The organism is Pseudomonas sp. KH_017 (genome assembly GCF_057840285.1).
The window spans coordinates 4884599-5345971 of the sequence record NZ_CM174509.1; the positions used below are offsets into that span (position 1 = coordinate 4884599).

Sequence of the window (461373 nt, forward strand, 5' to 3'; positions counted from 1 at the left end):
GCAGCAGGCAAAAAGAAACGGGAGCCCCAGAGGACTCCCGTTTTTGACAACACCAACAAAATCACTTCGCCTGGTAAATGATCCCCGGGCTGCACTGGACCATCTGGTAATGATCCGGCAAACCGTTCAACGCTTCGGAAGCACCGAGGAACAGGTAACCGCCCGGCTTCAACGTGCTGTGGATACGCAACAGGATGTCCTTCTTCACCTCGGCGGAGAAGTAGATCAACACGTTGCGGCAGAACACGATGTCGAACTTGCCGAGGCTCGCGTAGCTGTCCAGCAGGTTGAAGGAACGGAATTCCACCCGGCTCTTGATCGGCGCCTTGATCGCCCAGCGCCCCGGCCCTTTCGGGTCGAAATAACGCTGCAGGCGCTCGGGTGACAAACCGCGACCGATGGCCAGGCTGTCGTACTCGCCGGTCTTGCAGTTGTTCAGCATGGTGCCGGACAGGTCGGTGGCAACAATCTGCACACCCATCCTCAGCTGACCCAGGTTGACCCGCTCGAACTCGTCGATGGACATCGACAGCGAATACGGCTCCTGGCCCGACGAGCACGCCGCCGACCAGATGCGCAGGCGCTGGCCGGGACTGGCCTTGATCGCTTCGGGCAGCACCTTGTTCTTCAAGACTTCAAACGGGTAGGTGTCACGAAACCACAGGGTTTCGTTGGTGGTCATGGCATCCACCACCTGCTCGCGCAAACCGCTACGCGGCTGGGTCTGCATACGCTGAACCAACTCACCCAAAGACTTGATGCCTTGCTGTTCCATCAGTTTGTTGAGACGGCTGGAGACCAAGTACTGCTTGTTTTCACCGAGCAAAATGCCGCAGGCTTTTTCCAGGAATACCCGGAACTGTTCGAAATCCAAATTACCCGTAGACAATGATGCCGCCTCTTAAATCGTGTTGACTGCCAGGGGTGCGAACCCCTAGCTGATATCTGCTGCTTTGATCCGGTCGACTACCCGGGATGCAAGGTCATCAGGACGGAACTTGGCCAGGAAGTCATCGGCACCGACCTTCTTGACCATCGCCTGATTGAATACCCCCGACAACGAAGTGTGCAGGATGATATGAAGCTTTTGCATGCGCGGGTCGTTGCGGATTTCCGCCGTCAGGGTGTACCCGTCCATCTCTGGCATCTCGATGTCGGAGATCATCATCAGGAACTCTTCTTCCGGCTTCTTGCCCTCGTCGACCAGTTTGCGCAGGTAGTCCAGCGCTTGCCGACCGTCATTCAACGCCACCACTTCGACGCCGACCGTTTGCAGGCAACGCGTGACCTGCTTGCGCGCCACCGATGAGTCGTCGACCGTCAGCACGCGCAATGAAAGCGCCTTGTGCTGGGTTTCGACATCCACCACACCCACGGAAATCGCCTCCGGCGTCGGTGCCACTTCCGCCAGCACCTTCTCGACGTCGATGATCTCGACCAACTGATTGTCGACCCGCGTCACCGCCGTCAGGTAGTGATCGCGCCCGGTGCCCTTGGGCGGCGGATGGATCTCCTCCCAGTTCATGTTGACGATGCGCTCCACCGAGCGGACCAGGAAACCCTGAGTCTTGGTGTTGTACTCCGTGATGATCACGAAGGGGTTGTTCTTGTCCTTCAACGCACCGGAGCCGGTCGCCATCGCCAGATCAAGGATCGGAATGGTCGCCCCCCGGATGTTCGCCACGCCGCACACGACAGGACTGGACTTGGGCATCAGCGTCAGTTTGGGGCATTGCAGCACCTCCCGAACCTTGAACACGTTGATCCCATACAGTTGCTGGCCGTCGAGACGGAACAACAACAGCTCAAGGCGATTCTGCCCCACCAGTTGCGTGCGCTGGTTTACCGAATCCATTACACCAGCCATGCCCAGACTCCTACACCAACGCCAAGTGTTGTTGCGACGCGCCTTCATCACTAAACGGCACGGCGCTTGCTTTTTTAATCGTTATGAACACAGAACCGACATTTTTCCGACGCCTGACCACACCCTGCCAAAAATTGCTCGGCGTGCTGGCGGCTGTTTGCCTGTTCAACGCTGGCAGCCTTGCCCTTGCTGACGCGGTTACCTTGCCTGACATGCTTATCGGCGTCACTCAGGGCTTTCTTGAATTCACCGTAGAAGACTATCTGGCTACCAGCCAAACGGAAGGTCGCTACGAGATCCAGGTCAACCCGCTCGATCCGCGCATGCACATGCCCATGTGCGACAAGGAATTGACAGCAACGCTTGAGAGTCCCAAGCCGCTGGGACGGGTTACGGTCAAGGTTCGCTGCGAGGGCGCTTCCCCCTGGACAGTCTTCGTACCCGCTCAAGTCCGCCTGTTTCGCGATGTCGTCACCAGCGCCCGGCCACTGCGCCGCGCCGCCATTGTCGAGCCTGGGGATGTGGTCCTGCGCGAGCGCGATATCAGCCTCACCAGCCAGGGCTACCTGACCTCCCTCGATCAGGCGATCGGGCAACGACTGACCCGACCAATGGTCGCCGACCAGGTGATTACCCTGGTGCATATCGAACAGGCCGAGGTCATCCGCAAGGGTGATCAGGTGGTGATTACCGCCCGCAGCGGTACGCTCAGCGTGCGCATGCCGGGCGAAGCGCTGTCAAACGGCAGCTTGAGCGAACAGATCCGGGTGAAAAACCTCAACTCCCAGCGAGTCATCAAGGCGCAGGTCATGGCGCCGGGGCAGGTGGAAGTGTCCATGTAAGGCGCTCAGCTCATCAGAATGTGGCGCTTGCCGCGGCTGTTCCCTAGACTGTGTTCCATGCACGGCAAGCGCTGGCGCGCGCAAGGTTCATTGATAAATGGGCCTAAAGTTTTCCAGGGAATGGCCGAAACCATGGCAAGCGTCCAAATTCCCAGAGGTTTTTATCATGGTCATCGATTTCAGCCGTTTGAACAGCTCCTCGTCCCTTACGGGCAGTACACGTACCAGCGCCAGCAAGGAAAGCGCCGAGGCCGGCAAATCCGCGCCGCTGGAGTCCGCGGCCGAACAGGCCGGTACCGTCAAAAGCGGGGAATCGGTACATCTCAGCAATGAGGCTCAACAGTTGCAGAAGGTCACTGACAAGCTGCGCGATCAGCCTGCCGTCGACAACGCCCGCGTGGCCGAGTTGAAAGCAGCGATTGCCGATGGCAGCTATAAAGTCGACAGCAACCGTGTAGCCAGCAAACTGCTCAACTTCGAAGCCCAGCGCTAGGCCACCGCCGGCGCCAGGCTTTTGGACGCTTAAAACCCAAGGCCAGCCATGCACGACACTCATCTACTGCAACTGATCACCGACGACTTCGCCCCGGCGCAACACCTGCTGGAGTTACTGCAGACCGAATCCCTCGCATTGCATGGCCGCGACATGCCATTGCTCGAGAACATCCTGGCGCAGAAACAGGCATTGGTCGTTTTGCTCGAACAGCATGGCCGCAAGCGCAGTGAAATCCTCGCCAGCCTCAACCTGCCGACCAACCGCGGCGGTCTGGAGCAACTGGCCGGCCAGTCGAGCATTGGCGAGCAGTTGCTGGCGCAAAGTGACGTGCTGACCGATCTCCTGGCCCAGTGCCAGGCCATCAACGCCAACAACGGCCAGTCGATCCTCACTCAGCAGGCAGCTACGGCCACCCAGCTGAAAATCCTCACCGGCGGTGAAACCCCGGCGCTTTACGATGCCAGCGGAACATTCTCCAAGCTTGCCAAGCCGCGCCCGCTCAGTCAGGCATGAGCCGGTCAATGCCCCCGCTCTATCAAGACGCGCAACATACTGGCAAACTGCCAGACTGCCGTAGTCAAATTTTGTCTGGAGATTGATTAACCGTGTCCAATGCCTTATCCGTGGATGATGCTCCGCAGCCACCCAAGGTGCTCTCCACGCCCTTGGAAATCTCCAGCAACCTGCGCCAGCTGCTCGAAAGCCATGACCCGCTGATCATCACGTTCCACGAGCGCAGCCAGCGCTTCCAGAGCTATCTGGTGGACCTGGACCGTGACAGCAACATGATTGCCCTGGACGAAATGATCCCCCGTGATGGCGAGCGCTACCTGCTGGCGGGCGAGCCGTTCAGGGTCGAAGGCTTCCACGAAGGCGTACGCATTGCCTGGGAAAGCAACGGCCGGTTGAATATCGACGAATCCGCTGGCAGCCGCTGCTATCGCGGCGCCCTGCCCGATGAAGTGGTGTACCACCAGCGCCGCAATGCGTTCCGCGCCGCGCTGAAACTGGCACAACTGGTCAACGTCAACCTCGACGGCGAAAAGCTCAAGGCTCCCATCAGCGGCAAGCTGCTGGATATTTCCGCTACCGGCTGCAAACTGCGCTTCGACGGCGACATCACTGGCAGCCTGCAACTGGGTCAGGTTTACGACCGCTTCAACGCCGAACTGCCCTTTGGCAAGATGACCGCGCCGGTCGAGTTGCGTTATCTGCACTTCGAAGAAAAGATCTCCACCACCTTCGCCGGCGTTCGCTTCCACAACATGAGCGGGCTGGTGCAGCGTCAGGTCGAGCGCTTCGTCTATCAGTTGCAACGCGAAGCACGTCGCTTCGACAAAGACGACATCTGATAGAGCGTCAACAAAAAACGGGCAGTCCCTTGCGGTGACTGCCCGTTTTTTTGTGCCCCGGTTTTAAGGCCTGGCCTCGGTAAAGCTTTGCTCGCGCCCCGAATCAGGGTCTTCTGGCGGTTGATCGGTTTCTGATTCGGATTCAGGTTCGGCTGGCGGTTCCGGATTCACCGGGTTGCACATCTGATCCTGCACCACCTGCTCATCAACACGCGGGTCGAGGCAGGCCACCAGTGGCGAACTCGTCATATTGTCCGGCATGGCCACGTGATGCAGCGGTGCGTCATCGACCTGATGCAGGTTGGTCACCGCTTTCGGGCGAATCCGCCACACCAGTACCAACGCAAAGAAGCTGAAAAACGCGTAGAGCATCTGGCTGCCGAACAGCTTCATCAGCACGCCTGCCACCAGCGGTCCGATACTCGCGCCAACACCATAGGTCACCAGCAACATCGCCGTCAGGGACACCCGGCGATCGCCTTCGACATGGTCGTTGGAGAACGCCACTGCCAATGGATACAGGCAGAACTGCACCAGCGAACAGACAAATCCGGCGATAAACAGAATCTCCAACGGCACCTGCGGCATGATCGCCAGCGGCAGTGCAGCCAGGGCCAGGCTGAATGCAAAACTGCGGATCAACACGGCCCGGTCGTAGCGATCGGACAACCAGCCCAATGGCCACTGCACCAGCAGCCCGGCAAAAATGCAGCTACCCATGAACAGACCGACCTGCTCCGTGGACAACCCTTGCTGCGAGGCATACAGCGGTGCCAGACCGTAGAACGAACCGACGATCAGGCCCGCCCCGAGCACCGTGCTCAATGACTGTGGCACGCGCTTGATAAAGAACCGTGGCTCCATCGGTGCCGGATGCAAGGGTGCCGGGTGGATCCGCCGCGTCAGGGCCACGGGCACCAGACACAGGGCGAAACACAGGGCGACCAGCATCAGCAGCTCCAGCCCCAGCGCCGGATGCATGACCAGAATCAGTTGCCCCATCACCAGGCCCAGGTAGGAGGCGATCATGTAACCGCTGAATACCAACCCGCGCTGCGTGGCCTCGGCCTGTTCGTTCAGCCAGCTCTCGATCACCATGTACTGGCACATCATGCCGAGGCCGACGATCACCCGCAGGAACAGCCAGGCCGGCAACCAATCGGTCAGGCCATGACCCAACACCGCCGCGCCGACAATCCCGGCACAGGCCGAGTAGGCCCGGATATGCCCGACCCGGGCAATCAACCGGTGACCGATCTTGCCCCCCAGCACCAGGCCGAAATAGTTGGCGGCCATCAAAGCACCGACCCACAGGCTGTCGACATGGTCGGCCGCCAGGCGCAGGCCCAGGTAAGTACTCAACAGGCCCGAGCCGATCAACATCATCAGCGAGGCGAAATACAGCGCTCGAAAGGATTTCCAGATTTGGCGCAACGAGCGGCTCCTTGCAGTGAGAATCGGCTACCGCTAAACGATAGCCGGATGTCGACGGATCGTCAGGCCTGGGTCGCTAAAACACGACGCTCCCAGGGCGTAATTTCATCATGGAAACTGCTCAGCTCCAGGGTCTTCGAAGCGATGTAGCCTTCGATGAATTCCGCGCCGAACAGTTCCTTGGCCAACTGGCTACGTTTCAGACGCTCAAGTGCCGCATGCAAGGTACACGGCAACGAAAGATTGTCCGGCACTTCGAACTCACCCTGGGTCGGCGCACTCGGTTCCAGTGCGTTCTCGATACCATGCAAGCCCGCCGCCAGGCTTGCGGCAATCGCCAGATACGGATTGGCATCGGCCCCCGGCAAGCGGTTCTCGACCCGACGGGCCACCGGCAAACTGGCCGGAATGCGCAGGCCGGCCGCCCGGTTGTCGTGGGACCAGCAGGCATTATTCGGTGAGGCGTAAGGGTGGCACAAGCGCTGATAGGAATTCACGTTCGGCGCAAACAACGCGGTGAAGTCGGCCATGCAAACTTGCTGACCGGCAATGAAGTGGCGGAACGTCGGCGTCTCCTGCCCCGCTTCATCACTGAACACGTTACGCCCCGAATCGATCTCCACCACACTTTGGTGAATATGCATCGAACTGCCCGGCGTATGCGGCAACGGCTTGGCCATGCACACCACGCTCAGGCCGTGCTTGAGGGCCACTTCCTTGAGCAAGTGCTTGAACAGGAACGTCTGGTCGGCCAGCACCAACGGATCACCGTGCAGCAGATTGATCTCGAACTGGCTGACGCCCATTTCGTGCATGAAGGTATCGCGAGGCAACCCCAACGCCGCCATGCACTCGTAGACTTCATTGAAGAACGGCCGCAAGCCGTTATTGGAACTGACGCTGAACGCCGACTGACCGTCTTCGCGGCGACCGTCCAGCCCCAACGGCGGCTGGAACGACTGAGTCGGGTCGGTGTTAGGCGCAAAAACGAAGAACTCAAGCTCGGTCGCCACCACGGGCGCCAGGCCGCGGGCCGCGTAACGGGCAATCACGGCCTTGAGCTGACCACGGGTCGACAGGCTGGAGCTGGTGGTGGTGCCCAGTTCATTCGCGTCGCAAATGGCCAAGCCCCGCGGTGGATGGCTCCAGGGCAAGCGGTGGATTTGTGCAGGGTCCGGGATCAACGCGAGGTCGCCGTCATCGCTGCCGTAAAAACGCGCTGGCGGGTATCCGCCCATGATGCATTGCAGCAGCACGCCCCGCGCCATCTGCAAGCGTCGACCGTCGAGAAAGCCCTCGCAGGTCATCACTTTGCCCCGTGGAACGCCATTCAAATCCGGCGTGACACACTCAACTTCATCAATGCCCGTCAATCGCTGCGCGAGTGAACTCAGGCCAACGGTCCTCATGACGCTATCCTTGTTATTGTGCGGGCCGCGAACGGCGACCGTACAAAATAGGCTCCGCGTGTTCGGAATTTCAAGCAGCGTCGAAAAATATGCTGCCCGTCAGGGCAGGTAAAGGCGGAACACCCCACCGCCCAACAGACCACCATTGCTGATTTCGGTACGCCCACCCACGCCGTTGCGTTGATGCAGTGCGGCAATTCGCCCGGCAAAGTACAGGCCCAGCCCGGTGCTGCCAGTGCTTTGATTGATGCCCTGCACGTAATCGGCCTGACGCTCGAGCATCTGCGTCGGGTATCCCTCGCCATCGTCATTGATGGTCAACACCAGTTGCCCGGCTTCGTCGCTGACGCTGATCAAAACGGCATGCCGTGCAAAGCGAATGGCGTTGTTGATGCAGTTGGCCAATACCGACGCGATCAACTCACGGTCGAAGAAACCCAGCGGGCTCAGTGGGTCCACTTCAAAGGTGGCCATGATGCCGCGGCTGGCGAACACCTCCTGATGGCATGCCAGTTGCGCTTCGATGAAGTCGTCCAGTTCATGGTAGGCCGGCTGCAACGGCATCTGGTTGACGCCGAGTTTGTACAGCCCCAGCAACTGCACCAGCATGCCGTTGAGGTGGGCGAACTCGAAGTCGATCACGCCCTGCTCCGGCGTCTTCTGCGCCGACTCCGGCAATCGCGCCAGCCACTGGCTGTGGGCCTGCATCAGCATGGCCAGCGAGTTCTTCATGTCATGCACGGTAGAGGCGATCACCGTGGAGAAATCCAGTGCCTGTTTGTTGTCGCTCATTGGCCAAATGCCTTGCTTTTCAGCTTCTGGTAACGCGGATAGCGCGCGTCGGAGTCGGGCATCAGGCCGACCATTTTCAGGCAGGTCCGGCACTCCTCCAGCTCCGCCGAAGGAGCGCTGGTATCGGTGCCGTGCAACAACGACTGCGCCATGTTCAGGGCGATACTGATGTTCTTCGGTTGCATCGCCAGGGCTTTGCGGAATACCTGCCGGGCCTCCACCAGGTTGCCGGTCTTGTACACACGCACGCCCTGACGGTTGAGCTCCGCGGCGGCGTTGCCGGAATTGAGGATGCTCGGGTCGTCCGTCTGCTTGGCGATGTCCTTCATGACCACCGGATCGTCGCCATAGATTTCCACGCAGTTTTTCAGCATCGCGGTGCCGGCCTCGGTCTGCCCGAGCATTTTCAGTTGCTTGGCCACCAGCAACGCCGCTTCGGCGCTCATGAATTGCTCCATGCCGTCCAGACGCAACAAGGCTTGCTCGGTGAGCTTGTCCGCCGTCTCGGCATCGTTGAGCAACAGGCTGGTGGCCTTCATCAGGCGCGCCCGGATTTGCAGGCCCGGATCGGAAGGGTTTTCCTTGGCCACGGCGCTCAATGTGGTGTTGATTTCCAGTCGGGTCCGCGTGTCCAGGCCCCTTTCGCTGCCCTTGCTGATCAACGCATGGGCCAGGCCGAGGTTGCTCTCGGCATCCTTGAACCGCGACTGCGCGCCCTGGCTCACTGCCTGGCGATAGGCCTTGGCTGCGGTGTCGAAGTCTTCGTTGGTCATCGCCAGCTTACCGAGCAACGCTTGCCGGCGCACCGCCAGCGGCGACAGGCGAATCGCCTCCTCCAGAACGCGCTGTGCACCCTTGGTGTCCCCTTCGGCGACCAGTACATCCGCCATGCCGTCATACAACGACGGCATCATCGGGAAGACTTTCAGGGCTTTTTCATAAATGCCCTTGGCCTGCCCGACCTGGCCACGCTTGAACAACAACTTGCCCAACCCGGCAAACGCCCATGGCAACGGGCGATCGGCGATGATGCCGTCGTAGAGGCGCTCCAGCGCTTCGTTCTGATTCAGGTCGCGCAGGGCATCGGCGCGATAGCGCAGGCACAATGGCGAGTAACGGATATCTTGCTTGCACAGGGCGATACAGGCGTTGAGCACCTCCATCGGCTTGCCCCGGTCGAGGGCCTGCAGGATCGGCTTGAGCAGGGTCTTGCGCTGCTCCAGGCGCTCCAGGCGCTGGGCCAGGCTGGAACGGTTGAATGGCTTGGTCAGGTAGGCATCGGGTTCATGCTCCAACGCACTGAGTACCATGGCCTGGCTGGTTTCGGCGGTGACCATGACGAACACCGCTTCATGGCTGATCAGCTTTTCTTCCATCAGGTCTTCAAGCACCTGCTGGCCATTCTTCTTGCCGTCACCCAGGTGAAAGTCCTGCAGGATGAAATCGTAGGCCTTCTGCGAGCACATTTTCAGCGCCTGCTCGCCGGTATCGGCAGTGTCCACTTCCTTGACGCCCAGTTCGCGCAGCATCGACCTGACCGAACTGCGAAAGTCCGAGAAATCATCGACGATCAGAAAACGCTTTTGGTGATACGACAGCATCGAAGATTTCCAGGCAATTTAAGAAGAAGAACCCAAAGACAAATACACGGACGGACTCAGCTTCGCAGCCCTTGATTTGGCGCGCAGATGATAACGGGTGGCACTAGGCTATCAAACACCTTCGCATAGACAATGAGCCCCCATGCCGACCGGAAGAGACGAACAAGCCCCTGACTGTCCGGGTTATCGGCCAGCAACAGCGTTCCCTTGAGAGCCTTCCCCGACGCTCATTCTGAATATGTGAAGCCCTTACTGAAAACGACACCTCACGCACAAAAAAATGCTGATACATGAACACCAGCAATACATGAACATCAGCAAATGCCGGTGGCCGGTCAGGCAGAATTCGCCGATAAATTGACTAAGTCGATATTGGCACTCCTAAGTGAACACCACTCGTCGATTAATTGACGACTTCAATCAGGATCAGACCTTGGCCACTGGCCACCTGTGGCGAGCCTAATACCTTGATTTTCGAGGGTTACCCCCCCTCTTGAGAACAGCGGTCAGGCCTACTCGCACTGGGCTTACATCGAGGACCGACGGATGGGCAGACAGGTAGCGCTCCGGGCTGGCCTAGAATCAGTTGTGAGGCGGGCGGGAGCACATCATCATGCGCAAACCATTGAAAATTACTCGTATTGATCTTCTCTCCCGGGCTTTGTCTGCCTGTTGGAAACGTTCGCCCTCCCTGCCGGTGCTGTTGATGGAAATGGCCCAAGGACCTCTGGAGGCCATCGCTGGTTTTTCAAGGGGGTCAGGAAGATCATGACTGACCAAAAAGACCCCATTCGCGTGATGTTGATCGATTGTCGCCCCCTCGTGCTTAAGGGCCTTCACGACTTGATCAATGCCAGAAAGCCCCAGATGGAAGTGATAGCACAGGCCACCACTTATACCAGTGCGCTGGATCTTGCCGATCAGTTGCGGCCCAATGTCATTTTTTTCAGTTTCTTTCCGGATGCACTAAATCCTCTGGAGATCGTCGCGGGACTCACCCGTAGCGCCGAAATGAAAGTGCTGCTGCTCAAGGGTCTGTACGAAGTCGTCCCCGCTGCCCAGGCGATAGAGGCTGGCGCTCGCGGCATCGTGCTGGCGGAAGACCCGACGGAATCGATTATCCAGGCCATCCTCAAGGTCCACCATAGCGACTTCGCAATGGATAGAGCCTGGGCTGGCGGCCTTTCCGGCTATGCCGCGACCGGGCATATACCCATGAAATGCAATCTGGAGCAGGCGAAACAGGCGCGGTTGACGCTGCGCGAGAGAGAACTGATTCGCGCCATCGTGGGCGAACCGTCCGCCAAATATGTGAGCATCGCCGGGCGCCTGGGGATCAGCGAGCACACCGTGCACAACCACCTCAGCAACATCTATCAAAAGCTTAATCTCATCAACCGCATCGATTTGTTGATGTATGCGCTGAAACACGGGCTCACCAACGAAGCACCGACCGAGTCCGTCTGGGTGGAACTGGATTGAATTTCAAGTCAATACAAGACGGTCTGCCCTTCACTTTCAGGGGGTAGGTCGTCACTGTGTCGCCATCCTTGTCGAAGACCCAGAACAGGGTACCCGCAATGCTGATGTCGTTCCTGGTATCTCCTGCCGCGTTAACCTGTATCTACCCGCCGCGCTCATTAAGCCTTGTGCTGCTCGATAGTTCACGGCGGATGCGATCATGCGGATCCGTTCACGCGCGCGATGCCTCAGGCACTGCCAAAAAAGATGTCGTTACTCTGAAGATCGACCCCGACCAAGGTGATGGTCGTTGTTTTAAGTTGGCGGCGAAACTCTGGGTGTCGTTGTCGTCAGCGTCTCCTGCTGGGTCGCGCCTGCCGAGTCGTCGGGATTCACGTACCACGAAGTGGTGACGATCGGCGTGTACAGGCGGGATGGGAGATTCAGACTACGGAGAAGAGATGGAACGTCACGAAGGTAAAGTTGATGGCTTCGAAAATCCCTGGCACCTGAATTTGTCGAACTTTATCTACAAGTCGTGAAAACGAAGCGTTGAAACAGGCGGGGGAGCTGCAAAATATGGTGTCCCAGGGCAGGTTCGAACTGCCAACCTTCCCCTTAGGAGGGTCAATTTATAGCGAGCCAAGGCCGGACAAGCCCAGCAATTACGCGGCCTCTTGTCCAGTTGCGTCCGTGAAAACGGCGCCGTATAGTCCTTTTTGCTGCCACGGTGCTGTCACGGAGCTGTACTGCTTGAAAACGAAGATCACCCAAAAGCTCATCAACAGCCTGACTACCGAACAGAAAGCGTACCGGGTGCATGACACTGTGCAGCCGGGTCTGTTCATCCGCGTGCTGCCGAGCGGGCACAAGTCCTACATGATCACTTGGGGCCGCAACAAGAATGCCACCCTCGGCCGCGTCGGGGTGATGACGCTTGACCAGGCGCGCACCGAGACTGCCCGATACCTGGCCGACGCACACGAGCACGGCGAGCCGCTGGTGATCACCCAAGGCCGCAAGGGTGCCACCCTACCCTCCCTGCGCGAGTTCATCGACAACACCTATATGCCGTGGTTCGAAACTCATCACAAAGGCCACGAGAAAACCCTGCACACGCTCAACAACAACTTCGAGGCGATTATGCCTCAGAGGCTCGACGCGATCACTGGCCGCGACCTGGAGCAGATCCGTACGGGGTGGATGCAGGCCGGCAACAAACCTTCAACTGTGAACAGAAAAATGGGCTCGATCAGCGGCGTCTTTAGCCGAGCTGTCGAATGGGAATACATCGCCGCACATCCACTGGCCAAACTGAAACAGCTCAAAGTCGATTCAGTGGGAAAGATCCGATATCTGGATGCTGACGAGACCAAACGCCTGCGCGAAGCTCTGGACGCCCGCCAAGATGAGACGCGGGCCGAACGCGAAACTGCGAACAGATGGCGAGCAGATCGCGGCAAAGAGCAGATGCAAAGTTTGCTGCAACTGCCCTTCACTGACCACCTGAAACCCATGGTGCTGGTGTCGCTGAATACCGGCATGAGGCGCGGCGAACTGTTCGACCTGAAATGGTCAGCAGTGAACTTCCAAACGAAAACGATCACCGCCGCCGGCGCCACCACCAAAACGAGCGACACACGGCATATCCCGATGAACAAGGAAACCTTTGGAGTACTTGAGGCTTGGAAAAAGCAGGTCGGGAAGTCTCAGTACGTTTTCCCGAGCCAGGGAGGCGGCCGCCTGGAGGATGTTAAAAGCGCCTGGCTCAAGTTGCTTGAACGAGCCAAGATCGACGGCTTTCGCTGGCACGATATGCGCCACGACTTCGCGTCACGCCTGGTAATGGCCGGCGTACCGCTCAACACGGTACGGGATCTACTGGGGCACACTGATATCAAGATGACGCTTCGCTATGCCCACCTAGCGCCAGGGACCAAGGCCGCGGCTGTTGAGTTGATCTGATTATTGATGCCTAGAACGGGATGTCGTCGAATTCCACCACCGAAGGGGAATTCTTGTGCTCTTCAACGTGGTCTTTTAGCAGGCTCCAATTCAACCGAAGCACCAATTCATTGAGGTGTTCCCTATAGTCAGTAGGGTAGCTGGTCGTCCAAAAAAGCTTGCTTAGCTTGATCGTATCCCAAAGCCTTAGCTCATCGTAGGTAAGCATTGTCGGAACTTCAAAACACATATTAATGAATCTGGTCGCTTCGTCCGTAGACCAGATTGCATCGATAGCCTCAGTAATTTTTGTGACGCCTTTCGAGCTATCAATGGCTTGCTGGCTCATCGCATTAGAAATAGCCCACTCGATCACAGCGGTGAGCGATCGCTTTTGCAATCTCCCCATCATATCTAGGGCGAACTTGATCTTTGGATCAATCCTTATTCCCACACTAACGGTCGTGCTGGTCTCGCCGATCCGCTTACTTGTCTTAGTGGCCATACCATTCCATCTGCTCTGTAAAGATCAGCTTAGCTGACCTGATGACCACAGCTTGCGCGACACGCAAACCACTGTCAATCCATGCGAATACGATACTGTTTAGCATTTGCTTGCACTGATAGATTTATGCGTTGTAACCTAGCAACATCTGGCATCCTCTTCGGTGCCGGAATTTAGGGAGACGACCATGGAACAAACCCCGCAACAAATGGCTCCGCTGTCGGTGAGCGTCGAAGAATCTGCCCGCATTTTGGGTATTTCGCGCTCTGCTACTTACGAGCTCATCGCCCAAGGCGAAATCAAGACTTTCAAGATTGGTCGGCGGCGCCTGGCACTGGCGTCTGAACTGAAGGTGTTCATTGAGCGCGCAGCTAAGGCCGGCGCACGGTGAAGCACGAAAAGAATAAAGGGGAAGTATTGCGCAGGACTGCGCGGAAGATTGCCAAGGCGGTGCTCGAACACCGCCTTAGCGAAAACACACTGGATAGCACCAACGTGAGGGGCAAACTATGACACGCCATTCTTCAACTGAGCAAGACCACAAGATGATGGAGGCGCTGCGAAACGGTCCAGTTTCGACCATCGAAGCGGCAAAGGATCTGGATATCGTCCAGCCACCAAACACCATTCGACGCCTCAGGAAAAAGGGGCACGAAATCCGCACCTACTGGACGCATCAGTCCACTGAGCCAGGCCGCCCACCGCATCGCGTAGCCAAGTACATCTTGATGCGCGAAGCGTCGTAAACCAGATATGCAGCGCTCTCCCCATTTTTGGGGCGAGCGCTCGCACCTGCCTGTGAGCCGCTGAATGGCCAGAAAGAAATCCTACAAGGTCGACTTTGGCGGCGGTCGAGTGCTGGCCCTGCCGTATCGACTGCTGGTCAGTGACGCCTTCGACAACCTGTCGCCAAAAGCAGTGGTGGTACTGATCAAGCTGGCCAGGAACTACAACGGCAAAAACAACGGCGACCTTGCCTGCACTGTTGCGATGCTCGCATCCGGAAGGAGCATGGATGACAAAACTTTAAGGTCTGCGCTGGAGGAGCTGATAGCTGCTGGGCTGATTGTGAAAACAAGGGAGCACGGTCCCTTTGCGAGGGACGGCAAACATCAACCAGCGCTCTACGCGATCACCTGGGCGGCCATAGACGATTGCCCGGGCAAAAATCTGGAAGTCTCTCCGGGCCCTCCCCGGTTCAGATTCATTTAATTTCGAATTTTCCGGTGGGATTTTTTCCGCCGAGTACTGGGAAAAAATCCCAGTGGCAAGAGTGTTTTCTGTCCGGTTATATCCCGTTGCTCTTTGGTTCCGATGAACCACTGGGGTTTTTTCCCAGTGCCTTCCAGTAAAACCGGGGTCTCCAGAGGTGGGGCCAACGGGAAAAAATCCCAGTCTTATATAATTACACCACCATAGGGGTTATTAAGTGACCTTGCACGCCATCAAACAGACCCGCTGCCAACACAGCCACGCAGGGAAATGTAAGCGCATCAGGGGCTTCACGTTCCTTGTTCTCGACTACTTGCCTTGGACGCTAATCGGTATGTGTCGCCCATGCGCGGAGGAAGTGAGGAAGGATCTGATCTACCAAGTTGAAAAGGGCAAAGGTCGATAGTCGCCGACCCGCCACCCTAGAAGTCGAGCCGTGTTTCAAGCCGAAAAGGCACCACCCTGTTACGGGGTAGTGCCTTGGTTACTACGAAGTTTTCGTTGTATACCTGCTTACACCTCAACCTCAAGCCGAGGCCGATCAGCACCAGGGTCGTCTGAACCGAAAAGCGCCTGATTCAATGCCTTCCTGCTCTCACACCACAGGTCGTACTCAGGGTGGCCGCCCGCTACCGCAGCATTTGCCCATTCTTGCCACTCTTTGCGCCACCGCATCTCATTCAAGTGCGTCCACTAACGGCTTGCGTGACGTTGCTCCGCGACTATTAGCTCGGCCAGCAGCGCGCGTTGTGCGCCGGTGAGCACAAAAAGCGTTGCAACCTGAAGAGACGCATTATCAAGAGTCATTGCTCACCCCCTTTCAGCCGGAACTTGCGGAAGACGTCATAGCTCGCATCGTTCAGCCGATTTATGGGTGAACGGATCGCTCACCTACTGCTTACACTTCTCGCTGATCCAGCCCGCCGCCCAGCTCAATGGGTCTTTCGACGCCATCGGCTTGAGTGGCTTTCCATCCCGTGCAGCCTGCTTACCCTCCTCCTCTGTTTCTGTATGAATCCATACCGTGGTGTGCCTGAACCCTGCCTCACGCTGGCGCTCCTTGTAGAGTCTCTGGCGATCGGCCGCCGATAACGGCCCCTTAAGGACCTTCTGATCTGTCATATCCACTTCCGTTACCACTCACAACAAAACAAAAATGCATTGCCGTGAGTGGTAACGCAATACGAAAGTGCAAAAAATGCATATCCTCGAGTTGGGGGGGGGGAACGTGGAATAAGGCCGCGATCCGTGCGTGCCCCCTCCTACACCCACCTCTGGCTATCACTTGGTATGGCTCCGTGCCTTGGGCGATCGCGAAAATGAGCTGCTGCTGGGAGTTGATTCGGAGTTCATGCATCAAACTGACCTTCTCCAGTGGTGCTTTGTTAATACCACTATGGCATCATCATTCGCATTTCTAGATAAATGGATGAGTCTGTGAATCCGTCACACCCGCCTCTATGCCACCTGCTCAAAGATTTGCTTGAGTCATCCGATGTCATTCTGCGGGCCCGGGCGGAGAACTTTCGCTTCGAAGAGCGCGTAAGTGTGGCGAGGCAGGAAAAGTACGAATCCAACCATGGACCTACTGGACCAACCTATGAACATTGGCTAGAAAGTCATGCCGATTATTTGGCGGCCTCTGTTTATAAAGCGCTACCAGAGACGTTCCAGATACTAAACGCCGACGCTGCCCTACCGAGCGCTGTCTCTTCTGCTCTTGGTGAAGAACAGGTCCTCATTCGCGTTGAATCTCTGGACTATGCCCTGACTGAAATCAAGACTTCTTTGGCCGATTTAGAAGACATCCTGGAAATTTATAGGGGAAAGCGCGACTCCAATATCACAGCAGGTGATGCGAAAGCGCTTCTTCAGAAAGTATGCAACTCTCTCAATCGCAACCCGAATGCGGTGCGACCACGCTTTGCCGCTTTTGCTCAGGAACTAGAGGAAGATATAGATGCCTCAAACTGGCCCCAGCGATTGCGGGACCTTCTTGGCCTTGCGCACTTACCCCCCACTAATTGCTACGGCCCTCACCCAGTGGTGCTGATGCGTTATAAGGTGAAAGAAGTTACTGAGCGAGCTCATATACTCCAGGCAGGACACCCCCTTGCGGTCCCTACGGCCCTAGATGCCGAACCTTATGAAATTTTCCATCCATCACCAAGGGAACAGGACTACGGTAGAACCTTAAATCTCGCTGGTATCGGTGACGGTAACAGGCTCACTTCAGAGGTCCTGCATATGCAGATGGACTACAATCCTAACCATATTTGGAAGATAGGCTCCATCACTGCTCGGGCCGACGCCTCTCCAGAGCGGGTATCAAAGCTGCGCGGTGACCACTTGGCGCTGCTTCAACTTCTCAGCAATCGGGATGATTTCGGAGTCCTATGAGCGTCACCTCAAACTTTTTTTCCGCACGCCATCCTTGGCTGGAACGCCTGAATGCGGAGCCGGAGCGTGCGGTGGATACTTTGCTGCGTGGCGCTGCATATCTTCCGGGACTGCAACGAGCCAGCCAAAGCGAAGCGTTGATGGCACTGATGGGCGATCTAACGCCGGAGGCACCTGAATGGGATCTCCTTGATCGAGCACTACTGCGATGGTTGCAGGTGCGACGAGCTAACACCGAAGAGGCACTCACCCGACCTGGAGGTGTAGAGCGTTTTATTCGCGAAACTGGGGAGGCTTTCCGAGCAACTTGGCGCCTTAATGCTGCTGGAAGATGTAACCTTCCTCATAGCTGTACCTGGATGCGCACCGAGCTCTTCGATCTGCTGCGCTGGGCTGACAATTTCAGTGTTGACGCAACCTTTGACTTAGGCCGAACAGTGCTCATCGCAGCCAGCCATATGCAACAAGGCAATGAATTCCGTTTTCTTTGGCTGCGTATCTGCGACGAAGCGGCCGTACCACGTCTGCGCCAACGCTTGGATGCCGCCTTGCTGGGACTTGCATTTATCCCTGTAGGAAAAGTTGGTGGTCCTTCCCATGACCTGATTGTCGGTCTAGCTCGCTGGGCGTCACTATTACCACGAAATGAGCATTTCAAAAGTGAAGTCGTGAAGGAGTGGCGCTCACTTAAGGCTGCTTTTCCGCGTCAGCCGAGCTTCTGGCGTGACCATTGGCAGGCGATTCTCAATGATGAACGCATTGCTGCCCACCCGTTTACCGACTGGCTGAAAGAGTCCGATCCAGCCCTGCAAGGGCCGAGTAAAGCCGCACCATCGCGCCGCGTACCCCAGCTGCCAAGGGATATCAAAGGCACAATTAAGGCAGTGGAGAAAGAGTACGGAGAGGAGGGTCTAACTCGGAAACTTTGGGGTAAAATTTCGATACTTCTCGATCAAGTGGAAAGCTACGCCGACGCCACTGGAGAAAGCTATTACCTCGTCACGAGTTGTACCAATATTGCCCGGATGATCTTGGATTGTGCGCCAGGCCAAGCGCTCACACTTACACGGCGCGCCTTGCTATGGGCCCCCGCTAATGGCCACGCCTGGAGTGTTCGCGCCACAGCCCTTGAACGCTTGGGCCGCTCAGACCTAGCCGAGGCGGTGTTGTGGGAAGCAATACGGCGCATTCCCTCAAACGTGGTGCTCCGCGCTGAGCTCGCTCTGAAGTGGCTTGAGCGCGGTGGCTTGGTTGAGGCGGAAGCATTGCTACGCAAATCTGTAGCCCTCGACCCAAATGACGCCCTTAGCCACGTTGAACTGGCGCGGGTGCTATGGTTAAGCGATCGCTCCGATGAGGCCTTAGCACTACTGCGTAGCAATAAGGGGATCAAGGAGGGAGATACTATTTTGTACACCCTTGGCATCTTGTTAGTAGCTGAAGGGAGGAATGCGGAAGCAACTGAGGTGCTGGAACAGTACACCCATGTAGCAAGCAGAAGGGCAAGTATTGCGACTCTGAAACGCCTTGTCACTGCTGGTTCTGCCGGTCAGGAAGAAGTGCGAGAACACTTGCAAAGAGCTCGTCAGCGCGGTGACTCACAACAAAGAGTTACTTGGGAAGAGGAAGTCACCGAACGGGCGCTGGCTGCGGAACAAGTGGAGTTCCCACGGCTGGAGAGAATCAGTAAGGTGGCACAGGCGGACTTACTGTTTCGTCTCGGCGAACAACGTCAAGCAGATGCCCTACAGCTGATAGATACTGCCCTGAATGATTCAGCGGATGCTTACGCCCAGGTGGTGAAAGGGCTGGCACTGCCGGAATACAGAATAGAAATGCGAGGGCGTATCGACCGTTTCGCTGGTTCGCTACCAGTGCGCTTAGCTCTAAGCCCAGAGAATATCGATACTGACCACTGGCGCGAGCTGCTTAGACAATTTCCTGAAGGACAGTATCTAACTCATCTAGTACAACTAGCCCGTGGACAAGCCGACGATACAGCTAAAGCCGCCCTTAAGGCATGGTGTAGCGAGCCATCACGCTGGGACAACAGTTGGGATGATTACCTAAAACAAACGCTATACCGCCATTTAGAAGGGAATGAAATTCATAGCGACCTCGCTACTCTGGTCCACGATGCACTAACCCAGGCGGTGGACGTGGGATTCGACGCCACACCATTGGTAGCCTGAGCCACAGACCAGCATGAGGGATTCCCCCTACACCCAGGCCAAGGATCGGATCTCAAATCTGCCCCTTCTGGATTTCAAATCGAAAAGTAGGGATAGTCCAAAGCTGGGCCATCATCGGTGTGCTCAAATCTGAGCACACCTGGTGTATGTACGAGATGCGAGCAGAGTTCCGCGCATCTGGCTAGTGCCCTCAGGTTTGAGTGCAAATCTGGCAGCCAGGCAACCACCCTGCAAAATCTCGCTCCCACAGTGAAACATCGCGATGTGTGACGTTTTGGTCTCAGTGAGACAGGCAGGTAACGTTGCTAGCTTTTCGAGAATGGACAACAAGTGGCCCTATTGATAGCTTCAATGGCCCGGCCCTCACCGAAGGCACCACTTTAGTCCAATCAAAGGAGTTACGAATGGCCTCTATGCCCACCCCAGAAGAAACTGCTCGCGAGATTCTTGCGATATTCGTTGATCATTTTAAAAGTCGCCCTGATCACGTCCTACAGATCAAAAATTTCAACGCTGTCTGGCATCCACGTGGTCTTGAGGCTGAAGACTTCAAGCCTGGGATGGCATTTGCTGCTCAACAAGGATGGGTAGAGGTCTTGCGTAACGGGGAAGCGTTCAAGCTTACGGCTCTCGGGTTTTCTGAAGCCTAATCCGCAGTCCTGGCAGCAGGCTGAAACAGGCACGTTTCAATCGTGATCCAGGCTCACATTTGAACCATTTGGACCAAAGTGGGATTTTCTCACTTTGCTTTGGCACCAACTCCGCGACACGTTTTCATAATTCGCAAAACGTGTCGCGCTCTCCAGCTCCTAGCGAATTTTCCTTGCGTAGCCTTTCCTAACTACGCGCGAAATGTAGCTATTCAGCCCTCTACCGGCTTTAGCCAATCGATGCATTTCTGCAATAGATCCAGGACCCGCACTCTGATTTGTATACAGGTACTGCGTCCGGTCCATAAATTCGACGGTGATAGATCCATTCCCTATCTCAAATGCAGCCACATTTGAGTCTCCTCCCAGGTTCCTATAGCGTTCCATCGTCGTTCCTTTGAGCAAGTGATTTCATGGGTAAAGCAACGGTTTGCCTTGCACCCATGACGCTAGTCTAGGATCTTCGAATGTCCAAAAAATGCACTGAGTACCCCCTGAAAGCAGGCTGGAGCAGGCGGGATTCAATAGTGATCCTGGCTCACATTTGAGCCATTCAAATTGAAATGGGACTACCTCACTTTGCCTCGGCATCGACTTCGCGACACGTTTTCAGAATTCGCAAAACGTGTCGCGACATCTGACCTACCAAAATGGGAGGCCAGGTTTGATGTCCGAAAGTCCGACATCAAACTGCGGCGACCTTCCGCCATTATCCGAAGGTATTCCGATCTTTCTGATCCATACCTAGAGGCAAGTGACTGAGCCGAAAACCCGGCCACGTATCACTTTGCCTACCCCTGACTTACTGGAACAAAAATCCCCTCCCCGCTCCCCTCCAACCCAACTATTTCAGTCCCGTTTAATCCGGTTACGTGTAGCACATAGAGTGCACCTAAACTGATACTAAAAGCACATCATGCTCATCCGTGCATACACACGCACCACTGGCCTGGCTCCACTTGGTGGTTCTGGAGTCCGGAGCGGTCGTGCAGCATTTCCTCGAGCAGACTACGGCAGAGGTCGAGCAGGATGCTTTGCGGCGCCATGGCGCTCTCCTGCTATCCGTAGTGCCCGTGCCAGGTATCGAAAGCGTTGACCGACAAGGAAATCGCCAAGGCCCTTGCCGGCACGTTGGCGACGCAGCCGACGCCCGTCATGGATGGTGAGGACTGGTTGCGTCGCGTGACGGCCCATCTGGGCGCCTCGCCCGAGTACTTGCTGAAGCAAGGTTTTCTCGACAGGCATGACCTGGTGGAACACCAACACCAATTGCCCAAGGCCGTGGCATGTCTGATCCGTAGCAATCCGGCCTGGCATGCTCCTCCTGTGGATCACTGATCGCCAAAACACTGCTGAGCCCCCATAAAACCGCAGCACCCATCAGGCCAAAAACCATGAGCAAAAACAGGATATTCAAGGAAACACCCAAGACCCGGCTGATTGTGTCAGTTGAAACTGAAACCGTGGCCGCGATTGATCGGCTGATCCGTTATCCCAGCGCCAACCGTTCAGAGTTCGTGCGTCTGGCTATCGAAGAGAAGCTGGAGCGTGACGTGGTTCTGTTCCAGAACCGTGTTTCAGCAGTTCCCTAAGCGTTCTGAAACAGGTGGATTTTCGTCGGCCCTAAAGCGTGCGAATTTTGATGATTTTCAGACCAGTACGCGCATGCGCGCGTGCGCGCGTATATAAAGCAGAACACTCATAAAATCCGTGGCTTTATGTACGTTGGATGGCGGTTTCTCGTCGATTTCCGCCGATTGAAATAGTCAGCAATCGGCCAAGAGCGGTCATTCGTATTTTCACGTATCGCTCGCGTGCATGTTGTATTCAACGGTGCTTTTCCCATTGATCATTACTCATCGCCAAGCGAAAGCCGAGATGTGACATGGAATTCATAGGGTCTGCGCCCTGCCTGGCGCTGGTTCGAAAGCTCGTGCAGTAGCTATCGCTACAAAGGAAAGATCCACCTCGGATGACACGCTGTGGTGCATTGGCCGTCACCCCAAGTTCCGGGTCGTAGCTGTCGGAAGGACCTTCCGGGTTCACCGCTACTTCACCCGCCGGCTGACGCTTGGGCCCAACTCTAAATGCATCGGCACGATACCAGTCTGCAACCCACTGCCAAACGTTCCCGGACATGTCATAGAGCCCGTAGGCATTAGCTCGGTAACTGCCTACCGGTTTGGTGCCGATCTTGAATTTGTTACTGGTCCCGGTCACGGGAAACGGCTGTACCTCATCCCAGGTATTCGCCATCTGTTCCCCGCCGGGCGAGAAGTCATTACCCCACGCATAATTCGCTTGTTCCAGTCCGCCTCTTGCGGCGTATTCCCATTCAGCCTCGGTCAGCAGGCGCTTGTGCGCCCATGCGGCATACGCCTGTACATCCTCACGTGAAACCTGAACAACCGGATGGGTTTCCTTGCCCTCGATGGTACTGTCAGGTCCCAGCGGGTGGCGCCAGTCGGCTCCCGGGACAAATGTCCACCACTGGCTGAAATCATTGAGCGGGACTGGCCTGTCCGTGCCGACAAAGACCAATGCGCCGGGCACCATGACACTGTCATCCGGCTCAGGCGTCCCCGGCGGCAGTTGGACTTTCAGGTCTTCCCATTTGGGTTTGCGTTCGGCGGTGGTGACGTAATGAGTTTCAGAAATGAAACGGGCGAAATCGGCATTGGTGACGTCGTAACGGTCGATCCAATACCCGTCGAGGCGAACCTTGTGCGCCGGCCCCTCGTTTGGACGCGCCTGCTTATGATCGCTGCCCATTAAAAATTCGCCGGCAGGAAGCCAGACCATTCCCAAGGGACCATTGTTTCCATCACCCAGTGTCAACGGCACGGGGCCGCGAATGTGCTGATACACCGCAAACGCCAGGCAAACCGACACGATCCCGGCGCAGACGATGGCGATACCAAAACGCCGTTTCCTGATAAGCATTTGCGCTCCTCTTGATATCAGTCTGCGGCCTCGGCTGAACCTGCCTAGTATCAAGATCAGGTATAGACACCACTCCCCCAAAGTCAACGGCCACTCGGGTTAACGTTGAGATGGACTGGCGAGAGAAGAAAACGGTTCTACACTCCGAGCTTGGGGTTTCGGGGGTTTACAGGAGCTGGCCATGGCCACTGCACACTGGGATAAACCTTTATGGCTGCGCCAGCACATCAGTTCAGGACTTGCAGTTGCCTTGCTTGCGTTCTCTTGCGCCAATGCAGCGACACAAGAAGTCAACGGAACGCCCGGTTCACCCAGCGCGACCACGACCATCGATGGGAGATATCTCCCTAATCCTCCAGCGTCATTCGGTGGTGTTATCAACCTCGACGCCGGGAACTCCACGCCCTACTGGTCACCGACCGTCGTCCCGCCCAAAGACGCGCCCAATGTGTTGTTGATCATCACCGACGACGTCGGTTTCGGCGCGCCCAGTACGTTCGGCGGCATCATCCCGACGCCAGCCATGGATCGCGTCGCGGCAGCCGGGTTGCGCTTCACGCAATTCAATTCGACGGCACTGTGCTCACCAACGCGCGCCGCCTTGATTACCGGGCGCAACCATCACTCCGTCGGTTTCGGCGTCATCACGGAAGTTTCAACCGGATATCCCGGCTACAACAGCGTCATCACCAAGGATAAGGTGACCATCGGCAAAATCCTCAAGGACAACGGCTATGCAACGTCGTGGTTTGGCAAAAACCACAACACGCCGTCATTCCAGATCAGTCAGGCCGGTCCGTTTGATCAATGGCCCATTGGTATGGGCTTTGATTATTTTTTCGGCTTCATGGGGGGCGAAACCAACCAATGGCAACCGGGCAATCTGATGCGCAACACCACGCCAATCCATCCTTACGTCGGTAAACCGGGTTGGAACCTTATTACCGCGATGGCAGATGATGCCGTCGGCTACGTCAATGAACTGAACGCGCTCGATCCGAAGAAGCCGTTCTTTCTTTACTATGCCCCCGGCGGCACTCACGCGCCGCATCACCCGACGCCCGAATGGATTGACAAATTCAAGGGCAAATTTGACATAGGTTGGAATGCCGCGCGTGAACAGATTTTCGCCAACCAGAAGCGCCTCGGCGTCATCCCGCAGGAAGCCAAGCTCACGCCGTGGCCGGACTCCCTGAAAAAATGGGGCGAACTGCCGGCGGACGAGAAAAAACTGTATGCCCACCAAATGGAAGTCTACGCGGCCTATCTGGCGTACACCGATCACGAAATCGGCCGGGTGATCCAGGCAATTGATGACATAGGTAAGCTCGACAACACGCTGATTATTTACATCAGTGGCGACAACGGTGGTAGCGCAGAAGGCACCCCTAATGGCACACCAAACGAAATGACGACCTTCAACGGAATCGACGTGCCGGTCGCCGACCAGATGAAGTATCTAGACGCTTGGGGTTCGGACCAGACCTATCCGCACATGGCCGTGGGCTGGACCTGGGCAATGGATACCCCCTTCAAGTGGACCAAGCAAATTGCATCGCATTTTGGCGGCACCCGCCAGGGTATGGCCATTTCCTGGCCGAACCGGATCAAGGATGCCGGCGGCATCCGTAACCAATTTCACCACGTCATTGACATCGAGCCGACGATCCTTGAAGCCGCCGGTATTGATGCGCCTCTGCAGGTAGACGGCATTGCGCAAAAACCCATCGAAGGCACGAGCATGGCTTACCTCTTCGACAAGCAGAGTGCCGACAAGCCTTCTACACGCACCACGCAGTATTTCGAGATGCTTGGATTGCGTGCGCTTTATCACGAGGGCTGGATGGCATCGACGACACCCTACCGCGCACCTTGGGACATCACCGCTCAGCCACCGAAAGACATCGTCAATGGCGTCAAATGGGAGCTGTACGACATCACCAAAGACTGGACGCAGAACGACGATATCGCCGCCGCCAACCCTGGCAAGCTCAAGGAACTACAGGATCTGTTCTGGGTGGAAGCGAACAAGTATCAGGTATTGCCGCTCGACGCTTCCGGCTTTACACGCGTCATTGCGCAGCGGCCGAGCATCGTGGCCGGACGCACCGAGTTCAATTACTTGTCGCCAGTGACCGGCATTCTTCCGGGCAACGAGCCCAACGTGTTGAACAAGTCCTACGTCATTACGGCTGACGTCACTGTTCCGGAAAATGGCGGCGACGGTGTGCTGGTGACCGACGGCGGCCGCTTTGGTGGTTATGCCCTCTACCTCCTGAAAGGTAAGCCGGTTTTCAGCTACAACCTTGAAGGCGTTGCGCTATTCCGCTGGGAAGGGACCGAGGCGCTCACTCCCGGAAAGCACAGCATCAGCTTTGATTTCAAATACGCTGGGCCGGGATTCGGTAAAGGCGGCACCGGCGTGCTGTCGGTGGATGGCAAGCAACTGGCTAGCCATACGATCCCCCACAGCGTTCCATTCGTCTTCGGTGTGGATGAAAGTTTCGATGTCGGCTCTGACACTGGCACCCCCGTCGATGACAAGGATTACCAGGTGCCCTTTGCATTCACCGGTTCACTGCACAAACTTACCGTCAAGCTCGAACCAACGCAGTTGAATGTCGCGGGCAAGGAAACAGCTCAGAACAAGGTCGGCAACAAAGACTAGGAAAAAGCACGCGGGTCAACTCGCAAGAGATGATCCGCGACTTATCAGCGACAGCCCCATTGTGAATCGGATGCCGCTTTTGGCCGACTGCTTCCAGTGTCCGCTATGGGTCGTTTTTAGCCGGTTGCGACAGGCAAAAACCGGCCACAAGCGGTCATTCAATCTTGATCGAATCAACGAATGGCTTGGCGAGGAGGTAGTGAAGTTCAAGCCCATTGAAACCGGTGCGCAGCCTCAAACGGGCCGGACTTCAAGATGAAATCTGTGAGTTTGCGATTTTGGATACTCATTGCAGATTCCTCCCGGTTCGATAAATCCGCATCCCTAGTTTCGTGCGCTGCCCAGCGCGGGGTGAACTTTGAAGCACAAGTCCTCAGCAGGCTCCCCCTGAAGCAGCACCATCTGCTCGGCCTTAGGTTCGGGATACTGGGCTACCTTTTTGTACGGCCTCCGCTTCGGCGTTTTGCACCGCGCTTTGAATATAGCCATACAACTCCACGCAGGCATCGGTATACGCTTTGAGTGCCCTATCGGCCGCTTCACGGGCGGCGGGTAAATCTTCGGGAGCGGCGACTTCGCGGGCCACCAATGCCTCATACCAAGCTGCTTCGGCTATCTGTACCGGGCGCAGGCCGGGCTTGAGATGTTCGCTGTCGATCATCGGCATGGCGGGGTTCCTTTCAGTACGTTATTCGTAACGCAGTGGTACTCGCTTGAGTGTACCCCTGTCGACCAGCCTGTCAGTTGTCGGGCCAGATACGGCACACTTTTAGCTGCGCAGCATCGATGCTCAGGCTGGCCCCGATCACTGCGTGTGCTTCGTCTAAAGACAAAAAATCAGCGGGGCTCTCATCTACTTTTACCGGACTCGTCATAGCACTGCTCCAAGGGTCAACTCCATCGCCAGTACAGCGGACAGCGCCAGCGTCATCACCAACGCGATAAACATCAGGCTCAACTCAGCGAGCTGCTTATAAAGGGGCATCGGCCGTTTCGTGATTCGAGCAATTGATCTATCAGTGGAAGCCATCACCCATCCTCACGTTTGCGTGGAACACGCACCACAGGCTTGACCTGGGCACTAAGGCGATGGAACTGTATGGTGATGTCGTTCGTTTCATTTTTCACCCCTCGCATCATGCCGAATCTGACGAGCCCCGCCGTCTCCATAATGTCGGGGACGACAGCTGCTACGGGTATCAGGGGAGGTGCAACTAATGAGCCATTTCAATAGGGCGAAGAAAAAACTCAAATGAATTAACAAGCTGGTTCTAAGGGTTTCAAGCGAGAGAACGGGTGAGGGGGATATTCCTCAAACTTGGTGGTAAACGCCTGGTTGGGTGGGGTCTAGTACCCCATTTATGGAGAGAGTAGCGACCCTGTTTCACCGACCGCTTTTGGTAGTGGCTGTTTGACCTGAGGCGACGTGGATTTAACTGGTCGAGAAGGGCCGCTTCAGTCGGTTTCAGCCGGTCGTAGAAGGCAGAAACCGGCCAGAAGCGGTTAGTCGCTAAAGACATATCAAAATCACTGATTGCTAAGGCAATCTGGCACTTTTTTGAGTTTGACTGGCTCTATATGTTGCATTCGTCGAGAAGCGCGTCCTGAAAATGGCATTTTCATTACAATTCAATGACAAGCGTTTCGGGCCAAAATATGAAAGTCAGAGCTACAGTTATATGCGAGAGAGATAGGGAAATCTTGTTCGTTCGCAAACCGAGATCAAAATGGTCTTTGCCTGGTGGCAAGGTGGAAGCTGGCGAAGCTATTGCTGGAGCTGCCGCTCGAGAACTCCAAGAAGAAACCGGGCTAAATGTTGATCAGCTCCTGTACATTTTTGAGTTCGATGCAGGCAACACACGCCACCATGTTTTTGAGGCTTCTGTTCCAGATGCCGAAAGCGCCGCACCTCAAAACGAGATCATTGAGTGCATTTGGCATTCCTTGAGTACGTTTCATGAGCTAGACACAAGCGATGTTACGAAATCAATTGTCAGGTCATTTCTACGGCGCCTTTAGTCCCCTCTGAATCATCCCGTCGCATCATTCTGAGTGCCCGCAATGGGTCGACTGCTGTCCTTCGTGACAGGCAGAGAACGGCCAAAAGCAGACGGTCACCTATGGGCAACTCCCAACCAACAGCAATCGTTGGGCAAATCGACTGAATTTGTTGAAGGCTGCGCAACGCCGATACGCCGGTTGAGTTGCTTCGGGCGCTCTGACCCATTTCGGATGGTGTTTCTCGACAGCCCGGTACGCCTCGCTATCTGATGCAGCGACATCTTGCCGCGAAAATACATCCGCAGAATTTTACCCACCATTTCCATGCTGTTCACCCTGTGCTGTCTTGTTCAAAAGTTGAGCAGAAGCAGTTGAACACCTAGGTCAGTTTTTAGTCGGCAAAATAGCCTTTATTGGGGAGGTTTTTCTTCAGTGGCAACAGCCAAAGCATCATATGTTCACTATTGCTCGTCATAATGACCAATAACTCGTCAAATCAACGCATTCTGCGTCTTATTGTCGCACACGATTGCCTCTAGACTCCTCTTCCCGGGAGCTCTAGCTCCTTGTTCGCCAAGAGCGCGAGCTTTTGGGTATTGCTTTTTCCAAAGTGATATATGAGCTCCATACCCGTGCTCATGTGCCACAAGCGCTTATTTTGGTCCTTAGGAATAAAAACAATGAAAAAAATATTTCTGACCTTTTCTGCATTGGCTTTGTGTGTGGCTGCCGGTTCTGCGCTGGCCAAGGAGTACAAGGAGTTGCGTTTTGGCGTCGACCCTTCCTATGCGCCGTTTGAATCCAAGGCCGCTGATGGCAGCCTGGTGGGTTTCGATATCGACTTGGGCAATGCGATCTGCGCCGAGCTGAAGGTCAAGTGCAAATGGGTTGAAAGCGACTTCGACGGCATGATTCCCGGCCTCAAGGCCAACAAGTTCGACGGTGTGATCTCTTCCATGACCGCCACGCCAGCGCGTGAGAAAGTTATCGATTTCTCAAACGAGCTGTTCTCTGGCCCGACCGCGCTGGTTTTCAAGAAAGGCGTGGCCCTCGGCACCGATCCGGCCTCCCTCAAGGGCAAGAAAGTCGGCTACGAGCAAGGCACCATCCAGGAAGCCTATGCCAAGGCCGTGCTGGACAAGGCCGGGGTAGAGACTCAGGCCTACGCCAACCAGGACCAGGTGTACGCTGACCTGATCTCCGGACGCCTCGATGCCTCAATCCAGGACATGCTGCAAGCCGAACTGGGCTTCCTGAAGTCGCCACCAGGCGCCGACTTCCAAGTCAGCGAGCCAGTCGAAAGCCCGCTACTGCCTGCCAAAACCGCCGTGGGTCTCACCAAAGGCAACGCCGAGCTCCAGGCCTTGCTGAACAAAGGTATCCAGGCACTGCACGACAATGGCACCTATGCGGCCGTCCAGCAGAAGCACTTTGGCGATCTGAATCTCTACAGCGGCAAATAATGACCCTGCGCCCATTTGCGAATGGGCACTTTTTTGACTGACGTAGGGCTGCTCAATGCTAGAAAACCTATTGCAGATTCTTGGGCTGTCAGGCTTTAGCCTTAAGGGTTTCGGCCCGCTGTTGCTGCAAGGCTCCTGGATGACTGTCAAATTATCCTTTCTGTGCTTGCTGGTGAGCGTTGGCCTGGGCCTGATCGGCGCCAGCGCCAAGCTTTCGAAATCAGCACTGCTGCGCGTCCCTGCGCAGGCCTACACCACGCTGATCCGCGGAGTGCCGGACCTGGTGCTGATGCTGTTGATCTTCTACAGCCTGCAAACCTGGCTGACCAGCCTGACCGAAGCACTGGGCTGGGACTATATCGAAATCAACCCCTTTAGCGCCGGGGTCATTACCCTGGGCTTCATCTACGGCGCTTATTTCACCGAAACCTTCCGTGGCGCCATCCTTGCCGTACCGCGAGGGCAGATGGAAGCGGCTACCGCCTACGGCCTGACCCGCGCTCAGCGCTTTCGCTTAGTGGTGTTCCCGCAAATGATGCGTTTTGCCCTGCCGGGCATCGGTAATAACTGGATGGTGATCCTCAAGGCCTCCGCGCTGGTGTCGATCATTGGCCTGGCCGATCTGGTCAAAGTGGCCCAGGACGCGGGCAAGAGCTCCTATCAGCTGTTCTTCTTCCTGATTCTGGCCGCCTTGATCTATCTGGTGATAACCACCGTTTCGAACTACGTCTTGCGCCGGATGGAAATCTTCTACGCCGCAGGCACCCGGGAGGCCGTGCGATGATCGAGCTACTGCAGGAATACTGGAAACCTTTTCTGTTCCAGGACGGCAATCACATCACCGGGCTGGCCATGACCCTCTGGCTGCTCAGTGCCTCGATCTTCTTCGGCTTCGTGATGTCGATCCCGCTGTCGATTGCCCGGGTCTCGACCAATGTCTGGGTGCGCTGGCCGGTGCAGTTCTACACCTACCTGTTCCGCGGGACGCCGCTGTATATCCAGTTGCTGATTTGCTACACCGGCATTTACAGCCTGGCCGCGGTGCGTGCTCAGCCAGTACTGGATGCGTTCTTTCGCGATGCGATGAACTGCACCATCCTGGCCTTCGCCCTGAACACCTGCGCCTACACCACGGAGATCTTCGCCGGGGCCATTCGCAGCATGAACCACGGTGAAGTCGAAGCGGCCAAAGCCTACGGCCTGACCGGCTGGAAGCTGTACACCTACGTGATCATGCCGTCCGCTCTGCGTCGCTCGCTGCCGTACTACAGCAACGAAGTGATTCTGATGCTGCACTCGACCACCGTGGCCTTCACCGCGACCATCCCGGACATCCTGAAAGTCGCACGGGACGCCAATTCGGCGACCTTCCTGACTTTCCAGTCCTTCGGCATCGCCGCGTTGATCTACCTGGCAGTCACTTTCTCTCTGGTCGGCCTGTTCCGCTTGGCTGAACGCCGCTGGTTGTCTTTCCTCGGCCCGGCTCACTAATTCAGGATGCTTGTTCATGTACAAACTGACCGTTGAAAACCTGCACAAAAGCTACGGCAACCATGAAGTCCTCAAGGGCGTTTCGCTGAACGCCAAGACCGGCGATGTGATCAGCCTGATTGGCGCCAGTGGTTCGGGCAAGAGCACCTTTCTGCGTTGCATCAACTTCCTGGAAACGCCCAACGACGGCGCCATGAGCCTGGACAACCAGCCGATTCAAATGGTCCATGACCACCACGGCATGCGCGTGGCCGACGCCAATGAACTGCAACGCATCCGTACTCGCCTGGCGATGGTGTTCCAGCACTTCAACCTGTGGAGCCACATGACCGTGCTCGACAACATCACCATGGCCCCACGCCGGGTGCTGGGCGTCAGCAAGAAGGACGCAGAGGATCGCGCCCGGCGCTACCTGGACAAGGTCGGTTTGCCGGCACGGGTTGCAGATCAATACCCGGCGTTTCTCTCGGGTGGTCAGCAGCAACGGGTCGCCATTGCCCGTGCCCTGAGCATGGAACCGGAGATCATGCTGTTCGACGAGCCGACTTCGGCCCTGGACCCGGAGCTGGTGGGCGAAGTGCTCAAGGTGATCCAGGGGCTGGCCGAAGAAGGCCGCACCATGATCATGGTGACCCACGAAATGAGCTTTGCGCGCAAAGTGTCGAACCAGGTGCTGTTCCTGCACCAGGGGCGGGTCGAAGAGCAGGGTGCGCCCGAGGACGTATTGGGCAACCCCAAAAGCGAGCGCCTGCAGCAATTCCTCAGCGGCAACCTGAAGTAACCGGAGCGCCTTCGAGCGATGGCAGGGTCGCTCGAAGGCGCTGGCTCAACCCTCAAAACACCCACGTTCAACCTGAGCAATCAGTGTTGCCGGCACCTCTGTGATGCTGTAGCCGCTGACGAGCCGCGGCCAACAGATCGGCCCGCTTCGCTTCAAAACAAGGAACTCTGTCTGCGCAGCCACCCACTCTGGAACCAGGATATCTACCAACGCCGTATTGCTTTGAGCACATCACCGGGAGCATGGGCGCCGCTTGTGTCACCGCAGTGAACGTCAGCTTCGGCGAACTCTTCAGTGCCACCTGCATCATGACGATGTCCAGATGTCGCTTCTTTTTGCCCATCATGCTGATTTTCATGGTTATGCATCTTGGTTTCACCACCATGCTGGTAGCCACCGCTGCTCGCGGCTAGCGCTCTGTATTCCTGAGCATCCATACCAGGAAGCTGCTAAAGAACGGCGACCATTCCCCAAATATAGGGATCGGCCATGCTTTTACCCCAGGCAGGCGTGCCCGTGGACTTGATACCGTGCTTGATGATCCAGAACTCTGCTGCTGGTTTCCATCGACCGGTTGAATCCACGGCCAAAAGCAGCCAATCGAAAGTGCCTGGGTATCTGGGTATCGCTTTAGCTATGCCTGAGCTGATACGCGCAAATTCGATTTTATTTGCGCTTTCCGCTTGATAAGTAACACCCATAGTGCAACAGTATTAGTAGAACGCCCTAACTGATACAGGCACCCATCATGTTCATCCGCGCATACCTCCGAGCATCCACCGAAGAACAAGACGCCAGTCGCGCCCAAGCCTCGCTTGAGCAGTTCGCCAGCGACCATAACAAGGTCATCGCGAGCGTGTATCTGGAGAATGCCAGCGGCGCCTCCGCAGACAGGCCCGAGTTGCTGCGTCTGCTCAAAGATGCGCGCAAGGGTGACGTGCTGCTGGTGGAGTCGATAGACCGGCTCTCCCGCTTGCCGGTAGAGGACTGGCAGAAGCTCAAGGCCACGATTGATTCCAAGGGCCTGCGCATCGTCGCGCTCGATCTGCCGACCAGTCACCAGGGAATGCAGGACACGAAGGGCGACGAGTTCACCGGGCGGATGCTGGGCGCTATCAACTCGATGCTGGTGGAAATGATGGCCGCCATTGCGCGCAAGGATTACGAGCAACGCCGCGAGCGCCAGGCCCAGGGTATCGAGAAGGCCAAAGCTGCCGGTAAGTATCAGGGCCGGCCGGTCGATGAAGATCTGCACAAGCGCGTTACGGAACTGCTCTGTGCCGGCCTTGGCATCCGCGCAACAGCCAGGCACGCCAACTGCTCAACCACCACAGTCCTCAGGATCAGGGACTTGGCCAGCGCCTGAAAGCACCAATAAAAAAGGCTTTGCGGCCAGGATCATAGGGGAGCGTCATGACGACCACCTTTTCCGATTTAAAATCTCATTACCCCTAGTCCGCCCCGAGTGTCCCGAACTACGGAAAGCATGGGCGTGACTTTTCGGGATATGACCTGTACAGGAGGGAGCCGCACCTGCGGTTACGGTAAGACAGTCTCCGGACAGCTACACTTGCCCGCCGTTAAAGCCCAAGCGATCCAAACTTTGTAGACGCTACGGATGATTGGCTCGCTGGTGTAGCGGGCGTATTGGAGGCGCTTGGCTTGAGCGTACTCTTCCGGGGTCATTACCGCCTTCAGGCGCCCCCCAGATCTTGCCAGGTTTGATCCTTGTAGCGGCCGAATTGGTTTGGGAACACGCCGTTGGCGATTTCCGAGGCGCCCCAGCCGGTGAACTTGGTCAGCAGCGCCTTTTCTTCCGGCGTGGTCTGGCGATTTTCGCTCAGGATTTGCTTGACCAGCTCAACGAGCTTGACGTTCTGCTCAGCCGTGGCTTTCCACGAACCGGTGCGCTTCAGCTCGCCTGGCTGAATCCGGTAGTTTCGTTGATCCGCTCTTGCACCTGTTGCAGGGCCACTCGCGGAATCGTCTGGAACTGGTAGTTCAGCTTGTCCCAGTCCTTGTGTTGGACGTACTGGTTTAGCGCCATCTGCCGGGCGCTGTCCTCGCTCTCCGCGTAGTCCGCCATCAGGCTGTTTACGAACGGCTCCAGCGTCCCTGCCCGCGTCATCCGCTTGACTTGCGCCGGGTTGGTGTCCGTCAGCATTTGCAGAATTGTCTGTCTTAGCTGTTCCGAGTTCATCAAGCGGAACCTCGTTGGTGTCTGGCGAGCCCAAACCGACTTCCGGGGCGTCAACGTCGAAGGCTTCAACTTCGGTGGCACTGCTCATGCCGGTAAAGCCCGTGGCGCGCGGGTCGTACTTAACGCCCATGTACCAGGACTTCAGGTTCGGTTTCACCACGTAGCCCAAGTCTTCAGCCATGGCCTTGGCGTAGACGTAGACGTAGACGTAAGCGGCAAAGGTGTGCGCGCCTTTTCCAATATGGTAGCCGGCCAGCGTAATGCCTGCCTGAATGATTTCCGGGTCGATGCCGCTGTTTAGCTGAGTCAGCTTGGCCTTCAGAATGGCGCGCGCCTTCTCGGCTGCGTCCTCGGTGAAAATCGTGTTCTAGGTGACGGCTGGATTCGCAGGAGCTTCGGCCTTGGCTATTTCTGTGTCAAAAGCGGCTACGCTGTGGTTGCGACATTGCACGCATTTGCATTCGTTCTGACCACCGATTGCATCGGATTTGACCAGCACGCTTCGTGGCCATGATCGGCAGAAAACGGTCAGAAGCGGACATAGACCTGGAGCCTAACTGACACTGTATGCCGGGGAACTAGCGTGGGAAGTTCAATCCGCTATCCGCTCCGAAAAATAGGGCGACTCCATTCGCCCATAGCGCCTCTCAACACACTTTCGAAAATTCTTTGCGATAGTGCTCTATAGACTCCGGCGACAGATAACTACCTGGAGACTCAATGAAACTCGAGAAAGCAACCCGTTTTAAAATGGAGTGCGAACAGGTAGTCTCCCGGGTTGCCTGTTTATATTCGTGAGATAAAAGACTTAGAATCACATATTCATATAAGTGTCCTTGGGCAACTGCATTGACAGGCATTTTTATTGCAGCATTAAAAATACCTATAGTGCATGCGCAATAATCCACACCTTTTTTATATTGCCCTCTAAATATACGACTAAACTCCTGTCGCCTTATAGGGTATCGACTTTTCACCGAGACATTTATTCCTTTTGATTTTGCATCTGCAGGAAACAATGAGAGTCCGTTTACCTGTGAGCTGGCACCGAGCGACGCTATCTTTTGCAGGCGCGGCAAGGTAAATTTAAGCTTACTTTTGAAACTCGCCAACGCCTGCATCTCATTTAGTGTAAGGATGTTCAGGGTTTTTGAGCAAAGCGCGTCCGTCCAAAAATCATTTTCCCAACTGTAACCATTCGTAGATAGTAGAAACTTACTCCCAAATCTACTAAATATCAAACCATCCAAATCCTTATCAATTAATACATAGGATCGTTCGGTTTTGTTTTTCACAATGTCGTCATGGTAATCCAAGGCATTATTTTTCCCGCCGACTAACTTAATCTTTACTGATTTACCCGGTAAAAAAGCCTTCGCCATTGCATCGTAGTATTTGTGATCGTAGGCTCTTAGATCCTCAATGGGTTCATTTACAAGGCAGCGACCCTCTATATACAATGTAAAATCAGCGCCAAAAAAAAGCGGGTAGTTCTTCATGCCGCCGGAGGAACGCATAAAGGTGCTCATCCCAGAATCTTCTCCATGTCGATTAGACAATCGGAGTTTTGTCCGACTATATCCGGGGAGTGAGTAGCAAAAATTATTTGTGCATTTTTGTTAAGACTAGAAATTGCTGTAGTTAGCAACTCTTGCCACAGTATGTGTAATGACAACTCAGGTTCATCAGCAATATATATACAAGGCTCTGAGTTCTGCAGAACCGCCTCACCCAAAATGATAAGAAGTTGCTTTTCTCCCGACGACAATGCCTCCAAGGGAATAACCTTCCCTCTCGAAGCAATTGTCAATTCATTTTTTTCTGAAACGGAAACGGCTTTTCTTCCAGCGAACAATTGGTTTATTAGCTCTAAAAAGGTATCCCTAGGTGTAAAAATTTCCGTTCGTTTTTTTTGCAAAGCCTTGTAGTCATCAACCAACGAATGGGCTCGCCAAGAGTTGTAGAGGGCAGCAAAAACATCGGGGCTCATAGATTTCGTTCGGTCAGTCTGAACAGCCCTTGTAAGTTTGTCGAAATGCGTTTTCAGTTTTGGTGAATATTGTTTGCTTTCCACCCCGAGGACTTCGAAAATCTCTCCTAGGGTTTTTCTTTCATCATCCATGTCGAGGCTTTTAGCAAAGCCAAAAATAAAGTCAAAATTTTCTGGTGTCAGGACTGACAAAAAGCTTTTACGCTGGAATTCCAACGTATGATCGGAGTACCTCTTCGCCAACTGAGAGAAATACCTAACAAGGTTGTTGTTGAGATCTTTGAGCTTTTGATCTACAGCAGGAAGATAACGACGCTCATCATTGCTTTTTAAGTCTTCAATACTTCGATGAAGAGGTAACCAAGAGACTCGTATCCGCTGGGCCAATGTGTTGCGAACCAGCTCAACTCTATCTCGATGCGCCCTGGCCATTCGCATCGACTGAGAACCAGTTGAAAACAAACTGTTGAATTCGAAGTCATCCACACCCAAATCAATTGGCTCTTCTTTTGACGAAGGCTTGTAATAATAATTTATTTTTGAAAACGGGCGACCTGCTCCGTCAGATTTAATTACTTCGATGGATGGGGTTTTCCTAGTTCCGCTTTCTTTTAATACTAAAGAAATTCTTTTAAAATCAAATCTCTCTAACTTCTCAAGGTCACCCGTTAATGCAGCAGCAATCAAATTTATTACAGTAGTTTTACCTGTGCCGTTTTGACCAATTAAAAAATTGAATTTCTCATCTAGGTTCGATTTGACTGTAGGCCCATCACCCCACAAACCTTCGATTACAAAAGACTTTAATATTGTCATAATTCCATTTCTCTAACTGTAAAATCCAATAGCACAAGCCACTACGGGCAGTGATATGTGTGAGAACTCAAAAGTAATAGCAACTGGCCACGCGCATCGTAATGCTGAAGCCTTCGAATGTAAAAGGGAGATTTGCAGAGGCAAAGGTAGATAGCAGCCTATTTAGGGTATAACAGGCAGCGTTTCGCACACATGTGTTCATCCACCATGACTTCCCCCTAATTCTGTAGAAAGAAATGACCGGCAGCTTCACGCCCTCCTGCCCTTCGCGACAGGTAGAAATCGGCCAGAAGCAGCCGTCCGCGCAGCAACTCGAGTCGGTATGTCGCTTTTCGTCATCACACTCGCTATGCCCCTGAACGCAGAAGCGGCAGCTGGCTAAACGAAGAAGACGCCACTCTTTAGGGCCTCGTCGAACGCGTCGTACGTGTTGCTCCGGTGAAGCAGGCGCACTTGCCAGAGATAGAACGATCGAACCACCTGCCCCTCGGCGGCCGGGAACTCGCGGTAGGTCGTTCCGCGAGAGACCAAGGCCGCACCGCAGGCTCCACTCAGCGGCCCCGGACGCACCGGCCCCCAGCCCGTATTCCAGTGAGCGTAGTCCGCCACCACTTGTTCATCCTCGAGGACCTCGAGCGTGGTGCCCACCTGACGCACCTCGGTTTGAGCAGTCCCCATGAGCGTCGGCACGAACAGTCGAGATGGATAGAGGTTCAATTGCAGGTATCCCATGCGACCACGGTCCATCCGTCCGGCCAAAGGCAGCGACGCAGACGGGGCGTCCAGTAACTGATCGATGGGCATTGTCCCCAACCAAGTCATCTCGTCGAGCGGCGTCGTGGGCACGCTTGGCAGCATCGGCATGTCGCGCCAGAAGGAATCGATATGTGAAGCAAGATCCTGGTCAGCCACTTCGCTGTTGCCGAACTGCAGCCAGCGCACAAGCGACACCTCCACGCAGCGTCCCATTATCATCTCGACGGGAGTGCTGAGCGCGATTAGCTCATCGCCGGGTCGCTCGGCCGCGACGCGATGGACGACTCCTCGCATGATTCCCTCGATCGCGTTCGCGTCCCCGCTGAAGTCCTCCCGCACCGGCACCCATGCCGGGCGTGAAGGCCTCAGCGCGGCCAGCGTTGGATGAATGGGCAGCGCCATCAGTGCGTAATGGCGCACTACACCAGACGGCAGTCCCCACAACCGTTCCGCTACCACCAAGGTGCGCAAGTAGGCCGAGATCGCACGAAGGGCGGCCCGGGCGGAGTAAGGGCCCACGAAACCTTTGCCCAACGGCCGCGCAAAGTGCCCGATGTCGCCCTGCAGGGGAGCCTCGGGATAGGCCTTCTGGTTTTGAGCCCACTCGAACGCCATCTGGCGAATCAGCGGGAGTTTTGTTCGAAGCTCCAGTCTGCTAAGCGTGGTCCGGAAGATCCTGGGCAGGTCCACCCCCTGCACACCGCCGAAATCACCGGGAATCTCGAAGTGATTTGGCGCCGTTTTGAGGTCGGCATCGAGCGCCTGCGCCTCGAAGCCGAGCGCCTCGAGGAACAGGTTGGACAGCAGTGACGGTTTCGGCGTGCGGTTCGGCAAATCGGGATTGGGGACGTACCCGTGCTCACCTGCAGCCATCCAGAAGATGCAGAGAGCCTCGACGACTTCCGCCTCGAGGTTGCGCGAATGCAGCAACTTCAGCAGCGCAGACTCGGTCTCTGCCGTCGTCGCAGGGTCGCTCAGCCGTTTTGCCAACTCCTGCAAGGTCCACCATCGGCAGGATGGCGTCGGCCATCCCAGGCGAGCGATGAGAATTCGAAGCTCGTCCATCAACCCCTCCGCGCGTCGGCAGCAGCCAGTTCAGTCCCCCAGCGCGGGTTAGCTAGCGGGAGGGTTCGGGTGTCTTCGAGCACACAGTCGACCATAACCTCCGCGAACTCAACCGCCGCATCGATGCGTCCCTGCTTCACGTAGAAATAGACCATCGCCTCACCCGGCGCCAATCGCGGCCGCTCCGGTTCGCCGAACATGGCATAGGCCGTCTTGGTCACGAAATCATCGCAAGACTTCGGGTAGTACTGAGCCACGAGGTCGAGCCGCGCGAGCGTCTTCTCTTCGCGCTCCATATAGCCGATCCAGGCGCCGCTGTTAATCTGCGCGCTGACGAGGTACTTCCAAGCCGCCTTCAGGCCGCCCTGCCTGCGTCGAGTGTGAAAGGCATGGCCAGACAGGTGGAGCAGATCGCGGCCTCGACCTCGGCTGGACAAGAGCGAGTCATCCAGTGCATCGAGAATCCGTTTCCCCTGGCCCTGGCCCTCCCAGTACCGATACCAGTCCAGAAGCGCCGCCTCGTCGTCGTAGCCACCACCCGAGAAGCGATCGAGCAAGGCCATTAGCTGCTCAGGCTCGAAGGTCGAGACGTCACCATCGAAGGGCTTTCGATCCGTGTTGGAGCTCGCGTGCTCCTCGCGATTCAGCACGCCGATGTCCCACCCCCCGTGAGCGTTGAGTACCTGCAGGTGCTCGGCGGCACCCTCGACGCCCTCCTTGGCTAGACGCTGCAGCACATCCCCAATTTCCGGGGGCAGGCCCGTGCGCATTAGCGCATCAAGCGGCCAGCCGGCCTTCACGCCCTGCTCGACGTACACACTCAGGCTGTTCTCAGCCTGAGACCACTGCCCGGCGTCGACATGCTCCTCGTACTTGGCCACCAATGCGTCGGGAGCCAGCTTGGCCAGCAGCGCGTCCGCCTCAGTCAGCACGTGCCGGGTGCCACTACCGTCCGTGTAGTCCAGCACGGAGTGGACTTGAGAGGCGACCCGCGCTAACAATCGACGTGCATTTTTCGGCGCGGCTTCGACCAGGAAGCCGATCGCGTCGAGGGTCTTGTTCAGCGTCGGATCTTTGCGATGCGAGAAGCCTGTCGCCAGCTCCCAGGTCTGCCGACAGAGTTCGCGCGCCGTCGTTTCCAAACCATGGGCCACCGAAATCCCACACAACTGCAGCGGCGTTTGCAGATGCACGCTGGTCTCCTGCCGCACCTCCGCATCGAACTGCTCGCGCTGGGAGCGAACGAATTTCTCAGCGGCCTCATCAGACATCTTCGTCAGCAGCCCTGCGGCGTACTGCTCGCGGAAAGACGCCGCGTCGAACCACTTGAACGACTCTGCGGCAGCGAGCGTCGCCTCGGTCAGATCAGCCTCGACGGCATGGCCCAACAGAATGCTGCCCAGACGGACGTCGCAGGCAACCTGATGCAGGGCAGCCCGAAAATCCTCTGCCGCAGATTGCCAGTCGTAGTTCTGTCGGAAATGCCTAAACTCCACCGGGTCTAGTAGCTCAAAGACCGCGTGGAAGTCTACGAACTCCCCCCGCCACCAGTGATGAGCCACTTGGGCGGCGACGCCCGAGAGCGCGTTCAGGAAGTCTGTGACATTCTCTCTGTCGGCATATACCGGTGCGCGTGCAAAGCTGAACTCGGTCTGCCCTTCCGCGGCCATGCACACGCTCAAGTGCACAGCGCTGAAGAACCAGTGGTGCACCAGCCTCGCAAGGCCCAGCTTGCGCTCGCGGTAGTCGAGTCCCAGCCAGTCGATCGGGATCGAAGCGTTTAAGGTCGTCACGGCCGGCACGTGGGCCGCCTCGATGGCTGCTACGAAGGGCGTTCTGGCGAGTGCTTTGAAGTCACCGCGTTCGACGATGCTTACATTGACCTGAGCTGCGGCCCGGAGGCAGGCATCGCTGACAACGCACTTGCGCCGGGTATCGCCTATCGACGCTGCGAGCGACATCAACTCGTCCAGTTGCCCCTCCGCGGCCATCAGCCGTACGCGCGGTAACCACCCCTCTGGGTGAGCCCGTGTCACGAGCTGCTTGAGCCCTTCCGGCGTGGTCCCTACCGCGCCCAAGCGCGCAAACGCACCCGCCAGGAACCTGAAAGCATCCAAGCCGTTACCCGTGGCGTATTCTCTCGAGAATCGACTCGCGCCCCGGAAGCGTCGCAGCGTCTCCTCGCCACATGTCTCGGCCAGGAGATGGTCGCCGCGCGCTCGCAGCGCCAGCCCCAGCGCCGCCACAAGTTTGACATCCGTCTCGTGCCTGGAAGCAACGGCCTCTCGAATCACCCCATCGTCCGATGCCAGCGTCCAGGTGTAAGAGACCAGCTGTGCCATGTCCTCGTCCGGCATCTGGTACTGGCTGCCCTCAACCATGCGGGCCTTCAGGTGCTGAAGGCGATAGGCCTGCGCGAACTCAGCCCGGTCCAGCGCCGCAGCCACGGCGTCGGTGATCAACGTGTCAAACAGCGACTGCGGATAGCCCTCTTCCAGCCGCAGCAGCACCCAGTCTCGGGTCAAGCCCGCGATCAGATGGCTTGCATCGCCGAGCTGTGCCTGGACCGTCCAGAGCCAGTTCACCCGCAAAGCATTGGGCGCCAACGTCTCCAGCCAACGCGCAACCTCCGGCCTCAGTGCGGCGATGCGATCGGCGTAGCCATCGGTCGATCGCACGTACACGGCTAGGCTCTCGTGGAAGACCTTCAAACCGGCGGCCGACGAATGAAGCAGATGTTCCACCTTTTCGATCTCGGGGGCCGCCAGCCTCATCGCGCTCGCGATCTCTCCGAATGCAGTCCGCGGCCAGAAGAACGGGAAGGCGCAAACCAGTCGCAGCGCATCCTTTAGGCTGGGTGAAAGCCGCTCCCATAGCGACCCGTAGTAGAACTTCACGTCCTGACTCAGATCACCGGTGAGTTGCTCGACGTCCCATCGCGTGACCTTGCCACCGGCAAGCACAAGCGCAGAGGTCGCGTAGACGACGTGCAGTGGGTGACCGTTGGTCCTGGCGCGGAGCGCGGCCGCGGCGCTCTGCAACTCATCCTCACCAACAGCCTCGTGCGCTGCGGTAACCTCAGTCGGTTCAGCCGCCTCCGGCTCTGCATGAACGTCCTTCTCATTGGGCTCCGCAGGCTCAAAGCCCGTGCTCAACCGACCGGAGTGCACCGCCTGAAGCAAGTACGAAAGGACGGCGTCGCCGGACATGGCGGGAAGCGTCTTCCAACTTGCCTTCGGCGCCGCGATCAACAAGTCTGCCGGAAGTTGGGCGTCGTCCACCGGCTGCGTGCCCACGAGCAGCACCAAGTTCTCAGGACACGGCACCAACTGGGCAAACAGGTCCTCCAGCGGCTGTTTATCCTCCCCATTGATGCGCCAGACGTGGTCGAGACCGTCCAAGATCAGCACGAAGGGCTTATCGAGCGCTTTGTAGTGCGCCGCAGTGGCTTCCAACTGCGCGCGCAGGCCACCGAGCGGGCGGAGGACGCCGGGATGGAATCGCTCGATCTGCGATCGGATCGACTCTTCGACGATGTAGCTGTGTAAGCGATCCCGGCCGCGCTCCGTCGTGGACAGGAAGTAGTGGTGGCGGACCGTCGGAATGTCTTTGTCGGCGAGTATGTCGCACAGCGCGCTGAGGTAGGTGCTCTTGCCGCGACCAGGCGGACCGGTCAGAACGATCGCCTTGCCGCCTGACCGCAGAGCATCCTCGACGAAAGCGTCGTGGAAGTCAGCATCGGGCACCTCATAGCCCTTGGGGACCGCAAAGTCTTCCGGGAGAGGTGCCGGCGGTGTCGCCTGCAGGATCGCGCGAAGATCTGGCAACGTGATCCAGCCGGACGGCGGCGGAGAGTTCTTCTGCGTCGCCCAATTCAGGGCGACGTTTTTGAGGACGGCGATGCCCTCCGGCGTGCCATGTGCACGAAGCCGCGCGTCAACCTCGTGCTCGAGGGTCTCGTAGCCCTTGTCGCTATGCGTGATCTGTAGTCGACCGAGAAACTCCTCACAGTCCGTCTCGCCGCCGAGTTCGGCGATGAGCGCCGCGCGCCTCGGGTCAGATACCTTGGCGAAATCAATCTTGCCCCCGGCCAGGCAGGCTTCGATCTCAGCATCAGGCCGCCGGTTGGTCAACAGAGAGAGATCACCGATACGTGCCAGGTCCAGCGACCTGTACGCATCAAACCACTTCTTCAGCATCGACCGGGACCGCTCCGTCTTGCCGGATTTCTCAAGCAGCCAATCCCAGGACAGCGGATGTGCATCAGGGTTTGGCGTGAACTTGACCTGCTTAAGGTCTTGCAGTCCGTCCATGCGCTCGACCACGATGTCGTCCAAACCCGTTGGTGCTTCCGCCTCAACGTCACACTCGAACTTGACCTTCGCGTAGCGACACGGTGCATCCAGCCAGTCGCACAATACCCGCAGCCCCTGCCGGTTCTGATAGATGTAGCCGGCGGAGGTGATCGCCGTATTCTTGATGTTCTCAGTCATCGTTTGCAGTCCCTTGCGCCGCGAGAACAACGTCGGCACGCGCCGCGAAATCTGCGATGCGGTTGAATACGACGATGCGAAAATTATTGGTCACGACTGGGAAGCTTGTCGCGCGTGATGCGCGCATAGGCTTCCGGCAGACTCCCGCGCAACTGTAGCTGCAATTCATTGCCGCCCCCACCTTTTGTCCGATCCCATGACAGATCAGCAGCCCACATGGCCAACGCCGTCATGCCGATGGTAAATGACGCACTTACTGGTTCAACCACACCTCAAATCTCCCCGCAGGGTCACATTCGCCAGTATGCCCTCCCGCCGTTTGGGCAAGCTCGCTTGGCTGCAGGATATCCACAATGAGGGGCTTCTTCGTGGCTACGCGTTCGGGACAGTAAGTGTCGCTTCTGGGTCGATCTCTGCCGGTCATGCCAACGAAGAGTACTGGCCAGATCGAATGCAAATGGATGGACAAGCCTGCCTAGCTGTCGCGCCGTTGTGTCCGCCGGACGCTTCAGTGTTCGACTTCAGCCAGACCGATCATCTGCTGTAACGCGCCTATCAATCGACCCAAACGTTGAGGGAAGGAGCCGAGTTGATCCGCACCGGAGTCTTGGGTTCGTTGCAGGCTCGCACCCTTCATACTGATTAATGGGTAGTCTTCGCCCCGAGATCGTTTGGAATAAAAAGCCCCGCCCGAGCATCGCCCGGCGGGGCTTTTCTTTTGCCTGCCGCTGCCACCCTGCTGTCACAGCTAAACTGATCTGTCAGGGAAAAGTCTTGAGAGGCTCGAATTATATGGTGTCCCAGGGCAGGTTCGAACTGCCAACCTTCCCCTTAGGAGGGGGATGCTCTATCCAATTGAGCTACTGAGACACACGTTGACCGCGACGAAACGCGATGCGATGGACGGCGTGCATGTTAACGGCCGGGCTGGCTTTTGTCATGTCGTCCGTAGGGCTTTTTAAGTGTAGGCAGTCGCCTCGGCCGGGCGCGGACTTGTTTACCGTGCAAATTGCATCACCGCAAAAAGCCATCATTGCAAAATGCAATATTGCGCTTTACCAAAAATAACTTAATTCATTGTTTTTAAAGAATTTAATTGCCGATAGACTCTGGCGTGCGAGCTGCTGGCAGCGACAAGCACGGCTTTGTCAGCCAGGAAAACATCCTGGTACCGGCTCCATCTACCGAACGCTTGGTATTTTGAAATGACCCCCACCAGGAGCACAGCATGTCCAGATCAGCCGCGAGTTTCTTCATCCTCGCCATGTTGAGTGGCATTTTTCATCTGTCATTGACCCAGGACATGGTCGTCACCCTCCCCCTGATCGCCTGTGGCGTATTCAGCGCCCTGTTCGTGCTCGCATTGATTGCCGGACGCAAGATCAAGTTTGATCCGGTACTGCGTTGATCCGACATGGCAGATCCAGTGCAAGGGCCTGCCATCCATCCTGAATTCACCCCCTCTATACGACCTCCCCTAGTAAATCGGCCATTTGCCACTATTCTGTAAAAGGCAAGGAACAGGGATCGAGTCGGCTTTTTCTGCCCCTCAGAAGCCTTTCGTGGGTTGGAGAAAGCGCTAAGCGATACGGCCCGGTCGAACTTTTCAAACCAGTCTGCATTTCTGATAATTGGTGCTGGCAGAAAGCCTTTATACAGTTCAATATTTGTCACAGAATTGACGCCAAGGATCTGGCTTGTTTGAGGCATGATGCGCGCCTATCAATTCAGGTTGAACATTTGGTCAGAGCGCTTGTCCTACCAGACATCCTGCGGCCAATCCCGAAAACCGCTCCCCTGAACTAACCGGTTAAATATATGCGCCCATTGAAACAGGCAATTTATTCCAGCCGTACGGCTGACAAGTTCGTCGTACGTCTGCCAGACGGAATGCGTGAACGCATTGCCGAGGTGGCTCGCAATCATCATCGCAGCATGAACTCCGAAATCATTGCGCGCCTTGAGCAGAGTCTTATTCAGGAAGGCGCACTGGGAGAAGAGTTGAGCATGCGCCTGGACAGCCCGGAGCTTTCCTTGCACGAACGGGAACTGCTGCAGCGCTTCCGCCAACTCTCCCATCGTCAGCAGAACGCCTTGGTTTCGCTGATCGCCCATGACGCTGAAATGGCCGCCGACGCGTCCTGATTCACCCAAAAAGCTCAAGCCAGCCTGATCGCTGGCTTTTTTTTGCCTGAAATCCGGGCACAAAAAACCCGCCTGACGGCGGGTTTTAGTGAAACGGACTTCAGAGCAGGAAGATTGTCGCAAGCCCGAGGAAGATGAAAAAGCCGCCGCTGTCGGTCATGGCAGTAATCATCACACTGGCCCCCATTGCCGGATCGCGTCCCATCTTCGCCAGGGTCATCGGGATCAAGACCCCCATCAACGCCGCCAGCAACAGGTTGAGTATCATCGCGGCGGTCATCACCACGCCCAATGACCAACTGCCATAGAGCAGGTAGGCAACCACACCGATCACCCCGCCCCAGATCACGCCGTTGATCAACGCTACTGCCATTTCCTTGCGCATCAGGCGCGAGGTATTGCCGGTGCTCACCTGGTCCAGCGCCATGGCCCGAACAATCATGGTGATGGTCTGGTTACCCGAGTTACCGCCGATCCCCGCCACGATCGGCATCAACGCTGCAAGCGCCACGAGCTTCTCGATCGAACCTTCAAACAAACCGATGACCCGAGAAGCCACGAACGCGGTAATCAGGTTGATCGCCAGCCAGGCCCAACGGTTACGCAGGGATTTCCAGACCGACGCAAAAATGTCTTCTTCTTCACGCAGACCCGCCATGTTGAGAACTTCGCTTTCGCTCTCTTCACGGATCAGGTCGACCATTTCATCGATGGTCAGACGGCCGATCAGCTTGCCGTTCTTGTCGACCACAGGCGCGGAGATCAAGTCGTAACGCTCGAACGCCTGGGCGGCATCGTAGGCGTCTTCGTCCGGGTGGAAACTCACCGGATCGCTGGCCATCACCTCGGAAACCTGTTTGTCCGGATCGTTGACCAGCAAACGCTTGATCGGCAACACGCCCTTGAGGACGCCGTCGTAATCGACCACGAACAGTTTGTCGGTGTGGCCCGGCAACTCCTTGAGACGACGCAGATAACGCAAGACCACTTCAAGGCTGACGTCCTCACGGATGGTCACCATCTCGAAGTCCATCAACGCACCGACCTGTTCCTCGTCGTAGGACAGTGCCGAACGCACGCGCTCGCGTTGTTGCTGGTCGAGGGTCTCCATGAGCTCATGGACGACGTCTCGCGGTAGCTCGGAGGCCAGGTCAGCGAGTTCGTCGGCATCCATGTCCTTGGCGGCTGCCAGGAGCTCGTGATCGTCCATGTCGGCGATCAGCGATTCACGGACCGAATCGGATACTTCAAGAAGGATGTCGCCGTCGCGATCGGCCTTGACCAGTTGCCAGAGCGTCAGACGATCGTCCAGCGGCAAGGCTTCAAGGATGTAGGCGACGTCGGCGGAGTGCAGGTCATCGAGTTTGCGTTGCAACTCGACGAGGTTCTGCCGGTGAACCAGGTTCTCGACCCGGTCATGATGCGGGCCTTCCTGGCGGTGAGTCAGGTCTTCTACCACTCGCTGGCGCTGCAGCAACTCAACCACCTGAGCCAGGCGATCCTGCAAGCTTTCCTGCGTTTTCTTTACTTCAACATCGGACATAGGCGAACTCCACTCCCAGCAGCGGGGCACGCCGGAAGGATCAATCAGTCAATTCATGATTGGTGAAACGGGGTACTGAGTAACTACTGGGTAAGTCCATGGAGGTATTCCACAAGCCCCGGCGGGGCTGACGGGCGCAATGATACACCGCCTGACGGTTTTAAACGTTAAAAAATCTTGGCTGAAACAAGCGCTTGCACAACAAACTTGAGCATCGTCCTGATCCATGAAAATGCGACGACGTATTCTGAAAAGAAAACACACCGCCCTTCGAAAATTGTAGCCGCTACCCTTGTAAAGGAACGTCATGGAGGACGCCTGATGCCATCAGTTGCACAATTCTTTTTACTGCTCGGCCTGGTCAGCCCCTCGCCCCTGGCGCTCGCCACCACCGTTCAGCGCTGCGAGGCGGCCAATGGGCGCATTACTTTCACCACACTGAGTTGTGCCGCGGGAGAGAGTGTTTCACTTCAGGACGTCCGCGCCTTTACACCCGGCAGCACGATGGCGCTTATGCCGCCAGCCGAACCCCGTGAAACATCAGGAATGAAAATCCAAAGGAAAGAGCCGACCGTGGTCGGTCAGGCGCAGGACAAGTGCGGAAACCTGATCAGTGCCAGGCAGCGCCGGGAGGCGATCATCAATCAGCGAGTGGTCGCCGGCATGAGCCAGCAAGACGTCGAAAGCGCGCTCGGCAAGCCGGACAAGATCAGTATTCGCAATTCAGCTACGAGCTATCGTTACGACACCCTGCGAGGTCGCAGCGCACAGGTGGAGTTCGACGAGAGGGGATGCACGAAAGGAAAAGCCAAATCCCGGACGGCAAAAAGCCCGCATTAGATGCGGGCTTTTTGTTGTATGGTGCACTCGACAGGATTCGAACCTGTGACCGCTCGGTTCGTAGCCGAGTACTCTATCCAGCTGAGCTACGAGTGCATTTTGTGTTTTTAGACCAGACCACAACTGGTTGAAGCCAAGTTACTTGCATTACTGCAACTAACTCTTAAATGGTGCACTCGACAGGATTCGAACCTGTGACCGCTCGGTTCGTAGCCGAGTACTCTATCCAGCTGAGCTACGAGTGCATTTGTTGCCGCGCATTATAGGCCGTCTAATCTCTATGTCAAGCACTTTTTCTAGTAATTTCAACAACTTACCGAAGAAGCCAGATTACAACGTACTACGCAAATAATGGCGGAGAACGGGGGATTCGAACCCCCGACACCCTTTTGAGGTGTACTCCCTTAGCAGGGGAGCGCCTTCGGCCACTCGGCCAGCTCTCCGCAACACGGGGCGTATATTAACCAGCTTCTTCCCCGTTTGCAAACATAAAAAACGATAAAAATTAATGGCTTGGTTCTTCGTCCTTCTCTTTCTTGATACGCAGGTAAATTTCTTCCCGATGAACAGCTACCTCTTTGGGGGCATTAACACCGATGCGCACTTGATTTCCTTTGACGCCGAGCACGGTCACGGTGATTTCGCCATCACCGATAATCAGGCTTTCTGCACACCGACGAGTCAGAATCAGCATACCTTTCTCCTCACGCATTACATTTCAGGGACAACAGTCTGCAAAAAAAAGGCACTCGACCCACAACCGGAGCGGTCGCAGCCCTACATGCCTGAGTATTGACTAGCGCGAGCAAAAGAACAGCCTCGGGGGTCACGCCATTCAAAAAAACAAAAGGCGCGGTCAGACCGCGCCTTTTGGCAAACGCATCACTCGCCCTGGCGGGCCGGTGCGTCCAGTTCGAAAGCCGTGTGCAGAGCGCGCACAGCCAGTTCCAGGTACTTCTCTTCGATCACTACGGAGACTTTGATTTCCGACGTCGAGATCATCTGGATGTTGATGCTTTCCTTGGCCAGGGATTCGAACATGCGGCTGGCCACGCCTGCGTGAGAACGCATGCCAACGCCGACGATCGACACCTTGGCGATCTTGGTGTCGCCCACGACTTCACGGGCACCCAGCTCGCCAGCGGTCTTTTCCAGCACGGCTTGCGCCGCCTGGTAGTCGTTGCGGTGCACGGTGAAGGTGAAGTCGGTGGTGTTATCGTGCGCGACGTTCTGCACGATCATGTCGACTTCGATGTTCGCGGCACTGATCGGGCCGAGAATCTTGAAGGCAACGCCCGGGATGTCTGGCACGCCACGGATGGTCAGCTTGGCTTCATCGCGGTTGAAAGCGATACCGGAAATGATCGGCTGTTCCATGGTTTCCTCTTCATCAATAGTAATGAGGGTGCCCGGACCCTCCTTGAAGCTGTGCAGTACGCGCAGCGGAACGTTGTACTTGCCGGCGAACTCGACCGCGCGGATCTGCAGCACCTTGGAACCGAGGCTGGCCATTTCCAGCATCTCTTCGAAGGTGATCTTGTCCAGGCGCTGAGCCACGGACACCACACGCGGGTCGGTGGTGTAGACACCGTCGACGTCGGTGTAGATCTGGCATTCGTCAGCCTTCAGGGCTGCCGCCAGCGCCACGCCGGTGGTGTCGGAACCGCCACGACCGAGGGTGGTGATGTTGCCGTGCTCGTCGACGCCCTGGAAACCGGCGACAACCACCACACGACCTGCCTTCAGGTCACCGCGAATCTTCTGGTCATCAATCTGCAAGATACGCGCTTTATTGTGCGCGCTATCCGTCAGAATCCGCACCTGGTTGCCGGTGTACGACACCGCCGGCACGCCACGCTTGATCAGCGCCATGGCCAACAGGGCAATCGTCACCTGCTCACCGGTGGAGACGATCACGTCCAGCTCGCGCGGAACCGGTTGGCCGTCGCCACTGATTTGCTTGGCCAGATCGATCAGACGGTTGGTTTCGCCGCTCATTGCAGACAGCACAACCACCAGGTCATCGCCGGCATCGCGGAATTTCTTAACCTTGTCGGCGACCTGCTCGATTCTCTCGACAGTGCCGACCGAGGTGCCTCCAAATTTCTGTACGATCAAAGCCATTTCAAAGCCGCCTCTGCCCATGAAGGGCGCCCAAATAATCACTCAAACAGCGTTGCGGCCCACCACTAGACTGCGGGCCGCAAGTACTGCCTTATAGACCCTGCTCTACAAACGGAACGGTCAGGGCCAGTGCCGCATCCAGTGCGCCAGCGTCGGTACCGCCGCCTTGCGCCATGTCTGGACGACCACCACCCTTCCCGCCCACTGCCGCAGCGGCTTGCTTCATCAAATCACCGGCTTTGAGTTGGCCAGTCAGGTCTTTGGTTACGCCTGCAACCAGAACGACCTTTTCCTCATGGACACTGCCGAGCAGGATCACTGCGCGGCCGAGTTTGTTTTTCAGTTGATCGACCAGCGCCAGCAGCGCCTTGCCATCCTGACCATCCAGACGCACGGCCAGCACTTTCACGTCCTTGACGTCCAGCGCCTGGGCCGACAGATCGTCGCCCGCAGCACTGGCAGCCTTGGCTTGCAACTGCTCGAGTTGCTTCTCCAGCAGACGGTTGCGCTCCAGCACAGCCGACAGCTTGTCGATCAGGTTGTCGCGGCTGCCCTTGACCAGGCTGGCCGCTTCCTTGAGTTGTTCTTCCGCCGCGTTCAAGTAGGCCAGCGCTTGCGCACCGGTGACGGCTTCGATACGACGTACGCCCGATGCCACACCGCCTTCGCTGATGATTTTCAGCAGGCCGATGTCGCCGGTACGGTTGGCGTGGATACCGCCGCACAGCTCGACGGAGAAATCGCCCATGCTCAGTACACGCACGTTGTCGCCGTATTTCTCGCCGAACAGCGCCATGGCGCCTTTCTGCTTGGCGGTTTCGATATCGGTTTCTTCGGTTTCAACTTCGGAGTTCTTGCGAATCTCGGCGTTGACGATGTCTTCCAGCGCTTTCAGTTGTTCAGGCTTGATGGCTTCGAAGTGACTGAAGTCAAAACGCAGGCGCTGACTGTCGACCAACGAGCCTTTCTGCTGAACGTGATCGCCCAGCACCTGGCGCAATGCAGCGTGCAGCAAGTGAGTCGCGGAGTGGTTCAACGACGTGGCGTGACGCACCTCGGCGTCAACGTGGGTCTCGACCGGCGCACCGACGATCAGGCTACCCGAATCCAGGATACCGTGGTGCAGGAATGCACCGCCGGTCTTGGTGGTGTCACGCACGTCGAAACGCGCGCTGCTCGCCTGCAGGTAACCGCAATCACCGACCTGGCCACCGGACTCGGCGTAGAACGGCGTCTTGTCGAGCACGATCACGCCCTCATCGCCTTCGCTCAATACGTCGACCGACTGGCCATCTTTATACAGCGCAACGATTTTTGCCAAACCACGGGTATCGGTGTAGCCGGTGAATTCGGTGTCCACATCGACCTTGACCAGGCTGTTGTAGTCCATGCCGAAGGAACTGGCGGAACGGGCACGGACGCGCTGGGCCTCCATTTCACGCTCGAAACCTTCTTCGTCGATGGTCAGGCTGCGCTCGCGAGCGATGTCGCCGGTCAGGTCCATCGGGAAGCCATAGGTGTCGTAGAGTTTGAACACCACGTCGCCGGGCACCACGTCGCCTTTGAGTTCGGCCAGATCCTGCTCGAGGATCTTCAGGCCCTGCTCCAGGGTCTTGGCGAATTGCTCTTCTTCGGCCTTCAGCACGCGCTCGATGTGCGCCTGCTGGGATTTCAGCTCTGGGAACGCCTCGCCCATCTCGGCAACCAGCGCCGCAACGATCTGATAGAAGAAGCTGCCCTTGGCGCCCAGCTTGTTACCGTGACGGCAGGCGCGACGGATGATCCGGCGCAGCACGTAGCCGCGGCCTTCGTTGGACGGCAGCACGCCGTCGGCGATCAGGAAGCCGCAGGAACGGATGTGGTCAGCCACGACTTTCAGCGAAGCCTGGGCGTCGTTGGTGCAGCCAATGGCCTTGGCCGAAGCGCTCAGCAGACTCTGGAACAGGTCGACTTCATAGTTCGAGTGAACGTGCTGCAGCACGGCACTGATCCGCTCCAGGCCCATGCCGGTGTCGACCGACGGCGCTGGCAGCGGGTGCAACACGCCATCGGCGGTGCGGTTGAACTGCATGAACACGTTGTTCCAGATTTCGATGTAACGGTCGCCGTCTTCTTCCGGCGAGCCCGGTGGGCCACCCCAGATGTCGGCGCCGTGATCGTAGAAAATCTCGGTGCAAGGACCGCACGGGCCGGTATCGCCCATGGTCCAGAAGTTGTCGGAGGCGTACGGCGCGCCCTTGTTGTCGCCGATGCGCACCATACGCTCGGCCGGGACCCCGATTTCCTTGGTCCAGATGTCGTACGCCTCGTCATCGCTGGCGTAGACAGTGACCCAGAGCTTTTCCTTTGGCAGGTTCAGCCACTTGTCGGACGTCAGGAAGTTCCAGGCGTAGGTGATGGCGTCACGCTTGAAGTAGTCGCCGAAGCTGAAGTTACCCAGCATTTCGAAGAAGGTGTGGTGACGAGCGGTATAACCGACGTTTTCCAGGTCGTTGTGCTTGCCGCCGGCGCGCACGCATTTCTGGCTGCTGACGGCGCGGGTGTACGCGCGCTTTTCCTGGCCCAGGAAGCAGTCCTTGAACTGGTTCATCCCCGCGTTAGTGAACAGCAGGGTTGGGTCGTTGCCCGGAATCAAAGAGCTGGAGGCTACACGGGTGTGGCCTTGCTCTTCGAAGAAGCGAAGGAAGGCTTCACGGATTTCTGCGCTTTTCATTAGGTTCTTCCACGGAGGCTGCGGCCAAAGGCCTGTTCGAAACGTCAACAGACGAAGCGACGGCAAAGGGCCGCATTATATCGGCCCTGCGCGCGGGGTACAGCGTGTTTATACGATAGAAACGCTCAATTGGAGCGCTAACGCTATCACTTGCGCGAAAAGCCGACGAATGTCGCGACGACTTGCTCGATTTGCGCACGGCTGACGTCCATGTGCGTGACCATGCGCAGACGCGCGGCGGCACTGAGCTTGATCCCGCGCTCGGCGGCAAAGGCCTTGATGGCCTCGGCCTGGTCGCCCATCTGCACGTAAACCATGTTGGTCTGCACCGGCTCGACCTCGTAGCCTGCCCCGCGCAGGCCTTCGGCCAGCAGCTGTGCGTTTGCGTGGTCGTCGGCCAGGCGCTCTACGTTGTGATCCAGTGCATACAGGCCCGCCGCCGCGAGAATGCCGGCCTGACGCATGCCGCCGCCAACCATCTTGCGCAGTCGCCGGGCTTTGCCGATCAACTCGGCTGAGCCGCACAGCACGGAACCGACCGGTGCGCCCAGGCCTTTGGACAGGCACACCGAGACGGAATCGAAATGTTGGGTGATTTCCCGGGCATCCACGCCCAGTTTCACTGCCGCGTTGTAGAGGCGTGCGCCGTCCAGGTGCAGTTGCAAGCCATGCTCGCGGGTAAAACTGCGCGCCCGCGCCAGGTACTCCAACGGCAGGACCTTGCCTTGCATGGTGTTTTCCAGCGCCAGCAAACGGGTGCGTGCGAAATGGAAGTCGTCCGGCTTGATCGCGGCGGCAACCCGCGCCAGGTCCAGCGAACCATCGGCCTGTGCTTCCAGCGGTTGCGGCTGGATCGAGCCAAGCACCGCCGCGCCACCCCCTTCATACTTATAAGTGTGGGCCTGCTGGCCGACGATGTACTCGTCACCGCGCGCGCAATGGGCCATCAACCCCAGCAGGTTGCTCATGGTGCCGGTCGGCACGAACAGTGCCGCGGCAAAACCCAGGCGCCTGGCCAGTTCGGCTTCCAGGTGATTGACCGTCGGATCTTCGCCATACACGTCATCGCCGGTGGCGGCTTTGGCCATCGCGTCGAGCATGCCGGCGGAGGGTTGGGTGACGGTGTCGCTGCGAAGATCGATAACGCTCATGAATCTGGCCTCGGTAAGCAGGGGAAATCCCTTTCAGGAAAGAATTACTGCGGGCATGGCGACGATTAATCAACCCTCGCGTAGGAAAAGGCCGATTAAACCAACGGAAAAGTCGATGACAATCATCCAAAAGGGGTCATGCGCATACCGGAAATATGTGATAAAAACGCTGCGCCGCCAAACATTCCGGCGGCAAAAACGTTCTCAGGGCGGGGTGCAACTCCCCACCGGCGGTAATTGCGCACAATGCGCATAGCCCGCGAGCGCTTGGTGACAGCACGGCTTCGGCGGTGCCTGGCAGCAAGGTCAGCAGACCCGGTGTGATCCCGGGGCCGACGGTCATAGTCCGGATGAAGAGAGAACGGGATTGACAACAAAGGGCCGTCCGCCGGCATTCGTGCGAGCGTGCGTACCCTCAGATCCCCTTCGATTCATAACGCCCTGTTTTTCACACAAACAGGAGTCAGAACATGCAACCCACCGCAATCGACAGCAAAAGTAAACACCATCACGGCGAGCGCGTTGCGTTCATCCAGGCCTGCTGGCACAAGGACATTGTCGACCAGAGCCGTAAAGGCTTCGTCGCCGAAATGATTGCCCAGGGTTATCAGGAGTCCGACATCGACTGCTTCGAAGTCGGCGGTGCCTTTGAAATGCCCCTGCACGCCAAGTTGCTGGCCAAGACCGGTCGTTATTCCGGCATCGTCGCGGCAGCCCTGGTGGTGGACGGCGGGATCTACCGTCACGAGTTCGTCGCCCAGTCGGTGGTCAGCGGCCTGATGCAGGTACAACTGGAAACCGAAGTGCCGGTGTTCTCGGTGTCCCTGACCCCGCACCACTTCCATGCCGGTGAAGAGCACCAGAAGTTCTTCTTCGAGCATTTCCTGCATAAAGGCCAGGAAGCGGCGAAGACCTGTGCGGATACGCTGCTGAAGATCCGTAGCCTGCGTCGCACTGAGCCGCGCGCAGTAGCCGTCTAAAGGCTAAGTGAGGTCTATGGCCTCACTCAAAACCAAATGTGGGAGCGGGCTTGCTCGCGAAAGCGGTGTAACAGTCACATCGATGCTGGATGTGCCACCGCCTTCGCGAGCAAGCCCGCTCCCACATTGGTTCTACGCTGATTTCAGGCCAGGTTTTCGTCAGTGGTCGGCACGACCAGGATGCCGGCACGCAAACCATTCTTCACCCTGGGGTTCGGGAAGATGATCCGGGCGCCCTCCTCCTCGATGATCCAGCGGGTGTTGGCGATGTCTTCCGCCAGCAGGTAACCCACTTCCAGCTCCGAAAAGTTCTCGATGTCCGCCGGCAGGTTCAGGCGGAAGCTGTCGCTGTGCTTGATGATTTCCCGCGCCACGCTGTACAGCTGCAAACCGTCCAGTGCTTCTTCAGTCATTTCCGGCTCGGTGCCTTCGATGATCTGCTTGAGGCGCTTCTCCAGCAGCGAGACGTTGACCCCGTCGTTCTGACCGAACGGCCGCGCCTTGCCCAACTCCAAGGTGAAGGCCTCGGCACCCAGCTTGTCGTAGGTGTAGGCGCTGAACACGATAGACGGCTTGTTCTGCAACAACACCGCTTCCATGCCGGCAGCACGCAGGCGCGCCAGTTCCTGACGCGAATGCTGGCGGTCTTCTTTCCACGGGTACAAGGCGAATTGCTCGATTTTCGAGCCACGAATCGCCGTATGCAGGTCGTAATGCAGGCGCTGACGGTCGGGTAGATTGAAGAAACTCGCTGCCAAACGCTCCAGTTCACAGGCGCGCAGGGCTTCGGAGCCGCTGCTTTGTTCGTGACGACCATTGAATAGTCGATTGACGTCCTGCTCGACGAAACGCTCGCCCTTGCGAATCGCTTCCGGGTTGCCGAACAGGAACAGAATACGTGCGCGCGGCTTCAGATCACCGCGGGCAATGTCGTGCAACAGGCGATCGAGCAACTCGATCGGCGCTGTTTCGTTGCCATGGATCCCCGCCGACAGCAGCAGGTCCAGGCCATTGTCACGCGCTTCAGGTGGCCGGACTTCCAGCGCACCTTCGCTCAACCAGCGCATGCGCACGCCTTCGACAGTCAGTTGAGTCTTCTCCGCCGGTTCGCGGCCGGCGAGGGTCAGTTCAAGCAGTTTGCCGAGGGCGAGCATAGAGCGGTTTCCTTAGTGGTCGTGATTGCAATCCGGGCCGTGAACGTGATCTTCGTCGTCGCCGAGTTCAGCCGGTTCCATCTCCAGTTGCAGACTTACCAGATTAGTCGCCAATGGGCGCAACAGCAGGTTGGCGTATTCGGCGTCGCCTTCTTCGACGTCCACGCCGATCAACAGTTGGCCGCGGCCGTCCTGCTGGATCCACAGCTCTTTGCCTTGCCACAGGACCGCGACACGGGTGCAGGAAGTCTCCAGTTGCGTGCCGTCGGTGTCTTCAAGGATCAGCTGCAGGGTATCGCTCATGTCTTTACGCTCTCGTTTGAGATGAAGCAGCGCACTGCCGTAGAAGGCGGCGCGCCGTCGATCAATTGATCTGGAATGGATAAACCGCGCCCAGTTTAAGGATTTGCGTCAGTTCATCCAGTGCCGTCCGGCACTCAAGCAGCAATTGCGGGTCCGCCAGATCGTTTTCGGTCATGCGGTCGCGGTAGTGCTTCTCGACCCATTCGGTCAGTGTGCCGTACAACGGTGCGGTCATGATAACCCCTGGGTTGACGGCCGCCAGTTCGGTTTCGTTGAGTGCGACGCGCAACCGCAGGCAAGCCGGGCCACCGCCGTTCTGCATACTCTGCTTGAGATCGAAGACTTTCACTTCGCGGATCAGGCCGCCAGAGCTGGTCAAACCCTGCAAGTATTGCCAGACACGCTCGTTGCCACGGCATTCTTCCGGCACGATCAACAGCATGGAGCCGTCAGGACGCGACAGCAGCTGGCTATTGAACAGGTAGGAACGTACCGCGTCTTCCACGCTTACTGCGGAACGCGGTACGCAGACTGACTGAAATTTCCCACCGACTTTGGCGAGTTTGCTCTGCAATTCAGCGAGCATCTTCTCGGTTTCGAGGAACGCGTCCTCGTGATAGAACAGCACTTCGCCGTTACCGACCGCAATCACGTCGTTGTGGAACACGCCCTGGTCGATCACCGACGGGTTCTGCTGGGCGTAGACCACGCCGTCATCGCTCAAGCCATGCAAACGGGCTACGGCCTGGGACGCTTCGAGGGTCTGGCGCGCCGGGTACTTCTGCGGTGCCGGGTAGCGGGTGTCGAACGCGCTGCGGCCGAACACGAAGAACTCGACACCGGCTTCGCCGTATTCACGGCAGAAACGCGTGTGGTTGGCCGCGCCTTCGTCACCGAACTGCGCCACGGCCGGCAAGGCCGCATGGTGGGCGAAGTGTTTCTGGTCAGCGAACATCGCACCCAGCACGCGGCTGGTGGTCGGGTGTTCGATGCTGCGGTGATATTTGCAGTTGAGGTTGGCGGCGGTGAAATGCACACGGCCGTCAGCGGTGTCGGCGCTCGGGCTGACGGTGGCGGCGTTGGCCACCCACATGCTCGAGGCCGAGCAACTGGCCACCAGCAGCGGCATTGCGTCTTTGGCAGCGCGCTCGATCACTTGAACGTCGGTGCCGCCAAAACCCAGGCGACGCAGGGCGGCCACATCCGGGCGCTCTTGCGGTGCCAGCACGCCTTGCTGGAAACCCATTTCCATCAGCGCTTTCATCTTTGCCAGGCCTTGCAGCGCCGCTTCCTTGGGGTTGGAAGACTGCTGGCTGTTGCTCTGGGACGCGACGTTGCCGTAGGACAGGCCGCCGTAGTTATGGGTCGGCCCCACTAGACCGTCAAAATTGACTTCATAGGATTTCATCAGCGAGGCTCCACGAGAATCTGTTGTTATGGCTTCAGTAACTAACTGTTCAGTGCGACCGAGTCGCGGCCTTCGCGGGCAAGCCCGCTCCCACAGGTTCAGCAGTGTTCACAAATTTTGTGTTCGACGCAGTCCTTGTGGGAGCGAGCCTGCTCGCGATTGGGCATCACGCCATCTTCACGCCAGGCGTCAGGGCGGTAGGCATCACCAGGCTCGGCGTTTCCAGCGAGGCAACCGGGTACGCGCAGTAATCCGCCGCGTAGTAGGCGCTGGCGCGGTGGTTACCCGAGGCGCCGACACCGCCGAATGGCGCGCTGCTTGCGGCACCGGTCAGTTGCTTGTTCCAGTTGACGATACCGGCGCGGCTTTCCAGCCAGAATTGCTGGTAACGCGCTTCGGAGTCCGACAGCAGACCGGCGGCCAGACCGTAGGCGGTGTCGTTGGCTTCAGCGATCGCCGCTGCAAAATCAGCGTAGCGGATCACCTGCAGCAACGGGCCGAACAGCTCTTCGTCAGGACGATCGGCAACAGCGGACACGTCCAGGATGCCCGGGGTCAGCAAGGCCGATTGAGCCTGAGGCTGAGTCATTTCCAGCAGCGCCACGGCGCCGTTGGCCAGCAGATGTTCTTGCGCATCCATCAACGCTTTTGCCGCGCCAAGGGAAACCACCGAGCCCATGAACGGTGCCGGTTGCTGATCGAAAGCACCGACTTCGATCGTCGCGCTGACCGCCACCAGGCGCGCCAGCAGCGAGTCGCCCCAGGCGCCTTGTGGCACCAGCAAACGACGGGCACAGGTGCAACGCTGGCCGGCGGAAATGAACGCCGACTGAATGATGGTGTAAACCGCGGCATCGAGGTCGGCGACCTGATCGACCACCAGCGGGTTGTTACCGCCCATCTCCAGCGCGAGGATCTTGTCCGGACGACCGGCGAATTGCTGATGCAGGTGATTGCCGGTGCGGCTGGAACCGGTGAAGAACAGCCCGTCGATGCCCGGGTTCGCCGCCAGGGCGATGCCGGTTTCGCGAGCGCCTTGCAGCAGGTTCAATACGCCGGCCGGCAGGCCAGCCTCGATCCAGCACTTGACCGTCAACTCGGCGACTTTCGGTGTCAGTTCGCTTGGCTTGAACAGCACGCTGTTACCGGCCAGCAGCGCCGGCACGATGTGGCCGTTCGGCAGGTGACCCGGGAAGTTGTAAGGACCAAACACCGCCACCACACCGTGTGGCTTGTGACGCAGCACAGCGGTGGCGTCGCCCAGGGGGCCGCTCTTCTCGCCGGTACGCTCGCGGTAGCTCTGCACCGAGATCGCGATCTTGTTGACCATGCTGGTGACTTCGGTCGCCGCTTCCCACAGGGGTTTGCCGGTTTCTTCGCCGATGGTGCGGGCCAGTTCGTCAGCGTGATTCTTCAGCGCGGCGGCAAAGGCTTCCAGCACCGAGATACGCTCTTCCAGGGTACGCCGCGCCCAGTCCGGGAACGCCTGACGCGCCGCTTGCACAGCCGACTCGACCTGAGCGGCGGTGGCGCCAACGCCGGACCACAGCACTTGCTGGGTCACCGGGTTCAGCGACTCGAAGGCTTCGCCCCCACCTGCCAGCCATTCACCTGCGATGTAAAGCGACTTCATTATTTCGACTCCCGAGCTGCGGACAACGCCACGGCGCGCACTTGATCGCCCGCGTTGAGTTGAAGACGTTTGGCGGTCTGCGGATCGACCACCAGGGTACCGGCGGCCAGACGTGCTGGCGCAGCAGTGATCCGGCAGTCTTCGCGCTTGCGGTTGTGAATGATGAATGGCGTGGCGTCGTCACCCGGTGTGCCAACGGCCAGCACCAGCGCCTGGCTGTCGCGCACGGCGCGGATCTTGCCGGTTTCGCACTCGATCGCAGGACCTGCGTCGAAAATGTCGACGTAGCCCTGGTAGCTGAAACCTTCGCTCTTGAGCATGGCCAGTGCCGGCTCGGTGTCCGGGTGAACCTGACCGATCACGTTGCGCGCATCCGGCGACAGGAAGCAGGTGTAGAGCGGGAATTTCGGCATCAGCTCGGCGATGAACGCCTTGTTGCCCACACCGGTCAGGTAGTCAGCCTGGCTGAACTCCATCTTGAAGAAGTGCCGGCCCAGGCTTTCCCAGAACGGCGAACGCCCGGCCTCGTCGGAAACACCGCGCATTTCGGCAATGATCTTGTTGCCGAACAATTGCGGGAATTCGGCGATGAACAGCATCCGCGCCTTGGACAGCATGCGACCGTTGAGGCCACTGCGGTAATCGGCGTGCAGGAACAGCGAGCACAGCTCGGAGTTGCCGGTCAGGTCGTTGGCCAGGAACAGCGTCGGGATTTCGCGATAGATGTTCAGCTCCTGCGAAGCGCTGACCGTCAGACCGACCCGGAAGTTGTACCAGGGCTCACGCAGGCCGACGGCGCCGGCAATGGCGGAAATACCCACCACGCGAGCGTCGTCATCTTCGAGCACGAACAGGTAGTCCGCATCGCCCCGCCCGGCTTCGCCGCGAAAGGTCTTCTCGGCCCAGCCGACCCGATGGGCCAGCCGCTCTTCGTTGGCCGGCAAGGTGGTCAGGCCGGTGCCGGTGCTGCGGGCCAGGTCGATCAGAGCGGGTAAATCGCTGCTGCGTACGGGACGAACGATCATGCTATCTCCTCAAACGGGCCGCTTGCGCCACCCGTGAAACTTCGCTGCTTTACTAAACAAGCAATCAGGCCAGGCCGCTGTTAAACCGCGACCAGGCGCACGCTGGCACCCTCGCCGACGCCCAGGGCCTCGGCCGCGTCCAGGTCCAGGGTCACCGGTTTGCCTGGCGCGTAATCGAGCTCAAGCATCACTGCGCGGTAATCCTGCAACTGGGCATTGGCGACCAGATACTGGCGACCGACGCCTTTGACCGGCTCGCCGATCTTCACCGGCACCACACGGCTCTGGGCGATCGAACGGATCCCCGAGACACGGGCATGCAAGGTCGGGCCGCCGTCGAAGATGTCGATGTAGTGATCGGTCTCGAAGCCTTCGCGCATCAGGATGTCGAAGGTGATCTGCGCCCGCGGGTGTACCTGGCCCATGGCTTCTTGCGCGGAGTCCGGCAGCAGTGGCACGTAGATCGGGTAATGCGGCATCAGTTCGGCGAGGAACGTACGGCTTTTCAGCCCGCACAGACGTTCGGCTTCGGCGTAGTTTAGGTCGAAGAAGTTGCGACCGATGGCATCCCAGAATGGCGAGTCGCCGTTTTCATCGCTGTAACCGACGATCTCGGTCACCACGGAATCGGCAAAACGCTCCGGATGGCTGGCCACGAACAGCAAACGGCCACGGGAGTTGAGCTCCGACCACGGCGAACCCACCAGCTCGCGCTGCACATAGAAGCTGGTCAGCAAGCTGTTGCCGGTCAGGTCATGGCACTGCGAGAGCACGTGGATCTTGTTGTGAATCTTCAGCTCGCGCGAAGCGTGCACGAAGGTTTCGTTGCGGAAGCTGTAGAACGGCTCGGAGTAACCGGCCGAAGCCACGATGGCCGAGCAACCGACCAGCTTGCCGGTAGCGGAGTCTTCGAGGACGAAGAAATAGCTTTCCTCACCGTTGAAACTCACCTCAGCGGCGAACGAGGCTTCGCTTGCCGCGATCTTGTCGCTCAGGCGCTCAACGTCATCCGGCAAGGAAGTGACACCAATCGGACTGTCCGCAGCCAGACGCTGTACCTCGCCCAGATCAGCCATTTGCGCGGGGCGCATCACCAGCATGGTGTCACTCCTTAATCTCAGAATTTACAGAAAAAAAATCCCGGGCCATCTCCGCAGGAGACTGTGGGAGTGGGCTTGCTCGCGAAAGCGCTGGGTCAGACAGCAAAAATGTTGACTGATACACCGCTTTCGCGAGCAAGCCCGCTCCCACATTTGATCCGGCCCGGAACAAAAATTGGGTTCGACGCCTGAAAACTCAGGCGTCGAAGGGTCTATCAGGCTTGCGTCAGTTTTGCTGCGGCACGTTCGAAGCGGTCCAGACCAGCATCGATATCGGCGTCTTCCACCACCAGGCTCGGGGCGAAACGCACCACGTCCGGGCCGGCTTGCAGGACCATCAGGCCTTCTTGCTCAGCGGCGTTGAAGATGTCCTTGGCCTTGCCTTTCCAGGCATCGCTCAGGACGCAACCGATCAACAGGCCCATGCCACGAACCTTGGTGAACAGGCCGTACTTTTCGCCGATCTGCTCAAGGCGGGCCTTGAACTTGTCGTGCTTGGCGTTGACACCGGCCAGCACCTCAGGGGTGTTGACCACGTCGATCACGGCTTCCGCGACAGCGCACGCCAGCGGGTTGCCGCCGTAAGTGGTGCCGTGGGTGCCGACGACCAGGTGCTTGGCCAGGTCTTCGGTGGTCAGCATCGCCGCGATCGGGAAACCACCGCCCAGGCTCTTGGCGCTGGTCAGGATGTCCGGGATCACGCCGTAATGCTGGTAGGCGAACAGATGGCCGGTACGGCCCATGCCGGTTTGCACTTCGTCGAAAATCAGCAGCGCGTTGTGCGCGGTGCAGAGCTCGCGGGCACCTTGCAGGTATTCCAGTTCGGCCGGGATTACACCGCTTTCGCCCTGGATCGGTTCCAGCACCACGGCGCAAGTCTTGTCGGAAATGGCGGCTTTCAGCGCGGCCAGATCGTTGTACGGCACGTGGGTGATGCCGGTGATTTTCGGACCGAAGCCATCAGAGTACTTCGACTGGCCACCGACGTTCACGGTGAACAGGGTACGGCCGTGGAAGCTGTTGAGCGCGGCGATGATCTCGTACTTCTCGCTGCCGAAACGGTCAAAACCGACACGACGGGCCAGCTTGAAGGCGGCCTCGTTGGCTTCGGCGCCGGAGTTGCAGAAGAAGGCGCGGTCGGCAAAGGTGGCGTCGACCAACTTGTGGGCCAGGCGCAGGGCCGGCTCATTGGTGAACACGTTGGACACGTGCCACAGCTTGTTCGCCTGCTCGGTCAAGGCGCCGACCAGCGCCGGATGCGCGTGGCCCAGCACGTTGACGGCGATCCCGCCGGCGAAGTCGATCAGCTCGCGACCGGACTGGTCCCAAACGCGGGAACCGGCGCCACGCACAGGAATGAATGCGGCAGGCGCATAGTTGGGAACCATTACCTGATCGAAATCGGCGCGTTGTACCGCAGCGTGCTCAACGGACATCGGAGTCTCCTGAAGAGAAAACACTCGCCTGAAACTGGCGAGCTTGGTGAGGATTGTAAGGACAGTTTTCAGCCCGGCCTTGCCGCCAAGCGACAACTTCTTATAGCGCAAACCCCGGATTTTCCCGGGTTTACGGCAATGCGACATATAGGGTCGCAAAGGCGCAGTTTAACTGGCGGCGGGCGTTTGCGGCAGGCTTGCTGCGTTGTAACGCTTGCCAAGGGTCCGAGTGCGGTAAATATGTACCGCACAGCGTCCAGCTTCGCGGGTTTTCCTAGTGGCCTTTCAAAGCCAACGGCCACTGACCCGATGATTACCGAATCCACTGCCACTATTGCCTCCGACGCTTTCAGGCCGGACGCTCATTTCCAGCATCTGCAGAATGTCATCCCCTCCTGGCTCCGTCAGGCGGCGCCGCACAGACGTGGGGCGCTGCGCAACATCACCCCCGCCCTGCCCGCCGGACTACGGAATGCGTCGAAACATCACCACACCGAACTCGCCCGGCTGATCGCCCGACAGGCCTCCAGCCAGAACCAGGTCGACAAGGCACTGGCCAACCTGCAGAACCCCGCGGACTTCACCGAACCGTTGCTCAAGGCCGAACTCAAGCGCCGCTTCGGTCTGGATTTGAATGTGCGCGAAACGTTTTTGCGCCTCTACCTACCTGATCACCTGCCGTGGCTACGGCTGAAGTCAGGCGCTGCGCGCACCTGGACGGTATCGCTGCTGGACGCCGCACTGCACAATTTCGAAAGTGCCGAGACCCACGCAGACGCCTTCGAGCCCGCCTCGACTTACATCACCGCGCCGTCTTCCAACGGGCAATTCCTGACCTTGCCGCTGATCCTGGAAAAAATGCCTGTCACGGCATTTACCGGTATGTGCCGGGAGCTGGACATTGGCCAGCGCTATAAAACCTATCTGGAAGACAATCTGAGTATCGGCAACCCGGTGGACTCGGCGCTGCTGCAAGGGAAAATCCGCGACAGCCAGAAATCCGCAATCACCGCTGCATTGCACCTGGCACAGATGCAAAACCTCCTGGGCAGCGGCACCCACAGCCTGATTCTCGGCCTGCTCGACAACCTGCCGCATCTGCGCCTGCACAAGCAGCCATGGCGCTGTCATGACTTGACGATCCTCAACGCGCGCCTCACCGGCATCCTGCTGTTTGCCCCGGACCTGGAGCGCGCCCGGGAAGTGGTGCGCGTGGTGGCTTATATACCGGGCGACCCCGAACAGCCGATCAAGGAATACCCCTCGTCCGCAGCCTTCGCCGAGGAACTGGGTCGGCGTCTATGCGACCCCGCCTATCAACAGTTTTTCAGCCGTTTCATTAACCATGAGGACCGCGGTCACTTTTTCGCACAGTTGAACCAACTGCTTGTCCCGATCACCTGGCAACCGGTCCAGCCAGGCGATTCTCGTCCGACCTGGCGGGAACAACCCAACTCGCGTGCGGATCTGCAGATCGTGGCAACGCCTGTCACAGCAGAACTGTGGACTCACCTCTACCAGAGCAAGCTCGACAAGATCCTCAACGATGCGCGGGTGATCGCGGTGTCCACTGCAACGGTCGACCAGAAAGCCCGTTGGGCGCTGTGGGATTCCTTCACGGAAATTGCCTCGGCACTGCTGAACATCGCCGCTTTCGTGGCACTGCCATTCGTGCCGTTTCTCGGCGAACTGATGCTGGGCTACATGGCCTACCAATTGCTCGACGAAACCTTCGAAAGCGTGGTCGATTGGGCCGAGGGACAGAGTCGCGAGGCCTTAGGGCACTTGATGGGCGTGGTGGAGTCCGTAGTGCAACTGGGAACCTTTGCCGCCGGTGGTGCGATCGCGGCCGGCGAATTTCGCTCGGTATTGCCCCGGGAGATCGTTGAATTCATCGACCGCTTCAATACGGTAAAAAGGCCGAACGGCGACACCCGTTACTGGCAGCCCGACCTGACCACCTATGAACACCCTGCGGTTTTACCCAAGGATGCAAAACCGGATGAACTGGGGCTGCACCTGCATCAGGGCAAAAACCTGCTGCCCCTGGAAAACAGACACTACGCCGTGAGCAAGGATCCGCTAACCGGCGAGTACCGCATCGACCACCCCTCCCGCCCTGACGCCTACAAACCACAACTGCGACACAACGGCAGCGGTGCCTGGCAAACCGAACTCGACCAGCCGTTGAACTGGGACCAGGCCACCGTACTGCACCGTGTCGGCCCGAACATGCAGCGATTTTCGGCCAGCACCCGCGAGCGCATCCTCAATATCAGCGGCAGCCACGAAGATGTCCTGCGCAAGATGCACGTGAATGCAGAGCAGGTGCCACCGCTATTGGCCGACACACTCAAACGCTTCAGGATCGATCAGGACATACAAGCCTTTATCGATCAGATCGGCAGCGATCAGCCGGAACACTTCCTCAAGGCGGATCCAGTGACACAGCTGGAACTGCTCAATGAAAACGGCTACTGGCCGGCAAACAAAGGCCTGCGACTGATCGACAAAAATGCGCAAACCCTTTGGCAAAGCCCGGCGCCCGATGTGCCCGTGGTGCAAATCGATACCGCCCGCCTCACCGACGACGACCTGCTGAAAACCTTTCTCCTGGCCCTGTCGGACAGGGAAGCCAGAACGCTGGTGGGCGAAGAGTTCGGCCGTCCCTCCTCAACCCCGGAAAACCGGGCGCAACGGTTGCGCCAGATACTCGCGCAACTTGCCGAACAGAAACGGCAAAGCCTGTTCGATCAGCGTTATCGCAGACTCGAACGTGGCGCTCGCGCAGCCGTACAAGTGGTCATGGATGCCGAGCCCGGCCTGCCACGCAGCGTTGCTCAAGCGATTGTGGACACTGCAAGCGATCTGGAACTGCAACAGCTAAAAAACTCAACCGTTGCCCCTCGCCTGGCCGAACTGAGCCGGGAGGCCGGATTGCAAGTGCGCGTGACACGCGCCTACGAGGGGCTTGATTTGCCGTCAACCGAGAACAACCTCGACACCGACCGGCTTGCCTTGCACACCCTGGAAAAACTGCCGGGCTGGACGGGACAACTACGCCTGGAAATCCGCCAGTACGCCCATGAGGGCCTCCTGATCGACAGCGTCGGCAGTGCCGACGCCCCCCTGCGTAAGGTGTTGGTACTCAGAGAAGAAGGCTCGTATCAAGCGTTCGATCATGACGGCGAAGAACTCAGCGGCATGGGCTCGCTATACACTTGCCTGCTACAGGCCATGCCGGACAGCGAACGCACCGCCTTGAATCTAAATATCGGTGAAGGTATACGGCTCAAGCAGCTGATACGCCAGCACGCCTTGAGCCGTGATGCATTGCGCGCGCTGCTGATTCAACACCCCGACCTCAAACCCACCTACGACCCAAAGGTGATGCGCTTGCTCGGTGGCAGTGACGGGTATCGTCGAATGCCAGGTAACACACCCACCTTGCAAACCCGGGTGCAGACACTGTTTCCCCACCTATCAGCCGAAGAGCTCGACACCTTCGTCGAACGCTTGCAACAGCACCCCAGCGGACCGCGGGCAGAGCTGGGTCGGCTCATGGCTCAACACACGCAACTGCTGGAGACGCTTTCGTCCTGGCGCGATGAAATTCCGCTGTTCATTCCAGACACGCCAATCAGGATCACTCCCGAGCAGTTCGCTGTACAAAAGCAGGTCCGCCGACAATTCACCTTCGATCTGATGGACTGCTGGCGACAGCAATGGACCGTTCCCGATACCACCCTTGAAACGGCCGACTTCAACTTCTTCCAACCCATCATCGGCCAATTGCCGACCCTGAGCACCGACTTCAGCGGCGTGACAATGCTGAGACTGGAAGGCAGTAGCGCCACGCGGGGCGTGCATGAGTTTCTGCGCAGCTTTACCGGTTTACGCATCCTGAAACTGCGCAACTTCAGCCTTGGCCACTTGCCGGACACCCTTGCATCGCTGCAACTCGAAGAACTCATTCTGAGCAATTGCGCGATCACCCTCAGCCCCGAAACCCAGATCGGGCTCGCGGGCCAGCATCGGTTGACCGCAATGGACTTGTACAAGAACCCCCTGGGCCTGGCACCCAATGTCGGCAGCATGCCCGATTTGAACTACATCGATTTATCGCAGACAGGCATCACTGAACTCCCGCGCGAATTGCTGACTCGTCCGCGCCTGCGCACCGCCCTGCTCAATGACAACCAGATCAAAGAGTTGCCTAGTGCACTGTTCACACTGCAACAAAGCACCCAGGAGGGTTTCGACCTGGGCAACAATCCGTTTTCAAGCGCAACCCGTGAACGCCTCAAACAGCACTTCCAGCAGACCCGTCAAGACTTCGGTATCTACGCCGAAGAAACAGATATCCACCGCGCGCAGGCGCTGTACCCCTGGATGGACCAGGAAGATGCCAGCAAATTCGTCTACCAACTGCCCGGGACCCTGGATGAGGGGCGAGTCGAACTGACACGCCTGGAGGCAGAACTCGTCACCCTGGAGAACGACCTGTCCGCCTGGACCGCGGATATCCCTGCCGTCCACCCTCACAGCAATCAACCATTCACTGCCCAGCAACTGCAGATCGAACATTCAACGCGGGACGCCTTCAGAGAGTCCGTACTGCGCTGCTGGCGCCGGGAAAGCGATCTGGATGATTTCAACGATTCGCTGCAAGCGATTACTTATGATCTGAGTCTGGAGACGCGGATTACCGGTCACCTGCCGACACTGAGCGCAGACTTCAGCCATGTTTCCCTGGTTTACCTGAGTAGCGAGAGCGGCCTGACCACAGGCGTCACCGGGTTCCTGGAGCGTTTCCCCAAACTCAAGACCCTGGTTATCAACGACTTCAGGCTGGGCGATATCCCGGAGGCGATCTTCCGGATGGGCGATTTGAAGTCGCTCAATCTCCTCGACTGCAACATCACCCTGACCCCGCAGTCGGTCCTGAACCTGGCCGAGATGGCCCGCCTGGAATTCATCGACTTGAGAAACAATCCGCTGGGGCTGGCTCCGGATATCAGCCAGATGGCAGACCTGACGACCCTGCAACTGGACAACTGCGGGCTCAGCGAATTACCCACCGGACTGATGCAGCTCAAGAACCTGGAAACCGTAGACCTGGGTGACAACGCAATCAGCCAGATACCCGCCGACCTCCTCGAACTGCCGCTGGAGGTCGCCGAAAGCATCAGCTTGCGGGGTAATCCGTTCTCTGAAGAAGGCCTGCAAATACTGCTTGAGTATTTCAGGCTGACCGGTGTCGACTTCAGGGTTCAGGAAGTGATCGAACGGGCAGAATTGGAGATGTCGACTTCCGAGGCGTCCGAACCGGAAGATTGATCGGGGTCAGGCGCGGATCAACCGCGCTCCGGCGGCACCGATGACAATTCGAACGGGCTGCTGCTGCGCCGCTGGTTGCGATCTTCCCGCGGCGTGGCACCGAAGAAATTGCGATAGGCGCTGGAGAAATGCGGCCCCGAGGAGAAACCGCACGACAGGCCGATCTGGATGATCGACTTGCTGGTTTGCATCAACATCTGCCGGGCCTTGTTCAGGCGCAGCTCCAGGTAGTACTGGCTCGGCACACGATTGAGGTATTGCTTGAAAATCCGCTCCAGCTGCCGACGGGACACGCACACGTGCTGGGCGATTTCGTCGGTGGTCAGCGGTTCTTCGATGTTGGCTTCCATCAGCAACACCGCTTGTGTGAGCTTCGGATGGCTGGAACCAAGGCGATTCTGCAACGGAATACGCTGGCGTTCGCCGCCCTCGCGAATGCGCTCGACCACCAGCTCTTCGGATACCGCACCGGCCAGTTCCGCACCGTGGTCGCGGGCCAGCACTGCCAGCAGCAAATCGAGTACCGACATGCCGCCGCACGCGGTCAGGCGATCGCGATCCCAGTCGAACAGGTGACTGGTGGCGATGACTTTGGGGAAGCGCTCGGCGAAATCGTCCTGCCAGCGCCAATGCACGGCCGCGCGATAACCGTCGAGCAAGCCCAGTTGTGCCAGCGGGTAAACACCGGCCGACAGACCGCCGATCACGCAACCGGAACGCACCAGTTGCTTGAGCGCACTGCTGAGCGCCGGCGCCAGTGCGGTCGGTGGTTCGTCAGCGAGCAGGAACAGTTTCTGGAAGTTTTCGAGCTTGCCGGTCCACGCCTCACCCGGCAATTGCCAGGCGCTTTCGGCCGGCGGTTCGGCCTGCAGGAATGACAGTTCGTAAACCACGTCCGGATGCACACGCTGGGCAACACGCAAGGCCTCCTCAGCCAGCGCAAGCGTCAGTGCTTTAGTGCTGGGCCAAATCAGGAAACCAATTCGATGGGCAGTCATGGTGGGCAATCCGAAGCGGAGAACAGTGATGAAGGCATGGGCCAATGCTAGCCCGTAAATGAACGCAAATCTCAGAACCAACAGAGATCAAATGTGGGAGCGGGCTTGCTCGCGAAAGCGGTGGATCAGTCGACATCTGCGTTGAATGTCACACCGCATTCGCGAGCAAGCCCGCTCCCACAGGGGATCGGGGCCAGCCTCCAGGCTGCGAAGCATGCACTATCCCTGTGCACAACGGCAGTCCTGATTACTTCAAGCTGCCGGACAGGAATTGCTGCAAACGCTCCGATTGCGGGTTCACCAGCACTTCGCGCGGGTTGCCGCTTTCTTCGACCACACCTTTATGCAGGAACACCAACTGGTTCGACACTTCACGGGCAAAGCCCATTTCGTGAGTCACCACAACCATGGTCCGGCCTTCCTGGGCCAGGGCCTGCATGACCTTCAGCACATCGCCGACCAGCTCCGGGTCGAGGGCCGAGGTCGGTTCGTCGAACAACATCACCTCAGGTTCCATCGCCAGCGCACGGGCAATCGCCACGCGCTGCTGCTCGCCGCCGGACATGTGGCCAGGGTAAGCATCCTTGCGATGAGCAACGCCTACCTTGTTCAGGTAGTGCTCGGCCTTGTCGCGAGCCTCGGCCTTGGACATGCCAAGTACATGCACCGGCGCTTCCATGATGTTTTCCAGCGCGGTCATGTGCGACCACAGGTTGAAATGCTGGAACACCATCGACAGGCGCGAGCGCATGCGTTGCAGCTGTTTCGGGTCGGCAGCCTTGAGCGCGCCGTCCTTGTTCGCCACCAGCTTCAGCTCTTCGTTGTTGAGCAGGATCTTGCCCGCGTGCGGCTGCTCCAGCAGGTTGATGCAGCGCAGGAAAGTACTTTTGCCGGAGCCACTGGAACCGATGATGCTGATCACATCGCCGGCTGCCGCTTTCAGGGACACGCCCTTGAGCACTTCGTGACTGCCATAGCGTTTATGCAGGTCTTGGACTTCAAGTTTGTACATGCTGTCGGTTCTCACAAAAACAGTCAGTCAGTGGTATTCAGTGCTTGCGCGGGGCCAGGTAGCCCAGCCAGCGGCGCTCGGCCATCTTGAACAGTTTCACCAGGATGAAGGTCAGGCACAGGTAGAACACGCCGGCGGTGATGTACGCCTCGAACGGCAGGTAGAACTGGGCGTTGACCGTGCGCGCGGCACCGGTGATGTCGATCAGGGTCACGATGGACGCCAGACTGGTGGTCTGCAGCATCATGATCACTTCGTTGCTGTACTGCGGCAGCGCGCGGCGCAGGGCCGACGGCAGCAGGATGCGCTTGTACATCTTGACCCGCGACATGCCCATGGCCTTGGCCGCTTCGATCTCGCCGTTCGGCGTGGCGCGCAGGCTGCCGGCGATGATTTCGGCGGTGTAGGCGCTGGTGTTGATTGCGAACGCCAGGCACGCACAGAACGTTGCGCTGGACAGCCACGGCCAGAGGAAGCTTTCACGCACGGCTTCGAACTGCGCCAGACCGTAGTAGATCAAGAACAGCTGCACCAGCATCGGTGTGCCGCGGATCACGTAGGTGAAGAGCCAGGCCGACATGTTGACGACCGCGTTCTTCGAAACGCGCATCAAGCCCAGCGGCAAGGCGCACAGCAAGCCGAAGAACAGCGACAGCGCGAGCAGTTTGAGGGTGGTCACCAGGCCGCCGAGGTACAGCGGCAAGGCCTCCCAAATGACGTTGTAGTCGAAGATCATAGATCAGCCGCCCTTACGCCTACCGAGTAGCGCTTCTCAAGGTGACGCAATGCCAGCAACGACACACTGGTGATCACCAGGTACATCGCCGCCACTGCGAGGAAGAAGGTGAAAGGCTCGCGGGTGGCATCGGCCGCCTGCTTGGCCTTGAACATCATGTCTTGCAGACCCACCACCGAAATCAGCGCGGTAGCCTTGGTCAATACCAGCCAGTTGTTGGTGAAACCCGGAATCGCCAGGCGAATCATCTGCGGCACCAACACCCGGAAGAACACCTGGAAACTGCTCATGCCGTAAGCCATGCCGGCTTCAGCCTGGCCTTTAGGGATCGCCATGAAGGCGCCACGGAAAGTTTCCGACAGGTACGCACCGAAGATGAAACCCAGTGTGCCGATACCGGCCGCCAACGGGTTCAGGTCGATGTAATCGTCAAAGCCGAGCAGCGGTGCGACGCGGTTGAGCAGGTCCTGGCCGCCGTAGAAAATCAGCAGGATCAGCACCAGGTCGGGAATACCGCGGATCACCGTGGAATACAGGTCGCCCAGCCAGGCCAGCCAGCGCACCGGCGACAGACGCAGTGCCACGCCGATCAGGCCCAGAACGATGGCCATGGCCATGGACGACAAGGCGAGCTGAAGCGTCAGCCAAGCGCCATCGAGGATGACAGCCCCGTAGCCTTTCAACATGATTCAGGTCCTCGAAAGTAGGATGAAAAAATGGCGCAAACCTCAGAGATCCTGTTGCTTGCGCCATTTCGGACTTGTCGCTGGGACGTATTACTTGCCGTAGATATCGAAGGCGAAGTACTTGTCCTGGATTTGCTTGTACTTGCCGTTCGCACGAATGGCCGCGATAGCGTTGTTGAGCTTGTCCAGATCTTCCTTGTCACCCTTGCGCACCGCGATGCCTACGCCGTCGCCGAAGTATTTGACGTCGGTGAACGCAGGGCCGACGAAGGCGAAACCTTTACCGGCGTCGGTTTTCAGGAAACCGTCATCCAGAAGCGTAGCGTCTGCCACGGTACCGTCGAGGCGGCCGGCGGCCACGTCGAGGTAAATTTCGTTCTGCGAACCGTAAGGCTTGATCTCGGCACCCAGCGGGGCCAGGACTTCGCGGGCGAAACGTTCGTGGATCGAACCACGCTGCACGCCGATGTTCTTGCCCTTGAGCTCGGTCAGGCCTTCGCTGACCTGAGTGCCGGCCTTCATGACCAGGCGAGCCGGGGTGTTGTAGTACTTGTTGGTGAAGTCCACGGACTTCTTGCGATCTTCAGTGATCGACATGGACGACAGGATGGCGTCGATCTTGCGCACCTTAAGCGCAGGGATCAGGCCGTCGAACTCTTGCTCGACCCAAACGCACTTGACCTTCATTTCTTCACACAGCGCGTTGCCGATGTCGTAGTCGAAACCAACGATGCTGCCGTCCGGTGCCTTGGACGCGAACGGAGGATAAGCCGCCTCGATACCGATTTTCAGAGGTTTTTCATCGGCGAAGGTTGGCATGGACAGCACGGACAGTGCCAGGGCGCCAAGCAGCACGAGTTTCTTCATCTTGGGACTCCATCGGTAAAGGGCAAAAACGGCAGAGTGAGCAACAGCCCAATATGCGAGTGAGTGGAACCGGAAAGCAGTGCTGCGTCCTGGGAAGCGGGTGTTGAAATTCAACACGAGCAACGACGAGCGAGTGATCGGCATTCTAACGACAGGCCCGAGGCCGATATTTCTTCAATGCGACAACTAATTACAGAAGCACTGAGAAAGCCGTTTTAGCGCGTTGACAGCCCTGCAAAATCATGCAAGAGCAAAAGACATTAAACCGATCTGTGTTGCAAATTGCGGGCCTATTATTGGCAAACCCTTCTAATCCGGCAAGCGCAGCGTGGGTTCTTATTTTTCAGCGGTGCTTTTTAAACACCGATGTGGGGCTTGGCGTTTCCCAATACCCCGTGTTGAAGCGATGCGGTTACACATTCAGTAACCTGAAAGAACGCAGGTAACAGTAGGAAAATGCCGACAGAGGAAACCGATATTTATTGGTAGATGTTGCTTCGACGCATGGCAGATCGCCTTCGCGAGCAAGCCCGCTCCCACAGATTTTGTGGTGTGGTTCAGATCGCATATACACCGCAAATCCCTGTGGGAGCGGGCTTGCCCGCGAAGAGGCCAGCCCAGCCAACACAAAAACCTCAGGCACAAAAAAGCCCCGCCAGGCTCAACACCTGACAGGGCTTTCAGTGACTCAGATCCGCCGCTTACGCGACATTCATCGTCTTGTGCGTATCAATCAAATGCTGCACCACACTCGGATCAGCCAGGGTGGAAATATCACCCAACCCATCATATTCAGCCGTAGCAATCTTGCGCAGAATCCGGCGCATGATCTTGCCCGAGCGAGTCTTCGGCAGCCCCGGTGCCCACTGGATAACATCCGGCGAAGCAATCGGACCAATCTCCTTGCGCACCCAGTTTTTCAGTTCCAGACGCAACTGCTCGTTCGGCTCTTCACCGTTTTTAAGGGTGACATAGACATAAATGCCCTGCCCCTTGATGTCGTGCGGCACACCGACCACAGCGGCTTCGGCGACTTTCGGGTGAGCGACCATCGCGCTTTCGATCTCGGCGGTGCCCATGCGGTGGCCGGACACGTTGAGCACGTCGTCCACGCGACCGGTGATCCAGTAGTAGCCATCGGCATCGCGACGGGCACCGTCACCGGTGAAGTACATGCCACGGAAAGTCTTGAAGTAGGTATCAACGAAGCGGTCATGGTCGCCAAACAGCGTACGCGCCTGGCCTGGCCACGAATCGAGAATCACCAGGTTGCCCTCGGCCTCGCCTTCGACGATGTTGCCCAGGTTGTCCACCAGTGCCGGCACCACGCCGAAGAACGGACGCGCCGCAGAGCCTGGCTTGAGCGCGTGAGCACCCGGCAGCGGGCTCATCATGTTGCCGCCGGTTTCGGTCTGCCACCAGGTGTCGACGATCGGGCAACGGGACTTGCCGACATTCTTGTAGTACCAGTCCCAGGCTTCCGGGTTGATCGGCTCGCCCACCGAACCCAACAGGCGCAGGCTGCTGCCATCGGCACCTTCAACAGCGGCGGTGCCCGAGGCCATCATGGCGCGGATCGCGGTCGGTGCGGTGTAGAGGATGTTGACCTTGTGCTTGTCGACGATCTTCGCCACCCGGGTGATGTCCGGGTAGTTCGGCACGCCTTCGAACAGCAGCGTGGTCGCGCCGTTGGCCAGCGGGCCGTAGACGATGTAACTGTGGCCGGTGACCCAGCCGACGTCGGCGGTGCACCAGTAGATTTCACCCGGGCGGTAGTCGAACACGCGCTCGTGGGTCATGGCTGCGTACAGCAAGTAACCGCCGGTGGTGTGCTGCACGCCCTTCGGCTTGCCGGTGGAGCCGGAGGTGTAAAGGATGAACAGCGCTTCTTCGGCGCCCATCTCTTTCGGCGCGCACACGGTGCCCGCCACTTTCATCAGGTCCTCGAACCAGATGTCGCGATGCTGGTTCCACTTGATGTCGCCGCCGGTGCGCTTGCACACGATGACTTTCTGGATGCTGCTGGTTTCCGGATTGGTCAGCGCGTCGTCGACGTTGGCCTTGAGCGGGATCTTCTTGCCGGCACGAATACCTTCGTCGGCAGTGATCACCACTTTGGATTTGCAGTCGATGATGCGACCGGCCAGGGCTTCCGGCGAGAAACCGCCGAACACCACCGAGTGAATCGCGCCGATCCGGGTACAGGCCAGCATGGCGACCACGGCTTCGGGGATCATCGGCATATAGATAGTCACCACGTCGCCGCGGTGCACGTCCTGACCACGCAGGGCGTTGGCGAACTTGCAGACTTGCTCGTGCAGCTCGCGGTAAGTGATGTTGCGGCTTTCGGCAGGGTCATCGCCTTCCCAGATGATCGCGACCTGATCGCCGCGCTCGGCCAGATGACGGTCGAGGCAGTTGTAGGAAACGTTCAGGGTGCCGTCGGCGAACCATTTGATGTCGACATGGTGATCGTCGAAGGAAGTCTGCTTCACCGTGGTGAAAGGCTTGATCCAGTCGAGGCGCTTGGCTTGCTCGCGCCAGAAGCCGTCGGGGTTGACGACCGACTGCTGGTACATGGCCTTGTAGGTCGCCTCGTCGGTCAGCGTGTTAGCCAGAACCTCGGGACGAACGGGATACAGGGAAGCCGCACTCATCTTTCTTACCTCGGTGGAATAGTTGTTTTTGTATGACCACGTTTTAGCGGGGCCGGGCCTATAGAACCATTCGACGATGGTAGTAACAAGCCCCTACAAAATGTCATGAAAAACCGTCAAACCCACTATCGCCGCGGTACCTGTGGGAGCGAGCTTGCTCGCGATGGTCGTCAACGATAACGCGCCCAATCTGACACCCCGCGGTGCTCTCTGGCTCATCGCGAGCAAGCTCGCTCCTACAAAAGAAGAGGCTATTCGGGGATTGTTACAGGATCTGTCAAAAGTGTTTATCAAATCCACGGCTATATGGACGAGGCGCGCACACCTAAAATCAGCCACGCCAACAAGGCAACCTGATTAACCCAGTTGCAGCCCCCACGAAGGCAGTTAATCAAACCCCTGATACCGAAGCCCCACACGCAATCTCAAAAGGATTGCGTGCCCCCTTTCGACCTCCAAAAGGTAAATCTTAAATGAAAGCTTTATTAGTTCTGGCCCTCAGCAGCGTGTGCCTGACCGCCATGGCCGGCGAGGTCCCGACTGATGTCGCCGAGCAACAACCGCCCATCGAGGAATACACTTACTCCACCCATCTGGACATCGCCAAAGTGATCTCCATGAGCGAAGCCCCGAACGTGTGTGAAGTTGTGCCGATGAAAATGGAATACGAAGATTCCCACGGCCAACGGCATATCCTGCGCTACAGCATGATGGGCAATGGCTGCTCCAACGGCTGATCTCCTGCTTCACCCCTCCCCCAAAAGGTTCGACCCACCCGCCGCGATCCGGCAGATGAAGCGCCGAACCTAAATGATCGATTAAGTCGATTGTTTTAAGCATTTATTTGCGCTTTTTAATCGAAATAGTCGGCGTAGTATCAACTGCAACCCAAGACAAACAACACCTGCGAAACTGGAGTAACGACCATGAAAACCCAACTGATCCTCGCCCTGACCCTCTCCGTCCTGGCTACCAACACCTTCGCTGCCGATGGTTACGACCGCACCGGCTCGGCGGCTTACACCACTGAAGCCGCTGTCGCTTCCGATGGCGCTGACCACACCGGCGCTGCCCGCCTCGCCGCCGATGGTGCAGACCACATTGGCGCAGGCAAACTCGCCTCCGACGGTTCTGACCACACCGGCGCCGCCCGCCTCGCCGCCGATGGCGCCGATCACGTCGGTGCCGCTCGCCTGAGCTGATCCGCCAGCGTCACTTCACAGCCCGACTTCGGTCGGGTTTAGTTGTGTCTGGAGCCTGAGAAAACCCCACCGAAACACAAGATGTAGTGAAAAAAGCCTTTTTTGGTCATTTCTTGAACAAAAATAGTCCAGGGCAAAAAATCAGGAAAAAAAATCTTCCCCCGCCAACATCGTTCAAAGCCCTGTAAACCCTCACTCCGACCGAAAAACGGCCCCCGTCGACCGATCCGTGAGCCATTTCGCCGCACCACAGCACGCAAAACTTCCCTATAATGCGGCCTTAAACGGGCCTGCAATATTCCCTTACAGGGATAAAAAGCCAGTCTGAAGCCCCGCACAAGCGATCAAAGCTTGCTGCGCCCATCAGTGGCTCTCGGAACCCCGTACAAATTCTGTTTGATGCCTGCGTATAGCTGCTGCAAAAAACGATTCCTTTAGATCCAACGCGGCCAGTAAGGCCGTGTGAAAAACTGACCTATCCATTTTCACACGGGCACACTGGCCCTCACGCAGGAGACGACACGTCATGCTGAGCTGGGACGAATTCGACAAAGAAGACACGGAAGTAGCAGTCAAGAGCGCCAACGCTGGCCACGCCACCGAAGCCAACATGGACCGTCTCGACAGCGCTGGCGGTGCCGCCGCCCTGGAAGCCCGCGCCGTGACCGCCGCTGACTCCGCCGCCGTTGCCCGCGCCAAAGCCGCCCTGGATTCCCTCGACGTCGCCGAAGGCCTCGCCGAACTCGAAGGCGCCTCCGCCCGTGTCGCCGTTGACGAAAAGCGCATGATCAACTGCCGCGCCGACCTCAACCAACTCGTACCCTTCAAGTACGACTGGGCCTGGCAGAAATACCTGGACGGCTGCGCAAACCACTGGATGCCGCAAGAAGTCAACATGACCGCCGACATCGCCCTCTGGAAAAACCCGGAAGGCCTGACCGACGACGAACGCCGCATCGTGATGCGCAACCTCGGCTTCTTCTCCACCGCCGACTCCCTGGTTGCCAACAACCTGGTCCTGGCCGTGTACCGCCTGATCACCAACCCGGAATGCCGCCAGTACATCCTGCGCCAGGCTTTCGAAGAGGCGATCCACACCCACGCCTACCAGTACTGCATCGAATCGCTGGCCATGGATGAAGGCGAAATCTTCAACATGTACCACGAGATCCCGTCGGTCGCGAAAAAAGCCACCTGGGGCCTGAAATACACCCGCTCGATCTCCGATCCGAAGTTCGAAACCGGCACCGTCGAAACCGACAAAGAACTGCTGCGCAACCTGATCGCCTACTACTGCGTTCTGGAAGGCATCTTCTTCTACTGCGGCTTCACCCAGATCCTCTCCATGGGCCGCCGCAACAAAATGACCGGCGTCGCCGAGCAGTTCCAGTACATCCTGCGCGACGAATCCATGCACCTGAACTTCGGCATCGACGTGATCAACCAGATCAAAATCGAAAACCCGCACTTGTGGGATGCCGAGATGAAGGAAGAAGCTTCGCAGATGATTCTGCAGGGTACTCAGCTGGAGATCGAATACGCTCGTGACACCATGCCTCGTGGCGTGTTGGGCATGAACGCGGCGATGATGGAGGACTACCTCAAGTTCATCGCTAACCGTCGCCTGTCGCAGATCGGTTTGAAGGAAGAGTACCCAGGGACCACTAACCCGTTCCCTTGGATGAGCGAGATCATGGACTTGAAGAAAGAGAAGAACTTCTTTGAGACTCGGGTTATTGAGTATCAGACTGGTGGGGCTTTGAGCTGGGATTGATTCCCTAGTTTCTCCGTGATTTGACGATGGTGTCATACATCGAAAAATCGAAAAACTGAAAGCCCCGATCTGATCGGGGCTTTTTTGTTCGGCCATGGATATTCCCCCCCTCACGCTTAGAAAATACCTACAACACTTACAGCAGTTTCCACCTCAATGGCCACTCAAAACTCCTAACCGTTATGACAGCCCGACCGTTGAGGCCTTTGCTACAAAATGAACTGGGCCGGAAGCCTTACCGCGTACCTACATTCGGTGGAATTCGGCACCTCTACTTAAAGTTCATTTCTTGCCCGGTACCTAGTGAACCGTTACCATTTATCGCATATAGGGCGTGTCACTTCGGGGCCGCAACTCACCTGAGCGCTACAGTGCGCTTTTTTTATTTTCGTCTTAGGCGCATCGACTAAATCAATGAAATATAAGGATTCTATCCCGGTCATCGACCTCTTTGCCGGCCCGGGCGGACTCGGGGAGGGATTCTCTTCAATCGGTGGCCCTGAGAAGGGAGTACGTAAGTTTCAGCTACGTGTCTCGATCGAGAAAGATCCTGTCGCTCACGCGACTTTATCCCTCCGCGCATTGTTTCGCGCTTTTCCAAAAGGCGAAGCACCGGAGGCTTACTACCAATACGTCCGGGGCGAAATCACTCGTGAAGAGCTTTTCAAGCATCCGGACGTACCGGCAGAAGCAGTGGAGGCTGCACAAGAAGCTAAGCTCGCAGAGCTTGGTAAAATTTCGCCCGATGAGGTCGACAATTGGATCAGGGAAGCCCTGATAGACGCAGATGAATGGGTACTCATTGGCGGCCCGCCGTGCCAAGCATACTCAGTAGCAGGACGTGCCCGTCGAACACGCGAGAGCCAAGAGGAGTTTGAAAGCGACGAGAAGCACTTTCTCTACAAAGAGTATCTGCGGATTATTCGCGAGTTCAAACCGACGATCTTCGTCATGGAGAACGTGAAAGGCATACTGTCCTCGAAGCACAGCGGCTCGAACATTTTCCAGCAAATTCTCGAGGACCTCTCGACTCCTGGTGGCGATCTTTCGTACAACATCCGTTCCTTAGTCGTCCCTAAAGATGTGGAGAAACCAGATCCACATGACTTTGTCATTCAAGCGGAACGTCACGGTCTTCCTCAGGCTCGACACAGGGTTATCCTGCTTGGGGTTCGCTCTGACGTTGCCTCGAGCTGTCCTGCTCTATTAGAGCGTCCGCAAAAGCTTGTAATGGAACCCAGCAAAACGGTTTTCACAGTTGGGCAGGCTTTATCAGGACTCCCTCCAATACGGAGCAAAATTTCAAGGGGAGGAGATTCCCTCGAAGCCTGGCTCTCAGCCTTGGATGAGGCCAGCTCTATGCTTTTACGGCCCTATGTGGCTGGTTGGGGGGATTTAATAGATACCATGAAGGATGCGGCTGTTAAAGCACAGCGGCTGAAATCTAATGGCAGTGGATTCATACCCTGGAAAGTAGTTCCAGAAATGAGTGCCAAGCAACGTGAGTGGTTTCTCGACCCCAGACTGAATGGGGTGCTACAGCATGAGGCTCGGAGCCATATGCGCTCTGACCTGCATAGGTATATTTTTGCAGCAAGCTACGCACGGTTGAACGGCACCTCACCAAAAATACACCAATTCCCTGCCCAACTCCTGCCAGCTCATGAAAACGTGTCTTCCGATTCCGTTCCCTTTAGTGACCGTTTCAGAGTTCAAATGGAAGATGGTCCGTCTACCACAGTTGTCGCCCACATAGCTAAAGATGGTCATTACTACATTCACCCGGACCCAAGCCAGTGCCGCAGTTTGACTGTTCGCGAAGCCGCGCGACTGCAGACTTTTCCTGACAATTACTTCTTCGAGGGAAATAGAACACAGCAGTACACACAAATCGGAAACGCAGTCCCGCCGCTTCTTGCTAGAAAGATCGCAGCTGTTGTCGCTGAAATCATCGATTCCTATCGTTCAGGGAAAAACCGCCAAGCGTCACTTGGCATTTGATCGAACAAGACAGACTATCGAGCAGCGCAATCTGCGCCGGATAGTTTAAGGGGGGCAGTCAGCCCTTCCGCCCCGAAACTATCCGGCGAATTCTCAGCCAACCTCAGCCAATGAAAATTCGCGACTTACTAAGCCTGCGCATAGTTTTGAGCTTTCTGTCTGGGTCATGGGATGTCAGAGCGCCTCAGGAATATCTGCCAAGGGAGGAGAGAACGGTCGAGAGAACATTGCCTCTAGACACTCTGGACGCTTTGCCCATTCAGAGATCATCCTCCCATTTGCTGTCTCATGAAGACGATCATTGACCTCCCGAGCCCAAATTTCGATCTGCTTAACAAGCTGAGGAGAAATACCCTGTCTACTCCAGACACGCTCATGGTTAAAGGACTGGCCATAAGCTTGAGAAATTAATGCAACAGTGTAAGCCGCAACGTTCGCGAGAAACGCAGGCACTAATGGTCGCGCAGTCTTGTGGACAGCCTTGAATAACAGAGCTTTCGAGACAATAGCCTTAAAATAAGAAACATCCGGAGTAAAAACTGTACCTTTAGCTTCAACGTCAGTCATACCAGACATGAACCGGTCAAAGCACTTCTGTGCGCCAAGACTGACAACATCAGCTTGGCCATCCCACGCAGTAGAGTACTTTGCCAACTCAGTTTTTGTTATTTTCCTCGAGGTTGGTACAGACTCCCTCAGGGCGCGAAGCTTAGCTGGAGTGACACCTTCACGTGAGAGTAGAGTGTTGTAACTGCCCGCAGCCCTCTCGTAGAACCATCGGCCCATGCCATCAGGGCAATAGACCGAAAGCGATAACCGCTCAATATCAACATGGAATGGTTTATTGGCTGATAGATCTGATTGCCGCACAGCATTTTGACTGTTGGCATAGCGCGAAATATCGGAGACAAGAGCCTCCTCTTTTGCAGGATCTTGCTCTTTCATAACGATGATTTTGGCTGGAACGCGAACTTTGCTCAAATCCGTTTCTGCATATTTTTTCTTGGCGAAGAAAATTGAAGCTGTAGTTTGGCCACCATTAACGATTTGCATGCCACGCAACCAAGCGATGCCTGGTGATCCATCTGCGGTACGATCCAGCCGCATCTCATCAGCGACTAATACTATTCCGTTGTTATAGGCCATGAATCTTTCCGGGGCACTCCGCAAAGTATTCTGGAGTCCCGCATTCACGCCCTTGGCCTTCACGCTTAAGAATGAGCGCACATTGGCCTCAAGCAGGCGAGGTCCAAATTTTTCATAAACGAACCGAAGCGCCTCACCAGGGATTGCGGTAAGTGCATAGTCATAGTCCCCTGTTTCGCCTGGTACGAAAACGCACGGCAGTGGAGAACCTGACACCTCATTGAAGTCAACGACAAGCTCATCACGTGGCTTACCTTCAGAACGATGGCGAAAAAGTCGCTCAATATCCATGACTTCAAGCTTCACGTGCTTTCCGCCAACGTCTCGGGCTTTGAAGCTCTTCGACTTGGCTATACCGTCCGTAAGTACGTAAACACGTACCTGTTCAAGCCCGTCGTAAATTTCTCGAATCGTCAGCGCCAGGGAATGGACGTCACTTGACGGATCAAGCTTTTCGGCAATGCGACCAGCTGCACAGAGCTCCAAGAAGCGAACACATTGGGCCGCCGCTGTCTTGACGTCTTGATCGGGAATCGGGTTCAGGCTTTCGAAGCCTTCGTACAGACTTACGAACAGGTCAAGCTGGTCAGCGTCTTCAGACATGGCATAACCGCTCAAGCGCAAATTCGCATTTCCGACCTTCCCCTGAAAGTGGCAGACAACTGGGTCGAAAGTCATTCCCGCATCAACGAGATGCTGCATCACCACTTCGGAAAAAACGAGTTCACCAAAGGGGGGGCCGTCAGACATCAGCGTCGCTATCTCGCCCCGGGTCTCAGTGAAAAAATCATCAAGTGTCATCCATTTACTCCTAATAGTTTGAGAGCCGCCTCGAGATCCAACAGGAAGTCCCCAGCGTGGTCCAAATTGATTTCGTATAGGGCTCGCGTTACACCGACAGGGACGGTTCCTGTAGTCAACCGAGGGAAGCCCTCAGACACGGAGAAAACTCGCATTTCCTTCCGCTCGAACCTTCGGGTGTAATGCCTCGAGTGGATTTCGGTGTAACCGGCAACCATCAATCTATCTTTGAGGAAATCGACCGCTCCTGGCTCGCCGCCGAGGCGTTGCTCGGCCTCCGCAACAATTTCAGGGAGGGTGAGTCCATCATCCTCACGAGCGAACCGGACGGCAGCGAGAAAGAGTGGCGATGCCACCGAGTCGTCCAACTGTTCAAGGGAGGCTATCTTCACTGGGAAGCCAGACGAGGACATCGTCGCCTTTACCTCAATCGCTCCGTCACCCAACAGAAAATCCTGCAGAGCGTCGTCGGGCCCAACCCAGCCTCTGAGCACTTCCTCAGTCGAAATTCCCGAATCCATTAGAGCGACCATAAAGACGAGTTCGCCCACCAGACCAAGCTCCGCCTCGGGACTGAGAGGAACCGCCCCACGGGACATGAACTGCTGCCACATGCGAACCCTGCGCAACATTGTCCGCAAAACGGCATCCTCGCCCTCTCCAGTGGAAGCGTCCATGGCTCCGGCGACATCACCTACCATCTCTGAGAACAGCTCGGGGCTGCCGGACTCCTTGCGCGACAGGGCTATCCAAGTCTTGCCGTCGCCACGAGGATCCGCCCGGACGACCTCGAACCCCCTGCCCTCGGGCAGTCGTTCGGACGATCCTAGGCGGGCCGTCGGGAAGCGAACAAGAAGAGACTCTTCGTTGCCCGGGCAGCGCCGGGCCGCCATGAGTTCGCACTTACCGACGGAAGTCACTGCGATGCCAAGCCAGCCGCCCTCCTCCCCTCGACTCCCGGAGAGTGCGTCCCAAGCTGCGACGAACTCGTCAATCGGCCGGCGCATACTCAGTCTCCCAGAGCAAGTGATCCACTTCGTACTTGACGGTTGCCGTCGAGCGGCTCGCGGGAAAACTCACTCCGAAGCCAATGACCGGATGAGCGTCCACCGGAAGTCCTGCACCGCAAGGGTCAATGGGGTATATAAGTAGAAGGCCTCGCTCGGGATGGCCAAGGACTCCTTTCGCACCTAACCCTCGAACCTGTCGAACGAAGCCCCCGCTCGGGGCTTTAGGCGGCTCCTTGCCTGTCTCTTCCGTCCTTCGCGCAGGGTCCATCATCCTATCTTCGACTGTGAGATTCAGAGCGGCCATCCAAGCGTCCTCATCGAGATCGATCGACTCGTCTCTGGGTGATAGAAGGCGCCCGATGGAGTAATGCTCCCCTTTCGAACTTGGATTTTGGTTTCGAACAATCATGTTTCCTAGCGCATATTTTCCGCAGATTACGCAATCTGCTCCTTCGCTACCGCCTACAAGTGCAATGGTCCAAGACGTGAGCTCCCCCCTTCCTGCCATCACCTTCACGAAGTCGGCCAGCACGGCGCTGTTTACCTTCCGCGCGGCAGGGTGAGTCAGATACCCGGAGAAGAACTCGATCACGTGCTCGGCCGGAACGTTACTCCAGAGAAACCCCTTCCACTCTTGAGTGTTCTCGCCTCGCTTCCGGACGATTGAGCCGCTCTCCGCAGGAGTTCCAGCAGCGTCGAGGAGCCTCTCCATGACTACTAGATTCTTCTCGATGACAGAGGAGTCACGATGAAAGGCGACGGTCTCAAGTACCGATCCGCAGAAGGAGACTTGCAGACTCTTGGCGCTGCGCATCTTGATAGGCGAGGTAACCATAAGAACGGGGTGCGACTGAACCTTCATTCCGTAATTCTCGGGGGTGGCATGTACCTTAGCCATGGTGTCGAACTCTTGGCGAAGCTCCTCCGCTGCATCGGTGATGTGCCCGAACCACTCCACGAGGTCAGAGGTCGTATAGAGGCGGCAGATATCGAGGTATCCGGGACGGTAGCCGAACCAACGGCCCATCTGCATCAGGGTGTCGTACATCTTCGTGGTTCTCACGAAGTAACTGACGCAGAGCCCCTCGAGGGTCAGGCCTCGCGCGAGTTTGTCGCCGCCGACGGCGATGACCTTCAGCCCGGTCTCTTCGCGTTCCGCATAATCGAGGACGTCCCCCGCCGAACCATTGATCGCCCTGACGCTACTCGCCAAGTCTCCCAGAACATCCGCCAGAACAGCTTCTACGTCTTCCCATTCCGGGAGGTCGAACTCACCGCCCGTCTCACCCATGGCCGTTGCTACGGCGGCCGACGTCGGAGCGAAGTCGGAGTCCCAGAGCTCCCGCCACTCCGCCATTAACTTGTCTTTCTCGAAGCCGCGTTCTATCTGCTGGCGATAGCCCCTGACTAGATTCTCGACCTGGCGACGAACCTCCTCCTGAACGGCGGTGTAGCGAGTTACGTGAATCAACATCGAGCAGTGTCTGCGACCCTGTCCACGTAGGACCCGGACGGCGCAGACCAGAACGAAAGCCGAGACTGCCTCCCTAAGGGATGGGGGCACTTCGTCGCGCCCTTTGAACAGGGGAACGTGGTTCTTGTCGTGCCGAGGAGGCATCCAGCCGCCCTCTCCTGTCTCGGCCGCCTGATCGTCAACCTCGCGAGTCAAGGGTAGGCCTCCAGCTCTGCCCTCTGTCGCGCGCAGTCCAAAGACACGGGCAGGGCCGACGTAATTCGATGGTGCAGAGATGTTGATGATGAAAGACTGCGGGAACAAGTCAGCCCCCTCCTCCTTGGTCGCCTTGCGCCGATCAATGAAGATGTTAGCGAACGGCGTAGCGGTGTATCCCACATAGGCTTTTCGGGAGAAGGAGTGGAGGATTTTTCGGATGCGGCTATTGATGGCCTTCGGCTGGTATTCGTCGTCCACGGAGCCGTCCTTGCTTACCACTTGGTCCCCGGTATCGACCGAGGCGTGATCGGCCTCGTCGTCGATCAAAAGCAGAGGAAAGCCTGATACTAGCGGACGGCCGTCCGCGTCCTTAGAGTCCGCGACATGATTGCGAATCCATTTGAGGAGGCGATCTAGCACCGTCTTGTTCTTTTTGACGACGAATAGCCAAGGCCTCTGCTCCGGGGAGATAGCTAGGTGTTTCGCGACCTTAGTGTTGAAGTCGCCATTGTCCGAGCGGTTCGTCGCGCAGTTGGGGCGGATCTCGGAGTCGCGCCCGTTCTCGCCGACCCCGATGTAGCGTACGACGTCGTTCTTCGCCGAGGTCTCGTAGCCGAGGAAGCCCTCCTCTAGGCGAATCTGGGTCTGGGAACGCAGATTGTTATGGAGGCCGGCAAGCACAATGATGATCTTGTAGCCCGCGTCGGCCGCTTTGCAAATCAGCCCCGTGTAGTTACCCGTCTTACCGGACTGGACATGTCCGACGACGAGTCCGCGCCTGTCCCAGCCCTCCTCGCGAAGCGGGTCCTCAAGCAGTTCGAGGATTTTGTTGGTCGCATCGTCCAAGGCGTCCACAGCCTTGACAGAGATCTGGCTCTCAAGGAAATCGCGGTAGCGCTGCCAGTAGCGCCAGTCTTTTCTGCGGGCGGCGATAAGCCAGTCCTTATGACCAGTCTTGTCTGATAGCGTGGACGCTCCGCCGATCCAGAGGCTGAATCGACGAATGAGTTCTGCGACGGCCTTTTTCCGGTCAACGTTTTCGCCCGGGGCCATATGAGTCGCGACAAAGTCGACTTTCTCGGCGATGAGCGTGGGCGTGACCGAGCCCTTCTCCATAGCCTCAACCAAGAAGGTCTGAGTGACGCTGACGACTCGCTGAAATACCTTGTTCTGCTCTTCCGTCATCCTGCTTTCCCTTCGTCGGGTATCGCCGCGAGACTCGGAAGGGACGCGACGAGATTGGGGTAGTTCTGAAAAGGCTCCGTCAAGGACAGGGAAGTGACAGCCATCTCGGGGCTCATTCCTCGCCGCCCGACCATATCTCGAAAGAGCGTCAGAAGGACCGTTCTGACGCCATCGGGAGCCGTCTCGGGTTCTCCTGAAAAGCCGGTCTTTGGGGTATCCTTGTTTTCAGCTGTGTCGAGCCATATCCGCTGGACAGGCACTGTCTCCTCGACGACGCGTAACATGGCCCGAACAAGGTCAGCATTACCGCCAACCGCCTCAATTACCGCAGCAACCGCCGGATGCCTCTCGTCGATGCGGTACCGAACACCATCCTTGAGCCTATCGACACGCCATGCCTGGTGCTCAATCTTGAGCCCTCCCGGCCCGGGTATTGGCGTACCACGATAAGCAAAGACTCTTCTGGCTCTTTCTCTCGTATCCTCGGCCAACTTCGTAAGCCATGGACGCACGGTTACGGGAGGTCGAGCAGTGGACTTCTTGACGTCGATCTTCCAAGCGGAGTCGGCAGTATTAGGGATGTCCAACCTGATCCTGGCAAGCCGGTGAGGCTCCTCTCGGTTCCATGCGCGTCCCTGCCCAATCCCAAGCCATCCGCCTGCCAGAAGCAAACGATGGTTTCGATATACGTAAAATCCTTGTTGAGAGGTCCACCCTTCTGCTCCCCCCGCCCTACGGAATTCCTCTTCGGAAAGCCGATCTTTGTGTGGTAGAACATGACATTGGGCCTCCACGATGCCTGATGGCGTGATGATTCGGGCGACTGGAGAATGCCAAGGCTTCGCAGGGTGCCCTGTCATAAAGGGATCCCACGGACTAACCAACTTGTCGTTGAGGAACAGCCGGAAAGTCGGGCTCGCCCCTTCTAACAGGCGATGGAAAACCATTGCCAGACGTAGCTCCACATCGTCTACCAAGTCGGCAAAGTGGTCGAGGGTATAGCCAGGCGTGACAATTCGATCCAACTGCTCCCAGAGGACTATTGTTCCGGAGTGAAGTGCATCGGCTGGCTTAACGAAAGCTTCAGAGCCTCGCGCCGCCCCTTCAAACATCCTCCAGCCAACATCCGTCGATGCCGCAATGGCATCGAGATCCCAACGCAGGCAGGAAACTGGACCATTCATCCGTTTAGACGCAACAGTGAGACAGCGACATTGAGAGAAGGAAGCGGTTTTTAAGCCCATCCCAAATCGCCCGAGATCACTAGGCGCACGGTCATCGAGGGGACTCTTAGCCCCAAGAGTCATTGCTGCCTCTAACTCAGAGTCGTCCATGCCTCGCCCGTTGTCCAAGATGGAAATCCGACTTCTCTCACCATCCCAAGCGAACGTCACATGAATTTCTGATGCTCCGGCGGAAACACCATTGTCAATCACATCAGCTAAAGCTGCGGCGGTCGAATATCCGAGGCCACGTAGGGCTTCCAGCATCGCGCCAGCTCGCGGCGGGGCATACCTGGTGCGTTCGTTCATTTGACGTAAGTAGTTCCAGAAAGAAGTGTGAAACCGATATCAACCATCCGGCGAGCTACTTTACTAACCCGAGCATCCGGCTGTGCTGGCAGTAATACGTGAATTCGGCCATCACCAGAAGGTTGCTCTTCAACGCGAAGGCCAAGAGCCCTAGCTTCTTCTAGAAGATCGAATAAACGTCGCTCGTGAGGAATGACACTTGTCTCCGCAGGAGGCTCGGACAAAGCAGACTCATCTAAGACCTGATGAACGTTCTCCAAACCCTTAGCTACCGATTGACGAGGCTCACCTGCACCGTGTTGCTTGGCACATTCAGTTGTGACCGCCCCTGGCTGGTCCCCTGAGGACAGGGACTGTTTTGCCTCAAAGTAGTCGCCCACATACAAGGCTAACTTTTCCATTCTTATCGGATGGCATAGCTTTCTAAGTGCCTTCGATTCGATTTGTCGAATACGCTCACGAGTGACATCAAATAGGGACCCAATCTCTTCCAAGGTCATGGCGTCATCATGACCCAAGCCAAAACGGAGAGTGATAACCTTGGCCGAACGTTCGTCAAGTTCTCCAATCATGTCTAACAAAATTGCCCGTAAGGAAGCGTTTTCTGCTGCAATCGCCGGGTCTGATGGTTCCTCCTCCAAGAGGATATCGAGCAAGGAGGTTGTGGAGCCTCCAAAGCGTTCGTCCAAACTGCTGACCTTCTCGAATACGGTCAAAAGAAGCTTGAGCTTATCGAGGGCTATCCCCGTTCGATGGGATGTTTCACGTTCGCTTTCAGCCCCCCCCATCTGAAACTCAAACTTATCCCGCTCACGTAAAATACTCCTTGCCAAGTCTTGCATGTGAACGGGAACACGGACCGCTCGCTCCTGATTAGCAATTGCACGCGAAATTTGCTGGCGAATCCACCATGTCGCATAAGTGGAAAACCTGAACCCTTTGCGCCAGTCGAAGCGTTCGACCGCCCTCATCAAACCTATGTTGCCTTCCTGCACAAGATCATCAAAAGGAAGCTCAGACCATCGATACTTATTGGCTATAGAAAGCACCAAGCGAAGGTTGGAAAGAATCATCCTTTCCCGCGCCGCTTCCTGGCGTCGAATCGCAGAAGAGAAGCCTGCACCTGCCAAATCACAATCTGCCTTTCTCGAAAGCTCGATGAGAAAAACTCGGGAAAGATTGGCGGCGGCAAGCGCATCACGGACTTTCAAGGAGTCATTGCCGGCAGAACGTGCAGCTGAAACTGCAGAGACAAAGGTTGCTGCGACCGAATCGAGTCCGAATTCATCGTCCTCGTACTCAACTTCCTCACGGGAAGGTGTCTCACTTGAGTTCTCGTTACCTTCACCTTCGCCAACAAGATCATCTCGAGAGGTGAACGCCTCATGACTTGCTTCCCCGCGAGCTACCTTGTCGGCAGCTTCAAAAACGACACCAAGGCCCAAGGACCAACAAGAGAGCGCATCCAGCGCCTGTCCCCTTGCGCCCTCCATCTCCCGACCTAAAGCGATTTCCTCTGCTGCCTGTAGTAGGTCTTTTTTCAACCCCTTTGCGTAAAACCTCAGCGGCTCGTTGCGACCTGATGCCAGGTCTTCTACGAACTCTAAGGCATCTGATAACCTCAACTCTTCATCAGTTGTCGGCTCGAGAAGATCCGACTGCTCGGCCAATCCCGTCCACTCATCGATCACAACGCCGAGATCGCCTAAAACGAAAGTCAGAAGACGTTCAGCGTCTTCATTGCGGGTGATGTCAGCGCCTAGACATACATCGATAAGAGCTGTCTCGGATACTGTACCTTCGCGCAGTCCCCGGAAGAGCAGGCCACGGATGCCCCCGCCATCATCACTCGCTAAGGGAAGAGCCCTTTCTGGAAGAAACAGATCGACATCGTCCCATTCCACATCGGTGTCGATCGCCTTGTGCCGACCTATCGTTCCTTGAAGTGCGCTGATTTCTTCAGCTACGGTTATGTCCCCCTCTGGGGCAACCGCTTCGGACTCCGCCACCCAGTCACCTTCGAATCCCCAATCGAGTGGCTCGTCGTCAAGGTCGATCAGATTTGGGTGCGCCTCCGCCTCGGCGGCCACGACGATATACTCGCCAATTCGGGTGCAAGGCTGCTCCTCACAGATAGCGGGCTCAAGAGCTGGGAGGGTGTCGAACACAGCTACTTCTTCATCGAACTGAGACGCCACCTCAGCCTTTTCATCCTCCGCGTCGTGATACGACGATTCGCTCAAGAAGGGGGGATGAAAAGACTCCATCGTCCGCACGTCGGTCTGAGGCGAATCTTCACCGCTTACGTCGTTTTCATTTACTTGCCCAGAAAAACCAAGAGCCTCTCTCAACAGAGCGATGCATTGGCCACACTCACCCTTCTCCGCGTATTGGAGAGCGTTCCTGCCTTCGGGGTCGAGAAGCTCCGGCTTTGCGCCAGCAGCCAGAAGCAACTGCACAATGCCCTTTTTCCTTCGGCCAGAGGCCAGCATCAGAGGAGTAGCACCTCCAGCGTCGCGGGCGTTGAGGTCGTCGCCCCGCGCGATGTGAAGTTTGACTGCAACCTCGACACCAGCAATGGTTGCCATGCGTAGCAGAGGGTTCAGCTTAGCCACGGAGCGCCCCACATACCCATGCGTAAGCCTCATAAGTCGCTTCGGTAACAACGACTCGAGAAATGAGTTGACTGCATACATCTATTTTCAGGGGCGACTCCTTGTCCATGTTTCACTCCTTTAAGACTTGCGAAACCATGGGCAACCTCAAAGCTGGCGTGACCTTAATGACAAAGTGATTGAATGTGAGCCTTTGAGAAATCACTTATCTTGATATGTCATCAATAAATTTGCAGTGGCGCAATGCCATTCACAATATCTACTTGTCAGAAGCACGTAAAGGACAGAGGAGCCCAAGGTAACAACCTGGCCGTGGTTCAAGAAAACTCTGAGTGAGGGCAACGCGTGTCGGTATCGTCGCGCCGGAGAGATTGCTGCATGGTGCACATGAATCCAGACTTTATAGGGGATCATCGTGAGCTAGCGGTGTGAGCGAGTTTCGGCAAAGAAAAAGCTAAAATCGAGTGAGGTAGTACCGAAAAAAGTCGAGTTAATGAACAAGCCAGGACGCATGCGTTGAGTGCAGACATAGTTTCCCCACAACACCGCTCCAAGATCATGTCGATGATCAAAGGCAAGAACACGCAGCCGGAAATGGTCGTGCGATCGGTGTGTCATGAAATGGGGCTTCGCTATCGTCTGCATAGGAAGGATCTGCCCGGAAAACCTGACTTGGTGTTCCCCAAATACCGGTTGTGCATATTCGTCCACGGCTGCTTTTGGCACAGACATCCTAGCTGCAAATATGCGTATACGCCCAAGAGTAGGCTGGACTTTTGGCTACCAAAACTGGCGAAGAACGTAGAGAGAGATGTTGATGTACAGCAGGCGCTAGTCAAGCAGGGATGGAGAGTGGCGATCATTTGGGAATGCCACACCAAAAACAGAGGGTTCCTACGCACTGAAATCCGAAAGATATTCGGATTGAGTGCTTGAGCCCTCAAGCTAGCGGTTGAAAAGTCATGACCGATTTTGAACTGTTGACCACGCTGCGTTGAACCTCTAGGCTTTCAATTCGGCGCCTAAGAAACGCCCCAACCAGAGCGGCCCTCCGCACCCGACAGTCATGCGGCTTTTTTTCGTCTGCGGTTTCTCTACGCCTGCGAGAAAATCCCCGTTATGTCGGGAGTGGGCGAATACAAGACCCGAAAGGGGAATATGTCCGGCCCGTCTCTGGTGGGTTTCTTAGCTCCCGACACCCTTAACGAATGCCCTAAGAAAGCAGCCAGAGGTAAAGGAAATGCCTGACCATCCAACCTTCAAGATGAAGGTGCATCGCCGTACCCACAGATCCAGCCACGCGCTTCCATTTCAGGAGGCCCGCCATGCCTGAATCACTCAAACCCACCGTTTTCACTCGTCACAACGTCCACCTGCATGCTCTTCTTTTGGAGAACCAAGCCTGGTTCTGCGCGCATGATCTCGGGCGGCTGATGGGTAAACACCTTGATGAGCGCATGACGCGCAAGCTCGATGCGGACCAGAGGCAATTAATGTTCGTTGACCTCTTTGGCGCAGTTAAAGAGCGTTTGATGGTGAGCGAGTCAGGTGTGTATGCGTTGTTGATTTATCACTACTGCCCTGAGAATCGGTTGTTGCGAGAGTGGCTCACTCATCAGGTGGTGCCTGCGCTGCGTGATGCGCGGCCGTCGCGAATGGTGGAGCGCCCGACATTGAGTGTGCTTGATTGGCCGAAGATGTCGCTCTGTATGTTGCATTGGCAGGATGAGCCGTGGATTCGGTTGCGGGATATGCCGTGTGTGTTGGCGGATGATCCTTTCAATCGTCGTGAATCCTGGTGGCGGAAGGCATCACGGGTAATGCGTGGATACTGATTGTCTACACACTTAAAAAGTTGGCTGCCTGAGTTTCAGGCAGCCAACTTTTTCCGGGGGGCAGTCGTCAATCCGCACAACTCGGTTTTCCTGATGCTCTCGAGTTGCAGTATTTGGGGCCGCTTCGCAGCCCAACGGGGGCAAGCCCCCTCACCACAGGGTTGGTGGTTGGCTTGGTTGCTGCGTTGGTCTTGCGAATCGCGAGGCTCGCTCCCACAGGGGATTCGCAGAATTCGGTTTGTCTGATACTCCGGACTACGTTCGCACGTGAAATAACCACATACACGGCGGGCTCCTACAGCGCAAAAAAATACTTCTTGTAACTACCGTTGTAGGAAATGGGTTGTTCGTTATTGCGAAAATTCCTATTCGTTCATTTTGGCTATGCCATTGGATTGCGTTCAGCAAGCGTCCCACCGTCTTATTCGTCGTCGCCCAATATTCTCTCTGCTCAGCGCTTCTGCCGAGATGAGAAGGAAAGGCAACTCAAACCGATGACGATAAGGAAGTTGCAAATGAATGCACCTGTGCACCCCTTGTATACCAACGAAGTCTCCGCTGAATTTCTTCGCAGTCTTGACGCCCCCCACTTTACTGAAGAGCGGCTTGCGCACTTTTGTGACGAAGCTCTGGCGGTTGTTCGCCAGCAGCAGGCTTACGTAGAAGCTCATCCCGCTCGCGCCGTTTATCGCTTCGCAACCGAAGGCAGCCAAACCCGCGACGGCGGGGTAGTCCAGCAAGCGACATCGCCGCTGGAGTTCACCCTGGAGAGTGGCCGGAGCGTACGTGCGGCACAGAAAGGCGACTACGTTCTGTACGCCGATGGGCGTATGGCGCAGATCGTCACGGGCGCGGGACAAGAAAATAGCGATGTGGCGCTGGTCGGCAGCCGTCTCTGCAATGGCGACGAGGTCATCAACACACTACAAGGCGGTTGTTTGTTGGTGGGGCGTGAAGGTGTACCGATGGCCGAGGACTTTCTGCCTTCCATCAAGGAGGAAGAACATCAATGAACGAAGGACATTTCATTGGTCTGCATGACAAGACCACCTGTGGCGGCAAGGTCCTGGATGGCCATACCGGCGTCATGATGTACGGCATCGCCCATGCCCGCGAAGGTGATCGGGTCACCTGTGGCAAGGACGGCAAGACCTATAAGATCGTCGGTGGCATTTCCTACATGATCAGTCATGGCAAAGCCGTGGCGGGCACGCTGGACAGCCACAGCGATTGCCCCTGCAAGGCCCGGTTGATCCCCTCGGTGGTCACGGCCACCTATCGCAGCGCTAATTCTGCACCGCGAACGGGCAGGAGCGTTGTGCAACCCGTTTCCAGTGCTGCAACCAGTCAACCGGCCGCGCCACGTCAGCCTGGTTTCGCCCCTTCGAACCCTCCAGCGCCTGCGATATTCGCCCGCGCGGAACCTCAAGAACCGGGCTTCTATGTGGTGCCCAAAAGCATGACCCGGGAGGCATTGGAGGGCACGCTGTTCGCCACGCCCGATGCTGCCGTGATGCGCAAGTTTCGAGCGCTCAATCCTGAGCAAGGCGATATCAAGGCCGGCTCGTTGATTGTGCTGGGCGACCCGAACAACACCTCCTGCACCTACCAGGAAGCGCAGCTGATGCAGGCCGCGCAGCAGGTCAAATCGGCACTCGATCCCCTGACGCCGGAAGAAGCCGAATTCATGTTCCGCCACGCGGCGGAAATCGCCAGTTTTATCGGCGATACTTCGACCTGGCTTGGCGTCGGCGCGGTGGTGATGGAGAAACACCTGGCCCGACTGCGTGACACCCTGCAAGCCATGGAGCGCCTGCATCAGGACAGCTATCGTCAGCACGGCCACCTCAAATCGCCGCAGTTTTTCGCCGAACGCCAGCGCCTGCTCGCACAACTGGACGCCCACCTGCTGAACTCCACTCGCCTGCGTGGCCAGACCACCCTGGGTGATCACCCCAAGTTGAAGACGGCCCTCGGCATTTCCAGTCGTAGTCTGGTGCACCACTGGGACAAGGCTGGAGCACCGGGGCAGATACCGGGGTATGCCACTCATGTGGAGACAACCAGTCGGGCTGCCAAGTACATGAGCACCGGTGGTTACATCGGTATTGGTATTGGCGGGGTTTCTTCATTGCTGGCTATTCAGGAGGTTTGTGTTGGTGACTCTGGAGCGGCTTGCGAGAGGGTCCGTTTTACAGAAGGAGGAAAGTTTGTTGGATCCACCGTTGGTGGCGCTCTGGGTGCAAGGATAGCCCAATCTGCCAGCGGTCCAATCTGCCTGGCGCTTGGGGCTACAGGAGTTGGTGGGGTTGCCTGCGTTGCGACCGTGATAGGGATTGGCGCATGGGTGGGTACGACTGACGTAGGTGAAGGCGGTGAGAAAGTTGGTGAGATTTTGTACGAAAAAACACAGCCATGATGGGTGAGGACTTTTGGTCGTCTTGGTTTGCTTTCTGGCTTCTGGCCGGCCCAATCTTGCTGGGCTATATAAGTATTGCATTTACTCTGTACCTCAGCCGTCGTCATCTGGATGCCATGATGGAGGCCTTGCAGAACAGTCGCTACATCTACATTTGGGGGCCGGGCCTGCGGAATCAGGGTTGGTTTGGGGGCTTCATATTGATTAGTAAAATTGCCGGCATGATGATGTGGCCGAGGGCGTATATCCGCATCGGAGATATGGACCCTATCGATGTCGCAAACTTCCCTCCTCATCTCAAACGACTTCTGCAAATCGATGCGGTGATGCTTTTTGGTAGCGCAATTTGGGCATTAGCTGGATATGTGCTGATGAAGTTTGAGTAGATTTATGGGCGATCCCCCCAAACTAAAAACGATCCTCGGCATCTTCAGCCGCAGTATGGTGCACCACTGGAACAAGGCCGGTGCGCCGAGGCAGATACCGGGTTATGCGACTCATGTGAATGCGGTCAGTCGAGCTGCCAAGTACATGAGCACCGGTGGTTACATCGGTATTGGTATTGGCGGGGTTTCTTCATTGCTGGCTATTCAGGAGGTTTGTGTTGGTGACTCTGGAGCGGCTTGCGAGAAGGTCAGGTTCACCGAAGGGGGGAAATTTGCTGGGTCTACTGTTGGTGGAATTATCGGTGGTGAGATAGGCAAATATACAAGTGGCCCTGTCTGCTTGGCGCTTGGATTCTCTACAGGCGTGGGAGGAGTTATCTGTGTGGCAACAGTAATTGGTGTTGGCGCATGGGTGGGTACGACCAGAGGTGCTCAACGGGGAGAGGTCATCGGCGAGACACTGTATGAGGCTGCTCAGCCTTGATCAGCAATTGGCCTGTCTGGGCGGTTCTCGTTTTCAATGGCGGGCCACTGCTATTGGGAGTTGCGGGTATCGCGTACTCCCTTTATTTGGGCCGTCATCTGGACGCCATGATGGAAGCCCTGAAAAACAGTCGTTATATCTACATCTGGGGGCCGGGCCTGCGGAATCAGGGATGGTTTGGGTGCCTCATGCTGGTAGCAAAAATCGCCGGGATGGTGATGATGCCCAAAGCATCAATCCGGATTGGTGAGCTGGACCCCGTGGATATTAAAAACTTCCCTCCGTACCTTAAGCGTCTTCTTAAAATCAAAGCAGTGATGTTGGTTGGTAGCGGTGTTTGGCTGTTGGTTGCATCTCTGCTAGTGGAATTCAGATTATAGGATGGACGAATACTCCAAGCTAAAGACGGCCCTCGGCATTTCCAGTCGAAGCCTGGTGGACCTCTGTGACAAGACTGGGACACTGGGCAAGGGAAATTAAAGCAGGACTACAAAATTCGAACGGCACCGGAAGGTGCCGTTTTTTCACCGGCTGCAAAGCAGTCGTAAATCCGCAAAACTCGATTTGTCTGATGCTCCCAAGTTTCAGCATTTGGGGCCGCTTCGCAGCCCAACGGGGGCAAGCCTCCTCGCCACAAGGTTGGTGCCTGACTTAATTACAGCGTTAGTATTGCGAATTGCGAGCAAGCTCACTCCCACAAGGGATCTGCGGTGGTGGGTTTAGAAACATTAGTTCACCCTTACAAAAATCCGCTGCCTGAATTACAGGCAGCGGATTTTTTGTTCTGAGTGCAAATCGTCAATCCGCACAATTCGGATTGCCTGATGCTTCCGAGTTGCAGCATTTGGGGCCGCTTCGCAGCCCAACGGGGGCAAGCCCCCTCGCCACAAGGTTGGTGTCTGGCTTGGTTGCTACATTGCTCTTGCGAATCGCGAGCAAGCTCGCTCCCACAGGGAATCTGCGTCGGTTTGGGAAACATCAATTCAGCAAGCGCCTCATAGACGGCCCTCAAACCCATCGACTAAATCATCGGGTGCCTTGTCGAAATCCGCAGACATCCAAATTGCCCCCTTCAACCGCCCAGGCACTCGAGCCGGAGGTGTATCAACATGGGGCAGCAGAACCAAGTAAGGCTTACCGTTTTTGGTAATCACTACGTTGTCGCCATTCCATGCACGCTCGGCAAGTTGGGAAAGCTGTGATTTGGCTTCGCGCATGTTCACTTTTACCCGCTCAGTCATTTGGCACCTCCATGGAGTTAGCCAAACTAGCCGAAGCCGTAGCTTTTCGATAGGCCAGCCCCCTCACCTCCCCAACCCACTAATCCGCCAAGGACACACCGCCGCCCTAACCCCACTCGGCCCTACAATCTCTGGCGTCTGCCCCAACGACCTCGCACTCAACACACTCCCCACCCGCTCAATCAACTGATCAAACCCCAACGTCGCATCCTCCTGGTGCAACTTACGCAGCTGTTCAACCAGGGCATAGGTGAACGCGCCGTAGTGGTTGGAGCCCGCCACATATTCGCTGGCCTTTTCGTTTTCCCGCGCGGCATAGAGCATCAGCGGCATGTACGGGCCGTGGTGGCCGTAGAGTTTTCCCTGACGCAGCAGTTGGGCTTTTTTCTCGGGGCGAAGGCCGGTGGCGGCGCCTTGGGTGGTGCGGGTGCGGGTGAGGCCGCGGGTTTTGTTGTCTTGTTCGCTGAAGTCGCGGCGGTCGCTGTCGACGGCGTAGACGCGGCGGTCCCAGTCGCCGGCGTAGGGGTCCCAGCGCAGCATGCGGTGGCGGATGTCGCTGGGTGGGGTGATGCCGCGCACGCGGCCGTTGCCGCGGGTCATGCCGCCGGCGTAGCAGCAGTCGAACATGACGGTGAGTTTGGCGCCGTGGCCGTCCGGGTCGAATGGCAGGTGGCTGTAGAACTGGCGGAACAGTTTGTCGGTGAAGTGGGTGCTTTCGTCGTCCCAGTCGAAGTCGTGGAGCACCAGGGTTTCGTCCATGCAGTCGGCTTCGCCGCTGCTGCTGTAGACCGGCAGTTGCGTGCCGTGGCCGGAGTAGAACAATACGCGCTCGTCCCCGGCGCGGGCACCTTCCACCAGCCATTCGAGGCGCTCGACGAAGTTGGCCCGGGTCGCTCGGGCGTCGTGCAGCAATCGGATGTCGCCGGCGTCGTAGCCGCTTTCCTGGAGCATGCGGCTGATCAGGTAGGTGTCGTTGATGCAGCCGTCGAGGCGTGCGCTCGGGTCGAGGTAATCGTTGATGCCGACCACCAGGGCGCGACGTTTGCGTTGGCCGCTGCGGGACAGGAACGCCGGCACTTCCAGTGCCCGTGCAGCCACCACATCGCGGGCCAGTTGCGGCCACAGGCCGGTCTGGCTGGTGGGTGACGACAAGTAGGCCTGGGCGGCGTGATTGAGGTCGAGCAGGTCATCGCGCAATGGCAAAGTGAATTCGGTTTGCAGGTCGACTCGTGCGGAATCCGGCGAGGTGATCGGCCGGGTCAGCAATCCATCGTTGGGGTTGTAGAGGTGGAACCAGCGGCGGATGCCTCGGCCGTTTTCACTCAGGCGCAGGACCCGCCCGCCCCACACTTCGCGCATCACCAGCGGCAGTGCGATCGGTGAGCCGAAACTGACGAACACTCGGCCATCGATGCGCTTGAGTGCCGAACCTTTTTTCGCCACCGAACGGCGCAGGGCGTCGTAGCCGATCAGGCTGCCCAGGCCTTGGGCGAAGATGATCTGTGGATTGAATGCCTCGATCTTCGCCAGCAGATGTTGAGTCAACTCAGTACGCAATTCGGCGTCTTCGATCCATTGCACGGTGGCGCCCACCGTGGTGCGCAACATCTGGTTGACCGGCAGGCCCCAACTGCCGAGATTCTCGTCGGCCTTGCCCCTGGCGTCGGCCCTCAGCATCGCCAGGCCTCGGGTGATCTGGGCGAAGTCCGGCCCCTCTTTGAGCTGCTCATCGAAAGTCAGAAAGTCGATGTCCTGGTCATCGATGAGGCGACCGTTCTGTGCCAGTTGAGTACGGATCAAGGTGCACCATTGTTCCTGCCAGTTCCCATCGACGCCGCCCTGCCCCTGGCTGGCCGGCGTGAACCCCACACCGGGCAGGCACAGGATGCGCAGCCGTGTTGGCGCGACTTCCGCTCCCGGCTCGACCAAGGCTTTGCTGGCCGGCGCCGCCACCGGAGGCACCGTTTGCCCTTGAGCGGTGACCATCAAATCCTGCAGGCGCCGCAGTTTCGCCTCCAGGCTGTCCGCACTGGGCGCGGCCGGCGTGAGTGCCGCCTGACCCGGATCAGCCAGGGCGCGGCTGCGATTGCCGAGAAAACCGCTGACCCATTGGGCGCTGCTCTTCCAGATCTGCTCCGGATCAAGGCCGTCGAGGTAACCGGTGGCGCTGTCCACCACCTGCCGACTCTGGGTCGCCAGTTCGGACTCGATCAAGGGCAACCCGGCGCGACTCGGCACCACGGTGGCCGTCAACTTTGGCGCAGCCGATACGCCCGGTGCAGTGCGCCAGATGGGCGCATGGCCGAAGTGCTGCGCGGCAACCACCCGTGGGCCGAGGGCGCTGCGTGGCAATTTGAAGTGATCGCAAAGAAAGGCCAGCAAACTGGTGTGATCGTAGTGCTGCGCCTGGACATCGCCCGTCCAGGGGATCAAGCCCGGCTTGAGCCACGGCGAAGCCAGGATCGCCGGTACACGCACGCCGAGGCGGGTGAAGGGATTTTTCCAGGGGACATCGACCGTTGAACCGGTCGCCACGCAAGTCGGCGGCACCACGTGGTCATGGAAACCGCCATGCTCGTCGTACAGCAGCACGAACAGGGTTTTGTTCCAGACAGCGGTGTTGGCCGACAAGGCGTTGAATACCTCACCGACAAACTGATCGCCAAAGCGCAGGTCTTCAGGTGGATGATGCGACACGTTTGGCCCGAGCTTGCCGTTGAGCAGGCCATAGCTCGGCTCGATCCAGGACAGTTCAGGGAGTTTGTTACCGGCGACGTCCGACTTGAAGTCGTCGATGCTCAGGTGCTGCAAACCACCCTTGACCAGCGCCGCCAGCGGCACGGCGCCGTCGGAATAAATGCGCGCGTCGTGGCCGTTGTTGCGCAGCAGCGAAAAAATACTCTCGCCGCCGAACTGTGCGATCAGGCTTTTGATGCCGGCCAGTACCGTGCCGGTGGACGGCATCAGCAGGTGACCATTGCAACTGCCGAGCATGGCAAAAAAACGGTTCGGCCAGGTCGGGCCTGGCACCGAGGAAAACCAGCGGTCGCACACGGTGAAGTTACGCGCCAATCCGTGGATGGCCGGCAGCGTATCCTTCGCGGGCGTAGCGCCGAACGGGATGTAGTTCATTGCCCGTTGGGCCATGGACTGCGACCAGGTTTTGTAGACTTTCAGGTCGGTGCGGGCCTTGTCGTAGGCGTCCTGGGCAAAACCATTGAGCGTGGGGTTGGCCGGGCTGGTCTTGAAGGAGACGCCCAGTTGTTTCTCTACGTTGACGAACTCGTGGCCAAGGTCAAAACCCTCGCTGTTGCTCGGCGGCAGCGCCGGAGGCAGAGGGGGCGGCGGCGCCCACAGGCTGTAGTTCTCCGGGAACTCCGATGCCTGGGTGATCACCGTCGAATTGCCATTGGCCAGCTTCAGCGGGTTGGTGCTGGGCGCTTTGCGGTTGATACCGTCACACGCGGGATTGATGCTTGTGTAATCCCCCAGCAAATGGTCGAACGAACGGTTTTCCATCATCAACACAACAACGTGCTCAATCCCGGCGGGCCAGTTGTTCGGCATAGTGCGCTCCTTGCTGTGAAGTCTCGATGTCGACCTCTCGGGTTTCACGGCAATCAAGGCTTGGACGGCGGGAGAGTCCACTTGGCCCGGCACTTGCCCATGAGGCATGCGGCGATTCGATCTGCCAGACAACGCTAGTCAGGCGATGGGGGCTTGTCCAATGACGGGCGAGGGTTGAGGCGACGAACGTGAATCAACAGGTGCGCTATCACAGGCCTTTCTTCTTCAACCGACCAGGCTCGTGCAAGCGAGCGGTATCGACATGATGGAGCAGATCAACATAAGGCGTGCCGCCATTAACGATCACAACCTTATCGCCCTGACATGCGCGTTCCGCGAGTTGGGAGTTGGCTTCGCGCATATTTACTTGTTCCTGCTCAGCCATATGGCACCTCCGCAGAGATAGCCAAGGTAGCTGAAACCTAATATTTCAAAAAGTAAGGCGCTAATTCAACCGACGTAAAAATGACTTTAAATCCCCATGCTGCAGTTCAAAAAGGTCCGGATCGGACGAGTAACGCCGTCGCACTTTACTCGAATTGCCATGGTCTGCTGCCCGCACAAAAACAAATGCACCGAACAAATCGGAGCGCTTTTTTTCATCACCATCAGAGCGCTTTCGCACAGCCTGAAACGCTGATCTATTTTGTGCCCATAGTAAAATCAGAAACTTCCTACAAGCAAGAAAGTTGACTCCCCACATCAAAATTAATACCTTCTTTCGCACTTCTCTGGGAAAGCGCCGCCGCCAACCATTTCACATTAACTCACAACAAAAACAAAAAGTGCAATTCGAGTGCTGTGTAAAATATTAAGCCACTTAATCCAATTCGACCGCTCGACACATTCACTAATCTAATTTAAATCCAAGCAAAACTCAGCCACTTATTTTTCATGCCTACCCACGAACTTGAGGGACCGATTTCTTTTGTTAAAAATCAACAATACAACCAAAAGAAATACCAAAACAATGTGCCTAGGGGCATGAACTGGAGCAGTGGAGCATACCGCCCTATGCAAACTTCGGGAAATTTTCAAATCAAGAAAATTTACACACTGACATCAACCATCAATTTCACGGATCGACACCATGGCAACTTTAGTCAAAAAAATAATTCTTACCAACCAAGAAAAACAACAAATTCGTGGCCTGCTCGATGAGATCATCCAGGTCCCTACGATGACGAACCAGTACAACTTCATCGAAAAGGCAGCCCTGTACGCTCAGGAACTTCCGCGAAGAATCCGCCAGGAATTCTATGATTTCAAGCGCAACGAGGAACTTGCGGCGCTCTTAATTTCCGGCAGTCCGGTGCTTCTTGATGGCGCAGGTCCAAGTCCCTCCAGGTATATTGAGTTAGATAATGACTACCGTTTAAATGACGCCAAAATTATGCATGGATTATATGGATCACTGCTTGGCGAGGGAGTCGGATTTACTTCGCAACGCTGTGGCAGCCCTTATAACAATATTATTCCACTTAAAGAACTTAGCAATGTTTCAAACTCGAGTAGCGGATCTGCCCTCGACTTTGGATTTCACGTGGAAGATGCTTTTCACCCCGCACGTGCCGAATACTTGGGACTCGTCTGCATGCGTAATAATGAACGTGCTGCGACCACTATTTCGTGCATCGACGGCATAAAACTTAGTGCAGAGGAGAAACAAATACTATTTGAGCCGAGGTTTAAAATCTCTCACAATCCGATCCACAACACTACTGACATAGTAGAAGAAATCTCCCAACCCATCCTGTTCGGTCACAGCAACGCGCCATATGTCAAGATTAATGCTGCCGCATTAAATATTGATGAGTATGATGGCATCGAACGTCAAGCTTTAGAAAAACTTCTACGTCACTTTGCAGAGAACCGCAATGCAGTCATGCTCGAAGCTACGGATTGCTTTTTCATAGATAATTACCGTTGCGTCCACGCACGAGACTCATTCAAGGCAAACTACGGCGACGGTGCTCGATGGCTCGCAAGAGTAGTATTCGCTTCGAGCCTGAGAAAATCGCGCGAAATGCGAAGCTCGGTAGAAACTCGCGCCATCAATGCGTAAGGGGAATGTCGATGGACGCCCACAACTCAACATTAGCAACCACCCCGAAATTCTGGCTAGGCGACGAGACGGCGTTTGATGGTGCGCAGCTTTTTAACTCTAATCGCCCGATTGTCGTGTTCGATTCAGGTGTGGGTGGCTTAACAGTAGCACGGCAACTGGAAAAGTTAATTCCCGACGCAAATATTCTATATGTGGCGGATAACGATTGGTTCCCTTACGGTAACAAGACTGGACCTGCGGTAGCTCAACGGGTCCAACAGTTGTTCGATGAACTTTGTACGCAGGTAAGCCCGTCAGCGATAGTCGTAGCGTGTAACACTGCTTCAATCGCGATAATAGAGAACGGCCTCGACCAGTTTAGGCACAATTGCTTTTTTGTCACACCACCGATAGATGAAGCGCTTGAAACCTCCGAAAACAAAAATATTGTTTTGCTTGCTACTCCCAGCACGCTTGAAAGCAGGCACATCATTCAGAAGATAACCAAAGCTAAAATGCGCGCAAGAATATGGCCAATCGCGACCCAAGCGCTAGTAACACTATCTGAGACTAAATTAGCAGGAGAGGACACAAGTTTCGATGGCTTTGCTGAACTGATCGATAATCACCTTACAAAAGAACAGCGATTATCAGTCGACACAGTTATTCTAGGCTGCACTCACTTCCCTCACTTGATCGATGACTTGCGCAAGATCTTTCCAACTGCTGGAAACTGGATTGATCCCGCCAAAAAGCTTGCTTCGCAGGTAGCATCTTTAACGACAAAAAAAGCAGTACCCATTAATTCCCCGTTTAAAATCACCACATTCACAAGCAAGCACGGACTGACCAAATACCACAAGGCATTTTCGAATAACGGATTCAGTATAATGCCATCCTTCAATAGAGATACAATTTTACAACCAAATTAGCCATCCGAGCATTTAGTTACATTGCACTGCACTGTTCTCTACGCAACTAGGCCCTGTACATTTTACTCTTCACACAGTATAGCCCTACCCAGTCTTTTCAAGAATGGAGATCAAGTATATGAAATTTTTTACCAAGGAGTATCGGTGGGTAATTTTAACTGTAGCCACTTTAGCTCAAGCGTGCGCCTGCTTCTTTGTACAAGGATTTGGAGCCATTGCAATACATGTAAAAACTGAAATGGCCCTCAGCAACTGGCAGATAGGAATACTAGTATCAGCAGCACAGTTCATTCCTCTTATTGGACTTTTGGTCGCTGGCGAGTTGCTGGACAAGTACAGCGAACGGTTTGTTGTAGGAATGGGAACGGTGATCGTCGGAGTCGCATTGTGCGGAGCAGCGTTGGCTAATTCTTATATAGAGCTGCTTATACTTCTTACAATATTGGGCCTTGGGTACAGCACTGCTCAGCCTGGAGGAAGCAAATCAGTATCCAATTGGTTTGCAGGTAATCAGTTAGGATTCGCAATGGGAATCCGACAAGCTGGATTACCACTTGGCGGCGCAATGGCAGCACTACTGCTTCCATTTATTGCTACCCGCTACTCGATTCAAGCAGCCTTCCTAACGGGAGGTATGGTCGCCTTGTTTGGCGCTACTCTATTTATGCTGCTATATAAGTCTCCTGAGCGACAACTCTGCCCCCAAAAAAAACAAGTCGACTTAAGGTCAGCGATTGCATCACGACTTTTGATGGCAAAGGACCCATCCATGAGAAACATTATGCTGTCGGGCGCTAGCCTTACCGCTTCGCAGTACGCCATCTCAGTTTTTCTTGTCTTGTACCTTCATACTTCGCTTGGACTTGATAGCTTCGTTGCGACAACGATGTTCTTTGTAGTGCTTGGGGCTGGCATAACTGGAAGAATTGTACTTGCAGCGTGGAGCGACCGTTGCAAGGCTGGTAGATACTTCCCTGTGTTGACTTGTTTGGGTGCAGTTACTGTATTTCTAACACTACTGCCACTTTTGGAAACCAAAAACCTGGCGATCGTCAGTGTATTTATGGCTCTGACAGGATTTTTCGCATATGGGTGGTACGGCCCTTGGGTGGCTTATGTAGCCGAGACCGCTCCCGCTGATCGCAAGGGCTTTGCTCTTGGAATGGCGATGACAGCTAATCAGATTTCCGTCGTATTGGTGCCACCAATTATTGGTCTGTCAAGAGACAGCCTCGGAACCTTTGCTTATGGCTGGGGGGTATTGGCAATAATCTCTGCCATTGTGTTGTTTATTACCAGCAAGAGAAAAAAGGAAATAGTAATGGCCTCTGGATAGTTTTGTTTAACGCTCGCATGCTGCTGAAGATCAATGCACGGCGCATTACGTTTCCTTCTTCAACAGGTTCGAGTATCTATAGGACAATTAGGAGCTAATTTGCTGGGGCAAGATCGAGGGTCACGCGCCGAGCTTTCGTATCGATTCCGAACAGAAGGTCTGGTTCAAGCAAGCAGATCAGGTGAAGAAGAAGCTTTTAACGGTCAACGGAGTGTGTCTGCTCCGTTTGAAAAGTCGGGCAGTCCGTTTCTTGAGGTTCACCACGTTAAGCATTTGGCACAGGAAGGTTCAGACCGTCCGAGCAATGCTGTAGCGCTATGCCCGAACTGTCATCGGCGTTGTCATCATTCGAGTGATCGGGATGAGTTCACAGCGTTGCTTTATGAAAAGGTTGGGCGATTGATTCCCGAATAGTCGGACAAGCTGGATTCTGTGGCGAGGGAGCTTGTCGGATCGCCGCACCGTCCCGTTCGGCTGCGGAGCAGTCGCCCAGCGAATTACGTGCTCTGTCTGATCGACCGCGTTTGCTGAGTTTGGGGCCGCTTCGCAGCCCAGCGGGAGCAAGTCCCTCGCCACTGTAAGGTGTTGTCTGCCGCATCGGTGTAAGAGCTGCCATTCCCCACTCAACGCCCCACCTTCCCGCCTTCCTCCCCCTCCACATAATCCACCCGATAATTCGCCACATAACTATCCACAGCCGTCCCAATCGTTGGAAAAAACGCTGTCTCCCCCAAACGCGCAAACAACCCGAACCGCTTCAGCTTGTCCTTGACCGGGTCCTTCATCTCGGCAATACACAACTCAATACCCGCCGCGTGCAAGGTGTCACCCAGTTCGGCCAGCATGTCGGCAGAGGTCACGTCGACGCTGGTGACCGGCTCTGCGGCGACCACCAGCCAGCGCACGGGCGTGGGCGATGCCGCCACGGCGTCCAGCACTCGGTCGCTGAACAGTTCGGCGTTGGCGAAAAACAAGGGGGCATCCCAGCGAAACAGGACCAGGCCGGGGATCAGGCGTGCGTCGGGGTAGCGTTTGATGTCGTGGTAGCCCTTGACCCCCTCGGCGCGGCCCAATACCGCGGAGTACGGGCGCCAGCCGTCCCAGAGGAACTCTATGACGGCAATCACGATGGCCAGGCCTATGCCCTCGATCGCGCCGAACACGGCCACGCCGACGGTACAGACAATCGACAGCCAGCATTCCCAGCGCTGGATGCGATAGATCCGGCGCAGGTCAGTGATCTCGATCAGGCCAATGGCCGAGGCGATCACGACTGCCGCCAGGGCGCTGGACGGTAGATGTTGCAGCAGGTCCGGTGCCACCACCAGCAGCAGGGCAACCGCCAGTGCGCCGACGACGCCGGTCATTTGGGTTTTGGCTCCGGCGGCCTCGGCCACGGGCGTCCGTGACGAGCTGCTGCTGATCGGGAAGCCCTGGAAAAAACCGGCAGCCAGGTTGGCGATGCCCAGGCCCACCATTTCCTGGTTCGGGTTGACGTAGGTTCGGGTCCGCGCCGCATAGACGCGGGAGAGCACGCTGGTGTCGGCGAACGAGACCAGTGCGACGGCGCACCCGCCGATCAACACCGGGACGATGTCGGCGCTGGTGATCCAGGGGATGGCGAAACCGGGCAAGCCTTGGGGGAGCGAACCGAGGACCGACACACCGGCGCGTGTCGCAAGGTCGAGTACACCCACGGCGACTGTCGCGCCTACCACGGCGATCAGGATGCCCGGCAGTCGCGGCCATCTTTTGAGTAGCAGGATCGCCGCCAGGGTGAGCCCGCCCACCGTGAAGGTGGTCCAGTTGATCTTTCCCTCCATCACCGCCGAGGCGATGGCCCCTATGTTTCTCAATGGGCCCTCGGACTCAATCGAAAAACCGAACAGCTTGGGCAACTGGCTGATCAATACGGTCAGTGCGATGCCATTCATGTAGCCGTAGCGGATCGGTTTGGACAGCAGCTCGGTGATAAAACCCAGGCGCGCCATACCGGCCAGGATACACACGGCTCCCGAGACGATCGCCATCATCCCCGCCAGGGCGACGGCACGCTGCGGGTCGCCGCCGGAGAGTGGAATGATCACGGCAAGGATCACGGCCACCAGGGAGGAATCCGGCCCCATCACCAGAATTCGGCTAGGGCCGAACAGGGCATAGAACAGCAGCGGAACGATGGTCGCGTAGAGGCCATAAATGCCGGGCACGCCCGAAGCCACCGCATAGGCAATACCGACGGGTACCAGCATCGTGGTCAACACTAGGCCGGCCACGATGTCGTAACGCAACCATGCCGGTTGGTATTCGCGCAGCATGCCCAGCCCCGGTAGCCAGCGGCGCCAACCGGTCTGTTCATCCCGGCGGGCTATCCGGCCCGGCTCCGGGAGAGGGGGCGAAGCATCTGAATGGCTCATGAACCGCCCTCTTTGATGGACTGTGCAAACTCCGGGATATCGAAGTGATCTGAGTGTAGCTATTGCTTCGAATGCGCCATCACTGGAAGCTGTTCATCTAAAGGACTTGGAACCCGACATGAAATTCGACCTCGCCTATTGCCTCAGCCTCAACGACAAGTTGTCGATCTACGACGTTCGGGATCTGAATTTCGACGAGACGATGGATTTCGACTCCGCCAAGGAGCATTTCCAATGCCCCAACGATGCCTGTCGCCTGACGTTCGATGCGGCCAATGAGTTGGGCACGTTCAACGCCAAGAATGTGAATTACGTACGCACGCCACACTTCAAGAACTTGCCGAGTACGCGGCATGTCGAGGGCTGCCCTTATGTCAGCTTGAAGACGCCGGCTTCGGGTGTGGATGAGGCGGAAACGGATGACAGTCGCGAGGAAAATTTCCCGTCGGAATTGTTACTGACTCGGCGCGAATATGTGCGTAAGCCGCCCAGTCCGGTGGTGATTGCCGATGTGGTTCGGGATGAGCCATTAGCGCCTAAGGCGGCTAGTAATGTCGAGCAACCGAGCCGGGAATCGGCCCCGGACAAGACCAGCGTCTTCGCCCATCCGGTGGAATGCTTCGTTTCAAACTTCGACGACAAGGATTTGCTCAAGCGCGTGCCGCTGAAGATTGGCGAGCACACCGCGCCTTACGGGTCGTTTTTCAAGAAGATCGAGTATCTGCAAGACAACAAGGGGCTGATTTACTGGGGCAAGGTCAAGGAGATCAAGGACTACACCCAGAGCTTTCGCATCGACTTCGAGAAGAAGGTCTGGTTCGAGAAAAAGCCTTACTCGGTCAATGTCTACCTGAGCAAGAAACTCATCGACAGCTACCGCAAACGCAAGGCGTTCCTGGAGGAGATCAAGCACGCCATCGAGAGCGGACGGGAGTTGTACTGCTTCTTTTATGGCGTGACGCCCGAGCTGAAGCAGGTGCCGAGCAAGAAAAACCCCGAGCAGACGTTCGGGGTGTTCAGCGCCAGTATCGAGAATCTGGATCACTTTATTGTGCGGGAAGCGCCGGGTTTGGCGGGCAAGTAATACGAAACGCAGCGTTGGTTCATTGCGAGTCGAGTTGCCTTTGCAATGCCCAGATCTCCCGTTTCACCTCCATACGTCGATCCAGTGCAGTCTGGACGCCTGATTCGTCGAGGCCGCAGTATCGACGTAACCAGTGGGCCATCATTTCCGAATCCGGGTAGAAATAGTCTGTATGGCCTTTGCTGTTTCTTGGGTAGTCATTCATTTCGCCATCGAAGCGCTCTGCCGAAATCTCGTCCGGCGGTAAAGAGCCCCGCTCAGCGGCAACACCCTGAAAAACCCAGGCGATTTCATCAATGTGTTTTTGCGCGCTGCGATGGCTGCGTCGGTACAGGCGCAACTGGCTGCTGCCTTCCTGAAAGCGCTCCATCATCGGCTCGTCATCGACCCACTGAAGGATATCGAACTGCCCTGCATGGCGTATCAGCCCGCTAATCCAGCGATCTGCAAAACGTTGAACAAACCCCTCGACGTCGGCCTTTTTGGCATCGGCGAAGATCATGCAGTAACGAGTCGGGATGTGAATGGCGAACAGCACATGTTTACGTTGAACAGAGACGGCGTGGACCAGCCACTGTTCGGCGGACTCATCAGGCTCATCGTCTTCAATGACGGGCGATGGTGGACTTTCCACCCTGGTGATTTTCTTGCCCTTGTGTACACGACTGAAGAATTTGCTGGCCGCTTCGGTGCAGTTGAAAATCAGCATCCCTGGTTCTCTGGTAAAGGTTGGTCAGTCATGCGGGACGATCTCGTCGACCCATTCAAGTTCGTAAGGCTGGCGAACAACCTCGGCAATGTATCTCAGCGCATCTTCGCTGAGAGTTGATAGCTCTGCTTCGGTCAGCAAGTCATGCATGACCATCAGCCACAAGCCCCGGAGCGCACTTGAACGGGATTGGCTGTTGTGGTCAAACGCCTGGGCCATGTCCTTGTTTCGATCATGGATCATGCCGTAAAGCATGCCGTAGCGAGCATGAGCCGACAACGCACCATGTTGCGCAATAGTCTTGGCATCGGCAAGAACACCTTGGCAGAAACGGTCGAGCGCAATCTTGCGCAGTTCCTTGAACTTCTTCCAGTCGCTTTCGAGGATCGGCATGAGATTCTCCTGCATGAAAACCTGAACAGTGCGAATCCCTATTCTTGCGAAAAAAACCGCCTTTACCAACCCTCAAATCGAGTTGTGATTCCTTGGCGACTTCGACAGTTTCCCCACGCATCGGGACAGTCACCGTTCGTCCGGCCAAAAAGAAACTTCAAAAATTGCATTTGATCTCGGCCCAAAACAACTGTACAAAAACACAGTATATTTTGACCAACACTCTCGAGCCCGGAGAACACCATGGCCTCTCAAGCGATGAAAATCACCCTGGAACGTATCGCCCTCTTCCAATTCACCCCGGCCCACTGCGCCCAGGCCCGAGCGATGCTGGGCTGGAGTGTGCAAGAGCTGTCGCGGGAATCCCGAGTCTCGGTGGATGCCATTCAACGCTTCGAGGCGCGCCAAGAGGTGCTGGATGTCACGCGCCTGGCGCTGGCCTATCGATTCGAATCGGAGGGGTTGGTGTTCTTCCCGGGGTTTGCGCCGGGTCGAGGGATGAATGTGAGAGGGTCGACGCCGAATCCGGTTGGGCGGGCGGATTTTGCGATGGTGGAGTGAGCCAACTCACTGACTGACGATAAATGGCCCCTTGTAGGAGCGAGCTTGCTCGCGATGGACGTTAACGAAAACGCGTGCTGTCTGAATGATCGCGTTGTCCAGATGTTTTTCGCGATCAAGCTCGCTCCTACAGGGCCCATCACTCTAAGCGTTATGAGCGACCACCCGATCACTCTCCCCTTCCACCGCCAGCCACCACGCCCCACCACGCTGCGGATGCATCAAGTTGAACGCCTCGCCCATCTGCGGCGTGGTGATCGATACGTTGCGTTCCCAGGCCAGGGCCAGGATGCGGTCGAAGGGTTCGTACCAGGCGTGCATCGACAGGTCGAAGGTGCCGTTGTGGATCGGCAGTAGCCAGCGGCCCTTGAGGTCGAGGTGGGCTTGCAGGGTTTGTTCAGGTTGCATGTGCACGTGCGGCCAGTCGACGTTGTAGGCACCGGTTTCCATCAGGGTCAGGTCGAATGGGCCGTACTGTTCGCCGATGCGTTTGAAGCCGTCGAAGTAGCCGCTGTCGCCGCTGAAGAAGAGGCGTGTGTCGCCGTCGATCATCACCCACGAAGCCCAGAGGGTGCTGTTGCTGTCGAACAGGCCACGGCCGGAAAAGTGCTGCGACGGGGTGGCGATGAACTGGATGCCATCGACTTCCGTGCCTTGCCACCAATCCAGTTGGCGGACTTTGCTGGCGTCGATGCCCCACTTGATCAGGGTGTCGCCTACGCCCAGCGGGGTAAGGAAGTGTTTGGTCTTGTCCGCGAGCTTCAGCACCGCCTGATAATCCAGGTGGTCGTAGTGATCGTGGGACAGGATCACCGCTTCAATCGGTGGCAATTCTTCCAGGCTGATCGGTGGCTGGTGGAAACGCTTGGGGCCGGCCCATTGCACCGGCGAGGCACGTTCGGCGAAGACCGGGTCGGTGATCCAGAATTTGTCGCGCAGCTTGAGCAACACCGTGGAGTGGCCCAGGCGATAGACGCTGTGGTTCGGCGCGGCAATCAGCGCGGCTTGAGTCAGGGCTTGTACCGGAACGGGTGCGCTCGGACGGGTGTTTTGCGGCTTGTGGAACAGCACGTTCCACAGGACGCCCATGGTTTTGCCAAAGCTTAAACGTTGAACCGGCGTGAAGTTTTGATACTGCCCTTGAGCCTGTCGGGACGCTTCAGGTGTGGAGGCGTTGTCCGCCGGGGAGTTTGAATTGGCCATGACTGAATGACTCCAGAAAAACCGCACGTATCACGATTTTCCTCTTTGGGACGATAAATGGCCAAGGCACGCACGCATCAGCCGGACTTTCTATTTTTGCTGGGCAGGGTTAACAAAACATTACACTGCACAGTGTAGTTTCTAGGTTGCATCAAAGTCGATGACAAGTAAACTGCTGAGTGTAATTCCCCCCTTCTCCCTGCCGAAGCGTACTTATGACAGCTCCACAGCGCCTCACCGACCGAAAACGCCAAGCGATCATTCAAGCCGCGATCAACGAATTCCGTGACAACGGTTTCGAGATCACCAGCATGGACAAGATTGCTGCCACTGCCGGTGTGTCGAAGCGCACGGTGTACAACCACTTTCCCAGCAAGGAAGAGTTGTTCGCCGAGATCCTCAATCAGTTATGGATCCGGGTGACGGCAGAACAGGAAACGTCCTACCGTCCCGACCTGCCGTTGCGCGACCAATTGCGCGGATTGCTGATGGCCAAACTGCAAATGTTGGGTGATGACAACTTTCTCGACCTGGCGCGGGTGGCGATAGCGGCGACGATTCATTCCCCGGAGCGGGCGCAGGATATGGTGGCGCGAATGGGCGAACGTGAAGAAGGGCTGACGGTGTGGATTCGTGCCGCTCATGCCGATGGCCGGTTGAAAGCCATTGCCCCTGATTTTGCCGCACAACAGGTGCAGGGGCTGCTCAAGTCGTTTGCCTTCTGGCCGCAGATTTCCATGGGCAAGCCAGGCTTGTCACCCGAAGAACAACACCAGGTCGCCGAGTCCGCGCTGGACATGTTTCTGGCCTGCTATCAGTTGCAATAAATGACAAGTTCGACGGCGGTGTCGAAGGATCGATGGCTCTGATTTGAATGGCGCGATGTGTTTCAGAATGAAACTGGCGCTGAGGCTATAGTGAGCTTCAGCCAAGAACCTGAACGGTTTCACGGCAGTTTCAACGCCCGCCCCAACTCATCGAACAAGGTGACCACCGAGCGCAAGGCGCGGCAGTCGGGACGGGTCAGCAGCCACAGCGCGGTGTCGTATCCGTGCAGCGGTTCGCTCAGCGGCTGTAATCCGTCGCCGATCAAAAAGTCCGGTAACGCCGCCACACCCAGCCCAGTCCTGACCAGCTCGGTCACCGACAGCATGCTGTTGCAGCGATATCCCGGCGTTACGCCCGGCAAGGCTTGGCGACGCCAGGTAACGGTCGGGTGATCCGGCAGGAAGTCATCCGGGGCGATCCAGGTCAATGCGGCCAGGTCAGTGCTATTGACCGATTGCAGGTATCGCTCGCTGGCACACACGCGGTAGGAAATCTCCGCCAGCCGCCGTCCCACCAAATGCTCCGGTGGAGTGCGGGTCAGGCGCAGGGCGATATCGGCATCCCGACGGCTGAGGTTGGCAAAATCATTGGAGGTGCTGAGTTCGAGGGTCAGCGCCGGATAGTTCGGCATGAACTGCGCCAGCGCCGGCAACAGCAAACCTTGCAGGACCGAATCGGTACAGGTCAGGCGCACGATGCCGCTGATCACTTCACCGCCCTGCTCCACACCGATGCGCGCCGCCTCCAGCGCCTGCTCAGCGCGCTCGGCCTGTTCCGCCAGGGACTGCGCCAGGGTGGTGGGCAGGTAACCGGCGCGACTTTTTTCGAACAGTTGCTGGCCCAGCGCAGCCTCCAACCGGCGCACCGCTCGAAACACCGTCGAGACATCCACCTTCAGCAGTTGCGCGGCCCGGGCCAGAGAGCCGCCACGCACCAGCGCGAGGATCAGGGCCAGGTCCGGGTAGTCGAGTCGATAGTGCGTCGCTGCATTGATCACTTGGGAAAACGCCAATATTGAGTGCGTGAACGCCAATCTATAGTGGGCACCAGCAATCAACAAGTGCAGAGGCCCCACATGGAAACCCGCCCGATTCGCATCGCCCTGATCGGCGACCACGACCCGCAAGTCACCGCCCACCAGGCCATTCCCGTCGCCCTCGAAAAGGCCGCTGAACACACTGGCCTGAACCTGCAATGGCACTGGTTGGCCACCGATGAAATCCACGCCGAGACGCCGCTGCATACATTCGATGGCTTCTGGTGCGTACCGGCCACCCCTTACCGCAGCACGGACGGCGCTTTAAAAGCGATCCGTTTTGCCCGCGAACAACGACGACCTTTCCTCGGCACCTGCGGTGGTTTTCAACACGCGGTGCTGGAATATGCGCGCAACGTGCTGGGCTGGTCGGAGGCCGAACACGGCGAGACAAATCCCGATGCCGCACGGGCGCTGCTGACGCCGCTGTCGTGCGCGCTGGTGGAAGCGGTCGATACCATTCATTTACGTGAAGGCTCGTTGATCGCCAAGGCCTACGAAAGCGCCGAGACTCGTGAAGGCTATCGCTGTCGTTATGGGGTCAATCCACAGTTCGAAGGGGAGTTGCTCAAGCGCGAACTTCATGCGGTCGGCCACGATTCGGAACACGGACTGCGGGCGGTCGAACTCAGCGGTCATCCGTTTTTTGTCGCAACCTTGTTCCAGCCCGAGCGGGCCGCGCTCAAGGGCGTCTTGCCGCCGTTGGTTGGCGCCTTTGTCGAAGCTTGTGCGGGGCGCTCGTCATGATCGCCGATACGCCAGCCGCGCCTTATTACGCGGTGATCTTCACCTCACTGCGCACCGAGGGTGACCAGGGTTACGCCGAAGCGGCCGCACGGATGCTGGAACTGGTCCGTGAACAGCCGGGGTTTCTCGGTGTGGAGTCAGCGCGGGGCGAGGATGGGCTTGGGATTACGGTGTCGTACTGGGCCAGTGAAGCGGCGATTCTGGCGTGGAAGCATCATCCTGACATGCGGCCATTCGCGAGCGTGGGCGCTCGACCTGGTATGCGCGGTGTCATACGCGGGTGTGCCGGGTTGAGCGGGCTTATGGGTCCAGTCTGTAAATGATGCGGTGTTCTTGAGGCCGTCTTCGCGGGCAAGCCCGCTCCCACAGGTTTTTGTGTCGGGAACATGTCTTACGTACACCCACATACCCTGTGGGAGCGGGCTTGCTCGCGAAGAGGCCAGAACAGTCAGTACAAAAACTCAGCCCCGAACCAGACTGCGAACCGCCGAAATCTCCGGCACTTCCCGCCGGTTCATGTACACCCGCAACGGCTCGGTGATGTTGATCCGGTCATCGATGTTCTGGTCCAGCAGCAACTGAATCAACTCACGCTTGAGCATCATGGTCTGCTCGGGCCCCGCGGCCCAGACGAATTCGCTGGTCGGGATGATGCCGTCGTCCGCCACGTCCATGCCAAACGAGTCTTCGCTGAAGCGAACGATGTAGTGCCCGGTCTTGCGGTTGAGGCCGACGAAGCCTATGAGTTGGTCGGCAGCCTGACAGATGAGCTGGGAAGTGATGCGCATGGTAAACCCCGCAATGGTGATCGTAGGTATGCACGCAGGGCCTGCGTTTCCCTCTGCCGGGGAAATTGCAGGGCCCCAGCGTACTGCAAACGGGCGCACAAAAACGCTGACGAAAATCAGCTTTCGACAGGTTTATGTCGGTCTGGCGATAGCGCCTGCAAAGATGAATTGTTAAAAGGGACCGCTCACTTATTGCGAAAGGATCTCGACCATGCCCGCAACCTTTACCAAAAGCGCCCTGTTACTGAGCCTGTTGCTCGCCCTCGGTCACGCGCAGGCCGCCAGCGAGCCTGGCCCCTCGGCACTGGCGACCCGTTTGGGCATTCCGCATCCAGCGGTGATTGCCCACCGTGGCGCGTCGTTCGATGCGCCGGAATCCACCGCCGCCGCCTACAAGACTGCCCGCGACCTGGGCGCCGACTACCTGGAACTGGATCTGCAGCGCAGCAAGGATGGCGTGCTGTTTGCCCTGCACGACAACAATCTGCAACGCACCACCGACGTCGCGGCAAAATTCCCCGAGCGCAAGGACAGCCCCGCCAATGCATTCACCATGGCCGAACTGAAAACCCTGGATGCGGGCAGCTGGTTCAATGCCGCGTACCCGGATCGCGCACGTCCGGCCTTCGAGGGCCTGAAGATTCTGACCCTTGATGAAATCATCGACATCGCCGAGGGCAACAGCCTGCACAAGCCCGGCCTGTACATCGAGACCAAGGAGCCCAAGCAGTTTCCCGGCATCGAACACGACCTCAAGGAAAAACTTCAGGACCGGGGCTGGTTGAGCCCGACCGCTTCGAAACTGGCAAAAAGCGAGTTGGCGGTCGGTCAGGGCAAAGGCAAGGTGGTCCTGCAGACCTTCGAGAAGAGCAGCCTCGAACTGCTGCAAAAAGAGATGCCGAAGGTGCCGAAGATCCTGCTGTTGTGGGTCGGTGAAGGCAGTATCGAGCCCAAGTCCAAGGTGACATTTGCCGAGTCCGGCGAAAAGGACAAAGCCGCCTACTACGCCAAACAGCAACCGAAGGACAAGGCCGAATTCCAGCAATGGGTCGACTACGCCAAGGCCCAAGGCGCCATCGGCACCGGCCCGTCCGCCGCACTGACCCAGGGTGGCGACCAGAGTTACTCGGATCTGGTACAACCCTGGATGAACCAGTACACCCACGACCTGGGCCTGCTGGTGCACGTCTACACCATCGACGATGCGGTGGACTACCAGAAAGTCATGGACGCCGGAGTCGACGGCATCTTCACCAATCGCGCCAGCGAATTGCTGAAGTTCTATAAACGCCCGGCGGCGAGTGTCGATCAGGTGTTGAAGAACAACGGGTTCTAAATGACCCAAGGTAACGAGTGGACTGGCCAACTGTGGCTCGGGCGTGACTATGCCCTGATCCACGGTCGGTCGGGGCGCACCGCGCCCCACTCTCACTACGCCCATCAATTGATCTTCGCACCCGACAGGCCGGTGACCGTTGAGCTCGACGGCACGACGGTCACCGCCACTCGCCTGCTGATTCCTTCACACGTTCGGCATGCCATTATCGAAGCGCCGGATCCGCTGTTCACGCTATATGCCGAGCCGCTGGTCTTTGATGCGCCGACACTCAGCCAGGCAACGTCGGACGCCGAGCAGTCTCTGCAAGGTCTCGATCAGGCGGTGCGCAACTGTTCGCGACGCGCACCGACCGACCCACGGATCGAACGCGCCATCGCTGCCATCGATATATCCCTGGCAAACAAAGTGGCCGCGCGCGCGGTAGCCGACACTGCTCATCTATCCATGAGCCAGCTACAGCGACTGTTCGTCAGCCAGGTCGGCTTGCCGGTGCGCAGGCTGGTGCTGTGGCGCCGCCTGCGTCTGGCGATGGAATTGATCCTGGCGGGCGAAGCCGTGACGCTGTCGGCCCATGCGGCCGGGTTTGCCGACTCGGCGCACTTTTCCCGCAGCCTGAAAAAACTCTTTGGCGTGACCGCCCGCCAAGCCTTGCGGCATCTCGACCTGCATCTGCTGGACTGACTCAGCGACGCAACGCTGGCGGCACGAGCGGCTCTTCTGCCAGCGCTATCGACTCAAACGGGTCGAGCAACTGCGCCACATAATCCACAGGAAAATCCGGACGACTGCCGATCCCGAGATCGCCTTGGCGAACCTGATAGTCCTGCGTGTAAAACCCGGTCCCCAGCAGCCAGTCCCACAGGTTGAAGAACAAGGCGAAATTGACGTCGCCAGCTTTGCCGTACTTGATGTGGTGAAAGCGGTGCATCGGTGCCCAGGCAAAGATCCAGCGCCAGGGACCGGGGCGCATGTCGACATTCGAATGCTGCAGCAAAAGCTGGATCGCCATGGCGAACGCCAACAGCGCTGCAATATCTTGAGGGATGCCAAGCACCAGCAGCGGCAACAGCCCCGCCGAGGCTTCCAGCATTTGATGCAGCGGATGTTTCATCAAGCCGTTGAAGCCATACAGGCGTTGCACACTGTGATGGACCGCGTGCAATCGCCACAGCCAGGGCAGTCGATGACTGGCGTAGTGCATCAGGCTGACCCCGGCGTCTGCGACGAAAATCGCCAGCCCCAGTTGCAGCCATAACGGCCAGCCTCGTGGCCACGCACCCTCAATCGCCAGCAACGCCACCAGAGGCGGCAATGCCAAAAGCCCGAGGGCGCCCAAGGTTTCGTTGATGAGTGCATGGAGGATGTCCCGCCGACGATCGCCGGCGCTGCGGTTCCAGCAAGCCTCATAGGGCAGTGCCCATTCAGCCAGGAACGACACCAGCAAGGCTGCAATAAACAGCAGCATCAACCACAGCGTCGACAGGCCACCGACACCGATCAGCCACACCCCTGCCCCGATGAATCCGCCCCAGAATACCGGTGCATACAACCCCGCAAAGATAGTTTTCATCGCCACCTCCATTGATTGAAGGCAAAGCATGCGAGTTGATACCGGCACAGAATTGAACAAACGAAGCAATCGAACGCTCGGTTTTAAGGATGAATTAAGTTGTGACGACTAACCTGATCCCACTTAAACGGCTATCCCAAGGAAAGAACTCATGAAGACTTTGACTGCCCTCTTCACCGCTGCCGCCCTGACGCTCACCGCTGGTTTGGCCCAGGCCAAAGACGTTCCTGTCGACCAGATCCCTCAGCTGGTGAAGGAGGGCAAGATCAAGCCTATGGAAGAGTTGAACCAGATCGTGTTGAAGCTGCACCCGGGGGCCACCATTACCGACAGCGACCTGGACAAACACTCCACCATCTACGAGTACGAAGTCGAACTGCGTGACGCCAGCAACGTTGAATGGGACGTGGATTTGAACGCCACCACCGGCGAAGTCCTGAAGAACAAAAAAGACGTCTGATGCACACAACAAAGAGCCGCACGGTTTTCGGATCGTGCGGCTTTTCTGCGTCTGGATGATTGATCAGGCCGACGTGCTGACCATGGCGTTTTTTTTCCAATGTGGATTCAGGTTCAACCCGTCATCGACACCCTATATCTGCACTTGAGACCGACTGTGTACCGACTCGATAAGGAACCCGGTACACAGTCCCTTTCATCAAGCGCTCAGGCGCGCCGTCACCTCATTCAACCGCCCCGACAAACCGTGCAGGTTGGTGCTGGCCGCTTCAGTGCGCTGCACGTTGTCCAGGTTGGTGCTGGCGATGCTGGTGATCTCGGTGAGGTTGCGCGAGATGTCTTCGGCCACCGAGGTCTGCTCTTCGGCGGCAGTGGCGATCTGGCGGTTCATGTCGCGGATGGCTTCCACGGCCAGGGTGATGCGTTCGAGCATGGCGCCGGCCTCCGTCACTTGCTGCACGCTTTGTTCGCTGCGTGACTGACCGCTTTCAATCGCTTGGGCCGCTTCGATTGCACCGGTCTGCACGGTCTGGATGATCTGGTTGATCTCGATGATCGACGCCGCCGTGCGCTGGGCCAGGCTGCGCACTTCATCGGCCACCACCGCGAAACCGCGTCCGGCTTCACCGGCACGGGCCGCTTCGATGGCCGCGTTGAGCGCCAGCAGGTTAGTCTGCTCGGCGATGCCGCGAATCACTTCCAGGACCTTGCCGATGCGCCCGCTGTCGGTTTCCAGTTGGCGGATGACCGTGGCGGTGTTGGCGATTTCGCCACGCATCTGGGTGATGGTGTGAATGGTGCCCTGCATGACTTTTTCGCCCTGCTGGGCGGACTGGTCGGCATCGTCGGCGGCCCGCGCCGCTTCGGCGGCATGACGGGCGACTTCCTGTGCCGTAGCGGACATTTCGTTCATCGCCGTGGCCACCTGATCGGTGCGGTTGAACTGCTCGTTGGTACCGCCGGCCATCACGGTGGCGATCGAGTTCAACTCACCGCTGGCGCTGTCCAGGTCCGATGCGCTGCGCTGCAAACGGCTGAAGGTTTCGGCGAGGAAATCGCGCAGGGTGTTGGCGGCCATCGCCAGTTTGCCCAACTCGTCCTGTCGGGTGCTGGCCACGCGCTCGGCAATACGCCCCTGGCTGAGTTGCGCCACGTATTCGATCAGTTTGCGGATCGGCTCGACCAGGTTGCGGTTGACCAGCCACAGGCTCAGCAAGCCGATCAGCAGCCCCGAAACCAGCATCACAATGATCCCCAGCATCACCGTGCGATCGGCTGCGACGCTGATCAATGTCGATTGCTCAGCACCCTGCTTGCGCAACTCACTGACCAGTTCGCTCATCTGATCGCTGGCGGCGCGGTCCACGCCCTTGACCGCTGTGTCGCCCGCCGTCGGGTCACCACCGGCGGCCACGAACGCGTCCCGGCCCTTCTGATAGGCCGCGCCCAACTGGCGATGTTCGTCACGCAAGCGCTCGATGCGGCTCTTGAGTTGCGGCTCGATGCCCTTCTGCGCAGCCAGCTCGCCAAGGATGTTTTGCACATCGCGCTGACGGTCTTCGAATTGCCCCCAGTACTTGCTCAGGTCCGCCGGTTGCTTGCCGCGCAACAGGACGTTTTTCCACTCCTGCACCTGCACCTTGAATTGCAGGTTGGCTTCATCGATCAATTGCGAGGTATGCAGCGGGCCTTCGATCAGATTGGCGTAGCTCTGCACGCCACTGGACAGGAAGTGAAAGCACGCCAGGGCGATCAACAGCATCGCCAGCAGGCTGCCGCTCAGCAGGGCGAGAATTTGTGCTCTCAGGGACTTTTGCAAAAGCATCGAATGGTACTCATGACAGGAATGAGGCACGCCCCGGTAAGGCGTGAAAAGTGTCCGGACATCCCTGTCTGCGGTCCCGGCCTAGGCCTGCGGCGCGCAACTCAACCCAAGCGTAATCGGCTAGCCAGAGCGATTCTTGAGAACATCCCGACCGCCGGTAGAGCAATCGTTTGCGTTATTTTCCCGTCACAAAAACGTCACCCCCGCTTGCGATGATGCCGCTCAAGTGAACCTGCGAAACCTGCGACAGGCGTCTCCCCTTGCGAGCCCTCATGAACCACAGCATCGATCACAGTCATCGCGACACGGATCTGTTCGGCCTGCTTTACGGTTTCACCTTTCGCCCCGGTGAGGCCGGCCGGGAAATCAATTCCGCCGAGGCCTTGCAGTACCTGCAACAGCCGCAAAGCGATGAGCAATTTCTCTGGCTGCACCTGAACCTCGCCCATGCCGCGTGCGAACGCTGGATGAAAAGTCATCTGGAGTTGCCCGAGGAATTTTTCGAGGCGCTGCACGAAGGCTCGCGCTCGACGCGCATCGAACATGTCGACTCCGCGTTGCTGGCGGTGGTCAACGATGTGGTGTTCAACCTCAGCAACATGGTCTCGTCGGATGTCTCGACCCTGTGGGTGTGCGCCCGCAGCCAATTGATCATCAGTGCACGCCTGCAACCGCTGCACTCGGTGGACAAATTGCGCTCGTCGGTGAAGGCCCGGGAGTGCTTTCGCTCCCCGCTGGAGTTGCTGGTGCATTTGCTGCGCGACCAGGGTGAAGTGCTGACCCAGATCGTGCGCAAGACCAGCCAGAGTGTGGACCAGATCGAAGACGAGTTGCTGTCCTCGCGGCTGTCGACCAACCGCGCTGAACTGGGCGCTAACCGCCGGGTGCTGGTGCGCTTGCAACGGCTGCTGGCGCTGGAACCGGGCTCGTTGCTGCGCCTGCTCAACCGGCCGCCGCAATGGCTGCAAAAGGAAGACGTGAAGGAGTTGCGCAAATCCACTGAGGAGTTTGCGCTGATCATCAACGACCTCACGGCGCTGGGTGAGCGGATCAAGCTGTTGCAGGAAGAGATCGCCGCCAACATCAACGAACAGACCAACCGCACGCTGTTCACCCTGACAGTGGTGACGGTGCTGGCGCTGCCGATCAACATCATCGCCGGTTTCTTCGGCATGAACGTCGGCGGCATTCCGCTGGCCGATGATCCAGAGGGTTTCTGGATCCTGGTGGCGCTGGTCGCGACCTTTACCGTGATCGCCGGGCGCTGGGCGTTTCGCAAGCAGCAGGATTACTGACCGCAGCTGGAATCTTGTGGGAGCGGGCTTGCTCGCGAAGGCGTCAGGCCAGTCAATATCAATGTTGAATGACGCACCGCCTTCGCGAGCAAGCCCGCTCCCACAGGGTTCACCTTCAAAGACCGGTGATTTCAAATCAACGGCCCGCAAATCCCCCAAACACTGACCCAGAGCAGCCTCCCTGTAACAATTGGCAACGATTATCACTGATACACCTCCCTCCTCAGGAATGTCAGTGATGGCTACGCCCTCCTTCACCGCCGCCCCGGCGCCCGCCAGTAGCGCCATACCGCAACTCGACAAGAAACCCGGCCTGCTCACCATCGTGGTGTTTTTCGCCGTGCTGGCCATCGGTTTGTTGTTTACCGCTTACAGCCTGATGCACGACATGAACGAACTCGGCACGGTGGTGACCACCTGGACGCCGTTCCTGCTGTTGGGCGTGGCGCTTTTGATTGCCCTTGGCTTTGAGTTCGTCAACGGCTTCCATGACACCGCCAACGCGGTGGCCACGGTGATTTACACCAACTCGCTGCCGCCGAACGTTGCCGTGGTCTGGTCCGGTTTCTTCAACTTCCTCGGGGTGCTGCTGTCCAGCGGCGCTGTGGCATTCGGCATTATCGCCCTGCTGCCGGTGGAGCTGATCCTGCAAGTCGGCTCGTCCGCCGGTTTCGCGATGATCTTCGCCCTGCTGATCGCCGCCATCCTGTGGAACCTCGGCACCTGGTGGCTGGGGTTGCCGGCATCGTCATCGCACACCCTGATCGGTTCGATCATCGGGGTCGGTGTGGCCAACGCCCTGATGCACGGCCGCGACGGCACCAGTGGTGTGGACTGGGCCCAGGCCACCAAGATCGGTTACGCGCTGCTGCTCTCGCCGCTGGTCGGCTTCGGCTTCGCGGCGCTGCTGTTGCTGGCCCTGCGCGCGTTCGTCAAGAATCGTGCGCTGTACAAGGAGCCAAAGGGCGAGACCCCGCCGCCATGGTGGATTCGCGGCCTGTTGATCGTGACCTGCACCGGGGTGTCGTTTGCCCACGGCTCGAACGACGGTCAGAAAGGCATGGGCCTGATCATGCTGATTCTGGTGGGCACGCTGCCAATGGCTTACGCATTGAACCGCACCATGCCGGCCGATCAAGCGTTGCAGTTCGCCGCGGTCGCCGAAGTGACCCAGCAAGCACTGGTCAAGGCGGCACCGCAACCGGCCCCCGCCGACCCGCGCGCGGTGCTGTCCGAATACGTGCGCAGCAAGGAAGCCACCCCGCAACTGGTACCGGCACTGGCGGCGCTGACCGGCAGCATCGGTGCCCAGGTCAAGGGTTATGGCTCGCTGTCGAAAGTCCCGGCCGAGGCCGTGGGCAACGTGCGTAACGACATGTACTTGAGCAGCGAAACCATTCGCCTGATGGACAAGAACAAGGTCGGCAACTTCGACGCCGACACCAGCGGCAAGCTGCAACTGTTCAAGCAGCAGATCGACAACTCCACTCGGTTCATTCCGTTGTGGGTGAAGATCGCCGTGGCCATCGCCCTGGGCCTGGGCACCATGGTCGGCTGGAAGCGCATCGTGGTGACCGTCGGCGAGAAAATCGGCAAGACCCACCTGACCTACGCCCAGGGCGCCTCGGCAGAAACCGTGGCGATGCTGACCATCGGTGCCGCCGACATGTTCGGCCTACCGGTGTCGACCACTCACGTGTTGTCCTCGGGCGTGGCCGGGACCATGGTCGCCAACGGCGGCGGCTTGCAGATGAAGACCATCCGCAACCTGCTGATGGCCTGGGTGCTGACCTTGCCGGCAGCGATCCTGCTGTCGGGTAGCCTGTACTGGTTGTTCACCCAACTGTTCTGAATGTGGGAGCGGGCTTGCTCGCGAAAGCGGTGTATCAGTCGACATCGATGCTGAATGTCAGACCGCCTTCGCGAGCAAGTGCGCTCCCACAGAAGTGCAAATCCCAGGGTCGCAGCCTGGGTTCGAAGCACATCATCCCGGCGGGTTTTCCCGTCGGGATTTTTTTCGTCCAGCGGCACGGCATTTGCTCGCATGCTCAAAGGCTTGCGCTTTATTGACGCACCACACGTCCGCCAGCCCTTCAGTTTGTCAGCCTGTTGCCGACTCTTATGAGAGCCAAAGTATTCCTGGGTGAGAACCGTGAACTTATTCATCAATCAGTTGCACAAGCACGCTGATTTCAGAAGTGCGATCTACGCTGGCGACATCTTCCTCAACACCGAACTGAAAGCGGCAAAGGAACTCTGTGCCTTTGCCCAGGAAAGCATCACCGCCGCCTTCGATGGCGAGACCAACCACCAGGCGCTGCACACACTGATGCCGGTGGAAGAGTTCGTGGTGCTGGTGACTCGCCTCAAGGGCCAGTTCACCAACAGCCTGCGTGCCAAGGAGCTGATCCGCAGCTTCACCGACGAAATCGGTGCCGCTCCCGAGGCGTTCATTTTCGACGTACCGCGCATCCGCGTCGTGCCCAACTACGACTACCTGCACGCCGGCGTCAGCTACGCCTACAAGCCCCATCGCGATACCTGGTACGGCGGTGTCGACTGCCAGATCAATACCTGGATGCCGGTCTACACGATCCAGCCTGAGCAGACCATGATGATCAACCCGGCCTACTTCGACGTCCCGGTGAAAAACACCTCGGCGCAGTGGAGCCTGTCCGACTGGATCGGCGTGCAACGCCAGCGCGCCAAGGACAACGTCAAGGAAGAGGCGCGCCAGCACCCGGTACCCACCGAAGCGATCAACAGCGCCTCTGAACTGCGCATTGCCGGCAACACCGCCGAGATGCTGGTGTTCTCGGGTTCGCACCTGCACGGCACCGTGCCCAATTACACGCAACACACCCGCTTCAGTGTGGACTTTCGCCTGATGCACCTCGACGACCTCAAGCAGCAGCGCGGCGCGATCAACGTCGACAGCGCCTGCCCGGATGTCGGCGCCGGTTTCAAAGACTACTTCCACGTCCACGACTTTTCGAATTTCCGAGGAATCCCGCAATGACCAAGCGTCGCATCACGCCCGCCGAGGCCCAGTACAACGAAACCCGTACCAACGTCCTGAAACGGGTCGATGCCGAATACGTGGCCGACGCGCCGTTCGTCTTCGCCAACCGCATTGGCGTGACCGCTGCGCTGTCGCGCATGGAGCTGTTCAAGAAGGTCGCCGAAGTGCCGGGCGCGATCATTGAGTGCGGCGTGTACAAGGGCAACTCGTTGATGCTCTACATGCACCTGTCGATGATTCTCGAGCCGTATGCGATCAACCGCTCGATCGTGGGTTTCGACACCTTCGAAGGCTTCCAGAGCATCGACAAGAAAGAAGACCCGGCCGACGTCAACGAGACCATGTTCGCCGACACCGACCAGTCGCTGATCCAGGACATGATCGACGCCAACGACCTGTTGCGCCCGGTCAACCGCATTCCGCGTTGCGAACTGGTCAAGGGCGATATCGTCAAGACCGTGCCGGAGTGGGTCAAGACCCGTCCGGACCTGGTCGTGGCCATGCTGATCCTCGACACCGACCTGTACGAGTCGACCAAAGTCGCGCTGGAAACCTTCCTGCCGTACATGCCCAAAGGCGCGATCGTGGTACTCGACGAAGTCGCCTACCGCAACTTCCCGGGCGAAACCAAGGCCCTGCGTGAAGTGCTCGACCTGAACAAGATCGAACTCAAGCGCCTGCCGTTCGATTCGTGCGTGGGTTACTTCCACGTCTGATCCAACGACGCAAAACCTGTGGGAGCGGGCTTGCTCGCGAAAGCGGTCTGACATTCAACATTGATATTGACTGTCATGCCGTCATCGCGAGCAGGCTCGCTCCTACAAGGACCGGTTTCAGATGACTGACCCGCCCCCTCGCCACAAAAACACGACTCAGCAAACCTCGCGAGTCACCAGCATCCGCTCCCGAACCACGTCATATACCCAGTGGTAGACGTAGGTGTACGGCAGGAAGAACAGCAACACACCGATATCCAGCACGAACGCTTGCCACAGGCTGACATTCAGCCACCAGGCGATCAGCGGCACGCCGAGGGCGACCAGACCGCCTTCGAACAACAGCGCATGCACCACACGGACCCAGGCGTTGTGCACGATGGCCCAGCGCATCAGCAGGCGATCAAACATACCGTTGAACACCACGTTCCAGGCCAGGGCCAGTGCAGCCATGGCGATGGTCACAGCGCCCATGTCCAACATCGGTTTGTCCATGATCCAGGCCAGCAACGGGGTACAGATCAGGATGGCCAGCAGTTCGAAGCCGATGGCTTGGAAAATACGTTCAGTAATGGATTTGTTGGCGCTCATGGCCGAACTCCCTTGAGTGACTGTGGTTGCCATGATCCATCATCAAGCCGATACTTCATAACCAATAACCATCGATTAAGGCGATAGTTCATGGCGTCTCACGAAGTGTTGCTGGCGTTTGTCGAAGCCGCGACCCAAGGCTCGTTTTCCGCCGCGGCGCGCAAGTTGGGCCGCAGTCAGTCGACCATCAGCGCGGCGGTGGCCAGCCTGGAAATCGACCTGAACCTGACGCTGTTCGACCGCAGCAGCCGCAAGCCCGGGCTGACCCCGGCCGGGCACGTCATGCTGCAACGGGCCGAAGACATCCTGGCCGCCACCAGTCGCCTGGAAATAGCCGCCAGCCAACTGTCCCAAGGGGTGGAAGCGAAGCTGACGGTGGCGCTGTCCGATACCTATCAGTCGGACCGCTTCGAAGCCGCCTTGAGTGCCTTCGAGCAGCGTTACCCGGACCTGGAGCTCGAGTGCCTGATCGCCGAATGCGATGACCTGATGTCGCTGGTGCAAAGCGGCCGGGCGCAGATTGCCTTCGCCGAAATGCAGGACAGCTACCCGCCGGACCTGGTCAGTTCGACGGTGGACGAGCGCACGGAAATCGCCTTGTTCGTGTCCCCGGCACATCCGTTGGCGAAACTGGACTATGTCGACCGGGACGTACTGCAGCAGCACCGCGAGCTGCGCCTGGCCACCATCATCAATCCCTATGAAAGTCGGGCGAAGGGCCGCGTCTGGTCGGCGCCGAGTTATCTGATGCTGCTGGAAATGGCTCAGGGTGGATTCGGCTGGGCGCCGTTGCCGCGCTGGCTGGTCGAGCGGTTCGGGCCCGGTACGTTGCAGGAACTGGTGGTGCGCGGCTGGCCGAAAACGGTGTCGGTGGATGCGTTGTGGTCGCGGCTGAATCCACCGGGGCCGGCGGGGAGCTGGTTGCTGGGCAAGATGCTGGAATAGCGGCGCGGCCATTCGCGAGCAAGCCCGCTCCCACATTCAGACCTCATTCGCCTGAACACTTCGGTCACCTGTGGGAGCGGGCTTGCTCGCGAAGAGGCCAGAACGGCCGCATCAATCCAACACCTTGAGCCGCTCTTCGATAAACCGCCGCTCCGGCTCTTGCCGGGTCAACGCCAGCGCCCGTTCCCAAGCCGCCCGCGCCTCCTGCACCCGGCCCAGTTGCCGACAGAACTCCGCCCGCGCCGAATGCGCCAAGTGGTAGTCGAGCAGTTCTCCCCGCTCCAGAATGGCGTCGACCAATGTCAGCCCCGCCAGTGGACCATCGCGTTGCGAAATCGCCGCCGCCCGATTCAACTCGATCACCGGCGACGGCACCGCCCGCAGCAGGACGTCATACAGACCGACAATCTGCGGCCAATCGGTTTCCCCCGCCGTCGGGGCTTCGGCATGCACCGCCGCGATCGCCGCCTGCAGGCAATAGGGTCCGAATCGTCCCATGGTCAGCGCCCGCTCGACCAGCGTGCAGCCTTCGCTGATCAACCCGGCGTCCCACAGCGAACGGTCCTGCTCGTCCAGCACGATCAGTTCGCCACTCGCCGAGGTCCTGGCCGGGCGGCGCGACTCGTGCAGCAGCATCAGCGCCAGCAAGCCCATTACCTCCGGTTCCGGCAACAGTTCCACCAGCAACCGGCCGAGGCGGATCGCTTCGCGGGTCAAATCCTCGCGGATCAGTTCGGCCCCGATGGACGCCGAGTAGCCCTCGTTGAACACCAGGTAAATCACCCGCAATACGCTGTCCAGGCGCTCGGGCAACTCAGAGAGTGTCGGCACTTGATAGGGGATTTTCGCATCGCGGATCTTCGCCTTGGCACGCACGATCCGCTGGGCGATGGTGGCCGACGCCGAGAGAAAGGCCCGGGCGATTTCTTCCGTGGTCAGGTCGCAGACCTCCCGCAGCGTCAACGGCACTTGCGCGTCGGCCGCCAGAGCCGGGTGGCAGCAAGTGAAGATCAGCCGCAGGCGATCGTCTTCCACGTCTTCATCACTCCAGTCGGCCTGTTCCAGCGCCTCCAGTTGCGCGATCAGCAAGGGCTGCGACGCGGCAAAACGTGCGCGCCGGCGCAAGGCATCGATGGCCTTGAAGCGCCCGGTGGACACCAGCCAGGCCCGCGGATTGTCCGGTACGCCGTCACGCTGCCAGCGTTCGACCGCGATGAAAAACGCCTCGTGCAAGGCTTCTTCGGCGAGGTCGAAATCCCCCAGCAAGCGAATCAGGGTCGCAAGAATCCGCCGCGAGTCTTCGCGATAGACCCGCTCGACCTGCGCCTGAACCGGCAGCCCCGGCATCTTAAGGATTCAACTGCCGAACGGGGCGCACTTCGACACTGCCGACCCGGGCCGCCGGAATGTTCCCGGCGACCTGGATGGCTTCGTTGAGGTCCTTGGCATCGATCAGATAAAAACCGGCCAACTGCTCCTTGGTTTCAGCGAAGGGGCCGTCGGTGATCGACATCTTGCCGTTGCGCATGCGCACGGTGGTGGCGGTCTGTACCGACTCCAGCGCCTCGGCGGCGACCATCCGGCCGCTGCCCTGGATCGACTCGGCATAGGCCATGCACTCTTCGTCCTTCGGGCTTTCCGGCAGCGAATGCAGCAGGCGCTCATCGCTGTAGACCAGGCATAAATACTTCATCACGCTCTCCTTATCGAACGATCAACTATGGCCGCTGACTGGCATTCTGGCTCGGCTTCCCGACGATCAGGGTTTGAGATCGAACAGCGTCGCGCCGCTGGTCATGTCGAACGGTGCCGACCAATGTTCGTGGACGATCTGCCACAGCCCGGCTTCTTGCCGATAGCAGGCGGTGACGCGCATCCAGCAGGACTGGGTTTCGCCCTTGTCGTTGGTGCCACCGCAATGGGCCAGCCAGTGAGCGAACGCAATTTCCTGGGACGGCTCGATGGTGATTTCGTGGAATTCGAAGATGTGCGGGCCGGGGCACATTTCCATGCAGGCCTGCCAATGTGCGCGATACGCCGGCTTACCTTTGAATTGCAGGGCCTTGACTGCGTCGAAGGAGACGATGTCATCTGCATAAAGGGCCATGACTTTTTCAATGTCCTTGGCCATGACCGACTGACGATAGTTCTCGATGAGGTTATGGATCTGGGTTTGCGAGTTCATGGTGGTTCTCCGTGGTTTTTATAGTGAAGACACCCTTAGTCGTCCGGCGATCCGGCAAATCGACAGACGAAATAAAAATAAACCATAAAGCCAAACTCGCTAGAATCCGAGGTTCATTTCCGTTGGAAAAAGGACACTCCAGTGACAGTCCGACTCGTGCCTTATGAAAGCCTGAATGCGCTGCAGCGCCAACAGGTCGAGGCCATCGAAGTGCATTCGCAACAGATCAGATTCTCGGGTGACATCCACGGCGCATTGCACACGTTGTTGTCCAAGCCCGGCCCCGGCGTCAAGGGATTCGCCCTGCTGGCCGAGGATGTGCCCGTCGCGTTCCTGCTGCTCAAGCGCCCGCCGGTGTTGCCGGCCTGGGCCGATGAACACAGCGCCACCCTGCATGCGCTACAGGTCGATCAGCACGCCCAGGGCAAGGGCTACGGCAAGGCCTGCCTGCAAGCGCTGCCCGAGGCGGCACGCCTGGCCTGGCCGGAAATCAGGGGGCTGGAGTTGTCGGTGGATGCCGACAACGAGGCTGCCATCGCCCTGTACGCCAGGTTTGGCTTTGTCGACAGCGGCGAGGCGTACAAGGGCCGGATCGGTTATGAGCGGCGGATGGGGTTGGTGTTCTAGACACGGCCCCCACCAACACCACAAAACTACTGTGGGAGCGGGCTTGTTCGCGAAGGCGGAGTGTCAGTCAATGATGATGTCGACTGACACTCCGCTTTCGCGAGCAAGCCCGCTCCCACAGGGGTTCTTCAGTGTGACTTACAACGCCAGCACCATCTCGTGCCACGCCATGCCGCCATGGTCGGACGCCGAGGGCTTGATATAGGCAAAGCCGAAACCGGCATACAACGGAATATGCCGCTCCTTGCACATCAGATTGATGGTGACCTTGCCCATCCCACGCATGCGCTCGATGAACTCGCCCATCAGGCGCTTGGCCAGGCCTTGCCCCTGATAATCCGGGTGCACCACCACCGACATGATCACCACGTGCGGCCCGGCCGGGTCGTGGCCGATCAGTTCCTTGAACGCCTCGTCCGACATTTCCACCTGGAACGCCGCACCAGAATTGATGAATCCGGCTACAACCCCGTCCACTTGCGCGACGATAAACCCCTCGGGCCAGGTGGCGATGCGGGTGGCGATCTTCTCGCGGGTCGCGGCTTCGTCACCTTCATAGGCAAGGGTTTCGATGGCAAAGCAGCGGTCCAGATCGGCGGGGGTGACGTTGCGGATGACGGTGTTCATGGCAGCTCGGAATCAGCGTGGGAAAGGCTGGGGATGATAAATCAGCCGCCGTGGGACATCGAGAGACGAATCGGCTGATCCGCCTCTCGATACACGTGTCACGCCTTGATCGGCAGCCAGATTTCCAGTTTGCCGGTGTTGAGCTTGGGGTTGAAGTCTTCGCTGTAGCGTTCGAATTCCGGGGCGTCTAGCGCCTGGTGTCCGGACTGTGGCAGCCAGGTGTCGAAGATGTAGCGAAAGGTCTGCGACAAGGTATCCAGCGCCCCCTTGTGCTCGAACACCGCGTAATACTGGGGTTGCACTTCAACCCAGCGATAGGTTTCCGGCAAGTCGTCGAGTTTGCTGATCTCGACCCCTGCGATGTAATCGAAGCCGCCCTTGCCGTCGAAATTACAGCAGACGCCGTAAGTGACTTCGCCTTTTTGACCCGGAATTTGGCCCAGATGCGGGTTGAACTTCTCCCAGAGTTCGGGAATGCCTTGAACCGTTTGTTGGGTAAATGTTCCACCAAGCCCTGCAATCAGCAGGAAGTGCCCGTGTTCGAAGCGCGGTTGCGTCAGTTCGACGCGTGCTAACTCATCCATGACTCGACTCCTGACGCATAAAAATGGGTTCGGCTGGGAGTATAGAAGCCAAACCCGATTCGCCCAATTACAGTGCGTGCAATTGCTCGACGGCAGCGGCACCAACGAACTCGTTGTAACCCGATAGAATCACGTACACCGCGAAATAGCAGAAGATCGCCGCCGATGCCATATAGGAATAACGCAGCAGTTTGTCGCCCAGCAACTTGCCGCCATGGCTCGCGGCGAAGCACAAGCCTGCCGACCAGAGCAGGCCGGCACAGAGGAAACCGCCGAGAAACAGTGCCGAACTGAGCGGGCCACCGCCACCGGAACGGGCGATCAGGGTGCCGCCCACTGCCGCGAACCACAGAATGGCGCTGGGCGAAGACATGGCGAGAAAGATCCCGCGCAAGAATTCCTTGCGGTGGGAGTTGTTCCCGACCTCCGCCGTTTCGGCCAGCAGCGCCTCGTGGTGAATCGCCGAATAGATCATCTTCGCCGCGAAGTACACCAGCAGCGCCGAGCCACCGATCCACAACACCCAGCGCACGCTTTCGTACTGCAGCAACACGGTCATGCCGGCCAGCGCCAGTACCGCGTAGATCAGGTCGCCGACACAGGTCCCCAGACCCAGGGCAAAGCCCTGGAAATAGCCGCGTTGCATGGCCAGCGTGATCATCGCGATATTGGCCACGCCGATATCCAGGCACAGCGAGAGGCTCAGCAAGAAGCCGCTGGTAAATTCCATCGAACCCTATCCTTCGGACAAATTTGTTTACATTGAGGCTGGACAGTCTGCCACAGCTGCCCTTACATTCCGCCACAGGTCACCGCTGACCTGCGTCGCTCGGACGGTTCCGGGCGCTTACGTTATCCGAGGCAACAATGGCCGAACAAGGTTCGCCGCGCCGCTTTGCGCGCATAGATCGACTCCCCCCTTACGTTTTCAACATCACCGCCGAGCTGAAGATGGCCGCCCGTCGTCGTGGCGAAGACATCATCGACTTGAGCATGGGCAACCCCGACGGCGCCACGCCGCCGCACATTGTCGAAAAACTTGTGCAGGTCGCTCAGCGCGAAGACACCCACGGTTACTCCACCTCCAAGGGTATTCCGCGCCTGCGCCGGGCGATTTCCAACTGGTACAAGGATCGCTACGCGGTCGACATCGACCCGGAAAGCGAAGCCATCGTCACCATTGGTTCCAAGGAAGGCCTGGCGCACCTGATGCTGGCGACCCTGGATCAGGGCGACACCGTACTGGTGCCGAACCCGAGCTACCCGATTCACATCTACGGTGCCGTGATTGCCGGCGCCCAGGTGCGCTCGGTGCCGCTGGTGCCGGGCGTGGATTTCTTCGCTGAACTGGAGCGGGCGATTCGCGGCTCGATCCCGAAGCCGAAGATGATGATCCTCGGCTTCCCGTCCAACCCCACCGCGCAGTGTGTGGAGCTGGATTTCTTCGAGCGCGTCATTGCCCTCGCCAAGCAGTACGACGTGCTGGTGGTGCACGACCTGGCCTACGCCGACATCGTCTACGACGGCTGGAAAGCCCCGTCGATCATGCAGGTGCCGGGGGCCAAGGACATTGCGGTAGAGTTTTTCACCCTGTCCAAGAGCTACAACATGGCCGGCTGGCGCATTGGCTTCATGGTCGGCAACCCGGAACTGGTCAACGCCCTGGCGCGGATCAAGAGCTACCACGACTACGGCACCTTCACCCCGCTGCAGGTAGCGGCCATCGCTGCGCTTGAAGGCGACCAGCAATGCGTGCGCGACATCGCCGAGCAGTATCGGCAGCGACGCAACGTGCTGGTCAAGGGCCTGCATGAACTGGGCTGGATGGTGGAAAACCCGAAAGCCTCGATGTACGTCTGGGCCAAGATTCCCGAGGCCTATGCGCACCTGGGCTCGCTGGAGTTCGCCAAGAAACTGCTGGCCGAAGCCAAGGTGTGTGTCTCGCCGGGCGTCGGGTTTGGCGAGTATGGCGATGATCACGTGCGCTTTGCCCTGATCGAAAACCAGGACCGGATTCGTCAGGCCGTGCGCGGGATTCGCGGGATGTTTCGGGCGGATGGGTTGGCACCAAAAACCAACGCCTGACACATATCCCCTGTGGGAGCGGGCTTGCTCGCGAAAGCGGTGTATCAAACAACATCTCGGTTGACTGACACGACGCTTTCGCGAGCAAGCCCGCTCCCACATTTGAATTGTGTTCAGCCTGAAATCGATCACCCACAAAAAAACCGCATCGCTGCGGTTTTTTTGTGTCTGTCGAATCGCTTAGACGAACAGCGACAACAACAGGATAAAGCCCAGGCCAACCACGGAGAGGATGGTTTCCATCGCGGTCCAGGTCTTGAAGGTTTCGGCCACGGTCATGTTGAAGTACTGCTTGACCAGCCAGAAACCGGCGTCGTTGACGTGGGACAGGATCAGGGAACCTGCACCGGTGGCCAGCACCAGCAACTCACGGTTAACCCCCGGAATCATCCCCACCACTGGCACCACGATGCCGGCGCCAGTGATGGTCGCCACGGTCGCCGAACCGGTCGCGATACGGATCACCGCCGCCACCAGCCAGGCCAGCAGGATCGGCGAGATCTGTGCAGCCACCGCCATGTTGCCGATCACGTTACCCACACCGCTGGTCACCAGCATCTGCTTGAAGCCGCCACCGGCACCGATGATCAGGATGATCGCAGCGGTCGGCGCAAGGCTCGCGTCCAGCCACTTGAGCATCTGTTGCGACCCGATGCCCTGCTTGTAGCCGAAGGTGTACAGCGACAGCAGCAACGCCAGCAGCAGCGCCGAGATCGGGTGACCGATCAAGTCCATGAAGGTGCGGAAGAAGTTGCCGTCCGGCAGCGCCACATCGGCAAAGGTCTTGAGCAGCATCAGGAACACGGGCGACAGCACAGTGATCAGGGTGATGCCGAAGCTAGGCAGATCGCCTGCATCCTCATCGCGCACCAGTTGATCCACCAGTTCCTGATTCGGATGACCAGGAATGTGCTTGGCAATGAACGTACCGAAGATCGGGCCGGCAATAATGGCCGTTGGCAGCGCAACGATCAGACCGTAAAGAATAGTTTTACCGATGTCGGCACCGAACACGCCGATGGCCAGCAGCGGACCCGGGTGCGGCGGCACCAGGCCGTGTACCGCGGACAGACCAGCCAGCAGCGGGATACCGATCTTGATGATCGACACGCCGGTGCGCCGGGCAACGATGAACACCAGCGGAATCAGCAACACGAAACCGATTTCGAAGAACAGCGGAATGCCGACCAGGAACGCGGCGAACATCATCGCCCACTGCACCTTGTCCTTGCCGAAGGCGCGGATCAACGTCTGCGCAATCTGATCCGCACCGCCCGATTCGGCCATCATTTTGCCGAGCATGGTGCCCAGCGCCAGGATGATGCCGACAAAGCCAAGCACGCCACCGAAGCCGTCCTGGAACGCCTTGATGATGGTGCCGATCGGCATGCCGGAGGTCAGCCCGAGGAAGGCTGCGGCGATGATCAGGGCGATGAAGGGGTGAAATTTGAACTTGGTGATCAGGACGATAAGTCCGATCACCGTGACCACTGCATCGAGCAGCAGGAACGTCTCGTGGGACATGCCAAACATTAGGGGTGTCTCCTGGTTGTTGTTGTTATTAAAGCGGGTTGATCAAAAATTGTGAGGACAGCGCTGTCTTTGCCAACACAGTCATACCGCCTGTTTCAGGCCGTGCGCCTGCCACCAGGCATGAGCCTGCGCCGCCAGTTGCTCGACGCTATGGGTCGAAGCATCCAACGCCAGGGTCAACGGCTCGCCGACGGGCGATTCGAGGGTGGCGAACTGGCTGTCGATCAGGGTCGACGGCATGAAGTGGCCTGGCCGATGGGAGACACGGTCGGCGGCGACTTCGGGGGTCAACTCAAGGAACACGAAGCCCAGGCCCGGCAAGGCACTGCGCAGACGTTCGCGATAGACGTGCTTGAGCGCCGAACAGGTTAGCACCGGGCGCTGGCCCTTGGCGTCGACACGGCGCAGTTCATCGCACAGGCTGTCGAGCCAGCCGGCGCGGTCTTCATCGTTCAGGGGGATCCCCGCGCTCATTTTTTCGATGTTGGCGGCAGGGTGAAAAGAGTCGCCTTCAATGGCCGTGGCGCCGCTCAAATGGCACAGGGCCTCGCTGACGCACGTCTTGCCGCAACCGGCAACGCCCATGATGACCAGGGCGGTGATGGGATGATTCATGTAACACCTCAGCGCGCAGACAGCGCTACCTTTGCCAGTTATGACACTAGATCAAAAGCAGATGTTGCCGACGCCTTTCTTGTCATTTTGTGGGTTGCAGCAGGTTAGGTCTCAACGCCAAAAAGAGAGGATCAGGCGAACCCTCGCTCACGCATTTGCAGCTGCATCGAGACAGCGCTACCTTAGTGCCTTGAATTTTGTTTGGCAAGCCGTCGATGAATCCAACTAAAAACGATAAAAATACCCGCACCACTGGCCGCCCTACCCTGAACGAAGTGGCCCGACTGGCCGGCGTCAGCCCGATCACCGCCTCCCGCGCCTTGCGCGGGGTCAGCACCGTGGCCACTGAACTTGTGGAAAAGGTGCAGAAAGCGGCGCTGGAACTCAACTATGTGGTCAACCCTGCCGCCCGCGCCCTGGCCTCGGCCCAGAGCCAATCGGTGGTGGTGTTGGTGCCGTCGTTGTCCAACCTTTTGTTCATCGACACCCTGGAAGCCATTCATCAGGTTTTGCGCCCCAAGGGCTTCGAAGTGTTGATCGGCAACTTCCATTACTCCCGTGATGAAGAAGAAAACCTGCTGCGCAACTACATGGCCTATCAACCGCGCGGCTTGTTGCTGACCGGTTTCGACCGCACCGAAAGTTCGCGGCGGATGATCGAGGCCAGCAACATTCCTTGCGTGTACATGATGGAGCTGGACAGCGCGGCCGGGCTCAATTGCGTTGGCTTTTCGCAACTGGCCGCCGGCGAAACGGCTGCCGAACACTTGCTGTCTCGCGGCCGCAAGCGCCTGGCCTACATCGGCGCGCAACTGGACCAGCGCACCTTGCTGCGCGGCGAAGGCTTCCGCAAAGCCCTGCAAAAGGCCGGTCGGTATGACCCGGACCTGGAAGTGCTGACGCCCCGCTCCTCCTCCGTCGGCCTCGGCGGCGAGTTGTTCCTGCAACTGCTGGCCAGTCATCCGGATGTCGACGCGATCTTCTTCGGCAACGACGACCTGGCCCAGGGCGCCTTGCTCGAAGCCATGCGCAATGGGATCAAGATCCCCGAGCAAGTGGCGATCCTCGGCTTCAACGACTTGCCCATGTCCGAACACATGGTCCCGCGCCTGAGCAGCATCAACACCCCGCGAGAGGCCATTGGCCGCCGCGCGGCGGAGCAGATGCTGACGCTGATGGCCGGCAATACTGTGGCCAGACCGGTGCAGGACATGGGGTTTGAGTTGAAGGTTCGGGAGAGTACGTAGGCGCGACACAAACCACTGTGAAGTGAGATTTTGTGGCGAGGGGGCTTACCCCCTCACCACAGGGAAAACCTCTCTCCCCCGCTCTGTGTTCAGTCCTGCGGATCGAGGTTATCCAGCACCCGATTCACCGCCAACTCGGCCAGCATGATGATCTGTGCGATCGCCAGCGCCGTATTGCGCTGGCTACCTTCCAGAAAAGCAGCAAAGTCATTGGTCATGACGCTCGCCGAGGCCAACGATTCGCAGGCGTGCGCCAACAGAGTTTCGTTATTGATGCCGGGTGAGATAGAGAACATTGGGCTGGGATTGCGTGGGGGGTTGGGCGTGGGTTTGAACATGGTGATGCTCCTAGAGTGATGGAGCTGCCCCGATTCGCTGCTAGACGAAAATAAGGTGGCAGCCGTGCGCGGGCTAGCAGACCAGGACTCTAGAACCCGGTAGACCCGAAGATCTTCCCACGCACAGCCGCCATAACATGAACTGACAGGCATAAAAAACACCTGTTCACGATTGGTGGACGCTATGCGCCTAAAGTATCCAGGCTGCTAGACCCGATCGCTGATTTTGCAGCGACGCGGAACGATAGAGTCCGGATACCAGGCGCACAAGCCGGCGGATTCTGGCGTAGTTGTAGGCAATGACGCAATAAATCGTAGGCAGCGGAAACCTGCCGAAACGCCTTTCCTACAGACCACTCCTACAATTACACCTACGCCTTTCGCGATGGAGTAGCTCAAATGGAACACACACTGAAGATTCTCGGCAAAGCCTCGTCCATCAACGTCCGAAAAGTCCTGTGGACCTGCGAAGAATTGGGTATTGCCTACGAACGCGAGGACTGGGGCAGTGGCTTCGCGTCCACCCACAGCCCCGAGTTCCTGCGCTTCAATCCCAACGCACAGGTACCGGTGATCATCGATGAAGCCGGCGTGTTGTGGGAATCCAATACCATCTGCCGCTATCTGGCCGGCAAACACCAACACCACCACGAGCTGCTGCCTGGTGAACCGGCCGCACGCGCCCGGGTGGAGCAGTGGATGGACTGGCAAGCCACCGAGCTCAATCCGTCGTGGAGTTATGCGTTCATGGCGCTGGTGCGCAAGGACCCGGAGTTCCAGGACGCGCATCGCCTCGAAGTCGGCATCCGCGGCTGGAACCAGAAGATGGGCATCCTCGAACATCAACTCGCAACCACCAAGGCCTATGTCGCCGGATCACAGTTTACTTTGGCCGACGTTGTCATCGGTTTGTCGGTCAATCGCTGGCTGATGACGCCGATCGACCGTCCTGACTACCCCGCTGTCGATGAATATTTCAAACGCCTGGCGCAACACCCCGGTTTCCTGAAGCATTGCTGCAATGGCTTGCCTTGAATGGCCGCAGGTTGCCGCCTGGATCGCCACTCAGCAAGGCCACTAGTCGGTCAGCATTGAGGACAAAATCGGTTCAGTGGCTTGCCAGGGGTTACCGTCCGTCGAGCATGTCCAGCAGCGCCTGCACCGCCGCCGACGGTGGTTTGTTCGCCGCAACCACCAAGGCAAACTCACGCTCGATCCGCGGCAACACCGGTACCACGCGCAAACCTTGCCGATTACCCGGCAGCGTCATCTCCGGCACCAGGCTAACGCCGATGTTTTCCCGCACCAGGGTGAACGCACTGCTCCACTCACGGACCTCGACGCGCACATCCTGCAGTTGCAGGCCCGCATCGGCAGCCAGGCTTCGCGCATTGGTCGAACAACCGCCCGTGGCCAGTACAAAAGGTTGCGTCACCAACTCTTCGAGGCAGACGCCTTCTTCATGGGAACGCCGCGCCAGCGGATGGCCCCCGGGCAATACCGCCATCCAGGCATCGCGTCCCAAGGGACTGGCCTTGCGCTCGGCAGACGGATTGAGCACCACGCCGACATCCACCAACCCCGCGCCGAGCAGGGTTTCCACTTCGTCATCGCTGACTTCCAGGGCGACCACCTCAATGCCGGGGTAAAACCGGTTGAACTGACGCAGCAACGGCGGCAGAAAGGTCGCCAGTACCATGGGAAAACTGGCCAGGCGAATCGTCCCGCGTTCAACACCTTTTGCGGCCTCGACGGTGCTGCGAATGGCTTGCAGCGCACCGAGCATGGTCCGTGCCTGCTCGATAACCGGCAGGCCGATGGCTGTCGGCAACGTCTGGCGGTTTTCCCGGGTGAACAATTGAACGCCCAGGGTTTCCTCGATCAAGGCCAGGGCCTGGCTGGCGCCTGACTGGGTCATGCCGACCCGTTCGGCGGCCCGGGTGATGTTGCCGGTATCCGCCACGGCCACCACCATTCGCCAGTGCATCAGGTTCATCATGGCAGTAGCTTTCCTTATGGCAGTTTTCTGAAAGATTAATTTTACCGTGGGCGCCGCGCACTATGACACTGGCGTAAATCCACAACCAGAGCCCGCCCCATGAAGCTGTATTACGCCCCCCAAGCCTGCTCGCTGGCGCCGCATATCGTGCTGCGTGAACTGGAACTGCCTTTCCATTTGATCCGCGTCGACAACATCAGCAAAACCACGGCAGACGGCGACGACTTTCTCGCCATCAACCCCAAGGGGTACGTCGCTGCCTTGCAACTGGATAACGGCGAAGTGCTGACCGAAGGGCCGGCAATTCTGCAATTCCTGGCTGATCTGCGGCCGCAAGCGAAACTGGCCGCAGCGCAGGGGACATTCGAGAGGGTACGGTTGCAGGAATGCCTGAACTTCATCTCGACGGAGATTCACGGCGGGCTCGGCTGGCTGTTCAACGCTCGATTTCCCGAAGAGGTGAAAGCGCTGATCAAGGCGAAACTGTTCAAGCGTCTGGCCGTGTTGAACCAGACGTTGGAGCGGCAGGATTGCTTGATGGCGGGCGGGTTCGGCATTGCCGATGTGTATTTGTTTACGGTGCTGCGTTGGGCTCGGTTGTTCGACATTGAATTGAATGAGTGGCCGGCGTTGGCAAGGTTTCAAGCCAGGGTGGATCAGCGGCCGGCGGTGAAAGTGGCGTTGGCCGCCGAGTTGGCGTAAGACTTGAGATTATTCGCGAGCAAGCCCGCTCCCACAGGAGATCAGCGGTGACCACAGAGTTTGTGGACGTCAAATATCCAATGTGGGAGCGGGCTCGCTCGCGAAGACGGCAGTTCAAACACCGCAGATACGTCAGAAAGCACTACAAGCTGGCACTCACCCTGGTAGCCACCTCCCCCGGCACCCATCCCTTCCACACCTGTGGCTGCTCACGCAAAAACGCTTCGGCGACTTCACGGGGTTTCTGCCGCTTTTCACTCATCTGGCCCAAGGTCTGGTTCAACAGATCGATCGGCAAATCGACCTTTTCAAAGAACGTCACCAGGTCCGGGTATTGCGCCTTGAACGGTGCCGATACGCCGATGGCCAGGCTCGCCGGCATCGAGCGCGTGCCTTTGGGGTTCGGGTTGTTGGCGTCGGCCAGGGTTTTCCAGGCTTCGGCGTCGAACGGCGGTTCGTCGAGTTTCACCAGTTTGAATCGCCCCAACAGCGGTGTCGGCGACCAGTAGTAGAACAGCACCGGTTTGCCACGGCGGATCGACGACGCCACCTCGGCATCCAGTGCGGCACCGGACCCGGTGCGGAAGTTGACGTAGCTGGCGGTCAGGTCATAGGCCTTGAGTTTCTGGCTGTTGACGATTTCCGAGGTCCAGCCGGTCGGGCTGTTGAGGAAGCGTCCGCGGCTCGGGTCTTCGGGGTCGCGGAATACGTCCTTGTATTTCGCCAGGTCAGCAACGGATTTCAACTCCGGGGCCAAGGGCTTGATGCCGCGCTCGGGATCGCCCTTGATCACGTACTCCGGCACCCACCAGCCTTCAGTGGCGCCTTTGACCGTATCGCCCAAGCCGAACACCTTGCCCTCCGCCGCCGCCTTGACCCAGGCGGGACTGCGTCCGGCCCACTCTTCACCGATGACCTGGATATCGTTTTTGGCCAGCGCCGCTTCAAGGCTGACGGTGCTGCCCGGCAACGTGTCAGTCGGGTAGCCGTAACCTTTTTCAACGATCAGGCGCAGGATTTCGGTGATGAGGCTGCCACTTTCCCACGTGATATCGCCAAAGTGAATAGGCGCCGCTTTTTCCGTGGCCGATGCCGGGTGGGACAACAGGCTCAGGGCCAGCAGCGAACTGCCGAGCAGGGTTTTGATCGATCTCATGCGGACCTCTTGTTCTGGAGTGGACGGTTCAGGGATTGGTTGGCGCTGTGCCGGTCGCACAGGGCCTGGGAACGGGTCATGTAGTCGCTGACTGAGCGCAGCGAGATGCCCAGCACAGCGGCGATTTGCGGATAGGTCAGGCCGTCGATCCGCGACAGCAGGAAGGTCGAGCGGACTTTGCCGGGCAGCCGCTGAAGACTGCGATCCACACGGGTCAGGGTCTGGGACAACTGAGCCAGTTCCTCCGGCGATTCGGCGTGGATCGGCTCGGCCTGTTGCAGCTGCTGAAGGTACTGGCGCTCCAGGTCACCTCGACGCCAACGCTGATAGAGCAGGCGCTGGGCGATGGTGGTGAGCAAGGCACGAGGTTCGCGGATTGCCGTCAGGCCAGCGGCCTGGAGCAGTTGCACGAAGGTTTCGCCGGCAATGTCTTCGACAGCGGCGGCATCGTTCAGGGACTGACGCAGGCGCGTGCAGAGCCAGTGGTAGTGAGCGCGGAACAGGCCGTCCACGTGTTTGCGATGAAGAATATCGGCGCCGGACATAGGGGCTCCTGGGTTAGGGGTCGCTGAATGTCCGGTGGTCCGGTGAGGCGAATCCTAGCAAGGAGTCTTATTCAGTAATAATACTTAAAACTTATTTTTATATTCTATTTTGAAATTAAAACTCTATTGCGTCCTATCGCAAATCCCCATACCCCAACGTCTCGGCTTCACGCTGATAATCGAGCACAACCTGATAGTCGCTTTCGTTGGCGGGCAGTACCTCTGGTAAACCGAGGGTTTCGGCAACCTCCGGCAGCTCGCGCAACGCCAGGTTCATCACCCTTAGCAGCTCTTCAGCCTGCTCATCGTTGACTGTAGCGGCGGTAATGAACGGTAAGGCAGGACTGAGCGCACTGCGGGCAATCACGCGCAAACCGGCTACCTCCTCTGCGGCATGGCGTGCCAGATAGGCAAAGGTCACGCTGTCGATGGCCGCCAGATCGGCAAGGTCTTCGCGTAACCAGCGCAGGCTTTCGCGATGGCTACCGCTGACGCCGACCTGGGCAAAAAAACGCCCGTCACGTTGCAGCGGCGCCAACCGGTGGCGCAGCAGGTTCATGCCGCTGTTGGAGTCCAGGCCATTGATCACGCCTCGGCTGCGACGAAAATCCGCCAGGTTTCGCCGCGCATCATCAAGGCGTCCCACAATCAGGCTGCAATGATTGCCGCCGCTGCTGTCCGGCAGCTCATAACGAGGCCGCCCCAGCACCCGGACCTTGCCGCGCAATGCCGTCATCAGCGGATAACCGCAGGTTTGTGTCAGCAGCAAGTGCGGCGACAACCACATCTGCATCAGCGACAGGCTTTCGGTGTCACGGCGGGTGCCGCCCAAGTGCTCGAGGATTCGTGCCAGCCAGTGTTCGTTGGCCTGGTGGATGGGTTCGGGGGCGGTGTACATCAGCAGTTCGGCAATGTGTTGGGTCATCGAAATAGTCCCATGCGGCACATTTCCAATGTGGGAGCGGGCTTGCTCGCGAAGGCGGCGTGTCATTCAACATGGATGTTGGCTGGGACGACGCCTTCGCGAGCAAGCCCGCTCCCACAGGGTTTTGAGGTGATCATGCATTAGTAAAACGGATGCCTCGGGCTGTCGATGGCCTTCACTCCATGTTCACGCCACAGCTGCCCATAACCCCGCACCAGAAACCCGCCACTGCGCGCCAGCCATTGCTCGCGGCGGGCCCGGTAAGCGCGGGGCAAGTCGTACCAGGGCAACCCCGGCAACTCGTGATGCACCAGATGAAAGTTGAGGTTCAGGAACAGCCAGCGCCACGGCCACGCCGCTTCATTGAGCACCGTGCGTTGCTCCGGCGCAGCATGAGGTCGATGTTCATAGTAGGAACGAATCATGGCGATCGACAGCGCCGGCACACTGATCAAAAACAGGTAATGCCAAACCGGCAACACACTGAAGCTCGCGATGAACAGCAGCATCAACCCGGTCATCGAGCCGTGACTCAACCACATCAGCCAGGCTTGGCGCCCGCCCGTTCTCAGGCGTTGCAGCTCTTCACGGGCCAACGCCAGCAAGGCCAGCGGTGCACCCAGGGCAAAGCGGCCGAGCACGGTTTTGTTCAGCCAGTGCAGGCTGCGCACCAGCAGTGAACTGCCCTGCCACTGCCCGGCGCTCAGGTAACGGCTTTCCGGATCGCGACTGGGGATCGTCAGGTCCTCGTCGCGGTGATGCAGCAAATGGCTATCGCGGTACAAGGTGTACGGATACCAGACGGCAAACGGCGCGTAGCCAAGGATTTTGTTCAGGGTTGGCCAGCGCGTGGGATGGCCGTGCAGCAGTTCGTGCTGCACGGACAACCACAGCACCAGCAATGGAATCAGTAACAGCGTGCTCCACCACAAACCCAATCGATGGCTGTTCAACACGATGCCAAACCAGGCGCCGTATACACCGATCAACAGCAACCAGGTTGGCCATTCGGTACGCGCGGTGAAGCGTCGGCGCAGGGTTTCGATTTCTTCTTGGTGAGCGCTATCAAAGTAATGGGGCATGGCGTAGCTCAGATCGGGGACCAGTCCCCTTCTGTGTCTTGGCCTTGGGAAATCTTGCAGATTATTTTCTGGAGGATCGCTCCCATGTTGCATGGGAGCGATCAATCAACGCGGGTTCAGTGACCGAACACGCCGACCTTCTTGGCCTTCTTGTCCGCGCGCTTTTCAATGGCGGTTTTCACCGGTTTCTTTTTCGCCGCTTTCTTTGAATCCAGACCTTTGGACATGATGCGTACTCCACTCATGGGGATGTGAGATCAGGTATACACCTATCCCGGCGAGCGCGTTCTTTTATAATCGCCCGCTTTGCACACCGACAGTCCGAGACCATGCCCGATACTCAATTCACCCTGCTCGACGAGCCGTTATGGCCATTGATGAACAAGTTCTACCGCGCTCACCAATCGTCGATGAAAGCCGTGCGCGACGCGCAGCTGTGGGTGGCCCGGCGTGAGCAGATTGTTGCCGTGCTGTGTTTGCGTCCGGTGTCCGGTGGGCATTGGCTGACCGGGTTATTTGTCGATCCGGAGTGTCGCGAGCAGGGGCTTGCCGCCGGGTTGATTGCGGCCGCGGTGAAGGAGTGCGAACTGCCGGTGTGGTTGTTCTGTCATCCGGACTTGCGGGGGTTTTATGAGCGGCGCGGGTTTACGTTCGATCCGCCAATGCCTTACGCGATGGTTGAACGGTTGAGCCGTTATGCGCGCAGCAAGCCGATGATTGCGATGGGGTTGGCGCCGAAGTAATCGAGATCAAAATGTGGGAGCGGGCTTGCTCGCGAAGGCGGTGTATCAGTCGCCAGCAATATTGACTGACCGGGCCTCTTCGCGAGCAAGCCCGCTCCCACAGGGCTTTGCGGCGATTTAGTCGTCAGCATTGGGATCCAGGTCCGGGAACATCACCTCGGTGAAGCCAAACTTGCTGAAGTCGGTAATGCGCGACGGGTACAGGCGGCCGATCAGGTGATCACACTCATGCTGCACCACCCGTGCATGAAACCCCGAAGCGATGCGTACGATGGGCTCGCCCTTGGGGTCGACGCCTTCGTAGCGAATCTGCTGGTAACGCTGCACCGCGCCACGCAGGCCAGGCACGGACAAACAGCCTTCGAAGCCCTCTTCCAGGATCGGGCTCAGCGGTGTGATCAACGGGTTGATCAGGATCGTCTGCGGCACGGCCTCGGCATCCGGATAACGCTCGCTGTGCTCGAAGCCGAAGATCACCAGTTGCAGGTCGACACCGATCTGCGGAGCAGCCAGGCCAACGCCCCCCACACTTTCCATGGTCTGGAACATGTCATCGATCAGTTGCCACAGCTCGGGGCTGTCGAACATTTCGGCCGGCACTGGCGGGGCAATGCGCAGCAGGCGCTCATCGCCCATTTTCAGGATTTCACGAATCATGATCAGGTTTCATCAATGGTCGGTTTGTGTGAGTGATCGCGGCCCAGCCCCGACACGTGGTGTTTTTCCTCATGGACGGGACCATGCTCGCCAGCCACTTTTTCGCCAGGGTCCTTGCCCTCTCGCGACATGTGCTCGATCACGGCATTCATCTCCGCGCCCAGCAGCAGCACCGCGGCGGAAATGTAGAAGTACAGCAACAGCACGATGATCGCACCGATACTGCCATACATGGCGTTGTAGTTGGCGAACTCCTTGACGTACAAACCGAAGCCCAGGGACGCGATGATCCATACCACCACCGCCAGCACTGAGCCTGGGGTGATGAAGCGGAATTCCTGTTTGACGTCGGGCATGACGTAGTAGATCAACGCCACCGCGACCATCAGCAAAATCACGATCACCGGCCAGCGCGCGATGGTCCAGAGCGTGACGATGAAGTACTCAAGGCCGACCTGCGCAGCGATCCAGCTCATCACCTGCGGCCCGAGCACCATCAGCGCTGCGGCGATCAGCAGCATGCCGGCAATGCCGACGGTGTAGATGATCGACAACGGAAAGCGTTTCCACAGCGGGCGCCCTTCTACCACGTCGTAGGCTGCGTTCATCGCGCTCATCATCAGCCGCACACCGGCGGAGGCGGTATATAGCGCAATCACGATACCCACTGACAGCAGCCCCCCCTTGGACTGCTGAAGCTGGTCGATCACCGGGTTGACCTGCTCCAGCGCCTGGGGTGGCAATACGAGTTCCGATTGCAGGCGCAGCCAGGAGAAGAAGTCGGGCAGATGCAGGAAGCCGATCAGGGCAATCAGGAACAGGATGAACGGAAACAGCGAAAAGAGCATTTGATAGGCCAGCGCCGAGGCATAGGTCGACATCTCGTCGGCGATGAACTCGGTGACCGTGCGCATCATCACACGGTGCAGGGGCAAGCCTCTCATGTCCGGGAAAATCATTCGCGTCTCCATTCGCCGCATACGGATTGGGTTGAAGTCGTGGCGACTCAGGGGCTGTTTTCTTTCATCAAGGTAGCCCAGTTGGCGACTTTGAAACAAATTCAGCGTGCAAGTTCAGGCTGACACAAAAACGGCCATCTGAAGATGGCCGCGTCTTCATTTCATTAAAGACATTTCAATGCAGGAAAGTCGTTACACAAGGTTGACCGAGGGCTTTTGCAGGGAGTTTCATTTATTTCAACGCGACATTTCATCGTTCAGTGCAGGTTGGGCTTTATGTTTGCGGGCCAACCCCTGAGAATGCGCATCACATTCAGGCCTTGGCGCTGAAGATCCAATCCCGTAGGAACGTTATGAAACTCGATAAAAAGCAGGCCATTGCCCGCAGAAACCAGGAACTCGGCGGTGCTGTGCTTGGCGTCAACAACTGCCACTTCGCCGAACTGAACCGTAACCGCAACATCTGGTGGTTCGACCTCCCGGTGACGCGCCTTGCAATCGGTCAGTACGAGTGGATTCACCTGCTGATGCACACGCCGGACACCGACGAGCTGCTGCACCTGAAAGTACCGACCGTGTTCCTGCGCGAGAAGCTCGAAGGCCTGGTGGTGCGCAATGAAGGCAAACGCAAGGCGGCATTGAGCCTGGAACTGAGCGCCGACAAGGACTCCTTCCTGCAGGACATGCGCCCGGCGGGCACCAACGTCAACTTCGCGCCGTTTCGTCAATAAAAAGCAAAAGCTTCGCGAGCAAGCCCGCTCCCACATTTAACCGAGTTCCTCCAGCAAGAATGCGGTCGAATGTGGGAGCGGGCTTGCTCGCGAAGACGGCCTGACAGGCACCAATGACTTATCAGGCATCCAAAAAAAGCCCCGCATCTGCGGGGCTTCTTGTTTTACGCGGTGGCTTTCTTCGCGTTGATTTTCTTCAGCTCTTCATCGCGCAATTCACGACGCAGGATCTTGCCGACGTTGGTGGTCGGCAGTGCATCGCGGAACTCCACGGCGCGCGGGACCTTGTAGCCGGTGACGTTGGCGCGCATGTGCTCCATCACCTGTTCCTTGGTCAGGTTCACGCCCGGCTTGGCGACGATGAAAATCTTGATCGCCTCGCCCGACTTCTCGTCCGGTACACCGATGGCCGCGCATTGCAGCACGCCCGGCAGGGTGGCCAGCACGTCTTCGAGTTCGTTCGGGTACACGTTGAAACCGGACACCAGGATCATGTCTTTCTTGCGATCGACAATGCGCATGTAGCCATCGGGCTGGATCAGCGCGATGTCACCGGTCTTCAACCAGCCTTCGCTGTCGAGGATTTCATCGGTGGCATCCTGGCGCTGCCAGTAACCCTTCATGACTTGCGGCCCCTTCACGCACAGCTCGCCGATTTCGCCCAGCGGCTGCTCGACACCGGCATCGTTGATGACTTTGCACAGGGTCGACGGCACCGGAATACCGATGGTGCCAACCTGGATGTGCTGGATCGGGTTCACCGTCGCCACCGGGCTGGTTTCGGTCATGCCGTAGCCTTCGCAGATGGCGCAACCGGTCACCGCTTTCCAGCGTTCGGCCGCGGCCAGTTGCAGGGCCATACCGCCCGACAAGGTAACTTTCAGCGCAGAGAAATCCAGCTTGCGGAAGCCTTCGTTGTTGCACAGGGCCACGAACAGCGTGTTCAGGCCGACGAAGCCGCTGAACTTCCACTTCGACAGTTCCTTGACCATCGCCGGCAGGTCGCGCGGGTTGCTGATCAGGATGTTGTGGTTGCCGATCAGCATCATCGCCATGCAATGAAAGGTGAAGGCATAGATGTGGTACAGCGGCAGCGGGGTGATCAGGATCTCGCAACCTTCATTGAGGTTGGAACCCATCAGCGCCTTGCACTGCAGCATGTTCGCCACCAGGTTGCGGTGGGTCAGCATCGCGCCCTTGGCCACACCGGTGGTGCCGCCGGTGTATTGCAGCACCGCGACATCGCCACTGGCCGGACTGGCTTCCGCCACTGGCTGGCCCAGGCCTTTGCTCAGCACGTCGTTGAACTTGACGGCCTTGGGCAAGTGATAGGCCGGCACCATCTTCTTCACGTACTTGATGACGCTGTTGATCAGCAGACGCTTGAGTGGCGGCAGCAGGTCGGCGACTTCGGTGACGATCACGTGCTTGACGCCGGTTTTCGGCACCACGGTTTCCGCCAGGTGCGCCATGTTGGCCAGGCAGACCAGGGCCTTGGCACCGGAGTCGTTGAATTGGTGTTCCATTTCCCGCGCGGTGTAGAGCGGGTTGGTGTTGACCACGATCAGCCCGGCGCGGATGGCACCGAAGACGGCTACCGGGTACTGCAACACGTTGGGCAGTTGCACGGCGATTCGATCGCCAGGCTGCAAATCGGTATGCTGTTGCAGGTAAGCGGCAAACGCACCGGACAATTCGTACAGTTCACCGTAGGTGAGTGTCTTGCCCAGGTTGCTGAATGCCGGCTTGTTGGCGAAGCGTTGGCAGGATTGCTTCAACACTGCCTGAATATTCGGATACTCGTCTGGATTGATGTCGACAGCAATCCCAGCTGGGTACTTATCCTTCCAAAAGTCTTCGATCATGGAAGCCCACTCCTCAGCAACGCGAATTCAGCACCGCATTTGATGCGATTATTATTGGTGTTTGGCCATTGGTAAATCTGGCTGATAGAAGGCCGAGAAGTCACAAAGCGCGCCGAGAGTAGCAGCTTTGCCAAGGGTCGACTAGAGCCAAAAGAGGCCTCTACGGTCACAATTGTGACTCAAGACTTTCAAGTGGTCATTTTAGAGCAAAAAACCTATAAAGCCCTGTGACCCGCGAAAACCGGGGCTTTAGCGTCCGCCGAAAAGCATCGCGGGCAAGCCCGCTCCCACAGGGTTCGCGTCGTACACATCCATTGTGGACGACACTGAACCTTGTGGGAGCGTGGCTTGCCCGCGATCCGCGCGAAGCGCGGCCATTCACCAATCAAGCGATATCACGCAACTCCCGCCGCAAAATCTTGCCCACCGGCGTCATCGGCAACGACTCACGCAGCACGATGTGCTTCGGTACTTTGTACGCCGTGAAGTTTTCCTTGCAGTAAGCCTTCAACTCTTCAAGGCTGACCCCTGCTTCACGGGCCACCACGAACAGCTTCACCGCCTCCCCCGACCGCTCGTCGGGCACACCGATGACCGCACAGTTGGCGACGTTCGGGTGAGCCATCACGACGTCTTCGATCTCGTTCGGGTACACGTTGAAACCCGAGACAATGATCATGTCCTTCTTGCGGTCAACGATGCGCACGAAACCGTCCGGGTCGATCACCGCAATGTCACCGGACTTGAACCAGCCCTCGGCATCCAGCACTTCGGCCGTGGCATCGGGTTTCTGCCAGTAACCCTTCATGATCTGCGGGCCTTTGATACACAGTTCGCCAGGCTCACCCAGCGGTTGTTCGACGCCGTCATCGCTGATGACTTTCAGCGTGGTGCCCGGCACCGGCATGCCGACCGTGCCGATCCGCGATTGGCTGCCGTAGGGGTTGGTGCAGGCCACCGGCGAAGTTTCGGTCAGGCCGTAACCTTCGGTGATGCGGCATCCGGTCAGTTGTTCCCAACGCTCGGCGGTGGCCTTGACCAGCGCAGTACCGCCGGAATTGGTGAGCTTGAGGCTGGAGAAGTCCAGGGTCTTGAAGTCCGGGTGATCCATCAGCGCGACGAACAGCGTGTTGAGCCCCAACAGCGCCGAGAACCGCCAGTTCTTCAGCTCCTTGATGAAGCCGCCGATGTCCCGCGGATTGGTGATCAGCACGTTGTGGTTGCCGGTCACCATCATGCACATGCAGTTCGCTGTGAAGGCATAGATGTGGTACAGCGGCAGCGGCGCGATCATCACCTCCTGGCCTTCGCGCAACAACGGTTGCCCGTCGCTGGCCGACTGGCTGAGGCAGGCCCGTGCCTGTTGCATGTTCGCCACCAGGTTGCCGTGAGTCAGCATCGCGCCCTTGGCCAGGCCCGTGGTGCCGCCGGTGTATTGCAGCACGGCGATGTCGTCGAGGCCGACGCTCAGTGGCTTGATACCCAGGCCACGGCCCATGTGTAACGCACTCTTGAAAGAAACGGCCTGGGGCAAGGAATAGTCCGGGACCATCTTCTTGACCTTGCTCACCACAGTGTTGACCAGCCACCCCTTGGCGGTGGGCATCAGGTCGCCCATCTTCGCTTCGATCAGGTACTGGATATCGGTGTCGGGGAGGACTTCCTGGACTTTCTGGCCGAACATGTTCAGGTACACCAGCGCCCGGGCACCGGAATCCTTGAACTGATGACGCATTTCCCGCGCGGTGTACAACGGGTTGGTGTTGACCACGATCAACCCGGCGCGCAAGGCGCCGAACACGGCAATCGGGTAATGCAGGACGTTGGGCATCTGCACCGCAATGCGGTCCCCCGGCACCAGGTCGGTGTGGGTTTGCAGGTAGCCGGCAAAGGCTGCGCTCTGGCGTTCCAGTTCGGCGTAGGTCAGGGTCACGCCCATGTTGCTGAACGCAGGGCGGTCAGCAAACTTCTTGCAGGAACGCTCGAACACCTCGATCACCGACTTGTAGGTTCCCAGATCGATGTCCAGGGGTACGCCGGCCGGGCGTTTGTCATTCCAGAAATCAGGTTGCATTGTTGTTGTCCTCTTTACCTGAATCTATCCGGGGCCACTTTTCTGTCACTTTTCAAAAAAAATGCAAAAAGCGGAGCTTCACGGACACTAGCAGTTATGACGTAGCAGGCAAATATGCCCACGGCCGTCATTGACCGTATGAATCTATTCGCCGTGGCGTAGGCTGATCAGACGCCCGGCCAAGGATGCGCTATAAACTGCAACGAGCTGTTTCAGACCAAGCAGCCTCATGCAAAGGAACCGCCATGATCCATGACACTTTCTGGCTGACCACGAGCGACCACAGCCGCCTCTTCGTCAACCAGTGGCTTCCCGACGGCAGCCTCAAGGCAATGATTCTGCTGGCCCACGGCATGGCCGAACACAGCGGCCGCTATGGTCCCCTGGCGCAAAAGCTCTGTGAACAGGGCTATGGCGTGTGCGCGCCGGACCTGCGTGGACATGGCAAAACTGCCGAAAACGGGACCCTCGGGCATTTCGCCGATGACGATGGCTGGTGCAAGGTCGTCAGCGATCTGGCCTGCCTCAACCAGCACATCGGCCAGCAGTACCCAGGCGTGCCGATCGTGCTGTTGGGTCACAGCATGGGCAGCTACATCGCCCAGGGCTATCTGCTGCACCACAGTGCCAGCCTGCACGGGGCAATCCTCAGCGGCTCGAACTTCCAGCCTGTGGCGCTTTATCGCGCGGCACGGCAAATCGCCCGTTTCGAACGCCTGCGCCAGGGCCGCAAAGGACGCAGCGCATTGATCGAATGGCTGTCGTTCGGCTCGTTCAACAACAAATTCAAACCGGCGCGCACACCGTTCGACTGGCTCAGCCGTGATCCGACGCAGGTCGATCTGTACGTCAACGACCCGCTCTGCGGTTTTCGCTGCACCAATCAACTGTGGATCGATTTGCTCGGCGGCTTGCAGCAAATCAGCAAAGCGTCCAATCTCGCCCAGATCGACCCGGGCCTGCCGTTGCTGGTGATTGGCGGCGAATGTGATCCGGTGAGCGAAGGCAAACGTCTCAAGGATCTGGCCGACGCGCTGCGGGCGGCCGGCAGCCAGCACCTGCAACTGAATGTTTACCCGCAGGCGCGACACGAACTGTTCAACGAGAGCAACCGCGATGAAATCATCGCCGATGTACTGAACTGGATCGCACAGGCCTTGAGCGCTCCTCGGCCGCACCGATCCGAATAGTTTTTTTGTGAATTTTTTAATTCGTCACAGGAATTGAGACAGATGACCCAGGTTACCAACACCCCTTACGAAGCCCTCGAAGTCGGCCAGACCGCCAGTTTCAGCAAGACAGTCGAAGAGCGCGACATCCAGTTGTTCGCTGCGATGTCCGGCGATCACAACCCGGTGCACCTGGATGCCGAATACGCCGCCAGCACCATGTTCAAGGAGCGCATCGCCCACGGCATGTTCAGCGGCGCGTTGATCAGCGCGGCGGTCGCCTGCGAATTGCCTGGACCGGGGACCATCTACATCGGCCAGCAAATGAGTTTTCAGAAACCGGTGAAGATCGGCGACACCCTGACCGTGCGCCTGGAAATCCTCGAAAAACTGCCGAAGTTTCGCGTACGCATTGCCACTCGCGTGTTCAACCAGCGCGATGAACTGGTGGTGGATGGCGAGGCGGAAATCCTCGCGCCACGCAAGCAACAGAGCGTGACGTTGACCACGCTGCCGGCCATCAGCATTGGCTGATTGACGGGTCAAAAACAAACAATGTGGGAGCGAGCCTGCTCGCGAAGGCTGCGTATCAGTCACTATAAATGGTGACTGTCAGACCGCTTTCGCGAGCAGGCTCGCTCCCACATTTACTTCAGCTCAGCCTGGCTTACGAACGTGCACGCGCCTGGTTACGCAGGGCTTTTACCTGATCGTGGTTACGCTGCACGCCGTGGTACTGACGCTCAACCAGGTCGCGAATGTCCACCAGATTGTGCTTGTTGATTTTCTCCATTGCGTCGCGGTAAGCCTTCAACGCATGGTCTTCACCGCGCTCGGCTTCATTGAGTACAGCCTCCTCGCCCTTGCCGGTGAACATCGACTTCACGTCGACCCAACGCCGGTGCAGGTCGCCACTGACACTGGTGGAGGTTTGCGGATCACCCCCCATCGAACGCACGGCAGACTGCAATTCCGCTGCGGCCGTCCCACAATCGGTCGAACGCTTGATGAACAGGGTTTTGAGTTCAGGATGCTTGATGTCTTCAGCGCAAGTCTTGAACCCGGCCTGACCGTCCTTGCTGGTTTCAATCAGGTCGTTGAGTACAGAAATCGCTTCTTTATTCATGTCGGTCATTTTTCAGTTGCTCGCGGTTGATGAAAGATGCAATGAGTAGTGCACCCTACATGCCAGTCCGGAACTGCTCACTTATTCTTTATTTTTCAAATAGTTACTTATTATCAGAAAATCTGTATCCGTTTTATTTGCATGATCTGTCATTTGGCCTGCATGCAGAATGCCTGTATTTTCCAGACTGACCGAATCAAGACGACCGATTGATGAATCCTGAAAAGCTCGAACTGCTGATTACCCGCGAAATGCCCTTCGGCAAGTACAAGGGGCGAATCATTGCCGACCTGCCCGGTCCTTACCTGAACTGGTTCGCCCGGGAGGGTTTCCCTCACGGCGAGTTGGGCGGCCTGCTGGCCCTGATGCAGGAAATCGATCACAACGGTTTGTCGGACTTGCTCGAACCGCTGCGCGCCAAACACGGCAAACCTGCCCCGCGCCACTGAATCACCTACCGAGTACCCCATGCCCGACAACACCCGCCGCGCCCGTGATGAAGCCTTCTGGCAAACCTTTGCCGACCGCTACGATGTCGAACCTGGCCCGCTCAACCTGGAGAACGGTTACTTCGCACGCATGTCGCGCACGGTGGTCGAGGAATACCAGCGCAACATCGAGCTGATCAACCGCAGCAACTCGGTGTACGTGCGCCAGCGTTACGAACAGGGCGACAGCCTGAAGATCCGCGCGCAACTGGCCAGGTTGATTGGCGTACCCGCCGACAGCATCGCCCTGACCCGCAACGCCTCGGAAGGTTTGCAGTCGCTGATCCGCAACTACAACCGGCTGCAGCCCGGCGATCAGGTACTGGTTTGCGACCTGGAATACGACACGGTCAAAGGCGCCATGCGCTGGCTGGCGCGTAATCGCGGCGTTGAAGTGATCGAGATCGAACACGCACACCCAGCCACCTTCGACAGCCTGCTCAATACCTATCGGGAAGCCTTCGCACGGCATCCGCGGCTGAAGCTGATGGCCCTGACCCACGTCACCCATCGCACGGGTCTGGTGATGCCGGTGCAGGCGATTGCAGCCGCTGCGAAGGAGCATGGCATCGATGTCATCCTCGATGGGGCCCATGCTCTCGGCCAACTCGAATTCGACCTCACCGAACTGGGTATCGCCTTCGCCGGCTTCAATCTGCACAAGTGGATCGGCGCACCGCTGACCCTCGGCTTTATTTACATTGCCCCCGAACGCCTGGTCGACATCGACCCGGACATGGGCGAGATGCATTTTCCGCCCACTGACATTCGCGCCCGTACCTCGTACAGCACCCCCAATATCCCGGCGCTGCTGACCCTGCCGCTGGTGCTTGAAGAACATTGGGCGATGGGGGGTGCCGCGGCCAAGGGGGCGCGGCTCAATTATCTGCGCAACCGCTGGGTCGGTGCGGCGCGGGAGTTGCCGGGCGTTGAAGTCCTGACCCCGGATGACCCGCGCCTGTATTGCGGTATCACTTCGATGCGCTTTACCCGGCATGCCGACCAGCAACTCATGGTCCAGCGCCTGCTCAATGAATACAACCTGTTCACCGTGACCCGCAGCGGTGCGGCATGCGGTCCGTGCATCCGCATTACCCCAGGGCTTACCACCACCGCGGCCGACATGGATGTGCTGGCCAGGGCACTGACCGAACTGGGCTGACGTCAGACGGTGTACTTGTCAAAGTCCTCGGGCTTGATCTGTGTCGACACGGCGAACGTGTCGATGCCGATGGTCATCTGCCCGAAGTAGCCGTCTTCAGCCGAATCCCGCCCCAGGGTATGCACGCTCAAGGTCGATTCTTCACCGCCCATGGTTGTATAAAAAAAGTCCTGATCGTTGGTCAGTACCGGCACGGCTCGGCCGCTGTACGGTCGGCTGCCGAGTACCGAGCGCGAGGCCACCTCAGGCAGGTAAAGCTGCCCGACCCAGGCGACATGCCGTTCTTGCAGATAGTTGTTGCCGGCCGTAATGCGCACGGCGACGTGAATGTGCAAAGCGCGGCCGGCGTAAAACCCCGGATAGATCGTGGTGAAGCGCACGATGCCCGACTTGTCGGTGAACTGCCCGCCGCGCAGGTAGGTATCGTCATCGGTTCGCGGGACGGCGCCGATGTCACCGGTATCGACCTCGACGTCCGGGTTGATCTTGCTCCAGCCCGAATAGGCACCGCGGGCATTGCAGTGCCAGATATCCACCAGCGCATCGGGGACCGGCTCGCCGGTCATGGCATCGATGATGGTCAGCCGCAGCACCAACGGAACGCCTTCGGCGCCTTCGCTGATGTTCCTGCGGATCAGTTTGGGGTTGCGGAAATACGGGCCGGCAATCTGTTCGGGAGACAGCAGGTAAACCGGTGCTGCGGGTGCATCTGGGGTATTGGCGTCCATGACGTTCTCTCTTCCATAAGATGGAACGCAGGCTAGCACTGGCCGATTTCAGGTATGCGGTAACTATGTATCGCATGATGTCCTTGGTCCTGTGGGAGCGGGCTTGCTCGCGAAGGCGGCGTGTCAGGCAACAATCATGTCGACTGATACTCCCCCTTCGCGAGCAAGCCCGCTCCCACAGGTTTTGAGTCGTACCTGTTTGTTCCGGGCAAAAAAAAACGGTGCACCGACCAAGCGCACCGTAAAGCCGTAGAACACACAACGAGGTGTAGGGTGAAGCGATCAGTCCAGCAGCGCCAAAGCCTCGGCAGTGCATTCCTGAATGCGGGCCCAGTCGCCGTTCTTGATCCACTCCGGATCAAGCATCCAGCTACCGCCCACGCACATGACGTTTTTCAATGCCATGTAGCTCTTGATGTTGGCAGGTCCCACGCCGCCGGTCGGGCAGAATTTCACTTCGCCGAACGGGCCGCCCAAAGCCTTGATGGCTGCAACGCCGCCGCTGACTTCGGCCGGGAACAGCTTGAAGCGGCGATACCCCAGACCATAGCCTTCCATGATGCCCGAGGCATTGCTGATGCCCGGCAACAGTGGAATCGGGCTGGCGACGCTGGCTTCCAGCAGATCGCGGGTGATACCCGGCGTGACGATGAATTGCGAGCCCGCCGCTTCCGCCGCCGCCAGCATGTGGCGATCCAGCACGGTGCCGGCACCGGTCACCAGTTCCGGACGCTGTTCACGCAGAATCTGAATGGCCTTGAGGCCGAATTGCGAACGCAAGGTCACTTCCAGGGCTGTCAGGCCACCGGCCGCGAGGGCGTCGGCCAGCGGCAGAACGTCTTGCTCGCGGGCGATGGTGATCACCGGCAGAATCCGCGCTTTCGCGCAGATGCTGTCGATCAGGGCAACTTTGTCCGCCATGGAAACGGTCGGGGATAGGTTTGTCATAGCGGCTGTTCCTTGGCTCATGGGCACCAGTAAATCTCTAACGTGGGTTGCAGAAACGCGCGAATCGGCATTGCGGCGACATCGTCACCGGCCAGTGCGGTACTCAGGGTGGTCAGCTTGGACTGGCCGGAAATCGATAGAACCTTGTGTTTGGCCGAGGCCAGCAGTGCGCGGCTCATGGTCAGGCGCTGATGCGGCACGGTCGGCGCCAGCATCGGCCAGCAACGACGGACGCCATCGGCCTGCAATGCCTCGGCAAGGTTCGGGCTGTTGGGAAACAGCGACGCGGTGTGGCCGTCATCGCCCATGCCGAGGATCAGCACGTCGATCACCGGCAACTCCGACAGCAAGCGGTCGGCCTGCTCGGCCGCCTGTTCCAGGTTGGCGCTGGCGCTGTACAGGCTCAGGAACTGCGCCTTGGCCGCCGCGCCTTGCAGCAGGTAACGCTTGATCAGACCCGCGTTGCTGTCGGCGTGTTCCACTGGTACCCAGCGCTCGTCGGCCAGGCTGACCACCACGTTCGACCAGTCCAGCGTCTGCTTGGCCAGGTGCTGGAAAAACGCCACCGGGCTGCGGCCACCGGAAACAACCAGGGTCGCAGTGCCCTGGGCGTCGATCGCGTCGCTCAGTTGTTTCGCCACGTTCAGTGCCAGGCTTTCAGCCAGCAGCACCGGGCTCTTGTATGCATGGGCGCTGACGCCCTGCGGCAGTTTCAAATCAGATATCGCCATACCACGACCTCCCGTCCCGCGTGATCAGTGCAATGGAGCTCATCGGCCCCCAGGACCCGGCCGCGTACGGCTTGGGCGCATCACCGGATTTTTTCCACCCGGCGATCAACTGGTCACACCACTTCCACGCGGCTTCGATTTCATCTTTACGGACAAACAGGTTCTGATTGCCGCGCATCACTTCCAGTAACAACCGCTCGTAGGCATCGGGAATCCGTGCGCTGCTCCAGGTGTCGGAAAAATTCAGCTGCAACGGACCGCTGCGCAGCTGCATGCCCTTGTCCAGGCCTTGATCTTTGGTCATGACACGCAAGGAAATGCCTTCGTCCGGCTGCAGGCGGATAATCAGCTTGTTGCTGATTTGCAGGCGCTGCTCGGGAGCGAAGATGTAGTGCGACGGTTCCTTGAAGTGGATGACGATCTGCGACAGCTTCTGCGGCATGCGCTTGCCGGTACGCAGGTAAAACGGCACGCCGGCCCAGCGCCAGTTGCGGATGTCGGCACGCAGGGCGACAAAGGTTTCGGTATTGCTCTGGGTGTTGGAATTGGGTTCTTCCAAGTACCCCGGCACTGCTTTGCCTTCGCTGTAGCCGGCGATGTACTGGCCGCGCACCACCTGGGTGGTCAGGCCTTCCGGGCTGATCGGCGCCAGGGCCTTGAGCACTTTGACCTTCTCGTCACGGATGCTGTCGGCGGACAGGTCGGCCGGCGGGTCCATGGCGATCAGGCAGAGCAGTTGCAGCAGGTGGTTCTGGATCATGTCCCGCAGCTGGCCGGCCTTGTCGAAGTAACCCCAGCGGCCCTCAATACCGACCTGTTCGGCCACAGTGATTTCCACGTGGGAGATGTAATTCTGGTTCCACTGGGTTTCGAACAGGCTGTTGGCGAAACGCAGGGCGATCAGGTTCTGGACGGTCTCTTTACCCAGATAGTGGTCGATGCGGTAGGTGCGGTTCTCCGGGAAGAACTGCGCCACGGAGTCGTTGACCTTGCGCGAGGATTCCAGGTCCGAACCGATGGGCTTTTCCAGCACCACACGGGTGTTTTGCGCCAGGCCGACCTTGGCCAGGTTCTCGCAAATCGCGCCATACACGGCGGCCGGGGTCGCAAAGTAGGCGATGACTCGCTGCGAACTGCCAGCGGATTCGGCCAGGGCCACATAATCTTCGGCGTTGAGGAAGTCGACGTGCAGGTAGCTCAGGCGCGCCAGAAAACGCTCGACCACGGCTTCATCCAGCTCTTTGGCACCGACATAGCGGCGCAGCTCGGAGGTGATGAACGCCAGGTGTTCCTGCTCGCTGCCTGGCTCACGAGCCAGCGCGATGATCCGCGTGTCCTCGTGCAACAGGCCGGCGCCGTCGAGTTGATAAAGGGCAGGAAACAGCTTGCGCAAGGCCAGATCGCCAAGGGCGCCGAACAAGGCAAAGGTGCACGGTTCAACCGTAATCGAGAGCATGATGTTTGTTCTTTTATCAAGTTAAGCTACAAATACCTTTTTTCAAGGCATCACTCAAGGGAAAATGTAGTAATAACCACAACATTTTCGCAAAATACAGATTCCGAGTGGTGGTCGGTCGGAGCCATCAGTAGGATAGGCCACCGTTACGGGCCTCACCAAAGGCCCTTTTTGCATTAGCCGCGCGCTTATCGGTGCCGGTGAATCAAGGAAACTTATATGGACCGCGTGCGAAATTTACTGGAGCAAATCCAGAATCGCCTTGAAGAGCTGAACAAGGCCGAACGCAAAGTCGCCGAGGTGATCCTGCTCAACCCGCAGCAGGCCACCCGCTTCAGCATCGCCGCCCTCGCCCAGGCCGCTTCGGTCAGCGAACCGACGGTCAACCGTTTCTGCCGCTCGTTCGGCGTCAGCGGCTACCCCGAGCTCAAACTGCAACTGGCCCAGAGCCTGGCCAGTGGCGCCGCCTATGTCAGTCGTGCGGTGGAAGCCGACGACAATCCGGAGGCCTACACCCAGAAGATCTTCGGCAGCGCCATCGCCTCGCTGGACAGCGCCTGCCAGGCACTGGACCCGAACCTGATCAGCCGCGCCGTCGACCTGCTGATCCAGGCGCGGCAAATCCACTTCTTCGGCCTCGGCGCCTCGGCCCCGGTGGCACTGGATGCGCAGCACAAGTTCTTCCGTTTCAACCTCGCCGTCACGGCCCACGCGGATGTGCTGATGCAGCGCATGATTGCTTCGGTGGCCCATACCGGCGAGCTGTTCGTGATCATTTCCTACACCGGTCGCACCCGCGAACTGGTGGAAGTGGCGCGCATCGCCCGGGAAAACGGCGCCTCGGTGCTTGGCCTGACCGCCGAGAACTCGCCACTGGCCAAGGCCAGCACCCTGAGCCTGAACATCCCGCTGCCGGAGGACACCGACATCTACATGCCGATGACTTCGCGGATCATCCAGTTGACCGTGCTGGATGTGCTCGCCACCGGCATGACGTTGCGCCGAGGCGTGGATTTCCAGCCGCATTTGCGCAAGATCAAGGAGAGTTTGAATGCCAGCCGGTATCCGGTGGGTGACGAGTTCAACTGACCGATCCTGAATCTTTATTGCTTGAAAGGACGCCTTCGCGAGCAAGCCCGCTCCCACAGGTGACCCGGTTCCGTCAGAACGAACGCGGTCAAATGTGGGAGCGGGCTTGCCCGCGAAGGGGCCAGTCAAGACACCGCAAGATCCTGAACTACCCCCCCACCCGCGCCTGCAAACTCAAATGCGCCCGCTCCCCAGGCGCAAGGCACAGGCTGTCGGTGCCTCCACTCGCCGCTTCTACACAGACAAATTCGGATATCTCGTTCCAGGTCACGCCGAGCAATGGCCGCGAGCCGGGATGCCACACCACCGTGTCGGCCGTATCCCCGGTATCAATGCACAACGCCCGGTCCCAGGCGTGGTCATTGAGTTGCAATTCGCCGTCATGCTGGAACACCCGCTGGCATCCGCCGTCCACGCGCAATTCGCCTTCCTGCTGACAAACCTGCCGACTCAACTGGTCGTAACCCTGCGCCCCCTCGAGCCCAGACAGCGCTATCTCACTGACATCGCCAATACGCCAGTACGCATGCAAAGCCTGGCTCAACTGGCACGGCATGTCGTCCTGATGCTCGGTGCTCAGGCGCAGTTCCATGCGCTCACCCAGGTGCGCGTGCAGGTCCACCTGCCAGTCGCACAGCTTCAGTTGCCAGTGCAATCGCACGCCATCGTCGTCACTGGTGCTGTCGAGCAGCTTCCAGTCGAGCAACCGCGCCCAGCCATGGGACGGCCAGGCGTTTTCGCTCGGATGCCGGCCATACCACGGCCAACACACCGGCACGCCACCGCGAATGGCGCCGACCTGCGGCCACTTTGCCGCGCACCACAGCCAGGGTTTCTGGTCCTTGGGCTGGAAGTGCAACAACTGCGCGCCCTGACGGCTGAACACCGCCTGACACAGCGGATGATCGATCACCAGCACGTCGCGCGTCTGATAGCGCTCCCACGCGAACACCGGACGTTCGCGCAAGGATTTGAAGAAGCGTTGTAGCGGATGCTCAAGCATGTGCCACGGTCCTGAAATCAACTGTCACCGGGGTGCGCGGCCCGCAAAAAAAAGCGGACAGCCATGGCTGTCCGCAAATATGCGCACATGGAGAGAAGCTTATCGCAGACGCGTTAGAACACCGACTGAATTTTCAGGCCCGCCACCAGCGCGTTATCGACTTCATCCACACCACCCGGGTGCGTGACGTATTGCAGGTTGGGACGTACGGTCAGCCAGTTGGTCACGTGGAAGCCGTAGTTGATCTCGTAGTTGTATTCGGTTTCACGAATGGGCGAGAACAGCGGATTGTCGTATTCCGAAACACCGTTGGCGACGTTGGTCAGCTCGGCGTTTTTCTTCACGTCATCGTTGACATGGATACGAGCGAAACCGATGCCGACGTCATCTTTCGGACGCGCGTCGAACGGGCCCTTGTACACGAACATCAGCGACTGGTAGTTGTCGATGAAGTTGGTGTCCTTGTCGTGGAAAGTGGCGTTGGCCGCGATGTTCAGACCACGGGAAGCATCGCCATTGTGGCTGGTGAGTTGCTGCTGCGCGACGAACCAGTAGCCGTGCTTGCTATCGTGGACACGATAAGGGTTGCCGGTGGTCGCGGCGTTCTGGCCGTTGTCGTCCTCGAGAACGTCGTCGGCATCAGAGGTACTTTTGTAGTAACCGACACGGTATTCGCCCGGCAGGTTGTTAACCTTCGGCGACCAGACCAACTCGACCGGCAGGACGGTGCCATTGGTGCCACTGCCGCTGAGCTTGAAGCCGTTACCGTGTTCCAGTTGCGACGTGTTCTGGTTGTACGCGCCAATCTGTGCGTAGAGTTCGTCATTGATGTTGTACTTCACGCGGATCGCCGCCTGGCTGACCGGCCAGTTGTACCAGATGTTGGTCGCCCAGTTACCCACCTGGGAGCCGCAGAACGCCAGGTTCTGGAATTCGCACGGGAAGGTGTTGAAGTCTTCACCCTCACCGAAGTAACCGGCCTTGACGTCCAGCTTGTTATCGAAGAACTGGTGCTGAATCCACAGCTGGGTCAGACGGACCATGTGGCCACGACCATAGACTTCCTGGGAGGAACTCAAGGTGCCGGCACGCGGATCGCCGATACGGTCGTTGGAGATGTTCTCACCGTTACGGTTGGTGAGCTGGATCTTGGCCTGGGTGTTATCCCAGCCGAACAGTTTCTCCAGGTCCAGCGCCGCACCCAGGCCAAACTGGTCGGCGTAGCGCGCGGTCTTGTCATCGTTGAAACCGCCATGGAGGTTGCCACCGACTTCACCGACGTAGTCCATCTTGATGTCGATGCCTTGCTCGATCAACTTGGTACGCTCGCCCCCCCAGTCGCCCGTCATCCACTTGGAGTCGGAGCTGAACGCTTCATCGGCCATCGCATTGCCGGCCAGAACCAGTGCTGCCGCTGCTGAAACCTGGCAGATCAACCGGGCCTTGTTCTTCATCTTCATCCCTACTTCCTCGTTTTATTGTTATTAACTTTTCTTTTTTTTTAACGCGGTTACATCCGGTGCGATGCGCGACAGGCCGTGCATTGCGAATCCCCCTGTGGGAGCGGGCTTGCTCGCGAAGGCGGTGTGCCATTCAACGCAGATGTCGACTGATCCACCGCTTTCGCGAGCAAGCCCGCTCCCACATTTCTTGATCTTCAGCGGCCTTTGAATTGTGCGACGTTGTCAGCGTGCGCTTCGGTTTTCGGCACCCCGGCGACCCCCAGTCGCTCACCCGTCTTGGCATCGAACAGCAGCACTTTCGCCGGATCGAATTGCAGGGTCAGGGTCTCGCCCACCGCCGGCGCCACGTCCGGGGCCAGGCGGCAGCAGACCTTGGTGTCGTTGAGGTTGACGAAGATCAGGGTGTCGGGACCGGTCGGTTCGGTGACCTGGACTTCGGCACGAATGGTCGGCAAACCATTGGCTTCGCCATTGGCCAGGATGATCTGCTCAGGGCGCATGCCGAGGATCACTTCGCGGTCTTCAAGACCGGCGTCCTGCATGCCCAGCGGCAACTCGCAGCGGGCCTGGCCGCTGTCGAGCAACGCCAGCAGACGACCGTCCTTGCGCTGCAGGCGCAGCGGGATGAAGTTCATCGGCGGCGAACCGATGAAGCTCGCCACGAACAGGTTGGCCGGGTTGTTGTAGATGTCTTTCGGCGTACCGAACTGCTGGATGATCCCGTCCTTCATCACCGCCACTTTGTCGCCCAGGGTCATGGCTTCGATCTGGTCGTGGGTCACGTAGACCGTGGTGGTTTTCAGGCGCTGGTGCATCAGTTTCATTTCGGTGCGCATCTCGACCCGCAGCTTGGCGTCGAGGTTGGACAGCGGTTCGTCGAACAGATAAATCTTCGGTCGCCGTGCCAGGGCACGGCCCATCGCCACGCGCTGTTGCTGGCCGCCGGAGAGCTGGCCGGGCTTGCGGCTGAGCAGGTGTTCGATCTGCAACAGCTTGGACACCCGAGCGACTTCTTCGTCGATTTCGGCGGTCGGCATTTTGCGGATCTTCAGGCCAAAGGCGATGTTGTCGCGCACGCTCATGGTCGGGTACAGCGCGTAGGACTGGAACACCATGGCGATGTCGCGATCCTTGGGGCTCATGCCGCTGATGTCGGCGTCGTCCACCAGGATCGCGCCGCCGCTGATGGTTTCCAGGCCGGCGATGCAGTTCATCAAGGTCGACTTGCCGCAGCCCGACGGGCCGACCAGGATCAGGAACTCACCGTCATCGATTTTCAGTTCGATGTTTTTCAGGGTGTCCGGCAAGCCGGGGCCGTAGGTCTTGTTGACGTTGCGTAATTCGAGAGTTGCCATGTTTCTACCCCTTGACCGCGCCGGACGTCAGCCCACGCAGGAAATACTTGCCAGCGAATATGTAGACCAGCAGTGTCGGCAGCCCGGCGATCATCGCGGCGGCCATATCAACGTTGTATTCCTTGGCCCCGGTGCTGGTGTTGACCAGGTTGTTCAGGGCCACGGTAATTGGCTGGGCGTCGCCACTGGCGAACACCACGCCGAACAGGAAGTCGTTCCAGATCTGGGTGAACTGCCAGATCAGGCAGACCATCACGATCGGGATCGACATCGGCAGCAGGATCTTCAGGAAGATCGTGAAGAAGCCCGCGCCATCGAGCCTTGCGGCCTTGACCAGCGCATCCGGAATGCTCACGTAGTAGTTGCGGAAGAACAGCGTGGTGAACGCCAGGCCGTAGACCACGTGCACCAGCACCAGGCCGGTGGTGGTGTTGGCCAGGCCGAACTTGCCGAGGGTGAACGAGGCTGGCAACAGCACCGTCTGGAACGGCAGGAAGCAGCCGAACAGCAACAGGCCGAAGAACAGTTGCGAACCGCGGAAGCGCCACATCGACAGCACGTAGCCGTTCATCGCACCAATAAACGTGGAAATCAGCACCGCTGGCACGGTGATCTTCACCGAGTTCCAGAAGTAGCCGCCGACCACGTCCCAGGCCTTGATCCAGCCGATGCCGTCGATCACGGTCGGCCAGCTCAACAGGTTGCCGGTACGGATGTCTTCCGGGGATTTGAAACTGGTCAGCAGCATCACCACCAGCGGGATCAGGTACACCGCCGCTGCCAACAGCAGGGTGGCGTAGATCGCGATGCGGCTGAAACTGATGCCCGATTTGCCGAGTTGATTAGTCATGGCGTTTGCCTCGCAGCTCGGAGTACAGGTACGGCACGAGGATGGTCAGCACGGCGCCGAGCATCAGCATGGCGCTGGCCGAACCGATGCCCATCTGGCCACGGCTGAAGGTGAAGGAATACATGAACATCGCCGGCAGGTCGGAGGAGTAACCCGGACCGCCCGCGGTCATCGCCGCGACCAGGTCGAAGCTCTTGATCGCGATGTGCGCCAGGATCATGAAGGCACTGAAGAACACCGGGCGCAGGCTCGGCAGGACGATCTTCAGGTAGATGGTCGGCAGGCTCGCCCCGTCGACTTGCGCGGCACGGATGATCGATTGATCGACACCGCGCAGACCGGCGAGGAACATCGCCATGACAAACCCGGAGGCTTGCCACACGGCGGCGATCACCAGGCAGTACACCACGCGATCCTGATCCACCAGCCAGTCGAGACGAAAGCCTTCCCAACCCCAGTCACGCAGCATCTTGTCCAGGCCCAGGCCTGGGTTGAGCAGCCATTTCCACGCGGTACCGGTGACGATCATCGACAGCGCCATCGGGTACAGGTAGACGGTGCGGATGAAGCCTTCCTTGCGAATGCGCTGGTCCAGCAGCACCGCGAGGAACACACCCAGCACCAGGCTGATGCCGATGAACATGCCACCGAACAGCGCGAGGTTCTTGCTCGCGACCCACCAGCGGTCGTTGTCCATCAGGCGCATGTATTGCTGCAGGCCGACCCACTTGTAGCTCGGCATGAAGCTGGAGTTGGTGAAGGACAGAATGAACGTCCAGATGATGTAACCGTAGAAACCAACCAACACGATCAGCATGCTCGGCGCCAGTACCAACTTGGGTAGCCAGCGTTGCAGCGCATCGAACGGTGAGGCTTTGCTGAAAACCGCCACAGAGCTCATCGGGATAATCCAGGTTTAGAGAAATGAATCGACACGGTGATCCGTTGTGAGAGCGGGCTTGCTCGCGAAAGCGGTGTGTCAGTCGACATCAATGTTGAATGTCAGTCCGCATTCGCGAGCAAGCCCGCTCCCACATGGGGTCAGGCTGTGTCAGGGATTACTGGGCAGCTTTGACAGCCGAGGCCAGTTGGGCGCTGGCCTTGGCCGGGTCAGCATCCTTGTCGTTCATGAAGTTGGTGACCACGTCGAAGATCGCGCCTTGCACGGCCAGGGAAGTGGCCATGTTGTGCGCCATGCTCGGTTGCAGGCCGCCGGTCTTGTCGTCCGCGATGAAGTCCTTGGCCGACTTCTGGGCGCACTCGTCGAAGCCGAGCTTGTCCATTTCGTTCAGCATGTCGTTACGCACCGGGATCGAACCCTTGTTCATGCTGAAGACTTTCTGGAAGTCGGTACCCAAGGCGACCTTGGCCAGGTCTTGCTGGGCAGCGATGTCGCCCTTGCGATCGGCCTTGAGCTTGAACACCGCCAGGGAGTCGATGTTGTAGGTGAAGGCTTTTTCAGTGCCCGGGAACGCTACGCACTGGTAGTCCTTGCCCGCGACTTTCTTCGCCGCAGTCCACTCGCTTTTCGCCCAGTCGCCCATCATCTGCATGCCGGCCTTGCCGTTGATGACTTCGGCCGCGGCGATGTTCCAGTCACGACCGGCGCGGTTCGGGTCCATGTAGGTGGTGATTTTTTTCAGCTCGGTGAAGGACTTGGTCATCTCCGGGCCGGACAGGGTTTTCTGGTCCAGGTCGACCAGGGCTTTCTTGTAACCGTCGGCGCCCATGACCGAGAGCACCACGTCTTCGAATACGGTGCTGTCCTGCCAAGGCTGACCGCCGTGGGCGAGCGCGATGAAGCCGGCAGCCTTGAGCTTGTCGCCGGCGGCATAGAATTCTTCGAGGGTAGTCGGGGCTTTTTCGATCCCGGCTTTCTTGAACACCTCCGGGTTGATCCACAGCCAGTTGACGCGGTGGATGTTCACCGGCACGGCGACGTAGTCACCTTCGTACTTCACGGTGTCGGAGACTTTCTTCGACAGCAGGCCGTCCCAGTTTTCAGCCTTGGAAACGTCTTTCAACGCGTCGGTGCTGAGCAGGCCGGTGCTGCCCCACTCCTGGATGTCCGGACCTTTGATCTGGGCAACGCCCGGCGGGTTGCCGGCTACGGCGCGACTTTTGAGTACGGTCATGGCCGTGGAACCGCCACCGCCGGCGACTGCGCCGTCCTTCCAGGTGAAGCCGTCTTTTTCGACTTGAGCCTTCAGGACATCGACTGCTGCTTTTTCACCACCGGAAGTCCACCAGTGAACGACTTCAACGGAACCTTTGGATTCGGCGGCCAGGACACTGAGAGGGAGTGCAGACAGGGAAGCGAGAGAAATGACAGTAGCGAGGCGAGAAATCGCATTCATCTAGGAGCACCTTTCTTGTTGTTATGCATGCAAGTCTGTTGCTTGCGCTGCATAAGATTCTAAACAGGGGATATCCCCTCGCAGGTAACGAAGGGATGCGCGAGTGTCACCGCATGGTTACATAGAACCGCTCTGGGACAACTGCGCCAGCGCCGTGGCCATGCTCGGTGCCAGCGCCAGGCGCGGAATCAGCACGGCTTGCCAGGCGTGGTAAAGGTCAGGTTTGCCGGGCCAGATATCGGCACTCGGGCGGTTCAGCGGGTCGAGTTCGTGATGCCAGCTGCCACCTTCGCGGTCGATGAAATGACTGTCACAGAATTCCCAGAATAGTCGGTACCAGTGTTCGTATTGTTCATCACCTGTGCGCTTGAGCAAGGCACTGGCGGCGGCGCTGGCTTCGCAATGGGTCCAGTGCAGGCGATGGCGGACCACCGCTTTGTTGTCCCAGTCGAGGGTGTAGACAATGCCCGGCGCGCCATCGACATCCCAGCCGTGGAGGCAATTGTGCTCGAACAGTTTTTGCGCGTCGGTGACCAGCCAGCCGGGCGTAAGCATCCCCGCTCTCACCCGCGAAGCTTCGAGGTGCAGCAGCAGCCGCGCCCACTCGAAACCATGGCCCGGGGTGGTGCCGTAGGGGCGGAAGCCGTCGGCCGGATTGTCGCGGTTGTAGTCCCGCTGCGGTTGCCAGGCGCGGTCGAAATGCTCGATCACCAGGTAATCGTTGGCGGCGGCGTGATCATGGATCACGCGCTCGACGATGCGCTGGGCACGGCACAGCCAGCGGTTGTCATCGGTGACATCGGCCAGGGCGAGGAAGGCTTCGGTGGCGTGCATGTTGCTGTTGGCGCCCCGGTACGCCTCCTCTTCACTCCAGTCGCGATTGAAAGACTCGCGCATCGCGCCTTCTTCTTCGCTCCAGAAACAGGTGTCGATGATATCGATCGCATCATCGAGCAAGGCTTGCGCTCCTGGGCGCTGCGCGACCACCGCAGAACTGGCGGCCAGCGCGACGAAAGCGTGCAGGTAGGCATTCTTGCCGGTATTGCCGTCACGATGTTCGGCGGCCGCGAACCAGCCGCCATGCAGCGCGTCGCGCAATGGTCCGCGCAGGGCGGCAACGCCGTGATCCACCAGCTCGGCAAAACCCGGCAAGCCCTGAATATGGGCCATGGCGAAGCTGTGGGTCATGCGCGCGGTGTTCATGGTCTGGGCTTGCGCATCAGCCGCGAGGCGGCCTTTTTCATCGAGGTTGCCGAAGCCTTCAGGCAGCTTCGAAGCCTTGGCGAAGGCCAGCAGGCGCAAGCCTTCGGCGGCGAGCCATTGCTGATGGGCAGGTGCGTTCAGCCAACTGCTGAAGGCCGGTTGGAAGGTGTCCATGGCGTACCTTTTTTGTTGTTATGACTGTGGGGCAGCATAAACAACGGGGGAAGGCAGGCTTGTAACGAAGGGGGTGGGTTATGTCACCAGGCTGTGACATTCATCTTGAGGTATGTGTTGGATGATCTGACGCCTTCGCGAGCAAGCCCGCTCCCACACTTGATCGCATTCCATCTGGATGAACTCGGTCAAATGTGGGAGCGGGCTTGCTCGCGAAGAACGATAACGCGGTCTGACTAGTCAACGCTGCGGGGTAACTGCAGGGTCACCCGCAATCCGCCCTCACGCAAATTCTGCAAACTCACCTCACCGCCATGGCTATGGGCAATGTTGCGGGCAATCCCCAGCCCCAAGCCATAACCCTGCTGTTGCCCGGCCAGGCGGAAGTGCGGTTCGAACACCTGCTCCAGGCGCTGCTCCGGCACGCCCGGCCCTTCATCATCGACATGCAGGATGAACGCGCTTTCGTCGTCATCGATGTGCAGGTGCGCGTTCTGCCCGTACTTCAATGCATTGTCGATCAGGTTGCCGATGCAGCGCTTGAGCGCCAGCGGTTTGCCCGGGTACGCCGCCAGTGCCCGCCCTTGCTGGGTCACGCGGCCGTTGCCATTGGGGGCAAGGTACGGCTCCACCAGACAATCGAGCACATGGTTGAGATCCACCGGCTCGATGTTCTCGTGGATGTCGGTGTCTTTCACGCATTGCAGCGCGCCCTTGACCAGCAATTCGAGCTCGTCCAGATCACGCCCGAACTTGGCTTGCAGCGTTTCGTCTTCGAGCAATTCAACCCGCAGGCGCAGGCGGGTGATCGGCGTGCGCAGGTCGTGGGAAATGGCGCTGAACAACTGGCTGCGCTCGGTCAGGTAACGGCTGATGCGCTCGCGCATGGTGTTGAAGGCGCGCCCGACCTCGACCACTTCGCTGCCGCCGCCCTCAGCCACCGGCTCCACGTCGGCCCCCAGCGACAGGTCCCGCGCCGCCCGCGCCAGGCGCTTGAGCGGACGACTCTGCCAGTGCACCAGCAGGCCGATGAACAACAGCAAAAAGCTGCTGGTGAGGACGATGAACCACACCTGCTGCGCCGGCAGGCCCTGCTCTTCAAGACTGGTGTAGGGCTCGGGCAACAGCGAGGCAATGTACAGCCATTCGCCCGGCGCCATCTGGATCTGCGTGACCAGCACCGGCGGATTCACCGGCTCCAGGGTCAACGCGTAGTGCGCCCAGGAGCGTGGCAACTCATCGAGCTTCAGGCCGCCATTGAAGATGCGCAGGTCTTCCGGGCTGACGAAGGTCACCGAGATGACCGTGTCCTGGCCGAGTGACTGGCGCAGCACTTCGTCCACCGCTTTGAGCACCGCCTCTTTGCGCGGGGTGATGGGCAGCACTTCCATGCCCAGGGGCTTGTCGTTGAGCGTCACCACGAACCGGGTGCCGCCCATGCTGCGCAACTGGTCGAGCACCAAGGGGCGATACGCCACTGGCAACGAACGGAAATAACTGACGCTGGCGGTCATTGAATGGGCCAGGCTGCGGGCGCTGGTGACCAGGCCCTCGAGCTGCGTGGCGCGCAGTTGCGACACCCAGATCACGCTCGACAACGTCTGGGCGAACAACACCGCCAGCAAGGTCAGCAACAACATCCGCCCAAGCAGTGAACGCGGCATCGGCACCTTGGCGGCGAGTTTGCGCAAAGTCTCAGTGGCCATTGCCGGCAACCACATTGGCTGCCAGTTGGTAGCCGCTGCCGCGCACGGTGCGGATCAGCCGTGGCGGTTTTTCCGTATCGCGCAGGCGCTGGCGCAACCGGCTGACCGCCATGTCGACGATGCGATCCAGGGGCATCAGTTCACGGCCGCGGGTGGCATTGCCGATGGTGTCGCGGTCGAGGATTTCCTGCGGGTGATCGAGGAACAGCTTCAGCAGCGCGAAGTCGGCGCCCGAGAGAATCACCTCTTCGCCGTCGATGTGGAACAACCGATGGCTGACCATGTCCAGCCGCCAGTCATCGAAGGCCAGCACCTCACCGCCACTACGCTCCTGACCGAACTGCGCGCGGCGCAGCAACGCCTTGATCCGCGCCTGCAATTCCCGTGGGCTGAAGGGCTTGCCGAGGTAGTCGTCGGCGCCCAGTTCCAGGCCGATGACACGGTCGGCTTCGTCAGAACTGGCGGTGAGCATGATGATCGGCACCTGCGCCTGACGCGGATGCTGGCGAATCCAGCGGCACAGGCTGAAGCCGTCCTCGTCGGGCAACATCACATCAAGGATCACCAGATCACTCGGCGCCTCGTTCAACGCCTGACGAAAGCCGGCACCGTCGGGCGTGGTACGTACCTGGAAACCGGCGCGGGTCAGGTAGGTATCCAGCAACTCGCGTATCTCTTGATCGTCATCGACCAACAAAATCGACTTGTTGACTGAGCTCACGGGCGGCGTCCTTGTTGTTTGAATTGGGCGGATTATGCCTTAAGCACCGATTTTACAAACACTGAAGAACAATTGTGGGAGCGGGCTTGCTCGCGAAGGCGGTGTATCAGTCAACGAATATGTTGAATGTAAAACCGCTTTCGCGAGCAAGCCCGCTGCCACATTTTGATCGTATTTCAGGCCGGGAGAGATTGTTCCAAGGCCACACCCGCACCCATCAATCCCGAATACGGCGCCGTCACCAGCCACACCGGAATCCCCTTGAAGTAATCGCTCATGCAACCCTTGTCGGCGAAGCACCGGGCGAAACCGCTTTCGAGGAAGAAATCGGCAAAGCGCGGAATCACTCCGCCAACGATGTACACGCCACCACGCGCGCCGGTGGTCAGTACGTTGTTGCCGGCCACGCGACCCAGCCAGCAGCAGAACTGCTCGAGCACTTCCACGGCAATCGGGTCGCCCGCCAGTCCGGCAGCGGTAATCGCTTCCGGTGTGTCGAGCACTGGCGTGTGCCCGTCCACCGCACAGATCGCCCGATAGACGCGGGGCAAGCCGCCACCGCTCAGGGCTGTTTCTGCACTGACATGGCCAATTTCGTTGAAGATGTGCTGCCAGAGTTGGGTTTCACGCGGACTGCTCAATGGCAGATCGACGTGACCGCCCTCCCCCGGCAACGCGGCGAATCGGCCCTCACCCAGATCGAGCAAGGTGCCGACGCCCAGGCCCGTGCCCGGGCCAATCACCACCGCCGGGCGCAGCGGCTCCGGCGTGCCTTCGCAGACCACGCGGAATTCGCCGGGCTGCAAACGGGTCATGCCCAGGGCCATGGCCGAGAAGTCATTGACCAGCAACAACTGGTCCACCTGCAAGGTCTGGCAAAAGCCCTTGCGGCTCAGGCGCCAGTGATTGTTGGTGAACTTGAATTCGTCGCCGCTCACGGGACCGGCTACCGACAGGCACACCGAACCGATCGAACCCGGCGCCAGCCCCAGGCCATTGAGGTAGAGGCTGATTGCCTCCTCCGGGCTGGGGAAATCTGCCGTTGCCAGCACCTGGACCGATTCCAGTTGCTGGTTTTTCCACAACGCGAAACGTGCGTTGGTCCCACCGATGTCACCGACCAAAGCCAGTTTCAATTAAGCGTCTCCAGGGCAGAAGTGAAGGCGCTGGCGCCCTGCTCCGCCGAGCTGAAGGCCATGCGCATGAAACCGAACAGCTCGCGACCGGTGCCGATGTTGTTACCCAACAGACCTTTGGCCGGTGTGCGCGCTGCAAATTCTTCGGCGTCCACCTTAAGCTCCAGGGTGCCTTTGACGCCATCGACGCGGATGATATCGCCCTCTTGCACCCGTGCCAAAGCGCCGCCTACGTAAGCTTCGGGGCTGACATGAATGGCCGCCGGGATTTTCCCTGATGCGCCGGACATGCGCCCGTCGGTCACCAGCGCGACTTTGAAGCCGCGATCCTGCAGCACGCCGAGGAACGGCGTCATCTTGTGCAACTCCGGCATGCCGTTGGAGCGTGGACCCTGGAAGCGCATCACCGCGACAAAATCCTTTTCCAGCAAACCGGCCTTGAATGCATCGGCCAGGTCCTGCTGATCCTGGAACACCATGGCCGGCGCTTCGACGACCTGGTTTTCCACGGCCACGGCGGAGACTTTCATCACGCCACGACCGAGGTTGCCTTCCATCACCCGCAGGCCACCCTCTGCCGAGAACGCGCGGGCAACTGGGCGCAGGATGCTTTCATCGAGGCTGTCGGTCACGCCTTCGCGCCACACCAGCTGGCCATTGTCAAGGAACGGCTCCTGGGTGTAGCGGCTCAGGCCGTGGCCCATCACGGTGTTGACGTTTTCGTGGAGCAACCCGGCTTCCAGCAGTTCACGGATCAGGAACGACATGCCGCCCGCGGCCTGGAAGTGGTTGATGTCGGCTTTGCCGTTCGGGTACACGTGGCTCAGGGTCGGCACGACTTCGGAGAGGTCGGCCATGTCCTGCCAGGTCAGCTGAATGCCCGCCGCCATGGCGATGGCCGGCATGTGCAGGGTGTGGTTGGTCGAGCCGCCGGTGGCGTGCAGCGCGACAATCGAGTTGACCAGCGAACGCTCGTCGACGATTTCGCCGATCGGCATGAAGTCGCCATTCTGCTTGGTCAAACGCGTGACCTGATGTGCCGCTTCGCGGGTCAAGGCGTCGCGCAATGGCGTGTTCGGGTTGACGAAGGACGCGCCCGGCAGGTGCAGCCCCATGACTTCCATCAGCAACTGGTTGGTGTTGGCGGTGCCGTAGAAGGTGCAGGTGCCAGGGCTGTGGTAGGACTTCATTTCCGATTCCAGCAGCTCCTCGCGGGTCGCCTTGCCTTCGGCGTACTTCTGGCGCACGTCGGCTTTCTGCTTGTTGGAAATGCCCGACACCATCGGCCCGCCCGGCACGAAGATCATCGGCAGATGGCCGAAGCGCAGCGCGCCCATCATCAGGCCCGGCACGATCTTGTCGCAGATGCCGAGCAGCAGCGCGCCGTCGAACATGTTGTGGGACAGCGCCACGGCCGTGGACAACGCGATCACTTCGCGGCTCGGCAGGCTCAGCTCCATGCCCGGCTCGCCCTGGGTCACGCCATCGCACATGGCCGGCGTGCCACCGGCGAACTGGCCGACGGAGCCGATTTCGCGCAGGGCTTTCTTGATCAGTTCGGGAAAGACTTCGTACGGCTGGTGCGCCGAGAGCATGTCGTTATATGACGAAACTATCGCGATGTTCGCGGAGTTCATCATCCGCAGGCTGTGCTTGTCGTCGCTGCCGCAACCGGCCACGCCATGGGCGAAGTTGGCGCATTGCAGCTTGCCGCGCATCGGACCGTCGCTGGCCGCACCGCGGATCAATGCAAGGTAGGCCTCACGCGTGGCGCGGCTGCGGGCGATAAGCCGTTCAGTGACCTCAAGGACGCGGGGATGCATGTGTAGAACTCCAGGCTAACGGATGTGGCGACCTGATTGTCTATGCTGATCAAAGGCCGGTGTCGATGGGATGACAGACGGTTTATTTGACCATTCGGACCAGTTGATTCAGGTCACTCGTTGTAGATCGAACAAAATATTGCCATCAAAAAGGCTTGTTTTCTATTTTTTTACGAATAATCTTGTAATTCCAACAACAAAACGACGGTAGCGCCGCAATATGACTCTTCGAATCGCAATCAATGGTTTTGGCCGCATCGGCCGTAATGTCCTTCGCGCACTCTATACCCAGGGCTACCGTCAGGACCTGCAGATCGTCGCCATCAACGACCTTGGCGACAGCGCGATCAATGCTCATCTGCTCAAGTACGACACCGTTCACGGCACGTTCGATGCCGATGTCCAACACGACCAGGAGAGCCTGACGGTCAACGGCGACCGCATTTCGGTCAGCGCCATCCGCAATCCGGCCGAGCTGCCTTGGGCCGCGGAAAAAATTGATGTCGTGTTCGAATGCACCGGTCTGTTCACCGACCGGGCCAAGGCCGCCGCGCATATTACGGCCGGCGCGCGCAAAGTGATCATCTCGGCCCCGGCCAAGGGTGCCGACGCCACCGTCGTTTACGGGGTGAACCACGACATTCTGCGCCAATCGCACCAGATCATTTCCAACGCGTCGTGCACCACCAACTGCCTGGCCCCGGTGGCCCAGGTGCTGCATCGCGAGCTGGGCATCGAAAGCGGCCTGATGACCACCATCCACGCCTACACCAACGATCAGCACCTGACCGATGTCTATCACGTCGATCCATACCGCGCCCGTTCGGCCACCCAGAACATGATCCCGAGCAAGACCGGTGCTGCTGAAGCGGTGGGCCTGGTGCTGCCGGAACTGGCGGGCAAATTGACCGGCATGTCGGTGCGCGTCCCGGTGATCAACGTGTCGCTGGTGGACCTGACGGTGCATCTGAAAAAAGAAGCCAGCGCAGAGGAAGTCAATGCGCTGATGAAAGAAGCCAGCCAGCACTCGAAGATCCTTGGCTACAACACCCTGCCGCTGGTCTCCAGCGACTTCAACCACAACCCGCTGTCGTCGATCTTCGACGCCAACCACACCAAATCCACCGGCAAGCTGCTCAAGGTACTGGCGTGGTACGACAACGAATGGGGCTTCTCCAACCGCATGCTCGATAACTGCCTGGCGCTGTGCAACGCTGAATAAGCAGCACGCCCCCCGGTCTTGTAGGAGCGAGCTTGCTCGCGATGGATGTAAGGGCCCCGCGCTCATTCAGGCGACCCTTGTCATCGTTAACGACCATCGCGAGCAAGCTCGCTCCTACAGGGTGCGTGTCATTTCTGGAGCAACAACCCATGATCGGCATCAGCTTTACGCAAAAGACCCTGGCGGCGCGCAAGCGTATCGCCCTGGTCGCCCATGACCACTGTAAGGTGTTCTTGCTGGACTGGGCCGAACGGCAAAAAGACAGACTGGCCCAGCATGATCTGGTCGCCACCGGCACCACGGGGTTGTTGTTGCAACAACGCCTCGACCTGCCGGTGCAAAGCATGATCAGCGGGCCACTGGGCGGCGACCAACAGCTCGGTGCGCAAATCGCCGAGCAGCGGGTCGACATGCTGGTGTTTTTCTGGGACCCGTTCGAACCCCAGCCCCACGACCCGGACATCAAGGCGTTGCTGCGGGTCGCGGCGGTGTGGAACATCCCGGTGGCGTGCAACGAATGCAGCGCCGACTATCTGCTCAGCAGCCCGCTGATGGATCAGGCGCACCTCCATCGGATTCCCGATTGCGCCACCTATTTGCAGGGTCGCGCGTAAAGCTTCACAAATCAGTACTTGACCATTCGAGTAGATGATAAGCATTATCATCTACTCGAAATGGATCAGGTTCTCCCGTGAGTCAGTCGCGCTTCAACCACGTTTTCCTCACCCAGCGCACCTCCCTGCTGCGCACGCTGGAACGGATGGTCAACAATCACAGCACTGCTGAAGACCTCCTGCAGGAAACCTACCTGCGGGTGACCCGTGCATTGAGCGAACGGGCCATCGATCATCTTGAGCCCTTCGTCTTCCAGACGGCGCGCAACCTGGCGCTGGACCATTTGCGCGCGCGGCGCATCCATTCGCGCACCATGGTCGAGGACGTGCCGCAGGAGCTGGTGCACAGCATCGCCGCCCCCACCAGCAGCGCCGAAGACGCCGCCCACGCCGAACAATTGCTGGAGCGCCTGAACGTGAGCCTCAGTGAACTCAGCGCCCGCCAACAGCGGATTTTCATCCTCAGCCGCCTGCACGGGCACAGCTACCAGGAAATCGCCGAGGAGCTGAACGTGTCCCTCAGCACCGTGCAGAAAGAACTCAAATTGATCATGTCGATCTGCATCGGGGTTGCCGATCGCTTGAACGCCAACTGAGCGTCAAGGCCCTGCGCTTATCTGGACCGACTGCGCTGATCATCGGGCTTTGCTACCCTTGGCCCACTTTTACGCTTCACTAAAAAAACAGCCGTGCACAGACACTGCCGAGGAAACACCGTGACGGACAACCACCGCTCCCCTGAGCCTTCATCGGCGCAGGACCCCGCAAGCGCGATGGACCAGGCCCTGGACTGGCTGATCGTGCTCGGCAGTCCCGACGAGGAGCAGAGCCGCCAATTCCATGCATGGCTCGACGCCGATCCGTTGAATGCCCAGGCGTTCGCCAAGGCCCAGGCGATCTGGGACGGCCCGCAAGTGGCGCAGTGCGCGCAAAGCCTGGCCGCGCGTCCGGCGAAAGTCACTGTCCTCGCCCGTCTGCGTCCGCACTGGAAACCACTGGCCACCGCCGCCGTGCTGCTGCTCGGGCTGTTCAGTTTCAGCAGTTTGCCAATGCGCCTGCAGGCCGATCACCTGACTGTGGTCGGCGAGCGTCAGCGCCTGCAACTGGAGGACGGTTCCAGGGTTTTGCTCAATACCAATTCGGCGTTCTCAAGCACCATCAACGACCAGCAACGTGTTGCCCGCCTGTATCAGGGCGAAGCGTTCTTCGAAGTGCAGGCCAATCGCGGCCAACCACTGGAAATCGACGCTGGCCCGGTCACGGCCAGCGTTCGCGATACCGCGTTTGCCGTGCGCTACCTCGACGGTGTGGCGCAGGTGCGGGTGCAACGCGGCGATGTCGACTTGCGCGCCACCCGGGATGATGCGCGGGTGCGCTTGTCCGCCGGGGAAAGCATTCGCATCGGCCCCAACGGCTTCGACCGCCCGGCCAAGCTGGATGCCGCCACCGACCTGGCGTGGGTCCAGGGACGGCTGGTGTTCGAAAACTGCCCGTTGAACCAGGTGCTGGCAGAACTTCGCCGCTACTACCCGGGCTGGATCATCAACAACAACGAACAGTTGGCCGGTATCACCGTAACGGGCAACTACCGCCTCGATCAGCCGCTGGACGTGGTTCGCTCCCTGGCACACATCACCTCGGCCCGGCTCCAGGAATTCCCGGCGCTGGTCATTCTGAACTGAATGAGAATTATTTTTACTCGATAGCCAAACCCCGTACGTCTCGTTATAGCCAATGCAATTGATTCGCATCTCACCATGCCGATCAGCACCTATAAAGATTCGTGCGACACGGAGCGCTATCGATGTCCCCTCGCCTTACCCGCCAAGCCCCTTCACCCTCCCGCGTGCTGTCGCTGCTGACCGCTGCCATCCTGATGGCCGGTACCGCACCGCTCATGGCCGCCACCGCCACCGAGCAATCGACCCGCAAAATGGGCGACTACTCGTTCGCCATTCCCCAGCAATCACTGGTGTCGGCACTCAATGCCTTTACCGCCGTGACGGGCTGGCAGGTCGGCGTGTCGGCAGAGCTGGCGCAAGGTGTGGCCTCGCCGGGAGTCCGTGGTTCGCTGCCGCCGGAGAAAGCCCTGGAGCGCCTGTTGGTGGGGACCAACCTGGGCTATCGCAAACTGGGCAACAACAGCATCGTTCTGGAGAAGCGCAGTGGTAGCAGCACGCTCAACCTGCAACAGGTGACCATCAGCGCCACCCGTAACGAGCAGGATGTGAACAGCGTACCGAGCACGGTCTCTGTCTACACGCGCGAAGATCTGGACCGCAACAACGTCAATACCATCAAGGAACTGGTGCGCTACGAACCCGGTGTTTCGGTAGGCGGCGCAGGCCAACGCGCTGGCATCACGGGCTACAACATTCGCGGCATCGATGGCGACCGCGTGCTGACCCAGGTCGATGGCGTTCAGGTGCCCGACGGTTTCTTCAACGGCCCCTATGCCCAGACCAACCGCAACTATGTCGACCCGGAAATCGTCAAGCGCGTGGAAATCCTCCGGGGACCGGCGTCGGTGCTGTATGGCAGCAGCGCCATTGGCGGTGCGGTCAGCTACTACACGCTGGACCCGGACGACATCATCAAGCCAGGCAAGGATGTCGGCGCGCGCCTGAAAACCGGCTACAGCTCCGCCGACGACAGCTGGCTGACGTCCGGCACCGTCGCCGGCCGCACCGGCGAGTTCGATGGCCTGTTGCATCTCAGTCAACGCAACGGTCATGAAACAGAGTCCTTTGGCGAAACTGGCGGCACTGGCCTTAACCGCACTGAAGCCAACCCCCAGGACGTGCGCACCACCAGCGTGCTGGCCAAACTGGGCTGGAATTACGCCGACGACGCACGCCTGGGCCTGACCTACGAGCATTACAAGGCCGACAGCGACACCAATCAATTGAGCGCAGTGGGCGGCCCGTTCAATGCCGGACGCGGTATGGGCTTCTACAAGTCCCGTACCGGTAACGACACGATCACCCGCGAACGCTTTGGCCTGGAACACAGCTTCGGCCTGGACAGCGCACTGGCTGACAACATCAAGTGGACGCTGAACTACCAGATCGCCAAGACCGACCAGAGCACCGAAGAGATCTACGCGCCGTCGCGGACCGTGCTGCGTAACCGCGATACGACTTACAAGGATCGCCAATGGGTGTTCGACGCCCAGGCTGACAAGTCGTTTGCCATCGCCGACACCGAACACCTCCTCACCTATGGCACCACCATCAAGCAGGACAAGGTTACCGGCCTGCGTACCGGTAGCGGCACCTGCCTGACCGTGGCCGGCGCCTGCCGTGTCATTGGTGCCCCTAGCGCCAGCGACACGCTGACACCCGCCAGTGACTTCCCGGACCCGACCATCAATAGCTACGCCCTGTTCGCCCAGGATCAGATCAGCTGGGGCAACTGGAGCTTCCTGCCCGGTGCACGCTACGACTACACCCAGCTCAAACCACACATCACCGACGAGTTCCTGGCCACCGCCGACCAGAGCCGCAACGGCGTGGTGAGCGACGAGACCAAGACCTGGCATCGCCTGTCGCCGAAGTTCGGCACCACCTACAGCTTCAACGATCACTACACCTGGTACGGCCAATACGCCGAAGGCTTCCGCACCCCGACCGCCAAGGCGTTATATGGTCGTTTCGAAAACATCGCCGGTGGCTATCGGGTAGCACCTAATCCGGACCTCGAACCGGAAAAGAGCAAAAGCTACGAGACGGGTTTGCGCGGCAACTTCGAGCAGGGTTCGTTTGACGTGGCGGTGTTCTACAACAAATACCGCGACTTCATTAACGAGAACGCCATCACTCCGGGCTACACCGAGACCACGTTCCAGAGCAACAACATCAAGCACGCCACCATCAAGGGTGCCGAGGTCAAGGGCCGTCTGAACCTCGACGCCTTCGGCGCGCCGCAAGGCCTCTACACCCAAGGCTCGGTGGCCTATGCCTACGGGCGCAACGACGACAACGGCGAGCCGCTCAACAGCGTCAACCCGCTGACCGGCGTATTCGGCCTCGGCTACGACCAGGACACCTACGGCGGCGTACTCAACTGGACGCTGGTGAAGAAGAAGGACCGCGTCGACAGCAGCAGTTTCAAAACCCCGGATGGCACCAGCACCCAGTTCAAGACGCCCGGCTTCGGCATTCTGGACCTGAGTGCGTTCTACAAAGTGACCGACGACGTGACCGTCAGCGGCGGCGTCTACAACCTCACCGACAAGAAATACTGGCTGTGGGATGACGTGCGCGGCTACGACAGCGTCGGCGAAGCCTCGGTGACCCAACCGGCCAACCTCGATCGCCTGACCCAGCCGGGTCGCAACTTTGCGGTCAACCTGATCTGGGATATCTGATCCGCTCATCTCGCCGGGCGGTTACATCAAGCCGCCCGGTGAGGATTTTTTACTGTCAGGCGCTTTCTTGTTCGTCTCGTTACCAAGCGCCTCTTCTTTTCCAAGGAATTGCCATGACTACCCAGGCCACCGAACAACGCCCCAACCTGCGTTCGCAGCGTTTGAACCAGATCACCAACGAGCCGCACAGCAAGCTCGATGCCCTGGTCAAGGCCCATGCCCCGTTTGAAACCCCGGCCAATTTCGCCCGCTTCGTGGTGGCGCAGTACCTGTTCCAGTCGGAACTGGTGTCGCTGTACAACGATGCCGAACTGACCGCCATCGTCCCGGACCTGCCGGCCCGCTGCCGTGCCGATGCAGCCAGGGCCGACCTCGCGGACCTGGACACCGACGTGCCAGCACCTGTCGCCGGTGCACTGAAGAGCCCGACCAAGGCCCAAGCCCTGGGCTGGATCTTCGTCTCCGAAGGTTCGAAGCTCGGCGCGGCGTTCCTGATCAAGCGTGCCGTGGGCCTTGGCCTGAGCGAAACCTTCGGCGCCCGCCACCTCGGCGAACCGGCCGGTGGCCGCGCTGAAGGCTGGAAGCGCTTCGTCCAGACCCTGGACGGCCTGGCGTTCAGCGCCCAGGAAGAAGCCGACGTGGAAAAAGGCGCCATCGACGCGTTCAGCCGGTTTACCGTGTTGCTGGAGCAGGCTTACGCCAGCGCACCGGAAGTCGCCTGACACACCGCTGTCCCTGTGGGAGCGGGCTTGCTCCGGGCGGCGTTCCGACGAAAGCGTAGTATCAGTCGACATGTTTTTTGAATGTCAGACCGCCTTCGCGAGCAAGTCGGATCGCCGCACCGCCGCTCCCACATTGGACGAAGCAAGTCTGTAGGATTTCGATTCGCCTCACGTGTTGCCTTGAGCCCATGCCCACCTCTTCAAAACTCTCCCGCCTCCTCTTCGGTCTGCTCGCCTATGTCAGCCTGGGCATCGGCCTGATCGCTATCGTCATACCCGGCCTGCCAACCACCGAGTTCGTCCTGCTGGCCGCCTGGGCCGCGACCCGCAGTTCGCCGCGCCTGAGTGCCTGGCTGGAAAACCACCGGCTGTTCGGCCCCATCCTCCAAAACTGGCGCAACGGCAAGATCATCGCGCGCCGGGCAAAAATCAGCGCCACGGTCAGCATGCTGTTATGTGCTGGCCTGATGTTGGTGATGCTCGATCACGGCTGGCCGATCTACCTGGCGATTGCCGGGATGGGGCTGGGCAACCTGTGGATCTGGTCACGGCCGGAATCATTGCCGCAAGTCACCTGAAACCTCTTCAAACTGCCCTGTAACAGCCGACAACAGCACACTTGAAAGTACCTACTTCCTGTTCGGATTTCTCCTACGTGTTTATCAGGTCATCCATGACCGGGTTTGGCCGTTAAGCACCATGAAACCCCACAACGAGAAGCTGACATGAATGTAAGTGCCGCTGCATCTTTTCAAGTTCCGTATCCGCAAACATTGAAAGCGAACACAGAAACGGCTCAATCCGAGAAAGTTGAAGGCCCGGTAATAAATGAGCAAAGGGGGAGGTTTCTCATCGACAAAATCATGGGTCGTGGAGAACAAAAAGGTTACACGTTCGAAGACCTGAAAGAGGTGGAGGCGTTTTTGGAGACGAACGATCGAGGCCCCGACGATTGTGGACTTTATTTTCGAATGAAGAGGGCCAGAAACGGGTTCCTCCTCGGTAAAGAAATCCAGGCAGGGATAAAGCTCCGTGAAATGGAAGAGATTTACTCCGATTTCAAAAAAGACCTGCAGAACAAATGGTCTGGCCTGGCCAATAAGCCAATGGGCTTCACCGTGGCCGAAGACGGTCAGTTGAAGGTCACTTCGCCGCCCGACACACTGACTGCCAGGGATGAGGAAATATTGAATACTCTGTTGAACGAGACCAAAGGTTTGCAAACCCTGACACTCAAGCATGCCAAGCTCGTGATCGAACTGGTCCAGATGGATAAACCACAGTTCGAAGGCAAGGTGAATCTTGACCTGCGCAACTTCCATAAGATGATTGACTATGGATTATTGCTGAACAAAGGTGCGCTTGACCTGAGAAATTCAGACTCCTGGCTGGACCAATTGCATAAAAAAGCCGAGAAGGAGCCGAGCGAGAGAAGGCAGGGGCTGCACATCGAGGCCTGATCGTTCGATAAAACCCGGCAAAGCGAACATATATGTGCGCTTTGCCGGGAACATGACAGACTTAGTTACGCAACATATTTTGATAGCATATCTGAGCAAATGAAACGTTCCGCACGTTGTAACCTCCCACACCCGAATCCTCTTTGCGTTGAACCTGGATCAACCAATACCCCAGGTTGTATTCAACTTCCCACTTATAGCGATACTTGCCACTACTGGTCCAGAAAGGATCAGACTTCAGCTGGCCATAACACCCACCCAACGGAGTGGCTTGCGCAGCGCTACCAGTGCTGTCCGTTATAAGGTCGAACCTTTCATCATCCGCCCCCGCCCCCTTGTTCAATATCAAGGTAGCGGTAGCACCTTCGAGCGGCTGCCCGGTCGAATCCCTCAATCGGACCGACCAATTCAAGACTCGGTAGGCCTGCGTAGTCGCCCAGTAGTGCCGCAGATCACCGGTATCGCCCTGGACGCGACTGTCGGCGTAATAAGGCGCTGAACCCAACTCAAGGTCGTAGATATCATCCGCCACGAACGGGGCAGACGGCATCTTCGAAATGCGAACCTGAACTTCCTGATTCGGCTGCAAGCCAGAAACCGTAAAGGGTTTACCCCAAGGGATTACGGCCCAATTTCCATCGCGGTTGTATTCCAGCCTCAATGGCCCTCCTTTCTTCACACCCGCATGGATCAACACATCCTGGCCCCGCACAGCCATGAAGCTGTAATGCTTCACATCCGTTTCGTCAGCCAGACTGTCCTCGAGGGTGTTCAGTTTGTCCGGCAGTACCGTGGTCGCCGAGGGTATTTGAGAGGCGATACCCGAAATAGCTGCCGAGTTCAGAAAAGACATGGCAGGTGCCGCACCTGCCGCCAATAACATCCCCCAAAAAAACAACACCGAGCGCAACCCGGTCCTTTTAATGCAAGTAATACACATGATGGCTTTCTCATTATTTACTGTCAGATGCCAGAAGCCAAAACTTCCGGAAGCGTTCCACCGAGGTGGCATCTGCATTTAATCGGTCCGCCCTTAATGAGAAGCGGTACATATGTATTTCGTGAATTTTATTTAAAGCGCAAAAAACACCCTGGACGTCGATGCCAAATTGATCACCGTCCATCCGTGACTTTTCCTCTTTTTACCCCCATTTTCGGCACATTTTTCTGCGCAAACGTTCAACCACTACCGTTCGTCGAGTTGCCCCTCATGTAACGTCAGCGCCACGCCGATGTGCATTGATCGGCGCTAAATGGATTTAGCGAGTGAGCCGCAACGGCCCACAGCCAACACTTCATCCATTCGCGAGTTCGCCCTATGTTCGACTCACTGTCCATCCGCCTGAAAATCGTCCTGCTGTCCGGTCTGTGCCTGCTGGGGGTAGTCGCCTTGATAGTGGGCATGAACATCTACCAGACCAATCAGAACGATGACCTGGTCAACGATTCCAGCAGCAGAATGCTCACCGCCAGTGTGCAGGACCTGCTCCAGGCCAAGGCCGCCGAGCAAGCGGTGCGGGTACAGAAGACCTTCGGTGAAACCCTGACGGTGGTGACCGCCCTCGCGGACCAGATCAAGGACATGCGCTCCATGGCCGCCAAGCGTTCGCTTGAGCCCGGCGCCCTGCGTGAGGAGTTGAACCAGAGCCTGAAAACCGCCTTCGAGCGCAACAGCAAGGTGCTGGGCATCTGGCTGGCGTTCGAACCCAACGGGCTGGACGGCAAGGACAGCGAATTCGCCAACGACGCCGCCCGCCAGTCCAACGAGATCGGCCGTTTCGCCACCTACTGGAGCCGTGCCGGTGGTGAGTCGCTGAACACCATCATGGTCGAAGAGGACATGACCAAAACCACCCTGAACCTCAGCGGCACGCCGTACAACGTCTGGTACACCTGCCCGCGGGACAGCAAGCGCACCTGCCTGCTCGACCCCTACGCCGATACTGTCGGCGGCAAGGAAGTGTTGATGACCACCATTTCCGTACCGCTGCTGGTGGATGGCAAGTCCATCGGCGTGGTCGGCATCGACATCGCCCTCGACGCCCTGCAAGCGGCGGCGGTCGACTCCCAGCGCGACCTGTTCAACAGTGCCGGGCACATGCTCATCGTTTCCGGCACTGGCGTGCTGGCCGCCTACAGTGTCGATGCCGGTAAAGTCGGCAAGAACATCGGCGACACCCTGGGCGGCGATGGCAAGGACATCCTGCAATTGCTCGGCAATGGCGCGCCGAAGATTCTCCAGCAAGGCGACCTGATCCGCGCGGTGTACCCGGTCAGCCCGATTGCCGATGCCAAGGCCTGGGCCGTGGTGATCGACTTGCCCAAACAAGTGCTGCTGGCCGACTCGGTGAAGCTGCAAGCGGTACTCGACGATGCCCAGCAAAGCGGCACGCTCAAGGCGCTGTCGGTGGCGGTGATTGCCGGTCTGCTCGGGCTGTTGCTGATGTGGCTTACCGCGTCCGGCGTGACCCGCCCGATCAACAGCGTGGCCGACATGCTCAAGGCGATTGCCAGTGGCGACGGCGACCTGACCCAGCGCCTGCACTACAGCAAGAAGGACGAGCTGGGCGAACTGGTGAGCTGGTTCAACCGCTTCCTCGACAAGCTGCAACCGACCATCGCGCAGATCAAGCAAAGCATCACCGATGCCCGTGGCACGGCCGACCAGTCTTCGGAAATCGCCCGCCAGACCAGTGAAGGCATGCAGGTGCAGTTCCGCGAAATCGACCAGGTCGCCACGGCGTCCAACGAAATGAGCGCCACCGCCCACGACGTCGCCAACAGCGCCTCGAACGCGGCCAACGCCGCCAAGGGTGCCGACCAGTCGGCCCGCGACGGCATGTCGATCATCGAGCGCAGCACTCGCGACATCAATCAACTGGCCGAAGAAGTCAGCAAGGCCGTGACCGAAGTCGAAGCCCTGGCGGTCAACAGCGAGCAGATCGGTTCGGTGCTGGAGGTGATTCGCAGCATCGCCGAACAAACCAACCTGCTGGCGCTCAACGCGGCCATCGAGGCCGCACGTGCCGGCGAGAGCGGTCGCGGCTTTGCGGTGGTGGCCGACGAGGTACGTAACCTGGCCAAACGCACCCAGGATTCGGTGGAAGAAATTCGCCTGGTGATCGAACGCATCCAGAGCGGCACCCGCGGCGTGGTCGCCACCATGCACTCAAGCCAGACCCAGGCCCACAGCAACGCCGGGCAGATCCAGCAGGCGGTCCAGGCGTTGGGCAAGATCAGCGATGCGGTCACCGTGATCAGCGACATGAACCTGCAAATCGCCAGTGCCGCCGAACAGCAAAGCGCCGTGGCCGAAGAGGTCAACCGCAACGTCTCGGCGATCCGCACCGTCACCGAAACCCTGACCGGCCAGGCCACCGAATCGGCGCAGATCAGCAGCCAGCTCAACTCCCTGACCACCCAGCAAATGAAGTTGATGGATCAGTTCCGCGTGTAAGCAGCACCAACGAAATGTGGGAGCGGGCTTGCTCGCGAATGCGGAGTGTCAGGCGACATCGATGTTGAATGTGCCGGCCTCTTCGCGAGCAAGCCCGCTCCCACAAAGGGATGTCATCGGGACTCGAGTTTTTGGACTAAGATCTGGCTCTCGCTCCAGAGGGCCCTTCGATGACTGATCTGCTCACGTCCATTCAAGCCGCACTCGGTTTGCCTCACACCCCGATTCCATTCACGTCCAGCGGCGCCCTGCCCTCGGCGTTTGCCGTCACGGATCTGGCCTGCGCCAGCATGGCTGCCGCAGGCCAGGCCGCCAGCGAACTGTTGCACCAGCAAACCGGGCACCTGCCCGGTCTTGAGGTCGACCGACGCCTCGCATCATTCTGGTTCGCAACCTCGATTCGCCCGCTTGGCTGGAGCGTTCCGCCGTTGTGGGACCCGGTGGCCGGTGACTACGCCACCCGCGATGGCTGGATTCGCCTGCATACCAACGCGCCCCATCACCGCGCCGCTGCCGAAAGCGTGCTCGGCGCCTGTGCCGACCGCGCAGCGATGACCGGCCAAGTGGCCCGATGGGCGAAAAGCGAGCTGGAGCAGGCGGTGGTCGATGCCGGTGGTTGCGCCGCCGAAATGCGCACCTGGGAACAATGGCAGACCCACCCTCAAGGCCAGGCAGTAAATGTCGAACCCTTGATTCTGTTCGCCAACCACCCAAGCCAGAGCCGCAAACCGTGGACAGGTTCAGTGGCTCGACCTCTGGCCGGCATCAAGGTGCTGGACTTGACCCGAGTACTGGCAGGCCCCATCGCCAGTCGCTTTCTGGCCGGCCTTGGCGCCGATGTCTTACGCATCGATCCACCGACCTGGAACGAGCCTGGGGTGGTGCCGGAAGTCACCTTGGGAAAACGTTGCGCGCGTCTTGATCTGAACGACAGGTCCGACCGCGCCGTATTCGAATGCCTGCTCAAGGATGCCGACATTCTGCTCCACGGCTATCGTGCCGATGCACTGGAGCGACTTGGCCTGGGCATGGATAAGCGCCGGCAACTGAACCCCGGTCTGATCGATGTTTGCCTCAACGCCTATGGCTGGAGCGGGCCCTGGCAAAACCGGCGGGGCTTCGACAGCCTGGTGCAGATGAGCAGTGGCATTGCCGAAGCGGGCATGCGCTGGAAGCAGGCGGACAAACCGACGCCATTGCCGGTGCAAGCCCTCGATCACGCCACCGGGTATTTGATGGCGGCCAGTGCGATCCGGTTGTTGTCGCAGCGGTTGAACGACGGTACGGGGGGTTCGGCGCGATTGTCGTTGGCGCGTACGGCGAGGTTGTTGATCGAGGCTGGGGCCGGGTCCGATGAGCCGTTGCGGGCAGAGGATCAAAACGATCAGGGGATACAGGTTGAGCAAACGCCCTGGGGGCCGGCGCATCGGTTGCAGGCGCCGCTTAAGATGACGGGGACACCATTGCAATGGAGATTGCCAGCAACTGATTTGGGTTCACATCGCGCGCAGTGGTGGTGACTTTCAGATAGCCATCGCGAGCAAGCTCGCTCCCACATTTGATCGCGGTCGTCAGCTAGTACTCGGTCAACTGTGGGAGCGGGCTTGCCCGCGAAGGCGTCAGGACTGCCAGTACAAATTCCGGATCAGCTCAGTCCGCCCGACTCAACGAAGTCCACAGCACCTGCGCCGCATACCCTCGATAAGGCCGCCACCCTTCAGCCCGCAACAACAGCTGCCTGGCTGTCACCGGCTCACCCTCCAGCGCCGCCAACGCGTTGATCAGCCCGACATCACCATTGGGAAACCCATCCAACTCCCGCAATTGCCGCAAGGCAATGTATTGCGCCGTCCAGTCACCAATCCCGTGCAAGGCCAGCAACCGCGCTACGCCCCCCTCCCGACCCGGCTCAAACAATCGCGGATCATCGAGCAGTGCCTGAGCCACCCCCGACAACGTCCGGCCTCGGCTTTTCGGCATGCCCAGCGCGGCCAGATCCGCCCCCGCCAGCACGTCAGCCGTGGGAAACACATGGCTCAATCCCGACTGCGGTGAACTCAATGGCACACCGTATTGCGCCACCAGTTTCCCCGCCAATTTGATCGCCGCCACCACCGTAATCTGCTGTCCCAGCACCGCACGGATCGCCAGTTCCAGCCCATCCCACGCCCCTGGCACACGCAACCCGGGGCGCTCGGCAATCAACCGCGCCATCAGCGGATCAACCGCCAGGTGCCGGTGAATCGTGGACAGGTCGGCATCCAGGTCGAACATTCGCCGCACTCGCGCAACGATCTCGGGCACGGCAGCAGCATCCGGAAAGTCCAGGCTCAGCTCGAGCGCATCGGATGCAGCAGGCTGGATCGAAAACGTACCGTGAACGCCATGCAAGTCGATGCTGCGCGAGTAAACACTCTCGACCACCGTTTCCAGGCCAACGATCGCCCGCGCCGACAAGAACCCCAGCAACGCCGGCCAGTCATAGGGCGGCTGGTACGCCAGCAACAACCTCACAGACTGAGCACTCCGCTGTACAACCCATAAGCGGCCAGCCCCGCACCACCGATGACACAGGTGAAAATGCCTTTCTCAACCACCGTGAACAGAGGCTTGCCCTGCTCGTTACGAGCCTTGGCGAACAGGATCACACCCGGTGCATACAGCAAGGCCGACAGCAGCAAATACTTCAGGCCGCCGGCATACAGCAACCACACCGCGTAGCCCAGGGCGATGCCACCGATCAGCAGGTCCTTGATCCGCTCGGCGGGTGCCTGTTGGTAGGTTTCACCTCGCGCGCACAACAACACCGCATAGGCCGCCGACCACAGGTACGGCACCAGAATCATCGAGGACGCCAGATAAATCAGGCTGGTGTAGGTGCCGGCGGAAAACAGCGTGATCAGCAGGAACAGCTGGATCATCGCGTTGGTCAGCCACATCGCATTGACCGGCACGCGGTTGGCGTTTTCCTTGGTCAGGAATGCCGGCATGGTCTTGTCTTTCGCCGTGGCGAACAGGATTTCGGCGCACAGCAGCGCCCAGGACAACAAGGCCCCCAACAGCGAGATCGCCAGGCCGACACTGATCAGCAACGCGCCCCAGGGGCCGACGATATGTTCAAGCACTGCCGCCAACGAGGGGTTCTGCAGTTTCGCCAGTTCCGGCTGGGTCATGATCCCCAGCGACAGCACATTCACCAGCACCAGCAGCGCCAATACCCCAATGAACCCGATCACCGTCGCGCGGCCCACGTCGGAGCGTTTCTCTGCCCGGGCCGAATAGACACTGGCGCCCTCGATACCGATGAACACGAACACCGTGACCAGCATCATGTGCCGGACCTGATCCATCACGCTGCCGAACTCCGGGTTGTTGCGCCCCCAGATATCGAGGGTAAAGATGTCCGCCTTGAACGCCACGGCAGCAATCACGATGAACATGATCAGCGGCACGATCTTGGCCACCGTGGTCACCTGGTTGATGAACGCCGCCTCCTTGATCCCGCGCATCACCACAAAATGCACGGTCCAGAGCAGCACCGAAGCGCAGACGATGGCGATCGGCGTGTTGCCTTCGCCAAAGACCGGAACGAAATAACCGAGGGTGCTGAACAGCAGCACGAAGTAGCCGACGTTGCCCAGCCAGGCGCTGATCCAGTAGCCCCAGGCCGAAGAAAAGCCCATGTAGTCGCCGAACCCGGCCTTGGCATAGGCGTACACCCCGGAGTCCAGCTCCGGCTTGCGATTGGCCAGGGTCTGGAACACGAATGCCAGGGTCAGCATGCCGACCGCAGTGATTGCCCAACCGATCAGGATCGCCCCGGCATCGGCCCTGGCCGCCATGTTCTGCGGCAGGGAAAAAATCCCGCCGCCGATCATCGAACCCACCACCAACGCAATCAAAGCGCTCAGGCGAAGCTTGTTCGGTGATTGCGCCATCGTTGCATCTCCATTTCCGAAAAGGGGCGACAACTGCCGCGAGATCGTCACATAACAGGCGTCAACTAAACTGTTGAAGAGTAATAACGTTTATTGGATAACGCCAACATACGTCTTTTAACTTGCACAAAACGGCTATTAGAGGCGCCGATATAATCATTTGTTGTATACGTTTTTCCAATACATCAATTTCGTACAAAAAACCCGCCGGGAAAATTTGCGAATTCTGAAAAACCAACTAGCGTCATAATTCGAAACAAACTATACAAAGTACTTAAATAATCTTGAAAAGGCTCTAGAACAAGCATTACAGGCAGCCGCCTTGCAAATGATGGCACTCCGCCAAGAAACTGGGAACGCTCTCATTTAGTGATCCAAGTCAGCTGATTGGATAGCCAACGGAATTAATCTGTTGCCTCTCTTCTCCTGCATTGGAGTCATGCAATGTCTGAAACTCCCGGAAAACTGAAACTCGGCGCGCTGGTTGCGTTAGTCGTGGGTTCGATGATTGGTGGCGGGATCTTTTCCCTGCCACAAAACATGGCGGCCAGCGCAGATGTCGGCGCCATTCTGATCGGTTGGGCGATCACCGCCGTCGGCATGCTCACCCTGGCGTTCGTGTTCCAGACCCTGGCCAACCGCAAACCCGATCTTGATGGCGGGGTTTACGCCTACGCCAAGGCCGGTTTCGGCGACTACATGGGCTTCTCGTCCGCCTGGGGCTACTGGATCAGTGCCTGGCTGGGCAACGTTGGCTACTTCGTCTTGCTGTTCAGCACCCTGGGTTATTTCTTTCCGGTTTTTGGCGAGGGCAATACCGTGGCCGCCGTAATCGGCGCCTCGGTGCTGCTCTGGGCCGTGCATTTCCTCGTACTGCGAGGGATCAAGGAAGCAGCGTTCATCAACCTGGTGACCACCGTCGCCAAGATCGTGCCGCTGCTGCTGTTCATGTTGATTGCGTTGTTCGCCTTCAAGCTGGACATCTTCACCGCTGACATCTGGGGCCTGAAGAACCCGGATCTGGGCAGCGTGATGGACCAGGTGCGCAAGATGATGCTGGTCACCGTGTGGGTGTTCATCGGCATCGAAGGCGCGAGCATCTTTTCGGCCCGGGCGGAAAAACGCAGCGATGTGGGTAAAGCCACCGTGATCGGCTTCGTCACCGTGCTGCTGTTTTTGGTCCTGGTCAACGTGCTGTCGCTGGGGATCATGACCCAGCCGGAACTGGCCAAACTGCAGAACCCGTCAATGGCCGCCGTGCTGGAGCACGTGGTCGGTCATTGGGGTGCGGTGCTGATCAGCGTCGGTTTGATCATCTCGTTGCTGGGGGCGCTGCTGTCGTGGGTGCTGCTGTGCGCGGAGATCATGTTCGCCGCCGCCAAGGACCACACCATGCCGGCGTTTTTGCGCAAGGAAAACGCCAACCATGTACCGGTCAACGCCCTGTGGCTGACCAACGCCATGGTCCAGGTTTTCCTGATCATCACACTGTTCTCGGCCAGCACTTACCTGTCGCTGATCTACCTCGCCACCTCGATGATCCTGGTGCCATACCTGTGGTCGGCGGCCTACGCGTTGTTGTTGGCGGTGCGTGGCGAAAGCTACGAAGGCGCGGCGGGCGAGCGGCAGAAGGATCTGATCATCGGTGCGGTGGCCCTGATCTACGCGATCTGGCTGCTGTACGCCGGCGGCATCAAGTACCTGCTGCTGTCCGCCCTGCTCTACGCCCCCGGCGTGATCCTGTTCGCCAAGGCCAAGCTGGAAATCAACAAACCGGTTTTCACCAACGTCGAGAAGCTGATTTTCGCTGCGGTGGTCGTCGGCGCCGTGGTGGCGGCCTACGGTCTCTACGACGGCTTCCTGACCCTTTAGCTCCTGTTTCTAGAAGCACAACCCTGTTTTGTCATCTGGAGGATCACTGTAATGACCAAGGAAAAAGTTAAGTTCGGCGTCCATTCCGAAGCCGGCAAACTGCGCAAAGTCATGGTTTGCTCCCCAGGCCTGGCCCATCAGCGGCTGACCCCGAACAACTGCGATGAACTGCTGTTCGACGATGTGCTGTGGGTGGCCCAGGCCAAGCGCGACCACTTCGACTTCGTTACCAAGATGCGTGAACGCAACATCGATGTGCTGGAAATGCACAACCTGCTGACCGACATCGTCGCCATTCCCGAAGCCCTGGACTGGATTCTGGAACGCAAGATCACCGCCAACTCGGTGGGCCTGGGCCTGATCAACGAAACGGCCTCGTGGCTGCGCAGCCTGGAGCCGCGCAAGATCGCCGAGTTCCTGATCGGCGGCGTCTCGGGCGATGATTTGCCCACCAGTTTCGGCGGCAAGGCCATCGAGATGTTCCGCGACTTCCTCGGCAACTCCAGCTTCATCCTGCCGCCGCTGCCCAACACCCAGTTCACCCGCGATACCACCTGCTGGATCTACGGTGGCGTCACCCTCAACCCGATGTACTGGCCGGCGCGCCGTCAGGAAACCCTGCTGACCACCGCCATCTACAAGTTCCACCCCGAGTTCACCAACGCCGACTTCCAGATCTGGTACGGCGACCCGGACAAAGAACATGGCAACTCCACCCTTGAGGGCGGTGATGTGATGCCGATCGGCAACGGCGTGGTGTTGATCGGCATGGGCGAACGCTCGTCGCGCCAGGCCATTGCCCAACTGGCGGTGAACCTGTTCAAAAACAAGGCCGTCGAGAAAGTGATCGTCGCCGGCCTGCCGAAATCCCGCGCGGCGATGCACCTGGATACCGTGTTCAGCTTCTGCGATCGCGACCTCGTCACGATCTTCCCGGAAGTGGTGAACCAGATTGTCGCCTTCACCCTGCGTCCCGACGAAAGCAAGGCCGGCGGCATCGACATCCGTCGCGAAGAAACCAACTTCCTCGACACCGTGGCCCAGGCCCTGAACCTCAAGGCCCTGCGCGTGGTTGAAACCGGCGGCAACAGCTTCGCCGCCGAACGCGAGCAATGGGACGACGGCAACAACGTAGTGGCCGTGGAACCGGGCGTGGTCATCGGCTACGACCGCAATACCTACACCAACACCCTGCTGCGCAAGGCCGGTGTGGAAGTGATCACCATCAGCGCCGGCGAACTCGGCCGGGGACGGGGCGGCGGCCATTGCATGACCTGCCCGATCATCCGCGACCCGATTGACTACTAACCTGTTCACCTTAGGAGATCCAAAATGGCGTTCAATATCCATAACCGCAATCTGCTGAGCCTGGAACACCACACCCCTCGCGAATTGCGCTACCTGCTCGACCTGTCCCGCGACCTCAAGCGTGCCAAGTACACCGGCACCGAACAGCAGCATCTCAAGGGCAACAACATCGCGCTGATCTTCGAAAAAACCTCGACCCGCACCCGCTGCGCGTTCGAAGTCGCAGCCTATGACCAGGGCGCCAACGTCACCTACATCGACCCGAACTCCTCGCAGATCGGCCACAAGGAAAGCATGAAGGACACCGCCCGCGTGCTCGGGCGCATGTACGATGCCATCGAGTATCGTGGCTTCAAGCAGGAAATCGTCGAGGAACTGGCCAAATTCGCCGGCGTGCCGGTGTTCAACGGCCTTACCGACGAATATCACCCGACGCAAATGATCGCCGACGTGTTGACCATGCGTGAACACGCCGACAAACCGATCCACGAGATCAGCTACGCCTACCTGGGCGACGCGCGCAACAACATGGGTAATTCCCTGTTGCTGATTGGCGCCAAGCTCGGCATGGATGTGCGTATCTGCGCGCCAAAAGCCCTGTGGCCGGCGGACGACCTGGTGGCTCGCTGCAAACAGTACGCAGAAGAAAGCGGCGCGCGCATCACCCTCACCGAAGACCCGAAAGCGGCGGTCAAGGGCGTGGACTTCATCCATACCGATGTGTGGGTGTCGATGGGCGAGCCGGTCGAAGCCTGGGCCGAGCGCATCCAGCAACTGCTGCCGTATCAGGTCAACGCCGAACTGATGAAAGCCACCGGCAACCCGCGCACCAAGTTCATGCACTGCCTGCCGGCGTTCCACAACAGCGACACCAAGATCGGCAAGCAGATTGCCGAGCAGTACCCGCACCTGAAGAACGGCATCGAAGTGACCGATGACGTGTTCGAGTCGCCAGCCTGCATCGCCTTCGAGCAAGCGGAAAACCGCATGCACACCATCAAGGCGATTCTGGTGTCGACACTGGCTGATCTCTAACGGCTGACTCGCTCCCACTGACGCAACGCGGTCAATGTGGGAGCGGGCTTGCTCGCGAAAGCGGTGTGTCTGACAACAATGATGTCGACTGACACTCCGTCTTCGCGAGCAAGCCCGCTCCCACACTGGCCCGATTCCAACCGGGAGATCGAGTTGTTTGTGACTTCTCTTTTAGAAGGACTGCACCATGCGTATCGTCGTTGCTCTGGGCGGTAATGCCCTGCTCCGCCGGGGCGAACCCATGACCGCTGACAACCAGCGCGCCAACATCCGGATCGCCACCGAACAGATCGCCAAGATTCATCCCGGCAACCAACTGGTCATCGCCCATGGCAATGGCCCTCAGGTCGGCCTGCTGTCATTGCAAGCGGCGGCCTACACCTCGGTTTCGCCCTATCCGCTGGACGTGCTCGGTGCCGAAACCGAAGGCATGATCGGCTACATCATCGAACAGGAACTGGGCAACCTGCTGGACTTCGAAGTGCCCTTCGCGACCCTGCTGACCCAGGTCGAAGTCGATGCCAATGACCCGGCCTTCAAGAACCCGAGCAAGCCCATCGGCCCGGTCTACAGCAAGGCCGAGGCGGAGCAACTCGCCGCCGAGAAAGGCTGGGCCATTGCCCCGGATGGCGACAAATACCGCCGCGTGGTCGCCAGCCCGAAACCGAAGCGCATCTTCGAAATCCGTCCGATCAAATGGCTGCTGGAAAAAAGCAGCATTGTGATCTGCGCCGGCGGCGGCGGCATTCCGACCATGTATACCTCGCCTGGCAAACTCGAGGGCGTCGAAGCGGTTATCGACAAGGACCTGTGCTCGGCACTTTTGGCCGAACAGCTTGAAGCCGATCTGCTGGTGATCGCCACCGACGTCAACGCCGCGTTCATCGACTTTGGCAAACCCACGCAGAAAGCCATTGCCCAGGCGCACCCCGACGAAATGGAAAAACTCGGCTTCGCCGCCGGCTCCATGGGACCGAAGGTGCAGGCAGCCTGCGAATTCGCGCGCCATACTGGAAAAGTCGCAGTGATCGGTTCGCTCGCGGACATCGAAGCGATTGTCCAGGGCAAGGCCGGCACGCGCATCAGTACGGCGACACCGGGCATCAGCTATCAGTAAACGAAACATCGGGGCAGGCCTGAGGCCTGTCCTGATTCAAGATCTTTTGAAGGAGAGTCAACAATGGCAACGTTCGAGCCGGGTCACCTGCACATCGAGCGACACGCGCTGAACAAGGATGACGTCAGCTACAACATCTACCTCGACTATGAAGTCAGCCAGGATCCCAAGGAAGGCAAAGGGATGCTGTTCAAGATGCACGGCAGCATTCAGAACAAGGACATGAGCGAGTCGTTCTTCCTGCCCAAGGACATGGCCTACAACTTCGCCAGCAACGTCACCAAGATTGCCGAGAAGCATGGCATCCCGAAAACCCATAGCAACATCGGTTCGATCCACAAGCATTACGACGCAATGTTCGAAGATGTGCGGGTGCAGTTGAACATGAAATCGGGCGACCCGGTCAAACCCGAGCACCTGGAATAACTGATTCACCACAATCTACTGTGGGAGCGGGCTTGCTCGCGAAAGCGGTGTATCAGTCGCCAACGATGGTGTCTGACACGACGCTTTCGCGAGCAAGCCCGCTCCCACATTGGTTCGATGGGCACTTGCAAAACCGTTTCAAAATTTCACCATTAGCCCGCCCCAAGGCATACTTGCCACCCTTCGCACTGCAGACCCCAAGACCGCCCCATGCGTATCCACGTCAGTTTCATCGACCGCGTCGGTATCACCCAGGAAGTCCTGGCCCTGCTCGGTGGGCGCAATCTGAACCTGGATGCGGTGGAGATGGTCCCGCCCAATGTTTATATCGACGCCCCGACCCTGAGCCCGCAAGTCCTCGAGGAACTGCGCGATGCCCTGTTCAGCGTGCGTGGCGTGCAAGCGGTGACGGTGGTCGACATCCTGCCCGGCCAGCGCCGGCACTTGCAGCTCGACGCCTTGCTGGCAGCCATGACCGACCCGGTGCTGGCACTGGACAGCGACGGCAAGGTGCTGCTGGCCAACCCGGCCCTGATCGCCCTGTACGGCCGCGAACCGAACGGTGAAAGCGTGGGCGACCTGTTTGCCGACCCGGCCTTGCTCGACGCCCTGCTCGAACACGGCTTTCGCCTGCCGCTGCGGGAAATCACCGTCAACGGCCAGACCCTGTTGCTCGACGCCACGCCGATCACCGACGCCGGTGCCCTGCTGACGCTGTACCAACCGAACCGCATCGGCGAACGCCTTTCCGCGCTGCACCATGACCACGCCGAAGGTTTCGATGCCCTGCTCGGCGAGTCTCCGGTGATCCGCACCCTCAAGGCGCGCGCCCAGCGGGTGGCGGCCCTCGATGCACCGCTGCTGATCCAGGGCGAAACCGGCACCGGCAAGGAACTGGTGGCCCGCGCCTGCCACGCCATCAGCGCCCGGCACAGTTCACCCTTTCTGGCATTGAACTGCGCGGCATTGCCGGAGAACCTCGCCGAAAGTGAACTGTTCGGCTACGCCCCCGGCGCTTTCACCGGCGCACAACGGGGCGGTAAGCCGGGGCTGATGGAGCTGGCCAACCAGGGCACGGTGTTTCTCGATGAAATCGGCGAGATGTCGCCGTATTTGCAGGCCAAATTGCTGCGCTTCCTCAACGACGGCAGTTTTCGCCGGGTCGGCGGTGACCGTGAGGTCAAGGTCAACGTACGGATCCTCAGCGCCACCCACCGCGACCTGGAAAAAATGGTCAGCGAAGGGCTGTTCCGTGAAGACCTGTTCTATCGCCTCAACGTCCTCAACGTTGAAGTGCCACCCCTGCGCGAACGCGGCCAGGACATCCTGCTGCTGGCCCGCTACTTCATGCAACAAGCCTGTGCGCAGATCCAGCGACCGATCTGTCGCCTGGCGCCGGGCACTTACCCGGCGCTGCTGGGCAACCGCTGGCCGGGCAACGTACGGCAATTGCAGAACGTGATCTTCCGTGCCGCGGCGATTTGCGAAAGCAGCCTGGTGGACATCGGCGACCTCGACATCGCCGGCACCTCGGTGGCCCGCCAGGGCGACCATGACGTCGACAGCCTGGAACAGGCCATGGACGAGTTCGAGAAAACCCTGCTGGAAAAACTCTATGCCAGCTATCCCTCGACCCGGCAACTGGCGACCCGCCTGCAAACCTCCCACACGGCGATTGCCCATCGGTTGCGCAAGTACGGGATTCCGAGCAAGGCCTGACACCGAACAAAACTGTGGGAGCGGGCTTGCTCGCGAAGGCGGTGTATCAGTCGATATCGATGCTGCCTGACAGACCGCATTCGCGAGCAAGCCCGCTCCCACAGTAATTTTGCGCTGCATTCAAAACCCCACTCCAAAAACGACCTCCACCTGTACTGAAAGCGCTACAGCGGAACGATATCGCTACACCCCTCTCCGATCACGGCTGTGCAAGGCTTTGATCCACCTCGGCTTTTATCATTGACATATACCGTATCGATTTCGCTACAAGGATTGAATTTCAGCCTTTGTCGAAATCACCTAAATCATTGACCAATAACAAGAAAAACAACGTTGGCCGCGTTCTTGCTATGTACTCCCCCATAACCCGGGCATTGCCCAAGCATTCAATCGCGTCCACCAGACGAGTCTGGCCCCTTAGGAGTTTCCATGAGCGAGTTGCGTTTTACTGAAGATCACGAATGGCTGCGCACCGAAGCTGACGGCAGCGTCACGGTCGGCATCACCGCTTTCGCACAGAACGCCCTGGGCGACGTGGTTTTCGTTCAACTGCCTGAGCTGCAGTCCTACGACAAAGGCGCCGAAGCCGCCACCGTGGAATCGGTAAAGGCTGCCAGCGGCGTGTACATGCCGCTGGACGGCGAAGTGCTGGAAGTGAACCCGGCGCTGGACAGCAGCCCTGAACTGGTCAACGAAGATCCGCTGGGCGAAGGCTGGTTCTTCCGCTTCCAGCCAAGCGACGCCTCGGCAGTCGCTCAACTGCTGGATCAGGACGCCTACGACCGCCTGATCAAAGCCCAAGCCGAAGCCTGAGGAGCACTGAGATGACCCAGATCAATCCTGCCGTTGTTAACATAAGCACCGCCAACGAATTCATCGCCCGTCACATCGGCCCGCGCGCCGGTGACGAGCAAGCGATGCTCAACAGCCTCGGTTTCGACTCCCTGGAAGCCCTGAGCGCCAGCGTGATTCCCGACAGCATCAAGGGCACCAGCGTCCTCGGCCTGGAAGACGGCCTGAGCGAAGCAGATGCCCTGGCCTTGATCAAGTCCATCGCGACTAAAAACCAGCTGTTCAAGACCTTCATCGGCCAGGGTTACTACGGCACCCACACGCCGTCGCCGATCCTGCGCAACCTGCTGGAAAACCCGGCCTGGTACACCGCCTACACCCCGTACCAGCCAGAAATTTCCCAGGGCCGTCTCGAAGCGCTGCTGAACTTCCAGACCCTGATCAGCGACCTCACCGGCCTGCCGATCGCCAACGCCTCGCTGCTGGACGAAGCCACCGCGGCTGCCGAAGCCATGACCTTCTGCAAACGCCTGAGCAAGAACAAGGGCAGCCACGCCTTCTTCGCCTCCGTGCATTGCCACCCGCAGACCCTCGACGTGCTGCGCACCCGTGCCGAGCCTTTGGGCATCGACGTGGTGGTTGGCGACGAGCGCGAGCTGACTGACGTGACGCCATTCTTCGGCGCACTGCTGCAATACCCGGCGAGCAACGGTGACGTATTCGATTACCGCGAGCTGACCGAACGCTTCCACGCCGCCAACGCCCTCGTTGCCGTGGCTGCCGACCTGCTGGCCCTGACCGTGCTGACCGCGCCAGGCGAATTCGGCGCCGACGTGGCCATCGGCAGTGCACAACGCTTCGGCGTGCCGCTGGGCTTCGGCGGCCCGCACGCGGCATACTTCTCCACCAAGGACGCGTTCAAGCGTGACATGCCGGGCCGTCTGGTCGGTGTTTCCGTAGACCGTTTCGGCAACCCGGCCCTGCGCCTGGCCATGCAGACCCGCGAGCAACACATCCGTCGCGAGAAAGCCACCAGCAACATCTGCACCGCGCAAGTACTGCTGGCCAACATCGCCAGCATGTACGCCGTGTACCACGGTCCAAAAGGCCTGACGCAGATCGCCAATCGCGTGCACCATCTGACTGCAATCCTGGCCAAAGGCTTGAGCGCATTGGGCCTGAGCGTCGAGCAAGCGAGCTTCTTCGACACCCTGACCGTGAAGACCGGCGCGCAAACCGCCGCCCTGCACGACAAGGCACACGCCCAGCGCATCAACCTGCGCATGGTCGATGGTGAGCGCCTGGGCCTGTCCCTGGACGAAACCACCACTCAAGCCGACGTTGAAACCCTGTGGAGCCTGCTGTCCGACGGCAAGGCCCTGCCGGACTTCGCCGCCCTCGCCGTCTCGGTCGTCAGCGCCATCCCGGCTACGCTGGTGCGTCAGTCGCCGATCCTCAGCCACCCGGTGTTCAACCGCTATCACTCGGAAACCGAGCTGATGCGTTACCTGCGCAAACTGGCGGACAAGGACCTGGCGCTGGACCGCACCATGATCCCGCTGGGTTCGTGCACCATGAAACTCAACGCCGCCAGCGAAATGATCCCGGTGACCTGGGCCGAGTTCGGCGCCCTGCACCCGTTCGCCCCGGCCGAACAAAGCGCTGGCTACCAGCAACTGACCGACGAACTGGAAGCCATGCTTTGCGCTGCCACCGGCTACGACTCGGTATCCTTGCAGCCGAACGCCGGCTCCCAGGGTGAATACGCAGGTCTGCTGGCGATCCGTGCCTACCACCAGAGCCGTGGCGAAGACCGTCGCGACATCTGCCTGATCCCGTCGTCGGCCCACGGCACCAACCCGGCCACCGCCAACATGGCCGGCATGCGCGTGGTCGTCACCGCGTGCGATGCCCGCGGCAACGTCGACATCGAAGACCTGCGCGCCAAGGCCATCGAGCACCGCGAACACCTCGCCGCGCTGATGATCACCTACCCGTCGACCCACGGCGTGTTCGAAGAAGGCATCCGCGAAATCTGTGGCATCGTTCATGACAACGGCGGCCAGGTGTACATCGACGGCGCCAACATGAACGCCATGGTCGGCCTCTGCGCCCCGGGCAAGTTCGGCGGCGACGTTTCGCACCTGAACCTGCACAAGACCTTCTGCATCCCCCACGGCGGTGGCGGCCCGGGCGTCGGCCCGATCGGTGTGAAATCGCACCTGGCACCATTCCTGCCGGGCCACGCACAGATGGAGCGCAAGGAAGGCGCCGTTTGCGCGGCACCGTTCGGCAGCGCGAGCATTCTGCCGATCACCTGGATGTACATTCGTATGATGGGTGGCGCGGGTCTCAAGCGTGCTTCGCAGCTGGCGATCCTCAATGCCAACTACATTTCCCGTCGCCTCGAAGAGCACTACCCGGTTCTGTACACCGGCAGCAACGGTCTGGTGGCGCATGAGTGCATCCTCGACCTGCGTCCACTGAAAGACAGCAGCGGCATCAGCGTCGATGACGTCGCCAAGCGCCTGATCGACTTCGGCTTCCACGCGCCGACCATGTCGTTCCCGGTGGCCGGCACGCTGATGATCGAGCCGACCGAAAGCGAATCCAAGGAAGAACTGGACCGCTTCTGCGACGCCATGATCCGCATCCGCGAAGAAATCCGCGCAGTGGAAAACGGCACCCTGGACAAGGACGACAACCCGCTGAAAAACGCTCCGCACACCGCCAAGGAGCTGGTGGGCGAGTGGTCGCACCCGTACAGCCGTGAGCAAGCGGTGTACCCGGTTGCGTCGCTGATCGAAGGCAAGTACTGGCCACCGGTCGGTCGCGTCGACAACGTGTTCGGCGACCGCAACCTGGTCTGCGCCTGCCCGTCGATCGAAAGCTACGCTTAAACGAATGAGGGGGCGGGTTTACTCGCCCCCACTGTCAAGAACACCGCATTCCCTTTGTGGGAGCGGCGGTGCGGCGATCCGACTTGCTCGCGAAGGCGGTGTGTCAGGCGCCAGATGTACTGCCTGTTACGCCGCCTTCGCGAGCAAGCCCGCTCCCACAGGGTCCAGTCTCCCCACAAGATTTGCGTCGATATCTAATAACAAGAAACCGGAGAACCACCATGTCGTTAAGCGTGTTCGACCTGTTCAAGATTGGCATCGGCCCCTCCAGCTCCCACACCGTCGGCCCGATGCGCGCCGCTGCGCGTTTCGTCGAAGGCTTGCGCCGTGAAGGGCTGCTGACGGCCACCACCTGCGTCAAGGTCGAGCTGTACGGCTCGCTCGGCGCCACCGGCAAAGGCCACGGCAGTGACAAGGCTGTGCTGCTGGGCCTGGAAGGCGAACACCCGGACACCGTTGACACCGAAACCGTCGCCGCGCGCCTGCAAGAGATTCGCAGCAACGGCCGCCTGAACCTGCTCGGCGAACACAGCATTGCGTTCAACGAGAAAGAACACCTGGCGATGATTCGCAAACCGTTGCCCTATCACCCCAACGGCATGATTTTTCGCGCCTTCGACGCGGCGGGCCTGCAGATCCGCAGCCGCGAGTACTACTCGGTCGGCGGCGGTTTTGTGGTCGATGAGGACGCCGCCGGCGCCGATCGCATCGTCGAAGACGCCACCCCCCTGACCTTTCCGTTCAAAAGTGCCAAGGATCTTCTCGGTCATTGCGTCAAATACGGGCTGTCGATCAGCCAGGTGATGCTGACCAACGAAAGTGCCTGGCGCCCTGAAGCGGAAACCCGCGTCGGCCTGCTGAAAATCTGGCAAGTGATGCAGGACTGCGTCGCCGCTGGATGCCGCAATGAAGGCATCCTGCCCGGCGGGCTGAAGGTCAAGCGCCGGGCCGCCGCGCTGCATCGGCAATTGTGCAAGAACCCGGAATCGTCGTTGCGCGACCCGCTGTCGGTGCTCGACTGGGTCAACCTCTACGCGCTGGCCGTCAACGAGGAGAACGCCAACGGCGGGCGCGTCGTAACGGCGCCCACCAACGGTGCGGCGGGGATCATTCCAGCAGTGTTGCACTACTACATGCGCTTTATCCCGGGCTCCAATGACGACGGCGTGGTGCGATTCCTGCTGACCGCCGCGGCCATCGGCATTCTGTACAAGGAAAACGCCTCGATCTCCGGCGCCGAAGTCGGCTGCCAGGGCGAAGTCGGCGTCGCCTGCTCGATGGCCGCCGGTGCCTTGTGCGAAGTACTTGGCGGCACTGTGCAACAAGTGGAGAACGCCGCGGAAATCGGCATGGAACACAACCTCGGACTGACCTGCGACCCGATTGGCGGGCTGGTGCAAGTGCCTTGCATCGAGCGCAACGCCATGGGCTCGGTCAAGGCCATCAATGCCGTGCGCATGGCCCTGCGCGGCGACGGGCAACACTTCGTTTCCCTCGACAAGGTCATTCGCACCATGCGCCAGACCGGCGCCGACATGAAAAGCAAATACAAGGAAACCGCCCGTGGCGGTTTGGCGGTCAACATTATCGAGTGCTGATGCGCGCTCATCTGCACCCTTCTTCAGGAGCTGAATATGTCCACCGAACAACTGTTGAAAACCCCGTTGCACGCACTGCACATCGAACTTGGCGCGCGCATGGTGCCGTTCGCCGGCTACGACATGCCCGTGCAGTACCCGCTGGGCGTGATGAAAGAACACCAGCACACCCGCGACCAGGCAGGGCTGTTCGATGTCTCGCACATGGGCCAGATCCGCCTGACCGGCACCAATGCCGCCAAGGCTCTGGAAACCCTGGTGCCGGTGGACATCATCGACCTGCCGGTGGGCATGCAGCGTTACGCCATGTTCACCAATGCGACGGGCGGTATCCTCGATGACCTGATGGTCGCCAACCTGGGTAATGACGAACTGTTCCTGGTGGTCAACGCCGCCTGCAAGGACCAGGACCTGGCGCACCTGCGCAAGCACATTGGCGACCAGTGCACGATCGAGCCGCTGTTCGAAGAACGTGCCCTGCTCGCCTTGCAAGGCCCCGCTGCCGTAACCGTGCTGGCACGCCTGGCCCCGGAAGTTGCGAAGATGACTTTCATGCAGTTCGCCCGCGTGAAGCTGCTGGGCGTGGACTGCTTTGTCAGCCGTTCGGGTTACACCGGTGAAGACGGCTACGAAATTTCCGTACCCGCCGCCAACGCCGAAGCCCTGGCTCGCGCACTGCTCGCTGAAGCGGAAGTGGCCGCCATCGGCCTTGGCGCTCGCGACTCCCTGCGTCTGGAAGCCGGCCTGTGCCTGTACGGCCACGACATGAACACCGACACCACCCCGATCGAAGCAAGCCTGTTGTGGGCGATCTCCAAGCCACGTCGCGCCGATGGTGCACGGGCCGGTGGCTTCCCTGGCGCCGAAACTGTATTCGCCCAGCAACAGGCAGGCGTGAACCGCAAACGTGTAGGTCTGCTACCACAGGAACGTACACCCGTGCGTGAAGGCGCCGAGATCGTCAACGAAGCCGGCGACATCATCGGTAGCGTCTGCAGCGGCGGTTTCGGGCCAACCCTGGGCGGTCCACTGGCCATGGGTTACGTCGACAGCGCTTACATCGCACTGGACACACCGGTTTGGGCGATCGTTCGTGGGAAAAAGGTGCCTTTGCTTGTAAGCAAAATGCCATTTGTTCCACAACGCTACTATCGCGGCTGATTGAATGTTCCTATAAGTAACGCGGTTGCGTTAACGGTGCACTAATGTGTAACGCAACCGCCATATAACAGTGCATCGTTTGGCTATAAGCTTCGATTATGAACTTTGCTTATAACGATCGAAAACAATTGAACAACACTAGGGAATAAGCCCCCGCTAGTGGACTGACTTTGCCATCAACCTGAGGAAATACGGGGCCTTCACGGGGCTTGTTTTTTCTCCCGTAGTTGGCGTAGAGTTTGTTCACTGTGTTTGCATGGGTCGCTTGGAATCGTGACCTGGGCAGTAGCCTACAAGTTAGCTACATCCCGTTCGACGTCTTCTTACTCTCCTGCAACCAGCCCCAGTACTCTTTCATGAGAAGGAGACTGTCATTAATTTTTTGCGTCAAAGGAAATAAGAAATGTCCCAACGTCAGAGCGGTACCGTCAAGTGGTTTAACGACGAGAAAGGTTTTGGTTTTATCACTCCTGAAAGCGGTCCGGATCTGTTCGTGCATTTCCGCGCCATCCAGGGCAACGGCTTCAAGAGCCTGAAAGAAGGCCAGAAAGTGACTTTCATCGCCGTGCAGGGCCAGAAAGGCATGCAGGCTGACGAAGTACAAGCAGAAGCCTGATCTTCTGTAACGAAAAAGCCCCTGATGCTGACATCAGGGGCTTTTTTGTGCGCGTAAATCCGTAAAATGGCTTCTTTTTCCGCCGAGAGCCTGCCATGTCGAAACACCTGCTTACCCCCCAGGGCGACTTTCCTGCCGCTGGCCTGGGTCGTCGTCTGGCAGCCATGTTCTATGATTTCCTGCTGTGCACCGCCCTGCTGATCGTCACCAGCGGCATCTACAAGATGATCCAGATGGCGATCATCGGCGAAGAAAGGATGCGCACCCTGACCGAAGCGGGTGCGCTGGACGGCGATCCCCTGCTCTCCACAGTGCTGCTGTTCGTATTATTCGGCTTCTTCGCCAAATTCTGGACCTGGTCCGGTCAGACGCTGGGCATGCAGGTCTGGTGCATCCGCGTGCAGAATGCCGATGGCTCGTCCATCAGCCTGTGGCAGGCGCTGCTGCGCTTTGTGGTGTCGATTGCTTCGCTGCTTTGCGTTGGCTTGGGATTCTTCTGGTCGCTGTTCGACAAGCAAAAACGCAGCTGGCATGACATCTACTCCAATACCGAACTGGTGCGGATTCCGAAGAAGACCAAATAATTCCGGAACACACAAACCAATGTGGGAGCGGGCTTGCTCGCGAAGGCGGTGTGTCAGTCGATATCAATGTTGACTGACACACCGCCTTCGCGAGCAAGCCCGCTCCCACAGTTTTTTTGTGAACGGCCTGATAGAGATCAGGCGTTACCCGCGAGCTTCAACCGAGCCGCAGCAGTGAAATCAAGCATGCGCTTGAGCGGGCGAATCGCCTGCGGGATCAGCGCCGGGTCGACAAAGATCTCGTTCGACCCTTCCTTCAACGCCTTGAGCGTGCGCTCAAGGGTGTTCATGGCCATCCACGGGCAATGCGCACAACTGCGGCACGCCGCGCCGTTACCCGCCGTAGGGGCTTCGATAAAGACCTTGTCCGGGCACAGCTGCTGCATCTTGTAGAAGATGCCGCGGTCGGTCGCAACGATCAGCGTCTTGTTCGGCAGGTTCTGTGCCGCCGCGATCAACTGACTGGTGGAGCCAACAGCGTCCGCCAGTTCGATCACCGATGTCGGCGACTCCGGGTGCACCAGAATCGCCGCATCCGGGTACAGCGCCTTCATGTCTTCAAGCTGCTTGGACTTGAACTCTTCGTGAACGATGCAGGCACCGTCCCACAGCAGCATGTCGGCACCGGTCTGGCGCTGGATGTAGGTCCCCAGGTGCTTGTCCGGGCCCCAGATGATGGTCTCGCCGTTGTCCATCAGGCTTTCGACGATCTCCAGCGCACAACTTGAAGTCACCACCCAATCCGCCCGGGCCTTTACCGCAGCCGACGTATTGGCGTACACCACCACCGTGCGCTCCGGGTGTTGATCGCAGAACGCGGAAAATTCGTCCACCGGGCAACCCAGGTCGAGCGAACAGGTCGCTTCGAGCGTCGGCATCAGCACGCGTTTTTCCGGGTTGAGGATCTTGGCGGTCTCACCCATGAACTTCACGCCGGCGACGACCACGGTCTTGGCCGGATGGGCGTTGCCGAAACGAGCCATTTCCAGCGAGTCGGAGACACAACCGCCCGTCTCTTCGGCCAGCGCCTGAATGACAGGGTCACAATAGAAGTGGGCCACCAGCACCGCGTCCTGAGCCTTGAGCTCGGCAGCGATGGCAGCACGGTAATAAGCCTCTTCATCGGCAGTCAGCGGCTTGGGCTGCTTGGCGTCGAGGTGGGCTTGAACCAGAAGGCGTTCGGAAATTTGCGTCATGTTCGCAAGACCTGCAGGCGCATTCGCGCGAAAGTCGAGTATACACCCGGCTCCGGACCCTACAGGGTACCGCCGGGAAAGTGAGTATTGATCAGGCACGGACAGCGTTGAAGCTGCGCAAGGCTACAGAATATCCGACGGATGCAAAAGGTGATTCTGACCTGCGTCATACGCAGCAGCCCGCAGCGAGCGGACTTGAATCGCGGGCAAAAAAAAACCCGGAAATCCTCACTTGCGTGGGCCTTCCGGATTTTCTAAACCGCCAAAAATGGTGGGTCGTGTGGGATTCGAACCTACGACCAATTGGTTAAAAGCCAACTGCTCTACCAACTGAGCTAACGACCCGCTGTGTGGTGGCGCGTATAATACTGATTTTTAAGGACTATTCAACACCTATTTTGAAATAATTCAAAAATAAGGGGTTGGATCACTGATTCCGGCCGCCGCAAAGCCTTCCGCACGCAGTCGGCAGCTGTCGCACTTGCCGCACGCACGGCCTTCATCGTCGGCCTGATAGCAGGAAACGGTCAGACCATAATCCACGCCAAGCTTCACGCCGGCCTGGACGATCTGCGCCTTGCTGAGGTTTTGCAGCGGAGCCTGGATGCGGAAGCCATTGCCTTCCACGCCGGCTTTGGTTGCCAGGTTGGCCATACGCTCGAACGACTCGATGAACTCGGGACGGCAGTCCGGGTAACCGGAGTAATCCACCGCATTGACGCCGATGAAGATGTCCCGTGCGCCGAGCACTTCAGCCCAGCCCAGAGCCAGGGACAGGAACACCGTGTTACGCGCAGGCACGTAAGTCACGGGAATGCCCTCACCCAACTCTTCCGGAATATCGATGCTGCGGTCGGTCAGCGCCGAGCCACCCATGCCGTTCAGGTTCAGACCGATCACCTTGTGCTCGACCACACCCAGGTCCCGTGCCACACGCTCGGCGGCGTACAGTTCGGCGTGAGAGCGCTGACCGTAATCAAAGCTCATGGTGTAGCAGCTGTAGCCTTCGGCGCGCGCCATGGCCACAACGGTCGCCGAGTCCAGGCCACCGGACAGCAGGATGACCGCACGTTTTTCAGCAGTATTGAGTTGTTCAGTCATTTCAGCGCCCCGGCTCGTCATTCCATAGATATTTATGCAGCTGCAATTGCAAACGCACTGGCAAGTTGTCCGCCACCACCCAATCCGCCAGATCCCGGGCATTGAGATCATGGTGACTTGGGGAGAACAGGACTTCACCGGCACGCTGATCCAGACCGTACTGGATCAGCTTGGAAACGGACCAGTCATAGTCCTCTCGCGAGCAGATGACAAACTTCACCTGATCGTTGGGCGTGAGCAGCTCAATGTTTTCGTAGCGATTGCGGTGTGCTTCCTTCGAACCCGGGGTTTTCAGGTCGACAACGCGACTGACCCGGGAATCTACTGCCGAGATATCGATAGAACCACTGGTTTCCAGTGACACTTCGTAACCGGCGTCACACAAGCGCTTGAGCAAGGGAATGGCGTTGGGCTGTGCCAGGGGCTCGCCGCCCGTGACGCAGACATAACGTGGGCGGAAACCGGCAACTTGCTCGAGGATATCGTCGAGCGTGCGAATGGTTCCGCCGGTGAACGCGTAGGCGCTGTCGCAGTACTGGCAACGCAGAGGGCAACCGGTCAGGCGCACAAAAACAGTGGGCAGGCCAGCAGTCCGCGTTTCACCCTGCAACGAGTAGAAAACTTCGGTGATTCTCAATGTGTCTTGCATAGTCGCCACGGGCGTAACAGCTAAACAGGCTGTCCGCCTCCGTCAGGCACTTGAAGGAACCCCGGCAAAGCGCAGATCCCAAAAAGCGTGTTTCAGAAAAAGGGTGTGAATTCTAACGAAAAAACCCGCGACAAGCGCGGGTTTCTTTGAAACGGGTCAAGCAGGCTTACATTTTTTGCAGATCGCGCTGGGCCAACTGAGCGGCGGAAGTGCCCGGATATTGGGACACCACCTGCTGCAGAATGCCTTTGACCCGGTCGGTATGACCCAGGCGACGCTCCACATCAGCGAGCTTGTACAGCGAGTCCGGCACTTTGGCGTGCTTGGGATACAGCTGCGAAACCTTGGCAAATGCCTGACCTGCGCCTTGCAGATCGCCTTTGGCCAGGTTCACTTCGCCCAACCAGTACTGGGCGTTGCCCGCATACTGGCTGTTCGGGTATTTGCGCAGGAAAGCGGCAAAAGCCTGACTGGCCTTATCGAAATCCTTGGCCTTGATCAGGTCGAAGGCAGCATCGTAATAGAGCTTTTCCTTCGCCGGATCTGCCGGCTCGCTACCCGCGGCGGGTGCTTGAGCGGCGGCTGCGCCAGCTGCCGCACCTGCGGCTGCACCAGCGGCATTCATATCACCACCGGTGGAAGAATTTTCAGGAGTCGCGGCTGGTGCAACGCCGGTTCCTATGCGCCGATCAAGATCCTGGTATCGCTCCAGGTTTTCCTGCTTCATGCGCGCTACATCATTTTGCAGAACTTCGATCGCACCTTGCTGGCGCTCGATCTGTTGCTGCATTGATTGCAGTTGGTTGAACAGCTCGCCCTGTGCCGAGACAGGGGCCGAAACCCCTCCCCCGGCATAGGCGCCGTTCGTACCGTAACCTGCAGGCGGATAACTGCTCCCGCTATTGTTATAGCCGGAGTCATTATCGACCACAGGAACCGCAGCCCACACCGCCAGCGGCGCGAGGCTGAGAGCCAGAACAGTTACAGCACGACGGCACGTTCGCATGACGAATTACTTACGCAGTTCGACGCGACGGTTTTGAGCCCAGGACTGCTCGTCGTTGCCGGTAGCAACTGGACGCTCTTCGCCGTAGGAAACCAGTTCCAGCTGAGCTGGGGAAACACCTTGCAGTACCAGGTAGCGCTGAACGGCTTTCGCACGACGCTCGCCCAGTGCCATGTTGTACTCACGAGTACCACGTTCGTCGGTGTTGCCTTCCAGAACAACGCGAGCGCCGTTTGCTTTCAGGTCTTTGGCGTGAACGTCCAGAGCGCGCATGGCTTCTGGCTTCAGGTCCGAACTGTCGTATTCGAAGTAGAAAGTGGTGATAGCGCGCAGTGCAGCTTCTTCGCTCAGGGAGCCGTCAACTGCACCAGTGTTTGCGCCGTAACCAGCGTTTGGATCTACCGCGCCTTCACCGGCATTGTCGCCGCCTTTGGACGAGCAACCTACAGCTACAGCCATGGCCAGTGCCAGCGCAGCAAATTTACCAAACTTCAGCATTTCCATCGTGAAACTCCTAATGAACCCCAGTGTGTTAAGTACAACGTATAGCGCCGCGTCAGTTCAGGAAAGGGGACCAGGAAGGTTCTCTGACTTCGCCTTGTGCGGTAGGAAGCGGGAGCCTTACGCGTCCATTGATGGACACGAGCATCAAGACTCCCCGGCCCTGCTGGCGGGTGGCGTAGATTACCATGGTGCCGTTGGGCGCGACAGTAGGCGACTCGTCCAGAGTGCTATCAGTGAGGATTTTTACACTACCGCGTTGCAAATCCTGGGCCGCCACCTTGAAATTGGTGAAGCCATCCTGACGGTGAATCATGACAAGCGTCTTTTCATCAGCCGATAGTTTAGGGTTGGCGTTGTAGTTACCGACGAACGTCACGCGTTCGGCACCGCCACCACCGGCACTGGTCTTGTAGATCTGCGGTTTGCCGCCACGGTCGGACGTGAAGTAGATGGTCGAGCCATCCTTGCCCCAGAACGGCTCGGTGTTGATGCCAGGACCGTTGGTGACGCGGCTGATCTGACGCGAGCCCAGGTTCATCACATAGATGTCCGGGTTGCCGTCTTTGGACAGCACGAACGCCAGGCGATTGCCATCCGGCGACCAGGCTGGTGCACCGTTCAGGCCTTCGAAGTTGGTGATCTGCTCACGGCGACCGGTGTCGATGTTCTGCATGAAGATGCGTGGACGCTTCTGCTCGAAGGAGACATAAGCGATGCGCTTGCCATCCGGTGCGAAACGCGGCGACAGGATCGGCTCGCGCGACTGCAGCAGGGTCACGGCGCGAGCACCGTCATAGTCCGAACGTTGCAGGGTGTAGCGAGTGTTGTTCTCGGAGAAACGCTCGGCCGTTACATACAGCAGGCGAGTCGAGAAGGCACCCTTGATACCCGTGAGTTTTTCGAACGACTGGTCAGAGATGTAGTGCGCCATGTCGCGCAACTGATCGACGCCGCCCGACACGCTGCCGGTCAGCACTTGCTGCTCGGTGGCGACGTTGAACAGTGCGTATTGCACCTGCAGGCGACCGCCCGCCGGAACAATGCTGCCGACCATGACGTACTGGGCACCCAGCGCCTTGAAGTCACGGAAGATGATTTCGCTGGCCTGGCTCGGCTGGCTGATCATGTTCTGCTTTGGAAGCGGCGAGTAGTAACCCGAGTTGCGCAGGTCGTTACCGATGATTTCCGCCATATCGTCCGGCAGCACGCTACCGCCCTGGAAGCCGAACGGTACTACGGCGATCGGGGTCGCCCGATCGCTGCCACTGGTAACCAGAATGTTTTTCTCATCTGCCATCGCCATCCCTGCCATGCAGCAGATAACGACCAGCATTCCTCGAAGAAGGTTTCTCACAAGGCTAGATCCTCAGGTGTGAATGTCATCTTGAATGAACGATACGGAGCGAAATCACTCGGCTTCATTCCCTGCATTTCTGTCAAACGTCCAATATTCTTCACCGCTGCAACAGCCGAGGCGTCAAACGGACCGTCGCCACTGGACTTGGACACGTTGACCGAAGTCACCGTACCGTCCGGCAACATGCCGATTTGCAATACGACCGTCATGCCTTTGCGTGCCGAAGGTGGACGAGCCCAGCCTTCCGCTGCACGCGCACGAATCAGGTCATCGAAACTGCCGGCGACTTCGTCGCCCTGCTCATCGGCCAACGCCTGCTGACGCTGCGGCGTGTCGGAAAGCAAATCTGCCAAGGCCTGGGCCTTTTTGTCTTCGGCGGATTTACGCGCCGCGTCCTGCGATTTCTTCTTCGCAGCATCGGCAGCAGCTTTCTTCTTCGCTTCCTCGGCGACTTTCTTCTTCGCCTCTTCAGCTTCAGCTTTCTTCTTGGCGTCTTCCGCGGCTTTTTTCTTCGCGTCTTCGACGATCTTTTTCTTGGCTTCTTCAGCGGCCGCTTTCTTGGCCTCTTCTTCAGCAGCCTTCTTGGCTTCTTCTTCAGCTTTCTTCTTGGCTATATCAGCCAATTGTTTCTCTTCTGCCTTCTTGGCTTCCGCGGTTTTCTTCGCATCGTCGGCTTTCTTGGCTTCATCAGCCTTTTTCGCCTCGTCCGCTTTCTTCGCCTCGTCGGCCTTCTTGGCTTCTTCGGCCTTTTGAGCCGCCTCTTCTTTCTTTTGTTCCGCAGCCTTCACGGCTTCCTGCTCGACCTTTTTCTGTTCCATCTGCTCGACTTCGGTCTGACGCGCAGCAGATTTCTGCGCCTCACCGGCAATCTTCTGATTGGTCTGGGTGGTCGCCCGACTTTTCGATTTCAGCTGGTACAAGGTCGCCTGGACAATCGGCTTGGCCGGTGGCAGTTCCGGGGTAAAGGCAAAGCTGACGAACAGCATGCCGAACACCAGCACGTGCAAGCCAATCGCCCAGACACTAGGCCAGAAGTAGCTTTCCGAGGCGGACGGCTCTCGCTGTTGCTGCATCAGGGCGCCTCGGTAATCAAGCCAACATTACCGACCCCGGCTTTCTGCAACCCGCCCATGGCGCCCATGACGGAGCCGTAATCGACACTCTTGTCGCCGCGAATGAAGACCTGGGTACGCTTGCCGCCTTCGTTGCCGACGCGAATGATCTTGGTCACCGCGTCAGTCATTTGCGGCAGGGTCATGGCCCGATCCTGCTGCTTTTCGGTGTCGACTTCGCTGCCAAGGTTCCAGTAGTAGGTCTTGTCGGATTTGATGGAAATGGTCAGGACCTGGGTGTTGTTGTCCTGCGGCAAGGCTTCGCTGGAAACCTTGGGCAGATCAACTTTCACGCCCTGATTGAGCATCGGCGCGGTCACCATGAAGATCACCAGCAGCACCAACATCACGTCGATGTAAGGCACCACGTTCATCTCGGCGACCGGCTTGCGCTTTTTGCGAGCTCGAGCGATTAAAGCCATTGGAAATTACCTGCTTATTCTTCGCTGGTGTGCACTTTGCGGTGCAGGATCGCCTGGAACTCGTCGGCGAAGGTGTAGTAGCGGCCCAGCAGGGTTTCGCTGCGAGCAGCAAAACGGTTGTAAGCGATAACGGCTGGAATGGCGGCGAACAGACCGATCGCGGTGGCAATCAGTGCTTCGGCGATACCCGGGGCCACAGTGGCCAGGGTCGCTTGCTGGGCGGTCGCCAGGCCACGGAAGGAGTTCATGATCCCCCAGACGGTACCGAACAGACCGATGTACGGGCTGACGGAACCAACGGTGGCCAGGAATGGCAGGCTCTGCTCAAGCTTTTCTTCTTCGCGGGAAATGGCGACGCGCATGGCACGGGCCACGCCTTCCATGACCGCTTCCGGATCAACGCCCGACTGCTGGCGCAGACGGGAGAATTCCTTGAAACCGGCACGGAAGATTTGCTCGACGCCCGAATCAGGGTCCGGATTGCTGCCGGCCTGACGGTACAGCTTGGACAGGTCGATACCCGACCAGAAGCGCTCTTCAAAGCTCTCCAGGGCACGTCGACCGGCGCGCAGCAGGTTGCTGCGCTGAAAGATCATGATCCACGAGGTCACCGATGCGGCTACCAGGATCAGCATTACCAGTTGCACCACGATACTGGCATTGCTGACCAGGCTCCACATGGAGGAATGGTCGACGACGTTAGCTTCCACGCTTTATCTCCTGCTTTGAGTGTGTACCCGCGCCGCTCACGTCGGCAAAGGCCGCTCGTAGAGCTTCGGGAATGGCCCGGGGTTTCAAACTTTCAGTGCGCACACAGGCCACCAGAAACTGCCCTTCGCAGAGCAGCACATTATCCGTCGCCCGCCTTACCTGCTGTTTGAAGCGCAGGCTGGCACGGTTCAATTCGATTACTTCAGCGCTTACCAGCAGTTCGTCATCCAGTCGCGCCGGCGCGTGGTAGCGCGCTTCGCTGGAATGCACGACGAACAACAGGTCCTCACCGACAAGCGTGGATTGGGCAAAGCCCAGATCTCGTAGCCGCTCGGTTCGAGCCCGTTCCATAAACTTGAGGTAATTAACGTAATACACGATGCCCCCCGCATCGGTGTCCTCGTAATAAACGCGACAGCGATGTGCGAAAGGCTCAAGCCCGTTTTGCGCGCGCATACTCTAGTGCTTACTCCTCAGGTTGCCAATCCGGCATGGCAACTGTTTTTCATTGTTCTGCGGCTTTCTCGTGAAAGTACGGTCCTGGGACCCTACATTGCCCGAAAAAATCAGCACGCAACGTTAATTAATCGTCAGCAGCATCGAGGAGCTCGTCTACCACGGGCATTTCGCCCAATCGTGACGGAATGTTTAAACCGAAATGCAGGTAGGCATGCCGCGTCACCACCCGCCCCCGAGGCGTGCGCATGATGTAACCCTGCTGGATCAGGTACGGCTCCAGCACGTCTTCGATGGTGTGACGCTCTTCGCTGATGGCGGCGGCCAGGCTGTCGACCCCGACTGGCCCGCCGTCGAACTTCTCGATCATGGTCAACAACAGACGCCGGTCCTGGTGATCGAAGCCACGCTCGTCGACATCCAGCAGGTTCAGCGCCAGGTCGGCAATCGGCTTGGTGATGTGGCCCTTGGCGCGAACTTCGGCGAAGTCACGCACCCGGCGCAGCAAACGGTTGGCGATCCGTGGAGTGCCACGGGCACGGCGGGCGATTTCGAAAGCACCTTCCGGGTCCAGCGGCAAACCGAGAATGCTCGCCGAACGACTGACAATCGTCGACAGGTCGGCGTTATTGTAGAACTCAAGACGCTGAACGATCCCGAAACGGTCTCGCAACGGATTGGTCAGCATCCCCGCCCGTGTCGTTGCGCCAACCAGGGTGAACGGCGGCAGATCCAGCTTGATCGAACGCGCGGCCGGGCCTTCGCCGATCATGATGTCGAGCTGGAAGTCCTCCATGGCCGGATACAGCACCTCTTCAACGATGGGCGACAGGCGATGGATTTCGTCGATAAACAGCACATCGTGAGGCTCAAGGTTGGTCAACAGCGCCGCCAGGTCACCGGGGCGCTCCAGCACCGGCCCCGAGGTGCTCTTGATCGACACGCCCATTTCCTGGGCGATGATGTTGGCGAGGGTGGTCTTGCCCAGGCCGGGCGGCCCGAAGATCAGCGTGTGATCCAGGGACTCGTTACGACCGCGAGCGGCCTGAATGAACAATTCCATCTGCTCGCGAACGGTCGGTTGGCCAATGTATTCAGCCAGGCTGACCGGGCGAATCGCGCGGTCCTGGACTTCTTCGCGCTCACGCGGGCTGTGCGTGGCAGCGATCAGACGATCAGCTTCAATCACTTAGATCATTCCCTTCAAGGCGCGGCGGATCATGTCTTCACTGCTCAAATCTTTCTCCTTGATCGCAGACACCGCCTTGCTCGCTTCCTGGGGCTTGTAGCCCAGGGAAATCAAGGCGCTGACGGCGTCAGTCTCGGCAGTGTTCACCGGGGCCGGTCCATTTGGCTGGTTCGGCACCAGGGCGAACATGGCCGGTACGGCTTCCCAGGCCTTGAAGCGATCCTTGAGTTCCACCAGCAAGCGTTCGGCGGTTTTCTTGCCGACGCCCGGGACCTTGGTCAGCGCCGAAGTGTCCTGGGACTGCACACAACGAACCAGTTCGTCGACTTCCAGGCTCGACATCAAGGCCAGCGCCAGTTTCGGCCCGACGCCGTTGAGGCGGATCAATTCGCGAAAAAAGTCGCGCTCACGCTTGCCGACAAAACCATAGAGTAACTGTGCGTCTTCGCGCACGACCAAATGGGTATGCAAGGTTAGCGGCTCACCGACCGACGGCAAGCGGTATAGGGTCGTCATGGGCACTTCAAGTTCATAGCCCAGGCCATTTACATCCAGAATCAGATGGGGAGGCTGCTTCTCAGCCAGGGTGCCGCGCAAACGTCCAATCACGTTACAAATCCTTGAGCGTTGGCCAGCTCTTGGCCAGCGACTGATAGAGCGCGGGAATGCCGCCGACAACCCAGGCGGAATGCCCTCACTCCATGAAAATGATTGCTGATGCTATCAGAGACGCAGGCGCCCGCCACGACTGCGTGCTGCTCCCAGCCCATGAGGCAACAGACTGGAACGGGTGTGAGCGTGGCAGATGGCAATGGCCAGGGCGTCCGAGGCATCGATCTGCGGTTTGCTGGTGAGCTTGAGCATGTGCATGACCATCATTTGCACCTGCTCCTTGTTGGCCGCACCGGTACCGACGACCGCCTGCTTGACCTGGGTTGCGGTGTATTCGGCAATTTCCAGGCTTTCCTCGGCACCTGCCACGATCGCGGCGCCACGGGCCTGTCCCAGTTTCAGGGCGGAATCGGCGTTACGGGCCATGAATACCTTTTCGATGCCCATGGTCACCGGATGGTAAGTCTGAATGATCTCCCGCACCCCGCGATAGACAATCTGCAGTCGCTCATGCAGCTCGCCGGCACCGGTGCGGATACAACCGGAGGCGACGTACTCACAGCCACGGCCGGTATCACGCACCACACCGTAACCGGTGATGCGCGAACCGGGGTCGATACCAAGAATTAAAGTCATAACGCCTGCGGGTTAAGTAAAAACACGAAATTCATTACAGCGAATAACAAATGTGGGAGCGGGCTTGCTCGCGAAAGCGGTTTCATATTCAGCAACAACGTTGCCTGCAAATCCGCGTTCGCGAGCAAGCCCGCTCCCACATGGGACATTGTTGCCCTTTAGCCGAGCTGTGCAGCCACCGACTCCGGGATGTCCGCATTGGAGTAGACGTTTTGCACATCATCCAGGTCCTCGAGCATGTCGATCAGCTTGAGGACTTTCTCGGCGCCTTCCAGATCGAGCTCGGCGCTGGTAGTCGGCAACATGACGATTTCCGCGTCGTCACCTTTGAAACCCGCCGCTTCCAGTGCGTTACGCACGGAATAGAACCCGGCAAACGAGGTGAACACGTCGATCGAACCGTCTTCGTTGGTCACCACGTCATCGGCGTCGGCTTCCATGGCGGCTTCCATCAGTGCGTCTTCGTCAACGCCGGCAGCGAAAGAGATCTGCCCCTTGCGTTCGAACAGATAGGCCACCGAACCGTCAGTCCCCAGGTTTCCGCCGCATTTGCTGAACGCGTGACGAACAGCGGCTGCGGTGCGATTACGGTTGTCGGTCATGCATTCGACCATCACTGCCACGCCGCCCGGACCGTAACCTTCGTAGGTCAGTTCGACCATGTCGTCGGTATCGGCGGCGCCAGCACCACGGGCAACCGCCCGATCAATGATGTCGCGACTCATGTTCGCGCCAAGGGCCTTGTCCAATGCCAGACGCAGACGCGGGTTGGAGCCCGGATCACCGCCACCCTGACGGGCAGCGACAGTCAGCTCACGAATCCACTTGGTGAAAATCTTGCCTTTCTTGGCATCCTGACGTTCTTTGCGGTGCTTGATATTCGCCCACTTGGAATGACCTGCCATAACTCGCTCCGAATTCTCTTTGAAACATTGCCCGCTGCGCTGCATTGCGCCGGCCGACAAACAAAAATCTTGAACAACTCTATCTATAAAGAAAGGGCGCATCCACAGATGCGCCCTTCAGGTCAGCCTTACTCGGCCTTAGGCGTTTCGCGCAGACGAATGTGCAGTTCGCGCAATGCCTTGGCATCCACCTGACCCGGTGCCTGAGTCATGACATCTGCCGCGCTCTGGGTTTTCGGGAAGGCGATCACTTCACGGATCGACTGGGCGCCAGTCATCAGCATCACCAGACGGTCCAGACCGAAGGCCAGGCCACCGTGCGGCGGTGCGCCGTACTTCAGGGCGTCGAGCAGGAAGCCGAATTTCTCTTCCTGTTCCGCTTCGTTGATGCCCAGCAGACGGAACACCGACTGCTGCATCTCTTTACGATGGATACGGATCGAACCGCCACCCAGCTCGGTACCGTTCAACACCATGTCGTAGGCACGGGACAGAGCGCCAGCCGGGTTGGCTTCCAGCTCTTGCGGGGTGCACTTCGGCGCGGTGAACGGGTGGTGCAAGGCGCTGAGGCTGCCGTCGTCGTTCTCTTCGAACATCGGGAAGTCAACGACCCACATCGGAGCCCATTCGCAGGTCAACAGGTTCAGGTCGTGACCGAGTTTGATGCGCAATGCGCCCAACGCTTCGCTGACGATCTTGGCCTTGTCGGCGCCGAAGAACACGATATCGCCATCGACTGCACCAACACGATCCAGGATCACGTTGAGGTTGGCTTCAGGGATGTTCTTCACGATCGGCGATTGCAGACCGTCAATGCCATTCGCGCGCTCGTTGACCTTGATGTACGCCAGGCCCTTGGCACCGTAGATGCCGACGAACTTGGTGTAATCGTCGATCTGCTTGCGCGGCATGCTCGCCCCGCCAGGCACGCGCAAGGCGGCGATACGGCATTTCGGGTCGTTGGCCGGGCCGCTGAACACCTTGAAGTCGACTTCCTTGAGCTGGTCGGCCACGTCAACCAATTCCAGCGGGTTACGCAGGTCTGGCTTGTCGGAACCGTAGCGGCGCATGGCTTCTTCGAAGGTCATGTGCGGGAACTCGCCGAATTCCAGGCCCAGCACTTCCTTGAACAGGTTGCGGATCATTTGCTCGGTCAGGCCCATGATCTCTTTTTCATCGAGGAAGCTGGTCTCGATGTCGATCTGGGTGAATTCCGGCTGACGGTCGGCACGCAGGTCTTCGTCACGGAAGCACTTGGCGATCTGGTAGTAACGGTCGAAACCGGCCACCATCAGCAGTTGCTTGAACAGCTGCGGCGATTGCGGCAAGGCGAAGAACGAACCGGCGTGAGTACGGCTCGGCACCAGGTAGTCGCGCGCGCCTTCCGGGGTAGCACGGGTCAGGATCGGCGTCTCGACGTCGAGGAAGCCGTTCTCGTCCAGGAAGCGGCGGATGCTGGTGGTCATGCGCGAACGCAGACGCAGCTTCTCGGCCATTTCCGGGCGACGCAGGTCGAGGAAGCGATAACGCAGGCGGGTTTCTTCGCCGACGTCGGAGAACTCGTTCAATGGGAACGGCGGGGTTTCCGATTCGTTCAGCACTTCCAGCTCGTAACCCAGGACTTCGATCATGCCCGACGCCATGTTGGCGTTGGTCGCACCGGCCGGACGCAGGCGAACCTTGCCGGTGATCTTCACGACGTACTCGCTGCGCACGCGATCGGCAGCGGCGAAGGTTTCAGCGCGATCCGGATCGAACACGACCTGGGCCAGACCATCACGATCACGGATATCGAGGAAAATCACCCCACCGTGGTCACGGCGACGATGGACCCATCCGCAAAGGGTAATTTCCTGGCCGTCCAGGCTTTCGTTCAGTTGGCCGCAATAATGGCTGCGCATCATGGTCGTGGTTTCACTTCTCGTAATTCGAAATTCGGTGGAGATCCTACAGCAGCCCCGCCTTTAAAAAAGTCGCCGGGTGATGCAAGAGCACGCGTGTCGTTCAACTCAGGTTCCAGACCTTAGTCAGCTTTGTCGCCGCCGGCCAGGTTCTTCTTGGAACCGGTCTTGAAATCGGTTTCGTACCAACCCGTGCCGCTGAGGCGGAAGCCCGGCATGGACAGCAACTTTTTAAGCTCTGGCGCCTGACAGGCAGGGCAGTCGACCAGCGGTGCATCGCTGATCTTTTGAATGGCTTCCAACTGATGACCACAGGAAGCACATTGATAATCGTACATCGGCATGGAGGTTGTCTCGGCGATCAGATTGCTACCGCACACGCAGGGTTTTGCGGCAAAGAGCGGGATTATATCCATTAAATGCGGCCTGTGCAGCCGTAAGACTGCACAGACCGACACTCTGCTGCTTTCGCCGCCTGGGCTAGGCCGTGACGGCGCAACCCCCTTCCTTGAGACTGTGCACGACACAGACAACCCGCACCAATCCACTGAAGTTCCTTACCCCGCCGTGACGCAAGTGAACTTCGCGGTCCACGTGAGATAACAGGCTGCTGACCGAACAACCATTGGCCCGGGCCATCTCCCCCAAAATATCCCAATAAACCTGTTCAAGCCGCAAACAGGTGGCGAAACCATTCAACCGTACTGAGCGGGACAAGGGCTGGGCCAGCCCCATATCGAACTCGCGAACAAACGGATCGACCCTTACATCCTTGTGCGAACCGTATCGCCCCTCTTTTTGCCGTTCATAAACCATAACGCTGACACTCCTTTGCCATCCTGGTTTTTTATGAGCAACTGTGTGTCGACTTATAAAAACGCAGGTGCAAAGGTATATCCAGCTGACTTTATGACCTTCGACGTAGGATAAGCCAACAACTGTTGGCAGACCCTGGAGATCGTCCTACTCCGGACAATTTCCCACGCAGCAAAGTGACGCCCCCTTCAGAAGCACCGCATGGAATGCCGTAGGAAAGAAGAGCGCGAACAACACTTCAAGGCGTCATCCACGCACGCGAGCGTTACTGATCAGCCGTAGGTACCGCAACAACCCCGCAACCCGGGGCAACCTGCGGCAAATCATCCCCAAAGAGCCGCCGGACGCCCTGATTTGAGTAGCCTGCGGCTTTGCTGTTAAATAGACAGCGTGTCGCCAGTGCCTATTTTTTCCGGGCGCGGCGCATAGGCTGATACCGGGTACGTGTCCAACGCCTCTTTATTATCTTGAAGCGAACCGTGCGCCATCAGCTCTTCCTTGTGAGCTGTCTTAACGTGAGTTAATCAAAATGTTGAAAATCGTCCATCTGTTGATAGGCGCAGCGGCCTTGCTGCTGTCCTTCATCCCTAGCCTGCAATCCGAAGCCTTACCTTACCTGCAACAACCCGACGCGCTGTACCTGGCCTTTTTCGGCCTGCTCAACCTCACGCTTGCACCTGTCATCCCTTACTGGAACAAAGGCCCGCGTCACCAACTGCAAAACCTGGTCAGCGCCCTGCTGGTTCTGAGCGTGGTCCTGCAAACCCTGACGCTGATCGCACCGATGCCCGTCATCGCCGGTCAACCCGCCGTTCTGTTCAGCCTGGTCGCAGCCCTGATCGCCGTTGCCCTGCACCTGGGCATCAGCTTCTACAAATCGTCACCAGCCGCCGCCTCGCCAAGCTACGACATGAGCAACCGCGATACCGGCACCGTCAAGTGGTTCAACACGTCCAAAGGCTTCGGCTTCATCTCCCGCGACTCCGGCGACGATATCTTCGTCCACTTCCGGGCCATTCGCGGTGAAGGTCACCGCGTCCTGGTCGAAGGCCAGCGCGTGGAGTTCTCCGTCATGAATCGCGACAAAGGCCTGCAAGCCGAAGATGTGATCGCCGCGCTGCCGCGCCGCTGATTCAAGGCTAAAAAAAACCGCGCACAGCCGAGCTGTCCGCGGTTTTTTTGTGCCTGCGATTTACTTAATAGTGAGGCGGCGGCGCTTCTTCTTCGAATGACTCGAACTGTCCGACCATTTCCTCCTGCCGCTTGAGCAGTGCGGCCATTTGCAGTTGCAGGCGTTCGACCACCCGCTGCTGCGCCACCAGCACATCATTCAATGCCTGGATGGTGTCATCCTGAAAGGCCAGACGGCTTTCAAGCTCGGTAACGCGTTCTTCCAGGCTCATGGTTCAGCCCTCCAGAAACGTAAAATCATCGGTCAAAATCAGACGCAAACGTTCGCGAATGGCGACGATCTGCTCCGACTTGTAGGGTTTTGCCGGGTGTTTACCCCAAACCGGCGCGGGCCAGGCGGCATCTTCGCGCTTGCGCACAATCACATGCATGTGCAACTGACTGACGACATTACCCAGCGCCGCAACATTCAACTTGTCCGCATCGAACGAGTCCTTGAGCACTTGCGACAGCGCAGTTGTTTCCTGCCAGAGCTGTTGCTGGTCTGCGACATCCAATTGAAATATCTCGCTGATAGCCTCGCGACGAGGTACCAGGATGAACCAAGGATAGTTCGAATCGTTGGACAGCAGCAACCGGCAGAGCGGAAAGTCCCCGATCGGTAACGTGTCTTGTTGAAGTCGTGGATCTAAAACGAACACTGCGCGCACTCCCGCCGGATCATCATTTTTCAGCTTAGCGCCCATCCTGACGGGACAGCGCGCCAAACGACCGGACGGCAGCATACCTGTGAACGGCGCACGCTTCACGACGAACCTTATGCAGAAGTCACGAGCGCCAACGAAAGGCTGACAGCCCGCCCCCGGATGAGACACTTTTCGCTGCTGCGCACCATTACAGAACTGACAAACCGACAAAAAATACCGAAATGACTGATTTACAAGGAGGAGTTCGTTTCAGACAAGCGGTCAACCTGGGTGAACTCAGCACGACACAATTTTTTTTGCACCAAAACCGCACAGTGGGTCTACGCTGAACGCTTCGACATCCGCCATTTACTCACTGGCGGGGTGATCCGGTAACATTTTTGGTTGTCATGCAGCGGACCAGAAGGGTGCAACATGATGCCAGACAAGGCGTCAAGCCCAAACTAAACGCGCTTGAACCCCCGGTTTTATGAGGTTTTTACAGCGTCAGACACTCAACTGGAAAAAAGCTGCAACAAAACCCGATTTTGTGCACACTTGTTGCATTCATACCCAACATGGCCTGAGTGGCACCCGCTGGAAGCGGAGGCCCTCAGGCAAAAAAAAACAGTGGCAAGGTAGCCCGATGGAGATTCAAACGTTTCACCAGGACTCTTTTTACCGACGCCAAGGCTCGGAAAACAGCACAAAAGTTGTCAGCCCGGTTGTGTCGGAGCGGGAAATTTGCGACATCTACCATGCTATTTGCGACAGGGTCGTAAAGAAGGCGAAAGGTTAGATACGCAAGTATCGCCAACATTGTCGGCGTGATATAAGTTTGCGCCGACACAAAAAGAAAGAGCCGCCCAGATAATAAAACAGGTGGGACGGCAGTACTCTTCTAAAACCAAAGGAGCAAATCACGATGCGCGTGATGAAGTGGAGCATGATCGCACTGGCAGTTGCAGCAGCAGCCAGTACCCAATTGGCTACGGCCGCCCCTTTCGTAAGTGACCAGGCTGAAGCCAAAGGTATTGTTGAAGACAGCTCCTTGAACTTGCTGGTTCGCAACTACTACTTCAACCGTGACAACAAAGATGGCGGTCGCGACCAGAAAGACTGGACCCAAGGTATCTGGGGTAACTTCAGCTCCGGTTATACCCAGGGTCTGATCGGTGTAGGCGTTGACGCATTCGGTTACCTGGCAGTCAAACTGGATGGCGGCGACGGCACCTCCGGCACAGGCAACATGAGCCGTAGCGACACCGTTAATGCCAACGGTTCTCGCGACGTTAACGACAGCCAGGGTAAAGCCGGCGGCGCCGTTAAAGTCCGCATCTCCAAAACCGAGCTGAAATTCGGCGAAATGCAGCCAAGCACTGCGCCAGTGTTCGCTGTTGGCGGTTCCCGTATCCTTCCTCAAACTGCTACTGGCTTCCAACTGCAGAGCAGCGAAGTCAAAGACCTTGACCTCGAAGCCGGTCACTTCTACTCGGCGTCCAGCCAGGACAAAAACGCTAGTGACGGCGGCCTGTTTGCAACCTACGCTGGCGTAGAAGCCAACTCCATCGACTACTTCGGTGGCAAATACGGCATCACCGAAAACCTGTCGGCATCGCTGTACGGCGCCAAGCTGGAAGACATCTGGAACCAGTACTACGCCAACCTGAACTACACCATCCCGTTTGGTGGCGATGAGTCGCTGAACCTGGACGGTAACATCTACAACACCCAAGATACCGGTGACGCCAAAGCGGGCGAGATCAGCAACACCGCTTACTCCCTGGCAGCCGCTTTCTCGTTCATGAAAGCACACACCATCACCCTCGCCTTCCAGAAGGTTAACGGTGACACTCCGTTCGACTACATCGGCGTGGGTAAAAACAACCGCGGCGGCGACTCGATCTTCCTCGCCAACTCCATCCAGTACTCTGACTTCAACGCCCCTGGCGAGAAGTCTGCCCAGGTTCGTTACGACCTGAAAATGGCTGAGTACGGCGTTCCAGGTCTGAGCTTCATGACCCGTTACGTTAAAGGTTGGGATATCGACGGCACCAAAACTCCTGTAGGCAGCCCTTACGCTGGCCTGTATGGCGAAGACGGCAAGCACAACGAGACCAACTTCGAAGCCAAGTACGTTGTTCAGACTGGCCCGGCAAAAGATCTGTCCTTCCGTATTCGTCAAGCATGGCACTTCGCTAACGCCGACGAAGGTGAAGGCGACGTGAAAGAGTTCCGTTTCATCGTCGACTACCCGCTGTCGGTTTTGTAATCGCATCCAGTTAGTTTGCGGCAACAAAACAAAAGGCCCATCTTCGGATGGGCCTTTTTTTGTTGGCTGTCGCCTGACTGCTTTAACGACCTGCCCCTTACAGAACATGCCTGACCAAAGAGTCAGACATTGCTCAAAAGACCTGTCACTGCACCGCAGATTCCTGAACCACACGAATAACCCGCTGTGGAAATGGAATATCGATGCCGGCCTCTCTCAGGCGATCACGGGATAGTTCGTTGAACATGAACATCACGTCCCAGTAATCGGCAGTCTTTACCCAGACACGAAGCGAAAGTGTGATCGAACTGTCACCCAGGGTAGAAACAACTGCCTGTGGTTCCGGATCTGCCAATACCCGCGGATCCTTGGCCAATTCCAGCAACACTTCACGGGCTTTCTGCAGGTCCGCTTCGTAATCCACACCGACATCAAACACGACCTTTCGGGTCGGCTGACGGTTTGTGTTGGTGATGATGCCGTTCGACAGATTGCCGTTAGGCACGATGATGGTTTTGTTGTCACCAGTACGTAGCACGGTATGGAAAATCTGGATGCTGTCGACAGTACCGGCGATACCCTGAGCCTCGATCCAGTCACCGATGCGAAACGGACGGAACAGCAAAATCAGCACGCCACCGGCGAAGTTCGCCAGGCTACCCTGCAAGGCCAGGCCAATGGCCAGGCCCGCCGCACCAATTGCCGCGACAAACGAAGTGGTTTCCACACCGATCATCGAGGCCACGCTGACGATCAGCAGGATCTTGAGAATGATGTTCGCCAGGCTGCTGATAAAGCCTTGCAGCGCCAGGTCGGCATTACGCAATGCAATCAGGCCGCCGAGCTTTTTCGTGACCTTGTTGATCAGCCACCAGCCGATGGCCAGGGTGATGACCGCCAGCAGTACACGGCTGCCGTATTCCATGATCATCGGGATCCAGGTTTGGGATACCTTGACCAGATTGTCTACCTCGGCATTTAAGTCCATCTACTCTCTCCTGTTTTCCGGCTACCCGGCATGCGTAAAAAAAGCGGCAGAAAGATCGAACCGCGACGGGCTCAATCGTTTCTGCCGTTGCTTGGGCCTCCGACGTCACAAACGCCAAGAGGTTCCCGCTTTCAGACTCAGTCGCGGAAGTTGTTGAACTGCAGCGGCATACCGAATTCCTTGGCCCGCAGCACTGCAATGGCTTCTTGCAGGTCATCACGCTTTTTGCCGGTGATGCGAACCTGCTCGCCCTGAATGGCCGCCTGGACCTTGAGCTTGGCATCTTTGACATGAGCGACGATTTTCTTCGCCAGCTCCTTGTCGATGCCTTCCTTGAGGACGGCTTCCTGTTTCATCAGCTTGCCCGACGCGAACGCGTCCTTGACTTCAAGGCACTGCACGTCGATTTTGCGCTTGACCAGCGCCAGCTTGAGGATCTCAATCATCGCTTCGAGCTGGAAATCCGCTTCGGCGGTCAGGTTGACGGTCAGGTCTTTTTCCTTGAACTCGAAGCTGCCTTTGCCTTTCAGGTCATAACGACGATCGAGTTCCTTGACGGCGTTCTCGACCGCGTTGGTGACTTCGTGTTTGTCCAGTTCGGATACCACGTCGAACGACGGCATGTAATCTCTCCAAATTTAAAGGCGCACTGATGGAGCACGCCTGGCTTGCGGTTAAAATCCGCGCTGATTATAACGGGTCTTTCCCATCATTCACTGCGAGCTGCCGATGCACGCGTTAAACAGAGCAAAAAGCTGATGTCCACCACCTGGCATGTACTGGGCGCCGGCAGCCTCGGCACTTTATGGGCGACACGTCTGGCACGGGCCGGCGTGCCGGTCAGGCTGATCCTGCGGGACACCGCGAGACTGCAGGCCTATGAGGCGGCCGGTGGATTGACCCTGGTTGAACACGGCGAAGCGCGACACTATGCCGTGCCCGCCGAGACAGCCGACAGCCCCCAACCGATCAACCGCCTGCTGGTGGCGTGCAAAGCCTACGATACCGAAAGTGCGGTGGCCCGACTGGCGCCACGCCTGGCCCCAGGCGCCGAACTGATCCTGCTGCAAAATGGCCTGGGCAGTCAGGACGCGGTGGCCGCACAGGTTCCTCAGGCACGCTGCATCTATGCATCGAGCACCGAAGGCGCCTTCCGCGATGGCGATTGGCGCGTGGTGTTTGCCGGGCATGGCTTCACCTGGCTGGGGGATGCGAGCCATCCGGTGGCGCCGATCTGGCTCGATGACCTGAGCGCTGCCGGCATCCCCCACGAGTGGAGCACCGAAATCCTGACCAGGCTGTGGCGCAAACTCGCCCTCAACTGTGCGATCAATCCGCTGACGGTGCTGCACGATTGCCGCAACGGCGGTTTGCAGCAACATCAATGTGAGGTCGCCACCCTGTGCGGTGAACTGGTGGAGTTGCTCGAGCGTTGTGGTCAGCCGGCAGCGGCCGAAAACCTGCAGCAGGAAGTCGAACGGGTGATTCACGCCACCGCAGCCAACTACTCCTCGATGCATCAGGACGTCACGAGCCAGCGCCGCACAGAAATCAGCTACTTGCTGGGTTACGCCTGCAAAGTGGCCGGGCGCCATCAACTGAACCTGCCTCACCTCAATCAGCTTGAGGCAAGGTTGATCGCCCGCCTGCAAAGCCTTGGATTGCCCAGCGACTGAGCAGCGGCTACGCTGGCCACTTGTTCCTTGTCTGCGATGAATCCGATGCCATTGCGCCAGCGCCTTGAAAACCTGCCCGTCGGCCAGAAACTGCTGGCCGCCCTGCTGGTACTGATGGTCACCGTCCTGCTGGTTGCCAACCTGACCTTTATCAGCGCCGCCTACTACATTTCCCAGGAAAGCATGGCGCCCCAGGCCCTGCAGACCATCGGCCGGCTGGTATCCAACCCGAGCCTGGCCTCCGAAGCCCTGGCGTCACCGCAAAGCGCCGAGCGCCTGCTGAATGAACTCAACAGCTATTCGCCGTTGCGCGCGGCGGCCCTGTATGACGCAAAGGGCGAGCGTTTGGCGCAATTGCAGCATGGCGACAATCTGGAACTGCCGAAGCGTTTCCGGCATATCGAAGACTGGCAGATCACCGAGTTTCGCACCAATCAAGTCATCCCCCTGCCCCGCACCGGTGCTGCACCAGGGCACCTACTGTTGGTGGCCTCGAGCGAACTGCCAATGGCGTTCTACACCGGGACCCTGACGGCCAGCCTGGGCATTCTGATCTTCAGCGTCTTGCTGTGGCTGATCATTGCCCGCCAGATCAAGCGCCTGATTACCCGGCCGATCCACCAACTCGAAGAGTTGTCCCGGCAGGTAACCCGTGAAGAAAACTACGCACTGCGTGCTTCGCGAGGAAACCACGATGAAATCGGCAGCCTCGCCGAGGCGTTCAACACCATGCTTTCGCGGATCGAGGCCAGGGAGCAGCAACTCAAGCGGGCCAGGGACGACTCCCAGGCAGCCTACGACCAGGCCCAGGGTCTGGCGGAAGAAACCCGCCATACCAACCGCAAACTGGAGCTCGAAGTCCAGGTGCGCAGCAAGATCGAGAAAAAGCTCACCGGTTTCCAGAACTACCTCAACAGCATCATCGACTCCATGCCGTCGGCGCTGATCGCCCTCGACGAACAGCTCTACGTGACGCAATGGAACCAGGAGGCCAGCGCCCTGTCCGGCACGCGTCTCGATGAAGCCCTGAACCAGCCCATCTTCCTTGCCTTCGAACCGCTCAAGCCATTTTTGCCGCAACTCAAGGAAACGGTCGAGCAGCATACGGTGGCCAAGATCGAACGAGTCACCTGGCTCAAGGACGACGAACCCCGCCACTACGCCCTGACTTTCTATCCGCTGATGGGCGGTGCCGGGCGTGGCGTGGTGATCCGGATCGACGACATCACCCAGCGCCTGTCCCTGGAAGAGATGATGGTGCAGTCGGAGAAAATGCTTTCGGTCGGTGGTCTGGCCGCCGGCATGGCCCACGAGATCAACAACCCGCTGGGTGCGATCCTGCACAACGTGCAAAACATTCGCCGACGCCTGTCCCCCGATCTACCGAAGAACCTTGAAGTGGCCGAACAGGCCGGCATCGAACTGGCGACGGTCAATCAGTATCTGCAGGTGCGTGAAGTGCCGCAGTTGCTCGACGGCATCCAGCAGGCCGGTGCACGGGCGGCGAAAATCGTCACCCACATGCTCAGTTTCAGCCGCCGCAGCACCCGCCAGATGGCCCCATGCGATCTACCCGCCCTGATTGACCAGGCCGTGGAAATCGCCGGCAACGATTTCGATCTGGCGATCGGTTTCGACTTCAAGGGCCAAGCCATCATTCGTCAATTCGATCCCGCGCTGGGAGCGGTCCCCGGCACCGCCAACGAACTGGAGCAAGTGCTGCTCAACCTGTTGAAGAACGCCGCGCAAGCCATTCACCAGCGCGAAGACGACAGCGAGCCGGGGCGGATCATTCTGCGCACCCGGCTGAATCCGCCATGGGCGGAAATTCAGGTCGAGGACAACGGCATCGGTATGAGCGAAAGCGTGCGCAAACGCACCTTCGAGCCGTTTTTCACGACCAAGGAAATCGGCCAGGGCACCGGGCTTGGGCTGTCGGTGTCGTACTTCATCGTCACCAATAACCATAAGGGGCAGATGGAAGTGCAATCGACCCTGGGCCAAGGCACTTGCTTCACCTTGCGTCTGCCCCTGGCGAGCACGCCGCCTGTGCCGCAAGAACTCAATCTGCTATCGAGGTAACCATGGGCTTTCGTTTGTCGAAGATTTACACCCGCACTGGCGACAAAGGCGAGACCGGGTTGGGCGATGGTCGTCGCGTACCGAAAGATCACCCGCGCATTGAAGCAATCGGCGAGGTCGATACGCTGAACAGCCAGGTTGGGGTGCTTCTGGCCGGGCTGGCGGCAGAAACAGCTCGGTTTCCAGGGTTGAACGAAGTGATCGAGGTATTGGCTCCCTGCCAGCATCGGTTATTTGATCTGGGCGGCGAACTGGCGATGCCGGTGTACCAAGCATTGAATGCAGCGGAAATCGAACGCCTGGAAGCGGCGATCGATGTGTGGAATGAAGAGCTGGGACCACTGGAAAACTTCATCTTGCCCGGCGGTTCGACGCTGATTGCCCAGGCCCACGTCTGCCGTAGTCTGGCGCGCAGCGCAGAACGGCGCTGTCAGCAACTCAATGCGATTGAACCGTTGGCCGGGGTTGGCCTGGCGTACATCAATCGGTTATCGGATTTGCTGTTTGTGGTGGCGCGGCTGATTGCCAAGCGTCAGGGAGTGGCGGAGATTCTTTGGCAGCCGGCGGCGAAACCTGAGGTTTAGTCGGCGCCTCTCAGGACCTCTTCGCGAGCAAGCCCGCTCCCACAGTGGATTTGTGGCGCACACAAAACCTGTGGGAGCGGGCTCGCGAAGAGGCCAGCAGGAGCGCTACAAAATCAGACCCCAGGCCAAAACGCCCGAATCCCCGCCACACCCTGCGCCCCCGCAGCCCAGGCTTTCTCGACCTCAGCCGGGCCAACCCCACCCAGCAGGAACACTGGCTTGCTGAACCCCTCGATCAAGCTCGACGCCTGCTCCCAACCCAACGGCTCGGCGCCAGGGTGAGTCAGGGTCGGCTGCACCGGCGACAAGGTCACGAAATCCACCCCCATCTGTTCGGCCAGCGCCAGCTCTTCAGCGTTATGGCATGACGCCGCCAGCCAGCGCGATTCCGGGAGCGGTCGGCCAGCCGCTGCGTATTTGCGCAGCTGCGCCGAGGTAATGTGCCAACCCGCGGACGGGAAGTCGCCCAGCCATTCGAACGGCCCCTTGATCATCAATTGCGCCTTGCCGGCACACAGGCCTACAGCATCCACTGCCAGGTCGCGGTATTTCGGGTCGTAACCGTTCGGTGCACGCAACTGGATCAGCTTGATGCCGCCGGCAATGGCCTTCTGGATGCCGCGCAGCAAGGCTGGGGTTTCCAGATCTTCCGGGGTAATCAGGTACTGAGCGGGTAACTTCGCGGCCGCGACGATCGGCTGATTGGCTACCGGAAACTCGTAACCCGACAGGTCGCGGGGCGACACCCAGGCCAGCGGTTGGCCTTCGGCGCCGTGGGGCTCGCCGGTAAACACCGAGACTTCCCAGACATCCAGCAACACCTGTTTGTCCGGGTAATCGTGCCGGACCTTGATCAGCGGGCGCGCCGCGCCGACCACAATGCCCAGTTCCTCATGGAGTTCGCGGGCCAGTGCGGTTTCGACCGACTCGTCGGCCTCGACCTTGCCGCCTGGAAACTCCCACAGGCCACCCTGGTGCTGTGAATCCGCACGACGGGCGATCAGGATTTGGCCACTGCCATCGCGGATGACGGCGGCGGCGACATGGACTCGTTTCACCTTTGCAACTCCTCCAGTCCGGCCTTCTGCCAGGCCTTGAACGCAGGCCATTGGTAGAGGGTTTCAACGTAGGCTTCGTCAGCTGCGGACAGATTCACCCGATAGGTGCGCAGGCGCACGGCGATGGGTGCAAAGAACGCATCGGCCAACGTGATGCGGCCAAACAGGTACGGACCGCTTTCGGTCGCAGTGGCACGACACTCGGCCCACAACGCCGACATGCGCTCGATGTCCGCCTGGACATCGGCCGGGACCGGCGACAGCGCTGCGTCATGGCTCAGGTCGAATGGCATGTTGCCGCGCATGGCGAAAAAGCCACTGTGCATCTGCGCGCACGCCGAACGCGCCTGGGCACGGGCGGCGGTGTCTTTGGGCCACAGGTTCGCATCGGGGAACCGTTCTGCCAGGTATTCGGCAATCGCCAGGGAGTCGGCGATGGTGCCGTGTTCGGTCTTCAACAGCGGGACCTTGCCGGTCGGCGAATGCTTGAGCAGACGCTCGCGGGTGTCCGGCTGGTTCAGCTTGATCAGTTCTTCGGTGTAGGAAGCGCCAGCCAGATCGAGGGCCAGAGCCCCGCGCAAGGACCAGGAGGAATGCAGTTTGTCGCCGATGATCAGGTGCAGGCTCATGTTCGGGGTGCCTTCTCGTCAGGGTAACAAGCCAGAATATCTAGCGTCTGGTCGTCAGCCTTCGCGAGCAAGCCCGCTCCCACAGTTGATCGGGCAGTACGCACATCTTGTGTTCACTGAAGATCTCCTGTGGGAGCGGGCTTGCTCGCGAATGGGACGACTCGGTCTTGAACCGTGTATTAAGTACGGTACTCGGCGTTGATCTTCACGTATTCGTGGGACAGGTCGGTGGTCCAGATGGTTTCGCTGCAATCGCCACGACCCAATTCGATACGGATGGTGATTTCTTCCTGCTGCATCACCGCCGCACCCTGGGCTTCGGTGTAGGTCGCCGCGCGCGCGCCACGGCTGGCAATGCACACGTCGCCGAGGAACACGTCGATCTTGCTCACGTCCAGGTTCGGTACGCCGGCACGGCCTACGGCCGCCAGGATACGGCCCCAGTTCGGATCGGAAGCGAACAACGCGGTCTTGATCAGCGGCGAGTGAGCCACGGTGTAACCGACGTCCAGGCATTCCTGGTGATTGCCGCCACCGTTGACTTCAACGGTGACGAATTTAGTCGCGCCTTCGCCGTCGCGAACGATGGCCTGGGCCACGTCCATGCACACTTCGAACACCGCTTGCTTCAACTTGGCGAACAACTCGCCTTCGGCGCGGGTGATTTCCGGCAGTGCTGCCTGACCGGTAGCGATCAGCATGCAGCAGTCGTTGGTCGAGGTGTCGCCGTCGATGGTGATGCGGTTGAACGACTTGTTGGCGCCGTCCAGCATCAGGTTTTGCAACACGTCGCGGGAGACTTTGGCGTCGGTGGCGATGTAGCCGAGCATGGTCGCCATGTTCGGGCGAATCATGCCGGCGCCTTTGCTGATACCGGTAACGGTGATGGTCACACCATCGTGCTGGAACTGACGACTGGCACCTTTTGGCAGGGTGTCGGTAGTCATGATGCCGGTGGCGGCAGCTTCCCAGTTGTGGATCGACAGGTCGTCGAGGGCCGCTTGCAGCGCGCCTTCGATTTTCTCGACCGGCAGCGGCTCGCCGATCACGCCGGTGGAATACGGCAGCACCTGGCTGGCATCGACACCGGTCAACTCGGCCAGTTTCGCGCAAGTGCGCTCGGCGGCGGCCAGGCCAGGTTCGCCGGTGCCGGCATTGGCATTGCCGGTATTGGTCAGCAGGTAACGCACAGGGCCTTGTACGCGTTGCTTGGCCAGGATCACCGGTGCGGCGCAAAAGGCGTTTAGGGTGAACACGCCGGCAACCGTGGAGCCTTCAACACAGCGCATGACCACAACATCCTTGCGCCCTGGGCGCTTGATGCCGGCCGAGGCAATACCGAGTTCAAAACCGGCAACCGGGTGCAACGTTGGCAAAGGACCAAGACCAACAGCCATGAATGCGCTCCTTTATAGATGATGTCAGCACCGTTTCAGCAGAACGGTGGTTCGAATGGTAAAACGCCGCGACGGCAGAAGCCGGTCGCGGCGCGGGTATTTCAGCGTTTGAAACGGGTTTACTGAATCTGCCCGTGGCAATGCTTGAACTTCTTGCCCGAACCGCAGTAGCACAGCTCGTTGCGACCCAGCTTCTGCTCGTTGCGAACCGGCGCGGCAGCGAGGGCAACATCGACCTCTTCGCCCAACACTTCCGGTTGCTCAAGGCCCGGAGCCTCTTCATGCAGGAACTGCATGCGAGCGGCCAATGCCTCGGCTTCCTGACGCAGGCGTTGCTCTTCTTCGATCGGATCTTCGCGGCGAACCTGAACGTGGGACAACACACGGATCGAGTCGCGCTTGATCGAATCCAGCAATTCGGAGAACAGGGTGAACGACTCGCGCTTGTATTCCTGCTTCGGGTTCTTCTGGGCATAGCCACGCAAGTGGATGCCGTGACGCAGGTGATCCATGGTCGACAGGTGGTCTTTCCACAGGTCGTCCAGTACGCGCAGAACGATTTGCTTCTCGAAGGTGCGCAGCGCTTCGGCGCCCGCCTGGTCTTCTTTCTCGTTGTACGCGGCGATCAGTTCCTGCATCAGCTTTTCGCGCAGGGTTTCTTCGTACAGGTGATCGTCTTCGTCGAGCCATTGCTGGATCGGCAGCGTCACACCGAAATCGCTCTGTAATGCAGCTTCCAGACCGGCCACGTCCCACTGCTCAGGTAGCGATTGCGGAGGAATGTGTGCGCTGACGGTGGCGTCGAGCACGTCCTGACGGAAGTCAGCGATGGTCTCACCGATGTTGTCGGCGGCCAGCAACGTGTTACGCATGTGATAGATCACTTTACGCTGTTCGTTGTTGACGTCGTCGAACTCGAGCAGTTGTTTACGAATGTCGAAGTTACGGCCTTCAACCTTGCGCTGAGCCTTTTCGATGGCGTTGGTCACCATGCGGTGCTCGATCGCTTCGCCAGGCTGCATGCCCAGGGCCTTCATGAAGTTCTTCACCCGGTCAGAGGCGAAGATGCGCATCAGGCTGTCTTCCAGCGACAGGTAGAAACGGCTGGAACCGGCGTCGCCCTGACGACCGGCACGACCACGCAGCTGGTTGTCGATACGGCGCGATTCATGACGCTCGGAGGCAATCACCTGCAAACCACCCGATTCGAGCACTTGCTGGTGACGCTTCTGCCAGTCGGCCTTGATCTGGGCAATCTGCTCAGGGGTCGGGTTTTCCAGGGAAGCCACTTCCACTTCCCAGTTACCGCCCAACAGGATGTCGGTACCACGACCGGCCATGTTGGTGGCGATGGTCAGTGCGCCCGGGCGACCGGCCTGGGCAATGATCTCGGCTTCCTTTTCGTGGAACTTGGCGTTCAGGACCTTGTGTTCGATGCCTTCCTTCACGAGCAGGCTGGACATGTGCTCGGAGGTTTCGATGGTGGCAGTACCGACCAGAACCGGACGGCCCGCGGCCATGCTTTCCTTGATGTCAGCCACGATTGCCGCGTATTTCTCGTCGGCGGTCAGGAACACCAGGTCGTTGTAGTCTTTACGGGCGAGCGGCTTGTTCGGTGGAATCACCATGACCTGCAGGCCATAGATCTGGTGGAACTCGAACGCTTCGGTGTCGGCCGTACCGGTCATGCCGGACAGCTTGTTGTACAGACGGAAGTAGTTCTGGAAGGTGGTCGATGCCAGCGTCTGGCTTTCGGCCTGGATGTTCAGGTTTTCCTTGGCTTCGATGGCCTGGTGCAGGCCTTCGGACAAGCGGCGGCCCGGCATGGTACGGCCGGTGTGCTCGTCGACCAGTACGACCTGACCGTCCTGCACGATGTACTCGACGTTGCGATGGAACAGCTTGTGCGCGCGCAGGCCGGCGTAAACGTGGGTCAGCAGGCTCAGGTTGTGCGCCGAGTACAGGCTCTCGCCTTCAGCCAGCAGGCCGATGCGGGTCAGCGTTTCTTCGACGTACTGGTGACCGGCTTCGTTGAGTTCGACCTGACGGGACTTCTCGTCGACGGTGTAGTGGCCGGCCTTGGTGACTTCGCCTTCCACTTCTTCGACGTGCAATTCAAGCGTCGGGATCAGCTTGTTGACCTCGATGTACAGCTTGGAGCTGTCCTCGGCCTGACCGGAGATGATCAGCGGCGTACGGGCTTCGTCGATGAGGATGGAGTCGACTTCGTCGATCACGGCAAAATTGAGTTCGCGCTGGAATTTTTCTTCCATGCTGAACGCCATGTTGTCGCGCAGGTAATCGAAACCGAATTCGTTGTTGGTGCCGTAGGTGATGTCGGCGGCGTAGGCAGCGCGCTTCTCTTCCGGCGGCTGGAACGGCGTGACAACGCCGACCGTCATGCCGAGGAATTCATACAGCGGGCGCATCCAGTTGGCGTCACGGCGGGCCAGGTAGTCGTTCACCGTCACAACGTGCACACCGTTGCCGGACAGCGCGTTGAGGTAAACGCCCAGTGTTGCCACCAGGGTCTTGCCTTCACCGGTACGCATTTCCGCGATCATGCCTTCATGCAAGGTCATGCCGCCGATCAGCTGGACATCGAAGTGGCGCATGCCCATGACACGCTTGCCGGCTTCGCGGGCGACCGCAAAGGCTTCTGGCAGCAGTTTGTCGAGGGATTCCCCTTTGGCGATGCGGGCCTTGAACTCGCTGGTCTTGGCACGCAATTGATCGTCCGAAAGGGCCACCATTTGCTCTTCGAAGGCATTGACGAGTTGCACCGTCTTGAGCATGCGTTTGACTTCACGCTCGTTCTTGCTTCCAAAAAGTTTCTTTAACAAAGGCGCAAACATATCGGCAGGATCTTCCACACTAAAGGGATGGAGGGCGGCCCCGTGAGTCGCCCGTGCAGCCCTCATGGCCGCATGCGAACGAGCATTCTACCCGGAAACGATGGAGAGGAAAGTGGCGATATTCCACGATGCTGGCACAGCGCTTTGACGGGGCTCACTTAAAATAAGGGCGTTTTGCTCAACTTCAAGCCGTTCAAGACAGAAGTTAGTTGTTGATTTAATGGGCAAAGCACCCACAAAAGCAATGGGCGGGTGCATCCGGCGCTTTCTGCTACCATGGCGCCTCTGTTACTTCAGGTGTCTGATCATGGCATTTCGCCCACTTACGGCCAAAGTACCTGCCGTTCTACTACGCGAAGCCAAGCCGCTGAAGGCCATTCTCGGCCACGCTCAACGCCTGGGTCATCTGCAACGTTTGCTCGAAAGCCAATTGCAACCCGCCGCTCGCGAGCATTGCCACGTGGCCTCCTGGCGCGAAGGCAGTTTGTTGCTGATTGTCACCGACGGTCATTGGGCAACCCGCCTGCGCTACCAGCAGAAGCGCCTGCAACGGCAACTGCAAATGTTCGACGAGTTTGCCAATCTGACCCGGATCCTGTTCAAAGTTCAACCGCCGACCGTTCAGCAAGGTGCGGCCGGGCATACCATGGATTTGTCCAACGACGCGGCAGCGACCATTCAGGCCACGGCCGATGGCATCAGCGACCCGAATTTGCGGGCAGCGCTGGAGCGGTTGGCGGCGCATGCAAAAACAAGATCCTGACACAGACCCCATGTGGGAGCGGGCTTGCTCGCGAAAGCGGTGTGTCAAACAACATAACGTTGACTGACATGCCCTCTTCGCGAGCAAGCCCGCTCCCACATTGACTGTGCTCGCTCAAGCTAGCGGCGTTTTTTGCTGCCTAGCAACGAGCCCATCAAGCCGCGCACCAACTGTCGGCCAATCTGGTTCGCCGCCTGTTGCATCGCCGATTTCAGCGCCTTCCCTGCCGCTGTGCCGAGAAACTCTCCCGCCTGCTCAGTGAAGCTCGGTTCCTGTTTGCCCTGCTCCGCTTCGGGCTCCGGTGCCAGTCCCTTGCGTCCCATCAGCACTTCATAGGCTGATTCACGATCGATCGGTTGGTCATAACGCCCTTTGAACGGTGAGCCTGCGATCAATATCGTGCGCTCGGTTTCGGTCAAAGGCCCGATCCGCGATTGCGGTGGTGCGACCAGAACCCGCTGGACCATTTCCGGTGTGCCCTTTTCCTGCAGGGTGCCGACCAGCGCCTCACCGATCCCGAGCTCGGTCAACACCGACAACGCATCGAACGCAGGATTCGGGCGGAAACCTTCGGCCACTGCGCGCAGGGACTTCTGCTCCTTGGCGGTGAACGCACGCAGACCGTGCTGGATGCGCAAGCCCAACTGAGCCAGTACATCATCCGGCAGGTCACCCGGCGACTGGGTGACGAAATACACGCCCACGCCTTTCGAACGAATCAGCCTCACGACTTGCTCCAGACGATCACGCAATGCCTGGGGCGTACCGTTGAACAACAAGTGAGCCTCGTCGAAGAACAGCGCCAGCAACGGTTTGTCGGCATCGCCACGCTCCGGCAACTGCTCGAACAGCTCGGCCAGCAGCCACAGCAGGAACGTCGCGTAGACTTTCGGCGCTTCATGCACCAGGCGGCTGGCATCGAGCAAATGAATGCGCCCACGGCCATCCGCAGTGGGTTGGAGGATGTCTTCGAGTTGCAGCGCCGGCTCGCCAAACAGGGCTTCGGCGCCCTGTTGCTCCAGGGTCGCCAGTCGTCGCAGCAGCGCCTGGCTGGAACCGGTGGTCATCAATGCCGCATCGTCGCCCAGCAACTGGGGGTTGTCCCGCAGATGATTGAGCAACGCCTTCAGATCCTTGAGATCGAGCAACAACAGGCCTTCGCGGTCCGCCACCTTGAACGCGGCGTACAGCGCCGACTGCTGACTGTCTGTCAGTTCCAGCAGGCTGCCCAGCAGCAGCGGCCCCATTTCACTCAAGGTTGTGCGTAAAGGATGACCGGACTGACCGTGTATGTCCCACAACGTCACCGGATAAGCCTGAGGCTTGTGGTTGAGCCACGGCATCCCGGCAATCCGCTCGGCGATCTTGCCCTGGGGGTTGCCGGCGGCGCCAAGGCCGCACAGGTCACCCTTGATGTCGGCGGCGAACACCGCCACGCCCGCATCGCTGAAGGCTTCGGCCATTCGTTGCAAAGTGACGGTTTTGCCGGTGCCAGTCGCGCCCGCGATCAAACCGTGGCGGTTCGCCAGGCGCATGGCCTGGGCAATCGGCAGCCCTTCGAGATCGGCGCCGATAACGAGTTGCAATGAGTCAGGCATTTGGTCACCCATGATTAATCTTTGGTCCTACACGGCCGATAGAGATAACGACAAAGCAGTCAGACACGATCTGGTCGGAAATTTCCCTAAGGAGAGTCGGAAAATTCACTTGCTTTCAACCTTGCCCGTTGTGCGCCCCTTTATAAAAGCACGCGCTGGACATTAAGACCTTAGCGGAACCCCAAGCCATGAACAAAAATCTGCGTTTCAGCCATAAAATCCTGCTTGCCGCCGCCCTCATTGTGATTGCCGCCTTCGCCTCATTCACCCTGTACAACGACTATTTGCAGCGCAACGCCATCCGCGATGACCTGAAAAATTATCTGCAGCAAATGGGTGCAGTGACCGCCAACAACATCCAGACCTGGTTGAACGGACGCAGCCTGCTGATTGAGAACCTGTCACAAACTGTCGCGCTCAACCCCGATGCCGACAACGTTTCCAGCCTGCTTGTACAAAAAGCCGTGACCTCGACCTTCATGGGCGCCTACCTCGGCAGCAAGGATGGCTCTTTCATCATTCGCCCGGACAGCAAGATGCCCGATGGCTATGACCCGCGAGCACGCCCTTGGTACAAGAGCGCGCAAGGCAGCAGCGGTTCGGCATTGACCGAGCCTTATATCGATCTGGCCTCCGGCCAACTGGTGATTTCCATTGTCGACAGCGTTATCAAGGACGGCCAGAACATCGGCGTGGTCGGTGGCGACCTGAGTTTGCAGGTGATCGCCGACAGCCTTGGCACGCTGGATTTCAACGGCATCGGTTATGCCTTCCTGGTCAGTTCCGACGGCAAGATCCTGGTGCATCCCGACAAAGCGCTGGCGATGAAGACGCTCAAGGATGTCTACCCGCAAGACACGCCGGCCATCAGCAGCGCAATCAGCGAAATCCAGGTCGACGGCAAAACCCGCATCGTGACCTTCACCCCGATCAAAGGCTTGTCGTCGGTCAACTGGTACATCGGTCTGTCGGTCGACAAGGAAAAAGCCTACTCGATGCTCAGCGAATTCCGCACCTCGGCTGTGGTTGCGACCATCATTGCCGTGGTCATCATCATCGCCCTGCTCGGCATGCTGATTCGCATCCTGATCCAGCCGTTGCACGTCATGACCCGCGCCATGGCCGACATCGCCGACGGCGAAGGCGACCTGACCAAGCGCCTGACCATCCAGAACAATGACGAGTTCGGCACCCTCGGCACCGCGTTCAACCGATTCGTCGAGCGCATTCACGGCTCGATCCGCGAAGTGTCCTCGGCCACCGGGCAAGTCAACGAAGTGGCATTGCGCGTAGTGGCCGCTTCCAACTCGTCGATGTTCAACTCCGACCAGCAAGCCTCGCGCACCAGCAGCGTGGCGGCCGCCATCAACCAGCTCGGCGCCGCCGCCCAGGAAATTGCCCGTAACGCCGCTCAGGCTTCGAGCCAGGCCAGCGATGCCCGCAGCCTGGCCGAAGACGGCCAGCAAGTGGTGGACCGCAGCATCGTGGCGATGAATCAACTGTCGAACATGCTCAGTGCATCGAGTTCCAACATCGAATCGCTGAACAGCAAAACGGTGAACATCGGGCAGATTCTCGAAGTGATTACCAGCATTTCCCAGCAAACCAATTTGCTGGCACTCAACGCCGCCATTGAAGCCGCGCGCGCCGGTGAAGCCGGTCGTGGATTTGCCGTGGTGGCGGACGAAGTGCGCAACCTGGCACACCGCACGCAGGAATCGGCACAACAGGTGCAAACCATGATCGAGGAGCTGCAGGTCGGCGCCCGGGAATCGGTCAGCACCATGAGCGACAGTCAGCGCCATAGCCAGGACAGCGTGGAAATCGCCAACCTCGCGGGCGAGCGCCTGAACAGCGTGACGCTGCGTATCGGTGAAATCGACGGCATGAACCAGTCGGTAGCCACCGCGACCGAGGAACAGACCGCCGTGGTGGAGTCGATCAACGTCGACATCACCGAGATCAACACGCTGAACCAGGAAGGTGTGGAAAACCTGCAATCGACCTTGCGCGCGTGTTCGGACCTTGAGCAGCAGGCGGCGCGGTTGAAGCAGTTGGTAGGCAGTTTCCGTATCTAGCGCCTGAACGGACCTCTTCGTCGGAACGCCGCCCGGAGCCGGCTCGCTCCCACAAAGTTGTCACTGAACCTGTGGGAGCGAGCTTGCTCGCGATGAGGGCAGCACATTCAGAAGTGATGGGACTGACAGTCCGCTTTCGCGAGCAAGCCCGCTCCCACATTTGATCGGGGATAGCCACAGATCCGCTGGTAAACACATATCCACAAGCGAGCCTGCTCGCGATAGCAGCCTGTCAAACACTACAACCCCCCCGCTGACGCCCCCCACCCGCACAACCCCAACCGAACATCTATCCTTCATATAGGTCAACCAAAGGAGTACCAGGACCGGAGGACCGTTCATCGTGCATATCGCTGACATCACCATGTTCTACGCCCCTGCCAGCGGTGGCGTGCGCACTTATCTGGATGCCAAGCACCGTCGCCTGGGCATCAAACCGGGTATTCGCCACAGTTTGTTGATTCCCGGATCTTCTTTTGGCGCGCAGGATGGCATTTACACCGTTCCGGCACCTGCCCTGCCCTTTGGCAAGGGCTATCGCTTCCCTCTGCGTCTCGGGCCCTGGCGCAATGTCCTGCAAGACTTGCAACCCGATCTGATCGAAGTCGGCGACCCCTATCTCACCGCATGGGCGGCGCTGGATGCACGGCGGCAACTCGATGTACCGGTCATCGGCTTTTATCACTCGGACCTGCCGCTGCTGGTCAGCAACCGCATGGGCCATTGGGTGACCAACAACGTCGAGGCTTATGTGAGCAAGCTCTATGGCAACTTCGACCGGGTCCTGGCACCCAGCCGGGTCATGGCCGACAAGCTCACCGGGCTTGGGGTCAGGAATGTCTTCGTGCAGCCGCTCGGTGTCGACCTGCAAACCTTCAATCCCGGTGCCAGAGACCCCGGGCTGCGGGCCGAACTGGGCCTGGACGAAAACACCCGCCTCTTGATCTTCGCCGGGCGCGGTTCCAAGGAAAAAAACCTGCCGGTGCTGCTCGACTGCATGAAACGCCTGGGCCGACGCTATCACCTGCTGCTGGTTGGCTCGTCGATGCCCACGACCGTGCCGTCCAACGTAACTGTAATCGACGAGTTCTGCCCGGCAGCGCAGGTGGCCCGTCTGATGGCCAGCTCCGACGCATTGCTGCACGCCGGCGATCAGGAAACTTTCGGCCTGGTAATTCTGGAGGCCATGGCCAGCGGTATTCCGGTGGTGGCCGTGGCGGCCGGGGCCTTCGAGGAAATCGTCACCGAGGACTGCGGCCGGCTCTGCACGCCGAACAATCCTGCCGCGATGGCCACCGCCGTTCGAGAACTGTTCGGGTCGGGCAGCGTAGCGCTGGGCCGACAAGCGCGATTATATGTCGAACGGCATTACGCCTGGGATACGGTGGTCAACAGCTTGCTGCGGCACTACCACGCCGTGCTTGGCAGCCAATGGCCGCTGACAGCCAATGGTTGAGTCCATGAACAGTCCCGCTTTACTGCTGGTACTGCACGACGTGGCGCCACCCACCTGGGCCGATTACCAACCGTTCGTCAAAGCCGTCGACGCCTTGGGTGGCGTGCCGATCACCTGGCTGGTGGTGCCGGACTTCCACAAACACAACAATCTGGACGCCCATCCGCAATTTTGCCGCCAGCTCAGTGCCAGGGTTGCCCGCGGCGACGAACTGGCACTGCACGGCTATTTCCATTGCGACGACGGACCGATGACCAGCAATCCCCGCGACTGGTTCATGCGTCGGGTCTACACCCACGAAGGCGAGTTTTACCGTTTGTCGCTGGAAGTCGCCTTCGCCCGCCTGCGTTCGGGTATCGAGATGTTCCACCGGCATGACTGGCCGCTGGAAGGGTTCGTCGCCCCGGCCTGGCTGATGAGCCAAGGCACTCGCCAGGCATTGCGCCAATTACCGCTGAGTTACACCAGTGACTCGCAGCATCTATACCGCTTGCCGGATTTCACCGCGATCGAGGCGCCGGGGCTGGTCTGGAGTGCGCGCAGTGCCTGGCGCCGGGGTGTATCGAAGCTCGTCAGCGACCGGCGTGAACAACGCTGGCAACACGCCCCGGTGATTCGCCTGAGCCTGCACCCGGTGGACATACGCCATGAGTTCTCGCGTCGATACTGGCTACAAACCCTCGAACGCCTGCTCGACAACGGACGGGTGCCAATGACCAAGGCCCACTGGCTGGCGCTGCAAAACGACCGACTGGGCCGTGCCGCCTGAGTCGCGCTCTTGCTGCAATTGCTCCCACAACCGCGCAGCATCAGGAAACTCGGTACCGGTTTCAGACCCCATGTCATCCGGGTCGTAGCGGCTCAGGCAACCCTCGCCCAGCGTGGCGGGAGCCTTGGATGTAGCTTTGTCCAGTGGGTCGGCCATGGTCATGTCCTCGGTGCAGAAACGGCGAAGGGCCTGAAGCGATTGAACGCCCAGGCCCTTCGAATTTCAACTATGCCGCAGGTCCGTCAGAAGACGACGGTCTTGTTGCCGTGCACCAGCACGCGGTCTTCCAGGTGATAACGCAAGCCACGGGCCAGCACCATCTTCTCGACATCACGGCCGAAACGCACCATGTCTTCGATGCTGTCGCTGTGGCTGACGCGTACCACGTCCTGCTCGATGATCGGGCCGGCATCCAGCTCTTCGGTCACATAGTGGCAGGTCGCGCCGATCAGCTTCACGCCGCGCAGGGAGGCCTGGTGATACGGCTTGGCACCGACGAACGACGGCAGGAAGCTGTGGTGAATGTTGATGACCTTGTGCGCGTATTCGCTGCACAGCTCAGGAGGCAGGATCTGCATGTAGCGGGCCAGCACCACCACTTCGGCGTCGTGCTGCTTGACCAGGCGCGAAACCTCGGCGAAGGCCGGCTGCTTGTCCTGCGGATTGACCGGGACGTGGTAGTACGGGATACCGTGCCACTCCACCATGCTGCGCAAGTCATCATGGTTGGAAATCACACAGGAAATTTCGCAGTCCAGTTCATCGCTGTGCCAGCGGTGCAGCAAGTCGGCCAGGCAGTGCGACTCGCGGCTGGCCATCAGGACCACGCGTTTCTTTTGCTCGGTATCGGTGATGCGCCAGTCCATCGAGAACTCTTCGGCGATCGGGGCAAAGGCTTCACGAAACGCTTCGATACCAAATGGCAGGGAGTCGGCACGGATTTCGTGACGCATGAAGAACCAGCCACTGAGATTGTCCGAGTGATGGCTCGCTTCAGTGATCCAGCCGTTGTGTGATGCCAGAAAGTTACTGACTTTGGCAACGATGCCAACACGGTCCGGGCAAGAAATCACCAGACGAAAAGTGCGCATGAGGGGGAAACTCCAGAACTTCGCAAAGGCCGCCATTCTAGCGATTGCGCAGCAAAACTGCAGTATTGTTGACGTTTCGCCCTGCCGGAAGGTCGGTGCAGCAGGTCGGACAGCACCAGTGCCGGTTCGCCCGGATGCTCTAGCGGTGCGGGTCATTTGTTAAATTATGTATATCTGACAGACCTGGACCACACTAATAAATGCATTACAGATGTTCGCCAAAGACACAGCAATTAAATTAAATAAAGTTGGCTTAAATGTTTACTTGATGAAACACCGTGACTATTATTGCCGCACTGTCACCTGCCATCCAGCGTACAACATAAGGTAGTCCACATGTCCTTGATCAACGAATACCGCGCCACCGAAGAAGCTATCAAAGAGCTGCAAGCCCGTTTGAAGAACCTGTCCCAAGACGACAAACTGCAAACCGAGCTGGAATTCGAAGGCAAATTGCGCACCCTGATGGGCGAGTACTCCAAGTCCCTGCGTGACATCATCGCGCTGTTGGATCCAGAATCCAAAACCAAGGCACCACGCGGCGGTGCAGTGAAAACTACCGGCACCAAGCGTGCTCGCAAAGTTAAACAATACAAAAACCCGCACAACGGTGAAGTCATCGAAACCAAAGGTGGCAACCACAAGACTCTGAAAGAGTGGAAAGCCAAGTGGGGCGGTGACGTGGTGGAAGGCTGGGCTACTCTGCTGGGCTAAGCCTCAGAGCTTGTCGCAGACGGATCCGTGACAAAAAATAACGCCAGCAAATGCTGGCGTTATTTTTTGCGGGGTATTTAAACCCTGGCATGTTCGATTTCAAAGACACAAACGCTGGCGCAGTCCCTGGACATAATCCTGCCACTCACTGAGCACCCCCTGCTGAAACGGAGTAGCACTAACGCTCAATTGGGCCGCGGCTTCTACAAAACTTTCAAGGGTATTTGGCGCCCCCCACTCGGGCTCCGACAAACGTTTCTGACAGAATATTCGCCAGCGTTCCTGCTCTTCGGGATTCAACGTCTCGGGAAAGTTGCGTGCGCGATATCGAAACAGCAATTCAGGCAAACGTTCGTCATCGAAAGGCCACTGCTCTTGTGCCAATTGCATCGGGTCAACGGTTCTGACTTGTTCACACAATCGCCGATCCCGATCACCGATAAATCCATCATATAACTGTTGCTCCGGATCCTGGCTCGGGGAAAAATCCTCGCGGGCATAAATCGCCAGGACTTTATCCAGCCAAACTTTCTGCGCGTCATTTAGCCGCAACACCCGCTGCTGATATAGCGCCATATCCAGCCCCAGACGTTGCTGGTCTTCTTTGCGAAGTACCGACAACGGTGCCACCACCGGGCACTTGTTGATGTGAATCAGCTTCAACGGCACCGGCAACTCGCCTTCGGCCAGTTCGTCGCGGCGGGTATACAAGCGCTGGCGCAAACTTTCGGCATCCAGGTCGAACAGGCCCTGGGGATCGAGGTGCAGATCACAGACAATCAGGGCGTTCTTGTTGCGCGGGTGCCAGGCCAGCGGCAACACCACACCCACATAGCTGCGCGCAGCCGAAAATCGCCCGGAAACATGCACCAGCGGTTGCAGCAGGCGTATCTGGTCCATGACTTTTTGCTTGCTGCGCAGTTGAAACAGCCAGTCGTACAGCTTTGGCTGTTTTTCCCGTATCAGGCGCGCCAGGGCAATCGTCGCGCGAACGTCCGACAGCGCTTCGTGGGCATTGCCATGATCGATGCCGTTGGCAGCGGTCAGGCGTTCGAGCCTGAGCGTGACCCGCCCCTCGTCATCGGTCGGCCAGACCAGGCCATCGGGGCGCAAGGCATAGGCGGCGCGCACCACATCGATCAGGTCCCAGCGGCTGTTGCCGCCCTGCCACTCCCGCGCATAGGGGTCGAAAAAGTTTCGGTACAGACTGTAGCGGGTCATCTCGTCGTCGAAACGCAAGGTGTTATACCCCGCGCCACAGGTACCGGGCGCCGCGAGCTGGGCATGCACCCGGGTCATGAAGTCGGCTTCGCTCAAGCCTTGCGCCTGCAGTTGCCCGGGGGTGATTCCGGTGATCGTGCAAGCAGCCGGATGCGGCAGGATGTCATCACTGGGCTGGCAGTAAAGATTGACCGGCTCGTCGATTTCATTGAGATCGAAGTCAGTGCGCAGGCCGGCCATTTGCAACGGACGGTCGCAACGGGGATTGATGCCAGTAGTTTCGTAGTCGTACCAGAAGATGGAGGTCACGGGCGATTCCTGAACTGAAGATCGGCAAAGTCTAGGCGTTCACCTCCCGCCCCGGCCAGTAATCTTGTCATTCAAGCAGCTTGCCCGGCTCACCATGCAATACATAGTTATGTCGTTTCCCCCCGCCCCCGCCCCTCGAATAGGCTGCTAGCATCGAATGGATACACAATCCCGAATAAGGCCACATCATCAGGTTGCCCATGCTCGAGACCACAGCACTGCCAGGGACTGCGCCGCTGTCACCGCCGCTGGATACGCGGTACCAGGTCGAAACGCCGGAGGGCGTTGACCTGCCACTGCGCCCGGCCGGGTTGATGGTCCGTGCGCTGGCATTCTCCATCGATCTTGGTTTGCGCGGCCTGGTCCTGGGCGTGCTGTTCATTGCACTGGCGATGCTCGGCAAACTGGGGGCCGGACTCGGTTCGATCCTGCTGTTCGTGGTGAGCTGGTGGTACATGGTGCTGTTCGAGGTGCTGAACCACGGCCGCTCGCCGGGCAAGCAATGGATGGGCTTGCGGGTGGTGCACGACGATGGCACCCCGGTCGGCTGGTCCGCGTCGCTGCTGCGCAACCTGCTGCGCGTTGTCGACCTGCTGCCGTTCGGTTACTTCCTCGGGGCCATCAGTTGCCTGCAACATCCCCACTTCAAGCGCCTCGGCGATATCGCCGCCGGGACCCTGGTGATCTACCGCGAACAATCGCACACCCGCCCCGAACTCCCCGAAGCCCAGCCGCGTCGCCCGGCCTTTGTCCTGACACTCACCGAGCAACGGGCCATCCTCGGGTTTGCCGAGCGCCAGGGTGAACTCTCCGAAGCGCGGGTCAATGAACTGGCTTCGATTCTTGCCCAACCCTTGCAAGTCCAGCCCCCGCAGGCAGTGACCGAGCTCAACGGCATCGCCCGCGGCTTGTTGGGGCCGGCATGAAGCAAAGCCTTTTTGAAAGCCGGCACAAGGCCGAATGGGACCATTTCTCCCACCTGCTCGAGCAGTTGGAACGGGACGGTAAGGCCACCGACGCCGGCAGTTTCCCGAAGGACTACCGGCGCCTCTGCCAACACCTGGCACTGGCCCGGGAGCGTGGCTACAGCAGTTTCCTGATCGACTCCTTGCAGCAACAAGTGCTGCGCGGACACCAACAGCTTTACCGTCATCGCAGCCGTTTGGGCGCCAACGTGCTGGCATTCATCCTGGCCGACTTTCCGCGACTGGTGCGCGAACAGTGGCGTTTCGTCCTCGCCGCCAGCCTGATGTTCTTTGGCAGCCTGGCCGGTTTCGCGCTGCTGGTGTACCTGTACCCGGACCTGGTCTACAACCTGATCCCCGCCGAGCAGGTCAGTGAAATGCAAAGCATGTACGACCCCGTTGCCGGCCACCTCGGGCGCACGGTGGAACGGGCCGCCAGTGAGGACTGGGCGATGTTCGGCTACTACATCATGCACAACATCGGCATTGCCTTTCAGACCTTCGCCAGCGGTTTTCTGTTCGGCCTGGGCAGCGTGTTTTTCCTGATCTTCAACGGCCTGATGATCGGTGCGGTGGCCGGGCACCTGACCTACGTTGGCTACGGGCAAACCTTCTGGTCATTCGTGATCGGCCATGGCGCATTCGAACTCAGCGCCATCGCCCTGGCCGGTGCCGCCGGCCTGAAGCTGGGCTGGGCGTTGGTCGCCCCGGGGCGCCTGCCACGCGCCGAGGCCTTGCGATTGGCGGCGCGCAAGAGCGTGCTGCTGATCTGCGGGGTCATGCTGTTTCTGTTGATCGCGGCGTTTATCGAAGCCTATTGGTCGTCAATGACCGGCCCGTCGCACCAGACCAAGTACCTGGTCGGCGCGGCGCTCTGGTTGCTGGTGGTGGTTTATCTCGTGTTTGCCGGACGTCGCCGCCATGCGCCTGAGTGACGCCACGGTGGTGATTCGCCCGCGCTCGACCTGGGAAGCCATGGACCTTGGGGTGCTGCTGAGCCAACGCCACCGACGCCTGTTGATGACCAGTTGGGCCTTGGTCACCTTGCCGGTTTTCGCGCTGCTCAGCTGGGGATTCTGGGATTCGCCGTCTCTCGCCGTGTTCATTTTCTGGTGGCTGAAGCCGGCGTTCGAACGCCTGCCCTTGTACATCCTGTCCCAGGCCATGTTCGGTGAAACGCCCACGCTCAAACAGGCCCTGCGCCAATGGCCACGCCTGCTCAAACCGCAATTGCTGGCCAGCCTGACCTGGCGACGCCTGAGTTTGCCCCGCAGTTTCGTGATGCCGGTGGTGCAACTCGAAGGACTGGACGGGCAGCAACGGCAACAGCGTCTACAGGTGCTGTTGCAGCGAAACGCTGGCGCCGCACGCTGGCTGACGATCATCGGCGCGCACCTGGAAGGCGCATTGTGGATCGGTTTGATGGTGTTGTTCTATCTGCTGCTGCCACAACAGGTCGCGCTCGACTGGAGCTGGCAGTCGCTGATCTCGGCGGCCAACCAGGACTGGCACTGGCTGGAACACCTGACCAATGCCTTTTATGCACTGGTGCTGGTGGTCTGGGAACCGATCTATGTCGCCTGCGGTTTCAGTCTGTACCTGAACCGGCGCACCGTACTGGAGGCCTGGGATATCGAACTGGTGTTCCGTCGAATGCGCCAGCGTCTGGTCAGTGCAAGCGCTGTCCTGTTGATGGCCGTGATTGTGCTGATGCCGACCACCCACAACGCATGGGCCGCCGAACCGGCCCTCTCACCCGACAGCCCGCGCTTGCTGGACCAGCCCCTGAGCAGCCAGGCCTCCAGGGACAGCATCAAGACGATCCTCGAACAGCCGCCCTTCAAGAACCGGGAATCGGTCACGCGCTACCGCTTTGGCGAAGAGCAACCGAGTGCTGAAGCCGCGGACGATGGCAAGACACCACAATGGTTGAAGGCGCTGTTAAAGCTGTTTGAGGGGCAACGCTTCGGGGCATTGGCGACACTGATTGAAATCGTGCTGTGGGGCATCGTCATTGGCGCCATCGGCCTGTTGATCTGGCGCTATCGCGACTGGTTGCAGGCGTTCGTCAGCCGACGACCGATCCCCGACATCAAAGCCACACGACCGTTACCGCAGCAGGCATTCGGCCTGGACCTCAAGCCCGAGTCCCTGCCCGCCGACATCGCCACCCGCGCTGAAAGCCTCTGGCAGACCCATCCGCGCGAAGCGCTCGGCTTGCTCTATCGCGCCCTGCTCAGCCGTCTGCTGCACGATTTCAACATCGCGCTCAAAGCCGCCGACACCGAAGGCCAGGTGCTTCGGCGTGTCGAGCTACTGCAGCAACCGGCCTTGCTGGCCTACAGTAAAAACCTGACCGGGCACTGGCAAAACATGGCCTACGGGCATCGCCTGCCACCCGCTCAGGTGCAGCAGGAACTGTGTAATGGCTGGCGCGTTCTGTTCGGCCCTGAGGCTGTCCGTTGAGTCGGCGCTGGGGCTTGATAGCCGGTGCATTGATTGCCGTATTGCTGGCTGCGCTGAGCGTTTATCTGTACCTCAAGGCTACCCCCTACCAGACCGAAATCGACCACGGTCCCTCCCCCGAAGCCAACGCCAACCCTTATCTGGCGGCGGAACTCTTTCTACGCAAACAAGGCCTGAGCGTCGACCATGCCAATGGCCTCGACATCCTGCCCAGTCTCGACCCGCGTCAACGCAGCCTGCTGTTGCTCGGGGACCGCTACAACATGACCCCACGGCAGATCGACCAGCTGATGAACTGGACCCGGGCCGGCGGGCGGCTTCTGTTCGTCGCCGAGTCGCTGTGGGATGAAAAACTCGGCCAAAGCAATGACCTGCTGCTCGATCGGGTGCAACTGCACCAATCCCTGAGCAAAGACCTCAAAGACCCGCCGCCGAATGTCGGCGCAGATCCGTACCCGCAACTGACCAAGCTCTATCTGGAAAACGAAGACGCCCCGGCCTACGCCGGTTTCGATACGGCGTTCCATCTCGAAGACCCGAAAAACCTCGCCCTGGCCTGGGCCAACAGCGCCAGGGCCACGCACATGATGCAACTCAAGCACGGGCAGGGTTCAATCATCGTGGTCACCGATGCCGACCTGTGGAAAACACCGGCCATCGACCGGTACGACAACGCCTGGTTGCTCTGGTACCTGACCGCCGATACCCGCGTGACGCTGATCTTCAACACCGATCACGACAGCCTGCCGACTTTGCTGCTGCGATATTTCCCCCAGGCGCTGGTCGCGTTGCTCGCCTTGATCGGCCTGGGTTTCTGGCACTTTGGCGTGCGTCAGGGGCCACTGCTGGAACCGGCACCGAAATCGCGCCGGCAATTGCAGGAGCACCTGCGCGCCAGTGCCGACTTCCTGTTGCGCCGCAACGGTCAGGCCGGCCTGTTGCAAGCCTTGCAGCAAGACATCCTGCGGCGCGTGCGGCGTCGCCATCCCGGCTTTGAACAACTCGGCGTTGCCGAACAATGGTTGGTGCTCGCGCGCCTGACCGGCCAACCCACACGCGCCATCAGCCAGGCCATGAGCCCGCGACCGAAACAACGGCTTTCCAGCGTTGAGTTCAGCCGCCAGGTCGCCCACCTGCAATCCTTGAGGAACGCCCTATGATCTGGTACCTAACAAGTGTTAGGTATCAACAATAAATCCTCAGGTGGGCAAGAAGGCTCGCTCCTACTAGCTGTTCGAGGCTACCTCCGGCAGTTGCAGGTGCGAGCCACATTTGAGTCGACCTCTCATCGTCTGCATTGGGTTGAATCCACAGCCGAAAGCGGACGTTCCCAGGCACCTACGAAGTTATGGCGATTTAGTCTTGGTCCGTAGGAAATCAGTGCTCGCCATTAATCTTTCGTGAACATACTCCTCAAATTGTTCGGCTGGCAGTGGCCGGGAAAACAGGAAGCCCTGGTAGGTCTGGCAGCCATGCTTGACCAGAAAGGTGCGCTGAGCTTCTGTCTCCACACCTTCTGCAATCACCGAAAGCCCCAATATCTGGCTCAGGCTCACAATCGCGCAGGCGATGGCGGCGTCGTTGGGATCAACCAGCACATCTCTGATGAAGGACTGGTCGATCTTGAGTTGATCCAGCGGAAGGCTCTTCAGATATGACAGTGACGAGTAGCCGGTTCCGAAATCATCCAGCGAAAGGCCTATGCCGATCTCTTTCAACTCGATCATTTTGGCGACAGTACCTTCCATATCCTCTATCAGCAGGCCTTCGGTCAGTTCCAGTTTCAATTTCTTCGGATCGGCCCCCGTGTATCTCAGTACTTGCAGTACCTCCTCGACGAAGTCCGGATGGTGAAACTGGCGGGCGCTGACATTCACAGCCATACCCAGTCGGGCGGTTTCCGAATGCTTTGCCCAGGCAACCAGCTGAGTGCAGGCTGTCTGCAGCGCCCAACGGCCTAACGGCAGAATCAACCCCGTTTCCTCTGCCAATGGAATGAACTCGCCTGGAAACACGACTCCGCGCTCAGGATTCTGCCATCTCATCAGTGCCTCTGCGCCAATGATACGGCCCTCACTATTCACCTGCGGCTGGTAATGAAGAAGGAATTCGTTGTTTTGCAAGCCTTGGCGCAAGTCTACTTCCAGTCTGGCGCGTGCCGTGGCAACCGCCTGCATTTCCGGATCGAAGAAGCGCATGGTATTGCGGCCCGCCGCCTTGGCGCGATACATCGCCAGGTCAGCGCGCTTCATAATATCGTCCACTGTGCTCAGCTGCCCCTGGAACAGCGCAATGCCGAGGCTGGGGGTGCTGTGGTGCTCATATCCATCCAACTGGTAGGAAATGTTCAGAGAGTTGAGAATCTTTTCGCCAATAGCCTTGGCCTGGATAGCTGCTTCTGGAGGATTTTCATTAAGGCCATCCAGCAGGACGACGAATTCGTCTCCGCCCAGGCGAGCCACGGTGTCGCTCTCGCGTATGCAGCCGCAAAGGCGCAGAGCAACTTGCTGCAGCAACATGTCGCCTCTGTCATGCCCCAGCGTGTCGTTCAGTGCCTTGAAGTTATCCAGGTCAATGAGAATTATCCCGTTCGTATGCAGGCTACGGGAGCTGCCCGCCAGCAGATGCTGTAACCGGTCCAACATGAGCCGCCTGTTGGCCAGCCCGGTCAACTGATCGTAGAAGGCCAAACGCTGGACCTCTTGCTCAGCGGTCTTACGGTGGGTGATGTCAGTATTGATCGACAGAACGGATTGCGGCTGGCCATCATCGTCTCGCACCAGGGTTCGATGACTTTCGAGCGTGATGGTGCAGCCATCCCGGCGTCGAAGTGTAACTTCGTCCGCCCAGTCACCCGTTTCTATCAGGCTGTTAGTGGCCGCATTGAAAGCGGCGCTACCCTGGTAGATCAACTCCTGTGCCGATTTGCCGAGTGCCTCTTCCTTTGACAGACCGTAGAGACGCTCGGCACTTTTGTTCCAGTACAGGATGCGGTTATCCATCCCGTGAACGACAATGGCGTCCTGGGCCTTGTCCAGCAGCGATGCTTGCTGGCGGGCCTGCTTCTCGCTTTCGCGCAGCACTGCCAGATAACCTTCCCTTTCGGCTGCTTGCGACTCCATTTCGCGCCTGATCTTGCCCCCGTAGATAACGGCCGCACTGACCATCAGTAGCACGAACACCATGATCGCGTATTCGACCCGGCGCAGTTCTTCGACCGACTCAAGCTCCTCCTCCAGGAGCTTGCTTTGAATCAGGCCAACGCGATCCCGCACGGTACTGAGTGAGGCGAGCAACAGGGCAAACTTCCTGTCCATCGTTGCCATGCGTTTGCCGGCATTATCCGACTGCCCCTCCCTGAAGTAGGAAAAGATCAGCAAGGCCTCGTTCACCATTTCGACCATCGCGGCATCAACTGCACCCACCTCATCCTTCAATGCAAGGGTAAAGGCTTGTATATCTGCACTGTGTTCAGCCTCATTGGCGATCCGTACTTCCAACTGTTTTTTGGCCACTGCCAAATGCTCGTTGAAGGCGCGCAAGGCTTCATTCATGTTCCGCGATTCGGCTTCAACATTATGTGTATCGAACACATTATTGCCCGGCGCATTGACTGTGGAAGCCAGGCTGCCCAGCGTTGAATAGCTCGACAGCTGTTGGACCCACGACTGGTTTGCCTTGATGGAGCGGTGATAGGTATCGACGATCAGGTGATTCAATAGCACGCTCAGCACAACAACCAGCACGTCGAATCCCGCAAGAAAAAAGTACATGCGGTGCCATTTGGTCGAGCGCGGCTTATTTGAACTGGTGGGTATGGCTTGCTTTGCGGCGCTTTTATTCCTGAAAAAATCCATTTCACAATCTCCAAACATAATCCTTCTAAATTGACCAATAGAAGCGGTATTCGGAAACCAATTAACCTTTTGTGCCGACACCTGAACCTGAGAACACACCGCACGTAGCATTAGCCAAATTTTTTCTCTGTTCTGGATTCACGCTGGTTTTCGTGAGCGAAGCTCCCGAGACAAGCAATCGCTACCGAAGCTATACGTCTTAAGTGCCACACCAACCAACTATTCGACACTAAGCAATGCATTTGGCGATGCTAATTTCATGGTGAAATTTTTTACTCTCCGAAGCAGTCTCTTAACATTTCGGCGATAAAACGAAATCATTTTCATTTGTTGTGTTTGACATCATCGTTTCAGGTAACGATTCTCCTCGCTCTCCATTGTAGAACTGAACGTCGGCAATCACTTTTGCCAGATGCTCTGTTCCTTTCAATTTCCTCAGCCTCGTTCTGCGCCTCTGGCGAGCGTGCAGACCTTGGCCAGCATGTCTGGGGTGAGCATATCCCCGTTTTCGCAGTGCCCAGCCGCACCGTAGCGAAAGCCGATTCGATCCTGAGTGATCCCGACAGATCTAGTCCAAACCCTGCGCCTGCAGGTGCAGGGTTTGCTCCATGTCTTCCCGAGTGTCGTTGCGGATTTGCGCCCCTGAACTGGATGCTTCACGCAGAATAGTCGAGTGACATAGGGCACGCTGCGGGTCATTTCCGCGCAGCCTGCCGGACTGCCTGATCAGTTTCGACAGCAGACCAAGCATAGCCACTAATTTGCCATTGTTCTGTTCGCCGACTGCTCCAGGTCGGTAGCAGCCCTTGATGGTCGGCAGCTTTCGGCCATGAGCTGTGGTTCGCTGGCACCAACTTTTTGACAGCGGGCTGGTCGCTCGGCCTCCAAAAAGCGGACGCCCCCGCGCTCCGCGACGACTGCCTGATCGTTTCATTTAAAGCGGCAAGCCCGCGCCTTGACGCAGCGCATTTGCAACGACAACGAAATGAGGGAATCGGTTGACCGTCATAGACTAACCTCCACCTCTGACGAACGCTCAAATGAAGGGTTGCCATGGGATTGCAATGAGGCAGATTGGCAGTCACTCACTCGTTCCACGCGTAAAAAAATACGTGAAAAAAGTTAGATTAAATAAGTGACTGATTTATGGAAGATAAAACAAATATAACTGTTAACAAGGCTCCGGAACCCATGAGTCAACCGATCGAGCCCGACGTACCGAACCACGCCGCTCAACAACGTCAGCGTGCCGGCCATCTGGCCCAGGCCGTACGCAAAGAACTGCAAAAAGCAGTGATTGGCCAGGACCGCGTGATCGACGACGTCCTGACCGCGCTGATCGCCGGCGGCCACGTGTTGCTCGAAGGCGTACCGGGTTTGGGCAAGACTCTGTTGGTGCGCGCCCTCGCCCGTTGTTTCGGCGGCGAGTTCGCGCGCATCCAGTTCACCCCGGACCTGATGCCCAGCGACGTCACCGGGCATGCGGTGTATGACCTGCAGACCGAGCAGTTCAAGCTGCGCAAGGGGCCGTTGTTCACCAACCTGCTACTGGCCGACGAGATCAACCGTGCCCCGGCGAAAACCCAGGCCGCACTGCTCGAAGCCATGCAGGAACGGCAAGTCACCCTCGAAGGCCAGCCGTTGCCGATTGCGCAACCGTTCATGGTGCTCGCCACACAGAACCCGATCGAACAGGAAGGCACTTACCCCTTGCCGGAAGCCGAACTGGACCGCTTCATGCTCAAAGTGCGCATGGATTACCCCGATGCCGAGCAAGAGCTGAACATGGTGCGTCAGGTCAGCCGCTCGACCCGGGCCGACATGCTCGACGTTCAACCGATGCGTACGTTGTTGCAGGCCAAGGATGTACTGGCCCTGCAACGCATTGCCAGCGACCTGGCGCTGGACGATCAGGTGCTCGATTACGCCGTGCGCCTGGCCCGCTCCACCCGCAGCTGGCCCGGCTTGATTCTCGGCGCCGGCCCACGCGCGTCCATCGCGCTGGTGCGATGTGCCCGGGCCCGCGCACTGCTGCGTGGTGGTGAGTTCGTGATTCCGGATGACATCAAGGGTTGCGCCCTGGCCGTGCTGCGCCATCGAGTGCGCATCGCGCCGGAGCTGGACATCGAGGGCCTGGATGTCGATCAGGTACTCCAGCAGATGCTCGACCAAGTGCCGGCGCCGCGCCTGTGAAACCCTCGCGCCTGATGCTCGCCTGGTTGCTGATCCTGCTGTCCATCGGCATCGTGTCGGGCACTTTGCGGGCATTGGAATTCGCGGTTCCGGCGAATCTCATGGCGATCAACTGGGGGTTGCTCCTGGCGCTGCTGGCTCTGGCCCTGCTGGATGCGGTGCGCGTGAAGCGCCGGCCTTCGCCCCGGCTGAAACGCCAGTTGCCCGGCAGCCTGGCGCTGGGTCGATGGAGCGAGGTGCAACTGACGGTCGAACACGACTTTGCGCAACCGCTGAAAGTACAAGTCTTCGACCACGTACCGTCGGGCCTGAGCTTCGAAAACCTGCCACTGACGGTCGAGCTGCAACCCGGCCAGCACAGCCTGGCCGGTTATCGCCTGCGCCCGCTCAAGCGCGGCCACTTCAGCTTCAAACGCTGCGAAATCGACCTGCCAAGCCCCCTGGGGCTCTGGTCGGACAGACGCTTGCTCGACCTGCCCGCTGCCACCCGCGTCTACCCCGATTTCGCCCGCTTGTATGGTGGGCAGTTGCTGGCGGTGGACAACTGGCTCAACCAGCTTGGTGTCCGCCAGAAACAACGACGGGGCCTGGGCCTGGAATTCCATCAGTTGCGCGAATTTCGTGAGGGCGACAGCCTGCGTCAGATCGACTGGAAAGCCACCGCCCGCCAGCGCACGCCGATTGCCCGGGAGTATCAGGACGAACGCGATCAACAGATCATTTTCATGCTTGACTGCGGCCGGCACATGCGCAGCCAGGATGATGAACTGTCGCACTTCGATCACGCCCTCAATGCCTGTCTGTTGCTCAGCTACGTCGCGCTACGCCAGGGCGACGCGGTGGGCCTGAGTACCTTTGCCAGTGAACAACCGCGCTACCTTGCGCCGGTAAAAGGCATCAGCCATCTCAACACACTGCTCAACAGCGTTTATGACTTGAACAGCAGCCAACGCAGCGCCGACTATCAAGCCGCGGCAACGCAACTGCTGGCACGGCAAAAACGCCGGGCACTGGTGGTGCTGGTGACCAATCTGCGCGAAGAGGACGACGATGAATTGCTCTCGGCGGTCAACCGCCTGAGCCAGCAGCATCAGGTGCTGGTCGCGAGCCTGCGCGAAGACGTGCTCGACACCCTGCGTCAGTCACCGGTACAGACCTTGCCCGAGGCGCTGGCCTATTGCGGGACCGTGGACTACCTCAATGCACGCGCCGAACTCCATGAGCGCTTGAACGCTCATGGAGTGTTGGTGATGGATGCGCGGCCCGGTGAGTTGGGGGCAGAGTTGGTGACGCGGTACCTGGGCTGGAAAAGAACTGGACTCTGAGCCTGAGCCTGAGCAATCACTCACAGCCGGTTTTCCAGTGATCTCAAGCCGAAGCCGGCAACGGCTGAAAACTGAAATACCGCCTCAGCGCCTCCACCAGTTGCCCATACTCCGGCGGTGCCCGTTGCAGGCTGAACCCGGTGTCGTAATGTTGGGGGGTCGCGTCTTCGTGGCACCACAGGCAACAGGCCTGCAGGTCGATGATCCGCTGGCCACCTTCGCTGGCGGGAATTTTCAGGCGCAGGTTGAAGTCCGCGCCGATCATCATCGGCAGCTGACTGATCAGCATCAGCCCGTCTTCGGAGACATTGCCCAGGTAGCCGATGGGTTTGCCGGTGATGCCGTTGAACACTTTCAGGAAGTACGGCAGTTGATGCCGCTCGATTCGGCGGTCAGTGAACATGTGCAATTTCGCTATGCAAGGCTCTTAAGCAGAGCCGCACTACTGCTTCGGAACGGGTATGCATTTTGTCGTTGCCCGCTCTCCCCGCTTCCGGTACGCCAGTCCTTGTAGCGCAGAGTCTTGCTTGTGCCGGTCACAGGTGTTGCCCCGGTCCAGAGACAAGGCTCTAAAACCGGTTCATTGGACTATAGCTCAGCACCACCGGTGAGCCAGCAATCAGAGGGTTACCGACATCAGAACTGCGTCGGTTTTGCGGCCGCCGTACTGCGCGTCGGGTAGTGGCCCAGGCTCTGCAGGGTTTCAATGCGGGCACGGGCGCGGTAGGCATATTCGCTCAGTGGATAGGACGCCATGATGAACTGATAGGTCTGGGCCGCGTCGATAAACATCTTCTGTCGCTCCAGGCACAAGCCGCGCATCATCGACACTTCCGGCCACACGTAAGGCCGCGCGCGGCTGTCGCGTTCGACCTTGGACAGTTCGAGCATCACCTGCTCGCAATTGCCCCGGTCATAGGCGCTGTAGGCATTGTTCAAATGATGGTTCATCGACCAACGGGTGCAGCCCGTGACGCTGAGAGCGCTGATGGCAAGGGCGGCAATGAGCACGAATCGCATGGGGGGATCTCCTGTCTTGAACCCTGTATCGACCCATGGTCGGAAATCTTCAGGCTGCGAGATGCAAAGTTGTCGGGTTCAATCAAGGCACTGCGGACCGTTGTTGTAGGAGCGAGCCTGCTCGCGATGGACGTCAACGATTATGCGTACTTTCTGAGTAACCGCGTCGTACTTGAGTTCATCGCGAGCAGGCTCGCTCCTACAGAGGCCAGGGCAACATCTGGTTCTTCCTTAAAACCAAGCTCTTCACGAAAAAGTAGTGCAAACGAACAATGACTACACCTTCGGAGCATAGTAGCCTCACTCAGCGCTTGAACTCAGGAGTCTTTGCATGTCCGTCCGTCGTACCAAAATCGTCGCCACCCTTGGCCCGGCCAGTAACTCGCCGGAAGTTCTCGAACAGCTGATTCTGGCTGGCCTGGACGTCGCCCGCCTGAACTTCTCCCACGGCACCCCCGACGAGCACAAGGCTCGCGCGAAGCTGGTGCGTGACCTCGCGGCCAAGCACGGTCGCTTCGTCGCCCTGCTGGGTGACCTGCAAGGCCCGAAAATCCGTATCGCCAAATTCGCCAACAAGAAGATCGAGCTGAAGATCGGTGATCAATTCACCTTCTCCACCAGCCATCCTCTGACCGAAGGCAACCAGCAAGTGGTCGGCATCGACTACCCGGACCTGGTCAAGGACTGCGGCGTGGGCGACGAGCTGCTGCTCGACGACGGTCGCGTGGTGATGCGCGTCGATACCGCCACGGCCACCGAACTGAACTGCACCGTGACCATCGGCGGCCCGCTGTCCGACCACAAAGGTATCAACCGTCGCGGTGGCGGCCTGACCGCTCCGGCCCTGACTGAAAAAGACAAGGCCGACATCAAGCTCGCCGCGGAAATGGAAGTCGATTACCTCGCAGTCTCCTTCCCGCGTGACGCTGCCGACATGGAATACGCCCGTCAACTGCGCGACGAAGCCGGCGGCACTGCCTGGCTGGTGGCGAAGATCGAACGCGCCGAAGCCGTGGCCGACGACGAAACCCTCGACGGCCTGATCAAGGCGTCCGACGCAGTGATGGTTGCCCGTGGTGACCTGGGTGTGGAAATCGGCGACGCCGAGCTGGTGGGCATCCAGAAGAAGATCATTCTGCACGCACGCCGTCACAACAAGGCGGTGATCGTCGCGACCCAGATGATGGAGTCGATGATCCAGAACCCGATGCCGACCCGCGCCGAAGTGTCCGACGTAGCCAACGCCGTGCTCGACTACACCGATGCCGTGATGCTCTCGGCCGAAAGCGCCGCTGGCCTGTACCCGCTGGAAGCCGTTCAGGCCATGGCGCGCATCTGCATCGGTGCCGAAAAGCACCCGACCAGCAAGACCTCCAGCCACCGTATCGGCAAAGAGTTCGAGCGCTGCGACGAGAGCATCGCACTGGCGACCATGTACACCGCCAACCACTTCCCGGGCGTGAAGGCGATCATCGCCCTGACCGAAAGTGGCTACACCCCGCTGATCATGTCGCGCATCCGCTCCTCGGTGCCGATCTACGCGTTCACTCCACACCGCGAAGCCCAGGCTCGCGCGGCAATGTTCCGTGGCGTGTACACCATCCCGTTCGACCCGGCTTCGCTGGCGCCGAACGAAGTCAGCCAGAAGGCGATCGACGAGCTGGTCAAGCGCGGCGTAGTTGAAAAAGGCGACTGGGTCATCCTGACCAAGGGCGACAGCTACCACACCACTGGCGGCACCAATGGCATGAAAATCCTGCACGTTGGCGATCCGATGGTCTGAGTGACCGGTTGTTCGAAAAACAAAAGCCCTGCCATGTGAATGGCGGGGCTTTTTGCTTTCTGATCCTTTTTTTGTATTGCCTGATCCGGCCCCTTCGCGAGCAAGCCCGCTCCCACACTGGATTTATGGTGTCCACAGAATCCCTGTGGGAGCGGGCTTGCTCGCGAAGATGCCCGCCTTGTCAGCGAAAATTCAATGCCGTTTGATGAATCCGGTCAACGCCGCCAGCGCCTCCGGCGAACGCACCCGCTGGGTAAACAACACCCCCTCCTCTTCAATCACCTTGCGCAACAACTCCCGGTCCGGCGTCTTCATCAATTGCTTGCTGATGCGCACCGCTTCCGGCGGCAACGACTCAAAGCGCAGGGCCATTTCCCGCGCCTTGGCCAAGGTCTCTTCGCCACTGCCCAGCGCCTCGGACGCAATGCCCCACGCCGCAGCCTGTTCACCACTGAAGACTTCACCGAGCAGCAACAACTCCGCCGCCTTGGCCTGCCCAAGCAAGCGCGGCAGGATCAGGCTGGAGCCGAACTCCGGGCATAAACCAAGGTTGACGAACGGCATGCGCAAGCGTGCGTCACGGCTGACGTAGACCAGGTCGCAATGCAGCAACATCGTCGTGCCAATGCCCACCGCCGCTCCGGCCACGGCGGCGATCACCGGTTTGCGGCATTCGAGCAGGTTGAGCATGAACTGGAATACCGGGCTGTCGAGGCCGCTCGGCGGTTGCTGGATGAAATCGGCGATGTCGTTGCCGGCGGTGAAGCATTCGGCAGAGCCGGTGATCAGCACGGCGTTGATCCCGGGGTCGCTGTCGGCCTGTTTCAACGCCTCGGCCAGGTCGCTGTACATGGCGCGGGTCAGGGCGTTTTTCTTGTCCGGGCGATTCAGGCGCAGGGTCAACAGGCCGCGTTCGCGTTCAATTTGGATGGCATCGGTCATGGCAGGTCTCGCGTCTGAAAAGTCAGCGCTCAACCACGGGGCAGGAACACATCGGCCAGCAGTTGATTGCGCGGCAATCCCGCCAGGTACAGGCGCCGGGCAAAGGCGTCGACGCTGTCGGGGGCTCCGCAGAGTAAGGCCAGGGTTTGCCGCGAAACAAGCCGCAGTTGCGCCAAAGCCGCTGGCAACTCGGCCGGGGTCCACAGTTCGACACTCAGGTTCGGACGGCTGGCGGCCATGGCTTGCAAAGGTTTGGCCAGATAGTGCTCATCGGCGTCATGGGCCAGGTGAATGACGCGGATGGCGCCCTGGTGATCCTGTCGCAGCGCTTCGCGCAATACACCAAACAAGGGCCCCAACCCGGTGCCGGCCGCCATCAACCACAACGGCCGGGCGTGCCAGTCAGGGTCGTAATGCAAGGCACCGCCGCGCAGTTCACCGAGACGGATCGGATCGCCGATGCGCAATTGCCTGGCGGCATCGCTGAATTCCCCGGGCTTGCGGCAATCGAGATGAAACTCCAGAAAACGGTCTTCTTGCGGCAGGCTGGCGAGAGAATACGGCCGCGCCACGCTGCCCGCCCACAACACCAGGTGCTGGCCGGCGCCATAGCGCAACGGTCGCTGGGGGGTTACGCGTAGACGCAGGACCGTGGCGCTCAACCAATCGACGGCAGCCACTTCGGCCGGTCGGCCATCGGTTTGCGGGTCGAAGGCGTGCACCTGCAAGTCCTCGACCACCTGGCACTGGCACGCCAGGCGCCAGCCTTGTTCACGCTGCAGCGCACTCAAGGCATCGGGGCGGCTGTCGCTCGGCAGGCCCCGTACACACTGCACCAGGCACGCATGACAACTGCCGGCGCGGCAACTGTAAGGCACCGGCACGCCGTTCTGGTTCAGCGCGTCGAGCAAATTGCTGCCCGCCGCCACCGACCAATGGCGCTCGCCGACCCGCAGCTCAGGCATCGACGTTCTCCCACGCTGCCGCGCACCGGTTACGGCCGTCACGTTTGGCGCGATAAAGCGCCTGATCGGCCTGTTGCAGGGCGTCATCGAGGTCGTCGCCCCGTTCCAGCAGGGTCATGCCGGCGGACAGGCTAAGGTTGCGCACATTCAGACCAATCAGCTCGACATCGGTGAACGCGATGCGCAGCCGTTCGCAGCACGAAGTCAGGCTGTCGGCATCGCAATCGGGCAGCAGCACCACGAACTCTTCGCCGCCGTAGCGGGCCAGAACATCACCGTCGCGCAGGCACGCGCTGGCAACGCCGGCAAAGGCTTGCAGCACCTGATCGCCAGCGGCATGACCGTACAGGTCGTTGATGCGCTTGAAATGGTCAAGGTCGATCAGCGCCAGGCCATGCACGACACCCGCGTCCATGGCGTTCAACTCGCGTGACGCCAGGCGCAGGAAATGCCGGCGATTGAACAGGCCCGTGAGCTCGTCGGTGGCCACCAGGTCTTCGAGCTGGCGCATCATCCCGCGCAACGTGTCCTGGTGCGCCTGCAAGGCAAAACGCCGCTGGCGCATACGCTGTCGCGAAGCCTGGACATAGCGGGCATACAGCACCAGCCACACCAGCACGATGAACAGCACACAGACCTGCAACACCGCCATGGCCGGGTCAGGCAGCTGGAAGTGGTAGCCCTCCCACAGCGTGATCGCACTGAAACTGAAAAACACCAGCAGCGCGCATCGTACTAAAGACCGGCGTGACAGATGGAACAGGCCGAACAGCAGGATCAGCACGTAAAACACCAGAAACGCGCCCCGGGCTTCATCCAGATGGGCGATCAGCCAGGTTTGCCAGCCCAGCCCCAGCAACACTTGTGCCTCGGTCAGGCTGGGGTCGGCGAAGCGCAGGTTGTAGCCTCTGTAGAACACCGCGAACAGGGTGGCCTGGCTGATCACCACCAGCGCGCTGCCGATGGCGATATTGGAAAGCGGTGCATCATAGTGACCGGTAAAAAACGCCAGCCACAGCAACAGCAATGCCAGGGCATAGGTGCCGGCCGCGAGGGCGAAACGTTTGAGCAACAGGCGCTGGATGGCGTTATGGGTCAATCGTTGACTCACCAAATGAAAGGAGACTGACAGAGCGTCCTACTCTACAGACCGTATGTCACTTTAGTGGCGAGACCGATAAATGACCATTCAATTTTCGGGATCGACTTTCCGAGCCTTGCACGACCCTGTGGCGAGGGGGCTTGTCGGAATGCCGCACCACCCCGTTCGGTTGCGAAGCAGCCGTAAAACCGTCACAGACAGTCCGTCTGACACAACGCTTCGTCCGCTTCCGGGACTGCTCCGCAGTCCAACGGGGCGATGCGGCGGTCCGACAAGCCCCCTCGCCACAAAAGCCTTCACCACACATTTGCCGCTCGTAACTTGCCGCTTGCAGCTGCTTCCATGCGACCAACGATTGACTGCCGGCGCGTGTGCCTGTCCGCGAGGCGCGTTATACTGCCGCGCCTTTTTAGCGTCGCGCCAGCTTGCCCGGCGTGCCTTGAAAGGTGCTTGCAACCGACCGATGCACCCAAGCTGCAAGCACCTTATTGAATGTTCCCGTCTTTTAGAGGAGCGCGACTCATGACCGTGATCAAGCAAGACGACCTGATTCAGAGCGTTGCCGACGCCCTGCAGTTCATTTCCTACTACCACCCCGTGGATTTCATCCAGGCGATGCACGAAGCCTACCTGCGCGAAGAATCGCCAGCGGCCCGCGACTCGATGGCACAGATCCTGATCAACTCGCGCATGTGCGCCACCGGCCACCGCCCGATCTGCCAGGACACCGGTATCGTTACCGTGTTCGTGCGTGTCGGCATGGACGTGCGTTGGGATGGCGCCACCATGAGCGTGGACGACATGATCAACGAGGGCGTACGTCGCGCCTACAACCTGCCGGAAAACGTCCTGCGTGCTTCGATCCTCGCCGACCCGGCGGGCGCTCGTAAAAACACCAAGGACAACACCCCGGCAGTCATCCACTACTCCATCGTTCCGGGTAACACCGTGGAAGTGGACGTGGCGGCCAAGGGTGGCGGTTCCGAGAACAAGTCGAAGATGGCCATGCTCAACCCGTCCGACTCGATCGTCGACTGGGTGCTGAAGACCGTCCCGGAAATGGGCGCCGGCTGGTGCCCACCAGGCATGCTCGGCATTGGCATCGGCGGCACCGCCGAGAAAGCCGCCGTCATGGCCAAGGAAGTGTTGATGGAATCCATCGACATTCACGAGCTCAAAGCTCGTGGCCCGCAGAACCGCATTGAAGAAATGCGCCTGGAGCTGTTCGAGAAGGTCAACCAGCTGGGCATCGGCGCCCAGGGCCTCGGTGGCCTGACCACCGTGCTCGACGTGAAGATCATGGACTACCCGACCCACGCCGCTTCGCTGCCGGTGTGCATGATCCCGAACTGCGCCGCCACCCGTCACACGCACTTTGTGCTCGACGGTTCCGGCCCGGTTGCCCAGGAAGCGCCACCTTTGGACGCCTACCCGGAAATCGTCTGGGAAGCCGGCCCGTCGGCCCGCCGCGTCAACCTCGACACCCTGACCCCGGAAGAAGTACAGAGCTGGAAGCCGGGCGAGACCGTCCTGCTCAACGGCAAGATGCTCACCGGTCGCGACGCGGCGCACAAGCGCATGGTCGAGATGCTGAACAAGGGTGAAACCCTGCCGGTGGACCTCAAGGGTCGCTTCATCTACTACGTCGGCCCGGTTGATCCGGTGCGCGAAGAAGTGGTTGGCCCGGCCGGTCCTACCACCGCGACGCGGATGGACAAGTTCACCCGTCAGATCCTCGAGCAGACTGGCCTGCTGGGCATGATCGGCAAGTCCGAGCGCGGCCCTACCGCAATCGAAGCGATCAAAGACCACAAAGCCGTTTACCTGATGGCAGTCGGCGGCGCGGCTTACCTGGTGGCGCAAGCGATCAAGAAATCCCGCGTAGTAGCTTTCGCCGAACTGGGCATGGAAGCGATCTATGAGTTCGACGTAAAAGACATGCCAGTGACCGTTGCGGTCGACAGCAAGGGCGAGTCGGTACACATCACCGGTCCTGCCATCTGGCAGAAAAAGATCAGTGAAAGCCTGGCGGTGGAAGTGCAGTAAGCACTTAACCGCTGATTAAAAAAGAGCCGCGCTGTCTATACGACAGCGCGGCTTTTTTTTTACCTTCTGGTCACCACCCCCCGGGGACTGGCCTACCATCACTTGTAGTGAGTGGTTTTACGCGCACGTAGCCCCTGTCGTACCTCGCCAAAGGCCTAGTTTTGAATGTCCGTGACCTACCTGCCGCTGAAAGCCTGGAATAAACACTGGACACTCGACGGCCCGCTGGTGCGCTGTCGGCAGTGTGGGAGCGTTCAGGACCTCACGGACGCCGGCGCTTTTCGGCATGCTCTCGGCTGTAAAGCCTGGAGACTGCAAGCCCAATACCCCAGTCGGGAACTGGCTGCGCTGATGCAGCAGAAAATCCAAGCGGGGTTGTTTTGATGCGTGCCATGCTCGAGGGCGGTGCCGTGCGTGAGGTGCTGGTCATTCGAAGCGTTTCACAGTGAAACGCTTGGGAATGTTCTCGGGGTAACGCCGCACAAGGCGACTCATCAGCGGCCATCTACCCGTCGAGTTTCCCCCTGAGCATGGGAAACGTTTCTCCGTGAAACACTCATGCGTTTTCACCGGCTCGCCCATTACCAAATCGGTGGAGCCAATCAGGATCCTGGTGACAGCCCGTCTGAACAGATCGGGCTAGCCAACAGAATGCATGAAGCACACTTGAACAATGATGATCTGAGTAACTCCGGGAACACGGTAGTTTCGTTGGGGAAACTGACAGATGAACTGGAGCAGATGAGACGAAACATGAATCGTTGAAAGCTCAAGGTTTCCACTCGGGCGCAGTGAGATGAGATCTGGCGCAAGATAGTCCGCATGCTATCTTGCGCCTCCTATCTTTTGTCCGATTTCCGTTCGATGCTCCCGACTTCCAGATCCCTGCGCCTGGCGCTCTACACCTTATTGATCATCGCCGGCGCCGCCCTCGCCGCCACCCTGGCCATGCGCCACACCGTGCGCCAGTCAATGGTCGAAGACGCTGGCCGCGCCAATCAGCAACTGGCGCTGTATGCCACGTCCCTGCATACCCTGATCGAACGTTACCGCGCCCTGCCCGCGGTGCTGGCGCTGGACCCGGAGCTGCGCTCGGCGCTCAAGGGGACGGTGAGTCCCGAGCAACAGGATGCGCTGAACCGCAAACTGGAAAAGATCAACGGCGCCGCTCAATCCTCGACCCTGGAACTGCTCGATCGCACCGGCCTGGCCGTAGCGGCGAGCAATTGGCGTTTGCCCAGCAGTTATGTCGGCCACAACTACGGTTTCCGTCCCTATTTCAACCAGACCCGCACCCAGGGCACGGGGCGCTTTTATGCCGTGGGAGTGACCAGCGGGATTCCCGGTTACTTCCTCTCCAGCGCGGTCAGCGATGACGACGGTCAGTTCCTCGGTGCCATGGTGGTGAAACTGGAATTCCCCGAACTGGAGCGGGAGTGGCGTCAGGGCAACGACACGCTGCTGGTCAGCGATGCGCGCGGGATCATCTTCATCGCCAACCAGCCGGGCTGGCGCTATCGCCTGCTCAAGCCGCTGAGCGACAGCGATCATGCCGAACTCAAGACCACCCGCCAGTACGACAAGCAGCCGCTGACGCCGCTTGAGTTTCAATCGTTGCGGCGCTTCGACGACAACAGTGACCTGGCTCGGGTCGATGGCCCCAACGGCAAGGCGGATTACCTGTGGGAATCCCTGCCGCTGACTACTGAAGGCTGGACCCTGCACCTGCTGCGGCGCCCGCAGGTCGCCTTCGAAGACAGCCGCAACGCCGCGCTTGCCGCGGCCGGGCTATGGCTGACCCTGGTGTTCCTGCTGCTGTTCCTCAACCAGCGCTGGCGCTTGGCCAAACTGCGTCAGCGCAGTCGCGAAGAACTCGAACGACTGGTAGAAGAACGCACCCGCGACCTGCGCACTGCCCAGGAAGGCCTGGTGCAATCGGCCAAACTCGCGGCGCTGGGGCAGATGTCCGCCGCCCTGGCCCATGAGATCAACCAGCCGCTCACCGCCCAGCGCATGCAGCTTGCTACTCTGAGGTTGCTGCTCGACCACGGTCGCATCGACGACGCCTACAAGGCGCTCAAACCGGTGGATGAAATGCTCACCCGCATGGCGGCCCTCACCGGCCATCTGAAAACCTTCGCCCGCAAAAGCCCCAGCGGTTTGCGCGAACGCCTGGACCTGGCGGCGGTGGTGGACCAGTCGCTGCAACTGCTCGACACCCGGTTGCGCGACGAACAGGTCAGCACCGTACTGCACCTGACACGCCCGGCCTGGGTGCGTGGCGATGCGATTCGCCTGGAACAGGTACTGATCAACCTGCTGCGCAATGCCCTCGATGCGATGCAGGATAAACCCTGCAAACGCCTGGAAATTCGCCTCGAAGCCGACGAGCAATTGTGGCGCCTGAGCGTGATCGACAATGGTGGCGGTATCGCCGAAGAGAACCTGTCCAAAGTCTTCGATCCATTCTTCACCACCAAACCGGTGGGCGAAGGCTTGGGTATCGGGCTGGCCGTGTCCTTTGCCATCGTTCACGAATCCGGCGGGCGCTTGAGTGCCGAAAATCATGACAAAGGGGCCGTGTTTACCGTGACCTTGCCCATCGACCTGGAGGTGCATGAACCATGCTGAACTCAGTGATCGTGGTCGACGACGAAAGCAGCATCCGCAGTGCCGTCGAGCAATGGTTGAGCCTGTCGGGTTTCGAGGTGCAGCTGTTCAGCCGCGCCGATGAATGCCTGGCGCAATTGCCCAGGCATTTTGCCGGGGTGATTCTCAGCGATGTGCGCATGCCCGGCATGACCGGCCTGGAACTGCTGGCCGAGGTGCAACGCCGGGATGCAGATTTGCCGGTGATCCTGCTGACCGGCCACGGCGATGTACCGATGGCCGTCGAAGCCATGCGCGACGGTGCCTACGATTTCCTCGAAAAACCCTTCAGCCCGGAAACCCTGCTCGGCAGCCTGCGCCGCGCTCTCGACAAGCGCCGGCTGGTGCTGGAGAACCGCGCGCTGCACGAGCAGGCAGACAACCGCGCCAAGCTGGATGCCACACTGCTGGGTGTGTCCCGGGGCTTACAGACCCTGCGTCGGCAAGTTTTGGACCTGGCAGCACTGCCGGTCAACGTGCTGATTCGTGGTGAAACCGGTAGCGGCAAGGAGCTGGTCGCGCGTTGCCTGCACGACTTCGGGCCGCGGGCCGACAAGCCCTTTGTCGCACTCAACTGCGCGGCCATCCCCGAGCAATTGTTCGAGGCCGAGCTGTTCGGTCACGAGAGCGGCGCGTTCACCGGGGCGTCCGGCAAGCGCATCGGCAAACTCGAGTACGCCGACGGCGGCACGCTGTTTCTCGATGAAATCGAAAGCATGCCGCTGGCCCAGCAAGTGAAATTGCTGCGGGTGTTGCAGGAGCAAAAGCTTGAGCGGCTGGGTTCGAACCAGAGCATCCGCGTGGATTTGCGCATCATTGCCGCGACCAAGCCGGACCTGCTCGACGAAGCGCGGGCCGGACGTTTTCGCGAAGACCTGGCCTATCGTTTGAACGTCGCTGAACTACGCCTGCCGCCCTTGCGCGAACGCCGTGAAGACATCCCCCTGCTGTTCGAATCCTTTGCCCAAAACGCCGCCGAACGCCTGGGACGCAAATTTCCACCGTTGAGCGGCGCGCAATTGAGTCACCTGCTGAGCCACGACTGGCCGGGCAATGTGCGCGAACTGGCGAACGTCGCCGAGCGTCAGGTATTGGGGCTCGGTGAGCCGGAGCCCTTGGGCATCGAGCCCGGCCAGTCACTGGCGGCGCAGCAGGAAGCGTTCGAAGCGCAATGCCTGCGTGCGGCATTGACCCGGCACAAGGGCGACGTGAAAGCGGTGCTCGAAGAACTGCAACTGCCGCGCCGGACCTTCAATGAAAAGATGCAGCGGCATGGGTTGAGTCGGGAGATGTTTTTGCCCGAGGCCTGATTTTTTTTGGTGTCTGCTCTGGCCTCATCGCGAGCAAGCTCGCTCCCACAGTGGATCTGTGTACGCCGAACATTGTGGGAGCGAGCTTGCTCGCGATGAGGCCTGTACAGGCAAAGCAATCAACAACACCATGAGCAACTTTCCGCCCACCACCCGCCACGAATAAGCGGATTTCCGCTCACTAAAACACCCTCCCCCCTCTAAACCGGCCCTCTCCCCCTTGGCACAGCTCCTGCTATAGCCCCTGCAGGCTGCGTTTAATCGCGCTCCACAAAAACAATTAAATGAAGGATCCGTCAATGGATAACTCCAACGCCCTGCCCCTTGGGTCGGCTGCCACGCCGGCTAAAGAAAGAACCACCGCCAGTCGCATCAAATCGATTTTCAGCGGTTCTGTCGGCAACATGGTCGAGTGGTACGACTGGTACGTCTACGCCGCCTTCTCCCTGTACTTCGCCAAGACCTTTTTCCCCAAAGGCGACACCACCGCACAACTGCTGAACACCGCCGCGATCTTCGCCGTGGGCTTCCTGATGCGTCCGATCGGTGGCTGGCTGATGGGGCTGTATGCCGACAAGGTCGGGCGCAAAAAGGCCCTGATGGCCTCGGTGTACCTGATGTGCTTCGGCTCGCTGCTGATCGCCCTGAGCCCGAGTTACGAAGTCATCGGCATCGGTGCGCCGATCCTGCTGGTGTTCGCGCGCTTGCTGCAAGGCCTGTCGGTGGGTGGCGAATACGGCACCTCCGCTACTTACCTCAGCGAGATGGCGACCAAGGAGCGTCGCGGCTTCTACTCCAGCTTCCAGTACGTGACCCTGATCTCCGGCCAGCTCATCGCTTTGGCGGTGCTGATTGTCCTGCAGAACTTCCTGACCACCGAGGAGCTCTACGCCTGGGGCTGGCGCATCCCATTCGCCATCGGTGCCCTGTGTGCCGTGGTGGCGCTGTACCTGCGTCGTGGCATGGAAGAAACCGAGTCCTTCACCAAGAAAGAAAAAGCCAAGGAAAGCGCGATGCGCACCTTGATGCGCCACCCGAAGGAGCTGATGACCGTGGTCGGCCTGACCATGGGCGGTACCCTGGCGTTCTACACCTACACCACGTACATGCAGAAATACCTGGTGAATACCGTCGGCATGAGCATTTCCGACTCCACCACCATTTCCGCCGCCACGCTGTTCCTGTTCATGTGCCTGCAACCGATCATCGGCGGGCTGTCGGACAAGATCGGTCGCCGGCCGATCCTGATCGCCTTCGGCATCCTCGGGACGCTGTTCACCGTGCCGATCCTCACCACCCTGCACACCATCCAGACCTGGTGGGGCGCGTTCTTCCTGATCATGGCGGCGCTGATCATTGTCAGCGGCTACACCTCGATCAACGCCGTGGTGAAAGCCGAACTGTTCCCGACTGAAATCCGCGCCCTGGGCGTGGGCCTGCCGTACGCACTGACCGTATCGATCTTCGGCGGCACCGCTGAATACATCGCGCTGTGGTTCAAGAGCATCGGCATGGAGACGGGTTACTACTGGTACGTTACCGCGTGTATTGCCGTGTCGTTGCTGGTGTACGTCACCATGAAAGACACCCGCAAGCACTCGCGGATCGTCACTGACTGACAGATAGATCGAAGCTGGCAGTACTGGCCTCTTCGCGAGCAAGCCCGCTCCCACATTCGACCGCGTTCCTTCTGGAACAACCCGGTTAAATGTGGGAGCGGGCTTGCTCGCGAATGGAGCCGACCCGGTACCAAGCCAGCATAGTCATGACAGCCAAATCCAGGTTCGACCGGTGCCCGGATTGGCCGTGCGGCAGTGAAAAATGGACAAGGGCTTTATGAAAAACCTGTCACCCAGGTAAAAGAGCCGATTAATCACGCGTTAATGCTCGCCGCCCAACCTTTAACGGCCTGATCGATTCATTGCGATGTGCTCACTCAGTCCTTGAAAGCGAAAAAGCCTGACGGCCTTAACATCCAATTAATCGATAAGTAGCAGGATTTAACTGCGATATTTAATCGATTTATCTGGCGTCTTGGCTTTTTTTCACAAAACGCCAACGAGACGGGAGTCACCACCATGAAAACCAAACTGATCCTTGCCCTGGCCCTTTCCGTACTGGCCGCCAACACGTTCGCCGCCGATGGCTACGACAAAACCGGCTCGGCCTCTTTCGGCTCCGATGCCAGCGCTGCCATCGAACGCAGCCACTCGGGCACCTATGCCTCGGACGGCTTCGATAAAACCGGCACCGCGGACGCTGTCGCTGCCGACGGTTTCGACAAAACCGGTAGCGCTGAAGCTATCGGCTGAATGTGGAGGGAAACTCACGGCCCGGCTTCGGCCGGGCTTAGTCGTTTTTGGGGTAAAGCAAATCTCAAGATTGGCCGAAGACCTGTGGGAGCAGGCTTGCTCGCGAAGACGGCGGCACATCCAATACCAATGTGACTGGCACACCGTTTTCGCGAGCAAGCCCGCTCCCACATAGGATCTCATCAACTCAAGTACCGAATCCGACTGGAAATCCGTGGCGCGTGCTTGCACCATGAGCGTCTCCCGAAAGCTCTGGAAATCCCCATGCCCAACGACATCCACTTCTACGAACCCGCCAACGGCCACGGCCTGCCCCACGATCCGTTCAACGCCATCGTCGGCCCGCGCCCCATCGGCTGGATTTCTTCACAGGATGCCGAGGGCCGCTTGAACCTGGCGCCCTACAGCTTCTTCAACGCCTTCAACTACATCCCGCCGATCATTGGTTTTTCCAGCGTCGGGCGCAAAGACAGCCTGAACAACATCGAACAGACCGGCGAGTTCGCCTGGAACCTGGCCACGCGGCCGCTGGCCGAGCAGATGAACCAGAGCTGCGCCATGGTCGGGCCTGAGGTCAACGAGTTCGAACTGGCCGGGCTGACGACCGCAGCATCGAAGGTCATTCAGGTGCCACGGGTGGCCGAGAGCCCGGTGTCCTTCGAGTGCAAGGTCACGCAGATCATCCAGTTGCAACGGGCGGACGGCAATGTGGTGCCGAGCTGGCTGATCCTCGGCGAAGTGGTCGCCGTGCATATCGCCAAATGGCTGTTGAAGGATGGGGTATACGACACCGCCGCGGCAGAACCGATTCTGCGCGGCGGCGGGCCGGCGGATTATTTCCAGCTGGGGCCTGAGGCCTTGTTCAAGATGTACCGCCCGGGGCGGTGAGAATCACCAGAGCAGGTCGGTGTTTTCCTTGACGTCCTTGAGGTGGGTCAGCTCCTTGGCGGCCGCATCATCGGCCTCGTGAGCGGTCTTGAAGATCTGGCCTTCCAGCACTTTGTGAAAACGCGGGGCGCCGGCACCACCCAGCGCTTTGACGGCGATAGCGGCGTGATAACCACCCTCGCCCGGTACTACAGCGGAAACAGCTTCGAAGTGATCAAAGGCTTTACGTGCCATGTCGCGCATCCTGGCTGGTTGAGAATGCCGTCATTAAACCCTCAACCGGCCAGTTTGTGTACCGCCACTGCGGACTGACCCAGGGCCTGCGCCACCGAGACATCCTTGAAGGTGTGGAAATCCAGGCTGTTGACCACCAGCTCCTGCACCAGCTCGGCAAAAATCTCCATCGCCGGCGTGCTGAAGTACGCGGTCATGGCCTGTTGATCGCTCCAGAAACCGGACACCAGCCACAGTTCCGGGTCGCACTGCGAATGCTGCAAGGCAAAGCTCAGGCAACCTGGCGCTGCGCGGGACGGTTCGATCAGGGCGCTGAGGCGCACACCGAGTTCCGCCGAACGCCCGGCGCGCGCTCGAACGAAGGCCATATGACTGACGGGGATCTGCGTGGACATGTTCAACCCTCCCGGGGAGTCGCGTGGCAGCCGGGGGACGGGCTGCGACAGGATCAAAGGTTAAGGGCCGCGACGCCTGTCTCGTTAGTCGATTCCTGCCGGCGCGTTGCACAATCCTGCGAAACTGCATTGCCAGCCTGTAACAAGCTGTAAAACCCTGTCACGGTTCTGCCATACGAGTTTCAAGCAAGTTCTTGCGGCACAAGGCTCTAGTGGCTACACCGCCGGTCGCCACCAGGCAGAATCAGGCAAGCATCCGGCAGGATGTGTCTACCGCTGCCACTTGCACAAACTTATGCTCTGCACCACTCCCTCCATGCCTTGCCGAGGATGCCTCGCATGTCGTCGCTCGATCACTTTCAAGCCCCGCTGGACACCGACATGGAAAAGCAGCGCGCGGAACTGGCGGCGATCATTCGCCGCAACACCGCCGAAGATGGCAGTTATGCCACGGCCATCGGCTCGCTGTTCATGTCCCGCCACAGCCAGTCCCACGAGTTCGCCCCGGTGCTCGCGCAACCGGCGCTGTGCATCATGGCCCAGGGGCGCAAGGACGTTCAGCTGGCCAACGAATACTTCAACTACGACCCGTTGAACTACCTGGTGGTCTCGGTCTCGATGCCACTGAGCGGGCGCGTGGTGAATGTCTCGGCCGAGGAACCGATCCTGGCCTTGCGCCTGGACATCGACCCGACAGAAATCACCGCACTGATCGCCGACGCTGGCCCCCTCGGCGTGCCCACCCGGCCGACCGGGCGCGGGCTGTATGTCGAAAAAATCGACAGCGCGATGCTCGACGCCGTGCTGCGTCTGGCACGGTTGCTGGACACGCCCAAAGACATCGCCATGCTGGCGCCGCTGATTCGCCGAGAGATCCTCTATCGCCTGTTGCGCAGCAAACAGGGGCATCGGCTGTACGAAATCGCCATTGCCAACAGCCAGAGCCATCGCATCAGCCAGGCGATCAAATGGCTCAATGGCAATTTTGAACAGCCGTTGCGCATTGATGATCTGGCCAAGGAAGTGAACCTGAGCGTGTCGACGCTGCATCACCGCTTCAAGGCGATGACGGCGATGAGTCCGTTGCAGTATCAGAAGCAGTTGCGCCTGCAGGAAGCACGGCGGCTGATGCTGGCCGAAGGGCTGGAGGCTTCGGCGGCGGGGTATCGGGTCGGGTATGAAAGCCCTTCGCAGTTCAGCCGGGAGTACAGCCGGTTGTTCGGGGCTCCGCCGTTGCGGGATCTGGCGCGGTTGCGCTTGACGGTTTGATCCGGATCCAGTGGTGTGGCTACTGACGCCTTCGCGGGCAAGCCCGCTCCCACAGGTTTTGTGAACGCCACATACCCTGTGGGAGCGGGCTTGCCCGCGAAGAGGCCAGCAAGACCAAAATCAAATTTGGATCAGGCCCCAAGTACCCGACAAGCCTCCACCGGCAAGGTCACCGAAACCGGGTGACCAACGCTCAGGCCAAAGCCCTGGCAAGGCGTGCTCAGCGCGGTAAACGACACCCCGGAACACTCCACCGTAGTCTCGATGGTCGCCCCGATATCCCGCACGAACGTCACCTTGCCCAGCAAGCGGTTGCCCGCGGTCGCCTGGGGTGCGGACAGTTGCAGGTCTTCCGGGCGAATCAGCATCTTCACCTTTTCCCCGGCCACAATGCTGCTGCAGATCGGCACTTGCAGCGCATCGCCGCCCGGCAAGCTGACCTTGCCGTTACCCAGCACCGTGGCCGGAAAGATGTTGCCCGAGCCGATGAAGTCCGCGACGAATTCGTTGGCCGGGTGCCGGTAGATCTCGATCGGCGTGCCCACCTGCTGCACTTTGTGCTCACCCAATACGACCACGATATCGGCCATGGTCATGGCTTCGCGCTGGTCGTGGGTCACCATGATGGTGGTGATGTTCAGGCGCTGTTGCAGTTGACGGATTTCCACCTGCATCGACTCGCGCAGTTTGGCGTCCAGTGCCGACAGCGGTTCATCGAGCAGGAGGATTTTCGGGTGCGAGGCAATCGCCCGGGCAATCGCCACGCGCTGGCGTTGGCCGCCGGACAGCTTGGCCACCGGACGATTGATCATCGCTTGCAGCTGGATCAGCTCCAGCAACTCCACCACCCGCGCCTGCTGGTCAGCCTTGCTGACCCCACGCAGTTTCAGCGGATAGGCGATGTTCTCCCCGACCGTCATGTGCGGGAACAGCGCCAGGGACTGGAACACCATGCCGAAGTTGCGCAGGTGCGCCGGGGTGTTGCCGATGTCTTCGCCATCCAGGCGGATCTCGCCGCCGGTCAGGGTTTCAAGGCCGGCGATCATGCGCAGCAAGGTGGTCTTGCCGCAGCCCGAAGGGCCGAGGAAACACACCAGTTTGCCCTCGGGCAAATGCAGGTTCACATCCGTTACCGCGCAGGCCGAGCCGTAATGTTTCTCGACGTTTTCCAGAATCAGACCAGACATGTGAATCACCTCAAGAAATCAGAACGAAACGCCACCTTCACCGACCAGCTTCTCCAGCGCCCAGATCAGGACGAAGTCGATCAGCACGATCAGCACGGCAAACGAAAATACGGTTGGGTCGAGCGAAGACACGGTGCGGCTGTACATCCAGATCGGCACGGTCATGACGTCGATGGTGTAGAGGAAATAGGTCACGGTGAATTCGTTGAACGAGACGATGAACGCCAGCAGCATGCCCGCCAGGATCCCCGACTTCATCAATGGCACCACCACATCGACAATCGCCCGCAGCGGCGAAGCACCGAGCATTTGCGCGGCCTCTTCGACTTCGCTGCCGATGGAGAGCATCGCCGCCGTGCAGTTCTTCACCACGAATGGCAACGCGAGGATCACGTGGGCAATCACCAGGCGCGAGGTGGTCATGTGGAACGGCAGGCTGTCGAACACCAGTAGCAGCGCCAGGCCCAACACCACCATCGGGAACACCAGCGGCAACGACATCAGTTGTAACGCCACGGCCTTGCCGCGGAACTCGCAACGGGTCAACGCGTAGGCTGCCGGCACCGCAATGATCGTGGCGAAAACCATGGTCAGGCACGACACCAGCAGGCTGGTGCTCATGGCTTGGCCGAGGCTCAGGACGTCGCTGGCGTCCGGCGACACGAAGGTGTGCCAGGCGGCCTTGTACCATTGCAGGCTGTAGCTGCTCGGCGGGAAGTCGAGGTTCGACGCCCCGCTGAACGACATCACGATCATGGTCAGGATCGGCAACACCGCCAACAGCAGGATGAAGCCCGAGAGGATGCCGGCAAACTTGCCGGTATCACCCGGCAACAACTGGCGCTTCTTGATCAGGGTACTCATTGCGAAGCCTCCAGCATGCGGCGACGGCGGCCAGTGATGTATTCGGACAGGGTCATGATCGCGAGGGTGGTGACGATCAGCACCACACCGGCAGCGGATGCGGCGGGCCAGTTCATCAGCGGAGCGATCTGGTCATGCACCATCACCGCCAGCATCGGCACGCGCCGGCCACCGAGCAGCAAGGGCACCACGAAACTGCTGGCGTTGTAGGCGAACACCAGGGTCGCACCGGTAATGATCCCCGGCAGACTCATCGGCAGCACCACTTGGCGGAATACCTGGAAGCGACTGGCGCCGAGGGTGGCGGCAGCTTCTTCGTAACAGCGGGCGACGCCGCGCATGGCGCTGGCAATCGGCAACACGGCCAGCGGGAAAGCGGTTTGCACCAGGCCCATCAACACGCCGTTCTGGTTGTACAGCAGCATGATCGGGCGCTTGATCAGGCCCAGGCCCATCAGTGCCTGGTTGAGCATGCCACCGGGGCCGAGGATCACCAGCCAGCCGTAGCTTTGCAGCAGCAGGTTGACCAGCAATGGCAGCAACACCGCCGCAAGGAAGATCCGGCGCACGAACGGCGAGGTCAGGCGCGACATGGTGTAGGCCACCGGGATCGCCAGAATCACTGCGATCACCGCGCTGATCAGCGCCAGGCGCAGGGTCAGCATCAGCGACTTGAGGTAATAGGGTTCCAGCAATTGGGCGTAACTGGCCAGGCTGAACCCGGACCATTCCGCGCCCTTGGTGCCCACGCTCATGCGCAGTACCAAGAGGCTCGCGGCGATCAAAACGCCGAGAAACAGCATCGACGGCGTGAGGAAAAGCCAGGCGCGCGCGGTCGGCGAAACACCCCGACTCGGGCGCGACTCAGCGGCGCTGACCGAATGGGTCAAAGGTTGGTGTTCCATAGCAAAGGGTCTCGTCAATGGAAAGCAGCTGACAGACACAAGACCTGACGACACCGAGGTCCAATGTGGGAGCGGGCTTGCTCGCGAAGAGGCCGTGTCAGCCGACATCAATGTTGAATGTCACACTGCATTCGCGAGCAAGCCCGCTCCCACATTTGATTTGTGGTGCTTTACGGGCTTGTGTACGTCACTCGATCAGGAAGAAAAGATTTCCGTGTAACGACGAATCCATTGGTCATGCACGCTGGCCAGGAAGGCGTTGTCGTGCATGATCGCCTTCTCGGCAATCTGCTCCGGCGTGAGGATGTACGGGCTCTTGCGCGCTTCGGCAGAGATGATCGCCTTGGCGTTGACCGGACCGTTGTAGATGTCTTCAGCCATCTTGCCCTGCACCAGCGGGTCCAGGGAGTGGTTGATGAAGGCGTAGGCCATGTCGGTATCGCCCGGACGATTCTTCGGCATTACCGACAGCATCAGGTCGGTGTAGAAACCTTCCTTCATGCCGAACGTGGCGCCAAGGCCGTAGGCCGGATCGCGGATCTGTTTCGGGAAGAAGGCCGGGGCGTACAGGCCGCCCATGTCCAGGGAACCGGTGCGGAACAGTTCGGCGATCTGGTTCGGGTTTTCACCCAGGGTCACCACACGATCTTTCAGCTCGGCGAGTTTCTTGAAGCCAGGCTCGATGTTGTGTTCGTCACCACCGGCCAGTTTGGCGGCGATGATGATCAGGTCCATGGCCTCGGTCCAGTTCGGCGGCGGCAGGAAGATGTTCGGCGCCGCGTCGGCATCCCACAGGGAGGCGTAGCTGGTCGGGGCTTCTTTCTGGGTGCGGGTGCTGTAGACCAGGCTGTTGCACCACAGCAGGTAACCGATGCCGTGGCCGTTGGCGCCGGTGCGGTATTTCTCCGGTACATCGACGAGGTTGGGAATGCGGTTGAGGTCGGGCTTTTCCAGCAGGTTGGCGGCGGCCAGACCTTCGGCACCGACGCCTGCCAGGGTGATGATGTCGTACTGCGGACGATCACCGCCGGCCTTGAGCTTGGCGACCATTTCCGAGGTACTGCCGGTGCGGTCGGCGATGACCTTGCAGCCGTACTTGTCTTCGAACGTCGCGGCGATGTTGCGCAGTGCAGCCAGGCCGGTGTCATCGGACCAGGTCAGCAAACGCAGGGTCTTGCCGGCAAAACGTGTGTCGCTGGCATTGGCCTTGATGAACGGCATGCTCATGGCTGCCGCTGCAACCGAGGCTACGCCCACGGTCTTGATAAATTGACGTCTGTTCAGATCATGCTCGCCCATTACGGACTCCCTTTGTTTTTGTAGGTATAAGGCAGGTCGAAACTGTTGCATCCGCGCGACCGGACCAGCGTTAGCCCTCGTATTTTCGGGGGCTTGGCTGAGCCAGCAGGTTCATCCTGAGGTCGTGTAAAACACCTGACTATCGATAAAAACTCATTGAAGCCATGACGCCAGCGCATGCCTCAACAGGAGGCATGCACTCACCTTTTTCGTGCCTTCAGACGGCCCGGATCACGTGTTTGATTTCCTGGAAAGCCTGCAAGCCCCACGGCCCCAATTCACGGCCGATGCTGCTCTGCTTGTAGCCGCCCCAGGCGGTCTGCGGGAAGATCACCTGCGGCGCGTTGATCCACACAAGCCCCGCCTGCAAGGCGTTGGCGACGCGGTCAGCGGTCTGTGCATTGCGCGTCACCACACTGGCGACCAGGCCAAACTGGCTGTCGTTGGCCAGGGCAATCGCCTCGGCTTCAGAGGCGAAACGGCGTACGCAGATCACCGGGCCAAAAATCTCTTCACACCACAGTGCACTGTCGAGGGGCACTTCGGTGAACACCGTCGGCTGCAAAAAATATCCGCGCGGCAGGTCGGCCGGGCGATTGCCACCGCAAACCAGCTTGGCGCCAGCGCTCAAACCGCGATCGATGTGACCGAGCACGCGCTGGTATTGCGCCTGATTGACCAGTGCGCCCATTTCCACGTTCGGGTCGAACGGGTCGGCCACGCGAATGGCTTCTGCACGAGCCTTCACTCGGCTCAGGAACTCATCGGCCAGTTCATCGGCGACCAGCACGCGGCTGGTGGCGGAGCACATCTGCCCGGCGTTGAAGAAACCACCGCCGCAGGCCACTTCCACCGCCAGGTCGAGATCGGCATCGGCCAGCACCAGCAGCGACGATTTGCCGCCCAGTTCCAGGCTCACGCCCTTGACGGTTTCCGCCGCCCGTTGCATGACCTGCACACCGACCGCATTGCTGCCGGTGAAGGAAATTTTCGCGATGCGCGAGTCAGCCGACAGGGGCGCGCCAACGGCCAGGCCGGTGCCGCACACCAGGTTGAACACGCCCGCAGGCAACCCGGCTTCAGCGATGATCGCCGCCAGTTCCAGCTCTGGCAGCGGCGTCACTTCCGAAGGTTTGAGCACCACGCAGCAACCGGCAGCCAGGGCCGGGGCGAGTTTCCACGCAGTGGTGACCATCGGGAAATTCCACGGCACGATCAGGCCGACCACACCGCACGGCTCGCGGCGCAAACGCGCGCTGAAGTCGTCGGTCGGCAGCTCTATCGCGCTGTCTTGTTTAGCGTCCAGGCCTTCGGCCAGACCGGCGTAATACTCGAACGTGGCGATCACGTCATCGACGTCGATCGCGGCTTCGAATTGCGGCTTGCCGTTGTTGCTCGACTGCAAGTGCATCAGTTTTTCGCGATTGGCCTGCACGCCCGCGGCGATTTTGCGCAGGATCGCGCCGCGCTGGGCGCCCGTGGTTTTCGACCAGTCGGCGAACGCCTGGGTCGCCGCGCTCACCGCTTGTTCAACCGCACGCTCGTCGCCGCCATTCACGGTAGTCAACAGGGCTTCAGTCGCCGGGTTGATCACGCGCAGGTGTTCGTTACCGGCCGACCATTGGCCATTGATGTACAGGCCATCCAGAGTCGTAGGGAAGGTCATTTCGACACCGCCTGCATCCACTGGGTCTGGTCGATTTCAATCAGGGTCGGACCCTGGCGATCGGTGGCCACACGCAATGCGCCACGCAGTTGCTCGACACTGCTGACCGCTTCGGCGGCGCAACCCAATGCCTTGGCCACACCGATGAAGTCCGGGGTGTAGATGTCCACGCCCACCGGCTCGATGGCGCGGTTGACCATGTATTTCTTGATCTCTTCGTAGCCCTGGTTATTCCACAGCAGCACGATCACCGGGGTGCGCGCTTCAACGGCGCTGGCCAGTTCCGGCAGGGTGAACTGCAGGCCACCGTCGCCGATCAGGCACACCACCGGAGGACGCGCGCCACCTTCGACGCGGCCACCCAGCCAGGCGCCAATCGCCGCCGGCAAGGCGTAGCCGAGGGTGCCGTAACCGGTGGACGAGTTGAACCAGCGACGCGGACGCTCCGGGTTGAACGTCAGGTTGCCGGTGTACACCGGTTGGGTCGAATCGCCGACGAATACGGCGTTCGGCAATTCCTGCAGCACGGTTTCAAGGAAGCGGGTCTGGGCCAGGGTCGGTGCATCCCAGGTCGCGGCCAGGTCTTCACGCAGACGGGCGGCACGCACCTGGCCCCAATCGTTGCTGCGCTCGGCCAGGGATTTGTGCGACAGGGCACTGAGCAAAGCCTGGGCGGCGTTGCGCGAATCGGCCACCAGCGCCACGTGCGGCGGGTAGTTGCGCACGGTCTGGTCCGGGTCGATATCGACGCGCAGCAACTTGCCAGGAATCTCGAAGCCACCGGCGAAGGTCACGTCGTAGTCGGTCTCGGCCAGTTCGGTACCGATGGCCAGGACCACGTCGGCCTCGGCGACCAGCGCACGGGTGGCGACCAGGCTTTGGGTCGAGCCGATCAGCAACGGGTGACCGGAGGCGAGCATGCCCTTGGCATTGATGGTCAGGGCGACCGGCGCGTCCAGCAGCTCGGCCAGCTCAGTCAGCTCGACGGCCGCGTCGATGGCGCCGCCACCGGCGAGAATCAGCGGACGCTTGGCGTCGGCCAGCAATTCGGTCATGCGCGAAACAGCGCTCGGCGAAGCACCGGCGCGATCGATGTTGACCGGCAGGCTGCTGAGCAGGTCATCGGCGTCTTCGACCAATACGTCCAATGGAATTTCGATGTGCACCGGACGCGGGCGGCCAGCCTGGAACAGGGCGAAGGCACGGGCCAACACGCCCGGCAGCTCGGACGCCGACATCAGGGTGTGGGAGAACGCCGCGACACCGGCGCACAGTGCGCCCTGGTTCGGCAGCTCATGCAGCTTGCCGCGACCGCCGCCCAACTGGCTGCGCGATTGCACGCTGGAGATCACCAGCATCGGGATCGAATCGGCATAGGCCTGGCCCATGGCGGTGGTGATGTTGGTCATGCCAGGGCCGGTGATGATGAAACACACACCCGGTTTGCCGCTGGTGCGGGCGTAGCCGTCGGCCATGAAGCCGGCGCCCTGTTCGTGGCGCGGCGTGACGTGGTTGATGCTCGAACGGGCCAGCCCGCGATACAGCTCCACGGTATGCACCCCCGGAATGCCGAACACCTGCTCGACCCCGTAGTTTTCGAGTAACTTGACCAATACTTCGCCGCACGTCGCCATGTCTTTGCCCTTTTTGTTCGTTTGAGACACAAGGGCCCTTGTGGGAGCGGGCTTGCTCGCGAAAGCGGTGTATCAACCGACATCAATGTTGAATGTAAGACCGCTTTCGCGAGCAAGCCCGCTCCCACAGGGTCCGTGGAATGGCCTCATTGGAACGGGCGACAGGTAGCCGCAACAATGGATAAAAAGTCATACTAGCCATGTCCTCACGTCATACCTTGGATCCCAATGAAACGACTGCCTCCCCTGCCGGCGCTGCACACCTTTCTGATTACCGCGCAGTGCTGCAATTTCACCCGGGCCGCCGAACAGCTGCACATCACCCAAGGCGCGGTGAGTCGGCAGATCGCCGGGCTGGAAGATCATTTGGGTTATGAACTGTTCATCCGCCTGGCCCGAGGCCTGGACCTGACAGCCGAGGGACGGGAATGGCTGCCACGGGTCCAGCAGATTTTCGGCCTGATCGACGAGGCCGTTGAACAGATCGGCGAGAAGCGCGAAACCCTGCAACTCAAGGCACCGACCTGCGTCATGCGCTGGTTGCTGCCGCGTCTGTTGCAATGGCAAAGGGAACGCCCGGACGTGCCGGTGGAACTGACCACCACGGTCAAGCACGGCGTGGATTTTCATCGCGAGCAATTCGATGCAGCGGTGATGTACGGCGCACCGCCGGACGACTCATTGATGTCGCAAAAACTCTTCGACGAACAACTCACGCCTGTGTGCTCCAGACCGATGCTCGAAGGCCCCATGCCCCTGCAGACACCGGCGGATCTGCAACAGCACCTGTTGCTGCACCCGACCCGCGACGAGCGGGACTGGAAGGCCTGGTTGAAAGCGGCGGATGTGCATCTGACCAATGTCGGCAAGGGCCAGCATTTCGAAACACTGGACCTGGCGATGTCGATGGCGTCCCAGGGAACGGGGGTGGCGATTGGCGACTGGTCACTGATCGGTGATGACCTGAACGCCGGGCGGCTGGTCATGCCATTCGAATTGAAGGTGACGACAGGACTGGCGTATTACCTGGTGCTCCCCGAAAAACCCGGGCCTTCGCCGAAGTTGCGTGAATTGATGGGCTGGTTGGTGGAGCAGGCGCAGAGCCGCTGAAAAGCTTCGCGAGCAAGCCCGCTCCCACAGTAGATCTCTCGTGAACACACTATTTGTGTACGACGGTGATCAAGTGTGGGAGCGGGCTTGCTCGCGAATGGTTTAAGCCACGCCATCAATACCCGACCGCAAAGCGCTGCCGCGAATGCTTCGGCGCTTCCACTTCGTCGAGCATTGCAATCGCGTAGTCGGCAAAGGTAATCCAGCTGCGCCCTGCGCTGCTCACCAGCAAATCATCCTGACCGAGGCGGAATGTCCCCGTGCGCTCGCCCTCGACAAATTCGGCCGATGGCGACAGGAAGGTCCAGTCCAGATCCCGCTCTTCACGCAAGTTGGCGAGGAATTCGGCACCGGCGCTGGCCTCTGCCTTGTAAGCCTCAGGGAAACCTTCGCTATCGATCACTCGAGTGCCATCGGGCAATAGCAGCGAACCCGCCCCGCCCACCACCAGTAGACGTTTGACCCCGGCTTTTTTCACCGGGCCAACGACTGCGCTGGCAGGCAGCGTGGCGAAATGCGCCGCGCTGATAACCACATCATGGCCCGCAATTGCAGCTTGCAACGCAGCGGCATCAAGGGCATCGACGGCCTTGCCGGCCACACCTTCACGCGGGCCTATTTTCGATGTGTCGCGGGCGATGGCGGTAACGCTGTGACCGCGGCGCAGGGCTTCTTCCAGCAGTTGGCTACCGGCACGACCAGTGGCACCGATGATTGCGATTTTGCTCATGACGTTCTCCAGTGGGTTGAGCTTCTTGGATTTCAGTTGAGGCGGGTTACCACTTCATCTCGCCCTTGGCGACCTTGGCGCTCAACTCCAGGGAGCTTTCATCACCCAGGGTCGGGAAGCGTTTTTTCATCGCCGCGATCAGCGCGGCAGAATCCTTGGCCTTGGCGGCTTCCTCGTCGAAGGCCTTGATGTAAGCGGCGGTGAACTGCACGGCGGCCAGGGAGCGATCGCTCTCGCCGAGGTAATGACCCGGCACCACGGTCTGCGGTTTCAGGGTTTCAATGGAATGCAGCGTAGCCAACCAATCGGCATGGGACTGTGGCGTTTGCGTGTCCGCCATCCACACGTGGATGTTTTGCGCCACCACGACACCACCGACGACCGCCTTGATCGACGGAATCCACACAAAGCTGCGATCCGGCTGCGGGCCCTCAAGACCAATCACCTGCAACTTCTGCCCTTCGAGGGTCAGGCTGTCGCCCTTGAGCACGTCCGGCACGATGGTTTTGGCCGGCACGTCGGTACCCATTTTCGGGCCCCAGAACGCCAGTTTGCCGTCGACGGTTCGCTTGATGTGGTCGACGGTCGGCTGCGAGGCGAGGACCTTGGCCTTGGGGAACGCAGCCGTCAGGGTATCGAGGCCGAAGTAGTAGTCCGGGTCACCGTGGCTGATGTAGATGGTGGTCAGTTGCTTGCCGCTGGCGCGGATTTTTTCCACCACCTGCTCGGCCTGGGACTTGCCGAATTGCGCATCCACCAGGATCGCTTCTTTCTCGCCACTGACCAGCACCGAGGTCACCGGGAAGATGGCTTTTTCGCCGGGGTTATAGACATCCAGCGTCAGGGGCGAGGCGGCTGCATGGGCGGCGAAACCGAAGGCCGCGCCTGCCAGCAAAATGCGCTTCAAAGTGGTGAAACCGATCATCTGTTGCTCCGTATTCCAATGGCTGTCGTGGTCCCTTGTAGGAGCGAGCTTGCTCGCGATGGTCGTAAACGATGACGCGTACTTGCCGGTAAAACGCGGCGCCTGGGGGTCCATCGCGAGCAAGCTCGCTCCTACAGAGGAACAGAGCTTAGTTGCCTGAGTCAGTACAAAAAATGCGATGCTTGAACATAGTTTGTTTCTGAAAGCGGGCAAATCATGGATCGTCTTCAAGCAATGCGTGTGTTCGTCACGGTGGTCGACCTCGGCAGCCAGTCGGCCGCTGCCGATCATCTGGAGCTGTCACGGCCGGTGGTGTCGCGGTATCTGGCGGAACTGGAGGACTGGATCGGCGCGCGCCTGATGCATCGCACCACGCGCAAGTTGAGCCTGACCGCCGCCGGCACCGAGATCCTGCCGCGCTGTCGGCAGATGCTCGATTTGTCCAGCGACATGCAGGCCGCCGTCAGCGAACCGGATGACGCGCCGCGCGGCCTGCTGCGGATCAGCGTCAGCACCTCCTTCGGCCAGGCGCAACTGGCCGATGCCATGGCTGCGTATGTCCGACGCTACCCCGGTGTCAGCATCGACATGCAGATGCTCGACCGCACCGTGAACCTGGTGGATGAGCGCATCGACCTGGCGATCCGCACCAGCAACGACCTGGACCCGAACCTGATCGCCCGCCGCCTGACGGTTTGCCGCTCGGTGATCTGCGCGTCCCCCGCTTACTTGCGCGAGCACCCGGCGCCGCAACGGGTCGAGGACCTGAGCCTGCACAATTGCCTGACCCACTCCTACTTCGGCAAAAGCCTGTGGCATTTCGAGCAGGACGGCGAGCAGGTTTCAGTACCGGTGCAGGGCAACATCAGCGCCAACGAGGCCAGTACGCTGCTGCGCGCAACGATCGCCGGCGCCGGGGTGGCCATGCTGCCCACGTACCAGGCCGGCGTGCACATCCACAGCGGCGAATTGATTCGCTTGCTGCCAACGGCCGAACCCCGGCAAATGAACGTGTATGCGGTGTATGCCTCGCGCAAGCACATGCCGGCTGCGCTGCGCAGCTTGCTGGATTTTCTGGTGCTTAGATTTCCGGAAGAGCCAGTGTGGGATATCGGTCTGTAACCGGATCAAAAATGTGGGAGCGGGCTTGCTCGCGAAGAGGTCGGTATATCCGACGTAGATTTTGCGCGTGAAATACCGCTTTCGCGAGCAAGCCCGCTCCCACAAGGGAGGCATCAATGTTCTGAATACCGCGTCAATTGCCGTACGTGCTTTGCTGGTAACTCACCCGCGCTGACCTATGCTCAAAGTAATACCGACAGGTATTCGTTCAGAGGTCAACGCCATGAACATCAGAACAAGAAGATACCTCGCGATTTTCATCACCTGTGCGGTCACACTCGGGCTGTATGGCGCTGCAGCCTGGCGCGTCGAGCAGTTGCGCAACCTGCCCCGTGAAGCCGCGAGCTGCAACTTCGAGCGCTGCATCCCCCACAACGCTACCTTCAACACCCTCCGGTAACGAAGGGCGTCAGGCTTCGTTGTCCTGATCGGCCTTCAAGCGGTCACGAAATGCCTTGGGCGAAATCCCCACTCGACGCCGGAACAGGCGCGTGAAGTTGGTCGGATCGGAAAACCCCAACACGTCGGACATTTCATAAATGGTCATGCTGGTGTAGGTCAGCAAACGCTTGGCCTCCAGCAATTGCCGTTCGTGCATGATCTGCAACGCCGGTTGCCCCGCCAATTCACGGCAGGTGCCGTTGAGGTGCGACACGGATATCCCCAGCCGGTGTGCCAGGTCCTCGACCTTGACGTGCTGGCGATAGGTCTCTTCCACCAACTGAATAAACCCGTTGAGGTATTCCCGGGCCCGCTGCGGTCGCGCCATGGCGGTGCGACGCTGGATCACCTGGCGGCTGACCCACACCACGATCACGCTGACCAGCGAATGCATGAGCATTTCCCGCGCCGGTTGATGGCTGGTGTATTCGTTCTGCAAGGCACTGAACAGGCTGTTGAGATACTCGGCGTCCTTGCCTGCCGGGTAGCTTTCGGACTGGGCCAGGGCATTGACCGAGTGCCCCAACTGCATCTGCAGGTGGGCAATCAGCGGCGCGGCCAGGGTCACGACAAACCCTTCCACGTCCTCGGAAAAGCGAAAACCGTGCACCGACAGCGGTGGCAGGATCTGGATCGCCGGCTCCACCAGTTGCGTTCGCTTGCCTTCGATTTCAAGCTCGGCCTGACCTTTGAATACGAAGAGCAACTGGCACAAATCAGCGTGGCGGTGCGGTTTGATTTCCCAATGATGTTCGCGACTGCGTTTGGAAATGGTTTCACAGTGCAGCAAGTCCGGGGTCGGCCAATCCAGGCTTTCACCGTAGAGCTTGAACACTGGAATCGAAGGCAGGTCAGGCTTGTTCATCACTTCAATCCAGGCCTCGGAGTAGATGGCGGGCGATAATCGCACCGATTGGCAGAATGTACAGCTATCGGCTCAGTTTTCACCTTCAATTGACAGACCCGCAAGGGAAAAATGCAAGCACTCGATCCATAAAAATCATTCACCGGCCCTGGTCGCGTGAAGCTTGCGAGTCATAAGAACAATGAAAACGCTGAAAACCCAAGTCGCCATCATTGGCGCCGGCCCTTCTGGCTTGTTGCTCGGCCAATTGCTGCACAATGCCGGAATCGACACCCTCATTCTCGAACGTCAGACCCCGGACTATGTACTCGGCCGAATCCGCGCCGGCGTGCTTGAACAAGGCATGGTAGAGCTGTTGCGTCAGGCTGGCGTGAGTCAGCGCATGGACGCCGAGGGACTGGTGCATGGCGGCTTCGAACTGGCCCTCGACGGACGCCAGGTACACATCGATCTGCACGCCCTGACGGGTGGCAAGACCGTGATGATCTACGGCCAGACCGAAGTCACACGCGACCTGATGGCCGCTCGTCGGGAGGCTGGCGCGCAGACGATTTATCAAGCCGACAACGTCGTTCCCCACGGCATGAAAACCGACGAAGCGTTTGTCACTTTTGAGAAGGACGGCGAGCTGTATCGTCTCGATTGCGACTACATCGCCGGTTGCGACGGCTTCCATGGGGTGGCGCGGCAATCGATTCCCGCCGACAGCCTGAAAGTCTTCGAACGGATCTATCCGTTCGGCTGGCTCGGGATCCTGGCCGATACCCCGCCGGTCCACGAAGAACTGGTCTACGCCCGCCATGAGCGCGGTTTCGCGCTGTGCAGCATGCGCTCACCGACACGCACCCGTTATTACCTGCAAGTGCCCACCAGCGATCATGTGGATAACTGGTCGGATCAACGCTTCTGGGACGAACTCAAGTCGCGACTGCCACAAGAGCTGGCGGACAAACTGGTAACGGGGCCGTCCATCGAAAAAAGCATCGCGCCACTGCGCAGCTTCGTGGTCGAACCCATGCAATACGGGCGCATGTTCCTGGTCGGCGATGCCGCGCACATCGTCCCGCCCACCGGCGCCAAGGGCCTGAACCTGGCGGCCAGTGACGTCAGTACGCTGTTCAACATCCTGGTCAAGGTTTACCGCGACGATCGCCTTGATCTGCTGGAGAAATACTCGGAAATCTGCCTGCGCCGGGTATGGAAAGCCGAGCGGTTTTCCTGGTGGATGACCTCAATGCTGCACCGTTTCGATGATCACGATGCGTTCAGCCAACGCATTGCCGAATCGGAGCTGGAGTATTTTGTCGGCTCCGAAGCGGGTCGAAAAACCATTGCAGAAAACTACGTCGGGCTTCCTTATGAGGCTATCGAATAGCTTCCTACCGACTTACACTGGCGAGCATCCCCGCTCGCCTTGCTACTTGCGGGTCAATCACCGCCCGCAGGTTTTCCCGTGACCAATCTCCACCAGCCTGAAACGCCCAAACCGGCCATTCGCAGCGTGCTGATCGCCCTGATGCTGGCGATCTTTCTCGGGGCGCTGGACCAGACCATCGTCGCCGTTTCGATGCCGGCCATTTCCGCGCAATTCAAGGACGTCAGCCTGCTGGCCTGGGTGATTTCCGGCTACATGGTGGCCATGACCGTGGCGGTGCCGATCTACGGCAAACTGGGCGACCTGTACGGGCGACGCAAGCTGATGCTGTTCGGCATGGGCCTGTTCACCCTGGCGTCGGTGTTCTGCGGTATGGCCCAAAGCATGGAGCAACTGGTGCTGGCGCGGATTCTCCAGGGCATCGGCGCCGGCGGAATGATCTCGGTGAGCCAGGCGATCATCGGTGACATCGTGCCGCCACGGGAGCGCGGTCGCTATCAGGGCTATTTCAGCAGCATGTACGCCGTGGCCAGCGTGGCCGGCCCGGTGCTCGGCGGCTACATGACCGAATACCTGTCCTGGCGCTGGGTGTTCCTGATCAACCTGCCGCTGGGCCTGGGTGCCTGGCTGGTGGCCCATCGCACGCTGGTGGGCCTGCCGATTCCGCAACGCAAACCGATCATCGATTACCTGGGCACCGTGCTGATGATCATCGGGCTCACGGCATTGTTGCTGGGCATCACCCAGGTCGGCCAGGGCCATTCGTGGCGCAGCGCCGAAGTGTTGGCGCTGCTGGCTAGTGCGGTGCTGGTGCTGGGGCTGTTTGTCGTTCACGAGCGGCGGGCACGGGAGCCGTTGTTGCCCATGCATCTGTTCGCCAACCGCAACGCGATCCTGTGCTGGTGCACGATTTTCTTCACCAGTTTCCAGGCCATCTCGCTGATCGTATTGATGCCGCTGCGCTTTCAGAGCGTCACCGGCGCCGGTGCCGACAGCGCCGCCCTGCATCTCCTGCCGCTGGCCATGGGTTTGCCGATCGGCGCGTATTTCGCCGGCCGCCGCACCTCGGTGACCGGGCGCTACAAACCGATGATCCTTGCCGGTGCAGCGCTGATGCCTGTCTCGATTATCGGCATGGCATTCAGCCCGCCGCAGGCGCTCGTCGTGAGCAGTCTGTTCATGCTGCTCTGCGGAATTGCCTCCGGCATGCAGTTCCCGACGTCATTGGTCGGCACGCAAAACTCGGTGGAGCAGCGAGACATCGGCGTGGCCACCAGCACTACCAATCTGTTCCGTTCGCTGGGTGGTGCCGTGGGTGTGGCGTTGATGTCGGCGCTGCTGTTGGCGTTATTGCAGGATTCGAGTTTCGCGCACCTGGCCGGTTCGTCGCTGATTGCCGAAGGCAGCTCGGGGAATGTGTTGCTGGACGGTTTGAACGCCGCACCGGGTGACGCGCAGAACGCCTTGCGTGGCGAGTTGTTGCTGACGTTCCGGCACTTGTTGACGGTCAGTGCGGTGGTGTCGTTGCTGGGGCTGGCGGCGGCGATTGCCATGCCGAACATGTTGTTGCGCGGGCGGGAGGACAAGGTTCGGTAGGTAGACCGCGTTGCCTGTATTCGCGAGCAAGCCCGCTCCCACATTAGACTGAGTTGTTCATGAGTACGCAGTCAACTGTGGGAGCGGGCTTGCTCGCGAAGACGGTTTAACAGTCACTACCATTCAAGGGCTGTAATACCCGACCGCCACCAGAAAATGCCCGACCTTTTTCAGGTAGGCATGTTTGTTCTCGACCTTGCCGGTCACCGGGTTTTTCCAGCGATATTCGTATTCGCTATCATCCTGCTGAGCCATCAACGCCAGAATCGGCTCGCCCACCGGCTTGCCTTCCGGGTCCAGGATCTTGCTGAAGTCGGTATTGATCAGCCGCAGGTTGGTGCCGTGGGCCACGTAACGCTGGGTGTCCAGGTCGACGACGAATACGTACAGGTCATCCTGCAGATAGCCGCCCTTGAGGGAATTGATCGCCGTCAGGGTGCCCTTTTCGTCCTTGGCCAGATCGGTTGCCGCTTTGTTCAGCAAGGCCATGGCCTGGGGGGATGTATGGGTATTCAGGAAAACGCAGCGTGAGGCTTTTGTGGCGAGGGGGCTTGTCGGATCACCACAGCAAGCTCCCTCGCCACAAATACTCACACTACTGACAATTACTGCCGGGCGCGCAGTTGCTGCTGAAGGTTCTGGATCTGCGCCTGAAGGGTATTGATGTTGCGGGTGACCTGACTGCGGAAGGCATCGAACTCGGCCGTATTGGTCGAACCCTGCGCGGCGGCCGGGCGATTGTCCTGTTCGCTTTTGAGCACAATCATGTCTTGCTCAAGACGTTCGATGGCAGCACTCGGGTTGCCTTGCTTTTTCAGCGAGACAATATCGGCGCCCAGGCTTTTCAGTTGGGCATCGAGTTTTTCGGCGTCCGACGGGGCACTTTTCAGGGCGGCCAATTCAGCGCTCAAGGCTTTGACCTGGGCCTGCAACTGCGTGTTGACCGTCTGATGTTCGGTGTCCTGGGCAGTCAACTGCACCAGACGCTTGTCCAGTTCGCTGGTTTGCGCGGTCATCTGTGCCAGCCGCTTGTCCAGGTCCGAGGCCTGGCCGGCAACACCTTGCTGCTGGGCACTCTGGTCCTGGAGCTTGCTTTCCAGCTGGCGGATTTGCAGTTTCAAGGCCTCGCTGTCAGTGGTGACGTTGGTCTGGCTGGCAACAACCTTTCCGGAAATATCCTGCAAGCGCCCTGCCGCTTCCTCACTGATTCGCGCGAAGCTTTCCTGGGTCGCCACCAGTTGCTGTTCCATCAGGGAAATCTGCTGGAAGCTCCACCAGGCCAGGCCCGCGAACGCAAAGATCAGCGCCCCGACCAACGCCCACAGGGGGCCGGTGCTAGCCGCCCTGACCTTCACCACTGGCGCCGTGCGCGAATGCACGACCGTGCGGGCAGTGGGCGGAAAATCGTCATCGAGAACGTCTGCACGCAAGCTCGGTACATCGTCGAAGTCGTCGTTGGCATCGTTACGCATGGACATTGAATAAACCTTAGTGAAACACATGATGGCTTTATGCCGCGCAGTATAAACCCCGCAGCCGTAACCATTGACCCTGAAGTCCCGTATCCGGTTCAGTAAGGGGTCGTTGTCCTGACATTATCGAATAGCCTGAGCCTTCCACCAGCCACAGAATTCATCGAGGGCCGTCCAGAGGCTGACCTTGGGATCGTAATCCAGATAATGCCGGGCGCGGCTGATGTCCAGGGTGAAATTTTTGTTCATGACCTGCATGCCCAGACGCGACAACGTCGGTTCGGGGCGCCCCGGCCACAACTTGCACACGCCCTCGTTGAGCGCGGCCACGCTGTAGGCCAGGCCGTAGGAACGGTAGCGGGTGACCTGTGGGACTTCCATGTTGCGCATGACGTAATTGACCACGTCCCACAGGGGAATCGGCGCGCCGTTGCTGATGTTGTAAGCCTTGCCCAGCGCAGAACCACTGGCCAGCAAACTGCTGAGCAACGCCTCGTTGAGGTTTTGCACGCTGGTGAAATCAACTTTGTTCAGACCGTTGCCGATGATTGCCAGGCGCCCCTTGCGCTGCATGTTCAACAGGCGCGGGAAGATGCTCATGTCGCCGGCCCCGGTGACGAAACGCGGGCGCAGGGCCAGGGTTTCGAGGCCGAACTCCTGGGCACCGAAGACTTTTTGTTCGGCCAGGTACTTGGTGGCGGCGTAAGGGTGTTTGAAGCGCTTGGGCACCTGTTCTTCGGTCAGGCCCAGATGATCGCGACCATCGAAGTAGATCGACGGCGACGACAAATGCACCAGCCGCCGAACCCGTTGCTTGAGGCAGGCTTCGACCACGTTCTCGGTGACCTGGACGTTGCCCTGATGGAAGTCCTGATAACGTCCCCACAAACCGACTGCCCCGGCGCAATGCACCACGGCCTCGACGTCCGAACACAGCTCGCGCGCCAGTTCCGGGTCGCTCAAGTCGCCCTGGATGAACTCGGCTCCGCGGCGTACCAGATGCTCCACACTCTCGGCCCGGCGACCATTGACCCGCACGTCCAGGCCCTGCTCCAGGGCAAAACGCGCAAAGCGCCCGCCGATGAAGCCGCTTGCGCCGGTAACCAGAATCTTCATGAATTGCTCCGAATATTTCGTTTTGCGTATTACGTGAGGTCTTGACGCTGCGCGTCAGTCCAAGGGCACCAGCCATTGCTTCGATGCGCGTACCAATTGATCGGTGAGTAAACCCAGCAACTGACCGCCATTTCGCCAATGATGCCAGTACAGCGGCACATCGATCGGCTTATCTGGCAGCAGTTCCTGCAATACGCCCCTTTCCAGTTGTTCGCGCACCTGCAGTTCCGGGACCAGCCCCCAGCCCAGCCCGGCTTCCGTCAGACGAATGAAACCTTCGGAGGACGGGCATAAATGGTGTTCGAAGCCGCCCTCGACGCCGAGGGACGCAAGGTAGCGATGCTGCAGGAAATCGTCCGGGCCAAACACCAGCGCCGGGGTTCGGGCCAACTGATCGGCACGTACGCCTTGCGGAAAATGCCGGGCAATGAAGGCGGGGCTGGCCAGCGCCCGGTAACGCATGGCGCCCAGCAATACGCTGCGCGCCCCCGCCACCGGCCGCTCGCTGGCGCAGACACAGGCCGCCACTTCACCGGCGCGCATGCGCTTGAGGCCGACGGTCTGGTCTTCGACCACCAGATCCATCAGCAGATGCTGTTCGGCGCAAAACGCCCCCACGGCCTGCGCCCACCAAGTGGCCAGGCTGTCGGCGTTCAGGGCGATCCGCAGGCGTTCCGGCAGGCCCTCTTCATCCAGCGCCGGCACCAGGCTTTGCAGATCCCGTTCAAGCAATCGCACCTGCTGCACGTGGTTGAGCAGCCGCCGACCGATTTCCGTCGGCGTTGGCGGCGTGGCCCGCACCAGCACCGGTTGGCCAACCCGCGCTTCCAGCAGCTTGATGCGCTGGGATATCGCCGATTGCGACAAGCCCAGCACCTGGGCCGCCCGTTCAAAACCGGCCTGTTCGACCACGGCGGCGAGGGCAGAAAGCAATTTATAGTCGAACATCAGTTTTCCTAATGAGCGATCAGCAAGATTGGTTTTTCTTATACAACCTTCACAAGGACAATGACCAGCAAGAACTCTTGAACAAGGATCACCCACATGGCTGGCGAAACTTCATTGGCAACGCTGCTGCGCAGCATGAGCCCGCAACTCAACGCCGGCGAATACGTGTTCTGCACCTTGCGCGACGGCAAGTTGCCTACGGATCTGGAGATTGTCGGCAGCTTTCGCGAGCTGGAAGGCCTGACCGTGATTCTCGAGCGTTCCCACGCCGAAAAAGCCGGATTCAGCTTCGACTACATCGCCGCCTGGATCACCTTGAACGTACATTCGGCCCTCGAAGCCGTCGGCCTGACCGCCGCGTTCGCCACGGCATTGAGTCAGGCCGGAATCAGCTGCAACGTGATTGCCGGCTACTACCACGACCATCTGTTTGTCGGCCAGGCCGACGCCGACCGTGCCCTGCAAGTGCTGCGGGATCTGGCAGCCAACGCGGAGTAAAAAATCATGTGGCAAAGTTATGTGAACGGCCTGCTCGTGGCCTTCGGCCTGATCATGGCGATCGGCACCCAGAATGCGTTTGTCCTGGCGCAAAGCCTGCGGCGTGAACATCACCTGCCGGTGGCGGCGCTCTGCGTGGCCTGCGATGCCCTGTTGGTGGCCGCCGGGGTATTTGGCCTGGCGACGGTGCTGGCGCAGAACCCGACGCTGCTGGCCATCGCCCGCTGGGGCGGCGCAGCGTTCCTGTTGTGGTACGGCAGCCAGGCGCTGCGCCGGGCCTTCTCGAAGCAGAGCCTTGAGCAGGGCGAAGGCCAGACCGTACGCTCGCTGCGGGCGGTCATGCTCAGCGCGCTGGCGGTGACCTTGCTCAACCCGCACGTCTATCTGGACACCGTTTTGCTGATCGGCTCCCTGGGCGCTCAACAAACCGAGCCCGGCGCTTATGTAGTCGGCGCGGCCAGTGCCTCGCTGTTGTGGTTTTTCACCTTGGCCCTCGGTGCGGCATGGCTGGCACCGTGGCTCGCTCGCCCCAGCACCTGGCGAATTCTCGATCTGTTGGTGGCGGTGATGATGTTTGCCGTAGCACTGCAGTTGATCGTGGCCATCTGATTCGCGGAACCTCTATTCCACACAGTTGTTGCGTGGTTATGCCGCCCCCCCGGTGCTATGATCCGACTCCCTGCGCCGCAAAGAGTACAAACTCCCCGGCGCTTGTCTGGCCGCCCGTGATCGGCCTTGCGCTCACCGCAACTGACCTGATTAGGAGAATCATCATGGCTTTCGAATTGCCGCCACTGCCGTACGCACACGATGCCCTGCAGCCGCACATCTCCAAGGAAACCCTGGAGTTCCACCACGACAAGCACCACAACACCTACGTCGTGAACCTGAACAACCTGGTGCCAGGCACCGAGTTCGAAGGCAAGACCCTGGAAGAAATCGTCAAGACTTCCTCGGGCGGTATCTTCAACAACGCCGCTCAGGTCTGGAACCACACTTTCTACTGGAACTGCCTGGCGCCAAACGCCGGCGGTCAACCAACCGGCGCACTGGCTGAAGCCATCAACGCGGCCTTCGGTTCGTTCGACAAGTTCAAGGAAGAGTTCAGCAAGACTTCCATCGGCACCTTCGGTTCCGGCTGGGGCTGGCTGGTGAAGAAGGCTGACGGTTCCCTGGCCCTGGCCAGCACCATCGGCGCCGGCAACCCGCTGACCAACGGCGACACCCCGCTGCTGACCTGCGACGTCTGGGAACACGCTTACTACATCGACTACCGCAACCTGCGTCCGAAGTACGTCGAAGCGTTCTGGAACCTGGTCAACTGGAAGTTCGTGGCTGAGCAGTTCGAAGGCAAAACCTTCACCGCTTAAGCTCGACGCCAGTTAAGAAAACCCGGCTTTTTAGCCGGGTTTTTTATTGCCCGGGATTTTCAGCGTTCGGCGGGGCCCCTTCGCGAGCAGGCTCGCGATGAACGACGAAGCGGTCAACCTGACTGAATACCTATCCCTGCGGGTCGACATTATCCAACGCACGATTCACCGCCAGTTCCGCCAGCATGATGATCTGCGCAATGGCCAACGCCGTGTTGCGCTGAGGGCCATTCAGGAAGGTGGCGAAATCACTCGCCATGACGTTGGCCGAAGCCAATGACTCACAAGCGTGGGCCAGCAGGGATTCGGTATCCATGTTCGGGACGATCATGAACATGGTGTTGGGGGTGTAGGGTTTGACAGTATTTAAGGGCGGATCGGGGATTAACTTATCCACTGAAATATTCCTATGCGGTGGGTGCCACCCATTGCCGTTCTCACACGGCAAAGAGGTGGCAGCTATGTGCGAGGTGAGAAAACCGGTCATAGGCACCCGGCCAGACAAAAGTCTGCCCGCACACAGCCGCCATAACGCATTTACAGTCAGCGGATAAGCTGGCGGCAATTATGCGGATACTGGCACTGGATGACTATGACTTGCCGGGTTCTCACACCCGATCGCTGAGTATTCAGCGACAGCCAAAGACTATTCAGCCCGCTTCCGACGGACAACCTGAAAACTGCGTGGGAAACTTCTGGCGCTTTCCTACACCGCGTTAACCCGCAAAAACGTAACGCGGAGCGTCTCTGGCAGCATTCCCACGCGGGAAGCGTGGGAACGATCAGCTTAGAGGCGTGGGAGATTGGTCGGCTGTCAGGCCGCCTTCGCGAGCAAGTCGGATCGCCGCACCGCCGCTCCCACAATTTGATCGGTGGACATCAGCAAGACATTGGTCGGCTGCCAGGCCGCCTTCGCGAGCAAGCCCGCTCCCACAGAAGAGCAAAGGCAGAGCAGCCCACACCACCGCATCGCTCTTCACCACTCATCAGGCCGAGCGTTAGCTCGCCTGCAGCTCTTGATCTTGATCCACCCGCCCCCTCGGCAGGCTGAGTGGAGGTGTTCATCCGGAGGGTAGGCGCGCAGCGCCGTTCGGCGCAGCCGAACACATCGAGAGGAGGTCGAGCGAAGCCGACCGGAGGCGATGCCCCCGGATGAATGCCGGAGCGAAGGAACCCCGAGCCTTAGCGAGGGGCCGTACGTTCGGGGCGAGCGTTTTTTGGGTTACTTTTTTTAGGCGCTTGTAAAAAAAGTGACTCGCCGTAAGGGCGAAACCGCCAGCCGCCGTTACCGAAGAAATGGATATGTACTCCGTCAAAACTCCAAAACAACCTACAGAATCCAAGGCATTTTCCGTCGATGAAACAACCCCCCTGGCCCTTGCTCCCCCGCCGCGGACGACTAACATCAACAAAAGGAAAATATCTCCACCCCCGCCCCTCAAGTTGAAGGACTCGACAACCGACACAGTGCTAATAGGCTAACTCGTCAAGACAACTGCAAATCGGCCAAGCTGAAGGCAAAATCCCCCAAGGATGATTGTCCCTTTGACTGCCATCACAGGATTGCCAATACTCATGGCAACTTGATGCCACCCGCACGGAACAAGGAATAACCCTTTGAAGCTGGATCTCAAGAACAGCTTGTCGGTGAAGTTGCTCCGGGTCGTGCTCCTGTCGGCATTGATCGTCGGCGTGGTCTTGAGCTGCGCGCAGATTGTGTTCGATGCCTATAAAACACGCCAGGCCGTCGCCAGCGATGCCGAGCGCATCCTCGACATGTTTCGCGACCCCTCGACCCAGGCCGTCTACAGCCTGGACCGGGAAATGGGCATGCAGGTGATCGAAGGCCTGTTTCAGGACGCCGCCGTGCGCAAGGCCTCCATCGGCCATCCCAACGAAGCCATGCTCGCGCAAAAAACCCGCGAATTGCAGCACTCCAACAGTCGCTGGCTGACCGACCTGATTCTTGGCAAGGAACGCACCTTCACCACCCAACTGGTCGGTCGCGGGCCCTACAGCGAGTATTACGGCGACCTGAGCATCACCCTCGATACCGCCACCTACGGCCAAGAGTTCATTGTCAGCTCGGTGGTCATCTTCATTTCCGGCGTACTGCGCGCGCTCGCCATGGGGCTGGTGTTGTATCTGGTCTACCACTGGCTGCTGACCAAGCCGCTGTCGCGGATCATCGAGCACCTCACGGAAATCAATCCGGATCGTCCCAGCGAACACAAGATTCCGCTGCTCAAGGGGCACGAGAACAACGAACTGGGCATCTGGATCAACACCGCCAACCAGTTGCTCGAGTCCATCGAACGCAATACCCATCTGCGCCACGAAGCGGAAAACAGCCTGGTGCGCATGTCCCAGTACGACTTCCTGACGGGGCTGCCGAACCGCCAGCAATTGCAGCAGCAACTGGACAAGATCCTCGTCGACGCCGGCAAATTACAGCGTCGGGTCGCCGTGCTGTGTGTCGGCCTGGATGACTTCAAGGGCATCAACGAGCAGTTCAGCTATCAGACCGGCGACCAGTTGTTGCTGGCCCTGGCCGATCGCCTGCGCGGTCATAGCGGTCGCCTGGGCGCCCTCGCCCGCCTCGGTGGCGACCAGTTCGCCCTGGTCCAGGCCGACATCGAGCAGCCCTACGAAGCCGCCGAGCTGGCGCAAAGCATTCTCGATGACCTGGAGGCGGCGTTTGCCCTCGACCATCAGGAGATCCGCCTGCGCGCCACCATCGGCATCACCCTGTTCCCCGAGGACGGCAACAGCACCGAGAAACTGCTGCAAAAGGCCGAGCAGACCATGACGCTGGCCAAGACCCGTTCGCGCAACCGCTATCAGTTCTATATCGCCAGCGTCGACACCGAAATGCGCCGCCGCCGCGAGCTGGAAAAAGACCTGCGCGATGCGTTGATCCGCAATCAGTTCTACCTCGTCTACCAGCCGCAGATCAGCTACCGCGACAACCGCGTGGTGGGCGTCGAAGCCCTGATTCGCTGGCAACACCCCGAGCACGGTCTGGTGCCGCCGGACCTGTTCATCCCCCTGGCCGAACAGAATGGCACCATCATTGCCATCGGCGAGTGGGTGCTGGACCAGGCCTGCAAACAATTACGCGAGTGGCATGACCAGGGGTTCTCCGACCTGCGCATGGCGGTGAACCTGTCTACGGTTCAATTGCACCACGCCGAACTGCCACGGGTGGTCAACAACCTGCTGCAGATGTACCGCCTGCCGCCGCGCAGCCTGGAACTGGAAGTCACCGAAACCGGCCTGATGGAAGACATCAGCACCGCGGCCCAGCACCTGCTCAGCCTGCGCCGCTCCGGCGCGCTGATCGCCATCGACGACTTCGGAACCGGTTATTCGTCCTTGAGCTATCTCAAGAGCCTGCCTCTGGACAAGATCAAGATCGACAAGAGCTTCGTTCAGGACCTGCTCGATGACGACGACGATGCGACCATCGTTCGCGCCATCATCCAGCTGGGCAAGAGCCTGGGCATGCAGGTGATTGCCGAAGGCGTGGAAACCGCCGAGCAAGAGGCCTACATCATCTCCGAAGGCTGCCACGAAGGTCAGGGCTATCACTACAGCAAGCCGTTGCCGGCACGGGAACTGGGCCTATACCTGAAGCAAGCCCAACGCAGCAACGCCGCTATTTTGTAAATCCCGTGGTCCTGTAGGAGCGAGCTTGCTCGCGATGAACCTGAGAGCAACACGCTCATTCAGAATGAACGCGTCATCGTTAAAGTCCATCGCGAGCAAGCTCGCTCCTACAGTGAATAAGAAATATTTACAGGTACAACCCTTTACACATAATGCGAAAGATTTGCATTATGTCGCAGTTTTACGTGCGCATAGCACGACACCACCCCTAACGAAGCAGGATGTTCGCCATGATTCGTATGCCTCTGGCTACCGCCAGTCTGTTGGCCATCGCTATTTCCCTCGCCGGTTGCGGCGAAGGTAAAGACCAGGAAAAAGCTGCCGCGCCAGCTGCCAGCACTGCGCCTGCCCCGGCTGCTCCAGCCGCTGCGCCTGCCGCTGCCGGTAAAGTCGACGAAGCCGCCGCCAAAGCCGTTGTCGCCCATTACGCCGACATCGTTTTCGCCGTTTACAGCGATGCCGAATCCACCGCGAAGACCCTGCAAACCGCCGTAGATGCCTTCCTCGCCAAGCCGAACGCCGACACCCTGAAAGCCGCCAAGGCTGCCTGGGTTGCCGCTCGCGTGCCTTACCTGCAGAGCGAAGTGTTCCGCTTCGGCAACACCATCGTTGACGACTGGGAAGGTCAGCTGAACGCCTGGCCGCTGGACGAAGGCCTGATCGACTACGTCGACAAATCCTACGAACACGCCCTGGCCAACCCGGGTGCCACTGCCAACATCATCGCCAACACTCAAGTGCAGATCGGCGAAGACAAGGTCGATGTCAAAGACATCACCCCGGCAAAACTCGCCAGCCTGAACGAGCTGGGCGGTTCCGAGGCCAACGTTGCCACCGGCTACCACGCCATCGAATTCCTGCTCTGGGGCCAGGACCTGAACGGTACCGGCCCTGGCGCCGGCAACCGTCCGGCCTCGGACTACCTGGAAGGCAAAGGCGCTACCGGCGGTCACAACGATCGTCGTCGTGCCTACCTGAAGTCTGTGACTCAGCTGCTGGTCAGCGACCTGGAAGAAATGGTCGGTAACTGGAAGCCGAACGTGGCCGACAACTACCGCGCCACCCTGGAAGCAGAACCGGCTGAAACCGGCCTGCGCAAAATGCTGTTCGGCATGGGCAGCCTGTCCCTGGGCGAACTGGCGGGCGAGCGCATGAAGGTTTCCCTGGAAGCCAACTCCCCGGAAGACGAACACGACTGCTTCAGCGACAACACCCACAACTCGCAGTTCTATGATGCCAAGGGCATTCGTAACGTATACCTGGGTGAATACACCCGCGTCGACGGCACCAAAATGACCGGCGCCAGCCTGTCGTCCCTGGTGGCCAAGGTTGACCCGGCTGCCGACACCGCGCTGAAAGCCGACCTGGCTGCTACCGAAGCCAAGATGCAGGTCATCGTCGATCACGCCAACAAGGGTGAGCACTACGACCAGCTGATCGCTGCCGGCAATACCGCTGGCAACCAGATCGTCCGTGACGCCATCGCGTCCCTGGTCAAACAGACCGGTTCGATCGAGGCTGCCGCTGGCAAACTGGGTATCGCCGACCTGAACCCGGACAACGCTGATCACGAGTTCTGATCAACGCTGGCTCAGTGAGTGATAAGGCGACCTTCGGGGTCGCCTTTTTCATATCTGCCCTACACAGTCCATTGTGGGAGCGGGCTTGCTCGCGAAAGCGGTGTGTCAGTCACCACAATTGTTGAATGTGACGCCGTCTTCGCGAGCAAGCCCGCTCCCACAGGGTTATGGGTCAGCCAAATTACCTGCTCCACATCAAGCAAACGATAATTCCTCTTATTCAAATTCCCATCCCCTGTTAGACTTTGCGCCCTTGTTTTGCTCGTCTTGCAGGATGTCTGATGCCCCCGTTGCCTCTTCGCTTGTCCGCACTGTTTCTGGCCCTGGGCCTGAGTGCCTGCGATGACGCCCCGAAATTCACCCGGGCCGAACCTGGTGAAGCCCGCTCCGGCGGCAGTGCGACGGTGCGCAAGACCGATCAGAATGCGTTTTCCATGCCCTCGGCGAACCTGCCACCGTCAAGGCGCGTGGATTTCAGCGTCGGCAACAGTTTCTTCCGCAGCCCTTGGGTGATCGCCCCGTCGACGACGACCGCTCGCGATGGCCTCGGTCCACTGTTCAACACCAATGCCTGCCAGGGTTGCCACATCAAGGACGGCCGCGGCCATCCGCCGACTCCCGACGATGTGAACGCCGTGTCGATGCTGGTACGCCTGTCGATTCCCGACGCCCCGGCGTATGCCAAGGTCATCGAACAGCTCGGCGTGGTACCGGAGCCCGTCTACGGCGGCCAGTTCCAGGACATGTCCGTCCCCGGTGTGGCCCCCGAAGGCAAAGTACGGGTCGATTACACCGCCGTGCCGGTTCGCTTCAAGGACGGCACCGAAATCGAGTTGCGCAAACCGAGCCTGAACATCACCCAGCTGGGCTACGGCCCGATGCACCCCGACACCCGTTTCTCGGCCCGCGTGGCGCCGCCAATGATTGGCCTGGGCTTGCTCGAAGCGATCCCCGATGAAGCGATCCTGGCCAACGCCGAGGCACAGGCCAAGGCGGACAACGGCATCAGCGGACGACCGAACCGGGTCTGGGACGACGCCCAGCAAAAGACCGTTCTGGGACGATTTGGCTGGAAAGCCGGACAACCGAACCTCAATCAACAGAATGTTCACGCGTTTTCGGGGGATATGGGCCTCACGACCAGCCTTAGACCCTTTGATGACTGCACGGACGCGCAAACGGCCTGCAAACAGGCACCCAGTGGCAACGGCCCCAATGGCGAGCCGGAAGTCAGCGACAACATCCTGCGCCTGGTGCTGTTCTACAGCCGAAACCTCGCCGTACCGGCCCGTCGTGACGTCAGCGCACCTGAAGTGCTGGCCGGCAAGACCCTGTTTTATCAGGCCGGTTGCCAGTCCTGTCACACACCGAAATACACCACCGCCGCCAATGCCGCCGAACCTGAACTGGCCAATCAAGTGATTCGCCCGTACAGCGATCTTCTGTTGCATGACATGGGCGCCGGCCTGGCCGACAACCGTAGCGAATTCCAGGCCAGCGGCCGCCAATGGCGAACCCCGCCGTTGTGGGGCATCGGCCTGACACAGGCGGTCAGCGGTCACACCCAGTTCCTGCACGACGGCCGAGCCCGCAACCTGCTCGAAGCCGTGCTCTGGCATGGCGGCGAGGCGACTGCGGCGCAGCAACAGGTTTTGTCTTTCAATGCCGAGCAACGCGCTGCGTTGCTGGCGTTCCTGAATTCCCTTTAACACGCATTCCACTCGCGGGAGCCCGACATGTTCCGTCCCAAACTGTTGTTCACCAGCCTTGCCGCCCTCGCCCTGGGCGCCTGCTCGCCCCAGGACCCGCAAGCGGTCACGTCGGCGGCCATCGCCAAGTCGGTGATCCTGCCGACCTACACCCGCTGGGTTGAAGCCGACCGTCAACTGGCGGTCAGCGCCCTCGCCTACTGCGAAGGCAAGGAAAACCTGGAAACCGCCCGTGCCGACTTCCTGCATGCGCAAAAAGCCTGGGCCGAGCTGCAACCATTGCTGATCGGGCCGCTGGCCGAAGGCAACCGTTCGTGGCAAGTGCAGTTCTGGCCGGACAAGAAAAACCTGGTCGGCCGTCAGGTCGAGCAACTGGTCACCGCCCAGCCGCAAATCGATGCCGCCGCCCTGGCCAAGTCCAGCGTTGTGGTACAGGGGCTCTCGGCCTACGAATACATTCTGTTCGACAGCAAGCCTGACGTGGCCAACGCTGAGCAGAAGAGCAAATACTGCCCGCTGCTGATCGCCATCGGCGAACGCCAGAAACAATTGGCCGAAGAGATTCTGCAAACCTGGAACAACACCGACGGCATGCTCGCGCAAATGAGCAAATTCCCAAACCAGCGCTATGCGGACTCCCACGAAGCGATCGCCGATCTGCTGCGCGTACAAGTCACGGCCATCGACACCCTGAAGAAAAAACTCGGCACGCCGATGGGCCGCCAGAGCAAGGGCGTGCCGCAACCGTTCCAGGCCGATGCATGGCGCAGCCAGGCGTCCCTGACTAGCCTGGAAGCCAGCCTCGCGGCTGCCAGGACCGTCTGGGAAGGTGTGGATAACAAAGGCCTGCGCGGCCTGTTGCCGAGCGAGCAGAAGCCGTTGGCCGACAAGATCGACGCCGCCTATGCCGCCTCGCTGAAACTGTTTGCCGGCAACCAGCGTTCGCTGACCGACATGCTCAATGACGAAGCCGGCCGCCAGCAACTCAACGAGCTGTATGACAGCCTCAACGTCGTCCATCGCCTGCACGAGGCTGATCTGGCCAAGGCACTGGGCATCCAACTGGGCTTCAACGCCAACGACGGTGACTGATGAGGGCCGGTTCCATGCTGCGACGCCAGGTTCTGACATTAGGTAGTTTGCTGCTGGGTGCAGTGACGCTGGGCGGCTGGAAGCTGTTCAAGCAAAAGGACCAGAGTCCGTTGTTGCTTTCGGCACGGGACGACACCGACGGCCAGCATTACGCTGTCGGTTATCGACTGGATGGCACCCAGGTGTTCGCCACCCGGGTCGGCCAGCGTTGCCACGACATCATCAACCACCCGACACAGCCTATTGCGCTGTTTGTCGCCCGCCGTCCGGGCACCGAGAGCTACCTGATCGACCTGCGCGACGGCGCGCTCCTGCAAACCGTGGTGTCACGTCCGAACCGGCACTTCTACGGACACGCGGTCATTCACCACAGCGGCGACTGGCTGTACGCCACCGAAAACGACACCACAGATCCGGGTCGCGGCCTGCTCGGCGTGTACAGATTCGCAGGCGAACGGCTGGTGCACAGTGCTGAGATTTCCACCCACGGCCTCGGTCCGCACCAGGTGTCGTGGATGCCCGATGGCGAAACCCTGGTGGTGGCCAACGGCGGGATTCGCACCGAGGCCGAAAGCCGGGTGGAGATGAACCTCAACGCCATGGAACCGAGCCTGGTCCTGATGCAACGTGACGGCACCCTGCTGAGCAAGGAAACCCTGGCCCAGCAGATGAACAGCGTGCGCCATCTGGCCATCGCCAGCGACGGCACCATCGTCGCCAGCCAGCAGTTCATGGGCGTGGCCCACGAGTCGTCAGAGCTGTTGGCGATCAAGCGGCCCGGTCAGCCCTTTGTCGCGTTCCCGGTGCCCGAGCACCAGTTGCAGGCCATGGGGCACTACACCGCCAGCGTCGCGGTACACAGCGACTTGCGCCTGGTGGCGTTGACGGCACCGCGGGGCAACCGTTTTTTCATCTGGGACCTGGACAGCGGTGAAGTACGCCTGGACGCGCCACTGCCCGATTGCGCCGGGGTCGGTGCCGTGGCCGATGGTTTTGTCGTGACCTCGGGCCAGGGACGCTGCCGCTACTACGACTGCCGCCAGACAAACCTTGTTGCAAAACCGCTGGAGCTACCCGCAGGGCTCTGGGACAACCATCTGCATCTGATGGCCTGAATCATTGAAAAAATCGCCGCTTTGGGCCGCGCCTGCATCGGGATGACGTACACCCCGCAGGCGCGACCCGAGGCGGCGAATCTTTCAGGCTTTCACCTCTCTAATACCTCACAACCTGTAAAAACGGCAGTTGGATTACCCTCTACACTCCCGGTAATGTGCCCCCACTGTCTCACCTGATTTTCTCCAAGGAACTGGATATGCTGCGTCGCCGCATGCTGATCATGTTGGGTGTTGTTCTACTGATTGTGCTCGTCCTGGCCGCGTACAAAGCCTTGTCGATCTACACGATGGTTCAAGGCTTCTCTGCGCCCAGACCGGCCGTCAGCGTTGCCGTGGCCACCGCCACCGAGCGCCCATGGCAAGCCCGCCTGCCTACCGTTGGCACGCTCAAGGCATTGCAGGGCGTGGACCTGAGCCTGGAGACCGATGGCACCGTCATCGATTTGCAGTTCGAGTCAGGGCAAAAGGTCAAGGCCGGTCAACCACTCCTGCGCCTCGACAGCGCCGTGGAAAGTGCTCTGCTGGAAACTGCTCAGGCCGACCTCGGGCTGGCACAGCTCGATTACGGTCGCGGCAGCCAACTGGTCGGCAGCCAGGCCATTTCCAAAGGCGAGTTCGACCGACTTTCGGCGGTGCTGAAAAAGAGCAAGGCCACGGTCAATCAACTCAAGGCTGCGCTCGGCAAAAAAAGCATCGTCGCGCCCTTCAGCGGCACCATCGGCATTCGTCAGGTGGACGTCGGCGACTATGTGGCCAGTGGCACCATGATCGCCACCCTGCAAGACCTCAGTAGCCTGTATGTCGACTTTTTCGTGCCCGAGCAGTCGGTGCCGAAGATTGCGCTCGGCCAGCCAGTGCGGGTCATTGTCGCGGCGTATCCGACCCGGGAGTACCCCGGCACCATCAGTGCAATCAACCCTAAAGTCGAGAACAGCACCCGTAACGTGCAGGTCCGCGCCACCCTCGCCAATCCCGATGGCAAGTTGATTCCAGGCATGTTCGCCAGCCTCCAGGTGCTCCTGCCCGACCCGCAGCCGCGCATCGTGGTGCCGGAAAGCGCGATCACCTACACGCTCTACGGCAACTCGGTGTATGTGGCCGTACCAAAGAAGGCCGAGGATGGCAGTCTGGTAAAGGACGACAAGGGCCAACCGGTGCTGATCGCCGAGCGGCGTTTTGTCGAGACCGGCGAACGCCGCGACGGGCAAGTGATGATCACCAAAGGCGTGCAGAGCGGCGAGAAAGTGGTGACCGCCGGCCAGCTCAAACTGGATAACGGCTCACGCGTTGCCATCAGCGACGACAAGACCCTGGCCGGGCAGAACAGCCCGCCACGCGCGGACTGATCAAGGAATCCCCATGGCTTTTACCGACCCGTTCATCCGCCGTCCGGTTCTCGCTACGGTGGTCAGCCTGTTGATCGTGCTGCTGGGCTTCCAGGCCTGGAGCAAGCTGCCGCTGCGCCAGTACCCGCAAATGGAAAACGCCCTGATCACGGTGACCACCGCCTACCCCGGGGCCAACGCCGAGACCATCCAGGGCTATATCACCCAACCGATGCAGCAGAGCCTGGCCAGCGCCGAGGGCATCGACTACATGACCTCGGTCAGCCGCCAGAATTTCTCGGTGATCTCGATCTACGCGCGCGTCGGCTCCAACAGCGACCGTCTGTTTACCGAACTGCTGGCCAAGGCCAACGAGGTCAAGAACCAGCTGCCCCAGGACGCTGAAGACCCGGTGCTGAGCAAGGAGTCTGCCGATGCATCAGTGCTGATGTACATCAGCTACTTCAGCAAGGAGTTGAGCAACCCGCAGATTACCGATTACCTGTCACGGGTGATCCAGCCCAAGCTGGCGACCTTGCCCGGCATGGCCGAAGCCGAGATCCTCGGTAACCAGGTATTTGCCATGCGCCTGTGGCTGGACCCGATGAAGCTGGCGGGTTTCGGCCTCAGTGCCAGCGATGTGACCAACGCGGTGCGCCAGTACAACTTCCTCTCTGCCGCCGGCGAAGTGAAGGGGGAATACGTGGTCACCAGCATCAACGCCAATACCGAACTCAAGTCCGCCGAAGCCTTCGGGACAATTCCACTCAAGGTCGATGGCGACAGCCGTGTGCTGCTGCGCGATGTGGCGCGTGTGGAAATGGGTGCGGAAAACTACGACTCCATCAGCTCGTTCGGTGGCACCCCTTCGGTGTACATCGGCATCAAGGCGACGCCCGGCGCCAACCCGCTGGAAGTGATCAAGGAAGTGCGCAAGATCATGCCGGACCTGGAGGCCCAGCTACCGCCGAACCTGAAAGGTGAAATCGCCTACGACGCCACCCTGTTCATCCAGGCCTCGATCGACGAAGTGGTGAAAACCCTGTTCGAAGCGGTACTGATCGTGATCGTGGTGGTGTTCCTGTTCCTCGGTGCCCTGCGCTCGGTGGTGATCCCGGTGGTGACCATCCCGCTGTCGATGATCGGCGTGATGTTCTTCATGCAAATGATGGGGTACTCGATCAACCTGCTCACCTTGCTGGCAATGGTATTGGCCATTGGCCTGGTGGTGGACGATGCCATTGTTGTGGTGGAAAACATTCACCGTCACATCGAGGAAGGCAAGACACCGCTCGAGGCTGCCATTGAAGGTGCCCGGGAAATCGCCATGCCGGTGGTTTCGATGACCATCACCCTGGCGGCGGTGTATGCACCGATAGGTTTCCTGACCGGCCTGACCGGGGCGCTGTTCAAGGAGTTCGCCCTGACCCTGGCTGGCGCAGTGGTGATTTCCGGCATCGTTGCCCTGACCCTGTCGCCGATGATGTGCGCGTTTCTGCTGCGTCACGACGAGAATCCCAGCGGCCTGGCCCATCGCCTGGACATGATTTTCGAAAGCCTCAAGCGCCGCTACCAGAGCCTGCTTCATGGCACCCTCAACACCCGGCCGGTGGTGCTGGTGTTCGCCGTGATCGTGTTGTGCCTGATTCCGGTCCTTCTCAGTTTCACCAAATCGGAACTGGCGCCGGATGAGGACCAGGGCATCATTTTCATGATAGCCAACGCCCCGCAACCGACCAACCTCGACTACCTGAACACCTACACCGACGAGTTCGTCTCGATCTTCAAGGCGTTTCCCGAGTACTACTCGTCATTCCAGATCAACGGCTTCAACGGCGTGCAATCGGGCATCGGCGGTTTCCTGCTCAAGCCATGGGACGATCGCAGTCGCACGCAAATGGCGATCCTGCCCGAGGTGCAGGCCAAACTGGAAAAGATCTCGGGGCTGCAGATTTTCGGCTTCAATCTGCCATCACTGCCGGGCACCGGCGAAGGCGTGCCGTTCCAGTTCGTCATCAACTCCGCCAACGATTACGAATTGCTGCTGCAGGTGGTCGACCGGGTAAAAAAACGTGCGAAGGAATCCGGCAAGTTCGCGTTTGTCCACGTTGACCTGGCCTTCGACAAGCCGGAAGTGGTGGTGGATATCGACCGCGCCAAGGCCGCGCAGATGGGGGTTTCCATGCAGGATCTGGGGGGAACCCTGGCGACCCTGCTGGGTGAAGGCGAGATCAACCGATTCACCATTGAAGGCCGCAGCTACAAGGTCATTGCCCAGGTCGAGCGGCCGTTCCGCGACAATCCGGACTGGCTGAACAATTACTACGTGAAAAACACCAAGGGCGAACTGTTGGCGTTGTCGACCCTGATCACCGTCACCGACCGTGCTCGACCGCGACAGCTGAACCAGTTCCAGCAACTCAACTCGGCCATCCTGTCCGGTGTGCCGCTGGTGAGCATGGGGGAAGCCATCGACCTCGTGCGCCAGATCGCCCGGGAAGAGGCACCCGCCGGCTTTGCCTTTGACTACGCCGGCGCATCGAGACAGTACGTTCAGGAAGGCAGTGCCCTGTGGGTCACCTTTGCCCTGGCACTGGCGATCATTTTCCTGGTGTTGGCGGCCCAGTTCGAAAGCTTCCGCGACCCGCTGGTGATCCTGGTCACCGTGCCGTTGTCTATCTGCGGCGCATTGATTCCGCTGTTCCTGGGTTGGTCGAGCATGAACATCTACACCCAGGTCGGGCTGGTGACCTTGATCGGGCTGATCAGCAAGCACGGCATTCTGATCGTCGAGTTTGCCAACCAGCTACGCAAGGACAAGGGCCTGACCGCACGAGAGGCGGTGGAGGAAGCGGCGGCCATCCGCCTGCGTCCGGTCTTGATGACCACGGCGGCGATGGTGTTCGGCATGGTGCCATTGATCATCGCCACCGGTGCTGGCGCGGTCAGCCGGTTCGACATCGGCACGGTCATCGCGACGGGCATGTCGATCGGGACGTTGTTCACCCTGTTTGTGTTGCCTTGTGTCTACACCTTGCTGGCTAAACCGGATAAACCCTGATGCAGAAAAACCTGTGGAAGCAGGCTTGCTCCGGGCGGCGTTCCGACGAAGGCGATAGATCAGTCAACTTATTGGTTGAACGACACACCGCTTTCGCGAGCAAGCCCGCTCCCACAGGTCAGCGTTGAAACCTGGATCCGGGCAATAAAAAAGGCCTCGATCAGCGAGGCCTTTCATTTGGGCTTCAATCGGTTCAACTTTGTGGCCTCAATCCCTGAGAAAGTCCGAACATGAACAACAATAAGTCATGATCGGGTCGGGTGGCCACGGATGCCTTTGCAACCCGTGGTAATGGACAATGTTCTTCTGCGCTTATCGAGCTGAGAACCTGGGGGCGCGGTTGCTCCCAGGTTGCCATCGCGATCGATGCAACTGCCAAGGCTCCTACCAGAAACAAACCTCGTGCAATTTCGAGTTTCATCGCTATAAACCCTTGATAGCGCTGCCAAACGCCGTCTCATAAAAATAGACGAGCTTTTTCCAGTCTGCCTCGCTGAACGACGAGTGGCGACGCAATTGCTTCATGTCGTGGACAGCTGCGCGATAGGCTGTCAAACGCTTCCGGCACTTCTCCAGATCGATCAGGGCAACTTCGACCTTGGCCGACTCGCCCTCACCGGTCACGCGAACGAATACGTGCTTGTCGTAAAGGCAACCGTGCTGCCAGCGGCCCTTGTGCATGCGAGCCAGGTTTTCAGCCAGGTCCTTGAGCACTCGTTCGTTTATGGCTTCACCATGACGCTCGCGACCGCCACCGGCGTACCAGCGATCGATTTCCTCGAAGCCGTCCAGTGACTTGGTGACCAGCAAGGCACGCCATTTGTGCACAGGATCGCGCTGTGCGCCGCAGAAAACGATTTGTGGAACCCGTACGCCAAGCTCGTTCACACCGATGAACGCGGCATGCTCGCGCATAACCGTAGGCCGACCGAAAGGGTGCTGCCAGCTACGATGGATATGCCCGGTCTGGCGCTTGACATAGAGCAGCTGACCATCACTGCCCATCAGGCGTTGAACGCCGCTTTCCCCACCGCGACGGACGTTGGGTTCTTCCACCCATTCACCGCGCTGATTCCAAAAGTAATCGAAGCGGTCCTGGGGAGCGACTTCCGTTTCTGCTGCATACTGCACTGCCATCCTGTTACCTCTTGCGTAATACGTAAACTCGCCACATGGCATAGAGCGGTAAAAAGTCCAGTTGTTCCTGGATGCGGAAACCCGCCTGCTCAAACTCCTTTTCTACGGTAGCGACCGGTAACACAAACCGGTTTTGGTAACCTTCCTGCCCACGGGTTTTCTCCGAACGCTTGCGTTTCCAGGCCTTGAAATTGCCATCGACCCACAGCGAAAGGATCACGCTGTCACGGGAAACGCGCTCGAATTCACGCAAGATAGCCATGCGATGCTTGGCTTCACCGATGTGGTGGAGCAAGCGCATGCAAAAAATGCTGTCGACGGCGTTGTCCGGCAGGGCGATGTCGAATGCAGACGTGTGCAAGGGTTGTACCCGTTTCACCACGTCGGCAGGTTGTGCCTGGGCTGCGATCGTCAGCATCGACTGCGAGTTATCGGCACCGATGATCACGCGGTTGGATTTTTCCGCCAACAAGGGCCAGAAACGCCCTGCACCACAAGGCAAATCGAGGACCAGACCAGGCTCGCCAACCAGGGCCAGCGCCTTACGCGCCAGTTGTTCGTCACGCCAGTGGGACAATCGACGGCCGATACCTTCCTGGTGTTTGCGCAAATAGCGTTGCGCGTGTTGATCGTCATATTTTTCTGAAAAATCGAGCTTGATCGGGCCGTCCATCATCAGGTCTCCTGAACTTCTGATAGCAGCTACCTTATATTTTGTAGTGTCGGCGACTGGTCATCCATTTGTGAAAATATCGTTATGGGAAACCCGGAAGTATTACAGGGCTTTACGAAATTGACAGGGTTTGCTGGACGCCTGACTCAACAGATCAAGCTCGGGACAGCTCCACCTGAAAACGGCAGCCACTGGGCTCCATCGTAGTCAGGCTGACATTCCAGCCCTGGTTTTCACAGATCCGCTGCACCAGTGAAAGCCCCAGGCCCAAGCCTTCCCCGCGTTTTTCAGTGCCCCGAACGAAGGGTTCGAACATCGCCTCGCGTTTTTCCTCGGGAATGCCCACACCGCTGTCTTCGACCAGAAATCCCGTGCCCGTCAGGCTCAGGCGGATGAAGCCCCGTTCGGTGTAATGCAAAGCGTTGCGCAGCAAGTTACCCATCACTGCGTGCAAGAGCGTGGCATTGTAGCCATTGGCCTCGGGGTTGCCCGGCTCGAAAATCAGCTTTAACCCTTTGCTTTCAATGGGCTCGCGCCACAGAGAGACCTGGCCCTCGGCTACCTGGCCCAGGGACTGCTGCGGCGACATGCTGGCGTTTTCGCGCTGGGCGCGGGCCAGCATCAGGAAGGTTTGCACCAGCTCACGCATTTCTTCACAGGCCCGGGCGATGCGCTCGACCTGGGCGCGACCGCGCTGATCGAGACCTGGGTTTTCCAGCAACAATTCGCAGGAACTGGCCAGGATCATCAGGGGCGTACGCAATTCATGGCTGACGTCGCTGGTGAATAACCGCTCGCGGGTCAGGGCCTGACGCAAGCGCCCGAGAGTGGCATCGAAGGCCACGGCCAACTCGCCCACTTCGTCGGCGGCATAGTCCGGCGCCAAGGGGGGGGCCAAACCCAACAGCTGATCGCGATGGCGTACCTGGCGGGCCAGCCGCACCACCGGCGCCATGACCTTGCGTGCCAGCACCCAGCCGAGAAACACCGCCAGTGCCAGGCTCAGCACGAAACCCACCAGCACCACGGCAAACAGCACCCGCTCACGCTCTTCGAAGTCGCTCTGGTCCTGCAACAGCACATAACGTCGGCCGTCGACGATTTCGACCATGGCGTGGTACGACAGGTTTTCACGGAACACTTCGTGGAAACCCGGCTCCAGGTGCCGCAAATCCTTGGGCAACCTGAAATCGCCAGGCCCGTTGCTGAAGTAGAACAATTGGTCCGGTTCGGGGCGATGGCTCCAGTCCGTGACATTGTCCATCAGCAACAGACGCTGCAAATCGCCGCCCAGACCGGCCGAAATCAGCTTTTCCTCCACCAGGTGCACGGTCGCCACGATGCCCATGGCAAAGGCACCCGCCACCAGTGCGCTCATCAGCGCAAAGGCAATGATGATGCGTTGAGCAAGGCTCTGCTTAAACTCCATCACGGCCCTCGGCCAAGCGATACCCCACACCGTGCACGGTTTGCAGCAATGGCTTGGCGAACGGCTTGTCGATCACCTGGCGCAGTTGGTGGACATGGCTGCGCAGGCTGTCGCTGTCCGGGCAGTCATCACCCCAGAGCGCTTCTTCAAGAATTTCACGGCGCAACACATGAGGGCTTTTCTGCATCAAAACGGCCAGCAACTTCAGGCCGACCGGGTTGAGTTTCAGCAACCGGCCTTCGCGAGTGACTTCCAGGGTGTCGAGGTCGTAGCTCAGGTCGCCGACCTGCAAGGTCCGCCGCCCGCCGCCCTGGGTTCGGCGCATGACCGCTTCGATACGCGCTGCCAGTTCCGACAGGGCGAACGGTTTGATCAGGTAGTCATCGGCGCCGGACTTGAAGCCTTGCAGACGATCATCCAGTTGATCGCGGGCCGTGAGCATGATCACCGGCGTTTCGCGACGGGCATCCTCGCGCAGGCGTTTGCACAGGGTATAGCCATCGATGCCGGGCAGCATGATATCGAGCACGATCAAATCGTAATGCTCGGTGGCCGCCAGATGCAGGCCAGACAGACCATCCTGAGCGCAATCCACGGTATAGCCTTTGAGCCCCAGGTAATCGGCCAGATTGGCCAGGATATCGCGGTTGTCTTCAACCAATAGAATTCGCATGGGTATCTCTCCGTCCACAGTAACGGCCGTCGTGGCCCGCGCAGCTTAAGGCGAAGTTCAGCTCACGGCTAGGACTGAGTGAAGTGCAAAAGCGTGGAAATTGACCGGTTAGAGCCTTAACGAGTTTTTCACCAGCGATTCACACGCTGGCGACAGAATCGGGTTCAAACTCTGCGCGGCTGCGCATTTGAGAACATTTCACTGATCAAGGAACTAGCATGGTTTCGACCCTTGCCCGCCCTGCCCCTCGTCCGCTCAATTTCCGGGTGTGCCTTGGAGTCCCCGCCGTAGCTGCGATCATTCTGGTACTGCTCGAATTGACCAGCCTGGACATGGACCTGGCCAGGCTGTTTTACGACCCGGTCGCCGGGGAATTCATCGGACGCCACAGTTACTTCCTCGAGGACATCCTGCACGATCGCGCCAAGCAAGTGGTTATCGCGTTCTCGGTATTTGCCATCCTCGGCTTCATCGCTTCGTTCTTCATGGCCAGGCTCAAACCGCTCAAGCGCGAACTGGGCTGTCTGGTGTTGTCCCTGGGCCTGGCGACTTCCTTTGTTACGCCCATGAAAGCAGTGAGCGCGGTGCAATGCCCATGGAGCCTTGAGCAATTCGGCGGTCACGAGACCTACAGCGAACTGTTGAGCCCTCGCCCGCACACCGATAAACCGGGACGTTGCTGGCCCGGCGGCCATGCGGCCACCGGTTTCACTCTGTTTGCCCTGTTTTTCGTACTGCGTGACCGTCGCCCGCGCATGGCTCGCGCAGCGTTTGTCTTCGCCTTTGCCCTCGGCTCGGTGTTCTCCATCGGGCGGATGATGCAGGGCGCGCACTTTTTCTCGCACAACGTGTGGACGGCGGTGTTCTGCTGGCTGATTTGTTTGGGGTCGTATTACTACGTTCTGTATCGACCGATGATGAAGACTGAGCGGGCGCTCAAAGCGGATCCGGTCAGCGCCTGACCTGACGTCATCGCGGGCAAGCCACGCTCCCACAGGATTTATGCAGTTCCTTGTGGGAGCGGGCTTGCTCGCGAAAGCGGAATGTCATTCAGCATCTATGTCGACTGACACACTGCCTTCGCGAGCAAGCCTGCTCCCACAATGGATCGATGTGAACATTGAAATCCGGGCAATAAAAAACCCCGCCTGCTTTCGCAGGCGGGGTTTTTTCGTACAGGGGTAAGGCTGGCTTACATCATGCCGCCCATGCCGCCCATACCGCCCATGTCTGGCATACCGCCGCCAGCACCGCCGTCTTTCTTCGGTGCATCAGCAACAGCGGCTTCGGTGGTCAGGATCAGACCGCCGATCGACGATGCAGCTTGCAGCGCGGAACGGGTGACCTTGGTCGGATCCAGGATACCCATTTCGATCATGTCGCCGTACTCGCCAGTCGCAGCGTTGTAACCGAAGTTACCTTTGCCATTCTTGACTTCGTTGACCACAACGCTTGGCTCGTCACCGCTGTTGGCAGCGATCTGACGCAGCGGTGCTTCGATGGCACGACGCAGAACGGCGATACCCACGTCCTGGTCGGCGTTGTCGCCTTTCAGGTCGAGGATTGCTTCCAGAGCGCGGATCAGCGCAACGCCACCGCCAGGTACCACGCCTTCTTCAACGGCTGCACGGGTTGCGTGCAGGGCGTCTTCAACGCGGGCTTTCTTCTCTTTCATTTCTACTTCGGAACCAGCGCCAACCTTGATCACTGCAACGCCGCCGGACAGCTTGGCCAGACGCTCTTGCAGTTTTTCACGGTCATAGTCCGAGGAAGTTTCGGCAACCTGAGCACGGATCTGAGCAATGCGGGACTCGATGTCGCCTGCTACGCCAGCACCGTCAACGATGATGGTGTTTTCCTTGGAGATGGTCACGCGCTTGGCGCTGCCCAGGTTTTCCAGGGTGGCTGCTTCCAGGCTCAGGCCGATCTCTTCGGAGATAACGGTACCGCCGGTCAGAACGGCGATGTCCTGCAGCATGGCCTTGCGGCGGTCGCCGAAGCCTGGAGCCTTGACGGCTGCGACTTTAACGATGCCACGCATGTTGTTCACGACCAGAGTCGCCAGGGCTTCGCCTTCAACGTCTTCGGAAACGATCAGCAGTGGACGGCCGGCTTTGGCAACGGCTTCCAGCACTGGCAGCATTTCGCGGATGTTAGAGATCTTTTTGTCGACCAGCAGAACCAGCGGGTTGTCCAGCTCGGCAACCATGGTTTCCGGCTTGTTGACGAAGTACGGGGACAGGTAGCCACGGTCGAACTGCATGCCTTCTACAACCGACAGTTCGTTTTCCAGGCCAGTGCCTTCTTCAACGGTGATCACGCCTTCTTTACCGACTTTTTCCATGGCTTCGGCAATGATGTCGCCGATGGAGTTGTCGGAGTTGGCAGAGATGGTACCTACCTGAGCGATTGCCTTGGTGTCAGCGCATGGCTTGGACAGGTTTTTCAGCTCTTTGACGATGGCGATGGTCGCCTTGTCGATGCCGCGCTTCAGATCCATCGGGTTCATGCCGGCAGCGACGGCTTTCAGGCCTTCGTTGACGATCGACTGAGCCAGAACGGTAGCGGTGGTAGTACCGTCACCAGCGTCATCGTTGGCACGGGAGGCAACGTCTTTGACCAGCTGCGCGCCCATGTTTTCGAAACGGTCTTCGAGTTCGATTTCTTTGGCGACGGAAACGCCGTCCTTGGTGATGGTCGGAGCGCCGAAGCTCTTCTCGATGATCACGTTACGGCCTTTCGGGCCCAGGGTCGCTTTTACCGCGTCAGCCAGGACGTTGACGCCTTTGAGCATTTTCTTGCGGGCGGAATCGCCAAACAGAACTTCTTTAGCAGCCATGATCGATATTCCTTAAATACTTTGTAGTAGCGGAAAATGAACGGGGGTATCAGCCTTCGATAACAGCGAGGATTTCGTTCTCGCTCATTACCAGCAGGTCTTCGCCGTCGATTTTCACAGTGTTGCTGCCGGAGTAAGGACCGAACACAACCTTGTCGCCCACTTTCACGGACAGTGCACGCACTTCACCGCTTTCCAGTGCTTTGCCTGGGCCTACAGCGAGGATTTCGCCGCTGTTGGCTTTTTCAGCAGCCGAACCTGGCAGGACGATACCGCCAGCGGTTTTCTTTTCTTCTTCGCTGCGACGGATGACGACGCGGTCATGCAGAGGACGAAGCTTCATTGTCGATCTCTCCTAATTGTGGTTTTCATCGGCCGGTGTAGTCCCGGCGGGTTTAACAAAGGCCGGCGGTGCCGGTTGCGGCTCGTCAAGCGAACCGCGGAAGTCTGTCTGGCGTGTTCACCAGAAACCTTGCGGTGACCGTTACATAAGGGCACATAAGCTTATTACAAGGGCGGGGATCGAAAAATTTTCAGTTCGCTGCCCCGCAAACGAACACGGCACCCGAAGGTGCCGTGTCGATGTGCGCATTACTTGGTATCGCGGTGTTCGAACTCGCCTTCGATCACGTTGGGCTCGCGGCCCAGCGGCTCGCGAGGTGCCGGACCGCCACGGGCCTGGAGGTCGTCGGCGAACGCTCGCTGACGCATCGCCTGCTCTTCGGCGCGCTGGCGCATTTTATTGGCCAGCAGACGACGACTGAACGGCAGTAGCATGAACAGGCCGATCACATCGCTGATGAAACCCGGAAGAATCAACAGGCCGCCAGCCAATGCCAGCATCAGGCCTTCGAGCATGGTCTGGGCCGGCAGTTCGCCGCGGCTCAGGCTTTCACGGGCACGCAGGGCCGTGGCCAGGCCGGCGATGCGCAGCACAAACACGCCGAACATCGAGCCGAGAATGATCAGCAGCAGGGCCGGGAAAAACCCGATGGACCCTGCCACCTTGACGAATACGAACAGCTCCAACACCGGGAACAGCAGAAAGAGCAACAAAAAAGGGCGCATCAAATGGTTCCTCAACGCAAGAATGCCTTGCCAGTTCACCTTAGATGACGTCGCCGTTTCGTGAATTCAAGCGTCGGCCACTTCATTTTTCGGCCAATGATCGGCGTGGGCCAGAGAAACCAAGGCTTCGCGAACTTGTGTCGGCGTATTACAAGGCGCTTGAAACGGCAACCAGTACAGACTTTGACCGATACGCAGGTGCATGCCTTCGGTATCGACTCCGACCATATGCGCCGGCACGTTTTTCGGCAGCCCGGCCAGATCGACGTAATGGGCGATGGCTTTGGCGTGATCGGCGTTCATGTGCTCGACCATGCTCACTTCGGCCTTGCCGGCGAACGGGTTGGCCAGGGTCAGGTCGTTGACCCAATGAATCGCGCCAAAACCTCCGATGTAACGGTGGCGTACAGGCTTGAGCACCCAGAAGTCGAAATCGTGGGCCTGGTGATAACCCTGCGACTCCGGGAAGTAGCGGTAGTAACGCTCGGAGGCGGCTTCGATGGCGGCTTCGTCTTCGAGCTGCTGCGCTTCAGCCAGATAGGTCAGTCGACCAACGGCCTGGACATCTTCGGCGCCACGTTCGCCGACAAAGAGCGAGCATTTCCGGTCTTTTTGCAGATTATGTGTGTGCTGGGCGATGCGGCTGATCAGGATCAGCGGCCGGCCCAGCTCGTCCAGGCAGTACGGAACCACGGAGCCGAACGGAAAACCGGGCATCGATTTGGAGTGCGTCGAGAGCACCCCACGGTATTCCTTGAGGAGCAATTCTCGTGCATGCTTAGCCGCTTCAACGCTCAATTTATGACTCCTTAAATAGAATCCGTCAGAAAAACGGACGAGCTGCTGGTAGAAAGTCCCAGCACGCCATCGGGGCAGTTCTCATGTGCAGCCAGCCAGGTCAGGCGCAGATCGAGAGGCTCTCTAAAGGAAACCACTCAGACCTGCTACCGGGGCATGCGAATGCAACTCACTGACAAAGTAATCATTATCACTGGCGGTTGCCAGGGTTTAGGCCGCTCCATGGCCGAGTATTTCGCAGGCCTGGGCGCGAAGCTGGCGCTGGTCGACCTGAACCAGGAAAAACTCGACGATACAGTTGCAGCCTGCAAGGCCCAAGGCGTCGAGGCCCGCGCCTACCTGTGCAACGTGGCCAACGAAGAGCAAGTGACCCACATGGTTGCCCAGGTTGCTGAAGACTTCGGCGCGATCCATGGCTTGATCAACAACGCCGGGATCCTGCGTGACGGGCTGTTGCTCAAGGTCAAGGATGGCGAAATGACCAAGATGAGCCTGGCCCAGTGGCAGGCGGTCATCGACGTCAACCTGACCGGCGTGTTCCTGTGCACCCGTGAAGTCGCGGCGAAGATGGTCGAGCTGAACAACAGCGGCGCAATCATCAATATCTCGTCGATTTCCCGCGCCGGCAACGTCGGCCAGACCAACTACTCTGCCGCCAAGGCCGGTGTCGCTGCGGCGACCGTGACCTGGGCCAAGGAACTGGCACGCTACGGCATTCGCGTCGCCGGCATTGCACCGGGCTTCATCGAAACTGAAATGACCCTGGGTATGAAGCCTGAAGCACTGGAAAAAATGACTGCCGGGATTCCGCTCAAGCGCATGGGCAGGCCTGAAGAAATCGCCCATTCGGCGGCTTACATCTTTGAGAACGACTACTACACCGGTCGGATTCTGGAGATGGATGGCGGGTTGCGGATCTAAGCCCAACCCAAAACCCATGTGGGAGCGGGCTTGCTCGCGAAGGCGATAGATCAGTCAACTTATTGGTTGAATGACACACCGCTTTCGCGAGCAAGCCCGCTCCCACATTTGGTCAGCGTTTATCTGGCGAAAATCAATCGTCGCTGACGCTGATATTCGGCATCGCCGGCGTCAATGCTTCCTGCAATACAATCCGCGCGCCAACGTGACGGGCCAGTTCCTGGTAAACCATCGCAATCTGGCTGTCAGGTTCGGCGATCACCGTTGGCTTGCCGCCATCGGCCTGTTCGCGGATGACCATCGACAGCGGCAGCGAAGCCAGCAGCTCGACGCCATATTGGTTGGCCAGTTTCACACCCCCGCCTTCACCGAACAGATGCTCGGCATGTCCGCAGTTGGAGCAGATGTGCACGGCCATGTTTTCCACCACGCCCAGCACCGGAATGTTGACCTTGCGGAACATTTCCACGCCCTTGCGCGCGTCCAGCAGTGCCAGGTCCTGCGGGGTGGTCACGATGACCGCACCGGCCACTGGCACTTTCTGCGCCAGGGTCAGCTGGATGTCACCAGTGCCTGGCGGCATGTCGATGACCAAGTAATCCAGGTCGCCCCAAGCGGTTTGGGTCACCAGTTGCAGCAAGGCGCCGGAAACCATCGGCCCGCGCCAGACCATCGGCGTGTTGTCATCGGTCAGGAAGGCCATGGACATCACTTCGACGCCGTGGGACTTGAGCGGTACAAACCACTTCTGGTCCTTGACCTCAGGGCGGGTGCGCTCGGGGATACCGAACATGATGCCCTGGCTCGGACCGTAGATATCTGCATCGAGAATCCCGACCTTGGCGCCTTCGCGGGCCAGGGCCAGGGCCAGGTTGGCCGCCGTGGTGGATTTGCCCACGCCGCCCTTACCGGACGCCACGGCCACCACGTTTTTCACGTTCGCCAGGCCCGGAATCTGCGCCTGAGCCTTGTGCGCGGCGATCACACTGGTGATTTCGACCTTGGCACTTGCCACGCCATCCAGCCCCTGAATGGCCATTTCCAGCATCTGCGCCCAGCCACTCTTGAACAGACCGGCGGCATAGCCCAGTTCAAGCTGAACGCCGACGCGCTCGCCCTGGATCTCGATGTTGCGCACACACCCGGCGCTGACCGGGTCCTGGTTCAGGTAAGGGTCGGTGTATTGGCGAAGGACGGCTTCCACCGCTGCGCGATTGACGGCGCTCATGGGCAACTCCGAAAACAGGACTGGAAAAGATAGTGGGTATCGTACCTGTTCTAAGCGTTCGACGGGATGTTGAACCTTCACCTGTTACTCATCCAATGAAACAGGCTCACAGGGTGAAAAATATGCGCCGGCGCTTTATAGTGGCCGACCTCCGTTTCATCAAGTAGCCGAGCCCCATGTCCGAGCCACGCAAGATCCTCGTCACCAGCGCCCTGCCCTATGCCAATGGTTCGATTCACCTCGGCCATATGCTGGAATACATCCAGACCGATATGTGGGTGCGCTTCCAGAAGCACCGCGGCAATCAATGCATTTATGTCTGCGCCGACGACGCCCACGGTTCGGCGATCATGCTGCGCGCGGAAAAGGAAGGCATCACCCCGGAACAACTGATCGCCAATGTCCAGGCTGAACACAGCGCCGACTTTGCCGAGTTCCTGGTGGACTTCGACAACTTCCACTCCACTCACGCCGAAGAAAACCGTGAGCTGTCGAGCCAGATCTACCTGAAACTGCGTGACGCCGGGCACATCGCCACGCGTTCGATCACCCAGTATTTCGACCCGGAAAAGAAAATGTTCCTGGCCGACCGCTTCATCAAGGGCACTTGCCCGAAATGCGGCACCGAAGACCAGTACGGCGATAACTGCGAAAAGTGCGGTGCAACCTACGCTCCGACAGATTTGAAGGATCCGAAGTCGGCGATCTCCGGCGCCACCCCGGTGCTCAAGGATTCCCAGCACTTCTTCTTCAAGCTGCCAGACTTCCAGCAAATGCTGCAAACCTGGACCCGCAGCGGCACCCTGCAAGACGCCGTGGCCAACAAGATCGCCGAATGGCTGGACGCCGGCCTGCAACAGTGGGACATCTCCCGCGATGCACCGTATTTCGGTTTTGAAATCCCCGACGAGCCGGGCAAGTACTTCTACGTGTGGCTGGATGCGCCGATCGGCTACATGGCCAGCTTCAAGAACCTGTGCAACCGCACACCGGAGCTGGACTTCGATGCGTTCTGGGGCAAGGACTCCACCGCCGAGCTGTACCACTTCATCGGCAAGGACATCGTCAACTTCCACGCCCTGTTCTGGCCTGCCATGCTCGAAGGCGCGGGCTACCGCAAGCCGACCGGGATCAACGTGCACGGCTACCTGACCGTCAACGGCCAGAAGATGTCCAAGTCCCGTGGCACCTTCATCAAGGCCCGCACTTACCTGGACCACCTGTCGCCGGAATACCTGCGTTACTACTACGCGGCCAAGCTGGGCCGTGGCGTCGACGACCTCGACCTGAACCTCGAAGACTTCGTGCAGAAGGTCAACTCCGACCTGGTGGGCAAGGTCGTCAACATCGCCAGCCGTTGCGCCGGCTTCATCAACAAGGGCAATGCCGGTGTGATGGTCGACACCAACGCCGCACCTGAGCTGACCGAAGCCTTCCTGGCCGCTGCGCCAGGCATTGCCGACGCCTATGAAGCCCGCGACTTCGCCCGTGCCATGCGCGAGATCATGGGCCTGGCCGACCGCGCCAACGCCTGGATCGCCGACAAGGCACCGTGGTCGCTGAACAAACAGGAAGGCAAGCAGGATGAAGTCCAGGCTATCTGCGCCACTGGCGTCAACCTGTTCCGCCAACTGGTGATCTTCCTCAAACCGGTGCTGCCACTGCTGGCCGCCGACGCCGAGGCGTTCCTGAACGTCGCGCCGCTGACCTGGAACGACCACGCGACCTTGCTCAGCAACCACCAGTTGAACGAGTTCAAGCCGTTGATGACCCGCATTGACCCAGTCAAGGTGCAAGCCATGACCGACGCCTCGAAAGAAGACCTGACCGCCAGCCAGACCGACACCGGCGAAGCCGCGCCTGCCGGCAATGGCGAACTGGCCAAGGATCCGCTGTCGCCGGAAATCGAGTTCGACACCTTTGCCGCCGTTGACCTGCGTGTAGCGCTGATCGTCAAGGCCGAACACGTGGAAGGCGCCGACAAGCTGCTGCGCCTGACCCTGGACATCGGTGACGAACAGCGCAACGTGTTCTCCGGGATCAAGAGCGCTTATCCGGACCCGTCCAAGCTCGATGGTCGCCTGACCATGATGATTGCCAACCTCAAGCCACGGAAAATGAAGTTCGGCATCTCCGAAGGCATGGTGATGGCGGCCGGCCCTGGCGGTGAAGAGATCTACCTGCTCAGCCCTGACAGCGGCGCCAAGCCGGGCCAGCGCATCAAGTAAGGTCTGCGGCAAATCGATCCCACAGTCGTGCCTGGCGCGGTTGTGGGATTTTCATGTCTGGCCCACCCTCCCGCCTTGCCGGATAATGCCTAAGCTTTTCAGACCATCTCCTGTAGGAGCGAGCTTGCTCGCGATGGTCGTTAACGATAATGCGTGCCCACAGGTTGAACGCGGCGCTCTTGAGTCCATCGCGAGCAAGCTCGCTCCTACAAAAACTACCGTTCCTGCCGGCACGAACAATGACCGAAATCCTGCTTACGCTTATCAGCACCGCCCTGATCAACAACCTCGTGTTGCACTGGCCGTTGGCCGTCGATCCGCTGTTGGCCGGTCAGCGCCGTCAGGTCCATGCCTTGGGCATTGCGACGACATGTCTGATGCTGGTCGTGGGCATACTCGGCTACGCGCTCTATCAATGGCTGCTTGTGCCGCTGCAATTGACGACGCTGCGTCTGTTTGTGTTTCTGCCATTGAGCGTGCTACTGATCAGCCCGTTGCTGAAGCTGTTGGCTCGGGTGTTTTCGACACTGCCGTTCGAAGGCCTCTGGCCGTTGCTGCTGGGCAATGCCGGCGTGCTCGGCGTGGCCTTGCTCAATGCTCAGCAAGACAAGGGCTTCTTTCACGCCACAGCCTTGAGCCTCGGTGCAGGGCTGGGCTTTTGGCTGGTGTTGAGCTTGTTCACTGATTTACGTGAACGCACGGCCGACAACGATGTTCCCCTGCCCTTTCGCGGCTTGCCGATCGACCTGATCGGCGCCGGCCTGATCGCAGTGGCCTTTCTCGGATTCAGCGGACTGATCAAAACATGAGTCTGATTCAACTCATCGACGCACTCTTGCCGCAAACCCAATGCGGCAAGTGCGGCCACCCCGGGTGCAAGCCGTACGCCGAAGGCATCGCCAATGGCGAGCCGATCAACAAGTGTCCGCCAGGCGGCAACGAAACCATCAATGCCCTGGCCGAGCTGCTGAAGGTGCCGGTGCTGGAGCTGGATGTCAGCCGTGGCTCGGCCCCGGCGCAGATCGCCTATATCCGCGAGGCCGAGTGCATTGGTTGCACCAAGTGCATTCAGGCCTGCCCGGTCGATGCCATCGTTGGTGCGGCCAAACTGATGCACACGGTGATCATCGATGAGTGCACCGGTTGCGACCTCTGCGTGGCACCCTGCCCGGTGGACTGCATCGAAATGCGCCCACTGCAGCCGAACACGGTACTGCCCGTTGTCGGGGGCCTGGCCCTCACACCGCAGGCGCGTCAGGCCCGCACCCTCAAGCGCGATCACGCGCGGCGCCGCTTCGAACAACGCAATGCCCGCTTGCAGCGTGAGGAGCAACAGAAAATCGCCGAGCGCCAGGCAAGGCAGCGAGCCGCGCAACCTGCCGCGGCGGCAGCCGACCCGGTGCAGGCGGCCCTCGAGCGTGTCCGTGCACAGAAAACCGCCAATGCCGATGCTGCGCTGAAAAAGGCCAAGATCGATGTGGCGATGAGTCGGGCACAGCTGCACAAATCGCTGAAGGCCTTCGGGCATCCGCCGACCTTCGAGCAGCAATCGCAGTTGATCGTCCTGCAACAACAGTTCGAAGCCGCCGAACAAAACCTGGCGCAACTGGAAAGCGCCACCCCACCCGTTCCTGCGCAGAAAGTCGCAATTGCTGCGTCGTCAAATGATGCCGATCTGAAACGCGCCAAGATCCAGTTGGCCATGCGCCGCGCCGAACTCAAGAAGGCTCAGGCCAACGAAGCACCTGCGGAGCAAATCGAAGCCCTGGAGCGCGCACTCGGCGAAGCCGAACGCCAGGTGGACGCTCATGCCAGCCCTTGAAGCGGTTGATGACCGCCTGCAACAGGCGATGAAACTGGTGCTGTTGGCCACGCTGCCGGGAATGCTGGTGGCGTTCTGGCTGTACGGCTGGGGCGTGTTGATCAATCTGGTTCTGGCGGCCGCTGCCGCGTTGGCCGTCGAAGCCGCCGTCGTGCAATGGCGCAAGCGACCGCCGGGGCCAACCTTGAGTGACGGCAGCGCGTTGGTCAGTGCCACGTTGCTCGCTCTGGCGCTGCCGCCTTACTGCCCATGGTGGCTGACCCTCAGTGCTGCCGCTTTTGCGATGGTGTTTGGCAAGCACTTGTATGGCGGTGTCGGCTCGAATCCCTTCAACCCGGCGATGCTCGGTTTTGCCCTGGTGCTGGTGACCTTTCCCCAACCAATGACCCATTGGCCGTCATCCCATGGCATGGATCTGCTGAGCGGCTTGCAGCAAGTGTTCGGTGCCGGCCATGCGCCTGATGCCTGGGTGCAAGCCACGGCACTGGACAGTCTGCGGATCAACAAAAGCCTGACCATGGATGAACTGTTTGCCGGCAACCCGGCATTCGGCCACTTTGGCGGCCGGGGGGTGGAATGGCTGAACCTGGCGTTTTTGGCGGGTGGAATGTTTCTCCTGCAACGAAGGGTGATCAGTTGGCATGCACCGGTCGGCATGCTGGCCAGTCTGTTCATCATCAGCCTGCTGTGCTGGAACGGTTCGGGCTCCGACTCCCATGGCTCGCCGTTGTTTCATCTGCTGACCGGCGCGACCATGCTGGGGGCGTTCTTCATCATCACCGAACCGGTGTCCGGCGCCAGAAGCCCTGGCGCGCGGCTGCTGTTCGGCGCTGGCGTCGGGCTTCTGACTTATCTGATTCGTACCTGGGGTGGCTATCCGGACGGCATCGCCTTCGCCGTGCTGTTGATGAACCTGTGCGTGCCGGCGCTGGAGCGGTTCGTGGCGGCCAGGCAACAGCCGGAGGCGCCATGAACCGGACATCAAGCATCGCGTTTGTGGTGCTTTTGGCCGCACTGGGCCTTAGCGTGACGTACTTCGTGCAGCTCGGCAGCGCGCCACGCATTGCAGCCGAACAGCGTCTGATCGACAGCCGTCATCTGCTGGACCTGATCGCACCGGACAGCTACGACAATCAACCACTCGAACAGCCCATAACGATTGAAGCAGCCGCACTGACCAACAGCACCTTGCTGGGTGGTTATCTGGCGACCCGGGCCGATCAACCCGTCGCGGTGTTGCTGCGCAGTCAAACCCTTGGCTACGCCGGTGCCATCGACCTGTTGATCGCTGTCGACACCAACGGCAGGTTGCTGGGCGTCAAAACCCTCAAACAGTCGGAAACACCAGGACTGGGGGCACGGATCGCCGACTGGCCCAATACCTGGCTCCAGGTTTTTTCCGGCAAGTCTCGAACAGAACCCGGTGACAGCGGCTGGGCGCTGAAAAAGGATCAGGGACAGTTCGATCAGATCGCAGGCGCAACCATCACCTCGAGAGCGGTGATCAATGCCGTCCACGATGCCTTGCGCTACTTCGATGAACACCGGCAAAAACTGCTCGGAATCCCTGCCCATGGATAATTCATCTAATCTGCGCAACGCCTTGATGCTGACGCCACTGATCGGCGCCACCCACTCGCTGATGGCCGCACTTGGCCTGTGCCTGATGTTCATGGTGGTGACCCAGTTGTTCAGCCTGGCCATGGGCGCCCTGCGGTCCCGACTGGTCCCGGCGACCCGCTTGCTGGCCAGCATCCTGTTGGCGGCCACGCTCACCAGTTGCGCGGAACTCATGGCACAGGCCTGGTCGCTGCAATGGCAGCAGCATCTGGGGTTTTATGGCGCCTTGATCGCCTTGCAATGCGTCGTACTGGAACACACCGGGTTCTTTCAGAACGGTTGGCGCCAACGCCTGCGACTCAATGGTCTGTTTGCCACGCTGATGATCGCGCTGGGCCTGCTGCGCGAACTTATCGGCAACGGAACACTTGGAAACCATCTATCGTGGCCGATCGGCGCAACGCCAACTGACTGGCAAGGCTGGGTGCTGGTGGCTGATGGCGGTCTGCGCCTGGCCACGTTGGTCCCTGGCGGGTTCATACTGCTCGGACTGCTGATCGCCGCCTGGCAGGCTTGGCGCCCCGCACCCACACATTGATTGCCTTCGAGGAAACGCACCGCCCATGAATGCCGCAAAACGTCTGGAAATATTCCGCAGACTGCATGAGGACAACCCGGAACCAAAGACCGAGCTGGCCTATTCCTCAGCGTTCGAATTGCTGATTGCCGTGATTCTCTCGGCGCAGTCGACCGATGTCGGCGTCAACAAGGCCACAGCCAGGCTGTTCCCGGTCGCCAACACACCGGCGGCGATCCATGCCCTGGGTGTCGAGGGGCTGTCGGAGTACATCAAGACCATCGGCCTGTACAACAGCAAAGCGAAAAACGTGATCGAAACCTGCCGCTTGCTGGTCGAGCGTCACGCCGGTGAAGTGCCACAAACCCGCGAAGAGCTGGAAGCACTGCCTGGCGTCGGCCGCAAGACCGCCAACGTGGTACTCAATACTGCATTCCGTCAGCTGACCATGGCCGTCGACACGCACATTTTCAGGGTCAGCAACCGGACTGGCATTGCTCCCGGCAAGAATGTGGTGGAAGTCGAGAAAAAACTGATGAAATTCGTGCCCCGGGAGTACCTGCTCGACTCCCATCACTGGCTGATCCTTCACGGCCGCTATGTTTGCCTGGCCCGCAAGCCCCGATGCGGGAGCTGCCGGATCGAGGACTTGTGCGAATACAAGCACAAAACCTCCGACGATTGAGGCGCTATTAGGTTTATTGAATTATCGATTGAAAAAATCTTTTTTACCCGCCGGGAGATTGTCGATATAAGGAGCGCCAAAGGCCTTCTTAGCCTGGAGCAACTAAATGAGTACTGGCAAAGAGCAACTGGACGTAGAAGACGACTTCACCACCGCCGAAACCGATGACGCTGAGCCGGTGGTTGAAGTAGCGAAAACCAATCTGAGCAAACGCCGCACCATCGATAACCTGCTGGAGGAGCGCCGACTGCAAAAGCAATTGGCCGATTACGATTTTGACTTATGACACCTGAAAGCCTCCCGAAACGGAGGCTTTTTTCTAAGTGCCATACTCCGGTAGACGCCCCTTGTCGCGCAGTTACGTCATCACACCAGACCATTGCGTTGTGCCAGCTCGATCAGATCGACCAGAGACCGCGCATTCAGTTTGAGCAACAGGCGGGTCTTGTAAGTACTGACTGTTTTATTGCTGAGAAACATTCCATCGGCAATCTCTTTATTGGTCTTTCCTCGGGCCAACTGTTGCAGGACCATCATTTCCCGTCCCGACAAGCGATCAACCATATCGGCCTCACTGGCATTCCCCAAACTGCAACGCACGGTATGCAAGGCTTGGTTAGGAAAGTAACTGTAGCCTGACAACACCGCCTTTATTGCACTGAGCAACTCCGTCAGGTCTTGTTGTTTGCAGACATAACCAGCCGCACCGGATTGCATGCAACGCATCGAAAAATGCCCCGGCGCCTGGGAAGTCAAAATCAGTACTTTCATAGGCATTGAGGTTGAAGACAAACGCGCGATGACTTCCAACCCGTCCAGCTTCGGAATCCCGATATCCAGAATGACAATATCCGGCATAAGTTCACGGGCTAGTTGCAGTGCGTCCACACCATTATCGGTTTCTGCAATAACTTCGTAGCCATGACGTTCCATTAGCATACGTACCGCAAGACGAATGACGGGGTGATCATCCACGATCAGCACTTTATTCATGGGCAAGTCCAATTTTCGCTGTTCGAATTTTTAGAGCCCGCACAATAGCCTAGTCGTTTCACCCATGGCATGTCGCCCCTCCCAGCCACCCACACCAAGAGACATCCCCTACAAACAACACGGATTCCTCCTACAAAAATCCCTCGAACAGAATGAATTGAAAACTGTATCAGCGTCAGTGTGTCGCACTTTCCAGCCGTCACCTAAATCGTTTACGACCAAAATTTTCCGAGAGCCAGCCTGAACGGTCGCACCCTGACAAACATAAACCTCTACCCCTCCGCTAAAACGTAACTGATATTTACACACTAAACATTCACACCAGAAATATCACACACCAAGCATCCAATTACTCTTACAGCAAATAATATTTTTTGAGCAATCATTAAAGCACCACCCACACTCAAAAAATCGAAGAGCAATACAGCAAGCAAATAAAAACGCTTATCAAAACCAACAAGCAACAAAAATCACTACAATAGTTACCACATCAAACCAACTTCATAAACCATTCGAGAAAAAATCCAGAATGAGTACAGAACATGATAAAAAAACGAATCACCAACCCAATGACAATTATCGCGATATTCGCAGCACTCTCTGAAACTTCGGCAGCCGTTTCTCTACCCTTCCTCGACCAAGAGGAAAGAGAACTCTATGTCTGGTTTCTGATCAGCTTTCCGTTTTATTTACTTTTGCTTTTTTTCGCGACACTCAACTTCAACTACAAATCCCTTTATGCGCCCTCCGACTTTGAAAAGGGAAAACACTTCATGAAGGTCATGGATGATGCCGGGCGGCCGGAAAAAAAAGCGTCCGGGAAGTCGTCTGAGAATCCCGCTCTGGAAACCTCAACGAATGACCGGCAGTCAGCTCGAACGCCCTGCGGCGCACAGGACCCGCCAACCGAGATTGGTCTGCAAACCTCTGTATCTGTTCAACATCAGCTTCAGTTACCGGAACTCATAAAAGACCTGTACATCGTGGATGCACGCTGGATGAGCAAGGAGGTCGAGTTTGGAGCGCTGCTGGAAAATCTCCAGAGGCCACGGGAAAAGACGGCGTACGTGATTCTGTTTGTCACTTGTGCCGTTTCGGAGATTTTACTGAAAGCCAGTGCGCTTAAACATTCAAAGCAGGCCAGCAAGCGCAGTGTCGCCTTTTATGTTGCCTACAATCTGGACTCGCACAGGTTGTCGGTCATTGATCAGACCGGGCAACCGGCGAACAACAACGTGTAGTACAGGTCAGACCATCGAGAAGGGGAAAAACAGGAAATCATCAGCGCAAACGAAAACACCCGACAACGTAGTAACTGGCGTCACACCCCGTTTTCAGGTACCTGACCTCGTCGAGGACGAGGTCAGGTATCCATCACGATTTCAAAGGTCTCAGAACAGCTTCCGGCCTTTGTTCGCCGCAATGCGCATGCGCAGGGCATTGAGCTTGATGAAGCCCGCTGCATCCGCCTGGTTGTACGCGCCGCCATCTTCTTCGAAGGTCGCGATGTTGGCGTCGAACAGCGAGTCGTCGGACTTGCGCCCAGTGACGATCACATTGCCCTTGTACAGCTTCAGGCGCACAACGCCATTCACGTTGACCTGAGACGCATCGATCATCTGTTGCAGCATCAGACGCTCAGGGCTCCACCAGTAGCCGGTGTAGATCAGGCTGGCGTACTTGGGCATCAACTCGTCCTTGAGGTGAGCCACTTCGCGGTCCAGGGTGATCGATTCGATCGCACGGTGGGCACGCAGCATGATGGTGCCGCCAGGGGTTTCGTAGCAGCCACGGGACTTCATGCCCACGTAGCGGTTCTCGACGATGTCGAGACGGCCGATACCGTGTTCGCCACCGATACGGTTCAGGGTCGCCAGCACGGTGGCCGGAGTCATTTCGACGCCGTCCAGTGCGACGATATCGCCGTTGCGGTAGGTCAGTTCCAGGTATTGCGCTTTATCTGGAGCCTTCTCTGGGGAGACGGTCCATTTCCACATGTCTTCTTCGTGCTCGGTCCAGGTGTCTTCCAGCACGCCGCCTTCATAGGAGATGTGCAGCAGGTTGGCATCCATGGAGTACGGGGACTTCTTCTTGCCGTGGCGCTCGATCGGGATCCCGTGCTTATCGGCGTAATCCATCAGCTTTTCACGGGACAGCAGGTCCCACTCGCGCCACGGAGCGATCACTTTCACACCTGGCTTCAAGGCGTACGCACCGAGTTCGAAACGAACCTGGTCGTTGCCCTTGCCGGTGGCGCCATGGGAAATGGCGTCAGCGCCGGTTTCGTTGGCGATTTCGATCAGGCGCTTGGCGATCAGCGGACGAGCGATGGAAGTACCCAGCAGGTACTCGCCTTCGTAAACGGTGTTGGCACGGAACATCGGGAAAACGAAATCGCGCACGAACTCTTCGCGCAAGTCGTCGATGTAGATCTCTTTGACGCCCATGGCCTGAGCCTTGGCGCGTGCAGGTTCGACCTCTTCGCCCTGCCCCAGGTCAGCGGTGAAGGTCACCACTTCACAGTTATAAGTATCCTGCAGCCACTTGAGGATCACCGAAGTGTCCAGGCCGCCGGAATACGCCAGAACGACCTTGTTTACGTCCGCCATGCCATCACTCCACGGGGTTCTACGGAAAGCCGGGAAGTCTACCGCTCATACAGAATAATTTACAGTGGCGCGACAGCTTATGACGACGAAGCGACAGATTCTGTCGAGGGCGCGACGATTACAGCTGGATCAGGAAGTGGCCGAAGTGGCCGCTTTCGTCGCTTGCGGGGCGACTTGTTCCGCTGGTGCTCCGCGCTCCAGGCGTACAGCTACTCGACGGTTCTTCGCGCGGTTGGTGTTGTTGGTGTTAGGCGCCACCGGATAACGCTCGCCATGGAAACGCAGGGTGATTTGCGACTCCTGGATGCCGTTGGCCTTGAAGAACTCCATCACTGCCAGGGCTCGGCGCCGCGACAGGTCGCGGTTGGTCAGGCGGTTGCCGCTGTTGTCGGAGTGACCGTCGAGCTCGATGTGATTGACCGTCGGATCGGCCTTCATGTACTCCAGCATCACCTGCAGTTTGGCTTTTGCGGCGCTGTCGAGTTCGATTCCGCCGCCGGGGAAGCCGATTTCGGATTGCTTCACCTGTTCGAAATTCTGTGGCAACAGTTTCGCCACACAACTCTGGTAATCGGCAAACGCTTGGGTGAACCTGACCGGCAGCAAGCGCACTTCCGACACCCGACCATCCCCCGAGGAATGGCGAACCACCGGACTGCGACCGTCCATCAGGCCACTGATCAGTCGTCCGGCCTGAACCTGTGAGCTGTTGAACAAAACGTTGCCACTGCCAATTCTCACGGTGCCCAGGTTGATATCGTCACGCCCGGGTTGCCACGGCGCGGCAGCGGCCAGCAGCGTCGCCGAACCGCCGCCAATCATCGGGTTGTAGGTTTTCAGACGAAACGTCGCCTGCTCGCCGGCACGGCGCACGAACTCGCCCGAACCGAAGTCGGTAATCGGCTGAGTCAGGCGGCATTCGAACTTGTCACCCTCGACCGTCCACTCAATGTTCTCCAGACGGGTCTGGAAAGTGAGCGCCATCGCTGGAAGGCTGGCAAACACACTGAGCAAGGCTAAAAAACGCTGGCGCACGGGAGGCTCCACTGGCTTCTACAACAAAAAGACCGACACACACATGTTTACGGCATACCTGTTGGATATCGGAAGCTTCCTGCAAAACTTGATAGCGAGTGCCTGCAAGAGTCTTTTCCGGTAGCATTCCCTTGAGTTTGACCCGCCTGGAATCCCCTCATGTCCGACCGCCTGACCCTGCTGCGTCCCGACGACTGGCATATTCATCTTCGCGATGGTGCCGTGTTGACCAATACCGTCGCGGATGTCGCGCGCACCTTTGGCCGCGCCATCATCATGCCCAACCTGGTTCCACCGGTGCGCAACGCGGCCGAAGCCGACGGCTATCGCCAGCGGATTCTCGCTGCCCGCCCGGCCGGCAGCCTGTTCGAGCCACTGATGGTCCTGTACCTGACCGACCGCACCCAGCCTGAAGAAATTCGCGAGGCCAAGGCCAGCGGATTCATTCACGCCGCCAAGCTGTACCCGGCCGGCGCGACCACCAACTCGGACTCTGGCGTCACCAGTATCGACAAGATTTTCCCTGCACTTGAGGCCATGGCCGAAGTCGGGATGCCGTTGCTGGTTCACGGTGAAGTCACCCGTGGTGATGTCGACGTGTTCGACCGCGAAAAAATCTTCATCGACGAGCATATGCGTCGTGTGGTCGAGCGTTTCCCGACCCTCAAAGTGGTCTTCGAACACATCACCACCACGGACGCCGTGCAGTTCGTCAACTCGGCTTCGGCCAACGTCGGCGCGACCATCACCGCGCACCACCTGCTGTACAACCGTAACCACATGCTGGTGGGCGGGATTCGGCCGCACTTCTATTGCCTGCCGATCCTCAAACGCAATACCCACCAGGAAGCCCTGCTCGACGCCGCCACCAGCGGCAGCGATAAGTTCTTCCTCGGCACCGACTCGGCGCCTCACGCCCAGCACGCCAAGGAAGCGGCCTGCGGTTGCGCCGGTTGCTACACCGCCTATGCGGCCATCGAGATGTACGCCGAAGCCTTCGAACAGCGCAATGCGCTGGACAAACTCGAGGCCTTCGCCAGCCTCAATGGCCCGCGCTTCTACGGCCTGCCGGCGAACACCGATCGCATCACCCTGGTCCGCGAAGAGTGGACCGCCCCGACCAGCCTGCCATTTGGCGAGCTGACCGTTATCCCGCTGCGCGCCGGTGAAAAACTGCGCTGGCGCCTGCTGGAGGAACACGCGTGAGTGAAGACCATTTCGACGACGAACTGGAAGGCAATGGCGGCGGAGGCGGCCCTCGTCATCCAATGGCGGCCAGGTTCCGTGGTTACCTGCCGGTTGTCGTCGACGTAGAAACCGGTGGCTTCAATTCGGCCACCGATGCCTTGCTGGAGATCGCTGCGACCACCATCGCCATGGATGAAAAGGGTTTTGTTTACCCGGATCACACCTACTTCTTCCGTGTCGAGCCGTTTGAAGGCGCGAACATCGAAGCCGCTGCCCTGGAGTTCACCGGGATCAAGCTCGATCACCCGCTGCGCATGGCCGTGAGTGAAGAGTCTGCCCTGAACGATATCTTCCGCGGCGTGCGCAAGGCCCTCAAGGCCAATGGTTGCAAACGGGCGATCCTGGTCGGGCATAACAGCAGCTTCGACCTGGGCTTCCTGAATGCAGCGGTTGCGCGGCTGGACATGAAGCGCAATCCGTTCCACCCGTTCTCCAGTTTCGATACCGCAACGCTCGCCGGCCTCGCTTACGGCCAGACCGTGCTGGCCAAGGCGTGCCAGGCAGCGGACATCGACTTCGACGGTCGTGAGGCTCACTCGGCTCGCTATGACACCGAGAAGACGGCAGAGCTGTTCTGCGGCATCGTCAATCGCTGGAAACAGATGGGTGGCTGGGAAGACTTCAACGATTGATCCCCTCCCGGCGTTATCCCGCCCATAAAAAAACCGGCCTCGATGGCCGGTTTTTTTGTACCTGGAGCGTGCCTTACAGAGCGGCAGCGTGCTCGGTCAGGTAAGCGGCAACGCCTTCTGGCGAAGCGTTCATGCCTTTGTCGCCTTTTTTCCAGTTGGCAGGGCAGACTTCGCCGTGCGCTTCGTGGAATTGCAGAGCGTCGACCAGACGGATCAGCTCTTCCATGTTACGGCCCAGCGGCAGGTCGTTGATGATCTGCGAGCGGACAACGCCTTTGTCGTCGATCAGGAACGCGCCACGGAAAGCCACGCCGTCAGCGGACTGAACGTCGTAGGCCTTCATGATGTCCTGCTTGATGTCGGCAGCCATGGTGTAGCGAACCTGGCCGATACCGCCATTGTTCACTGGAGTGTTGCGCCATGCGTTGTGGGTGAAGTGCGAGTCGATCGAAACAGCGATCACTTCAACGTTGCGTGCCTTGAACTCAGACATGCGGTTGTCCAGAGCGATCAGCTCGGACGGGCAAACGAAGGTGAAGTCCAGCGGGTAGAAGAACACCAGGCCGTATTTGCCTTTGATCGCCGAGGACAGGGTGAAGCTGTCAACGATCTCGCCATTGCCGAGTACGGCCGGTACGGTGAAGTCAGGGGCTTGTTTGCCTACGAGTACGCTCATTGGATATCTCCTGGTGTAATAGCGTGAGAAACAGGGTTCGCATCAGCCTGCCACCCTGAGGCGACAGCCCTGTGACACGATCCCCGGTCGCAAAAGACCGGCCATCATACACCGCGTATTTGAGCTGGCTTAGCTGTTTTTTCCCCGTACGATGAAATCCCCGACGGTTTTGTATCACCGATTTGCCAGGCCGACCGTTCGTCAGCCATACCCGCTTATGGCGAAAAGTGCTCTGAAACCACTTTGACAATCATTCTCGTTAACATTAAGATCCATCGCAATTGAGTCACAATCAGCGACGGACCTTCCTTATGTATGTTTGCCTCTGCACTGGCGTCACCGACGGTCAAATCCGCGATGCGATCTATGAAGGATGCTGCAGCTACAAGGAAGTCCGTGTGGCTACCGGCGTTGCCAGTCAGTGCGGCAAATGTGCCTGCCTCGCCAAGGAAGTGGTCCGCGAGACGCTGACCAAACTGCAATCGGCCCAGGCTGCAATTCCTTTTCCAGCAGAATTTACAGCCGCTTGAATATCGAATTTCAAAGAACCGGACATATGTCCGGTTTTTTTATGCCTCAAAATCAACTAGTTATGCTCTAGACGCGGAACACAAACATTCTTATTCCGATTAATTTTCATTTAAGTTTCAATAACTTAGGTTTGACACTATTAAATACCCGGCTCAAACTCTGCCCTATTGACAGCTAATACAGGGCAGGACCCCATCATGAAAGGCGACGTTACAGTCATCCAGCATCTCAACAAGATCCTTGCCAATGAGCTGGTCGCGATCAATCAATATTTCCTGCATGCGCGCATGTACGAAGATTGGGGCCTGAACAAGCTCGGCAAGCACGAGTACCACGAATCCATCGACGAGATGAAGCACGCGGACAAGCTGATCAAGCGCATCCTGTTCCTTGAAGGCCTGCCGAACGTCCAGGACCTGGGCAAGCTGCACATCGGCGAGCACACCAAGGAAATGCTGGAGTGCGACCTGCGTATCGAGAAAATCGGCCATGCCGATCTGAAAGTAGCCATCGCACATTGCGAAACAGTTGGCGACTTCGGCAGCCGTGAGCTGCTTGAAGATATCCTCGAGTCCGAGGAAGAACATATCGACTGGCTGGAAACCCAGTTGGGCCTGATCGATAAAGTGGGTCTTGAGAACTACCTGCAATCGCAGATGGGCGAAGACGAGTAAGTTCTACGCCATTAATCTCGATGCAATAAAAAGCCCCGCCCTCTTTCGAGTGGCGGGGCTTTTTATTACCCGGGTTTCAGGTTTGACCGAAACCCGGGCAGAAGCGAATCAGGCTTCGGTCTTTGGAGCGGCGGCCTTGGCGGCGGCGTCCTTGATCAGGCTCTGCAGCGAACCGTCAGCAGCCATTTCAGTCATGATGTCGCTACCGCCGACCAGCTCACCGGCAACCCACAGCTGTGGGAAGGTTGGCCAGTTGGCGTATTTTGGCAGGTTGGCGCGGATTTCCGGGTTCTGCAGGATGTCCACGTACGCAAACTTTTCGCCACACGCCATCACGGCCTGCGCGGCTTTCGCGGAGAAGCCGCACTGCGGGGCATTCGGCGAGCCTTTCATGTAAAGCAGAATGGTGTTGTTGGCAATCTGCTCTTTAATCGTTTCGATGATATCCATGGAGCACCTCGGCTGAACTTTCCGACTCATGGGTCGGCACGGTGGCGCATTGTAACGGAAAGCCGAGCACCCTGCTCGGTCTCTCCGTCTGACTGATTCAAGCCGCCGCCACGGTCACCGGCACGCCATTGAGCGCGGCATTTCCCGACAGTTCGTCAATCTGGCGTTCGTCGGTCAGGTCGTTGGCGCTCGAGCCTGGCTGGCTGCTGGCAATCGTCATTTGCACGCCCGGCCGCGCGTGACCCCAGCCGTGAGGCAGGCTGACCACGCCTTTCATCATGTCCAGACTGCCAAGCACTTCGACTTCGATCACCCCCACCCGCGAGCTGACCCGAACGCGCTGCCCGTCACTGAGCCCGCGACTGGCCAGATCGTCCGGATGCATCAGCAACTGGTGACGCGGCTTGCCTTTCACCAACCGATGATAGTTATGCATCCATGAGTTGTTGCTGCGGACATGCCGGCGGCCAATCATCAACAACTCGTCGGCGGCCGGCGCCTGCAAGGCTGCGAAGCGCGCCAGGTCAGCGAGAATCGCGGCCGGGGCGGCCTGGATGCGTTGATTGGCAGTCTTCAGGCGTGGTGCCAGGTTAGGCTTGAGCGATCCCAGATCGACGCCATGGGGATGATCGAACAAAGTCGCCAGCGACAGCTTGTGCTCTGAATTGTCGCCGTACATTCCCATGCGCAGGCCGCGATCGATCATTTGCGCAGGAGCGATGGTGGGCTTCAGCTCTTTGCCGGTCCTGGCGGCAAATGCTCTGGCCAGGCCGACGAAAATTTCCCAGTCGTGCAATGCACCTTCGGGCTTGGCAAGGATGGCGCGGTTGAAACGGCTGACGTTGCGCACTGCAAACAGATTGAACGTGGTGTCGTAATGGTCGTTTTCCAGCGCCGATGTCGACGGCAGGATCAGGTCGGCGTAACGCGTGGTTTCATTGATGTACAGGTCGATACTGACCATGAACTCCAGCCCGTCCAGCGCCTGCTCAAGCTTTCGGCCATTGGGCGTGGACAGCACCGGATTGCCAGCCACGGTGATCAACGCGCGGACTTGACCCTCCCCTTCAGTGAGCATCTCTTCGGCCAGCGCCGAGACAGGTAGTTCTCCGGCGTACTCCGGGCGCCCGGAAACCCGGCTCTGCCACAGATTGAAATGCCCGCCCGAAGTCGTTGCCACCAGATCCACCGCCGGTTCCGTACACAAGGCACCACCCACGCGATCGAGATTGCCGGTGACCAGATTGATCAACTGCACCACCCAGTGGCACAGCGTACCGAAGGCCTGGGTCGAAACGCCCATGCGGCCATAGCAGACTGCACTCGGTGCCGCGGCGAAGTCTCGCGCCAATTGGCGGATCTGTTCGGCCGGCACGGCGCACAACGGGCTCATGGCCTCGGCGGTGAACGGCGCGACGGCCTCCCGTACTTCCTCCAGGCCGTCCACCGGCAGATGGCTGTCGCGGGTCAGACCTTCAGCGAACAAGGTATTGAGCATGCCGAACAACAGCGCGGCATCACCACCCGGGCGCACGAACAGATGCTGATCGGCAATCGCCGCCGTCTCACTACGGCGCGGATCGACCACCACCACTTTGCCGCCCCTGGCCTGTATCGCCTTCAAGCGTTTTTCCACATCCGGCACGGTCATGATGCTGCCGTTTGAAGCCAGCGGGTTGCCGCCCAGGATCAGCATGAAATCGGTGTGATCGATGTCCGGGATCGGCAGCAGCAAACCATGGCCGTACATCAAATGACTGGTCAGGTGATGGGGCAATTGATCGACCGAGGTCGCGGAAAACCGGTTGCGGGTTTTCAACAGGCCGAGGAAGTAATTGCTGTGGGTCATCAGCCCGTAATTGTGCACGCTCGGGTTACCCTGATAGACCGCCACGGCGTTTTGCCCGTGACGCTCCTGAATGGCGGCGAGGCGTTCGGTGACCAGATTGAATGCCGCTTCCCACTCGATGGGCTGCCACTCATTGCCCACCCGCTGCATCGGCTGATGCAGACGATCCGGATCGTTCTGAATGTCTTGCAGGGCCACCGCCTTGGGGCAGATGTGCCCACGGCTGAACGTATCCTGGGGGTCGCCCTTGATCGAAGTGATCTGGACGTTACCGCCTTCGACCCTGGTGGTTTCGATGGTCAGGCCACAGATGGCTTCGCACAAATGGCACGCACGGTGATGGAGAGTCTTGGTCATGGCCAGTTTCTGTCTTGTCATGGGCGGGCAGCGTTGGCCGCGGAAACAAAACTATGGCGCCAGACCCGACAGCGCGCCAGCGACGTTCGTCTTGTGAATCGAGGGTTATCAGGCCAGCCGATGGCCGCCGGAGTTCAATTCGAAGGCAGCCTGGGCGGCGCCTGCAAGTGGATTTCCTGAAGGCTTTCAATCGGCCCGAGGGGGCCCTGCACGTCGGTCAGTTCGACGATCCGTCGAGCCCGGCGCTGATGAATGACAGGTCAGAAACCGACTGTCAGCGCACCATTGCCGCCCAGCCTGATTGCCAAGCCCCGAGAGGCCGGTGTACAAATGAACCGTTGCTATCAGGAAACAGGCTTCAAAAGCGCTACCTCGGTGAACCCGTAGCACCTCTGAAACTCCCTAAAAACTGTAGCCCTATTGGTAAGACGCGACATTTAATTATAAGATCGCGCCTTCCCCTATTTCGTCGCCCCGTGCGGCTTACGCCGCAGGTCTCGCCCGTTGTTCCGTTAAACAAGGCTTTGAGCATCTGCGGTTTGTAGCAAAAGGTAGTCAATGATGAGCGCAAGGCACTTTCTCTCCCTGATGGATTGCACGCCCGAAGAGCTGGTCAGCGTGATCCGTCGAGGCGTTGAGCTCAAGGACCTGCGTAACCGCGGCGTACTGTTCGAGCCTCTGAAAAACCGCGTCCTGGGGATGATTTTCGAGAAGTCCTCGACCCGTACCCGGATCTCCTTCGAGGCCGGCATGATCCAGCTCGGCGGCCAGGCGATCTTCCTGTCGCCCCGTGACACCCAACTGGGCCGTGGCGAGCCGATCGGCGACGCCGCCATTGTCATGTCGAGCATGCTCGATGCTGTAATGATCCGTACGTTTTCCCACAGCACTTTGACCGAATTCGCCGCCAATTCGCGCGTTCCGCTGATCAATGGCCTGTCCGACGACCTGCACCCTTGCCAGTTGCTGGCGGACATGCAGACCTTCCTCGAACACCGCGGCTCCATCCAGGGCAAGACCGTGGCCTGGATCGGCGACGGCAACAACATGTGCAACAGCTATATAGAGGCGGCGATCCAGTTCGACTTCCAGTTGCGCGTTGCCTGCCCTGAAGGCTACGAACCCAACCCGGTGTTCCTGGCCAAGGCCGGCGATCGGGTTACTATCGTTCGCGATCCGAAGGAAGCCGTGCGTGGTGCACACCTGGTGAGCACCGACGTCTGGACCTCCATGGGCCAGGAAGAGGAAACCGCCAAGCGTCTGCAACTGTTCGCACCGTACCAGGTCAACCGCGCCCTGCTCGATCTGGCTGCTGAAGACGTACTGTTCATGCACTGCCTGCCGGCGCACCGTGGTGAGGAAATCAGCGTCGACCTGCTCGACGACCCGCGCTCGGTGGCCTGGGATCAAGCCGAAAACCGTCTGCACGCGCAAAAGGCCTTGCTCGAATTCCTCGTTCCGCCTTCGTACCACCACGCATGAGCCAGCCATTACTGCTCAACCTGCGCAACCTCGCCTGCGGCTATCAAGACCAACGCGTAGTGCAGAACCTCAACCTGCACCTGAACGCAGGCGACATTGGTTGCCTGCTGGGCTCTTCAGGCTGCGGCAAGACCACCACCCTGCGGGCGATTGCCGGTTTCGAACCGGTACACGAAGGCGAAATCCAGCTGGCTGGCGAAACCATCTCCAGCGCCGGTTTCACCCTCGCTCCGGAGAAACGTCGCATCGGCATGGTGTTCCAGGACTACGCCCTGTTTCCGCATTTGAGCGTGGCCGACAACATCGCCTTCGGCATTCGCAAGCATCCGCAAAAGGATCGCGTGACCGAAGAGTTGCTGGAACTGGTCAACCTGAAGAACCTCGGCAAGCGTTTCCCCCACGAGCTTTCCGGTGGTCAGCAGCAACGTGTCGCCCTGGCCCGCGCCTTGGCGCCGGAACCGCAACTGCTGTTGCTCGACGAACCGTTCTCCAACCTCGATGGCGAATTGCGCCGCAAGCTCAGCCATGAAGTACGCGACATCCTCAAGGCCCGTGGCACCAGCGCGATCCTGGTGACTCACGACCAGGAAGAGGCCTTCGCGGTCAGCGACCACGTTGGGGTGTTCAAGGAAGGTCGCCTGGAACAGTGGGATACGCCCTACAACCTGTATCACGAACCGCTGACCCCCTTCGTGGCGAGTTTCATCGGCCAGGGCTATTTCATTCGCGGCCAGTTGAGCAGCCCCGAATCGGTGCAGACCGAGCTGGGTGAGCTACGCGGCAATCGGGCCTACACCTGGCCGGTAGGCGGCGCCGTGGACGTACTGCTGCGCCCGGACGATATCGTCTATGCGCCGGACAGCGCACTGAAGGCGCGAATTGCCGGCAAGACGTTCCTCGGTGCATCGACCCTGTATCGCTTGCAACTGCCGACAGGCGCACAACTGGAATCGATTTTCCCGAGCCATGTCGATCGTCAGGTTGGGGCGGATGTGGGTATTCGTGTCGCGGCTGAACACCTGGTGTTGTTCCAGGCGTCAGGCAGCACGGCGGCGCAGATTCCGGCGGCTGAATCCGGTGTCCGGCGTTACAGCACCGCTAACTGACAAACATGGATTAAATGTGGGAGCGGGCTTGCTCGCGAAGGCGGAGTGTCAGTCGATGATGATGTTAACTGACTGTCCGCCTTCGCGAGCAAGCCCGCTCCCACACTGGATTTGCGTCAACCCAACATCAGCGTTCCACTCGCCACGAGCGTCGCGTTCCCACCGATCTTCACCCGATCGCCTTCCAGTCGACAGAACAATTCCCCACCCCGCGCCGAACGCTGAAAAGCCGTCAGGCTCGACTTGCCCAAACGCTTTGACCAGTACGGAATCAGAAGACAATGGGTCGATCCGGTCACCGGGTCTTCATTGATGCCGATTGCCGGGGCGAAGTAGCGGGAAACGAAATCGTGCTGCTCGCCCCGCGCCGTCACGATGGCGCCCAACCATGGCAGTTTCGCCAGGGCCACCATGTCCGGCTTGCAGTCGAGCACGGCTTGCTCCGACTCCAGCACCACGAACAGCTCATTCGAAGCCAGTACCTCGACAGCCTTCACGCCCAGTGCACGCTCGATGTCCGAGATCACGTTCACCGGCGACGCAGTGATCGCCGGGAAGTCCAGCCACAGGCCTGCGCCCTCCCGCGTCACGCTCAACGGGCCGGACTTGCAGGTGAAGTCCAGTCGTTCGACGGGCTCTTTATAGATCTCAAACAGCACATAGGCGCTAGCCAGCGTTGCGTGACCACACAATGGCACCTCGGTGGTCGGCGTAAACCAGCGGATGTGCCAGCCCTGCCCTTCACGTACGACAAACGCCGTTTCGGCGAGGTTGTGTTCGGCGGCAATCTTTTGCATCAACTCATCGGCGAGCCAGGTATCGAGCCGATAGACCATCGCCGGATTACCGCTGAATGGTTGATTGCTGAACGCGTCGACCTGATGAAACTCCAGTTGCATAACCTTCTCCCTTTGTCAGACCGCTGAGCATGCCGCGCTGGCCCAGCCGGCGCCAGTGACAGAGCAGGCTGATTTTCACCATACAGCGCTACACCTGCTTCGACGCTCACGCACGGCCGATATCGGCAAACCTGGCCTGGGTGTGTTCGGCCAGCACCGCCGGTGCCAGTTCGACTTCCAGCCCACGTCGGCCCGCACTGACAAAAATGCTGGCGAAGGGCTGGGCCGAATTATCAATGAAGGTACGCAAACGCTTTTTCTGCCCCAGCGGACTGATCCCGCCCAACAGATAGCCAGTGGAGCGCTGCGCTGCCGCCGGGTCGGCCATTTCGACCTTCTTCACGCCCGCGGCGTGGGCCAGCCCTTTCAAGTCCAGGCTGCCGACAACCGGCACCACGGCCACCAGCAACTCGCCCTTTTCGCTGGCCGCCAGCAAGGTCTTGAACACCCGGGCCGGATCGAGCCCGAGTTTTTCCGCCGCTTCCAACCCGTAGGAGGCGGCCTTGGGGTCATGTTCGTAACTGTGTACGCGATGTTCGGCCCGAACCTTTTTCAACAAATCCAATGCGGGGGTCATGACAGCTCCAGACTGGGCGGCAGAAGAAAAATACTGCGCCCGATTCTAGGACATTGATCGTTAAAAGGCTCTACGGCGGCGCATCCATAACGCCAATGCCTGGCCATCCCATTGCGCAATGACTCACTCATTCATGCAACGAATGGTTTTTTTGTGACCGATGGTTCACTTTCGACCTTTGACAGCAGCGTTTCTTGTCTATATTTTTTCGTTTCTGAAACTGTACGAAACGTCCTACCGCTGCACCCAGCAGTAAACCGCGACCAGGATGGGGATCCTGCCTCGGCGAAAACCGCGCTCCGACCATGATGGGAAAAGCGCCAGACAACAAAAAAAATTGAGGTTTCAATGACAACTGCTTTACAACAACCGTCGCTCTCGAGCCAATGCATGGCCGAGTTTCTGGGTACAGCGCTGCTGATCTTTTTTGGTACAGGTTGTGTTGCCGCGCTCAAGGTCGCGGGTGCCAGCTTTGGCTTGTGGGAAATCAGCGTTATCTGGGGTGTCGGCGTCAGCATGGCGATCTACCTCACCGCCGGAGTTTCCGGTGCGCATCTGAACCCTGCCGTCAGCATTGCCCTGAGCATTTTCGCGGACTTCGAAAAACGTAAATTGCCTTTCTACGTACTCGCCCAGGTGGCGGGGGCCTTCTGTGGAGCGCTGTTGGTCTACACCCTCTACAGCAATCTATTTTTCGAATTCGAACAAACGCACCACATGGTTCGCGGCACCCAGGCCAGCCTTGAATTGGCCTCCGTGTTCTCCACCTTCCCGAATCCTGTGCTGACCACCGCCCAGGCATTTCTGGTCGAGGTGATCATTACGGCCATCCTGATGGGCGTGATCATGTCCCTGACCGATGACAACAATGGCCTGCCCAAAGGCCCGTTGGCACCGCTGCTGATCGGCCTGCTGATTGCGGTGATCGGCAGTTCGATGGGACCGCTGACCGGTTTTGCCATGAACCCTGCGCGGGACTTCGGTCCTAAACTGATGACTTTCTTCGCTGGCTGGGGTGAAATTTCCTTCACCGGCGGACGCGATATTCCGTATTTCCTGATTCCTGTTTTTGCACCGATTGTCGGTGCCTGCCTCGGTGCTGCAGCCTATCGTGGGTTGATTGCCCGCCATCTGCCCAGCGCCGTACCTGCTACAAAGGATGCAACAGCTGCCATTGACGGCAAACCCAGAACTTCTTGATACCGTTGGCGCGTGCCCTTTGATCGCGCGCCAGACCTCACTCCCTTATTTCGTCCAAGGCAATCGACATGACCGACACACAGAATAAGAACTACATCATTGCCCTCGATCAGGGTACGACCAGCTCCCGCGCGATCATTTTCGACCGCGACGCGAACGTGGTCTGCACCGCCCAACGGGAGTTCGCCCAGCATTACCCGCAAGCCGGCTGGGTCGAACACGATCCGATGGAAATCTTCGCCACCCAAAGCGCCGTGATGGTCGAGGCCCTGGCGCAAGCCGGCCTGCACCACGACCAGGTAGCAGCCATCGGTATCACCAACCAGCGCGAAACCACCGTAGTCTGGGACAAGAACACCGGTCGCCCGATCTACAACGCCATCGTCTGGCAGTGCCGACGCAGCACCGAGATCTGCCAGCAACTCAAGCGCGATGGCCACGAGCAATACATCAGCGACACCACCGGCCTGGTCACCGACCCGTATTTCTCCGGCACCAAGCTCAAGTGGATCCTCGACAACGTCGAAGGCAGCCGCGAACGCGCGCGCAACGGCGAACTGCTGTTCGGCACCGTCGACAGCTGGCTGATCTGGAAATTTACCGGCGGCAAGGTGCATGTCACCGACTACACCAACGCTTCGCGCACCATGCTCTTCAACATCCACACCCTGGAGTGGGACGCGAAGATGCTGGAGGTGCTGGATATTCCGCGCGAAATGCTGCCGGAAGTTAAATCGTCCTCGGAAATTTATGGCCGTACCAAAAGCGGCATCGCCATCGGCGGCATCGCTGGCGACCAGCAAGCCGCCTTGTTCGGCCAGATGTGCGTCGAGCCAGGCCAGGCGAAAAACACCTACGGTACTGGCTGCTTCCTGCTGATGAACACCGGCGACAAGGCCGTGAAGTCCCAGCACGGCATGCTCACCACCATCGCTTGCGGCCCACGTGGCGAAGTGGCCTACGCTCTCGAAGGCGCGGTATTCAACGGTGGCTCTACCGTGCAGTGGCTGCGTGACGAACTGAAGATCATCAACGACGCCCACGACACCGAATACTTCGCCAACAAGGTCAAGGACAGCAACGGCGTGTACCTGGTGCCGGCCTTCACCGGTCTTGGCGCTCCCTACTGGGACCCGTACGCCCGTGGCGCACTGTTCGGCCTGACCCGCGGCGTCCGCGTGGATCACATCATTCGTGCCGCACTGGAGTCGATTGCCTACCAGACCCGCGACGTGCTCGACGCCATGCAGCAGGATTCCGGCGAACGCCTCAAGGCCCTGCGCGTGGATGGCGGCGCGGTGGCGAACAATTTCCTCATGCAGTTCCAGGCCGACATCCTCGGTACGCAGGTCGAGCGCCCGCAAATGCGCGAAACCACGGCACTGGGCGCGGCTTACCTGGCAGGCCTGGCCTGCGGCTTCTGGGGCAGCCTGGAAGAGTTGCGCGGCAAGGCCGTGATTGAGCGCAAGTTCGATCCGACGCTGGATGAAACGGCGAAGGAAAAACTCTACGCAGGGTGGAAAAAAGCGGTCAGCCGCACCCGTAATTGGGCGGCTGAAGACGAAGCTGAATAAGCGAACTCCAGTCCCCGTATCTGTATGTAACTGGTCGGGAGCAGATTCCTGCGGCATCATGGGCAAATTTTGCACGGCAGCCCAAAGGACGCCCCATGAATCTGCCTCCCCGTCAGCAGCAAATCCTCGAACTGGTCCGCGAACGCGGTTATGTCAGCATCGAGGAAATGGCCACGCTGTTCGTAGTTACCCCGCAGACCATTCGCCGCGACATCAATCAGCTCGCGGAAGCCAATTTGTTGCGTCGCTACCACGGCGGCGCGGCTTACGACTCCAGCGTTGAAAACACCGCCTACGCCATGCGCGCCGATCAGATGCGCGATGAGAAACAGCGTATCGGCGAAGCCATTGCCGCGCAGATTCCCGACCATGCCTCGTTGTTCATCAACATCGGCACGACCACCGAGTCCATAGCCCGGGCACTACTCAATCACAATCACCTGAAGATCATCACCAACAACCTGCACGTCGCCTCCATGCTCAGCGCCAAGGACGACTTCGACGTGCTGCTGACCGGTGGCAACGTACGGCGTGACGGCGGTGTGGTCGGTCAGGCCAGTGTCGACTTCATCAATCAGTTCAAGGTCGACTTCGCCCTGGTCGGCATCAGCGGCATCGATGAAGACGGCAGTCTGCTGGACTTCGACTATCAGGAAGTGCGGGTATCCCAGGCGATCATTGCCAATGCCCGACAAGTGATCCTCGCGGCCGACTCCAGCAAGTTCGGGCGCAACGCCATGATTCGCCTGGGGCCGATCAGCCTGGTCGATTGCCTGGTCACCGATCAGCAGCCTTCCCCGGCGCTGGCGCAGCTGTTGAACCAGCACAAGGTTCGGCTGGAAGTCGTTTAACCCCACCATCTCCAGTGCCTACACTGGCGCTATCGCGGGCAAGCCCGCTCCCACAGGTCCCGTGTGATCCTTGTGGGAGCGGGCTTGCCCGCGAAGGCGATCGCACATACAGCATCCCTCTTGCGCCATAACGCGCGTCAAAATGTTCGAAAATTTTCCTTTAGCGGCCCTTCGATGAGTATTTTCAATCGAAGCTGACTGGCTGTACGCGTCTTTATGGGCTAGTATTTTCGCAAATGAACATTAATGTTCGAATTCAAATACAGAACATCAAATAATTCCGAGGCCGTGCCGATGCCCACTTCCACCTTGCCTACGCCCCCTCTCGCCGAGGTCTACGATATCGCCGTCATCGGTGGCGGGATCAATGGCGTGGGGATCGCAGCGGATGCCGCCGGCCGTGGTCTCTCGGTGTTCCTTTGTGAAAAGGATGACCTGGCCAGCCATACCTCGTCGGCCAGCAGCAAGCTGATTCACGGCGGCTTGCGCTACCTCGAACATTACGAATTCCGCCTGGTGCGTGAAGCCCTGGCCGAACGTGAAGTGCTGTTGGCCAAGGCTCCGCACATCGTCAAGCAAATGCGTTTCGTGTTGCCGCACCGCCCGCACCTGCGCCCGGCGTGGATGATCCGCGCCGGTCTGTTCCTCTATGACAACCTGGGCAAGCGCGAGCAACTGCAAGGTTCGAAAAGCCTGAAGTTCGGCCCCGACAGCGCGCTCAAAAGCGAGATCACCAAAGGTTTCGAATACTCCGATTGCTGGGTCGACGACGCCCGCCTGGTGGTGTTGAACGCCATGGCCGCCCGGGAAAAAGGCGCTCACGTTCACACCCAGACCCGCTGCGTCAGCGCACGCCGCGCCAAGGGCCTGTGGCACCTGCACCTGGAACGCGCCGATGGCAGCCTGTTTTCGATCCGCGCCAAGGCATTGGTGAATGCGGCCGGGCCATGGGTCGCCAAGTTCATTCGCGATGACTTGAAGATGGAATCGCCATACGGCATCCGCCTGATCCAGGGCAGCCATCTGATCGTGCCGAAATTGTACGAAGGCGAACACGCGCACATCCTGCAAAACGAAGATCAGCGCATCGTGTTCACCATTCCGTACCTGAATCACTTCACCCTGATCGGCACCACTGACCGCGAGTACACCGGCGATCCGGCGAAAGTGGCAATTACCGACGGCGAAACCGATTACCTGTTGAACGTGGTCAACGCCCATTTCAAGAAGCAAATCGGCCGCGACGACATCCTGCACAGCTATTCCGGTGTGCGCCCGCTGTGCAACGACGAGTCCGACAACCCGTCGGCCGTGACCCGCGATTACACCCTGGCGCTGTCTGGCACTGGCGAAGAAGCTCCGTTGCTGTCGGTGTTCGGCGGCAAGCTCACCACCTATCGCAAACTGGCCGAGTCGGCGCTGGCGCAACTGGCACCGTACTTCAAGCACATCAAGCCAAGCTGGACCGCCAGCGCCACGCTGCCGGGCGGTGAAGACATGACCACTCCGCAAGCCTTGAGCTCGCGTATCCGCGACAAATTCGACTGGCTACCGAGCGAGATCGCGCGCCGCTGGGCCACCACCTACGGCAGCCGCACCTGGCGCATGCTCGAAGGCGTACAGGACCTCAGCGATATGGGCGAGCACATCGGCGGCGGTCTCTACACCCGTGAAGTCGACTATCTGTGCAGCGAAGAATGGGCCACCAGCGCCCACGACATCCTCTGGCGTCGCAGCAAACTCGGCTTGTTCACGACGGCGGCCGAACAGGAAAAGCTCAAGGGCTACCTGAACCAGGTCGAACAGAACCGCAGCAAGATCGAAGCGGCCTGATCGGTCACCGGCATAAACAAAAGCCCCTGAATCTCACGATTCAGGGGCTTTTTCTTATCGATGGATTTCAGTCGCGCAAATCCGATTCATGAATCGGCTGCTCACGGTGAGTCGCCCGCTGATACTGCGCCGGCCACACGGCCTTGTGCCCTCCCAGATCGTCATCCGCGTGCAGCGCCCAGTACGGATCGCGCAACAACTCACGAGCGAGGAAGATGATGTCCGCCTGACAGGTGCGCAGGATGTGCTCGGCCTGGGCCGGCTCGGTGATCATGCCGACTGTGCCAGTGGCCATGCCCGACTCCTTGCGCACACGCTCGGCGAAGCGGGTCTGGTAACCCGGCCCTGTGGGAATCTCGGCATTCACCGCCGTCCCGCCCGACGAGACGTCGATCAGGTCGACCCCCAGGGCTTTGAGGCGGCGTGCCAGCTCCACCGTTTCATCGGGGTTCCAGCCGTCTTCCACCCAGTCGGTGGCCGAGACCCGGACAAACACCGGCAACTCTTCAGGCCATACCGCACGCACCGCTTCGGTAACCTGCAGCACCAGCCGAATACGATTTTCGAACGAACCGCCATATTGATCGCGACGCTGATTGCTCAACGGCGACAGGAACTGATGCAGCAGGTAACCATGGGCCGCGTGCACTTCGACCACTTTGAAACCGGCCGTCAGTGAGCGCTTTGCCGCATCGACAAAAGCCTGGATGACCTTGGCGATCTCGCCGTCATCGAGTTGTCTGGGTTGGGTGTGCTGTGGATCGAATGCAATCGGTGAAGGTCCGACCGGCACCCAGCCGCCCTCCTCGGGCTTGACGCTGCCATGTTTGCCGAGCCACGGCCGGTAGGTGCTGGCCTTGCGCCCGGCATGGGCCAGCTGAATGCCGGCAACGGCTCCCTGGGCGGTGATGAAGCGGGTGATGCGTTGCAGGGGTTCGATCTGTTCGTCATTCCACAGACCGAGGTCCTCGGCCGTGATACGCCCGTCGGCGGTGACCGCCGTGGCTTCGGTAAACACCAGCCCGGCCCCGCCGACAGCGCGGCTGCCGAGGTGGACCAGATGCCAGTCATTGGCCAGGCCATCGGCACTGGAGTACTGGCACATCGGCGATACCGCGATGCGGTTGGGCAGGGTCAATTGGCGAAGGGTAAAGGGTTCAAGCAGCAGACTCATGGGGCACCTCTCGAATCAGTGGGCAGGCTCCAGGTTCTGTTTGAATAGTCGACGAGTGACAGGAAAAAGGTACAACACCCGCCCCCGCGGGCAAAAAATTCGACAAGACGTCACAAGGCCAAAATCAAGCAGTGTTTAGAGCCTAGTCGACATCGAGGGATGTCGCCCCCTTGTAGGAGCGAGCTCGCTCGCGATGGACGACAGGACACCGCGGGGTATCAGGTTCCCAGCGCCATCGTTCACGTCCATCGCGAGCGAGCTCGCTCCTACAGGGGGGGGTCAACGCGGTTCGATGTGGGCAATCATCAGTTGAACCGTCTCATTGCCACGAAACTCGTTGAGGTCGAGCTTGTAGGCCAATTCCACCCACTTGATGGTCGGATTCGGCCAGATGTCGCGGTCGATCCCGAAGGCAATACCGTCGAGTTTCACCGAACCACATTCACTTTTGAGCACGACTTTAAGGTGCCGTTCGCCAACGACGCGCTGCTCGACCAACTGGAACACCCCATGAAACAACGGTTCCGGGAAGTGCTGCCCCCAAGGGCCGGCATGCCGCAGGGCACGGGCCAGTTCCAGGTGGAACTCCTCCACCGCCAGGGTACCGTCCGACAACAGGCGGCCAGTCAGGTCTTCTTCGCGCATCTGCCGGCGCACTTCAGTGTCAAAGGCTTCGGCGAACAAAGGGAAATTCGCTTCCGGCAGCGTCAGGCCGGCTGCCATCGCGTGGCCACCATATTTGGTGATCAGATTCGGATGCTGCGCCGCCACCACACTCAAGGCGTCGCGGATGTGAAAGCCCTGGACCGAACGCCCCGAGCCCTTGAGCAGGCCATCCCCGGCATCGGCAAAGGCGATGGTCGGGCGGAAATAGCGTTCTTTCATCCGTGACGCGAGGATACCGATGACACCCTGGTGCCACTCGGGATCGAACAGGCACAAGCCGAACGGCATCGACTCCACCGGCAGATCCTTGAGCTGCGCCAGCGCTTCACGCTGCATGCCTTGCTCGATGGACTTGCGATCCTGGTTCATGCCATCCAGTTGCGCCGCCATCTCCCGGGCCAGACCTGCGTCTTCGGTCAGCAGGCATTCGATGCCCAGGCTCATGTCGTCCAGGCGCCCTGCGGCGTTCAGGCGCGGGCCGACAATGAACCCCAGATCGGTGGAGGTGATGCGCGCATGATCGCGCTTGGCCACTTCGAGGATCGCCTTGATCCCCGGCCGGGCACGTCCGGCGCGAATCCGTTCCAGGCCCTGATGCACCAGAATCCGGTTGTTGGCATCCAGCGGCACCACGTCGGCCACGCTGCCCAGGGCCACCAGATCGAGCAGTTCACCGATATTCGGCTGCGGCTTGCGTGTGTACCAGCCCAGCTCGCGCAACCGCGCACGCAGGGCCATCAGCACATAGAAAATCACCCCGACACCGGCCAGCGCCTTGCTCGGAAACTCGCAACCGGGCTGGTTCGGATTGACGATGGCATCGGCCAATGGCAGCTCGTCACCGGGCAAGTGGTGGTCGGTGACGAGTACCTTGAGCCCGGCCTTTTTCGCCGCTGCCACGCCTTCGACGCTGGAGATGCCGTTGTCGACGGTGATCAGCAAATGCGGCTGACGCTCAAGCGCCACTGCGACGATTTCCGGTGTCAGGCCATAGCCATAATCGAATCGGTTGGGCACCAGGTAATCGACATGTGCCGCACCCAGCAAACGCAGGCCCAGCGTGCCTACGGTGCTGGCCGTCGCGCCGTCGGCATCGAAGTCGCCGACGATCAGAATGCGCTGGCGCTGTTCGAGCGCAATCACCAGCAAATCCACCGCCGCATCGATGCCCTTGAGTTGCTGGAACGGAATCAACCGCGCCAGGCTCTTGTCCAGTTCCGCCTCGGACAGCACGCCCCGAGCCGCGTACAGGCGGGTCAACAGCGGCGGAATATCACCGAGGAATGGCAGGGTGTCGGGCAGCAGGCGAGGTTCGATGCGCATGGGGTGACGGGAGCTTCTCTTCAATACGTAGGATAAAACCGGGTGACGCGCTAAAGCGGCGAAAAATCAGCCGCGCTCACCGGCCAGCCACTGCAACTGGACTTCGTGCTGACCACGGTCGTCGGTGACGAAGATCGTCCCTTCGCTGATCATCACGTCCCACTTGATGACTCGGGGCATGTCTTTGGCCAGGGTTTCCAGGACTTCCTGAGGCACGGCAGCGATGTTGACGTTCTTCAGGTTTTTCACCGCGGGCACCACTTTGCCTTCCCACACGCGCAGGCTGCCATAGGCCAGCAGGCTGGTGCGTTCAGTGCGACGCGAACACCAGGTCAGGCGCTCGGCATCGGGCTGGCCGACTTCGATCCAGTGCAGGACGCGGTCATCCAGGCTTTTTTCCCACAAGGCCGGTTCATCCACTTCCGACAGACCACGGCCGAACGACAGTTGCTCGTTGTACCAGAGGGCGTAGGCCAGCAGGCGCACGGTCATGCGCTCTTCGGTTTCCGAAGGGTGACGGGCGATGGTCTGCTTCACGCTCTCATAGACGCTGCGGTCGAGGTCGGTGAGGTTCAGTTCAAACTTGTAGGTCGTGGACGGCTGGGCCATGAACGGGCTTCTTGATACGAGGAAAGGCGGCAAGTCTAACCGATGCGACGGGCAATCCACGAATCGAACACAATCAAGCTGGAGCGTCGGACAGTCGGCTATGCTAAAACGCTCTATTCGCCCAACCTTCGCCCCACAGGATCCAGCATGCCGTTCACCGCCAAACCGCTTTCCGGTCTGAAAGTCATTGAATTGGGCACCTTGATTGCCGGCCCGTTTGCCTCGCGCATTTGCGCTGAATTCGGTGCCGACGTGATCAAGATCGAATCCCCGGACGGCGGTGATCCGTTGCGCAAATGGCGCAAGTTGTATGAAGGCACTTCGTTGTGGTGGTTCGTCCAGGCCCGCAACAAAAAGTCCCTGACCCTCAATCTCAAGCACCCCGACGGTCAGGCGATCCTGAAACAGCTGCTGGGTGAAGCCGACATCCTGATCGAAAACTTTCGTCCCGGCGTCCTGGAAAAACTCGGCCTGGGCTGGGACGTCCTGCACGCACTGAACCCGAAACTGGTCATGGTGCGGCTGTCGGGTTTCGGCCAGACCGGCCCGATGAAAGACCAGCCCGGCTTTGGCGCGGTCGGTGAATCCATGGGCGGCCTGCGCTACATCACCGGCTTCGAAGACCGGCCACCGGTGCGCACCGGCATTTCCATCGGCGACTCGATTGCCGCGCTCTGGGGCGTGATCGGCGCGTTGATGGCCCTGCGTCATCGCGAAGTCAACGGCGGCCAGGGGCAAGTGGTGGACGTGGCGCTGTACGAAGCCATCTTCGCAATGATGGAAAGCATGGTCCCGGAGTTCGACGTGTTCGGTTTCATCCGCGAACGCACGGGCAATATCATGCCGGGCATCACCCCATCCTCGATCCACACCAGCGCCGATGGCAAGCACGTGCAGATCGGCGCCAATGGCGACGCGATTTTCAAACGCTTCATGCTGATCATTGGCCGGGAAGACCTGGCCAACGACCCTCTGCTTGCCAGCAACGATGGCCGCGATGCCCGACGCGACGAGATTTATGGCGTCATCGATCGCTGGGTCAACTCGTTGCCGCTCGACACGGTGCTGGCGCAGCTCAATCAGGCCGAGGTGCCGGCCAGCCGGATCTTCAGCGCCGAAGACATGTTCAATGACCCACAGTACCTGGCGCGGGAAATGTTCCTGCAAGCCAAGCTGCCGGACGGCAAAGACTTCAAGATGCCGGGTATTGTGCCGAAACTCTCAGAGACGCCCGGTGAATGCGAATGGGTCGGGCCGCAACTGGGTGAGCACAACGCACAGGTACTCCAGGAACTTGGCTATGACGCGATACAGATCGCACAGTTGCGCAAAGACGGAGCCATCTGAACGCAGGCACCTGCCTGCATGGGCCATTGGACACTGCCCGTCGCGCGGCGGGTGGCTACTGTGCGTGTTGGCGACCTTGTTCCTGCTCCTTGAACCGGTCCCGTCAGCCCTGGCGCAAACCAGGGAGACCCTGATCTGGCTCAAGCGCGACCTGCCGCCGCTGACGATCTTCGACGGGCCGAAAAAGGGCCAGGGCGTTATCGATCAACTGCTTCTATTGTTGATTGCCGGCATGCCGCAATACCAGCACAGTGTGATGAGGGTCAATCGCGCACGTGGATTGCAAATGCTCCACGAACCGTCCCTCGTCTGCGACGCGGCGTTGAACTGGAGCAAGGAACGGGAACAGTGGATCGCCTTTTCCATCCCGGTCTTCCGCGCCATGAGCAATGGCCTGGCCGTGCGGCGCGTCGACCAGAAAGTGCTGGCACCCTTTATCAAGAACGGCGAAGTGGACCTGGCAGAGCTGCTCGCCAGCGGCAGCGAAAAACTGGGGGTTATTGCCGAGCGTAATTACGGCGAATACCTCGACGGACTGCTCAAGCAAGCGCCAGCCGACGCGCTGACCGCTCATTACGGTAACGACGCCTTGGGCAGCCTGCTGCAGATGCAGCGCCTGGGACGCTTGCACCTGCTATTGGGTTATCGCCCGGAAATTCGCTACCAGGCCTCGCTGCAAGGCATTGCCGAGGATGAATTGCAGTTCTATCCGATCCGTGGCACGGGCAAATACCTGTCCGGTTACATCGGTTGCACCGACACGCCAAAGGGCCGGCAGGCCATTGTCGAGATCAACCAAGTGCTGCGCACCCTTCCCCGCGAACGCCTTGACGAGGCCTACGCCGCCTGGCTGGATCCGGAGAGTCGTAGCGATTACCTGAAAGACACCAAGGCGTTTTTCGACAACCTGGCGCAGCCATGACAAATCCCGGGCAAAAGAAACCCCGAGAAGTGGGGAGACGACTCGGGGTTAAACATGGCCTGCTTGGAGACCAGTAGCAGCAAGCTACAAGCACCGGAGCACAATGCTCGATCCTGCTGTTACAAAGTCTGACTGACCTGGGCGCGGGAAGGTTCCCACAAATATCCGTTCAATTGCGTCTGGCCAGCAGCTTGTCCTGCGCCGCATTACGCAATGCCGCGATGACACAAGGCTCAAGGCGTCCTTCAGCGATCAGCACGTCGCGATGCAAACCGTCGACCACATCCGTCAGCAAGCGTTTGTCTTTCAACTGGACCTGATTGAACTCGCGCTCGACCACCGTCGCGCCGATAGCATTCTTCAGGGTCACCCGGCATTCACCACGAATGCCTGACGGGGTCAGTGTGACCTGATACGGGCTCAGCGCCTCACCGAGCAACAGACTGATACTTTCCATCCCGATCACCACTCAATAGTCCGAAAACAACGTGCCTGGGGCATGCCTACAACAGATGACCGCTGGCCCGAGAAGAAAGTTCTGGATACTGACAGCAGGCGAACCTGCAACCCAGTCAAGAGAGCATGCACGGCGAACATGACAGAGAAAAAACCCAACCATCACGTCTGTCGGGTACGCCGGGCGATGTCGGCCCAGCCCCCCAACAATCCTCGTAGCTGGCCATCGGCCGTGTAAAACGGCACTGTCCACTGGTAGATATCCCTGACACCGTCCTTGAACATCAATTGACGCTCGAAGAAGCGCGTCCTGCGTGTACTCAATTGCGCCAGGAACTCGGCATGCAGCAGTTCCGCGGTTTGTCTGGGCATGACATCGACCTCAATCAACTGCCGCCCCTGCATCCGATCAAAACGCGTCGACAAGGCATCCTCATAACTTTTGTTGCACATGATCAAGCGCCCTTGCAGATCTCGGACAAACATCGGGTCAGGCATGGCATCCATCAGGGCATGCTGGAATGCGAGCTGGTCGTGCAGGCTCCTTTGGGCCTCGACCCGCTGCCTGACCACCACCGCCAACCGCCGATTCCAGAGCAGGGACAACAGGCCGAACAGGCTGAGCACAAACATGCCCCAGCAGACCCACTGGTCAATCCGCTGCCAGAGGCCAGGCGGTTGTGGCACGGTAGCGCCACCGAACCATTTCAGGCGAAGGTCGCGCAACTCCTGCGCAGGAAACGCCTCAAGCGCCTTGTTGAGGATACTCAGCAACTGCGGCTGACCTTTGCGCACCACCAGATAATCCGCATCCCATTTGCCCGGCACCACAGCCCCGAGCTGCAACCGGCCCGACGGAAAAAGCCGGGCGCCGATTTCGTTTTCGATGGTGACGTAGGCTTCATCGCTTTCAACCCAGGCACGGGCTTCGGCGTAGGTTTTAACCGAACGCAATTCGATGGATGGATAATCGCGACGGATCACCGCTTCCAGTGCATGCCGGGTCGGCAGCACCAGTACCCGCTTCGCCAGATCCTCCAGCGACTCCACCGACGGCGCCCCGGCCCGCCCGACAAAGACCCACCCTGCACCGCCGAACGCATGGCTGAAATCGAGAAACGCCTTGCGTTCGTCATTCATCGACAGGGTCGTACTCAAATCCGCCGCGCCGCTTTCCAGATGGGCCAGCATCTGATCGGTGGAAAAAGACTGTTCGTAAACGAACTGCAACCCTGTCATGTCACTGATGCGTTTGAGCAGGTCACTGTTCAAGCCCGTCCATTGGCCATATTCATCCTTGAACAGGTACAACGGGTATTCCAGTGCCGTGACCACGACCCGTGGATGGCTGGCCATCCACTGCAACTCCTGGTCATCCAGCACGACCATTGAACGTGCGACAGACTTCCCACGCTCCTGAATCGATGCAGGGCTCGCCCCTCCCCATTGGGCAACACCCAGGATGCCGAGCAAAAACAGCCAGCGCACAACTGACTTGAACACACTTGTAAACAGCATTCCCACGTCCTTGGTGATCCACTCGCCTGTCCTTTCGCGGCGATAACACGACAAGTGTGCATGCAGAAATGAAAAAGCCCGTCAGGAGACGGGCTTCAAAATGTAACAGCGCTGACCGGTTACAGCGGCTTGCCGCGGTTGCCATGCTGACTGACAAAGGCCTGCACGGCCTTCAGGTCATTTGGCAACACGGTGCAACGTTCGTCTCGCTCAAACAAATCAGAAAGATGCACAGGCAGTTCGAGAGCTTTTCCTACACCGGCTTTTTCCACGGCGTCCGGGAATTTGACCGGGTGGGCGGTGCCCAGGATCACCATTGGGATGTCCAGGCTACGTCGGCATTCCCGCGCCGCTTTCACGCCAATGGCCGTGTGTGGATCCAGCACTTCGCCAGTCTGCTCGTAGACTTCGGCGATGGTTTCGCAGGTTTGCGCGTCATCCACGGCCAGCGAGTCGAACAACTTGCGGGCTTCGGTCCAGCGCTCTTGCTCGACGCTGAAACCGCCGCCTTGCTTGAACGAATCCATCAGCCCGGCGATGGCCGCGCCGTTGCGACCATGCAGGTCGAACAGCAGGCGTTCGAAGTTCGACGACACCATGATGTCCATGGACGGCGACAGCGTGGCGTGCAGGGTGTCCTTGACGTACTGGTTGCCGCTCATGAAGCGGTGCAGGATGTCGTTGCGGTTGGTGGCGACGATCAACTGGTTGATCGGCAGGCCCATGTTGCGTGCCAGGTAACCGGCGAAGATGTCGCCGAAGTTGCCGGTCGGTACCGAGAACGACACCGAACGCGTCGGGCCGCCCAGTTGCAGGGCTGCGTGGAAGTAGTAAACGATCTGGGCCATGATCCGCGCCCAGTTGATCGAGTTCACCGCCACCAGGCGCGTGCCCTTGAGGAAACCCTGGTCGGCGAAGCTCGCCTTGACCATTTCCTGGCAATCATCGAAGTTGCCTTCGATGGCGATGTTGTGGATGTTCTCACCGAAGATGGTGGTCATCTGCCGACGCTGCACTTCGGATACACGGTTGTGCGGGTGCAGGATGAAGATGTCGACGTTTTCGCAGTGTTTGCAGCCTTCGATGGCAGCCGAGCCGGTGTCACCGGAGGTGGCGCCGACAATCACCACGCGCTCGCCGCGCTTTTCCAGCACGTAGTCGAGCAAACGACCCAGCAGTTGCAGGGCGAAGTCCTTGAACGCCAGGGTCGGGCCGTGGAACAGCTCCAGCACCCATTCGTTGCCGTTCAGCTGACGCAGCGGCGCAACGGCGCTGTGGGCGAACACGCCGTAGGTTTCTTCAAGAATCTTTTTGAAATCGGCGTCCGGAATGCTGCCGGTGACGAACGGGCGCATGACGCGGAAAGCCAGCTCGTGATACGGCAGGCCGGCCCACGAAGCGATTTCTTCCTGGGTGAAACGTGGCAGGTTTTCCGGGACGTACAGACCGCCGTCGGTGGCAAGGCCTGCCAGCAGGACGTCTTCGAAATTCAGGGCCGGTGCCTGGCCGCGGGTACTGATGTAGCGCATAGGGGCAAACCTTCGGTTTGGGCTTCAAGCTTCAAGCTTCAAGCTGCAAGTTCAAAGCACCGGGGCTTTTAGCTTGCAGCTTGCAGCTGACGGCTTGCAGCTGCTTCTCAATTAGTTAAGGTGCTCGACGCGGATCCGTACAACCGGACCGACCACACCCGCCAAGGCTTCCAAAGCAGCGATGGCATCGTTGATGTGCTGTTCCAGCACGCGGTGGGTCAGCAGGATCATCGGCACCAGGCCGTCGTGCTCCTCGGCTTCCTTCTGCATGATCGACTCGATGTTGATGCCGCGCTCCGAGAGGATGCTCGCGACCTGAGCCAATACGCCCGGATGGTCCTTGGCCTGGATGCGCAGGTAGTAGGCGCTTTCGCAGGCTTCGATCGGCAGGATCGGGTGCGCCGACAGCGAATCCGGCTGGAACGCCAGGTGCGGCACGCGGTTCTCCGGGTCGGAAGTCATGGCGCGAACCACGTCCACCAAATCGGCGATCACCGACGAAGCGGTCGGCTCCATGCCAGCGCCAGCGCCGTAGAACAGGGTCGAACCGGCAGCATCGCCGTTGACCATCACCGCGTTCATAACGCCGTTGACGTTGGCGATCAGGCGATCGGCCGGGATCAGCGTCGGGTGCACGCGCAGTTCGATACCGGCCGCGGTGCTGCGCGCCACGCCCAGGTGCTTGATGCGGTAGCCCAACGCTTCGGCGTAGTTCACGTCGGCGGTGGTCAGCTTGGTGATGCCTTCGGTGTAAGCCTTGTCGAACTGCAACGGGATACCGAACGCGATGGACGCCAGGATCGTCAGCTTGTGAGCGGCGTCGATACCCTCGACGTCGAAGGTCGGATCGGCTTCGGCGTAACCCAGGGCCTGGGCTTCGGCCAATACGTCTTCGAAGGTGCGACCCTTCTCGCGCATTTCCGTCAGGATGAAGTTGCCGGTGCCGTTGATGATGCCGGCCACCCAGTTGATGCGGTTGGCGGACAGGCCTTCGCGGATCGCCTTGATCACCGGGATGCCACCGGCCACCGCCGCTTCGAACGCAACGATCACGCCCTTCTCGCGGGCCTTGGCGAAAATTTCATTACCGTGAACGGCGATAAGCGCCTTGTTCGCGGTGACCACATGCTTGCCATTCTCGATGGCCTTGAGTACCAGCTCGCGGGCAACGGTGTAGCCGCCCATCAGCTCTATAACGATGTCGATCTCAGGGTTCGTGGCCACTTCGAAGACATCGTTGGTAATCGCAATACCGGTCGTTTGGAACTGAGGCTTTGGCGTGCGCATGGCAATTTGTGCCACTTCGATCCCACGCCCGGCACGACGAGCAATTTCCTCGGCGTTACGCTGAAGTACGTTGAAGGTACCGCCACCGACGGTTCCTAACCCACAGATGCCTACTTTGACCGGTTTCACTGTGAACTCCCCATAAAACGGCCGACTCGAGGCCGGCCGTGAAAACAACCGCATACTCGCGGCTCTCTATTGATGGCCCGGCGAATGTCGCTGCCGGACCATGATCGTCAAGGCTTGCCGTGACGATGCGAATTTACTTCGCGCCCAGCGCCAGTTTGGCGACTTGTGGCGCAGGCTGGTAGCCCGGAATGACCTGACCGTCGGCCAAAACGATGGCCGGTGTGCCATTCACGCCGATCGACTGACCGAGTGCGAACTGCTTGGAAACCGGGTTATCGCACTTGGCGGCCTTGATTTCCTTGCCGTCGACCATTTTGTCCATGGCCGCTTTCTTGTCTTTCGAGCACCACACCGCTTGCAGCTGTTCGTCACCCGGCGAGCCCAGGCCCTGGCGCGGGAACGCGACGTAACGCACTTCGATGCCGCGCTTGTTCAGCTCAGGCACTTCGGCATGCAGCTTGTGGCAGTACGGGCAGGTGGTGTCGGTGAATACGGTGATGTGCGACTTGGTTTCGCCAATGGCCGGGTAGACAACGGTTTCGGCAACCGGGATGGCGTTGATCAGCTTGGAGATGCCCAGGCGCTCGGTCTTCTCGGTCAGGTTGACCGGCTTGCCGTCCTTGAGATCGAACAGGTAGCCCTGGACCACGTACTGGCCGTCGGCGCTGGCGTACAGCACACGGCTGCCCTTGAGCTTGACTTCGTACAGGCCTGGCAACGGGCTGGCGGTGATGGTCTCTACCGGCACTTCGAGCTGGAGGTTTTCCAGGCTTTTACGAATGGCTTTGTCGGCCGCGTCATCGGCGACGGCAAAGGTGCTGACCAACGCAATGGCTGCGGCGGCGAAAATCTGGGTCAGACGCATGAGAACTCCTGAAGGCGAACATATGGGACGATCAGAACGCCCGTGCCGAAACACCGGGTCATAACCGCCCATCGTGCAAACCGGCCCAGCCTATCACATTAGGTCCACATGGCCGAATGCACCTGATGCAAGACACTTGTGGCGACACAATCCCCTGTGGGAGCGAGCTAGCTCGCGAAAGCGTCGTGTCAGGCGACATCAATGTTGTATGTGCCGGCCTCTTCGCGGGCAAGCCCGCTCCCACAGAAAAGCGGATCTCGGGAAGTTCACCCGCGTGGATGATGCCTGGCATGCAAATCCTGCAACCGCGCCCGGGCAACATGGGTGTAGATCTGCGTCGTCGACAAATCGCTGTGCCCCAGCAGCATCTGCACCACCCGCAGGTCTGCACCGTGGTTGAGCAGGTGCGTGGCGAAGGCATGGCGCAAGGTGTGCGGCGACAGCGACTTGCCGATTCCGGCCACCCTGGCCTGGTGCTTGATCCGGTGCCAGAAGGTCTGGCGGGTCATCTGCTCGCCACGCTGGCTCGGGAACAACACATCGCTGGGACGCCCGCCAAGCAGTTCGCTGCGGGCATCACGCATGTAGCGCTCGACCCAGACAATCGCCTCCTCGCCCATCGGCACCAGCCGCTCCTTGCTGCCCTTGCCCATCACCCGCAACACGCCTTGACGCAAATTGACTTGCTCCAGGGTGAGGCTGATCAGCTCGGTCACCCGCAAGCCACAGGCGTACAGCACCTCGAGCATCGCCCGGTCGCGCTGGCCGATGGCCTCGCTCAAATCAGGCGCCTTCAGCAAGGCTTCCACATCAGCCTCGGACAAGGACTTTGGCAGCGGCCTGCCGAGTTGTGGCATATCAACGCGCAATGTCGGATCGACCGAGATCATCTTTTCCCGCAGCAGGTAACGATAAAAACCGCGCACACCCGAGAGAAATCGCGCAGTGGAACGTGGCTTGTAGTTTTGCTCCAGGCGCCAGGCCAGGTGGTCGAGTATCAACTCGCGACCGGCATTGACCAGCTCCAGTTCTTTGTCCTGCAGCCAGCCGTTGAACAGCGCCAGGTCACTGCGATAGGCATCGCGGGTGTTATCGGAAAGGCCTTTCTCCAGCCACAAGGCATCGAGGAATTGGTCTATCAGCGGGTGATCGATGGCAGGCATGGGCACTCGAATCACGCAGCCTTGGGACTGCGCACAAAATTAAAATTGGACATGGAAACGGCCGCTAGTCTTTCATAGGCCGCGATTTCAAGGAACAGGGAGCAGCAATGAGCGAGCAGCAGATTTTATTGGCATTTGGCGGAATCGGTGCGGCGGCACTGCTCTGTCAATGGCTGGCCTGGCGCTTGAAACTGCCGGCGATCCTTTTTCTGCTGTTGACCGGCATCCTGGCCGGCCCCGTGCTGCACTTGCTCGACCCGCAGGAGATGTTCGGGCCACTGCTGATGCCGCTGGTGTCCCTGGCGGTGGCGCTGATCCTGTTCGAAGGCAGCTTGACCCTGCATCTGTCCGAGTGGCGCGAAATCGGCAGCGTCGTCCATCGCCTGGTCACGATTGGCGCCCTCTCCACTTGGGTGGTCATTGCTGTCGCCACTCACTGGCTGCTGGATTTCGACTGGATGCTGGCCATCCTGTTCGGCAGCTTGACCCTGGTGACCGGGCCGACCGTGATCGTACCGATGCTGCGCGTCGTGCGCCCGAAAGCGTCGATTGCCAACATCCTTCGCTGGGAAGGCATTGCCATCGACCCCATCGGTGCCCTGCTGGCGGTGGTCGTCTATAGCTTCATCATCGCCAGCGCCGAAGGTGACGGCCTCGAGGAAAGCCTGCTGACCTTCGGTGGCGTGATTTTGTGCGGCAGCCTGTTCGGTGTTTTTGGTGGTTGGTTGCTCGGTACCCTGATTCGCCGCCAGTGGCTGCCGGAATACCTGCACAACCTGGCAGCCCTCGCGGCAGTCCTGGGTATTTTCATTGCCTCCAACGAAGTCACCAACGAATCCGGGTTGCTGGCTGTGACTTTGATGGGCATGTGGCTGGCCAACATGAAAGGCGTGGACGTGCGGCACATCCTGCACTTCAAGGAGAACCTCAGCGTGCTGCTGATCTCCGGCCTGTTCATTCTGCTGGCGGCACGGCTTGACCTGAACGCCATGATCGGCCTCGGGCCTCTGGTGCTGATTTTGCTGCTGGTCATTCAGTTCATCGCCCGCCCTTTGAATGTGCTGCTGAGCACGGCGGGCTCCAGCCTGGGTTGGCGCGAGCGAGCGCTGCTGGCCTGGATTGCGCCAAGGGGCATCGTGGCAGCGGCGGTGTCGGCGATCTTCGCCATTCGCTTGCATGAGGCCGGTCACCAGGGAGCTTTGCTGCTGGTGCCGCTCACCTTTGCGGTGATCATCGGCACGGTGGTGTTGCAAAGCGCGACAGCAAGACCGCTGGCTCGCCTGCTGAAGGTGGCGGAACCGGCACCGAGCGGTTTCCTGATCATCGGCGCCAACGGACCTGCACGCACGCTGGGCAAGGCCCTGCAACAACTGGGCAGCCGGGTGCTGCTGACGGATTCGAGCTGGGAAAACATTAGTGCAGCGCGGATGGAAGGCTTGTCGACCTATTTTGGCAACCCGGCGTCGCAACATGCCGATGCGCATCTGGACCTGGTCGGCCTCGGGCATTTGCTGGCGTTGTCACCCTCCGGCGAGATGAACACCCTGGCGCTGATGCGCTTTCGTCATGAGTTGGGCCATCAACGCATGTTCGGTCTGGCCAGCGGCCAGGAAAGCCGCCGCACCGACAAGCATCGCACCAGCCTGGAACATCGCGGCAATCAATTGGGCAGCGAAGCACTGACCTACGCCAAACTGGCCAGCCAGCTGAGTCAGGGCGCCGAGTTGTACAGCACAACGTTGACGGATGGTTTCAATTGGGACGACTACCGCGCACTGCATGGCGAGCGTGCGACCTTGCTGTTCGTGCGCGACGACAGCGGTTGGGTGCACGTGGTAACGCCGGAAAGCATGATCAAGCCCGCGGCGGGGTGGACGTTGTTGGCGTTGATCCAGCCCGAGACGGTGTAAATCCAGACGGGCACCAAATCGCAGACAACAAAAAAGCAGCCCGCAGGCTGCTTTTTTTGCATCGGAAGCTGGACTTAAGCCAGTTTTTCCTTGATGCGAGCTGCTTTACCCGACAGGTCGCGCAGGTAGTACAGCTTGGCTTTACGTACGTCACCGCGACGCTTGACAGCCATGCTGTCGATTTGCGGGGAGTAGGTCTGGAAAGTACGCTCTACGCCAACACCGTTGGAGATTTTACGAACGGTGAATGCACTGTTTACGCCGCGGTTACGCTTGGCGATAACAACACCTTCGAACGCTTGCAGACGCGAACGGTCGCCTTCCTTCACTTTCACCTGAACGACAATGGTGTCGCCCGGGGCAAAGGTAGGGATCTCTTTGGTCATCTGCTCTGCTTCGAGTGCAAGGATGATTTTGTTAGTCATGCTGTGCTCCTAAGGTAAATCGTCGGATCTACCATCGATACGTTGTTAACTATCGTCCCGCTCGCGGATGTATTCCTCGAGCAGCTTCTTCTCTTCTCCAGAAAGCGAGCGGCTTTCCAGAAGATCGGCGCGTCGTTCAAAGGTCCGACCAAGGGACTGCTGTAAACGCCAACGCCGGATGTGCGCGTGATTGCCACTTAGCAATACGTCGGGAACACGCTGATCCGCATACACCTCCGGTCGGGTGTAGTGCGGGCAATCCAGCAAACCATCCGTAAAGGAATCTTCCTCGGCGGAGTCCGCATGCCCTAAAGCTCCAGGCAGCAGTCGTGTAACCGCATCGATCAGGACCATTGCCGGCAGCTCGCCGCCAGACAGTACATAGTCGCCAATCGACCACTCTTCATCGACATGAGCATCAATAAAACGCTCGTCAATGCCTTCATAGCGGCCGGCAATCAGGATCAATGCATCCAGATTCGCCAACTCGCGTACCGCCGACTGAGTCAGTTGACGGCCTTGGGGGGACAGGTAAATTACCTTCGCCGCCTCCCCGGCTGCTGCCTTGGCCTGAACCAGAGCATCTTCCAGGGGCTTGATCTTCATCACCATGCCCGGACCACCGCCAAACGGGCGATCGTCCACAGTGTGATGTCGATCCGTCGTGTAGTCTCGCGGATTCCAACAGGTGAGCTGCAAGAGCCCCTGTTTCACCGCCCGACTGGTGATGCCGTACTCGCTGATGGCGGAAAACATCTCGGGAAACAGACTGATCACTTCTACGCGCAAGTTAGCCACGCTTAGAAATCCGCATCCCAATCCACCTTCATCTCGCCCGCTGCCAAGTCGACAGCCAACACGCATTGCTCCGTATAGGGCAACAGGCGTTCGCGGTCATCCAGGCTGCCAGCGCAAGGCTTGACCACCATGACATCGTTCGAGCCGGTCTCCAGCAGGTGATCGATTTTCCCGAACAGTTGTCCGAGGGTGTCGATGACCTTGAGACCTTCCAGCTGGTACCAGTAGTACTCGCCGTCGGTCAGTTCAGGGAACAGGTTGCGCGGCACGCAGATCTCATAACCGGCCAGAAGACGAGCTTCTTCGCGATCATCGAGACCCTTGAGCTTTGCGACCAGGAACTTGTCGTTCCCGCGTCCGCTGACCAGCTCTACCTGCTTTACATTACCGTCACGCTTGAGCGTCCAGGTCTTGTAGTCCAGCAGGTTTTTAATCGGATCAGTAAAGGAGTACACCTTCACTTCGCCGCGAACGCCGTGAACAGAATAAATCTTGCCGATAACGATCAAATCATCAGCAATGGCAGGCGTCGCGTTCATATTGCTCAGGCCGCAGCCTTAGCAGTTTCCTTCAACAACTGAGCAACGCGCTCAGAAGGTTGTGCACCAACGCTCAGCCAGTAGGCTACGCGCTCTTGGTTCACGGACAGACGAACTTCCTGACCACGGGCAACAGGGTTGAAGTAGCCAACCTGTTCCTTGTGCGAACCGTCGCGCGGGTTGCGGCTGTCGGTTACGGTCAAGTGGTAAAACGGGCGCTTTTTGGAGCCGCCAAGGGCAAGACGGATTGTTAGCATGTGAACATCGTTCCTGTAGTCGGTGCTGCAAATCTAAAGGCACAGCGGGCATGGGTGCCCGAAAGGCCGCATATTCTAAGGAATATCCGGACTTTTGCAAATGACTTTTTCCGGCGGTCTATCGGCCGCCATGCAGATTTGCTATAGAGCCGTCGTTGAAAACGGCCGATCAGCTCCCGCCAAGTGCGGGTTTGCTGTGTATCCCACGTCCGTGTGGGTTAGCGCCGGTGCGACGACCGGCGCGAATTCTGGTGCTCTGTTAGGCCAATACGCTCAATTTTGGCGAGTGGCTGGTGCCCTCAGGCAAGGCGCCGCGACGAGTCATAGCCCGCTATGGCGAGGAGCGGCAACGCCGCATGAGGACACCAGACACCGCCAAAATTGAGCAGTATTGTCTTAACAGAGCACTACATCTTGGGCATGCCGCCGCCGGGCAACATACCGCCCATGCCGCGCATCATCTTGGCCATTCCGCCTTTCGCGGAGAACTTCTTCATCATCTTCTGCATCTGCTTGTGCTGCTTGATCAAGCGACCGATGTCCTGCACCTGGGTGCCGGAACCCATGGCGATCCGGCGCTTGCGCGAACCGCTGATCATCTCAGGGTCGCGGCGCTCGGCCGGGGTCATGGAGTTGATGATGGCTTCCATCTGCTTGAATTGCTTCTCAGCCGCGCCCTGGGCGTTGCCCATCTGCGCCAGGTTCACGCCACCCATGTTCGGCAGCTTGTCCATGAGCCCGCCGAGGCCGCCCATGTTCTTCATCTGTTGCAGCTGATCGCGGAAGTCTTCGAGGTCGAAGCCCTTGCCCTTCTTTAATTTCTTTGCAAGCTTGTCGGCCTTGTCCTTGTCGAGGGTCGCTTCCGCCTGTTCGATCAGGCTGAGTACGTCGCCCATGCCGAGGATGCGCGAGGCGATACGCTCAGGGTGGAACGGATCGAGCGCTTCGCTCTTCTCGCCCATACCGATGAACTTGATCGGCTTGCCGGTGATGGCGCGCACCGACAGGGCGGCACCGCCACGGGCGTCGCCGTCGACCTTGGTCAGGATCACACCGGTCAACGGCAATGCATCACCGAAGGCCTTGGCCGTGTTGGCGGCGTCCTGGCCGGTCATGGCGTCGACCACGAACAGGGTTTCGACCGGGTTGATCGCGGCATGGAGGGCCTTGATCTCGCCCATCATCTCTTCATCGATATGCAGGCGACCGGCGGTATCGACGATGACCACGTCGATGAATTTGAGTTTCGCTTCCTTAATAGCCGCTTGCGCGATCTCGACCGGCTTCTGGCTCAGGTCGGACGGGAAGAAGGTAACGCCGACTTCACCGGCGAGCATTTCCAGCTGTTTGATCGCCGCTGGACGATAAACGTCGGCGGACACGACCATGACCGACTTCTTCTTGCGCTCTTTGAGGAAGCGCGCAAGCTTGCCGGCGGTGGTGGTCTTACCAGCGCCCTGCAGACCGGCCATGAGGATGACCGCTGGCGGCACGGCGCTCAGGTTCAAATCTTCGTTGGCCGCGCCCATCAGGCTTTCGAGTTCGGCCTGGACGATCTTCACGAAGGCCTGGCCCGGCGTCAGGCTGCGCGACACCTCGGTGCCGACGGCGCGTTCCTTGACCGAATTGACGAAGTCCTTGACCACCGGCAGGGCGACGTCGGCTTCGAGCAACGCCATGCGCACTTCACGCAGGGTGTCTTTGATGTTGTCTTCAGTCAGCTTGGCCTTGCCGGTGACATGGCGCAGCGTCTGCGAGAGACGGTCGGTTAAGTTTTCAAACATTGCGCGATCCTTTCAGGCCCTGTGTAGACCGGGATAATGGCGGCCCGGACCGGACTAAACGTGTGCTCGGCGAGCCTGCGGCGTGGGCAGGTCGCGGATTATAGCGAAGACTGTGGCCGGCGGACACCTCGCTGTCGGGTTGCGCGGACTTTCGTGTGGCGGGGGTTCTATGCCAAACTCAGCGACTTTCGGGCTTGCCTAACAGGATTTATGCTCCCCTTGTCACCCAGCTTGCTAACTACCCTCGCCGCCGCCTGCTTGTACGCCGCTGCGACCATTTACCAGGGCACTCGCCTGGCGTCCGGCGCCAAGGTCAACAAACGCCTGCTGGTCATGCTCGGCGTGCTCGCCGTATTGGCCCACAGCGTCAGCCTGCTCACCCACCTGCTGACCCCGACCGGCCTGGCCCTGGACTTCTTCAGTGCCGCCAGCCTGATTGCCGTGGCGGTCATCGCACTGACTCTGCTGGCCTGCTCGCGGATTCCCGTAGAGAACCTGCTGGTCCTGTTGCTCCCGCTTGGGGCCTTGACCGTGATGCTGGCGCATTTTGCCCCCGCCGGCACGGTGCAAGTCATCGATGAGGAGCCGGGCATCCTCGCCCACATCCTGCTTTCGATTCTGGCCTACGGCATGTTCACCATCGCGGTGTTCCAGTCTTTGCTGCTGCTGATTCAAGATCACCAGCTCAAGCACAAGCACCCATCCGGGCTGATCAAGAACTTCCCGCCGCTGCAAACCATGGAAAGCCTGCTGTTCGGTTTCCTCTGGGCCGGCTGGACGCTGCTGTCGCTGTCGCTGATTTCCGGCTGGCTGTTCGTCGAGAACCTGTTCGCCCAGCATCTTGTGCACAAAACCCTGCTGGCTTGCCTGGCCTGGATCGTTTTCAGCGTACTGCTGTGGGGACGTAATCGCCTCGGCTGGCGCGGGCACAAAGCCATTCGCTGGACCCTGGCCGGTTTTTGCCTGTTGATGCTGGCGTATTTCGGCAGCAAGCTGGTTCGTGAATACATCCTGCATATCTGACGGGCGGCATTAATGGACGACTTGCCCATAGGGCCGATGCTCGCGGTAGTGACCCTGCTGGTTCTATGGTCGGGGCTGTTTACCGCCATCGAAGCGGCGCACCAGCATTTGCTGGCCCAGCGCACCGCAACGCGTTCCAGCGACAAACCGGTGGCGAAACTCAGCTTTCCCCTGGCCAGCCTGATTTTTTGCAACACTCTGTGCCGTGCACTGGTGGTGGTCATCAGCACCTTGCTGGCCATTTTCACCTGGGCCGAGAACGGCCCGTGGGTCGCCTGCCTCGGGGCGGGCGCCATATTGCTGGTGTTTTCCGACTACTTGCCACGCACCCTCGCCGCTCGCTATCCGGATGCGATCCTGGCCCAGGGCAACAACCTGCTGCGGGTGCCGCTGAAAATCATCTATCCCGCGGCATGGCTGCTCAATAGCATCAGTCAGTTGCTGACGCGACCATTCGCCCGTAAAGCCAAAGTGGTGCAACAGAGTGAGGACGAAGCGCTGACGGAGCGGCATGTGCACTCCGAAACCGCAAACCGCCCTCACCCGCTGCCAGGCATCCACGCGCTGGACAACATCACCGTCAATGACATCCTGGTACCGCGCAGCGACGTGGACGGCATCAATCTCGATGACTCCATCGAAGAAATCATCGAACAATTGCGCCACAACAGACGTACTCGCCTGCCGGTGTTCCACAGCGATATCAACCAGGTCGAAGCCGTCCTCAACACCCGGCATATCCTTCACTTGCTGCCCGATGCGAGCCTGACCAGGGAAGCGTTGCTGGCGGCCAGCCACGAGCCGTACTTCGTGCCGGAAAGTACGCCGTTGCAGCTGCAACTGCTCAACTTCCACAAGCAGCAGCGGCGTTTGGGCATGGTGGTCGACGAATACGGCGAAGTGCTGGGCATCGTCACCCTGGAAGACATCCTCGAAGAAATCGTCGGCGAGTTCGAAAGCCAGCAGAGCCTGGACAATCCGCACATTCATCCGCAAGCCGACGGACGCCTGGTGATCGATGGTGCCGCGTCCATTCGCGAGCTGAACAAGAGCCTCGGCTGGCACCTGCCCAGCGATGGCCCGAAAACCCTGAACGGCTTGGTCACCGAGGCCCTGGAAACCATTCCCGAAAGCGCGGTGTGCCTGAAGATCGGCCGCTACCGCCTGGAAATTCTCGAGACCGAGGACAATCGTGTCACGCGGGTGCTGATCTGGCAGACCAGCTCGATGCCTGTGGTTATCTAAAGGTCAACGTAGCTTTCCGTGGCGGCTCAAGCCTCTTGTTCGATCGTTAGCCACCTTTCTATAATCGAAGCGCTTACCCAAGCCTCGCCGGCCCCGTGCTTACCCCGCACTTCGCAGCTTCCGGCCTGTCCACCCGCAAAGCCTGCAACAAACCGACGACTGTTCCTACCTTGAACAGCCACCGTGCTTCCACCCACATCCCTGGGTTCTCGACCATAATAATTCGCTCCACTGGAGCACATGACTGTCAGGGATAACCGCATGACGAACAGCACGACTTACAGCGAATCCACACCTGCGCAACCGACGAACTCCGCCACCCGAGTGGCCACCGCGAGCTTCATCGGTACCGCCATCGAGTTCTACGACTTCTACGTCTATGCCACCGCCGCCGCACTGGTGATCGGCCCGGTGTTCTTTCCGCAGACATCCGGCACCGCCCAGATGCTTTCGGCGTTTCTAACGTTCGGTATCGCCTTCCTTGCACGCCCCTTGGGTTCAGCCCTTTTCGGTCACTTCGGCGACCGTATCGGCCGCAAGTCGACCCTGGTTGCCTCGCTGCTGCTGATGGGCGTATGCACCACGCTGATCGGCGTGCTGCCAGGTTACGACAGCATTGGCGCCTGGGCACCGATCCTGCTTTGCGTCCTGCGCTTCGGACAAGGCCTTGGATTGGGCGGTGAATGGGGTGGCGCGGCATTGCTGGCCACGGAGAACGCGCCGAAAGGCAAGCGCGCGTGGTTCGGCATGTTCCCGCAGTTGGGTCCATCCATTGGCTTTCTGGCGGCCAACGGCTTGTTCCTGACCCTGGCCGTGGTGCTGGACGATAACCAGTTCCGCTCGTGGGGCTGGCGTATTCCGTTCCTGCTCAGCGCGGCGCTGGTGATGGTCGGCCTGTACGTTCGCCTCAAGCTGCATGAGACCCCGGTATTCGCCAACGCCATGGCGCGCCAGGAACGAGTGAAGATCCCGCTGTTCGAGCTGTTCGGCCAATACTGGGTGCCTGTATTGCTGGGAGCTGGCGCGATGGTCGTGTGCTACGCGCTGTTTTACATCTCCACCGTGTTTTCCCTGAGTTACGGCGTGGCAACGCTCGGCTACAGCCGCGAGACCTTCCTCGGCCTGTTGTGCTTCGCGGTGCTGTTCATGGCTGCCGCCACCCCGCTATCGGCCTGGGCCAGCGACCGTTACGGGCGCAAACCGGTGCTGATCATCGGCGGTGTGCTGGCGATCCTGTCCGGTTTTCTCATGGAGCCGCTGTTGACCCAAGGCTCGACTTGGGGTGTGGCGCTGTTCCTGTGCATCGAACTGTTTCTGATGGGCGTGACGTTTGCGCCGATGGGTGCGCTGCTGCCGGAGCTGTTCCCCACCCACGTGCGCTACACCGGTGCCTCGGCGGCCTACAACCTGGGCGGCATCGTTGGCGCGTCCGCGGCGCCGTTCTTCGCCCAGAAACTGGTGGCGATGGGCGGGTTGAGTTACGTCGGAGGTTATGTGTCCGGGGCGGCGGTGCTGAGTTTGATTGCGGTACTGTGCCTGAAGGAAACGCGGCATAACGATTTGAATCGCATCGACTGATAGATCGCCATCGCGGGCAAGCCACGCTCCCACAGGGTTAGTGTCGTACTACCTTTTTGTGATCGACACCGACACTGTGGGAACGTGGCTTGCCCGCGATGGCGTCATTGCAGACAAAACACCCTCCGAAAAACCACAACTTTCCCCCCACCCATTGTCACCTCGCTCTACGCGCATCGGCTCATCCCCGCTATACTTCCCGGCTTTTCCTGAATAAATGCCAATAGGGTCCCGCCGCGCATGGATAAGACCTACCAGCCGCACGCCATTGAAACTTCCTGGTACAACACCTGGGAGTCAGAGAATTACTTCGCCCCGCAAGGCGCGGGCGAGTCCTACACCATCATGATCCCGCCGCCGAACGTCACCGGCAGCCTGCACATGGGTCACGGCTTCAACAACGCGATCATGGATGCCCTGATCCGTTTCCGCCGCATGCAGGGTCGCAACACCCTGTGGCAGCCGGGCACCGACCACGCCGGTATCGCCACACAGATGCTGGTAGAGCGTCAGCTCGAAGCCAAGGGCCAGAGCCGCCATGACCTGGGCCGCGAGAAATTCCTCGAGAAAGTCTGGGAGTGGAAGGATGAGTCCGGTGGCAACATCAGCCGCCAGATCCGTCGCCTCGGTTCGTCCGTAGATTGGAGCCGCGAGCGCTTCACCATGGACGACGGTCTCTCGGAAGCCGTTAAAGAAGCTTTCGTCCGCCTGCACGAAGACGGCCTGATCTATCGCGGCAAGCGCCTGGTCAACTGGGACACCAAGCTGCACACGGCGATTTCCGACCTCGAAGTGGAAAACCACGACGAGAAAGGTTTCCTGTGGAACCTGAAATACCCGCTGGCCGACGGCGCCAAGACCGCTGAAGGCAACGATTTCCTGATCGTCGCGACCACTCGCCCGGAAACCATGCTCGGCGACTCCGCCGTGGCCGTTAACCCGAACGATGAACGCTACCAAGCCCTGATCGGCAAATTTGTCGAGCTGCCACTGGTTGGCCGCCGCATCCCGATCATCGCCGACGATTACTGCGACCCTGAATTCGGCACCGGCTGTGTGAAAATCACCCCGGCCCACGACTTCAACGACTACGAAGTCGGCAAGCGTCACAACCTGCCGCTGCTGAACATCTTCGACAAGAACGCAGCGGTCCTGCCGGCCTGCCAGGTGTTCAACCTCGACGGCACACTGAACGAAACCATCGACGGCAAGATCCCGGCCGAATACGCCGGTCTCGACCGCTTCGAAGCGCGCAAGCAGATCGTGGCCGCGTTCGACTCCGCCGGCCTGTTGGTCAGCGTTGACGATCACGCCCTGAAAGTGCCGAAAGGCGACCGCTCCGGCACCGTCATCGAACCGTGGCTGACCGACCAGTGGTACGTGTCCACCAAGCCTTTGGCCGAGCCTGCGATTGCCGCCGTTGAAGACGGCCGTATCCAGTTCGTGCCGAAACAGTACGAAAACATGTACTTCTCGTGGATGCGCGACATCCAGGACTGGTGCATCAGCCGCCAGCTGTGGTGGGGCCACCGGATTCCGGCCTGGTACGACGAGTCGGGCAAGGTCTACGTCGGTCGCGACGAAGCCGAAGTGCGGGCCAAGCACAACCTCGGCCCGGACGTTGCGCTGCAACAGGACAACGACGTTCTCGACACCTGGTTCAGCTCGGGCCTGTGGACTTTCTCCACGCTGGGCTGGCCGGAGCAAACCGAGTTCCTGAAGAAGTTCCACTCCACCGACGTCCTGGTGACTGGCTTCGACATCATCTTCTTCTGGGTTGCCCGGATGATCATGCTCACCATGCATTTGGTGAAAAACGAAGACGGCACGCCGCAGGTTCCGTTCAAGACCGTGTACGTTCACGGCCTGGTACGTGATGGCCAGGGCCAGAAGATGTCCAAGTCCAAGGGCAACGTCCTGGACCCGCTGGATATTATCGACGGCATCGAGCTCGAAGCCCTGGTGCAGAAACGCACCTCCGGCATGATGCAGCCGAAACTGGCGAAGAAGATCGAGAAGCAGACCCGCGACGAGTTCGCCGAAGGCATCGCCAGCTACGGCACCGACGCCCTGCGCTTCACCTTCTGCTCGCTGGCGTCTACCGGTCGTGACATCAAGTTCGACATGGGCCGCGTCGAAGGCTATCGCAACTTCTGCAACAAGATCTGGAACGCGGCCCGCTACGTGCTGGACAAGGGCGAAGACTGCGGCCAGAACGGCGAAGCCTTTGAGCTGTCCCTGGCCGACCGCTGGATCATTTCGCAGCTGCAACGCACCGAAGCCGAAGTGACCCGTCAACTCGACCAGTTCCGTTTCGACCTGGCCGCACAAGCCTTGTACGAGTTCATCTGGAACCAGTATTGCGACTGGTACCTGGAACTGTCCAAGCCTGTGCTGTGGGACGAAAACGCTCCAGTTGAACGCCAGCGCGGCACCCGTCGCACCCTGGTGCGCGTACTGGAAGTCGCCCTGCGCCTGGCGCACCCGTTCATGCCGTTCATCACCGAAGAAATCTGGCAGCGCATCGCACCGCTGGCCGGCATCGATGGCAAGACGATCATGCTGCAACCTTGGCCGGTGGCCAACGAAACACGCATCGATCAGGCCGCCGAAGATGACATCGAATGGCTCAAGGGCCTGATGCTCGGCACTCGTAACATCCGTGGCGAAATGAACATCGGCCCGGGCAAACCCCTGCCGCTGTTCCTGAAGAACGTCAGCGCCGAGGACCAGCGTCGCCTGACCGAGAACGAAGCCCTGCTGAAGAAGCTGGCGCGCCTCGAATCGATCACCGTACTGGCCGCTGGCGAAGAAGCACCGCTATCCGCCACCGCGCTGGTCGGCGAGATGGAAGTGCTGGTGCCAATGGCCGGCTTGATCGACAAAGGTGCGGAACTGGCGCGTCTGGACAAGGAAATCCAGCGTCTGCAAGGTGAAGTGCAACGAGTCGGCGGCAAGCTGTCCAACGCCGGTTTCGTTGACAAGGCGCCAGCCGAAGTCATCGAGAAAGAACGCGCCAAACTGGCCGAGGCCGAACAGGCTTTGGGCAAGTTGGCCGAGCAGCATGCGCGAATTGCCAGCCTGTAAGGGTAAATCGCAATAAATGAGGGAAGCCCATGCGGCTTCCCTTTTTTATGCCTGCCACTTCCCGACTAACCAATGAAGATCCCTGTGGGAGCGGGCTTGCCCGCGATGAGGCCATCACATCCAACATATGTGTTGTCTGTCACACCGCCATCGCGAGCAAGCTCGCTCCCACAGGGTTATTTGCAGATTGCTACAGTTGGGTTCACATCGGCCGGATGTGGGACAATGCCCGCCACTTTTAGCCATACCCGAATCGACCACCGCCATGACCGCCCCCCGCTCCCCCAAGCCTGCGCGCAAAAAGCCTGCCCCGAAGACCCCGGCCACGGCCGTCGCCCCGAAGGAAAAGGCCAGCCTGCACCCGCGCAATCGCCATCAGGGTCGCTACGACTTTCCGACGCTGATCAAAAGCGCCCCGGAACTGAAGAAATTCGTGATCATCAATCCCTACGGCAAGGAAAGCATCGACTTCGCCAGCCCGGAAGCCGTGCGGGTGTTCAACCGGGCGCTGCTCAAGTCGTTCTATGGCATCGCTCACTGGGACATTCCGGCCGACTACCTGTGCCCACCGGTGCCAGGCCGTGCCGATTACGTGCACTTCCTCGCCGACCTGCTGGCCAGCGGCAATGACGGTGTGATCCCCCGTGGCGCCGCCGTGAAGGTACTGGACATCGGCATGGGCGCCAACTGCGTGTATCCGCTGATCGGCTACAGCGACTATCGCTGGCAGTTCCTCGGTTCCGATATCGATGCGACCGCCATCGCCGCGGCGAAGGCCATCATTCAATCCAATGGCTTGAACAAAGCGATCCAGGTACGCCAGCAGAGCCACCCCAAGCAGATCCTCACAGGCCTGCTGGAGAGTGCAGAGCGGTTCGACCTGACCATGTGCAACCCGCCATTCCACGCCTCGCTGGACGAGGCCACACGGGGCAGCACGCGCAAATGGCGCGCCCTGGGCAAAGCCGATCCGAAACGCAAGTTGCCGGTGTTGAACTTTGGCGGCCAGTCGGCCGAGTTGTGGTGCGAAGGCGGAGAAGTACGCTTCGTGACCCAATTGGTCAGCGAAAGCGTGCAGGTAGCCCAGCAGGTGCTGTGGTTCAGTACATTGGTGTCAAAGGCGTCGAACCTGCCGGCGATCCAAACCGCCCTGAAAAAGGCCGGCGCCCTGGAAAGTCAGGTAGTGGAAATGTCCCAAGGGCAGAAGCAGAGCCGCTTCGTCGCCTGGACCTTCCAGACCAAAGCGCAGCAACAGGCCTGGCGTCAGGCACGATGGTCGAAGGCTACAGCTGAGTAAAAAACTCAAACGCACAAAAAAGCCGTGCCCGGATGACTTCTGGACACGGCTTTTAACCAGCCTCAACGGTTAACAGTGACGCTCAGACCTGTAACACAAACTGATTGACAACTTTCCAGACAATTTCGACAACAGTAAAGTTCATGCAACTTCGTTTCAGCGTTTTGCTGCACGAACAATCTCTTTGAACGCACAGGCACGCGCCTCTTTACTATCGCAGTAATACCGAGTCAGCCACTCTGACCATGGCCCTTCGGTATCAATACTTACCATAGTACCCTCTCGCTTGTACCTCATATCCAGATCCCCCCCATTTTGCAGCATGTAACCACAACGCAGGATTTCACCGACGACAGTGCTACCTTCAGCCTCTTTGCGAGGTGCGAATATCGACACTTCGAACTCACCTACCGGCCCACGCCCGGTTTGCGAAACACCGTACCATTCCCCCTCTCCACTTGCTGTCGGGGCTCTATAGGAACCTGGTGCAAACTCCTTGATGTCAGATGGGCTTGGGCAGTACTCGGTAACATTTGCCAAAGCCTGGCCGGACACTAGTAACGATACGCACATCAACAACTGTTTAAGTTTCATAAAAACGTCCCTGTAACCAACAACTGAAATTTGGTTTTGGCTTTTTACGCAAAGCCAAGCGCTACGCCTTATTGATACTACCGACCCAAGGCGCACACTCAACTATCAGTTCTGTAGGAGCGTTCGTTTTATAAAGAGAGAAAAGTGCAATTCAGCGCAAACGACTATTCCTGTCAGATATGCGGGTAACAATTACTTTCAAACATATGGATTATCCCAACAATCTACCTTACGTAAATCGTTACAACGCCCACAAAAAAACCGTGCCCGGATTGCTCCGGTGCACGGTTTTTTTTAACAAGTCTTACTTGTTAACAGCGTCGGTCAGGCCTTTGGCCACAACCAGCTTGATCACTTTCTTGGCAGCGATTTCGATGGCAGCGCCAGTCGAAGGGTTACGGCCAGTACGGGCAGGGCGCTCAGTCACTTTCAGTTTGCCGATACCTGGCAGAGTGATTTCGCCGCCGTTTTCCAGCTGATCGGCAACGATTTGGCCCAGTTGGTCCAGAGCGTTACGCGCGGTGGTTTTCGGCGCGTCGATAGCTTCAGCGATGTCGGCGATCAGTTGGTCTTTAGTAAGAGCCATTTAGTGTTCCTTCCCTATCAAATTCATATGGATTGCACAGTGCAATGTCAGCCATCGAGCCCGATCTTTTGGATCCGGCACCCTCGGCCAAATAACCTCGGGATCGGGGTTATAGATACCGAAATCAGGGTTTGGTTCGACCTGACAAATGCTGACTGCACGCTTAACGCAGTGACTTCGCGCAAGACCGGGCAAAGCTAGCACACAGACGTGGAAATATCCGCCTCTAGCTACCCATTTGGTCAGCTTTATTGCGCTAAAACATGAAAAAAACGCATAAGCGCCGCCGGTCGCCCGCCAATTGCCCTTCGCACCGCGCCAAAACCAGTGGTTGCGGTACACTGGGCGCTTTTTCGGGGGAGCACGCCCTCCTCTCTTCATTCAGCCGAGAAGCCCATGCCGATCCGTCATTGCATCGTCCACCTGATCGACAAAAAACCCGACGGCACACCTGCAGTTCTCCACGCCCGTGACTCTGAACTGGCTGAGTCCGCGGCCATCGAGAACATGCTCGCCGACCTCAACGAAAGCTATAACGCCAAACAGGGTAAAGCCTGGGGCCTGTTCCATCCGGAATCCGGTGCGTTCCCGTTCAGCGGCTGGCTGAAGGAGTACCTAGAGGGCGGCCAGGATTTCACCGCGTTCAGCCGCGTGGCGGTCGAGCACCTGCAGAAACTGATGGAAGAATCGAACCTGTCGGTCGGCGGCCATGTGCTGTTCGCACACTATCAGCAAGGCATGACCGACTACCTGGCCATCGCCCTGCTGCACCACAGTGAAGGCGTGGCCGTGACCGACGAACTGGACGTGACCCCGTCACGCCACCTCGACCTTGGCCAGTTGCACCTGGCCGCGCGGATCAACGTTTCCGAGTGGCAGAACAACAAACAATCCAAGCAGTACATTTCGTTCATCAAAGGCAAGAACGGCAAAAAGGTTTCGGAGTATTTCCGCGACTTCATTGGCTGTCAGGAAGGCGTCGACGGTCCGGGTGAAACCCGCACCCTGCTCAAAGCCTTCAGTGATTTCGTTGAAAGCGAAGACCTGCCGGAAGACGACGCCCGCGAGAAGACCAAGACCCTGGTGGATTACGCCAGCAGCCAGGCCAAGCTCGGTGAGCCGATGGGCCTGGAAGAGTTGTCGGGGCTGATCGACGAAGAACGCCCGAAAGCCTTCTACGATCACATCCGCAACAAGGATTACGGCCTTTCGCCGGAAATCCCGGCCGACAAACGCACCCTGAACCAGTTCCGCCGGTTCACTGGCCGCGCCGAAGGCCTGTCGATCAGTTTCGAAGCACACCTGCTGGGCTCGAAGATCGAGTACGACGAAGAAGCCGGCACGCTGATCATCAAGGGCCTGCCCACTTCGCTCACCGATCAGCTGAAGCGTCGCAACTGATGCTCGGCGGCGTACTGAAGAAATTCCTGCTGATCCTGTTGGTGGTCGTGGCCTATCAGAACTGGGGCAAGATCGAGCGGGTGTTCAATCCATCGCAAGTGGTGCCAGCGCAGACCCAGGCCAAGGCCAACGTCGTGCTCTACGCCACTGAATGGTGTGGTTACTGCAAGCTGACCCGGCGCTTCCTCGATCAGAAAGGCATTGCGTACAAGGAATTCGATATCGAGAAGGATGCTGCCGCGCGCGAGGACTATCAGGCGCTGGGCGGTGGCGGCATTCCAATTATCGATGTGAACGGGACGCTGATTCGCGGGTATGACCCGGATGCGATTCTGGCTGCGTTGAATTAACTGTGGGAGCGAGCTTGCTCGCGATGAGGCCAACACAGCCAACAATCTTGTTGAATGTCAGTCCGCCATCGCGAGCAAGCTCGCTCCCACAAGGTTTTTTTCAGCAGGCTTCAATCCGGAAACCAAACCGCGGAAAGTGCACATGCACCACACCGCCACGCTCGTCCTCTCGCCGTACAGTCAGTTCTTCGCGGCCGGCAAACAACAACTCCCCCGCCACCGGATCCACGCCGTAGTCCGTGGCTGCGATCACTACCTGCTGACCCGCCTTGAATCCATTGGGATCGACGAACTGCTCATCCGGCAATGCCGCTGGCGTGGACGCGCGCGCCACTGCCAGAGCCTCCTCGGAACTCATCTCGCTGGATGCACCATGACCGAAGCCCATTACCCGCGCATGCCATGCATTGACTGCCGGATAAGTCTCGACCAGCGGAGCCGTCACCGGTGTGGCCTTGAGGAACCAGAGGCAATGAGCCAAGGCGAAGTCGGCAATCGAAGGCTCACCGAACAGGAAATCCCCCTCTTCGCGCTGCAACTGCAACTCCAGGCGCGACATGATCGTTGGCCACTGATGCTTGGCCTGTTCGGTGGACAGTTTTGTCGCGCTACCTCCGCTGAACAAACCGGCACGGTCGGCCAGAAACGCCTTGATCGCTTCCGGCGACAAATTGCCAAAGCGCACCGCTATCGATTCCGGCTGGAACACCAGGCTCACCGCATGCTGGAACACCACGGAGTCGGCCCAGGCTGCAAACGATGCAGTGATCATTTCCTGACCTTCCGGGAAGAACGCAGGCAAGGCTTTTTCCTGCTCCAGTCGCCGGGCAATCAATGCCGTGTCGCAATAAATATCCGCACCGACCTGCAACACCGGTGTCTTGCGGTAGCCACCGGTCAACGCCGTGAGATCCGGTTTTGGCATCACTGGCGAGATCTTCACCGAGCGCCAGGACAAGCCCTTGAAGCCCAGCAGCAGGCGAGCCTTCTCGGCAAAGGGGGACGTCGGGTAATGATGCAGAATCAACTCGGACATGCTCGGCTCCGCCGCAAGGATCAGGAGTCCGCAGCTTAGCGCGCAATCACCTGGCAGCCTACAGATCTGCCTGATGGGAACTGATCAGTCAGAGTGATGAGTCAGGGGCGGCACTCGCCACCAGGCATTCCTTGGCGCTCTTCTTGAGTTTTTTGATCAGCCGTTCCTGACGCAACGCATCGCTTTTGTCGCGACAGCGTTCGGTGTAGACCAGGGCCATGGCAGGACTGGAAAGAAAGAATCGCGCGCCCTTGCCGCTTTGATGCTTGGCGAAGCGACGCACGGGATCATCGCTGATCCCACAATAGAGCGAACCGTTTGCCGCGCGAACGAGGTAGACGAACCAGGTTTTGTTCGCGGGTGTGTCGGCGTCGACAGGGCTTTCGCTGAGGGTGGTCACGTAACGATCAGGGCTTGAAAGGAAACAAGCCGCGATCTTATCAGCGACTGGCCTGGAATGCCTTCAGGCCCTTCAACGCCTGCGCGCGAACGGCGTTGCGAACAATTGGCGTCCAGCCCAGCAGCAGGCCTTTGAAACCCAACGCCTGACGCGACCAGGTCCATAGATCGAAACTGTCGTGATGTTCGCAAATCTTGCCATCACGGAAGATGAAACGCGCCTGGATATCGTTGACCACGGTGTTGCCGGTCTGGCTGAACAGATAGGTCGCGACCCAATGGGCACCACCAGTGCGCTCGTCGGCGTGAACATGATCGAAAGTCAGGGAAAAGTCCTTGGCACGCGTGGTCAGCATGCGCCACATGTCACCGGCATCGCGACCACGAAGCTCGCCGAACGCAGGGTCACTGAACACCACATCATCGGTGTAGCAGGCAGCCATGGCTTCGGCATCCAGGCGCTGGAAAGCCTGGTAGAAACGGGTGATCAAGGCGCTATGGGCTTCACTCATTTGCGGGTTCCCCTGGATATGCACAATGGCTTCGAAAGATGGCCTGCACGATAGTCTGCAAATGCACCGAACACTATCGGCATTCATGACGGAAATAACGCGGTGATTATTCACGTCATTTCAGTACGACATTCCGTTGTCTCGGGCGTAGGAAAAAAGATCAACGTCCGTGGAAATACCCAGCCTGTGCATGGCCATGTTCTTTTGTTTACTGATGGTCGACACGCTGCGTTTGAAGTGAATGGCGATTTCGCTGACGGTCATGCCACTGGCGAGCATTCGGACCACTTCGTGCTCCTTGGCCGACAGTGGCGATTCGTGCAGCTGATTACGGGTGTTGGCCAGCAGCGTGCGCAGGGACTCGCTGAGGTAGCGGCGCCCTTGCTGTACCGCATTGATTGCCAGGGGCAACTCCTTCGCCGATGCAGTTTTGGCGACGATGGCCATCGCCCCTTGAGCCAACGCAGCCCTTGCCGTCGCCACACTGGTAAACATCGTTACCAGAATGATCGGCAAGGCCGGGTAAAGGCGTTGAATCGTACTCAACATTTTCAAGCCATCGGCCTGCTGCCCTCCCGGCATGGAGAAGTCAGTGATCAGCAGGTCGCAAGACGTGCTTGAAAGCAGATTCATCAGGCTGTCGGCACTGTCGGCCTCGCCGACGATCACGCATCGTCGGCTGGCGTTGATGAGTATGCGTAGTCCGACTCGAACGACGGAATGGTCGTCAGCAATTACGACTCGCATTGTGGGATACCTCCTGCTTGTGGCGCAAAGGCGCGGAAAATAGCGCCGTTCTTCACCCCTCCACAACGCCCCGAAAAAACCTCTAACGTCACATCCTCAATGTATTCAATGGGCTAACTCTTTGCCCATCCAACAAATAGATGGTTCCTACATTACAGCGCGCTGAAGACTACGCAGGAGGGCTGTTACCAAAGAATTCTTCGTCAGAAAACGTTACGTAGTCCGCAACACTCTTTCATACATGCCCCCCTCTCTTTTCGTACTAGTTGCATTCCTCCCGCTCCGCCTGCTCGCTAAATTGCGGTCTACCAAGCAGTCCGGCCATACCTGCACAGAACTGCGCTCACTCTCTACCTGACTATCGAATACATGAACAAGACGCCAATGACCCTGCGCACTGAACGCTTACCCACGGAATCCCTGCGTTACCTGTATTGCGAGCCATGCCAACGGTCTTTTATCCGGGATTTTCAATGAAAGACATCAAGAAGATACTTTTGAAGCAGGTACGCCGTTTGACCCATGCGGGCATCGGTGCATGCGCCCTGGTATGGACCGCGCAGGCTCACGCTGACGGCATGGTGCCCGATACCTCTGTGGTTATCGTCAATGAAGCCAACGGGGAAACTGCTGTATCGGTGACCAATACCGATGCCAGCCTGGCACTGCTACACGTCACCATCGAAGACATTCCCGAAGACACCGAGCCACTGGTGTTCGTGACGCCACCATTGGCACGCGTCGAAGCCTCCAGGACGCAGTTGGTGCGCTTCATCCTGCAATCAGAAAAACCCCTGCTCACCCAGCGTTTGAAGCGGGTGATCTTTGAAGGCATCCCCCAAGGCAAATCTGCTCCCGAAGCCGGGCATGCCCGTGTGGGTGTGACGGTGCGCCAGAACCTGCCGATCATCCTTCACCCCGCAGGCCTGGCGCCCAATCGCACACCGTGGACCGACCTGAAATGGTCGCTACAGGATGGTCAACTGACCGTACGCAACGAAACACCTTATGTCGTACGCCTGGCTCAGGAAGTACAACTGCTGCCTTCCGGGAGCGGTGCAACGCTACCGCGAACCTACGTGCTGCCTGGTGACCACATCAGCATTTCAGCCCCCGTAAAGGCAGCCACCCAGGTTCGAATTCATCCCGCGACGGTCTATGGCTTTGCTGTGCCGCCCTATGACGCGCTGCTCGCCCCCTGAAACTGACACCACCGATAGCGCCGTGCAGGGAATAGCTGGCGCCAATATTTCAAGGTGACGGCCTGTTTTTCCGTCGCTGCATGCAGGCCTGAAGCCGTAGCGGAATAGGCCAGCACACCGGCAAACCCCAAGTGAACCTCATGAACACCGTATTGAAATACCGTGATGGCAAAGCCATGCCTGCGATTCGGGCGATCCGCAAACTCCCTCGTCTGTCGCGACTTCGTACCGGCATGGTGCTGCTGCTAAGCAACGTAGTGATGGGGACCGACGCCTATGCCGAAGATCTCAATGACGCTTCGTTGCAGACTTCGTTCGACCAGAAGATGCTGACACAACGCGGAATCGACCCAGGCCTTGCAAACCTGCTACTGGCCACTCCGCGCTTCACCGCCGGCCGAAATCCGATCACCCTCACGGTGAATGGCCTGCGCCGTGGCCGGGTAGACGTCTCGTTCAACCAGGAAGGCGCGCCGTGCTTTGACCGTGGCCTGCTCGATGCGGCAAACGTGATCGTGCCACCAGCCCCGAGCAGCGACAAAGGCTGTTTCGATGTACTCGGCACCTGGCCGCAAGCCCGAATCGAACAGGATCCGGCCAACCTCGGCCTGTCATTGATAGTGCCCACCCAGGCGATACGTCCCACAGTCCGGGATATCTCTGGTTACCAAACCGGTGGAATCGCCGGGTTACTCAACTACGACGTCAACAGCCTTCACAGCCAATACGGCAGTCAATCTAACCGCTACCTGTCGGCCAATACCGAAGCCGGTTTCAATGCCGGCGACTGGATTGTCCGCAGTCGTCAGGTGCAGACCTGGCAGAACGATGTGTCACGCACCACTCACCTGGCGGCTTACGCCCAGCGCACCTTTGCCAGCCATGAGACGGTGCTTCAAGCGGGACAGGTCAATCTCTACAACCCGGTACTGGCCGGCGCGCAGATCACCGGCGTCCAGGTCATGACCGAGCAGGCGCTCCAGATCGAAGGCCAAAGCAATCCCATCGAAGGGATTGCTCGTAGCCAGGCTCAGGTCGAAATTCGGCAGAACGGTTCGCTGATCCACTCGACAGTGGTGCCGGCAGGACCGTTTTCCCTGAGTAACGTGCGTCGGCTCGACGGTCGCTCCGATGTTGAAGTCACGGTCAAGGAAGCGGATGGCAGCGAGCAACGCTTCACGGTCCCCGTCGCCATGCTTGGCGTTGGCCTGCCGGCTCCCGGCTTTTCGCTGGCCGCCGGCCAGGTACGCAGTCTCGGCGCGGCGCAGAACGGCGACCCCTGGGTGATCAGCGGCGGCTGGAGCGGAGCACTCAACCCCTATGCCCTGCTCAGCACCGGCGCCACGGGGACCGCCGACTACCGTGCGGCGGGCGCAGGTCTTGGCCTGCTGCCAGGGCCCGACACACAGATCCAGACCACCCTGCAAGCGGCCGACACCAGCACCCGCCAAGCCGACAGAGGGCTGCAGGCCGACCTGAATATTTCGCAACGCCTGGGTGAGCAGTGGTCGATCAATGCCGGCACTTCGCACCGGACCTTCGGCTATCGCGAACTGTCGGAGGCCGTATTCGACACTCAGTCGGATCGCAGTCAGTCGCGTTACCGTGACCAGCAAAGCCTGTCGCTGGCCTGGTCAACTCCCGGGCTTGGCGCCTTCAGCAGCGGCTTCAGTCGTTCAACGACATTCGACGGACAAAGCAGCAGTCGCGCCCTGGCATCCTGGGGCACCCGGATCGGTGGCGTGTCGGTGTCGGCCACGGCGCAATGGCAAGTCAGCGGCACCCAACGTAGCGACGACAGTGTTTACCTGAGCCTGAGTATTCCACTGGGTGAAAGCCGTCGAGCCCGCACCTGGGTACGCCGTTCCGCTGGCGAATACCGCAGCGGTGTCGGCTTGAACGAACAGATCAACGACCAGTTGAGTTACCGGGTCGGCGTTGAACACGACACACGAGACAAACAAGTGCAGTCCTCGGCAGGGGTTTCCCTGTTGCCGCGCTACAGCCAATTGGACTTGAGCTACACCCGCTCCGATGCCGAACACTCCAGCTACCAGATTGGCGCGCGTGGCGGCGCTGTGCTGCACGGCGACGGCTTGACGTTATCGCCATACCCCGTACGGGACACCTTCGCGCTGCTTTCGGTAGGCGATACGAGCGCCATCAAAGTCTCGACCCCCAGCGGTCCGGTCTGGACCGATTGGCAAGGTCACGCCGTGGTTCCTCAAGTGAGCGCCTATGGTCGTAGCCCGATAGAAGTCGACACCCGCTCACTGCCACGCAACCTCGATATCAACAACGGACTGGCCGTGGTTTCCGCCGGGCGCGGGGCCGTCGACAAGGTCGAATTCGGTGTCACGTTGACCCGTCGTGCCTTGCTCAAAGTTACCACGGACAACGGTGCCCCCCTGCCCCGTGGCGCGACAGTAAGCAGCGCAAACGGTGAGTTCGTCACGCTCGCTCAAGAAGGGGGATTGGTATTTCTGCCCAACGTCCTCGACACCCCCGACCTGTGGATAACCGCACCGGGGCTGGAGCGCTGCGAACTGCGTTTCGAACTGCCGGCCAAGGCCAATACCCAGGTGTATTACGAGACCGCCGCCGCCCAGTGCCGAGCACTTTAAGGATGACCCTATGAAGCTGTCCCGCCCATTGCTGTTGACACTCGCCACACTGATGTTGAGCGGACTCACGCCTCAGGCCTGGGCGCTCACCGATGAATGCCAGCTCACCTTGAGTCAGACGGTACTCGATTACGGCTTGATGAATCGGGCAATACGCGCCAATACCGCCGCAGAGCAGCCACTGGGCGAACGCCGCCTGAGCCTGAACCTGAACTGCTTACAACCCACCGACATGACCCTGTTCTACCGCGCCATGGCAGCGACTGCCGAGCGCTTTCGCTTTACCGAGCACGGCAGCTATGCCGTGCGCATGGGGGACGCCGTACTCGATGGGCAACCGGTGGACCTGGGCCTGATTTCCGCCATCGGCCAGGTACCCGAAGAAGCCGCTTCGAGTCTGCTTTGGCGACCGCAGCAGGCGATCGTTCCGGTTCGAGGCGGTGTAGCGGTGCAAGGGCAAAGCCTTACGGCGCAACTGGAACTGACAGCCTGGGCGCAGAAAAAAGCATTGCAGGTACGTGATGCCGTTGTCTGGGAAACCACCGGCCTGTTCGATGCGGTCGCTACGGGACGCTCAAGGGAGATAACCCTGCGCGCCAGTCTCGTGCCCGCCGCGTGCAACGTGGAACTGTCCAATGGCGGCCTGGTGGATTTCGGGCGGTTATCGATAAACGACCTGAACCCCGACAAAGGCACCCGACTGCCACCCAAGGATTTGACCCTGCGGGTTGGCTGCGACGCACCGGCACAATTTGCCCTGGTCATGCATGACAACCGCTCAGGCTCGGCGACGGTCAACAGCGAGATTTACTACGGACTGGGTCTGGACAACCGCAGCAACAAGATTGGCCTGTACTCACTGAATGTCGACCCCGCCAACGCCAGCGCCGACAGCTTCACCCGTGTGTATCGAACCGATTCCACCACCCAAGGCGCGGCCTGGAGCACCTCCAGTTCGAACCCCATACCGATCGCCCGGAAAAGCTACCTGGGCTTTACCGACAGCGCCGCCAGCACTGCGGGGCCGACCTCGATCCAGAACCTCACAACCACGGTAACGGTCGATGCCGTCATTGCCCCCACCGCCAATCTGGACCTGAGCAGCGCCGTTCACCTCGACGGCTCAGGGACGATCGAAATTCTTTACCCGTAACACCCACCCGGCCTTGTTGAACCCGAAGTGCAATCACGCACCTCGGGCTATTCAAGGTCAACAACAATAGTAAGGAAGTTTCACTCATGAAAAAGTACTTCGTAGCACTCACCACAACGGCACTGATCAGCGCCGCTCCTTTTGCACTCGCAGCGTCGAGAACTGACCTGACGGTTACAGGCATCATCACGCCAGTCGCTTGCACGCCGACCTTCTCCGGTGGCGGTGTCATTGATCTCGGCAAGATCTCTTCCAAAGACCTTAATCAAACCAGCAATACTCTGGTTAGCACTGATTCGCTTACATTGACCGTGAACTGCAGTGCACCTGCTACATTCGCCATCAATCCTATCGACAATAATTCAGGTACGGCCCTTGATGACTGGTTTGGCCTTGGTCTGACCGATGACGGACAAAAGCTGGGATTCTTTTACCCAAAAATTCTGCGAGCCACAGCAGATGCATCGGCGGCTGATCCTATCGAATCAGTCGACGGACTCACCTGGGCGACAGCGACCTCTGCTCAACCGGGATATCGGTTGTCCGTTGCCACTACTGGCGATACCGATCCGATCGAAGCAAAGGTTGTCACCATGGACCTTGAGGTTGAAACATACATAGCTCGCGCCGACGGGCTTACCCTGGACAAAGAAGTCAACATTGATGGCTCCGCGACGTTCGAAATAATTTACTAATAAAGGCCAAGGCGCTGAACCGTTCGCTGCCTGAATGAACGGGCGGTTCAGCACCTATACCTTCTTCTCAAAACGGAATTTACCGATGAAGCGTATCCCTGCAACCCTGACCGTAGCGCTGTTAATGAGCGCGGCGACTTGCGCCCTGGCGGCGTCTACCGCTGACCTGATCGTCAACGGCATCATCACCCCGGTCGCCTGCACCCCGACTTTTTCCAACAACGGTCTTGTCGACTACGGAAAAATCTCCCGGCAGGACCTGAACGTCGACAAAAGGACGCAACTGCGTAACAAATCACTCGACCTCAACATCAGTTGCAACGTAGCTGCCCGTTTCGCATTGATCATGCGGGACAACCGGGAAGGCTCGGCCATCGTCAACAGTGAGATCTACTACGGCCTGCAGTTCGACCGCAGCGGCAACAAGATCGGCTTGTATTCACTGCACTTCGATCCCGCCAATACCGTAGCGGACGCTCTGCCTCAAGTGTACCGAACCGATTCCACCACTGGGGGGCTGGCGTGGAGCTCCTCCAGGTCCAGCCCCATACCGGTTGGCGCCCGAAGTTATCTGGGTTTTACCGATGTGGCGGGCAGCACCGCAGGTCCTATCATGATTCAGAACCTGAGCAGTCGGGTCACGATCGTCACGGTCATTGCCCCCACCTCAACACTGGACTTGAGTGACGATGCAACACTCGACGGCTCGGCGACCCTGGAGGTTCTCTACTTATAGGCCTGCGTCGCGATTAAATTTTCTCACTGCTGACCTGCACATACAGCGCCCGCCCGGCACCGAGCCCGGCGATGATCGCACCCAGGCCGATACCGCCAAAAATCCACCCCACTGCCGTCCAGCCGCCGGTCCAGTCATGCACGATACCGACCGCGAACGGCCCCATGGACGCCAGGGTGTAACCGAAGCCCTGGGCCATGCTCGACAGATTCGCCGCAACGTGGGAGTCCCGCGAGCGCAGCACGATCAGGGTCAATGCCAGGCTGAACGTGGCGCCCTGCCCAAGCCCGAGCACGATCGCCCAGCCCCATAAGCCTTCGATCGGTGCGTACAGGCAACCGAACAAGCCACCAAGGGTCAGCACCATCACGATCACAATCGCCAGCCGCTGGTCCTTGCCACGCGTCGCCAGCCATGGCGCGGCGAGGGAGCTGACCAGTTGCACGATCACCGACCCCGACAGCACCAGCCCGGCCTGGGTCGGGGTCAGACCACGGCCGATCAGGATCGACGGCAACCAGCCGAACACGATGTAGGCCAGGGACGATTGCAGGCCCATGTACAAGGTCACCTGCCAGGCCAGCGGATCGCGCAGCAATCCCCGAACGCGATAGGCGACGTTGTGCGCGCCGTGTTTCTGGCCGACTTGCGGCAACCAGAACAGCGCGGCCGCCAATGCCGGAATGACCCAGAAGCCGAGACCCAACGCCCAGCGCTTGTCGAAATGCTCACTCAACGGCACGGTCGCACCCGCCGCCATCGCCGCGCCCAGGCACAGGGCCATGGTGTAGACACCGGTCATGGTCCCGGCCTGTTTCGGGAAATCGCGCTTGACGATGCCCGGCAGCAACACGCCGATCACGCCGATGCTGGCACCGGCCAGCACACTGCCGGCAAACAGGCCGATCTCACCGAACGAACTGCGCAGGATGATCCCGCCCGCCAGAGTCAGAAGAATGCCCAGCACCACCCGCTCCGCACCAAATCGCCGCGCCAGCACGGGTGCCAACGGCGCAAACAGGCCCAGGCAAAGCACCGGCAACGTGGTCAGCAATCCCGCCGCGGATGCCGACAAGCCAAGGGACTTCGAGACCTCGCTGAGCATCGGCGCCATGCTCGACAGCGCCGGGCGCAGATTCAGCGCCACCAGTATCAGGCCCAGCAGCAACAACCACGGCCGGCGCAGAACCGGGTGGGTTTGCTGGACCTGTTCGTCATCGGCCTCGGCATCGATCAGCAGCTCTTCCAGCTCGGCCGAGCGTTTTAGGGCTGTGGATAACTCACTGCGGTGCATGGACTTCTCGGTTTCAAGGTTCATTGATCAACTGCCTCGACAGGGCTTTGGCCCGTTCCGGGTCGCGTTGTTCGACGGCATCGAGCAGCTCGATGTGCAGGTCGAACACTTCCTGGCGGCGCGGGACAATACTCAGGGTCTGGCGCAACTGCCCGCCGACGATACTGGAGAAATAGCGATATAACTCGCTGAGGGTCGGGTTGTGCGCGGCGTCCACCAGACGGCGGTGGAACACCAGATCGCAGGCAATGTAGGTGTCGAGATCGCCGTGATAGTGGCTGCCACTGACACCCAGCGCCTCGCGCAATGCCACCAGGTCTTCATCGGTGCGGCGCATGGCAGCCAGGCCAATGGCCTCGACTTCGAGGATGTGCCGGGTTTCCCGGGCCTGCTCAAGGGAACAACGGGACAGCGCCTTCAAGGTATCGAGCGGATCGACCACTGCCCGCAGGTAACTGCCGTCGCCCTGACGGATTTCGATCAACCCGGAAAATGCCAACACGCGCATGGCTTCACGCACGGTGTTACGGCTGATGCCTAGCTCGGCGGACAACTCAGGCTCGGTGGGCAAACGCTGGCCCACGACCCAAGTGCCCTGGTTGATGCGCAGGCGCAGCTGGTCAAGGGCCTGATCAACCAGGGATCGTTTCACTAATGGAGAGATTTCTGACATGGAATTCGCCCTCTCATCCAATCATAGGATGAATTTTCTGACATGTTAGTCAGTACCCTCCAGACGGGCAACTGCATAACGGCTGGAGCGGTGAGCCTAAATCCTGTGGGAGCGGGCTTGCTCGCGAAGACGGTGGCACATCCCACATCAATGTGAATGACACACTGCCTTCGCGAGCAAGCCCGCTCCCACAGGGTTTTGCATTCGGACGTTAAATCGCAGGCAAAAATAAACCCGGAACTCGGTCCGGGTTTATTTCAGTGCCTGGGTTCGATCAATGCAGGATCTGGCTCAGGAACAGCTTGGTGCGTTCATTCTGCGGCTTGTCGAAGAAGTCGTTCGGTGCAGCCTGCTCGACGATTTCGCCCTTGTCCATGAAGATCACGCGGTTGGCCACGGTGCGGGCGAAGCCCATTTCGTGGGTCACGCAGAGCATGGTCATGCCGTCTTCAGCCAAGCCGATCATGGTGTCGAGTACTTCCTTCACCATCTCCGGATCAAGCGCCGAGGTCGGTTCGTCGAACAGCATGATCTTCGGCTTCATGCACAGCGCGCGAGCGATCGCCACACGCTGCTGCTGACCGCCGGACAATTGCCCCGGGTACTTGTGCGCCTGCTCCGGAATGCGTACGCGTTCCAGGTAGTGCATGGCAATTTCCTCGGCCTTGCGCTTGGGCATCTTGCGCACCCACATCGGCGCCAGCGTGCAGTTCTGCAAGATGGTCAGGTGCGGGAACAGGTTGAAGTGCTGGAACACCATGCCGACTTCACGACGGATCGCTTCGATCTGCTTGAGGTCGTTGGTCAACTCCACGCCATCGACCACGATGCGGCCCTGCTGGTGCTCTTCCAGACGGTTGAGGCAGCGGATGGTGGTGGACTTGCCGGAACCCGACGGGCCGCACAGCACGATACGCTCGCCCTGCTTGACGTTGAGGTTGATGTCCTTGAGTACGTGAAACTGGCCGTACCACTTGTTCACGCCCTGCATCTGAATAATGCCTTCAGGGCTCACAGGCTGTTTGATTGCTTCGCTCATCACAAAACTTCCTAAATTAGGTAGCGACTTAGCGCTTGTGGCCAGTGTCGAGCTTGCGTTCCAGATGCATGGAATAGCGCGACATACCAAAACAGAAAATCCAGAACACCAGGGCGGCGAACACATAGCCTTCGGTGGCCATGCCCAGCCATTTCGGGTCGGCGGCGGCTTGCTTGACGCTGTTGAGCAGGTCGAACAGGCCGATGATGATCACCAGGCTCGTGTCCTTGAACAGCGCAATGAAGGTGTTGACGATGCCGGGGATCACCAGCTTCAGGGCTTGCGGCAGAATCACCAGGCCCATGCTGCGCCAGTAGCCCAGGCCCATCGCCGCCGCTGCTTCGTACTGACCTTTGGGAATCGCTTGCAGACCGCCGCGCACCACTTCAGCCACGTAGGCCGACTGGAACAGGATCACGCCGATCAACGCCCGCAGCAGCTTGTCGAAGTTCATGCCCTCAGGCAGGAACAACGGCAGCATCACCGAGGACATGAACAGCACCGTGATCAACGGCACGCCACGCCAGAATTCGATGAAGGTCACGCAGACCACGCGAATCGCCGGCATGTTCGAGCGACGGCCCAGCGCCAGGACGATCCCCAGTGGCAACGCACCGGCGATGCCGACGGTGGCGATCACCAAGGTCAGCATCAGGCCGCCCCACTGGCTGGTCGCCACGGCGTCCAGACCCAATACGCCGCCATGCAGCAGGCACCAGGCAATGATTGGGTACAGCACCAGGAAGCTCAGCCCGTACACCGCTTTATGGTGAAAGCGCGAGATGAACAACGGCGCCACGCCGACAATCGCCAGCCACACCGTCAGGTCCACGCGCCAGCGCAGTACCGGCGGGTAGTAGCCGTACATGAACTGGCCGAAACGCTGCTGGATGAACACCCAGCAGGCGCCCTCCTTGGTGCAGTCGGCCTGGCTGGTGCCGACCCAGTTGGCGTCAAGGATCGCCCACTGCAGGATTGGCGGTACCACCAGGTAGATGAGGTAGAACGCGAACAGGGTCAGCAGGGTGTTGAGCCAGCTGGAGAACATGTTCGCGCGCATCCACGCCACCGCACCGATGCTGCGGTTCGGTGGAGGCATGTCAGGTTTGAAAGTATGAGTACTCATGCGCTTTTCCTTACCGCTCGATCAGCGCAATGCGCTTGTTGTACCAGTTCATCAGCAGGGAAATGCTGATACTGATCGCCAGGTACACGCTCATGGTGATGGCAATCACCTCGATCGCCTGGCCGGTCTGGTTGAGCACAGTCCCGGCAAACAGCGAAACCATTTCCGGATAACCGATACCGGCCGCCAGCGAGGAGTTCTTCGCCAGGTTCAGGTATTGGCTGGTCAGCGGTGGAATGATCACGCGCAGGGCTTGCGGAATGATCACCTTGCGCAGGGTCGGACCGTTGCGCAGGCCGAGGGAATGCGCCGCTTCGGTCTGGCCATGGCTGACCGACTTGATGCCCGAACGCACGATCTCGGCAATGAATGCCGCGGTGTACACCGTCAGGGCCAGGGTCAGCGCCAGCAGTTCCGGGATCAACACCCAGCCACCGACGAAGTTGAAGCCTTGCAGCTTCGGCATTTCCCAGTGCACCGGTGCGCCGAAAATCAGCGCGCACAGCGCAGGGATGACCAGGAACATCGCCAGGCCAACCCAGAACTTGTGGAACGGCACACCGGTGGCTTCGAAGCGCTTGGTGGCCCAGCGGCTCATCAGCACGATGGCGACGATGGCGACGACAACGCTGGTCACAAACGGCCAGAAACCGTCCGCCATCAGCGCCGCCGGCATGTTCAGGCCACGGCTGCTGACAAAGAAGGTATCGCCGAAGTTATGGCTGTTACGCGGCCCCGGCATGGTCAGGAACACCGCGAAGTACCAGAACAGGATTTGCAGCAGTGGCGGAATATTGCGGAAGACTTCCACATACACCGTCGCTACCTTGCTGATGATCCAGTTCTTCGACAGCCGTGACACGCCGACGATGAACCCGAGGATCGTCGCCAGGATCACGCCGATGAAGGTCACCAGCAGCGTGTTGAGCAGGCCGATGACAAACACTCGGGCATAGGTGTCCGATTCGGTGTAGTCGATCAGGTGTTGAGCGATGCCGAAACCGGCACTGCGCTCCAGAAAGTCGAAACCGGAGGTAATGCCCCGGTGTTGCAGGTTGGTCTGGGTGTTATCGAACAGATACCAGCCCATCGAGACCACTGCGACAATGGTGATGATCTGGAATAGCCACGCACGCACTTTAGGATCGCTGAGGCTGAGCCTCTGCTTTGGTGCGCCGATTGAATTTTGCATGAAGTGCCCCGGAAATAATGGAACAGAACATCACCCGGTGGTTGGCCCACCGGGTGATAGAACCATCAGCGCACTGGTGGTGCGTATTGAATGCCGCCAGCGTTCCACAGGGCGTTCAGCCCGCGGTCGATTTCCAGCGGAGTGCCCTTGCCGAGGTTTTTCTCGAACACTTCGCCGTAGTTGCCGACTTGCTTGATGATCTGCACGACCCAGTCTTTCTTCACTTTCAGGTCTTTGCCGTATTCACCGTCGGTACCCAGCAGACGGGCAACGTCAGGGTTCTTGGTGCCCTTGGCTTCGGCTTCGACGTTCTTCGAAGTGATGCCGGCTTCTTCAGCGTTGAGCATGGCGTAGCCAGTCCAGCGCACGATGGCCAGCCACTCGTCGTCGCCATTACGCACGACCGGGCCCAGAGGTTCCTTGGAAATGGTTTCCGGCAGAACCACGTAGTCCTTCGGTGAAGCCAGCTTGCTGCGCTGAGCGAACAGCTGGGATTTGTCGGAGGTCAGTACGTCGCAACGACCGGATTCCAGCGACTTGGCGCTTTCGTCGGAGGTGTCGAAGGTGATCGGGGTGTATTTCAGGCCGTTGCCGCGGAAGTAGTCGGAAACGTTCAGTTCGGTAGTGGTACCGGCCTGGATGCAGATGGTTGCACCGTCCAGTTCCTTGGCGCTCTTGACGCCCAGCTTGTTGTTTACCAGGAAGCCGATGCCGTCGTAGTAGGTAATGAAGCCCGGGAATTTCAGGCCCATGCCCGCGTCACGGGAGCTGGTCATGGTGGTGTTGCGCGACAGGATGTCGATTTCGCCGGATTGCAGCGCGGTGAAGCGCTCCTTGGCGTTCAACTGGCTGAACTTGACCTTGGTCGCGTCGCCGAAGACAGCCGCCGCCACTGCACGGCAGTAGTCAGCATCGATACCGACGATCTTGCCGGTGGAATCCGGAACCGAGAAGCCTGGCAGACCATCGCTGACGCCACACTGCACGAAACCTTTCTTCATCACTGCATCCAGGGTTGCGCCCGCCTGGGCAAACCCGCTGACACCGAGTACCGCGGCTGCAGTCACGATAGCCAGGGTGGATTTCAACATCTTCATTCAAACCTCCAGTTTTGCTCTTGTTGTGTCGGAGCGTGAGTCCTGTCGCACCCTTTTGAGGCGTAGTCGACCCGTGTTGGCTTTTTTTGGGGTCAACCGACGTAAGACGTTAGCTATGAGTCTAGTAGGAGAAAATCCACGTCATGGAAAACTCACTCTCACCAGTCGGCCGAACGGGCTGTAGCCCTTTCACGTTCGCGAAGCCCCGTAGCGGCCATTGGCGAACATCCATCACCGGATTCTTTTCAATCCCACTGATAACCTTGGCCTGATAGTGTTACCGACAGGCGTGGGATTTTTCGTACAGACTTCGCCATAGCAAAGCCCGTACCACACCGCTCGCCGAAGCGGTTCAGCTGCAGGTCAATAGCAAAACTTGTAACCTTGCGACATCTTCGTAACAGATCAACCAGACGCGCACTCAGCCCTCGCACTCAATGAGAGCGCACGCACATTTTTGGAGCAGCCATGACCAACCCCTTGATTCTTCAACCCGTCAAGACCGCAGATGCCTGCGTTATCTGGCTGCACGGCCTGGGTGCCGATCGCTACGACTTTCTGCCAGTGGCCGAAGCCCTGCAGGAAACCCTGTTGAGCACCCGCTTTGTTTTGCCCCAGGCACCGAACCGCGCCGTGACCATCAACGGCGGTTACGAGATGCCGAGCTGGTACGACATATTGGCCATGAGCCCGGCGCGCGCGATCAATCGCGAGCAACTGGAAGAGTCGACCAACTGGATCATCGAACTGATCGAAACGCAGAAGGCCAGCGGAATAGACGCCTCGCGGATCTTCCTGGCAGGTTTTTCCCAGGGCGGTGCCGTGGTTTTCCACACCGCGTTTCTGAAATGGCAGGGACCGTTGGGTGGCGTAGTTGCCCTATCTACTTATGCACCGACCTTCAGCGACGAACTGCAACTGTCCGCCAGCCAGCAGCGCATTCCGGTGCTGTCGATGCACGGCCAGTACGACGACGTGGTGCAAAACTCGATGGGGCGCAGCGCCTACGAGCATTTGAAGCTGCGTGGTGTCACCGTGACATGGCAGGAGTACCCAATGGGTCACGAAGTGTTACCCGAAGAAATTCGCGACATCGGCGTCTGGCTCGCCGAGCGCTTGCGTTAAGCATTTCTGTTTAAAAGCGCCCTTTGATCCATCCCACTACGCCGCGCCCGATTCTTGCATTACACTGGCCGGCGTACATTCCTTAACCAATTGATGAGATGACCGTGCTCAAAGCACTCAAGAAAATGTTCGGTAAAAGCGAGACTGAGCAACTCGCGCCAGTTCCCAGCCCTGCGTCTCACGCTCCCGGCCACCGCACCGACGGTAATCAATCTGAACGAGCCGCCACCACCGCGGCACCCAAGCATGAGCCGAAGCCCCCAATAGCTGCCCAGCCTGCGGCGATAACAGCCCCGGAGCAGCCGCTCAGCGAAACGCCGAAACCCGCCAAACCGCGCCGCGAACCCAAGCCCAAGGCACCGGTCATCCCATGGAAACTCGAAGACTTCGTCGTCGAGCCCCAGGAAGGCAAGACCCGCTTCCACGATTTCAAACTCGCCCCGGAACTGATGCACGCCATCCAGGACCTGGGCTTCCCGTATTGCACGCCGATCCAGGCACAGGTGCTGGGCTTCACCCTCGCGGGCAAAGACGCCATCGGCCGCGCCCAGACCGGTACCGGCAAGACCGCTGCGTTCCTGGTCTCGATCATCACCCAGTTGCTGCAAACGCCGCCGCCGAAAGAGCGCTACATGGGTGAGCCACGGGCACTGATCATCGCGCCGACCCGCGAACTGGTGGTGCAGATCGCCAAGGACGCCGCCGACCTGACCAAGTACACCGGCCTCAACGTCATGACGTTCGTCGGTGGCATGGACTTCGACAAGCAGCTCAAGCACCTCGAAGCCCGCCACTGCGACATCCTCGTGGCCACGCCGGGCCGCCTGCTGGACTTCAACCAGCGCGGCGACGTGCACCTGGACATGGTCGAAGTGATGGTGCTGGACGAAGCCGACCGCATGCTCGACATGGGCTTCATCCCGCAAGTGCGCCAGATCATTCGCCAGACGCCGCCGAAGTCCGAGCGTCAGACGCTGCTGTTCTCCGCAACCTTCACCGAAGACGTGATGAACCTGGCCAAGCAATGGACCACCGACCCGTCGATCGTCGAGATCGAGTCGCAGAACGTGGCCAACGAAAACGTCGAGCAGCACATCTACGCGGTGGCCGCTGCCGACAAATACAAACTGCTCTACAACCTGGTCAACGACAATGGTTGGGAGCGGGTCATCGTGTTCGCCAACCGCAAGGATGAAGTGCGGCGCATCGAAGAACGCCTGGTGCGTGACGGCATCAACGCCGCGCAACTGTCCGGCGACGTGCCGCAGCACAAGCGCATCAAGACCCTCGAAGGCTTCCGCGAAGGCAAGATCCGTGTACTGGTCGCCACCGACGTGGCTGGTCGCGGCATCCACATCGACGGCATCAGCCACGTGATCAACTTCACCCTGCCGGAAGTGCCGGACGACTACGTGCACCGCATCGGTCGTACCGGCCGTGCTGGCGCCGACGGTGTGTCCATCAGCTTTGCCGGTGAAGACGACTCCTACCAGCTACCGTCCATCGAGGAAAAGCTGGGGCGCAAGATCAGCTGTGAAACGCCACCGACGCATCTGTTGCGGGCCGTTGAACGCAAGCGTCCTCATTAAGCGACGCTGAAAAGACAAGCGCAGCCGGAAACGGACTGCGCTTTTTTTTCGCCCGGTTTTTTTCAACAGGAGCTTGCCAGAGATATCTAAAAGTCCATAATGGACAAATTAGTTTACTTCCAGCTCCGGAGCCGACCATGTCCAGTACGCCCCAAGTGATCCCCCAAGCCCAGGCTCGCGAGCTACTGGCGCAGGTCGATGTGCCGCAGATCCTGCGCAAACTGTTCCGCGACCTGGCCGCCGGGCAAGCCGTACAACCGGCGCAGCAACTGGTGGAGTTTCCACAGGGCGCCGGCGATTTCATCAACTACCTGGGCGTGCTGGCCGAAGATGGCGTGTACGGGATCAAGACGTCGCCATACATCGTCCGTGAACAAGGGCCGCTGGTGACGGCGTGGACGCTGCTGATGTCGATGCAGACCGGCCAGCCGCTGTTACTGTGCGATGCCGGCGAACTGACCACGGCACGCACCGCTGCGACCACCGCTGTAGCGGTCGATGCCCTCGCGCCGCTCACAGCCAATCGCCTGGCCATCATCGGCAGCGGTAAAGTGGCCCAAGCGCACCTGCATTACGTGAAAGGCCTGCGCGACTGGCAGAGCATCAGCCTGTACTCGCCGAGCTTGAGCGAAGACGCCGAAACCGTGCGCCTGCTGAAAAACATCGAGCCACGCCTGAACATCGTCGACAGTCGCGAAGCTGCCGTTCAGGACGCCGACGTGATCATGCTCTGCACCTCGTCAGCCGGTCCGGTGATCGATCCGTCGAGCTTGCGCAAACCGGCGCTGATCACCTCCATCAGTACCAATGCGCCGCGTGCCCACGAAGTGCCGCCGCAGAGCCTCAACGACATGCAGGTGTTCTGCGACTATCGCCTGACCACCCCGGGCTCGGCCGGTGAAATGCTGATCGCCGCCGAACGGCACGGCTGGGACAAGGGCGCGATTGTCGGCGACCTGCCTGACTTGCTCAGCGAAAAAGTCCAGCGCCCGGATTACGATCGCCATGTGTTTTTCCGCTCGATCGGCCTGGGCCTGGAAGACATTGCGCTGGCCAATGCGATCTATCGCCGACATCACTAACACCGCGAAACCTGTGGGAGCGGGCTTGCTCGCGAATAGGGTCCGACATTCACCTGCAATGTCGACTGTCACACCGCTTTCGCGAGCAAGCCCGCTCCCACAGGGGATCATTACAATTTCAGCATTGCACTTCACTGGAGACGTTCATGAGCCAGGCAGATTTCATCATCATCGGCGGCGGGATTGCCGGTGCTTCCACGGGTTTCTGGCTGTCGCAGCACGGCCGCGTGATCGTGCTCGAACGCGAATCCCATCCGGCCTATCACTCCACCGGCCGGTCGGCGGCGCTGTACACCGCGGCCTACGGCACCCCGCAAGTGCGGGCATTGACCCTGGCCAGCCGGGACTTCTTCGACAACCCGCCCAGCGGTTTCTGCGAACACCCTCTGCTGACTCCGCGCGGCGAAATAACCGTGGATTTCACCGGTGACCCGGACGAACTGAACAGGCAATACCAGAGCGCAAAAACCACGGTGCCAGAGATGCAATTGCTCGGCGTCGACGAGGCCTGCGCGTTGGTGCCGATCCTGCGCCGGGAAAAGGTCCACGGCGCCATCTACGACCCGACCGCCAGCGACATCGACACCGATGCCCTGCACCAGGGCTATTTGCGTGGTATCCGCCGCAACCAGGGCGAAGTGCATACCGACAGCGAAGTCGTCGGCCTGAGCCGCGACGGCCAAGGTACATGGCACGTCCAGACCGGCAACCAGACCTTCAGCGCGCCGATCATCATCAACGCGGCCGGCGCGTGGGCCGACAAGATCGGCGAACTGGCTGGCGCCAAGCCGCTGGGCCTGCAACCGAAACGCCGGGCCGCGTTCATCTTCGCCGGCCCCGAAGGCGTGGACATCCACCATTGGCCGATGCTGGTCAGCCTCGACGAATCCTTCTACATGAAACCCGACGCCGGAATGTTCCTCGGCTCGCCGGCCAACGCCGACCCGGTGGAACCCCACGATGTGCAGCCCGAAGAGCTGGACATCGCCATGGGCATCTACCAGATCGAAGAAGCCACGACCCTGACCATTCGCCGCCCGACCCGCACCTGGGCCGGCCTGCGCAGCTTCGTCAGCGACGGCGACTTGCTGTCCGGCTTCGATCCACAGGTACCGGGACTGTTCTGGGTCGCGGCACAAGGCGGTTATGGCATCCAGACCTCTCCGGCCATGGGCCAGGCCAGCGCGGCACTGGTGCGCGGTGCCGCGTTGCCCGAGTCGCTCGGCCGTTTCGGCCTGAATGCCGAAATGCTTTCCCCTGCCCGCCTTGGCGGATCCTGATCCTCAGGTGACGTGCCCACACGATTACGGCACACTTTCAGCGCCCCTTTGATGGGGCGCTGACGCTGCCTGGAGTTCCACTGTATGAACGCCCCCGAAAAAGACTCGGCCCCGAACACTGCGTCGCTGGATAACTTCCGGGCGATCGCCGATGCCATCGCCACGTTGTTTTTCCCCCATGCCGAAGTGGTGCTGCACGACCTGCGCACGCAAAAGGTCGACTACATCGCCAACAACCTGTCCAAACGGGAAATCGGCGACGACTCGGCGCTGGAAGACATGCTCAGCGACGATGTCAGCGAACGAAACATCGGGCCGTACGAAAAGCTCAACTGGGATGGTCAGAAGATTCGCAGCCTCAGCACAGTGCTACGCGACAGCGAAGATCGTCCGCTGGCGATGTTGTGCATCAACCTGAATATTTCGTTGTTCGAAAATGCCAAGGCCGCTTTGGATCTGTTCCTGTCACCGACCAAGCTGATCCCGCAACCGGATGCACTGTTCCGCGATGACTGGCAGGAACGGATCAACACCTTCCTCCACGCCTGGCTGCGCGAGCGCCAGTTGAGCCTGAATCTGCTGACTCGCGACCACAAGCGGGAACTGGTGCTGGCGTTGCACGCCGAAGGCGCGTTCAAGGGCAAAAGCGCATCGAACTACGTGGCCAATGTGCTGAACATGGGCCGGGCGACGGTGTACAAGCATTTGAAGGAATTGAAGGGCTGAGCCCTGAGATTTGCATTGCTTGAACTGGCCTCTTCGCGAGCAAGCCCGCTCCCACACTGGATCTTCGTCTTATGGAGATCAAATGTGGGAGCGGGCTTGCTCGCGAAAGCTATAGATCAGTCGCCGTAGATGTCGGACTTGAAATACTTGTCCGAAATCTTCTGGTACTCACCACTGGCACGAATGCCATCAATGGCCGTGTTCAGCTCGCTGACCAGTTCGGTGTTGCCCTTGCGCACTGCAATCCCGGCACCCTCGCCCACATATTTCGGATCTTTCAATTCCGGCCCGACAAAGGCGTAACCCTTGCCACGCGGCATCGAGAGGAAGTCATTGAGCGGAATGGTGTCGGCAAAAATCGCGTCGAGGCGACCGGCTGCCAGGTCCATGTAGATTTCTTCGTTGTTGCTGTAGCGCTTGACGTTGATGCCATTGGGCTCGAAAACTTCGGTGGCGTAACGGTCGGTGGTGGTGGCGCGCTGCACGCCGACGGCCTTGCCCTTGAGGCTGGCGTACTGGTCATCCACCACCGCGCCATCCTTCATCACCAGGCGCGACGAAGTGAAATAGTACTTGTGGGTGAAATCCACCGACTTCTTGCGGTCTTCATTGATGGTCATGGACGACAGCGCCATGTCGATTTTCTTCACCTTCAGGGAAGGAATCAGACCGTCGAACTCGCCTTCGACCCACACACACTTGGCCTTCATCTGTGCGCACAAGGCATTGCCGATGTCATAGTCGAAACCGGCGATTTCGCCTTTGTCGGTTTTCGAGGCGAACGGTGGATACGCCGCTTCGATACCGATGCGCAGGGTTTTCTCGGCGGCGAACACAGTACTGCACGCCAACAGGCTCAAGGCCAGACCGGTGATGAGGGGGAACTTCTTCATGTTCGTTTTCTCGCGGTTGTTGTTGGTTTGGCAAGACAGAAGAAAAAGCTGAAACGGGTGGAAGCCTTTTTTGTACTTATAATTCCATACTGGACTTTTACGTATAAATCGTCAATGAGGCAAATGCAGCCTGTGCCGGCCGATGGTCGGGTGGTGGTTCTGCAAGGTATTGGGTGAGTCAGATGACCCCTTCGCGAGCAAGCCCGCTCCCACAGGGTTCTGTGTCGTACACAAATTTTGTGTTCAACCAGATCCATTGTGGGAGCGGGCTTGCTCGCGAAGGCTGACTTGAGAACGCCGCAGGATTTACTGCTTCCAGCGATCCGCCGCCGCATGATCACTGTCACGACCCTCGACCCAACGCGGCCCGTCACTGGTGATTTCTTTCTTCCAGAACGGCGCACGGGTTTTCAGGTAATCCATGACAAAGGCGCAGGCGTCGAATGCCGCCTGACGATGGGCACTGGCCGCGCCGACGAAGACAATCGGCTCACCCGGCTCCAGGGCGCCGATGCGGTGCAGCACTTCCAGCTTGAGCAGCGGCCAGCGCTGCTCGGCCTCGATGGCAATCTTGCCGAGGGCCTTTTCGGTCATGCCGGGATAGTGTTCGAGGAACATCCCCGCGACGTCGAGGCCGTCATTGAAGTCGCGCACGTAGCCGACAAAACTCACCACCGCACCCACGCCGACATTGGCATCGTGCATGGCGTTGACTTCGGCACCCGGGTCGAACGCGGTGGACTGCACGCGAATCGCCATGGCTCAGCCTCCGGTCACTGTCGGAAAGAACGCCACTTCATCGCCTTCGCTGACCGGCTCATCGAGCTGGCACAGGTCTTCGTTGCGGGCGCACATCAGGTTCTGCTCGCTCAACACCTCGGCACCGTCACGTTGGGCCAACAGTGCGCGGACGTCGTCGACGGTGGCGAAGTTGCCTTCTACTTTCACCGAGTCCACACCCAACGCTTCACGATAACGGGCGAAAAATTTCACGGTAACGTTCATGACTGCTCCGCCTGGAAATGTCCGCTCTTGCCGCCGACCTTCTCCAGCAGCCGCACGCTTTCGATGGTCATGCCGCGGTCCACGGCCTTGCACATGTCGTAGATCGTCAGCGCGGCGACGCTGGCAGCGGTCAGGGCCTCCATCTCGACGCCGGTCTGCCCGGACAGCTTGCAGCGCGCCACGATGCGCACCGAATCCTCGCCTTCGGCACTGAGTTCGACCTTGACGCCGGTCAGCATCAGCGGATGGCACAGGGGAATCAGATCGCTGGTTTTCTTCGCCGCCTGAATGCCGGCAATGCGCGCCACGGCAAACACATCACCCTTGGGGTGGCCGCCGCTGACGATCATCTGCAGGGTTTCGGGCAGCATGCGCACCAGCGCTTGAGCGGTCGCCTCACGGAACGTCACGGCTTTTTCAGTGACGTCGACCATGTTGGCGCGACCTTGGGAATCGAGATGAGTCAGCACGAGATTACTCCTGATCAGGAGCGTCGATTGTAAACCTGCGGGTCAATTTTTCGCACGCACGATTGTCGGCCCACCACAAACCAATGTGGGAGCGAGCTTGCTCCGGGCGGCGTTCCGACGAAAGCGGTGTTCCAGTCAGCATATATGTCGACTGATCCACCGCTTTCGCGAGCAAGCCCGCTCCCACAGGTTTTTCATACGCCCATAAAAAACCGGGCGGCTGTAGGGCCGCCCGGTTCCGATGGACAGTTACAAATGCGATTCGGCGTATTCGGCCAGGATCGAGCGTGGTACCCCTTGCAGGGTGATGTGCACCCCGTTCGGGAAGTCCTTGAAGCGTTCAGTGAGGTAGGTCAGCCCGGAGCTGGTCGCGGACAGGTAAGGGGTGTCGATCTGTGCGAGGTTACCCAGGCACACCACTTTGGAACCGGCGCCGGCACGGGTGATGATGGTTTTCATTTGGTGCGGCGTTAGGTTCTGGCATTCGTCGATCAAAATCAGGCTCTGCTGGAAGCTGCGGCCCCGGATGTAGTTGAGGGATTTGAACTGCAACGGCACTTTGCTGAGGATGTAGTCGACGCTGCCATGGGTGCTTTCGTCATCCATGTGCAAGGCTTCGAGGTTGTCGGTGATGGCGCCCAGCCACGGCTCCATTTTTTCCGCCTCGGTGCCGGGCAGGAAGCCGATTTCCTGGTCCAGGCCCTGCACGCTGCGGGTGGCGATGATGCGGCGATAACGTTTGCTGACCATGGTCTGCTCGATCGCAGCGGCCAGCGCCAGGATGGTTTTACCCGAACCCGCGGCACCCGACAGGTTGACCAGGTGGATGTCCGGATCGAGCAAGGCGTACAACGCCAGGCTCTGATAGATATCACGCGGCTTGAGGCCCCAGGCTTCCTGGTGCAGCAGCGGTTCCTGGTGCAGGTCGAGGATCAGCAAGCGGTCCTCTTCGATCTCCTTGATCCAGCCGACAAAGCCCTGTTCATCAATGATGAATTCGTTGACGTGCACTGCTGGCAGGTTGTCGATCAATTGCACCTGATGCCAGGTGCGGCCGTGGTCCTGACGGGTTTCGACCTTGCTCACGCGGTCCCAGAAAGAGCCGGTCATGTTGTGGTAGCCGTTGGGCAGCAAGGACACGTCATCGACCAGTTGGTCGGTGCTGTAGTCCTCGGCCGCGATCCCGCAGGCGCGCGCCTTGAGGCGCATGTTGATGTCTTTGGTGACCAGCACCACGGGCTTCTTCGGGTCGCGCGCGTGCAGGTCGATCAGTTGATTGATGATTTTGTTGTCATTCAGGTGCTCGGGCAGAATCAGGTTCGGCTCGGCATGCTTGCTCATCAGAATTGACAGCAAACCCTTGGGTCCGCTTTTGCCACGCTGGATCGGCACACCCTGCTCGACATCCTCGGGTGAGGCATCGCCCAGGGTCTTGTCGATCAGGCGGATGGCCTGGCGGCATTCGGCGGCTACGCTGTGATGCCCGCTCTTGAGCTTGTCGAGCTCTTCAAGCACGGTCATCGGGATCGCGACGTGGTGTTCTTCGAAGTTAAGCAGCGCGTTTGGATCGTGAATCAATACGTTGGTATCGAGTACATAAAGGATTGGCTGGTTGGAAGAAGAGCTACGTCCGTGATCATCCATACTCGGTCACCTTTGTGGGAGCCATTCGACGCAATACCTTGACGGTGCTGCGCCTCGAAGTGACTGCCGAATACACCTGCGGGGACTCAAGTGTTCTGCATACATGCGGGGTCTTGGAAGACGCCACCTGTGTTGCAGGTTTCGGCGGTCTGTCTTCGTAATACTCCAAAACGTGTGACAGAAAAAAGTACTTTGACGCTTTTTTGAAGTTTATTTTGCAGATTGACCAATAGCACTTGGCGGACTGCCATCACCCGTTTAAAGTCGGAAGTCCACCTGCAACGAATCCCCCTCCAGAATCGCCATAAACCCAATGTTTACGGGGTTTTGTCGTTTTCAGCGAAACGCATCCTGGCAATCTTCCCAGCCGATCCCGACAGGCGCCGTTTGCGTGACCAGCCACGGCAACGCCGTTTTCACTGCATCCTGTTTCACATTGAAATTGATCACCCCGTGCCGCCACAGAAGCATCAGGGTCAGCACCCGTTGCGCACTCGGGTTGCCCTTGAGTTTGCCGGCGCCGTCCTGGGCGTCGATGTCCCACAGCGCTACCTGCAGGCCCTGAGTCTTGAAGAAGCCTTCGGCATCGGAACGGCGCTGGCCATCGGGCGGACGGAACAGGGGCACGTAGTTCTCCGGCAACTTGCTTTTGACCAGTTCGGCGCTGCGGTGCACCGAGTCCTGCCAGTCCTGCCAGTGGCTGTGGGAGCGGAACTCCCAGCCTTGTACGCCGATGCACTGGCTCGAGTAGGTCGCTTGCAGGTTACTCACCGAATGCTCGGCCAAACGCGCCTGGATGTCCTTGCCGAGGACGAAGAACGTCCCGCTCATGTTCGACTTGCGCAAGTACTCGCTGACCCAGGCGGTGTTATCCGGCATGGCGTTGGCGGCGCTGTCGAAGGTCAGCAGAAACAGCCGGTCATGCATCCCCTCACCGCTGCGCTCATAGTCGCCAAAACGATCGACTTCGCTGCTGGTTTGCGGGAACAGCGCAGCCTTGCGCAACTGTTCGTCCAGGTACTGGGTGTGGAACACACGGCTCGGCTCGGCCCACTTGATGTAATAGCTGTCTGTACTGACCTGGAATTTGGCAGCTTGCTCGCGCAGGGTGGGCAGGTCTTCGACCAGAAAACAGAAGGAGGCATCCTGGTCGCAGCTCTGTTGGGCGAAGTTGTAGTTGGCCAGCAGCCGTTGCCACATGCGCTGGCGAACCCGGTTGACCGACTCCAGATTGATCGTGCGCAGGCCCAGGCGCTGGGCCAGGGCGGGTTCATCCAGCGCCTCGCTGACCAACAGCACACTGGAAAACATGAGGATCTCGGCCCTCGACGCGACGTCGAACAGCGTCGGGTTACCGAGTTTTTCCGGCCAGGTGCTGCGATCGAGCGTCGCCACCTCGCCCGGTGCCGCGATGGCGCCAAAGCTCAGTAGCCAGATCGAGATGAGAAAAGCGATACGCAATGGGATGTCTCCATAACAAAACCCGCGCGGCACTATAGCTGATCCAGGCACACCTCCTGCAGCAACACTGAACCACTGTGGGAGCGGGCTTGCTCGCGAATGCGGTATGACATTCACCGAAAATGTCGACTGATACACCGCCTTCGCGAGCAAGCCCGCTCCCACAGGTTTGTGGCGAACCGCTGATCAACTATGACCCTGATAGCTGGAGTCAACACCGACAACCCCCTAGAATCGCCGCCACGATTAAAGGAGACGACTTCATGCTGATGGTGATTTCACCCGCCAAGACCCTCGACTATGAAACACCGCCGGCGACCCAGCGCTTCACCCAGCCGCAGTACCTCGACCATTCCCAGGAGTTGATCCTGCAATTGCGCGAGCTGACGCCCGCACAAATCAGCGAGTTGATGCACGTCTCCGACAAGATCGGCGGGCTCAACGCCGCGCGTTTCGGCAGCTGGACGCCTGCGTTCACCCCGGAAAACGCCAAGCAGGCGCTGCTGGCCTTCAAGGGCGATGTGTACACCGGCATGAATGCGCAAACCCTCTGCGAAGCCGATTTCGATTACGCCCAAAAACACCTGCGCATGCTCTCGGGCCTCTATGGCCTGCTGCGCCCGCTGGACCTGATGCAACCTTATCGCCTGGAAATGGGCACCAGGCTGGCCAACGCCCGGGGCAAGGATTTGTATGCCTTCTGGGGCACGCGCATCAGCGAATGGCTGAACGAAGCCCTGGTCGATCAAGGCGATGACGTGCTGCTCAACCTGGCGTCCAACGAGTACTTCTCGGCGGTCAAGCGCAACGCCTTGAACGCGCGCATCATCAATACCGAATTCAAGGACCTGAAGAACGGCCAGTACAAGATCATCAGCTTCTACGCGAAAAAGGCCCGCGGCTTGATGAGCCGCTTCGTCATCGAAGAACGCATCAACGACCCGGCCACCCTCAAGCAGTTCGACGTTCAAGGCTATCGCTACAGCGCCGAACAATCCAAACCGGACAATCTGGTGTTTCTGCGCGATCACGCACCAGAGTGATGCATCCAGTCGGCGCACGACCTCCACAACTCTCGTGCGCCGACCCTTGATTCACTTCAGCCTTCCCCGCCTTTTCGCCATATTTATGGCGCCAAAAATACATCGCCCGATTTTCTAACTTTAGTTTCACTCGACTTCGAACATTTTTTTGCGTAGTGGCACTGACTTTTTTTAACAGTAGTGGCAAAAAAATATCCCACCCGATGATCCGCCTATATATAAAGGGCGAAACGGCAAGTGCTATCAATTTGAGAGCAGTGCCATCTTTCTCAATATTTCAAGAAATTTCAGATTTGACGATGAGCGGACTGGAACTATGTCCAAACGCGCCGCTCATACCACCGGTAACGATTCTCGCCGAGCGTGTACGAGATAACTTACGCCGATAAGCGATTCATGTAGCGAAGTTGTAACACTCACCTGATCGCTGATTTGGACAACACCAGACTGACAGGAGATAACGCAATATGACTATCCCCTACAAGGCCACGACAGCGCCCCTATAAACGTGCTCACCCGAGCACCAAACCGCTTGATCCACGGGCTTTCGGCCTGACATCAAGCGTGCAAGGCCGTTGCACCTGCATCTTTCTGAAAGGAGGATCGGCTGCATAACAGGGCAAATCATAACAACAAGGCCTAGTTGCGCACACCTTGAGTGCATTTATTTAGACACTCGTAACTTATATGCCAGCACACGGCATTGTTGCGCCTGTAAGGCACACTTGCGAGTGCACTAAAAACACGCTGAACACCATTAACTCCGGCCATCTAATGGCTTGATCAATACAGAGGTAATTGCGATGCGCATCAGCATTTTTGGTTTGGGTTACGTCGGCGCAGTATGTGCCGGTTGCCTGTCTGCACGGGGCCATGACGTCGTTGGCGTCGATGTGGCCAAAGACAAGATCGATATGATCAATGCCGGCAAATCGCCGATCGTTGAACCAGGCCTGGGCGAACTTCTGGCACAGGGCATCCAGACCGGTCGTCTGCGTGGCACCACCAACTTCGCCGAGGCGATTCGCGACACCGACCTGTCGATGATCTGCGTGGGCACGCCGAGCAAGAAGAACGGCGACCTGGAACTGAACTACATCGAGGCAGTGTGCCGCGAAATCGGTTTTGTCCTGCGTGACAAGACCACCCGCCACACCATCGTCGTGCGCAGCACCGTGCTGCCGGGTACCGTGGCCAACGTGGTCATCCCGATTCTCGAAGACTGCTCCGGCAAGAAGGCCGGTGTTGATTTCGGCGTGGCCGTGAACCCTGAGTTCCTGCGCGAAAGCACCGCCATCGCCGACTACGACCAGCCGCCAATGACCGTCATCGGCGAATTCGACAAGGCGTCCGGCGACGTTCTGCAATCGCTGTACGAAGAGCTCGACGCACCGATCATCCGCAAGGACATCGCGGTCGCCGAGATGATCAAGTACACCTGCAACGTGTGGCACGCCACCAAGGTCACCTTCGCCAACGAAATCGGCAACATCGCCAAGGCTGTCGGCGTCGACGGTCGCGAAGTGATGGACGTGGTCTGCCAGGACAAGACCCTCAACCTGTCCCAGTACTACATGCGCCCAGGCTTCGCTTTCGGCGGCTCTTGCCTGCCAAAAGACGTGCGTGCCCTGACCTACCGCGCCGGTTCCCTGGACGTGGAAGCGCCGTTGCTCAACTCGCTGATGCGCAGCAACGAATCCCAGGTGCAGAACGCTTTCGATATCGTTTCCAGCCACGACAAACGCAAAGTCGCCCTGCTGGGCTTGAGCTTCAAGGCCGGCACCGACGACCTGCGCGAAAGCCCGCTGGTCGACCTGGCGGAAATGCTGATCGGCAAGGGCTATGACCTGAGCATCTACGACAGCAACGTCGAGTACGCCCGCGTCCACGGCGCGAACAAGGACTACATCGAGTCGAAGATCCCTCACGTCTCGTCCTTGCTGAACTCCGATTTCGACGCGGTGATCAACAACTCCGACGTGATCATCCTCGGCAACCGCGACGAGAAATTCCGCGCCCTGGTGCAGGACGTTCCACACGGCAAGCAAGTGATCGACCTGGTCGGTTTCATGTCCAAGGCCACCAGCGTGACTGGCCGGACTGAAGGTATCTGCTGGTAAAGCAGCCGCAAGCTTCAAGCTCCAAGCCGCAAGTTCAAAGCTCCTCGCTTGGGGCTTGAAGCTTGGGGCTTGCAACTGACTTTAGGATTCCGATTATGCACAGGCTAAAGCACGGCCTACTCCAGGCCGCCGGTTGGCTGTTCTACCTGAGTTTACTGATGGGCCTCGCCATGGCGTTGCCCGTGTCCACGTTCGACTCCGAGTCGAAGGACTTCATTTTCCTGATCGGTATCGTCGGTATCTGGCGCTACTCGATGGGTGCCACGCACTTTGTGCGCGGCATGATTTTTCTGTACATCGTCTACCCGCACCTGCGGCGCAAAGTGCGCAAGCTGGGTAAAGCGGCTGACCCGTCCCACGTGTTCCTGATGGTCACCAGTTTCCGCATCGACGCCCTGACCACTGCGCAGGTCTACAGCTCGGTGATCCGCGAAGCCATCGACTGCGGCCTGCCGACCACCGTGGTCTGCTCCATCGTGGAAATGTCCGATGAGCTGCTGGTCAAAAGCCTGTGGAACCGGATGAACCCGCCGTCCCGGGTCAAGCTCGACTTCGTGCGTATTCCCGGCACCGGCAAACGCGATGGCCTGGCCTACGGCTTCCGCGCCATCTCCCGGCACCTGCCGGATGACCGCGCCGTGGTGGCCGTGATCGATGGCGACACCGTGCTCGGCGAAGGCGTGGTGCGCAAGACCGTGCCGTGGTTCCAGCTGTTCGGCAACGTCGGCGGCCTGACCACCAACGAGTTCTGCGAAGTGCGCGGCGGCTACATCATGAGCGAATGGCACAAGCTGCGTTTCGCCCAGCGTCACATCAACATGTGCTCGATGGCCCTGTCCAAGCGCGTGCTGACCATGACCGGGCGGATGTCGGTGTTCCGTGCCACCGTGGTCACCAACCCGGAATTCATCGCCGACGTGGAAAGCGACTCGCTGCAACACTGGCGCCTGGGTCGTTTCAAGTTCCTTACCGGCGACGACAAGTCGAGCTGGTTCAGCCTGATGCGCCTGGGCTACGACACCTTCTACGTGCCCGACGCCGCGATCAACACCGTCGAGCATCCGCCGGAAAAGAGCTTCATCAAGGCCAGTCGCAAGCTGATGTTCCGCTGGTACGGCAACAACCTGCGGCAGAACTCCCGCGCCCTGGGCCTGGGGATCAAACGCCTCGGTGCGTTCACTTCGGTGGTGCTGTTCGACCAGCGCGTGTCGATGTGGACCTCCCTGCTGGGCCTGACCGTGGCGTTGATCGCCAGCTTCAAGTACGGCACCGCGTTCATCCTGGTGTACCTGCTGTGGATCGGCATCACCCGGTTCATCCTGACCTTGTTGCTGTCGTGCTCCGGTCACCGGATCGGTCCGGCCTACCCGGCGATTCTCTATTACAACCAGATCGTCGGCGCGCTGGTGAAGATCTACGTGTTCTTCCGCCTCGACCAACAGTCCTGGACCCGCCAACCCACTTCTCTGACCCGTGATCTCGCCAGCTTTCAACGTTGGTTCAACACTTGGTCGTCTCGGACCATGACCTTCTCTGCCGGCAGCATTTTTGTCGCCGTGCTGCTGTTGATGGTCTGACCGAACTCGCCTGAATTAACTAGGAAAACGCCCCCTATGAATACCGCCGTCAACGCCAACGTAGTGCACGAATCCGAAGCCCAGCGCCAACACGCCCGAGTGAAAATCCCGGCCAAGTTGCGTTTCTTCGGCCCTGACCGGACGCCGGTCGAAGCCCGGGTGATCGACCTGTCCGCCGGTGGCCTGGCGTTCAACGCCGGTCAATTGCCACTGAAGATCGGTGACGTGTACAAGGCCCGCCTGCAATTCCTGATCGACAACCTCGGCCTGGCCATGGACGTCGAGTTGCAGGTCCGCTCCTTCGACCGCGAGACCGGACGCGCCGGCTGCCAGTTCCAGAACCTGGAACCACGGGACATCTCGACCCTGCGCCACCTGATCACTTCGCACCTGGCTGGCGACATCGTCAGCGTGGGTGAAATGCTGGCGACCCTGCAGCGCGACAACTTCACCAAGGCGCGCAAGATGAAGGACGGCGGCCACGGCATGTCCGCGTTCGGCCGCATGAAAGCCGTGACCTTCAGCCTGGGGGTCTTCGTTGTCGGTCTGGCTGCTTTCGGTTTTGTCTTCAAATCGGTGTACGGCATGTACTTCGTCAGCCACGCCCAGGCCGGTCTGGTCAGCGTGCCGGGCGTGAACATCACCATGCCCCGCGACGGCACCGTGCAGAGCCTGGTGAAAGCCGACGGCGTGGCCACCAAGGGCGCACCGCTGGCGACCTTCAGCACCAGCATGCTCGACGTGCTCAAGGGCCATCTGGACGAAGACCAACTGCAACCGGCCAAGGTTGCAGAACTGTTCGGCAAGCAGATGACCGGCACCCTGACCTCGCCTTGCGACTGCACCGTGGCCCAGCAAATGGTTGCCAACGGTCAGTACGCCAGCAAGGGCGACGTGATCTTCCAACTGGTCCCGCGGGGCAGCGAAGCCAATGTTGAAGCGCGCTTCTCCTATCGCCAGTTCGGTGACGTGCGCCCGGGTACTTCGGTGCGCTTCCAGATCGCCGGCGAGGACAAGAGCCGCACCGGCAAGATCGTCAGCAGCACTAGCCTGAAAAGCGCCGACCTGTCTTCGGACATCCGCGTGCTGATCCAGCCGGACGAATCCCTGGACAGCTCCCTCGCCGGCCGCCCGGTGGAAGTGAACAGCGACCGTGGCCCGAACCTGAACTGGCTGATCGACAAAGCCATGGCTGTCGGTCTTTAAGTCGAGGACATGCTTGTGACTATCACAAAAACTCAAAACACGCCGCAGCCCCTGTGGGAGCGGGCTTGCTCGCGAATGCGGTTTAATATTCAACATCAATGTGGGATGACACACCGCTTTCGCGAGCAAGCCCGCTCCCACATGGGGTCTCTGTGTGCAGTGGCATTGGCGGTGAGCCTGGCCGGCTGCGCCGGCCTGCCCGACCAGCGCCTGGCCAACGAAGCGCTCAAACGTGGCGATACCACCACCGCCGCGCAGAATTACCGGCAACTGGCAGACCTGGGCTACAGCGAAGCCCAGGTCGGCCTGGCCGATATCCAGGTCGACAGCCGTGACCCGGCGCAGATGAAACAGGCCGAGGCGACTTACCGCGCCGCGGCCAGCGTTTCGCCGCGCGCCCAGGCACGCCTCGGTCGTCTGCTGGTGGCCAAGCCCGGTTCCACCGAAGCGGAACAACACGAAGCCGAAACCCTGTTGAAAAAAGCCGCTGCGGCAGGCGAAGGCAACACGCTGATCCCGTTGGCGATGCTGTACCTGCAATACCCGCACAGTTTCCCCAACGTGAATGCCCAGCAGCAGATCAGCCAATGGCGTGCCGAGAACAAACCGGAAGCGGGTCTGGCGCAGGTGCTGCTCTATCGCACCCAGGGCACCTACGATCAGCATCTGGATGACGTGGAAAAAATCTGCAAAGCCACACTCAACATCAGCGATATCTGCTACGTAGAACTGGCCACGGTCTATCAGAAACAGGCCAAGCCAGAGCAACAGGCCGAGCTGATCAAGCAGATGCAAGCGGCTCATGCCCAAGGCAGCGTTTCGGCGCAGCGCGTCGACAGCGTCGCCCGCGTGCTTGCCGATGCGTCCCTGGGCAAGACCGACGAGAAGACCGCACAGTCGCTGCTCGAACCGATCGCACCGGGCTACCCGGCGTCGTGGGTCACCCTCGCGCAACTGCTCTACGACTTCCCGGAACTGGGCGACGTCGACCAGATGATGAAGTACCTGGACAACGGCCGCGCCGCCGACCAGCCCCGCGCCGAGCTGTTGCTGGGCAAGCTCTACTTCGAAGGCAAACTGGTGCCGGCCGACGCCAAGGTCGCCGAAGCGCATTTCCAGAAAGCCGTCGGCCGCGAAGTCGCTGCCGATTACTACCTCGGCCAGATCTATCGCCGTGGCTACCTGGGCAAGGTCTATCCGCAGAAGGCCCTCGACCATCTGTTGACCGCTGCGCGCAACGGCCAGAACAGCGCCGACTTCGCCATTGCCCAACTGTTTTCCCAAGGCAAGGGCACCAAGCCTGATCCGCTGAACGCCTACGTTTTCAGCCAACTGGCCCTGGCCCAGAACACTCCGCAAGCCACCGAGCTTGCGCAAACAATCCAAACGCAATTGCCGCCCGACCGGTTGGCCGAAGCCCAACGCCTGTTGAAACAAGAACAGGCCGTGCGCGGTGCCCTGAGCCCGAACACACCGGAAATGCATGCCCTGCAAGAAGAAGATGGCGAGGAATCCCAATGAAGTTGAATCCATTCATGAAGGCCGGCATTGGCCTGACGTTCGCGCTGATCTGGTCTTGCCCGACGCTTGCTGCGATGACTGAAGAAACCAAGAACTTCGGCCTGGACGTGAAAATCACCGGCCAGTCCGAAGATGACCGCGACCTCGGCACCGCTCCTGGCGGCGACGTCAATGGCGTCGGCCTCGACCTGCGTCCGTGGGTCTATGGCGAAAGCGGCGCGTGGAGCGCCTACGCCATGGGTCAGGCGGTGACGTCCACCGACATCATCGAGACCGACACCCTGCAACAATCCGATGGCGCCGAGAACACCGATAACGGTGATCGCGAGACCAAGAAAAACTACCTGGCCATGCGTGAGTTCTGGGTCGGCTACAGCGGCTTCACGCCTTACCCCGGCGAGATCCTGAAGTTCGGTCGCCAGCGCCTGCGCAATGACGACGGCCAATGGCGCGACACCAACATCGAAGCCCTGAACTGGACCTTCGACACTACCCTGCTGCGCGCCAACGTCGGTATCGCCGAACGTTTCAGCGAGTACCGTACCGACCTCAAGGAACTGTCACCGCAAGACAAGGATCGCCTGCACGCCTACGCCGATGCCGCGTACCAGTGGACACCGGGCAACTGGGTCGGCATTCGCGGTCATCACACCCATGACAACGGCAAGCTCGACTACCCGGAGCCGGGTGTGCCGGCCGATTCGCTGGACAAGAAACAGAACGGCGACATCAGCTGGCTCGGCCTGACCGCCGACAGCGACGCCTACAACTGGCGCAATACCAACACCGTCAACTACTGGGGCAGCATCACCGGCATGAGCGGCGACGTCGACAAGGTCAACCCGCTGAACGCCGATGGCACGTCGCCGGCTGAAGCCAAGCGCGGTGAAGACCTCAACGGCTGGGCCACCGATGTCGGCGTGCGTTTGCGCCTCGATCCGCAATGGCAAGTCGGTGCCGCCTATGCTCGCGCCAGCGCCGAGTACGAACAGAACGGTCTGGAAAGCAACCGCTCGAACTACACCGGTACCCGTTCGCGCGTGCACCGTTTCGGCGAGGCCTTCCGTGGCGAAATGAACAACATGCAGAGCGCCACCCTGTTCGGTTCGTGGATGCTCAACGACGAATACGACGCCAGCCTGATCTACCACAAGTTCTGGCGCGTCGACGGCAACAAGCCGGTCGGCAGCAACGGCATCAACGCCGTCGAGAACAACACCGACGACGTCACCGGCGCGATCCTCTCCAGCACTTCCCTGCCGCTGAACGATGGCGAGAAAGACCTCGGTCAGGAAATGGACCTGGTGGTCACCAAGTACTTCAAGCAAGGCCTGTTGCCGGCGTCGATGAGTCAGGCGATCGATGAGCCTTCGGCCCTGGTGCGCTTCCGTGGCGGCGTGTTCAAGCCGGGCGATGCGTACGGCAAGGAAGTCGATTCGTACATGCACCGCGCGTTCGTAGACGTGATCTGGCGCTTCTGATGCAAACCGCGAAGGGAGTCTCCCAGATGAATCATCCAGCCCGAAAAGGCTCGATCAGTCTGTTGGCCGGCGCGATGCTGCTGGCCAGTGCGACTGGCTTCGCCAATGTAGAGCCGGCCAATGTGGAACCGGCGAAGCCGGCAACCGTGGTCAAGGAACTGCAACAGGCCAAGACCTATACCGTCAGCAGCGCACCGACCGCGCCGCTGGAACTGGCCAAGCCGAAACTGCCGGACGTTTCCGGCTACACAGCTGAGGCCATCGCCGCGAAAATCGTGCGCAGCAAGGCCGGCAAGATCAGCGTGCGCCGGATGATGCAGGAAGACGCCCTGAAGGACTTCATCGGTGGCGACAACAAGATGGCCGAGTGGGTGGTGCGTCAGCACGGCATCCCCCAGGCGATCTTCGTCGACGACGGCTACATGAACCTCAAGGACCTGGCGAAAAAAGTCCCCAAGCAGTACTTCAGCGAAACCTCGCCAGGTGTGTTCCTCTCCCGGTTGCCGATCGTGGTCGGTCGTCACGGCATTCTGGAAATCGACAAGCAGACCCAGGAACTGCGTCTGTCCCAGGAGGCCGGTGCGTTCCTGGTCAACGACGGCCAGCTGTTCGTTCGCGATACCAAGATCACTGGCTGGCGCGAGAAGGACAACGGCCCGGCGACGTTCACTTCGCCCAAGGAATTCCGTCCGTTCCTGCTGTCCTGGGGCGGCACCGAGACCTACATCGCCAACAGCAAGATCGCCAGTTTCGGCTACGCCAACAGTAAGTCCTACGGCGTGAGTATTTCCCAGTACACGCCGAACATGGCCAAGGTGCTCAAGCGTCCTGAGCCGACCGGCTGGATCGTCGGCTCCGAATTCTCGGACATGTGGTACGGCTTCTACTGCTATGAAACCCGCGACTTCGTGGTCAAGGGCAACACCTACAAAGACAACATCGTCTACGGCATTGACCCGCACGACCGTTCCCACGGTCTGATCATTGCCGACAACACGGTGTACGGGACCAGGAAGAAGCACGGGATCATTATTTCCCGTGAGGTCAACGACAGCTTCATCTTTAACAACCGCAGCTACGACAACAAGTTGTCGGGCCTGGTGATCGACCGTAACAGCGTCAACAACCTGATCGCCCACAACGAGATCTACCAGAACCACACCGACGGCATCACCCTCTACGAGAGTGCCGACAACCTGCTGTGGGGCAACAAAGTCGTCAGCAACCGCCGCCACGGCATCCGCATTCGTAACAGCGTGAACATTCGCCTGTACGAAAACGTCGCCATGGCCAACGGCCTGACCGGTGTCTACGGGCACATCAAGGACCTGAGCAACACCGACCGTGACATCAAGCTCGACCCGTTCGACGCCCAGGTGTCGCTGATCGTGGTCGGCGGAGAGCTGGCGGCCAACGGCAGCGGCCCGCTGTCCATCGACTCGCCGCTGAGTGTCGAGTTGTATCGCGTGTCCATGCTCGCCCCGACCAAATCCAGCGGTATCAGCTTCACCGGCATTCTTGGCGAGCGCCAGGATGAAATTCTCGACCTGCTGGTGCGCCAGCAGAAAGCCGTGCTGATCGACCCCGTCGAACGCCAGACCGAAATGCGGGACTGAGGATAATCTTATGCACCCACACTTGATCAAATTACTCAGCCTGTCGGCCCTGACCGCCGGCATTCTCGCGGCCAGCGGTGGCGCGCGTGCCGATGAAGCTGCCGGTAAAGTAAGCCCACCCAAATTCACTGCCGAACCCTGCTGCAGCCTGTGCCCGGCCGCCCACGACGCGAAGAACTACACCACCCGTTATCAGCAGAACTTCACCACGCTGGTACAGGCCCAGGGTGACTGGCTGTTCCGTACGCAAGAAGACTTGCGCACCGAATTCGACACCACACCCGCTGGCTACAAACGCATGAAACAACTGCACGATGCGTTCAAGAGCAAAGGCGTGGAACTGGTTGTCGTGTACCAGCCGACCCGTGGCCTGGTGAACCGCAACAAGCTCAACCCGGCGGAGAAAGCCAGCTACGACTTCGACAAGGCGCTGAGGAACTACAAGTCCATGCTCGGTCGTTTTGCGCAGATGGGCTATGTCGTCCCGGACCTGTCACCGCTGACCAACGAGTCGTTGCCCGACACCCTGCCCGCCCACGATTTCTACTTCCGTGGCGACCAGCACTGGACTCCGTATGGTGCCCAACGTACGGCGAAAATCGTCGCCGAGAAGGTCAAGCAATTGCCTGAGTTCGCCGACATTCCCAAGCGCGAATTCGAGACCAAAAAGTCGGGTCGCATGGGCAAGACCGGAACATTGCACAACATGGCCGGTCAACTCTGTGGCACCAGCTACGCAATCCAGTACATGGATCAGTTCACCACCGAGCCGAAGGGCGAAGCGGGCGATGGCGATCTGTTCGGCGAATCCGGTAACCCGCAAATCACCCTCGTGGGTACCTCCCACAGTGGCAAGAACTACAACTTCTCCGGTTTCCTCGAAGAGGCCATCGGTGCCGACATTCTCAACGTGGCGTTCCCCGGCGGCGGCCTGGAAGGTTCGATGCTGCAGTACCTGGGCAGCGACGAGTTCCAGAAGAACCCGCCGAAGATTCTCATCTGGGAATTCTCGCCGCTGTACCGCCTCGACCAGGAAACCATCTACCGCCAGATGATGGCGCTGCTGGACAACGGTTGCGAAGGCAAGGATGCACAGATGTCCGGCAGTGCCACGCTCAAGCCGGGCAAAAACGAGTTGATGGTCAACAGCAAGAACATGGACCTGCGCAACGCTAGCCACCAGGTCGACATCCGCTTCGCCGACACCTCGGTGAAAACCCTGCAAGCCACCCTCTGGTACATGAACGGTCGCCACGAGGACATCAAGATCGACAAACCGGAAACCTCCGACACCGACGGGCGTTTCGCCTTCGAGTTGCGCACGGACGAAGACTGGGCCTCGCAGAACCTGCTGGCCGTTGAAGTCCAGGGCCCGGAACAAGCGGGTGCCGCACCACAGAAAGTCGAAGCGAAAATCTGCAAACGCAACGTATTCCCGGGCGCTGAGCAACGTACCGCTTCAGCCGGGCAATGAGGTCTGCTATGCGAAATCCGAAACTGAAGCATCTGTTGGCACCGACGCTGTTGAGCCTGGCGATGTTTGCTGGCGCCACACAAGCAGCGGCGCCATTGCGTCCGCCACAGGGTTACTTCGCACCGATTGAGAAAGTCAAAACCGGCGACAAGAGCGAAGGCTGCGATGCGATGCCGACGCCCTACACCGGCTCGCTGCAATTTCGCAGCAAGTACGAAGGCTCGGACAAGGCCCGTTCGACCTTGAACGTTCAGTCTGAAAAAGCCTTCCGCGAAAGTACCGCCGACATCACCAAGATCGAGCGCGGCATCAGCAAGCACGTAATGCAGTTCATGCGTGACGGCCGCCCGGAACAACTGGAATGCACGTTGAGCTGGCTGACGGCCTGGGCCCAGGCTGACGCGCTGATGTCCAAGGACTTCAACCACACCGGCAAGTCGATGCGTAAATGGGCGTTGGGCAGCATGGCGTCTTCATACATTCGCCTGAAGTTTTCCGACTCCCGTCCGCTGGCCAACCATCAGCAAGAGTCGCAGTTGATCGAAGACTGGTTCAGCAAGATGGCCGACCAGGTGGTCAGCGACTGGGACAACCTGCCACTCGAGCAGACCAACAACCACTCGTACTGGGCCGCCTGGTCGGTGATGGCCACCTCCATCGCCACCAACCGCCGCGACCTGTTCGACTGGGCCGTGAAGGAATACAAGGTCGGCGCCAACCAGGTCGATGCCGACGGTTATCTGCCCAACGAACTCAAGCGTCAGCAACGGGCGCTGGCGTACCACAACTACGCCCTGCCGCCGCTGGCGATGATCGCCAGTTTCGCCCAGGTCAACGGCGTGGACTTGCGTCAGGAAAACAATGGCGCACTGAAACGCCTGGGTGACCGGGTGCTGTCCGGGGTGAAAGACCCGGATGAGTTCGAGGAAAAGAACGGCAAGGAACAGGACATGACCGACCTGAAGGTCGACTCGAAATTCGCCTGGCTCGAACCGTTCTGTTCGCTCTACACCTGCTCGCCCGAGGTGCTGTCCAAGAAACACAAGATGCAACCGTTCAAGACCTTCCGCCTCGGCGGTGACCTGACCAAGGTCTACGACCCGGCCAATGAAAAGGGCAGCAAGGGTTCTTGAAGACAGACACAAAACCTGTGGGAGCGAGCTTGCTCGCGATAGCGGTCTGACATTCAACATCGATGTCGACTGACACTCCCTCATCGCGAGCAAGCTCGCTCCCACAGGGTCGGTGTCGAAAGTATGTTTTGTGAGTTAGCCCTCCGGATTTCCGTGGGGGGTTTGGGGGGGCCGTTGGCCCTTGACTGTTGATTCAAACAAGGAGAGATCGGGATGGTATTTTCGTCCAACGTGTTCCTGTTTTTGTTCTTGCCGATCTTTCTCGGCTTGTACTACCTGAGCGGGCAACGCTATCGCAATTTACTGCTGCTGATTGCCAGTTACGTGTTCTACGCCTGGTGGCGTGTGGACTTCCTCGCGCTGTTCGCCGGCGTCACGCTGTGGAACTACTGGATCGGCCTGAAAGTCGGGGCCGCCGGGGTCAGGACCAAACCGGCGCAGCGCTGGCTGCTGCTCGGCGTGGCCGTCGACCTGTGCATCCTCGGCTACTTCAAGTACGCCAACTTCGGTGTCGACAGCATCAACGCAATGATGACGTCGGTGGGCCTGGAGCCGTTCATCCTGACCCACGTGCTGCTGCCGATCGGGATCTCGTTCTACGTCTTCGAGTCCATCAGCTACATCATCGACGTCTACCGTGGCGACACCCCGGCGACCCGCAACCTGATCGACTTCGCGGCGTTCGTGGCGATCTTCCCGCACTTGATCGCCGGCCCCGTGTTGCGTTTTCGCGACCTGGCCGACCAGTTCAACAACCGCACCCACACCCTCGACAAGTTCTCCGAGGGCTGCACGCGGTTCATGCAGGGTTTCATCAAGAAAGTCTTCATCGCCGACACCCTGGCGGTGGTGGCCGACCACTGCTTCGCCCTGCAAAACCCGACCACGGGCGATGCCTGGCTCGGCGCGCTGGCGTACACCGCGCAGCTGTACTTCGACTTCTCCGGTTACAGCGACATGGCCATCGGCCTGGGCCTGATGATGGGTTTCCGTTTCATGGAAAACTTCAAGCAGCCGTACATCAGCCAGTCGATCACCGAGTTCTGGCGGCGCTGGCACATCAGCCTGTCGACCTGGCTGCGTGACTATCTGTACATCACCCTCGGCGGTAACCGTAAGGGCACGCTGATGACCTACCGCAACCTGTTCCTGACCATGCTGCTCGGTGGTCTGTGGCACGGCGCGAACATCACCTACATCGTCTGGGGTGCGTGGCACGGCATGTGGCTGGCGATTGAAAAAGCCATTGGCCTGAACACCTCGCCACGCAGCATCAACCCGATCCGCTGGGCACTGACCTTCCTGCTGGTGGTGATGGGCTGGGTGATCTTCCGCGCGGAAAACCTGCACGTCGCCGGGCGCATGTACGGCGCGATGTTCAGCTTCGGCGACTGGTCGCTGTCGGAACTCAACCAGGCCAGCCTCACCGGTCTGCAAGTGGCAACCCTGATTGTGGCTTACGTGACCCTGGCGTTCTTCGGCCTGCGGGATTTCTACAGCAATCAGCCTCCGGTCAAGACCAAGCCCGCTGTGAACGTCGACTCTGATGGCCCGGCCGCTGCGACACCGGGAACGATCAAGGCCGTGCCTGGGGATAACCCGGCGAGCATCCACCAGCCTGGCTACACCGTCGGCGTCGAAGCCCAGGTGCAACCGGCCTACTGGACCGCTGACTGGTCGCGTTACGTGATGCGTGCGCTGGTGCTGCTGCTGTTCATCGCCTCGATTCTCAAACTCTCGGCGCAAAGCTTCTCGCCGTTCCTTTACTTCCAGTTCTGAGGGATCTGACCATGACCCGCTCATTACGCATCTTCTACATCGCGCTGTTCCTGGTGACCCTGCTGGTGCTCGGTCTGTGGTCGGTGCGCAGCTTCTTCGGTTTCAGCACCAACGCCGATGCGACGGTGCTCAACGGCCGCTGGAGCAAAGCCGTGGAAACGCACTACGACGACGAGTTCCCGATCAAGCGCCTGGGCACCAACCTCTGGGCCGCGCTGGATTTCAAACTGTTCAACGAAGGTCGTCCGGGCGTGGTGCTCGGTCGCGACCAGTGGCTGTACAGCGATGAAGAATTCCACCCGGTGGTCAACGAAGAGCTGAATCTGCAAGGCAACTACGCGCTGGTCGAAGGCGTACGCCAGACCTTGAAGGAAAAAGGCGTGCAACTGGTGATGGCAGTGGTGCCGGCCAAGGTGCGCCTGTACCCGGAACACCTCGGTGAAGTGAAACCTTCGAGCATCCACGCAAACCTCTACAAGGACTTCCACCAGCGCCTGGCCACCGACCGGATTCCGGCCCCTGACCTGCTCGGCCCGCTGCAACAGGCCAAGCAGAATGGCCAGCAAGTGTTCCTGCGCACCGACACCCACTGGACCCCGCAAGGCGCCGAGATCGCCGCCAACCGTCTGGCCAGGACCATTGCCGACAAGTACCCGCTGAGCGGCGAGCCGCAGCGTTTCGTTACCGAACCTGCCGAGACCATCACCCACAAGGGCGACCTGCGTCTGTTCCTGCCACTGGACCCGCTGTTCGAAAACCTGATGCCTAAACAGGAGCAATTGCAAAAGCGCAATACGGTCGCGGCGCAAGATCAGCCCGCCGGTGACGACGCGCTGTTCGCCAACACCGAAGTGCCGGTGGCCCTGATCGGCACCAGCTACAGCGCCAACCCCAGCTGGAATTTTGTGGGTGCGCTCAAGCAAGCGCTGAACAGCGACGTGGTCAATTACGCCGAAGACGGCCACGGCCCGATTCTGCCGATGCTCAGCTACCTCAAAAGCGATGCCTTCAAGAACAGCCCGCCACAGGTGCTGATCTGGGAGTTCCCTGAACGATATCTGCCTGTTAACAACGAAATCGGCGACGCCGACCCGCAGTGGGTCGCAGAGCTTAAACAAGCCGGCGCCCGCCAACAAAACGTAGCTGCAAACACTAAATCCGAGACGCCCGACCGGGCGCAAAACTGAAAGAGAGGTACACCATGACTTTCACTACAACTCCTCGTCGTCTCGCTAAAAGCTTTGCCCTGGTTGCCGGCCTCAGCGTGCTGTCGGTACAGGCTTTCGCCGCTGGCGACGCCGCCCTGTACGGCCCGGTCGCGCCGAAAGGCTCGACCTTCGTGCGCATCTACAACGCCAGCAACGCCGAAGTCAGCGCCACCGTTGGCAGCACCAACCTGAGCGACGTCGCGCCACTGGCGAGCAGTGATTTCAGCTTCATGCCGGGCGGCGACTACAGCGCCAAGGTCGGTAGCCAGAGCCTGCCGGTGAAACTGGCCGGCGACCACTATTACACCCTGGTCAACAACGCCAGCGGCGCACCGCAACTGATCGAAGAGCCGCCGTTCAAGAACAAGCAGAAGTCCCTGGTACGCGTGCAAAACCTCAGCGACAAGGCGCTGACCCTGAAGACCGCCGACGGCAAGACCGACGTAGTCCCGAACGTTGCGCCCAAGGGTCGCGGCGAGCGTGAAATCAACCCGGTGAAGGTCAGCCTGGCCTTGTACGACGGCACCACCAAAGTCGGCGACGTGAAACCGGTCGCCCTGGAACGCGGTGAAGCCGCGGTGCTGTACGTCACCGGCAGCGGCAGCAGCCTGTCGCCGGTCTGGGTTAAACGCCCGGTATCGACGCGCTAATACATTTGCCGGATTGACGCTGTTCCCCTTGTGGGAGCGGGCTTGCTCGCGAAAGCGGTCTGACATTCAACATCAATGTCGACTGATACACCGCCTTCGCGAGCAAGCCCGCTCCCACACTGGACCGAGGCGCCAATCCGGACACGAGACAAAAACAAGAGTGAAACGACAGAACGCAGTAGCTCTAACCAATCGATATTCAAGGAGTAACAACATGATTCCGGTGATCTTGTCAGGTGGTAGTGGCTCACGTCTTTGGCCGCTTTCCCGTAAACAATTCCCTAAGCAGTTCCTGGCCCTGACCGGCGAACACACCCTGTTCCAGCAAACCCTGGAACGCCTGGTGTTCGAAGGCATGGATTCGCCAATCGTGGTCTGCAACAAGGACCACCGCTTCATCGTCAACGAGCAATTAGCGGCGCGCAAACTGGAAACCCAACGCATCCTGATGGAACCGTTCGGTCGCAACACCGCGCCGGCCGTGGCCCTGACTGCGATGATGCTGGTCAGTGAAGGTCGCGACGAGCTGATGCTGGTGCTGCCGGCCGACCACGTGCTGGAAGACCAGAAAGCCCTGCAACGCGCCCTGGCCCTGGCCACTGTCGCCGCCGAAAACGGTGAAATGGTGCTGTTCGGCGTGCCGGCCACCAAGCCGGAAACCGGTTATGGCTACATCAAGTCGACCAACGACTCGCTGCTGCCTGAAGGCGTCAGCCGCGTCTCGCACTTCGTTGAAAAACCCGATGTGAAGCGCGCCACCGAGTTCGTCCAGTCCGGCGGTTACTTCTGGAACAGCGGCATGTTCCTGTTCCGCGCCAGCCGCTTCCTCGAAGAGCTGAAAAAGCACGATCCGGACATCTACGACACCTGCCTGCTGACCCTGGAACGCAGCCATCAGGATGCCGACACCATCACCTTCGACGAAGCCACCTTCGCCTGCTGCCCGGACAATTCCATCGACTACTCGGTGATGGAAAAAACCCAACGCGCCTGCGTCGTGCCGCTGACCGCGGGCTGGAGCGATGTCGGCTGCTGGTCGTCGCTGTGGGAAGTCAATGCAAAGGACGCCAACGGCAACGTCACCAAAGGCGACGTGGTGATCCAGGACAGCAAAAACTGCATGATCCACGGCAACGGCAAGCTGGTGTCGGTGATCGGCCTGGAAAACATCGTCGTGGTCGAAACCAAGGACGCCATGATGATCGCCCACAAGGACAAGGTCCAAGGCGTGAAACAGATGGTCAACACCCTCAACGAACAGGGCCGCAGCGAAACCCAGAACCACTGTGAGGTCTACCGTCCGTGGGGCTCCTACGACTCGGTGGACATGGGCGGGCGCTTCCAGGTCAAGCACATCTCGGTCAAACCGGGCGCTTGCCTGTCGCTGCAGATGCACCACCATCGTGCCGAGCACTGGATCGTGGTCAGCGGCACCGCTGAGGTGACCTGTGATGAAAACGTGTTCCTGCTGACCGAGAACCAGTCGACCTACATTCCGATCGCTTCGGTGCATCGTTTGCGCAACCCGGGGAAGATTCCGCTGGAGATCATCGAAGTTCAATCGGGCAGCTACTTGGGCGAAGACGATATCGAGCGGTTTGAAGATATCTACGGGCGCTCGACGCCGGTTGAGCGTGGGGTTGCGGTGAAGACTATCGCGCAGTAAAACCGTAGCAATTCACCCGGCCCAATGCGTTCCCTATCCGCAAAGAGTTGGGTGAAACCATATGAAAAAGCCCCGAAGGCTTGCGCCTCCGGGGTTTTTTCATTTCAAGAAAACCTCTGCAAACCTCAATATAAAGTGCTTTGATTCACTCGCCGCTCGACTTTCAAGTAACGTCGATAATGATTCAATCGATCCTTTACATGGGATTTTTCAAAAGTTGCACAATTCCCCCTAACTGCCCCCGTGTAATCAAGCCCAACCAAATCACTCTTGAGAGAAAACCACTCACTATAGATCCCTATTTTTTTATCGATTCCCGAAAACGCAAAGACCTCACTTTCCTTTGTCCTTGACTTTACGGGATAATTAAATGACTCACTGCGAGCTAGTATTTCATCGTCCACTTGGTGCGCAGGATCACTGGCCCCCACGGGAGCCCACTCTCTGACAGCCTCGATTGCATAGGAACCATGAGCTCCTAAATGCGCCTGAGGAAAGGTAACCCATGGATCTGAGAATACAATTTTCTCTAGGCTGACTTCACGGTGATCACCAATAGCGACAAACATATGATCGTTTTTATCAGCCTTAACAAGAGCAATTGGATCAGTACGTTTCGCACTGGCAAGTAACTTGAAACTCATACGCGCGTGCTCGCCGCAGTTACCGACACCGATGCGTGCGGTTTCCATCCCCCCCACAGAGCGTGCCGCTGTCAGTTGAGTAAGCAGGTCTTCTCGAGTCCTCCACAAGTCAACTAATTGGTTTGGGGAGCCCTTCGGAAACATCGCCTTTGTAAAATAATTAGCGTTTTCCGCCAGCTGTAAATTATTCCACTCACGGGCCCCTACCGAGTGAACCGTTTTACTTGGCTTTTGAAGCTTAAAATCCTCGCGCCAACTGACTCTGTTTTCGTACATCTTCTTCCCAACACTAGACCGTTTTGCGTCAAGTCCAACTTTCTTGCGTTGTTCTTTTGTCGAGTTTGAAATATCAATAGGATCCAACCCATCGGGATCCACAAACTGCAATGGACTGTTCCTTACGAATGCAAAGAAATTTAACCCATCTACATCCGCCGCCGGATCCGGATTCAACCACCGCTGCCGCCCCGCCACGTAATACCTGAACCCGTAGTAATAAAGCCCCGTCGCGTCCCGCTCTTTCCCCGAATAACGCAGCGTTCTGTAACTCGCCTCTACCTCCCCGCGTCCGGCAAACCAGGCGGTGGTGCCGTACGGGTGATAACGCTCCTGGCTGATCACTTCACCGTCATCGTCGAGCTCTAGGGTGCAGGAGCCCAGATGATCGTTCAGGTGGTAGCGGTATTGATCATTGGCGCTGTCCTTCGGCGGCTCTGAGTCCCAATGCAACACCCGCACACTGCTGCGCCCGGCCTGCACGCTGATCACCTGCAGCACTTCGCCCGTGCCGCTGTCATTGCGCAGTTCCAGGTTCGGCAGATAACGGGTTTCAGCGATCAGTGTCCGGGCATGGGCGAGCGTCTCGCGGACTTTGCGCAGGCGCATGCCGTCGGCGCCGTAGACATAATGTTCACGGTCGTTGAGACCTGAATCGCGTACCACCGGTCGCACTTCACCCAACTGATTGCGCAGGTCCCATGCCAGGGCCTGCCCTGGTTGCAAGCTGAGCAGGTTGCCGTTTGCGTCGAAGCCTCGATGGAAGTCCTCTTCGTCCGGCTCCACGCCATCCAGCACCGGCAAACAGCGGTTGCTGTGCGCTGCTGCGACCAGTCGATGTCCATGACTTTGCGGACCTTCGTGGGTCAGCTCCAGCAGATTACTGCCCGTATCGTAGTGATAGGTCTGACGGTAATTGGCGCGGGGCGCGGGGTCATCAAACATCGAAAACTGTGGACCCTTATTGGCGCCGCCCGCTTCCCAGCCGGTGGCTTCGATCAGTTGCGACAGGCTGTCGTAGGCGTAGCGATTGACCGGTTCGATGCGCTGGTTGGCGAAATAGCGAATCGGCTGCGCGGCATCCTCGATGCTCAGCACATTGCCTACCGGATCGTGGGCGTAGCGCAGGTCTTGCCGGACTTCGTTGCCGCGTTGCGCCAGGAGGCGAGTCAGTCGCCCATTTTGCGCGTTGTACTCCAGCGTGGTGATCACGCCATTGGCGGTGACTTCCCGTTCGGTCTGGCCGTGGGCGTTGTAAGTGATGGCGCTGACCAGCATTTTCGGGATTGACGCGCCGTTGAGTTGCAGGCGAACCGCGCGCAATTGGCCGTCGAGGGTCTGGCTGAATAACTGGCGGTGCCCCTTGGCATCGGTTTGATAGATCGTTTCGCCCAATGCGTTGGAGTGCGAACGGGTGATAGCGCCCTCGCCCGGTTCCAGCAGCAATTCGCGATCCACTATCGGCTCGGGCCAGTCAGGCAGCGTCAACGCTTTCAGAAAATGCCGCGTCTGCTCCAGCACCGCGCCGTGCAAGCCGAACTCGGTAAACCGCTGCGTGCCCGCCGGGTCATCATGGCGAATCAGTTGGCCGCATTGGTTGTGCTCGGCAGAAGTCGGACCGCTTGCGCCGTAACTCAAGCGCTCCGTGCAAACCGCTTCGCCGTCCACTGCTTGCTCGAACACCGATTCCGGGCGCAGCTGAGTGTCGTACCGCAGCCAGCGTTGCGAGCCCCGCCCATCCCAGTGATGGAGCGGCTGCCCCGCCTCACCCGACAGCGCCACACGCCAGCCGGCATCGACGCTGCTGGTACTCAACACCGCACCGGACAGGGCGTAATCCGTTTGCAGATTAGGCGGCGCCGAAGCGTCCAGAAACAACCGCGGGTCCCACTGCGCAATCGCGCGCCCTGCCCTATCATGGGCCGTGCGGTTGACCCGTGCCTGAGGAGGCACGCCGTCAATGTCACGCCAGTAACCCACGGCGCGTACCGGCAACCCCCGAGGGTCACCTGCAGTCAGGCTCGGGGTGTGGCGGTGGATTGAAAGGGATGCTGTCACTGTAGCCGCTCCGGAATCACTCCCCTCATCTAAGCCTGTCGATCAAGTGCCTGGCTACTGTCAGAAATTACAGGGTCGACAGACGGCCTTCTGTACCATCGCCACGCCCCGCCCATCGCCAACCCCACCTGCGCTTAGGTAGGATGACCCTCTCTATTCCCGAGATTTACGTCATGTTCATCGGCGCCCTGCTGGTCATCACCTGGCTGATCCTGTTGCTGCGCTATCCAGCCAAGGCCTTGCCCGTATCCCTGGCGGCTGCCGTGGGGCTGGGTATCGTCGCCACCTGGGTCATCTGGATGGACCAGCACGAGCTCAAGCAACTGCAACGCCTGGAGTTGCGCATCAGTTACGCACCACAACAATGTCCTGCTGACCGCCCATTGCAATTGACCCTGAACAACGGCAATGACGTGCCGCTGACGGAATTGCGCTGGCGGGTCGCGGCTTATGCACCGGGCGATACGGTGAACCTGGCCGACAATCAATACTCCGCCCCGCGCTATCGTGGCCCCGGCGAATTGCAGGCCGGAGGCAACTGGGAAGACTGTTTGCCGCTGCCGCCACTGCGCCCTGGCTACCGTCCGGAAACCCTGGAGTTTCGCGCCGAGCGATTGCAGGGTAGTTTTTCCGACTGATCCCTCCCCCATTTTTTGCACAAGGAATGCGCCATGCCCGTTGCGTTGATTACCGGTTGTTCCAGTGGCATTGGCCGTGCCCTTGCCGATGCGTTCAAAGTCGCCGGCTATGAAGTCTGGGCCAGTGCGCGCAAGGCCGAAGATGTCGCCATGCTGAGCGCTGCCGGATTTACCGCCGTGCAACTTGACGTAAACGACGGTGTTGCCCTTGAGCAGTTGAGCGACCGCATCAACCAGGAGCGTGGTGGTCTCGATGTGCTGATCAACAACGCTGGTTATGGCGCCATGGGACCGCTGCTCGATGGCGGCGTACCGGCCATGCAGCGCCAGTTCGAAACCAATGTGTTCGCAGTCGTTGGCGTCACTCGCGCGATGTTTCCCGTGCTGCGCCGGACCAAAGGATTGGTCGTGAATATCGGCAGCGTTTCGGGTGTGTTGGTCACGCCATTCGCCGGTGCTTACTGCGCCTCGAAAGCCGCCGTGCATGCCTTGAGCGATGCCTTGCGCATGGAACTGGCGCCGTTCGGTGTGCGGGTGATGGAAGTCCAGCCGGGGGCCATCGCTTCCAGTTTCGCCAGGAATGCCGGGCACGAAGCCGAGCAACTGATCAGTGAGCAATCGCCATGGTTTCCGTTGCGCGAAGGTATACGTGCCCGGGCCAAAGCCTCTCAGGACAACCCGACCCCGGCCAATGAATTCGCCGCCGGTTTGCTCAAGGCTGTGCAGCAGGACAAGCCGCCGCGACTGATTCGTCTCGGCAATGGCAGTCGCGCGTTGCCGCTGCTAGCGGGTTTGTTGCCCAAGGGGCTGCTGGAATCGGGGTTGATGAAGCGGTTCGGGTTGCGTGGGCAGCTCTGAGACCGCGTCATCGTTCTTCGCGGGCAAGCCCGCTCCCACAGGTCATGCGCAGATTTTGAAATAGCGCTAATCCTGTGGGAGCGGGCTTGCCCGCGAAGGCGTCAGAACAGACACCACAGAATTTCAGGAAACAACATGACCGACTACACCGAATACTTCGACGAAGTGATCCAGGCCCACGTGGCCATCGAACAATGGCTGGCCGAAGAGCGCGACGCATCCGAACTCGAAAAACTTCTGACACGCTTTTCGCCACAGTTTTCCATGGTCTCACCGCTCGGCCGGGTGCTGGATTTTGACGCGCTGAACGAATTGTTCACGCTGGCGGGCGGCAAGAAGCTCGGGTTCCGCATCGAGCTCAGCGAGTTACGCGGGATTGCTCAGTACGATGGCGGCGCGACCGTGAGTTACCGCGAGCAACAGACCGATGCGACCGGCCTGCACTCGGATCGTCGCTCGACCGTGGTGTTTGAAAAGCACGCCGATGGCCGGGTGATCTGGCGGCATTTGCATGAGACGTTTTGCAAGGAGTGAACGCCCGACGCCTGTCTGACTGACCGCGTTGCACCCTTCGCGAGCAAGCCCGCTCCCACAATGGATCTTCAGTGAACCCAACATTTGCGTACGAATGAGATCACATGTGGGAGCGGCGGTGCGGCGATCCGACTTGCTCGCGAAGCAGGCAACTCGGTCTTTCGGTTATGCACCATCACCTTGCTTCACCACCACCGTACAAGTAATCCCCGCCGCCAACAGCACCCCTTCCGGCACTTCATCGATGTGAATCCGCACTGGCACCCGCTGCGCCAAACGCACCCAGTTGAACGTCGGGTTCACATCGGCGATCAGTTCGCGGCTCTCCGGGTTGTCGCGGTCGTAGATGCCGCGAGAAATGCTTTCCACGTGGCCCTTGAGCACTTCGCCGCTCATCAGTTGCATGTCGGCCTTATCACCGACGCGCACATGGGGCAGCTTGGTTTCTTCGAAGAAGCCGTAGACCCAGAACGAGTTCATGTCGACCACGGCCATTTTCGCCTCACCGATGCGCGCATAGTCGCCGCGATGCACGTTGAGGTTGGTAACGTAGCCATCCACCGCCGCACGCACCTCAGTGCGCTTGAGGTTGAGTTCGGCGGCTTCCAGTTGCGCCTGGGCCTGCTGGTAATCGGCCAGGGCCGAGTCGGCGAGGTTACTGGCATCGTCACGGTTTTCCCGGGAGATCACCAGGTTGTCCATATCGGCGCGACGGTGGGCGTTGACCTTGCGCATCTCCCAGGTCGCCTTGCGCGAGGCCACCAGACTTTGTGCCTGCTTGACCGCCAGACGGTAGTGCTCGGGATCGATCTGCATCAGCAAATCGCCCTTCTTCACCAGTTGGTTGTCGCGCACCGGCACGTCCACCACTTCACCGGTGACGTCGGCGGCGACGTTGATGATGTCGGCGCGCACACGGCCGTCGCGGGTCCATGGCGTGTTCATGTAGTGCTCCCACAAGGAGCGGCCGATCCACAGCGCGAGGGCCAGCACCAGCAAGGTCGCGAGCAGGCTGAAAAACTTTTTCATCGGGGCATTCTTCAGAGATAGAGAGTCAGTGATAGAGAGTCAACGGTAGACAGTCAGCGCCAACGCGCCGAACAGACAGGTAAACAGGCTCAGGCGCAGCAGCGCCGGGTGCCAGAAAAAACGGTACAGGTCGAATCCGGACAGAAACCGGTCCAGCGCCCAGGCAAGCGCCGCCGCGATGAAAAACATCAGGGTCATGGTCGGCATGTACACGCCGTGGAAGGCGATTTCACGAGGCATGTGCAAGTCCTTGTGGCTGGCTGCTTGCGAAGGCGGCGAGCGGTGATTGCGGATCGAGCAGCGAGGTGCGGATGAAGTGCAGGTAGCTCTTCACCCGGCGCAACGCCGAGGTATCGAAGTGAGGGGCGAAGGGTTCGTCGGTGGACTGCACGCGGCTGATCGCGTGATCGACGGCAATCAGCGCGCGTTCGAGGTTGCTGCTGTTCGGTTGCAGAAACAGCCGCACCAGCGCACGCCCCATCACCCGGATCGCCTGGCGCCATGGCTGGGATTCGGCATAGGCCGGATGCACCGGCAGAATCGCCTGCTCCTTGCGCAACTCGATGATCGCGTGACCGACTTCCAGCACCACGAACATCCAGCGCAGCAAGTCGCGCTGCACTTGCGGTTGACCCGCCGCGAAGCCGTAGGCCTGATGCACCAGATCGCGGGTGCGGCTTTCGAAACTTGACGCCAAACCCTTGAGCTTGCCGCTGATGGCGTAGACCACCTGACCACGCAGGTCCTGCTCCAACCGACGCCACAGCCAGCGGCTGTTGGGCGGCAGAATGATCGCCCCGGCCGCTGCGCACACCAGCATGCCCAGCACCATGGCGATGTAGTCGTTGATGAAGGTGTAGGGGTTATAGACCGTGAGGTTGTCCGGCACCGAACCGGTGCTGAAGAAGATCAGCAAGCCCAGGCCGACGCCGACGTATTGCGGCCGCGAGGTCAGGAACGAGCCGAGTACGATCACCGGTGCGAGCATCACGCACAGCAACGGAAATCCGTCGATCCACGGGAAAATGAAAAACATCTCGACGAAGCCGATCAGTGCCCCGAGCAATGTCCCGCACGCCATCTGAAAGGCCATGCGCTTGGGGTTCGGGGTGGCGGCGGACAGACCCACGGTCGCGGCGGCAATCAGGGTCATGGTCGCGCCGCTCGGCCAGGCGGTTGCCACCCAGTAGCTGCCCAATACCACCAGAATGAACGCTGCGCGAATCCCTGATGCGGCTGCTGCCATCCAGTTGGTTTGCGGAGTGAACGGCTCGTCCCAGCGCTCCCGCTCGTGACTGTGATCGGCCAGTGAAGCGTGGGTCTGTGCATAACTGTGCAAATCGTCGACGAAGCGGTAGAGCAGTTCGTACGCCGTGTGGAAGTCCAGCAGTTCGTCGTCGCTCGGTTCGCTCTCCTGAAAGACCGCCCGCAGGCTGCGCACCCGCGCCGGCAACCCTGCCTTGTAGGCGCTCAGCACCGTAACCAGACGCGCCGCATCGGCGCTGGTCAGGGCACGACCGCTGAAGCCGTCGAGTAATTCGGCGAGGTCTTGCAAGCCCGGGTTTATCGCCGCCACGGCATGATCCGTATTGTTGCTGCGCAAGCGTTCGAGCAACTGATGCAGGGCATTGAAGCGCGTGGTGATGCCCATGAACTCACTGTTCAGGCGGCTGAGGCGGCCATTGCGCCGACGCATGTGCGGGTCTTCGAACACGGTGACGCTGCGCAGCCCTTCGAGTCCGACTGCCTCGGCAATGAAGCGCACATTGCCGGCCTCGAACGCCTCGCGTTGACTGCGGCCACGCAAGCCGTCGGTGACGAACTGGGCAAACACGCCGAAGCGCTGATACAGGGCGTTGCGCATGGCAGCGCTGGCGGTTTGCGGCAGGATTGCAGCGCTGATCAGGGTCGAACAGAGAATGCCCAACGAGATTTCCAGCACCCGCCAGACCGCCGCCATGAACGCGCCGTCCGGGTGGGCCAGCGCGGGCAAGCCGACCATCGCGGCGGTGTATCCGGCGAGTACGAAACCGTAGGCGCGAAAATTGCGGCAGCGGGCGGCGCCGGCCGTGCAGATACCGACCCAGATCGCCAGCGAACCGAGGAACAGCTCAGTGTTCTGCGCAAACAGGGCGATCAGCGCGACCATCACCGCCGACCCGGCCAGGGTGCCGAGAAAACGATAGAAACTCTTGGCGAACACCTGGCCGCTTTGCGGCTGCATGACGATGAACACGGTGATCATCGCCGTACGCGGTTGCGGCAGCTCCAGACGCATAGCCAGCCACAGCGTCAGGAATGCCGCGAACAGCACCTTGAAGATATAGACCCAGGTCACGCCGTCGCTGCGTGCCCAGTCGAAGAAACCCCGGCGCCATTCCAGGGAGTACAGCCAGCGCAAGGGTGCGGGCAAGGGAGTCATCAAATCCTGCTCAGTGAAAAATCAGCCAAAACTCGGAACCTGTGGGAGCGGGCTTGCTCGCGAAAGCGGAGTATCAGCCGGCATCAATGTTGGATGTGCCGCCCTCATCGCGAGCAAGTCGGATCGCCGCACCGCCGCTCCCACAGGTTTTGTGTTCAACGCAAAAGGCTCGGGGTTTTCGGCGCTTGGGTCTGTTCGGCGTTCGGCACGTCGTTACCGGCACCGAGACCACCGCCCAACGCCGTCACCAATTCGGCATGGGCACTCAAGCGTGCCGCCTGAACCTGCTGCTGCACCTGCTGCTGCTTGAACAACAAGGTCTGGGCATTGAGCACGTTGAGGTAGTCGGTCAGGCCACGCTGGTAGGCGATCATCGCGATGTCGTAGGTCTTCTGCGCGGTAGCCACTGACTCGGCAGCGAAAGCCTGTTGCTTGTCCATGGACTCGCGGCGGATCAACTGGTCGGAGATGTTTTTCAGCGCACTGACCAGGGTCTGGTTGTACTTCGCCACGGCGATGTCATAACCCGCCGAGGCTTCACCCAACTCCGAGCGCAAGCGTCCGCCATCGAAGATCGGCAACGAAATCGCCGGCCCCACGCTGTAGTTGAGTTTCTTGCCGGTCAAGAACTCCAGGGCCCCGCCGCCGGTGGCCATATAGCCAAGGCTGCCGACCAGATCGACGTTCGGGTAGAAACCGGCATGGGCGACATCGATACTCCGCGCCTGCGCCGCCACTTGCCAGCGGCTGGCGACCACGTCCGGGCGTTGGCCGAGCAATTGCGCCGGCAGCGACGACGGCAGTTTCAGCGGCGCACCCAGCGACAGCGTTGGCCGCTGCAACTGTGCGCCCTCCCCCGATCCCTTGCCGGCGAGAGCGGCGAGCTGGTTGCGGTTCAAGGCAATTTCTTCGTCGAGGGCATCGATCTGGCGATGGGTTTCCGGCAGCGGCGTCTGGGCCTGGCTGACTTCGAAATGAGTGCCGATGCCACCGCTCAGACGCTTTTGCGCCAGCTCAAGGATCTGCTGTTGCTGCTTCAAGGTCGCCTCGACGATGTCCCGCTGGGCGTAATGCAACGACAACTCGATGTAGACCCGTACGATGTTTTCCTGCAATTCGAGCTGGGCCTGACGCGCCTCGGCGACGGTCATGTGCGCCATGTCCACGGCGCGCTCGGTGGCATTGCTTTCGCGGCCCCAGAGGTCGAGGGCATAACTGAAGCCCAGCGCCGCGTTATTGTCCCAGGTGGTGCTGTTGGCCAGCTCGCCGGGGCCATAGAACTGGTCGGTAGGCCAATTGTGGCGCTTGAGGGTGGCATCGCCATTGATCTGCAGCGACTCAGCGGCTTCGGCCACGCCGGCCATGGACCGGGCCTGACGCACCCGGGCGGCGGCCATGGCCAGGGTCGGGCTGCCTTGCAGGGCGAGGTCGATCCAGCGATTCAGTTGCGGGTCGCCATAGGCTTGCCACCATTGCGCCGTGGGCCAGTGCGCATCTTGCGCGGCGCTCTGGATCGCTTCGTCGGTGGCCAGTGAATTGGCCTCCAGCGCCTTGCCCTGCGGGGCAATACCTCCGGTTCCGATGCAGCCGCTGATTGCCAGGGTTAAAGCCAAAACACTGAGCGGCTGAAGCGCTCTGCTGATGCGACGCGGCACTGCTGCGATTTCCTGAAATAGGGGGAGGTACAAGATTTTTTGGAAACTGGAGTTCCGCTCTTGTGGGAGCGGGCTTGCTCGCGAAAGCGGTACATCAGTCGACACTGATGGTGAATGTCAGACCGTCTTCGCGAGCAAGTCGGATCGCCGCACCGCCGCTCCCACAGGTTATGCGGTGGGTCGAACCCCGGTTACCCAAGTTGCGCAATTCTATGGGGCGGCCGGAAGGGCGATAAGCTGGGATTCCTGTGAATCTTTGTTACCGTTAACGAGATAATCCGTAGGTAGATCCTTAGTCGCCTGTAAATAAACAGAAACTTCGTGTCACAATTTGTCATTCGACGAGAGAGCACCCCATGGACACTTTGCAAAACATGCGCGCCTTCAGTTACGTGGCCGAAGCCGGCAGCTTCACCGCCGCCGCCGTGCAACTGGACACCACCACGGCCAACGTCTCGCGCGCGGTCTCCAACCTGGAAGCCCACCTGCAAACCCGCCTGCTCAACCGAACGACCCGCCGCATCGCCCTGACCGAAGCCGGCAAGCGTTACCTGCTGCGCTGCGAACAGATCCTGGCCTACGTCGAAGAAGCCGAAGCCGAGGCCAGCGACGCCCACGCGCGCCCGGCCGGACAACTGAAAGTGCACACCATGACCGGCATCGGCCAGCACTTCGTGATCGACGCCATCGCCCGCTACCGCAAGACCCACCCGGACGTGACCTTCGACCTGACCATGGCCAACCGCGTACCGGACCTGCTCGACGAGGGTTACGACGTGTCCATCGTCCTCGCCAGCGAACTGCCCGATTCGGGTTTCGTCTCCCAGCGCCTGGGCATCACCTACAGCATCGTTTGCGCCTCGCCGGCCTACGTCAAAACCAACGGCTGCGCACAAAAACCCAGCGACCTGCTCAACCACGCCTGCCTGCGCCTGGTCAGCCCGGTGATTCCGCTGGAGAAATGGGCCTTCGACGGTCCTGATGGCCAGGAAATGGTCACCATCAACAGCTCACCCTTCCTGGTGAACTCCGCCGACGCGATGAAATCCGCGATCATCAGCGGCATGGGCGTTGGCGTCCTGCCGCTGTACGCCGCAATAGAAGGCCTGCGCAACGGCACGCTGGTGCGCGTGATGCCCAACTACCGCTCCCAGGAACTGAACCTGTATGCGATCTACCCGTCGCGCCAGTACCTGGATGCGAAGATCAAGACCTGGGTCGAGTATTTGCGCGGATCGTTGCCGGAATTGCTGGCGGCGCATCAGGCGGAATTGGCGGCGTATGAACTGAGCGGGAGTCTGGGTGGGGTTCGGGTGGCGAACTGATCCATCGGTTCAAAGATTGATCCCTTATGGGAGCGAGCCTGATCGCGATGGCGTTCTCACATTCAAATCTCTGTGGGCAGATACACCGCCATCGCGAGCAAGCTCGCTCCCACAGAAGAACAAAAGCAGAGCAGCATCCACCACCGCGTCGCTCTTCACCACTCATCAGGCCGAGCGTTAGCTCGCCTGCAGCTCTTGATCTTGATCCACCCGCCCCCTCGGGAGGCTGAGTGGAGGTGTTCATCCGGGGATTGGCGCGCAGCGCCGTTCGACGCAGTCGAACTCATTGCATGTAGGTCGTCGCGAAGCCGACCGGAGGGCAATGCCCCCGGATGAATGCCGAGCGAAGGAACCCCGAGCCCAGGCGAGGGGCCGTACGTAAGGGGCGAGACCTTTTGGTTCCTTTTGGGGCGTTTGCCAAAAGGGACTCGCCGTAAGGGCGAAACCATAGGTGGCCTTTACCGAAGAAACGGATATGTACACGGTCAACCAAGAACATGGTCGGCCCATAGGCCGCCAAGGCAACCCAAACTGACAGCGCCGTCAGTTAGCCGTCACCCTCCTGACCGGCAAACAGGTTTATAAAGGAAAATACCAACCGTCTACCCAGCCCCGGCGCCCCACTCGCATGCGAATCCAGAAAAAATCCGCCCTGCTCGTCGCCCTTCTGATCGTCCTGGCAGCGCTGGGCATGTGGTACGCGACCAAACCGGCCAAAGCCAAACTCGCCACCCCCACCGCCATCCCCGTGCGCGTGGTCGCCGTCGCCGAAAAAGACGTGCCGCGCTACGTCAGCGGCATCGGTTCGGTACTGTCCCTGCACAGCGTCGTAGTCCGCCCACAAATCGACGGCATTCTCACCAAAATCATGGTCAAGGAAGGCCAACTGGTGAAAAAAGACGATCTGCTGGCCACCATCGACGACCGGTCGATCCGCGCCAGCCTCGACCAGGCCCGGGCACAACTGGGCGAAAGCCAGGCGCAACTGCAAGTGGCGCTGGTCAACCTTAAACGCTACAAACTGCTGAGCGTTGACGACGGCGTTTCCAAGCAGACCTACGACCAGCAACAGGCGCTGGTGAACCAACTCAAAGCCACCGCCCAAGGCAATCAGGCTTCAATCGACGCAGCTCAGGTACAACTTTCCTACACGCAGATTCGTTCCCCAGTGACCGGTCGCGTCGGCATTCGCACCGTGGATGAAGGCAACTTCCTGCGCATGACCGACACCCAGGGCCTGTTCACGGTGACCCAGATCGACCCGATCGCCGTGGAATTCTCCCTGCCGCAGCAAATGCTGCCGACCCTGCAAGGCCTGATCAACGACCCACAGCACGCCCGGGTCAAGGCCTACATCGGGGCCGACACCGACGGCGAAACCGGCAACCTGCTCGGCGAAGGTCACCTGACCCTGATCGACAACCAGATCAACGCCAGCACCGGCACCATCCGCGCCAAGGCCGAGTTCGATAATCCGAGGCAGAAGCTCTGGCCGGGCCTGCTGGTGACGGTAAAGATTCAGACAGCCCTGGATAAAGATGCGCTGGTGGTGCCGCCGACAGTCGTACAACGCGGCCTCGACCAGCACTTCGTGTACCGGATCAATGGCGACAAGGTCGAAGCCGTGCAGGTGCAGATGGTTTATCAAGGCAGCGGCCAGGACATCATCAAGGGTGTGAAGCCGGGTGATGTACTGGTCAGCGATGGTCAGTCGCGGCTCAAGCCCGGCGCTACTGTGCAAGTGCTGACCGAACCGCCTCAAGTGGTGCGATCGGAGGCGGCGCAATGAAGGGCCATGGTTCGGTTTCAGCCTGGTGCATCGACCACCCGGTGGCCACGGTCCTGTTGACGTTCGCCATGGTGCTGCTGGGTGTCATCGCGTTTCCGCGCCTGCCGGTAGCGCCGTTGCCGGAGGCAGAATTCCCGACCATCCAGGTGGCCGCGCAACTGCCCGGCGCCAGCCCGGAAACCATGGCTTCCTCGGTGGCCACGCCTCTTGAAGTGCAATTCAGTGCCATTCCCGGCGTGACCCAGATGACCTCAAGCAGTGCACTGGGCTCGACCATCCTGACCCTGCAATTCACCCTCGACAAGAGCATCGACACCGCCGCCCAGGAAGTGCAGGCGGCGATCAACACTGCCGCGGGCAAGCTGCCCAAGGACATGCCGAACCTGCCGACCTGGCGCAAGGTCAACCCGGCCGACAGCCCGGTGCTGATCCTCAGCGTCAACTCGTCGCTGATGCCAGGCCCTGAGCTCAGCGACCTGACGGAAACCCTGTTGTCCCGTCAGCTCAGTCAGGTCGACGGTGTAGGCCAGGTCGTCATCACCGGTCAGCAGCGTCCGGCAATTCGCGTCCAGGTTTCGGCGGACAAGCTCGCGGCCATCGGCCTGACCCTCGCCGACATCCGCCTGGCGATCCAGCAGACCAGCCTCAATCTGGCCAAAGGGGCGCTGTACGGCGAATCGAGCATCTCGACCCTGTCCACCAACGACCAGTTATTCCACCCCGACGAATACAGCCAGCTGATCGTTTCCTACAAGGACGGTGCACCGGTTCATCTGCGCGATGTCGCCAAAGTCGTCAACGGTTCGGAAGATGCCTACATCCAGGCTTGGGCGGGCTCGCAACCGGGGGTCAACCTGGTGATCTTCCGCCAACCAGGCGCCAACATCGTCGAGACCGTGGACCGCATCCAGGCCGCCTTGCCGGCACTGGAAGCGATGCTCCCCGCCTCGGTGCAGGTCAAGACGCTGATCGACCGCACCCAGACCATCCGTGCATCGCTGCATGAAGTGGAAATCACCCTGCTGATTGCAATCATGCTGGTGGTGGCGGTGATGGCGCTGTTCCTGCGCCAACTGTCGGCCACGCTGATCGTGTCGGCAGTGCTCGGCGTGTCACTGATCGCCAGTTTTGCGCTGATGTATGTGATGGGCTTCAGCCTGAACAACCTGACCCTGGTGGCGATCGTGGTCGCCGTGGGCTTTGTGGTGGACGATGCGATCGTGGTGGTGGAGAACATCCACCGGCATCTCGAGGCCGGTGACGGCATGCGCGAGGCGGCGATCAAAGGCGCTGGCGAGATCGGATTTACCGTGGTTTCGATCAGTTTCTCGCTGGTGGCGGCGTTCATTCCGCTGCTGTTCATGGGCGGTGTGGTCGGCCGGCTGTTCAAGGAGTTCGCCCTGACCGCCACCTCCACCATTTTGATTTCGGTGGTGGTTTCGCTGACGTTGGCGCCAACGCTGGCAGCGCTGTTCATGCGGGCACCGGTGCATCACGCTCATAGCAAACCGGGCTTTGGTGAACGTCTGCTGGCGTGGTACGAAAAAGGCCTGCGCCGCGCCCTCGCCCACCAGAAAATGATGATCGGCGTGTTCGCTTTGTCGCTGGGGCTGGCCGTTGCCGGCTACATCTTCATTCCCAAAGGTTTCTTCCCGATCCAGGACACCGGTTTCGTCTTCGGCACCACCGAAGCTGCTGCCGATATTTCCTATGGCGACATGGTGAAAAAACACCTGGCGATGGCCGAAATCGTCGCTGCCGATCCCGCAGTCGAAACGTTTTCACATTCCGTCGGCGTCTCGGGCAGCAACCAGACCATTGCCAACGGCCGCTTCTGGATCACCCTGAAAAAACGCGGGGATCGCGATGTCTCGGCCAGCCAGTTCATCGACCGGATTCGCCCGCAACTGATGAAAGTCCCGGGCATCGTGCTCTACCTGCGTGCAGGGCAAGACATCAACCTCAGCTCCGGCCCGAGCCGCGCCCAGTACCAATACGTGCTCAAGAGCAACGACGGTGCGACCCTCAGCACCTGGACCCAACGCCTGACGGAAAAACTGCGCGCCAACCCGGCCTTCCGCGACATTTCCAACGACCTGCAACTGGGCGGCAGCATCACCCACATCAGCATCGACCGCAGCGCCGCCGCACGTTTCGGCCTCACCGCCAGCGACGTCGACGAAGCCCTGTACGATGCCTTCGGCCAGCGTCAGGTCAATGAATTCCAGACCCAGATCAACCAGTACAACGTGATTCTGGAACTGGATACCAAACAGCGCGGCAAGGCCGAAAGCCTCAACTATTTCTACCTGCGCTCGCCCCTGAGCGGGGAAATGGTGCCGCTGTCGGCCCTGGCCAGGTTCGATGCGCCGACCATCGGCCCGCTGTCCATCGCCCATGACGGGATGTTTCCCGCCGCCAACCTGTCGTTCAACCTGGCCCCCGGCGTGGCGTTGGGCGATGCGGTGATCATGCTCAACCAGGCCAAGGCCGACATCGGCATGCCGACCGCCATCAGAGGCAACTTCCAGGGCGCGGCCCAGGCGTTCCAGAGTTCGCTGGCCAGCCAGCCGTGGCTGATCCTGGCGGCGCTGTTGGCGGTGTACATCATCCTCGGCGTGCTCTACGAGAGCTTCGTGCACCCGCTGACGATCATTTCCACCTTGCCTTCGGCGGGCCTCGGCGCTGTGATCATGCTGTGGATTTGCGGCCAGGACTTTTCGATCATGGCGCTGATCGGGCTGGTGTTGCTGATCGGTATCGTGAAAAAGAACGGCATCCTGATGATCGACTTCGCCCTCGAAGCGCAGCGCAATGGCGGGCTGTCGCCGGAGGATGCGATCTTCAAGGCCTGCATCACGCGGTTCCGGCCGATCATCATGACCACCCTCGCCGCCCTGCTCGGCGCCCTGCCGCTGATGCTCGGCTATGGCACCGGCGCCGAGTTGCGCCAGCCCCTGGGGATCGCCGTTGTCGGCGGCTTGCTGGTGAGCCAGGCGCTGACGCTGTTCACCACGCCGGTCATATACTTGTGGCTGGAGCGGCTATTCCATCGACCTAAACCTGCGCCAGAACCGGTGCTGGCGACCACAGACTGAGGCGGGGTCATGCGCGTTCTGATTATCGAAGACGAAGAAAAAACCGCGGACTACCTGCATCGCGGCCTGACGGAACAGGGTTTCACCGTGGATCTGGCCCGCGATGGTGTGGAAGGCCTGCATCTGGCGCTGGAGAGCGACTACGCGGTGATCGTCCTCGACGTGATGCTGCCGGGCCTCGACGGCTTCGGTGTGTTGCGCGCCCTGCGTGCGCGCAAGCAAACCCCGGTGATCATGCTCACCGCCCGCGAGCGTGTCGAAGACCGCATCAAGGGCCTGCGTGAAGGCGCCGATGACTATCTGGGCAAACCGTTTTCCTTCCTTGAACTGGTGGCACGCCTGCAAGCGCTGACCCGGCGCAGCGGCGGTCATGAGCCGGTGCAGGTGAGCATCGCTGACCTGTGGATAGATTTGATCAGCCGCAAGGCCACCCGCGCCGGCACACGTCTGGAGCTGACCGCCAAGGAGTTCTCGCTGCTCAGCGTACTGGCCCGGCGCCAGGGCGAAATCCTCTCGAAAACCGCCATTGCCGAGATGGTCTGGGACATCAATTTCGACAGCGACGCCAACGTCGTCGAAGTCGCGATCAAACGCCTGCGGGCCAAGCTCGACGGGCCGTTCGAAGAGAAACTGCTGCACACCATTCGCGGCATGGGTTATGTGCTGGAGAGCCGTGGTGTCCAGTAATTCCATTGCCTTGCGTCTGAGCGGAATGTTCACGCTGGTGGCGCTTCTGGTCTTTCTGTTGATCGGTTGGGCGCTGTACCAGCAGGTCGACAAAGGCCTGGGCCTGTTGCCAGAAGCCGAACTGGATGCACGCTACAGCGTGCTCGAATCCACGGTCGGCCGCTACGGCACGCCCGAGCACTGGGTGAAGATCAACAACAAGCTCAACCTGCTGAGCGAAGAAGACAAGCGCATCAGTTTCTGGATCATCAGCGGCGATCCGCACTACGAATACGGCAACCTGACACCACAGATCCGCGCCTTTGCCCAAGGGCCGCTAGGTACGCGCGACATGCATCTGCCGGATCACCCATATCCGCAGAAAGTGCTGGTCAGCGAATTCCCGGCCAAGGATCAGCGCCCAGCGCTGCGCTTCATGATCGCCATCGACACCGAAACGTTTTTCCATACCCAGCATCACCTGCTGGTCGCGCTGATCAGCCTGGCGATTGTCGGCGTCCTGCTGGCCTCGGCACTGGGTTATTGGGTGGCGCGGATCGGGCTCAAGCCGCTGATCAAACTGTCCCAGGAAGCCCAGCGCCTGGCCCCGCCGTTGCGCTCGGGGCGCTTGCGATTGTCACCATTGCCGCCGGAACTCGATCAATTCGTCAGCTCCTTCAACTCGACCCTGGAACGGGTCGAGCAGGCCTACTCGCGCCTTGAATCATTCAATGCCGACGTCGCCCACGAACTGCGCTCGCCATTGACCAACCTGATCGGCCAGACCCAGGTCGCATTGACCCGCGGGCGCTCCGCCGAGCATTACTTCGAAGTGCTGCAATCGAACCTCGAAGAGCTTGAGCGACTGCGTTCGATCATCAACGACATGCTGTTCCTCGCCAGCGCCGATCAGGGCAGCAAGGCGACCAAACTCACCTCGACCTCGCTGGCCGATGAGGTAGCCACGACCCTGGAATATCTGGACTTCATTCTCGAAGACGCTCAGGTCCAGGTTGAGGTCAGTGGTGACGCGCAAGTGCGGATCGAGATCGCCCATCTGCGCCGGGCGTTGATCAACTTGTTGAATAACGCGGTGCAGCACACCGCGCCCGGGCAGGTGATTCAAGTGCGGATCGAAGCCCAGGAGCATCAAGTCAGCATCGGCGTCGCCAACCCCGGCTCGCCGATTGCCAGTGAGCATCTGCCGCGCCTGTTCGAGCGTTTCTACCGGGTCGATGCGTCACGCAGCAACAGCGGCCACAATCACGGTCTGGGGCTGGCAATCGTCAAGGCGATTGCGTTGATGCATGGTGGGGATGTGTTCGTGCGTAGTGATCATGGGATGAATACGTTCGGCATACACCTGCCCGTCTGAAACACACAAACTACTGTGGTGAGCGAGCAAGATCCCTCGCCACAAAAACGCTCGACACCGCCAACTGTTGCTCATGCCGCAACAGTCCTTTCATGAATCCACTCTTTTTCCCCTCCCCCAAGATCCTTATCTTTGCCCGCACCAAACAGCACTTGCCAAGCAAGAAGGTATTAAAGATGTCCAACAGTATGGGTATTGCCAGCGCTTTCGTTTTGTCCTCTTTGTTCCTGTCGCCGTTGGCGATGGCGGAAGAATCGCAGACTTTCGTTGCGCATAACGCCGCACGCGCTGCAACGTTCGAAGAGCATCGGATCGAGATGACAGCCAAGGCTGTGCAAGACGCCCAAGCCCCGCAAGCATCCAGCATCCAGGCCCAGCCACGGGTCGAAAAAGACAGCTGATCTGCACCGATCACTCCCGTTTCCCTCGACACTTTTCATCGGCTCTTCCCTTTGAAAAGTTGTCTTCAAAGCCGCTGCTGTCAGCGGCTTTTTTGATAGTGGCGACTCGACCTTCATTGCAATTTCTGCAACGAAAGTCACTGACGCCCACGCCATTGATCAATCGCACGAGCAACAGGAACGATTCACTCGGCTGCTGCGTTTATGCAACTACGCTTACAGCGTCCCTTTAGCAGACGTCAGCCCTATGACCGCAAGCCGTACCGCACATTTTCAAGGCCCACCCGGGCGACCCGAGATCATGGTGATCGTCGGCAGCACCCTGACAGTCATCTCGATCCTGTGCATCGTCACTTTCCTGCTGATCCGCGAACACGCCAATGCCCAGCAGACCGCCACACGCAGCGCGACCACCATCGCGCAACTGATCGATGCCGATGTCCTGCGTACGGTCGAGCTCTATGACTTGACCTTGCAGGGCCTGATTGCCGCCGCCCAACGGGACGACCTGAAACAGGTTTCGCCGCAGATCCGCCATCTGGTGCTGTTCGACCGCTCTACCACTGCGCGCTACAAGGGCGACATCCTGTTGCTGGACAAGCACGGCGACGTGCTGGCCGACTCATCATTGATCGAACCGAAACCGGGCAACTTCGCTGACCGCGATTATTTCCTGGCCCATACCTTCAATCGTGACTCCGGCATGTTTATCAGCCGACCGTTCAAGCCGCGCTGCGACTGCGATGACAGCGACGAATGGCGCATCAGTTTCAGTCGGCGCATTTCTTCGCCCACGGGTGAGTTCCTGGGGGTTGCGGTGGCGTCGATGCGCATGAGCTACTTCGACCAGCTGTTCAACAGCCTCGAAATCGGCTCCGGCAGTACGCTGGGCATCATCAACGATGACGGGATTCTCCTGGCGCAGAAACCGTACCGGGAACAAAACGTCATCGGCAAAAGCTTCTCCAGCCGCCCCAACGTCGTACGCATGCTGCGCGAGCGCAGTGGCACCTTTGAAAGTGTGTCGAGTGTCGACCAACAACGGCGCCTGTACACCTTTACCCGGGTCGGCAATCTGCCGCTGACCGTCATCGTGGCCCTTTCCATCGATGAAGTGTTCGCCACCTGGAACCGCACGGCCTATGTGATCAGCGGTGCTACCGGCGTTTTGTGCATCGGCCTGTTGTGGCTGACCTGGCTGCTCTGCCGCGAGCTGCGACTGCGCCAATATGCCGAGCAGGAATTGGCGCAACTGGCGGCTACCGATGCCTTGACCGGCGTGGCCAACCGTCGATCCCTTGATCAGACCCTGCGCCATGAATGGTTTCGCGCGCAGCGCAGTGGCAAGCCGTTGTCGTTGCTGATGATCGATGCCGATCACTTCAAGGCCTTCAATGACCGGCACGGGCATCAGGCCGGCGACGAAGCCTTGCGGGCATTGGCCGAGGTCATCCGCGCCAATGTCCATCGTCCGGCGGACCTGGTGGCTCGCTATGGTGGCGAAGAGTTTTCAGTGGTCCTGGCCGAAACTGGCAGTGAAGGCGCGCAGCAGATCGCCGAACATATCCGCGAGGCGGTGCAAAAACTGTCACTGGTGGACGCCGGTGAGCCGCCGATGAGCGTGAGTATCGGCATTGCCACCTGGACAGCGGCCAGCGATATCAACCTGGAGCAATTGCTGTTCAGTGCGGACAAGGCGTTGTATCAGGCCAAGGAAGGGGGGCGTAACCGGGTGGTGTGCGCCGGCTGAATTCTATGCTGAATCGACTGGCCTCTTCGTCGGAACGCCGCCCGGATCAAGCCCGCTCCCACAGGGAATCGCGGTCAACTGTGGGAGCGGGCTTGCTCGCGAAAGCGGCCTGTCAGGCAACACAAACTTCGGACATAAAAAAAAAAGGCCACCCGAAGGTAGCCCTTAAAAAACTAGAGAGATTTTTTGCTTACACGGCCGCAACCGGACGCATGTAAGAGATCGGTGCAGTGCTGGCGTCTTCGAACGTCACGACTTCCCAGGCATCTGTCTGCTCAATCAACTTGCGCAGCAGCTGGTTGTTCAGTGCGTGGCCGGACTTGAAGCCCTTGAACTCACCAATCAGGCTATTGCCCAGCAGGTAGAGGTCACCAATTGCATCGAGAATCTTGTGCTTCACGAATTCGTCTTCATAACGAAGGCCGTCTTCGTTCAGTACGCCATCGGCGTCGACCACAATAGCGTTTTCAACGCTGCCGCCGAGTGCGAGGTTGTGCTTGCGCAGGTACTCGATGTCACTCATGAAACCGAAAGTACGGGCGCGGCTGACTTCTTTTACGAACGAAGTGCTGGAAAAATCCACGCTTGCACTTTGGGTGCGGTCCCGGAAAACCGGGTGATCGAAATCGATCTCGAAGCTCACCTTGAACCCTTCGAAAGGGACGAAAGTGGCGCGCTTGTCGCCGTCTTCCACTGTCACTTCACGCAGGATGCGGATGAATTTCTTGGCGGCGTCCTGTTCTTCCAGGCCAGCCGATTGAATCAGGAATACGAAGGGTCCAGCGCTGCCATCCATGATCGGGACTTCGGACGCGGAGAGCTCGACGTAGGCGTTATCGATGCCCAGGCCAGCCATGGCCGAGAGCAAGTGCTCTACCGTGTCCACTTTGACGTCGCCATTGATCAGCGTGGTCGACATAGTGGTTTCACCGACGTTTTCCGCGCGGGCAGGAATCTGCACCACAGGGTCGAGGTCAGCGCGACAAAACACAATGCCAGTGTCGACAGGCGCAGGCTTGAGGGTCAGGTAGACCTTCTCCCCGGAGTGCAGGCCTACACCTGTGGCACGGATAATATTTTTCAGTGTGCGTTGTTTAATCATGGCTTGGGCCGCTTCAGCGCAAATTGCGAACTGGTATCAACAAAGGCTGGCGATGATAGCAGACCGAGCCTTTGCTGAACACCAATCACCTTCATAGCCCTGATACATTCCATCAATCGGCCTGACGACGCAGGAAAGCCGGGATGTCCAGGTAGTCCAGGTCATCTTGCGGATTCATTTTCGCGGCAGTCGCAGCACCGGCCTGGGCCTGGTTGCGCATGACGGTCGGACGGTCCAGGTCACGGTAGTTCACCGCTGGAGCTTCCTGACGAACAGGGGCCTGTTGTTGTTGTGGCTGTGCAGACATCGAAGTGTGAACGGTGTTGTCGATGATCTTCACAGGCTTTTCGATTTTAGCGCCTAAACCTGTGGCAACGACAGTCACGTGCAGCTCGTCGCGCATGTCCGGATCGATAACGGTACCGACCTTGACCATCGCGTGCTCGGAAGCGAAGGCTTCGATGATGCTACCCACGTCGGAGTACTCACCCAGGGACAGGTCAGGACCGGCAGTGATGTTCACCAGGATGCCGCGTGCGCCTTGCAGGTTCACGTCTTCGAGCAGCGGGTTGCGGATGGCCGCTTCGGTCGCTTCACGTGCACGGTTCGGACCGCTGGCGCAGCCAGTGCCCATCATCGCCATGCCCATTTCGCTCATCACGGTACGCACGTCGGCGAAGTCGACGTTGATCATGCCCGGACGCTTGATGATGTCGGAGATACCGCGAACGGCACCGGCCAGTACATCGTCGGCCTTGGCGAAAGCCGACAGCAGGCTTGCGTCTTTACCGAGGATGGTCAGCAGCTTCTCGTTGGGAATGGTGATCAACGAGTCGACGCTTTCAGACAGCAGACGGATGCCTTCGTCGGCGATCTGCATGCGCTTGCGGCCTTCGAACGGGAACGGACGAGTCACGACCGCAACGGTCAGGATGCCCATTTCCTTGGCCACTTCGGCGATGATCGGCGCAGCACCGGTACCGGTACCGCCGCCCATGCCAGTGGTGATGAACACCATGTTGGTGCCCTGCAGGACTTCGGCAATGCGCTCACGGTCTTCCAGAGCAGCCTGACGACCTACTTCAGGGTTGGCGCCAGCGCCCAGGCCCTTGGTCACACCGGTACCCAGTTGCAGGATGGTCCGCGCGCCGATGGATTTCAGCGCCTGGGCATCAGTGTTGGCGCAGATGAACTCAACGCCTTCAATGTTGCTCTTGACCATGTGGTTGACAGCGTTGCCGCCGCCACCGCCGACACCGATAACTTTGATTACCGGGCTTGCGGGGATGTTGTCTACGAGTTCGAACATTTTCCCTCTCCTTACATTCTCTAGTTTTTTCGCCTACTGCGTGCTTCGGTGAAACGGTATTGCGGTAAATCTTTAGAAATTGCCCTGGACCCACTTCTTCAGTCGGTCCAGCAACGGTGCCTGTGGCTCTTCGTTGCTGTAGCTGTCGCGGCTGCCGATGCCCGAGAACGAGATGCCGTCTGACTGCTTCTGCAGGCCGTACATCAACAGGCCGACACCGGTGGAATAGATCGGGTTGCGCACTACGTCATCCAGACCTTTCACGCCGTGAGGCACGCCCAGGCGGACCGGCATGTGGAAGATTTCCTCGGCCAGTTCAGTGGCGCCTTCCATCTTCGCGGTACCGCCGGTCAGCACGATGCCGGCCGGGATCAGGTCTTCGTAGCCGCTGCGACGCAGTTCGGCCTGGATCAGCGTGAACAGTTCGTCGTAGCGCGGCTCGACCACTTCGGCCAGGGCCTGGCGGGACAGTTCGCGCGGCGGACGGTCGCCGACGCTTGGCACCTTGATGGTTTCACCGGCACCGGCCAGTTTGGCCAGGGCGCAGGCGTAGCGAATCTTGATTTCTTCGGCGTACTGGGTCGGAGTGCGCAACGCCATGGCGATGTCGTTGGTCACCTGGTCACCGGCAATCGGGATCACGGCGGTGTGACGGATCGCGCCTTCGGTGAAGATCGCGATGTCGGTGGTCCCGCCACCGATGTCCACCAGGCATACGCCCAGCTCTTTCTCGTCATCGGTCAGTACCGAGTACGCGGAAGCCAGTTGCTCGAGAATGATGTCGTCGATTTCCAGACCGCAGCGGCGCACGCATTTTTCAATGTTCTGTGCAGCGTTGACGGCGCAGGTGACCACGTGGACCTTGGCTTCCAGACGCACGCCGGACATGCCCAGCGGCTCGCGGACGCCTTCCTGGTTATCGATCACGTAATCCTGCGGCAGGGTGTGCAGCACACGCTGGTCAGCCGGGATCGCCACGGCCTGGGCAGCGTCGAGCACACGCTCAAGGTCCGCCGAGCTGACTTCGCGATCACGAATCGCCACGATGCCGTGGGAGTTCAGGCTGCGGATGTGATTGCCGGCCACGCCGACGAACGCCGAGTGAATGCGGCAACCAGCCATCAGCTGCGCTTCTTCGATGGCGCGCTGGATCGATTGCACGGTGGATTCAATGTTCACCACCACGCCTTTTTTCAGGCCACGGGACGGATGGGTACCGATCCCGACGATTTCCAGCGTGCCGTCGTCCGCGACCTCGCCCACCAGCGCCACCACCTTGGAGGTGCCGATATCGAGACCGACGATCATTTTGCCGCTTTGCACGTTTGCCATGGGTCCTGCCTCTTCTTAATTCTTCGCGACAGCGGGTTGGGCTGCCGTGGGCGCTACAGGTTCCCGCCAGCCAACAGCGAGGCCGTTGGCGTAGCGCAGATCGATGCGCGCAATGTTCGTAATCTGTTCTTTGAGCGTCTTGTCATAGATGGCGATGAATCGGCGCATCTTTTCCACCTGGTTGCCGCGTCCCAGCAGCAGTTCGATCCCGGGACCCGCGCTGCCGGGGCCGGTGGTCAGGAACCAGCTGCCGCGATCACGCAGTTCCAGGCGAGCTATCGAGAAGCCCAGCGGCCTGAGCATCTGGCTCAGCACCTGGTATTGCTGCATCACTTGCTGTTGAGCCCGCTGCGGGCCGAACAGCTGAGGCAAGTGTTCGTAGTTCGCCAACTCGCGCGGGGTGAAGGCCTGACCCTGGTTGTTCAACAGCGACTCGTCGCCCCAACGGGCCACCGGCAGTTGTTCTTCCAGGCGGATCACCACTTGATCCGGCCACACCCGGCGCACTTCGGCGTGGGCAATCCATGGCATTGTTTCCAGCTCGGTGCGCATGCTCGCCAGGTCGATGGTGAAGAAGCTCGACGCCACGTACGGGGCGATCCGCTGCTGCACCGCTTGCTGGCTGATGTAACTCAAGTCGCCCTGCACGTTGATCCTGGTGATCGGCCGGTCGGCATACGGCAACAGCCGTGTCGCGCCTTCGTAAGTACCGAACCCCAAAGCCACCAGCACTACCGGCCAGAACAGGCTTTTCAGAAAACCGAAATTGGCTTTCGGCAGGCGCGCGGACATCGGCTCTTTGGCCACCATTCGGCTGGCACCCCGCGGTACCGGCTTGCGGCCGGTCGGTGCGGTGGGCTGATGTCTGAGCTGAGCGCCTTGCATGGCCTTAACCTCTCGTCGACTCTTGGTTACCGGCAGCATTACCGGCAACGCTCTGGGCCAGAATGGCCAGAACCAGTTGCTGGAAATCCAGACCGGCGGCACGGGCCGCCATCGGCACCAGGCTGTGATCGGTCATGCCCGGTGCTGTGTTGACTTCCAGGAACCAGAACTGCCCGTCGGCGTCCTGCATCACGTCTGCCCTGCCCCAACCGGCGATACCCAGCGCTTCACAGGCTTTCGCCGTGAGGTCCATGAGTTCCTTTTCCTTGGCGCTGTCCAGACCACACGGAATGCGGTACTGGGTATCGTTGGCGATGTACTTGGCGTCGTAGTCGTAGAAACTGTGCGTCGTGCCCAGAGCGATTGGAGGCAACACCTGGTCACGCAGGGTGGCGATGGTGAACTCCGGACCGTGAATCCATTGCTCGACCAACACTTGCGAATCGTAGGTACTGGCCGCTTTCCATGCGTCGATCAATTCGGACGCGGAACTCACTTTGGCCATACCGATACTTGAACCTTCATGGGCCGGTTTGACGATCAAAGGGAAGCCCAGTTCCGTTGCCGCCGAAATACAATCGGCCTCGCTGCTCAGTACCGCGTGACGTGGGGTCGGAATGCCCAGGCTGTGCCAGACCTGCTTGGTGCGCAGTTTGTCCATGGCCAGGGCCGAAGCCAGGATGCCGCTGCCGGTGTACGGAATACCCAGGCATTCGAGCAAGCCCTGCATGCTGCCGTCTTCACCGCCACGGCCGTGGAGGATGATGAAGGCGCGGTCGATCTTTTCGTTGAGCAGTCGCTGCAGCAGGTCATCGCCCACGTCGAGGCCGAACGCGTCCACACCGGCGCTTTGCAGTGCGTCCAGAACGGCGTTACCCGACTTCAGGGAGACCTCACGCTCGGCACTCTTGCCGCCGAACAGCACGGCGACGCGGCCGAAGTCTTTCGGCGCGATCGTGGAGACCAGGTTGGCGTAGGCAGCAGTCATTTCAACTTCCCCTTCTCCGGCGCGGCGACAGCACCGGCGAACAACTCACTTTTCAACAGTTTTGGTGCGAGACCGCCGATATCGCCGGCGCCCTGGCACAGCAGGATGTCGCCGGCGCGCAGCAGCGGCTTGACCACTGGCGCGAGGTCGACACCACGCTCGATGTAGATCGGATCAAGCTGGCCACGCTGACGGATGCTGTTGCACAGCTTGCGGCTGTCGGCGCCCGGAATCGGCTCTTCGCCGGCCGGATAGACTTCCATCAGCAGCAGTACGTTGGCGTCGGCCAGCACATTGACGAAATCGTCGTACAGGTCACGGGTACGGCTGTAACGGTGCGGCTGGTAGACCATCACCAGGCGGCGCTCCGGCCAGCCGCCGCGTACGGCCTTGATCACGGCCGCGACTTCCGTCGGGTGGTGACCGTAGTCATCGACCAGCATCACATTGCCGCCGTCCACCGGCAGTTCGCCGTAGACCTGGAAGCGTCGGCCGACACCCTGGAACCCGGACAGGCCCTGGACGATGGCTTCATCGCTGACACCTTCATCGGTGGCGATGCAGATGGTTGCCAGTGCGTTCAATACGTTGTGGTTGCCCGGCATGTTCACCGAAACATCCAGCGGCTCGCGGTCAGGGCGCAGCACGGTGAAGAAGGTCTGCATGCCTTGCTGGCGCACGTTGATGGCGCGCACGTCGCAGTCTTCGCCGAAGCCATAGGTGACCGTCGGGCGTTTGACCTGAGGGAGGATTTCACGCACCACCGGATCGTCCAGGCACACCACCGCCAGGCCGTAGAACGGCAGGTTGTGGAGGAATTCGACGAAGGTTTTCTTCAGCTTGTTGAAGTCACCGTCGTAGGTCGCCATGTGATCGGCGTCGATGTTGGTAACCACGGCCACCAGCGGCTGCAAGTGCAGGAAGCTGGCATCGCTTTCGTCGGCTTCGGCGATCAGGTAGCGGCTGGTGCCAAGCTGGGCATTGGTGCCCGCGGCATTCAGGCGTCCACCGATCACGAATGTCGGGTCCAGGCCACCGGCGGCGAACACCGAAGCGATCAGGCTGGTGGTGGTGGTTTTGCCGTGGGTACCGGCAACGGCGATGCCGTGGCGATAACGCATCAGCTCAGCCAGCATCTCTGCACGCGGCACCACCGGGATACGGCGTTCCAGCGCGGTAGCGACTTCCGGGTTGGACGTGTTCACGGCGCTCGACACCACCAGCACATCGGCAGCGGCGGCGTTCTCGGCGCGGTGGCCGATGAAGATCTGCGCCCCGAAGGACTCCAGACGCTCGGTCACCGGCGAAGCCTTCAGGTCGGAACCGGACACTTCATAGCCCAGGTTCAACAACACTTCAGCAATCCCGCACATGCCCACACCGCCGATACCGACGAAGTGGATGCGGCGGATGCGGCGCATTTCCGGTTGCGGCATGGCTTTCTGATTCTCAACCATGGGCCACCTCCAGGCAGCTGTCGACCACGTTACGGGTGGCATCGGGTTTGGCCAGGCGGCGTGCCGCAGTAGCCATTTCGTTGAGTCGTTGTGGTTGCATCAGGACCTCTGTCAGGCGAGCGGCAAGATCCGCTGCACCAGTCGTTCTTTGTGGCATCAGGAAGGCTGCGCCTTCACGGGCCAAATATTCGGCGTTGCGGGTCTGGTGATCGTCGATGGCGTGAGGCAAAGGCACCAGCATCGAGGGCAGACCGGCGGCGGCCAGTTCACTGATGGTCAGCGCGCCTGCGCGGCACACCACCAGGTCGGCCCAGCTGTAGGCTTGGGCCATGTCTTTGATGAAGGGCTGCACCTGCGCCTCGACGCCAGCCGCGCGATAGCGTTCTGCAGTCACTTCATCGTGGTTTTTGCCGGCCTGATGGAACACTTCCGGACGCAAATCGCCAGCGACTTGCGACAGGGCTTCAGGCAGCAGCTTGTTCAACGGCTCTGCGCCCAGGCTTCCGCCCAGGATCAGCAAACGCGCCTTGCGACCGGCCAGGGCAGGTCGCGATGTCTCGAGGAATAGCTCGGTGCGCACCGGATTACCGGTGGTCCGGCGGCTGTCCGACAGGGTAAAGGTGTCGGGGAACGCTTCACAGACTCGGGCGGCCAACGGCACCAGCAACCGATTGGCGGTACCGGCCACGGCGTTCTGCTCGTGAACGATCACCGGCACACCGGCCAGTTTGGCCGCGACACCGCCAGGACCGGTCACAAAACCACCAAATCCGACGACGCAGACCGGCTGCAGACGGCGAATGATCGCCCGCGCCTGCCAGACCGACTTGAACAACATGAACGGTGCCTTGAGCAGGGACAATTTGCCCTTGCCGCGCAGACCGCTGGCGTTGATCCGATGCAACTCGATACCGGCCGCCGGCACCAGATCGTTCTCGATCCCACGCGGGGTGCCGAGCCAGTGCACGGTATAGCCTCGTGCCTGGAATTCTCGGGCACAGGCCAGCGCCGGGAACACGTGGCCACCGGTGCCGCCAGCCATGATCATGACGTTAGCGCCCATGGTTCGGTTCCTCGGCGAAGTCGCTCTCATGGAACTCCATCTCTTCACTGCCCAGGTGGGTTCGACTTTCCCACTCGATGCGCAGCAACAAGCCGAGACAGGCACAGCAGATCACCAACGAACTACCGCCATAGCTGAGGAACGGCAGGGTCAGCCCCTTGGTCGGCAGCAGGCCGACGTTCACGCCGATGTTGATCAGGAATTGACCAATCCACAGGAACGACAGACCGTATGCCACGTAAGCTGCAAAAAACTGCTTGGCCTTTTCAGCCCACAAACCGATGTACATGCCGCGAATACACACAAAGACGAACAGTGCCACGGTGCACAACGAACCCACCGCACCCAGTTCTTCGGCCAGGACCGAGAACACGAAGTCAGTGTGGGCTTCCGGCAGGTAGAACTGTTTTTGCACGCTGTTGCCCAGGCCAACGCCCAGCCATTCGCCGCGACCGAAGGCGATCAATGCCTGGGACAACTGATAGCCGGCGCCGAACTGGTCAGCCCACGGGTCGGCAAAGTTGGTCAGACGCGCCATTCGATAAGGCTGCATTTGAATCAGCAACACCACCGCGCCGACAGCCAGGACCACCATCAGGGAAAAACGGAACAGCCCGACGCCCCCCAGGAACAGCATCGCCGCCGCCGCCCCCATCATCACGACGGTGGCACCGAAGTCCGGCTCCATCAGCAGCAGGCCCGCCATCGGCAGCAGCACGATGAACGGCTTGAAGAAGCCCATCCAGCTTTCACGCACTTCTTTCTGGCGACGCACCAGATAACCGGCGAGGTAGATCACCACGAACACCTTGGCGATCTCGGAAGGCTGGACGTTGAAGAAACTGAAGCCGATCCAGCGCATCGAGCCGTTAACCTCACGGCCGATCCCCGGAATGATCACCATCACCAGCAAGCCGAACGCACCCAGCAGCATCAGCCAGCCCAGGCGTTGCCAGGTGGCTATCGGGATCATCATGGTGACGATGCAGGCCCCCAGGCCCAGCACCGCATAAATAAGGTGGCGAATCATGTAATACAGGGCACTGCCCGACTGCACGGCCGCCACTTCGGTCGATGCCGAGGCGATCATGATCAGCCCAAGACCGAGCAGCGTCAGGCAACCGGCGAGCATCGGGAAGTCGAGGTCGATACCGCGCCCGGTGATGAGCGGCGATGGATACGGCTTGATGATGCCTTTCAGGCTCATGCCAGATCCTCCACGGCTTGGACGAACTGGTGACCACGGTCTTCGTAGTTCTTGAACATGTCGAAACTGGCGCAGGCAGGCGACAGCAGCACCACGTCACCCGGCTGGGCTGCGGCGCGGCATTGCTCGACGGCTTCGACCAGGGAGCCGGCGCGGATCAGCGGTACGGCATCGCCGATGGCCTCGCCGATCTTGTCGGAATCGCGGCCCATCAGGACCACGGCGCGGCAGTTGGCCGCCACCGGATCGCGCAGGTCCTTGAACTCGGCACCCTTGCCGTCGCCACCGGCGATCAGCACGACTTTGCCGTCGATGTCTGCGCCCAAACCTTCGATGGCCGCCAGTGCGGCGCCGACGTTGGTGGCTTTGGAATCGTTGTAATAGCCCACGCCGTCGAGGTCACGGACCCATTGGCAACGATGCTCGAGACCGGCGAAGGTGCGCAGGCTCGACAGCATGGCATCGAATGGCAGGCCGACCGCATGGCCCAGGGCCAGGGCCGCCAGGGCGTTGGACTGGTTGTGGGCGCCGCGAATCTTCAATTCGCGCACCGGCATCAGGTTCTGGAATTCGAAGGCCAGGTATTTCTCGCCGTCTTGTTCACGGATACCAAACGCCTTGAAATCGGGTTTGCTCAGGCCGAAAGTCCAGCATGGCTGCCCTTCGCCCATCAACGGACGACTCAGGGCGTCCTGGCGATTGACCACGAACTGCCTGGCGCCACGGAAGATCCGGTGCTTGGCCAGGTGATAGGCCGGCAGACCACTGTAACGGTCCATGTGGTCTTCGCTGATGTTGAGCACGGTCGCCACTTCGGCGTTGAGCTGATCGGTGGTTTCCAGCTGGAAACTCGACAACTCCATCACGTACAGCTCGATGTCGTCGCTGAGCAAGTCCAACGCCGGGGTACCGAGATTGCCACCGACAGCAACACGTTTGCCGGCCGCAGCCGCCATTTCGCCGACCAGCGTGGTGACGGTACTTTTCGCGTTGGAGCCGCTGATGGCCACGATCGGCGCCTTCGCGTTACGCGCGAACAGCTCGATGTCACCGGACAATTTCACGCCACGGGCGGCGGCGGCCTGCAGGGCCGGGGTCGCCAGCGCCAGGCCGGGGCTCACGTAGAGCTCGTCGGCACGGCACAGGAATTCGACGTCGAGCTCGCCACAACGCACTTCCACGTGCGGATAGTCACGCTTGAGCGTGGCCAGTTCCGGTGGATTTTCCCGCGTATCGGCCACGGCAAACGCCACGCCCCGGTTCGCCAGGAAGCGAACCAGGGACATGCCGCTCTTGCCGAGGCCGACAACGATGCGGAAGTGGTCAGAAGCGATCAGAGACACGTGTTTCTACCTCAGCTTCAGGGTGGCAAGGCCGACCAGCACGAGAATCACGGTGATGATCCAGAAACGGACGATCACGCGTGGCTCGGGCCAGCCCTTGAGTTCAAAGTGGTGGTGAATCGGTGCCATGCGGAACACGCGGCGACCGGTCAGTTTAAAAGAGGCGACCTGAATGACGACGGACAGGGTTTCCATCACGAACACGCCGCCCATGATGAACAGGACGATTTCCTGACGGACGATCACCGCGATGGTGCCCAGGGCTGCGCCCAGCGCCAGTGCGCCGACGTCACCCATGAAGACTTGTGCCGGATAGGTGTTGAACCAGAGGAAGCCCAGGCCTGCTCCGATCAGTGCGCCACAGAACACGATCAACTCGCCTGCGCCCGGTACATAAGGAATCAGCAGGTATTCGGCAAATTTCACGTTACCCGACAGGTAGCAGAAAATACCCAGGCCACCGCCGACCATCACGGTCGGCATGATCGCCAGGCCGTCGAGGCCGTCGGTCAGGTTGACCGCGTTGCTCGAACCGACGATCACGAAATAGGTCAGGACGATGAAGCCGGCGCCCAATGGAATGCTGTAGTCCTTGAGCATCGGCAGGATCAGCGTGGTTTCCACCGGCGTGGCGGCGGTCACATACAGAAAGATCGCCGCGCCCAGGCCGAATACCGATTGCCAGAAATACTTCCAGCGGCTTGGTAACCCGCGGGAGTTTTTCTCGATGACCTTGCGGTAGTCGTCGACCCAGCCGATGGCGCCGAACAGCAGGGTCACCAGTAACACGACCCAGACGTAACGGTTGCTCAGGTCAGCCCACAACAGGGTGCTGACACCGATGGACGACAGAATCAGTGCGCCGCCCATGGTTGGCGTACCCGATTTGGACAGGTGTGACTGCGGGCCGTCATTGCGAACGGATTGACCGATCTGACGGTTCTGCAGGGTACGGATCATCCACGGGCCATAGCACAGCGACAAGACCAGCGCGGTCAGTACACCGAGAATCCCGCGCAGGGTCAGGTACTGGAAGACCGCGAAGCCTTTGTAGAACTGTTGCAGATACTCCGCTAGCAGCAGCAGCATTAATGTTTCTCCAGACTGGACCCGCACAAGGCGGCGACGACGTTTTCCATCGCAGCGCTGCGCGACCCCTTGATCAAAATGGTGGTGTTTGTGTCTTGCTCGGCGTCCAGGGCCTTGATCAGCTCAGCCTGCGTGCTGAAGTGAAAAGCCTGTGGACCGAATGCGTTCACGGCGTGAGCCATCATTGGCCCGACGGCGTACAGCGCAGAAACCTTGCCACGGGCGTACTCGCCCACGTCGCGGTGCCCCTGCTCCGCCCATTCGCCCAACTCGCCGATATCCCCGAGCACCAGGACGGTGCGACCGGAAAAGCCGCCCAGTATATCAACGGCAGCGCACATTGAGGTGGGGTTGGCGTTGTAAGTGTCATCGATCACGCGCATGCCATTGCTGGCCAGTTGCGCAACGGTACGACCCTTGACCGGTTGCACCGCGCCGAGGCCGGTGGCGATGCCGAACAGCGACACACCCAGGGCATGGGCGGCAGCGGCGGCGGCCATGGCATTGGCGACGTTGTGGGTACCGAGCAGGTTCAGTTGAACGCGCTCCGAGCCTTCAGGGCTGTGCAGGTTGAACGCCGGGCAGCCGCGAGCATCGGTGGCCAGGTCACTGGCGTAGAAATCGGCGCTGGCGTTGCTCAACGCAAACGTCAGCACTTTGCGGTCACCGGCGCGCGTCTTCCAGATACCGAATGCCTTGTCGTCAAGATTGAGAACGGCGACGCCATCGGCATCCAGCCCTTCAATGATCTCGCCCTTGGCTTCGACGATTTTGTCCAGACCGCCGAACTCACCGACGTGGGCGGTCCCGGCGTTATTGAGAATGGCCACGTGCGGCTTGGTCAGGCTGACGGAGTAGGCAATTTCACCCAGGCGCGAGGCGCCCAGCTCGATCACTGCGGCAGCGTGTTCCGGCGCCAGTTCAAGCAAGGTCAGCGGCACGCCGAGGTCGTTGTTCAGGTTGCCACGGGTGGCCAGCACCGGACCACGGGTGCGCAGGATGCTCGCAAGCATCTCCTTGACCGTGGTCTTGCCGCTGGAACCGGTGACGGCCGCGACCGGATGGGTGTAGGCGGCGCGATTCAGCGCGCCCAACTGGCCCAGGGCCTGGCGAGTGTCGCTGACCAGCAATTGCGGCAGCGTGCTGTCGGCGACTTCACGCTCGACCAGCGCGGCCACGGCACCCTTGGCGGCGACTTCATTCAGATAATCATGACCATCGAAGCGCGGACCGGCCAACGCGATAAACAGTTGACCGGGCTTGATTGCGCGACTGTCGATGCTGACACCGTCGAAACTGGCATCGGCAGAGATCAGGCGCGCATTCAGAGCACCGGTCAGCTCGCTCAGTTTCAAGGCCTTAAGCATGGGCCACCTCCCACGCGCTCAAGGCATGATCGGCCTCGACCAGATCGGAAAAGGCATGACGCTCGCCGTTGACTTCCTGATAGTCCTCGTGACCTTTACCGGCCAGGACAATCACGTCATCCACCGAGGCACTGGCGATCAGCCGGGCAATCGCCTGGCCACGACCGGCAACGAACTCCACTTTATCCACAGCCGTGAAACCGGCGCGGATGTCATCGAAAATCACCGATGGATCTTCAGTGCGCGGATTGTCATCGGTCACCAGCACGCCATCGGCCAGGCGCTCGACCACCTCGGCCATCAACGGACGCTTGCCCCGATCACGGTCGCCGCCACAGCCAAACAGGCACAGCAACCGCCCCTTGGCATGTGGACGCAGAGCCAGCAGTACTTTTTCCAGGGCATCCGGGGTGTGGGCGTAATCGACCACCACCAGCGGCTGCGAGCCACCGCCCAGGCGCTGCATGCGACCGGCAGGGCCTTCAAGCTTCGGCAGCACCTTGAGGATTTCGTCCAGGGCGTAATCCAGACCGAGCAACGCACCGACCGCCGCCAGGACATTGCTCAGGTTGAAGCGACCGAGCAAGGTGCTGCGCAAGAGGTGCTCGCCCTGCGGCGTGACCAGTGTGGCGCGCACGCCTTCGTCGTCGAATTGCGCCTGGCGGCAATACAGGTAGGCGCTGGAATCTTCCAGGCTATAGGTGATCAGCCGCGACTCGCACTTGTCGGCGGCCAGTTGCCGACCAAACACGTCGTCGAGATTGACCACGCGGCATTTCAAATCATTCCAGGCAAACAACCTGGACTTGGCTTCGCCGTAAGCCTGCATGGTGCCGTGGTAATCCAGATGATCGCGGGACAGGTTAGTCATCACCGCCACATCGAAGGCCAGTGCCGTCACACGGCCCTGGTCCAGGCCATGGGAAGAAACTTCCATCGCCACGGCTTTGGCCCCGGCCTTCTTCAGGTCCGCCAAGGTCGCTTGCACGGCAATCGGATTCGGCGTGGTGTGCAGGCCGCTTTCCAGCGCGCCGTAGAAACCGGAACCGAGCGTGCCGACCAGACCGCAGTGCTGGCCGAGCAGGTCCAGTGCCTGGGCGACCAATTGCGTCACGCTGGTCTTGCCGTTGGTGCCGGTTACGCCCACTAGGTTCAGGTGATGGCTCGGCTCGCCATAAAAACGCCCGGCGATGTCCGACAGTTGAGCCGTCAGGCCCTTGACCGGAATCAGCGGCACTTCCGTGATCGGCAGGACCGTGGCGCCTTCTATTTCATAGGCCACCGCAGCCGCGCCGCGTTGCAAGGCGTCGGCAATATGTGCGCGCCCATCGAATTTCCCGCCTGGCACGGCAAGGAACAGATCACCCGCGCGCACATTGCGGCTGTCCAGGGCGAGTTCGCGAATCAGCAGATCGTGGCCGGCGTGAGGGAAAATCTTGTTCAGGCTCAGGGACATCAGCCGCGCCCTCCATTGGCTTTCAGCGGAACGACCGGTGTTGCGTTCGCTTGTTGAGTAGGTGGCAGGTTGTCTGGCGTAATGTTCATCAGGCGCAGGGTGCCCGACATCACACGGCTGAACACCGGCGCGGAAACCAGGCCACCGAAGTAACCGGCCTTGGTCGGCTCGTCGATTACCACCACGATGGCGTAACGCGGATCGCTCATCGGGCCGAAACCGGCGAACAGCGAACGGTAGGAGTTCTCGGCGTAACCTTTGGTGCCGACCGACGTTTTACGCGCGGTACCCGATTTGCCGCCCACGTGATACGCCGGCACCTGCGCACGGAATACGCCGCGCGGGGCTTCGATCACTTGTTGCAGCATGGTTTGCATGGTTTTCGCGACAGCTTCCGGCAATACCTGAGTGGTTTGCGGCGCCTTGTCGGTCTTGATCAGGGTCAGCGGCGCGAGACGACCATTGTTGGCCAGGGCCGAGAAGGCGTGGACCAACTGGATCGCGGTAACCGAGATACCGTAGCCGTAGGACAGCGTGGCGGTTTCAGCCTTGCGCCATTCGCGGTAGTTCGGCAGGTTGCCGACGCGCTCGCCCGGGAAGCCGAGGCCAGTGTCCTGGCCGAGGCCGACTTTCTGCGCGAGACGGAAAATGGTTTCGCCCCCAATGTCGAACGCAACCTTACTCATGCCGACGTTACTGGAGTTGATCAGGATGCCGGTCAGGTCGAGCACCGGACCTTCGGACTTGGAAACGTCCTTGATGGTGTACTTGCCAATCTGCAAGGTGCCCGGATACACCTCGACCGTGTCGCTCGGTTTCCAGCGGCCGGTTTCAATGGCGGCGCTCATCGAGATCGCTTTCATGGTCGAGCCTGGCTCGAACACGTCGATCATCGCGCGGTTACGCATCATCGCCGGCTGCAGGTTGCGGCGGTTGTTCGGGTTATAGGTCGGCTGGTTGACCATGGCGAGGATCTCGCCGGTCTTCACGTCCATGATCACCAGGCTGCCGGCCTTGGCGCCGTTTTCGATGATCGCGTTGCGCAGTTCGCGGTTGGCCAGGTACTGCAGACGCAGGTCAATGGACAACGCCAAGGGCTTGCCGGCCTTGGCGTTTTTGGTGACCTGCACATCCTTGATCAGCCGGCCGCGCCGGTCCTTGATCACCTGACGCTTGCCAGGGACCCCGGCCAGCCATTCGTCGTAGGCCAGTTCGACGCCTTCACGACCGTGATCGTCGATGTCGGTAAACCCGACCATATGGGCAGTGACTTCGCCGGCAGGATAAAACCGCCGGAATTCCTCGATGCCATAGACACCCGGCACCTTCAGGTCGAGCACGGCCTGGCCCTGCTCAGGCGTCAGCCCGCGCACCAGGTAAATGAATTCTTTGTTGGCCTGGGCTTCGAGACGTTCGGCCAGGGCTTTCGGGTCCTGCCCCAAGGCAGCCGCCAGTGCTGGCCACTTCTCTTTGGCCGTTTGCATTTCCTTGGCATTGGCCCAAAGGGTGGTGACCGGAGTACTCACGGCCAAAGGCTCGCCGTTACGGTCGGTGATCAGACCACGGTGAGCCGGAATCGGAATATGACGAACACTGCGGGCATCGCCCTGACCTTTAAGGAAAGCACGGTCCACCACTTGCAAATCGATGATGCGCCAGGCAATCGCGGCCACCATGATGCCGAGCAAACCCAGCACCAGACGGAACCGCCATGGGAAGAGCGCGCCTTCGAGTTTCATCATGGCGCCACCATCTTCACGTCAGCGGCACCGGGGATGTGCATTTTCAATTGTTCGGTGGCCAGCACTTCGATACGGCTGTGGGCGGTCCAGGTGCTCTGCTCCAGAATCAACCGGCCCCACTCCGCCTGCGCCTTGTCGCGCACGCTCAATTCGTTATACAGCGAATTCAACAGCTGACGGTTCCAGTGCGCGCTGTAGGACACGCCGATGGCCGACACGAGCACGCCGACAAACAGCAGCAGCATGAAGAAGCTTCCGCCGGGCAATGGCTTGGCGAAAAGCTTGCTCACCGCAGCTTCTCCGCCACGCGCATGACAGCACTACGGGAACGTGGATTGGCTTTGAGTTCGGCGTCGGAGGCCGTCTGCGCTTTGCCATGGACTTTGATTTTCGGTTCGAAGGCGACATGCCGAACCGGCAGGTTGCGCGGCAGGTTGTCAGCTTCGCCTTTGACCAGCTTGCGCATGAACAGTTTGACGATACGGTCTTCCAGCGAATGGAAGCTGATCACTACCAGGCGACCGCCCACTTCCAGGCATTCCAGCGCGGCTTCGAGGCCGGTCTCCAGATCGCCCAGTTCGTTGTTGACGTGAATACGCAACCCCTGGAACGCACGGGTTGCGGGGTTCTTGCCCTTTTCCCACGCCGGGTTGGCGACCTTCAGGACTTCCGCCAGGTCACCGGTGCGCTCGAATGGCTTGATGTCGCGGCGCTCGGCCACGGCGCGGGCCATGCGGCCGGAGAAACGCTCTTCGCCGTATTCCTTGAACACCCGGGCGATTTCTTCCACGGGCGCGGTGTTGACGAATTCGGCGGCGCTGATGCCACGGGACGGATCCATGCGCATGTCCAGCGGACCGTCGTTGAGGAAGCTGAAGCCGCGCTCAGGGTCGTCGAGCTGTGGCGAAGACACGCCCAGATCCAGCAGCACGCCGCTGACCTTGCCGGCCAGACCGCGTTCGGAGACTTCCGAACCGAGCTCGGCAAAGCTGCGCTGCACAACGACAAAGCGGCCGTCTTCGGCCGCTAGCGTCTGCCCGGTGGCAATCGCTTGTGGATCTTTATCGAATCCGAGCAACCGACCATCGGGACCGAGCTGGCTGAGGATCAACCGGCTGTGTCCGCCGCGCCCGAACGTACCGTCCAGATAGCAGCCATCAGGACGTACGGCGAGAGCCTCGACGGCTTCGTCAAGCAGTACGGTGATGTGGTTAAAGCCGCTATCAATAGTCACAGGATCAAATCACGCAGTTCATCAGGCATAGCGCCCGGTTGTTGAATGGCAGCCAGGTCAGCGGCAGAAACCGCGTTCCAGGCATCCTCGTCCCACAATTGGAACTTGTTCAGTTGGCCTACCAACATCGCGCGCTTATCCAACTTGGCATATTCACGAAGACGCGGCGGAACCAGAAAACGACCACTGCCATCGAGCTCGAGGTCGACGGCATTACCAATCAGTAAACGTTGCAGGCGGCGGTTCTCTTCGCGAAGCGAAGGCAGTGCGCGCAGTTTGGTTTCAATAATTTCCCACTCATCGAGGGGGTAAACACACAAACAAGGATCAACGGCATCAATTGTCACGATCAATTGACCGGAGCTGCGCGAATCGAGCTCGTCACGGTACCGGCTCGGCATTGCGAGACGGCCCTTTGCATCGAGACTGATAGCGTTGGCTCCGCGAAACACGTCAGCGTTTCTCCAAATTCTAGCGTTTTGAGTTCAAAAAACCCACTTCATGCCACTTTCCGCCACTTACGCACACTATAGGAATGCGCCCACCACACCGTCAAGGCGCGGATTAAAGGAAAACCCTTACAGAACTGAGATTTAGGAGCATTAAAGGATGAGCAACGAGGATCCGGCAGATGAAACTGTCCAATAACTTGAATCAGCACAGGAGGCTGTGTTCGGAAGTTAAAGTAATTTATTAAGAGTAAGATTTTTTTGGTATTACAAAAGAGGTTCTGCGGATGATTGTGTAAGGAGGGAAACCGGTGCTGCGTGGAGTTTATGCGATCACTACAAGCGCGGGCCAATCGATATCACAAAACTGCTTCTGCTGACGACCGTGTAACGAAGAAAACCGGTGCTGCGCGGTGTTGATGTGATCACTACAAGCGCGGTCTAATCGATATCACAAAACCGCTTCTCCCGACGTTTGTACACGGAGGGAGATTGCTACCACCCCCCCCCTGCTCAATGATTCAGGCAGAGGAGAGAAAAAGGTGGAGAGTCGATCTGTAAGCCGGGTTCTGTCTTGAACAGTCATTCGTCTACGATGGCCATCACTGGACATCTTTAGCAACCTACCCGGTCCCAGCGCGGGCCACGCCTTGGGACCCTATTTGGTCTTGCTCCAAGTGGGGTTTACCTAGCCACGAACTGTTGCCAGACGTGCGGTGCGCTCTTACCGCACCTTTTCACCCTTACCGGCGCCGAAGCGCTTAGGCGGTTATTTTCTGTGGCACTTTCCGTAGGCTCACGCCTCCCAGGCATTACCTGGCACTTCGCCCTATGGAGCCCGGACTTTCCTCCCCCCCCTAATTTTCATAGAGGGCAGCGACTGTCCGATCGACTCTCCGCCGCGAAGGTTACCGGCACAGCGCCCGAAGAACAAGCGCCAAGCGCCATTGAGCACGCCTGTGCGTCGGGTTTTACTCGCCCTTCTGCTGATCCAGCGCGATCTGGTACAGCACATTCTTTCGCTCGCCGGTGATTTGCGCCGCCAACGCCGCCGCACGCTTGAGCGGCATTTCTTCGAGCAACAGATTGAGGATGCGCATCGCCTCGCTGCTGACGGCACCTTCCTCCTCAGGCGCAGACCAGCCCGCCACCAGGACCACGCACTCGCCACGCTGCTGATTGCTGTCCAACTCGACAAACTCGCGCAGCTCAGCCAGCGGCAACCCCTTGAGGGTCTCAAACGTCTTGGTCAGCTCACGGGCAAGCAGCGCCGGGCGCTCGGGACCGAACACCAGCTCCATGTCTTGCAGGCATTCAAGGATGCGATGCGGGGCCTCATAGAAGATCAATGTGCGCGGCTCTTCCTTTACCTGCTCGAGACGCGCTCGCCGCCCCACAGCCTTGGCCGGTAGGAAACCTTCGAAAATGAAACGGTCGGAAGGCAGACCCGCCGCCGACAACGCTGCAATCAGCGCGCAGGCACCCGGAACCGGCACCACATTGATGCCCGCCGCCCGGGCCTGCCGCACCAGGTGATAACCCGGATCGGAAATCAGCGGCGTCCCGGCATCCGAGATCAACGCCACGTTGTCACCGGCAAGCAGGCGAGTGATAAAGCGACTACCTTCATCACGCTCGTTGTGCTCATGGCAGGCCGCCAATGGCGTCGAGATGCCGAAGTGTTGCATCAAGCGCTGGGAATGGCGGGTGTCTTCCGCGGCAATCAAGGCCACTTCACGCAGGATCTTCAGCGCCCGCGCACTGATGTCATCCAGGTTGCCGATGGGCGTCGCCACCACATAAAGCGAGCCAGCAGCGGAATTCAAAGCACCTGGAGCAGTCAAAGCGCACACCTCATGATCGGTAAAAGTCGCCATTGTAGCGCGTAGCGAGACTCACGATACCCGCAAGCAAACGAGGTATCGGCGACTGTTTGTGCGCTGGCGCAACATTTACACCAGCTAAATTGATCGATTCACGCCAGTAACATCGCGCCCCGGCCAGTGCTTGGGTACAATTCCACGCTAATTTGATCGAGTATCAGGAACGCTTACATGATCGCTTGCCTGCGGCTGTTATCTGCCCTCTGCCTCGCTGCCTTGCTGGCGGCTTGCGCCAGCTCGCCCTCCTCCAGCCTTGGCGAGCTTCCACGGACACCGGACGCCAGTATCGAGCAACTGCTTGAGAAGGCCTCCCAAAGCAAATCACCGGAAGATGCCGCCCTGCTGCGCTTGAGCGCTGCCGACCTGGCTTATCGCCAGGGCAATGCCGGCCAGTCCGCGCAAATCCTGCAACAGGTTCCTGTCGAACAGCTCAAGCCGGGCCCACAGGTTTTCGCCAACACCCTGGCGGCTGAACTGGCCATGACCCGCAATCAGCCCAAGGCCGCGCTGGCTGCCTTGAGCCACCCAAGCCTGCAATACTTGAGCGAACTGCCCGACGAGCAACAGGTCCGCACCGGCACCGTTCACGCCCGCGCACTTGAAGCCGATGGCCAGACCCTCGCCGCCGCTCGCCAGCGCATTTTCATCGCCCCGATGCTCGAAGGTGAAGCCGCGAGCAAAAACCATGAAGCCATCTGGACCCTGATCGCTTCGCTGCCGACCAATCAGTTGCAGCCAAGTGCCACCGACGATCTCGGCGGCTGGATGGCCCTGGCACTGGCCGTTAAATCCGCCGGCACCCTGGAGCAGCAACAGGCCGCCATCGACAACTGGCGCGCGCAGAATCCGAAGCACCCGGCAGCCGTTCAATTGCCGCAGCCACTGACCCAACTCAAGGAGCTGGCCAGCCAGCCCCTGAACAAGATCGCCCTGCTACTGCCTCAGGAAGGCCAACTGGCCTCGGTCGGTAAAGCGCTGCGCGACGGCTTCATGGCCGCTCACTACCAGGCCCAACAGGCCGGGCAGAAGCCACCCGCCATCGAATTCTATGACAGCTCGCGCCTGACCTCCATGGACGAGTTCTACCGCAAGGCCCAGGCCGATGGCGTGCAACTGGTCGTCGGACCGCTGGAGAAGCCGCTGGTCAAACAGCTGAGCACTCGTCCGCAATTGCCGATCACCACCCTGGCACTGAATTACAGCGAGGGCGATCAAGGCCCGGCGCAGTTGTTCCAGTTCGGTCTTGCCGCTGAAGACGAAGCCCGCGAAGTGTCGCGCCGCGCTCGCGCCGACGGCCTGCATCGCGCAGCCATCATGGTGCCGAAAGGTGAATGGGGCGACCGCGTGCTCAAGGCATTCAGCCAGGATTGGCAAGCCAATGGCGGCACCATCGTCGCCACTGAACGCGTCGACCAGCCGGTCCAGCTGGCCCAGCAGATTGCCGACATGTTCCAGCTGCGCCAGAGCGAAGGTCGCGCCAAGAGCCTGCAAAGCACCGTTGGTTCGCAAGTGGCTGCCCAGCCATCGCGCCGCCAGGACATCGAGTTCATTTTCCTCGCCGCAACACCGCAACAGGCCCAGCAGATCAAACCGACCCTGAACTTCCAGTACGCAGGCGATGTTCCGGTCTACGCCACCTCCCACGTGTTCAGCGCCAGCGGTGACGTCAACCAGTACAACGACATGAATGGCATTCGCTTCTGCGAGACGCCATGGTTGCTGGACGCCAATGATCCACTGCGCCGCCAGGTCACCGCCCAGTGGCCACAAGCCGCCGGCAGCCTGGGGCGCCTGTATGCCATGGGTGTGGACGCCTATCGACTGGCGCCACGCCTGGGCCAGCTCAAGTCCCTGCCGGACAGCCGCATCGACGGTGAGTCGGGCAGCCTTGGCATGTCTCAGAGCCAGCGCGTCGTGCGCCAGTTGCCATGGGCCGAGTTCGCCAATGGCCAGGTTCAGCGCCTGCCGGACACCGCTCGCTGATGCCCGACAGGTCACGCCAGCAAAGCGGCAAGGATGCCGAGCGCCATGCGCTCGAGCATCTTCAACAACAGGGTCTGCGCCTGCTGGCGCAGAACTGGTTGTGTAAACGCGGCGAGCTTGATCTGGTCATGCTAGATGGCGATACAGTAGTATTCGTTGAAGTCCGCTACAGAAAAAACACTCAATGGGGTAGCGCGCTCGATAGCATCGATGAGCGCAAACGGCAAAAACTGATTTTCGCCGCGCAATATTTTCTTCAGCGCGAGCCGCGCTGGGCCAATTCCCCTTGCCGCTTCGACGTGATTGCCATCGACAGCAACCTCGATCAATTGAACTGGCTACAGAATGCCTTCGACGGCTGATCGCCGGCTTTGCGAACCGGACACTATCACCCAACACTTTTGCTCTTTGCTTTGCGGGCTGCACATTCACGTGCCGAACAGCCGCGCTACTTAAGGTCACACAGATGGACATGCAATCGCGAATTCGCCAGCTTTTTCAGGCCAGTATCGATACCAAGCAACAGGCGATGGAAGTACTTGCACCGCACATCGAGCAAGCCAGCCAGGTCATGGTCAACGCCCTGCTCAACGAAGGCAAAATGCTTTCCTGCGGCAACGGTGGCTCTGCCGGCGATGCCCAGCACTTCTCGTCCGAGCTGCTCAATCGCTTTGAGCGCGAGCGCCCGAGCCTGCCGGCCATCGCCCTGACGACCGACAGCTCGACGATCACCTCGATCGCCAACGACTACAGCTACAACGAAATCTTCTCCAAGCAGATCCGTGCACTCGGCCAACCGGGCGATGTGTTGCTGGCCATCTCCACCAGCGGCAACTCGGCCAACATAATTCAAGCGATCCAGGCCGCACATGATCGCGAAATGATTGTCGTAGCATTGACGGGACGTGATGGCGGCGGCATGGCATCGCTGCTGTTACCCGAGGACGTCGAGATTCGCGTACCGGCCAACGTCACCGCTCGTATTCAAGAAGTCCACCTGCTGGCGATCCACTGCCTTTGCGACTT

The 461373-nt window shown here is 59.2% G+C and carries 401 protein-coding genes, 5 tRNA genes, 1 other RNA gene, 9 pseudogenes and 1 riboswitch (1 of these 417 running past the window's edge); of the genes and pseudogenes, 198 read left to right on the forward strand and 218 right to left on the reverse strand.

The genetic code is table 11. The features are described from left to right. Positions 1-61: 61 nt before the first annotated feature. Complete coding sequence (gene cheR, locus AC3IT6_RS22175) at positions 62-889, reverse strand: protein-glutamate O-methyltransferase CheR (protein WP_007994597.1); 828 nt, start codon at positions 887-889, stop codon at positions 62-64. Between the two features lie 45 nt (positions 890-934). Beyond that, the gene (locus AC3IT6_RS22180; RefSeq protein WP_007980130.1) at positions 935-1867 is read right to left on the reverse strand and encodes a chemotaxis protein CheV; all 933 of its coding nucleotides are present in this window, start codon (positions 1865-1867) and stop codon (positions 935-937) included. Positions 1868-1950: 83 nt separating this feature from the next. On the opposite strand from AC3IT6_RS22180, the gene flgA reads away from it, so the two are divergent. The 4 genes from flgA (at position 1951) to AC3IT6_RS22200 (ending at position 4557) form a co-directional block, all read left to right on the forward strand. Further along, positions 1951-2709: a flagellar basal body P-ring formation chaperone FlgA gene (gene flgA, locus AC3IT6_RS22185; RefSeq protein WP_489352805.1), complete on the forward strand. Its 759-nt coding sequence runs from the start codon at positions 1951-1953 to the stop codon at positions 2707-2709. A 166-nt stretch (positions 2710-2875) separates the two neighbouring features. Continuing rightward, on the forward strand, positions 2876-3202 hold the full coding sequence (gene flgM, locus AC3IT6_RS22190) for a flagellar biosynthesis anti-sigma factor FlgM (RefSeq protein WP_056728065.1): 327 nt from the start codon (positions 2876-2878) through the stop codon (positions 3200-3202). Between the two features lie 48 nt (positions 3203-3250). Further along, positions 3251-3718, forward strand: a complete 468-nt coding sequence (locus tag AC3IT6_RS22195; protein ID WP_150726097.1) for a flagella synthesis protein FlgN — start codon at positions 3251-3253, stop codon at positions 3716-3718. 92 nt (positions 3719-3810) lie between these two features. Further along, complete coding sequence (locus tag AC3IT6_RS22200) at positions 3811-4557, forward strand: flagellar brake protein (RefSeq protein ID WP_489352808.1); 747 nt, start codon at positions 3811-3813, stop codon at positions 4555-4557. 63 nt (positions 4558-4620) lie between these two features. Here AC3IT6_RS22200 and AC3IT6_RS22205 read toward each other — a convergent pair whose 3' ends face one another. The 4 genes from AC3IT6_RS22205 to AC3IT6_RS22220 form a co-directional block, all read right to left on the reverse strand. After that, positions 4621-5991 carry an MFS transporter gene (locus AC3IT6_RS22205; RefSeq protein WP_489352810.1) on the reverse strand — a complete coding sequence of 457 codons (1371 nt, stop codon included), beginning with the start codon at positions 5989-5991 and terminating at the stop codon, positions 4621-4623. A 62-nt stretch (positions 5992-6053) separates the two neighbouring features. Next, complete coding sequence (locus tag AC3IT6_RS22210; protein ID WP_489356646.1) at positions 6054-7298, reverse strand: glutamine synthetase family protein; 1245 nt, start codon at positions 7296-7298, stop codon at positions 6054-6056. A gap of 201 nt (positions 7299-7499) precedes the next feature. Further along, on the reverse strand, positions 7500-8192 hold the full coding sequence (locus tag AC3IT6_RS22215) for a sensor histidine kinase (RefSeq protein ID WP_489352812.1): 693 nt from the start codon (positions 8190-8192) through the stop codon (positions 7500-7502). Further along, a complete protein-coding gene (locus tag AC3IT6_RS22220) occupies positions 8189-9793 on the reverse strand; it encodes a response regulator (RefSeq protein ID WP_489352814.1) in 1605 nt (534 codons plus the stop codon). The genes AC3IT6_RS22215 and AC3IT6_RS22220 overlap by 4 nt, the downstream gene beginning before the upstream one ends. A gap of 613 nt (positions 9794-10406) precedes the next feature. On the opposite strand from AC3IT6_RS22220, the gene AC3IT6_RS22225 reads away from it, so the two are divergent. From AC3IT6_RS22225 to AC3IT6_RS22235, 3 genes are all read left to right on the forward strand, one after another. Then, positions 10407-10565, forward strand: a complete 159-nt coding sequence (locus tag AC3IT6_RS22225; protein WP_191628043.1) for a hypothetical protein — start codon at positions 10407-10409, stop codon at positions 10563-10565. Next, positions 10562-11275 (forward strand): response regulator transcription factor, encoded by a 714-nt coding sequence (locus AC3IT6_RS22230; protein WP_489352817.1) that lies wholly within the window; start codon positions 10562-10564, stop codon positions 11273-11275. Before AC3IT6_RS22225 ends, AC3IT6_RS22230 begins: the two co-directional genes overlap by 4 nt. 732 nt (positions 11276-12007) lie before the next feature. Beyond that, the gene (locus AC3IT6_RS22235) at positions 12008-13219 is read left to right on the forward strand and encodes a site-specific integrase (protein ID WP_489352819.1); all 1212 of its coding nucleotides are present in this window, start codon (positions 12008-12010) and stop codon (positions 13217-13219) included. A gap of 10 nt (positions 13220-13229) precedes the next feature. Here the strand turns inward: AC3IT6_RS22235 and AC3IT6_RS22240 are convergent, their stop codons facing one another. After that, positions 13230-13703 (reverse strand): hypothetical protein, encoded by a 474-nt coding sequence (locus AC3IT6_RS22240; RefSeq protein WP_489352821.1) that lies wholly within the window; start codon positions 13701-13703, stop codon positions 13230-13232. Positions 13704-13890: 187 nt separating this feature from the next. On the opposite strand from AC3IT6_RS22240, the gene AC3IT6_RS22245 reads away from it, so the two are divergent. The 8 genes from AC3IT6_RS22245 (at position 13891) to AC3IT6_RS22280 (ending at position 21749) form a co-directional block, all read left to right on the forward strand. Continuing rightward, entirely contained in the window at positions 13891-14094 is a 204-nt protein-coding gene (locus AC3IT6_RS22245; protein ID WP_305483389.1) for a helix-turn-helix domain-containing protein, read from the forward strand. Positions 14095-14212: 118 nt separating this feature from the next. Continuing rightward, positions 14213-14449: a helix-turn-helix domain-containing protein gene (locus AC3IT6_RS22250; protein ID WP_236191336.1), complete on the forward strand. Its 237-nt coding sequence runs from the start codon at positions 14213-14215 to the stop codon at positions 14447-14449. A 64-nt stretch (positions 14450-14513) separates the two neighbouring features. Beyond that, on the forward strand, positions 14514-14915 hold the full coding sequence (locus AC3IT6_RS22255) for a hypothetical protein (protein ID WP_489352824.1): 402 nt from the start codon (positions 14514-14516) through the stop codon (positions 14913-14915). 1437 nt (positions 14916-16352) lie between these two features. After that, positions 16353-17315 carry a hypothetical protein gene (locus tag AC3IT6_RS22260; RefSeq protein WP_489352826.1) on the forward strand — a complete coding sequence of 321 codons (963 nt, stop codon included), beginning with the start codon at positions 16353-16355 and terminating at the stop codon, positions 17313-17315. Further along, a complete protein-coding gene (locus tag AC3IT6_RS22265; RefSeq protein WP_489352828.1) occupies positions 17312-19507 on the forward strand; it encodes a hypothetical protein in 2196 nt (731 codons plus the stop codon). Before AC3IT6_RS22260 ends, AC3IT6_RS22265 begins: the two co-directional genes overlap by 4 nt. Positions 19508-19911: 404 nt before the next feature. Continuing rightward, complete coding sequence (locus tag AC3IT6_RS22270) at positions 19912-20157, forward strand: hypothetical protein (protein ID WP_489352830.1); 246 nt, start codon at positions 19912-19914, stop codon at positions 20155-20157. Positions 20158-21249: 1092 nt separating this feature from the next. Continuing rightward, positions 21250-21495, forward strand: a complete 246-nt coding sequence (locus AC3IT6_RS22275) for a hypothetical protein (protein ID WP_489352832.1) — start codon at positions 21250-21252, stop codon at positions 21493-21495. Between the two features lie 56 nt (positions 21496-21551). After that, positions 21552-21749, forward strand: a complete 198-nt coding sequence (locus tag AC3IT6_RS22280) for a ribbon-helix-helix protein, CopG family (protein ID WP_150754083.1) — start codon at positions 21552-21554, stop codon at positions 21747-21749. Positions 21750-21984: 235 nt separating this feature from the next. Here AC3IT6_RS22280 and AC3IT6_RS22285 read toward each other — a convergent pair whose 3' ends face one another. Then, a complete protein-coding gene (locus AC3IT6_RS22285; RefSeq protein WP_489352835.1) occupies positions 21985-23100 on the reverse strand; it encodes a formylglycine-generating enzyme family protein in 1116 nt (371 codons plus the stop codon). A gap of 181 nt (positions 23101-23281) precedes the next feature. Between AC3IT6_RS22285 and AC3IT6_RS22290 the strand changes: the two genes are divergently transcribed. Further along, positions 23282-25768, forward strand: coding sequence for an arylsulfatase (locus tag AC3IT6_RS22290; protein ID WP_489352837.1), 2487 nt, complete (start codon positions 23282-23284; stop codon positions 25766-25768). A gap of 412 nt (positions 25769-26180) precedes the next feature. On the opposite strand, the gene AC3IT6_RS22295 is transcribed toward AC3IT6_RS22290, so the two are convergent. Further along, positions 26181-26435, reverse strand: a complete 255-nt coding sequence (locus tag AC3IT6_RS22295; protein WP_489352839.1) for a hypothetical protein — start codon at positions 26433-26435, stop codon at positions 26181-26183. Positions 26436-27424: 989 nt separating this feature from the next. On the opposite strand from AC3IT6_RS22295, the gene AC3IT6_RS22300 reads away from it, so the two are divergent. After that, complete coding sequence (locus AC3IT6_RS22300) at positions 27425-27787, forward strand: NUDIX hydrolase (RefSeq protein ID WP_489352841.1); 363 nt, start codon at positions 27425-27427, stop codon at positions 27785-27787. A gap of 123 nt (positions 27788-27910) precedes the next feature. On the opposite strand, the pseudogene AC3IT6_RS22305 reads toward AC3IT6_RS22300, so the two are convergent. Further along, positions 27911-28104, reverse strand: a pseudogene (locus AC3IT6_RS22305) (helix-turn-helix domain-containing protein); the annotation flags it as partial. 345 nt (positions 28105-28449) lie between these two features. On the opposite strand from AC3IT6_RS22305, the gene AC3IT6_RS22310 reads away from it, so the two are divergent. From AC3IT6_RS22310 to AC3IT6_RS22325, 4 genes are read left to right on the forward strand one after another with little or no spacing between them, the layout of a single operon-like run. Continuing rightward, complete coding sequence (locus AC3IT6_RS22310) at positions 28450-29232, forward strand: transporter substrate-binding domain-containing protein (RefSeq protein ID WP_223443179.1); 783 nt, start codon at positions 28450-28452, stop codon at positions 29230-29232. A gap of 55 nt (positions 29233-29287) precedes the next feature. Further along, complete coding sequence (locus tag AC3IT6_RS22315) at positions 29288-30016, forward strand: ABC transporter permease (RefSeq protein WP_489352844.1); 729 nt, start codon at positions 29288-29290, stop codon at positions 30014-30016. After that, positions 30013-30723, forward strand: coding sequence for an ABC transporter permease (locus AC3IT6_RS22320; RefSeq protein WP_046031502.1), 711 nt, complete (start codon positions 30013-30015; stop codon positions 30721-30723). Before AC3IT6_RS22315 ends, AC3IT6_RS22320 begins: the two co-directional genes overlap by 4 nt. A gap of 16 nt (positions 30724-30739) precedes the next feature. Then, a complete protein-coding gene (locus AC3IT6_RS22325; protein ID WP_046048975.1) occupies positions 30740-31504 on the forward strand; it encodes an ABC transporter ATP-binding protein in 765 nt (254 codons plus the stop codon). A gap of 63 nt (positions 31505-31567) precedes the next feature. Here AC3IT6_RS22325 and AC3IT6_RS22330 read toward each other — a convergent pair. Further along, positions 31568-31752, reverse strand: a pseudogene (locus AC3IT6_RS22330) (efflux RND transporter periplasmic adaptor subunit); the annotation flags it as partial. A 96-nt stretch (positions 31753-31848) separates the two neighbouring features. Then, positions 31849-32064, reverse strand: a pseudogene (locus tag AC3IT6_RS22335) (c-type cytochrome); the annotation flags it as partial. A 188-nt stretch (positions 32065-32252) separates the two neighbouring features. Between AC3IT6_RS22335 and AC3IT6_RS22340 the strand changes: the two are divergent. Then, on the forward strand, positions 32253-32870 hold the full coding sequence (locus AC3IT6_RS22340; RefSeq protein WP_489352847.1) for a recombinase family protein: 618 nt from the start codon (positions 32253-32255) through the stop codon (positions 32868-32870). A gap of 328 nt (positions 32871-33198) precedes the next feature. Here AC3IT6_RS22340 and AC3IT6_RS22345 read toward each other — a convergent pair whose 3' ends face one another. From AC3IT6_RS22345 to AC3IT6_RS22375, 7 genes are all read right to left on the reverse strand, one after another. Continuing rightward, the gene (locus AC3IT6_RS22345; protein WP_489352849.1) at positions 33199-33885 is read right to left on the reverse strand and encodes a hypothetical protein; all 687 of its coding nucleotides are present in this window, start codon (positions 33883-33885) and stop codon (positions 33199-33201) included. 466 nt (positions 33886-34351) lie between these two features. Beyond that, positions 34352-35233 carry a hypothetical protein gene (locus AC3IT6_RS22350; protein ID WP_489352851.1) on the reverse strand — a complete coding sequence of 294 codons (882 nt, stop codon included), beginning with the start codon at positions 35231-35233 and terminating at the stop codon, positions 34352-34354. Next, positions 35230-36510, reverse strand: coding sequence for an AAA family ATPase (locus tag AC3IT6_RS22355; RefSeq protein ID WP_489352853.1), 1281 nt, complete (start codon positions 36508-36510; stop codon positions 35230-35232). Before AC3IT6_RS22355 ends, AC3IT6_RS22350 begins: the two co-directional genes overlap by 4 nt. Before the next feature lie 378 nt (positions 36511-36888). Further along, positions 36889-38331 carry a multidrug DMT transporter permease gene (locus AC3IT6_RS22360; RefSeq protein ID WP_489352855.1) on the reverse strand — a complete coding sequence of 481 codons (1443 nt, stop codon included), beginning with the start codon at positions 38329-38331 and terminating at the stop codon, positions 36889-36891. After that, positions 38331-42824, reverse strand: coding sequence for an ATP-binding protein (locus tag AC3IT6_RS22365; protein WP_489352858.1), 4494 nt, complete (start codon positions 42822-42824; stop codon positions 38331-38333). Before AC3IT6_RS22365 ends, AC3IT6_RS22360 begins: the two co-directional genes overlap by 1 nt. Before the next feature lie 83 nt (positions 42825-42907). Beyond that, positions 42908-43093, reverse strand: coding sequence for a hypothetical protein (locus AC3IT6_RS22370; protein ID WP_489352860.1), 186 nt, complete (start codon positions 43091-43093; stop codon positions 42908-42910). A 524-nt stretch (positions 43094-43617) separates the two neighbouring features. Further along, positions 43618-43694: transfer RNA gene (locus tag AC3IT6_RS22375), tRNA-Arg, on the reverse strand. A 358-nt stretch (positions 43695-44052) separates the two neighbouring features. Here AC3IT6_RS22375 and AC3IT6_RS22380 point away from each other — a divergent pair. Together AC3IT6_RS22380 and AC3IT6_RS22385 are read left to right on the forward strand one after the other, a co-directional pair. After that, entirely contained in the window at positions 44053-44232 is a 180-nt protein-coding gene (locus AC3IT6_RS22380) for a PA3371 family protein (protein WP_223446632.1), read from the forward strand. A 410-nt stretch (positions 44233-44642) separates the two neighbouring features. Continuing rightward, positions 44643-44969: an Arc family DNA-binding protein gene (locus tag AC3IT6_RS22385; RefSeq protein WP_003178899.1), complete on the forward strand. Its 327-nt coding sequence runs from the start codon at positions 44643-44645 to the stop codon at positions 44967-44969. 100 nt (positions 44970-45069) lie between these two features. Here AC3IT6_RS22385 and mgtE read toward each other — a convergent pair whose 3' ends face one another. Further along, complete coding sequence (gene mgtE / locus AC3IT6_RS22390) at positions 45070-46512, reverse strand: magnesium transporter (protein WP_489352863.1); 1443 nt, start codon at positions 46510-46512, stop codon at positions 45070-45072. A 321-nt stretch (positions 46513-46833) separates the two neighbouring features. Here mgtE and AC3IT6_RS22395 point away from each other — a divergent pair, with 321 nt between their 5' ends. Next, complete coding sequence (locus AC3IT6_RS22395) at positions 46834-47352, forward strand: cell envelope protein SmpA (protein WP_489356648.1); 519 nt, start codon at positions 46834-46836, stop codon at positions 47350-47352. 19 nt (positions 47353-47371) lie between these two features. Here AC3IT6_RS22395 and AC3IT6_RS22400 read toward each other — a convergent pair. From AC3IT6_RS22400 to ltaE, 7 genes are all read right to left on the reverse strand, one after another. Continuing rightward, positions 47372-47448 (reverse strand) — tRNA-Arg (locus tag AC3IT6_RS22400). 72 nt (positions 47449-47520) lie between these two features. Further along, positions 47521-47597, reverse strand: a tRNA-Arg gene (locus tag AC3IT6_RS22405). A gap of 107 nt (positions 47598-47704) precedes the next feature. Continuing rightward, positions 47705-47795 (reverse strand) — tRNA-Ser (locus tag AC3IT6_RS22410). A gap of 62 nt (positions 47796-47857) precedes the next feature. Further along, a complete protein-coding gene (csrA, locus tag AC3IT6_RS22415; RefSeq protein ID WP_002554426.1) occupies positions 47858-48046 on the reverse strand; it encodes a carbon storage regulator CsrA in 189 nt (62 codons plus the stop codon). A 188-nt stretch (positions 48047-48234) separates the two neighbouring features. Beyond that, positions 48235-49476: an aspartate kinase gene (locus AC3IT6_RS22420; RefSeq protein WP_007971040.1), complete on the reverse strand. Its 1242-nt coding sequence runs from the start codon at positions 49474-49476 to the stop codon at positions 48235-48237. Between the two features lie 91 nt (positions 49477-49567). Next, positions 49568-52189: an alanine--tRNA ligase gene (gene alaS / locus AC3IT6_RS22425; RefSeq protein WP_489352865.1), complete on the reverse strand. Its 2622-nt coding sequence runs from the start codon at positions 52187-52189 to the stop codon at positions 49568-49570. Between the two features lie 146 nt (positions 52190-52335). Beyond that, the gene (gene ltaE, locus AC3IT6_RS22430) at positions 52336-53340 is read right to left on the reverse strand and encodes a low-specificity L-threonine aldolase (RefSeq protein ID WP_489352867.1); all 1005 of its coding nucleotides are present in this window, start codon (positions 53338-53340) and stop codon (positions 52336-52338) included. Between the two features lie 196 nt (positions 53341-53536). Continuing rightward, a riboswitch (FMN riboswitch) is annotated at positions 53537-53707 on the forward strand. 103 nt (positions 53708-53810) lie between these two features. Here ltaE and AC3IT6_RS22435 point away from each other — a divergent pair. Next, the gene (locus AC3IT6_RS22435) at positions 53811-54320 is read left to right on the forward strand and encodes a 6,7-dimethyl-8-ribityllumazine synthase (RefSeq protein ID WP_223446638.1); all 510 of its coding nucleotides are present in this window, start codon (positions 53811-53813) and stop codon (positions 54318-54320) included. Positions 54321-54463: 143 nt separating this feature from the next. Here AC3IT6_RS22435 and astE read toward each other — a convergent pair whose 3' ends face one another. The 7 genes from astE to AC3IT6_RS22470 form a co-directional block, all read right to left on the reverse strand. Beyond that, positions 54464-55474 carry a succinylglutamate desuccinylase gene (gene astE, locus AC3IT6_RS22440; protein WP_489352870.1) on the reverse strand — a complete coding sequence of 337 codons (1011 nt, stop codon included), beginning with the start codon at positions 55472-55474 and terminating at the stop codon, positions 54464-54466. Positions 55475-55486: 12 nt separating this feature from the next. Continuing rightward, the gene (locus AC3IT6_RS22445; RefSeq protein ID WP_046042326.1) at positions 55487-55777 is read right to left on the reverse strand and encodes a hypothetical protein; all 291 of its coding nucleotides are present in this window, start codon (positions 55775-55777) and stop codon (positions 55487-55489) included. Between the two features lie 61 nt (positions 55778-55838). Then, the gene (gene astB / locus AC3IT6_RS22450) at positions 55839-57185 is read right to left on the reverse strand and encodes an N-succinylarginine dihydrolase (RefSeq protein ID WP_489352872.1); all 1347 of its coding nucleotides are present in this window, start codon (positions 57183-57185) and stop codon (positions 55839-55841) included. 166 nt (positions 57186-57351) lie between these two features. Beyond that, the gene (astD, locus tag AC3IT6_RS22455) at positions 57352-58821 is read right to left on the reverse strand and encodes a succinylglutamate-semialdehyde dehydrogenase (protein ID WP_489356650.1); all 1470 of its coding nucleotides are present in this window, start codon (positions 58819-58821) and stop codon (positions 57352-57354) included. Further along, positions 58818-59843 (reverse strand): arginine N-succinyltransferase, encoded by a 1026-nt coding sequence (astA, locus tag AC3IT6_RS22460; RefSeq protein ID WP_110658819.1) that lies wholly within the window; start codon positions 59841-59843, stop codon positions 58818-58820. Before astA ends, astD begins: the two co-directional genes overlap by 4 nt. An 80-nt stretch (positions 59844-59923) precedes the next feature. Then, entirely contained in the window at positions 59924-60943 is a 1020-nt protein-coding gene (aruF, locus tag AC3IT6_RS22465; protein ID WP_489352874.1) for an arginine/ornithine succinyltransferase subunit alpha, read from the reverse strand. Between the two features lie 215 nt (positions 60944-61158). Continuing rightward, entirely contained in the window at positions 61159-62379 is a 1221-nt protein-coding gene (locus AC3IT6_RS22470; protein WP_477775263.1) for an aspartate aminotransferase family protein, read from the reverse strand. 309 nt (positions 62380-62688) lie between these two features. Here AC3IT6_RS22470 and AC3IT6_RS22475 point away from each other — a divergent pair, with 309 nt between their 5' ends. Further along, a complete protein-coding gene (locus tag AC3IT6_RS22475; protein ID WP_489352877.1) occupies positions 62689-67719 on the forward strand; it encodes a dermonecrotic toxin domain-containing protein in 5031 nt (1676 codons plus the stop codon). Positions 67720-67736: 17 nt separating this feature from the next. Here the strand turns inward: AC3IT6_RS22475 and argR are convergent, their stop codons facing one another. The 6 genes from argR to acs form a co-directional block, all read right to left on the reverse strand. Then, the gene (argR, locus tag AC3IT6_RS22480) at positions 67737-68717 is read right to left on the reverse strand and encodes a transcriptional regulator ArgR (RefSeq protein WP_046042318.1); all 981 of its coding nucleotides are present in this window, start codon (positions 68715-68717) and stop codon (positions 67737-67739) included. Between the two features lie 247 nt (positions 68718-68964). Beyond that, on the reverse strand, positions 68965-69729 hold the full coding sequence (locus AC3IT6_RS22485; RefSeq protein WP_056724137.1) for an ABC transporter ATP-binding protein: 765 nt from the start codon (positions 69727-69729) through the stop codon (positions 68965-68967). Between the two features lie 37 nt (positions 69730-69766). Beyond that, positions 69767-70465: an ABC transporter permease gene (locus tag AC3IT6_RS22490; RefSeq protein ID WP_223446648.1), complete on the reverse strand. Its 699-nt coding sequence runs from the start codon at positions 70463-70465 to the stop codon at positions 69767-69769. Then, a complete protein-coding gene (locus AC3IT6_RS22495) occupies positions 70462-71151 on the reverse strand; it encodes an ABC transporter permease (RefSeq protein WP_150726078.1) in 690 nt (229 codons plus the stop codon). The genes AC3IT6_RS22490 and AC3IT6_RS22495 overlap by 4 nt, the downstream gene beginning before the upstream one ends. Positions 71152-71241: 90 nt before the next feature. Further along, complete coding sequence (locus AC3IT6_RS22500) at positions 71242-72018, reverse strand: ABC transporter substrate-binding protein (RefSeq protein WP_150726077.1); 777 nt, start codon at positions 72016-72018, stop codon at positions 71242-71244. 701 nt (positions 72019-72719) lie between these two features. Continuing rightward, entirely contained in the window at positions 72720-74675 is a 1956-nt protein-coding gene (acs, locus tag AC3IT6_RS22505) for an acetate--CoA ligase (protein WP_090457340.1), read from the reverse strand. A 473-nt stretch (positions 74676-75148) separates the two neighbouring features. Here acs and AC3IT6_RS22510 point away from each other — a divergent pair, with 473 nt between their 5' ends. From AC3IT6_RS22510 to AC3IT6_RS22525, 4 genes are all read left to right on the forward strand, one after another. Beyond that, a complete protein-coding gene (locus tag AC3IT6_RS22510) occupies positions 75149-75412 on the forward strand; it encodes a DUF2790 domain-containing protein (RefSeq protein ID WP_489352880.1) in 264 nt (87 codons plus the stop codon). Between the two features lie 189 nt (positions 75413-75601). Then, positions 75602-75877 (forward strand): hypothetical protein, encoded by a 276-nt coding sequence (locus tag AC3IT6_RS22515; RefSeq protein ID WP_489352882.1) that lies wholly within the window; start codon positions 75602-75604, stop codon positions 75875-75877. A gap of 526 nt (positions 75878-76403) precedes the next feature. Next, a complete protein-coding gene (locus tag AC3IT6_RS22520; RefSeq protein ID WP_007978181.1) occupies positions 76404-77651 on the forward strand; it encodes a ribonucleotide-diphosphate reductase subunit beta in 1248 nt (415 codons plus the stop codon). 414 nt (positions 77652-78065) lie between these two features. Next, a complete protein-coding gene (locus AC3IT6_RS22525; protein ID WP_489352885.1) occupies positions 78066-79652 on the forward strand; it encodes a DNA cytosine methyltransferase in 1587 nt (528 codons plus the stop codon). A 174-nt stretch (positions 79653-79826) separates the two neighbouring features. Here the strand turns inward: AC3IT6_RS22525 and AC3IT6_RS22530 are convergent, their stop codons facing one another. Genes AC3IT6_RS22530 through AC3IT6_RS22550 form a run of 5 tightly spaced genes read right to left on the reverse strand, consistent with a single transcriptional unit; the run spans position 79827 to position 89613 of the window. Continuing rightward, positions 79827-81599, reverse strand: a complete 1773-nt coding sequence (locus AC3IT6_RS22530) for an AIPR family protein (RefSeq protein ID WP_489352887.1) — start codon at positions 81597-81599, stop codon at positions 79827-79829. After that, positions 81596-82606 carry a PD-(D/E)XK motif protein gene (locus AC3IT6_RS22535; protein ID WP_489352889.1) on the reverse strand — a complete coding sequence of 337 codons (1011 nt, stop codon included), beginning with the start codon at positions 82604-82606 and terminating at the stop codon, positions 81596-81598. Before AC3IT6_RS22535 ends, AC3IT6_RS22530 begins: the two co-directional genes overlap by 4 nt. Then, the gene (locus AC3IT6_RS22540; RefSeq protein ID WP_489352891.1) at positions 82590-85466 is read right to left on the reverse strand and encodes a Z1 domain-containing protein; all 2877 of its coding nucleotides are present in this window, start codon (positions 85464-85466) and stop codon (positions 82590-82592) included. The genes AC3IT6_RS22535 and AC3IT6_RS22540 overlap by 17 nt, the downstream gene beginning before the upstream one ends. Further along, complete coding sequence (locus AC3IT6_RS22545; RefSeq protein ID WP_489352893.1) at positions 85463-86956, reverse strand: ATP-binding protein; 1494 nt, start codon at positions 86954-86956, stop codon at positions 85463-85465. The genes AC3IT6_RS22540 and AC3IT6_RS22545 overlap by 4 nt, the downstream gene beginning before the upstream one ends. A 38-nt stretch (positions 86957-86994) precedes the next feature. Next, positions 86995-89613: a sigma-70 family RNA polymerase sigma factor gene (locus tag AC3IT6_RS22550; protein ID WP_489352895.1), complete on the reverse strand. Its 2619-nt coding sequence runs from the start codon at positions 89611-89613 to the stop codon at positions 86995-86997. A 564-nt stretch (positions 89614-90177) separates the two neighbouring features. On the opposite strand from AC3IT6_RS22550, the gene AC3IT6_RS22555 reads away from it, so the two are divergent. The 7 genes from AC3IT6_RS22555 (at position 90178) to AC3IT6_RS22585 (ending at position 95117) form a co-directional block, all read left to right on the forward strand. Continuing rightward, positions 90178-90549 carry a very short patch repair endonuclease gene (locus tag AC3IT6_RS22555; protein WP_489352897.1) on the forward strand — a complete coding sequence of 124 codons (372 nt, stop codon included), beginning with the start codon at positions 90178-90180 and terminating at the stop codon, positions 90547-90549. Positions 90550-90938: 389 nt separating this feature from the next. Then, the gene (locus tag AC3IT6_RS22560; RefSeq protein ID WP_489352899.1) at positions 90939-91448 is read left to right on the forward strand and encodes a BRO-N domain-containing protein; all 510 of its coding nucleotides are present in this window, start codon (positions 90939-90941) and stop codon (positions 91446-91448) included. Positions 91449-91963: 515 nt separating this feature from the next. Further along, positions 91964-92461, forward strand: a complete 498-nt coding sequence (locus AC3IT6_RS22565) for a hypothetical protein (protein ID WP_489352901.1) — start codon at positions 91964-91966, stop codon at positions 92459-92461. Continuing rightward, positions 92458-93867: a PAAR domain-containing protein gene (locus tag AC3IT6_RS22570; protein ID WP_489352903.1), complete on the forward strand. Its 1410-nt coding sequence runs from the start codon at positions 92458-92460 to the stop codon at positions 93865-93867. Before AC3IT6_RS22565 ends, AC3IT6_RS22570 begins: the two co-directional genes overlap by 4 nt. Continuing rightward, positions 93864-94253 (forward strand): hypothetical protein, encoded by a 390-nt coding sequence (locus AC3IT6_RS22575; RefSeq protein WP_489352905.1) that lies wholly within the window; start codon positions 93864-93866, stop codon positions 94251-94253. Before AC3IT6_RS22570 ends, AC3IT6_RS22575 begins: the two co-directional genes overlap by 4 nt. 4 nt (positions 94254-94257) lie before the next feature. Beyond that, complete coding sequence (locus tag AC3IT6_RS22580; RefSeq protein WP_489352907.1) at positions 94258-94737, forward strand: hypothetical protein; 480 nt, start codon at positions 94258-94260, stop codon at positions 94735-94737. 110 nt (positions 94738-94847) lie between these two features. Further along, entirely contained in the window at positions 94848-95117 is a 270-nt protein-coding gene (locus AC3IT6_RS22585; protein ID WP_489352909.1) for a hypothetical protein, read from the forward strand. A gap of 615 nt (positions 95118-95732) precedes the next feature. Here AC3IT6_RS22585 and AC3IT6_RS22590 read toward each other — a convergent pair. The 3 genes from AC3IT6_RS22590 to AC3IT6_RS22600 all read right to left on the reverse strand — a co-directional run bounded on the left by AC3IT6_RS22590 (position 95733) and on the right by AC3IT6_RS22600 (position 99930). Continuing rightward, the gene (locus AC3IT6_RS22590) at positions 95733-95978 is read right to left on the reverse strand and encodes a type II toxin-antitoxin system Phd/YefM family antitoxin (protein ID WP_489352911.1); all 246 of its coding nucleotides are present in this window, start codon (positions 95976-95978) and stop codon (positions 95733-95735) included. 63 nt (positions 95979-96041) lie between these two features. Next, entirely contained in the window at positions 96042-99545 is a 3504-nt protein-coding gene (locus tag AC3IT6_RS22595; protein ID WP_489352913.1) for an alkaline phosphatase family protein, read from the reverse strand. Between the two features lie 208 nt (positions 99546-99753). Continuing rightward, positions 99754-99930, reverse strand: coding sequence for a type II toxin-antitoxin system Phd/YefM family antitoxin (locus tag AC3IT6_RS22600; protein ID WP_489352915.1), 177 nt, complete (start codon positions 99928-99930; stop codon positions 99754-99756). A gap of 705 nt (positions 99931-100635) precedes the next feature. On the opposite strand from AC3IT6_RS22600, the gene AC3IT6_RS22605 reads away from it, so the two are divergent. The 4 genes and pseudogenes from AC3IT6_RS22605 to AC3IT6_RS22620 all read left to right on the forward strand — a co-directional run. Further along, positions 100636-101610 carry a TauD/TfdA family dioxygenase gene (locus AC3IT6_RS22605; RefSeq protein WP_489352917.1) on the forward strand — a complete coding sequence of 325 codons (975 nt, stop codon included), beginning with the start codon at positions 100636-100638 and terminating at the stop codon, positions 101608-101610. Positions 101611-101621: 11 nt separating this feature from the next. Next, positions 101622-102524: a glutamate racemase gene (murI, locus tag AC3IT6_RS22610; RefSeq protein ID WP_489352919.1), complete on the forward strand. Its 903-nt coding sequence runs from the start codon at positions 101622-101624 to the stop codon at positions 102522-102524. Between the two features lie 118 nt (positions 102525-102642). Beyond that, positions 102643-103860 (forward strand): MFS transporter, encoded by a 1218-nt coding sequence (locus AC3IT6_RS22615; RefSeq protein WP_489352921.1) that lies wholly within the window; start codon positions 102643-102645, stop codon positions 103858-103860. 216 nt (positions 103861-104076) lie between these two features. Beyond that, a pseudogene (locus tag AC3IT6_RS22620) lies at positions 104077-104274 on the forward strand (HNH endonuclease); the annotation flags it as partial. A 209-nt stretch (positions 104275-104483) separates the two neighbouring features. Here the strand turns inward: AC3IT6_RS22620 and AC3IT6_RS22625 are convergent. Continuing rightward, the gene (locus AC3IT6_RS22625; RefSeq protein WP_489352923.1) at positions 104484-106274 is read right to left on the reverse strand and encodes a SulP family inorganic anion transporter; all 1791 of its coding nucleotides are present in this window, start codon (positions 106272-106274) and stop codon (positions 104484-104486) included. Between the two features lie 118 nt (positions 106275-106392). Between AC3IT6_RS22625 and AC3IT6_RS22630 the strand changes: the two genes are divergently transcribed. Then, on the forward strand, positions 106393-107358 hold the full coding sequence (locus tag AC3IT6_RS22630) for a hypothetical protein (RefSeq protein WP_489352925.1): 966 nt from the start codon (positions 106393-106395) through the stop codon (positions 107356-107358). Between the two features lie 19 nt (positions 107359-107377). Here the strand turns inward: AC3IT6_RS22630 and AC3IT6_RS22635 are convergent, their stop codons facing one another. Next, a complete protein-coding gene (locus AC3IT6_RS22635; RefSeq protein ID WP_489352927.1) occupies positions 107378-108067 on the reverse strand; it encodes a DUF6933 domain-containing protein in 690 nt (229 codons plus the stop codon). Positions 108068-108091: 24 nt separating this feature from the next. Then, the gene (locus tag AC3IT6_RS22640) at positions 108092-108460 is read right to left on the reverse strand and encodes a hypothetical protein (RefSeq protein WP_489352929.1); all 369 of its coding nucleotides are present in this window, start codon (positions 108458-108460) and stop codon (positions 108092-108094) included. A 243-nt stretch (positions 108461-108703) separates the two neighbouring features. Between AC3IT6_RS22640 and AC3IT6_RS22645 the strand changes: the two genes are divergently transcribed. Next, positions 108704-109021, forward strand: coding sequence for a helix-turn-helix domain-containing protein (locus AC3IT6_RS22645; protein WP_489352931.1), 318 nt, complete (start codon positions 108704-108706; stop codon positions 109019-109021). A 144-nt stretch (positions 109022-109165) separates the two neighbouring features. Here AC3IT6_RS22645 and AC3IT6_RS22650 read toward each other — a convergent pair whose 3' ends face one another. Further along, on the reverse strand, positions 109166-110224 hold the full coding sequence (locus AC3IT6_RS22650) for an MBL fold metallo-hydrolase (RefSeq protein ID WP_489352933.1): 1059 nt from the start codon (positions 110222-110224) through the stop codon (positions 109166-109168). A gap of 215 nt (positions 110225-110439) precedes the next feature. On the opposite strand from AC3IT6_RS22650, the gene AC3IT6_RS22655 reads away from it, so the two are divergent. After that, on the forward strand, positions 110440-111051 hold the full coding sequence (locus tag AC3IT6_RS22655) for a TetR/AcrR family transcriptional regulator (RefSeq protein WP_489352935.1): 612 nt from the start codon (positions 110440-110442) through the stop codon (positions 111049-111051). Between the two features lie 119 nt (positions 111052-111170). Here AC3IT6_RS22655 and AC3IT6_RS22660 read toward each other — a convergent pair whose 3' ends face one another. Then, positions 111171-112112: a LysR family transcriptional regulator gene (locus AC3IT6_RS22660; RefSeq protein WP_489352937.1), complete on the reverse strand. Its 942-nt coding sequence runs from the start codon at positions 112110-112112 to the stop codon at positions 111171-111173. A gap of 15 nt (positions 112113-112127) precedes the next feature. Between AC3IT6_RS22660 and AC3IT6_RS22665 the strand changes: the two genes are divergently transcribed. Both AC3IT6_RS22665 and AC3IT6_RS22670 read left to right on the forward strand, forming a co-directional pair. Next, positions 112128-112835: a CTP synthase C-terminal region-related (seleno)protein gene (locus AC3IT6_RS22665; protein ID WP_489352939.1), complete on the forward strand. Its 708-nt coding sequence runs from the start codon at positions 112128-112130 to the stop codon at positions 112833-112835. Then, a pseudogene (locus tag AC3IT6_RS22670) lies at positions 112832-113154 on the forward strand (antibiotic biosynthesis monooxygenase family protein). Before AC3IT6_RS22665 ends, AC3IT6_RS22670 begins: the two are co-directional and overlap by 4 nt. A 142-nt stretch (positions 113155-113296) precedes the next feature. Here the strand turns inward: AC3IT6_RS22670 and AC3IT6_RS22675 are convergent. Continuing rightward, positions 113297-113623: a DUF2025 family protein gene (locus tag AC3IT6_RS22675; protein WP_489352941.1), complete on the reverse strand. Its 327-nt coding sequence runs from the start codon at positions 113621-113623 to the stop codon at positions 113297-113299. A gap of 211 nt (positions 113624-113834) precedes the next feature. On the opposite strand from AC3IT6_RS22675, the gene AC3IT6_RS22680 reads away from it, so the two are divergent. Both AC3IT6_RS22680 and AC3IT6_RS22685 read left to right on the forward strand, forming a co-directional pair. Next, positions 113835-114959 carry a glycerophosphodiester phosphodiesterase gene (locus AC3IT6_RS22680; protein ID WP_489352943.1) on the forward strand — a complete coding sequence of 375 codons (1125 nt, stop codon included), beginning with the start codon at positions 113835-113837 and terminating at the stop codon, positions 114957-114959. Then, positions 114960-115643, forward strand: a complete 684-nt coding sequence (locus AC3IT6_RS22685; RefSeq protein WP_489352945.1) for a helix-turn-helix transcriptional regulator — start codon at positions 114960-114962, stop codon at positions 115641-115643. Position 115644: 1 nt separating this feature from the next. Here AC3IT6_RS22685 and AC3IT6_RS22690 read toward each other — a convergent pair whose 3' ends face one another. Then, positions 115645-116532 (reverse strand): sterol desaturase family protein, encoded by an 888-nt coding sequence (locus tag AC3IT6_RS22690; protein WP_489352947.1) that lies wholly within the window; start codon positions 116530-116532, stop codon positions 115645-115647. 151 nt (positions 116533-116683) lie between these two features. Here AC3IT6_RS22690 and AC3IT6_RS22695 point away from each other — a divergent pair, with 151 nt between their 5' ends. Continuing rightward, a complete protein-coding gene (locus AC3IT6_RS22695) occupies positions 116684-116992 on the forward strand; it encodes a PepSY domain-containing protein (protein ID WP_150674262.1) in 309 nt (102 codons plus the stop codon). 198 nt (positions 116993-117190) lie between these two features. On the opposite strand, the gene AC3IT6_RS22700 is transcribed toward AC3IT6_RS22695, so the two are convergent. Then, positions 117191-118816 carry a methyl-accepting chemotaxis protein gene (locus AC3IT6_RS22700; RefSeq protein ID WP_489352949.1) on the reverse strand — a complete coding sequence of 542 codons (1626 nt, stop codon included), beginning with the start codon at positions 118814-118816 and terminating at the stop codon, positions 117191-117193. Positions 118817-119088: 272 nt separating this feature from the next. Between AC3IT6_RS22700 and AC3IT6_RS22705 the strand changes: the two genes are divergently transcribed. From AC3IT6_RS22705 to AC3IT6_RS22720, 4 genes are all read left to right on the forward strand, one after another. After that, positions 119089-120111 (forward strand): transporter, encoded by a 1023-nt coding sequence (locus AC3IT6_RS22705; RefSeq protein ID WP_489352951.1) that lies wholly within the window; start codon positions 119089-119091, stop codon positions 120109-120111. A 238-nt stretch (positions 120112-120349) separates the two neighbouring features. Further along, positions 120350-121963, forward strand: a complete 1614-nt coding sequence (locus AC3IT6_RS22710; RefSeq protein ID WP_223445727.1) for an inorganic phosphate transporter — start codon at positions 120350-120352, stop codon at positions 121961-121963. Between the two features lie 300 nt (positions 121964-122263). Then, the gene (locus AC3IT6_RS22715) at positions 122264-123130 is read left to right on the forward strand and encodes a hypothetical protein (protein ID WP_489352954.1); all 867 of its coding nucleotides are present in this window, start codon (positions 122264-122266) and stop codon (positions 123128-123130) included. Continuing rightward, positions 123127-123849 (forward strand): TylF/MycF/NovP-related O-methyltransferase, encoded by a 723-nt coding sequence (locus AC3IT6_RS22720; RefSeq protein WP_056725897.1) that lies wholly within the window; start codon positions 123127-123129, stop codon positions 123847-123849. Before AC3IT6_RS22715 ends, AC3IT6_RS22720 begins: the two co-directional genes overlap by 4 nt. Before the next feature lie 156 nt (positions 123850-124005). Here AC3IT6_RS22720 and AC3IT6_RS22725 read toward each other — a convergent pair whose 3' ends face one another. Beyond that, a complete protein-coding gene (locus AC3IT6_RS22725; RefSeq protein ID WP_489352956.1) occupies positions 124006-124440 on the reverse strand; it encodes a multidrug/biocide efflux PACE transporter in 435 nt (144 codons plus the stop codon). A 90-nt stretch (positions 124441-124530) separates the two neighbouring features. Between AC3IT6_RS22725 and AC3IT6_RS22730 the strand changes: the two genes are divergently transcribed. Then, positions 124531-125385, forward strand: a complete 855-nt coding sequence (locus tag AC3IT6_RS22730; protein WP_489352958.1) for a LysR family transcriptional regulator — start codon at positions 124531-124533, stop codon at positions 125383-125385. Between the two features lie 111 nt (positions 125386-125496). Here AC3IT6_RS22730 and AC3IT6_RS22735 read toward each other — a convergent pair whose 3' ends face one another. From AC3IT6_RS22735 to AC3IT6_RS22745, 3 genes are all read right to left on the reverse strand, one after another. After that, on the reverse strand, positions 125497-126732 hold the full coding sequence (locus AC3IT6_RS22735; RefSeq protein WP_489352960.1) for an RNA polymerase sigma factor: 1236 nt from the start codon (positions 126730-126732) through the stop codon (positions 125497-125499). 1 nt (position 126733) lies between these two features. Further along, positions 126734-127078: a YciI family protein gene (locus tag AC3IT6_RS22740; protein WP_057713581.1), complete on the reverse strand. Its 345-nt coding sequence runs from the start codon at positions 127076-127078 to the stop codon at positions 126734-126736. 66 nt (positions 127079-127144) lie between these two features. Continuing rightward, entirely contained in the window at positions 127145-127570 is a 426-nt protein-coding gene (locus AC3IT6_RS22745) for a YybH family protein (protein ID WP_489352962.1), read from the reverse strand. A 141-nt stretch (positions 127571-127711) separates the two neighbouring features. On the opposite strand from AC3IT6_RS22745, the gene AC3IT6_RS22750 reads away from it, so the two are divergent. Then, entirely contained in the window at positions 127712-128197 is a 486-nt protein-coding gene (locus AC3IT6_RS22750) for a GNAT family N-acetyltransferase (protein WP_489352964.1), read from the forward strand. Between the two features lie 138 nt (positions 128198-128335). Here the strand turns inward: AC3IT6_RS22750 and AC3IT6_RS22755 are convergent, their stop codons facing one another. The 3 genes from AC3IT6_RS22755 to AC3IT6_RS22765 form a co-directional block, all read right to left on the reverse strand. Continuing rightward, positions 128336-128824, reverse strand: coding sequence for a GNAT family N-acetyltransferase (locus tag AC3IT6_RS22755; protein ID WP_489352966.1), 489 nt, complete (start codon positions 128822-128824; stop codon positions 128336-128338). Between the two features lie 98 nt (positions 128825-128922). Beyond that, entirely contained in the window at positions 128923-129408 is a 486-nt protein-coding gene (locus tag AC3IT6_RS22760) for a GyrI-like domain-containing protein (protein ID WP_150756291.1), read from the reverse strand. Between the two features lie 67 nt (positions 129409-129475). Then, positions 129476-130138 (reverse strand): LysE family translocator, encoded by a 663-nt coding sequence (locus AC3IT6_RS22765; protein ID WP_085717119.1) that lies wholly within the window; start codon positions 130136-130138, stop codon positions 129476-129478. A 137-nt stretch (positions 130139-130275) separates the two neighbouring features. Here AC3IT6_RS22765 and alaC point away from each other — a divergent pair, with 137 nt between their 5' ends. Further along, on the forward strand, positions 130276-131493 hold the full coding sequence (alaC, locus tag AC3IT6_RS22770; RefSeq protein WP_223445740.1) for an alanine transaminase: 1218 nt from the start codon (positions 130276-130278) through the stop codon (positions 131491-131493). A 180-nt stretch (positions 131494-131673) separates the two neighbouring features. Here alaC and AC3IT6_RS22775 read toward each other — a convergent pair whose 3' ends face one another. Both AC3IT6_RS22775 and AC3IT6_RS22780 read right to left on the reverse strand, forming a co-directional pair. Then, the gene (locus AC3IT6_RS22775; RefSeq protein WP_150726658.1) at positions 131674-133026 is read right to left on the reverse strand and encodes a GntP family permease; all 1353 of its coding nucleotides are present in this window, start codon (positions 133024-133026) and stop codon (positions 131674-131676) included. A gap of 81 nt (positions 133027-133107) precedes the next feature. Continuing rightward, positions 133108-133641 carry a gluconokinase gene (locus AC3IT6_RS22780; RefSeq protein ID WP_458370331.1) on the reverse strand — a complete coding sequence of 178 codons (534 nt, stop codon included), beginning with the start codon at positions 133639-133641 and terminating at the stop codon, positions 133108-133110. Positions 133642-133856: 215 nt separating this feature from the next. On the opposite strand from AC3IT6_RS22780, the gene gntR reads away from it, so the two are divergent. Then, positions 133857-134888 (forward strand): HTH-type transcriptional regulator GntR, encoded by a 1032-nt coding sequence (gene gntR, locus AC3IT6_RS22785; RefSeq protein ID WP_489352970.1) that lies wholly within the window; start codon positions 133857-133859, stop codon positions 134886-134888. A gap of 89 nt (positions 134889-134977) precedes the next feature. Here gntR and AC3IT6_RS22790 read toward each other — a convergent pair whose 3' ends face one another. Next, the gene (locus tag AC3IT6_RS22790; protein WP_095942720.1) at positions 134978-135226 is read right to left on the reverse strand and encodes a DUF6124 family protein; all 249 of its coding nucleotides are present in this window, start codon (positions 135224-135226) and stop codon (positions 134978-134980) included. 399 nt (positions 135227-135625) lie between these two features. Between AC3IT6_RS22790 and AC3IT6_RS22795 the strand changes: the two genes are divergently transcribed. After that, positions 135626-136261 carry a glutathione S-transferase family protein gene (locus AC3IT6_RS22795; RefSeq protein WP_489352972.1) on the forward strand — a complete coding sequence of 212 codons (636 nt, stop codon included), beginning with the start codon at positions 135626-135628 and terminating at the stop codon, positions 136259-136261. A gap of 91 nt (positions 136262-136352) precedes the next feature. On the opposite strand, the gene AC3IT6_RS22800 is transcribed toward AC3IT6_RS22795, so the two are convergent. Beyond that, positions 136353-137225, reverse strand: coding sequence for a LysR family transcriptional regulator (locus tag AC3IT6_RS22800; protein WP_489352974.1), 873 nt, complete (start codon positions 137223-137225; stop codon positions 136353-136355). A 99-nt stretch (positions 137226-137324) separates the two neighbouring features. On the opposite strand from AC3IT6_RS22800, the gene gstA reads away from it, so the two are divergent. Beyond that, on the forward strand, positions 137325-137927 hold the full coding sequence (gene gstA / locus AC3IT6_RS22805) for a glutathione transferase GstA (protein WP_489352976.1): 603 nt from the start codon (positions 137325-137327) through the stop codon (positions 137925-137927). Positions 137928-138069: 142 nt separating this feature from the next. On the opposite strand, the gene AC3IT6_RS22810 is transcribed toward gstA, so the two are convergent. The 4 genes from AC3IT6_RS22810 to AC3IT6_RS22825 all read right to left on the reverse strand — a co-directional run bounded on the left by AC3IT6_RS22810 (position 138070) and on the right by AC3IT6_RS22825 (position 141635). Then, entirely contained in the window at positions 138070-139083 is a 1014-nt protein-coding gene (locus tag AC3IT6_RS22810) for an ABC transporter substrate-binding protein (protein ID WP_102675437.1), read from the reverse strand. Then, a complete protein-coding gene (locus AC3IT6_RS22815) occupies positions 139080-139628 on the reverse strand; it encodes a sigma-70 family RNA polymerase sigma factor (RefSeq protein WP_489352979.1) in 549 nt (182 codons plus the stop codon). Before AC3IT6_RS22815 ends, AC3IT6_RS22810 begins: the two co-directional genes overlap by 4 nt. A gap of 133 nt (positions 139629-139761) precedes the next feature. Further along, the gene (locus AC3IT6_RS22820) at positions 139762-140553 is read right to left on the reverse strand and encodes a phosphate/phosphite/phosphonate ABC transporter substrate-binding protein (RefSeq protein WP_489352981.1); all 792 of its coding nucleotides are present in this window, start codon (positions 140551-140553) and stop codon (positions 139762-139764) included. Between the two features lie 140 nt (positions 140554-140693). Further along, positions 140694-141635: a fatty acid desaturase gene (locus AC3IT6_RS22825; protein WP_489352983.1), complete on the reverse strand. Its 942-nt coding sequence runs from the start codon at positions 141633-141635 to the stop codon at positions 140694-140696. Between the two features lie 329 nt (positions 141636-141964). Between AC3IT6_RS22825 and AC3IT6_RS22830 the strand changes: the two genes are divergently transcribed. After that, on the forward strand, positions 141965-142378 hold the full coding sequence (locus tag AC3IT6_RS22830) for a GNAT family N-acetyltransferase (protein ID WP_489352985.1): 414 nt from the start codon (positions 141965-141967) through the stop codon (positions 142376-142378). A 117-nt stretch (positions 142379-142495) separates the two neighbouring features. Here the strand turns inward: AC3IT6_RS22830 and def are convergent, their stop codons facing one another. Together def and AC3IT6_RS22840 are read right to left on the reverse strand one after the other, a co-directional pair. Next, on the reverse strand, positions 142496-143035 hold the full coding sequence (gene def, locus AC3IT6_RS22835; protein ID WP_007990355.1) for a peptide deformylase: 540 nt from the start codon (positions 143033-143035) through the stop codon (positions 142496-142498). A gap of 2 nt (positions 143036-143037) precedes the next feature. Beyond that, on the reverse strand, positions 143038-143994 hold the full coding sequence (locus tag AC3IT6_RS22840) for a YihY/virulence factor BrkB family protein (RefSeq protein ID WP_046042267.1): 957 nt from the start codon (positions 143992-143994) through the stop codon (positions 143038-143040). A gap of 353 nt (positions 143995-144347) precedes the next feature. On the opposite strand from AC3IT6_RS22840, the gene AC3IT6_RS22845 reads away from it, so the two are divergent. After that, positions 144348-144725: a hypothetical protein gene (locus tag AC3IT6_RS22845; RefSeq protein ID WP_150757893.1), complete on the forward strand. Its 378-nt coding sequence runs from the start codon at positions 144348-144350 to the stop codon at positions 144723-144725. 164 nt (positions 144726-144889) lie between these two features. Here the strand turns inward: AC3IT6_RS22845 and fadD1 are convergent, their stop codons facing one another. Continuing rightward, entirely contained in the window at positions 144890-146590 is a 1701-nt protein-coding gene (fadD1, locus tag AC3IT6_RS22850) for a long-chain-fatty-acid--CoA ligase FadD1 (protein WP_489352988.1), read from the reverse strand. 385 nt (positions 146591-146975) lie between these two features. Next, positions 146976-148664 carry a long-chain-fatty-acid--CoA ligase FadD2 gene (gene fadD2 / locus AC3IT6_RS22855; protein WP_489352990.1) on the reverse strand — a complete coding sequence of 563 codons (1689 nt, stop codon included), beginning with the start codon at positions 148662-148664 and terminating at the stop codon, positions 146976-146978. Between the two features lie 245 nt (positions 148665-148909). On the opposite strand from fadD2, the gene AC3IT6_RS22860 reads away from it, so the two are divergent. Continuing rightward, positions 148910-149854 carry an alpha/beta hydrolase gene (locus tag AC3IT6_RS22860; protein ID WP_489352992.1) on the forward strand — a complete coding sequence of 315 codons (945 nt, stop codon included), beginning with the start codon at positions 148910-148912 and terminating at the stop codon, positions 149852-149854. Between the two features lie 42 nt (positions 149855-149896). After that, a complete protein-coding gene (locus AC3IT6_RS22865; protein ID WP_007995982.1) occupies positions 149897-150367 on the forward strand; it encodes a MaoC family dehydratase in 471 nt (156 codons plus the stop codon). Between the two features lie 133 nt (positions 150368-150500). Here the strand turns inward: AC3IT6_RS22865 and AC3IT6_RS22870 are convergent, their stop codons facing one another. After that, on the reverse strand, positions 150501-150968 hold the full coding sequence (locus AC3IT6_RS22870; protein ID WP_489352995.1) for a ferritin-like domain-containing protein: 468 nt from the start codon (positions 150966-150968) through the stop codon (positions 150501-150503). Positions 150969-151171: 203 nt separating this feature from the next. Here AC3IT6_RS22870 and AC3IT6_RS22875 point away from each other — a divergent pair, with 203 nt between their 5' ends. Further along, positions 151172-151408, forward strand: coding sequence for a DUF3820 family protein (locus AC3IT6_RS22875; protein ID WP_003227425.1), 237 nt, complete (start codon positions 151172-151174; stop codon positions 151406-151408). A gap of 19 nt (positions 151409-151427) precedes the next feature. Beyond that, positions 151428-152609, forward strand: a complete 1182-nt coding sequence (locus tag AC3IT6_RS22880; protein WP_489352997.1) for an aminotransferase class V-fold PLP-dependent enzyme — start codon at positions 151428-151430, stop codon at positions 152607-152609. Between the two features lie 2 nt (positions 152610-152611). On the opposite strand, the gene AC3IT6_RS22885 is transcribed toward AC3IT6_RS22880, so the two are convergent. The 4 genes from AC3IT6_RS22885 to zwf all read right to left on the reverse strand — a co-directional run bounded on the left by AC3IT6_RS22885 (position 152612) and on the right by zwf (position 156472). After that, complete coding sequence (locus AC3IT6_RS22885; protein ID WP_489352999.1) at positions 152612-153337, reverse strand: intradiol ring-cleavage dioxygenase; 726 nt, start codon at positions 153335-153337, stop codon at positions 152612-152614. Positions 153338-153619: 282 nt separating this feature from the next. After that, positions 153620-154285: a bifunctional 4-hydroxy-2-oxoglutarate aldolase/2-dehydro-3-deoxy-phosphogluconate aldolase gene (locus AC3IT6_RS22890; protein WP_223457981.1), complete on the reverse strand. Its 666-nt coding sequence runs from the start codon at positions 154283-154285 to the stop codon at positions 153620-153622. 17 nt (positions 154286-154302) lie between these two features. Beyond that, on the reverse strand, positions 154303-155016 hold the full coding sequence (gene pgl / locus AC3IT6_RS22895; RefSeq protein ID WP_489353001.1) for a 6-phosphogluconolactonase: 714 nt from the start codon (positions 155014-155016) through the stop codon (positions 154303-154305). Next, the gene (gene zwf / locus AC3IT6_RS22900) at positions 155003-156472 is read right to left on the reverse strand and encodes a glucose-6-phosphate dehydrogenase (RefSeq protein ID WP_489353003.1); all 1470 of its coding nucleotides are present in this window, start codon (positions 156470-156472) and stop codon (positions 155003-155005) included. The genes pgl and zwf overlap by 14 nt, the downstream gene beginning before the upstream one ends. A gap of 228 nt (positions 156473-156700) precedes the next feature. Here zwf and AC3IT6_RS22905 point away from each other — a divergent pair, with 228 nt between their 5' ends. Beyond that, complete coding sequence (locus tag AC3IT6_RS22905; protein ID WP_170948639.1) at positions 156701-157561, forward strand: MurR/RpiR family transcriptional regulator; 861 nt, start codon at positions 156701-156703, stop codon at positions 157559-157561. A gap of 148 nt (positions 157562-157709) precedes the next feature. Here AC3IT6_RS22905 and AC3IT6_RS22910 read toward each other — a convergent pair whose 3' ends face one another. From AC3IT6_RS22910 to edd, 11 genes are all read right to left on the reverse strand, one after another. Further along, the gene (locus AC3IT6_RS22910) at positions 157710-158564 is read right to left on the reverse strand and encodes a D-hexose-6-phosphate mutarotase (RefSeq protein ID WP_489353005.1); all 855 of its coding nucleotides are present in this window, start codon (positions 158562-158564) and stop codon (positions 157710-157712) included. A 113-nt stretch (positions 158565-158677) separates the two neighbouring features. Further along, positions 158678-160024: a carbohydrate porin gene (locus AC3IT6_RS22915; protein WP_095942741.1), complete on the reverse strand. Its 1347-nt coding sequence runs from the start codon at positions 160022-160024 to the stop codon at positions 158678-158680. 197 nt (positions 160025-160221) lie between these two features. Beyond that, positions 160222-161382 carry an ABC transporter ATP-binding protein gene (locus AC3IT6_RS22920; protein ID WP_489353007.1) on the reverse strand — a complete coding sequence of 387 codons (1161 nt, stop codon included), beginning with the start codon at positions 161380-161382 and terminating at the stop codon, positions 160222-160224. 4 nt (positions 161383-161386) lie between these two features. Continuing rightward, on the reverse strand, positions 161387-162232 hold the full coding sequence (locus AC3IT6_RS22925; protein WP_007974434.1) for a carbohydrate ABC transporter permease: 846 nt from the start codon (positions 162230-162232) through the stop codon (positions 161387-161389). Next, on the reverse strand, positions 162225-163133 hold the full coding sequence (locus tag AC3IT6_RS22930) for a carbohydrate ABC transporter permease (RefSeq protein WP_008032969.1): 909 nt from the start codon (positions 163131-163133) through the stop codon (positions 162225-162227). The genes AC3IT6_RS22925 and AC3IT6_RS22930 overlap by 8 nt, the downstream gene beginning before the upstream one ends. Before the next feature lie 157 nt (positions 163134-163290). Then, complete coding sequence (locus tag AC3IT6_RS22935; RefSeq protein ID WP_489353009.1) at positions 163291-164589, reverse strand: ABC transporter substrate-binding protein; 1299 nt, start codon at positions 164587-164589, stop codon at positions 163291-163293. Between the two features lie 117 nt (positions 164590-164706). Beyond that, positions 164707-165966, reverse strand: coding sequence for a D-mannose isomerase (locus AC3IT6_RS22940; protein WP_489353011.1), 1260 nt, complete (start codon positions 165964-165966; stop codon positions 164707-164709). A gap of 236 nt (positions 165967-166202) precedes the next feature. After that, a complete protein-coding gene (locus AC3IT6_RS22945; RefSeq protein ID WP_219098057.1) occupies positions 166203-167630 on the reverse strand; it encodes an ATP-binding protein in 1428 nt (475 codons plus the stop codon). Positions 167631-167661: 31 nt separating this feature from the next. Beyond that, positions 167662-168393, reverse strand: coding sequence for a response regulator (locus AC3IT6_RS22950; protein ID WP_223445790.1), 732 nt, complete (start codon positions 168391-168393; stop codon positions 167662-167664). A gap of 176 nt (positions 168394-168569) precedes the next feature. Beyond that, a complete protein-coding gene (locus tag AC3IT6_RS22955; RefSeq protein ID WP_489353014.1) occupies positions 168570-169529 on the reverse strand; it encodes a glucokinase in 960 nt (319 codons plus the stop codon). Then, positions 169526-171352: a phosphogluconate dehydratase gene (gene edd, locus AC3IT6_RS22960; RefSeq protein ID WP_489353016.1), complete on the reverse strand. Its 1827-nt coding sequence runs from the start codon at positions 171350-171352 to the stop codon at positions 169526-169528. The genes AC3IT6_RS22955 and edd overlap by 4 nt, the downstream gene beginning before the upstream one ends. 220 nt (positions 171353-171572) lie before the next feature. On the opposite strand from edd, the gene gap reads away from it, so the two are divergent. The 8 genes from gap to AC3IT6_RS23000 all read left to right on the forward strand — a co-directional run bounded on the left by gap (position 171573) and on the right by AC3IT6_RS23000 (position 179739). Further along, positions 171573-172574: a type I glyceraldehyde-3-phosphate dehydrogenase gene (gap, locus tag AC3IT6_RS22965; RefSeq protein WP_489353019.1), complete on the forward strand. Its 1002-nt coding sequence runs from the start codon at positions 171573-171575 to the stop codon at positions 172572-172574. A 149-nt stretch (positions 172575-172723) separates the two neighbouring features. Next, positions 172724-173188 (forward strand): methylglyoxal synthase, encoded by a 465-nt coding sequence (locus AC3IT6_RS22970; protein WP_489353021.1) that lies wholly within the window; start codon positions 172724-172726, stop codon positions 173186-173188. A 77-nt stretch (positions 173189-173265) separates the two neighbouring features. Further along, positions 173266-173784, forward strand: coding sequence for an RNA polymerase sigma factor (locus AC3IT6_RS22975; RefSeq protein WP_489353023.1), 519 nt, complete (start codon positions 173266-173268; stop codon positions 173782-173784). A 120-nt stretch (positions 173785-173904) separates the two neighbouring features. Continuing rightward, positions 173905-174870, forward strand: coding sequence for a FecR family protein (locus tag AC3IT6_RS22980; RefSeq protein ID WP_489353025.1), 966 nt, complete (start codon positions 173905-173907; stop codon positions 174868-174870). A gap of 122 nt (positions 174871-174992) precedes the next feature. After that, positions 174993-177557, forward strand: a complete 2565-nt coding sequence (locus AC3IT6_RS22985) for a TonB-dependent receptor (RefSeq protein WP_489353027.1) — start codon at positions 174993-174995, stop codon at positions 177555-177557. 113 nt (positions 177558-177670) lie between these two features. After that, complete coding sequence (locus AC3IT6_RS22990; RefSeq protein ID WP_489353029.1) at positions 177671-178279, forward strand: biliverdin-producing heme oxygenase; 609 nt, start codon at positions 177671-177673, stop codon at positions 178277-178279. Between the two features lie 188 nt (positions 178280-178467). Continuing rightward, positions 178468-178857: a YbaN family protein gene (locus AC3IT6_RS22995; protein ID WP_489353031.1), complete on the forward strand. Its 390-nt coding sequence runs from the start codon at positions 178468-178470 to the stop codon at positions 178855-178857. Between the two features lie 147 nt (positions 178858-179004). Then, positions 179005-179739: a hypothetical protein gene (locus AC3IT6_RS23000; RefSeq protein ID WP_489353033.1), complete on the forward strand. Its 735-nt coding sequence runs from the start codon at positions 179005-179007 to the stop codon at positions 179737-179739. Between the two features lie 61 nt (positions 179740-179800). On the opposite strand, the gene AC3IT6_RS23005 is transcribed toward AC3IT6_RS23000, so the two are convergent. Continuing rightward, positions 179801-180757: a hypothetical protein gene (locus AC3IT6_RS23005; protein ID WP_489353035.1), complete on the reverse strand. Its 957-nt coding sequence runs from the start codon at positions 180755-180757 to the stop codon at positions 179801-179803. 573 nt (positions 180758-181330) lie between these two features. Between AC3IT6_RS23005 and AC3IT6_RS23010 the strand changes: the two are divergent. From AC3IT6_RS23010 to AC3IT6_RS23020, 3 genes and pseudogenes are all read left to right on the forward strand, one after another. Further along, a pseudogene (locus AC3IT6_RS23010) lies at positions 181331-182290 on the forward strand (methyl-accepting chemotaxis protein); the annotation flags it as partial. A 375-nt stretch (positions 182291-182665) separates the two neighbouring features. Next, positions 182666-183196, forward strand: a pseudogene (locus AC3IT6_RS23015) (methyl-accepting chemotaxis protein); the annotation flags it as partial. A 170-nt stretch (positions 183197-183366) separates the two neighbouring features. Beyond that, on the forward strand, positions 183367-184716 hold the full coding sequence (locus AC3IT6_RS23020) for a CoA transferase (protein WP_489353037.1): 1350 nt from the start codon (positions 183367-183369) through the stop codon (positions 184714-184716). Positions 184717-184846: 130 nt separating this feature from the next. On the opposite strand, the gene AC3IT6_RS23025 is transcribed toward AC3IT6_RS23020, so the two are convergent. Continuing rightward, on the reverse strand, positions 184847-185710 hold the full coding sequence (locus AC3IT6_RS23025) for a DNA-3-methyladenine glycosylase family protein (protein WP_489353039.1): 864 nt from the start codon (positions 185708-185710) through the stop codon (positions 184847-184849). Continuing rightward, positions 185707-187134, reverse strand: a complete 1428-nt coding sequence (gene arcD / locus AC3IT6_RS23030) for an arginine-ornithine antiporter (RefSeq protein WP_489353041.1) — start codon at positions 187132-187134, stop codon at positions 185707-185709. Before arcD (AC3IT6_RS23030) ends, AC3IT6_RS23025 begins: the two co-directional genes overlap by 4 nt. A 444-nt stretch (positions 187135-187578) precedes the next feature. On the opposite strand from arcD (AC3IT6_RS23030), the gene arcD (AC3IT6_RS23035) reads away from it, so the two are divergent. The 12 genes from arcD (AC3IT6_RS23035) (at position 187579) to AC3IT6_RS23090 (ending at position 202262) form a co-directional block, all read left to right on the forward strand. Next, entirely contained in the window at positions 187579-189006 is a 1428-nt protein-coding gene (gene arcD / locus AC3IT6_RS23035) for an arginine-ornithine antiporter (RefSeq protein WP_223445819.1), read from the forward strand. Between the two features lie 51 nt (positions 189007-189057). After that, on the forward strand, positions 189058-190314 hold the full coding sequence (arcA, locus tag AC3IT6_RS23040) for an arginine deiminase (RefSeq protein WP_150757911.1): 1257 nt from the start codon (positions 189058-189060) through the stop codon (positions 190312-190314). 24 nt (positions 190315-190338) lie between these two features. Next, positions 190339-191349 (forward strand): ornithine carbamoyltransferase, encoded by a 1011-nt coding sequence (locus AC3IT6_RS23045; RefSeq protein WP_046042231.1) that lies wholly within the window; start codon positions 190339-190341, stop codon positions 191347-191349. 187 nt (positions 191350-191536) lie between these two features. After that, the gene (gene arcC, locus AC3IT6_RS23050) at positions 191537-192466 is read left to right on the forward strand and encodes a carbamate kinase (RefSeq protein WP_150754446.1); all 930 of its coding nucleotides are present in this window, start codon (positions 191537-191539) and stop codon (positions 192464-192466) included. Positions 192467-192529: 63 nt separating this feature from the next. Then, on the forward strand, positions 192530-192892 hold the full coding sequence (locus tag AC3IT6_RS23055) for a DUF5064 family protein (RefSeq protein ID WP_489353044.1): 363 nt from the start codon (positions 192530-192532) through the stop codon (positions 192890-192892). Positions 192893-193102: 210 nt separating this feature from the next. Then, positions 193103-194611, forward strand: a complete 1509-nt coding sequence (locus tag AC3IT6_RS23060) for a sigma-54-dependent transcriptional regulator (protein ID WP_489353046.1) — start codon at positions 193103-193105, stop codon at positions 194609-194611. Between the two features lie 429 nt (positions 194612-195040). After that, entirely contained in the window at positions 195041-195424 is a 384-nt protein-coding gene (gene gcvH, locus AC3IT6_RS23065; RefSeq protein WP_008047373.1) for a glycine cleavage system protein GcvH, read from the forward strand. An 11-nt stretch (positions 195425-195435) separates the two neighbouring features. After that, positions 195436-198303 (forward strand): aminomethyl-transferring glycine dehydrogenase, encoded by a 2868-nt coding sequence (gene gcvP, locus AC3IT6_RS23070; RefSeq protein WP_489353048.1) that lies wholly within the window; start codon positions 195436-195438, stop codon positions 198301-198303. A gap of 221 nt (positions 198304-198524) precedes the next feature. Next, entirely contained in the window at positions 198525-199901 is a 1377-nt protein-coding gene (locus tag AC3IT6_RS23075) for an L-serine ammonia-lyase (RefSeq protein ID WP_489353050.1), read from the forward strand. 36 nt (positions 199902-199937) lie between these two features. Then, on the forward strand, positions 199938-201062 hold the full coding sequence (gene gcvT / locus AC3IT6_RS23080) for a glycine cleavage system aminomethyltransferase GcvT (RefSeq protein ID WP_489353052.1): 1125 nt from the start codon (positions 199938-199940) through the stop codon (positions 201060-201062). Positions 201063-201465: 403 nt separating this feature from the next. Next, positions 201466-201678, forward strand: a complete 213-nt coding sequence (locus tag AC3IT6_RS23085) for a cold-shock protein (protein ID WP_007977299.1) — start codon at positions 201466-201468, stop codon at positions 201676-201678. Between the two features lie 95 nt (positions 201679-201773). Further along, a complete protein-coding gene (locus AC3IT6_RS23090) occupies positions 201774-202262 on the forward strand; it encodes an RDD family protein (protein ID WP_057713522.1) in 489 nt (162 codons plus the stop codon). A 137-nt stretch (positions 202263-202399) separates the two neighbouring features. On the opposite strand, the gene nadA is transcribed toward AC3IT6_RS23090, so the two are convergent. The 18 genes from nadA to AC3IT6_RS23180 form a co-directional block, all read right to left on the reverse strand. Continuing rightward, positions 202400-203458 (reverse strand): quinolinate synthase NadA, encoded by a 1059-nt coding sequence (gene nadA / locus AC3IT6_RS23095; RefSeq protein WP_489353054.1) that lies wholly within the window; start codon positions 203456-203458, stop codon positions 202400-202402. A 269-nt stretch (positions 203459-203727) separates the two neighbouring features. After that, a tRNA-Lys gene (locus AC3IT6_RS23100) sits at positions 203728-203803 on the reverse strand. A 63-nt stretch (positions 203804-203866) separates the two neighbouring features. Further along, entirely contained in the window at positions 203867-204559 is a 693-nt protein-coding gene (queC, locus tag AC3IT6_RS23105; RefSeq protein WP_489353056.1) for a 7-cyano-7-deazaguanine synthase QueC, read from the reverse strand. Position 204560: 1 nt separating this feature from the next. Further along, a complete protein-coding gene (gene queE / locus AC3IT6_RS23110) occupies positions 204561-205208 on the reverse strand; it encodes a 7-carboxy-7-deazaguanine synthase QueE (protein ID WP_007995628.1) in 648 nt (215 codons plus the stop codon). A gap of 166 nt (positions 205209-205374) precedes the next feature. Beyond that, entirely contained in the window at positions 205375-206214 is an 840-nt protein-coding gene (gene ybgF / locus AC3IT6_RS23115) for a tol-pal system protein YbgF (protein ID WP_223446715.1), read from the reverse strand. 6 nt (positions 206215-206220) lie between these two features. Then, on the reverse strand, positions 206221-206718 hold the full coding sequence (gene pal, locus AC3IT6_RS23120; RefSeq protein ID WP_003178634.1) for a peptidoglycan-associated lipoprotein Pal: 498 nt from the start codon (positions 206716-206718) through the stop codon (positions 206221-206223). A 52-nt stretch (positions 206719-206770) separates the two neighbouring features. Beyond that, positions 206771-208051, reverse strand: coding sequence for a Tol-Pal system beta propeller repeat protein TolB (tolB, locus tag AC3IT6_RS23125; protein WP_191624928.1), 1281 nt, complete (start codon positions 208049-208051; stop codon positions 206771-206773). Positions 208052-208068: 17 nt separating this feature from the next. Next, a complete protein-coding gene (tolA, locus tag AC3IT6_RS23130; protein WP_150726711.1) occupies positions 208069-209148 on the reverse strand; it encodes a cell envelope integrity protein TolA in 1080 nt (359 codons plus the stop codon). Further along, complete coding sequence (tolR, locus tag AC3IT6_RS23135; RefSeq protein WP_162135951.1) at positions 209148-209600, reverse strand: protein TolR; 453 nt, start codon at positions 209598-209600, stop codon at positions 209148-209150. The genes tolA and tolR overlap by 1 nt, the downstream gene beginning before the upstream one ends. Positions 209601-209623: 23 nt before the next feature. Beyond that, positions 209624-210319, reverse strand: a complete 696-nt coding sequence (gene tolQ, locus AC3IT6_RS23140) for a protein TolQ (RefSeq protein WP_007897030.1) — start codon at positions 210317-210319, stop codon at positions 209624-209626. Continuing rightward, positions 210309-210776: a tol-pal system-associated acyl-CoA thioesterase gene (gene ybgC, locus AC3IT6_RS23145; protein ID WP_489353059.1), complete on the reverse strand. Its 468-nt coding sequence runs from the start codon at positions 210774-210776 to the stop codon at positions 210309-210311. Before ybgC ends, tolQ begins: the two co-directional genes overlap by 11 nt. A gap of 127 nt (positions 210777-210903) precedes the next feature. Continuing rightward, on the reverse strand, positions 210904-211965 hold the full coding sequence (ruvB, locus tag AC3IT6_RS23150) for a Holliday junction branch migration DNA helicase RuvB (RefSeq protein WP_489353061.1): 1062 nt from the start codon (positions 211963-211965) through the stop codon (positions 210904-210906). Further along, positions 211966-212574 carry a Holliday junction branch migration protein RuvA gene (gene ruvA, locus AC3IT6_RS23155; protein WP_489353063.1) on the reverse strand — a complete coding sequence of 203 codons (609 nt, stop codon included), beginning with the start codon at positions 212572-212574 and terminating at the stop codon, positions 211966-211968. It abuts the gene before it with no gap. Positions 212575-212688: 114 nt separating this feature from the next. Next, positions 212689-213213: a crossover junction endodeoxyribonuclease RuvC gene (ruvC, locus tag AC3IT6_RS23160; RefSeq protein ID WP_008015799.1), complete on the reverse strand. Its 525-nt coding sequence runs from the start codon at positions 213211-213213 to the stop codon at positions 212689-212691. A gap of 158 nt (positions 213214-213371) precedes the next feature. Next, positions 213372-214118 (reverse strand): YebC/PmpR family DNA-binding transcriptional regulator, encoded by a 747-nt coding sequence (locus tag AC3IT6_RS23165; protein ID WP_046042206.1) that lies wholly within the window; start codon positions 214116-214118, stop codon positions 213372-213374. Positions 214119-214246: 128 nt separating this feature from the next. Further along, positions 214247-216022: an aspartate--tRNA ligase gene (aspS, locus tag AC3IT6_RS23170; RefSeq protein ID WP_489353066.1), complete on the reverse strand. Its 1776-nt coding sequence runs from the start codon at positions 216020-216022 to the stop codon at positions 214247-214249. A gap of 119 nt (positions 216023-216141) precedes the next feature. Beyond that, complete coding sequence (locus tag AC3IT6_RS23175; RefSeq protein WP_032829812.1) at positions 216142-216363, reverse strand: FmdB family zinc ribbon protein; 222 nt, start codon at positions 216361-216363, stop codon at positions 216142-216144. Positions 216364-216499: 136 nt separating this feature from the next. Continuing rightward, positions 216500-216835 carry a ribbon-helix-helix domain-containing protein gene (locus AC3IT6_RS23180; protein WP_223446721.1) on the reverse strand — a complete coding sequence of 112 codons (336 nt, stop codon included), beginning with the start codon at positions 216833-216835 and terminating at the stop codon, positions 216500-216502. Positions 216836-217364: 529 nt separating this feature from the next. Here AC3IT6_RS23180 and AC3IT6_RS23185 point away from each other — a divergent pair. After that, positions 217365-217967 (forward strand): cold-shock protein, encoded by a 603-nt coding sequence (locus AC3IT6_RS23185; RefSeq protein ID WP_008052457.1) that lies wholly within the window; start codon positions 217365-217367, stop codon positions 217965-217967. Between the two features lie 64 nt (positions 217968-218031). Here AC3IT6_RS23185 and AC3IT6_RS23190 read toward each other — a convergent pair whose 3' ends face one another. Both AC3IT6_RS23190 and AC3IT6_RS23195 read right to left on the reverse strand, forming a co-directional pair. Next, positions 218032-218238, reverse strand: coding sequence for a SlyX family protein (locus AC3IT6_RS23190; RefSeq protein ID WP_008052459.1), 207 nt, complete (start codon positions 218236-218238; stop codon positions 218032-218034). A gap of 3 nt (positions 218239-218241) precedes the next feature. Next, positions 218242-218667, reverse strand: coding sequence for an HIT domain-containing protein (locus AC3IT6_RS23195; RefSeq protein ID WP_150726852.1), 426 nt, complete (start codon positions 218665-218667; stop codon positions 218242-218244). A 910-nt stretch (positions 218668-219577) separates the two neighbouring features. Here AC3IT6_RS23195 and AC3IT6_RS23200 point away from each other — a divergent pair. After that, a complete protein-coding gene (locus AC3IT6_RS23200) occupies positions 219578-220924 on the forward strand; it encodes an OprD family porin (RefSeq protein WP_489353069.1) in 1347 nt (448 codons plus the stop codon). A 145-nt stretch (positions 220925-221069) separates the two neighbouring features. On the opposite strand, the gene AC3IT6_RS23205 is transcribed toward AC3IT6_RS23200, so the two are convergent. Together AC3IT6_RS23205 and AC3IT6_RS23210 are read right to left on the reverse strand one after the other, a co-directional pair. Next, positions 221070-221912, reverse strand: coding sequence for a mechanosensitive ion channel family protein (locus tag AC3IT6_RS23205; protein WP_223446725.1), 843 nt, complete (start codon positions 221910-221912; stop codon positions 221070-221072). Positions 221913-222049: 137 nt separating this feature from the next. Continuing rightward, entirely contained in the window at positions 222050-222535 is a 486-nt protein-coding gene (locus AC3IT6_RS23210; RefSeq protein WP_007977344.1) for a YajQ family cyclic di-GMP-binding protein, read from the reverse strand. A gap of 135 nt (positions 222536-222670) precedes the next feature. Between AC3IT6_RS23210 and AC3IT6_RS23215 the strand changes: the two genes are divergently transcribed. Genes AC3IT6_RS23215 through AC3IT6_RS23225 form a run of 3 tightly spaced genes read left to right on the forward strand, consistent with a single transcriptional unit; the run spans position 222671 to position 226254 of the window. Further along, on the forward strand, positions 222671-223588 hold the full coding sequence (locus AC3IT6_RS23215; protein WP_223446727.1) for a putative 2-dehydropantoate 2-reductase: 918 nt from the start codon (positions 222671-222673) through the stop codon (positions 223586-223588). A gap of 45 nt (positions 223589-223633) precedes the next feature. Next, positions 223634-225670, forward strand: coding sequence for a sensor histidine kinase (locus AC3IT6_RS23220; RefSeq protein WP_489356653.1), 2037 nt, complete (start codon positions 223634-223636; stop codon positions 225668-225670). A 2-nt stretch (positions 225671-225672) separates the two neighbouring features. Beyond that, a complete protein-coding gene (locus AC3IT6_RS23225) occupies positions 225673-226254 on the forward strand; it encodes a cob(I)yrinic acid a,c-diamide adenosyltransferase (protein WP_489353072.1) in 582 nt (193 codons plus the stop codon). Positions 226255-226367: 113 nt separating this feature from the next. On the opposite strand, the gene AC3IT6_RS23230 is transcribed toward AC3IT6_RS23225, so the two are convergent. The 4 genes from AC3IT6_RS23230 to secA form a co-directional block, all read right to left on the reverse strand. Continuing rightward, positions 226368-227312 (reverse strand): Nudix family hydrolase, encoded by a 945-nt coding sequence (locus AC3IT6_RS23230; RefSeq protein ID WP_489353074.1) that lies wholly within the window; start codon positions 227310-227312, stop codon positions 226368-226370. After that, positions 227309-227941 (reverse strand): glutathione S-transferase family protein, encoded by a 633-nt coding sequence (locus AC3IT6_RS23235; RefSeq protein WP_489353076.1) that lies wholly within the window; start codon positions 227939-227941, stop codon positions 227309-227311. Before AC3IT6_RS23235 ends, AC3IT6_RS23230 begins: the two co-directional genes overlap by 4 nt. A 179-nt stretch (positions 227942-228120) precedes the next feature. Further along, positions 228121-229338 carry a bifunctional glutamate N-acetyltransferase/amino-acid acetyltransferase ArgJ gene (gene argJ, locus AC3IT6_RS23240; RefSeq protein WP_056726069.1) on the reverse strand — a complete coding sequence of 406 codons (1218 nt, stop codon included), beginning with the start codon at positions 229336-229338 and terminating at the stop codon, positions 228121-228123. Positions 229339-229457: 119 nt separating this feature from the next. Then, on the reverse strand, positions 229458-232193 hold the full coding sequence (secA, locus tag AC3IT6_RS23245) for a preprotein translocase subunit SecA (RefSeq protein ID WP_489353078.1): 2736 nt from the start codon (positions 232191-232193) through the stop codon (positions 229458-229460). A gap of 307 nt (positions 232194-232500) precedes the next feature. Here secA and AC3IT6_RS23250 point away from each other — a divergent pair, with 307 nt between their 5' ends. Further along, complete coding sequence (locus AC3IT6_RS23250) at positions 232501-232956, forward strand: DUF721 domain-containing protein (protein WP_489353080.1); 456 nt, start codon at positions 232501-232503, stop codon at positions 232954-232956. A gap of 119 nt (positions 232957-233075) precedes the next feature. Here AC3IT6_RS23250 and AC3IT6_RS23255 read toward each other — a convergent pair whose 3' ends face one another. Further along, positions 233076-234554, reverse strand: coding sequence for a helicase HerA-like domain-containing protein (locus tag AC3IT6_RS23255; protein WP_489353082.1), 1479 nt, complete (start codon positions 234552-234554; stop codon positions 233076-233078). A gap of 332 nt (positions 234555-234886) precedes the next feature. On the opposite strand from AC3IT6_RS23255, the pseudogene AC3IT6_RS23260 reads away from it, so the two are divergent. The 4 genes and pseudogenes from AC3IT6_RS23260 to gpgD form a co-directional block, all read left to right on the forward strand. Next, positions 234887-235726: pseudogene (locus tag AC3IT6_RS23260) on the forward strand (HAMP domain-containing protein); the annotation flags it as partial. 141 nt (positions 235727-235867) lie between these two features. Further along, positions 235868-236632: a methyl-accepting chemotaxis protein gene (locus AC3IT6_RS23265; protein WP_489356655.1), complete on the forward strand. Its 765-nt coding sequence runs from the start codon at positions 235868-235870 to the stop codon at positions 236630-236632. Between the two features lie 343 nt (positions 236633-236975). After that, positions 236976-238088, forward strand: coding sequence for an N-acetylglucosaminyl phosphatidylglycerol synthase (gene gpgS / locus AC3IT6_RS23270; RefSeq protein WP_489353084.1), 1113 nt, complete (start codon positions 236976-236978; stop codon positions 238086-238088). Next, positions 238081-238857 (forward strand): N-acetylglucosaminyl phosphatidylglycerol deacetylase, encoded by a 777-nt coding sequence (gene gpgD / locus AC3IT6_RS23275; RefSeq protein WP_489353086.1) that lies wholly within the window; start codon positions 238081-238083, stop codon positions 238855-238857. The genes gpgS and gpgD overlap by 8 nt, the downstream gene beginning before the upstream one ends. 242 nt (positions 238858-239099) lie before the next feature. On the opposite strand, the gene purU is transcribed toward gpgD, so the two are convergent. Next, positions 239100-239948: a formyltetrahydrofolate deformylase gene (gene purU, locus AC3IT6_RS23280; RefSeq protein WP_007993692.1), complete on the reverse strand. Its 849-nt coding sequence runs from the start codon at positions 239946-239948 to the stop codon at positions 239100-239102. 336 nt (positions 239949-240284) lie between these two features. On the opposite strand from purU, the gene mvaT reads away from it, so the two are divergent. Continuing rightward, entirely contained in the window at positions 240285-240662 is a 378-nt protein-coding gene (gene mvaT, locus AC3IT6_RS23285; protein WP_007933316.1) for a histone-like nucleoid-structuring protein MvaT, read from the forward strand. 99 nt (positions 240663-240761) lie between these two features. Here the strand turns inward: mvaT and sbcB are convergent, their stop codons facing one another. Beyond that, positions 240762-242192: an exodeoxyribonuclease I gene (sbcB, locus tag AC3IT6_RS23290; RefSeq protein WP_489353088.1), complete on the reverse strand. Its 1431-nt coding sequence runs from the start codon at positions 242190-242192 to the stop codon at positions 240762-240764. Between the two features lie 200 nt (positions 242193-242392). Here sbcB and AC3IT6_RS23295 point away from each other — a divergent pair, with 200 nt between their 5' ends. The 4 genes from AC3IT6_RS23295 to AC3IT6_RS23310 are packed head-to-tail and all read left to right on the forward strand — an operon-like array spanning position 242393 to position 246783. Next, a complete protein-coding gene (locus tag AC3IT6_RS23295; protein ID WP_489353090.1) occupies positions 242393-243118 on the forward strand; it encodes an RDD family protein in 726 nt (241 codons plus the stop codon). Beyond that, positions 243115-244092 (forward strand): stage II sporulation protein M, encoded by a 978-nt coding sequence (locus AC3IT6_RS23300; protein WP_150726730.1) that lies wholly within the window; start codon positions 243115-243117, stop codon positions 244090-244092. Before AC3IT6_RS23295 ends, AC3IT6_RS23300 begins: the two co-directional genes overlap by 4 nt. Next, positions 244079-245623 carry a DUF4129 domain-containing protein gene (locus AC3IT6_RS23305; RefSeq protein ID WP_489353093.1) on the forward strand — a complete coding sequence of 515 codons (1545 nt, stop codon included), beginning with the start codon at positions 244079-244081 and terminating at the stop codon, positions 245621-245623. Before AC3IT6_RS23300 ends, AC3IT6_RS23305 begins: the two co-directional genes overlap by 14 nt. Next, entirely contained in the window at positions 245620-246783 is a 1164-nt protein-coding gene (locus AC3IT6_RS23310; protein ID WP_489353095.1) for a DUF4350 domain-containing protein, read from the forward strand. The genes AC3IT6_RS23305 and AC3IT6_RS23310 overlap by 4 nt, the downstream gene beginning before the upstream one ends. A 186-nt stretch (positions 246784-246969) precedes the next feature. Here AC3IT6_RS23310 and AC3IT6_RS23315 read toward each other — a convergent pair whose 3' ends face one another. Next, a complete protein-coding gene (locus AC3IT6_RS23315; protein WP_489353097.1) occupies positions 246970-249480 on the reverse strand; it encodes a putative bifunctional diguanylate cyclase/phosphodiesterase in 2511 nt (836 codons plus the stop codon). Positions 249481-250671: 1191 nt separating this feature from the next. Here AC3IT6_RS23315 and AC3IT6_RS23320 point away from each other — a divergent pair. Both AC3IT6_RS23320 and AC3IT6_RS23325 read left to right on the forward strand, forming a co-directional pair. Further along, the gene (locus AC3IT6_RS23320; protein WP_489353099.1) at positions 250672-251673 is read left to right on the forward strand and encodes an AAA family ATPase; all 1002 of its coding nucleotides are present in this window, start codon (positions 250672-250674) and stop codon (positions 251671-251673) included. After that, entirely contained in the window at positions 251670-252998 is a 1329-nt protein-coding gene (locus tag AC3IT6_RS23325) for a DUF58 domain-containing protein (protein ID WP_489353101.1), read from the forward strand. Before AC3IT6_RS23320 ends, AC3IT6_RS23325 begins: the two co-directional genes overlap by 4 nt. Positions 252999-253041: 43 nt before the next feature. Here the strand turns inward: AC3IT6_RS23325 and AC3IT6_RS23330 are convergent, their stop codons facing one another. Together AC3IT6_RS23330 and AC3IT6_RS23335 are read right to left on the reverse strand one after the other, a co-directional pair. Next, a complete protein-coding gene (locus AC3IT6_RS23330) occupies positions 253042-253401 on the reverse strand; it encodes a PilZ domain-containing protein (protein ID WP_150726737.1) in 360 nt (119 codons plus the stop codon). 233 nt (positions 253402-253634) lie between these two features. Further along, on the reverse strand, positions 253635-254018 hold the full coding sequence (locus AC3IT6_RS23335) for a tetratricopeptide repeat protein (protein WP_223445924.1): 384 nt from the start codon (positions 254016-254018) through the stop codon (positions 253635-253637). Positions 254019-254349: 331 nt separating this feature from the next. Here AC3IT6_RS23335 and pyk point away from each other — a divergent pair, with 331 nt between their 5' ends. Beyond that, the gene (gene pyk / locus AC3IT6_RS23340) at positions 254350-255801 is read left to right on the forward strand and encodes a pyruvate kinase (RefSeq protein ID WP_007986125.1); all 1452 of its coding nucleotides are present in this window, start codon (positions 254350-254352) and stop codon (positions 255799-255801) included. 192 nt (positions 255802-255993) lie between these two features. Here pyk and AC3IT6_RS23345 read toward each other — a convergent pair whose 3' ends face one another. From AC3IT6_RS23345 to AC3IT6_RS23355, 3 genes are read right to left on the reverse strand one after another with little or no spacing between them, the layout of a single operon-like run. Then, the gene (locus AC3IT6_RS23345) at positions 255994-256743 is read right to left on the reverse strand and encodes an enoyl-CoA hydratase-related protein (RefSeq protein WP_489353105.1); all 750 of its coding nucleotides are present in this window, start codon (positions 256741-256743) and stop codon (positions 255994-255996) included. A gap of 29 nt (positions 256744-256772) precedes the next feature. Then, complete coding sequence (locus tag AC3IT6_RS23350) at positions 256773-257708, reverse strand: iron-sulfur-binding ferredoxin reductase (protein WP_489353107.1); 936 nt, start codon at positions 257706-257708, stop codon at positions 256773-256775. Continuing rightward, positions 257701-258807, reverse strand: a complete 1107-nt coding sequence (locus AC3IT6_RS23355; protein ID WP_489353109.1) for a GGDEF domain-containing protein — start codon at positions 258805-258807, stop codon at positions 257701-257703. The genes AC3IT6_RS23350 and AC3IT6_RS23355 overlap by 8 nt, the downstream gene beginning before the upstream one ends. A 525-nt stretch (positions 258808-259332) precedes the next feature. On the opposite strand from AC3IT6_RS23355, the gene AC3IT6_RS23360 reads away from it, so the two are divergent. The 7 genes from AC3IT6_RS23360 to AC3IT6_RS23390 all read left to right on the forward strand — a co-directional run bounded on the left by AC3IT6_RS23360 (position 259333) and on the right by AC3IT6_RS23390 (position 268015). Next, entirely contained in the window at positions 259333-260856 is a 1524-nt protein-coding gene (locus tag AC3IT6_RS23360) for a fumarate hydratase (protein ID WP_046042171.1), read from the forward strand. Between the two features lie 165 nt (positions 260857-261021). Continuing rightward, on the forward strand, positions 261022-261240 hold the full coding sequence (locus tag AC3IT6_RS23365; RefSeq protein WP_489353112.1) for a hypothetical protein: 219 nt from the start codon (positions 261022-261024) through the stop codon (positions 261238-261240). 480 nt (positions 261241-261720) lie between these two features. Then, a complete protein-coding gene (locus tag AC3IT6_RS23370) occupies positions 261721-263487 on the forward strand; it encodes a sensor histidine kinase (protein ID WP_489353114.1) in 1767 nt (588 codons plus the stop codon). Then, on the forward strand, positions 263481-264815 hold the full coding sequence (locus AC3IT6_RS23375; protein WP_057713486.1) for a sigma-54-dependent transcriptional regulator: 1335 nt from the start codon (positions 263481-263483) through the stop codon (positions 264813-264815). Before AC3IT6_RS23370 ends, AC3IT6_RS23375 begins: the two co-directional genes overlap by 7 nt. A 299-nt stretch (positions 264816-265114) precedes the next feature. Then, positions 265115-266434, forward strand: coding sequence for an MFS transporter (locus AC3IT6_RS23380; protein ID WP_046042168.1), 1320 nt, complete (start codon positions 265115-265117; stop codon positions 266432-266434). Between the two features lie 459 nt (positions 266435-266893). Further along, positions 266894-267127 carry a hypothetical protein gene (locus AC3IT6_RS23385; protein ID WP_056726094.1) on the forward strand — a complete coding sequence of 78 codons (234 nt, stop codon included), beginning with the start codon at positions 266894-266896 and terminating at the stop codon, positions 267125-267127. A 264-nt stretch (positions 267128-267391) separates the two neighbouring features. Continuing rightward, the gene (locus tag AC3IT6_RS23390) at positions 267392-268015 is read left to right on the forward strand and encodes a flavin reductase family protein (protein WP_489353117.1); all 624 of its coding nucleotides are present in this window, start codon (positions 267392-267394) and stop codon (positions 268013-268015) included. A gap of 3 nt (positions 268016-268018) precedes the next feature. On the opposite strand, the gene AC3IT6_RS23395 is transcribed toward AC3IT6_RS23390, so the two are convergent. Then, positions 268019-268249: a hypothetical protein gene (locus AC3IT6_RS23395; RefSeq protein ID WP_108215055.1), complete on the reverse strand. Its 231-nt coding sequence runs from the start codon at positions 268247-268249 to the stop codon at positions 268019-268021. Positions 268250-268290: 41 nt separating this feature from the next. Next, positions 268291-268644, reverse strand: a complete 354-nt coding sequence (locus tag AC3IT6_RS23400; protein ID WP_489353120.1) for a putative quinol monooxygenase — start codon at positions 268642-268644, stop codon at positions 268291-268293. A gap of 339 nt (positions 268645-268983) precedes the next feature. Here AC3IT6_RS23400 and AC3IT6_RS23405 point away from each other — a divergent pair, with 339 nt between their 5' ends. Then, positions 268984-269913, forward strand: coding sequence for an AraC family transcriptional regulator (locus AC3IT6_RS23405; RefSeq protein ID WP_489353122.1), 930 nt, complete (start codon positions 268984-268986; stop codon positions 269911-269913). Between the two features lie 131 nt (positions 269914-270044). On the opposite strand, the gene AC3IT6_RS23410 is transcribed toward AC3IT6_RS23405, so the two are convergent. The 6 genes from AC3IT6_RS23410 to AC3IT6_RS23435 form a co-directional block, all read right to left on the reverse strand. After that, positions 270045-271100, reverse strand: coding sequence for an ABC transporter ATP-binding protein (locus AC3IT6_RS23410; protein ID WP_150757246.1), 1056 nt, complete (start codon positions 271098-271100; stop codon positions 270045-270047). Between the two features lie 18 nt (positions 271101-271118). Then, positions 271119-271964 carry an ABC transporter permease gene (locus AC3IT6_RS23415; RefSeq protein WP_223541148.1) on the reverse strand — a complete coding sequence of 282 codons (846 nt, stop codon included), beginning with the start codon at positions 271962-271964 and terminating at the stop codon, positions 271119-271121. After that, entirely contained in the window at positions 271961-272869 is a 909-nt protein-coding gene (locus tag AC3IT6_RS23420; RefSeq protein WP_489353125.1) for an ABC transporter permease, read from the reverse strand. The genes AC3IT6_RS23415 and AC3IT6_RS23420 overlap by 4 nt, the downstream gene beginning before the upstream one ends. 195 nt (positions 272870-273064) lie before the next feature. Further along, positions 273065-274168, reverse strand: a complete 1104-nt coding sequence (locus AC3IT6_RS23425) for an extracellular solute-binding protein (protein ID WP_095057092.1) — start codon at positions 274166-274168, stop codon at positions 273065-273067. Between the two features lie 217 nt (positions 274169-274385). Further along, positions 274386-275834, reverse strand: coding sequence for an aldehyde dehydrogenase family protein (locus tag AC3IT6_RS23430; RefSeq protein ID WP_489353127.1), 1449 nt, complete (start codon positions 275832-275834; stop codon positions 274386-274388). Continuing rightward, complete coding sequence (locus AC3IT6_RS23435; RefSeq protein WP_489353129.1) at positions 275831-277468, reverse strand: 5-guanidino-2-oxopentanoate decarboxylase; 1638 nt, start codon at positions 277466-277468, stop codon at positions 275831-275833. The genes AC3IT6_RS23430 and AC3IT6_RS23435 overlap by 4 nt, the downstream gene beginning before the upstream one ends. A gap of 228 nt (positions 277469-277696) precedes the next feature. On the opposite strand from AC3IT6_RS23435, the gene AC3IT6_RS23440 reads away from it, so the two are divergent. Continuing rightward, entirely contained in the window at positions 277697-278578 is an 882-nt protein-coding gene (locus AC3IT6_RS23440; RefSeq protein WP_489353131.1) for a LysR substrate-binding domain-containing protein, read from the forward strand. Between the two features lie 115 nt (positions 278579-278693). Here AC3IT6_RS23440 and AC3IT6_RS23445 read toward each other — a convergent pair whose 3' ends face one another. Both AC3IT6_RS23445 and AC3IT6_RS23450 read right to left on the reverse strand, forming a co-directional pair. Next, on the reverse strand, positions 278694-279308 hold the full coding sequence (locus tag AC3IT6_RS23445; RefSeq protein ID WP_489353133.1) for an NAD(P)-dependent oxidoreductase: 615 nt from the start codon (positions 279306-279308) through the stop codon (positions 278694-278696). A gap of 46 nt (positions 279309-279354) precedes the next feature. Beyond that, the gene (locus AC3IT6_RS23450; protein ID WP_489353135.1) at positions 279355-280233 is read right to left on the reverse strand and encodes an MBL fold metallo-hydrolase; all 879 of its coding nucleotides are present in this window, start codon (positions 280231-280233) and stop codon (positions 279355-279357) included. A gap of 216 nt (positions 280234-280449) precedes the next feature. Between AC3IT6_RS23450 and AC3IT6_RS23455 the strand changes: the two genes are divergently transcribed. Then, positions 280450-281355 (forward strand): LysR family transcriptional regulator, encoded by a 906-nt coding sequence (locus AC3IT6_RS23455; protein ID WP_489353137.1) that lies wholly within the window; start codon positions 280450-280452, stop codon positions 281353-281355. A gap of 223 nt (positions 281356-281578) precedes the next feature. Continuing rightward, positions 281579-281755: a hypothetical protein gene (locus tag AC3IT6_RS23460; protein WP_191624890.1), complete on the forward strand. Its 177-nt coding sequence runs from the start codon at positions 281579-281581 to the stop codon at positions 281753-281755. Positions 281756-281764: 9 nt separating this feature from the next. On the opposite strand, the gene AC3IT6_RS23465 is transcribed toward AC3IT6_RS23460, so the two are convergent. After that, complete coding sequence (locus tag AC3IT6_RS23465; RefSeq protein ID WP_103396368.1) at positions 281765-282661, reverse strand: helix-turn-helix domain-containing protein; 897 nt, start codon at positions 282659-282661, stop codon at positions 281765-281767. A 190-nt stretch (positions 282662-282851) separates the two neighbouring features. Here AC3IT6_RS23465 and pobA point away from each other — a divergent pair, with 190 nt between their 5' ends. Together pobA and AC3IT6_RS23475 are read left to right on the forward strand one after the other, a co-directional pair. Further along, positions 282852-284036 carry a 4-hydroxybenzoate 3-monooxygenase gene (pobA, locus tag AC3IT6_RS23470; RefSeq protein WP_489356657.1) on the forward strand — a complete coding sequence of 395 codons (1185 nt, stop codon included), beginning with the start codon at positions 282852-282854 and terminating at the stop codon, positions 284034-284036. A gap of 78 nt (positions 284037-284114) precedes the next feature. Then, a complete protein-coding gene (locus AC3IT6_RS23475) occupies positions 284115-285632 on the forward strand; it encodes an MDR family MFS transporter (protein WP_489353140.1) in 1518 nt (505 codons plus the stop codon). A gap of 123 nt (positions 285633-285755) precedes the next feature. On the opposite strand, the pseudogene AC3IT6_RS23480 reads toward AC3IT6_RS23475, so the two are convergent. The 4 genes and pseudogenes from AC3IT6_RS23480 to AC3IT6_RS23495 form a co-directional block, all read right to left on the reverse strand. Next, positions 285756-286130, reverse strand: a pseudogene (locus AC3IT6_RS23480) (cache domain-containing protein); the annotation flags it as partial. A 107-nt stretch (positions 286131-286237) separates the two neighbouring features. Then, on the reverse strand, positions 286238-287110 hold the full coding sequence (locus AC3IT6_RS23485) for an ATPase (protein ID WP_489353142.1): 873 nt from the start codon (positions 287108-287110) through the stop codon (positions 286238-286240). 117 nt (positions 287111-287227) lie between these two features. Next, the gene (locus AC3IT6_RS23490) at positions 287228-288220 is read right to left on the reverse strand and encodes an NAD-dependent epimerase/dehydratase family protein (protein WP_489353144.1); all 993 of its coding nucleotides are present in this window, start codon (positions 288218-288220) and stop codon (positions 287228-287230) included. A 54-nt stretch (positions 288221-288274) separates the two neighbouring features. Next, positions 288275-289168, reverse strand: coding sequence for a LysR family transcriptional regulator ArgP (locus AC3IT6_RS23495; RefSeq protein ID WP_489353146.1), 894 nt, complete (start codon positions 289166-289168; stop codon positions 288275-288277). A gap of 96 nt (positions 289169-289264) precedes the next feature. On the opposite strand from AC3IT6_RS23495, the gene AC3IT6_RS23500 reads away from it, so the two are divergent. The 3 genes from AC3IT6_RS23500 (at position 289265) to AC3IT6_RS23510 (ending at position 291036) form a co-directional block, all read left to right on the forward strand. After that, positions 289265-289666 (forward strand): ACT domain-containing protein, encoded by a 402-nt coding sequence (locus tag AC3IT6_RS23500; protein WP_489353148.1) that lies wholly within the window; start codon positions 289265-289267, stop codon positions 289664-289666. A gap of 6 nt (positions 289667-289672) precedes the next feature. Further along, positions 289673-290275 carry a LysE/ArgO family amino acid transporter gene (locus tag AC3IT6_RS23505; RefSeq protein WP_489353150.1) on the forward strand — a complete coding sequence of 201 codons (603 nt, stop codon included), beginning with the start codon at positions 289673-289675 and terminating at the stop codon, positions 290273-290275. Positions 290276-290439: 164 nt separating this feature from the next. Beyond that, positions 290440-291036: a superoxide dismutase gene (locus AC3IT6_RS23510; RefSeq protein WP_008022038.1), complete on the forward strand. Its 597-nt coding sequence runs from the start codon at positions 290440-290442 to the stop codon at positions 291034-291036. A 130-nt stretch (positions 291037-291166) separates the two neighbouring features. Here the strand turns inward: AC3IT6_RS23510 and AC3IT6_RS23515 are convergent, their stop codons facing one another. Next, positions 291167-291433, reverse strand: coding sequence for a DUF6124 family protein (locus AC3IT6_RS23515; protein WP_489353152.1), 267 nt, complete (start codon positions 291431-291433; stop codon positions 291167-291169). A gap of 1220 nt (positions 291434-292653) precedes the next feature. On the opposite strand from AC3IT6_RS23515, the gene AC3IT6_RS23520 reads away from it, so the two are divergent. The 7 genes from AC3IT6_RS23520 to AC3IT6_RS23550 all read left to right on the forward strand — a co-directional run bounded on the left by AC3IT6_RS23520 (position 292654) and on the right by AC3IT6_RS23550 (position 304590). Then, positions 292654-294705 carry a putative bifunctional diguanylate cyclase/phosphodiesterase gene (locus AC3IT6_RS23520; protein WP_489353154.1) on the forward strand — a complete coding sequence of 684 codons (2052 nt, stop codon included), beginning with the start codon at positions 292654-292656 and terminating at the stop codon, positions 294703-294705. A 230-nt stretch (positions 294706-294935) separates the two neighbouring features. Continuing rightward, entirely contained in the window at positions 294936-296285 is a 1350-nt protein-coding gene (locus AC3IT6_RS23525; protein ID WP_489353156.1) for an imelysin family protein, read from the forward strand. A gap of 281 nt (positions 296286-296566) precedes the next feature. Beyond that, positions 296567-297994 carry a di-heme oxidoreductase family protein gene (locus AC3IT6_RS23530; protein WP_489353158.1) on the forward strand — a complete coding sequence of 476 codons (1428 nt, stop codon included), beginning with the start codon at positions 296567-296569 and terminating at the stop codon, positions 297992-297994. A gap of 27 nt (positions 297995-298021) precedes the next feature. Continuing rightward, positions 298022-299086 carry an imelysin family protein gene (locus AC3IT6_RS23535; RefSeq protein ID WP_223445979.1) on the forward strand — a complete coding sequence of 355 codons (1065 nt, stop codon included), beginning with the start codon at positions 298022-298024 and terminating at the stop codon, positions 299084-299086. A gap of 14 nt (positions 299087-299100) precedes the next feature. Then, on the forward strand, positions 299101-300201 hold the full coding sequence (locus AC3IT6_RS23540) for a DUF1513 domain-containing protein (RefSeq protein ID WP_489353160.1): 1101 nt from the start codon (positions 299101-299103) through the stop codon (positions 300199-300201). A gap of 200 nt (positions 300202-300401) precedes the next feature. Then, positions 300402-301550, forward strand: a complete 1149-nt coding sequence (locus AC3IT6_RS23545; RefSeq protein WP_489353162.1) for an efflux RND transporter periplasmic adaptor subunit — start codon at positions 300402-300404, stop codon at positions 301548-301550. 13 nt (positions 301551-301563) lie between these two features. Beyond that, positions 301564-304590 carry a multidrug efflux RND transporter permease subunit gene (locus AC3IT6_RS23550; RefSeq protein ID WP_489353164.1) on the forward strand — a complete coding sequence of 1009 codons (3027 nt, stop codon included), beginning with the start codon at positions 301564-301566 and terminating at the stop codon, positions 304588-304590. A gap of 193 nt (positions 304591-304783) precedes the next feature. On the opposite strand, the gene AC3IT6_RS23555 is transcribed toward AC3IT6_RS23550, so the two are convergent. From AC3IT6_RS23555 to colR, 5 genes are all read right to left on the reverse strand, one after another. Then, positions 304784-305011 (reverse strand): hypothetical protein, encoded by a 228-nt coding sequence (locus AC3IT6_RS23555; protein ID WP_015096670.1) that lies wholly within the window; start codon positions 305009-305011, stop codon positions 304784-304786. Between the two features lie 2 nt (positions 305012-305013). Continuing rightward, entirely contained in the window at positions 305014-305727 is a 714-nt protein-coding gene (locus AC3IT6_RS23560) for a lipopolysaccharide kinase InaA family protein (protein ID WP_223445984.1), read from the reverse strand. 4 nt (positions 305728-305731) lie between these two features. Continuing rightward, positions 305732-306400, reverse strand: a complete 669-nt coding sequence (locus AC3IT6_RS23565; protein WP_489356659.1) for a class I SAM-dependent methyltransferase — start codon at positions 306398-306400, stop codon at positions 305732-305734. 154 nt (positions 306401-306554) lie between these two features. Further along, the gene (locus AC3IT6_RS23570) at positions 306555-307829 is read right to left on the reverse strand and encodes a sensor histidine kinase (protein ID WP_223445986.1); all 1275 of its coding nucleotides are present in this window, start codon (positions 307827-307829) and stop codon (positions 306555-306557) included. Beyond that, the gene (gene colR / locus AC3IT6_RS23575; RefSeq protein ID WP_007985839.1) at positions 307819-308502 is read right to left on the reverse strand and encodes a two-component system response regulator ColR; all 684 of its coding nucleotides are present in this window, start codon (positions 308500-308502) and stop codon (positions 307819-307821) included. The genes AC3IT6_RS23570 and colR overlap by 11 nt, the downstream gene beginning before the upstream one ends. A gap of 218 nt (positions 308503-308720) precedes the next feature. On the opposite strand from colR, the gene AC3IT6_RS23580 reads away from it, so the two are divergent. Further along, positions 308721-309464, forward strand: coding sequence for a phosphatase PAP2 family protein (locus AC3IT6_RS23580; RefSeq protein ID WP_489353168.1), 744 nt, complete (start codon positions 308721-308723; stop codon positions 309462-309464). 230 nt (positions 309465-309694) lie between these two features. On the opposite strand, the gene groL is transcribed toward AC3IT6_RS23580, so the two are convergent. The 4 genes from groL to AC3IT6_RS23600 all read right to left on the reverse strand — a co-directional run bounded on the left by groL (position 309695) and on the right by AC3IT6_RS23600 (position 313207). Continuing rightward, the gene (gene groL / locus AC3IT6_RS23585) at positions 309695-311341 is read right to left on the reverse strand and encodes a chaperonin GroEL (protein ID WP_150728305.1); all 1647 of its coding nucleotides are present in this window, start codon (positions 311339-311341) and stop codon (positions 309695-309697) included. A gap of 49 nt (positions 311342-311390) precedes the next feature. Continuing rightward, entirely contained in the window at positions 311391-311684 is a 294-nt protein-coding gene (locus AC3IT6_RS23590; RefSeq protein WP_056726128.1) for a co-chaperone GroES, read from the reverse strand. A gap of 248 nt (positions 311685-311932) precedes the next feature. Then, positions 311933-312409, reverse strand: coding sequence for an FxsA family protein (locus AC3IT6_RS23595; RefSeq protein ID WP_008053539.1), 477 nt, complete (start codon positions 312407-312409; stop codon positions 311933-311935). 66 nt (positions 312410-312475) lie between these two features. Then, entirely contained in the window at positions 312476-313207 is a 732-nt protein-coding gene (locus AC3IT6_RS23600; protein WP_489353171.1) for a HugZ family pyridoxamine 5'-phosphate oxidase, read from the reverse strand. A 162-nt stretch (positions 313208-313369) separates the two neighbouring features. On the opposite strand from AC3IT6_RS23600, the gene AC3IT6_RS23605 reads away from it, so the two are divergent. Beyond that, positions 313370-314128 (forward strand): SDR family oxidoreductase, encoded by a 759-nt coding sequence (locus tag AC3IT6_RS23605; protein ID WP_489353173.1) that lies wholly within the window; start codon positions 313370-313372, stop codon positions 314126-314128. Between the two features lie 133 nt (positions 314129-314261). On the opposite strand, the gene apbC is transcribed toward AC3IT6_RS23605, so the two are convergent. Continuing rightward, positions 314262-315356 carry an iron-sulfur cluster carrier protein ApbC gene (gene apbC, locus AC3IT6_RS23610; RefSeq protein WP_489353175.1) on the reverse strand — a complete coding sequence of 365 codons (1095 nt, stop codon included), beginning with the start codon at positions 315354-315356 and terminating at the stop codon, positions 314262-314264. A 176-nt stretch (positions 315357-315532) separates the two neighbouring features. Between apbC and metG the strand changes: the two genes are divergently transcribed. The 8 genes from metG to AC3IT6_RS23650 all read left to right on the forward strand — a co-directional run bounded on the left by metG (position 315533) and on the right by AC3IT6_RS23650 (position 322514). Continuing rightward, the gene (gene metG / locus AC3IT6_RS23615; RefSeq protein WP_489353177.1) at positions 315533-317584 is read left to right on the forward strand and encodes a methionine--tRNA ligase; all 2052 of its coding nucleotides are present in this window, start codon (positions 315533-315535) and stop codon (positions 317582-317584) included. A 239-nt stretch (positions 317585-317823) separates the two neighbouring features. Beyond that, positions 317824-318393 (forward strand): electron transport complex protein RnfA, encoded by a 570-nt coding sequence (locus AC3IT6_RS23620; RefSeq protein ID WP_489353179.1) that lies wholly within the window; start codon positions 317824-317826, stop codon positions 318391-318393. Beyond that, positions 318390-319406, forward strand: a complete 1017-nt coding sequence (rsxB, locus tag AC3IT6_RS23625) for an electron transport complex subunit RsxB (protein ID WP_489353181.1) — start codon at positions 318390-318392, stop codon at positions 319404-319406. The genes AC3IT6_RS23620 and rsxB overlap by 4 nt, the downstream gene beginning before the upstream one ends. After that, positions 319393-320379, forward strand: coding sequence for an RnfABCDGE type electron transport complex subunit D (locus tag AC3IT6_RS23630; protein WP_489353184.1), 987 nt, complete (start codon positions 319393-319395; stop codon positions 320377-320379). Before rsxB ends, AC3IT6_RS23630 begins: the two co-directional genes overlap by 14 nt. After that, positions 320376-320987, forward strand: a complete 612-nt coding sequence (locus tag AC3IT6_RS23635) for an RnfABCDGE type electron transport complex subunit G (protein WP_489353186.1) — start codon at positions 320376-320378, stop codon at positions 320985-320987. Before AC3IT6_RS23630 ends, AC3IT6_RS23635 begins: the two co-directional genes overlap by 4 nt. After that, positions 320980-321564: an Rnf-Nqr domain containing protein gene (locus tag AC3IT6_RS23640; RefSeq protein WP_489353188.1), complete on the forward strand. Its 585-nt coding sequence runs from the start codon at positions 320980-320982 to the stop codon at positions 321562-321564. Before AC3IT6_RS23635 ends, AC3IT6_RS23640 begins: the two co-directional genes overlap by 8 nt. A gap of 25 nt (positions 321565-321589) precedes the next feature. Then, complete coding sequence (gene nth / locus AC3IT6_RS23645) at positions 321590-322228, forward strand: endonuclease III (protein ID WP_150728295.1); 639 nt, start codon at positions 321590-321592, stop codon at positions 322226-322228. Positions 322229-322334: 106 nt separating this feature from the next. Further along, positions 322335-322514: a PA3496 family putative envelope integrity protein gene (locus tag AC3IT6_RS23650; RefSeq protein ID WP_007972325.1), complete on the forward strand. Its 180-nt coding sequence runs from the start codon at positions 322335-322337 to the stop codon at positions 322512-322514. An 80-nt stretch (positions 322515-322594) separates the two neighbouring features. Here AC3IT6_RS23650 and AC3IT6_RS23655 read toward each other — a convergent pair whose 3' ends face one another. After that, positions 322595-323221 (reverse strand): response regulator transcription factor, encoded by a 627-nt coding sequence (locus AC3IT6_RS23655; RefSeq protein ID WP_008053528.1) that lies wholly within the window; start codon positions 323219-323221, stop codon positions 322595-322597. A gap of 542 nt (positions 323222-323763) precedes the next feature. Here AC3IT6_RS23655 and AC3IT6_RS23660 point away from each other — a divergent pair. Further along, entirely contained in the window at positions 323764-324462 is a 699-nt protein-coding gene (locus AC3IT6_RS23660) for a hypothetical protein (RefSeq protein ID WP_489353191.1), read from the forward strand. Between the two features lie 150 nt (positions 324463-324612). Here AC3IT6_RS23660 and AC3IT6_RS23665 read toward each other — a convergent pair whose 3' ends face one another. Both AC3IT6_RS23665 and AC3IT6_RS23670 read right to left on the reverse strand, forming a co-directional pair. Next, complete coding sequence (locus AC3IT6_RS23665; RefSeq protein WP_489353193.1) at positions 324613-325830, reverse strand: argininosuccinate synthase; 1218 nt, start codon at positions 325828-325830, stop codon at positions 324613-324615. A gap of 129 nt (positions 325831-325959) precedes the next feature. Continuing rightward, positions 325960-326865 carry a flagellar protein MotY gene (locus AC3IT6_RS23670; protein WP_489353195.1) on the reverse strand — a complete coding sequence of 302 codons (906 nt, stop codon included), beginning with the start codon at positions 326863-326865 and terminating at the stop codon, positions 325960-325962. A 159-nt stretch (positions 326866-327024) separates the two neighbouring features. On the opposite strand from AC3IT6_RS23670, the gene pyrC reads away from it, so the two are divergent. Together pyrC and rnt are read left to right on the forward strand one after the other, a co-directional pair. Further along, a complete protein-coding gene (gene pyrC, locus AC3IT6_RS23675; RefSeq protein WP_150728291.1) occupies positions 327025-328071 on the forward strand; it encodes a dihydroorotase in 1047 nt (348 codons plus the stop codon). Next, a complete protein-coding gene (gene rnt / locus AC3IT6_RS23680) occupies positions 328068-328745 on the forward strand; it encodes a ribonuclease T (RefSeq protein WP_007997489.1) in 678 nt (225 codons plus the stop codon). Before pyrC ends, rnt begins: the two co-directional genes overlap by 4 nt. 73 nt (positions 328746-328818) lie before the next feature. On the opposite strand, the gene AC3IT6_RS23685 is transcribed toward rnt, so the two are convergent. After that, entirely contained in the window at positions 328819-329421 is a 603-nt protein-coding gene (locus AC3IT6_RS23685) for a peroxiredoxin (RefSeq protein ID WP_007985868.1), read from the reverse strand. A 311-nt stretch (positions 329422-329732) separates the two neighbouring features. Here AC3IT6_RS23685 and AC3IT6_RS23690 point away from each other — a divergent pair, with 311 nt between their 5' ends. Both AC3IT6_RS23690 and bfr read left to right on the forward strand, forming a co-directional pair. Continuing rightward, entirely contained in the window at positions 329733-329951 is a 219-nt protein-coding gene (locus tag AC3IT6_RS23690) for a bacterioferritin-associated ferredoxin (protein ID WP_095943830.1), read from the forward strand. Between the two features lie 198 nt (positions 329952-330149). Further along, complete coding sequence (bfr, locus tag AC3IT6_RS23695) at positions 330150-330626, forward strand: bacterioferritin (RefSeq protein ID WP_223447882.1); 477 nt, start codon at positions 330150-330152, stop codon at positions 330624-330626. A 108-nt stretch (positions 330627-330734) separates the two neighbouring features. Here the strand turns inward: bfr and grxD are convergent, their stop codons facing one another. Then, positions 330735-331076, reverse strand: coding sequence for a Grx4 family monothiol glutaredoxin (gene grxD / locus AC3IT6_RS23700; RefSeq protein ID WP_007971318.1), 342 nt, complete (start codon positions 331074-331076; stop codon positions 330735-330737). A 97-nt stretch (positions 331077-331173) separates the two neighbouring features. Then, positions 331174-333282, reverse strand: a complete 2109-nt coding sequence (locus AC3IT6_RS23705; RefSeq protein ID WP_489353198.1) for a molybdopterin oxidoreductase family protein — start codon at positions 333280-333282, stop codon at positions 331174-331176. A gap of 561 nt (positions 333283-333843) precedes the next feature. Here AC3IT6_RS23705 and argF point away from each other — a divergent pair. Both argF and AC3IT6_RS23715 read left to right on the forward strand, forming a co-directional pair. Next, positions 333844-334764 carry an ornithine carbamoyltransferase gene (gene argF / locus AC3IT6_RS23710; protein WP_032829900.1) on the forward strand — a complete coding sequence of 307 codons (921 nt, stop codon included), beginning with the start codon at positions 333844-333846 and terminating at the stop codon, positions 334762-334764. Next, positions 334761-335870, forward strand: coding sequence for an ABC transporter ATP-binding protein (locus AC3IT6_RS23715; RefSeq protein WP_223447885.1), 1110 nt, complete (start codon positions 334761-334763; stop codon positions 335868-335870). The genes argF and AC3IT6_RS23715 overlap by 4 nt, the downstream gene beginning before the upstream one ends. A 116-nt stretch (positions 335871-335986) precedes the next feature. Here AC3IT6_RS23715 and AC3IT6_RS23720 read toward each other — a convergent pair whose 3' ends face one another. Both AC3IT6_RS23720 and ybaK read right to left on the reverse strand, forming a co-directional pair. Further along, complete coding sequence (locus tag AC3IT6_RS23720) at positions 335987-336769, reverse strand: PhzF family phenazine biosynthesis protein (protein ID WP_223447886.1); 783 nt, start codon at positions 336767-336769, stop codon at positions 335987-335989. 106 nt (positions 336770-336875) lie between these two features. Beyond that, the gene (ybaK, locus tag AC3IT6_RS23725) at positions 336876-337346 is read right to left on the reverse strand and encodes a Cys-tRNA(Pro) deacylase (protein ID WP_489353202.1); all 471 of its coding nucleotides are present in this window, start codon (positions 337344-337346) and stop codon (positions 336876-336878) included. Positions 337347-337694: 348 nt separating this feature from the next. Between ybaK and AC3IT6_RS23730 the strand changes: the two genes are divergently transcribed. The 4 genes from AC3IT6_RS23730 (at position 337695) to glpD (ending at position 342804) form a co-directional block, all read left to right on the forward strand. Next, a complete protein-coding gene (locus tag AC3IT6_RS23730) occupies positions 337695-338546 on the forward strand; it encodes an MIP/aquaporin family protein (protein ID WP_150726859.1) in 852 nt (283 codons plus the stop codon). A gap of 68 nt (positions 338547-338614) precedes the next feature. Next, entirely contained in the window at positions 338615-340120 is a 1506-nt protein-coding gene (glpK, locus tag AC3IT6_RS23735) for a glycerol kinase GlpK (protein WP_489353204.1), read from the forward strand. 95 nt (positions 340121-340215) lie between these two features. Further along, positions 340216-340971 (forward strand): DeoR/GlpR family transcriptional regulator, encoded by a 756-nt coding sequence (locus AC3IT6_RS23740; RefSeq protein WP_046042004.1) that lies wholly within the window; start codon positions 340216-340218, stop codon positions 340969-340971. Between the two features lie 294 nt (positions 340972-341265). Beyond that, complete coding sequence (gene glpD, locus AC3IT6_RS23745; RefSeq protein WP_489353206.1) at positions 341266-342804, forward strand: glycerol-3-phosphate dehydrogenase; 1539 nt, start codon at positions 341266-341268, stop codon at positions 342802-342804. Between the two features lie 67 nt (positions 342805-342871). Here glpD and AC3IT6_RS23750 read toward each other — a convergent pair whose 3' ends face one another. The 3 genes from AC3IT6_RS23750 to AC3IT6_RS23760 all read right to left on the reverse strand — a co-directional run bounded on the left by AC3IT6_RS23750 (position 342872) and on the right by AC3IT6_RS23760 (position 346576). Then, positions 342872-343978, reverse strand: a complete 1107-nt coding sequence (locus AC3IT6_RS23750) for an NADH:flavin oxidoreductase/NADH oxidase (RefSeq protein ID WP_095943823.1) — start codon at positions 343976-343978, stop codon at positions 342872-342874. A gap of 279 nt (positions 343979-344257) precedes the next feature. Then, positions 344258-345967, reverse strand: a complete 1710-nt coding sequence (recJ, locus tag AC3IT6_RS23755) for a single-stranded-DNA-specific exonuclease RecJ (RefSeq protein ID WP_489353208.1) — start codon at positions 345965-345967, stop codon at positions 344258-344260. Between the two features lie 66 nt (positions 345968-346033). After that, positions 346034-346576 (reverse strand): YaeQ family protein, encoded by a 543-nt coding sequence (locus tag AC3IT6_RS23760; RefSeq protein WP_007971297.1) that lies wholly within the window; start codon positions 346574-346576, stop codon positions 346034-346036. Between the two features lie 147 nt (positions 346577-346723). Here AC3IT6_RS23760 and AC3IT6_RS23765 point away from each other — a divergent pair, with 147 nt between their 5' ends. Both AC3IT6_RS23765 and AC3IT6_RS23770 read left to right on the forward strand, forming a co-directional pair. Beyond that, positions 346724-347923 carry a CaiB/BaiF CoA transferase family protein gene (locus AC3IT6_RS23765; protein WP_489353210.1) on the forward strand — a complete coding sequence of 400 codons (1200 nt, stop codon included), beginning with the start codon at positions 346724-346726 and terminating at the stop codon, positions 347921-347923. Beyond that, entirely contained in the window at positions 347877-348845 is a 969-nt protein-coding gene (locus AC3IT6_RS23770; RefSeq protein ID WP_489353212.1) for a TIGR02285 family protein, read from the forward strand. Before AC3IT6_RS23765 ends, AC3IT6_RS23770 begins: the two co-directional genes overlap by 47 nt. A 169-nt stretch (positions 348846-349014) precedes the next feature. Here AC3IT6_RS23770 and AC3IT6_RS23775 read toward each other — a convergent pair whose 3' ends face one another. The 6 genes from AC3IT6_RS23775 to xerD all read right to left on the reverse strand — a co-directional run bounded on the left by AC3IT6_RS23775 (position 349015) and on the right by xerD (position 355792). Continuing rightward, positions 349015-349302, reverse strand: a complete 288-nt coding sequence (locus AC3IT6_RS23775; RefSeq protein ID WP_151213879.1) for a DUF3509 domain-containing protein — start codon at positions 349300-349302, stop codon at positions 349015-349017. Positions 349303-349463: 161 nt separating this feature from the next. Continuing rightward, positions 349464-350819 carry a transporter substrate-binding domain-containing protein gene (locus AC3IT6_RS23780; protein WP_489353214.1) on the reverse strand — a complete coding sequence of 452 codons (1356 nt, stop codon included), beginning with the start codon at positions 350817-350819 and terminating at the stop codon, positions 349464-349466. 119 nt (positions 350820-350938) lie between these two features. Continuing rightward, positions 350939-352348, reverse strand: a complete 1410-nt coding sequence (gene thrC / locus AC3IT6_RS23785; protein ID WP_489353216.1) for a threonine synthase — start codon at positions 352346-352348, stop codon at positions 350939-350941. 111 nt (positions 352349-352459) lie between these two features. Continuing rightward, positions 352460-353764 (reverse strand): homoserine dehydrogenase, encoded by a 1305-nt coding sequence (locus AC3IT6_RS23790; protein WP_007998527.1) that lies wholly within the window; start codon positions 353762-353764, stop codon positions 352460-352462. 133 nt (positions 353765-353897) lie between these two features. Beyond that, positions 353898-354629: a bifunctional protein-disulfide isomerase/oxidoreductase DsbC gene (dsbC, locus tag AC3IT6_RS23795; protein ID WP_008053501.1), complete on the reverse strand. Its 732-nt coding sequence runs from the start codon at positions 354627-354629 to the stop codon at positions 353898-353900. 266 nt (positions 354630-354895) lie between these two features. Then, complete coding sequence (gene xerD, locus AC3IT6_RS23800) at positions 354896-355792, reverse strand: site-specific tyrosine recombinase XerD (protein WP_489353218.1); 897 nt, start codon at positions 355790-355792, stop codon at positions 354896-354898. 107 nt (positions 355793-355899) lie between these two features. Here xerD and AC3IT6_RS23805 point away from each other — a divergent pair, with 107 nt between their 5' ends. After that, positions 355900-357702, forward strand: a complete 1803-nt coding sequence (locus AC3IT6_RS23805; protein ID WP_489353220.1) for a cation:proton antiporter — start codon at positions 355900-355902, stop codon at positions 357700-357702. A gap of 74 nt (positions 357703-357776) precedes the next feature. Here the strand turns inward: AC3IT6_RS23805 and rplS are convergent, their stop codons facing one another. The 5 genes from rplS to ffh form a co-directional block, all read right to left on the reverse strand. Then, positions 357777-358127, reverse strand: a complete 351-nt coding sequence (gene rplS / locus AC3IT6_RS23810; RefSeq protein ID WP_003175895.1) for a 50S ribosomal protein L19 — start codon at positions 358125-358127, stop codon at positions 357777-357779. A gap of 45 nt (positions 358128-358172) precedes the next feature. Further along, positions 358173-358883 carry a tRNA (guanosine(37)-N1)-methyltransferase TrmD gene (gene trmD, locus AC3IT6_RS23815; protein WP_230427586.1) on the reverse strand — a complete coding sequence of 237 codons (711 nt, stop codon included), beginning with the start codon at positions 358881-358883 and terminating at the stop codon, positions 358173-358175. Positions 358884-358927: 44 nt separating this feature from the next. After that, the gene (rimM, locus tag AC3IT6_RS23820; RefSeq protein WP_008053499.1) at positions 358928-359464 is read right to left on the reverse strand and encodes a ribosome maturation factor RimM; all 537 of its coding nucleotides are present in this window, start codon (positions 359462-359464) and stop codon (positions 358928-358930) included. Positions 359465-359469: 5 nt separating this feature from the next. Continuing rightward, a complete protein-coding gene (gene rpsP, locus AC3IT6_RS23825; protein ID WP_108214983.1) occupies positions 359470-359721 on the reverse strand; it encodes a 30S ribosomal protein S16 in 252 nt (83 codons plus the stop codon). A gap of 407 nt (positions 359722-360128) precedes the next feature. Further along, positions 360129-361505 (reverse strand): signal recognition particle protein, encoded by a 1377-nt coding sequence (gene ffh / locus AC3IT6_RS23830; RefSeq protein ID WP_056726162.1) that lies wholly within the window; start codon positions 361503-361505, stop codon positions 360129-360131. A 210-nt stretch (positions 361506-361715) separates the two neighbouring features. Here ffh and AC3IT6_RS23835 point away from each other — a divergent pair, with 210 nt between their 5' ends. From AC3IT6_RS23835 to rlmF, 5 genes are all read left to right on the forward strand, one after another. After that, positions 361716-362528 carry a cytochrome C assembly family protein gene (locus AC3IT6_RS23835; RefSeq protein WP_056726163.1) on the forward strand — a complete coding sequence of 271 codons (813 nt, stop codon included), beginning with the start codon at positions 361716-361718 and terminating at the stop codon, positions 362526-362528. Positions 362529-362540: 12 nt separating this feature from the next. Further along, positions 362541-363773 (forward strand): transporter associated domain-containing protein, encoded by a 1233-nt coding sequence (locus AC3IT6_RS23840; protein ID WP_223447173.1) that lies wholly within the window; start codon positions 362541-362543, stop codon positions 363771-363773. Positions 363774-364034: 261 nt separating this feature from the next. After that, complete coding sequence (locus tag AC3IT6_RS23845) at positions 364035-365351, forward strand: MFS transporter (RefSeq protein ID WP_489353224.1); 1317 nt, start codon at positions 364035-364037, stop codon at positions 365349-365351. A 240-nt stretch (positions 365352-365591) separates the two neighbouring features. Then, positions 365592-368438, forward strand: coding sequence for a valine--tRNA ligase (locus AC3IT6_RS23850; RefSeq protein ID WP_489353226.1), 2847 nt, complete (start codon positions 365592-365594; stop codon positions 368436-368438). A 265-nt stretch (positions 368439-368703) separates the two neighbouring features. Continuing rightward, positions 368704-369735, forward strand: coding sequence for a 23S rRNA (adenine(1618)-N(6))-methyltransferase RlmF (rlmF, locus tag AC3IT6_RS23855; RefSeq protein WP_489353228.1), 1032 nt, complete (start codon positions 368704-368706; stop codon positions 369733-369735). Positions 369736-369891: 156 nt separating this feature from the next. Here rlmF and AC3IT6_RS23860 read toward each other — a convergent pair whose 3' ends face one another. Beyond that, positions 369892-370329, reverse strand: a complete 438-nt coding sequence (locus AC3IT6_RS23860) for a DUF3757 domain-containing protein (RefSeq protein WP_489353230.1) — start codon at positions 370327-370329, stop codon at positions 369892-369894. Positions 370330-370633: 304 nt separating this feature from the next. After that, a complete protein-coding gene (locus AC3IT6_RS23865) occupies positions 370634-370915 on the reverse strand; it encodes an HU family DNA-binding protein (protein WP_007905514.1) in 282 nt (93 codons plus the stop codon). Positions 370916-371311: 396 nt separating this feature from the next. Between AC3IT6_RS23865 and yejK the strand changes: the two genes are divergently transcribed. After that, positions 371312-372316 (forward strand): nucleoid-associated protein YejK, encoded by a 1005-nt coding sequence (yejK, locus tag AC3IT6_RS23870; RefSeq protein ID WP_008018580.1) that lies wholly within the window; start codon positions 371312-371314, stop codon positions 372314-372316. Then, a complete protein-coding gene (locus AC3IT6_RS23875; protein WP_223447183.1) occupies positions 372316-372666 on the forward strand; it encodes a glutaredoxin family protein in 351 nt (116 codons plus the stop codon). The genes yejK and AC3IT6_RS23875 overlap by 1 nt, the downstream gene beginning before the upstream one ends. Positions 372667-372766: 100 nt before the next feature. Here AC3IT6_RS23875 and AC3IT6_RS23880 read toward each other — a convergent pair whose 3' ends face one another. The 4 genes from AC3IT6_RS23880 to AC3IT6_RS23895 form a co-directional block, all read right to left on the reverse strand. After that, complete coding sequence (locus AC3IT6_RS23880; RefSeq protein ID WP_489353233.1) at positions 372767-373702, reverse strand: glutathione S-transferase family protein; 936 nt, start codon at positions 373700-373702, stop codon at positions 372767-372769. 88 nt (positions 373703-373790) lie between these two features. Further along, positions 373791-374102, reverse strand: a complete 312-nt coding sequence (locus tag AC3IT6_RS23885) for a GIY-YIG nuclease family protein (RefSeq protein ID WP_489353235.1) — start codon at positions 374100-374102, stop codon at positions 373791-373793. A gap of 40 nt (positions 374103-374142) precedes the next feature. Continuing rightward, positions 374143-374613, reverse strand: a complete 471-nt coding sequence (locus AC3IT6_RS23890) for a nuclear transport factor 2 family protein (protein WP_489353237.1) — start codon at positions 374611-374613, stop codon at positions 374143-374145. Between the two features lie 120 nt (positions 374614-374733). Continuing rightward, a complete protein-coding gene (locus AC3IT6_RS23895; RefSeq protein ID WP_489353239.1) occupies positions 374734-375360 on the reverse strand; it encodes a response regulator in 627 nt (208 codons plus the stop codon). A 473-nt stretch (positions 375361-375833) separates the two neighbouring features. On the opposite strand from AC3IT6_RS23895, the gene AC3IT6_RS23900 reads away from it, so the two are divergent. The 5 genes from AC3IT6_RS23900 to AC3IT6_RS23920 all read left to right on the forward strand — a co-directional run bounded on the left by AC3IT6_RS23900 (position 375834) and on the right by AC3IT6_RS23920 (position 381770). Beyond that, positions 375834-376562, forward strand: a complete 729-nt coding sequence (locus AC3IT6_RS23900) for a fimbria/pilus chaperone family protein (RefSeq protein WP_489353241.1) — start codon at positions 375834-375836, stop codon at positions 376560-376562. Positions 376563-376702: 140 nt separating this feature from the next. Next, positions 376703-379186: a fimbria/pilus outer membrane usher protein gene (locus AC3IT6_RS23905; protein WP_489353243.1), complete on the forward strand. Its 2484-nt coding sequence runs from the start codon at positions 376703-376705 to the stop codon at positions 379184-379186. A 10-nt stretch (positions 379187-379196) separates the two neighbouring features. Beyond that, complete coding sequence (locus tag AC3IT6_RS23910) at positions 379197-380339, forward strand: DUF1120 domain-containing protein (protein WP_489353245.1); 1143 nt, start codon at positions 379197-379199, stop codon at positions 380337-380339. Between the two features lie 86 nt (positions 380340-380425). Beyond that, positions 380426-381034, forward strand: a complete 609-nt coding sequence (locus AC3IT6_RS23915; RefSeq protein ID WP_489353247.1) for a DUF1120 domain-containing protein — start codon at positions 380426-380428, stop codon at positions 381032-381034. A gap of 85 nt (positions 381035-381119) precedes the next feature. Further along, entirely contained in the window at positions 381120-381770 is a 651-nt protein-coding gene (locus tag AC3IT6_RS23920; RefSeq protein WP_489353249.1) for a DUF1120 domain-containing protein, read from the forward strand. A 13-nt stretch (positions 381771-381783) separates the two neighbouring features. Here the strand turns inward: AC3IT6_RS23920 and AC3IT6_RS23925 are convergent, their stop codons facing one another. The 6 genes from AC3IT6_RS23925 to AC3IT6_RS23950 all read right to left on the reverse strand — a co-directional run bounded on the left by AC3IT6_RS23925 (position 381784) and on the right by AC3IT6_RS23950 (position 388191). Continuing rightward, a complete protein-coding gene (locus AC3IT6_RS23925) occupies positions 381784-383088 on the reverse strand; it encodes a CynX/NimT family MFS transporter (RefSeq protein ID WP_489353251.1) in 1305 nt (434 codons plus the stop codon). Then, entirely contained in the window at positions 383078-383737 is a 660-nt protein-coding gene (locus AC3IT6_RS23930) for a FadR/GntR family transcriptional regulator (RefSeq protein WP_489353253.1), read from the reverse strand. The genes AC3IT6_RS23925 and AC3IT6_RS23930 overlap by 11 nt, the downstream gene beginning before the upstream one ends. 274 nt (positions 383738-384011) lie before the next feature. After that, positions 384012-384776, reverse strand: coding sequence for an amino acid ABC transporter ATP-binding protein (locus tag AC3IT6_RS23935; protein ID WP_007989979.1), 765 nt, complete (start codon positions 384774-384776; stop codon positions 384012-384014). 28 nt (positions 384777-384804) lie between these two features. Further along, entirely contained in the window at positions 384805-385902 is a 1098-nt protein-coding gene (locus AC3IT6_RS23940; protein ID WP_095943796.1) for an amino acid ABC transporter permease, read from the reverse strand. A 10-nt stretch (positions 385903-385912) separates the two neighbouring features. Next, positions 385913-387094, reverse strand: coding sequence for an amino acid ABC transporter permease (locus AC3IT6_RS23945; RefSeq protein ID WP_489353256.1), 1182 nt, complete (start codon positions 387092-387094; stop codon positions 385913-385915). Between the two features lie 65 nt (positions 387095-387159). After that, positions 387160-388191, reverse strand: coding sequence for an amino acid ABC transporter substrate-binding protein (locus AC3IT6_RS23950; RefSeq protein ID WP_046041975.1), 1032 nt, complete (start codon positions 388189-388191; stop codon positions 387160-387162). Between the two features lie 468 nt (positions 388192-388659). On the opposite strand from AC3IT6_RS23950, the gene AC3IT6_RS23955 reads away from it, so the two are divergent. The 5 genes from AC3IT6_RS23955 (at position 388660) to AC3IT6_RS23975 (ending at position 393993) form a co-directional block, all read left to right on the forward strand. Continuing rightward, the gene (locus AC3IT6_RS23955) at positions 388660-389316 is read left to right on the forward strand and encodes an alpha/beta hydrolase (RefSeq protein WP_151213857.1); all 657 of its coding nucleotides are present in this window, start codon (positions 388660-388662) and stop codon (positions 389314-389316) included. 98 nt (positions 389317-389414) lie between these two features. Then, positions 389415-390905 carry an ATP-dependent RNA helicase RhlB gene (gene rhlB / locus AC3IT6_RS23960; RefSeq protein ID WP_458370417.1) on the forward strand — a complete coding sequence of 497 codons (1491 nt, stop codon included), beginning with the start codon at positions 389415-389417 and terminating at the stop codon, positions 390903-390905. Between the two features lie 137 nt (positions 390906-391042). Further along, positions 391043-391987, forward strand: a complete 945-nt coding sequence (locus AC3IT6_RS23965) for an ornithine cyclodeaminase family protein (RefSeq protein WP_489353259.1) — start codon at positions 391043-391045, stop codon at positions 391985-391987. Positions 391988-392133: 146 nt separating this feature from the next. Continuing rightward, positions 392134-393267, forward strand: coding sequence for an NAD(P)/FAD-dependent oxidoreductase (locus AC3IT6_RS23970; protein WP_489353261.1), 1134 nt, complete (start codon positions 392134-392136; stop codon positions 393265-393267). An 84-nt stretch (positions 393268-393351) separates the two neighbouring features. Further along, positions 393352-393993: a helix-turn-helix transcriptional regulator gene (locus tag AC3IT6_RS23975; RefSeq protein WP_458370419.1), complete on the forward strand. Its 642-nt coding sequence runs from the start codon at positions 393352-393354 to the stop codon at positions 393991-393993. A gap of 116 nt (positions 393994-394109) precedes the next feature. On the opposite strand, the gene AC3IT6_RS23980 is transcribed toward AC3IT6_RS23975, so the two are convergent. The 6 genes from AC3IT6_RS23980 to AC3IT6_RS24005 form a co-directional block, all read right to left on the reverse strand. Continuing rightward, positions 394110-394886 (reverse strand): ABC transporter substrate-binding protein, encoded by a 777-nt coding sequence (locus AC3IT6_RS23980; protein ID WP_489353264.1) that lies wholly within the window; start codon positions 394884-394886, stop codon positions 394110-394112. 306 nt (positions 394887-395192) lie between these two features. After that, on the reverse strand, positions 395193-395645 hold the full coding sequence (moaE, locus tag AC3IT6_RS23985) for a molybdopterin synthase catalytic subunit MoaE (protein WP_046041968.1): 453 nt from the start codon (positions 395643-395645) through the stop codon (positions 395193-395195). Between the two features lie 3 nt (positions 395646-395648). After that, on the reverse strand, positions 395649-395891 hold the full coding sequence (gene moaD, locus AC3IT6_RS23990; protein WP_095965504.1) for a molybdopterin converting factor subunit 1: 243 nt from the start codon (positions 395889-395891) through the stop codon (positions 395649-395651). Next, positions 395888-396361 (reverse strand): cyclic pyranopterin monophosphate synthase MoaC, encoded by a 474-nt coding sequence (gene moaC, locus AC3IT6_RS23995; protein ID WP_057713392.1) that lies wholly within the window; start codon positions 396359-396361, stop codon positions 395888-395890. Before moaC ends, moaD begins: the two co-directional genes overlap by 4 nt. A 249-nt stretch (positions 396362-396610) precedes the next feature. Beyond that, a complete protein-coding gene (locus AC3IT6_RS24000; protein ID WP_007993255.1) occupies positions 396611-398005 on the reverse strand; it encodes a PhoH family protein in 1395 nt (464 codons plus the stop codon). A 336-nt stretch (positions 398006-398341) separates the two neighbouring features. Then, a complete protein-coding gene (locus AC3IT6_RS24005; protein ID WP_489353267.1) occupies positions 398342-399466 on the reverse strand; it encodes a polysaccharide deacetylase family protein in 1125 nt (374 codons plus the stop codon). Between the two features lie 263 nt (positions 399467-399729). On the opposite strand from AC3IT6_RS24005, the gene yaaA reads away from it, so the two are divergent. The 13 genes from yaaA to AC3IT6_RS24070 all read left to right on the forward strand — a co-directional run bounded on the left by yaaA (position 399730) and on the right by AC3IT6_RS24070 (position 417940). Further along, positions 399730-400509 (forward strand): peroxide stress protein YaaA, encoded by a 780-nt coding sequence (gene yaaA / locus AC3IT6_RS24010; RefSeq protein ID WP_489353269.1) that lies wholly within the window; start codon positions 399730-399732, stop codon positions 400507-400509. Between the two features lie 803 nt (positions 400510-401312). Further along, complete coding sequence (locus AC3IT6_RS24015; RefSeq protein ID WP_223459840.1) at positions 401313-402629, forward strand: nucleotide sugar dehydrogenase; 1317 nt, start codon at positions 401313-401315, stop codon at positions 402627-402629. A 95-nt stretch (positions 402630-402724) separates the two neighbouring features. Continuing rightward, entirely contained in the window at positions 402725-404206 is a 1482-nt protein-coding gene (alg8, locus tag AC3IT6_RS24020) for a mannuronan synthase (protein ID WP_489353272.1), read from the forward strand. Between the two features lie 36 nt (positions 404207-404242). Next, complete coding sequence (locus AC3IT6_RS24025) at positions 404243-405412, forward strand: PilZ domain-containing protein (RefSeq protein ID WP_489353274.1); 1170 nt, start codon at positions 404243-404245, stop codon at positions 405410-405412. A 9-nt stretch (positions 405413-405421) separates the two neighbouring features. Then, entirely contained in the window at positions 405422-406933 is a 1512-nt protein-coding gene (gene algK / locus AC3IT6_RS24030) for an alginate biosynthesis TPR repeat lipoprotein AlgK (RefSeq protein WP_489353276.1), read from the forward strand. Beyond that, on the forward strand, positions 406930-408414 hold the full coding sequence (locus tag AC3IT6_RS24035; protein WP_489353278.1) for an alginate export family protein: 1485 nt from the start codon (positions 406930-406932) through the stop codon (positions 408412-408414). Before algK ends, AC3IT6_RS24035 begins: the two co-directional genes overlap by 4 nt. 26 nt (positions 408415-408440) lie before the next feature. Next, a complete protein-coding gene (gene algG, locus AC3IT6_RS24040; RefSeq protein WP_489353280.1) occupies positions 408441-410030 on the forward strand; it encodes a mannuronan 5-epimerase AlgG in 1590 nt (529 codons plus the stop codon). 10 nt (positions 410031-410040) lie between these two features. Further along, positions 410041-411504, forward strand: coding sequence for an alginate O-acetyltransferase (locus tag AC3IT6_RS24045; protein ID WP_489353282.1), 1464 nt, complete (start codon positions 410041-410043; stop codon positions 411502-411504). An 8-nt stretch (positions 411505-411512) separates the two neighbouring features. After that, positions 411513-412637, forward strand: a complete 1125-nt coding sequence (locus tag AC3IT6_RS24050; protein WP_489353284.1) for a mannuronate-specific alginate lyase — start codon at positions 411513-411515, stop codon at positions 412635-412637. A gap of 213 nt (positions 412638-412850) precedes the next feature. Beyond that, the gene (locus tag AC3IT6_RS24055; RefSeq protein WP_489353286.1) at positions 412851-414416 is read left to right on the forward strand and encodes an MBOAT family O-acyltransferase; all 1566 of its coding nucleotides are present in this window, start codon (positions 412851-412853) and stop codon (positions 414414-414416) included. A gap of 11 nt (positions 414417-414427) precedes the next feature. Next, a complete protein-coding gene (locus AC3IT6_RS24060) occupies positions 414428-415603 on the forward strand; it encodes an alginate O-acetyltransferase (RefSeq protein WP_489353288.1) in 1176 nt (391 codons plus the stop codon). A gap of 14 nt (positions 415604-415617) precedes the next feature. After that, complete coding sequence (locus AC3IT6_RS24065; protein WP_150726844.1) at positions 415618-416274, forward strand: alginate O-acetyltransferase AlgF; 657 nt, start codon at positions 415618-415620, stop codon at positions 416272-416274. 214 nt (positions 416275-416488) lie between these two features. Continuing rightward, the gene (locus AC3IT6_RS24070) at positions 416489-417940 is read left to right on the forward strand and encodes a mannose-1-phosphate guanylyltransferase/mannose-6-phosphate isomerase (RefSeq protein ID WP_353741551.1); all 1452 of its coding nucleotides are present in this window, start codon (positions 416489-416491) and stop codon (positions 417938-417940) included. Between the two features lie 125 nt (positions 417941-418065). Here AC3IT6_RS24070 and AC3IT6_RS24075 read toward each other — a convergent pair whose 3' ends face one another. Then, positions 418066-420840, reverse strand: coding sequence for an RHS repeat domain-containing protein (locus AC3IT6_RS24075; protein WP_489353290.1), 2775 nt, complete (start codon positions 420838-420840; stop codon positions 418066-418068). 251 nt (positions 420841-421091) lie between these two features. Between AC3IT6_RS24075 and AC3IT6_RS24080 the strand changes: the two genes are divergently transcribed. The 3 genes from AC3IT6_RS24080 (at position 421092) to AC3IT6_RS24090 (ending at position 422948) form a co-directional block, all read left to right on the forward strand. Beyond that, a complete protein-coding gene (locus tag AC3IT6_RS24080; protein WP_150754563.1) occupies positions 421092-421556 on the forward strand; it encodes a multidrug transporter in 465 nt (154 codons plus the stop codon). A 33-nt stretch (positions 421557-421589) separates the two neighbouring features. Next, positions 421590-422414, forward strand: a complete 825-nt coding sequence (locus tag AC3IT6_RS24085) for an SDR family oxidoreductase (protein WP_489353292.1) — start codon at positions 421590-421592, stop codon at positions 422412-422414. A gap of 135 nt (positions 422415-422549) precedes the next feature. Continuing rightward, on the forward strand, positions 422550-422948 hold the full coding sequence (locus AC3IT6_RS24090; protein ID WP_489353294.1) for a DUF4440 domain-containing protein: 399 nt from the start codon (positions 422550-422552) through the stop codon (positions 422946-422948). 165 nt (positions 422949-423113) lie between these two features. Here the strand turns inward: AC3IT6_RS24090 and AC3IT6_RS24095 are convergent, their stop codons facing one another. The 4 genes from AC3IT6_RS24095 to AC3IT6_RS24110 all read right to left on the reverse strand — a co-directional run bounded on the left by AC3IT6_RS24095 (position 423114) and on the right by AC3IT6_RS24110 (position 428054). After that, a complete protein-coding gene (locus AC3IT6_RS24095; protein WP_057395860.1) occupies positions 423114-423977 on the reverse strand; it encodes an efflux RND transporter periplasmic adaptor subunit in 864 nt (287 codons plus the stop codon). A gap of 39 nt (positions 423978-424016) precedes the next feature. Continuing rightward, positions 424017-424217 (reverse strand): DUF1656 domain-containing protein, encoded by a 201-nt coding sequence (locus AC3IT6_RS24100; protein ID WP_007896379.1) that lies wholly within the window; start codon positions 424215-424217, stop codon positions 424017-424019. After that, a complete protein-coding gene (locus tag AC3IT6_RS24105) occupies positions 424207-426399 on the reverse strand; it encodes an FUSC family protein (RefSeq protein ID WP_489353296.1) in 2193 nt (730 codons plus the stop codon). The genes AC3IT6_RS24100 and AC3IT6_RS24105 overlap by 11 nt, the downstream gene beginning before the upstream one ends. A 155-nt stretch (positions 426400-426554) precedes the next feature. Next, positions 426555-428054: an efflux transporter outer membrane subunit gene (locus AC3IT6_RS24110; protein WP_489353298.1), complete on the reverse strand. Its 1500-nt coding sequence runs from the start codon at positions 428052-428054 to the stop codon at positions 426555-426557. Positions 428055-428410: 356 nt separating this feature from the next. Here AC3IT6_RS24110 and AC3IT6_RS24115 point away from each other — a divergent pair, with 356 nt between their 5' ends. The 7 genes from AC3IT6_RS24115 (at position 428411) to AC3IT6_RS24145 (ending at position 438458) form a co-directional block, all read left to right on the forward strand. Next, positions 428411-429379 (forward strand): LysR family transcriptional regulator, encoded by a 969-nt coding sequence (locus tag AC3IT6_RS24115; protein ID WP_008050110.1) that lies wholly within the window; start codon positions 428411-428413, stop codon positions 429377-429379. 628 nt (positions 429380-430007) lie between these two features. Beyond that, positions 430008-431168 (forward strand): efflux RND transporter periplasmic adaptor subunit, encoded by a 1161-nt coding sequence (locus AC3IT6_RS24120; RefSeq protein ID WP_489353299.1) that lies wholly within the window; start codon positions 430008-430010, stop codon positions 431166-431168. Further along, positions 431165-434266 (forward strand): multidrug efflux RND transporter permease subunit, encoded by a 3102-nt coding sequence (locus AC3IT6_RS24125; protein ID WP_489353301.1) that lies wholly within the window; start codon positions 431165-431167, stop codon positions 434264-434266. The genes AC3IT6_RS24120 and AC3IT6_RS24125 overlap by 4 nt, the downstream gene beginning before the upstream one ends. A gap of 9 nt (positions 434267-434275) precedes the next feature. Further along, positions 434276-434953 carry a heavy metal response regulator transcription factor gene (locus AC3IT6_RS24130; protein WP_223447766.1) on the forward strand — a complete coding sequence of 226 codons (678 nt, stop codon included), beginning with the start codon at positions 434276-434278 and terminating at the stop codon, positions 434951-434953. Continuing rightward, positions 434943-436307, forward strand: a complete 1365-nt coding sequence (locus AC3IT6_RS24135; protein WP_489353304.1) for a heavy metal sensor histidine kinase — start codon at positions 434943-434945, stop codon at positions 436305-436307. The genes AC3IT6_RS24130 and AC3IT6_RS24135 overlap by 11 nt, the downstream gene beginning before the upstream one ends. A 176-nt stretch (positions 436308-436483) precedes the next feature. Further along, positions 436484-436708 (forward strand): hypothetical protein, encoded by a 225-nt coding sequence (locus tag AC3IT6_RS24140; protein ID WP_150727948.1) that lies wholly within the window; start codon positions 436484-436486, stop codon positions 436706-436708. Positions 436709-436955: 247 nt separating this feature from the next. Beyond that, a complete protein-coding gene (locus tag AC3IT6_RS24145) occupies positions 436956-438458 on the forward strand; it encodes a diguanylate cyclase (protein WP_489353306.1) in 1503 nt (500 codons plus the stop codon). Between the two features lie 190 nt (positions 438459-438648). On the opposite strand, the gene lpxC is transcribed toward AC3IT6_RS24145, so the two are convergent. From lpxC to rsmI, 18 genes are all read right to left on the reverse strand, one after another. Further along, on the reverse strand, positions 438649-439560 hold the full coding sequence (gene lpxC, locus AC3IT6_RS24150; RefSeq protein WP_007916984.1) for a UDP-3-O-acyl-N-acetylglucosamine deacetylase: 912 nt from the start codon (positions 439558-439560) through the stop codon (positions 438649-438651). A gap of 112 nt (positions 439561-439672) precedes the next feature. Further along, positions 439673-440869, reverse strand: a complete 1197-nt coding sequence (gene ftsZ / locus AC3IT6_RS24155) for a cell division protein FtsZ (protein ID WP_489353308.1) — start codon at positions 440867-440869, stop codon at positions 439673-439675. Between the two features lie 72 nt (positions 440870-440941). Then, positions 440942-442201 (reverse strand): cell division protein FtsA, encoded by a 1260-nt coding sequence (gene ftsA / locus AC3IT6_RS24160; protein ID WP_007972611.1) that lies wholly within the window; start codon positions 442199-442201, stop codon positions 440942-440944. Positions 442202-442216: 15 nt separating this feature from the next. Next, positions 442217-443086 carry a cell division protein FtsQ/DivIB gene (locus AC3IT6_RS24165; RefSeq protein WP_223442412.1) on the reverse strand — a complete coding sequence of 290 codons (870 nt, stop codon included), beginning with the start codon at positions 443084-443086 and terminating at the stop codon, positions 442217-442219. A gap of 4 nt (positions 443087-443090) precedes the next feature. Then, positions 443091-444074 (reverse strand): D-alanine--D-alanine ligase, encoded by a 984-nt coding sequence (locus AC3IT6_RS24170; RefSeq protein WP_223442416.1) that lies wholly within the window; start codon positions 444072-444074, stop codon positions 443091-443093. Continuing rightward, the gene (gene murC / locus AC3IT6_RS24175) at positions 444071-445531 is read right to left on the reverse strand and encodes a UDP-N-acetylmuramate--L-alanine ligase (protein WP_150727953.1); all 1461 of its coding nucleotides are present in this window, start codon (positions 445529-445531) and stop codon (positions 444071-444073) included. Before murC ends, AC3IT6_RS24170 begins: the two co-directional genes overlap by 4 nt. Continuing rightward, positions 445524-446594: an undecaprenyldiphospho-muramoylpentapeptide beta-N-acetylglucosaminyltransferase gene (gene murG, locus AC3IT6_RS24180; RefSeq protein WP_223442419.1), complete on the reverse strand. Its 1071-nt coding sequence runs from the start codon at positions 446592-446594 to the stop codon at positions 445524-445526. Before murG ends, murC begins: the two co-directional genes overlap by 8 nt. Continuing rightward, positions 446584-447801, reverse strand: coding sequence for a putative lipid II flippase FtsW (gene ftsW / locus AC3IT6_RS24185; RefSeq protein WP_150727955.1), 1218 nt, complete (start codon positions 447799-447801; stop codon positions 446584-446586). Before ftsW ends, murG begins: the two co-directional genes overlap by 11 nt. Continuing rightward, positions 447798-449144 (reverse strand): UDP-N-acetylmuramoyl-L-alanine--D-glutamate ligase, encoded by a 1347-nt coding sequence (murD, locus tag AC3IT6_RS24190; protein WP_489353312.1) that lies wholly within the window; start codon positions 449142-449144, stop codon positions 447798-447800. Before murD ends, ftsW begins: the two co-directional genes overlap by 4 nt. Positions 449145-449150: 6 nt before the next feature. After that, positions 449151-450233 (reverse strand): phospho-N-acetylmuramoyl-pentapeptide-transferase, encoded by a 1083-nt coding sequence (gene mraY / locus AC3IT6_RS24195; RefSeq protein WP_108214916.1) that lies wholly within the window; start codon positions 450231-450233, stop codon positions 449151-449153. Beyond that, the gene (locus AC3IT6_RS24200; RefSeq protein ID WP_489353315.1) at positions 450233-451600 is read right to left on the reverse strand and encodes a UDP-N-acetylmuramoyl-tripeptide--D-alanyl-D-alanine ligase; all 1368 of its coding nucleotides are present in this window, start codon (positions 451598-451600) and stop codon (positions 450233-450235) included. The genes mraY and AC3IT6_RS24200 overlap by 1 nt, the downstream gene beginning before the upstream one ends. Continuing rightward, positions 451593-453056 (reverse strand): UDP-N-acetylmuramoyl-L-alanyl-D-glutamate--2,6-diaminopimelate ligase, encoded by a 1464-nt coding sequence (locus AC3IT6_RS24205; RefSeq protein ID WP_489353317.1) that lies wholly within the window; start codon positions 453054-453056, stop codon positions 451593-451595. The genes AC3IT6_RS24200 and AC3IT6_RS24205 overlap by 8 nt, the downstream gene beginning before the upstream one ends. After that, a complete protein-coding gene (locus AC3IT6_RS24210; protein ID WP_191624979.1) occupies positions 453056-454795 on the reverse strand; it encodes a peptidoglycan D,D-transpeptidase FtsI family protein in 1740 nt (579 codons plus the stop codon). The genes AC3IT6_RS24205 and AC3IT6_RS24210 overlap by 1 nt, the downstream gene beginning before the upstream one ends. Beyond that, positions 454795-455088 carry a cell division protein FtsL gene (gene ftsL, locus AC3IT6_RS24215; RefSeq protein WP_007998257.1) on the reverse strand — a complete coding sequence of 98 codons (294 nt, stop codon included), beginning with the start codon at positions 455086-455088 and terminating at the stop codon, positions 454795-454797. The genes AC3IT6_RS24210 and ftsL overlap by 1 nt, the downstream gene beginning before the upstream one ends. Next, complete coding sequence (gene rsmH / locus AC3IT6_RS24220) at positions 455085-456032, reverse strand: 16S rRNA (cytosine(1402)-N(4))-methyltransferase RsmH (protein WP_489353319.1); 948 nt, start codon at positions 456030-456032, stop codon at positions 455085-455087. Before rsmH ends, ftsL begins: the two co-directional genes overlap by 4 nt. Next, positions 456029-456484, reverse strand: coding sequence for a division/cell wall cluster transcriptional repressor MraZ (gene mraZ, locus AC3IT6_RS24225; RefSeq protein WP_007917012.1), 456 nt, complete (start codon positions 456482-456484; stop codon positions 456029-456031). Before mraZ ends, rsmH begins: the two co-directional genes overlap by 4 nt. A 539-nt stretch (positions 456485-457023) precedes the next feature. Next, positions 457024-457377: RNase P RNA component class A (gene rnpB / locus AC3IT6_RS24230), an RNA gene on the reverse strand. A 75-nt stretch (positions 457378-457452) separates the two neighbouring features. Continuing rightward, positions 457453-458358, reverse strand: coding sequence for a 16S rRNA (cytidine(1402)-2'-O)-methyltransferase (rsmI, locus tag AC3IT6_RS24235; RefSeq protein ID WP_191629416.1), 906 nt, complete (start codon positions 458356-458358; stop codon positions 457453-457455). A gap of 177 nt (positions 458359-458535) precedes the next feature. Between rsmI and AC3IT6_RS24240 the strand changes: the two genes are divergently transcribed. The 3 genes from AC3IT6_RS24240 to AC3IT6_RS24250 all read left to right on the forward strand — a co-directional run. Continuing rightward, on the forward strand, positions 458536-460347 hold the full coding sequence (locus AC3IT6_RS24240; protein ID WP_150758990.1) for a penicillin-binding protein activator: 1812 nt from the start codon (positions 458536-458538) through the stop codon (positions 460345-460347). Then, positions 460347-460709, forward strand: coding sequence for a YraN family protein (locus tag AC3IT6_RS24245; RefSeq protein ID WP_489356663.1), 363 nt, complete (start codon positions 460347-460349; stop codon positions 460707-460709). The genes AC3IT6_RS24240 and AC3IT6_RS24245 overlap by 1 nt, the downstream gene beginning before the upstream one ends. A 104-nt stretch (positions 460710-460813) precedes the next feature. Then, a protein-coding gene (locus tag AC3IT6_RS24250) for a phosphoheptose isomerase (RefSeq protein ID WP_007972584.1) crosses the window boundary here: on the forward strand, positions 460814-461373 show its 5' portion. Its footprint extends 34 nt past the window's final position; only the first 560 of its 594 coding nucleotides appear in the window; the start codon lies at positions 460814-460816; the stop codon falls past the right edge of the window.

Bases quoted from the DNA above. Each gene is read 5' to 3' on its own strand.
- AC3IT6_RS22180 (WP_007980130.1), bottom strand. From the start codon at position 1,867: ATGGCTGGTGTAATGGATTCGGTAAACCAGCGCACGCAACTGGTGGGG.
- flgA (WP_489352805.1), top strand. From the start codon at position 1,951: ATGAACACAGAACCGACATTTTTCCGACGCCTGACCACACCCTGCCAA.
- flgM (WP_056728065.1), top strand. From the start codon at position 2,876: ATGGTCATCGATTTCAGCCGTTTGAACAGCTCCTCGTCCCTTACGGGC.
- AC3IT6_RS22195 (WP_150726097.1), top strand. From the start codon at position 3,251: ATGCACGACACTCATCTACTGCAACTGATCACCGACGACTTCGCCCCG.
- AC3IT6_RS22210 (WP_489356646.1), bottom strand. From the start codon at position 7,298: ATGACCTGCGAGGGCTTTCTCGACGGTCGACGCTTGCAGATGGCGCGG.
- AC3IT6_RS22215 (WP_489352812.1), bottom strand. From the start codon at position 8,192: ATGAGCGACAACAAACAGGCACTGGATTTCTCCACGGTGATCGCCTCT.
- AC3IT6_RS22220 (WP_489352814.1), bottom strand. From the start codon at position 9,793: ATGCTGTCGTATCACCAAAAGCGTTTTCTGATCGTCGATGATTTCTCG.
- AC3IT6_RS22225 (WP_191628043.1), top strand. From the start codon at position 10,407: ATGCGCAAACCATTGAAAATTACTCGTATTGATCTTCTCTCCCGGGCT.
- AC3IT6_RS22230 (WP_489352817.1), top strand. From the start codon at position 10,562: ATGACTGACCAAAAAGACCCCATTCGCGTGATGTTGATCGATTGTCGC.
- AC3IT6_RS22240 (WP_489352821.1), bottom strand. From the start codon at position 13,703: ATGGCCACTAAGACAAGTAAGCGGATCGGCGAGACCAGCACGACCGTT.
- AC3IT6_RS22245 (WP_305483389.1), top strand. From the start codon at position 13,891: ATGGAACAAACCCCGCAACAAATGGCTCCGCTGTCGGTGAGCGTCGAA.
- AC3IT6_RS22250 (WP_236191336.1), top strand. From the start codon at position 14,213: ATGACACGCCATTCTTCAACTGAGCAAGACCACAAGATGATGGAGGCG.
- AC3IT6_RS22255 (WP_489352824.1), top strand. From the start codon at position 14,514: ATGGCCAGAAAGAAATCCTACAAGGTCGACTTTGGCGGCGGTCGAGTG.
- AC3IT6_RS22265 (WP_489352828.1), top strand. From the start codon at position 17,312: ATGAGCGTCACCTCAAACTTTTTTTCCGCACGCCATCCTTGGCTGGAA.
- AC3IT6_RS22270 (WP_489352830.1), top strand. From the start codon at position 19,912: ATGGCCTCTATGCCCACCCCAGAAGAAACTGCTCGCGAGATTCTTGCG.
- AC3IT6_RS22280 (WP_150754083.1), top strand. From the start codon at position 21,552: ATGAGCAAAAACAGGATATTCAAGGAAACACCCAAGACCCGGCTGATT.
- AC3IT6_RS22285 (WP_489352835.1), bottom strand. From the start codon at position 23,100: ATGCTTATCAGGAAACGGCGTTTTGGTATCGCCATCGTCTGCGCCGGG.
- AC3IT6_RS22290 (WP_489352837.1), top strand. From the start codon at position 23,282: ATGGCCACTGCACACTGGGATAAACCTTTATGGCTGCGCCAGCACATC.
- AC3IT6_RS22295 (WP_489352839.1), bottom strand. From the start codon at position 26,435: ATGCCGATGATCGACAGCGAACATCTCAAGCCCGGCCTGCGCCCGGTA.
- AC3IT6_RS22300 (WP_489352841.1), top strand. From the start codon at position 27,425: ATGAAAGTCAGAGCTACAGTTATATGCGAGAGAGATAGGGAAATCTTG.
- AC3IT6_RS22310 (WP_223443179.1), top strand. From the start codon at position 28,450: ATGAAAAAAATATTTCTGACCTTTTCTGCATTGGCTTTGTGTGTGGCT.
- AC3IT6_RS22315 (WP_489352844.1), top strand. From the start codon at position 29,288: ATGCTAGAAAACCTATTGCAGATTCTTGGGCTGTCAGGCTTTAGCCTT.
- AC3IT6_RS22320 (WP_046031502.1), top strand. From the start codon at position 30,013: ATGATCGAGCTACTGCAGGAATACTGGAAACCTTTTCTGTTCCAGGAC.
- AC3IT6_RS22325 (WP_046048975.1), top strand. From the start codon at position 30,740: ATGTACAAACTGACCGTTGAAAACCTGCACAAAAGCTACGGCAACCAT.
- AC3IT6_RS22340 (WP_489352847.1), top strand. From the start codon at position 32,253: ATGTTCATCCGCGCATACCTCCGAGCATCCACCGAAGAACAAGACGCC.
- AC3IT6_RS22345 (WP_489352849.1), bottom strand. From the start codon at position 33,885: ATGGCTGAAGACTTGGGCTACGTGGTGAAACCGAACCTGAAGTCCTGG.
- AC3IT6_RS22350 (WP_489352851.1), bottom strand. From the start codon at position 35,233: ATGAGCACCTTTATGCGTTCCTCCGGCGGCATGAAGAACTACCCGCTT.
- AC3IT6_RS22355 (WP_489352853.1), bottom strand. From the start codon at position 36,510: ATGACAATATTAAAGTCTTTTGTAATCGAAGGTTTGTGGGGTGATGGG.
- AC3IT6_RS22360 (WP_489352855.1), bottom strand. From the start codon at position 38,331: ATGGACGAGCTTCGAATTCTCATCGCTCGCCTGGGATGGCCGACGCCA.
- AC3IT6_RS22365 (WP_489352858.1), bottom strand. From the start codon at position 42,824: ATGACTGAGAACATCAAGAATACGGCGATCACCTCCGCCGGCTACATC.
- AC3IT6_RS22380 (WP_223446632.1), top strand. From the start codon at position 44,053: ATGTCCAGATCAGCCGCGAGTTTCTTCATCCTCGCCATGTTGAGTGGC.
- AC3IT6_RS22385 (WP_003178899.1), top strand. From the start codon at position 44,643: ATGCGCCCATTGAAACAGGCAATTTATTCCAGCCGTACGGCTGACAAG.
- mgtE (WP_489352863.1), bottom strand. From the start codon at position 46,512: ATGTCCGATGTTGAAGTAAAGAAAACGCAGGAAAGCTTGCAGGATCGC.
- AC3IT6_RS22395 (WP_489356648.1), top strand. From the start codon at position 46,834: ATGCCATCAGTTGCACAATTCTTTTTACTGCTCGGCCTGGTCAGCCCC.
- csrA (WP_002554426.1), bottom strand. From the start codon at position 48,046: ATGCTGATTCTGACTCGTCGGTGTGCAGAAAGCCTGATTATCGGTGAT.
- AC3IT6_RS22420 (WP_007971040.1), bottom strand. From the start codon at position 49,476: ATGGCTTTGATCGTACAGAAATTTGGAGGCACCTCGGTCGGCACTGTC.
- alaS (WP_489352865.1), bottom strand. From the start codon at position 52,189: ATGAAAAGCGCAGAAATCCGTGAAGCCTTCCTTCGCTTCTTCGAAGAG.
- ltaE (WP_489352867.1), bottom strand. From the start codon at position 53,340: ATGAGCGTTATCGATCTTCGCAGCGACACCGTCACCCAACCCTCCGCC.
- AC3IT6_RS22435 (WP_223446638.1), top strand. From the start codon at position 53,811: ATGCAACCCACCGCAATCGACAGCAAAAGTAAACACCATCACGGCGAG.
- astE (WP_489352870.1), bottom strand. From the start codon at position 55,474: ATGCTCGCCCTCGGCAAACTGCTTGAACTGACCCTCGCCGGCCGCGAA.
- AC3IT6_RS22445 (WP_046042326.1), bottom strand. From the start codon at position 55,777: ATGAGCGATACCCTGCAGCTGATCCTTGAAGACACCGACGGCACGCAA.
- astB (WP_489352872.1), bottom strand. From the start codon at position 57,185: ATGAAATCCTATGAAGTCAATTTTGACGGTCTAGTGGGGCCGACCCAT.
- astA (WP_110658819.1), bottom strand. From the start codon at position 59,843: ATGATCGTTCGTCCCGTACGCAGCAGCGATTTACCCGCTCTGATCGAC.
- aruF (WP_489352874.1), bottom strand. From the start codon at position 60,943: ATGCTGGTGATGCGCCCCGCGCAAATGGCTGATCTGGGCGAGGTACAG.
- AC3IT6_RS22470 (WP_477775263.1), bottom strand. From the start codon at position 62,379: ATGTCCGTTGAGCACGCTGCGGTACAACGCGCCGATTTCGATCAGGTA.
- AC3IT6_RS22475 (WP_489352877.1), top strand. From the start codon at position 62,689: ATGATTACCGAATCCACTGCCACTATTGCCTCCGACGCTTTCAGGCCG.
- argR (WP_046042318.1), bottom strand. From the start codon at position 68,717: ATGACTGCCCATCGAATTGGTTTCCTGATTTGGCCCAGCACTAAAGCA.
- AC3IT6_RS22485 (WP_056724137.1), bottom strand. From the start codon at position 69,729: ATGTACAAACTTGAAGTCCAAGACCTGCATAAACGCTATGGCAGTCAC.
- AC3IT6_RS22490 (WP_223446648.1), bottom strand. From the start codon at position 70,465: ATGATCTTCGACTACAACGTCATTTGGGAGGCCTTGCCGCTGTACCTC.
- AC3IT6_RS22495 (WP_150726078.1), bottom strand. From the start codon at position 71,151: ATGTTGAAAGGCTACGGGGCTGTCATCCTCGATGGCGCTTGGCTGACG.
- AC3IT6_RS22500 (WP_150726077.1), bottom strand. From the start codon at position 72,018: ATGAAGAAACTCGTGCTGCTTGGCGCCCTGGCACTGTCCGTGCTGTCC.
- acs (WP_090457340.1), bottom strand. From the start codon at position 74,675: ATGAGTGCGGCTTCCCTGTATCCCGTTCGTCCCGAGGTTCTGGCTAAC.
- AC3IT6_RS22510 (WP_489352880.1), top strand. From the start codon at position 75,149: ATGAAAGCTTTATTAGTTCTGGCCCTCAGCAGCGTGTGCCTGACCGCC.
- AC3IT6_RS22515 (WP_489352882.1), top strand. From the start codon at position 75,602: ATGAAAACCCAACTGATCCTCGCCCTGACCCTCTCCGTCCTGGCTACC.
- AC3IT6_RS22520 (WP_007978181.1), top strand. From the start codon at position 76,404: ATGCTGAGCTGGGACGAATTCGACAAAGAAGACACGGAAGTAGCAGTC.
- AC3IT6_RS22525 (WP_489352885.1), top strand. From the start codon at position 78,066: ATGAAATATAAGGATTCTATCCCGGTCATCGACCTCTTTGCCGGCCCG.
- AC3IT6_RS22530 (WP_489352887.1), bottom strand. From the start codon at position 81,599: ATGACACTTGATGATTTTTTCACTGAGACCCGGGGCGAGATAGCGACG.
- AC3IT6_RS22535 (WP_489352889.1), bottom strand. From the start codon at position 82,606: ATGCGCCGGCCGATTGACGAGTTCGTCGCAGCTTGGGACGCACTCTCC.
- AC3IT6_RS22540 (WP_489352891.1), bottom strand. From the start codon at position 85,466: ATGACGGAAGAGCAGAACAAGGTATTTCAGCGAGTCGTCAGCGTCACT.
- AC3IT6_RS22545 (WP_489352893.1), bottom strand. From the start codon at position 86,956: ATGCTGGAAGCCCTACGTGGCCTCGGATATTCGACCGCCGCAGCTTTA.
- AC3IT6_RS22555 (WP_489352897.1), top strand. From the start codon at position 90,178: ATGATCAAAGGCAAGAACACGCAGCCGGAAATGGTCGTGCGATCGGTG.
- AC3IT6_RS22560 (WP_489352899.1), top strand. From the start codon at position 90,939: ATGCCTGAATCACTCAAACCCACCGTTTTCACTCGTCACAACGTCCAC.
- AC3IT6_RS22565 (WP_489352901.1), top strand. From the start codon at position 91,964: ATGAATGCACCTGTGCACCCCTTGTATACCAACGAAGTCTCCGCTGAA.
- AC3IT6_RS22570 (WP_489352903.1), top strand. From the start codon at position 92,458: ATGAACGAAGGACATTTCATTGGTCTGCATGACAAGACCACCTGTGGC.
- AC3IT6_RS22575 (WP_489352905.1), top strand. From the start codon at position 93,864: ATGATGGGTGAGGACTTTTGGTCGTCTTGGTTTGCTTTCTGGCTTCTG.
- AC3IT6_RS22580 (WP_489352907.1), top strand. From the start codon at position 94,258: ATGGGCGATCCCCCCAAACTAAAAACGATCCTCGGCATCTTCAGCCGC.
- AC3IT6_RS22585 (WP_489352909.1), top strand. From the start codon at position 94,848: ATGGAAGCCCTGAAAAACAGTCGTTATATCTACATCTGGGGGCCGGGC.
- AC3IT6_RS22590 (WP_489352911.1), bottom strand. From the start codon at position 95,978: ATGACTGAGCGGGTAAAAGTGAACATGCGCGAAGCCAAATCACAGCTT.
- AC3IT6_RS22595 (WP_489352913.1), bottom strand. From the start codon at position 99,545: ATGCCGAACAACTGGCCCGCCGGGATTGAGCACGTTGTTGTGTTGATG.
- AC3IT6_RS22600 (WP_489352915.1), bottom strand. From the start codon at position 99,930: ATGGCTGAGCAGGAACAAGTAAATATGCGCGAAGCCAACTCCCAACTC.
- AC3IT6_RS22605 (WP_489352917.1), top strand. From the start codon at position 100,636: ATGGCAACTTTAGTCAAAAAAATAATTCTTACCAACCAAGAAAAACAA.
- murI (WP_489352919.1), top strand. From the start codon at position 101,622: ATGGACGCCCACAACTCAACATTAGCAACCACCCCGAAATTCTGGCTA.
- AC3IT6_RS22615 (WP_489352921.1), top strand. From the start codon at position 102,643: ATGAAATTTTTTACCAAGGAGTATCGGTGGGTAATTTTAACTGTAGCC.
- AC3IT6_RS22625 (WP_489352923.1), bottom strand. From the start codon at position 106,274: ATGAGCCATTCAGATGCTTCGCCCCCTCTCCCGGAGCCGGGCCGGATA.
- AC3IT6_RS22630 (WP_489352925.1), top strand. From the start codon at position 106,393: ATGAAATTCGACCTCGCCTATTGCCTCAGCCTCAACGACAAGTTGTCG.
- AC3IT6_RS22635 (WP_489352927.1), bottom strand. From the start codon at position 108,067: ATGCTGATTTTCAACTGCACCGAAGCGGCCAGCAAATTCTTCAGTCGT.
- AC3IT6_RS22640 (WP_489352929.1), bottom strand. From the start codon at position 108,460: ATGCCGATCCTCGAAAGCGACTGGAAGAAGTTCAAGGAACTGCGCAAG.
- AC3IT6_RS22645 (WP_489352931.1), top strand. From the start codon at position 108,704: ATGGCCTCTCAAGCGATGAAAATCACCCTGGAACGTATCGCCCTCTTC.
- AC3IT6_RS22650 (WP_489352933.1), bottom strand. From the start codon at position 110,224: ATGGCCAATTCAAACTCCCCGGCGGACAACGCCTCCACACCTGAAGCG.
- AC3IT6_RS22655 (WP_489352935.1), top strand. From the start codon at position 110,440: ATGACAGCTCCACAGCGCCTCACCGACCGAAAACGCCAAGCGATCATT.
- AC3IT6_RS22665 (WP_489352939.1), top strand. From the start codon at position 112,128: ATGGAAACCCGCCCGATTCGCATCGCCCTGATCGGCGACCACGACCCG.
- AC3IT6_RS22675 (WP_489352941.1), bottom strand. From the start codon at position 113,623: ATGCGCATCACTTCCCAGCTCATCTGTCAGGCTGCCGACCAACTCATA.
- AC3IT6_RS22680 (WP_489352943.1), top strand. From the start codon at position 113,835: ATGCCCGCAACCTTTACCAAAAGCGCCCTGTTACTGAGCCTGTTGCTC.
- AC3IT6_RS22685 (WP_489352945.1), top strand. From the start codon at position 114,960: ATGACCCAAGGTAACGAGTGGACTGGCCAACTGTGGCTCGGGCGTGAC.
- AC3IT6_RS22690 (WP_489352947.1), bottom strand. From the start codon at position 116,532: ATGAAAACTATCTTTGCGGGGTTGTATGCACCGGTATTCTGGGGCGGA.
- AC3IT6_RS22695 (WP_150674262.1), top strand. From the start codon at position 116,684: ATGAAGACTTTGACTGCCCTCTTCACCGCTGCCGCCCTGACGCTCACC.
- AC3IT6_RS22700 (WP_489352949.1), bottom strand. From the start codon at position 118,816: ATGCTTTTGCAAAAGTCCCTGAGAGCACAAATTCTCGCCCTGCTGAGC.
- AC3IT6_RS22705 (WP_489352951.1), top strand. From the start codon at position 119,089: ATGAACCACAGCATCGATCACAGTCATCGCGACACGGATCTGTTCGGC.
- AC3IT6_RS22710 (WP_223445727.1), top strand. From the start codon at position 120,350: ATGGCTACGCCCTCCTTCACCGCCGCCCCGGCGCCCGCCAGTAGCGCC.
- AC3IT6_RS22720 (WP_056725897.1), top strand. From the start codon at position 123,127: ATGACCAAGCGTCGCATCACGCCCGCCGAGGCCCAGTACAACGAAACC.
- AC3IT6_RS22725 (WP_489352956.1), bottom strand. From the start codon at position 124,440: ATGAGCGCCAACAAATCCATTACTGAACGTATTTTCCAAGCCATCGGC.
- AC3IT6_RS22730 (WP_489352958.1), top strand. From the start codon at position 124,531: ATGGCGTCTCACGAAGTGTTGCTGGCGTTTGTCGAAGCCGCGACCCAA.
- AC3IT6_RS22735 (WP_489352960.1), bottom strand. From the start codon at position 126,732: ATGCCGGGGCTGCCGGTTCAGGCGCAGGTCGAGCGGGTCTATCGCGAA.
- AC3IT6_RS22740 (WP_057713581.1), bottom strand. From the start codon at position 127,078: ATGAAGTATTTATGCCTGGTCTACAGCGATGAGCGCCTGCTGCATTCG.
- AC3IT6_RS22745 (WP_489352962.1), bottom strand. From the start codon at position 127,570: ATGAACTCGCAAACCCAGATCCATAACCTCATCGAGAACTATCGTCAG.
- AC3IT6_RS22755 (WP_489352966.1), bottom strand. From the start codon at position 128,824: ATGAACACCGTCATCCGCAACGTCACCCCCGCCGATCTGGACCGCTGC.
- AC3IT6_RS22760 (WP_150756291.1), bottom strand. From the start codon at position 129,408: ATGGATGAGTTAGCACGCGTCGAACTGACGCAACCGCGCTTCGAACAC.
- AC3IT6_RS22765 (WP_085717119.1), bottom strand. From the start codon at position 130,138: ATGGAATTTACCAGCGGCTTCTTGCTGAGCCTCTCGCTGTGCCTGGAT.
- alaC (WP_223445740.1), top strand. From the start codon at position 130,276: ATGGCCGAACAAGGTTCGCCGCGCCGCTTTGCGCGCATAGATCGACTC.
- AC3IT6_RS22775 (WP_150726658.1), bottom strand. From the start codon at position 133,026: ATGTTTGGCATGTCCCACGAGACGTTCCTGCTGCTCGATGCAGTGGTC.
- AC3IT6_RS22780 (WP_458370331.1), bottom strand. From the start codon at position 133,641: ATGAATCATCCCATCACCGCCCTGGTCATCATGGGCGTTGCCGGTTGC.
- gntR (WP_489352970.1), top strand. From the start codon at position 133,857: ATGAATCCAACTAAAAACGATAAAAATACCCGCACCACTGGCCGCCCT.
- AC3IT6_RS22790 (WP_095942720.1), bottom strand. From the start codon at position 135,226: ATGTTCAAACCCACGCCCAACCCCCCACGCAATCCCAGCCCAATGTTC.
- AC3IT6_RS22795 (WP_489352972.1), top strand. From the start codon at position 135,626: ATGGAACACACACTGAAGATTCTCGGCAAAGCCTCGTCCATCAACGTC.
- AC3IT6_RS22800 (WP_489352974.1), bottom strand. From the start codon at position 137,225: ATGATGAACCTGATGCACTGGCGAATGGTGGTGGCCGTGGCGGATACC.
- gstA (WP_489352976.1), top strand. From the start codon at position 137,325: ATGAAGCTGTATTACGCCCCCCAAGCCTGCTCGCTGGCGCCGCATATC.
- AC3IT6_RS22810 (WP_102675437.1), bottom strand. From the start codon at position 139,083: ATGAGATCGATCAAAACCCTGCTCGGCAGTTCGCTGCTGGCCCTGAGC.
- AC3IT6_RS22815 (WP_489352979.1), bottom strand. From the start codon at position 139,628: ATGTCCGGCGCCGATATTCTTCATCGCAAACACGTGGACGGCCTGTTC.
- AC3IT6_RS22820 (WP_489352981.1), bottom strand. From the start codon at position 140,553: ATGACCCAACACATTGCCGAACTGCTGATGTACACCGCCCCCGAACCC.
- AC3IT6_RS22825 (WP_489352983.1), bottom strand. From the start codon at position 141,635: ATGCCCCATTACTTTGATAGCGCTCACCAAGAAGAAATCGAAACCCTG.
- AC3IT6_RS22830 (WP_489352985.1), top strand. From the start codon at position 141,965: ATGCCCGATACTCAATTCACCCTGCTCGACGAGCCGTTATGGCCATTG.
- def (WP_007990355.1), bottom strand. From the start codon at position 143,035: ATGATTCGTGAAATCCTGAAAATGGGCGATGAGCGCCTGCTGCGCATT.
- AC3IT6_RS22840 (WP_046042267.1), bottom strand. From the start codon at position 143,994: ATGATTTTCCCGGACATGAGAGGCTTGCCCCTGCACCGTGTGATGATG.
- AC3IT6_RS22845 (WP_150757893.1), top strand. From the start codon at position 144,348: ATGAAACTCGATAAAAAGCAGGCCATTGCCCGCAGAAACCAGGAACTC.
- fadD1 (WP_489352988.1), bottom strand. From the start codon at position 146,590: ATGATCGAAGACTTTTGGAAGGATAAGTACCCAGCTGGGATTGCTGTC.
- fadD2 (WP_489352990.1), bottom strand. From the start codon at position 148,664: ATGCAACCTGATTTCTGGAATGACAAACGCCCGGCCGGCGTACCCCTG.
- AC3IT6_RS22860 (WP_489352992.1), top strand. From the start codon at position 148,910: ATGATCCATGACACTTTCTGGCTGACCACGAGCGACCACAGCCGCCTC.
- AC3IT6_RS22865 (WP_007995982.1), top strand. From the start codon at position 149,897: ATGACCCAGGTTACCAACACCCCTTACGAAGCCCTCGAAGTCGGCCAG.
- AC3IT6_RS22870 (WP_489352995.1), bottom strand. From the start codon at position 150,968: ATGACCGACATGAATAAAGAAGCGATTTCTGTACTCAACGACCTGATT.
- AC3IT6_RS22875 (WP_003227425.1), top strand. From the start codon at position 151,172: ATGAATCCTGAAAAGCTCGAACTGCTGATTACCCGCGAAATGCCCTTC.
- AC3IT6_RS22880 (WP_489352997.1), top strand. From the start codon at position 151,428: ATGCCCGACAACACCCGCCGCGCCCGTGATGAAGCCTTCTGGCAAACC.
- AC3IT6_RS22885 (WP_489352999.1), bottom strand. From the start codon at position 153,337: ATGGACGCCAATACCCCAGATGCACCCGCAGCACCGGTTTACCTGCTG.
- AC3IT6_RS22890 (WP_223457981.1), bottom strand. From the start codon at position 154,285: ATGACAAACCTATCCCCGACCGTTTCCATGGCGGACAAAGTTGCCCTG.
- pgl (WP_489353001.1), bottom strand. From the start codon at position 155,016: ATGGCGATATCTGATTTGAAACTGCCGCAGGGCGTCAGCGCCCATGCA.
- zwf (WP_489353003.1), bottom strand. From the start codon at position 156,472: ATGCTCTCGATTACGGTTGAACCGTGCACCTTTGCCTTGTTCGGCGCC.
- AC3IT6_RS22910 (WP_489353005.1), bottom strand. From the start codon at position 158,564: ATGCTTGAGCATCCGCTACAACGCTTCTTCAAATCCTTGCGCGAACGT.
- AC3IT6_RS22915 (WP_095942741.1), bottom strand. From the start codon at position 160,024: ATGAAGATGAAGAACAAGGCCCGGTTGATCTGCCAGGTTTCAGCAGCG.
- AC3IT6_RS22920 (WP_489353007.1), bottom strand. From the start codon at position 161,382: ATGGCAACTCTCGAATTACGCAACGTCAACAAGACCTACGGCCCCGGC.
- AC3IT6_RS22925 (WP_007974434.1), bottom strand. From the start codon at position 162,232: ATGACTAATCAACTCGGCAAATCGGGCATCAGTTTCAGCCGCATCGCG.
- AC3IT6_RS22930 (WP_008032969.1), bottom strand. From the start codon at position 163,133: ATGAGCTCTGTGGCGGTTTTCAGCAAAGCCTCACCGTTCGATGCGCTG.
- AC3IT6_RS22935 (WP_489353009.1), bottom strand. From the start codon at position 164,589: ATGAATGCGATTTCTCGCCTCGCTACTGTCATTTCTCTCGCTTCCCTG.
- AC3IT6_RS22940 (WP_489353011.1), bottom strand. From the start codon at position 165,966: ATGGACACCTTCCAACCGGCCTTCAGCAGTTGGCTGAACGCACCTGCC.
- AC3IT6_RS22945 (WP_219098057.1), bottom strand. From the start codon at position 167,630: ATGCCGCGTTCACTGCTTGGGCGGATGTTGTTGCTGACCTTGCTGGCG.
- edd (WP_489353016.1), bottom strand. From the start codon at position 171,352: ATGCATCCCCGCGTCCTTGAGGTCACTGAACGGCTTATCGCCCGCAGC.
- gap (WP_489353019.1), top strand. From the start codon at position 171,573: ATGACTCTTCGAATCGCAATCAATGGTTTTGGCCGCATCGGCCGTAAT.
- AC3IT6_RS22970 (WP_489353021.1), top strand. From the start codon at position 172,724: ATGATCGGCATCAGCTTTACGCAAAAGACCCTGGCGGCGCGCAAGCGT.
- AC3IT6_RS22985 (WP_489353027.1), top strand. From the start codon at position 174,993: ATGTCCCCTCGCCTTACCCGCCAAGCCCCTTCACCCTCCCGCGTGCTG.
- AC3IT6_RS22990 (WP_489353029.1), top strand. From the start codon at position 177,671: ATGACTACCCAGGCCACCGAACAACGCCCCAACCTGCGTTCGCAGCGT.
- AC3IT6_RS22995 (WP_489353031.1), top strand. From the start codon at position 178,468: ATGCCCACCTCTTCAAAACTCTCCCGCCTCCTCTTCGGTCTGCTCGCC.
- AC3IT6_RS23000 (WP_489353033.1), top strand. From the start codon at position 179,005: ATGAATGTAAGTGCCGCTGCATCTTTTCAAGTTCCGTATCCGCAAACA.
- AC3IT6_RS23005 (WP_489353035.1), bottom strand. From the start codon at position 180,757: ATGCAGATGCCACCTCGGTGGAACGCTTCCGGAAGTTTTGGCTTCTGG.
- AC3IT6_RS23020 (WP_489353037.1), top strand. From the start codon at position 183,367: ATGACTGATCTGCTCACGTCCATTCAAGCCGCACTCGGTTTGCCTCAC.
- arcD (WP_489353041.1), bottom strand. From the start codon at position 187,134: ATGGCGCAATCACCGAACAAGCTTCGCCTGAGCGCTTTGATTGCGTTG.
- arcD (WP_223445819.1), top strand. From the start codon at position 187,579: ATGTCTGAAACTCCCGGAAAACTGAAACTCGGCGCGCTGGTTGCGTTA.
- arcA (WP_150757911.1), top strand. From the start codon at position 189,058: ATGACCAAGGAAAAAGTTAAGTTCGGCGTCCATTCCGAAGCCGGCAAA.
- AC3IT6_RS23045 (WP_046042231.1), top strand. From the start codon at position 190,339: ATGGCGTTCAATATCCATAACCGCAATCTGCTGAGCCTGGAACACCAC.
- arcC (WP_150754446.1), top strand. From the start codon at position 191,537: ATGCGTATCGTCGTTGCTCTGGGCGGTAATGCCCTGCTCCGCCGGGGC.
- AC3IT6_RS23055 (WP_489353044.1), top strand. From the start codon at position 192,530: ATGGCAACGTTCGAGCCGGGTCACCTGCACATCGAGCGACACGCGCTG.
- AC3IT6_RS23060 (WP_489353046.1), top strand. From the start codon at position 193,103: ATGCGTATCCACGTCAGTTTCATCGACCGCGTCGGTATCACCCAGGAA.
- gcvH (WP_008047373.1), top strand. From the start codon at position 195,041: ATGAGCGAGTTGCGTTTTACTGAAGATCACGAATGGCTGCGCACCGAA.
- gcvP (WP_489353048.1), top strand. From the start codon at position 195,436: ATGACCCAGATCAATCCTGCCGTTGTTAACATAAGCACCGCCAACGAA.
- AC3IT6_RS23075 (WP_489353050.1), top strand. From the start codon at position 198,525: ATGTCGTTAAGCGTGTTCGACCTGTTCAAGATTGGCATCGGCCCCTCC.
- gcvT (WP_489353052.1), top strand. From the start codon at position 199,938: ATGTCCACCGAACAACTGTTGAAAACCCCGTTGCACGCACTGCACATC.
- AC3IT6_RS23085 (WP_007977299.1), top strand. From the start codon at position 201,466: ATGTCCCAACGTCAGAGCGGTACCGTCAAGTGGTTTAACGACGAGAAA.
- AC3IT6_RS23090 (WP_057713522.1), top strand. From the start codon at position 201,774: ATGTCGAAACACCTGCTTACCCCCCAGGGCGACTTTCCTGCCGCTGGC.
- nadA (WP_489353054.1), bottom strand. From the start codon at position 203,458: ATGACGCAAATTTCCGAACGCCTTCTGGTTCAAGCCCACCTCGACGCC.
- queC (WP_489353056.1), bottom strand. From the start codon at position 204,559: ATGACTGAACAACTCAATACTGCTGAAAAACGTGCGGTCATCCTGCTG.
- queE (WP_007995628.1), bottom strand. From the start codon at position 205,208: ATGCAAGACACATTGAGAATCACCGAAGTTTTCTACTCGTTGCAGGGT.
- ybgF (WP_223446715.1), bottom strand. From the start codon at position 206,214: ATGCGAACGTGCCGTCGTGCTGTAACTGTTCTGGCTCTCAGCCTCGCG.
- pal (WP_003178634.1), bottom strand. From the start codon at position 206,718: ATGGAAATGCTGAAGTTTGGTAAATTTGCTGCGCTGGCACTGGCCATG.
- tolB (WP_191624928.1), bottom strand. From the start codon at position 208,051: ATGCTGGTCGTTATCTGCTGCATGGCAGGGATGGCGATGGCAGATGAG.
- tolA (WP_150726711.1), bottom strand. From the start codon at position 209,148: ATGCAGCAACAGCGAGAGCCGTCCGCCTCGGAAAGCTACTTCTGGCCT.
- ybgC (WP_489353059.1), bottom strand. From the start codon at position 210,776: ATGCGCGCGCAAAACGGGCTTGAGCCTTTCGCACATCGCTGTCGCGTT.
- ruvC (WP_008015799.1), bottom strand. From the start codon at position 213,213: ATGACTTTAATTCTTGGTATCGACCCCGGTTCGCGCATCACCGGTTAC.
- AC3IT6_RS23165 (WP_046042206.1), bottom strand. From the start codon at position 214,118: ATGGCAGGTCATTCCAAGTGGGCGAATATCAAGCACCGCAAAGAACGT.
- aspS (WP_489353066.1), bottom strand. From the start codon at position 216,022: ATGATGCGCAGCCATTATTGCGGCCAACTGAACGAAAGCCTGGACGGC.
- AC3IT6_RS23175 (WP_032829812.1), bottom strand. From the start codon at position 216,363: ATGCCGATGTACGATTATCAATGTGCTTCCTGTGGTCATCAGTTGGAA.
- AC3IT6_RS23180 (WP_223446721.1), bottom strand. From the start codon at position 216,835: ATGGTTTATGAACGGCAAAAAGAGGGGCGATACGGTTCGCACAAGGAT.
- AC3IT6_RS23185 (WP_008052457.1), top strand. From the start codon at position 217,365: ATGTTGAAAATCGTCCATCTGTTGATAGGCGCAGCGGCCTTGCTGCTG.
- AC3IT6_RS23190 (WP_008052459.1), bottom strand. From the start codon at position 218,238: ATGAGCCTGGAAGAACGCGTTACCGAGCTTGAAAGCCGTCTGGCCTTT.
- AC3IT6_RS23200 (WP_489353069.1), top strand. From the start codon at position 219,578: ATGCGCGTGATGAAGTGGAGCATGATCGCACTGGCAGTTGCAGCAGCA.
- AC3IT6_RS23205 (WP_223446725.1), bottom strand. From the start codon at position 221,912: ATGGACTTAAATGCCGAGGTAGACAATCTGGTCAAGGTATCCCAAACC.
- AC3IT6_RS23210 (WP_007977344.1), bottom strand. From the start codon at position 222,535: ATGCCGTCGTTCGACGTGGTATCCGAACTGGACAAACACGAAGTCACC.
- AC3IT6_RS23215 (WP_223446727.1), top strand. From the start codon at position 222,671: ATGTCCACCACCTGGCATGTACTGGGCGCCGGCAGCCTCGGCACTTTA.
- AC3IT6_RS23220 (WP_489356653.1), top strand. From the start codon at position 223,634: ATGCCATTGCGCCAGCGCCTTGAAAACCTGCCCGTCGGCCAGAAACTG.
- AC3IT6_RS23225 (WP_489353072.1), top strand. From the start codon at position 225,673: ATGGGCTTTCGTTTGTCGAAGATTTACACCCGCACTGGCGACAAAGGC.
- AC3IT6_RS23235 (WP_489353076.1), bottom strand. From the start codon at position 227,941: ATGAGCCTGCACCTGATCATCGGCGACAAACTGCATTCCTCCTGGTCC.
- argJ (WP_056726069.1), bottom strand. From the start codon at position 229,338: ATGGCTGTTGGTCTTGGTCCTTTGCCAACGTTGCACCCGGTTGCCGGT.
- secA (WP_489353078.1), bottom strand. From the start codon at position 232,193: ATGTTTGCGCCTTTGTTAAAGAAACTTTTTGGAAGCAAGAACGAGCGT.
- AC3IT6_RS23250 (WP_489353080.1), top strand. From the start codon at position 232,501: ATGGCATTTCGCCCACTTACGGCCAAAGTACCTGCCGTTCTACTACGC.
- AC3IT6_RS23255 (WP_489353082.1), bottom strand. From the start codon at position 234,554: ATGCCTGACTCATTGCAACTCGTTATCGGCGCCGATCTCGAAGGGCTG.
- AC3IT6_RS23265 (WP_489356655.1), top strand. From the start codon at position 235,868: ATGTTCAACTCCGACCAGCAAGCCTCGCGCACCAGCAGCGTGGCGGCC.
- gpgD (WP_489353086.1), top strand. From the start codon at position 238,081: ATGGTTGAGTCCATGAACAGTCCCGCTTTACTGCTGGTACTGCACGAC.
- purU (WP_007993692.1), bottom strand. From the start codon at position 239,948: ATGCGCACTTTTCGTCTGGTGATTTCTTGCCCGGACCGTGTTGGCATC.
- mvaT (WP_007933316.1), top strand. From the start codon at position 240,285: ATGTCCTTGATCAACGAATACCGCGCCACCGAAGAAGCTATCAAAGAG.
- AC3IT6_RS23295 (WP_489353090.1), top strand. From the start codon at position 242,393: ATGCTCGAGACCACAGCACTGCCAGGGACTGCGCCGCTGTCACCGCCG.
- AC3IT6_RS23300 (WP_150726730.1), top strand. From the start codon at position 243,115: ATGAAGCAAAGCCTTTTTGAAAGCCGGCACAAGGCCGAATGGGACCAT.
- AC3IT6_RS23305 (WP_489353093.1), top strand. From the start codon at position 244,079: ATGCGCCTGAGTGACGCCACGGTGGTGATTCGCCCGCGCTCGACCTGG.
- AC3IT6_RS23315 (WP_489353097.1), bottom strand. From the start codon at position 249,480: ATGGATTTTTTCAGGAATAAAAGCGCCGCAAAGCAAGCCATACCCACC.
- AC3IT6_RS23320 (WP_489353099.1), top strand. From the start codon at position 250,672: ATGAGTCAACCGATCGAGCCCGACGTACCGAACCACGCCGCTCAACAA.
- AC3IT6_RS23330 (WP_150726737.1), bottom strand. From the start codon at position 253,401: ATGTTCACTGACCGCCGAATCGAGCGGCATCAACTGCCGTACTTCCTG.
- AC3IT6_RS23335 (WP_223445924.1), bottom strand. From the start codon at position 254,018: ATGCGATTCGTGCTCATTGCCGCCCTTGCCATCAGCGCTCTCAGCGTC.
- pyk (WP_007986125.1), top strand. From the start codon at position 254,350: ATGTCCGTCCGTCGTACCAAAATCGTCGCCACCCTTGGCCCGGCCAGT.
- AC3IT6_RS23345 (WP_489353105.1), bottom strand. From the start codon at position 256,743: ATGACCGATGCCATCCAAATTGAACGCGAACGCGGCCTGTTGACCCTG.
- AC3IT6_RS23350 (WP_489353107.1), bottom strand. From the start codon at position 257,708: ATGCCTGAGCTGCGGGTCGGCGAGCGCCATTGGTCGGTGGCGGCGGGC.
- AC3IT6_RS23360 (WP_046042171.1), top strand. From the start codon at position 259,333: ATGACCGTGATCAAGCAAGACGACCTGATTCAGAGCGTTGCCGACGCC.
- AC3IT6_RS23365 (WP_489353112.1), top strand. From the start codon at position 261,022: ATGTCCGTGACCTACCTGCCGCTGAAAGCCTGGAATAAACACTGGACA.
- AC3IT6_RS23370 (WP_489353114.1), top strand. From the start codon at position 261,721: ATGCTCCCGACTTCCAGATCCCTGCGCCTGGCGCTCTACACCTTATTG.
- AC3IT6_RS23375 (WP_057713486.1), top strand. From the start codon at position 263,481: ATGCTGAACTCAGTGATCGTGGTCGACGACGAAAGCAGCATCCGCAGT.
- AC3IT6_RS23380 (WP_046042168.1), top strand. From the start codon at position 265,115: ATGGATAACTCCAACGCCCTGCCCCTTGGGTCGGCTGCCACGCCGGCT.
- AC3IT6_RS23385 (WP_056726094.1), top strand. From the start codon at position 266,894: ATGAAAACCAAACTGATCCTTGCCCTGGCCCTTTCCGTACTGGCCGCC.
- AC3IT6_RS23390 (WP_489353117.1), top strand. From the start codon at position 267,392: ATGCCCAACGACATCCACTTCTACGAACCCGCCAACGGCCACGGCCTG.
- AC3IT6_RS23395 (WP_108215055.1), bottom strand. From the start codon at position 268,249: ATGGCACGTAAAGCCTTTGATCACTTCGAAGCTGTTTCCGCTGTAGTA.
- AC3IT6_RS23400 (WP_489353120.1), bottom strand. From the start codon at position 268,644: ATGTCCACGCAGATCCCCGTCAGTCATATGGCCTTCGTTCGAGCGCGC.
- AC3IT6_RS23405 (WP_489353122.1), top strand. From the start codon at position 268,984: ATGTCGTCGCTCGATCACTTTCAAGCCCCGCTGGACACCGACATGGAA.
- AC3IT6_RS23410 (WP_150757246.1), bottom strand. From the start codon at position 271,100: ATGTCTGGTCTGATTCTGGAAAACGTCGAGAAACATTACGGCTCGGCC.
- AC3IT6_RS23415 (WP_223541148.1), bottom strand. From the start codon at position 271,964: ATGAGTACCCTGATCAAGAAGCGCCAGTTGTTGCCGGGTGATACCGGC.
- AC3IT6_RS23420 (WP_489353125.1), bottom strand. From the start codon at position 272,869: ATGGAACACCAACCTTTGACCCATTCGGTCAGCGCCGCTGAGTCGCGC.
- AC3IT6_RS23425 (WP_095057092.1), bottom strand. From the start codon at position 274,168: ATGGGCGAGCATGATCTGAACAGACGTCAATTTATCAAGACCGTGGGC.
- AC3IT6_RS23430 (WP_489353127.1), bottom strand. From the start codon at position 275,834: ATGACCTTCCCTACGACTCTGGATGGCCTGTACATCAATGGCCAATGG.
- AC3IT6_RS23435 (WP_489353129.1), bottom strand. From the start codon at position 277,468: ATGGCGACGTGCGGCGAAGTATTGGTCAAGTTACTCGAAAACTACGGG.
- AC3IT6_RS23440 (WP_489353131.1), top strand. From the start codon at position 277,697: ATGAAACGACTGCCTCCCCTGCCGGCGCTGCACACCTTTCTGATTACC.
- AC3IT6_RS23445 (WP_489353133.1), bottom strand. From the start codon at position 279,308: ATGAGCAAAATCGCAATCATCGGTGCCACTGGTCGTGCCGGTAGCCAA.
- AC3IT6_RS23450 (WP_489353135.1), bottom strand. From the start codon at position 280,233: ATGATCGGTTTCACCACTTTGAAGCGCATTTTGCTGGCAGGCGCGGCC.
- AC3IT6_RS23455 (WP_489353137.1), top strand. From the start codon at position 280,450: ATGGATCGTCTTCAAGCAATGCGTGTGTTCGTCACGGTGGTCGACCTC.
- AC3IT6_RS23460 (WP_191624890.1), top strand. From the start codon at position 281,579: ATGAACATCAGAACAAGAAGATACCTCGCGATTTTCATCACCTGTGCG.
- AC3IT6_RS23465 (WP_103396368.1), bottom strand. From the start codon at position 282,661: ATGAACAAGCCTGACCTGCCTTCGATTCCAGTGTTCAAGCTCTACGGT.
- AC3IT6_RS23485 (WP_489353142.1), bottom strand. From the start codon at position 287,110: ATGTCCATGCGTAACGATGCCAACGACGACTTCGACGATGTACCGAGC.
- AC3IT6_RS23490 (WP_489353144.1), bottom strand. From the start codon at position 288,220: ATGAAGATTCTGGTTACCGGCGCAAGCGGCTTCATCGGCGGGCGCTTT.
- AC3IT6_RS23495 (WP_489353146.1), bottom strand. From the start codon at position 289,168: ATGTTCGACTATAAATTGCTTTCTGCCCTCGCCGCCGTGGTCGAACAG.
- AC3IT6_RS23500 (WP_489353148.1), top strand. From the start codon at position 289,265: ATGGCTGGCGAAACTTCATTGGCAACGCTGCTGCGCAGCATGAGCCCG.
- AC3IT6_RS23505 (WP_489353150.1), top strand. From the start codon at position 289,673: ATGTGGCAAAGTTATGTGAACGGCCTGCTCGTGGCCTTCGGCCTGATC.
- AC3IT6_RS23510 (WP_008022038.1), top strand. From the start codon at position 290,440: ATGGCTTTCGAATTGCCGCCACTGCCGTACGCACACGATGCCCTGCAG.
- AC3IT6_RS23525 (WP_489353156.1), top strand. From the start codon at position 294,936: ATGATTCGTATGCCTCTGGCTACCGCCAGTCTGTTGGCCATCGCTATT.
- AC3IT6_RS23530 (WP_489353158.1), top strand. From the start codon at position 296,567: ATGCCCCCGTTGCCTCTTCGCTTGTCCGCACTGTTTCTGGCCCTGGGC.
- AC3IT6_RS23535 (WP_223445979.1), top strand. From the start codon at position 298,022: ATGTTCCGTCCCAAACTGTTGTTCACCAGCCTTGCCGCCCTCGCCCTG.
- AC3IT6_RS23540 (WP_489353160.1), top strand. From the start codon at position 299,101: ATGCTGCGACGCCAGGTTCTGACATTAGGTAGTTTGCTGCTGGGTGCA.
- AC3IT6_RS23545 (WP_489353162.1), top strand. From the start codon at position 300,402: ATGCTGCGTCGCCGCATGCTGATCATGTTGGGTGTTGTTCTACTGATT.
- AC3IT6_RS23550 (WP_489353164.1), top strand. From the start codon at position 301,564: ATGGCTTTTACCGACCCGTTCATCCGCCGTCCGGTTCTCGCTACGGTG.
- AC3IT6_RS23555 (WP_015096670.1), bottom strand. From the start codon at position 305,011: ATGAAACTCGAAATTGCACGAGGTTTGTTTCTGGTAGGAGCCTTGGCA.
- AC3IT6_RS23560 (WP_223445984.1), bottom strand. From the start codon at position 305,727: ATGGCAGTGCAGTATGCAGCAGAAACGGAAGTCGCTCCCCAGGACCGC.
- AC3IT6_RS23565 (WP_489356659.1), bottom strand. From the start codon at position 306,400: ATGGACGGCCCGATCAAGCTCGATTTTTCAGAAAAATATGACGATCAA.
- AC3IT6_RS23570 (WP_223445986.1), bottom strand. From the start codon at position 307,829: ATGGAGTTTAAGCAGAGCCTTGCTCAACGCATCATCATTGCCTTTGCG.
- colR (WP_007985839.1), bottom strand. From the start codon at position 308,502: ATGCGAATTCTATTGGTTGAAGACAACCGCGATATCCTGGCCAATCTG.
- AC3IT6_RS23580 (WP_489353168.1), top strand. From the start codon at position 308,721: ATGGTTTCGACCCTTGCCCGCCCTGCCCCTCGTCCGCTCAATTTCCGG.
- groL (WP_150728305.1), bottom strand. From the start codon at position 311,341: ATGGCTGCTAAAGAAGTTCTGTTTGGCGATTCCGCCCGCAAGAAAATG.
- AC3IT6_RS23590 (WP_056726128.1), bottom strand. From the start codon at position 311,684: ATGAAGCTTCGTCCTCTGCATGACCGCGTCGTCATCCGTCGCAGCGAA.
- AC3IT6_RS23595 (WP_008053539.1), bottom strand. From the start codon at position 312,409: ATGCGCCCTTTTTTGTTGCTCTTTCTGCTGTTCCCGGTGTTGGAGCTG.
- AC3IT6_RS23605 (WP_489353173.1), top strand. From the start codon at position 313,370: ATGCAACTCACTGACAAAGTAATCATTATCACTGGCGGTTGCCAGGGT.
- apbC (WP_489353175.1), bottom strand. From the start codon at position 315,356: ATGAGCGCCGTCAATCGCGCAGCGGTGGAAGCCGTCCTTCGCCAATAC.
- metG (WP_489353177.1), top strand. From the start codon at position 315,533: ATGTCCGAGCCACGCAAGATCCTCGTCACCAGCGCCCTGCCCTATGCC.
- AC3IT6_RS23620 (WP_489353179.1), top strand. From the start codon at position 317,824: ATGACCGAAATCCTGCTTACGCTTATCAGCACCGCCCTGATCAACAAC.
- rsxB (WP_489353181.1), top strand. From the start codon at position 318,390: ATGAGTCTGATTCAACTCATCGACGCACTCTTGCCGCAAACCCAATGC.
- AC3IT6_RS23630 (WP_489353184.1), top strand. From the start codon at position 319,393: ATGCCAGCCCTTGAAGCGGTTGATGACCGCCTGCAACAGGCGATGAAA.
- AC3IT6_RS23635 (WP_489353186.1), top strand. From the start codon at position 320,376: ATGAACCGGACATCAAGCATCGCGTTTGTGGTGCTTTTGGCCGCACTG.
- AC3IT6_RS23640 (WP_489353188.1), top strand. From the start codon at position 320,980: ATGGATAATTCATCTAATCTGCGCAACGCCTTGATGCTGACGCCACTG.
- nth (WP_150728295.1), top strand. From the start codon at position 321,590: ATGAATGCCGCAAAACGTCTGGAAATATTCCGCAGACTGCATGAGGAC.
- AC3IT6_RS23650 (WP_007972325.1), top strand. From the start codon at position 322,335: ATGAGTACTGGCAAAGAGCAACTGGACGTAGAAGACGACTTCACCACC.
- AC3IT6_RS23655 (WP_008053528.1), bottom strand. From the start codon at position 323,221: ATGAATAAAGTGCTGATCGTGGATGATCACCCCGTCATTCGTCTTGCG.
- AC3IT6_RS23660 (WP_489353191.1), top strand. From the start codon at position 323,764: ATGATAAAAAAACGAATCACCAACCCAATGACAATTATCGCGATATTC.
- AC3IT6_RS23665 (WP_489353193.1), bottom strand. From the start codon at position 325,830: ATGGCGGACGTAAACAAGGTCGTTCTGGCGTATTCCGGCGGCCTGGAC.
- pyrC (WP_150728291.1), top strand. From the start codon at position 327,025: ATGTCCGACCGCCTGACCCTGCTGCGTCCCGACGACTGGCATATTCAT.
- AC3IT6_RS23685 (WP_007985868.1), bottom strand. From the start codon at position 329,421: ATGAGCGTACTCGTAGGCAAACAAGCCCCTGACTTCACCGTACCGGCC.
- AC3IT6_RS23690 (WP_095943830.1), top strand. From the start codon at position 329,733: ATGTATGTTTGCCTCTGCACTGGCGTCACCGACGGTCAAATCCGCGAT.
- bfr (WP_223447882.1), top strand. From the start codon at position 330,150: ATGAAAGGCGACGTTACAGTCATCCAGCATCTCAACAAGATCCTTGCC.
- grxD (WP_007971318.1), bottom strand. From the start codon at position 331,076: ATGGATATCATCGAAACGATTAAAGAGCAGATTGCCAACAACACCATT.
- AC3IT6_RS23705 (WP_489353198.1), bottom strand. From the start codon at position 333,282: ATGACCAAGACTCTCCATCACCGTGCGTGCCATTTGTGCGAAGCCATC.
- argF (WP_032829900.1), top strand. From the start codon at position 333,844: ATGAGCGCAAGGCACTTTCTCTCCCTGATGGATTGCACGCCCGAAGAG.
- AC3IT6_RS23715 (WP_223447885.1), top strand. From the start codon at position 334,761: ATGAGCCAGCCATTACTGCTCAACCTGCGCAACCTCGCCTGCGGCTAT.
- AC3IT6_RS23720 (WP_223447886.1), bottom strand. From the start codon at position 336,769: ATGCAACTGGAGTTTCATCAGGTCGACGCGTTCAGCAATCAACCATTC.
- ybaK (WP_489353202.1), bottom strand. From the start codon at position 337,346: ATGACCCCCGCATTGGATTTGTTGAAAAAGGTTCGGGCCGAACATCGC.
- AC3IT6_RS23730 (WP_150726859.1), top strand. From the start codon at position 337,695: ATGACAACTGCTTTACAACAACCGTCGCTCTCGAGCCAATGCATGGCC.
- glpK (WP_489353204.1), top strand. From the start codon at position 338,615: ATGACCGACACACAGAATAAGAACTACATCATTGCCCTCGATCAGGGT.
- AC3IT6_RS23740 (WP_046042004.1), top strand. From the start codon at position 340,216: ATGAATCTGCCTCCCCGTCAGCAGCAAATCCTCGAACTGGTCCGCGAA.
- glpD (WP_489353206.1), top strand. From the start codon at position 341,266: ATGCCCACTTCCACCTTGCCTACGCCCCCTCTCGCCGAGGTCTACGAT.
- AC3IT6_RS23750 (WP_095943823.1), bottom strand. From the start codon at position 343,978: ATGAGTCTGCTGCTTGAACCCTTTACCCTTCGCCAATTGACCCTGCCC.
- recJ (WP_489353208.1), bottom strand. From the start codon at position 345,967: ATGCGCATCGAACCTCGCCTGCTGCCCGACACCCTGCCATTCCTCGGT.
- AC3IT6_RS23760 (WP_007971297.1), bottom strand. From the start codon at position 346,576: ATGGCCCAGCCGTCCACGACCTACAAGTTTGAACTGAACCTCACCGAC.
- AC3IT6_RS23765 (WP_489353210.1), top strand. From the start codon at position 346,724: ATGCCGTTCACCGCCAAACCGCTTTCCGGTCTGAAAGTCATTGAATTG.
- AC3IT6_RS23770 (WP_489353212.1), top strand. From the start codon at position 347,877: ATGACGCGATACAGATCGCACAGTTGCGCAAAGACGGAGCCATCTGAA.
- AC3IT6_RS23775 (WP_151213879.1), bottom strand. From the start codon at position 349,302: ATGGAAAGTATCAGTCTGTTGCTCGGTGAGGCGCTGAGCCCGTATCAG.
- AC3IT6_RS23780 (WP_489353214.1), bottom strand. From the start codon at position 350,819: ATGCTGTTTACAAGTGTGTTCAAGTCAGTTGTGCGCTGGCTGTTTTTG.
- thrC (WP_489353216.1), bottom strand. From the start codon at position 352,348: ATGCGCTACATCAGTACCCGCGGCCAGGCACCGGCCCTGAATTTCGAA.
- dsbC (WP_008053501.1), bottom strand. From the start codon at position 354,629: ATGCGTCTGACCCAGATTTTCGCCGCCGCAGCCATTGCGTTGGTCAGC.
- xerD (WP_489353218.1), bottom strand. From the start codon at position 355,792: ATGCCTGCCATCGATCACCCGCTGATAGACCAATTCCTCGATGCCTTG.
- AC3IT6_RS23805 (WP_489353220.1), top strand. From the start codon at position 355,900: ATGAGCGAGCAGCAGATTTTATTGGCATTTGGCGGAATCGGTGCGGCG.
- rplS (WP_003175895.1), bottom strand. From the start codon at position 358,127: ATGACTAACAAAATCATCCTTGCACTCGAAGCAGAGCAGATGACCAAA.
- trmD (WP_230427586.1), bottom strand. From the start codon at position 358,883: ATGTTTTCCGCCATCAGCGAGTACGGCATCACCAGTCGGGCGGTGAAA.
- rimM (WP_008053499.1), bottom strand. From the start codon at position 359,464: ATGAACGCGACGCCTGCCATTGCTGATGATTTGATCGTTATCGGCAAG.
- rpsP (WP_108214983.1), bottom strand. From the start codon at position 359,721: ATGCTAACAATCCGTCTTGCCCTTGGCGGCTCCAAAAAGCGCCCGTTT.
- ffh (WP_056726162.1), bottom strand. From the start codon at position 361,505: ATGTTTGAAAACTTAACCGACCGTCTCTCGCAGACGCTGCGCCATGTC.
- AC3IT6_RS23835 (WP_056726163.1), top strand. From the start codon at position 361,716: ATGCTCCCCTTGTCACCCAGCTTGCTAACTACCCTCGCCGCCGCCTGC.
- AC3IT6_RS23840 (WP_223447173.1), top strand. From the start codon at position 362,541: ATGGACGACTTGCCCATAGGGCCGATGCTCGCGGTAGTGACCCTGCTG.
- AC3IT6_RS23845 (WP_489353224.1), top strand. From the start codon at position 364,035: ATGACGAACAGCACGACTTACAGCGAATCCACACCTGCGCAACCGACG.
- AC3IT6_RS23850 (WP_489353226.1), top strand. From the start codon at position 365,592: ATGGATAAGACCTACCAGCCGCACGCCATTGAAACTTCCTGGTACAAC.
- rlmF (WP_489353228.1), top strand. From the start codon at position 368,704: ATGACCGCCCCCCGCTCCCCCAAGCCTGCGCGCAAAAAGCCTGCCCCG.
- AC3IT6_RS23860 (WP_489353230.1), bottom strand. From the start codon at position 370,329: ATGAAACTTAAACAGTTGTTGATGTGCGTATCGTTACTAGTGTCCGGC.
- AC3IT6_RS23865 (WP_007905514.1), bottom strand. From the start codon at position 370,915: ATGGCTCTTACTAAAGACCAACTGATCGCCGACATCGCTGAAGCTATC.
- yejK (WP_008018580.1), top strand. From the start codon at position 371,312: ATGCCGATCCGTCATTGCATCGTCCACCTGATCGACAAAAAACCCGAC.
- AC3IT6_RS23875 (WP_223447183.1), top strand. From the start codon at position 372,316: ATGCTCGGCGGCGTACTGAAGAAATTCCTGCTGATCCTGTTGGTGGTC.
- AC3IT6_RS23880 (WP_489353233.1), bottom strand. From the start codon at position 373,702: ATGTCCGAGTTGATTCTGCATCATTACCCGACGTCCCCCTTTGCCGAG.
- AC3IT6_RS23890 (WP_489353237.1), bottom strand. From the start codon at position 374,613: ATGAGTGAAGCCCATAGCGCCTTGATCACCCGTTTCTACCAGGCTTTC.
- AC3IT6_RS23895 (WP_489353239.1), bottom strand. From the start codon at position 375,360: ATGCGAGTCGTAATTGCTGACGACCATTCCGTCGTTCGAGTCGGACTA.
- AC3IT6_RS23900 (WP_489353241.1), top strand. From the start codon at position 375,834: ATGAAAGACATCAAGAAGATACTTTTGAAGCAGGTACGCCGTTTGACC.
- AC3IT6_RS23905 (WP_489353243.1), top strand. From the start codon at position 376,703: ATGAACACCGTATTGAAATACCGTGATGGCAAAGCCATGCCTGCGATT.
- AC3IT6_RS23910 (WP_489353245.1), top strand. From the start codon at position 379,197: ATGAAGCTGTCCCGCCCATTGCTGTTGACACTCGCCACACTGATGTTG.
- AC3IT6_RS23915 (WP_489353247.1), top strand. From the start codon at position 380,426: ATGAAAAAGTACTTCGTAGCACTCACCACAACGGCACTGATCAGCGCC.
- AC3IT6_RS23920 (WP_489353249.1), top strand. From the start codon at position 381,120: ATGAAGCGTATCCCTGCAACCCTGACCGTAGCGCTGTTAATGAGCGCG.
- AC3IT6_RS23925 (WP_489353251.1), bottom strand. From the start codon at position 383,088: ATGAACCTTGAAACCGAGAAGTCCATGCACCGCAGTGAGTTATCCACA.
- AC3IT6_RS23930 (WP_489353253.1), bottom strand. From the start codon at position 383,737: ATGTCAGAAATCTCTCCATTAGTGAAACGATCCCTGGTTGATCAGGCC.
- AC3IT6_RS23935 (WP_007989979.1), bottom strand. From the start codon at position 384,776: ATGAGCGAAGCAATCAAACAGCCTGTGAGCCCTGAAGGCATTATTCAG.
- AC3IT6_RS23940 (WP_095943796.1), bottom strand. From the start codon at position 385,902: ATGAGTACTCATACTTTCAAACCTGACATGCCTCCACCGAACCGCAGC.
- AC3IT6_RS23945 (WP_489353256.1), bottom strand. From the start codon at position 387,094: ATGCAAAATTCAATCGGCGCACCAAAGCAGAGGCTCAGCCTCAGCGAT.
- AC3IT6_RS23950 (WP_046041975.1), bottom strand. From the start codon at position 388,191: ATGAAGATGTTGAAATCCACCCTGGCTATCGTGACTGCAGCCGCGGTA.
- AC3IT6_RS23955 (WP_151213857.1), top strand. From the start codon at position 388,660: ATGACCAACCCCTTGATTCTTCAACCCGTCAAGACCGCAGATGCCTGC.
- rhlB (WP_458370417.1), top strand. From the start codon at position 389,415: ATGACCGTGCTCAAAGCACTCAAGAAAATGTTCGGTAAAAGCGAGACT.
- AC3IT6_RS23965 (WP_489353259.1), top strand. From the start codon at position 391,043: ATGTCCAGTACGCCCCAAGTGATCCCCCAAGCCCAGGCTCGCGAGCTA.
- AC3IT6_RS23970 (WP_489353261.1), top strand. From the start codon at position 392,134: ATGAGCCAGGCAGATTTCATCATCATCGGCGGCGGGATTGCCGGTGCT.
- AC3IT6_RS23975 (WP_458370419.1), top strand. From the start codon at position 393,352: ATGAACGCCCCCGAAAAAGACTCGGCCCCGAACACTGCGTCGCTGGAT.
- AC3IT6_RS23980 (WP_489353264.1), bottom strand. From the start codon at position 394,886: ATGAAGAAGTTCCCCCTCATCACCGGTCTGGCCTTGAGCCTGTTGGCG.
- moaE (WP_046041968.1), bottom strand. From the start codon at position 395,645: ATGGCGATTCGCGTGCAGTCCACCGCGTTCGACCCGGGTGCCGAAGTC.
- moaD (WP_095965504.1), bottom strand. From the start codon at position 395,891: ATGAACGTTACCGTGAAATTTTTCGCCCGTTATCGTGAAGCGTTGGGT.
- AC3IT6_RS24000 (WP_007993255.1), bottom strand. From the start codon at position 398,005: ATGGATGATCACGGACGTAGCTCTTCTTCCAACCAGCCAATCCTTTAT.
- yaaA (WP_489353269.1), top strand. From the start codon at position 399,730: ATGCTGATGGTGATTTCACCCGCCAAGACCCTCGACTATGAAACACCG.
- AC3IT6_RS24015 (WP_223459840.1), top strand. From the start codon at position 401,313: ATGCGCATCAGCATTTTTGGTTTGGGTTACGTCGGCGCAGTATGTGCC.
- alg8 (WP_489353272.1), top strand. From the start codon at position 402,725: ATGCACAGGCTAAAGCACGGCCTACTCCAGGCCGCCGGTTGGCTGTTC.
- AC3IT6_RS24025 (WP_489353274.1), top strand. From the start codon at position 404,243: ATGAATACCGCCGTCAACGCCAACGTAGTGCACGAATCCGAAGCCCAG.
- algK (WP_489353276.1), top strand. From the start codon at position 405,422: ATGCTTGTGACTATCACAAAAACTCAAAACACGCCGCAGCCCCTGTGG.
- AC3IT6_RS24035 (WP_489353278.1), top strand. From the start codon at position 406,930: ATGAAGTTGAATCCATTCATGAAGGCCGGCATTGGCCTGACGTTCGCG.
- algG (WP_489353280.1), top strand. From the start codon at position 408,441: ATGAATCATCCAGCCCGAAAAGGCTCGATCAGTCTGTTGGCCGGCGCG.
- AC3IT6_RS24045 (WP_489353282.1), top strand. From the start codon at position 410,041: ATGCACCCACACTTGATCAAATTACTCAGCCTGTCGGCCCTGACCGCC.
- AC3IT6_RS24050 (WP_489353284.1), top strand. From the start codon at position 411,513: ATGCGAAATCCGAAACTGAAGCATCTGTTGGCACCGACGCTGTTGAGC.
- AC3IT6_RS24055 (WP_489353286.1), top strand. From the start codon at position 412,851: ATGGTATTTTCGTCCAACGTGTTCCTGTTTTTGTTCTTGCCGATCTTT.
- AC3IT6_RS24060 (WP_489353288.1), top strand. From the start codon at position 414,428: ATGACCCGCTCATTACGCATCTTCTACATCGCGCTGTTCCTGGTGACC.
- AC3IT6_RS24065 (WP_150726844.1), top strand. From the start codon at position 415,618: ATGACTTTCACTACAACTCCTCGTCGTCTCGCTAAAAGCTTTGCCCTG.
- AC3IT6_RS24070 (WP_353741551.1), top strand. From the start codon at position 416,489: ATGATTCCGGTGATCTTGTCAGGTGGTAGTGGCTCACGTCTTTGGCCG.
- AC3IT6_RS24080 (WP_150754563.1), top strand. From the start codon at position 421,092: ATGTTCATCGGCGCCCTGCTGGTCATCACCTGGCTGATCCTGTTGCTG.
- AC3IT6_RS24085 (WP_489353292.1), top strand. From the start codon at position 421,590: ATGCCCGTTGCGTTGATTACCGGTTGTTCCAGTGGCATTGGCCGTGCC.
- AC3IT6_RS24090 (WP_489353294.1), top strand. From the start codon at position 422,550: ATGACCGACTACACCGAATACTTCGACGAAGTGATCCAGGCCCACGTG.
- AC3IT6_RS24095 (WP_057395860.1), bottom strand. From the start codon at position 423,977: ATGAAAAAGTTTTTCAGCCTGCTCGCGACCTTGCTGGTGCTGGCCCTC.
- AC3IT6_RS24100 (WP_007896379.1), bottom strand. From the start codon at position 424,217: ATGCCTCGTGAAATCGCCTTCCACGGCGTGTACATGCCGACCATGACC.
- AC3IT6_RS24105 (WP_489353296.1), bottom strand. From the start codon at position 426,399: ATGACTCCCTTGCCCGCACCCTTGCGCTGGCTGTACTCCCTGGAATGG.
- AC3IT6_RS24115 (WP_008050110.1), top strand. From the start codon at position 428,411: ATGGACACTTTGCAAAACATGCGCGCCTTCAGTTACGTGGCCGAAGCC.
- AC3IT6_RS24120 (WP_489353299.1), top strand. From the start codon at position 430,008: ATGCGAATCCAGAAAAAATCCGCCCTGCTCGTCGCCCTTCTGATCGTC.
- AC3IT6_RS24125 (WP_489353301.1), top strand. From the start codon at position 431,165: ATGAAGGGCCATGGTTCGGTTTCAGCCTGGTGCATCGACCACCCGGTG.
- AC3IT6_RS24130 (WP_223447766.1), top strand. From the start codon at position 434,276: ATGCGCGTTCTGATTATCGAAGACGAAGAAAAAACCGCGGACTACCTG.
- AC3IT6_RS24140 (WP_150727948.1), top strand. From the start codon at position 436,484: ATGTCCAACAGTATGGGTATTGCCAGCGCTTTCGTTTTGTCCTCTTTG.
- AC3IT6_RS24145 (WP_489353306.1), top strand. From the start codon at position 436,956: ATGACCGCAAGCCGTACCGCACATTTTCAAGGCCCACCCGGGCGACCC.
- lpxC (WP_007916984.1), bottom strand. From the start codon at position 439,560: ATGATTAAACAACGCACACTGAAAAATATTATCCGTGCCACAGGTGTA.
- ftsZ (WP_489353308.1), bottom strand. From the start codon at position 440,869: ATGTTCGAACTCGTAGACAACATCCCCGCAAGCCCGGTAATCAAAGTT.
- ftsA (WP_007972611.1), bottom strand. From the start codon at position 442,201: ATGGCAAACGTGCAAAGCGGCAAAATGATCGTCGGTCTCGATATCGGC.
- AC3IT6_RS24165 (WP_223442412.1), bottom strand. From the start codon at position 443,086: ATGCAAGGCGCTCAGCTCAGACATCAGCCCACCGCACCGACCGGCCGC.
- AC3IT6_RS24170 (WP_223442416.1), bottom strand. From the start codon at position 444,074: ATGACTGCTGCCTACGCCAACCTGGTCTCCACGATCGCGCCGAAAGAC.
- murC (WP_150727953.1), bottom strand. From the start codon at position 445,531: ATGGTTGAGAATCAGAAAGCCATGCCGCAACCGGAAATGCGCCGCATC.
- murG (WP_223442419.1), bottom strand. From the start codon at position 446,594: ATGGGCGCTAACGTCATGATCATGGCTGGCGGCACCGGTGGCCACGTG.
- ftsW (WP_150727955.1), bottom strand. From the start codon at position 447,801: ATGAGCCTGAAAGGCATCATCAAGCCGTATCCATCGCCGCTCATCACC.
- mraY (WP_108214916.1), bottom strand. From the start codon at position 450,233: ATGCTGCTGCTGCTAGCGGAGTATCTGCAACAGTTCTACAAAGGCTTC.
- AC3IT6_RS24200 (WP_489353315.1), bottom strand. From the start codon at position 451,600: ATGCTTAAGGCCTTGAAACTGAGCGAGCTGACCGGTGCTCTGAATGCG.
- AC3IT6_RS24205 (WP_489353317.1), bottom strand. From the start codon at position 453,056: ATGTCCCTGAGCCTGAACAAGATTTTCCCTCACGCCGGCCACGATCTG.
- AC3IT6_RS24210 (WP_191624979.1), bottom strand. From the start codon at position 454,795: ATGAAACTCGAAGGCGCGCTCTTCCCATGGCGGTTCCGTCTGGTGCTG.
- rsmI (WP_191629416.1), bottom strand. From the start codon at position 458,358: ATGGCGACTTTTACCGATCATGAGGTGTGCGCTTTGACTGCTCCAGGT.
- AC3IT6_RS24240 (WP_150758990.1), top strand. From the start codon at position 458,536: ATGATCGCTTGCCTGCGGCTGTTATCTGCCCTCTGCCTCGCTGCCTTG.
- AC3IT6_RS24245 (WP_489356663.1), top strand. From the start codon at position 460,347: ATGCCCGACAGGTCACGCCAGCAAAGCGGCAAGGATGCCGAGCGCCAT.